The organism is Owenweeksia hongkongensis DSM 17368 (genome assembly GCF_000236705.1).
Classification (GTDB): domain Bacteria; phylum Bacteroidota; class Bacteroidia; order Flavobacteriales; family Schleiferiaceae; genus Owenweeksia; species Owenweeksia hongkongensis.
The window spans coordinates 3,460,289-3,921,661 of record NC_016599.1 but is presented as its reverse complement, the minus strand read 5'-3'; the positions used below and the strand labels follow the sequence as shown (position 1 = coordinate 3,921,661).

General features: G+C 40.0%; 394 protein-coding genes, 3 tRNA genes, 1 other RNA gene and 3 riboswitches (2 of these 401 only partly in view). Of the genes, 208 read left to right on the top strand and 190 right to left on the bottom strand.

The window, feature by feature from the left end; all coding sequences use genetic code 11:
• Positions 1–2,082 carry the start of a T9SS-dependent choice-of-anchor J family protein gene (locus OWEHO_RS17225; protein WP_014203784.1) on the bottom strand. 3,630 nt of this gene lie to the left of the window's left edge, so only the first 2,082 of its 5,712 coding nucleotides appear in the window; it begins with the start codon at positions 2,080–2,082; its stop codon lies off the left edge, out of view.
• An 818-nt stretch (positions 2,083–2,900) separates the two neighbouring features.
• Between OWEHO_RS17225 and OWEHO_RS17220 the strand changes: the two genes are divergently transcribed.
• Positions 2,901–4,904 (top strand): tetratricopeptide repeat-containing sensor histidine kinase, encoded by a 2,004-nt coding sequence (locus OWEHO_RS17220; protein WP_223252699.1) that lies wholly within the window; start codon positions 2,901–2,903, stop codon positions 4,902–4,904.
• A 9-nt stretch (positions 4,905–4,913) separates the two neighbouring features.
• Entirely contained in the window at positions 4,914–5,552 is a 639-nt protein-coding gene (locus OWEHO_RS17215) for a response regulator (RefSeq protein ID WP_014203782.1), read from the top strand.
• 312 nt (positions 5,553–5,864) lie between these two features.
• Here the strand turns inward: OWEHO_RS17215 and OWEHO_RS17210 are convergent, their stop codons facing one another.
• Both OWEHO_RS17210 and OWEHO_RS17205 read right to left on the bottom strand, forming a co-directional pair.
• Complete coding sequence (locus tag OWEHO_RS17210) at positions 5,865–10,871, bottom strand: LamG-like jellyroll fold domain-containing protein (RefSeq protein ID WP_014203781.1); 5,007 nt, start codon at positions 10,869–10,871, stop codon at positions 5,865–5,867.
• 255 nt (positions 10,872–11,126) lie between these two features.
• Positions 11,127–17,798 (bottom strand): fibronectin type III domain-containing protein, encoded by a 6,672-nt coding sequence (locus tag OWEHO_RS17205; protein WP_014203780.1) that lies wholly within the window; start codon positions 17,796–17,798, stop codon positions 11,127–11,129.
• A 1,156-nt stretch (positions 17,799–18,954) separates the two neighbouring features.
• Here OWEHO_RS17205 and OWEHO_RS17200 point away from each other — a divergent pair.
• Positions 18,955–20,985, top strand: a complete 2,031-nt coding sequence (locus OWEHO_RS17200) for a tetratricopeptide repeat-containing sensor histidine kinase (protein ID WP_014203779.1) — start codon at positions 18,955–18,957, stop codon at positions 20,983–20,985.
• Between the two features lie 9 nt (positions 20,986–20,994).
• Positions 20,995–21,633, top strand: coding sequence for a response regulator (locus OWEHO_RS17195; protein WP_014203778.1), 639 nt, complete (start codon positions 20,995–20,997; stop codon positions 21,631–21,633).
• Positions 21,634–21,730: 97 nt separating this feature from the next.
• On the opposite strand, the gene OWEHO_RS17190 is transcribed toward OWEHO_RS17195, so the two are convergent.
• Positions 21,731–22,741 (bottom strand): hypothetical protein, encoded by a 1,011-nt coding sequence (locus OWEHO_RS17190; protein ID WP_014203777.1) that lies wholly within the window; start codon positions 22,739–22,741, stop codon positions 21,731–21,733.
• 134 nt (positions 22,742–22,875) lie between these two features.
• Here OWEHO_RS17190 and OWEHO_RS17185 point away from each other — a divergent pair, with 134 nt between their 5' ends.
• Both OWEHO_RS17185 and OWEHO_RS17180 read left to right on the top strand, forming a co-directional pair.
• Positions 22,876–23,772, top strand: coding sequence for a hypothetical protein (locus OWEHO_RS17185; RefSeq protein WP_014203776.1), 897 nt, complete (start codon positions 22,876–22,878; stop codon positions 23,770–23,772).
• Position 23,773: 1 nt separating this feature from the next.
• On the top strand, positions 23,774–24,286 hold the full coding sequence (locus OWEHO_RS17180) for a hypothetical protein (RefSeq protein ID WP_014203775.1): 513 nt from the start codon (positions 23,774–23,776) through the stop codon (positions 24,284–24,286).
• A gap of 61 nt (positions 24,287–24,347) precedes the next feature.
• On the opposite strand, the gene OWEHO_RS17175 is transcribed toward OWEHO_RS17180, so the two are convergent.
• Positions 24,348–31,676, bottom strand: a complete 7,329-nt coding sequence (locus tag OWEHO_RS17175) for a right-handed parallel beta-helix repeat-containing protein (RefSeq protein ID WP_014203774.1) — start codon at positions 31,674–31,676, stop codon at positions 24,348–24,350.
• A 252-nt stretch (positions 31,677–31,928) separates the two neighbouring features.
• Between OWEHO_RS17175 and OWEHO_RS17170 the strand changes: the two genes are divergently transcribed.
• Positions 31,929–33,956, top strand: a complete 2,028-nt coding sequence (locus tag OWEHO_RS17170) for a tetratricopeptide repeat-containing sensor histidine kinase (protein WP_014203773.1) — start codon at positions 31,929–31,931, stop codon at positions 33,954–33,956.
• A 13-nt stretch (positions 33,957–33,969) separates the two neighbouring features.
• A complete protein-coding gene (locus tag OWEHO_RS17165) occupies positions 33,970–34,608 on the top strand; it encodes a response regulator (protein ID WP_014203772.1) in 639 nt (212 codons plus the stop codon).
• Positions 34,609–34,691: 83 nt separating this feature from the next.
• Here OWEHO_RS17165 and OWEHO_RS17160 read toward each other — a convergent pair whose 3' ends face one another.
• Both OWEHO_RS17160 and OWEHO_RS17155 read right to left on the bottom strand, forming a co-directional pair.
• The gene (locus OWEHO_RS17160) at positions 34,692–36,029 is read right to left on the bottom strand and encodes a T9SS type A sorting domain-containing protein (protein WP_014203771.1); all 1,338 of its coding nucleotides are present in this window, start codon (positions 36,027–36,029) and stop codon (positions 34,692–34,694) included.
• Positions 36,030–36,217: 188 nt separating this feature from the next.
• The gene (locus tag OWEHO_RS17155) at positions 36,218–36,817 is read right to left on the bottom strand and encodes a Crp/Fnr family transcriptional regulator (RefSeq protein WP_014203770.1); all 600 of its coding nucleotides are present in this window, start codon (positions 36,815–36,817) and stop codon (positions 36,218–36,220) included.
• Between the two features lie 75 nt (positions 36,818–36,892).
• Between OWEHO_RS17155 and OWEHO_RS17150 the strand changes: the two genes are divergently transcribed.
• Entirely contained in the window at positions 36,893–37,174 is a 282-nt protein-coding gene (locus tag OWEHO_RS17150; RefSeq protein ID WP_014203769.1) for a hypothetical protein, read from the top strand.
• A 4-nt stretch (positions 37,175–37,178) separates the two neighbouring features.
• On the opposite strand, the gene OWEHO_RS17145 is transcribed toward OWEHO_RS17150, so the two are convergent.
• Genes OWEHO_RS17145 through OWEHO_RS17125 form a run of 5 tightly spaced genes read right to left on the bottom strand, consistent with a single transcriptional unit; the run spans position 37,179 to position 40,265 of the window.
• Complete coding sequence (locus OWEHO_RS17145) at positions 37,179–37,652, bottom strand: hypothetical protein (RefSeq protein ID WP_014203768.1); 474 nt, start codon at positions 37,650–37,652, stop codon at positions 37,179–37,181.
• Between the two features lie 2 nt (positions 37,653–37,654).
• On the bottom strand, positions 37,655–38,569 hold the full coding sequence (locus OWEHO_RS17140; protein WP_014203767.1) for a tryptophan 2,3-dioxygenase family protein: 915 nt from the start codon (positions 38,567–38,569) through the stop codon (positions 37,655–37,657).
• A gap of 11 nt (positions 38,570–38,580) precedes the next feature.
• Positions 38,581–38,970, bottom strand: coding sequence for a group III truncated hemoglobin (locus tag OWEHO_RS17135; RefSeq protein WP_014203766.1), 390 nt, complete (start codon positions 38,968–38,970; stop codon positions 38,581–38,583).
• A gap of 56 nt (positions 38,971–39,026) precedes the next feature.
• The gene (gene ric, locus OWEHO_RS17130) at positions 39,027–39,773 is read right to left on the bottom strand and encodes an iron-sulfur cluster repair di-iron protein (protein ID WP_014203765.1); all 747 of its coding nucleotides are present in this window, start codon (positions 39,771–39,773) and stop codon (positions 39,027–39,029) included.
• A 60-nt stretch (positions 39,774–39,833) separates the two neighbouring features.
• A complete protein-coding gene (locus OWEHO_RS17125) occupies positions 39,834–40,265 on the bottom strand; it encodes an RrF2 family transcriptional regulator (RefSeq protein ID WP_014203764.1) in 432 nt (143 codons plus the stop codon).
• A gap of 123 nt (positions 40,266–40,388) precedes the next feature.
• On the opposite strand from OWEHO_RS17125, the gene OWEHO_RS17120 reads away from it, so the two are divergent.
• The 14 genes from OWEHO_RS17120 to OWEHO_RS17055 all read left to right on the top strand — a co-directional run bounded on the left by OWEHO_RS17120 (position 40,389) and on the right by OWEHO_RS17055 (position 53,316).
• Positions 40,389–40,763, top strand: coding sequence for a hypothetical protein (locus OWEHO_RS17120; protein ID WP_014203763.1), 375 nt, complete (start codon positions 40,389–40,391; stop codon positions 40,761–40,763).
• Between the two features lie 59 nt (positions 40,764–40,822).
• On the top strand, positions 40,823–41,656 hold the full coding sequence (locus tag OWEHO_RS17115) for a FixH family protein (RefSeq protein ID WP_041627707.1): 834 nt from the start codon (positions 40,823–40,825) through the stop codon (positions 41,654–41,656).
• 124 nt (positions 41,657–41,780) lie between these two features.
• A complete protein-coding gene (locus tag OWEHO_RS17110; protein WP_014203761.1) occupies positions 41,781–43,787 on the top strand; it encodes a TonB-dependent receptor plug domain-containing protein in 2,007 nt (668 codons plus the stop codon).
• 197 nt (positions 43,788–43,984) lie between these two features.
• Positions 43,985–44,473 carry a c-type cytochrome gene (locus OWEHO_RS17105; RefSeq protein ID WP_014203760.1) on the top strand — a complete coding sequence of 163 codons (489 nt, stop codon included), beginning with the start codon at positions 43,985–43,987 and terminating at the stop codon, positions 44,471–44,473.
• 23 nt (positions 44,474–44,496) lie between these two features.
• A complete protein-coding gene (gene nosZ, locus OWEHO_RS17100) occupies positions 44,497–46,464 on the top strand; it encodes a Sec-dependent nitrous-oxide reductase (protein ID WP_014203759.1) in 1,968 nt (655 codons plus the stop codon).
• 108 nt (positions 46,465–46,572) lie between these two features.
• Complete coding sequence (locus tag OWEHO_RS17095) at positions 46,573–47,172, top strand: hypothetical protein (protein WP_041627706.1); 600 nt, start codon at positions 46,573–46,575, stop codon at positions 47,170–47,172.
• Between the two features lie 71 nt (positions 47,173–47,243).
• A complete protein-coding gene (locus OWEHO_RS17090; protein ID WP_052301157.1) occupies positions 47,244–47,717 on the top strand; it encodes a nitrous oxide reductase accessory protein NosL in 474 nt (157 codons plus the stop codon).
• Positions 47,714–48,955, top strand: a complete 1,242-nt coding sequence (gene nosD, locus OWEHO_RS17085) for a nitrous oxide reductase family maturation protein NosD (RefSeq protein WP_014203756.1) — start codon at positions 47,714–47,716, stop codon at positions 48,953–48,955. The genes OWEHO_RS17090 and nosD overlap by 4 nt, the downstream gene beginning before the upstream one ends.
• An 18-nt stretch (positions 48,956–48,973) precedes the next feature.
• Complete coding sequence (locus tag OWEHO_RS17080) at positions 48,974–49,681, top strand: ABC transporter ATP-binding protein (RefSeq protein WP_014203755.1); 708 nt, start codon at positions 48,974–48,976, stop codon at positions 49,679–49,681.
• A gap of 2 nt (positions 49,682–49,683) precedes the next feature.
• A complete protein-coding gene (locus tag OWEHO_RS17075) occupies positions 49,684–50,463 on the top strand; it encodes an ABC transporter permease (RefSeq protein WP_014203754.1) in 780 nt (259 codons plus the stop codon).
• Between the two features lie 35 nt (positions 50,464–50,498).
• Entirely contained in the window at positions 50,499–51,542 is a 1,044-nt protein-coding gene (locus OWEHO_RS17070; protein ID WP_014203753.1) for a hypothetical protein, read from the top strand.
• Positions 51,539–52,693: a hypothetical protein gene (locus tag OWEHO_RS17065; RefSeq protein WP_014203752.1), complete on the top strand. Its 1,155-nt coding sequence runs from the start codon at positions 51,539–51,541 to the stop codon at positions 52,691–52,693. Before OWEHO_RS17070 ends, OWEHO_RS17065 begins: the two co-directional genes overlap by 4 nt.
• Positions 52,690–53,043 (top strand): DUF488 domain-containing protein, encoded by a 354-nt coding sequence (locus OWEHO_RS17060; RefSeq protein WP_014203751.1) that lies wholly within the window; start codon positions 52,690–52,692, stop codon positions 53,041–53,043. Before OWEHO_RS17065 ends, OWEHO_RS17060 begins: the two co-directional genes overlap by 4 nt.
• Positions 53,044–53,046: 3 nt before the next feature.
• Positions 53,047–53,316, top strand: coding sequence for a GNAT family N-acetyltransferase (locus OWEHO_RS17055; RefSeq protein WP_014203750.1), 270 nt, complete (start codon positions 53,047–53,049; stop codon positions 53,314–53,316).
• On the opposite strand, the gene OWEHO_RS17050 is transcribed toward OWEHO_RS17055, so the two are convergent.
• The 5 genes from OWEHO_RS17050 to nadA all read right to left on the bottom strand — a co-directional run bounded on the left by OWEHO_RS17050 (position 53,313) and on the right by nadA (position 57,795).
• Entirely contained in the window at positions 53,313–54,434 is a 1,122-nt protein-coding gene (locus OWEHO_RS17050) for a DUF6544 family protein (protein ID WP_014203749.1), read from the bottom strand. The genes OWEHO_RS17055 and OWEHO_RS17050 overlap by 4 nt on opposite strands.
• Positions 54,435–54,581: 147 nt before the next feature.
• On the bottom strand, positions 54,582–54,866 hold the full coding sequence (locus OWEHO_RS17045; protein WP_014203748.1) for a cupin domain-containing protein: 285 nt from the start codon (positions 54,864–54,866) through the stop codon (positions 54,582–54,584).
• Positions 54,863–55,309: a hypothetical protein gene (locus OWEHO_RS17040; RefSeq protein WP_014203747.1), complete on the bottom strand. Its 447-nt coding sequence runs from the start codon at positions 55,307–55,309 to the stop codon at positions 54,863–54,865. Before OWEHO_RS17040 ends, OWEHO_RS17045 begins: the two co-directional genes overlap by 4 nt.
• 3 nt (positions 55,310–55,312) lie before the next feature.
• Positions 55,313–56,851 (bottom strand): L-aspartate oxidase, encoded by a 1,539-nt coding sequence (gene nadB / locus OWEHO_RS17035; protein WP_014203746.1) that lies wholly within the window; start codon positions 56,849–56,851, stop codon positions 55,313–55,315.
• Positions 56,827–57,795, bottom strand: a complete 969-nt coding sequence (gene nadA / locus OWEHO_RS17030) for a quinolinate synthase NadA (protein ID WP_014203745.1) — start codon at positions 57,793–57,795, stop codon at positions 56,827–56,829. Before nadA ends, nadB begins: the two co-directional genes overlap by 25 nt.
• A gap of 200 nt (positions 57,796–57,995) precedes the next feature.
• On the opposite strand from nadA, the gene OWEHO_RS17025 reads away from it, so the two are divergent.
• The 3 genes from OWEHO_RS17025 to OWEHO_RS17015 are packed head-to-tail and all read left to right on the top strand — an operon-like array spanning position 57,996 to position 60,237.
• On the top strand, positions 57,996–58,724 hold the full coding sequence (locus OWEHO_RS17025; RefSeq protein ID WP_143764655.1) for an MbnP family protein: 729 nt from the start codon (positions 57,996–57,998) through the stop codon (positions 58,722–58,724).
• Between the two features lie 11 nt (positions 58,725–58,735).
• Positions 58,736–59,782 (top strand): cytochrome-c peroxidase, encoded by a 1,047-nt coding sequence (locus OWEHO_RS17020; RefSeq protein ID WP_014203743.1) that lies wholly within the window; start codon positions 58,736–58,738, stop codon positions 59,780–59,782.
• Positions 59,783–59,784: 2 nt separating this feature from the next.
• On the top strand, positions 59,785–60,237 hold the full coding sequence (locus tag OWEHO_RS17015; protein ID WP_014203742.1) for a 6-pyruvoyl trahydropterin synthase family protein: 453 nt from the start codon (positions 59,785–59,787) through the stop codon (positions 60,235–60,237).
• 67 nt (positions 60,238–60,304) lie between these two features.
• Here the strand turns inward: OWEHO_RS17015 and OWEHO_RS17010 are convergent, their stop codons facing one another.
• Complete coding sequence (locus OWEHO_RS17010) at positions 60,305–62,086, bottom strand: hypothetical protein (RefSeq protein ID WP_014203741.1); 1,782 nt, start codon at positions 62,084–62,086, stop codon at positions 60,305–60,307.
• 261 nt (positions 62,087–62,347) lie between these two features.
• Between OWEHO_RS17010 and OWEHO_RS17005 the strand changes: the two genes are divergently transcribed.
• Together OWEHO_RS17005 and OWEHO_RS17000 are read left to right on the top strand one after the other, a co-directional pair.
• A complete protein-coding gene (locus OWEHO_RS17005; RefSeq protein ID WP_014203740.1) occupies positions 62,348–63,442 on the top strand; it encodes a sensor histidine kinase in 1,095 nt (364 codons plus the stop codon).
• Positions 63,439–64,776, top strand: a complete 1,338-nt coding sequence (locus OWEHO_RS17000) for a sigma-54-dependent transcriptional regulator (protein ID WP_014203739.1) — start codon at positions 63,439–63,441, stop codon at positions 64,774–64,776. The genes OWEHO_RS17005 and OWEHO_RS17000 overlap by 4 nt, the downstream gene beginning before the upstream one ends.
• A 10-nt stretch (positions 64,777–64,786) precedes the next feature.
• On the opposite strand, the gene OWEHO_RS16995 is transcribed toward OWEHO_RS17000, so the two are convergent.
• Positions 64,787–65,230 (bottom strand): DUF302 domain-containing protein, encoded by a 444-nt coding sequence (locus OWEHO_RS16995; RefSeq protein WP_169312809.1) that lies wholly within the window; start codon positions 65,228–65,230, stop codon positions 64,787–64,789.
• Positions 65,231–65,382: 152 nt separating this feature from the next.
• Between OWEHO_RS16995 and OWEHO_RS16990 the strand changes: the two genes are divergently transcribed.
• The 13 genes from OWEHO_RS16990 to OWEHO_RS16935 all read left to right on the top strand — a co-directional run bounded on the left by OWEHO_RS16990 (position 65,383) and on the right by OWEHO_RS16935 (position 74,604).
• Complete coding sequence (locus OWEHO_RS16990; protein ID WP_041627704.1) at positions 65,383–65,781, top strand: hypothetical protein; 399 nt, start codon at positions 65,383–65,385, stop codon at positions 65,779–65,781.
• Between the two features lie 103 nt (positions 65,782–65,884).
• Positions 65,885–66,343 carry a hypothetical protein gene (locus OWEHO_RS16985; RefSeq protein WP_014203737.1) on the top strand — a complete coding sequence of 153 codons (459 nt, stop codon included), beginning with the start codon at positions 65,885–65,887 and terminating at the stop codon, positions 66,341–66,343.
• A 188-nt stretch (positions 66,344–66,531) separates the two neighbouring features.
• Complete coding sequence (locus OWEHO_RS16980) at positions 66,532–67,995, top strand: potassium/proton antiporter (RefSeq protein ID WP_041628345.1); 1,464 nt, start codon at positions 66,532–66,534, stop codon at positions 67,993–67,995.
• 261 nt (positions 67,996–68,256) lie between these two features.
• On the top strand, positions 68,257–68,499 hold the full coding sequence (locus OWEHO_RS16975) for a hypothetical protein (RefSeq protein WP_014203735.1): 243 nt from the start codon (positions 68,257–68,259) through the stop codon (positions 68,497–68,499).
• A gap of 15 nt (positions 68,500–68,514) precedes the next feature.
• Positions 68,515–69,792 carry a Glu/Leu/Phe/Val family dehydrogenase gene (locus OWEHO_RS16970; protein WP_014203734.1) on the top strand — a complete coding sequence of 426 codons (1,278 nt, stop codon included), beginning with the start codon at positions 68,515–68,517 and terminating at the stop codon, positions 69,790–69,792.
• Between the two features lie 196 nt (positions 69,793–69,988).
• The gene (locus tag OWEHO_RS16965) at positions 69,989–71,110 is read left to right on the top strand and encodes an NAD(P) transhydrogenase subunit alpha (RefSeq protein ID WP_014203733.1); all 1,122 of its coding nucleotides are present in this window, start codon (positions 69,989–69,991) and stop codon (positions 71,108–71,110) included.
• A 5-nt stretch (positions 71,111–71,115) separates the two neighbouring features.
• Positions 71,116–71,415, top strand: a complete 300-nt coding sequence (locus OWEHO_RS16960) for an NAD(P) transhydrogenase subunit alpha (protein WP_014203732.1) — start codon at positions 71,116–71,118, stop codon at positions 71,413–71,415.
• A 3-nt stretch (positions 71,416–71,418) separates the two neighbouring features.
• A complete protein-coding gene (locus OWEHO_RS16955; RefSeq protein WP_014203731.1) occupies positions 71,419–72,810 on the top strand; it encodes an NAD(P)(+) transhydrogenase (Re/Si-specific) subunit beta in 1,392 nt (463 codons plus the stop codon).
• A gap of 1 nt (position 72,811) precedes the next feature.
• Positions 72,812–73,228, top strand: a complete 417-nt coding sequence (locus tag OWEHO_RS16950) for a GreA/GreB family elongation factor (protein ID WP_014203730.1) — start codon at positions 72,812–72,814, stop codon at positions 73,226–73,228.
• Between the two features lie 213 nt (positions 73,229–73,441).
• A complete protein-coding gene (locus OWEHO_RS16945) occupies positions 73,442–73,756 on the top strand; it encodes a rhodanese-like domain-containing protein (RefSeq protein WP_014203729.1) in 315 nt (104 codons plus the stop codon).
• Positions 73,757–73,759: 3 nt separating this feature from the next.
• Positions 73,760–74,002 (top strand): hypothetical protein, encoded by a 243-nt coding sequence (locus OWEHO_RS18425; RefSeq protein ID WP_014203728.1) that lies wholly within the window; start codon positions 73,760–73,762, stop codon positions 74,000–74,002.
• A 2-nt stretch (positions 74,003–74,004) separates the two neighbouring features.
• Entirely contained in the window at positions 74,005–74,220 is a 216-nt protein-coding gene (locus OWEHO_RS18690; RefSeq protein WP_014203727.1) for a DUF6132 family protein, read from the top strand.
• Positions 74,221–74,274: 54 nt separating this feature from the next.
• Positions 74,275–74,604, top strand: coding sequence for a DMT family transporter (locus OWEHO_RS16935; protein ID WP_014203726.1), 330 nt, complete (start codon positions 74,275–74,277; stop codon positions 74,602–74,604).
• On the opposite strand, the gene OWEHO_RS18530 is transcribed toward OWEHO_RS16935, so the two are convergent.
• The 4 genes from OWEHO_RS18530 to OWEHO_RS16925 form a co-directional block, all read right to left on the bottom strand.
• Positions 74,601–74,762: a hypothetical protein gene (locus OWEHO_RS18530; protein WP_169312741.1), complete on the bottom strand. Its 162-nt coding sequence runs from the start codon at positions 74,760–74,762 to the stop codon at positions 74,601–74,603. The two genes, OWEHO_RS16935 and OWEHO_RS18530, sit on opposite strands and share 4 nt — an antisense overlap.
• Positions 74,763–74,773: 11 nt before the next feature.
• Positions 74,774–75,177, bottom strand: an RNA gene (rnpB, locus tag OWEHO_RS18125) — RNase P RNA component class A.
• A gap of 15 nt (positions 75,178–75,192) precedes the next feature.
• A complete protein-coding gene (locus OWEHO_RS18110) occupies positions 75,193–75,693 on the bottom strand; it encodes a Smr/MutS family protein (RefSeq protein ID WP_014203725.1) in 501 nt (166 codons plus the stop codon).
• Between the two features lie 105 nt (positions 75,694–75,798).
• Positions 75,799–81,063: a fibronectin type III domain-containing protein gene (locus tag OWEHO_RS16925; protein ID WP_014203724.1), complete on the bottom strand. Its 5,265-nt coding sequence runs from the start codon at positions 81,061–81,063 to the stop codon at positions 75,799–75,801.
• 533 nt (positions 81,064–81,596) lie between these two features.
• Between OWEHO_RS16925 and OWEHO_RS16915 the strand changes: the two genes are divergently transcribed.
• Positions 81,597–82,844 (top strand): phage integrase SAM-like domain-containing protein, encoded by a 1,248-nt coding sequence (locus OWEHO_RS16915; RefSeq protein WP_014203723.1) that lies wholly within the window; start codon positions 81,597–81,599, stop codon positions 82,842–82,844.
• A 44-nt stretch (positions 82,845–82,888) separates the two neighbouring features.
• The gene (locus tag OWEHO_RS16910) at positions 82,889–83,263 is read left to right on the top strand and encodes a hypothetical protein (RefSeq protein WP_014203722.1); all 375 of its coding nucleotides are present in this window, start codon (positions 82,889–82,891) and stop codon (positions 83,261–83,263) included.
• Positions 83,264–83,357: 94 nt separating this feature from the next.
• On the opposite strand, the gene OWEHO_RS16905 is transcribed toward OWEHO_RS16910, so the two are convergent.
• From OWEHO_RS16905 to OWEHO_RS16880, 6 genes are all read right to left on the bottom strand, one after another.
• On the bottom strand, positions 83,358–83,675 hold the full coding sequence (locus OWEHO_RS16905) for a hypothetical protein (protein WP_014203721.1): 318 nt from the start codon (positions 83,673–83,675) through the stop codon (positions 83,358–83,360).
• A 134-nt stretch (positions 83,676–83,809) separates the two neighbouring features.
• The gene (locus tag OWEHO_RS16900; protein WP_014203720.1) at positions 83,810–84,520 is read right to left on the bottom strand and encodes an endonuclease/exonuclease/phosphatase family protein; all 711 of its coding nucleotides are present in this window, start codon (positions 84,518–84,520) and stop codon (positions 83,810–83,812) included.
• A complete protein-coding gene (locus OWEHO_RS16895; RefSeq protein ID WP_014203719.1) occupies positions 84,517–85,020 on the bottom strand; it encodes a HEPN domain-containing protein in 504 nt (167 codons plus the stop codon). The genes OWEHO_RS16900 and OWEHO_RS16895 overlap by 4 nt, the downstream gene beginning before the upstream one ends.
• 38 nt (positions 85,021–85,058) lie before the next feature.
• Complete coding sequence (locus tag OWEHO_RS16890; RefSeq protein WP_014203718.1) at positions 85,059–85,841, bottom strand: SOS response-associated peptidase family protein; 783 nt, start codon at positions 85,839–85,841, stop codon at positions 85,059–85,061.
• Between the two features lie 71 nt (positions 85,842–85,912).
• Positions 85,913–86,461, bottom strand: coding sequence for a hypothetical protein (locus tag OWEHO_RS16885; RefSeq protein WP_014203717.1), 549 nt, complete (start codon positions 86,459–86,461; stop codon positions 85,913–85,915).
• Between the two features lie 12 nt (positions 86,462–86,473).
• Positions 86,474–86,902: a hypothetical protein gene (locus OWEHO_RS16880; protein WP_014203716.1), complete on the bottom strand. Its 429-nt coding sequence runs from the start codon at positions 86,900–86,902 to the stop codon at positions 86,474–86,476.
• Positions 86,903–87,124: 222 nt separating this feature from the next.
• On the opposite strand from OWEHO_RS16880, the gene OWEHO_RS16875 reads away from it, so the two are divergent.
• The 7 genes from OWEHO_RS16875 to OWEHO_RS16845 all read left to right on the top strand — a co-directional run bounded on the left by OWEHO_RS16875 (position 87,125) and on the right by OWEHO_RS16845 (position 94,182).
• A complete protein-coding gene (locus OWEHO_RS16875) occupies positions 87,125–87,988 on the top strand; it encodes a DUF6615 family protein (RefSeq protein ID WP_014203715.1) in 864 nt (287 codons plus the stop codon).
• Positions 87,985–88,644, top strand: coding sequence for a hypothetical protein (locus OWEHO_RS16870; RefSeq protein WP_014203714.1), 660 nt, complete (start codon positions 87,985–87,987; stop codon positions 88,642–88,644). The genes OWEHO_RS16875 and OWEHO_RS16870 overlap by 4 nt, the downstream gene beginning before the upstream one ends.
• Entirely contained in the window at positions 88,641–89,471 is an 831-nt protein-coding gene (locus OWEHO_RS16865) for an abortive infection family protein (RefSeq protein WP_014203713.1), read from the top strand. The genes OWEHO_RS16870 and OWEHO_RS16865 overlap by 4 nt, the downstream gene beginning before the upstream one ends.
• Positions 89,468–89,950 carry a hypothetical protein gene (locus tag OWEHO_RS16860; protein ID WP_014203712.1) on the top strand — a complete coding sequence of 161 codons (483 nt, stop codon included), beginning with the start codon at positions 89,468–89,470 and terminating at the stop codon, positions 89,948–89,950. Before OWEHO_RS16865 ends, OWEHO_RS16860 begins: the two co-directional genes overlap by 4 nt.
• Positions 89,943–90,800: an agmatine deiminase family protein gene (locus OWEHO_RS16855; protein ID WP_014203711.1), complete on the top strand. Its 858-nt coding sequence runs from the start codon at positions 89,943–89,945 to the stop codon at positions 90,798–90,800. The genes OWEHO_RS16860 and OWEHO_RS16855 overlap by 8 nt, the downstream gene beginning before the upstream one ends.
• A gap of 71 nt (positions 90,801–90,871) precedes the next feature.
• The gene (locus OWEHO_RS16850; protein ID WP_014203710.1) at positions 90,872–93,628 is read left to right on the top strand and encodes a class I SAM-dependent DNA methyltransferase; all 2,757 of its coding nucleotides are present in this window, start codon (positions 90,872–90,874) and stop codon (positions 93,626–93,628) included.
• The gene (locus OWEHO_RS16845; RefSeq protein ID WP_014203709.1) at positions 93,625–94,182 is read left to right on the top strand and encodes a hypothetical protein; all 558 of its coding nucleotides are present in this window, start codon (positions 93,625–93,627) and stop codon (positions 94,180–94,182) included. The genes OWEHO_RS16850 and OWEHO_RS16845 overlap by 4 nt, the downstream gene beginning before the upstream one ends.
• Positions 94,183–94,385: 203 nt before the next feature.
• Here the strand turns inward: OWEHO_RS16845 and OWEHO_RS16840 are convergent, their stop codons facing one another.
• Both OWEHO_RS16840 and OWEHO_RS16835 read right to left on the bottom strand, forming a co-directional pair.
• Positions 94,386–94,718, bottom strand: a complete 333-nt coding sequence (locus OWEHO_RS16840; protein WP_014203708.1) for a hypothetical protein — start codon at positions 94,716–94,718, stop codon at positions 94,386–94,388.
• A 111-nt stretch (positions 94,719–94,829) separates the two neighbouring features.
• Positions 94,830–95,456, bottom strand: a complete 627-nt coding sequence (locus OWEHO_RS16835; RefSeq protein ID WP_014203707.1) for a replication/maintenance protein RepL — start codon at positions 95,454–95,456, stop codon at positions 94,830–94,832.
• 265 nt (positions 95,457–95,721) lie between these two features.
• Between OWEHO_RS16835 and OWEHO_RS16830 the strand changes: the two genes are divergently transcribed.
• Both OWEHO_RS16830 and OWEHO_RS16825 read left to right on the top strand, forming a co-directional pair.
• A complete protein-coding gene (locus tag OWEHO_RS16830) occupies positions 95,722–96,042 on the top strand; it encodes a hypothetical protein (protein WP_143764653.1) in 321 nt (106 codons plus the stop codon).
• Between the two features lie 567 nt (positions 96,043–96,609).
• Positions 96,610–96,683, top strand: a tRNA-Arg gene (locus tag OWEHO_RS16825).
• Between the two features lie 200 nt (positions 96,684–96,883).
• Here the strand turns inward: OWEHO_RS16825 and OWEHO_RS16820 are convergent.
• On the bottom strand, positions 96,884–98,680 hold the full coding sequence (locus OWEHO_RS16820; RefSeq protein ID WP_014203705.1) for a sensor histidine kinase: 1,797 nt from the start codon (positions 98,678–98,680) through the stop codon (positions 96,884–96,886).
• A 37-nt stretch (positions 98,681–98,717) separates the two neighbouring features.
• On the opposite strand from OWEHO_RS16820, the gene OWEHO_RS16815 reads away from it, so the two are divergent.
• Entirely contained in the window at positions 98,718–99,182 is a 465-nt protein-coding gene (locus OWEHO_RS16815) for a response regulator (RefSeq protein ID WP_223252698.1), read from the top strand.
• Positions 99,183–99,253: 71 nt separating this feature from the next.
• Here the strand turns inward: OWEHO_RS16815 and nqrF are convergent, their stop codons facing one another.
• Genes nqrF through OWEHO_RS16785 form a run of 6 tightly spaced genes read right to left on the bottom strand, consistent with a single transcriptional unit; the run spans position 99,254 to position 105,228 of the window.
• Positions 99,254–100,567, bottom strand: coding sequence for an NADH:ubiquinone reductase (Na(+)-transporting) subunit F (gene nqrF / locus OWEHO_RS16810; RefSeq protein WP_014203703.1), 1,314 nt, complete (start codon positions 100,565–100,567; stop codon positions 99,254–99,256).
• A 25-nt stretch (positions 100,568–100,592) separates the two neighbouring features.
• Complete coding sequence (nqrE, locus tag OWEHO_RS16805; RefSeq protein WP_014203702.1) at positions 100,593–101,210, bottom strand: NADH:ubiquinone reductase (Na(+)-transporting) subunit E; 618 nt, start codon at positions 101,208–101,210, stop codon at positions 100,593–100,595.
• A gap of 4 nt (positions 101,211–101,214) precedes the next feature.
• Positions 101,215–101,901 (bottom strand): NADH:ubiquinone reductase (Na(+)-transporting) subunit D, encoded by a 687-nt coding sequence (locus tag OWEHO_RS16800; protein ID WP_014203701.1) that lies wholly within the window; start codon positions 101,899–101,901, stop codon positions 101,215–101,217.
• A gap of 5 nt (positions 101,902–101,906) precedes the next feature.
• Positions 101,907–102,659 (bottom strand): NADH:ubiquinone reductase (Na(+)-transporting) subunit C, encoded by a 753-nt coding sequence (gene nqrC / locus OWEHO_RS16795; protein WP_014203700.1) that lies wholly within the window; start codon positions 102,657–102,659, stop codon positions 101,907–101,909.
• A 3-nt stretch (positions 102,660–102,662) separates the two neighbouring features.
• Positions 102,663–103,850 (bottom strand): NADH:ubiquinone reductase (Na(+)-transporting) subunit B, encoded by a 1,188-nt coding sequence (locus OWEHO_RS16790; protein ID WP_014203699.1) that lies wholly within the window; start codon positions 103,848–103,850, stop codon positions 102,663–102,665.
• Positions 103,851–103,872: 22 nt separating this feature from the next.
• Positions 103,873–105,228 carry a Na(+)-translocating NADH-quinone reductase subunit A gene (locus OWEHO_RS16785; RefSeq protein WP_014203698.1) on the bottom strand — a complete coding sequence of 452 codons (1,356 nt, stop codon included), beginning with the start codon at positions 105,226–105,228 and terminating at the stop codon, positions 103,873–103,875.
• Between the two features lie 170 nt (positions 105,229–105,398).
• Between OWEHO_RS16785 and OWEHO_RS16780 the strand changes: the two genes are divergently transcribed.
• From OWEHO_RS16780 to OWEHO_RS16770, 3 genes are all read left to right on the top strand, one after another.
• Positions 105,399–106,703 (top strand): type IX secretion system plug protein, encoded by a 1,305-nt coding sequence (locus tag OWEHO_RS16780; RefSeq protein ID WP_169312808.1) that lies wholly within the window; start codon positions 105,399–105,401, stop codon positions 106,701–106,703.
• A 76-nt stretch (positions 106,704–106,779) separates the two neighbouring features.
• Complete coding sequence (locus tag OWEHO_RS16775; RefSeq protein WP_014203696.1) at positions 106,780–107,760, top strand: DUF3667 domain-containing protein; 981 nt, start codon at positions 106,780–106,782, stop codon at positions 107,758–107,760.
• Positions 107,761–107,787: 27 nt separating this feature from the next.
• On the top strand, positions 107,788–108,741 hold the full coding sequence (locus OWEHO_RS16770; RefSeq protein WP_014203695.1) for an L-threonylcarbamoyladenylate synthase: 954 nt from the start codon (positions 107,788–107,790) through the stop codon (positions 108,739–108,741).
• 70 nt (positions 108,742–108,811) lie between these two features.
• Here the strand turns inward: OWEHO_RS16770 and lptB are convergent, their stop codons facing one another.
• Positions 108,812–109,570: an LPS export ABC transporter ATP-binding protein gene (gene lptB, locus OWEHO_RS16765; RefSeq protein ID WP_014203694.1), complete on the bottom strand. Its 759-nt coding sequence runs from the start codon at positions 109,568–109,570 to the stop codon at positions 108,812–108,814.
• A gap of 59 nt (positions 109,571–109,629) precedes the next feature.
• Positions 109,630–110,451 (bottom strand): twin-arginine translocase subunit TatC, encoded by an 822-nt coding sequence (tatC, locus tag OWEHO_RS16760; protein WP_014203693.1) that lies wholly within the window; start codon positions 110,449–110,451, stop codon positions 109,630–109,632.
• Positions 110,452–110,827: 376 nt separating this feature from the next.
• Here tatC and recQ point away from each other — a divergent pair, with 376 nt between their 5' ends.
• The gene (recQ, locus tag OWEHO_RS16755; protein WP_014203692.1) at positions 110,828–113,023 is read left to right on the top strand and encodes a DNA helicase RecQ; all 2,196 of its coding nucleotides are present in this window, start codon (positions 110,828–110,830) and stop codon (positions 113,021–113,023) included.
• A 78-nt stretch (positions 113,024–113,101) separates the two neighbouring features.
• Here the strand turns inward: recQ and OWEHO_RS16750 are convergent, their stop codons facing one another.
• Positions 113,102–114,196 carry an alkaline phosphatase gene (locus OWEHO_RS16750; RefSeq protein ID WP_014203691.1) on the bottom strand — a complete coding sequence of 365 codons (1,095 nt, stop codon included), beginning with the start codon at positions 114,194–114,196 and terminating at the stop codon, positions 113,102–113,104.
• Positions 114,197–114,256: 60 nt separating this feature from the next.
• Between OWEHO_RS16750 and rfbC the strand changes: the two genes are divergently transcribed.
• The 4 genes from rfbC to OWEHO_RS16730 all read left to right on the top strand — a co-directional run bounded on the left by rfbC (position 114,257) and on the right by OWEHO_RS16730 (position 119,634).
• Positions 114,257–114,853: a dTDP-4-dehydrorhamnose 3,5-epimerase gene (rfbC, locus tag OWEHO_RS16745; RefSeq protein WP_014203690.1), complete on the top strand. Its 597-nt coding sequence runs from the start codon at positions 114,257–114,259 to the stop codon at positions 114,851–114,853.
• The gene (locus OWEHO_RS16740) at positions 114,850–115,869 is read left to right on the top strand and encodes a lytic transglycosylase domain-containing protein (protein ID WP_014203689.1); all 1,020 of its coding nucleotides are present in this window, start codon (positions 114,850–114,852) and stop codon (positions 115,867–115,869) included. The genes rfbC and OWEHO_RS16740 overlap by 4 nt, the downstream gene beginning before the upstream one ends.
• Before the next feature lie 127 nt (positions 115,870–115,996).
• Positions 115,997–118,852 carry an excinuclease ABC subunit UvrA gene (uvrA, locus tag OWEHO_RS16735; protein WP_014203688.1) on the top strand — a complete coding sequence of 952 codons (2,856 nt, stop codon included), beginning with the start codon at positions 115,997–115,999 and terminating at the stop codon, positions 118,850–118,852.
• A gap of 56 nt (positions 118,853–118,908) precedes the next feature.
• Positions 118,909–119,634 carry an LOG family protein gene (locus OWEHO_RS16730; protein WP_014203687.1) on the top strand — a complete coding sequence of 242 codons (726 nt, stop codon included), beginning with the start codon at positions 118,909–118,911 and terminating at the stop codon, positions 119,632–119,634.
• Between the two features lie 154 nt (positions 119,635–119,788).
• Here OWEHO_RS16730 and OWEHO_RS16725 read toward each other — a convergent pair whose 3' ends face one another.
• From OWEHO_RS16725 to OWEHO_RS16715, 3 genes are all read right to left on the bottom strand, one after another.
• Positions 119,789–121,879, bottom strand: coding sequence for an LruC domain-containing protein (locus OWEHO_RS16725; RefSeq protein ID WP_014203686.1), 2,091 nt, complete (start codon positions 121,877–121,879; stop codon positions 119,789–119,791).
• Between the two features lie 291 nt (positions 121,880–122,170).
• The gene (locus tag OWEHO_RS16720; RefSeq protein WP_014203685.1) at positions 122,171–123,364 is read right to left on the bottom strand and encodes a glycosyltransferase family 2 protein; all 1,194 of its coding nucleotides are present in this window, start codon (positions 123,362–123,364) and stop codon (positions 122,171–122,173) included.
• Positions 123,361–124,494, bottom strand: a complete 1,134-nt coding sequence (locus OWEHO_RS16715; protein WP_041628340.1) for a glycosyltransferase family 4 protein — start codon at positions 124,492–124,494, stop codon at positions 123,361–123,363. Before OWEHO_RS16715 ends, OWEHO_RS16720 begins: the two co-directional genes overlap by 4 nt.
• Before the next feature lie 346 nt (positions 124,495–124,840).
• Here OWEHO_RS16715 and OWEHO_RS16710 point away from each other — a divergent pair, with 346 nt between their 5' ends.
• Both OWEHO_RS16710 and OWEHO_RS16705 read left to right on the top strand, forming a co-directional pair.
• Positions 124,841–125,593, top strand: coding sequence for a hypothetical protein (locus tag OWEHO_RS16710; RefSeq protein ID WP_014203683.1), 753 nt, complete (start codon positions 124,841–124,843; stop codon positions 125,591–125,593).
• A gap of 30 nt (positions 125,594–125,623) precedes the next feature.
• Entirely contained in the window at positions 125,624–127,111 is a 1,488-nt protein-coding gene (locus OWEHO_RS16705; RefSeq protein WP_014203682.1) for an O-antigen ligase family protein, read from the top strand.
• A gap of 45 nt (positions 127,112–127,156) precedes the next feature.
• On the opposite strand, the gene OWEHO_RS16700 is transcribed toward OWEHO_RS16705, so the two are convergent.
• The 13 genes from OWEHO_RS16700 to OWEHO_RS18795 all read right to left on the bottom strand — a co-directional run bounded on the left by OWEHO_RS16700 (position 127,157) and on the right by OWEHO_RS18795 (position 138,571).
• Positions 127,157–129,388, bottom strand: a complete 2,232-nt coding sequence (locus tag OWEHO_RS16700) for a GumC family protein (RefSeq protein WP_014203681.1) — start codon at positions 129,386–129,388, stop codon at positions 127,157–127,159.
• 2 nt (positions 129,389–129,390) lie between these two features.
• Positions 129,391–130,155, bottom strand: a complete 765-nt coding sequence (locus tag OWEHO_RS16695; RefSeq protein WP_014203680.1) for a TolC family protein — start codon at positions 130,153–130,155, stop codon at positions 129,391–129,393.
• A 1-nt stretch (position 130,156) separates the two neighbouring features.
• On the bottom strand, positions 130,157–131,305 hold the full coding sequence (locus tag OWEHO_RS16690) for a sugar transferase (RefSeq protein ID WP_014203679.1): 1,149 nt from the start codon (positions 131,303–131,305) through the stop codon (positions 130,157–130,159).
• Positions 131,302–131,682 (bottom strand): response regulator, encoded by a 381-nt coding sequence (locus tag OWEHO_RS16685; protein ID WP_014203678.1) that lies wholly within the window; start codon positions 131,680–131,682, stop codon positions 131,302–131,304. The genes OWEHO_RS16690 and OWEHO_RS16685 overlap by 4 nt, the downstream gene beginning before the upstream one ends.
• Positions 131,682–132,020: an HPt domain-containing protein gene (locus tag OWEHO_RS18105; RefSeq protein WP_014203677.1), complete on the bottom strand. Its 339-nt coding sequence runs from the start codon at positions 132,018–132,020 to the stop codon at positions 131,682–131,684. The genes OWEHO_RS16685 and OWEHO_RS18105 overlap by 1 nt, the downstream gene beginning before the upstream one ends.
• A gap of 6 nt (positions 132,021–132,026) precedes the next feature.
• On the bottom strand, positions 132,027–133,379 hold the full coding sequence (locus OWEHO_RS16675) for a sigma-54-dependent transcriptional regulator (protein ID WP_014203676.1): 1,353 nt from the start codon (positions 133,377–133,379) through the stop codon (positions 132,027–132,029).
• A 79-nt stretch (positions 133,380–133,458) separates the two neighbouring features.
• Entirely contained in the window at positions 133,459–134,781 is a 1,323-nt protein-coding gene (locus tag OWEHO_RS16670; RefSeq protein WP_014203675.1) for an oligosaccharide flippase family protein, read from the bottom strand.
• A gap of 29 nt (positions 134,782–134,810) precedes the next feature.
• Complete coding sequence (locus OWEHO_RS16665; RefSeq protein ID WP_014203674.1) at positions 134,811–135,734, bottom strand: sulfotransferase family protein; 924 nt, start codon at positions 135,732–135,734, stop codon at positions 134,811–134,813.
• 148 nt (positions 135,735–135,882) lie between these two features.
• Positions 135,883–136,761, bottom strand: a complete 879-nt coding sequence (locus OWEHO_RS16660) for an N-acetylglucosaminyltransferase (RefSeq protein ID WP_014203673.1) — start codon at positions 136,759–136,761, stop codon at positions 135,883–135,885.
• 602 nt (positions 136,762–137,363) lie between these two features.
• Positions 137,364–137,546, bottom strand: coding sequence for an integrase core domain-containing protein (locus OWEHO_RS18685; RefSeq protein ID WP_262496315.1), 183 nt, complete (start codon positions 137,544–137,546; stop codon positions 137,364–137,366).
• Between the two features lie 15 nt (positions 137,547–137,561).
• On the bottom strand, positions 137,562–137,711 hold the full coding sequence (locus OWEHO_RS18800; protein ID WP_407635929.1) for a hypothetical protein: 150 nt from the start codon (positions 137,709–137,711) through the stop codon (positions 137,562–137,564).
• A complete protein-coding gene (locus OWEHO_RS18680; protein WP_223252696.1) occupies positions 137,711–138,358 on the bottom strand; it encodes a hypothetical protein in 648 nt (215 codons plus the stop codon). Before OWEHO_RS18680 ends, OWEHO_RS18800 begins: the two co-directional genes overlap by 1 nt.
• 36 nt (positions 138,359–138,394) lie before the next feature.
• Positions 138,395–138,571 carry a transposase gene (locus OWEHO_RS18795; protein WP_223252738.1) on the bottom strand — a complete coding sequence of 59 codons (177 nt, stop codon included), beginning with the start codon at positions 138,569–138,571 and terminating at the stop codon, positions 138,395–138,397.
• A gap of 251 nt (positions 138,572–138,822) precedes the next feature.
• On the opposite strand from OWEHO_RS18795, the gene OWEHO_RS16645 reads away from it, so the two are divergent.
• On the top strand, positions 138,823–140,046 hold the full coding sequence (locus OWEHO_RS16645; RefSeq protein ID WP_014203671.1) for a glycosyltransferase: 1,224 nt from the start codon (positions 138,823–138,825) through the stop codon (positions 140,044–140,046).
• Between the two features lie 250 nt (positions 140,047–140,296).
• On the opposite strand, the gene OWEHO_RS16640 is transcribed toward OWEHO_RS16645, so the two are convergent.
• Genes OWEHO_RS16640 through OWEHO_RS16630 form a run of 3 tightly spaced genes read right to left on the bottom strand, consistent with a single transcriptional unit; the run spans position 140,297 to position 143,978 of the window.
• Complete coding sequence (locus tag OWEHO_RS16640) at positions 140,297–141,127, bottom strand: FkbM family methyltransferase (RefSeq protein WP_014203670.1); 831 nt, start codon at positions 141,125–141,127, stop codon at positions 140,297–140,299.
• Between the two features lie 45 nt (positions 141,128–141,172).
• Entirely contained in the window at positions 141,173–143,068 is a 1,896-nt protein-coding gene (gene asnB, locus OWEHO_RS16635) for an asparagine synthase (glutamine-hydrolyzing) (RefSeq protein WP_014203669.1), read from the bottom strand.
• Positions 143,069–143,078: 10 nt separating this feature from the next.
• On the bottom strand, positions 143,079–143,978 hold the full coding sequence (locus tag OWEHO_RS16630) for a glycosyltransferase family 2 protein (protein WP_014203668.1): 900 nt from the start codon (positions 143,976–143,978) through the stop codon (positions 143,079–143,081).
• 126 nt (positions 143,979–144,104) lie between these two features.
• On the opposite strand from OWEHO_RS16630, the gene OWEHO_RS16625 reads away from it, so the two are divergent.
• Positions 144,105–145,277, top strand: a complete 1,173-nt coding sequence (locus OWEHO_RS16625; protein WP_014203667.1) for a glycosyltransferase — start codon at positions 144,105–144,107, stop codon at positions 145,275–145,277.
• 3 nt (positions 145,278–145,280) lie between these two features.
• Here the strand turns inward: OWEHO_RS16625 and OWEHO_RS16620 are convergent, their stop codons facing one another.
• The 5 genes from OWEHO_RS16620 to ychF all read right to left on the bottom strand — a co-directional run bounded on the left by OWEHO_RS16620 (position 145,281) and on the right by ychF (position 153,829).
• A complete protein-coding gene (locus OWEHO_RS16620) occupies positions 145,281–146,897 on the bottom strand; it encodes a choice-of-anchor B family protein (RefSeq protein ID WP_014203666.1) in 1,617 nt (538 codons plus the stop codon).
• Between the two features lie 23 nt (positions 146,898–146,920).
• Entirely contained in the window at positions 146,921–149,515 is a 2,595-nt protein-coding gene (locus OWEHO_RS16615; protein ID WP_014203665.1) for a DNA gyrase/topoisomerase IV subunit A, read from the bottom strand.
• A 467-nt stretch (positions 149,516–149,982) separates the two neighbouring features.
• Positions 149,983–151,845, bottom strand: a complete 1,863-nt coding sequence (locus OWEHO_RS16605; protein WP_014203663.1) for a DNA topoisomerase IV subunit B — start codon at positions 151,843–151,845, stop codon at positions 149,983–149,985.
• A 187-nt stretch (positions 151,846–152,032) separates the two neighbouring features.
• On the bottom strand, positions 152,033–152,620 hold the full coding sequence (locus OWEHO_RS16600; protein ID WP_014203662.1) for a hypothetical protein: 588 nt from the start codon (positions 152,618–152,620) through the stop codon (positions 152,033–152,035).
• A 117-nt stretch (positions 152,621–152,737) separates the two neighbouring features.
• Complete coding sequence (gene ychF, locus OWEHO_RS16595) at positions 152,738–153,829, bottom strand: redox-regulated ATPase YchF (protein ID WP_014203661.1); 1,092 nt, start codon at positions 153,827–153,829, stop codon at positions 152,738–152,740.
• 376 nt (positions 153,830–154,205) lie between these two features.
• Between ychF and OWEHO_RS16590 the strand changes: the two genes are divergently transcribed.
• From OWEHO_RS16590 to OWEHO_RS16580, 3 genes are all read left to right on the top strand, one after another.
• Positions 154,206–154,475 (top strand): hypothetical protein, encoded by a 270-nt coding sequence (locus OWEHO_RS16590; RefSeq protein WP_014203660.1) that lies wholly within the window; start codon positions 154,206–154,208, stop codon positions 154,473–154,475.
• Between the two features lie 109 nt (positions 154,476–154,584).
• Positions 154,585–155,682 carry a T9SS type A sorting domain-containing protein gene (locus tag OWEHO_RS16585; RefSeq protein ID WP_052301155.1) on the top strand — a complete coding sequence of 366 codons (1,098 nt, stop codon included), beginning with the start codon at positions 154,585–154,587 and terminating at the stop codon, positions 155,680–155,682.
• A 272-nt stretch (positions 155,683–155,954) separates the two neighbouring features.
• The gene (locus OWEHO_RS16580) at positions 155,955–156,911 is read left to right on the top strand and encodes a hypothetical protein (RefSeq protein ID WP_014203658.1); all 957 of its coding nucleotides are present in this window, start codon (positions 155,955–155,957) and stop codon (positions 156,909–156,911) included.
• 57 nt (positions 156,912–156,968) lie between these two features.
• Here the strand turns inward: OWEHO_RS16580 and OWEHO_RS16575 are convergent, their stop codons facing one another.
• Positions 156,969–157,490, bottom strand: a complete 522-nt coding sequence (locus tag OWEHO_RS16575) for a YceI family protein (protein ID WP_041628334.1) — start codon at positions 157,488–157,490, stop codon at positions 156,969–156,971.
• Between the two features lie 124 nt (positions 157,491–157,614).
• On the opposite strand from OWEHO_RS16575, the gene OWEHO_RS16570 reads away from it, so the two are divergent.
• Positions 157,615–158,553 (top strand): hypothetical protein, encoded by a 939-nt coding sequence (locus OWEHO_RS16570; protein WP_014203656.1) that lies wholly within the window; start codon positions 157,615–157,617, stop codon positions 158,551–158,553.
• A gap of 55 nt (positions 158,554–158,608) precedes the next feature.
• Here the strand turns inward: OWEHO_RS16570 and OWEHO_RS16565 are convergent, their stop codons facing one another.
• Positions 158,609–159,487 (bottom strand): substrate-binding domain-containing protein, encoded by an 879-nt coding sequence (locus OWEHO_RS16565; protein ID WP_014203655.1) that lies wholly within the window; start codon positions 159,485–159,487, stop codon positions 158,609–158,611.
• A 167-nt stretch (positions 159,488–159,654) separates the two neighbouring features.
• Between OWEHO_RS16565 and OWEHO_RS16560 the strand changes: the two genes are divergently transcribed.
• The 4 genes from OWEHO_RS16560 to OWEHO_RS16545 all read left to right on the top strand — a co-directional run bounded on the left by OWEHO_RS16560 (position 159,655) and on the right by OWEHO_RS16545 (position 163,105).
• Positions 159,655–160,293 (top strand): Crp/Fnr family transcriptional regulator, encoded by a 639-nt coding sequence (locus OWEHO_RS16560; RefSeq protein WP_014203654.1) that lies wholly within the window; start codon positions 159,655–159,657, stop codon positions 160,291–160,293.
• Between the two features lie 64 nt (positions 160,294–160,357).
• Positions 160,358–161,149, top strand: a complete 792-nt coding sequence (locus OWEHO_RS16555) for a sulfite exporter TauE/SafE family protein (protein ID WP_014203653.1) — start codon at positions 160,358–160,360, stop codon at positions 161,147–161,149.
• A 79-nt stretch (positions 161,150–161,228) separates the two neighbouring features.
• Positions 161,229–162,641 carry an MBL fold metallo-hydrolase gene (locus OWEHO_RS16550; protein ID WP_014203652.1) on the top strand — a complete coding sequence of 471 codons (1,413 nt, stop codon included), beginning with the start codon at positions 161,229–161,231 and terminating at the stop codon, positions 162,639–162,641.
• Positions 162,642–162,760: 119 nt separating this feature from the next.
• The gene (locus OWEHO_RS16545) at positions 162,761–163,105 is read left to right on the top strand and encodes a TfoX/Sxy family protein (RefSeq protein WP_014203651.1); all 345 of its coding nucleotides are present in this window, start codon (positions 162,761–162,763) and stop codon (positions 163,103–163,105) included.
• A 7-nt stretch (positions 163,106–163,112) separates the two neighbouring features.
• On the opposite strand, the gene OWEHO_RS16540 is transcribed toward OWEHO_RS16545, so the two are convergent.
• The 7 genes from OWEHO_RS16540 to OWEHO_RS16510 all read right to left on the bottom strand — a co-directional run bounded on the left by OWEHO_RS16540 (position 163,113) and on the right by OWEHO_RS16510 (position 173,042).
• Positions 163,113–163,976, bottom strand: a complete 864-nt coding sequence (locus OWEHO_RS16540) for a cupin-like domain-containing protein (RefSeq protein WP_014203650.1) — start codon at positions 163,974–163,976, stop codon at positions 163,113–163,115.
• 255 nt (positions 163,977–164,231) lie between these two features.
• A complete protein-coding gene (locus OWEHO_RS16535) occupies positions 164,232–168,647 on the bottom strand; it encodes a hypothetical protein (RefSeq protein WP_014203649.1) in 4,416 nt (1,471 codons plus the stop codon).
• 3 nt (positions 168,648–168,650) lie between these two features.
• A complete protein-coding gene (gene prmA, locus OWEHO_RS16530; RefSeq protein ID WP_014203648.1) occupies positions 168,651–169,487 on the bottom strand; it encodes a 50S ribosomal protein L11 methyltransferase in 837 nt (278 codons plus the stop codon).
• On the bottom strand, positions 169,487–170,257 hold the full coding sequence (gene tpiA, locus OWEHO_RS16525; protein WP_014203647.1) for a triose-phosphate isomerase: 771 nt from the start codon (positions 170,255–170,257) through the stop codon (positions 169,487–169,489). Before tpiA ends, prmA begins: the two co-directional genes overlap by 1 nt.
• A gap of 17 nt (positions 170,258–170,274) precedes the next feature.
• Complete coding sequence (locus tag OWEHO_RS16520) at positions 170,275–171,348, bottom strand: ABC transporter permease (protein ID WP_014203646.1); 1,074 nt, start codon at positions 171,346–171,348, stop codon at positions 170,275–170,277.
• Positions 171,349–171,351: 3 nt separating this feature from the next.
• The gene (locus OWEHO_RS16515; RefSeq protein ID WP_014203645.1) at positions 171,352–172,497 is read right to left on the bottom strand and encodes a BT_3928 family protein; all 1,146 of its coding nucleotides are present in this window, start codon (positions 172,495–172,497) and stop codon (positions 171,352–171,354) included.
• The gene (locus tag OWEHO_RS16510; protein ID WP_014203644.1) at positions 172,494–173,042 is read right to left on the bottom strand and encodes a DUF1599 domain-containing protein; all 549 of its coding nucleotides are present in this window, start codon (positions 173,040–173,042) and stop codon (positions 172,494–172,496) included. Before OWEHO_RS16510 ends, OWEHO_RS16515 begins: the two co-directional genes overlap by 4 nt.
• Before the next feature lie 47 nt (positions 173,043–173,089).
• Here OWEHO_RS16510 and folP point away from each other — a divergent pair, with 47 nt between their 5' ends.
• Together folP and cdaA are read left to right on the top strand one after the other, a co-directional pair.
• Complete coding sequence (folP, locus tag OWEHO_RS16505) at positions 173,090–173,965, top strand: dihydropteroate synthase (protein WP_014203643.1); 876 nt, start codon at positions 173,090–173,092, stop codon at positions 173,963–173,965.
• Positions 173,965–174,741, top strand: a complete 777-nt coding sequence (gene cdaA / locus OWEHO_RS16500; protein WP_014203642.1) for a diadenylate cyclase CdaA — start codon at positions 173,965–173,967, stop codon at positions 174,739–174,741. The genes folP and cdaA overlap by 1 nt, the downstream gene beginning before the upstream one ends.
• On the opposite strand, the gene OWEHO_RS16495 is transcribed toward cdaA, so the two are convergent.
• The 6 genes from OWEHO_RS16495 to OWEHO_RS16470 form a co-directional block, all read right to left on the bottom strand.
• Complete coding sequence (locus OWEHO_RS16495; protein ID WP_014203641.1) at positions 174,731–176,812, bottom strand: ComEC/Rec2 family competence protein; 2,082 nt, start codon at positions 176,810–176,812, stop codon at positions 174,731–174,733. The two genes, cdaA and OWEHO_RS16495, sit on opposite strands and share 11 nt — an antisense overlap.
• A 102-nt stretch (positions 176,813–176,914) precedes the next feature.
• On the bottom strand, positions 176,915–177,349 hold the full coding sequence (locus tag OWEHO_RS16490) for a hypothetical protein (RefSeq protein ID WP_014203640.1): 435 nt from the start codon (positions 177,347–177,349) through the stop codon (positions 176,915–176,917).
• Positions 177,346–178,230, bottom strand: coding sequence for a hypothetical protein (locus OWEHO_RS16485; RefSeq protein WP_014203639.1), 885 nt, complete (start codon positions 178,228–178,230; stop codon positions 177,346–177,348). The genes OWEHO_RS16490 and OWEHO_RS16485 overlap by 4 nt, the downstream gene beginning before the upstream one ends.
• The gene (locus OWEHO_RS16480) at positions 178,227–179,525 is read right to left on the bottom strand and encodes an alkaline phosphatase family protein (protein ID WP_143764651.1); all 1,299 of its coding nucleotides are present in this window, start codon (positions 179,523–179,525) and stop codon (positions 178,227–178,229) included. Before OWEHO_RS16480 ends, OWEHO_RS16485 begins: the two co-directional genes overlap by 4 nt.
• An 11-nt stretch (positions 179,526–179,536) precedes the next feature.
• Positions 179,537–180,031: a hypothetical protein gene (locus OWEHO_RS16475; RefSeq protein WP_014203637.1), complete on the bottom strand. Its 495-nt coding sequence runs from the start codon at positions 180,029–180,031 to the stop codon at positions 179,537–179,539.
• A complete protein-coding gene (locus OWEHO_RS16470; protein WP_041627693.1) occupies positions 180,012–180,866 on the bottom strand; it encodes a hypothetical protein in 855 nt (284 codons plus the stop codon). The genes OWEHO_RS16475 and OWEHO_RS16470 overlap by 20 nt, the downstream gene beginning before the upstream one ends.
• A gap of 108 nt (positions 180,867–180,974) precedes the next feature.
• On the opposite strand from OWEHO_RS16470, the gene OWEHO_RS16465 reads away from it, so the two are divergent.
• Entirely contained in the window at positions 180,975–181,388 is a 414-nt protein-coding gene (locus OWEHO_RS16465; protein WP_014203635.1) for a hypothetical protein, read from the top strand.
• Here OWEHO_RS16465 and OWEHO_RS16460 read toward each other — a convergent pair.
• The 6 genes from OWEHO_RS16460 to OWEHO_RS16435 form a co-directional block, all read right to left on the bottom strand.
• On the bottom strand, positions 181,342–182,040 hold the full coding sequence (locus OWEHO_RS16460) for a YjjG family noncanonical pyrimidine nucleotidase (protein WP_014203634.1): 699 nt from the start codon (positions 182,038–182,040) through the stop codon (positions 181,342–181,344). The genes OWEHO_RS16465 and OWEHO_RS16460 overlap by 47 nt on opposite strands.
• 5 nt (positions 182,041–182,045) lie before the next feature.
• Positions 182,046–182,966 (bottom strand): hypothetical protein, encoded by a 921-nt coding sequence (locus OWEHO_RS16455; protein WP_014203633.1) that lies wholly within the window; start codon positions 182,964–182,966, stop codon positions 182,046–182,048.
• A complete protein-coding gene (locus OWEHO_RS16450) occupies positions 182,963–184,267 on the bottom strand; it encodes a polysaccharide deacetylase family protein (protein ID WP_014203632.1) in 1,305 nt (434 codons plus the stop codon). Before OWEHO_RS16450 ends, OWEHO_RS16455 begins: the two co-directional genes overlap by 4 nt.
• A 68-nt stretch (positions 184,268–184,335) precedes the next feature.
• The gene (locus OWEHO_RS16445) at positions 184,336–184,980 is read right to left on the bottom strand and encodes a fungalysin/thermolysin family protein (protein WP_014203631.1); all 645 of its coding nucleotides are present in this window, start codon (positions 184,978–184,980) and stop codon (positions 184,336–184,338) included.
• Between the two features lie 76 nt (positions 184,981–185,056).
• On the bottom strand, positions 185,057–185,755 hold the full coding sequence (gene radC / locus OWEHO_RS16440; protein WP_014203630.1) for a RadC family protein: 699 nt from the start codon (positions 185,753–185,755) through the stop codon (positions 185,057–185,059).
• Between the two features lie 87 nt (positions 185,756–185,842).
• A complete protein-coding gene (locus OWEHO_RS16435; protein ID WP_014203629.1) occupies positions 185,843–186,514 on the bottom strand; it encodes a YceI family protein in 672 nt (223 codons plus the stop codon).
• A gap of 133 nt (positions 186,515–186,647) precedes the next feature.
• On the opposite strand from OWEHO_RS16435, the gene OWEHO_RS16430 reads away from it, so the two are divergent.
• From OWEHO_RS16430 to OWEHO_RS18340, 3 genes are read left to right on the top strand one after another with little or no spacing between them, the layout of a single operon-like run.
• Positions 186,648–187,499 (top strand): SPFH domain-containing protein, encoded by an 852-nt coding sequence (locus OWEHO_RS16430; RefSeq protein ID WP_014203628.1) that lies wholly within the window; start codon positions 186,648–186,650, stop codon positions 187,497–187,499.
• Positions 187,500–187,501: 2 nt separating this feature from the next.
• Positions 187,502–188,002 carry a hypothetical protein gene (locus tag OWEHO_RS16425; RefSeq protein WP_014203627.1) on the top strand — a complete coding sequence of 167 codons (501 nt, stop codon included), beginning with the start codon at positions 187,502–187,504 and terminating at the stop codon, positions 188,000–188,002.
• Positions 187,995–188,144, top strand: a complete 150-nt coding sequence (locus tag OWEHO_RS18340) for a hypothetical protein (RefSeq protein WP_014203626.1) — start codon at positions 187,995–187,997, stop codon at positions 188,142–188,144. Before OWEHO_RS16425 ends, OWEHO_RS18340 begins: the two co-directional genes overlap by 8 nt.
• Before the next feature lie 104 nt (positions 188,145–188,248).
• Here the strand turns inward: OWEHO_RS18340 and OWEHO_RS16420 are convergent, their stop codons facing one another.
• From OWEHO_RS16420 to OWEHO_RS16255, 34 genes are all read right to left on the bottom strand, one after another.
• A complete protein-coding gene (locus tag OWEHO_RS16420; RefSeq protein WP_014203625.1) occupies positions 188,249–189,337 on the bottom strand; it encodes an efflux RND transporter periplasmic adaptor subunit in 1,089 nt (362 codons plus the stop codon).
• Positions 189,338–189,370: 33 nt separating this feature from the next.
• Positions 189,371–190,633, bottom strand: a complete 1,263-nt coding sequence (locus OWEHO_RS16415) for an ABC transporter permease (protein ID WP_014203624.1) — start codon at positions 190,631–190,633, stop codon at positions 189,371–189,373.
• A 94-nt stretch (positions 190,634–190,727) separates the two neighbouring features.
• On the bottom strand, positions 190,728–191,960 hold the full coding sequence (locus OWEHO_RS16410) for an ABC transporter permease (protein ID WP_041627692.1): 1,233 nt from the start codon (positions 191,958–191,960) through the stop codon (positions 190,728–190,730).
• Positions 191,961–192,036: 76 nt separating this feature from the next.
• Positions 192,037–192,729, bottom strand: coding sequence for an ABC transporter ATP-binding protein (locus OWEHO_RS16405; protein WP_014203622.1), 693 nt, complete (start codon positions 192,727–192,729; stop codon positions 192,037–192,039).
• A gap of 70 nt (positions 192,730–192,799) precedes the next feature.
• Positions 192,800–193,240 (bottom strand): exosortase F system-associated membrane protein, encoded by a 441-nt coding sequence (locus OWEHO_RS16400; RefSeq protein ID WP_014203621.1) that lies wholly within the window; start codon positions 193,238–193,240, stop codon positions 192,800–192,802.
• Positions 193,237–193,821, bottom strand: a complete 585-nt coding sequence (gene xrtF / locus OWEHO_RS16395) for an exosortase family protein XrtF (protein ID WP_014203620.1) — start codon at positions 193,819–193,821, stop codon at positions 193,237–193,239. The genes OWEHO_RS16400 and xrtF overlap by 4 nt, the downstream gene beginning before the upstream one ends.
• Before the next feature lie 2 nt (positions 193,822–193,823).
• Complete coding sequence (locus tag OWEHO_RS16390) at positions 193,824–195,416, bottom strand: hypothetical protein (protein WP_014203619.1); 1,593 nt, start codon at positions 195,414–195,416, stop codon at positions 193,824–193,826.
• Positions 195,409–197,343 carry a polysaccharide biosynthesis protein gene (locus OWEHO_RS16385; protein WP_014203618.1) on the bottom strand — a complete coding sequence of 645 codons (1,935 nt, stop codon included), beginning with the start codon at positions 197,341–197,343 and terminating at the stop codon, positions 195,409–195,411. The genes OWEHO_RS16390 and OWEHO_RS16385 overlap by 8 nt, the downstream gene beginning before the upstream one ends.
• Before the next feature lie 729 nt (positions 197,344–198,072).
• Positions 198,073–199,221, bottom strand: a complete 1,149-nt coding sequence (locus OWEHO_RS16380; protein WP_014203617.1) for a DegT/DnrJ/EryC1/StrS family aminotransferase — start codon at positions 199,219–199,221, stop codon at positions 198,073–198,075.
• Positions 199,222–199,860, bottom strand: coding sequence for an acetyltransferase (locus OWEHO_RS16375; protein ID WP_014203616.1), 639 nt, complete (start codon positions 199,858–199,860; stop codon positions 199,222–199,224). It lies immediately after the preceding gene.
• A 54-nt stretch (positions 199,861–199,914) separates the two neighbouring features.
• Positions 199,915–200,451, bottom strand: a complete 537-nt coding sequence (locus OWEHO_RS16370) for a sugar transferase (protein WP_014203615.1) — start codon at positions 200,449–200,451, stop codon at positions 199,915–199,917.
• 55 nt (positions 200,452–200,506) lie between these two features.
• The gene (locus OWEHO_RS16365) at positions 200,507–201,457 is read right to left on the bottom strand and encodes an MraY family glycosyltransferase (RefSeq protein WP_014203614.1); all 951 of its coding nucleotides are present in this window, start codon (positions 201,455–201,457) and stop codon (positions 200,507–200,509) included.
• Positions 201,454–202,371: an NAD-dependent epimerase/dehydratase family protein gene (locus OWEHO_RS16360; RefSeq protein WP_014203613.1), complete on the bottom strand. Its 918-nt coding sequence runs from the start codon at positions 202,369–202,371 to the stop codon at positions 201,454–201,456. The genes OWEHO_RS16365 and OWEHO_RS16360 overlap by 4 nt, the downstream gene beginning before the upstream one ends.
• Positions 202,368–203,117: a glycosyltransferase family 2 protein gene (locus OWEHO_RS16355; protein ID WP_014203612.1), complete on the bottom strand. Its 750-nt coding sequence runs from the start codon at positions 203,115–203,117 to the stop codon at positions 202,368–202,370. The genes OWEHO_RS16360 and OWEHO_RS16355 overlap by 4 nt, the downstream gene beginning before the upstream one ends.
• Before the next feature lie 7 nt (positions 203,118–203,124).
• Positions 203,125–204,180 carry a glycosyltransferase family 4 protein gene (locus OWEHO_RS16350; protein WP_014203611.1) on the bottom strand — a complete coding sequence of 352 codons (1,056 nt, stop codon included), beginning with the start codon at positions 204,178–204,180 and terminating at the stop codon, positions 203,125–203,127.
• An 11-nt stretch (positions 204,181–204,191) separates the two neighbouring features.
• Positions 204,192–205,289 (bottom strand): glycosyltransferase, encoded by a 1,098-nt coding sequence (locus OWEHO_RS16345; RefSeq protein ID WP_014203610.1) that lies wholly within the window; start codon positions 205,287–205,289, stop codon positions 204,192–204,194.
• Complete coding sequence (locus tag OWEHO_RS16340) at positions 205,286–206,737, bottom strand: oligosaccharide repeat unit polymerase (protein ID WP_041627690.1); 1,452 nt, start codon at positions 206,735–206,737, stop codon at positions 205,286–205,288. The genes OWEHO_RS16345 and OWEHO_RS16340 overlap by 4 nt, the downstream gene beginning before the upstream one ends.
• A gap of 145 nt (positions 206,738–206,882) precedes the next feature.
• A complete protein-coding gene (locus OWEHO_RS16335; protein ID WP_014203608.1) occupies positions 206,883–207,398 on the bottom strand; it encodes an acyltransferase in 516 nt (171 codons plus the stop codon).
• A 5-nt stretch (positions 207,399–207,403) separates the two neighbouring features.
• Positions 207,404–209,221 (bottom strand): asparagine synthase (glutamine-hydrolyzing), encoded by a 1,818-nt coding sequence (gene asnB / locus OWEHO_RS16330; protein ID WP_014203607.1) that lies wholly within the window; start codon positions 209,219–209,221, stop codon positions 207,404–207,406.
• Between the two features lie 2 nt (positions 209,222–209,223).
• Positions 209,224–210,159 carry a glycosyltransferase family 2 protein gene (locus tag OWEHO_RS18100; protein WP_014203606.1) on the bottom strand — a complete coding sequence of 312 codons (936 nt, stop codon included), beginning with the start codon at positions 210,157–210,159 and terminating at the stop codon, positions 209,224–209,226.
• On the bottom strand, positions 210,152–211,039 hold the full coding sequence (locus tag OWEHO_RS16320; protein WP_014203605.1) for a sulfotransferase family protein: 888 nt from the start codon (positions 211,037–211,039) through the stop codon (positions 210,152–210,154). Before OWEHO_RS16320 ends, OWEHO_RS18100 begins: the two co-directional genes overlap by 8 nt.
• 3 nt (positions 211,040–211,042) lie before the next feature.
• Entirely contained in the window at positions 211,043–212,125 is a 1,083-nt protein-coding gene (locus tag OWEHO_RS16315; protein ID WP_014203604.1) for a DegT/DnrJ/EryC1/StrS family aminotransferase, read from the bottom strand.
• A gap of 4 nt (positions 212,126–212,129) precedes the next feature.
• Positions 212,130–213,578, bottom strand: coding sequence for a lipopolysaccharide biosynthesis protein (locus OWEHO_RS16310; protein WP_014203603.1), 1,449 nt, complete (start codon positions 213,576–213,578; stop codon positions 212,130–212,132).
• A 90-nt stretch (positions 213,579–213,668) separates the two neighbouring features.
• Positions 213,669–214,661 (bottom strand): SDR family oxidoreductase, encoded by a 993-nt coding sequence (locus OWEHO_RS16305; RefSeq protein WP_014203602.1) that lies wholly within the window; start codon positions 214,659–214,661, stop codon positions 213,669–213,671.
• A gap of 20 nt (positions 214,662–214,681) precedes the next feature.
• Positions 214,682–215,986: a nucleotide sugar dehydrogenase gene (locus tag OWEHO_RS16300; RefSeq protein ID WP_014203601.1), complete on the bottom strand. Its 1,305-nt coding sequence runs from the start codon at positions 215,984–215,986 to the stop codon at positions 214,682–214,684.
• Between the two features lie 22 nt (positions 215,987–216,008).
• A complete protein-coding gene (locus OWEHO_RS16295; protein WP_014203600.1) occupies positions 216,009–218,441 on the bottom strand; it encodes a GumC family protein in 2,433 nt (810 codons plus the stop codon).
• Between the two features lie 10 nt (positions 218,442–218,451).
• On the bottom strand, positions 218,452–219,240 hold the full coding sequence (locus OWEHO_RS16290; RefSeq protein WP_014203599.1) for a polysaccharide biosynthesis/export family protein: 789 nt from the start codon (positions 219,238–219,240) through the stop codon (positions 218,452–218,454).
• Positions 219,241–219,892: 652 nt separating this feature from the next.
• Complete coding sequence (wecB, locus tag OWEHO_RS16285) at positions 219,893–220,975, bottom strand: non-hydrolyzing UDP-N-acetylglucosamine 2-epimerase (RefSeq protein WP_014203598.1); 1,083 nt, start codon at positions 220,973–220,975, stop codon at positions 219,893–219,895.
• A 339-nt stretch (positions 220,976–221,314) separates the two neighbouring features.
• Entirely contained in the window at positions 221,315–222,607 is a 1,293-nt protein-coding gene (gene cysN / locus OWEHO_RS16280) for a sulfate adenylyltransferase subunit CysN (protein ID WP_014203597.1), read from the bottom strand.
• Positions 222,608–222,695: 88 nt separating this feature from the next.
• Positions 222,696–223,598 carry a sulfate adenylyltransferase subunit CysD gene (gene cysD, locus OWEHO_RS16275; RefSeq protein ID WP_014203596.1) on the bottom strand — a complete coding sequence of 301 codons (903 nt, stop codon included), beginning with the start codon at positions 223,596–223,598 and terminating at the stop codon, positions 222,696–222,698.
• A gap of 59 nt (positions 223,599–223,657) precedes the next feature.
• Positions 223,658–224,275 carry an adenylyl-sulfate kinase gene (gene cysC, locus OWEHO_RS16270; protein WP_014203595.1) on the bottom strand — a complete coding sequence of 206 codons (618 nt, stop codon included), beginning with the start codon at positions 224,273–224,275 and terminating at the stop codon, positions 223,658–223,660.
• Positions 224,272–226,020, bottom strand: coding sequence for an SLC13 family permease (locus tag OWEHO_RS16265; RefSeq protein WP_169312806.1), 1,749 nt, complete (start codon positions 226,018–226,020; stop codon positions 224,272–224,274). Before OWEHO_RS16265 ends, cysC begins: the two co-directional genes overlap by 4 nt.
• 74 nt (positions 226,021–226,094) lie before the next feature.
• The gene (locus OWEHO_RS16260; protein WP_014203593.1) at positions 226,095–227,117 is read right to left on the bottom strand and encodes a Gfo/Idh/MocA family protein; all 1,023 of its coding nucleotides are present in this window, start codon (positions 227,115–227,117) and stop codon (positions 226,095–226,097) included.
• Between the two features lie 10 nt (positions 227,118–227,127).
• Positions 227,128–227,709, bottom strand: coding sequence for an acyltransferase (locus OWEHO_RS16255; RefSeq protein ID WP_014203592.1), 582 nt, complete (start codon positions 227,707–227,709; stop codon positions 227,128–227,130).
• 122 nt (positions 227,710–227,831) lie between these two features.
• Between OWEHO_RS16255 and OWEHO_RS16250 the strand changes: the two genes are divergently transcribed.
• Positions 227,832–229,013 carry a T9SS C-terminal target domain-containing protein gene (locus OWEHO_RS16250; protein WP_014203591.1) on the top strand — a complete coding sequence of 394 codons (1,182 nt, stop codon included), beginning with the start codon at positions 227,832–227,834 and terminating at the stop codon, positions 229,011–229,013.
• Positions 229,014–229,134: 121 nt separating this feature from the next.
• Here OWEHO_RS16250 and OWEHO_RS18420 read toward each other — a convergent pair whose 3' ends face one another.
• Entirely contained in the window at positions 229,135–236,139 is a 7,005-nt protein-coding gene (locus OWEHO_RS18420; RefSeq protein WP_014203590.1) for a T9SS C-terminal target domain-containing protein, read from the bottom strand.
• A gap of 1,084 nt (positions 236,140–237,223) precedes the next feature.
• Here OWEHO_RS18420 and OWEHO_RS16240 point away from each other — a divergent pair.
• From OWEHO_RS16240 to OWEHO_RS16230, 3 genes are all read left to right on the top strand, one after another.
• Positions 237,224–248,626 carry a PKD domain-containing protein gene (locus tag OWEHO_RS16240; RefSeq protein ID WP_014203588.1) on the top strand — a complete coding sequence of 3,801 codons (11,403 nt, stop codon included), beginning with the start codon at positions 237,224–237,226 and terminating at the stop codon, positions 248,624–248,626.
• Positions 248,601–249,728: a PorP/SprF family type IX secretion system membrane protein gene (locus OWEHO_RS16235; RefSeq protein ID WP_014203587.1), complete on the top strand. Its 1,128-nt coding sequence runs from the start codon at positions 248,601–248,603 to the stop codon at positions 249,726–249,728. Before OWEHO_RS16240 ends, OWEHO_RS16235 begins: the two co-directional genes overlap by 26 nt.
• Positions 249,729–250,032: 304 nt before the next feature.
• Positions 250,033–251,334 carry a sensor histidine kinase gene (locus tag OWEHO_RS16230; RefSeq protein ID WP_014203586.1) on the top strand — a complete coding sequence of 434 codons (1,302 nt, stop codon included), beginning with the start codon at positions 250,033–250,035 and terminating at the stop codon, positions 251,332–251,334.
• Positions 251,335–251,336: 2 nt separating this feature from the next.
• Here the strand turns inward: OWEHO_RS16230 and OWEHO_RS16225 are convergent, their stop codons facing one another.
• The 3 genes from OWEHO_RS16225 to OWEHO_RS16215 all read right to left on the bottom strand — a co-directional run bounded on the left by OWEHO_RS16225 (position 251,337) and on the right by OWEHO_RS16215 (position 253,047).
• Positions 251,337–251,945 carry a YkgJ family cysteine cluster protein gene (locus OWEHO_RS16225; RefSeq protein WP_014203585.1) on the bottom strand — a complete coding sequence of 203 codons (609 nt, stop codon included), beginning with the start codon at positions 251,943–251,945 and terminating at the stop codon, positions 251,337–251,339.
• A 68-nt stretch (positions 251,946–252,013) separates the two neighbouring features.
• Positions 252,014–252,568: a 2'-5' RNA ligase family protein gene (locus OWEHO_RS16220; RefSeq protein WP_014203584.1), complete on the bottom strand. Its 555-nt coding sequence runs from the start codon at positions 252,566–252,568 to the stop codon at positions 252,014–252,016.
• A 14-nt stretch (positions 252,569–252,582) separates the two neighbouring features.
• Complete coding sequence (locus OWEHO_RS16215) at positions 252,583–253,047, bottom strand: COG2426 family protein (RefSeq protein WP_014203583.1); 465 nt, start codon at positions 253,045–253,047, stop codon at positions 252,583–252,585.
• A gap of 125 nt (positions 253,048–253,172) precedes the next feature.
• Positions 253,173–253,281, top strand: a riboswitch (TPP riboswitch).
• A gap of 70 nt (positions 253,282–253,351) precedes the next feature.
• Between OWEHO_RS16215 and OWEHO_RS16210 the strand changes: the two genes are divergently transcribed.
• The 4 genes from OWEHO_RS16210 to OWEHO_RS16195 are packed head-to-tail and all read left to right on the top strand — an operon-like array spanning position 253,352 to position 256,071.
• Positions 253,352–254,080 carry a class I SAM-dependent methyltransferase gene (locus OWEHO_RS16210; RefSeq protein WP_014203582.1) on the top strand — a complete coding sequence of 243 codons (729 nt, stop codon included), beginning with the start codon at positions 253,352–253,354 and terminating at the stop codon, positions 254,078–254,080.
• A complete protein-coding gene (locus OWEHO_RS16205) occupies positions 254,077–255,141 on the top strand; it encodes an AIR synthase family protein (protein ID WP_014203581.1) in 1,065 nt (354 codons plus the stop codon). Before OWEHO_RS16210 ends, OWEHO_RS16205 begins: the two co-directional genes overlap by 4 nt.
• Positions 255,138–255,776, top strand: a complete 639-nt coding sequence (locus tag OWEHO_RS16200; protein ID WP_014203580.1) for a thiamine phosphate synthase — start codon at positions 255,138–255,140, stop codon at positions 255,774–255,776. Before OWEHO_RS16205 ends, OWEHO_RS16200 begins: the two co-directional genes overlap by 4 nt.
• Positions 255,777–255,780: 4 nt before the next feature.
• On the top strand, positions 255,781–256,071 hold the full coding sequence (locus OWEHO_RS16195) for a Trm112 family protein (protein WP_014203579.1): 291 nt from the start codon (positions 255,781–255,783) through the stop codon (positions 256,069–256,071).
• A 69-nt stretch (positions 256,072–256,140) separates the two neighbouring features.
• Here OWEHO_RS16195 and OWEHO_RS16190 read toward each other — a convergent pair whose 3' ends face one another.
• Complete coding sequence (locus tag OWEHO_RS16190) at positions 256,141–257,511, bottom strand: LamG-like jellyroll fold domain-containing protein (RefSeq protein WP_014203578.1); 1,371 nt, start codon at positions 257,509–257,511, stop codon at positions 256,141–256,143.
• A 277-nt stretch (positions 257,512–257,788) separates the two neighbouring features.
• On the opposite strand from OWEHO_RS16190, the gene OWEHO_RS18095 reads away from it, so the two are divergent.
• The 4 genes from OWEHO_RS18095 to OWEHO_RS16170 are packed head-to-tail and all read left to right on the top strand — an operon-like array spanning position 257,789 to position 262,872.
• Positions 257,789–258,625 carry a DUF5675 family protein gene (locus OWEHO_RS18095; protein ID WP_014203577.1) on the top strand — a complete coding sequence of 279 codons (837 nt, stop codon included), beginning with the start codon at positions 257,789–257,791 and terminating at the stop codon, positions 258,623–258,625.
• A gap of 2 nt (positions 258,626–258,627) precedes the next feature.
• Positions 258,628–260,430 (top strand): N-acetylmuramidase family protein, encoded by a 1,803-nt coding sequence (locus OWEHO_RS16180; protein ID WP_014203576.1) that lies wholly within the window; start codon positions 258,628–258,630, stop codon positions 260,428–260,430.
• Complete coding sequence (locus OWEHO_RS16175; RefSeq protein ID WP_014203575.1) at positions 260,414–261,022, top strand: DUF4230 domain-containing protein; 609 nt, start codon at positions 260,414–260,416, stop codon at positions 261,020–261,022. The genes OWEHO_RS16180 and OWEHO_RS16175 overlap by 17 nt, the downstream gene beginning before the upstream one ends.
• Positions 261,019–262,872, top strand: a complete 1,854-nt coding sequence (locus tag OWEHO_RS16170) for a DUF4230 domain-containing protein (RefSeq protein ID WP_014203574.1) — start codon at positions 261,019–261,021, stop codon at positions 262,870–262,872. The genes OWEHO_RS16175 and OWEHO_RS16170 overlap by 4 nt, the downstream gene beginning before the upstream one ends.
• A 28-nt stretch (positions 262,873–262,900) precedes the next feature.
• Here the strand turns inward: OWEHO_RS16170 and OWEHO_RS16165 are convergent, their stop codons facing one another.
• Positions 262,901–263,563, bottom strand: coding sequence for an SGNH/GDSL hydrolase family protein (locus OWEHO_RS16165; RefSeq protein ID WP_014203573.1), 663 nt, complete (start codon positions 263,561–263,563; stop codon positions 262,901–262,903).
• Positions 263,564–263,780: 217 nt separating this feature from the next.
• On the opposite strand from OWEHO_RS16165, the gene OWEHO_RS16160 reads away from it, so the two are divergent.
• The 4 genes from OWEHO_RS16160 to hsdR all read left to right on the top strand — a co-directional run bounded on the left by OWEHO_RS16160 (position 263,781) and on the right by hsdR (position 271,066).
• Complete coding sequence (locus OWEHO_RS16160) at positions 263,781–265,235, top strand: class I SAM-dependent DNA methyltransferase (protein WP_014203572.1); 1,455 nt, start codon at positions 263,781–263,783, stop codon at positions 265,233–265,235.
• A complete protein-coding gene (locus OWEHO_RS18090) occupies positions 265,232–266,530 on the top strand; it encodes a restriction endonuclease subunit S (protein WP_014203571.1) in 1,299 nt (432 codons plus the stop codon). Before OWEHO_RS16160 ends, OWEHO_RS18090 begins: the two co-directional genes overlap by 4 nt.
• Positions 266,531–266,661: 131 nt before the next feature.
• Positions 266,662–268,131, top strand: a complete 1,470-nt coding sequence (locus OWEHO_RS16150; RefSeq protein WP_014203570.1) for an ATP-binding protein — start codon at positions 266,662–266,664, stop codon at positions 268,129–268,131.
• A 472-nt stretch (positions 268,132–268,603) separates the two neighbouring features.
• Positions 268,604–271,066, top strand: coding sequence for an EcoAI/FtnUII family type I restriction enzme subunit R (gene hsdR / locus OWEHO_RS16145; protein WP_014203569.1), 2,463 nt, complete (start codon positions 268,604–268,606; stop codon positions 271,064–271,066).
• 11 nt (positions 271,067–271,077) lie between these two features.
• Here the strand turns inward: hsdR and OWEHO_RS16140 are convergent, their stop codons facing one another.
• The 10 genes from OWEHO_RS16140 to OWEHO_RS16095 all read right to left on the bottom strand — a co-directional run bounded on the left by OWEHO_RS16140 (position 271,078) and on the right by OWEHO_RS16095 (position 289,395).
• On the bottom strand, positions 271,078–271,716 hold the full coding sequence (locus OWEHO_RS16140) for a hypothetical protein (RefSeq protein WP_014203568.1): 639 nt from the start codon (positions 271,714–271,716) through the stop codon (positions 271,078–271,080).
• Positions 271,717–271,909: 193 nt separating this feature from the next.
• Entirely contained in the window at positions 271,910–272,200 is a 291-nt protein-coding gene (locus tag OWEHO_RS16135; protein ID WP_014203567.1) for a hypothetical protein, read from the bottom strand.
• A 56-nt stretch (positions 272,201–272,256) separates the two neighbouring features.
• Positions 272,257–274,248: a T9SS type A sorting domain-containing protein gene (locus OWEHO_RS16130; protein WP_014203566.1), complete on the bottom strand. Its 1,992-nt coding sequence runs from the start codon at positions 274,246–274,248 to the stop codon at positions 272,257–272,259.
• Between the two features lie 585 nt (positions 274,249–274,833).
• Positions 274,834–276,840, bottom strand: coding sequence for a T9SS type A sorting domain-containing protein (locus tag OWEHO_RS16125; protein ID WP_014203565.1), 2,007 nt, complete (start codon positions 276,838–276,840; stop codon positions 274,834–274,836).
• Between the two features lie 139 nt (positions 276,841–276,979).
• Complete coding sequence (locus OWEHO_RS16120; RefSeq protein WP_014203564.1) at positions 276,980–281,908, bottom strand: PKD domain-containing protein; 4,929 nt, start codon at positions 281,906–281,908, stop codon at positions 276,980–276,982.
• A 180-nt stretch (positions 281,909–282,088) separates the two neighbouring features.
• Positions 282,089–285,460, bottom strand: a complete 3,372-nt coding sequence (locus OWEHO_RS16115; protein ID WP_014203563.1) for a PKD domain-containing protein — start codon at positions 285,458–285,460, stop codon at positions 282,089–282,091.
• A 385-nt stretch (positions 285,461–285,845) separates the two neighbouring features.
• Positions 285,846–286,310, bottom strand: coding sequence for an SRPBCC family protein (locus OWEHO_RS16110; protein ID WP_014203562.1), 465 nt, complete (start codon positions 286,308–286,310; stop codon positions 285,846–285,848).
• 178 nt (positions 286,311–286,488) lie between these two features.
• A complete protein-coding gene (locus OWEHO_RS16105; RefSeq protein ID WP_014203561.1) occupies positions 286,489–287,142 on the bottom strand; it encodes a response regulator in 654 nt (217 codons plus the stop codon).
• On the bottom strand, positions 287,114–288,991 hold the full coding sequence (locus tag OWEHO_RS16100; protein ID WP_014203560.1) for a tetratricopeptide repeat-containing sensor histidine kinase: 1,878 nt from the start codon (positions 288,989–288,991) through the stop codon (positions 287,114–287,116). Before OWEHO_RS16100 ends, OWEHO_RS16105 begins: the two co-directional genes overlap by 29 nt.
• Positions 288,992–289,014: 23 nt before the next feature.
• Positions 289,015–289,395, bottom strand: a complete 381-nt coding sequence (locus OWEHO_RS16095; protein ID WP_014203559.1) for a hypothetical protein — start codon at positions 289,393–289,395, stop codon at positions 289,015–289,017.
• A gap of 417 nt (positions 289,396–289,812) precedes the next feature.
• Between OWEHO_RS16095 and OWEHO_RS16090 the strand changes: the two genes are divergently transcribed.
• A complete protein-coding gene (locus tag OWEHO_RS16090; RefSeq protein ID WP_014203558.1) occupies positions 289,813–291,120 on the top strand; it encodes a tyrosine-type recombinase/integrase in 1,308 nt (435 codons plus the stop codon).
• A 357-nt stretch (positions 291,121–291,477) separates the two neighbouring features.
• Here the strand turns inward: OWEHO_RS16090 and OWEHO_RS16080 are convergent, their stop codons facing one another.
• The 10 genes from OWEHO_RS16080 to OWEHO_RS16040 all read right to left on the bottom strand — a co-directional run bounded on the left by OWEHO_RS16080 (position 291,478) and on the right by OWEHO_RS16040 (position 302,122).
• Complete coding sequence (locus OWEHO_RS16080) at positions 291,478–292,362, bottom strand: SIR2 family protein (protein WP_014203556.1); 885 nt, start codon at positions 292,360–292,362, stop codon at positions 291,478–291,480.
• Positions 292,352–293,236 carry a hypothetical protein gene (locus OWEHO_RS16075; RefSeq protein ID WP_014203555.1) on the bottom strand — a complete coding sequence of 295 codons (885 nt, stop codon included), beginning with the start codon at positions 293,234–293,236 and terminating at the stop codon, positions 292,352–292,354. The genes OWEHO_RS16080 and OWEHO_RS16075 overlap by 11 nt, the downstream gene beginning before the upstream one ends.
• Positions 293,237–293,259: 23 nt before the next feature.
• A complete protein-coding gene (locus OWEHO_RS16070) occupies positions 293,260–295,467 on the bottom strand; it encodes a hypothetical protein (protein WP_169312805.1) in 2,208 nt (735 codons plus the stop codon).
• A gap of 471 nt (positions 295,468–295,938) precedes the next feature.
• On the bottom strand, positions 295,939–296,595 hold the full coding sequence (locus OWEHO_RS16065) for a hypothetical protein (RefSeq protein ID WP_014203553.1): 657 nt from the start codon (positions 296,593–296,595) through the stop codon (positions 295,939–295,941).
• A 95-nt stretch (positions 296,596–296,690) separates the two neighbouring features.
• Positions 296,691–298,121 carry a lipid A-modifier LpxR family protein gene (locus OWEHO_RS16060; protein WP_014203552.1) on the bottom strand — a complete coding sequence of 477 codons (1,431 nt, stop codon included), beginning with the start codon at positions 298,119–298,121 and terminating at the stop codon, positions 296,691–296,693.
• A 961-nt stretch (positions 298,122–299,082) separates the two neighbouring features.
• A complete protein-coding gene (locus tag OWEHO_RS16055; RefSeq protein WP_014203551.1) occupies positions 299,083–299,700 on the bottom strand; it encodes a hypothetical protein in 618 nt (205 codons plus the stop codon).
• Positions 299,690–299,866, bottom strand: coding sequence for a hypothetical protein (locus OWEHO_RS18525; protein ID WP_014203550.1), 177 nt, complete (start codon positions 299,864–299,866; stop codon positions 299,690–299,692). Before OWEHO_RS18525 ends, OWEHO_RS16055 begins: the two co-directional genes overlap by 11 nt.
• Before the next feature lie 12 nt (positions 299,867–299,878).
• Positions 299,879–301,072, bottom strand: coding sequence for a hypothetical protein (locus OWEHO_RS16050; protein ID WP_014203549.1), 1,194 nt, complete (start codon positions 301,070–301,072; stop codon positions 299,879–299,881).
• Positions 301,073–301,074: 2 nt separating this feature from the next.
• Positions 301,075–301,881, bottom strand: a complete 807-nt coding sequence (locus OWEHO_RS16045) for a hypothetical protein (RefSeq protein WP_014203548.1) — start codon at positions 301,879–301,881, stop codon at positions 301,075–301,077.
• Positions 301,868–302,122 (bottom strand): hypothetical protein, encoded by a 255-nt coding sequence (locus tag OWEHO_RS16040; RefSeq protein WP_014203547.1) that lies wholly within the window; start codon positions 302,120–302,122, stop codon positions 301,868–301,870. The genes OWEHO_RS16045 and OWEHO_RS16040 overlap by 14 nt, the downstream gene beginning before the upstream one ends.
• A 1,372-nt stretch (positions 302,123–303,494) precedes the next feature.
• Here OWEHO_RS16040 and OWEHO_RS16035 point away from each other — a divergent pair.
• The 4 genes from OWEHO_RS16035 to OWEHO_RS16015 all read left to right on the top strand — a co-directional run bounded on the left by OWEHO_RS16035 (position 303,495) and on the right by OWEHO_RS16015 (position 305,458).
• Positions 303,495–303,698, top strand: coding sequence for a hypothetical protein (locus OWEHO_RS16035; RefSeq protein ID WP_014203545.1), 204 nt, complete (start codon positions 303,495–303,497; stop codon positions 303,696–303,698).
• Positions 303,699–303,860: 162 nt separating this feature from the next.
• Positions 303,861–304,043, top strand: coding sequence for a hypothetical protein (locus tag OWEHO_RS16030; RefSeq protein WP_014203544.1), 183 nt, complete (start codon positions 303,861–303,863; stop codon positions 304,041–304,043).
• Between the two features lie 447 nt (positions 304,044–304,490).
• Positions 304,491–304,931: a hypothetical protein gene (locus tag OWEHO_RS16020; RefSeq protein ID WP_014203542.1), complete on the top strand. Its 441-nt coding sequence runs from the start codon at positions 304,491–304,493 to the stop codon at positions 304,929–304,931.
• 80 nt (positions 304,932–305,011) lie between these two features.
• Positions 305,012–305,458, top strand: a complete 447-nt coding sequence (locus tag OWEHO_RS16015; RefSeq protein ID WP_014203541.1) for a helix-turn-helix domain-containing protein — start codon at positions 305,012–305,014, stop codon at positions 305,456–305,458.
• A 208-nt stretch (positions 305,459–305,666) separates the two neighbouring features.
• Here the strand turns inward: OWEHO_RS16015 and OWEHO_RS16010 are convergent, their stop codons facing one another.
• Positions 305,667–306,134 carry a hypothetical protein gene (locus tag OWEHO_RS16010; protein WP_143764644.1) on the bottom strand — a complete coding sequence of 156 codons (468 nt, stop codon included), beginning with the start codon at positions 306,132–306,134 and terminating at the stop codon, positions 305,667–305,669.
• A gap of 155 nt (positions 306,135–306,289) precedes the next feature.
• Here OWEHO_RS16010 and OWEHO_RS16005 point away from each other — a divergent pair, with 155 nt between their 5' ends.
• The 34 genes from OWEHO_RS16005 (at position 306,290) to OWEHO_RS15845 (ending at position 333,250) form a co-directional block, all read left to right on the top strand.
• Entirely contained in the window at positions 306,290–306,511 is a 222-nt protein-coding gene (locus OWEHO_RS16005) for a hypothetical protein (protein ID WP_014203539.1), read from the top strand.
• Between the two features lie 18 nt (positions 306,512–306,529).
• The gene (locus tag OWEHO_RS18085; RefSeq protein ID WP_014203538.1) at positions 306,530–307,108 is read left to right on the top strand and encodes a response regulator transcription factor; all 579 of its coding nucleotides are present in this window, start codon (positions 306,530–306,532) and stop codon (positions 307,106–307,108) included.
• Positions 307,098–307,403, top strand: a complete 306-nt coding sequence (locus OWEHO_RS15995) for a hypothetical protein (RefSeq protein WP_014203537.1) — start codon at positions 307,098–307,100, stop codon at positions 307,401–307,403. The genes OWEHO_RS18085 and OWEHO_RS15995 overlap by 11 nt, the downstream gene beginning before the upstream one ends.
• On the top strand, positions 307,396–307,605 hold the full coding sequence (locus OWEHO_RS15990) for a hypothetical protein (protein WP_014203536.1): 210 nt from the start codon (positions 307,396–307,398) through the stop codon (positions 307,603–307,605). The genes OWEHO_RS15995 and OWEHO_RS15990 overlap by 8 nt, the downstream gene beginning before the upstream one ends.
• Before the next feature lie 303 nt (positions 307,606–307,908).
• Positions 307,909–308,253 carry a hypothetical protein gene (locus OWEHO_RS15985; RefSeq protein ID WP_014203534.1) on the top strand — a complete coding sequence of 115 codons (345 nt, stop codon included), beginning with the start codon at positions 307,909–307,911 and terminating at the stop codon, positions 308,251–308,253.
• Positions 308,246–309,814, top strand: coding sequence for a DNA cytosine methyltransferase (locus OWEHO_RS15980; RefSeq protein WP_014203533.1), 1,569 nt, complete (start codon positions 308,246–308,248; stop codon positions 309,812–309,814). The genes OWEHO_RS15985 and OWEHO_RS15980 overlap by 8 nt, the downstream gene beginning before the upstream one ends.
• Positions 309,811–310,089 (top strand): hypothetical protein, encoded by a 279-nt coding sequence (locus tag OWEHO_RS15975; RefSeq protein ID WP_014203532.1) that lies wholly within the window; start codon positions 309,811–309,813, stop codon positions 310,087–310,089. Before OWEHO_RS15980 ends, OWEHO_RS15975 begins: the two co-directional genes overlap by 4 nt.
• Position 310,090: 1 nt before the next feature.
• Positions 310,091–310,867 (top strand): hypothetical protein, encoded by a 777-nt coding sequence (locus OWEHO_RS15970; protein ID WP_014203531.1) that lies wholly within the window; start codon positions 310,091–310,093, stop codon positions 310,865–310,867.
• Positions 310,864–311,049, top strand: a complete 186-nt coding sequence (locus OWEHO_RS15965) for a hypothetical protein (RefSeq protein WP_014203530.1) — start codon at positions 310,864–310,866, stop codon at positions 311,047–311,049. Before OWEHO_RS15970 ends, OWEHO_RS15965 begins: the two co-directional genes overlap by 4 nt.
• Positions 311,046–311,381 carry a hypothetical protein gene (locus OWEHO_RS15960; RefSeq protein WP_014203529.1) on the top strand — a complete coding sequence of 112 codons (336 nt, stop codon included), beginning with the start codon at positions 311,046–311,048 and terminating at the stop codon, positions 311,379–311,381. Before OWEHO_RS15965 ends, OWEHO_RS15960 begins: the two co-directional genes overlap by 4 nt.
• Positions 311,374–311,502 (top strand): hypothetical protein, encoded by a 129-nt coding sequence (locus OWEHO_RS18725; RefSeq protein WP_014203528.1) that lies wholly within the window; start codon positions 311,374–311,376, stop codon positions 311,500–311,502. The genes OWEHO_RS15960 and OWEHO_RS18725 overlap by 8 nt, the downstream gene beginning before the upstream one ends.
• A 6-nt stretch (positions 311,503–311,508) precedes the next feature.
• On the top strand, positions 311,509–312,015 hold the full coding sequence (locus tag OWEHO_RS15955; RefSeq protein WP_014203527.1) for a hypothetical protein: 507 nt from the start codon (positions 311,509–311,511) through the stop codon (positions 312,013–312,015).
• A 7-nt stretch (positions 312,016–312,022) separates the two neighbouring features.
• Positions 312,023–312,220 carry a hypothetical protein gene (locus tag OWEHO_RS15950; RefSeq protein ID WP_014203526.1) on the top strand — a complete coding sequence of 66 codons (198 nt, stop codon included), beginning with the start codon at positions 312,023–312,025 and terminating at the stop codon, positions 312,218–312,220.
• Positions 312,221–312,323: 103 nt separating this feature from the next.
• Positions 312,324–315,179: a hypothetical protein gene (locus tag OWEHO_RS15945; protein WP_014203525.1), complete on the top strand. Its 2,856-nt coding sequence runs from the start codon at positions 312,324–312,326 to the stop codon at positions 315,177–315,179.
• Positions 315,180–315,194: 15 nt separating this feature from the next.
• Positions 315,195–315,452 carry a hypothetical protein gene (locus tag OWEHO_RS15940; protein WP_014203524.1) on the top strand — a complete coding sequence of 86 codons (258 nt, stop codon included), beginning with the start codon at positions 315,195–315,197 and terminating at the stop codon, positions 315,450–315,452.
• 180 nt (positions 315,453–315,632) lie between these two features.
• Entirely contained in the window at positions 315,633–315,941 is a 309-nt protein-coding gene (locus tag OWEHO_RS15935) for a hypothetical protein (protein ID WP_014203523.1), read from the top strand.
• Between the two features lie 117 nt (positions 315,942–316,058).
• Entirely contained in the window at positions 316,059–316,349 is a 291-nt protein-coding gene (locus tag OWEHO_RS18270; RefSeq protein WP_014203522.1) for a phage integrase N-terminal SAM-like domain-containing protein, read from the top strand.
• A 593-nt stretch (positions 316,350–316,942) separates the two neighbouring features.
• The gene (locus OWEHO_RS15925) at positions 316,943–317,173 is read left to right on the top strand and encodes a hypothetical protein (protein WP_014203521.1); all 231 of its coding nucleotides are present in this window, start codon (positions 316,943–316,945) and stop codon (positions 317,171–317,173) included.
• Positions 317,140–317,802 (top strand): nucleotide exchange factor GrpE, encoded by a 663-nt coding sequence (locus OWEHO_RS15920; RefSeq protein WP_143764642.1) that lies wholly within the window; start codon positions 317,140–317,142, stop codon positions 317,800–317,802. Before OWEHO_RS15925 ends, OWEHO_RS15920 begins: the two co-directional genes overlap by 34 nt.
• Positions 317,799–318,050 (top strand): hypothetical protein, encoded by a 252-nt coding sequence (locus tag OWEHO_RS15915; RefSeq protein WP_014203519.1) that lies wholly within the window; start codon positions 317,799–317,801, stop codon positions 318,048–318,050. Before OWEHO_RS15920 ends, OWEHO_RS15915 begins: the two co-directional genes overlap by 4 nt.
• An 88-nt stretch (positions 318,051–318,138) precedes the next feature.
• Positions 318,139–318,747 carry a hypothetical protein gene (locus OWEHO_RS15910; protein WP_041627683.1) on the top strand — a complete coding sequence of 203 codons (609 nt, stop codon included), beginning with the start codon at positions 318,139–318,141 and terminating at the stop codon, positions 318,745–318,747.
• Positions 318,744–319,688, top strand: coding sequence for a hypothetical protein (locus OWEHO_RS15905; protein WP_014203517.1), 945 nt, complete (start codon positions 318,744–318,746; stop codon positions 319,686–319,688). Before OWEHO_RS15910 ends, OWEHO_RS15905 begins: the two co-directional genes overlap by 4 nt.
• A 3-nt stretch (positions 319,689–319,691) precedes the next feature.
• Positions 319,692–322,712, top strand: a complete 3,021-nt coding sequence (locus OWEHO_RS15900) for a hypothetical protein (RefSeq protein ID WP_014203516.1) — start codon at positions 319,692–319,694, stop codon at positions 322,710–322,712.
• On the top strand, positions 322,705–325,038 hold the full coding sequence (locus tag OWEHO_RS15895) for a hypothetical protein (protein WP_041627682.1): 2,334 nt from the start codon (positions 322,705–322,707) through the stop codon (positions 325,036–325,038). The genes OWEHO_RS15900 and OWEHO_RS15895 overlap by 8 nt, the downstream gene beginning before the upstream one ends.
• Positions 325,039–325,063: 25 nt before the next feature.
• Entirely contained in the window at positions 325,064–325,441 is a 378-nt protein-coding gene (locus tag OWEHO_RS15890; RefSeq protein ID WP_014203514.1) for a hypothetical protein, read from the top strand.
• Between the two features lie 174 nt (positions 325,442–325,615).
• The gene (locus tag OWEHO_RS15885; RefSeq protein ID WP_014203513.1) at positions 325,616–325,966 is read left to right on the top strand and encodes a hypothetical protein; all 351 of its coding nucleotides are present in this window, start codon (positions 325,616–325,618) and stop codon (positions 325,964–325,966) included.
• A gap of 12 nt (positions 325,967–325,978) precedes the next feature.
• Positions 325,979–326,437, top strand: coding sequence for a hypothetical protein (locus OWEHO_RS15880; RefSeq protein WP_014203512.1), 459 nt, complete (start codon positions 325,979–325,981; stop codon positions 326,435–326,437).
• Entirely contained in the window at positions 326,434–326,874 is a 441-nt protein-coding gene (locus tag OWEHO_RS15875) for a hypothetical protein (RefSeq protein ID WP_014203511.1), read from the top strand. Before OWEHO_RS15880 ends, OWEHO_RS15875 begins: the two co-directional genes overlap by 4 nt.
• A gap of 64 nt (positions 326,875–326,938) precedes the next feature.
• Positions 326,939–327,529: a hypothetical protein gene (locus tag OWEHO_RS15870; protein ID WP_014203510.1), complete on the top strand. Its 591-nt coding sequence runs from the start codon at positions 326,939–326,941 to the stop codon at positions 327,527–327,529.
• Between the two features lie 184 nt (positions 327,530–327,713).
• Positions 327,714–328,628 carry a S49 family peptidase gene (locus OWEHO_RS15865; RefSeq protein WP_014203509.1) on the top strand — a complete coding sequence of 305 codons (915 nt, stop codon included), beginning with the start codon at positions 327,714–327,716 and terminating at the stop codon, positions 328,626–328,628.
• Between the two features lie 21 nt (positions 328,629–328,649).
• Positions 328,650–330,830 carry a hypothetical protein gene (locus OWEHO_RS15860; protein ID WP_014203508.1) on the top strand — a complete coding sequence of 727 codons (2,181 nt, stop codon included), beginning with the start codon at positions 328,650–328,652 and terminating at the stop codon, positions 330,828–330,830.
• Positions 330,831–330,897: 67 nt separating this feature from the next.
• Positions 330,898–331,839, top strand: a complete 942-nt coding sequence (locus OWEHO_RS18080; protein WP_014203507.1) for a hypothetical protein — start codon at positions 330,898–330,900, stop codon at positions 331,837–331,839.
• Between the two features lie 428 nt (positions 331,840–332,267).
• Entirely contained in the window at positions 332,268–332,780 is a 513-nt protein-coding gene (locus OWEHO_RS15850; RefSeq protein WP_014203506.1) for a hypothetical protein, read from the top strand.
• Positions 332,781–332,803: 23 nt separating this feature from the next.
• Positions 332,804–333,250, top strand: coding sequence for a hypothetical protein (locus OWEHO_RS15845; protein WP_014203505.1), 447 nt, complete (start codon positions 332,804–332,806; stop codon positions 333,248–333,250).
• Between the two features lie 43 nt (positions 333,251–333,293).
• Here OWEHO_RS15845 and OWEHO_RS15840 read toward each other — a convergent pair whose 3' ends face one another.
• A complete protein-coding gene (locus OWEHO_RS15840; RefSeq protein ID WP_014203504.1) occupies positions 333,294–333,587 on the bottom strand; it encodes a hypothetical protein in 294 nt (97 codons plus the stop codon).
• A gap of 363 nt (positions 333,588–333,950) precedes the next feature.
• On the opposite strand from OWEHO_RS15840, the gene OWEHO_RS15835 reads away from it, so the two are divergent.
• From OWEHO_RS15835 to OWEHO_RS15790, 10 genes are all read left to right on the top strand, one after another.
• Positions 333,951–334,265, top strand: coding sequence for a hypothetical protein (locus OWEHO_RS15835; protein ID WP_014203503.1), 315 nt, complete (start codon positions 333,951–333,953; stop codon positions 334,263–334,265).
• Positions 334,265–334,918, top strand: coding sequence for a hypothetical protein (locus OWEHO_RS15830; protein WP_014203502.1), 654 nt, complete (start codon positions 334,265–334,267; stop codon positions 334,916–334,918). The genes OWEHO_RS15835 and OWEHO_RS15830 overlap by 1 nt, the downstream gene beginning before the upstream one ends.
• Complete coding sequence (locus OWEHO_RS15825) at positions 334,896–336,599, top strand: hypothetical protein (protein ID WP_014203501.1); 1,704 nt, start codon at positions 334,896–334,898, stop codon at positions 336,597–336,599. The genes OWEHO_RS15830 and OWEHO_RS15825 overlap by 23 nt, the downstream gene beginning before the upstream one ends.
• 497 nt (positions 336,600–337,096) lie before the next feature.
• On the top strand, positions 337,097–337,363 hold the full coding sequence (locus tag OWEHO_RS15820) for a hypothetical protein (protein WP_014203500.1): 267 nt from the start codon (positions 337,097–337,099) through the stop codon (positions 337,361–337,363).
• Positions 337,360–338,733: a hypothetical protein gene (locus OWEHO_RS15815; RefSeq protein ID WP_014203499.1), complete on the top strand. Its 1,374-nt coding sequence runs from the start codon at positions 337,360–337,362 to the stop codon at positions 338,731–338,733. Before OWEHO_RS15820 ends, OWEHO_RS15815 begins: the two co-directional genes overlap by 4 nt.
• Positions 338,714–339,730, top strand: coding sequence for a DUF6712 family protein (locus tag OWEHO_RS15810; RefSeq protein WP_014203498.1), 1,017 nt, complete (start codon positions 338,714–338,716; stop codon positions 339,728–339,730). Before OWEHO_RS15815 ends, OWEHO_RS15810 begins: the two co-directional genes overlap by 20 nt.
• Positions 339,731–339,742: 12 nt before the next feature.
• Complete coding sequence (locus OWEHO_RS15805; protein ID WP_041627678.1) at positions 339,743–340,024, top strand: hypothetical protein; 282 nt, start codon at positions 339,743–339,745, stop codon at positions 340,022–340,024.
• Positions 340,017–340,838 (top strand): hypothetical protein, encoded by an 822-nt coding sequence (locus tag OWEHO_RS15800; protein WP_014203496.1) that lies wholly within the window; start codon positions 340,017–340,019, stop codon positions 340,836–340,838. Before OWEHO_RS15805 ends, OWEHO_RS15800 begins: the two co-directional genes overlap by 8 nt.
• Entirely contained in the window at positions 340,835–341,278 is a 444-nt protein-coding gene (locus tag OWEHO_RS15795; protein ID WP_014203495.1) for a hypothetical protein, read from the top strand. The genes OWEHO_RS15800 and OWEHO_RS15795 overlap by 4 nt, the downstream gene beginning before the upstream one ends.
• Complete coding sequence (locus OWEHO_RS15790) at positions 341,278–341,877, top strand: PAS domain-containing protein (protein ID WP_014203494.1); 600 nt, start codon at positions 341,278–341,280, stop codon at positions 341,875–341,877. Before OWEHO_RS15795 ends, OWEHO_RS15790 begins: the two co-directional genes overlap by 1 nt.
• Positions 341,878–341,950: 73 nt before the next feature.
• On the opposite strand, the gene OWEHO_RS15785 is transcribed toward OWEHO_RS15790, so the two are convergent.
• A complete protein-coding gene (locus OWEHO_RS15785; RefSeq protein WP_014203493.1) occupies positions 341,951–342,196 on the bottom strand; it encodes a hypothetical protein in 246 nt (81 codons plus the stop codon).
• 137 nt (positions 342,197–342,333) lie between these two features.
• Here OWEHO_RS15785 and OWEHO_RS15780 point away from each other — a divergent pair, with 137 nt between their 5' ends.
• From OWEHO_RS15780 to OWEHO_RS18075, 5 genes are all read left to right on the top strand, one after another.
• Entirely contained in the window at positions 342,334–342,753 is a 420-nt protein-coding gene (locus OWEHO_RS15780) for a hypothetical protein (protein ID WP_014203492.1), read from the top strand.
• Entirely contained in the window at positions 342,753–346,136 is a 3,384-nt protein-coding gene (locus OWEHO_RS15775; protein WP_014203491.1) for a phage tail tape measure protein, read from the top strand. Before OWEHO_RS15780 ends, OWEHO_RS15775 begins: the two co-directional genes overlap by 1 nt.
• Positions 346,133–347,662, top strand: coding sequence for a hypothetical protein (locus tag OWEHO_RS15770; RefSeq protein ID WP_014203490.1), 1,530 nt, complete (start codon positions 346,133–346,135; stop codon positions 347,660–347,662). Before OWEHO_RS15775 ends, OWEHO_RS15770 begins: the two co-directional genes overlap by 4 nt.
• A gap of 46 nt (positions 347,663–347,708) precedes the next feature.
• Complete coding sequence (locus OWEHO_RS15765) at positions 347,709–350,060, top strand: hypothetical protein (protein ID WP_143764640.1); 2,352 nt, start codon at positions 347,709–347,711, stop codon at positions 350,058–350,060.
• A 74-nt stretch (positions 350,061–350,134) separates the two neighbouring features.
• A complete protein-coding gene (locus tag OWEHO_RS18075) occupies positions 350,135–350,785 on the top strand; it encodes a heavy metal-binding domain-containing protein (RefSeq protein ID WP_014203488.1) in 651 nt (216 codons plus the stop codon).
• Positions 350,786–350,818: 33 nt separating this feature from the next.
• On the opposite strand, the gene OWEHO_RS15755 is transcribed toward OWEHO_RS18075, so the two are convergent.
• The 7 genes from OWEHO_RS15755 to dnaE form a co-directional block, all read right to left on the bottom strand.
• On the bottom strand, positions 350,819–351,118 hold the full coding sequence (locus OWEHO_RS15755) for a hypothetical protein (RefSeq protein WP_014203487.1): 300 nt from the start codon (positions 351,116–351,118) through the stop codon (positions 350,819–350,821).
• Positions 351,119–352,018: 900 nt separating this feature from the next.
• On the bottom strand, positions 352,019–353,230 hold the full coding sequence (locus tag OWEHO_RS15750; RefSeq protein WP_014203485.1) for a site-specific integrase: 1,212 nt from the start codon (positions 353,228–353,230) through the stop codon (positions 352,019–352,021).
• Positions 353,231–353,387: 157 nt separating this feature from the next.
• A tRNA-Asp gene (locus OWEHO_RS15745) sits at positions 353,388–353,461 on the bottom strand.
• Positions 353,462–353,601: 140 nt separating this feature from the next.
• Positions 353,602–354,537, bottom strand: a complete 936-nt coding sequence (locus OWEHO_RS15740) for a DUF58 domain-containing protein (protein ID WP_014203484.1) — start codon at positions 354,535–354,537, stop codon at positions 353,602–353,604.
• A gap of 45 nt (positions 354,538–354,582) precedes the next feature.
• On the bottom strand, positions 354,583–354,930 hold the full coding sequence (locus OWEHO_RS15735; RefSeq protein ID WP_014203483.1) for a hypothetical protein: 348 nt from the start codon (positions 354,928–354,930) through the stop codon (positions 354,583–354,585).
• A gap of 111 nt (positions 354,931–355,041) precedes the next feature.
• Complete coding sequence (gene trxA / locus OWEHO_RS15730) at positions 355,042–355,362, bottom strand: thioredoxin (protein WP_014203482.1); 321 nt, start codon at positions 355,360–355,362, stop codon at positions 355,042–355,044.
• Between the two features lie 109 nt (positions 355,363–355,471).
• Positions 355,472–359,764 (bottom strand): DNA polymerase III subunit alpha, encoded by a 4,293-nt coding sequence (dnaE, locus tag OWEHO_RS15725; RefSeq protein WP_014203481.1) that lies wholly within the window; start codon positions 359,762–359,764, stop codon positions 355,472–355,474.
• Positions 359,765–360,039: 275 nt separating this feature from the next.
• Between dnaE and OWEHO_RS15720 the strand changes: the two genes are divergently transcribed.
• From OWEHO_RS15720 to OWEHO_RS15650, 15 genes are all read left to right on the top strand, one after another.
• Complete coding sequence (locus OWEHO_RS15720; protein WP_014203480.1) at positions 360,040–360,501, top strand: hypothetical protein; 462 nt, start codon at positions 360,040–360,042, stop codon at positions 360,499–360,501.
• A gap of 121 nt (positions 360,502–360,622) precedes the next feature.
• Positions 360,623–360,994, top strand: coding sequence for a SpoIIAA family protein (locus OWEHO_RS15715; RefSeq protein ID WP_014203479.1), 372 nt, complete (start codon positions 360,623–360,625; stop codon positions 360,992–360,994).
• Positions 360,995–361,090: 96 nt separating this feature from the next.
• Positions 361,091–361,693, top strand: a complete 603-nt coding sequence (locus OWEHO_RS15710) for a DUF2975 domain-containing protein (RefSeq protein WP_014203478.1) — start codon at positions 361,091–361,093, stop codon at positions 361,691–361,693.
• On the top strand, positions 361,693–361,902 hold the full coding sequence (locus OWEHO_RS15705) for a helix-turn-helix domain-containing protein (protein WP_014203477.1): 210 nt from the start codon (positions 361,693–361,695) through the stop codon (positions 361,900–361,902). The genes OWEHO_RS15710 and OWEHO_RS15705 overlap by 1 nt, the downstream gene beginning before the upstream one ends.
• Positions 361,903–361,932: 30 nt before the next feature.
• Positions 361,933–362,802 (top strand): patatin-like phospholipase family protein, encoded by an 870-nt coding sequence (locus tag OWEHO_RS15700; protein ID WP_014203476.1) that lies wholly within the window; start codon positions 361,933–361,935, stop codon positions 362,800–362,802.
• Positions 362,799–363,395, top strand: a complete 597-nt coding sequence (locus OWEHO_RS15695; protein ID WP_014203475.1) for a DUF6134 family protein — start codon at positions 362,799–362,801, stop codon at positions 363,393–363,395. The genes OWEHO_RS15700 and OWEHO_RS15695 overlap by 4 nt, the downstream gene beginning before the upstream one ends.
• A 39-nt stretch (positions 363,396–363,434) precedes the next feature.
• Positions 363,435–363,639, top strand: a riboswitch (cobalamin riboswitch).
• A 106-nt stretch (positions 363,640–363,745) separates the two neighbouring features.
• A complete protein-coding gene (locus OWEHO_RS15690) occupies positions 363,746–364,867 on the top strand; it encodes a T9SS type A sorting domain-containing protein (protein ID WP_014203474.1) in 1,122 nt (373 codons plus the stop codon).
• 29 nt (positions 364,868–364,896) lie between these two features.
• On the top strand, positions 364,897–365,835 hold the full coding sequence (locus OWEHO_RS15685) for a T9SS type A sorting domain-containing protein (protein ID WP_169312804.1): 939 nt from the start codon (positions 364,897–364,899) through the stop codon (positions 365,833–365,835).
• Positions 365,836–365,867: 32 nt separating this feature from the next.
• Positions 365,868–367,733 (top strand): TonB-dependent receptor plug domain-containing protein, encoded by a 1,866-nt coding sequence (locus OWEHO_RS15680; protein WP_169312803.1) that lies wholly within the window; start codon positions 365,868–365,870, stop codon positions 367,731–367,733.
• Positions 367,730–368,746, top strand: a complete 1,017-nt coding sequence (locus OWEHO_RS15675) for a YncE family protein (RefSeq protein ID WP_014203471.1) — start codon at positions 367,730–367,732, stop codon at positions 368,744–368,746. Before OWEHO_RS15680 ends, OWEHO_RS15675 begins: the two co-directional genes overlap by 4 nt.
• A 127-nt stretch (positions 368,747–368,873) precedes the next feature.
• Positions 368,874–369,419 (top strand): 30S ribosomal protein S16, encoded by a 546-nt coding sequence (locus tag OWEHO_RS15670; RefSeq protein ID WP_014203470.1) that lies wholly within the window; start codon positions 368,874–368,876, stop codon positions 369,417–369,419.
• A 15-nt stretch (positions 369,420–369,434) separates the two neighbouring features.
• Positions 369,435–369,965, top strand: a complete 531-nt coding sequence (rimM, locus tag OWEHO_RS15665) for a ribosome maturation factor RimM (protein WP_014203469.1) — start codon at positions 369,435–369,437, stop codon at positions 369,963–369,965.
• A gap of 128 nt (positions 369,966–370,093) precedes the next feature.
• Positions 370,094–370,819 carry a tRNA1(Val) (adenine(37)-N6)-methyltransferase gene (locus OWEHO_RS15660; protein WP_143764637.1) on the top strand — a complete coding sequence of 242 codons (726 nt, stop codon included), beginning with the start codon at positions 370,094–370,096 and terminating at the stop codon, positions 370,817–370,819.
• Positions 370,820–370,896: 77 nt separating this feature from the next.
• Positions 370,897–371,328, top strand: a complete 432-nt coding sequence (locus OWEHO_RS15655; RefSeq protein ID WP_014203467.1) for an LNS2 domain-containing protein — start codon at positions 370,897–370,899, stop codon at positions 371,326–371,328.
• 3 nt (positions 371,329–371,331) lie between these two features.
• Positions 371,332–372,441 carry a hypothetical protein gene (locus OWEHO_RS15650; protein ID WP_041627674.1) on the top strand — a complete coding sequence of 370 codons (1,110 nt, stop codon included), beginning with the start codon at positions 371,332–371,334 and terminating at the stop codon, positions 372,439–372,441.
• On the opposite strand, the gene OWEHO_RS15645 is transcribed toward OWEHO_RS15650, so the two are convergent.
• Complete coding sequence (locus tag OWEHO_RS15645; RefSeq protein ID WP_014203465.1) at positions 372,438–373,784, bottom strand: saccharopine dehydrogenase family protein; 1,347 nt, start codon at positions 373,782–373,784, stop codon at positions 372,438–372,440. The genes OWEHO_RS15650 and OWEHO_RS15645 overlap by 4 nt on opposite strands.
• Positions 373,785–373,858: 74 nt before the next feature.
• Here OWEHO_RS15645 and OWEHO_RS15640 point away from each other — a divergent pair, with 74 nt between their 5' ends.
• From OWEHO_RS15640 to OWEHO_RS15625, 4 genes are all read left to right on the top strand, one after another.
• Complete coding sequence (locus OWEHO_RS15640; protein ID WP_083828025.1) at positions 373,859–374,749, top strand: DUF4476 domain-containing protein; 891 nt, start codon at positions 373,859–373,861, stop codon at positions 374,747–374,749.
• Positions 374,746–375,141 (top strand): DUF423 domain-containing protein, encoded by a 396-nt coding sequence (locus OWEHO_RS15635; RefSeq protein ID WP_014203463.1) that lies wholly within the window; start codon positions 374,746–374,748, stop codon positions 375,139–375,141. Before OWEHO_RS15640 ends, OWEHO_RS15635 begins: the two co-directional genes overlap by 4 nt.
• 106 nt (positions 375,142–375,247) lie before the next feature.
• Entirely contained in the window at positions 375,248–376,861 is a 1,614-nt protein-coding gene (gene pckA, locus OWEHO_RS15630) for a phosphoenolpyruvate carboxykinase (ATP) (protein WP_014203462.1), read from the top strand.
• Positions 376,862–376,932: 71 nt separating this feature from the next.
• On the top strand, positions 376,933–377,898 hold the full coding sequence (locus tag OWEHO_RS15625; RefSeq protein ID WP_014203461.1) for an alpha/beta hydrolase: 966 nt from the start codon (positions 376,933–376,935) through the stop codon (positions 377,896–377,898).
• On the opposite strand, the gene OWEHO_RS15620 is transcribed toward OWEHO_RS15625, so the two are convergent.
• Positions 377,895–379,280, bottom strand: coding sequence for a PhoH family protein (locus tag OWEHO_RS15620; protein ID WP_014203460.1), 1,386 nt, complete (start codon positions 379,278–379,280; stop codon positions 377,895–377,897). The genes OWEHO_RS15625 and OWEHO_RS15620 overlap by 4 nt on opposite strands.
• 348 nt (positions 379,281–379,628) lie before the next feature.
• Here OWEHO_RS15620 and OWEHO_RS15615 point away from each other — a divergent pair, with 348 nt between their 5' ends.
• The gene (locus OWEHO_RS15615) at positions 379,629–381,347 is read left to right on the top strand and encodes an LruC domain-containing protein (protein WP_014203459.1); all 1,719 of its coding nucleotides are present in this window, start codon (positions 379,629–379,631) and stop codon (positions 381,345–381,347) included.
• Positions 381,348–381,532: 185 nt separating this feature from the next.
• On the top strand, positions 381,533–383,224 hold the full coding sequence (locus OWEHO_RS15610; RefSeq protein WP_014203458.1) for an LruC domain-containing protein: 1,692 nt from the start codon (positions 381,533–381,535) through the stop codon (positions 383,222–383,224).
• An 81-nt stretch (positions 383,225–383,305) separates the two neighbouring features.
• Here the strand turns inward: OWEHO_RS15610 and metF are convergent, their stop codons facing one another.
• Genes metF through OWEHO_RS15590 form a run of 4 tightly spaced genes read right to left on the bottom strand, consistent with a single transcriptional unit; the run spans position 383,306 to position 388,378 of the window.
• A complete protein-coding gene (metF, locus tag OWEHO_RS15605) occupies positions 383,306–384,259 on the bottom strand; it encodes a methylenetetrahydrofolate reductase [NAD(P)H] (RefSeq protein ID WP_014203457.1) in 954 nt (317 codons plus the stop codon).
• 18 nt (positions 384,260–384,277) lie between these two features.
• Complete coding sequence (gene metH, locus OWEHO_RS15600; RefSeq protein WP_041627673.1) at positions 384,278–386,929, bottom strand: methionine synthase; 2,652 nt, start codon at positions 386,927–386,929, stop codon at positions 384,278–384,280.
• A gap of 31 nt (positions 386,930–386,960) precedes the next feature.
• Positions 386,961–387,335, bottom strand: coding sequence for a four helix bundle protein (locus OWEHO_RS15595; RefSeq protein WP_014203455.1), 375 nt, complete (start codon positions 387,333–387,335; stop codon positions 386,961–386,963).
• A 2-nt stretch (positions 387,336–387,337) separates the two neighbouring features.
• The gene (locus OWEHO_RS15590) at positions 387,338–388,378 is read right to left on the bottom strand and encodes a homocysteine S-methyltransferase family protein (RefSeq protein ID WP_014203454.1); all 1,041 of its coding nucleotides are present in this window, start codon (positions 388,376–388,378) and stop codon (positions 387,338–387,340) included.
• A 61-nt stretch (positions 388,379–388,439) separates the two neighbouring features.
• Positions 388,440–388,552, bottom strand: a riboswitch (SAM riboswitch).
• Between the two features lie 178 nt (positions 388,553–388,730).
• Between OWEHO_RS15590 and OWEHO_RS15585 the strand changes: the two genes are divergently transcribed.
• Positions 388,731–390,002: an acetyl-CoA hydrolase/transferase family protein gene (locus tag OWEHO_RS15585; RefSeq protein WP_014203453.1), complete on the top strand. Its 1,272-nt coding sequence runs from the start codon at positions 388,731–388,733 to the stop codon at positions 390,000–390,002.
• 64 nt (positions 390,003–390,066) lie between these two features.
• Here the strand turns inward: OWEHO_RS15585 and OWEHO_RS15580 are convergent, their stop codons facing one another.
• On the bottom strand, positions 390,067–391,479 hold the full coding sequence (locus OWEHO_RS15580) for a Glu/Leu/Phe/Val family dehydrogenase (RefSeq protein WP_014203452.1): 1,413 nt from the start codon (positions 391,477–391,479) through the stop codon (positions 390,067–390,069).
• 312 nt (positions 391,480–391,791) lie between these two features.
• Between OWEHO_RS15580 and metK the strand changes: the two genes are divergently transcribed.
• Complete coding sequence (metK, locus tag OWEHO_RS15575) at positions 391,792–393,045, top strand: methionine adenosyltransferase (RefSeq protein WP_014203451.1); 1,254 nt, start codon at positions 391,792–391,794, stop codon at positions 393,043–393,045.
• A 127-nt stretch (positions 393,046–393,172) separates the two neighbouring features.
• Here metK and OWEHO_RS15570 read toward each other — a convergent pair whose 3' ends face one another.
• The 4 genes from OWEHO_RS15570 to OWEHO_RS15555 form a co-directional block, all read right to left on the bottom strand.
• On the bottom strand, positions 393,173–394,678 hold the full coding sequence (locus OWEHO_RS15570) for a PKD domain-containing protein (protein ID WP_014203450.1): 1,506 nt from the start codon (positions 394,676–394,678) through the stop codon (positions 393,173–393,175).
• 128 nt (positions 394,679–394,806) lie between these two features.
• Positions 394,807–396,639, bottom strand: a complete 1,833-nt coding sequence (locus OWEHO_RS15565) for a T9SS type A sorting domain-containing protein (RefSeq protein WP_014203449.1) — start codon at positions 396,637–396,639, stop codon at positions 394,807–394,809.
• Positions 396,640–396,787: 148 nt separating this feature from the next.
• Entirely contained in the window at positions 396,788–398,599 is a 1,812-nt protein-coding gene (locus OWEHO_RS15560; protein ID WP_014203448.1) for a PKD domain-containing protein, read from the bottom strand.
• A gap of 118 nt (positions 398,600–398,717) precedes the next feature.
• A complete protein-coding gene (locus tag OWEHO_RS15555; protein ID WP_014203447.1) occupies positions 398,718–399,767 on the bottom strand; it encodes a branched-chain amino acid aminotransferase in 1,050 nt (349 codons plus the stop codon).
• Positions 399,768–399,863: 96 nt separating this feature from the next.
• Here OWEHO_RS15555 and OWEHO_RS15550 point away from each other — a divergent pair, with 96 nt between their 5' ends.
• From OWEHO_RS15550 to OWEHO_RS15535, 4 genes are all read left to right on the top strand, one after another.
• Positions 399,864–400,349, top strand: a complete 486-nt coding sequence (locus OWEHO_RS15550) for a DUF4920 domain-containing protein (protein WP_169312802.1) — start codon at positions 399,864–399,866, stop codon at positions 400,347–400,349.
• Positions 400,350–400,351: 2 nt separating this feature from the next.
• A complete protein-coding gene (locus OWEHO_RS15545) occupies positions 400,352–400,816 on the top strand; it encodes a cytochrome c (protein WP_014203445.1) in 465 nt (154 codons plus the stop codon).
• Positions 400,809–401,477, top strand: a complete 669-nt coding sequence (mnmD, locus tag OWEHO_RS15540; protein ID WP_014203444.1) for a tRNA (5-methylaminomethyl-2-thiouridine)(34)-methyltransferase MnmD — start codon at positions 400,809–400,811, stop codon at positions 401,475–401,477. The genes OWEHO_RS15545 and mnmD overlap by 8 nt, the downstream gene beginning before the upstream one ends.
• Before the next feature lie 72 nt (positions 401,478–401,549).
• Positions 401,550–401,993, top strand: a complete 444-nt coding sequence (locus OWEHO_RS15535; protein ID WP_014203443.1) for an NUDIX domain-containing protein — start codon at positions 401,550–401,552, stop codon at positions 401,991–401,993.
• On the opposite strand, the gene OWEHO_RS15530 is transcribed toward OWEHO_RS15535, so the two are convergent.
• Complete coding sequence (locus OWEHO_RS15530; protein WP_014203442.1) at positions 401,985–402,551, bottom strand: hypothetical protein; 567 nt, start codon at positions 402,549–402,551, stop codon at positions 401,985–401,987. The two genes, OWEHO_RS15535 and OWEHO_RS15530, sit on opposite strands and share 9 nt — an antisense overlap.
• A 99-nt stretch (positions 402,552–402,650) precedes the next feature.
• On the opposite strand from OWEHO_RS15530, the gene OWEHO_RS15525 reads away from it, so the two are divergent.
• Positions 402,651–403,556: a TIGR01777 family oxidoreductase gene (locus OWEHO_RS15525; RefSeq protein ID WP_014203441.1), complete on the top strand. Its 906-nt coding sequence runs from the start codon at positions 402,651–402,653 to the stop codon at positions 403,554–403,556.
• Positions 403,557–403,616: 60 nt separating this feature from the next.
• Here the strand turns inward: OWEHO_RS15525 and rpsT are convergent, their stop codons facing one another.
• From rpsT to proS, 4 genes are all read right to left on the bottom strand, one after another.
• On the bottom strand, positions 403,617–403,868 hold the full coding sequence (rpsT, locus tag OWEHO_RS15520; RefSeq protein ID WP_014203440.1) for a 30S ribosomal protein S20: 252 nt from the start codon (positions 403,866–403,868) through the stop codon (positions 403,617–403,619).
• Positions 403,869–403,892: 24 nt separating this feature from the next.
• A tRNA-Glu gene (locus OWEHO_RS15515) sits at positions 403,893–403,964 on the bottom strand.
• 112 nt (positions 403,965–404,076) lie between these two features.
• Positions 404,077–404,769 carry a hypothetical protein gene (locus OWEHO_RS15510; RefSeq protein ID WP_014203439.1) on the bottom strand — a complete coding sequence of 231 codons (693 nt, stop codon included), beginning with the start codon at positions 404,767–404,769 and terminating at the stop codon, positions 404,077–404,079.
• Position 404,770: 1 nt separating this feature from the next.
• Entirely contained in the window at positions 404,771–406,246 is a 1,476-nt protein-coding gene (gene proS / locus OWEHO_RS15505; RefSeq protein ID WP_014203438.1) for a proline--tRNA ligase, read from the bottom strand.
• Positions 406,247–406,330: 84 nt separating this feature from the next.
• Here proS and OWEHO_RS15500 point away from each other — a divergent pair, with 84 nt between their 5' ends.
• The 11 genes from OWEHO_RS15500 (at position 406,331) to OWEHO_RS15450 (ending at position 418,394) form a co-directional block, all read left to right on the top strand.
• A complete protein-coding gene (locus OWEHO_RS15500) occupies positions 406,331–406,993 on the top strand; it encodes a hypothetical protein (protein WP_041627671.1) in 663 nt (220 codons plus the stop codon).
• A 75-nt stretch (positions 406,994–407,068) separates the two neighbouring features.
• Positions 407,069–407,731 carry a hypothetical protein gene (locus tag OWEHO_RS18415; RefSeq protein ID WP_014203436.1) on the top strand — a complete coding sequence of 221 codons (663 nt, stop codon included), beginning with the start codon at positions 407,069–407,071 and terminating at the stop codon, positions 407,729–407,731.
• 15 nt (positions 407,732–407,746) lie between these two features.
• Positions 407,747–409,303 carry an OmpP1/FadL family transporter gene (locus OWEHO_RS15485; RefSeq protein WP_014203435.1) on the top strand — a complete coding sequence of 519 codons (1,557 nt, stop codon included), beginning with the start codon at positions 407,747–407,749 and terminating at the stop codon, positions 409,301–409,303.
• A 122-nt stretch (positions 409,304–409,425) separates the two neighbouring features.
• Complete coding sequence (locus OWEHO_RS15480; protein WP_014203434.1) at positions 409,426–412,653, top strand: glycosyl hydrolase; 3,228 nt, start codon at positions 409,426–409,428, stop codon at positions 412,651–412,653.
• Between the two features lie 104 nt (positions 412,654–412,757).
• Positions 412,758–413,639 (top strand): T9SS type A sorting domain-containing protein, encoded by an 882-nt coding sequence (locus OWEHO_RS15475; RefSeq protein ID WP_014203433.1) that lies wholly within the window; start codon positions 412,758–412,760, stop codon positions 413,637–413,639.
• A 231-nt stretch (positions 413,640–413,870) separates the two neighbouring features.
• Positions 413,871–414,530 carry a GTP cyclohydrolase I FolE gene (folE, locus tag OWEHO_RS15470; protein ID WP_407635934.1) on the top strand — a complete coding sequence of 220 codons (660 nt, stop codon included), beginning with the start codon at positions 413,871–413,873 and terminating at the stop codon, positions 414,528–414,530.
• 155 nt (positions 414,531–414,685) lie between these two features.
• Positions 414,686–416,167: a cysteine--tRNA ligase gene (gene cysS / locus OWEHO_RS15465; protein WP_014203431.1), complete on the top strand. Its 1,482-nt coding sequence runs from the start codon at positions 414,686–414,688 to the stop codon at positions 416,165–416,167.
• Between the two features lie 5 nt (positions 416,168–416,172).
• Positions 416,173–416,424, top strand: coding sequence for a membrane protein insertion efficiency factor YidD (yidD, locus tag OWEHO_RS18265; protein ID WP_083828024.1), 252 nt, complete (start codon positions 416,173–416,175; stop codon positions 416,422–416,424).
• Positions 416,421–417,554, top strand: coding sequence for a TolB-like translocation protein (locus OWEHO_RS15460; protein WP_014203430.1), 1,134 nt, complete (start codon positions 416,421–416,423; stop codon positions 417,552–417,554). The genes yidD and OWEHO_RS15460 overlap by 4 nt, the downstream gene beginning before the upstream one ends.
• A gap of 115 nt (positions 417,555–417,669) precedes the next feature.
• A complete protein-coding gene (locus OWEHO_RS15455; protein WP_014203429.1) occupies positions 417,670–417,972 on the top strand; it encodes a DUF6364 family protein in 303 nt (100 codons plus the stop codon).
• On the top strand, positions 417,969–418,394 hold the full coding sequence (locus OWEHO_RS15450; protein ID WP_014203428.1) for a type II toxin-antitoxin system VapC family toxin: 426 nt from the start codon (positions 417,969–417,971) through the stop codon (positions 418,392–418,394). The genes OWEHO_RS15455 and OWEHO_RS15450 overlap by 4 nt, the downstream gene beginning before the upstream one ends.
• 13 nt (positions 418,395–418,407) lie before the next feature.
• Here OWEHO_RS15450 and OWEHO_RS15445 read toward each other — a convergent pair whose 3' ends face one another.
• The 5 genes from OWEHO_RS15445 to gpmI are packed head-to-tail and all read right to left on the bottom strand — an operon-like array spanning position 418,408 to position 423,740.
• Entirely contained in the window at positions 418,408–420,216 is a 1,809-nt protein-coding gene (locus tag OWEHO_RS15445; protein WP_014203427.1) for a WG repeat-containing protein, read from the bottom strand.
• A gap of 28 nt (positions 420,217–420,244) precedes the next feature.
• On the bottom strand, positions 420,245–421,015 hold the full coding sequence (locus OWEHO_RS15440) for a class I SAM-dependent methyltransferase (RefSeq protein WP_014203426.1): 771 nt from the start codon (positions 421,013–421,015) through the stop codon (positions 420,245–420,247).
• Complete coding sequence (gene map / locus OWEHO_RS15435; RefSeq protein WP_014203425.1) at positions 421,012–421,797, bottom strand: type I methionyl aminopeptidase; 786 nt, start codon at positions 421,795–421,797, stop codon at positions 421,012–421,014. The genes OWEHO_RS15440 and map overlap by 4 nt, the downstream gene beginning before the upstream one ends.
• On the bottom strand, positions 421,798–422,205 hold the full coding sequence (locus tag OWEHO_RS15430; protein WP_014203424.1) for a BT0820 family HAD-type phosphatase: 408 nt from the start codon (positions 422,203–422,205) through the stop codon (positions 421,798–421,800).
• A gap of 23 nt (positions 422,206–422,228) precedes the next feature.
• On the bottom strand, positions 422,229–423,740 hold the full coding sequence (gene gpmI, locus OWEHO_RS15425) for a 2,3-bisphosphoglycerate-independent phosphoglycerate mutase (protein ID WP_014203423.1): 1,512 nt from the start codon (positions 423,738–423,740) through the stop codon (positions 422,229–422,231).
• Positions 423,741–424,079: 339 nt separating this feature from the next.
• On the opposite strand from gpmI, the gene OWEHO_RS15420 reads away from it, so the two are divergent.
• Positions 424,080–426,905, top strand: a complete 2,826-nt coding sequence (locus tag OWEHO_RS15420) for a M4 family metallopeptidase (protein WP_014203422.1) — start codon at positions 424,080–424,082, stop codon at positions 426,903–426,905.
• A gap of 69 nt (positions 426,906–426,974) precedes the next feature.
• Here the strand turns inward: OWEHO_RS15420 and OWEHO_RS15415 are convergent, their stop codons facing one another.
• Complete coding sequence (locus OWEHO_RS15415) at positions 426,975–427,409, bottom strand: hypothetical protein (RefSeq protein ID WP_041627666.1); 435 nt, start codon at positions 427,407–427,409, stop codon at positions 426,975–426,977.
• A gap of 111 nt (positions 427,410–427,520) precedes the next feature.
• Between OWEHO_RS15415 and OWEHO_RS15410 the strand changes: the two genes are divergently transcribed.
• From OWEHO_RS15410 to OWEHO_RS15385, 6 genes are all read left to right on the top strand, one after another.
• Positions 427,521–428,048 (top strand): hypothetical protein, encoded by a 528-nt coding sequence (locus OWEHO_RS15410; protein ID WP_014203421.1) that lies wholly within the window; start codon positions 427,521–427,523, stop codon positions 428,046–428,048.
• A gap of 81 nt (positions 428,049–428,129) precedes the next feature.
• Positions 428,130–431,201: a T9SS type A sorting domain-containing protein gene (locus OWEHO_RS15405; protein ID WP_014203420.1), complete on the top strand. Its 3,072-nt coding sequence runs from the start codon at positions 428,130–428,132 to the stop codon at positions 431,199–431,201.
• Between the two features lie 139 nt (positions 431,202–431,340).
• Positions 431,341–431,988, top strand: coding sequence for a hypothetical protein (locus OWEHO_RS15400; protein WP_014203419.1), 648 nt, complete (start codon positions 431,341–431,343; stop codon positions 431,986–431,988).
• A 65-nt stretch (positions 431,989–432,053) separates the two neighbouring features.
• Positions 432,054–432,659, top strand: a complete 606-nt coding sequence (locus OWEHO_RS15395) for a DUF5034 domain-containing protein (protein ID WP_014203418.1) — start codon at positions 432,054–432,056, stop codon at positions 432,657–432,659.
• Positions 432,660–432,661: 2 nt separating this feature from the next.
• Positions 432,662–433,483 carry a hypothetical protein gene (locus OWEHO_RS15390; RefSeq protein WP_143764635.1) on the top strand — a complete coding sequence of 274 codons (822 nt, stop codon included), beginning with the start codon at positions 432,662–432,664 and terminating at the stop codon, positions 433,481–433,483.
• 140 nt (positions 433,484–433,623) lie between these two features.
• Positions 433,624–434,286 (top strand): hypothetical protein, encoded by a 663-nt coding sequence (locus tag OWEHO_RS15385; protein ID WP_014203416.1) that lies wholly within the window; start codon positions 433,624–433,626, stop codon positions 434,284–434,286.
• Here the strand turns inward: OWEHO_RS15385 and OWEHO_RS15380 are convergent.
• From OWEHO_RS15380 to OWEHO_RS15360, 5 genes are all read right to left on the bottom strand, one after another.
• Positions 434,270–434,953 (bottom strand): DNA alkylation repair protein, encoded by a 684-nt coding sequence (locus tag OWEHO_RS15380; protein WP_014203415.1) that lies wholly within the window; start codon positions 434,951–434,953, stop codon positions 434,270–434,272. The genes OWEHO_RS15385 and OWEHO_RS15380 overlap by 17 nt on opposite strands.
• Entirely contained in the window at positions 434,946–436,382 is a 1,437-nt protein-coding gene (locus tag OWEHO_RS15375) for an ArnT family glycosyltransferase (protein ID WP_014203414.1), read from the bottom strand. The genes OWEHO_RS15380 and OWEHO_RS15375 overlap by 8 nt, the downstream gene beginning before the upstream one ends.
• A gap of 9 nt (positions 436,383–436,391) precedes the next feature.
• Positions 436,392–437,129: a dipeptidase PepE gene (pepE, locus tag OWEHO_RS15370; RefSeq protein WP_014203413.1), complete on the bottom strand. Its 738-nt coding sequence runs from the start codon at positions 437,127–437,129 to the stop codon at positions 436,392–436,394.
• A gap of 98 nt (positions 437,130–437,227) precedes the next feature.
• The gene (locus OWEHO_RS15365; RefSeq protein ID WP_014203412.1) at positions 437,228–437,596 is read right to left on the bottom strand and encodes a four helix bundle protein; all 369 of its coding nucleotides are present in this window, start codon (positions 437,594–437,596) and stop codon (positions 437,228–437,230) included.
• A gap of 70 nt (positions 437,597–437,666) precedes the next feature.
• Complete coding sequence (locus tag OWEHO_RS15360; RefSeq protein WP_014203411.1) at positions 437,667–438,938, bottom strand: sialidase family protein; 1,272 nt, start codon at positions 438,936–438,938, stop codon at positions 437,667–437,669.
• A 308-nt stretch (positions 438,939–439,246) separates the two neighbouring features.
• Between OWEHO_RS15360 and OWEHO_RS15355 the strand changes: the two genes are divergently transcribed.
• From OWEHO_RS15355 to OWEHO_RS15295, 13 genes are all read left to right on the top strand, one after another.
• The gene (locus OWEHO_RS15355; RefSeq protein WP_014203410.1) at positions 439,247–440,665 is read left to right on the top strand and encodes an anthranilate synthase component I; all 1,419 of its coding nucleotides are present in this window, start codon (positions 439,247–439,249) and stop codon (positions 440,663–440,665) included.
• Positions 440,662–441,225, top strand: coding sequence for an anthranilate synthase component II (locus OWEHO_RS15350; protein WP_014203409.1), 564 nt, complete (start codon positions 440,662–440,664; stop codon positions 441,223–441,225). The genes OWEHO_RS15355 and OWEHO_RS15350 overlap by 4 nt, the downstream gene beginning before the upstream one ends.
• Positions 441,222–442,217 carry an anthranilate phosphoribosyltransferase gene (gene trpD / locus OWEHO_RS15345; protein WP_014203408.1) on the top strand — a complete coding sequence of 332 codons (996 nt, stop codon included), beginning with the start codon at positions 441,222–441,224 and terminating at the stop codon, positions 442,215–442,217. The genes OWEHO_RS15350 and trpD overlap by 4 nt, the downstream gene beginning before the upstream one ends.
• Positions 442,218–442,221: 4 nt before the next feature.
• Positions 442,222–443,034 carry an indole-3-glycerol phosphate synthase TrpC gene (gene trpC, locus OWEHO_RS15340; RefSeq protein ID WP_014203407.1) on the top strand — a complete coding sequence of 271 codons (813 nt, stop codon included), beginning with the start codon at positions 442,222–442,224 and terminating at the stop codon, positions 443,032–443,034.
• The gene (gene trpB / locus OWEHO_RS15335; protein ID WP_014203406.1) at positions 443,031–444,851 is read left to right on the top strand and encodes a tryptophan synthase subunit beta; all 1,821 of its coding nucleotides are present in this window, start codon (positions 443,031–443,033) and stop codon (positions 444,849–444,851) included. Before trpC ends, trpB begins: the two co-directional genes overlap by 4 nt.
• Positions 444,848–445,639, top strand: coding sequence for a tryptophan synthase subunit alpha (gene trpA, locus OWEHO_RS15330; protein WP_014203405.1), 792 nt, complete (start codon positions 444,848–444,850; stop codon positions 445,637–445,639). Before trpB ends, trpA begins: the two co-directional genes overlap by 4 nt.
• Positions 445,636–446,637: a bifunctional 3-deoxy-7-phosphoheptulonate synthase/chorismate mutase gene (locus tag OWEHO_RS15325; protein ID WP_014203404.1), complete on the top strand. Its 1,002-nt coding sequence runs from the start codon at positions 445,636–445,638 to the stop codon at positions 446,635–446,637. The genes trpA and OWEHO_RS15325 overlap by 4 nt, the downstream gene beginning before the upstream one ends.
• Positions 446,638–446,730: 93 nt before the next feature.
• A complete protein-coding gene (locus tag OWEHO_RS15320; protein WP_014203403.1) occupies positions 446,731–447,216 on the top strand; it encodes a DUF6702 family protein in 486 nt (161 codons plus the stop codon).
• Between the two features lie 38 nt (positions 447,217–447,254).
• Positions 447,255–447,830 (top strand): HupE/UreJ family protein, encoded by a 576-nt coding sequence (locus OWEHO_RS15315; protein WP_014203402.1) that lies wholly within the window; start codon positions 447,255–447,257, stop codon positions 447,828–447,830.
• Positions 447,831–447,888: 58 nt separating this feature from the next.
• Positions 447,889–450,183 carry a M1 family metallopeptidase gene (locus OWEHO_RS15310; RefSeq protein ID WP_014203401.1) on the top strand — a complete coding sequence of 765 codons (2,295 nt, stop codon included), beginning with the start codon at positions 447,889–447,891 and terminating at the stop codon, positions 450,181–450,183.
• A gap of 172 nt (positions 450,184–450,355) precedes the next feature.
• Positions 450,356–450,934 (top strand): C40 family peptidase, encoded by a 579-nt coding sequence (locus tag OWEHO_RS18070; protein WP_014203400.1) that lies wholly within the window; start codon positions 450,356–450,358, stop codon positions 450,932–450,934.
• 45 nt (positions 450,935–450,979) lie between these two features.
• Positions 450,980–451,741 (top strand): hypothetical protein, encoded by a 762-nt coding sequence (locus tag OWEHO_RS15300; RefSeq protein ID WP_041627664.1) that lies wholly within the window; start codon positions 450,980–450,982, stop codon positions 451,739–451,741.
• Between the two features lie 93 nt (positions 451,742–451,834).
• Positions 451,835–452,581: a hypothetical protein gene (locus OWEHO_RS15295; RefSeq protein WP_014203399.1), complete on the top strand. Its 747-nt coding sequence runs from the start codon at positions 451,835–451,837 to the stop codon at positions 452,579–452,581.
• Here OWEHO_RS15295 and OWEHO_RS15290 read toward each other — a convergent pair.
• From OWEHO_RS15290 to OWEHO_RS15260, 7 genes are all read right to left on the bottom strand, one after another.
• Positions 452,578–453,111 (bottom strand): DUF192 domain-containing protein, encoded by a 534-nt coding sequence (locus OWEHO_RS15290; protein WP_014203398.1) that lies wholly within the window; start codon positions 453,109–453,111, stop codon positions 452,578–452,580. The genes OWEHO_RS15295 and OWEHO_RS15290 overlap by 4 nt on opposite strands.
• Positions 453,108–454,175: a prolipoprotein diacylglyceryl transferase gene (locus OWEHO_RS15285; RefSeq protein WP_014203397.1), complete on the bottom strand. Its 1,068-nt coding sequence runs from the start codon at positions 454,173–454,175 to the stop codon at positions 453,108–453,110. The genes OWEHO_RS15290 and OWEHO_RS15285 overlap by 4 nt, the downstream gene beginning before the upstream one ends.
• 86 nt (positions 454,176–454,261) lie before the next feature.
• Positions 454,262–455,725 carry a tetratricopeptide repeat protein gene (locus OWEHO_RS15280; RefSeq protein WP_014203396.1) on the bottom strand — a complete coding sequence of 488 codons (1,464 nt, stop codon included), beginning with the start codon at positions 455,723–455,725 and terminating at the stop codon, positions 454,262–454,264.
• Positions 455,726–455,762: 37 nt separating this feature from the next.
• Positions 455,763–456,542 carry a zinc ribbon domain-containing protein gene (locus OWEHO_RS15275; protein WP_014203395.1) on the bottom strand — a complete coding sequence of 260 codons (780 nt, stop codon included), beginning with the start codon at positions 456,540–456,542 and terminating at the stop codon, positions 455,763–455,765.
• A gap of 6 nt (positions 456,543–456,548) precedes the next feature.
• Complete coding sequence (locus tag OWEHO_RS15270; protein ID WP_041627662.1) at positions 456,549–457,640, bottom strand: Nif3-like dinuclear metal center hexameric protein; 1,092 nt, start codon at positions 457,638–457,640, stop codon at positions 456,549–456,551.
• 110 nt (positions 457,641–457,750) lie between these two features.
• Positions 457,751–459,787: a 30S ribosomal protein S1 gene (rpsA, locus tag OWEHO_RS15265; protein ID WP_014203393.1), complete on the bottom strand. Its 2,037-nt coding sequence runs from the start codon at positions 459,785–459,787 to the stop codon at positions 457,751–457,753.
• Positions 459,788–460,010: 223 nt separating this feature from the next.
• Positions 460,011–461,373: the 3' portion of a hypothetical protein gene (locus OWEHO_RS15260; RefSeq protein ID WP_014203392.1), read on the bottom strand. It continues 65 nt past the right edge of the window; the window shows 1,363 of its 1,428 coding nt (coding positions 66–1,428); the start codon falls outside the window, past its right edge; its stop codon occupies positions 460,011–460,013.

The window sequence follows — 461,373 nt, the reverse complement described above, 5'->3', positions numbered from 1 at the left end:
TCCATACATGTGATAACCAAATGTTAGCTGTGGTACAGTAAGTGAACTTAAATCAAGGTTTGGAGAGGTAAAGTTGGCTATGTCATTTGTAAATCCATTATAGGCTTGTGCAAAAACATAGTTAGAACCTCCATAGGCGCTTGGAGGACCTGTAAAAGAAGTTGATGTAGATCCTGAACCCGTACCCCATAAGAAAACGTTACCACTAGACGGCACTACCGACCAACAGGGATCAATTGAAAACCCAGAATTTGGTGTACCAGACCCTGAAACCCAATTTGATCCTTCAAAAGATTCATAATAGGGATAGGTGCTAACAACTCCACAGCCAATGGTAAAGGAGAGCGAAGTCCATGCACTTGAATCTGTTGGCGAACACACCTCCATTACATACACATCATAAGTGGATTGTGGTGTAAGACCTGTTAATGAAATGGTATCATTGGTAGCAGTCATTTTGGTTCCAGAACCCAGCGTAAAACCAGTTGTGCCGTATTGAACTTTAACAGTAGCCCCCATATTGCTTTGAGTCCAATACACTTTTGCTGTTGAGCCAAAAGCATCAAATACTCCTAAATTAGAACTTCCCACACAGCTTGGAGGTGCATATTCATCAGCTCCCATATCAGGATAGGTAGCGCTTCTTAAGTCACCGTCAATATCAGTAGTAATGCTACTTATCACAGCACCGCTATCATTCATAGCTACCGAACTAGCGTGTAGATCAGTTGCAGATACAAATTGCGGATCAACATTCATAGCTCCGGTACCCCAGCCACCAGTATTGGCTTTATATGCGGCAAAACTTGTAAATGTGCTTAGGCCCGAACCATCAGGTATATCAACACTAAAATATCCAGCAGGTGCATAGTAATTATTGTGGTCTATTACTAAACCGTTAAAGCGTGAACCAATGGCACTGCTACGGCAGTAAAAAAACTGGCCAGATCCTGCATTATCTAACGCAAAAATATTATTGCGTACTTCCACGCCCGATAAGGTGCGTGCGTTGTTGTTATCGAACCAAATACAGTTAGCATTTGCGCCTTGGTTTTTAATTTTAAACGTGTTATTGAAAATTTCAATTTGATCTTTGTTTTTCATCAACAGACCTGTAGGAGTTGTTGAATTGGTACCATGGTATTGAATCATGTTATTAGCAACAATGGCTGGTTTTGTTGCATCGCCAGCAGGCCCGTTTCCTGGAGCCATAGCCAAAATTATCATGCGGGTGTTGTTTGCGTCAGAATTAACATACATGTTATTTCTGGTAATAATTATGTTGTCGCCAGCATCCCAAAAACTAAGCGCACCGCTGCTTGCAGTATTCGATGTAGAAATTTCGTTATTGTCTACATTAACATTATGATAGTTATTTATAACAACCGCTTTACCAGCAAAGTCTTGAAAAGTATTGCCTATAATACTAATATCTGTACCGTAATTAATTTGCCTGTTAGGAGTTGTTATTGGACCGGTTTCCCCCACCATATTTATGCTTACGTCAAAGCCTTCAATCGTGTTGTTTTCTATTAAAATGTATTCGGCATTGTTCTGCACAACAGAAATAGTAGTTATAGAGCTTGATCCAATTATACCACGAGTATTTGATAAAGCTGGACCAACAATGTGACTATTAATAACAGCATTACTATCAGCATGACGCATAAAATGCACGCCCCAGCCATTGGTTCCTGTCACTTCAATATTTAGGCTGTCAATTGTAATGTGGCTGGCAGAGTCTAAACTAATTATTGGCAAATTAGCCATAGTTGGCGCTGCCGTAATTGTGGTTAAGTCTCCTAAACCTTTAAATGTAATGGTGTTGGTTGTGCTTGCTCCAGAAATGGCAGAAATAGATATCTGCTCGGTGTAAGTACCTGCTTGCACATTAAAGGTAACCGCACCTGAAACTCCATTGGAAGTAAGGGCAGAAACTGCAGCCGTAAAAGTTTGATAATTAGTTCCACCCGTAGGAGAAGAACCATTGATAGTATATGCACCAGATAACTGGCCCATCACTACCGTACTCATCAGCATAAAGGCTGACACAAAAAGATACAAAGGTGATGCTTTCTTCATTGTTTAAGTTTAAGTTTACTATTAGTTAATCGTATTTAGAATATGAAACTACAATACTTTATAAGCTAATTTACATTTTGAACTTACCCAAACTAGCTCCGTGGGGCACGTGCCCCACACATTTACAGTCAACACCTGAAGAGAAAATTTGAAATATTCTACTTCTCATTACAATCCCTTTATGATATAGTCTAGCTGCTTTTAGCCAAAAGGAATCTGAAATGAATTCATCCTTTAGCAAATCCATTAGGGACTTGATTGAATAAATGGGATGTAGAAGTAGTTAGTTTATGGAAACCCAGGCTTATAAGTTTCCTCGTAAATTAACATCTAGCGATTCAGTTAATCTTATTGGATATAAAAAAGTAAAGCCCCAGTTTAATGAGGCTTTACTACTTCCCTATTTCCTAAAATTCTCAAGAAAAACACTAATCTCAAGATAGCACTCCTGGGTAGAGAGCTATTTTTATAAATACAATCCAAAGTAACAATGATATATTTGGCTTTTCAATAGGGTCGAAACTGTAAATATGTAAAGTAAATACCTGATTTATCATTATATAATGATTGTATGAAGCTGAAAAGAGTCAGTTTCCTTCTTGGAACTCAATAACTCAGGTATTCGACCCAATTTCGTAGTGTATTTACCCTGCTGAGGTGCTCAGTAAACATATTTTGAAGTAATTTCCACCACCTAAACCACCAAGAGTCTGATGATTGCTTGGCGTATCAACGGGAGGAAAATTCTTTGATTAAAGATTTTAAAGATGAAATCAAAACCACATTCAAGCTTGAGGTACCCATTTATTTTGGTGCTTATGCTCGTATTACTTTTGCCAGCCAGGAGTCAAAATGCTCAGCAACTCAGTCCTTCAGAAATTCATCAATTACTGGAAAGGTTTGTGAATTATTCACGTGACAGTTCATATGTTCTTTTAGAACTAGCTTCAAAGAAAATCGAACAATTACAAGAACAGGATTTAGTCAATGAGCTTAAGGCTGAAAACAACCTAAGGAGAACCGATTATTGGATTGTGCTCAACCTTGACTCTGCTAAGGTAACTCTTGATAAGGCCTATCAATATTATAAAAAGCATCCCGATCATAAAAAATTGGCCGAAGTGTATGTTTTAAAAGCTCAGTTTGCAGATTTTTCGCAAGGTACAGGCAAATCGAATATGAGGGATAAAGTTTTACCTTATTTTGATAGTGCTTTAGTCCAGGTGAAGCATATTGTTGATTATCCATTATACTCATATATTTATTTTGAAAGAGCTGGCTCGATGCAGCGTATGGAACTGTGGGAGGAAAGTTTTGAGAGTTCTATTCTATGTATGAAGTATGCGGAGCTGTCTTGCGATTCACTAGCTATTGCTGTAGCCAACTTTTTGATGGGAAGAACCTATCATCACTTTGGTCTATTCAATTCGTCCGAAGAGCATATTGCCCTGTCCGTTGATTATGCTAAAGGAATGACTCAACAGGATGAAATTATTCACATCTATGCTGATGTTTTGTTTCAGAAAAACAAAATAAAATTAGCTAAAGAAAATTATGAAAAAGCCTTAAAAATTGCTCTGGAAAAAAAGAACCTATCCAAGGCCGTTGTGCTTTACTCCAGCATAGGTCAAATTGAGCTTAGAGAAAATAACTTCACAGCTGCTGAAGTTTGCTTTGATAAGATAAACTCCATATTGGAATCAAAAAATCAAGCCGGCTATAAAACATTACTTTTTATGGCTCACATACATTTTCAACGAGGGGAACTCACTCAGGTAAAAGAAGATCTTAACTTATTCAAAGCTAAGTACAGCATTGGATCGGTTATACCTAGAAGTATCGATGTGTATAAAGAAGCGGCAGACTTACATACTGCCCTCAACCAAACCGACCAAGCAACTTTTTATTACAAAAAATGGGGGGTATTAAAAGATAGCCTCTACTCCTACACCAATTTGCAGCAGCTTAATGCCCTTGAAGCCATGTATTTTAAGGAGCTTAAAAAGAATGAGCTGATTCAGCAAAAAAGCAACGAAATTATTCAACAAAATGAAGAGTTAATAAAGAACAGGCAGCAGCGTGCCAGAATGGGAGGGCTATTGATAGTCGTAATTCTTATTGGTGGTGGACTGATATACTATATCAGGATGAAAGGACTTAAAGAAAATCAAGCACTTAAGTTTTCATTGAAAGAGAAACAAATGGAACAAATGATTGATGCTCAAGAAGATGAACGGCAACGATTGGCTCGTGAACTTCATGATGGTATAGGACAGTCTCTTGTCGCTTTGAAAATGCAACTACAGTTTGACAAAAATCCGAAAGCTACAGACATAACGGTACAGCGACTGGAAGTAATTTGTGATGAAGTAAGATCTTTATCACATCAAATGATGCCTTTAGAACTCAAGGAGAATGGACTACAGTCTGCTATTGAACAATTAATAGAACATAATTTTGCTGCCTCTCCAATTGAGGTTGATTTTTTATTTTCAGGATTACAGAATAGGTTACCTAGCAATATTGAGATCAATGTTTATAGAATTATCCAAGAATTGGCCTCCAACATATTTCGTCATTCCAAGGCATCAAAAGTGGGTATTCAATTATTAATTCGTGGAAAAAAACTGATATTGATTGTTGAGGATGATGGTAAAGGCTTTGACATAACATCTAAGAATCACGGTATTGGAATTAATAATATTTATGTAAGATTAGAAGCTTTGGGAGGTTCGATCCAAATACAATCCTCTCCGGGAAGTGGGACGTATACACACATATCTATCCCTACCTTTACAGATGTAAATAAAAAAACTGCTTAACAAAGACTTATGAATACTATTGTACTTGCAGAAGATCATAATCTAATAATAGAAGGATATCGCTTACTTATAGATGACATTGATGATCTTGAGGTGGTTGCTACAGCCTCTGACGGTCAGGAGGCTATCGATGCATTGGAAAAGCATAGTCCCGACTACATGATACTGGATTTACACATGCCTGTAGTAAACGGATTAAACGTACTAAAGCATGCATCTGAGTATTTTCCTAGCACAAGGGTAATTGTAATCAGCATGTTTGGTGATCCATCAATGCATCGTGAAATTATCCGCTTAGGAGCAAAAGCTTACATATTGAAAAACTCAGATCGTGATGAATTTATTCTTGCACTAAATTTAGTGATGAAGGGTAAAAGCTACTATAGCCCGGACTTATTTAAAAAAGATACCAAATCCCTAAAAATACCTGTTTCTTCAAAAACCATTTCATTGGTTAACCTTTCGCCCAGAGAAGAGGAAGTGCTTACGCTAATCGCACAGGGACTTACCAACAAGGAAATAGGTGAAAAGCTGATTTTGAGCCACAAAACTATTGACTCACACCGAACTAAGCTTATGAAGAAGATAAATGTTCATAATGCAATTGGTTTAGTAAGATATGCTATAGCCAATGGATATGACCTGTAAATCTTTGAATTTAAAGCCATAGATAATGGCTATTTACTTTTCCCCCAAATTGTGATTTACTCTCTGACAAAAAAACAAAGTGTTTGGAATCAACCTGTGGTCTATGTCTATCTTGCTAATCGAAACATACATAAGGTTTTAAAGCTAATCACACAGGGTTAGCATCAAAAAGGCTTAGAATTTCTTCTAAGCCTTTTTTTGTTTTCATTCGGTTGGAGTATGGTTACCTCAAATTATACGCAAGCTTTAATAACTAAAAAAGGGCTACCCTTTCGAGTAGCCCCTTGGTTTGGAAATAACCCTATTCCCTATTTACAAAATTGTAACTCTTACGGTAGTTGATTTTCCGTTGGCAATTACACGCAGGTAATAAACTCCCGGTGCAAGGTTTTCAATGTCCATATCGGTTTCTACATGGCCACCTACATTACCTAAGTCTTTTGTGTATACCATTTGACCAACAGTGTTTACCAGGGCAAGCTGCACATCCTGTCCGCCAATCAAATCAAGGTTTACATTAAACTTACCATTGTTTGGGTTTGGATACACTTCTACACTTCCTGCAAACTCAAGCTCATTTAAGCTCACGGTAGGCATTACAGTATGAGTAATCGTATCTGTAGTTCCACACACGGTATCCGTAACGGTAAGAGTAACGGTGTAGCTACCTGCCGCACCATACGTGTTGCTTGGGTTTATACCGGTTCCGCTGTTTCCGTCACCAAAATCCCAATCGTATACATGGCCACTAGAAGCTGAAGCATCAAAATCAACATCGGCTCCATTGGCATTTACTACTGAGGTAAAGCTGGCTACAGCCGTGTCATTATTTACGCCCATGGTAAGCGATATACGCTTGTTGCCACACACATCTAAGCTCTCCCAGTGAAGGGTTTTAGCGATAGAACTCGCGCTTGTGGCTCCTACCATATTTGAACCAAAATAGGCTCCACCCACACCAGCTATGTACTCAAAGTCATTGGTGGTTTTGAATACTGAATCAACGGTTGCTCCAGCCAATCCCTCTGCTTCATATTTACCGGTTTTACTGGCCAGGTATATTGAAATAGTATCTCCTGCTGTAAAGGTTACCGGGTTTCTGAAATCAAATCTATATGATGTAAAACTCGAAGAACTTGCTTGCTCTAAGGTGTCTATTACAGTCCAACTGGAACGGGTAGTTTCATGTCCTTTATAGTTACCCATTTTGTAAAATGCCTTCAATGATTTTAGACCTGTTTGGTGAGATATCCACGTATATCCAGAGAAGATAAAGTCCTTTTTCACATAAATTTTAAACATAGTACCATACAACGAACCGGCAGTCCCGGTTTGAACAACCAATGAATTTGACTGGGCTCTGTCCAGATACAAAGTTTGTCCAGGTTGCACACTTACAGTATCGCCTGTGGCTACCGGGTTTACATCATTAGCATTCGTATACCAGTTATGGCTGATGCCCGTTTGAGGAAGAGCTACAAATATTCCTGTGGTATCATTAGCACAAATGGAATCAACCGGCATGTGCAATGGAACTGCTGAAATCAGCTCAAGACCACTTTCTGATAAAGTATCATTGGTCATATTCTGATCTCCTGACAATCCGGTGTAGGCATCAATGTTAATCACACCACCCGTATAAGCGTTAATTGTGCCCACCGTAATAGTAGCTGATGCACCCGGAGCTATGCTTCCAGTATATGTATTGGTAACACTTGAAGTGATAGCACCTGAAATATTTGCCCCTACAGGCAAGGTAGTAATGGCATTGATTCCATTGTTTTTCACTTTAACCTCTATCACAAGGCTTGAATCACCGCATGCTAAATCAAAAGGAGAAACAATACTTTCCAGCTCAGCATCATTTTGAATAATGGTGGTAAAAGTGATGGGGCCTACCCAGTCAGTAGAATCACACATATCCGAAAGGTAAATGTCATACGTCATACCAGGCGTAAGACCTGATACTCTTGTAGGGCTTGAACCTGCATAAACGTTAGTACCTGTACCTGACGCCTGACGGAAGCCCGTTGGTCCATATTCCATTACGAATGAAGTACCGTTACTTATTGACGTCCAGCTGAAGTCAGCGAAATTGGTGTATACGCTATCTAAAGTAAATCCGGTAGGTGTAATACAATTGGGTAGTTCATCAATACCCACATCATCAAGTGCAATATCACCATTTATTCCACCTCCTTTTTTACCAACAAAACTTATTGTAGCTGGCTGAGCCATGTATGCACTAATATCTACATAAGCCGTTTTCCAAGCTGTAGTATCATCCACTTGCTGTTGTCCGCTGATGCTCCAGATTGTATCGGTTTGGGTACCATCATTTATCAACACATACAACTCTCCCATATTAGACCCATACATATGGTAAGAAAAATGCAACGTAGGAGTAGTTAATCCTGAAAAATCAACCTTTGGCATTTGCAAAGACGCCAGTGAATTATTTACACCTCTAGAGGCTTCTGTGAAAACATATTTTCCAGAGCCACCCGCACCTGCTGAAGGACCAGTACTAGAGCTTGTTGTACTTCCAAAATTAGTTTCCCACCTATATAAATTGGTAGAACTTTCAGGTGTACGCACCCAACAACCATCCACGGCATTAGTAGCTGCTGTACCCTTAACCCAACCCGAACTTTCAAAGTCCTCTAAAAACGGGGCTATTTTGGTAGCACATTCAGTACAAAATGAGATAGGTCCATACCATGGACTGTTGTTAGTGGTACAGTTTCCACGGATATAAACATCATAGCATGTATCAGGCAATAGACCTGTAAGGGTATCTGTAGTGCTGGTTAAGCCAGTAATAGTTGTTCCTAATCCTTGAGTAAAACCTGTGGTACCATATTCGATATCAAAAGTACTACCATCTCCAGCCGTCCAGTTAAGTACCGCGCTAGTATCTCGAATATCACTAACTAAACCAAGGCTCGGAGCAATACATGCAGGTTGTAGTTCAATATACAGGTCATCGATGGCCATATACACATTGTTCGCATTGTGAGCATGTCTTATTACCACATGATTGTGATTGGCTGGTACACCTGTTAATAATACAGTAAACTCAGTCCACACATCTGTAATAGTGGTCACGGTATCAAGGGGTGTAAAGGAGGCCGTATCATTAGGTGAAAGCATTGTTCCTATATAAAACTCAGGAGTACCTGTACTGCCCGTATAGCTATCACTTGCCTGAAACCTTAACTGTAAAGTATTAGTAGCCAAGTCAGTTATTTCAGGACTTACTAAAAAGGTTGCGGTAGCGCTAGAGTTATAATACCTGTAATAAATATTACCTGAAAAAGGTTGTAATGCAACAGTTGCACTAGGGTCGTAGGCTCTTGCATAAGATGCTGTAGCCCCATACTCTAAGAATGTCCAGCAGATGTCCGTTTCTGTATTAGACAGGTGATCCCAATCAGTAAAATAACTATTAGTATAAGAACATTCCGTACGAGCTGTAAATGGGCCTACCCGTACAGACAATCCATTAGCCGAATCCGTACAATCATTTTGAATATAAAAGTCGTACTCAGTATTTGGACTCAAACCTGAAATTGTAGAACCTGACGATGTTATGGTTATAGATGAAGAGGATGATGCCTGATTAAAACCTGTTGGTCCATATTCTACAATAAACTCATGCCCTGGTGAGCTGAAATTTATGTTTACCGAATTTGACGTAATACTATCTAAAGTAACCACACCCGGCTTAGGGCAAGGTGGGGCTTCTTCTATGACTACAGAATCTATTGCTATATCTGAGTTAAGGCTCGTACCGCGTATTGCATGAAATACCAAGTGTGTAGTGTCATTCTTATAAGCAGATAAATCAACGATAGCTTCCACCCAAGCATTACCCTGATCACCTGATACGGATGTAAGTGTATCATAAGCAGTTCCATTCCAAGCCCATACCTGTAATGTTCCCATACTAATTCCAGACATATGGTAACCAAACGTAAGCTGCGGTACAGTTAGTGAACTTAAATCAAAGTTTGGAGAAGTAAAGTCAGCTATATCATCTGTTGAGCCATAAGAGGCTTCTGCAAATACATAATTAGAACCTCCATAGGCATTCGAAGGACCTGTGGAAGAACTTGATGTAGATCCCGAACGCGTACCCCATAAGAAAACATTACCACTTGCAGGCGCTACCGACCAACATGGATCAATTGAAAATCCAGAGTTTGCATTACCAGATCCTGAAACCCAATTTGGACCTTCAAAAGACTCATAGTAGGGATAGGTACTAATCAAACCACAGCCGGTAGTGAAAGAAAATGTACTAATGAAACTTGAGTCTGTAGGAGAACAAACCTCCATTACATATACGTCATAGGTGGTTTGTGGTGAAAGACCTGATAGTGAAACAGTGTCATTTGTTGGGTTTAGCTTGGTGCCTGAACCTAATGTAAATCCGGAAGTTCCGTATTGCAGTTTTACCGTAGAACCAGTATTGCTTTGAGTAAAGTACACATCTGCTGAGGCGCCAAGCACGTTGGTCGCTCCAAGGCTGGTTGGGCTAAGGCATGATGGCGGTACACAAGGTGTTAATTTTCCAGTTACCCAGTTAGAAGTATTTCCAGTAAGGGCAAATCCTTGTAGAGTTCCATCATTGTTCAATCCTGAATCATCAATTGAGGTAGTAATCGTGGTGTTTGTGCCACCAGCCGTTCCTGAATTAAATCTGTGATAAGCCACAAGACCTGCTTGCGGAGTACAAAACTCAGTTGCTGTATCAAGATTGATTTGAGTTAAAGAACGAGCTACATCCCACACTCTAACTTCTTCTATCTTTCCTGCAAATGGAATATTACCACCAGAAACGCGCTGACCTATTCTTAAGTCATTACCTCCTGTAGGAGTATTTACACCTGACAAATTACCTGTAGCAACCTGTACCCCATTGACATAAGAATAACCTGTGCCATTATCCAATACAAAAGCTACGTGAACCCACTGGCCCACAGGAACTACATTGTTTGATGAAGGAAGGTTACCATTTGATCCTCCTGAAAGGAACGACAATTGCAGGTTTGGATTAACGATAAATGTGTTTCTTGAACCCGAGGCACTTGTACCGTAATCTAAGATTGTAACATTTGATGATGGAGTGGCATCGAGGTATATCCAAGCTTCAAAAGTTCTGTCTGCAGAACCTAAAACGCCAGGAAAAGTTGTAGTTATGTAATCATCTACTCCGTCAAAGTCGAGTGCATTTTGACTGTGGACATTGTTTGCCAAGAGCATCGTAAACAGCAGCAGGGCAAAGTTTCGAATAAATAGTAGTTTGTTCTTCATTGGATAGGGATTTTGTTTAAATCTAATTACCGATATGTACTTTGCCTCTACCTCGCAAAACACATAATACCAGCATTTAACATCAAAACTATACAATGAACTCGTGAAAAAACGCTTGTTTAGGGTATATACCCTAGTAATTCACGGTATAGACCCCATCGTTTTATTTGATTTTTTTCTCAGAATCAAAAAAAGGAATTGCCCTCTCGGACAATCCCCTTTTTTTAATCCCCAAAATAGTAAGATTTACCTTACTTAGTACTGAATTACAACACGTTTCACAGAAGAGTCTCCGTTGGACAATACTTCTATAAAGTAAACTCCTCCCGCTTGTTCTGTAAGATCAAGTTCTATGATATTATCATTTGAAACAGTCCCCAACTCACGCTGGTAAACTTCTTGTCCCATAAAGTTTCTAACTCTTAGGGTTGCATCACTTACTACGCTAAGGTTTAGTTCTACATATACCTTTCCGTTAGTTGGGTTTGGATATATATCAAACGACTGCCCCATGTTTGGAATCTCACTGATAGATATTTGTTCTACCAAAATTGTATCTCCAAAAGAAGTGGTATCACAAGGCCCTTCCACATCTACTGTAACATAAAATTGGCCATTGGCTGTATACTGGTGTGTAGGCATTGCTCCACTTCCTGCTGCAGATCCATCACCAAAGTCCCAAGTATATGTGATACCATTTACCGAATTTGAAGCATCAAAATCGACAGTAGCATTGCTTATACTAGTAGCACTTTGCATCCAAGTGAAAGTGGCTGATGTGAAACCATTTTGGGTGGAATCTGTCACCTTTACAGGAGTGGAAAATCCAGCAGCGGTACAACTATCTATAATGTAAAAGTCATATGCGGTATTTGGTGACAAACCACTAATCACTTGAGGGCTTGCACTACTTACTACTGGTGTTCCACTTCCATAAGTAAATCCAGCTAATCCATACTCAATATATGAATCCGTGGTGTTCACATCTGAAGTCCATGTAATAGTAGCTTCTGTACAGCTAGTACTTGAAGTAATATTTGTAGGACCAGGACATCCTGTAACAAATGAATAGATGGTAACGGTGTCAGTAAAAGTTCCGCAAGCATTGGTGTATGATGCTACATAGAAGAAAATACCTGGGGTGCTCTCTCCTATTTTTATTTCAGGAACAGTATCAACTTGAACCAAATTACCATTTACCACCTTTGACCATGTAAAACCAATTGAAGAAGGTACACTTGGCACCGTAACCATATTGTTTACCGCATTAGGATCCTGAGTACTTTTTACCCATCCGGCTGGTGAATTCATATCTGGGCCTTCTAATCTGATACCCCATGAGCTTGAGCCCGAAATAGCAGAACCTGACCAATCATTTGGGCTCACTCCTGCGGCTGTAGGGAAAGTATAACCAGTGTGGTAGCCCACCGCATCGATTATGTTATTGTTGGCATCTTTTAATATTCTTCCTGATGCCTCACCTGAACTATAAGTACCTCCAAAAGTTCCATTACCATGGTAATAAAAGTCAGAAGGGCTTGGTACACTCGATCCTAAATCACCAACTGCAATAATTGCCGTTCCGTTTGGTCCAAGTATGGTTCCTTTAGGGAAGGTATAAGTACCCTCCATATTTGAAAGACTCCACTGCTCTAAGGTAATTCCTTCTAAGTCTGCACCAGGTGTTCCGGTGATTTCAATATAATCATCAGCTATCAACCATGATGGGGCTCCTCCTGATGGAGTTCCGGTTCCAGAACCAGCGTACTGACAAATTTCAGTGATGAAGAAAGCCTCTTCTCCAAAAAATGGAGACTTCACTACCAAATCGCTACTATCCGTAGTTGAATAAAGTGTATCGCCTATAGGTGATACTTCCCATAATGGATTTATCACAATAGAAGTTTGGATCAAGGTATCATTAAGTAAATAGGCATTATAGGAAGTTGGCTCTATATAAGCGTTAAGCAAATAAGTACCTGGTACAGAGAGGTCAACTCCTAAAGCCATCAGACTTAGAGTATCTCCAAGAGGAAGGTTACCCGTATCGGCAACTACAGTACCCGAAGAATTAATTGGCCCTGTTACATCCCAGCTTACTATTATACTATCTGTAACGAGATTAATATTTGAACCTGTTATGTTCTCTACCTTAATTTCTACTGTATCATTTTGAGATAAGCATAAGCTTCTTTTAAAGCCTCCTTCTACCATACTAAGATCTGTAACAATAGGTGAGTACTCGTAAGCTCCTATATCAACACGTATTGAACCTGATGCGGGACGAGTATTCTGATCAATATCAGTAAGTACACCTACAGTATTATCACCTTTGTCATTAGCAAGAGTACCCAGTATAATTCTCAAATCATCCGGTGCGATAAACAATGGATCACCGTAAAGTGAACTATCATTTTCGGTAGGAGCTGCCGTTTGCCATGCTGCAAGTGTAGCATAGTTGGTTGAATTTAGCTGGAAAGGAGTACTTCCATTGGTATAATAAAGATTGTAATCAAATACAGCCGATACAGGATCATTACTCGCAAATATTGCCTCACCCATATCTGAAACAACAATGTTATTTATCATATCAAAGTTGTTGTTGAAATTGGCTTGAAAGTGGAAACCTCGATTATCTCCAAATATGGAGTTATGGTAAATATTAACATGCTTAGTGCTTTGGAAGTAAACTCCATAATTGCCTCCAATGAACATGTTATTAATTATGGTAGAACGGCTTGGAGCACCAGTTTTATTAGAACCATTTATATACAAACCATAGTTACCTGCCTTGGTTTCGTTACCCTCAATAGTTAGGTAATCGGCATCTTGAAGCAAGATAGCATAAGACGATGGCCCCGTACAGTTGATTTTATTTGAACTAATATTGACATTATCCACATTGTACATGCGGATACCGTAGTAGTAAGGGTCAATAAAGTTATTGTTTTCAATAGTAAAATTGCTACTCTTATTAGAAGCATTCCTACTCAAGATAATCATACTCAAATAGCCACCATACAGGTTGCTATTCTTTAGTGTAAAGTTGCTCACATTATCACCATTACCACTGATAATAGAAGTTGGTGATGAAGAAGCCACGATAAGATAATGATTAGAACTTGTAGTAGCACCTCCAAAGAAGTTTATACTATCAAAAGTAATATGTTCTGCCTGGCTATGCATCCAAACCATTCGAGAGGCATTAGGAGCATATATATTAATGTTCTTAAAAGTCACATAGTTAGTACTATCAAGCTCAAGTAGAATATTACTTCCTGATCCGTAATTAAGCGTATCTGCACTTACAGTCCCTCCTACTATTGATACAGTATTTGTAGCACTAGCCCCATCAATATGTCCTAGCCTCATAGAAAACACACTGTGATTTCCACCTTGTAGATTTAAGGTAACTGGCCCTGTAATACCACAATTGCTCAATACGGAGAAAGCTGTATCTAAATCGCTAAAATCAGCCGTTGGAGAACCTACGCTATAAATACCAGAAAGCTGGCCCGTGCATGTAGTTGTGAAAGAAAATGGACCTGCAAATGTTGATGAATCACAATTATCTGCTACATAAAACTGGTAAGTAGTATTTGGGGCTAAACCTCCAATTGTAGTTGGCGAAGTAGAATTGCTAACCACGGTACCATTAGCTGTGGTTCCCGTACCTTGAGTAAACCCAACAGGTCCATATTCTACTCTAAAACCACTCCCTCCACTTGTAGACCATGATAAGGTAGCTCCACTAGAAGTAATATTGCTAACACCTAAATTATATGGAGCTGTACATGGAGGAATATCATCAATGATAATGTCATCTACATATACATAAGTATGCGTAGTGGCATTGCCATGCATTATTACGATGTATTCATCTTTGCCATTGTATCCAGAAACTTGATCTAAATACACTTCAAACTTAGTGGAGTATGAAGCCCCATCCGTAGTTAAAGTGTCAATTGGTGTGAAGTTTTTCAGCGATGTATTGCTAGGTGAAGTTCCTACCACTACTTTACTAAAACTAGCACCAGCTGTTTTTGAATAAAATGAAATCATTTTATCACCATTGGTAATACCTGCAATAGCTGGAGATATTAGAGCTATAGTATCCGTTGCACTGGAAGTAGGGCTGTACATTCTCCAATGCTTTGCCCCATTCGGAATTCCTGTAGTAGAGGTATTTCCATATCCCGATACATTCTGGTTTTCATAATAGCTCCAGCAAACAGGAGGTGAAGGGTTGGAAGTCGAACCACTCGCAGTGGTGTCAAAATTTTCAGTAATTGGAATAGCTACTGGAGAACAAGTAGTACAAAATGAAATTGGGCCAAACCATGGGCTCAGTCCACTAGCGCAGCTATCCCTCACATAAATATCATAACATGTCGCTCCACTAAGACCATTGATTCCTGCGTACGGATTGGTAATTCCCTTTACTAACGTTCCATTTCCTTGGGTAAATCCTACAGGACCAAACTCCAAGTTGTAAGCCAGCCCTTGGCCTGCGGTCCAACTTACGTAAGCTGAATCATAACCTTGACCCGCTGCAGCTAAGTTTGAGGAAGCTGTACAAGTAGGTATCTCTCCGATAGTAATGTCATCAATAAATGCGTAAGAACCTGTTGTAGAATTATCTAAAACCGCAAGATAACTGTGAGTACCATTATAACCGTTAGCGGTAGTTATTTCGGTAGAGAAATGTTGGTAGGTAGTATTGTTGCCGATATGGAAAGTGTCGATCGGTATAAATGTGCTCATGTCCAGCGGACTCACCACCGTACCTACTATAAGATTTATATCATGAATGGCATAAGGATGACGGCTTCTTGCCCAAAGTTCAATTTGCTTATCGCCTGCAGTTAAACCATTAATTCCCGGAGAAACTAAGCCCATCAAATCATTACTAGCTGGGTTGTTATTGGTATGCAAGTAAAAATATGTACTGTCGGTTTTTGAATCTCCTGGAGAATCATGTGTAAACCCATAACCATCACCTGCCCCTGTATGAACAAAACTCCAGCAATCAGGTGTAGATGGGTTTGTATTTCCTCCAGTAGGCGTGGTTTCAAAACCCTCCACAAGAGGTGTGTTGTAATAATTACATAAAGTACAAAACGAATATGGACCCGCCCAAGGGCTATATCCACTAGCACAGCTATCTCTTACATATACTTCAAAACAGTCATCATCCCAAAGCCCAGAAATTGTGTAACTCGTGCCAGTAGCCTTATGAACTGTAGCCGTAGCCTGTGAAAAACCTACCGGGCCATATACAATTTCCTGATGGATACCTTGCCCTGCAGTCCACGAAAGATCCGCCCCACTATTGGTAATATTACTTATCACCAAATTGGTAGATGGTAAACAATTAGGAGCATCACTTATAGTGATGTCGTCCATATTATAACTGTCATTTCCATCAGACATATCTAAAATAGCCATATACTCATGTGTTCCATTGTAGCCATTTGCTGTGTTAAATAGAACCGTGAAATTTTGATAAGCAGTATTATTACCGATACTAATCGTATCTAAAGGAACAAATGTGTTTAACATATTTTGTCCGGCAACAGTCCCTACAACTACTTTCACATCATAAGAAGAACCGGAAGAACGGCTTCTTATCCAAAGCTCCATTTGCTTTGGGGTGGTGGTCATGTTTGCAATTTTAGGCGATACCAAAGCCATAGAATCACCGTCAGCAATAGTACTACTCGTATAAAACCTAAATGAATTACCTATACCACCACGCGCAAAACCCGCAGCATAAGCACTTCCACCGTCTGTATATGCATAACCTTTAGCTCCGCTTGTCTCTTCATAGCTCCAACACGTAGGTTCACTCGGGTTTGATGAGGAACCTGTGGAAGTAGTATTAAAAGTTTCTGTAAATGGAGTTGCCATACCGATTCCTCCGCATGAAGTAGTAAATGAAACTGGGCCTACCGTATCACTTATTCCATTAGTCCCACTGCAATTTGCAGTTATATACACATCGTGTGCTGAATTACCAAATAAGCCGCTCATAACATACGGAGAGCTTGTTACCTGAACACTAGTACCTGTACCTATAGCTGAATCTTTAGAAACATAATAAAGAGTAAGACTCGGGGCTGTACCACCATAGTTCCAGGAAATAGTTGCAGATGAAGCTGTGACATTTGAGCTTTGAAGATTGGTTGGCGCAATACACGGAGAGCCATTGCTAACCATAATATTATCAATAGCCATATCAGATCTAAAACCATTTCGAACAGCATGAAAAACTAAATGAGTAGTTGCTGTTTTATAAGCTGATAAATCTAAAGTTGCTTCGAGCCATGAGTTTCCTTGATCTCCAGTTACGGACATTATGGTGTCGTAGGAAGTACCGTTCCATGCCCACACCATAAAATCACCCATACCCGACCCATACATGTGGTACCTAAAGTTTAGTTCTGGAAAGTTTAGAGAACTTAAATCAAAGGATGGGCTAGCTAGATTTGCCATATCCCCGGAACTTACACCCGATGCTTCGGTATACACATAGTTACCAGAGCCACCAAATCCGTAAGAAGGACCATAACTACCGGTGGAACTTGCCCCAGTACTGGTACCCCAAGAGTACGTACTACCAGCACTGGACGAACCGGTCCAACACGAATCTATCATAAATCCAGTATTATTAGAACCTGATCCTGATACCCAGTTCACGCCCTCAAAACCTTCGGAGTAAGGAAAAGTACTAACAACTCCACATCCCGCATAAAATGCAGAACTAGAAGAAACTTCTAGACTTGTTGGTGCTTCAACTTCCTCGACCGTTTTAGCGGAAACGGCATTTGTGCTGTTATTAACATGAGGTCCTGCTGATTCCGCATCTATGCCGGAGGCATAAAATACATTAAGCAGTGTAGTAAGTGAAAGTAATAATCTCTTCATACTCTAATTTTAATTAATTCTGTTTATGACAATTTGAAGTTTCCTATTTGATCTCATCTTGAAAAAGAGATTTGGTTAATTCCGCCTGTAGAACTCACCTCTACTAAACCTCAGCTCCTTGTTGTCAAGCCTTTATTTATTTAACAATTTGATAAGACACAAATTTTGTATTTCCTCAAGAATAAGACAATCGGGCACCCATGGCAATTTTTTAGGGTAAATACCCCAGCGCAATTCGAGAGCACCTAATCATGTTTGATGGGATTGGACAAAAAAAGGGGGCTTGAGCCTTATAGCTCTCTGTTTGCCAGACGAAATGAAACGCAGATTGCACCCTGCTTATTTAGAAAGAAACTTTGCACCTACAACACCTTTCAATCTTTACTCCGCTGACATCCGGAATCCTAAATTTGCGCTCTTATTCACTAAAAAATACCACTATTGCTTTTTGTAATGATTTTATTTTGTAAATCCTGCCAATTATGTATTATTCAGGTTCATTTATGAGGTATCTCAAAAACCAAGTGGTATAAAATGGATAGAGCTCCGATTTAACAACCGGAGCTCTATCACTTCCATTTTTCTTAATAAATAGGTCTACGAAAACTAAATATAAGAATGAAAATCCAAGTATTGGACTTCCCTATTGTGGTAACAGGGCAAAGTAACGATCATATCATCAATTTTCCTTTAAGGTAAATAAGGTAATTTACTCGTGTATATACCCTAGTCATAGGATCTATATATTAATGATATGTAATAATACACTTGTTTTAACTCACAACCCTTTTACCAACCGAATAGGTAATTGCAGCGCATCAAATTGATTAGGAATCTCACCTTTTCGCTGGACACCACCAATTATACTCCCCTTTTCTTAAAAATCAGCTGTTACAGTCAAAACAGTAAAGAGATCAGCCTCTCTCTCACTTTATACATCATAGTGTTATGGCTTAATGTTAAACCGTCAACTTAGTGATCGAATAAATTCGTATCAAAAAGAGCTGATACGCCTCTATGAATCATCCAATGTTACATTCTTTCAGGACCATACATCATCAGGTATGCGTGGCAATTTCATGGGGTATACACCCTAAATGAGTTAACGGTGAGGATATTTTATGCTAATTTTCGGCTCACAAAGCTTTTATGAGATATGAAATTGAAAAGACAGAGGGGCTTACAACACTTACTTATATGGGGTTTTACTTGTATTACATTATTGACAGTAAAAGGTCAAAGCACCCAGCAACTCAGTCCATCTGAGATACACCAACTTGTAGAAAGATATATCAACTACTCACGCGACAGCTCCCTTGTTCTATTGAATTTAGCTTCCCAAAAAATTAGACGAATTCAAGACAAGGATTCCGCAAATGCATTAATGGCCGAAAACAATCTTCGTAGAGCTGATTATTGGACGTTTTACGACCTTGATTCTGCAGAAGCCTATACTGGTAAATCATTTGAGTACTACAAAAAAAACATCGATGATAAAAGGCTTGCGGAAATATATATTCTAAAAGCTCAAATGACTAGAATTAAATATGGAAAGATCACCTGCGCTGTGTATGAGGCTCTGCCCTATTTTGATAGTGCTTTAACCTATGCTGAAAAATACAATAACCCTGCATTTCTTTCATTTATATATTATGAGAGGTCGATCTCATTTGAACTTATGGAAAGGTGGGATGAAAGCTTTGCCAATGCAGTCTTAGCATTAAAAAATGCCCAGATATCCGGAGATTCTTTGACCATTGCAACCTCATGTTTCTTAATGGGAAGAACCTATCATCACTTCGGCCTATTCAACTCTTCGGAATCATATATAGCCAAATCTATAGAGTATGGTAATGGAATGGCTCAACTATACTCTATCATTCATATTTATGCCGATGTGCTTCTTCAAAATGACAAACAAGATTTGGCTCAAAAAAATTATGAGAAGGCCTTGAAAATAGCCCTTGAAAAGAATGATCTATCAAAGGCATCAACTCTTTACACAAGTATTGGGCAAATTCAACTAAACAAAGGAGATTATAAAGGAGCTGAAAACAGTTATGCAGAGTTGAATTCTATCTTAGAGTCAAACAAGTCTGCCGGTTATCATACATTACTTTTTATTGCTCAAATGCATTATCACCTTGGCAATAACGATCAGGCCTTAGAAGATTTAGATTTATTTAAAACCAAATTTGGCAGCGGCTCCGTTATCCCTAGAAACATAGATGTTTTTAAGGATGCGGCCGATTTACACACCTCACTTAATCAACCAGAATTAGCCACATTTTACTATAAAAAATGGGGCGTTTTAAAGGACAGTCTTTATTCACACACCAGCAAGCAGCAATTAAATGCATTGGAAGTAATGTATTTGAAGGAGAGAAGAAAGAATGTAGAAATTGTACAAAAAAATGACGAGCTCAGTGAAAGCAGGCAGCAACAAGCTACCATGGGAGGTCTTTTAATTATTGTTATATTATTGGGAGGAGGCTTAGTTTATTTCATAAGAATGAAAGGGATGAAGGAGAACCAAGCGCTCAAATTTGCACTAAAGGAAAAACAGCTAGGCCAACTAATGGAGGCCCAAGAAACTGAAAGACAGCGCCTAGCCAGAGAGCTACACGATGGAATCGGGCAATCCTTAGCGGCACTAAAAATGCAACTTCAATTTGACAAAAACCCACAAGCTTCGGATACTACCGTACAGCGTGTAGATGACATATGTAATGAAGTTCGATCTCTATCACACCAAATGATGCCTATCGTTTTAAAGGAAAATGGGCTTCAATCTGCTGTAGAGCAATTGATAGATCATAGTTTTTCTACGTCATCCATTGAGGTAGATTTTGTGTGTTTTGGTCTAAATAGAAGGTTGCCCGACAACATTGAGGTGAACGTATATCGAATTACACAAGAGTTAATATCTAATATAATAAGACACTCTAAAGCTTCTAAGGCTGGAATTCAGCTATTGAAACGCGGAAAAACGCTGCTGCTGATTGTGGAAGATAATGGGAAAGGATTTCGCAAAGATGATAAAGCGCAAGGAATAGGCCTTAGCAACATTAATGTAAGGCTTGAAGCCCTTGGCGGAACTGTGCAAATACAGTCTGCCGAATGTGAAGGAACTTACATTCATATTGCTATCCCCACCTCATCTGAAATAAATAAAAGAATTGCTTAATACAATACTATGAACACAATAATACTTGCCGAGGACCACAACCTAATCATTGAGGGATATCGCATGCTGATTGATGATATTGACGATCTTGAAATTGTGGCAACTGCTTTTGATGGGCAACAGGCAATCGATGAAATAGAAAAACACCAGCCCAACTATCTGATTTTGGATTTGCACATGCCTGTGGTTAATGGCCTGGATGTTCTAAGGCATGTTTCAGAGTATTTTCCAAAGACCAAAGTAATTGTAATAAGTATGTTTGGTGACCCTTCGATGCACCAAGCTGTGGTGCGCCTTGGTGCAAAAGGTTATCTCTTAAAGAACTCTGATCGTGAAGAATTTCTTCTTGCAATGAGCTTGGTAATGAATGGTAAAAGCTATTACAGCCCCGCCATATTTGAAGAACATACTAAGTGCCAAACTTTGCCTGGTTCTTCACAAATAATCCCCTTGGTAAGCCTTTCGGCTAGAGAAGAGGAAATACTTATTCTAATTGCTCAAGGATACACCAACAAGGAAATTGGGAGCCAGCTTATTTTAAGTCATAAAACTATTGACTCACATCGCTCCAACCTCATGAAAAAAATAAATGTGCATAACGTGACTGGTTTGGTAAAATATGCCATTGCAAATGGCTACGAGGTATAGCCACTCTTATATCACCAATTAATTACTATTTAAAAAGGATGAACCCTAAAGATCTTATATGATATTTGGGGTTCATCTTTTTTAAGGTTTTTTCATCCTAGAAATTTAGTTGCTTTATATCCCCTGTTGGAGTTACCCAGAATATCTGTTTCTCTATTTTCTCTTTAACCACTTCCTTTGGTTCTTTCTTCTCTTTTGGTTTTTCAGGTTTTGGAACCAATCTCATTTTTACTTCATATTCTATTTGTACCACAGGCTCCAGCATGGAAGGGTTTAGTACAAAATCATAATTCTTATTGAATTTGGGCATATAAAATTGAGATGTGGATTTTGGAGCAACATTTACAGCACCTGACTGCTTTACATACATCGCGTTTGAACTAAAAACCGTGTATGACTGATATTGCTCATGTGGCAAATGAATCAAGAAGCCTTCGGTCATTTGGCGGTCTTTATCTTTATAATCTTCATTGGTGAGCTGGCCATGTCTAAGTATTTTCTGTTTGAGCATCCCTTCGGCCTTCATTATCATCTTATCCTTTTTCTTATCAATGTCTTCAATAAAATAGTCTACACGAACCAAATCATAAATTTCGTTTTCGGCACAAATGGTCACTAGGTATTCTAACACTTTGGGATCAGAATACTTAAAGTGTAAATTCTTTTTTAGCTCAAAGCCAATTGGAATTTCATTGTAAGTGGTTTTTGAAAATATCTTTTTTGCAGCCTGTGTTTCATAAAGCGGAACAAATGAAATCATGTCTACAAACATTTCCACATCCCCGGATTTTCTAAGCACCCCGCTTCTTATAGAGTCGATTTTTGCCCGGAGTAAATCGTTGGCTTCCCTTTGGGTTTCGCCAACTTGTGTGGAGGTAAATATGGCCAAGTATGAATCTGCCGGAGCATTATACAACCCTTTTATACTAAAAGTTAAATCGCCAAGAGCTGGCATATTAATGAGTCCATAGTTTTGGTTTGAAGAAGCCTCTCGCATGGTAGCAATGCTGCTATTAGCTCTATAATCATAATTGCCTTTTACCTGCCCTATCACCGTAAGAGCTGTGCTAAGCAATGCGGCCGTAGCTATCAATTTTAATTTAAACATGATTTTGTGTTTTTAATTAATACTTAGCCAAAGCACCGCATTACAACAAAAAACACCTTGTAAGCCCTCGGTATAAGGATTGTATCTTATTTTACAGGAGTTTTACAAGACATTACAAACACCGCTATCTAGATTTGGAGTCCACAAAAAAACAAGAGCTTATCTACTTTGAACAACTGAAATACACGTTGCAAAAAGAAGTTGAAACTAGCCTGAATATTCGCAAAGAATTTAAAGAATGGTCAGGCAGTGATATTCAAACTTTTCAGGTAGACCTTGAGGAAAAATGCAAAAGCACGGTGAGCGAAAAGTGGGTGTACTTACACTTCAAAAACAAAAGTGATAAACTACCCCGTGTGGATGTTCTCAACCTACTGAGCCAGTATTGTGGTTTTAAAAACTGGGACGACTTTAAGCACCAAAATGAAGTAACTCCAAAAGCTGAAAAGAAAAATCGCTCAAAGCTTATCTATTTTACTCTTGCGGTGGTAATACTTGCTGGATTTGGAGTGTATGCACTGTTTCCCAAAAAGCAAAAGCTGGTAGTTGTTTTCACCGATGCTTACACACTAGAATCTGTTTCACAAAATAATCTAAGGATAGCTTTTGGTAAAAATAAAGGAAGAATGAAGCGAGGTTTGACTGTTTTCGAATTCCGCGAAAGCGACACTCTAAAAGTGAATGGAGCCTACTATAAAGAATTAGAAACTTTTGTTCGAAAAGAAGAAGCTAAAGACACTTTGCTATTGAAACTCTACCCTGATGATTACGCTATGATGCTTAATTATTTTTCGCGAACAGAGCATAAAAACTGGGAAAAACGCCAGCGTCAATTGCAAAAGGCCATTCACAATGATGCAGTTATTTTTCAAAGCCATCCGAAACACGATGGTATTGAAATATTGAACAAGGAAGAGTTTATAGACCGCTTGATTTTGCCCGTAAACAGTTTAAAGAATTTAGAAATACAAGACATAGTGTACGAGGATGACCAGATTATTAATCTACGATTTGTACAAAAAGACAATTAATATGAAAGCAGCAAAAAACATATTTAGCTTGGCAATTTGCCTGGTCACATTTAGCCTTGGCGCCCAAAGCGACAATAGCTATGGCAAAATGCAAAACCGTTTTGAAAAGAAGTCATTAGAGCCAGCGGATTCAGCTGCATTTATAGAAGCTGGTATGCAAAAAGCTCAAACCCTTTTTGAGTACAATACTGTGTACTTGCAAAACTCCACAAATGTGTCAAACCAAAAGTATGTAGAGAAAAAAGTGCCCGAGCTGTTTTTTGTAGCTGAAGGTGATTCTGTGGATATAGATCTTGTAATGCAAAAGGCACAAACTATCGTACAGAAGCAAACCGGTAAACCTGTAGAGTTAAAATTTGAACCAAAGGAAGGTGTTTTAGGACAAGTTTCAACCATCAACACATTGCCCACATTTAAAGCCGACTTGATAATTGTAAAGGTTAATAAGGCCTTTGGCAAAATGAGCAAACAGGTGTGGCAAGTATTTTTAGCCAATCCTACTTTTGAGGAATAAAAAAAGGGCTACTCTTTCGAGCAGCCCTCTCCTATTTAAGGAAATAACCCAATTTCCAAATTTATAGAACTGTAATCTTTACAGTTGTTGATTTTCCATTGGCCATTACACGTAGGTAATAAACTCCCGGTGCAAGGTTCTCAATGTGCAATTCGGTTTCTACATGGCCACCTACGCGACCTAAATCTTTGGTATAAACCACTTGTCCAACGGTGTTTACAAGTGCTAACTGTACGTCTTGTCCACCTACCAAATCAAGGTTTACATTAAACTTACCATTGTTTGGATTTGGATACACTTCTACCCTTCCGCTTAGCGAAAGCTCCGTTAGGCTCACGGTAGCCAATACCGTTTTTGAAATGGTATCGGTAGTTCCGCAAATAGTATCTGTAACAGTAAGGGTAACAGTATAACTACCTGCGGCTCCATAAGTATTTGTAGTATTTACACCAGATCCTGATTGTCCATCTCCAAAATCCCAGGTGTATACTTGCCCTTTTGAAGCTGAAGCATCAAAGTCAACATCAGCACCATTGGCATTTACAATAGATGTAAAATCAGCTACAGCTGAATCATTACGCACGCCCATGGTTAGAGCAATACGGTTGTTGCCACAAACATCATTACTTGAGTAATGCATAATAGAGCTTACCGCTCTAGGACCTCCCGAAGTCATATTGTTGCCAAAATAAGCTCCGGTTACACCTGCATAATATTCAAAATCGGCATTGTTGAAGAATAAGTCTCCCACCGCATTTAATGATGTAATATTCTCCCATCTGATTTTGGTTCCTTGCTTGTTGGCTAAGTAAAAGGAAATCGTGTCTCCTGTTGTAAATTGAACCGGAGAGGTGAAGTTAATACGATACCAAGCATTAGCCGATGCTCCCGTTATTGTAAGCGAATCAATAGCTGTCCAGTCTCCACGGGTAGTTTCGTGGCCTACAAAGTTTCCTTGTTTGTAAAAAGCAATAGGCTCAACGGTTCCACTGCTAGCTGGCACAAATGAGAAACCTGTAAAAGTGAAATCATTTTTAACATATATCTTAAACATATTTCCAAATTGTGAACTGGTGTGCGGAGCATCCACCACTAATTGATCCACTTCTTTGGAACGATCTAAAAACAATGTTTGGTTAGGTGAAACACTTACCGTATCACCAGTAGCAAATGGTGTTACATCAGTAGCATTCTGATACCAATTATGAACAATTCCGCTTTGTGAAACAGCAGCAAAGGCACCAGTTGTGTCATTGGTACAAATACCATAAATTGGGTAAACCATAGGTTGAACCGAAATGATTTCAATACCGTTAACTTGTAGGGTATCGTTATTAGTATTCTGATCTCCGGTATAAGAAAGTATTACTTCAAAGTTGAAGTTACCTCCCATATAGGAATTAAAGCCAGAGATAGTTATCGTATCACTCATTAGTGATGCTAACGGACCACTATAAGATCCTGAAAGTGTAGCTGTATTGGCTCCAGTAACATTCACAGTAACGCCAACATTTGTTACCGGTTGTACACCAAGATTAGTAAGCACTACGCTCACTGCCATATTGCTATCACCACAGTTTCCACTAAGTGGAGCAATAATCATATCCGGAGTCACATCATAACTCAATGGGGTGTATTCATCAGCACCAATATCCACACTAGTAGAACCTGATGCTGGTCTTGTATCGCTATCAAAATCTACGGTAATACCAACTGTATTGTCTCCCAAATCATTGGGTACAGTACCTACAATATGAAAATCATTAGCAGATACAAATCCAGGAGCTGCCTGAATAGAGTTCTGGTTCCACGCAGTATTCGCAGTTTTCCATGAAGCAAGTGTAGCTTCGCCATTTCCGATATTACCACCTGAGTTGTACAGGTTGTAATCGATGGTGGTATTACCTGGGGTAGTTGACACATATAAAGACGTACCTGTTCCTGAATTCTCTATAATATTATTACGAACATCAACACCCGCGGTGATTGAAGATGAACCAGTAAGGTACATACCGTATAATCCTCCTCCTTGAATAGAGTTGTGGAATATATCCAGATTTTCAGGGAAGTTTACATATATACCAGATCCACTGTTTGACTGAAGCATGTTATTCGCAATTATGCTATAGCTACCAGGGGTGGAATTAGAATAGTTTGAATAGGTCACGTACAAGGCATGATTGTCTGCACCATACACTTCATTGCCAATTATTTCAACATTGTCGGTATAGTAGATATGCATACCATATGAGCCTGATGCATTTCTAAGCCCGGTGACAGAGTTGCCTTCTATAGATACACTATCCATATGCTGGGTTCTCATACCATAGTAATACTGATTGGTTAACTCATTGTTAATCAAAGTCGCAACAGATGATTTAGAAGCCGAAGAAGTACCGTAAAGGGAAACTCCATAGTAGTTACCCGTAATCTTACAGTTACTCACATTCAGGTGAGAAACGCTATTTCCGGCAGTGGTAGCGCTCGTAGCAGAAGCCGTAGCTGCAAGTACAGAACTGAGAGAGGAAGTAGATGGATTTCCCATTAAGTGACAATTGTCAAAACTAACTCCGTACGTCTCATTATGCATCCACACTACATACATGCCGGAGTTCTCCGCGTAAATTCCATTGAAACTTACGTGAGCCGTTCTATCAAGTTCAATAGCTGCAGTCTGCCCAGTGGCAATTATACTATCTCCATAGTTAGCTGAACCATTAAAGGTAATGGTGTTAGTAGCACTGCTTCCATCTACATTCCCAAGGGTGAAAGCATTGTGGGTACCTCCTTGCAAATTGAATACAACAGGGCCATTAATACCACAGCCTGTGAGTGCATCAATCACCGAGTCAAGGGTTGCAAAGTTACTAGGCCCTGGAGTGCCTCCTACAGTGTAGGTTCCGTTAAGCCCTCCTCCTGCGCAATCAGTGCAAACCGTATAAGGGCCCATCAAGGCTGGAGCTCCGGGAATGCTGCTAGTACAGTTTAACTTAATATAGTATTCATAACAGCTATTGCTGTTCATACCGAGCATGGTGCCACTGGTATCAGGAGCCAACACATATACCGTATCTGGGGTAATCGAAGCTTGCATAAAACCTACTGGTCCCCAAATGATGTCTGCATTCTGGCCAGGCCCTTCCCACATAACCGTTGCAGAATTAGCTGTAACTGTATCCGTTATACCCAAAAGACCTGTACAAGGTGCTCCTGTAAATTCAATAGCTCCCGGATCAGTTGGTATTGTTCTAATTACACCATTTATGTCCTCAGAAATAATGCTGGTAAGATCAGCTCCCATTCCGTCAAGCACCGTGGTTTGAGGAGTAAAGTTATCATTGGCTAAATCCGTAAAGTAAGGATTACTAAATACAGAACTGACCTCTTGGCTGGTACTTGATTGCCAAGCGCTAAAGGTGCTAGCGAATCCACCGGAGTAGCCAAAATTGTCAGGAGTATTTGCTCCTACGTAATAGGCATTATTATCCATGCTACTCGGCAAAGTACTAGCATATACCAAACAAGAACCATTTCCGCTAGGGCCGTTAACATCATAGTAAATTAAGTTGTTACTAAAGTCAACATTATTCATTGTTGATGCAAAAAATACACCACGGCAATATGTATAAGTAGCAGTTCCTTGGTATGCTAGATCTTCTAATGCAATTGTATTATGGGCTATGGTAGTATTTGTTAAGTTGCTGAAATACATACCAAAGGTTACCCCTTCACTTTCCGTATTGTACACCAGGTTATTAGCTATTTCAGAAGGATTGGATGCAGTGCCTTCCATAGAAAGGACATACAGGTAATACGAAGAACTTGTAGAAGTTGGGTTTCCTGTAAAACCGTCATGTATTTTATTTCCAACAATTTTAGCTGACCCATTATGGTAAAATCTTAAAGCGTAAAGGGTGGTTGTGGTGGTTCTTCCCGCTCTGGAAACGTTGTTACCCGAAAACTCAAGATCGCGGTTATAGTAGATATACGCACCATAATAATGGAAATCTTCAATAATATTATTTCTAATGATATTTCCATTAGTAGAGTCTGAACTCTCTCCAACACATGTAATACCATAGTAACCACCATGAATTGTGTTACCTTCAATTGTGTTGTAATTACCACTTTGACCATAGGTAGTAGCACTTGCGACTGACCCGGAAATAGTAAGTCCTCCAAAACTGGTACTTGTTTGATCATCAGCAGAAGTAATAATACAATTACGAATTGTATTGTGATCAGCATTGTTGGTTAGCATTACTCCAAAACCATAATCGCCAGAACTTCCTAATGCTGTAATATTCAAGCTGTCGATGGTTAACCAATCTGTTCCATTAAGGGTAACTGTAGCTCTCTCTGCAGAGCTGGTTGCAAGAAACTGTAATGTATTGCCATTTCCGTTGATAGTCACAGTATTAGAAGCTGACACTCCGGGAATCTCTGATAGCATGAATTGCTCCGTATAGGTAGTACTTGTTCCTACAAGATTTACCGTTACAGGCCCACAAACACCATAGTTCATAAGCGACTGAGTAAGACTGGAAAATGACACAAAGTTAGTAGCACTTGCCGCGGTAGATTGATCCAATGTATATGTCCCGCTAAGGCCTGCGCGCAAATCAATTGTTCCTGAATTGTTTGCTGGGTCAGTATCTACTCCGGGTGCAATACTCGTCAACGTTACAACCACGGAGGTAAAAGAAGACCCTGAGATAGGAAGTCCTGTAATTGAAATTGAATCAACCTCACCACTAGCAAACACACCCACCATTGCAATTGGAGTTTGAGTTACTCCATTTACAGAATAATTTACATTATATGAATTGACCGTATCTGTTCCTTGGTTGCTTACCGCTATAATAATATCGGTGGTGGTTCCACAACTAGCGCCTCCTGGGTAAATATTAAGAATGCTCATATCAGGACCGGGAGGTGGAATAAACTCATAAGCACCGGGGTCAGGTGTAGTACTGCGAGCCGCACCATTAATATCTGTGGCAACCACAGTCTGGAGGTTGTCTCCTATATTATTAAAATAAGCAGCTGTTGGTGTATAATCACCCGTAGAGGGATCCACAAAGAAAGGATCTCCTTCAGCGCTATTTTGATCAAATGCACTGCTGTTCACCGCCTTCCAAGCTGTAAGGTCAGATATATTACCTCCGTAATAACCAAAGTTGAAATTGCCTGTTCCAGCGGAAGGCATATAATATCCGTTGTTATCAATCTCATAAGACGAAGATGAGTTCAGATAAAGCATATAATTTGCTCCAGCGGTACCCCTATCCATATATACTATGTTATTCTTAAACTTTACTCCCGTAGCTGAACCAGTTTGATAGAACATACGAGTCGCCCCAGTTCCTCCTATAGTTGGATCACCAGTAGATATGGTATTATGAAAATACCACCAATTATCAGAACCACTGTTATATATGTAGTATGAACTACCTGAATTATCCATATCACTGAATACGTTATTAAACACCTTACACTCACTGCCAACGCTAGCATCAGATGAAGTAGAATACACACCATACATGGCACTTGCTGAACCTGTAGCCTGAGCAAAACCGTGATGGAACCAGTTGTTGCTGATTTCCAGATCATAGCTATTTCTATTATAACTTCCATAGAAAGTAGATACACTCATTCTATTAAGGCGATGAATATCATTGCCACGAATAACAGTGCCGGTAGTGTAGGTACTATACAGACCGTACACTTGAAAATCACGGATGGTATTATCGATAAACTGGTTACCTTCTATATAGGAGCTAGCACTAAGCCCACCATGACGCACGCCATAATATCCTCCACTGATCTCATTGCCTTCAATAAGGTTATAATTACCATTATTTCCTGCAGTGGTAGTTGAGGTAAGGCTACCGCTAAAACTCAAAGCAGCAGTAGTGGTTGCTGTTGCACTTCCATCCATTTCAATAACACAGTTGCGTACAATATTTGAGTCTGCCTGATTGGTAAACTGAAGTGCCATACGGTTTGAGGTTCCGACAGCCATAATATGCAATGAATCAAGTATGATATGATCTGTACCGTTAAGTACCAATGCTGCATAGTTAGTGCTACCTGAATCTATAATAGACTCACCATTTCCGTTAATTGTAACTGTATTAGTGGCAGATGCACCGGGTATAGCAAAAAACTCTACCTGTTCATTATATACTCCTGAACCAGGGGTTACATTCACGGTGAGTGGACCACTTATCCCACATATCGAAAGCGCATTCGCTAAGTCTGTGAATGATGTAAAATTAGTAGCACTTGCTCCAGCATTCTTATTGACTGTATACGTGCCTGAAAGGCTTGCACATGTGGTAGTAAAGGAAAATAAACTCCAGGCACTTGAATCTGTAGCCGAGCAAATTTCTTTTACATATACATCATACGTGGTCAAATCGGTTAGACCGCTTAGAGATATGGTGTCATTGGTTGATGCTGATTTAATTCCCTGCCCCAAGGTAAATCCTGAAGTTCCATATTCCACTTTAAAGGTCGATCCCGCATTGTTTTGAGTCCAGTAAACATCCGCTGTTGCGCGCGAAATATTGGTTGCACCAAGACCGACTGGGCTCAAGCATGATGGAGGAACACAGGGGGTTAACTTTCCTGTTACCCAATTAGAAAAATTCCCAGAAAGGGCAAAACCATGAAGCTGTCCATTATTACTCAACCCAGATTCGTCATAAGATATAGTATCATTTGTATTGATACCACCAGCTGTACCACTATTGAACCTGTGGTAAGCTACCAGCCCTGCTTGTGCTTGGCAAAATTCGGTAGCAGAATCAGCTATGAGCTGAGCTTGGGTTCTGGCCACATTCCAAACCCTGACTTCTTCCATTGCTCCATCAAAATTATGAGGTTGCATAGAAGCCATTCTTTGACCGATACGCATATCGGATACACCCTGAATATTTAATGAAGTAGACATATTACCTTGTACATCCATTACACCATCAACATAAAGTGTATAATTATTTGTGGCATTGGGATCATACACTACAGCTACATGATGCCAGGTGCTATCCCCCACGTTAATAGTTCCGTTCATTCCGGATCCAGAAATTTCGATTCGGAGAACATTACTAATACCCCCTACATCCTGAAGTCGAAATGTAAAACGGCTTCCAATTGCATTGGCACCCCAGTCTGTTATGATCTGCGGATTACCTCCACTATTGTTTTTTATCCAAGCTTCTACTGTAATTGGCGTGCTACCGCCTAATATCCCCGGAAACGTGGTTTGCACGTAATCATCTACTCCATCAAAATGAAGGGCATTTTGGCTATAGCCACTATTAACTATGCATACCGCAAATAGAAGTGTCGCTAAATGCTTAATAAACTGTAATTTCTTTTTCATCAAAAAAGGGGACTTAAATTTTAAATTTTGTTAGTTTTCCTGCTTACCGTAAATAATGAGTTCATTCCTCACTAAGCACAGATAATCAGTAGTTTTGACTGGTGAAATTATATATTGAAGGCTTGCAGAACATACCCTCTAGGGTACCCACCCTAGGTAATTGCGGTATTCACCTTAGAATAGGTATTACATGTATTATTGAGATGTACATCTTTTCTTTGTAGCTGATTCAAGCTGTATAAGCAGACATCTATGAAAACAAAAAACATACATATTTGGAAGTTCATAATTCTACTGCTGCTGGTACTTCCCGTCAGGCCAGCACAAGCACAAAAGAACTCTCCACTTAGCATTTCAGAAATTCACACTTTGACAGAAACTATGGTGAATTATTCACCAGACAGTACATTGGCTCTGCTCAATTTGGCTTCCCATAAAATCGATTTGCTTAAAGATAAAAAGCTAGCATCCGCTTATCGGGCGGATAACAACTTAAGAATGGCCGATTACTGGGTTTTTGAAGACATTAAAAAGGCAAAAGAATATTTAAGTAGATCACATGATTATTATAAAAGCAACGTCAATAATAAAAGGTTAGCTGAAATATTTTGTCTAAAAGCACAAATCATAAAGCTGGAAGGGAAAGTGCGAATTGAAGCCATTGAAGAGGCTCTTCCCTACTTTGACACAGCACTGACTTATGCCCTTTTACAAGATAATCCAAAAACACCTGCATTCATATACTATGAAAAAGCCATTACACTTCAGCAAGCTGAAAGATGGCAAGAAAGTCTTGAAAATGCCTTTCTTGATATTCAATATGCTGAACTTTCTGGTGATTCGCTTTCCATGGCAATGTCTTATTTTTTGATGGGAAGAATTTATAACTATTTTGGATTTTCAGACTATTCAGAACCCTACATTGCAAAAGCAATAAGCTATGGAGATGGAATGTTTCTCCTATTCTCGGTTATTCATTCATACGCTAATATTCTTTTGGAAAATGGTAAAACTGAGCACGCATTGGAAAACTATCAATTAGCATTAAAAATTTGCCTTGAAAAAGGTCGCCTGGATCGAGCCAAAGTTATCCATACTTCCATCGGTCAGGTGCACCTTCGTGAAGGTAATTTCAAACTTGCCGAAGAAGCCTTTTTTGCAATCAATGAGCTCCACAAAGTAGAAAAATCTGAATTCCCAAACTCCCTTCTATTTTCGGCCCAAATGCACCATTACTGGGGTGATAACATAGCAACATTGAATAGTTTGAAGAAGTTGACAGAAAATTATAGCTCAACAAATTTTTATGCTTCGGAAATTGATATCTATAAAGGGGTTGCCGATTTATACTTCCAATTAAACCTTCCAGAAAAATCTTCTTTGTTTTATAAAAAATGGGGAACATTAAAAGACAGTTTGCAAACATATTCAAGCAGATTGCAGCTGGGTGAATTGGAAAAAATGTATTTTAATGAACGAGCTAAAAATCAAACAATTACCCGAAAGAACGAAGAATTAAAAGAAAGCCGTTCTACACAAGCCACCATGGGTGTCCTTTTTATTACCCTCATAGTTATTGGAGTTTGGGTAACATACTTCATAAGAATGAAGGGTTTGAAAGAAAATCAAAAACTTAAGTTTGCCTTGAAAACTAAACAACTGGAGCAACTGATGGAGGTACAGGAAACCGAGCGACAACGCATTGCTCGTGAGCTACATGATGGCATCGGACAATCATTAGCAGCTCTTAAACTACAGTTACAATTTGATGAAGCCCCCAATGCTCAGCAAGTTACTATGGAAAGGGTAAATGCCTTGTGTAAAGAAGTGCGAACTCTTTCCCATCAAATGATGCCCTTAGTTCTCAGAGAAAACGGACTCAAAGCGGCCATAGAACAGTTATTAAAAAGCTCTTTTACCAATCCCGAGATAGAAGCTGATATGGTAACCCATAATGTGGATTTACGTTTATCCGAAAAAACTGAAGTTCACTTATATCGGATTACTCAAGAGTTGATTTCCAACATATTGAAACATGCAAATGCCACAAATGTGGGTGTTCAACTTTTGCTTAGAGATGATACGATGATTTTGATTGTAGAGGATAATGGAATAGGGTATGTTCAGGAAGATAAAATTGAAGGGATAGGCATCAGTAATATATATTCCAGAGTGGAAGCTCTTTCCGGGCGAATGAGAATCCGGTCTTCTAAAGAGAACGGAACATGCGTGCATATAGCCATCCCTTACTCCCATCAGTCAAATAAAAAAACAGCTTAACCGTAGTAGTATTATGGAAACTATCGTAATAGCCGAAGACCACAAATTAATTTTAGAGGGATACCTCATGCTGATTAATAAAATTGGAGACTTGGAAGTGGTAGGTTCCGCTTCGGATGGTGAAGAAGCTATTGAGCTTATTGAACAGCATCGTCCAGATTATTTAATTCTTGACCTACATATGCCCAAAGTAAATGGGCTTGATGTGATGAAACATATAAATGACTGTTTTCTCAGCACCAAGGTGATTATCATCAGTATGTTTGGTGACTCATCAATACACCGCCAGGTAGTAAGGCTTGGTGCCAAAGGTTATATTCTAAAGCATTCGGATAGTGAAGAGTTTCTTTTGGCGATTGACTTAGTAAGGAATGGAAAAAGCTATTATAGTCCGGCAATATTTGAAGAGCAGAGCAAAGTAAAAATCATTCCTGGCTCCACTCCTGTGGTTCCTATGGCCAATCTTACCTCAAGGGAAAAAGAAATACTTACACTTATTGCTCAAGGATATACGAACAAGGAAATTGCTGAAAAGCTTCATGTTAGCCACAAAACGATTGATAGCCACCGTACAAATCTTATGAAAAAAATAGGTGTTCGTAATATTACCGGCTTGGTAAAATACGCCATGGCCAATGGCTATGATGTATAAAACATCATTTGAGAAAACAAGAAGGGCCTGATTTTTTTATCAGACCCTTCTTGTTTTTAGCAGACTCACAAATTACCAGTTCTCTATTCTTTTATCCAATGAGCGGTGAAGTTTTCATCTTTGCTCATCAACCTCAAAGTATAAACACCTGGGTTTATTGCTGATACATCTGTAGATAGCCTTCCAGCGCTATCAGCTTCTATGTTTTTGCTTTTTATAAGCTTTCCCTGAACATCATAAACTTCAAGAGTAAACAACACCTTGCTTGATCCCAAAGGTAGGTTCACTGAAATTCTGTTTTTTACAGGGTTAGGATAAACTGACACCTCCCTAAAGGCTCCATTTTCTCCTAAGCCACTGGTGTTGCAATTGGTATCAACAGCAACTGTAATGGTGTCTCTGGCCATGCATCCATTTGCATCGGTCCTTTCTACATGATAGGTGCCTGCAGCATAAACTTTGAAACTACTTTGAGTGGTGTTATTTTGCCACTTATAAGTTGCTCCTGTCAATGTAGCGTCAAGCTCTAAAGTATCTCCAGCGCATATAACGGTATCATTTCCTAAGTCGACATCAATTACATTGTAAAACGAAACAGTCACTGTGTCCTTATCACTACAACCGTTTTTAAATACCTCAACGTAATAGGTACCTTGGCTTGTAACTATTAAATTTCGAAGAGTAGATTGATCACTCCAAACAATACTATCTCTACCCGCCCCTGCATCAAGTACAGCTTGGTCGCCTGGGCAAATGGTACGATCAGAGCCTAAGTTAACAATAGGAGGACCTGTTACGTTAATTGTTTTGGTGATTGAATCAGAACAGGCTGTTCCTGACACTACCAATTTTATAGTGTATACCCCAATGGTATTATATCGCTTGCCATAGTTTGCAGACGTTACCGTTGCCACATTATTTTCATACCATTGTTGGCCACTGGCTCCTGTACTGGTATTGTTAAAGTAAATCGAATCCCCTACGCAGATTGTAGATTGGGAAGGCGTGAACCCGGGAACAGCACTACAGCATGAATTTACAGTAAGTGATGTATTTATTGTAGATACCACAGATGAGTTTAGTACACCTTGAATAACCACGCTGTACGTTCCAGCTGGAATCATTCCAAGATTTATGTTCTCGGTATTCATCGATAAAGCACCAAGGCAAATTGGACCAAGACTATAATCTAATGATACAGTAATGGTATTTCCAGAAATAGAAAAGGTATTCCCATTGTGAGCCGCATTTATACAAAGCTTAAGTACCGAAACATCTAACTGTGTATTTGTACAACTTGTAGCAGGAAGGGATGGAAATGATGAGCTTTGCAGTTGAATATTTTGGGCATTCACCAAAAATGAGCTGATTAAAAACATCACCAAAAAAAAGCCTGAAAGGAAAGAATAGTGTTTTTGCATTTGAAGTTACGTTTGTTGATTTGAGTTATAAATATAACTATTAAAGCAACACTACATCAGTCCTTTACAGTCAGTAGTTATGTGCCTTATCCGATCTGTCAAAAACATTTCTCTCTCAAAACAGCTGTGTCAAGGAATATCTAAGAAGCCTAAGTGCTCGATTTTTGACAAGGGTTTGTAAAGTGATTTCAAACCCAAATCTTACGTTTATCAATTCTTACTTCTCCTTCCTTCTCTAGTTTTTTAATGGCTCTGATAGCCGTCTCAACTCGCAGGCCCGTAAGATCCGCAATCTGCTGTCGTGTAAGCTCTACTTGATAGTTAAACTTTTCAGTCTTTTCATAAATATCATGCTTCAAATAATTAAGCAAACGCATAATTCGATGCCGAGGTGCCTCATGTGAAATTTCCTGAGCCATCATTGCTTTGTAATGTAGCCTGTTGGCAATTTGACGAGTTATCTCAAAGTGAATTTTTGGGTGGTCATTTATAAGTTGATAAAACCCAGCTTTGGGCAATTGCCACACCTTCACATCGTTCAATGCAATGGCACTACCTGGGTATCCAAACTCACCAAAAAGTGGTGGCTCCCCAAAACACCTACCTGCCGAAAATATTCTTTGAATAAACTCCTTTCCCTCCTCACTCAGGCTACAAATTTTTACCTCACCATTTATTAATTCAAAGTAAAATCGAGGTTGATCTCCCTGTTCAAAAATTACTGCATCCTTTTTATAAATGTGTCTTGTAGCCCCGTAGGCCACCAATATTTTTTCTTCAATAATCATTTTAAAAGATGATTGAAATCATAAAGGACAAATTTATCCTAAAATACATTTGTAGCAGAATTAAAAACATTATCTATGAGTACTTTAAGTCGTATAAATTCAAAAATTGACCAGCTGCAATTCAGCTATTACGGCATTATGTCTGTCACTCTCATGGCCGGATCATACGTTGCCTCAGTAGCTCTTATCGTTATTTTGATGAACAACGCCCCTACCTGGCAAATTGCTTTGATAAGCTGCACAGCCATGGGCTCTAATGCAGCTGCAATTTCACATGCTCCCTTGCGCTGGGTAGTATGGTCATTTATTACAAATATCCTCGCCAGCTTATTTTTGATCCTTATCTCTTTGTTTTAAGAACTTAGGCCCAAAATGGGTCTTCCCAAGTATTTAGAGATTGTTCTGCCGGACGGGAATGTAACTGCTGGTTCATCTTCAGCAGTTCTTCCGCTCCGGCTTTTTCTTGAATTACGTTAAAGAGGGTCCGCTCTTCAAAACGAATATGGGCCTTCAGTTCTTTTGCAATTAGCTGGCAGGCATTATCCAGGTTTTCTTCATCAAAAAACAACACACGCAAGCGCTTGTGCCCGTCCATGGCATGCATCACTCCCTCGTCTTTCATTCCTATCAGAGGAAAGAGCAATTCCTCTTCTTCCCTAAAATGCTGCTCAAGTTGTGTTTCAAAAAAATGCTTTGCATAGGCCATAATCCGTTCTGCAGAAACACCTTTCTTATGCCCCTTATTGATCTTCCAACAAAGCATTAAGCCATGATGATGGTCATGGCTTAATGGTTGTAAATATTTATCTCGTTTGATGGGCTGGGGCTTGTCCATTCCTAGATTTTATAATCTTTCCCCCAGTTTTCTAGCTCCTCCTCACTATACAGGCTAGGAAAAAACTTGCGTTGCTGATACATAGGGTGTAGATACTTTTTCCACTCGCTGCCACCAGTTGCAGCCTTAGTTTCGCCTTTTGCATCCAAATAATGTGCTGCGGTACGCAAGTGTACCAAAGGCCATTCTATATTATATAGTTTATCAAATTCGCGCAGCAACTCACGAGTCTCCTGTGAGCAAGTTTCAAGGCGGGCATTTACCTTATCTTCTAAGGTGTTGCCTTGCATTTCGCGAGCCAGTTTTTTCAAGTTCTCACCATACTTCTCCATAAAAAGTGTGTAAGTAAGGCTCGCTTCATAAGTTTCACGATTCAAACCTGCATCTTTCCAATATAGGTTGTCAAAAAAGTCATCTATAGTAGGACGGAGCGGCAAACGCTTTTTACCTCTTGAATTAACCAAATTAGGCAGTGATGTGCAGCGAAGTTCTATGTATCTAAAATTTGCACTTTGAAAACCACTGGCTGGGGCTAAAGCTTTGTGAAATGTATTGTAATCATCATAATCCATCCCTTCGCGCATCACGTCAAAAGAAGTAATGAGCATACGCGTGTAGCGAATCATGCGCTTTACTTTTTCTGCCAGCTTTTCACCTGTTACAGGCATTGGGCCAGTGATTTGCCTAAGCTCATGCAGCACCAATTCTTGCATTAACTCAGTTACCTGATGATAGATGACGAATATCTTTTCATCTTCATAATCAGTTCTCGGCTTTTGTAATGACAGTAAAGTATCTACCTGTATATAATCCCAATATGTAAGTGGTTTAGATAGAAATAGTCCTTCTTTATAGGTTTCAGGATTCTCTCCCAGGTTACGATATTTCTCGTCTATTCTGTCATTCACATCACTCATAGTAGGGCTGCTTATATGGTTCTTTGATTTGGGTGCTGGTGAATATATTCTATTTTATGAAAAAACATAGATGCCATATTTTGAGCTCGCATCTTAGCCTCATCGGCTATGGCCCCTTCAAAATGGTCATCTACCGTCTGTAAAAATAAGCCAAGCCATGCCTCGAAATGCTCTTGCTGGAGCGGCATTTGAGCATGAGGAGGAAATGGCCTTCCGTTATAAGTGTTCTCCGCTAACAGAATGCTTCCCCAAAATTTGTACATCTTTTCCAAATGCTCCGGCCATCTATCCTTTATCACCCCAATAAATATGGGACCGATCAATGGATTCCTTTGCACTTTGCCGTAAAACTCGTCTACCATCAACTTTATATCCTCCGATTGAGAGATATCTTTCTTCATATTCACAATATTTTCTCCGCTTAACATCTTGCACAAAGATACAAGCTCCCGAAGTGTTACAGCGTATTTTCCAATTCTCTGCCTTTCATGTTTTCCTCCATAGCTTTTGCACCCGGAAAAAGAATATTATTTTCCAAGTGAATATGCTTGTGTAGGTCATCTTCAAATTCCTGTAGCAAGGCAAAAGTTACTCTGTAAGTATTGCAAGCATCAACAGGCGGATTGTAGTCATTGCTCAGTGCGGCAATTTTGCGAAAGCGTTCCCCTTCCGCATCATGTTCGTGCATCATCATGGCAATAGGGTTTTCTACGGCACCAAAATGTGGAGTAAACATGGCCTCGCCTGTGGTTTTCGCCACTACCATTTTCCTGATAAAGGGAAATAAAACCAGCTCTTCCTTTTTCATGTGCTGTGCCAGTTCGCCCACAGAACCAGTGAAGAGTTCATTGATTTCAAACAATTCCGGATGGCGATCGCCATGCACTTTGCAAAGCTTATCCAAAAACGGTTTGATTTCTTGTGAACGTGCTTCTACATATCGGTGATGCTTCTTCCCAATATAATCTGCCAACAGATCCAAAGGCCAGCTTTTGTAATCGGTACTGTCATCCTCTTTGGCATTTATCACTGCTTCCAGGTCACGTATCACTTCCCAAATGCTGATGTCTTTCTTTTGACAAGCATCGCTAATGGTGCGACCACCTTGACAGCAAAAGTCAATTTTGTGTTTCTTAAATACGGTAGCCAGTTTGTAATTCTCAGCTACCAACTCTCCTATTTGTCTTTGTTCTAGACCTTCCATATTTGAAAAATTTAATTTATTAAAAAAGGACTTTTTTATCCTAAATACATTCAAAAAAAATCAGCGGGTTAAAAAGCTAGCACCATTTTTAAGCCCCAATGCCAGTTCTTGCAGTGTGGTGGAGTTTAGCATTAGCGTAAGCTCATCACGTACTATTTCAAATTTATGATGAACAGGGCATGGTCTTTCACTATCGCAAGTTTCTAAGCCTAAGCCACAACCCACAAAAACGCTGTCACCATCTATTGCGCTTACAATTTGTGCAAGATTCATTTTGCTTGGCGCCTCCGCCAAAATAAATCCTCCGGTGGGCCCTTTGGTGGAAATTAGCAAACCTTCTCTTGATAGTGTTTGTAAAATTTTTGCTGTAAAAGCTACAGGCGAGTCTGTGCCGGCAGCAATCTCTTTAAGGCTCACCTTACCCGCTTCACCACTTTTTTGAGCGATGTAGATCATTGCCTTTATGCCGTATTCACAAGCCTTCGAAAACATTGAAATAATTTTACCCGACAAATATAATGTATTTTACAATTTCGGATAAAAATATCTTTTATTTTAATTTACTGATAAATCTCATAAATAAGCCTAAGGCTCTATTGTATCTTTGACCCATCAATGGGAAAGTTAATTTCAAATAGCATCTTAATCTTGGTAGTGATCAGCTCACAGCTATATAATAGCATGGTGACGGCCATCTACCAGATGAGCTATGACTACTATGTTCAAGAGCTTTGTGAAAACAAGAGTACCCCAGAGCTACATTGTGATGGTAAATGTTTTTTTGCCAAGCAGCTGTCACTTTCTGAAAACAAGCACAACGAAACTGAGCCTCCCGTTTTGATTCCTAGCCTAAGGCTTTTCTCCCCTACTACCTATAGTTGGGTTGCCACTTTCGTGGAAAATGAAAGTGCCCCAGTATTTTATGACAATTTGAGCCTACACCTCAGCATTCCTTATTTAGCGGCCATTGATCATCCTCCGCAGGTTTAAAAAACGAAAGCTCTATTCTATTTTTCAAAATCGTTTTTTAAATCTAATTTTTTCAAATAATGAAAACCCTAAATAAATGGGCCACAATGGCACTTACCATTGGTCTGTCATTTCAATTCAGTGCGTGTGATAAAGATGACGACAGCACCACTCCCCCAAAAAACAATGACGCCCTAAGCAGCTATGTACTAGCCGGTGAACAATCTACCTCATCAGCAGATGTAAAACTCTACTTTGGAGAAGATGCTTTTGTTGGCTACAATCATGTTGCGGTGCGCCTAACGGAATCTGGAACGGATAATATGATAGAAAATGCCACGGTGAGTTTTTTACCTATGATGGATATGGGAACCATGATGCACAGTGCGCCATTTTCTAATCCTACTTTTGATGTGGACATGGATGCCTACATGGGCTCTTCTACCTTTATAATGCCAAGTGGCACCATGGGTAGCTGGACCTTTTCAGTGCTTGTGGAAGTGAATGGAGGATCAATGGACACTGCTACTTTTACTATAGAAGTGGAAGCTAAGCAAGAAGCTAAGCTGTACAACTTTAAGTCTGCTCTAAATGATGACACCTACTTTGTGGCACTCAAAGAACCAATGGCCCCTGAAGTGGGATTAAATGACTTTGAAGTAATGGTGTACAAACGCGAAACCATGATGAGTTTTCCGCCAGCTACTGATCTCAAAATAGAAATAGAACCCGAAATGCCTAGTATGGGGCATGGCTCTCCCAACAATGAGAACCCGACACACGTGGGTGATGGTCTATATAGTGGTAAGGTAAACTTTACCATGACTGGCTATTGGAAGGTGAATATGAAAATAATGGATGCTCAGGACAGTGTAATCAAAGCTGATGGATTCTTTGACATTACTTTTCAGTAAGATACTACCCTAAGCGCCTACCATATTAATAAACAAAAGAACAGTACTATCCTGTCGGCAAATTGATTTTCCGGCAGGGTAGCTCTGTAACTTCCCTAGAGTTCCCACTTCAATTCTTCCTACCATGAAAAGTGTATTTCTAAGCCTATTATTGGCCACTGGTTATGCTGTTTGGGGTCAAAATCATTCACAAGACACTACCCATATCAACTTTGATCACATTGAACTTAGCGATGTGGTGGTAATTGATAATTGGGAAAATGAACACACCCTAAAAAACTCTGTGGACAATCATCAATTGGAGCTTCAGCTTAAACAGCTAAAAGGGGTTAACCTTATTTCAAGAGGGAGCTTTGCACAAGAGGTGGTATACCGCGGTCAGGCAGATGGACGTATACAGGTGAAACTAAACGGAATGCGGGTGTACAGTGCCTGCACGGATAGGATGGATCCATCCACATCCTACATTGTGGCCAATAACCTTAGCACTGCCGAAGTAGCCTCAGCCTGCGAAAGCCACTGTGCCAATAACGGATTGGCCGGAAGCTTAAATCTGGAAACCAAAGAACCTACATTTAGCCAAACCAAACCTTGGCGATTTGGCCTAATTCAACAGTACCAAACCAATACCAATGGCTTTAATACTGCCATGCATGTAGAAAGCAACACCAAAAAACTAGCCTGGCGGCTAAATGGAAGTTGGTTGCAAAATGGAAACTACTATGATGGCAATGGACAAGAGATTCAATATTCTCAAAACCAGAAGCAAAACTGGGCGCTAAACTCGGTATACAGGCTTTCGCCAAAACGCTTTTTGAAGCTTGACTTTATCTACGATTTAGCTACAGATGTAGGTTACCCTGCCCTTACCATGGATGTAAGCAAAGCTCGTGCTGTGATTGGCGGGCTTACCTACAGTAGTTATCATTCCGTTGGTCCATTCACCCGGTTTGACCTAAAAGTGTACTACAATGACATTTACCATGAAATGGATGACACTAAGCGCGAAAATGTATTTATGCACATGGATATGCCTGGCTGGAGCCAAACGGCAGGACTTACTTTCAATGCTTTTGATTGGACTGTAGGAAAACACACCATCAGTGGTGCTGCTGAGTATTACACCAATTTCCGCAGAGCCGAAATGACTATGTACCCCCATGATGATTCAGAGCCTCCCATGTTTATGCTCACCTGGCCCGATGCTCGCATTCATGGGATGGCGTTAGGCCTTACGGATAACTGGAAGTTTGGTAAAAACCATGTGAACACTACTATCAGAATGGATTATGAAACCTCAGCGTTAGTGGATGATTTTGGCAATAAACAATGGGAAGGCATGGGCTATGACATGAGCACAAATAGACAATTTATTTTACCTCAAATAAAAAGCTCCATCACCCATCACCTTTCTAACACACATGCCCTAACGGCCGCAATTGGTTACGGAATGAGAGGCCCTACCACTTCAGAGCTGTATGGCTTTTATCTATATAATGCCCACGATGGTTTTGACTATTTGGGCAATCCAGACCTTAAGCCTGAGCAACTACTAAGTGCAGAAGTTGGTTATACCTACACCAAGAAAAAATTCAACTTCTCTTCTACTCTATTTTTACAACAATATTATGATTACATCTTTGGGCTCACCACCAACTATAGCGCAATGACTTATGGCGCCAACGGAGTACGCGAATATGAAAATAGAAGCGGAGCCACCTTTTGGGGAGTAGAGATTGGTGCTGAGTATGCTTTCAGTAAATCTTTTGTAACTTCCGCTAAAGGGGAATACTTACGTGGCTTTAGGCCTGAGGCAGACCTACCGCTTATACCACCTTTGCAAGGTACCATTGGAGTAAATTATAGTCTAAAACGTTTCTCCTTTTTGGCACAAAGCCGAATGGCAGCAGAGCAAAAACATTACAATACGGAATATGGCGACCGCTACACTCCTGGCTATGTTCTACTAGATGCGGCAATCGGGTACACCCTTCCATTCAAAAAATTGAACACACAAGTAGAAATAGCTGCCAACAACCTGCTAGACACCTACTACCGTGATCACCTCAACTGGGGTGGTATACCCAGCATGGGACGAAATATTGTGCTAAAACTAAAACTGGAAATCTAGCCCAATAGACTTTCAAATTTTAGCATTCCGTTCCCCTTCGAAGATCGGTAACTTACCGTGATTTTTCACCGGATTTAAGGCACTTAATTTAGCACATCTTAATAAAAGACTAAAAAGTCCTTTTATATGATAATTGTCATTTTTTAGCCCCTCTTCCCCTTCTACCTTCGTGGTATAATTAAAAAATCAAAGAACCCATGAAGAAGTTAACAACCATAGCCGTTTTTGCCATTTTGATGGTGATGGCCGCATGTGGCGGAGGTGGAACCGAAGAAAGAAAAACGGTAAAAACTCCTGATGTAGTAGCCCACGAAAAAGCTATGAAGGAAGAAAAAGCTCCGGCAATTGATCCGATGACTAGCAAAGGAATTGGCCCTGTATCTGAAGTTACACTTGGTGAAACCATAGACCAGGGAATGGTAGCTGAAGGACAAGCCCTTTTTGAAAAAAACTGCGCTGCCTGCCACAAAACGGATAAGAAATATATAGGGCCTGCACCTAAAGATATTCTTGACAGAAGAACTCCTGAATGGGTGATGAACATGATTATGAACCCAACAGAAATGGTGCAAAAAGACCCTATCGCCAAGCAAGTACTAGCTGAGGCAAATGGAGCCATCATGGCTGATCAAAACATCAGTGAAGTAGATGCTCGTAAGATTCTCGAGTATTTCCGAACACTTTAGTAACAACCTAAAACAAATAAACAATGAATCGTTTAACCAAAATAATGGCCGTGGTGGCTCTTGCGATGACCCTGCCACAAGGCTGTAACAACAACAGTGAGGCAGGCACCGAAAAAAGTGGTGCCATAAACAGATCAAGCGCTGCAGAAAAAGTATATGTAGCCCCTGGCGAATACGATGAGTTTTACTCTTTTATGTCTGGTGGTTTTAGTGGACAAATAAGTGTGTATGGGCTTCCATCTGGCCGTCTTCTCAAGGTTATCCCAGTATTTTCTGTAGATGGTGAAAAAGGTTATGGTTTTAATGAAGAAACCAAACCTTTGCTTGAAACCACTCATGGTTTTATCCCTTGGGATGATGCTCACCACCCTGAGCTTTCTCAAACAAATGGAGTACCTGACGGAAAGTATATTTTCATTAATGGTAACAACACACCACGAGTAGCCCGAGTAGATCTTACTACTTTTGAAACTGCTGAAATCATTGAACTTCCAAATGCCGGTGGAAATCACAGTTCTCCTTTTACCACCGAAAACAGTGAGTATGTAGTGGCCGGAACACGTTTTAGTGTACCTGTGCCTCAAAAAGATGTGCCGATTGCTACCTACAAGGAAAACTTTAAGGGAGCCTTGTCTTTTATTTCTGTAGACCCGGAGCATGGTCATATGGATATTGACTTTCAAGTACTGATGCCTGGGTATGATTATGATTTGGCACATGCCGGAAAAGGAAAATCTCATGGCTGGATGTTTTTTACCACATACAACACTGAGCAAAGCCATACGCTGAAAGAAGTAAACGCTTCTCAAAACGATAAGGATTACATAGCCGCCATCAACTGGAAAAAAGCCCAGGAGTATATCAAGGATGGTAAGTTTAAGGAAATGGATACAGAATATTTGATAAACCGTTATGACGAAAACAAGCACATGGCGGAAACTATTAAAAGGAACAAAGTGCGTGTACTTGATGCAAGCGAGTACCCGGGAGTAGTTTACTTCTTGCCTACACCAAAATCTCCACACGGAGTGGACGTAGACCCTACAGGTTCTTACATTATTGGTAACGGTAAGCTTAATGCAAACCTTACTGTGCACAGCTTTGACAAAATGATTCAGGCCATCGAAAATGAATCTTTTGCCGGAGACGCTTATGGAATTCCTGTGCTAAACTTTGAAGATGTGGTAGCCGGAACTGTAGAAAGTGGCGGCCTCGGACCATTGCACACCGAGTTTGATGGAAAAGGAAATGCCTACACCACATTCTTTATCAGTAGTGAAGTTGTAAAATGGAAATTGGATACTTGGGAAGTACTTGATCGTATTCCTACGTATTACTCTGTTGGTCACCTAATGATACCTGGTGGAGATAGTAAAGAGCCTTGGGGCAAATACATGGTGGCGCTTAACAAAATCACCAAAGACCGCTACCTGCCTACCGGTCCTGAGTTAGCACACTCTGCTCAATTGTATGACATTAGTGGAGACAAAATGGAGCTCATTCTTGACTTCCCTACCATTGGTGAGCCTCACTATGCACAGGCCATACCAGCCGACCTGGTAGCACCAAACAGTAAGAAAATTTACAGCTTAGAAGAAAATGCGCACCCATATGCCACCAAGAGTGAAAAAGACACTCGTGTGGAGAAAAAGGGCAATGAAGTACACATTTATATGACCACTATACGTAGCCACTTTGCTCCTGATAATGTAGAAGGTATTGAGGTTGGTGACAAAGTATATTTTCATGTAACTAACCTTGAGCAAGACTGGGATGTACCACACGGATTTTCAGTAATGGGCGCACAAACTGCCGAACTACTGATAATGCCCGGACAAACCGAAACCTTACTGTGGGAGCCTAAAAAGCCAGGGGTAATTCCATTCTACTGTACTGACTTTTGCTCTGCACTGCACCAGGAAATGCAAGGATACTTAAGAGTTTCTGCCAAAGGGCAAGCTCCTGAAGTAACTGCTACCACTGGTGAGTAATAGATGACCGTGTATGTACAAAGGGGCTGCCTGATGTTTAGAATTATTGAAAGTGCTTTCATTAATAAAAGACAGCCCCTTTTACTCACAAACCCAAAACACCCTCACATGAAATCTATTCCAAGAGTATTAGCCATAATAGCTGTTGCTTGTCTGCTTATGCTTTTCTTCTTTCCCTTATGGGAAATAACACTGATAGCTCCTCAATATCCTGATGGCATCACTATGTACATCTGGATAAATCAAATTACCGGAGACTCTCCAGGTACGCTTCAAAATATCAACATTTTGAATCACTATGTAGGCATGAAAATGATAGAGCCGGATAGTATTCCAGAGCTTACTTACTTCCCTTGGGTAGTAGGCGCGCTTGGTGTTTTTGGCATTATTACGGCCATTGTAAACAAGTCTTGGGTGTACCTCACTTGGGCTCTTGTATTTCTAGTATTGGGCACATTAGGCATTTATGACTTTTACCTATGGGAATATGATTACGGCCACAACTTAAGTCCATTGGCTCCGATTAAAGTGCCCGGGCAAAGTTATCAGCCACCACTATTTGGTACTAAAATGCTGCTAAACTTCAATGCTAAATCATACCCGGGTATTGGAGGCATTTTTACCGGAGTTGCCCTTTTTCTATCCTTTGTTGCCTTTTGGCTAAAAATGAGATTCACTAAAACTTCAGTTCGCTCAACATTTAAATAATCAAAAAATGCGGCAGTTAAGCTTCCCACCTACCGCATTTTTTATCCACATGAGAAGCCCAATCTCGCCTGATGAGCGAGCCTAAAACCCACAACATCATGATTAAGTATTTTGGATTTTTTACCGTAGCCCTATTCACACTTATCGGCTGTAAGCCAAAAGTAAAACCGATAGAGTATGGCCATCAGGCCTGCGACTACTGTCGGATGAGCATAGTAGACGAACGCTATGCCGCACAGCTGCAAACCAGCAAAGGCAAAACCTACAGCTTTGATGCTTTGGAATGCCTTATTAATTATAAACATGAAAATGAAGAAACGGCCTACCAGCAAGAATTGGTGACCGACTACAATACACCCAAAAAGCTGATTCCTGCCGAAGGAGCATACATAGTACGCAGCAAAAAACTGCCTAGCCCCATGGGTGCCTATCTCACCGCTGTACCCACAAAAAGTGAGGCCGAAAAACTGGTAGAAACCAATGGTGGGCAAATATTTACCTATCCGCAAGTAGCGGAAGGCCTGGAAAATTTACCAGAGCTATGAACAGATATTTGGTTGTTATAATCACAGTTGTGGGTTGGAGTGTGACCGCCTTCTCAAAAGAGTGGGAAGTGGGTTCCTCTCAGGCGGTTGCCTCCATTTCACCGGCCATACAAAGGGCTGCCCCTTTTGACACCATCTGTGTAAACGCTGGTGAGTATAGGCCCACTGCCGCCATAATAATCGATAAGCCATTAACTATTTTGGCCTGTGGCGAAGTAAGCATAAAAGCCCCAGAAAAGAGCGGCATATTTGAAGTTCGCTCCGATTCCGTTACCATTTCTGGCTTTACCTTAAGGGATGTGCACAAGAGTTACATTAAAGATTTGGCCGCTATTTGGGTAGATTACTCTCAGCATTTTACCCTTAGCGAAAATACCATCCAGGACTGCTTTTTTGCCATCTTTTGCACCAAGTCAAAAAATGGTTTTATCGAAGGCAACAACATTACTGGAAATGCCGAGCAGGAGCATTCATCTGCCAATGCCATTCATCTTTGGTATTGTGATAGCATGAAAATTGAAAACAACCTGGTAGAACACCACCGTGATGGCATCTACCTTGAGTTTACCGATAATTCCAGTATTTCTCACAACATGAGCCGCCACAATCTGCGCTACGGTTTGCACTTTATGTTTAGTAATGATGATGTTTATAATGGCAACACCTTTACGGATAATGGTGCTGGTGTGGCGGTCATGTTTAGCGACCACATTACCATGGTAGAAAACAATTTTCTTGAAAACTGGGGTCGTGCTTCCTATGGGCTGTTGCTCAAAGAAATTTATGACAGCCGCATAGAGAGAAATACGTTTAAGAAAAATACCATCGGCATATATAGCGAAGGCAGCAGCAGGGTGGCCTTTACGGCAAATGAGTTTAATGCAAATGGCTGGGCACTAAAAATGCGTGGTAGCTCCATGGACAATATGCTGAAGCAAAATAATTTTATTGCCAATAGCTTTAATGTAGCTACCGATGCCAAAACAGATCATAACACCTACAGCAATAATTTTTGGGATGACTATGATGGTTACGATTTGGACAAAGATGGAATTGGCGATGTACCACACCGTCCGGTAAACCTATTTAGCTACCTGGTTTCTCGTATTGATGAAAGCATCATACTACTGAGAAGCTCATTTATAGAGGTTTTAAACTTTACTGAAAAAATGGCTCCTGCCGTTACCCCCACCAATCTGATTGACGAGGAGCCACTGATGAAACCCTACCCTATATAAATAAAACCGACAACAGCCATGATTGAATTTAAAGACATCCATAAAAAATTTGGCAAACAGCAGGTACTTCATGGTATAGACCTAAAGTTTGACCAAGCCGGAATATTTGCCATACTGGGGCCAAATGGTTCTGGAAAAACCACATTGATAAAATCGCTAATGGGCATGGTACATCCTACCGCTGGCGAAATATTGATTGATGGAAAAGTAAAGAAAGGCAACGATTACCGCAAAAACATTGCTTATCTCCCTCAAATTGCCCGCTTCCCGGAAAACCTTACCGTGGAAGAGTTTCTTGATTTTATTGAAAATATAAGAGGCAAAGCCGAGCGTAAATTCCAGCTAATGGAATGCTTTGGCGTGGAAGTTTTTTATAAAAAGAAACTCCGCACTTTATCTGGCGGTATGCGCCAAAAAGTAAACTTAGTAAGCGCCCTGATGTATGACACGCAAACCATCGTTTTGGATGAACCCACCATTGGGCTTGACCCTGTGGCTCTGATAGCGCTCAAGGATTGGTTGCGCATGGAGCAAGCCGCTGGAAAAACCATTTTGCTCACCACACACATTATGGACATTGTGCAAGAGCTAGCCGATGAAATTGTATTTCTACTGGATGGCAAAGTGTACTACCGCGGCACACAACAAGAGTTACTTACCAAAACTGGCGCACCAAATACAGAGCATGCCATAGCCCAATTACTCACCCTCAAAAAAGCCGCATAGCCATGTCAAAAGTTTTTAAGTATTGCTTTCTAGATCTTATCCGCAGCCGCTGGACGATGGTCTACTTGCTCTTCTTCATCATTACCTGTGGCGGCCTGCTTTACCTAAGTGGTGACAGCGCAAAAGTGGTGGTAAGCCTGATGAACATTATCATTCTACTAGTACCACTCATCAGCATGATTTATGGAATGATGTACATGTATCAGGTGCGCGATTATGTAGAAATATTGCTGGCGCAGCCCATCTCTCGCAAAAGTATTTTTGGAGGATACGTGCTCGGACTTAGTGCCGCCCTTAGCGTAAGTGTAGGTTTGGGTATTTTAATTCCCTTGGCCTTTCATGATTTTCAACAAATATTTACTGCGCAGTGGCTTATGCTCACTGTAATTGCCATAGTACTTACTGTAATATTCTGTGTGATTGCTGCTTGGTTGGTTTTGGCAAATGAAAATAGGTTGAAAGGGTTTGGCCTAGGCTTATTTATGTGGCTATTGTTGGCCGTTATTTACGATGGAATCTTTCTGGTAGTCTTAGTTGCTTTTGAAGGTTTCCCATTAGAAAATCTTGCTTTGGGGCTCACCCTTTTAAACCCCGTGGATATGGGCAGAGTACTCTTGATTTTTCAATTAGACTACAGTGCACTTATGGGTTATACTGGAGCTATTTTCGAAAAATTCTTTGGTACCACTAGCGGCAGCTTGCTTATTGGAGTAGCCTTTCTATCTTGGATTATTGTCCCACTAGTGTTTTTGCTTCGCAAAGCACGGGTCAAAGATTTTTGATTTTAAAGTATACTTCTGAGTAAAACCCACGAAAAATGAGAAAGCAGCATTTGCTTCTTATTGTCCCGATATTGCTATTGCTGGCTTTTTATTCGGCATTTGGCCGGGTGGGCTGGGACATGCCTATACCAGATATTGCCGCCAAGCACGGCTTTTATATGGTGTCTGGTTTGTTTGGAACCCTCATCAGCCTTGAGCGCACCTTTATACTCAAAAACAAACTTTGGCTGGCCGTCCCATTAGTAAGCTTTGCCTCCGTAATCCTAGTCATAACGGAGTTTCCATTGTGGGGGTTTTTAGCGCAAGCTGTAGCTGCCATTCTGCTATCTTTTTTATACTTCATTCAATGGCGAAGGCATAAAGAAGTCTATCTGCTTATTTTAACACTTAGCGGCTTGGCCTGGATGACCTCTGGCTTGGTGCTGATGACGGGTAAAGGTTTTGCCGCAGCCAGCATTTGGTTGATTCTCTTTTTGCTTTACACCATTGTAGCCGAAAGATTAGAGCTTAGCAAGTTTGTGGCTACACCAAAATGGGCTAAACCTGCGTTGCTCATTCTATTTATTTTGCTCTTTGCCGTCCAAGCCATACCGTTTCACTGGGGCACTAATTACCCTTCCGGAATCTTGATTGCCGCTACAGGTTTTTGGCTATTACAATTTGATATGGCTACCAAAAACCTCAACAAATCAGGTTTTTTCTTTTATACAGGAAGCACGCTATATACCGGTTTTGTATGGCTGATGATTAGTGGTGTACTTATGGCGCTGCCGCTCCAAACCTTCTATCATTATGATGCCGTGTTACACAGTTTCTTTATTGGTTTTGCGTTTTCAATGATATACGCACATGCGCCAATCATCTTTCCGGCTTTGCTAAAAAAACACCATACGCCCTTCCATAAAATACTTTACATACCCGTATGGCTCATTCATGTTTTGCTCCTGCTGCGTCTTTATGCTGATTACTCCGGAGATTGGACTTTACGAAAGTGGACGGGACTGCTTCAGGTTTTAGTCATGCTCCTCTTTTTTACTTCTTTTGCGGTTCTTATGTTTAGAAAAAAGAAAGCAACATGAGGAATGTTTCCCTCCCTTGGCTCCTCACCATTTTGATGGGAATGATAGCCGCCATCATAGGGCTTGTCCTGCGCTTTTATTTTGCATGGCCGTTTTCTCTCAATTTCAAATATCTGCTCCACGCGCATTCACATGCCATGCTTTTAGGCTGGCTTCTGGGGGCTTTGGTGCTTCTCAGTTATAAAATGTGGAATATTGAAATACCCACATCGCATAAGCGTATATTTTACCTCATGGTCATCTGTGTATTGGGAATGCTCCTTTCCTTTCCCTTTCAAGGGTATGCGGCTGTTTCCATTACTTTTACTACTCTTCATTTGTGGCTTAGTTATATATTACTTTTCAAGGTTGCCAGGCTGAGCCGGAACCGTGGACTAGCGGGTAAGTTGGTTCAAACTGGAGTTGTGTTTTTCTTTATTTCCAGCATTGGACCGTACAGCCTGGGGCCGCTTATGGCCAATTATTTACAAAGTTCACCATGGTACGATCAGGCCATCTTTTTCTACCTGCACTTTTTGTACAACGGAGCTTTCTTCTTTTTTATACTGGCTTTTATCGTTGAGAAATTCAAAGTTGCCAACATGATTAAAAACCAGAAAGCTTTCTATGTATTCATGTTATTTGGCACCCTCCTCACCTGGTTTCATAAGCTGGATTATTCCTTTGATTTTTGGTGGATAAATGTGCTTGCCGGCATGGGTTCCATTTTTCAAATACTGGCAGGAGTCATGCTCTTGCACCCAATATTTGTTGCAAAACCTTCCATACACTTTCGTGTAATCTTATGGGTGCTATTGCTCAAGTGGATTTTTCAAATCTTGGGATCTTTCCCCATGGTGGCAAGCCAGGCGGTCAACAATCGCTTTGTACTCATTGCTTACCTACACTTCATTTTTTTGGGAATATTTACTCCACTTATATGGTATGCCTTGCGAAAACAGATTTCAGGATTTAACAAACTAATGAGCACCTATTGCATCCTATTTTTGCTTACTGAGCTTGCTCTCGTCTTGCCTTCGCTCAATCTTATTGCAGGGTTTACTCTATGGCCACAAATCACCTTTATACTTTATCTGGGCTTCGTGGTAATCTGGTGTGTTTTTGGTTTTAAATACCTTGTGTCAAAAGCCGAAACGCCTAAGACTTTATGACGAATATAGAAATCAAGCGGATCTACGAAGAGTCCTCTGAAGATGATGGTTACCGCGTACTTGTAGACAAACTGTGGCCAAGAGGTGTAAGTAAGACAGATGCCAAACTAGACAAATGGTGGAAGGAAATAGCTCCCTCCACAGAACTTCGAAAATGGTTTGACCATGACCCTGAAAAGTGGGATAACTTTAGTAAAAGTTATACTCAAGAGCTCAAAAATTACACTAACGAGATTGAAGATTTTTTAAAGAACATTGATCAGCGCAAGCGCGTTACCCTTCTGTATGGCGCCAAAGATGAAAAGCACAATCATGCACTGGTGCTAAAACAGTTTATAGAAAAACAATAAAAAATGGAATTTACGCTAAATGATTCCCATGAAAATGGGCTTGATAAATTTGAACTAAAACAAGGAAACAAAACCGCTGCTGTGGTAAAGTATAGGAAAGATGAAAGTACATTGACAGTGGAACATACCGAAGTAATGCCTGACTTTAGAGGCACCCCTGCCGGACGTACCATCGTGGAAAAAGTAAAATCTTACACGGATGAAAACAAGCTAAACTTAAAGTCTGAATGCAGTTACTTTTCGCATCAATTAGACAAAATCTCTTCTACTTAGTCCACAGGCTCGTAAAGCTTAAAAACGTTTGAATTCAATTCTTCTATTTCTAACTGTAGCCAAGTGAAATCCCCGGTTTTGAATTTCCAGGTAACCTCGCATGTAGAAGGCAATATTTTACCGTCCAGCTCCTTATATTCAAGAATATTTACCACCCACCTTTCGCGCTCAGCATTAGCATTTCCCCCATAATATCTATCCGCTTCAAAACTGAGGATTTGGCCACTTTCGTCAAAATTAAAAATGCCCGATACTTCTGAATCGCCATCTTCTAAAGTAGCCTTGACCCGCAGCGGGGTCAGCTCCTGCCAACTGATGTATTCGCTAGTGGCCATTGAGGGATACCAGCACATTTCCCCCAAGTAGCGAATTTTTGCGCCAGTATTCATTTGTACCGAAGGGCCTTCATTTACTACGTTAAACCAGCCCAAAAGCTTTATCAACATCTCTCCCTCGTTAGCCGTGAGGCGATCCCTTCCATATAGATGCACTAAAGGATTCATGGTCACATTTACAGTCCAAATAAATTCCGGGTTGGAAGTATTTATATATTGAACTGCTTCAAATGACATCCAATCACCATCGGGTTTAGTTTTCATCGCCCCTGTCTGTTTCAACCGTACAAATGATGCTTTAGGCTTATCTATCACTTTAGAGAAATCCAACCACTTGCGCACGATTGGTGGCAAATTTTGAATAGAACCAGCGGAAATAGTTGCAGATAAATTGCTGGGTACCTTTTGCAAAAATATTCTTTGCTCCTGATGCACTTGTGCGTTAAAGCGGTTGGCTCCCCAAGTTATAAAGGCAACTACCAAAATGATACAATTGGGAATTGTTCCAAACTTAGAATCTTTCCACATCATTATTATCAGTACTTGAGAAAGGATAACGGCCAAAACAGCAAGTTGGAACCACCAATAAAAACCATAAGCATGGCCTCCCATCGATACTAAAAACAAAACACCAGCAAAAAGCCAAAGTAGGCCTACAGATCTTGAAATATCCTCAGGTAAGATGGAGGTATTTATCAAATTAAAGGCACGCAGAAAACCTATGCCATGAATACTTCCATGAAGGAAAAGCAATATTGAAAACACTAATTTATAACTGCTCATAACTTATATAAAAAGACTTTAAACGTTGACGAACCGTTTCGGGATCAATAATCAAAATATTTGCTTGGGTTTATAGCAAGATGAAATCTGATGATCAGAAAATCACATCAACCAACTCCGTGTAACAGTCCAAGCCAGGGATAATACTTATTTCATCAGTATCAATTGGCTATCCTTTATGCTATTTACCCAGTGCTTCACGTTGGGCAATATATTTACGTACTTCCCAGGTACTAGATATACTCTTTCTTCGGTTTCTGTTTCATACAAGGCTTCACCTTCTACACAGAGCAATATGGCTTCCATTTTTGTAACGTGCTCCTTTAGCTGTTCTCTTGCAGGTATCTGTATTGCAGCTATCATACCTGTACCCCTGAACAATGGAAACGCAGAAACTTTACTCGCTGAACTGTGGAGTTCTTTTAGCATCATTGAAAATAGTTTTTATATGTCTTTAAATAATCTCGTATTTCAGTCAGGTTATCACCAGTAACCTTCTCTATTTTGGCTTTAAGGGGAATAAGGTAATTATGCAACTGATCATGCGCCTCACCAGTCATGGTACATTTTTTAAATATAGTCCGAAACTCATTTTGCAAGTCCACCTGTAGCTGATCATAGGCCTGCGTTTCTTCATCAAAATTGTTTCCCAGAACAAGCATGTTGTTGATGCCTTCTGTGGTTTCGGCATTGCCTTCCCAGCGTTTGCCATTGTTTAACTTTACATTAGAATCTCCACTGGACTCGTGTATGTGAGGCTCACTTTTAGACTGTGTTCCGTGCTCGTGCTGATGGCCTTTTTCTTCCGACTCCCCTGCATTTGGCTGGCAAGCTACCATTAGGGCTACACTTGCCACTATCATTACTTTTTTCATGACTTATAAGGTTTCTTTTACTTCTGATTTTTCATTTAAATCATCTCTATAAAAACCACCTCTGTTACTGGTTTGCTGCAATGAATCTTCCACCACGGCAAGTGATACATTCACCATAATTCGCAGCTCACAAGCTTTTACGGAGTAGTCACTTTTTGGTAGCAAATGTTTTAAATTCATAAGCTTGGCCCTGGCACTTATCAAGCGGGGCTTTGTGCGTATTACCCCTACAGACTTGTCCATTATATCCTGAACATTTTTTTTGAGTCCATTGTACTTCATTTCGCTGCAGCTACAATTTATCTCAGGAATGCCGCCATGGTTAAATTGTAATTCTTCAAAGTTGGTTTTGAGATTTTCAGCAGCATTTTTAGCAAATACCAGTGCCTCAAGTAGAGAGTTGGAGGCTAGTCGATTTGCTCCATGAAGGCCCGTACAAGTGCACTCTCCCGCAGCCAAAAGATGGGGCACCGTAGTCTTACCAAACTTATTGGTAATCACCCCACCACAAAAATAATGAGCGGCTGGCTTTACGGGCACCATTTCAGTACGTACATCTACGTTCTTATTAATCAAATAGGCCGCAATGGTCGGGAATTTCAAAGCAAAATCATTGGTATCAAAGTGCCTGAAATCTAACCACACATGTTCTTCACCACTTTCCTGAATTTCATTATAAATGGCTCTGGCCACTACATCACGTGTGGCCAATGAGCCTCGGCTGTCGTACTTGTACACAAACTCTTCACCCCTATGATTTCGTAATACCGCTCCATAGCCGCGTACTGCCTCGGAAATCAAAAAAGGATTTGGCTCATTGGGACTATAAAACACTGTAGGATGAAATTGAACAAAGGCCATATTTTTGAGCTGCGTTCCGATTTCCATAGCTAAAGAAAAACCATCGCCCGTAGCTATTTCTGGATTGGAAGTATAGGAATATACTTGTCCGGAACCACCAGTGGCCAGCATGGTGTAATGCCCATTAATGGCATATACGCCATCATCGCTACATACCATAGCTCCAGTACAGGCCATACCCAAATCATTATTTTTTAAAAGTTCCAGCACAAAATGATTTTTGCGCAACTCAATGTTGGCCGCCTCTTCGCATCGCCTTAGGAGTACTTCTATAATACTTGCCCCCGTGTGGTCTCTACAATGTAAAATTCGGTTTGTGCTATGCCCTCCTTCCTTGCCCAGGTCAGGTTGATTTCCATTCCCATCAAAGTTTACTCCCCATTGCATCAGCTGCCTCATTTCCTCTGGTGCCTTTTGCACTACCATTTCTACTATTCGCTTATCACAAAGTCCATCACCCGCTTGCAGTGTATCCTTTATGTGTTGCTCGTATGAATCTTCCAAATGGTTCATCACGGCCGCTATACCACCTTGTGCACAGCTTGTATTTGACTCATTGATTAAGGCTTTGCTCAGCACGACTATCTTCCGTAAAGGAAAAAAAGCAGAACAATGTAAAGCAAAACTGAGCCCCGCAATACCTGATCCTATCACTATTATATCGTGGCTTTCGCTTCGCAAGGGCTAGATTGGTTTGTTACTTCAAACATGCGCTCAATGGGGAGTCGAGCTTTTCGGATAATCTCTTTATCTAAAGTAATTTCTGGATAACCATACTTTAGGCAATCATGCAACTTTTGTAAAGTATTCACTTTCATAAAGGCGCATTCACTACAAGCACAGGTGTTGTCTTCTACACTTGGTGCGGGTATCAGTTTTTTTTGTGGAAGGTTTTGAGCCATTTTATGTAAAATGCCATGCTCCGTTGCTACAATATAGGTTTGGGCATCATCCTCTTGGGCAAATTTTAACAGTGCTGCTGTAGACCCAACAAAATTGGCCACTTTCAAAATATGAGCTTCTGATTCTGGATGGGCAATTATTTTGGCTTCAGGGTGATCGGTTTTAAGCTTCACTATTTTTTCCAAATCAAAAGCCTCATGCACTATGCAGGCCCCGTCCCACAGTTTCATATTCCGTCCGGTTGTTTTTATAAGGTATTTTCCAAGGTTCACATCAGGTGCAAAAATGATGGGCCTTTCAGCCGGAATAGAGTTTATAATCTTTACCGCATTTGAACTGGTGCACACAATGTCCGTCATGGTTTTTACCTCAGCCGTACAATTGATGTAGCTCACCACAATATGGTCCGGATACTTTGCGCTATACACCGCAAAACTTTCGGGTGGGCAAGACTCAGCCAGCGAGCAACCTGCTTCCAAATCCGGCAATAACACCTTCTTATTTGGGTTTAAAATTTTTGCCGTTTCTGCCATAAAGTGAACCCCTGCAAATACAATTATTTCAGCATCGGTTTTTGCGGCTTCCTGCGCCAAAGCCAAACTATCACCAACAAAATCTGCTACATCTTGTATTTCCGGCACTTGATAGTAATGAGCCAAAATCACTACGTTTTGCTCTTTGCGCAAACGCGAGATTTCCTGCTTTAATTCTTCTGTAGTCATCCTTTTGTAATGGCCTATTTTAAAGACCAAAACTAAGGTTTGAACCTGCCATAAGCACTGATAAATATCAGGTTTGCACTTACCTAATCTTGACTGTTTTTTCAATTATAACAACTGATCTAACCTGACAGTTATCATTGAAAACGAAAATGAGCAGGCTTACTTTCACATAAGAAAATATTATGTGTAATGCCTCCCAGATGAAAACCTTATATATCCCTGTCTTATTATCACTAATGCTTAGCAGTTGTAGCAAAGACTCTAATCAAGAAACCAAACAACTCGGGGCGATACATTTTGAATTCAGGCATCAAGCTGGTGGAGACTCACTTAATTTTGATAACACGTTTTATACTAACGCAGCCGGCAATGAGTATAGGGTAAGCTACCTTAAGTATTTTATAAGCGGTGTTTGCCTATATCAAAATGGAGCCTTGATTCACAAATCCAAAGCCAGACCCACTTCTATAAATGGTAAGTACCTGAAGTACAACAACAAACTGGAACAAAATATACCTGTTGGGAAATATGATTCGATCAGTTTTTCGATGGGAATAGTGCCTGAATACAACTGGCACGATGCCTTTGAGCTAAACTACAATGACCTAGGCATGTACTGGCCCATCGATCTTGGTGGCGGGTATCATTTTATGAAATTTGAAGGACACTGGAAAGACGGGGACGACTTTGGAACCTTTGCATTTCACCTTGGAAACAATGACAACCTATTGACCGTAGGTTTTCCTTACACACAACAAATTAAAGACAATATCACCAACCACATAACTATAGTAATGGATGTAAACGAATGGTTTGACAACCCTTACCTATATGATCTTACCAAAGAAGATGGCTACACCATGGGCAATGGATCCCAGATGCAAATTCTGGTAAATAATGGTCGCAACGTGTTTAGTATTCTTCATTAACACTTCGAAAAATGAGAAAAATCAATAAATCGAAAAGAATACAAAACCCAGCCTTTGGCATAAGTGTGCTAATTATACTGGCGCTACTCACTTTAATTATAAGCTGCAAAAATGATAAGCCAGAACCCGAAGGCCTCACACCTTACTCTATAAGCATTCCCAAGGGTTTCCCCAAAATGGAAATACCAGATAATAATCAACCTTACGAAGAGCGGGTAGCTCTTGGCAGAAGGTTGTATTATGACCCAATACTCAGTAATAATGGGCTCTCTTGCTCATCATGCCATTGGCAAAAAAAAGGGTTTACCATACCTACCACTCAAGGAATGCCCGTATTACCACATGTAAACATGGCTTGGAAAGACATTTATATGTGGGATGGCCGCGAGCAAGGAAACCTAGAGGACGTGATGCTTTTTGAAGTAGAAGAATTCTTTGGCACCGATATTTCGAAACTCAATAAACACCCTGAATATCCCGAGCTCTTTGCCGAAGCTTATAACTCCAATACTATCACCTCACATGATGTAGCCAAAGCTTTGGCCCAATTTTTCAGGATCCTGATTTCAGCAGATAGCAAATATGACCGCGTGATGGCCGGCACCGAAAGTTTTTCGGATAAAGAACTCAAAGGTTATCGCATATTCAGCAGTGAAAAAAGCAGCTGCTATCACTGCCATATGCCACCACTGTTTACCGATAGCCAATTGCATAATAATGGTGTAGACAGCACTTTTGAAAACCCTGAAAATTGGGGCTACTTTTCTACCAGCCGCGACTCTGGCCAATTGAGCCACATGCGCACCCCCACTTTGCGTAACCTCAGTCTAAGAAACCGCTTTATGCACGATGGCCGCTATGCCTCCATTGAAGAGGTGGTGGACTTTTACAATAAAGGGGTAAACCACAGCCCTTCATTAGACCCCGTAATGGTAAAAAGTAACGGAGAGCTCAGGCTTGGGCTTACCCCAGAAGAAACAGAACAGTTGGTGGCTTTCCTAAAAACACTTACCGACTCAACATTTATTACTAATAAATCCCTATCAAACCCAAATTAGAAATGGAGCACTTTGCCCTGTCCAATTACCTAACCGTTACCAAAATATTTCGTTTTGAGATGGCTCACGTACTAACCAGCCATGATGGATTATGTAAAAATATTCATGGTCACTCCTACAAGCTTTATGTTACCCTTACCGGTGAAACCAAAAACAGTCCTGGCGCTAGTGATGATGGCATGTTGATGGATTTTAGTGAACTTAAAAAACTCGTGAACGAACAAATCATGAACACTTTTGACCATGCCCTGGTGATCAACCAAAATGCACCCTATGCCCAGGTATTGAATGATTTACCTTTTGAAAGAATAAAACTCGTTCCTTTTCAACCTACCTGCGAAAACCTCATTCTTCATTTTGCCAAACTATTAGTACCAAAGCTACCAGCAGATATTCGCCTGAATAGACTTAGGCTTTTTGAAACCGAAACTTCTTATGCAGAGTGGTATGCTTAAAAATAAAATACCCTGAGTTTGCTTAGCGCAAAGACAGGGTATTCACATACCTATGGCTAAGTATAAATTAAGATGTTATAGGTTTTCCTAGCCCCAAAAGATTAAGCTTCGCTGCTATATTTGACAAGTCACAACTAAAAGTTGGCATCTTTATATCCTTGCTCAAAGCTTGGTAATAGCTAATGCCGGTCTCCAGATTTGCTTTAAATGAAGCCAGATATTTTTCCTGCTTGGCATTCAACATTTCACCTACTTCTGCCCATTCTTTTTCCAAATAATCCACATACATTTTTAGTTCATTGATAAACATGTGAGGGCGTGAGTCGCTGCTCAGCAAAGATTCCCTTCCATATATGTTTCCCACCATTTCCTTGAGCGAATACTTCCTTGAGAAGAAAGCCAGATTAGGCCCAGGGCAAATGGCCGTAGCCGGTTTTACCTTTGGTTTTACTTCGTATTTTGTATAAGCTGATGCAGCCAAATCTTCGCATAAGCAAGCTTTAACCACAATATCTTCATAAGCTTTTTGGTGAGCTTCTTCATCCAGTTTTTTTGCCTCAAGCTCCTGTATTTTTAGATGCTGGTATTGGCGTGAGGCCGTACAAATGGGCTCTTTTGTAAACTCAGTGTTTGACACCAAATATTTTTTAAGGCATGGGCTGCCAGGCCTGTCTTTCTTCATCCTTTGCTGGAGCACCTTTTCACTATCGCTGTCCTTCAAATTATTGAAAGGGACGCCCAGAGGCGAAGTTTTACTTAAATAAAGGTCTTCGCTTTTTGCAGCTATCAACTTTTCTAATGTAGCTGCATCTACGGTAGTTGCTTCTGGCACCAGCAAAAATGGAGTACCCCAGCCTGTGCTTTGAACCTTGTAATGATTTATCAAAAACTCCTGTTCAGCAGCCGTGCCTATGCCACCCTGTACGGTAATATTTAATGTAGGGGCTATTTCCCCAAAGGATATTTCCTTTTTGCACCATACCGTTTTACACAAATCAAAAAGCTCTTGGCACAGGCTTTCCCTGTTTTCTTTAAATTCCTTCAAGATTGGCCCCATCAGTAAACCCTCGGTAGCAAAGGCATGGCCTCCACAATTTAAACCAGACTCAATCCTAAACTCAGAAATCCAAATTCCTTTTTTCGCTAAAAATTTCCCTTGAATTACTGCTGAACGGTAATCACTCACTTTGAGGATTATCTTCTTTTTAATCTCCCCTTTTTCATTGGGGTAAAAACAAGAAAACTCTTCCAAGTAACTGTAAAGCCTGGGGTTGAAGCCCGCTGAAAAAACCATAGCACTGTTCAATTCACTATTGGCAAATCCGCGCAAAGCTGCCAGAGCATCATTATATTCAGGAGGCAAAACTTGGCCATTGCTATCAAAATTGGCTTTGTTCACCTTGGTCATAATATTTACATCAGCCGAACCGGCTACAATGCTGCTACGTATCAAATGCTCCAAAACATCCCGTATGGCCATGTCAGATGTTCGGCAATAACCCAAATACCAATGTTTCATTTGGCAATCATCCGGTAACAAATCCAGATACTTAGTAAGTTCACTTTCTGTATCCAGTGATTGTTTTTTAAGATTGTCCAAGTTTTGGAGTACCAGTAAGTTTACCATATTTAGATATGCCGTTATTCGCTTGGCTCGGTAGTCTTCTTCTTTTTCAGAAATAGGCTTGTAGGCTAAATTATTTTCCCTGCAATAATGGGCTCGCATATCTTCTACCAAGGCATCACTACTGAGCGACATTACCGAAGAAATGCCATAGTGCGCCACCTTAAGGGGAGTATCTATGCTAAATGAAAGACCTAAAACGGGAATGTGAAAATTGTGCATCATACATATAAAATCAGGTTTGCAAGGTGTGCAAAGCCCAAGGTCTATTCTATGACTTTCGTCACTTTAGCCAGTACTTATAAAACTCGTGTTTTACTTATTTTCAGGGTTTGCCACCCAAATTAAAAACTGATAAATATTCCCTTGCCATAAATTATTTTTCCTCTAGATAACCTCCTTTATTAGTTCCCACATAGCAACAGTCGATTAGTTATTACTATTTGGCTTTTCGACTAAGTGAGTACCTTCGTCTAAAATTTGCGCATGGGAAATCAGGAGCTTGTAGAAACACTAAATGAAAGGATAAAGGAGCTTACATGTCTTTATGATATCTCCACTCTTGCCTCTGAACATTCAGACTCCATTGAAGATTTGCTTCAAGCAATTACCGAAAGGGTAGCTCAAGCATGGTTGCACAGTGATGCGGCTGTTGCCGAAATAAACCTTCCTAACCGTCAATACTTCTCTACTGAATTACCTCAACAAACGGTCTCTATTTCTACCCCTATTTTGATAGATCATGTACAGGTGGGAAAAGTTTCTGTTCATTACCCCGCCTCAAAATATTCGAGCGAGTCTTTTCTTCATGAGGAAACTCAGCTTTTAAAAAAAGTAGCTCACGAAATAGCAAATATTGTAGATCGTCATCAGCATATTGAGCATGAGGAAAAGCTAAAACGTTCGGTAGAAAGAAATGATCGCCTCTCCATACTTGGTGAAATCACCGCTGGCATTGCGCATGAATTGAACACTCCATTGGGCAATATTCTGGGGTTTTCACAGCTTATAGCTGAAGAAACAAAGGAACAGCAAGTGGCCCATGATGCTCAAAAAATAACCGACTCTGCCATCTATGCCCGAGAGGTTGTAAAGAAGCTTATGTTTTTTAGCTGCGAAATGCCACAGCAGATGGAATCCATTGCCATCAACCCCTTGGTAGAAGATGCTTTAAAGCTTTTAAAACCTTCTTTACAAAATGCACAGATAAACATTGAATTGGAAAAAGATCCTAAAAACACTTTCGGCCGCCTCGATCCTATTCAGATTACACAGGTGATTTTTAACCTTCTTATAAATGCTATTTACGCTTCTCCGCCCGAAAGCACTATTCGCGTAAAGCTACTCACTGCCAACAAAAACCTCAGCATCATTATTGCTGATGAAGGCAGCGGAATTCCTGAGAATGTAAGGGATAAAATATTTGAACCTTTTTTTACAACAAAGCCTATTGGCGAAGGCTCTGGACTTGGCTTAAGTGTGGTGCATGGCATTGTGCGGAGTCACAAAGGCAACATCCATTTTAGTACAGAAATAGGAAAGGGCACTACTTTTAATGTAACATTACCACTACACCCATGAGCATAGAGCACATACTTATAGTAGATGATTCACATGATATGCTTGAGGTGCTGAGGCGCCAGCTGGGCGACTTGGGGCACACCACATTTCAGGCCAGCAATGTGATGGATGCTGTAGATATCCTCAAGGGAAGTAAGCCGGACTTATTAATCACCGACCTTCAAATGCCAGGGGTTAATGGAATGCAGTTGGTAAAATATGCCTCCGAAAATTTTCCGCAATTGCCAGTGCTGGTTATTACTGGCTATCCTTCGGTAGAAAATGCCATTGACGCTGTAAAGTCTGGTGCGATTGATTATTTGGTAAAACCATTTACTAAGGCTGAACTGGAGTCTGCCGTAAACAAATCTTTGCTGAACACCCGTGGAGCAAAACAAGCCGAGGTGCTTACTTCGGGAGCGGATAAAAATAAGGCCGCCCTCTCTTACCACGGAATCATTGGTCAATCAGAAGCTCTAGAGAAAACAAAAGATGTGATTGAGCGCATCAAAGACAATAAAGTAACCACACTCATAAACGGTGAAAGCGGAACTGGAAAAGAGCTAGTGGCTCGTGCTATTCATTACAGCGGGCGTTTTGCCAAGTCTCCATTTGTAGCGGTAAACTGTGGTGGCATTCCCGAAAACCTATTAGAAAGCGAACTTTTTGGTTATACCAAAGGTGCATTTACAGGAGCTGATTCTACCAGAGCAGGTTTCTTTCAGGCCGCTGATGGTGGCACTATATTTTTAGATGAAATTGGAAACGCATCTCTCCAGGTACAGCAAAGACTTTTACGGGTCCTTCAGGAAAAAGAAGTGATGATGATTGGTTCTACCAAAGCTCAAAAAATTGACGTTCGTGTGGTAGCCGCCACCAACAGTGATTTGCTGGAAATGTCTAAAACGGGAACCTTTCGCGAAGACTTGTACTACCGTCTCAATGTGGTGAATTTGGAAATTCCACCTTTACGAAAGCGTAAAGATGATATCCCCATTTTGGCAAGTTACTTTGTGGGGAAGTTTATTAGAGAATTTAATAAACCAAAGCTCCACATTACAGCAAAGGCTATGGAAGTGTTACTTCGCTATCACTGGCCCGGAAACATCCGTGAACTAGAAAATACTATACAGCGATGCATTATAATGGCCGATGATGAAATAGGAATTGACCAACTGCCTGACCATCTAAAAATGGCAGCTCCTTCTTCTGATATTGAAGATAATCAATGGGCTACTTTGGCGGAAGTAGAGAAAAAGCATATTGAAAAAGTGCTCCTTTCGGTTGGTGGTAATAAAACCAAAGCTGCCGAAATATTGGGGATTGATAGGAAAACTTTGAGAGGGAAGCTGTGATAAAGCTATCCTAATTATTCACAACAGTCTCCACCATTTCCTCGAGCAGATTGTGCATCTTCTTTAAAATTTCTTCCTGACCTTCTAAATTGTATTTTTCACTATAAGTCTCAGGATCTGTATAGCCCATCATGGTTCTGCCATTCCTTTCAAAAACCATTATTTTTAAAGGAAGCTCTATCGCCACATGCGGATCGGCTTGCATAAGTATGGTGCCCACTTTTGGATCGCCAAATGAAAGTATACCTACGGAATGTAGTTCCATACCCACTTGCTGTGCTTGTTCCGCGTGATCCACCTCGCTAAAAATAGTCAAGCCCTTTTCGGTTATTATTTCCTTCAACATGGCCATGGTTTCTTCTGGAGAATGCGGACTTTGCTTTACTTCTAATTGTGCATTTGCCGAAAGGCTCACTATCATAAAAACTATGGTCGTAAAAATTACTCTTATCATCTTCGCGGGATTTTGTGGGTTGTTGTCAGTACTTAAAGTACTAAAGTACATCACTTCTTTTTACCCTTTAAAATAATTTCATTTTTTGGAGTCTTTGGCAGTAATATTGCACAGCGGAAATCCTTCAGATTTGATTTTCGCATTATTACAAAGTGATCAAAAGCTCGGTATTACATAGCAACACTTTCCTCAGATGGATTTCAGCCTATTTATTAATTGGTCTGGTCTTTCTCAGCAGCTTTTTAGCTCTTAGGTTTGGAAGCACTCATACTGTTGCAGATACTCCTGACCGTGGTGATGTTATGCAAATTTTCTTTGCAGATCAACCCGACTTTGTACTTCTGGAAAACACATCTTCCAGTGATACTTGGATCAGATCAATTGGCGGGCTAGAACCTATACTTGGCAGCCTGACATTATTTTCGAAAAATGAAAAAACAAGTCAACAGTATTTTTCTCAACTAAAGAAAAACTACCTGAGCAAAAGCCAACTTATACAACCTGGCTTATTACTCAGCGAAATCATCTACCCCTTCCATTCGCATTGGTAAATATTTGATTTAAGCTTTCACATTAGCTTATGTAAAATCAATCACACCCGCCATACTATCTGTTATGGCAGGCATCTCCAGTATTTATCAAAATAAAAAAACAATGGATTTTAATATAACAACAGCCCTGGTAGGGCTGGGTATTTTAGTAGTTTGCCTAATACCTATTTTGTGGCTACACTACACTTCAAATCAAGCAAATAAAAAATTACAAACACAGTTTAAAGAAGCGGCTACACAGGCCGGAGTCAACATTTCACAATCCGATACATGGAACAAAATATACAGTATAGGAATCGATGAAACTTCAAAAAAGCTGTTTTATACCAAGTTAAACGGTCATGGCTTGGAGACTACACAAATAGATTTGCGCAACATGAAAAGCTGTACAATAGCAAAGGAAATGGACGGCCCCAACCTGGAAAAAATCCACTTGGCCATTCAGCTTAAAAATGCACCACAACAAAAGTTAGAGTTTTATGATTCTGACATTTTACCCTCAGTTTCTGAAGAGTATATACTTGCTGAAAAGTGGGTACGAAGTATTGAAAAAGTGAAGTAAGTAAGCTAATAACTTACCGCCCAAACTCCTCTTTCCAAAGAAGAGTTTGGGCATTTTAATCTCCCTCCCCTCCTTAAAATAATAAACTCCCACAATAACGGAACCATTATTCGCCTGCATATCATTGAAATTTTACTTTCTCTGCGCAGCTATCTTATGTTTAAGTAACTATCCCGATGTTTGCAACCGTGAACATCACCATAGAAAATATAGTCCTGATTGGTTCCTTGCTGCTTTTGATAAGCATCTTGGTTGGAAAAACCAGCTTTAAGTTCGGTATCCCTACCCTACTTTTGTTTTTGACTATAGGGATGTTGGCCGGTTCAGAAGGTTTGGGAGGGATTTATTTTGACAATCCACAGATTGCCCAGTTTATAGGAATTGTATCATTAAACTTCATCCTTTTTTCGGGAGGTTTAGACACCAGTTGGTCTACCGTAAAGCCGGTTCTACGAGTAGGATTAGCTCTATCCACCTTTGGTGTTTTACTTACAGCTCTTGGTCTCGGGTACTTTGTTTTTTTAGTCACCGACTTCACCATTTATGAAAGTCTCCTTCTGGGAGCCATAGTATCCTCCACAGATGCGGCAGCAGTCTTTTCAATTTTAAGGGGTAAAAATCTTGCTCTAAAGAAAAACCTTAGACCTACCCTTGAGCTTGAAAGTGGTAGTAATGACCCAATGGCCTATGTGTTGACCATTGCCTTTTTGGGGATGGTAGTGGAGCCCGAAAAAAGTTTATGGTCGCTCCTTCCTCTGTTTTTTATGCAAATGGCCATCGGTGCTGGTGCTGGTTTCCTTTTCGGTAAAATAAGCAAATGGGTCATCAACAATATCCGCTTAGATTTTGAAGGGCTGTACCCCGTGTTGGTCATTGCTCTTATGTTTATCACCTACTCTACCACTGATGCCATCGGGGGAAATGGTTTTTTAGCTATTTATCTGTGCTCGGTTTATTTGGGTAATCAAAACCTCATTCATAAAAAAACAATACTTGGTATGTTTGACGGGCTTGCTTGGCTCATGCAAATTGTACTTTTCCTTACCCTCGGGCTATTGGTTTTCCCAAGTCAAATCATACCCTATATAGGCATCGGTCTTTTGATTTCGATTTTCCTAATTTTTGTGGCTCGCCCCCTGGCCGTTTTCGTTTCTCTGCTTCCTTTTAAAATGAAACTTCAGAGACGTTTTTATATCTCCTGGGTTGGACTGCGAGGTGCCGTACCTATTGTATTTGCCACATACCCGCTTTTGGCAGGAATTGACAAAGCCAATATTATATTCAACATTGTTTTCTTTATCTCGGTGAGCTCGGTGCTATTGCAAGGCACCACGCTAGGCAAAGTAGCTAGCTGGCTTGGTGTAGGGCTTCCGGAGGAAAAAAAACTTAGCCACCCCACCGATGTATTAAAAGCCAATCACCCTAAGGCTGCTATGAAAGAAATGCTAATTTCAGAGGCATGCCCTTCTGTGGGTAAAAAAATTGTGGATTTAAAGTTTCCAAAAAACTCCATTATTGCGCTCATTGAGAGAGATGGCAAATACATTATGCCCAACGACACTAGCGTAATTCATGCTGATGACAAATTGGTGATACTGGCCGATTCTGGCGAAAACTTGGAAGAAGTAAGTATGGCTCTTCAAAAATCATAAGGACAAATTTTATCCAACCAACTTTAATTTTCATTCGTTTCTTGCTTCATAGAAATTTCGATTATTTCCTGTTTCGTCCTTAAGAATAAGGTCCGATACATTTCTACCCGGCCGGGTAATTTCTCCCCGATACGCAAACACATTTGGCGAAAGCCTAAAAACCTAAACCACTAGCAACCTTTAACTTATAACTTTTTCAACCTTTAGCTTTCTTTAAGGGCACACCTATTGACTATGGAGTGGCAACAAAACATTGCCCCTATGGAATTGACATTAAGCCTATGTACCAATTGTGATTACAACACCCAATGCACTCTTCGCAATGGGCATGCGGTGCATACTTGCGATGAACACTTTGCAAGCACGGTAGAATCTCAAATCAAAACATTTCACGAACCGGAGCTTAAGCATTTTACGGGGCTATGCGGAAACTGTGAACTGAAAGATGATTGCCACTGGAGAAATGATGACATCATCACATTTCATTGCGAACACTATTTATAACCATTAAACGATCACATGATTACAAAAGAAAAGCCTAGAATGGGCATGTATGAAAACGTGAAACATCAGTACGAAAAAGCTGCTGATCTGATGAATCTCACCCCGGCTGTGCGCAAAATTTTAGCCATCACCAACAATGAAATCGTAGTTCACTTTCCAGTAAAAATGGATGATGGAAGCGTGGAAGTATTTACGGGCTACCGTGTACAACACAACAACGCCCTAGGACCGTACAAAGGCGGTTTACGCTACCACCCAACTGTAGATATTGATGCGGCTCGCGCGCTAGCTACCTGGATGACCTGGAAAACATCTTTGGCAGGTTTGCCTTATGGTGGTGGAAAAGGTGGAATCCAGTTAGATCCATCCAAATATTCTATCTCGGAATTGGAGCGCATCACGCGTAGATTTACCTATGCCCTTGGCGATAACATAGGGCCCGAGCATGACATTCCTGCACCAGATGTAAACACTACTCCACAAATGATGGCGTGGATTGCGGATACCTACATGAGTACCAAATCTACCAATGAGCGTACTAAAAATGCTCACGTTGTAACCGGAAAACCTGTAGGTGCCGGAGGGTTGGAAGGACGTGACCGTGCAACAGGATTTGGTGTAGTAGTAAGTATCAAAGAATGGGCAAAGCTAAAAAGTTATGACTTACGAGGTATGCGCTACATCGTTCAAGGTTTTGGAAATGTGGGCTTTTGGGCATCACATTTTATGAAGCAGCACGGAGCTATTTTAGTAGGTGTGCAAGATGCCAGCGGTACTATTTACAATGCTGATGGAATCGATCCGGACCAATTGATTGTGTATGCTCAAGGAAATAATCACCATATCAGCGGTTTCCCACAGGCCAGTGAATATCCTACATCCGACTTTTTTGCACTGGATTGTGACATTATTATTCCAGCCGCAATGGGTAACCAGATTACTGGTGAAAATGCTGAAACCATCAAAGCAATGATGATTGCCGAGGGAGCCAATGGCCCTGTAGATGTGGAAGCTGACAGCATACTTTTTGAAAGAAACATTGACGTGATTCCGGATATATACTGCAACTCAGGCGGTGTAATTGGAAGTTATTTTGAATGGCTTCAAAACAGAAATGGTGAGCTATGGCAAATGGATGAAGTGCTTACCAAGCTGGAGTCTAAGATGGGGCAAAGTTTTAAAAAGCTATTGAACACGGCCAACGAATTTCATACAGACTGGCGTACCTCGGCTTATATAGAAGCTATCCGAAGAATAGAACAAGCTTATATCCAAAGAGGAATTTTCCCATAAGGAAAAGAAACTTAAAACATAAAAATGAGGACAACTCAACCGCGCTCAAGCCAGAAAAACTCAGCGGTTTTTGAAAGAACTGGTTTGAGTGTGGAAGAGGTTTTATTGAAGGTTTCGACTTCGCTCAGCCACACGCCTATTACTATCTAGGTAGTTTGAAGAGCGGAGTCGCGAACCACCACTTTAATTACACTAAATGCAGTCACTAGGAATATTTAAGGAACCAGCCAACGAATCGCGCGTAAGTGTGATTCCTGATACGGTAAAGCGAATTACTCAAAACCTAAACATGGAAGTGTGGGTGGAAGAAGGCGCTGGGGTACGTGCTGGTTTTACAAACAAAGCCTATGAAGAAGCTGGAGCTAAAATAGTAAGCAACAGCAACATTTTTAAAAACTCTGAAGGCCTACTTTCTATCAATCACCTATATCGTGGTGAGGAGGTAGAAGATGGTAAAAGCTTTATCGGTATTTACAATTTGATGTATCACCGCCAGCGTATTTCTACCTACCAAAAAAGTAATCTTTCGGTATTTAGTTTGGATATGGTGCCTCGTACCACCAAAGCACAATCGATGGATGTACTTTCATCGATGGCCTCCCTTTCTGGATATAAAGCGGTGATAAAGTCCGCAGAACTATATGGTTCTGTATTGCCCATGTTTACCACTGCAGCAGGCACATTAAAGCCTGCCAAAGTTTTAGTACTTGGTGCTGGTGTTGCTGGTTTGCAAGCCATTGCTACCGCAAAAAGACTGGGCGCCATAGTAGAAGCTTTTGACGTACGAAGAGCTGCTGGCGAAGAAGTGCGTAGCCTTGGTGCAAAATTTATAGAAGTACCCGGTTATACCGAAAATACAAGTGCCGGAGGATATGCTGTAGAGCAGAGTCCTGAATATTTAAAGAAACAAAAAGAACTGATTCATGAGCATATTTCCAATGCTTCAATAGTAATCAGCACCGCCAATATTCCTGGTAGAAAAGCACCATTACTAATAGAGCAAGCATCCGTGGAATGTATGCAACCAGGTTCGGTAATAGTGGATTTGGCAAGTGAGCAAGGTGGAAACTGCGCTCTTACCCAAGATGAACGCATGATTGAACACAATGGTGTGAAAATTATAGGCAGTTCATACTTGGCGAAGGAAATGCCAATGGCTAGCTCGCAAATGCTATCGGCCAATTATTTCTCCTTTATAAAACACCTGAAACAGCAAAATGGAAATGCTGCCAATGACCCCATTCTTCAAGGGTGTAAGGTGATTGAAAATGGAGAATTGATTCATCCTGCTTTTATTAAAAACCTCACCTCAGCCTAAACTAAATGGAATTTATAAACCAAAATCTCGATACTTTTTACTTCATCGCCCTTTGTCTTTTTCTAGGGATTGAAGTAATCGCTAACGTACCCGCTATTTTGCATACGCCACTTATGAGTGGTGCCAATGCCATCAGTGGAGTTATTCTCATTGGTGCCATTATTATTATGTTAAAAGTAGAGCCTACGGATTATCTCAGTCTCACCTTAGGAGGGCTAGCTGTTCTGCTTGGAACCTTAAATATAGCAGGTGGATTTTTTGTAACCGGCCGAATGTTGGCCATGTTTTCAACCAAAAAGAAATAGACCATGGCAGCATTTATTGACGCAGGCTATTTTGTAGCCACCCTCACCTTTGTAGGTGGGTTAAAATTTTTGAGCTCTCCGGCTAAAGCCAAATCGGGGAATATACTAGCGGCTATAGGAATGACTTTGGCTGTAGGGCTCACGTTTTATTCAGCTCTTACCAATGCACTTCCAGCCATCAATATGATGATTATTTTGGGTGCGATTGGCATCGGAACGGTAGTCGGAAAATTAATGTCTTCTCGGGTAGAAATGACAGGAATGCCACAACTGGTTTCACTCTTCAATGCCATGGGTGGCGGTTGCGCCATGCTTTTGGGAATAATTGAGGGACAGCAAGTAGGTGTTTCTTCGCTTCCGCTAAATGTGCAACTGCTTCTTGCCGGTGGATTGGTAATTGGAGCAGCTTCTCTTACAGGAAGTATGGTCGCTTACTTTAAGCTTGCCGGAAAACTGAAAGACAATCGCAACCGAGCCTTGATTTACATGGCACGCACCTCACTAGTGCTTATACTGGGGCTATTGATCGCCTTCAGTTTTGGATTGCTTCCTATGAGTTTTGTGAATCTTATTTACATTCTAGCTTTCCTTTCATTGCTATACGGAGTGCTGTTTGTGTGGCCTATTGGCGGTGCAGATATGCCTGTGGTAATTTCCTTGCTCAACTCACTTACCGGGGTGGCAACTGCCTTGGCAGGATTGGTGTATGCCAATAAAATAATGATAGCGGGAGGAATATTTGTAGGTGCCGCAGGATTACTTCTTACCCTGCTTATGTGCAAAGCCATGAACCGTTCTTTACTAAAAGTATTGGCGGGCACCTTTGCCAAGGGAAAGGGTGCGGCCGGTGTAGCTGAAGAAATTCACATAAAAGAAACGTCCAGTGCGGAAACTGCCATGCAGCTCGCTTTTGCGCAAAAAGTTGCCATTATTCCCGGCTATGGTTTAGCCGTGGCGCAGGCTCAGCACGCTTGTGGACAATTGCAAAAAATATTGGAGGAACGCGGTGTAGAACTGCATTACATCATCCACCCGGTAGCTGGTCGTATGCCCGGCCACATGAACGTCCTTTTGGCAGAAGCCAACATCAACTATGATTTCTTGAAAGAAATGGACGAGGTAAACGATGAGATGGATCAGTATGATTTGGTGGTAATAGTTGGAGCCAACGATGTGGTAAATCCTTCTGCAGAGAATGATGAAAACAGTCCCGTATACGGAATGCCTATTATCCGAGCTTACCAAAGTAAGCAAGTGGTAGTAATAAAACGTGGAATGAGTACCGGCTATGCAGGAGTGGAAAACACACTTTTTGGAGCCGATAATTGCAACCTTCTGTTTGGTGACGCCAAGGCTACCCTACAAGATTTAGTTGGGCAATTAAAACTTATATAATATGAAATACAAAACATTAATTCTTGCTAAAAGCGAGTACGATATCATTAAAGATCTACTGAGCAAAGTAGGATCAAAAGATGCAGTACACATTGCTTGCTACAACAAACTGCGTGGTGAACTGGTAAATGCAAAAGTGCTGGAGGACGCTGAAATTCCAAAAGATGTGGTTCGACTAAACAGCATGGTAGATATAGAAACACCTTCCGGTTACTTTGGAGGTTACAAAGTAGTATTACCTAAAGATGGTAATGTGCAACAAAAAAAACTATCCATACTTACACCAATGGGGTCTGCCCTTATCGGCTACGCTGAAGGTGACAGGGTAATGTGGAGTTTCCCAGGTGGTGATAAGGAGATTATGATCAAAAATGTATTTCAAAATATAACTAGTGCAGAGGAAGCCAACCAAGGCTAAATATAAGTTTGCAACCTTTTGCCGAAGGCATAGCTCCCGGCCAATCTGCATTAGTTTTTCTTTGTTTCACTAGTTTAATGAGTGGAGGCTGCCTTTGAGTGAGATTGGGGCAGCCTTCTTTTTTTTTTACATAACTCCTGAGTTACCTCTGTTACATTCGCATAAAATCGAACTCTTATCTTTGCTCAATCATAAAAGTAAACAAAACCTATTATGAGCTTATTTGAAAACAATCCTCACTCTACCCTAAAACAAATGCTGGATCATGATGCCATAGTTATTGATGTACGCACCCCAGCCGAATTTATGGGTGGTCATGTGGTAGATTCTGTAAACATCCCTTTGAATACACTTCGTGATAGGTTAGATGAAATCAAGGCCATAAGCAGTCCTATAGTTTTATGCTGTGCTTCAGGCGGGCGTAGTGGGCAAGCAACGTCTTTTTTAAAGCAAGAAGGTGTACTTTGTGAAAATGGTGGCGGATGGATGCAAGTAAATGCGTTAGTAAATGCGTTAGTAAATTCATAAAACTTGGAGGACTTACTTCTTAAAATAAAGCAGCCTTGGGGCCTAATGCGCTTATTGCGATTAGGGCTGGCAATCATAATAATCATGGAAGCCTGGCACTCACAAACTTGGTGGCTGATAATTCCAGCGATGTATTTTGCTTATCAGTCCCTAGCAAATGCTGGATGCTCTACATGCCCCACTCCACCAGCTCAGGTAAATAAAGAATCCTCGATACAGGATATTGAATACGAAGAAGTAAAATAGTTATGGATAGCTTCTTTCAAAAACATAAACTCACAATTTTAGGCGCTGTATTTGGTGCCATTGGCGGCTATATCTACTGGTATTTTTGGGGATGTCTGGATGGCTGCACTATAAAATCTGTTTGGTGGCGGATGAGCCTGTGGGGAGCCTTAATGGGGGGTCTACTAGCTTCTATGCTCAGCGAATATATTTCGAAGTCTCGGGAAAAGAATTCCTAAATAAATTTAGCCCATGATACTCGGGCTTCTCTCAAACCTTTTTTAGCAATACCTATGAACTGGATTTTACTAATTATCGCAGGACTTTTTGAAGTTGCCTTTGCAAGTTGCTTGGGAAAAGCCAAGGGAACCACAGGAACAGAGTTTTGGATGTGGATGGCTGGGTTTCTGGTAGCTCTCACCATCAGCATGGGATTACTTTACAAAGTGGTGCAAACACTACCTATTGGAACTGCTTATGCCGTATGGACTGGCGTTGGTGCTGTAGGAACCGTTATTGTAGGAATTTTGTTTTTTAATGAGCCTGCCGACTTTTGGCGATTGTTCTTTATCTCCACCTTGGTCTTGTCTATCGTTGGCCTAAAGATGGTTTCGGCTCACTAATCAGCAATTACTTCAAATAAACCGTAGAAGATAGCCAACCACACCAAGCCTTTGGCCAGGAAGAAAGTAAAGAGTAAAGCGCCTACTTTCCAGCCTTCCCTTTTTATGAGGCCTTTCCAGCCTTCTTCCTTTAGTATGGTTCTATATTTTTTGAGCATTTATTTTCAATAAAAAAAACAGGCCTATAAGCCGGATTCTGTCAACTCACAAAAGTGAGAAGCCTTATCATTTATCTATTCTGCCTACCCTCCAGGATCGAGCGGGTAGCCCTTTCATCCCATCCCGATAGCTATCGGGATTCGGGACAGCCCTGGTATACATGACATTTCAACCCACGAGGTTTACCTAGCTACTGATGTCACCACCAGCACGGTGGGCTCTTACTCCACCTTTTCACCCTTACCCCGATCCCGATAGCTATCGGGACGTGGCGGTATATCTCTGCGGCACTCTCTGTCCTACAGCTTTAAAACTGCAGCCCTTCCTTTTGAGAAGCATGGCACCCTATGTTGTCCGGACTTTCCTCTCCGATCCCGATAGCTATCGGGCCGAAGCGATAAGGCGGCCTGTTTCAGGTGCAAAAGTACTTTAATAAAATTCGATTTCAGTAGCGCCCCTGCCATATTCTGCATAGCTGGCATCATAAAACCTTAGATTATCCATACGCTCAAGCATGGTATGAATTTCTTCTTTTAGCCTTCCTTCCCCTACTCCATGTATCAACACTACTCTTTTATTTCCTCCTTTTTTGGACCTATCCAAAAAATTACGCGCCTCTCTAAGTTGTATTTCTAACATCTGATGATTGGAGAAGTTCTTTGGAAATTCTACTAATTTATTAAAGTGAAGGTCTTTTTCGAGCAAACTGGACGCTCCATTGTCTTTTCGAGGGGCAGCGCCAGCTGAAGTATCTTTAAACTGAACACCGTCTATTTTCAGCTTGTTTTTGGCCACAAGCTCTCGTTCTTCGTACCAGTCATCAAAGCCATGCTCATCTTCCACAAGGTATCGCCTCTGTTCGCATTTTGTAATTACCCCTTCCCCTATTTGATTAAGGAACGACACTGTATCTCCAAGTTTAAATTTCATGTGGCAAAAATAAAAGTCTCAAATTACTTTATGTCCTATAATTCTAAACAAAAAAGCCGCTCCAAATTGCTTTGGAGCGGCTCTAACATATATTCAACTAGCAATCTATTCAATTACAAGTCTTCGCACCAGTTTACCATCTCTGGTTTCTAAGTTCAACATATATACCCCTTTTGGTAAATACTTTAAGCTTAGTGTCTCTGCATAGGCTCCATTAGCATCTTTAATTTCCTTCCTATACACTTCTTTTCCACTCATATCAGTTATCACTAGCTGATTATTTTGAGATGAAACTAATTTTACCTCTACAGTAAATTCACCATTATTTGGGTTTGGATAAACTCTTAAGTTTTGTCCAATGGCTAGGTCACTCAAGCCAATATTGGTATTAATTACCACCGTAGTATCATCAGTGCTACCACAAGCGTTAGTCACTGTCAGTTTTACTGTAAATGATCCATTTGGCAGGCCATAACTCTCCGTTACATTAACTCCTGTCCCGATGTTGCTATTACCAAAATCCCAGGTGTAGGTATCGGCATTAGACGAACCCGCTGCATCGAAAGTTACATCTTGAGTGGTTGCCGTGTAGGTAGAGCTCCATGTAAATGAGGCATGAGCAGCTACTGAAGTTGTACTAAACGTAAATGGCCCGGCCTGATCACTAGTATCGTTTGCACAAGTATCAGCTACATAGAAATCATAGGATGTTCCTTGAGTCAAACCAGTGATAGTGTAAGGACTCATTACGTATGGCACTAGTGTTCCCGTTCCTGGTGTATATCCCGTTGGCCCATATTCTAAAATAGAATTATTGGAAGGGGAAGGAGAAACCCAACTTACTTCTGCACTATCGCATCCCACATTTGTGCTAGACACATTAAGCGTAGTAGGCGATGCACAAGAAACAGGCACATAAGGCTTCACACAAAAGTCATCTACGTAGTATTTTGGTGTTTGCCCAGGGTTGGCCGCAGAGTAAAAGTTAACCGCATTAAACCTATCCCCCATATTGGTACTTCCCAATGAGAACTGCCAACCTAAGCTGGTGTTCACACCATTTACCATCACCCAAGCAGTATCATTGTCTAAATCAATAATGTGCTCTATCGTATTCCACGAATTTGGGGTGGTATTATAGGTACCTATAACAGCTGTACTGTTCGTCCCTCCATTTACTGTGGCGGTTCCATTGGCGTCAATATATACTTCAATTGCCCATACATTGGTTGCTCCGGTGTAGTCATGTAAAATATTGTAATACCCACCATAACTGGTAGGAATAAACATATTGAACTTAAGACTATAAATTCCAGAAGTGAAGCTTGAATCCATGTTGGCAACTACATCGGATGCCGCACTAGGACCCGTAGTATAAATATGGAGGGATTTGGTACCACTGGATGCTCGAGTAGTAGTTATTTCAGCATCTCCTGGTGCTCCAGCCCATCCTATAAAGAACGTGGATTGGCCATCGATTAGACCTGTATTATATACTTCAAAATCCTCTGTACAAAGATTTGGATCAATCACAATTAGCAAAGGTCCTACCCATACACTTGAATCGCCAGTGCCACAGTCAGATCTAACATACGCTTGGTAAGCCGTGTTATTCTGCGGAAGGTTGGTAATAGTATACGAGGTTCCGGTAACGGAAACTACAGTTCCCGTACCTCTGGTAAAGTTACCTTGTCCATATTCCAATACGTATCCTTGACTTCCGCCAGATGCATTCCATCCAAGAGTCGCTGTATTTCCACTGGTAGATGTAACCGCAAAATTAGTAGGCGCAGGACAGGAGATTTTGGTGCAAAAAGAAACGGGTCCCGCCCAGTCACTAGTATCTCCAACAGAACATAGTGCGCGTACCACATATTCATAACAAGTTTGTACACTCAGCCCACTCAAAGTAAGAGTGTCATTAGGACTTAAAATCTTGGTTCCTCCTACCGTGGCTGTACCCTGATAAAAACCCTGAGGCCCATACCATACCTCATATCCATTGGCGGCAGATCCGGATTGTAGCCAAGCAAGGGTTGCTGTCGTGGGTGTTACTTGTACCGTATCAAGACCTACTAAGTTGGGACAGCTTGGAGCTTCCTTCACCTCAAATTGATCAATAGCCATATCACCCTGACAACAAGCTACATATACCCCTCTAAAACGAACTTGAATGGTGTCTCCAAAAGCGGAAACATCAGCCCCCGACTCTTTCCATGGATCGGTAGTTGATGTTTGATCAGTTCCGGTTAAAGTTAATAAAGTTACCCAACCTGAACCATCATTTACAGCTACTTCCATATCTCCCATTTCTGCTAAATCTCCATAGCGATAGTAGAAAAAGTTTACGTACGGTACCGTTAATGCTGAAACATCAATAAGTGGTGAGAAAATATCTGCATTGCCAGTACTATTACTATATGATGCATCGGTATAAAGGAAGTTTCCAGTTCCACTATAATCTGCACCTGGCCCCGTACTTCCTGAACTTGGAGCCCCGTTATACACATTCCACGTCCAAGTACTGTTAGCATCAGGGTTTCTAGTCCAACATTGATCTACTGTTCCTGTTTGGGCTCCACTTCCATTACCAAGCACCCATGAGGTACCATCAAAGGTTTCTAAATATGGTGCTGCTATAGGCAAGCAACTGGTGGTAAAAGGAAATGGCCCTAACCAGCCACTACTCCCCACTCCATAGCAGGTATCTTGAATGTAAAATTCATAGGTGGTTTGAGGGGTCAACCCTGAAATCGAAACAGTATCACCGATGGTTCCTACGGCCACAATTTGGGTTCCTGTACCTGGGGTAAAGCCTACTGCCCCTACTTCTACCTTTGTAGAATCCGCTGCCCCTGAACCCCAATACAAACTTGCTGAATTACTACCTACAAAGCTTGTTCCTAAAGATGTAGACGATGGTGGTGGACAAGGTGGAGTTACTTCATAATTAAAATCATCCACATAGATTGTTTGTACAATTCCTGACTGACCATGCATCAGGCCTATGTAATTATCAGTGCCATTATATCCGTTGGCCGTACTTATCGGAATAATAAATTCTTGATAAGCTGTACTCAAAGTAATCGTATCAAAGGGGGTGATAGAGCTTCCTACACTCCCATTCGGCATACTACCTATAATGAGCGTTGCAGCAGCAGTAGTAGTTGTATATGCCTTAAAACGTAGTTGCTTATCTCCCACCGTTATATCACTAAAATTAGGGCTTATAGCTATTACGGTATCGGCAGCCAATGATGTACCCAAATAATTATATATGTAAAGGGCATTGGGTGCTGAGTATGCATTAGTAGTAGACTGAGTATAGGCTTGTGAAAATGCAGAGCCTGCACCATTTATATAATTACCCCAGCAGAATGGCACATTTGTACTTGTACTGTTATCATAATTCGTAAAGTAAGGAGCTGCAAAAGGTGAACATTCAGTTCTAAAAGCTATGGGACCAATCCAAATACTATTTCCATTCGGTCCGCAATCAGTCCGCACGTAGTACTCATAAGCCGTGTTTGACTGTAGTCCAGGGATCGTATCTGGGTTATTAGTAGTGTTGCGAGTACCCGCACCAGGAGAAGCTTGCGAAAAACCGGGAGGTCCCCAAATTACTTCCCATCCGCTTCCGCTGGGATCTGTCCACGAAATAACTGCAGATGAATCTGTAGTAGTTACCACGCCAGCACTATTTGGCCACGGGCAAAGTGGTGCCTCATCTATTACCAGACTATCAATCGCAGCATCTCCACAGCATCCGTTTCCGGTTTGCTTAAACTGTACCATGATTGTATCTCCGGTATAATTGGCGAGGTTTACAAACTCTAATGCCCACGGGTCGCTACTTGAAGCTTGAAGATCTCCTGAAATTGAGTATTCGTTGTTCCAGGTGGTTCCAAAGTCATCAGAAACCAATATATCCATATCAGCAATATTACCATTACTGTATCTATGTTGGAAAAAGTAAAGTCCTGGTGTTGTCAATCCACTCACATCAATTGGTGGCGTGGTAAGGAAAGCTTCATCATTTGCTGTACTGCTTGATGCTTCTACATACATAAAGTTTCCTCCGGTAAGGTCTTGCAATGGACCATTACCACTGGTTGGACCTGTCCCCCTTGGTATCCATTTAAATGGCTCTGCTCCTTGACTTACATCTGGTAAGGATGACCAGCATGGGTCTATCGTATTATTTGTATTGCTTCCGCTGGCAAACCAGCTTGAAGTGCTATCAAAATTTTCATTAAAAGGTGCTATAGCAACTGTACAGGGAGTTCTAAAGCTAATAGGCCCCGTGGTGTCGCTATATGCTGAACTTCCGCAGTCTGCCACCAAGTAGGCTTCATATAATGTATTGGCACTAAGACTAGACAATGTAGTAGAACTTCCTGTTACTGGATTTGTATTTCCTCCAGTGAGGGGATTAAAACCTGCAGCACCGTAAGTTACTCTAAAATTACTCGCTCCTAAAGCGTTCCAAGAAAGATCAGCACTTGTAGTTTGAACATTACTCGCCATGAACCCAGTAGGAGAACCTAAGCGCATTACTGTGCTAAGTGTGTCATTATAATTAACAGTATCCGCAGCACTGTTAGGCATACTAGTCCACACCTTTAAGTTGTAATTAGTGTTTGCCGCAAACGTATAGTTGCCCAATGCAACACTAGCTGAAGACAAACCGGTGCCTCCTATTGTATCTAATAGGCTGCTGTGCCATACTGAGGTTTGCGCAACGCCATCAACTGACCAATTCACTTGAACCGAATCAATTTGATTAGTTCCAAAATTTTGAATCGTGGCATTTACTGGATATGAACCAGGGCACACTGCTTGAGAACTATCTACTACAGTTACACCCGCATCGTCTGCTGATACAGAGGCTTGGAAAATCTCTATTTCTCTAAAGTTCACGTTAGTGGCTTGTCCGCCACCACTACCTATTATCATCTGCGTCAATCTCAGCTTGGTAGTAGTTATTCTTTGAAAAGTAATGGTATTATCGCAGGCCAAAGGCAGGTTACTGAATGTAGCGGCTGTAACCCATGCAGAACCATCCCATGCTTGTAGCACACCACCATCCAATTGCCTGGCAGTTGTTGCATCCGCTTGATAAAACTTGATTTCATCAAAGCTTTGGGTTGTGGGCCAGCTCCATTCTATATAATCGGTGGTGCTACCGCTAGTACTAGTCATCCAAAAGATTTGAGTACCGCAAGTTCCATAAACCAAGTCATTAAGTGTAGTTGGTGAAGTTTGTGTACCCGTATTCGTAATTGTTGCCCCGGGGGCAATATTTGGCTTCTGTGCTAGTAAGCTGGACCAGCATGAAACAATACCAAATAGAAGTAATAATCTTTTCATAAAGTGAATTAATGTGTTAATAATTAAACGTGTGTACAAACAATTTTAACCATTTTAAACCTTGCAAGCAATACACTTGGGAAAGATAATTCCTACATCATGCACCCCCACTGAATTTTTCAATACTTCTTAAATCAACTTAATTAGTATTCGGTGCATTTCATCGATTTAACGAAAAATATTTTATTAATGATACTTCTAAAAATATTTTCCTCACTGAGCGGTGTTGGTTTCAAATAAAATTTATCTTTGCCCCCCTCAAATTGGTCGCGTAGCTCAGCTGGATAGAGCATCTGCCTTCTAAGCATCCAAAGCGACTTTCAACTCCCCTTCCCCCTCCAAACAACACCCCTTCAAAAGCCCCATAAGCAAAGGCTTTTACAAGAAATTCCCACACAAAAACCACCAACTCCACATCTCTTAAAACAGGCCAAAACTGTGTTTACCTGACACTTTTGTTTACCTCATTTGTTTACTTTTTACGTAGCAAAAACGATCAACTTTCGCTACCTTCCGAAGGTAAATACGCAGAAATGGTCACCTCGAAAGTTGTTCGCTTCCACAAAAACCAGGATGAAACTGGTAGATACCCCCTAAAAACACGCGTTACCTATAAAGGAAATCACAGATATGTCGATTTAGGAAGAAAAGTTCACAAAGAATTCTGGAATCAAAAAACAGGCAGACCTCTTGACAACTGTCCAGATGAAACGCTTTTCGATTTTGTTTCTGAAGAAGCTAAAAAACAGCTTAAAATCAGGAACTATCTAAACACACATCCAGACAAACTTAGTTTCGATCAGATCATCGATGTCTTCAAGAACGGTATAAACGGAGTTGTAGCAAAAAGCAAAACTTCTTTCGTTCAGTTCTACGATATCATCATCAAAGAACTGCAAGCACAAAAGAAATCTTACTCCTTATATATAACCGTACAAAACTGTATCCGTAAGTATGGAGATGTAGCGCTGAAAGACATAGACTATGAGTGGGTTCTTGAGTTCAGGCTCACCATGGGAAAACACATGGGCAACAATGGTCTTCACGCGTACATGCGAAACATGCGTACCACCTACAAGCACGCACAACTTAGAAAAGGGTATGATTTGCTTCGTGGCTATAATCCCTTTGAAAAGAATATGCCTTCGAAAGTAGCTACCCCTACTCACGCACTTAGCAGAAAAGATATCGAAAAGCTGGAAGAAGCAAACCTCCGACCCTACGTTAAGATTTGGTTACTGATGTTCTACTTCGCAGGTATGGACCTTATTGATTTGGCACTTCTGAAGTGGACCGACATCAAGGAAGGAAGGATCAAGTTCAGACGTGCTAAACTTGCTGGGCGCAGTGGTTATGTTGTAAACATCCGAATATTCCCCAAAGCTCAAGCCATTATAGACGAACTTGGAGACAAAACCTCGGATCGAGTGTTCTCTGTTATTCCTCATCCAGAAAAACAAGAAAAAAAGTACAGCTCCTTCAGAGCTAACCTTCTTCAAAGATACCTTCAACCTCTCACGCGCGAAAAGCCCGCCCGAGATCACTACTTACATAAAAACTGGTTAAAACCTTTTGAAAGACTTGAGTTATCCGATGAACTATACCTCAAAGGTTCACGAGCCACCTTTAAAAGCATCGGGCGAGTAGAGCTACGACTGGACATAGAAGTGATCAAAGTACTGATGGGTCATCAGCTAAACAATGTAGATCACACCTACCAAACACCTTTCACTGATGACATACTGGACGAAGTACACGCCAAAATTATTGGTGAAGCATAGCTAACCGACTCACTAACATTTCTTCCAACGAAAAAACAAAACACATGATACAGCGCGACCCCGGACAAGTAGAAATCAAAGCTATCACTGGCACAGTTTACCTCTATACTCACTACTACGGTAAAGAAATCTTTGCCGATATACATAGAGCACTGAGCAAACAAAGAAGATGGGACGATCCACCCTTTTTAACACGCATGATCTTTGGCGAAATGGTGCCTTCAATGCACTTGACAGAAGAAAACGGTTTAGGTATAGGGCTGGTTCCTACAACCAACGTTCCTCACCAGATTACGCTTGATTGCATGAAGGGCTTTATACACCTGTACCAGAAAGATCCACTACCGTTTTGGGGCGGGACTTTTTTGAGATTCATAAAAGAGTTTAAGACAGAAGAGTATCAGCAAGCAAAATTGTAGCATCCTACAACTACGCAGTAAGCCAGATGATGAAATATCAGAACTAAGAACAGTACCCGTGTTGCATCCCGTAAGATCTGCACACGGGTCTTTTTTATAGAGGTGCTCTCATATCAGCTAGTTTGATCCAGATGGTGTGTTTGTTGTCAAACCAGTACTGTAGAGCTTCTCTTTCAGTCTCGAAAGGAAGGTCTACACTCCGCATCTTTTTCTTTCGGTATTCATCGTTCTTACCTCTGAAGGATGCTGTTAAGATAAACTCACCATCTTGCTTGGTGATAGAACCATCACAACGATCTTCAGTTTGAAAAGAAGCAACTTCTTTACCGTTTTTCAGTTCGTAAGTGAGAGGGTCGTCAACTGATTGTATAGTGGGGTATGGTATAAACTCCCATGGTTCATACTTTTTCATGTGTTCAAATGTTTCCATCAAAGATAGCAGTTGCTTCCTTGCTTGAAATACCTGTTTTCCGTGATTTTACCCCTAAACTTTAGGTTAGAATCCCAGCAGGACTCGAACCCAAATACAGAGCACATACGCCCGTCCTATAGATCAACCATAAGCGGCACATGATCACTTATATCACACCACCCCTCAAAACTTCCAACCTCCAAGCTTGTGTCTTCCGTAATCAGTTGTCCTGAAAGAAAGCAGTAATCGATGTGATATGGCTTTTCTTGCTTACGATACATGTAAAAAGTTGGATGCTCCTCCACTCCTTGCTCCTGGTTATGACAAAGATGATAGAGACTGTGGATGTCATAATCTTGCAGCTTCTTGACCACTGCCGAATGGTTACCCACCCGCGGAAAATGATCCCAGATTTTGTTGCTATTAAAGTCACCAACAAGGACAACCGGACCAGTCAACAGATCTTTATAGTACTCTAACGCCAACCATACTTGACCGATATATGACTTGCTTGGATACTTGGTGTTTCCCATGGCCCAAACCGCAAGCAAGGTAAAATCCTGATCTGGGCCCGAAACTTTCACCGGTATGATATACCTAAACTCCGGGTTATAACAATCCATCACCTCTAACCTAAAGTCTGTACTGTACGAAAAGATCCCGATACCCTTGTTCAAGTTATCCCCGAACCATAAATGACTACGCGGTTCAGGCGTTAGCTTTCCAAACTTGAGTTTCTCCATGCTTTCGCACTCGGCTACAATCAAGATATCCGGATCATAGGAAAGTATGCGCTCGTTCTTCTTGCGAAAAGCACACTGACAGTTCCAGTGAATCACTCTCATATATAACTCGTTAGAACCACAAAGGCACTAACAACCTCCTTCAGTTGCCCTAAATGAATCAAAAACTCACCACCTATTTCCTCCCCATATCTAAAACGAGTGCTTCTTTCATCCAGTATTTCAAACTCTGCAGCCCTTTCAACCAAAAACCTTATTTGATCTTCCGAAACTGCATCACTTTTGATTGCAACGACCTTTTCGGCAAGCTCTACCAAATTATGCGACCTTTCAAAAGAAACACCCTTTTCCAGCAAGACACTTTTCAAGGAAGTCTCAATTACATGCCTGTAAAGGAAAACAATCGGATATGAGTATTGGTAGGACAGATCTCCGCTAGCAAGTGCAAGGGCTACTAATTCATCTCCAGCAAGTTGATATGAATTTCGGATATCGCGAAGTGCGATCAGGTCAACCAAACCACCAACTACGATATGAACATTCCCGGGGTCTGTTGTCAAGCTGTCTGGCTCCTTTAAGAAACTCTTTTGTATAGCGTCCATGTTGTTCTAGTTTAAGCTAAGAGCAAGATATGTAAAACTTATAACGACCCGACCGCAAAGTTCTCCCCTCCTTCTATCGGTGTGGTTGCTGCTGCAGTCCGCTTGGTAACCGTAGATTTTCCTACTTCATCAACCTTGAACAATCCCGCTGGTGAATCAGCAAGCATAGACAACTTGGAGTCTACGGTATTGTTAGGGTTCAACCAAGTGCTAACATGGTCATAGGGTAAAATACCTGGCGAACGATCATGCCCGGTTTGAGCAACAATGTCATAAGGATCACGTGTAATGATGGTGAATCCCGGCCACAATATTCCCTTGTCCACATCTTCTATCTGATGATAGAAACCGGCAAGGGGTATAAATTTCCTATCCTCCCTGAAAATGTGAAACCACCGTGGCTTTGACTTGTTACCGTTGGACTCAAAAAAAGAGTTCACCCAAAACACACACATCCGCTGCTGAAGATCTTCTTTTACCACTTTTGAAAAAGGCCCTTTCTTAACCCCGGCCTGGTATTCTTCAAGCGTTTCCACCTTGGCGTTATAGTATGGCATTGCTTTACCTCCTGGCCACATCGACCGTGGAGGAGCAAACTGCGCCCAATCCCAGTAAGTCTGATCATCTTTCTGTAGCATGATTGTCCCCCAGTTCCCGATTCCTATCACAGGCGAGGGGTTCCCATACTGAGGTCGTTCGCTCAGCGGATAGTCAGGCGTTTCCAGCCAAAGTGAAGGTGGAAGCTGCTTCTTGATTGTATAGTCTTTCCAAGCAGGATATTCAGAAGTGAGGGTTGCAAATTGGGTGGTATAGACGCACATAGAAAGGTTTTCCATAAAGATAAACAGTCCGTTTCATACCCAAAGCAGGGATAACCTTTTTTCCGTGTAACTCATTGCCTCCCTAAAATGGGCTTATCCCTCTCTCTCAAAGCACTTTCCACGACAGGCATAATAGCTCCATACTCGTCAACAATCAACCGTATAAAGCTTAGTCGAAATCTGTATCCAACAAGATTCTTTCTTGCATTGAGCTTAAGCGCGGATGTTGACTGATCAAAACCAACTGTAAGGTGCTCGTTAATTCTTGCCTGAATATCTTGTGACTTCCCTATATAGAGAGGTATCCAGCTGTCTTTTCTTTCGGACGCATTCTTGCGTTTTTTTATAAGTTTTGGAGTATGTTTCTTAGGATACTCCTCATCCTCCCACTTTTCTTTGAAGATTTCATACCAACTTTCAAAGTCAGCCTGATCGATATCTTTCTCAACCTCGAACAGATAAACCCCCATATGATTCAACTTGCTTAAGGAATCGTCATTTGATGTGTCTCCCAACACAAACTCCCCTAAGGGTTCCCACTTCAGGTTTATTGCCAAATCTTGAAGCTTTTTGATCTGGACCTGAAGCACTTGATCTATAGATTTTATCTCGTTATTCATTTTTGGTTGTTTTTAAAATGCCCACTTTCTGATAGCTTTTGACAGCTTCATACAAGGTTTGCTTTCCTTATCCATGGTTTGGCACGGAGAGCACATTCTGAGCGTGAAATAGAATCCATCTTTTATAAACCTTTCAGTATGATCGCTTGGCTTGCATGAAGACTCAGCGTAGTACTTGTTTATCCTGTTGCTAATCGATATGAACTGCCCCTGTGAATCAAAAGGAAAGACCAGATAGCTAACCTTGTAGTCTTCATGAACAAAAACCAACGAGCTAACCTGGCGGTCACCAAAGAACTCAGAGTCACCATCCTGCTCATAATGTATCTCCCATCCTTTCGGCAAGTGAATCGTTTCGACCAGTAACTTTAAGCTATCAACGGGTTGAGCTGCAAGGAAAGCTGGGAGTATAAGGGTGAGAGAAAGGAGTAGTTTTATCATTATCGTTAGAGTTGTGAGCTTGTGAGGTAAAGTTATGATAATTCCACTCAGGATCTTCGATGTACCGAGATAGCTCTACTGCTTTTATAAGAACCCCAGTCAAATACGTTTCGAACCTTAGCAAAAACATCAAATATCCCTACTTTCGAGATTTTCAACCCTAACACAAGTATAATCACAGCATCAATCCTTAACGTTGCTGTATAAAAACAAAAGACTCGAATGTTTTGGACTGACGAAGACCTTAACCAGGCAAGGCAAGTATTTGAAGACATCTCCACGCATATTTGGAAAAAGATCGCTTACACTCATAGTCTTGGCCATGAAGCCATGGAAGTTGGTATAACTGCCGACACGATTGTAACGCTTCTGAGCGAGCGCAAGAAAGGAGCTTTTTGTATGGATGTGTACTCAAGAAAAGGACAAAATGAGTCCAAAACAGGGAGTGATATCGACATCTTTCTTCAAGTGGATTCTAGCTCCTACATATGGATTGCTCTCCAAGCAAAAGTGTTAAAGAAAAACCAACGATACACCACGCTCCGAGATGGATATACAGAAAGAAACCCCAGTTACCAATGGGAGAAACTATCGGAACTACAAAGAGCTACCGGCTGCATGCCTTTTTACCTGCTGTACAACGGTGTTAACAGGTTTTCTTATGACGGATGGGATATGACCGAAAGCCGATTCCAGGAAGATCAATTTGGCTGCTCACTTGTCAAGGTTGAAGTACTCAAAGAGTTTGCATCTAACATGAATGAGGGCCGTGAAAACTTCATAAACCCAACCTTCCTGGATATTCACCCCAGACATGCTCAACCATGGAGAATCCTCATGGACTATACAAGTAACATAAGATCTCTAAGAACATATTCGAGAGAGGAACTTGAACAGTCAAACAGAAACTTTGAATCCACAGCACCTGACAAACCTGAGATGAGAAAAATGACCCATGATATCCAGGATGTTTTTGGTGAATTTTCAGCCAACGCCAATTCGATAACAAGGAGATCAAGAGCTGTAGACTGGAACCCAAGTCATCGCATCGTAATCAACAAACAAAATAACACAACTCAACAATGAACGTAGAAACAGAATATGGAACACGCATCAAGAAACTTTTTGACCCCAAGTCTAACCCGGACATCAAACAACTTTCACGAGGCTTTGCGGTAAACAAAACACTTGAAAGTGAAACCATACTTTTTGTGGGCATAAACCCATCTTACCGTAAAAATGATCAGAACCATAAAGAGAGTTTTTGGAACCCACCCCAAGACTCTGATGATCCATACTTTAAAAAATATGGCGAGTTAGCAAACCGATGTAAGACAAGGTGGTCTCACATTGACCTGCTAGGTTTGAGGGAAACAAAACAAGATGCTCTGAAGAAGCTTGAGAAAACACACTTGGGTTTCATACACGAGCATTTGAAACTTACCAAAGAAATGCTTGAGGCAAAAAAGCCTCTTGTCATAGTTGTAACCGACACCGTGGCTCGCAAGTACTTAGGCAAGGAACGCTCTAAAGACGGAAGCAAGAATGTTTGGATGGGCTATGAGTTTGAGTTTGATGATGACCTAGGAACAGACGTAATCACCAACAAAGATTCAATCCTAAGGGGAGTTCCAGTTTTCTTCAGCAGTATGCTTTCCGGGCAGCGAGCTTTGGATAACGGGTCTTTCCAACGTCTGTGCTGGCATGTGAAAGAAGTTTTAACAAAAACCGGATCGCTTTGAAAGTAAGTGAAAAAACCATCACATTTCTTGCCGAGGCTATAAGTGGTGACATGCCTCTGCTTTCATATAAGAAAGGTTATGAAATAGTTAACTTCTTCAATCAGTTTGGCTCAACAGACGAATATCCGTTTTCAAAGACCTATAGTCGAAAGACTTATACTGAAAGTAAACTCAGAGAGTACAACGGGCAAACGTCCTTTGCTCAAATTTTGGAGGTAGCTCTTGACCCGCGAGAGTTCATTGCTTCTTTTACGTCCTTAGAAGAAGTGCTTGAGAGCTTTAATCTATATCTAGAATATGATGGTTACAAGATTATCAAAAGGGGAAAGTTCTGTAAAGTCGTTTCTCTGACTGAAGGTCTTGTCAAATCAGAAAGCACCAAAGCTTTAGATGTTCAGTTCGTACAAGAACAGATCGAGAAGTGCAAACAAAAAATCGACTCAGAGGATTTTAGCGGAGCCATCACAAACGCACGAAGCCTTGCAGAAGCTGTAATGATAGAAATTGTAGCTGATGCTGAAGGTGTCGAAGTTAAGAATGATGGAAAGCTGGATAACCTCTACAGACGAGCAAAGAAAGCTCTAAAACTTAATCATGACAGAAGTACCTTACCCGATGAAGCTATACAGATCATTTCTGGCTTAGACTCAATCACCTCAGGATTAGCAGGTCTCAGCAATAACATCGGTGACAGACATGCTAATAAGTATCGAACAAGAAAGCACCACGCAAGACTTGCTGTAAACGCCACGTTGACGTTGGTCGACTTTCTTCTGGATGTAAAAGAATTTCAAAACAATCAAGCCCCAAAAACAAACCAACCATGACCAAAGACCAAGAAACCTTCTTGTATCGCGCTCTAATAAAGGGTGACAAGTACGCAGACATTGCATCTGACTTAGATCTTCCGAGCAAAACATTATCGATATGGTGGGAAGAGTTAAAACCACAAAGAGAGCATATCGCTGAAATCAGAACCCGATGGAAAGCAAAGTGTCAGGACTTACCCTATGAGGAGTTTAGGGACTGGTATGAAAGCACCCCCAAACAATGCCACTACTGCAAAATGACCGAGGGTCACATGAAGCAGCTTTGGGAAAAGTACCCAGAACTCACCAAGCGTAGTCGTGGTAAAAAGCTGGAAATAGAACGCTTAGCACCCAACGAGGTATATGACAACACCAAAAACCTTGTCTTCAGTTGCTACTGGTGTAACAATGCCAAGACCGATACTTTTACCTCTGCGGAGTTTAAGAAGGTTGGTAAGGTGTTTCAAGAAATCTGGAAAAAACGCTTAGATGCTTAGAGATCAAGACAGCAATACGGTGTACCTATCAAGGTTACTAAAAACCAGCGAGGAGTTTCAGGAAACGTGTAAAGCGATTACTGCTGCTTTGGATAAGCATAGTGTTACCTACCGCTTCTTACCCTCCACACGGGATATTTGGACACGAGACTACATGCCTGTTCAGGTATCCGATTCAAAGTTTGTTGAGTACCGCTATGACCCGGATTACTTACAAGGAACTGAGGAAGATACCCGGGAACTCAAAACCTATCCCGATATCGTTTGCCAGGATCTAAACATACTGACGACTAAGACCGACATCATTATCGATGGTGGTAACATCATCCGATCCTCTAACAAAGTCATCATGACTGACAAGGTGTTATGGGAAAACAGACGGCAATATGGCAAAGATGACCTCATTGAAAAACTGAAAGCACTGTTCGAGGTGGAAGAAATTGTTCTGATACCGTGGGATAAAGAAGATATGTTTGGCCATGCTGATGGTATGCTTCGCTTCATTAACGATGAAACCGTTCTTGTGCATGGAAGTTACAACGACCCTACAGACCCGCTATGTAAAAAGCTATCGAACAGTCTCACAAAGGCAGATTTGAACATTATCTGGATGGCGTTCGATGTGGAGCATCCCGATCTGAGAAACTGGGCTTACATCAATTTCCTTCAAACGAAAGACATCCTTATCATCCCCAAGTTTGGGATAGCGGAAGATGCACAAGCTCTTGAACAGGTAAGAAAAGCATACCCACACTACGCGAAAAAAAACACCATCGAACAGATTGACATGTCGGATATCGTGGAACTTGGAGGCGCTTTAAATTGCATAAGCTGGGTTGTAAAACAGTAATTTTTATCTTCAAGCCCTCGACCAGCAACCCGTAACCCCAACCGGTCGAACTAACGAAACTACAGATACTCATGGCATTAAGCTGGAACGAGATAAAAGACCGCGCCCATCACTTCACCAAAGAATGGGAAGGTGAAACAAGAGAACGCGCAGAAAAGGACACTTTCTGGAACGATTTCTTTAACATTTTTGGCATTACCAGAAGGAGACTGGCAACTTTTGAAGAACCGGTTAAAAAGCTAAACAACAAACAAGGATTCATCGACCTTTTTTGGAAAGGCACACTACTGGTAGAACATAAGTCCAAAGGCAAGAGTCTTGACGCTGCCTTTGAGCAAGCCACTGATTACTTCCATGGAATAAAAGAACATGAGCTTCCGAAGTATGTTCTTGTATCGGATTTTGAGAGCTTCAGGCTTTATGATCTTGATGACAAGACTGAGCATGAGTTTCATATAAAAGACCTTCACAAAAATATCAAGCTGTTTGGATTCATTGCTGGATACCAAAAACGCTCGTTCAAGGACGAGGATCCCGTAAATATCCAAGCTGCTGAGTTGATGGGAAAACTCCACGATCAACTTGAAGATACAGGCTATGAAGGGCATCAGCTAGAAGTATTCCTAGTTCGACTTCTGTTCTGCCTTTTTGCTGATGATACGGGTATTTTTGAGAAAGATACTTTCAAGGAACTGATTGAGGTTAAAACGAACGAGGATGGAAGTGACCTGGGTGGTTGGTTAGCGCAGTTCTTTCAAACTCTTAATACACCAGAAAACAAAAGACTGAAGAACCTTGACGAGCATGTGGCAGCCTTTCCATACGTTAACGGAAAGCTCTTTGAAGAACCACTGCAACTGGCATCTTTCAGCTCAAGAATGCGCGAAATCCTTTTGGAGTGTAGTGCTCTGGATTGGGGAAAGATATCCCCCGCAATCTTCGGTAGCATGTTTCAAAGTGTGATGAACCCGGAGGAAAGAAGAAATCTAGGAGCACACTATACTTCTGAGAAGAACATACTCAAACTTATCAAGCCTCTCTTTCTGGATGAACTCCATGAGGAGTTTAAGAAGGTTAGGTCCAACAAGAACAAGCTAAGAGAGTTTCATCAAAAACTTGGTTCCCTCAAGTTCCTTGATCCAGCGTGTGGTTGCGGAAACTTCCTGATTATAACCTACAGAGAGCTTCGGCTTTTGGAACTTGAAGTACTTAAAGTTCTGTATGGCAAGCAGCAGGTAATTGGTATCGATCAAATCATGCTGGTAGATGTAGACCAGTTCTACGGTATAGAGTATGATGAGTTTCCTGCTCGTATTGCTGAAGTGGCACTTTGGTTGATGGATCATCAGATGAACCAACGTATCTCAGAAGCTTTTGGTTTATACTACGCCCGACTTCCGCTGAGAAAGTCTGCCACCATCGTGCATGGCAATGCTCTGCGGATACAGTGGGAAGATGTCGTTACGAAGAAGGAACTCAGTTATATCCTTGGAAATCCACCATTCGTTGGCAAGAAGGAACAATCTAAGGAACAAAAAAAAGAACTGCTGGAAGTTTACGGAAAAGTCAAAGGCGCAGGTATAATGGACTATGTTTCTGCTTGGTATATTTTGGCAGCCAAATATATCCATGCATCTAGCATAAAAGCTGCTTTTGTTTCAACAAATTCCATAACCCAAGGTGAACAGGTTGCGGTTCTTTGGAATGAGCTTTTCACAAAGTACGGCCTAAAAATTCACTTTGCACACCGAACATTCAACTGGAAAAATGAAGCTAGAGGAAATGCAGGAGTTCATGTTGTAATCATCGGGTTTGCATGTTTTGACAGCAAATCAAAAGCCATCTTTGAGTATGAGAACATTAACGGTGAACCAGATCATAAGAGAGCTTCTAACATAAATCCTTACTTGGTAGAAGGTCAAGATATGTTCGTAGAAAACAGGAAGACCCCACTATGTGACGTTCCATGCATAGCTTACGGTAGCTTTGCACTTGATGACGGGCACTACACAATCTCCGAGGCCGAGTACACTCAAATCATTGAAAAATCCCCTTCTACAGGTACCTTTTTAAAACCGTTCATCGGAGGCAAGGAAATGTTGAGATCTATAAACCGATACTGTGTTTGGCTTCGTGACGCTTCTCCCACTGAGTTTAGACACGATAAGATTGTAATGGATAAAATTGAGAAAGTAAGGGCATGGAGATCTATGAGTGATCGAAAAAACACCAAAAAACTTGCTGACACACCAACTTTATTTGCTGAAATCCGTCAACCCAGAACTGACTATCTGGCTTTCCCAACCGTGTCTTCAGTCAACAGGAGATTCATTCCGATAAAATACTTATCGCCTGACATAATAGCTTCTAACCAACTCTATACGTTACCGGAAACAACACTATACCATTTCGGAGTTCTAACATCCACTATGCATATGTCATGGATGCGCTATGTAGCAGGAAGACTAAAAAGTGACTATCGCTATTCGAGTTCGCTTGTATACAACAACTACCCCTGGCCAAAGAATCCTAGCGATAAAAACAAAAAATCTGTAGAAAAGAAAGCTCAGAAGGTGCTTGATGTTCGTGCTGAATTTCCTGGTAGTAGCTTGGCAGATCTTTACGATCCCCTCACTATGCCACCTGCGCTTGTAAAAGCTCACCAAGAGCTTGATAAGGCGGTTGACTTATGCTATCGACCACAAGCTTTCACCAACGAAACTGCTCGTATCGAGTATCTTTTTGAACTCTACGCTGAGTACACTGCTCCTTTGTTGAAGGAGGATAAGAAAGCTAAGACTAAGAAAACTCAAAAAGCAAAAGCGTGATAACAGCGAACGACTTTTTCAAAGCCTGGTGCTCTGTTACTAAAAGCAGAGAAGCTGATTTGATCAACCACTGGCGTGATTTTCACCCGAAGTATCCCTACCTTATCAAAGGAAGTGATGACTCTATAGTAAAGATGGTCGCAGATAAGCTTGACCTTAAAGTTTACGATAGTGATTACTACTCGATAGATTCTGTTTTCTACATAGAAGATGATCGTATAGAAAAAGACCTAACCACAGGATTCTTCCTAAGAGGCTTAAGCATCGCTTTTAAACATGAGAACGAAGAACCCTTAAGCCTTAGGCAGGAAGCCTCTCACCTACTGATTCTAAACTGCGAGCTACGAGTTTTAGTTTTTTACAACGATGATGGAAACCAGTCTGGTCCGGAACCTGAGCTGTTGGCCCTACACGAACTTATAAGAAACAGCAGGTCTTCAGAAGTAATTTCAGCAGAGGGAAGCTTTCTGATCATCTACGGTACAAGGCTGTACCAAAATCTTGTATGGAAGGGTTACATATACCGACTTAAAGACTGGGAGCAGTTTTTTTAGCTGCTATGCAAATCTTGTGAGTTTAAACTCTGGTGGTTTTAGCAAGCCTCACTGTGAAAGCTGTCTTCCAGTTTCCGAAATTCCAGCTTCCAAGCTGTTCATATCTCCCTATGATCCCAGAAGGGTGCTGCTACAAAATTGTAGAGGAGCATAGGGAAGAGATAGGGAGCCTACGATTTTTGACTCCCTTCCCTACTCTAACGCTACTGCAACTTACCCATCACTTCCTGGCTACTTGTTTTGTACTCCAAAGGATCACCTGGTTTCCTGCGATAGCCATATGTTGACCATATCTTCACAGGCAAATCGTTTTCATCGAACTCAAAGGTGCAGCTTTCTTCCATCCGTATGATCTCCCCTGCCACTACAGACTCATCTGGTAGCAGGGCTAAAGGGTCCTCAGCATACACATGAGCAAAGCAATGCCTGCTAAGATGCAAGTGTGTTTTTCCTTCATGAAAGACCAGCGTTTCTGTACCACCAAAAAGCATAATCCCTACCATCCTTACTCCGGAAGGAAACTCTTCTGTAAACATGTTTTTTTTTCACAACCATGTTATCTTGTTTTATGATTTATACTGGACAACACGGGGGGTGCGTAGGAAAGAGCCTCACCCCGGGGGGAGGATCACTTGGGTAGTTACATCTCACGACTCAGCAAAAACAACGGATTCGACCGAGTCAGCCTGATTTTTATCAACTGTTTCATCCGTTGGGACAAAGGTGGAAGGATCAAATACCTTTGTAGAACTTTCCTTCTTCCTTCTTCTTTGCTTTTTTTGTTTGATGCTGTTCTGTCTACTTAATTGTTGCTTGACAGATTTCTTGAATTCGCGGAAGTCAAGTTGACTAAAGTTTTTTATCAGTTCGCGTCTGCGCTCTTCGGATACGTTAGAAAAAGTAGCAATCTCAGGGTTTACCATGTACTTTCCCCTCTGTAGGTTTTTTATAGCACCTCCTTTCACCAAGTTCTCAACATATCCTTCTATCGTAGCCAACTTCATCCCTACGTTTTTCGACATATCCTCCTTGACAATATCGTTCCAACTGAATACGTTAGTGTCTGGATCCATCTCCCACAGAAGCTCATGCAGCATCAGCAACGCCCCCTTAGATAGGTCCCTGAAAATAACGCTTGCTCCACGAAACAAGCGCACAAATTTCTTTGGGATAGTTTTCGTCCTAGTTTCCACCGCAAAAACGTCCTCTTTTTTCACAACGTTTTTTATAACCTGAACACGTGTTTTCTGCGTAGCTTTTCTAGCTTTACTCATAACATCTTTTTGTTGACAAAGACAATCTTATAACATATAGTGTTTCAAGTGACAAAAACACACTCAATCATCTGTAAATCTTATGTTTACGGTGATTTTTTTTATACCTTTAACCCCCTGAAACAACCGCTTAACTATGCTCAAAATGAACAAAGCTCGCGAAGATAAAACTGATCTTCCAGTTACGACATTTGGTTACACTACTTTTTACAATTGTCGACACCTTCTTATACAACTTGACGGCAAGGCTAGGGTAATTCTTGACATGATCTGTGAACGAATGGACGAAAACAACATGATACAGATCGACAGCATGGTTCATCAAGAAATGTGCGATCATATCGAGTATGTTACCAAACAAAGCAACTGGATATCATATAGTGTTTTCAGGAAGAAGTTGACACTCCTAAGGAAAACGGAACTTCTAGTTGAAACTCGTGTTTCAGATCTATACATCGTCAATCCTAAGTACTTCGAAGGCCCAGGACGAAATGCGCAAAAGATCCAAGCTTACCTTCTGAAGAACGACCCTATGTCCAACAAGTTTACGCGTACTTATAAGCCAAGAAAGAAGCTACCGCGATAACAAGATAGCTATCTATAAGGCTTGGACCAGAAAATCTTATGGTGTTTTGAAACTTGACAAAACTAAAAGGACTACCGTACCGTCAGATGTGTGCATATTGTCATAAATCCTCTTAACAGCCTCTTTCTCTCACATCATGAGACTGAACACTACTTTTCTAGCCGCAATCTTAAGAGCAAAAATATTCGTACCCGCTTTCGCACCCGGATCAAGGTACGAAACACCTAAGCTGAAGGATAATGCGAAGAACAGCATGCATATCCCCTATGCTCCACAACACGCGCGAAACAACACAGCGTATAGCATAAGCCGCTCCCATCTCCACACGTGATCACACAGAGAAAAGTCAACTTTAACCAAATGTTACGAATACTTCTTGGGTTTTAAAAAAGGTTTCATACATTTGCACCCGCAAAAACAGCCCCCTACCATCGTAAGATGGAGATGTTCTTTGAGTTTTTACACGGAATTTTACATGAGCTTTTGCTCACAGAACACACCTTCAAAATCACGTGTGTTTACCTCTCGTGTTTACCTCAAGTACATAAATTGCTGCAAACGTAACAGGGTCGCGTAGCTCAGCTGGATAGAGCATCTGCCTTCTAAGCAGACGGTCCTAGGTTCGAATCCTAGCGCGATCACAAGATGGATTCATCAAAATTTAAAGCCCTTCAAGTCAATGACCTGAAGGGTTTTCTGCTTTATATGCATATTAAGAATACCAATATGAAAACACCTTGATGGTTCTATTCACCTCATTGTCTTTAGGCAAACGGAATAATTATGATGATACTTAACATTTAATAATGGATTCTTTCAAATTGTAAGGATGCGCATATCTCTAAAACATTATTGTAAACGTGGAGCCTTTACCATCTTCACTTTCCACAAAAATGTTTCCTCCAAGAGCTTCAACTTGCATTTTTACCATAAACAACCCCATACCTCGCCCAGCCACATCTCCATGAAAGGTTCTGTGCATTCCAAAAACGCTGTTGCTATGCCAATCCATATTTATCCCTCGTCCATTATCCATTACCTTAAGCACACTCTTACCTTGAAATTTTTCTGCCACGATTTCGATTATCACATCTCTTTCTGGTGACCTATACTTTATTGAATTACTTATGAGGTTTACCAGTATACTCTGGAGGTAAGCTTTGTTATAGGTCATTAAAAACCAGGTACTAAAATCCGTTTTAATCTGTGCACTGCTCTCCTTAATTTCATTTCTAAGTTGATCAGTGGCTTTCAACAAAATAGCATTGATATCCACTTTTTCCATCTTCACATCCTTGCTATCTAATATCTCCACAGCAGACCATAAATCTTTTGCTAGACTGTGGAGAGAATCTGAAGACATCTGTAATTTATCAAAAGCTTCCTTTCTACTCTCCTCTGCTAAGTCTTTATAATTGTTTCTCAAGAACTGAATCAATAAAGTAAGACTGGAAAGTGGCGCTCTAATATTGTGCGAAATAATGCTACTAAACTCAGTTAACTGATTATTTCTGAGTGTTAACTCATGCAGCACCTTTTTAAGGCTATTTTTTTCACTGTTTAGATTCGCCTGCGACTTTATCAGTTCATCGTTAAGGTTTGATATTAAGTGGTGCCGTTTATTTGACTGTACTCTTCCCCATGAATAATTAGCAGCAAGAACTAGAAAAGCAATGAGAAGCCCTATAATAAGAAGCTTGTCTATATCTCTCAAATCTGATATCAAGTTTCCCTTCACTATTGGCGTGCAAATAAGCACCTTAAAACTTGAAGATCGAGGTTCTAGAAATGAAATGTTCTCGGGAAAAGACTTGCTGCTCTCATTCAAATCAAACTGAGTCCATGCGTATACTCCCGTTTCTGATAGCTTATTACCCCTTTTGGAATTTCCAATCAGATTCCAAACTTCTGAAGCCCTTCCATCAAAACTTCCCAAGTCAGAATTGGAAAAAAGATAATCAATCTTATCTCCAGTATACCGTAAACCTTCGCCTGATGAGTTCAATAACATCAATTGTGAATAGTCAGAACCCGCTTGTACATCTAATAAGCTAATAACTCGCTCAACACTCACATTATACACAAGATATCCCATTCGAGTTTCTCCGGTATCTACAGGGCTGATAATACGAAACACCGCACTGTAGGGTCTTTCTACATTGTTGTGCTCCAGATTCAAACTAATTGGAGTCACATAAATCTGATCGGGTTTTAGATTCTTTGCTTTTTTAAAGTAACCCCTGTGCGACTTGTCTTGCAGCTCTTCATCTCCTATTTTCTCTAGCCCATCATTATTGTAATTTACTCGGAGCACTTCATTACCTGAAGTATCCAAAAGTCTCACCTGCTGAAAAACAGGATGTGTCTGAGCCAAAAGCGAAAAGTCATTCTCTACTGCGCTTTTTTCTCCCTCATCACTAAGTATTTTTTTCAAGAAATTACTCCTTGCCAAATAAGCATTACTAGACAACAATGGACGGATTAGGTAATTAAACTCAACTGTTGTTTCCTTGGCAATTGCATTTGCCTTAGTAATAGCTTGCGTCTCACTTTCATGAGTATAGACACCCTCTATTACTAAAAACAAAACTGCCATAAAACAGAGTAATGGAATCAAAGCATAAACAAAGTATTTCATAACAGAAAATTTTAAGGATAACTAAAAATAAATCTCATTGAATTTATTCGTAGGGAATTTACTACTTTCAACGAATTACTCACGAAATGCGATCAGAAATATGGGCAACTGTAATGTATGTATAATTGATGATGACATTGTATATCAATTTACCGCAAAGAAATTTTTAGAAAAAATCAGCGAAGTATCTAAAATTATGATCTTCTCTAATGGCCTTGAAGCAAGTCAGCACCTGCATGACAAGCCTACAACAGCCGAGGATTTACCCGATATAATTTTTTTGGATATTAGAATGCCTGTAATGGATGGCTTTACCTTCTTGGAGCGTTTTAAAACTATAAAACCCAACATTGCTAAACCTATCACCATTTATATGGTAAGTTCATCACCAGAAAGTAAGGATCGGGAAAAGGCTTTGGCCTACTCTGAGGTCTCAGAATACCTGATCAAGCCGCTCACTTTCGATATTTTTAAAGAGAAGATTTATAGTTTTCTAAACTAGAAAGTACAAAGCATAAAAAAAAGCGGCATAAAGCCGCTTTTTTATTATCATATAAACAACAAGGGAATCAATTACCCTCCAAAGTCATCAAAACTTACATTTTCTGGTGGTACCCCCCAGTTGTCACACATGTTCAATACAGCTGCGTTCATCATTGGTGGTCCACAGAAATAAAACTCAATCTCTTCTGGAGCATCGTGCTTGCTCAAGTACTGCTCAATTACAGCATTGTGAACAAAGCCTACAAAACCATCTCCAGCTTCATCATGAATATCTTTCTTTTCTACCCAGTTATCTTCAGGTTTAGCATCAGATAATACCATGTAGAACTTAAAGTTTGGGAAGTTCTTTTCGATTTCACGGAAATAGTGAATATAGAACAACTCATCTTTAGAGCGACCTCCATACCAGTAAGAAACTTTTCTACCAGTCTTTAAGGTTCTAAATAGCTCATAAATGTGAGAACGCATTGGTGCCATACCAGCTCCACCACCTATGTAAAGCATTTCTGCATCCGTATCCTTTATAAAGAATTCTCCGTAAGGACCAGAAATGGTACACTTATCACCAGGCTTAAGGTTAAAGATGTAAGATGAAGCAATTCCCGGGTTAATATCAGCCCAAGTATTTTTTGCTCTATCAAACGGTGGAGCAGCTACACGTACGTTAAGCATAATGTTTCTCCCCTCAGCAGGGTAAGAAGCCATTGAGTAAGCACGTACTACTTCTTCGTCATTCTTCATTACCAAATGACGCATGGCAAATGGACCTTCTGCCCAATCCTTCTCAAACTTATCTGGCTCACCTGGGTGATCCTTAGGATGAGCTTTGATATCCATTTCTGAGAACTTAACCGTGGTTTCAGGGATTTTAATCTGGATATAACCTCCAGCCTTATAATCCATATCCTCAGGAATTTCTACTACGAATTCTTTGATATAGGTTGCAACGTTGTAGTTAGAAACCACAGTTGCTTCCCATTCTTTAATTCCAAAAATCTCTTCTGGAACTTTGATTTTCATATCATTCTTCACCTTCACCTGGCAACCCAAACGCCAGTTGTCAGCTATTTCCTTACGGGTAAAGTAGGGAGCTTCGGTAGGAAGTATTTCACCACCACCATCTAGCACCTGACACTTACACATAGCGCAAGTACCACCACCACCACAGGCAGAAGGAAGAAATATTTTTTGATTTGATAATGTGCTCAAAAGTGTATTTCCAGAATCCACTTCGGTAGCATTACCATTAATATCAAGGGTTACAGGCCCTGATGGAGCAAGCTTTGCTTTAGCACCCAAAAGGATGGATACAAGCAAAAAGATTACGATAAAGAATACAACTATACTGCTAATTATAATTGTAGATGTTGCCAATAATACCATTGTCTTATTTTCTTTTTAAAAACAATTACAGCTTAATTCCCATAAAGGCCATGAAGGCTATACCCATAAGTCCGGTAACGATAAACGTGATACCAAGACCTCTCAATGCCGGAGGAACGTTTGAATAACGAATCTTTTCGCGAATAGCTGCAATAGCTACAATTGCTAAAAACCAACCTACACCACTACCTAGACCGTAAACCGTAGCCTCACCAATGGTGGCATAGTTACGCTCTTGCATAAATAATGATCCTCCAAGGATTGAACAGTTTACCGCGATAAGTGGAAGGAAAATACCCAATGCACCGTAAAGTGCTGGAGCAAATTTCTCTACAATCATTTCTACCAACTGCACCATAGATGCAATTACTGCGATAAACATGATGAATGAAAGAAAGCTAAGATCTACTTCTGCGAAGTCTGAACCTAACCAGCTCAAAGCACCTTCCTTAAGTACAAAGTTTTCCAATAGGTAGTTTACTGGCACTGTAATCCCCATTACAAAGATTACTGCGGCACCAAGACCAACTCCTGTTTTTACCGTTTTTGATACAGCCAAGTAAGAACACATGCCCAGGAAGTAGGCAAAAATCATGTTCTCTACAAAGATTGACTTTACGAATAAGTTTACTAAATCCTGCATGTCCTTAGTTTTCTTCGATTAGTTTGGTGTTGCGCGCACGCTGCACCCAAATGATAATACCTACAGTAATAAGCGCCATTGGAGGAAGCAACATCATACCGTTGTTACTGTAAAAACCTCCTTCACTCAAATACCAGCTTTGTGGGATAATTTGAACTCCGAACAATGCTCCAGAACCCAAAAGTTCACGGAAGAATGCCACGGCTAACAAAATCCAAGCGTATCCAAATGCGTTACCAAGTCCATCAAGGAAAGATTTCCATGGGCCATTTGCCAAAGCAAACGCCTCAAAACGTCCCATGATAATACAGTTGGTAATAATCAAACCTACGAATACAGAAAGTTCCTTGCTTACGTCATAAGCAAAGGCCTTAAGCACCTGGTCTACCAAGATTACCAAAGCCGCTACTACCACCAATTGAACGATGATACGGATACGGTTTGGGATAATATTTCTCATCAATGAGATAATAACGTTACCCACTGCTAGTACAAACAATACCGAAATAGACATTACCAATGCTGGGTAAAGTTTAACAGTAATTGCAAGTGCAGAACAGATACCCAAAACCTGAACGGTAATAGGGTTGCTGTCGTTCAAAGGATCGCTAATTAGCTTGCGATTCTTTTTGCCAAACAGAGGTTCGCTCTGTTTCTTTTGCTTTTCTAAAGCTTCAGTTACTTCAGCCATATCTATTATTCTTCTATGGTTGCTACGTTCATATTTTCAGCCTGAGCAGCAGACGCGGTAGCATTACCCGCTGCATACTTTTTAAGGAATGGCACATATGCCTGAATACAATCTTCAAGCATATCCTGTACTCCTACCGAAGTAATAGTACCACCACTAATTCCATCTACTTCATAATCTCCAGATGCATTTCCTTTCATTACCTGAATGCTGGCAAAGTCACCCTTGCTGTCAAGTATTTTTTTGTCAAGAAACTGATCCATAAAGATTGGTGTTGCGATTTCGGCACCTAGTCCAGGAGTTTCTGACTTGTGGTCAAAAATTGCTCCGCTCACAGTGTTCACATCTCCCTTAAGGGAAATATATCCCCAGATAGGACCCCAAAGACCTTTACCTCTAAGTGGAATGATGTAGTAAGTTTCACCATCCTTGTCTGCAATATATAAAGGTGCGTCTCTATCAGCCGGAGTTTTCTTTATTTCTTTAGAAAGTTCTACGTCAAAAGCTTTAACACCTTCTTTTATTTCTCCATTGTTGATTACAAGTTCCTTCTTAATGTACTTGCTGTAATCTTCTTCAGCTTGCTCACGGCTCACTTCAATGCCGATAGAATTCAGAATGTTCTGTTTTTTCTCTTGGGCCACGTTCTTGTCTTGCATAGGCTTAAGTGAAGTTGCAGCAAACGATAGCAAAGCTGCTACCACCACTACCATCACACCGGCAAACATAAACGTGTAACTGTTTTTATTTACATCCATTTCTTAAGCAGTTTTTACTTGAATTCTTTTCTTACGCTTCTTGATGTTAGCCTGAATCACATAATGATCAACTAATGGCGCCATTACGTTCATAAACAAAATAGCCATCATCACACCCTCTGGGTATGCAGGGTTGAACACACGAATCATGATACACAAAATACCTACAAGGAAACCGTAAATCCACTTTCCACGAGTAGTTTGCGCAGCAGATACAGGATCTGTAGCCATAAATACCAAACCGAAGGCAAAGCCTCCCATCATAAGGTGTTGCCAAAATGGAACAGCCATAAATTCTTGTTGCTCAGGTGAAATTGCATAAGGTGCAACTGCATTAAAGATCAATCCCATTACAATGGCACCAATAAGGCCCGAAAGCATAATTCTCCAGCTACCAATACCGGTATAAAGAAGAATAGCTGCTCCAATCAAAATGGCGATTACAGAAGTTTCACCAATTGACCCTGGGATATTTCCAATAAACATTTCCATTGGAGAGTATTGAGTAGTACCTGTAACAGCTAGTTCACCAAGAGCAGTAGCTCCTGAGTGGCCATCTACTACAGCTTGTCCTGCGTCTACTGAAGTGTTGATCCACACTTTGTCTCCAGACATATAAGAAGGATAAGCAAAGAATGCAAAAGCACGTGCAGTAAGTGCAGGGTTTAGGATATTCATCCCAGTACCTCCAAATACTTCTTTACCAATTACTACAGCAAAAATTGTAGAAACAGCTACCATCCATAGTGGAATATCCACCGGCATGATAAGAGGAATAAGCATACCTGAAACAAGGAAACCCTCGTTGATCTGGTGCTTCTTAATTACACAAAAAGCAAATTCAATTCCCAATCCTACCGCGTAAGACACGATAACCATTGGTAGAACTTTGATGGCTCCAAAAAGAAACTGATCCCAAAAAGTAACATCAGTCATTCCCAAAGCATTGTAGTGGAAGTAACCTACATTCCACATACCAAAAAGCAATGCTGGCACAAGTGCCAATACTACGGTAATCATGGTGCGCTTTAGGTCAATCCCATCACGAACGTGCGCTCCACTGTGGGTAGCGTGTCCGGGTACAAATAAGAAGGTCGCAAAACCATCGTACACCGGGTATAATTTTTCAAGCTTTCCTCCTTCTTCAAAGTGAGGTTTTACGCTATCGAGTAAATTCTTAAAAATCTTCATCTCAAATTTTCAATTCTATGAATTAATCGCCTAGTTCTTTCAACATAAGATCAAGACCTTCGCGAAGTACTTGCTGTACCGGAATCTTAGAAGTACATACTACTTCACAAAGCGCCATATCCTCTTCTACTACCTCATAAATCCCTAGGTTTTCCATGGCTTCGATATCGCTCACCATGATAGACTTTAGAAGTTGTACTGGGTATATGTCAAAAGGAAATACTTTTTCATACTCACCGGTTACAACGAACGCACGCTCTTCACCGTGCATTCCTGTATCCAGGTTATATTTCTTGTTAGGCATCATCCATGAGAACATGGTACGAGACATACTGAATTTATCAAGGCCTGGAGCTATCCATCCAAAGAATTCAGCCTGATCACCTTCTGGTAAAACAGAAACCTGACGATCATAAAATCCTAAGTACCCATCAGACTTGATTTTGGTACCAGTATATACACCACCGCTGATATACCTATTATTATTTTGACTCACATTACCTTCTACCAAACCTTGAATATTGGCACCAATAATGGTTTTGTGATATCTTGGCTTTTCTACCTCAGCACCAGCAACAGCAATATTTATCGAGGCATCAAATTTCCCTTCAAGGAAAAGACGACCAATAATAATTACGTTTTCAGGATTTACCGTCCACACAACTTCACCCTTATTGATAGGGTCAATTTTATGGATTTGCACACCTACATTACCTGCAGGGTGTGGTCCTTTAAAGCTGTGCTTTTCTACCCCTGTGCAGTTTGCAAACACACTGCTTGGATTAGAACCGCCTTGCAAGCCTAAGTGAATTTTTCCTTCGGTAAGTTTAGAAAGCGCATCAATTCCAGCTTGGAATTCTTTTTCCATACCGTGAACAGCAAAATCCACATCTACAGATATAGGATCGCTATTGAAGCAAGAAATAAAAATGGCTTTTGGACTACGCTCAGGATTAGCTACCACATTGTAGGGGCGTTGCGTAATAAAAGGCCAACATCCTGAAGCAAGCATTTTTTCCTTTACCGCTTTTGCATCCAATGATTTTGGATCGGCAGCGCCAAAGTTTTCATACTTCACTTCCTTGTCAGCAAGAATGCGTATCTCTAAAAGTTTACGCTTTTCACCTCTTACTATCTCTGCAATTTCACCGCTTACAGGAGAACAAAACTTCACCGCTTCTCTATCCTTATTAAACAGGATAGGCGAACCAGCTTTAACTTCGTCACCCTCTTTGACAGCTAATTTTAGCCTGGCACCCAAAAAATCAGTTGGCTTAATAGCAAATGTTTTGGGCATTTCTGCGTTGGCATAGATCTGCTCGGCTGTACCTTGCAGTTTAATATCTACTCCACGCTTGATCTTAATTGTTTCTGACATTATCGTAGAATCAAAAAATTCTAACTTAATTTGGCTGCAAAAGTAAAAAGTACCTTTGCTTAAGCGTTATTACAAGTGTATTTAGAGCTATTCTAAACAGCGCGCAAAGTTACTTATTTATCGCTTTTAGCAAAGTCCTAATTTTAGATATTATTGAATAAAACATGCCATTGAGAAATCTAGCCCACCTCCCACTGCTTGCAATCCTTTTTGTATCCTTTAATACACTTAGTGCCCAGTATGTTATTGACGAGTATTATCAGCAAGGTGAACTGAAATATGAAGACCATATTTATAAAGCTGGAATTCGCACACCCCGATTTCACCCAATTACAAACGAGATGGGCATGCCTATTATAAAATTTGGAGGTAGTGAACAGCTAGTTCTCACCTTTGATGATTTATATGCGGACTACATGAATCTCAGTTATACATTTGTACACTGTAATGCCGATTGGACGCCTTCAGGACTTATGCCACAGGAGTATTTAGGCAACCGTCAAGATGCATATATTCAAAATTATGAGTACTCGCTAAATACCTTTTTTAGCTATACAAATTATGCTCTTACCATTCCCAATGAGCAGATGAGCTTCAAAAAATCGGGTAACTACGTGCTGATTGTTTATGCTAATGATGACCGAAAAGATCTAGTGCTCACACGCAGATTTATGATTTATGAAGACAAAGTGCAAGCGGGCGGAATTGTAAAGCGAGCTACTATGGTAGAGTATATGAATCAGCGTCAGGAGATTGACTTTTTTGTAAGCCATGGCACCTACCCTATTCCAAATCCTTTTGAAGACCTTAAGGTACATTTGATGCAAAACCAACGTTGGGACAATGCTATCACTAATCTAAAACCTCAGTTTATTCAAAATCAAAAGTTTCTTTACAACTACGATAGAGAAAACACTTTTGATGGAAACAGCGAATACCGCTTTTTTGATTTGAAAAATCTTCGATCGCTTTCGCAAAACGTAAGCAGAGTTCAGCAAGACAGCGTTTTTACCGCCTTCTTAACTACCGATAAACCACGAACAATAGAGCGCTATGCAGTATGGCCAGACATTAATGGGCAATTTGTTGTGAGACGGCTGGACGCAACCTCTTCAACCACCGAAGCGGACTATGTGTATGTAGATTTTATGCTCGAAGCCCCTGCTCCATTTGAAAGTGGGGATGTTTACGTTTTTGGAAAACTAAGTGACTGGAAGTTACTTCGAGAGTTCAAAATGAAATACGACTATACCCGAAATGCTTACAAAGCAAGAATACCACTTAAACAAGGGTACTACAACTTCATGTATGCTACATTAGATAAATCTCAAAGCAAGGCTGACTTGTCAGAAGTAGAAGGAACTCATTGGGAAACTGAAAACACTTATCAAATACTCGTGTATCATCGGGAAGTTGGGCAGCGATATGACCGATTAGTTGGCTTTGCAGAACTCACCTCTGAAGATCTTTACTAAGTTTCAACACATGATAATAATGGGGTTTACAATTTTGCAAATTCCCTCAAGCTGACCAAAGCCATCTCAATTCACAATGAGTAAAAAAGTAGTAAAAACTGAGATCTGCCCAAATTGCCACACATCGCTTCAAGGGGAAAATTTTTGCCCCAATTGTGGGCAAAAAAATGACTCGCGAAAACTTACTTTTTGGCATTTTATCACCGAAACCTTAAGTCACTTTTTAGCATTTGACGGCAAGTTTTTTACCACCCTTAAAACGTTAGTCACTAAACCTGGCCAAGTTCCATTGGAGTTTAAGGAAGGCCAGCGTACAAGGCATATGAATCCCTTGCGGATTTATTTCTTGTCCTCATTACTATTCCTTTTCATCAGTCAGGTTCAAAGCGACAAATCACAAGAAAGAATTAAGGACATTGAAACGAATGAACAATTATCAAAAACAGAACGTGATTCTGCAGTTACTAGTGAATTAGATGCTATCCCCGGCATTCCTTTAAGCCTAGCCATTGACAGCTCTTCCGAAGACAATATTTTATTAAAACTGGAGGATATGACAGAGTACAGCAAAGACCACTCTGACGTTGAAACTGCCACTGCTTTAAATGATTTACAAATGGACAACACGTTTATAAATCGTTTCCTTTATCATCAAGCTGACAAGCTATCCCATTTTGAACTAGAAGAATACAACAAGTACTTCAGGGCCAAAATATTCTGGGTTTTATTCTTCTTCCTTCCAATAATTGCATTGATTTTGAAGCTGCTCTACATAAGAAAAAACGTTTACTACACGGACCATCTCTTCTTTGCCTTTTATAGTCAATCCGCTTTTTTTCTGCTTTTAAGCATCAGTGGCGCTTTAGGCGAAAACAGTATGTTTTCACTTATTGCGTCAATAGTCTTTTTGCTTTACCTATTCCTTTCAATGAAACGCTTTTACCAGCAAGGGCTAGGCAAAACGATCCTGAAGTTTTGCTTATTAAACCTTATAGCAATACCTGCATTTTTTGCTTTCTTTTTAGTCTCACTAGTGGTCGTGTTTTTAATATTCTAACCAATTTACCGCTTACCTTTGCCGGCTATGGCCAAAATCAGCACTAACATTAGTGAAGCACAAGCTCTTTTAGAAAAAGGAGAATTAGTTGCTATTCCAACAGAAACCGTATACGGCCTGGCTGCCAATGCGCTCAACACGGAAGCGGTTGCATCTATATTTGAGGCAAAAGGACGTCCCCATTTTGACCCGCTCATTGTTCATTTGTATGGTAAATCACAGCTAAATGAATTGTGTCAAAATATCCCCGATGTATTTTATCGTCTATATGAAACTTTCAGCCCTGGGCCTATTACTTATATTTTAAAGAAGAAGGAAATCATTCCCGATTTGGTGACCTCAGGAAATGACACCGTTGGAATTCGATTCCCAAATCATCCGCTTACGCGGGAATTACTTTTTGAGTCAGGACTACCTTTGGCCGCTCCCAGTGCAAATCCGTTTGGCTATGTAAGCCCTACTACAGCTCAGCATGTAGAAAATCAGTTGGGTAAAAGAATACCTTACATTTTAGATGGTGGTCCTTGTTCGGTTGGTATAGAATCCACTATTATTGATTTAAGCACTGGCACTCCAAAAATCCTTAGACTTGGAGGCCTAGCTTTGGAAGAAATTGAGGAAGTTACTGGAAAAATTGAGGTCAGTACTCACTCTAGCAGCAACCCGCAAGCACCAGGAATGCTCAGCTCTCACTATTCTCCCGGAAAAAAATTGATGATTGGAAATATAGAGGAATTGTTAAAAACTCATTCAGGGAAAAGCACAGCCATTATTTCTTTGAGTAAAACTTTCGAAGGTATTCCCATAGAGAATCAAAAAGTACTTTCTCCATCAGGAGATTTGAAACTGGCAGCCGCCAATCTCTTCAAAGTTCTTCGAGAATTAGATAAAGAAAATATTGATGTTATTCTAGCAGAATTAATGCCCAATATAGGATTGGGACCTGCTATCAACGATAGATTAAAAAGAGCAGCACATTAGTTTCGGAATTACTAGTCATATTGCTCCTCACTCCCTATTCGCTACTCCCTACTCCTTACTACCGACTAAACTATTCAGGTCTTCCTCCATTATCTATCACGCGTTTCTTTCTAAGTTCAAAGTTTTGACCTAGATAAACCTTTCGCACCTGCTCGTCTTCAGCCAGCTCTTCAGCCGAACCCGATTTTAGAATATTACCTTCAAACATAAGATAAGTTCTATCAGTAATCGCAAGAGTCTCTTGCACGTTGTGGTCAGTAATCAGGATTCCAATGTTCTTATTTTTCAATGAAGCCACAATCTGCTGAATATCTTCTACCGCGATAGGGTCAACGCCAGCAAAGGGTTCGTCCAAAAGAATAAACATGGGGTCAACAGCCAAAGCACGGGCAATTTCTGTTCTCCTACGCTCACCCCCCGAAAGTAAATCGCCACGGGATTTTCGAATATGCTGTAAGCTAAATTCGTTTAACAACTCTTCAAGCTTATCCTTTTGCTCAGCTTTTGAAAGCTTTGTCATTTGAAGCACGCCCATGATGTTATCCTCTACACTTAGCTTTCTAAAAACAGATGCTTCCTGAGCCAAATAACCAATCCCCTTTTGGGAACGCCTGTACATTGGGTCCTTGGTAATGTCTTCATTATCCAAATAAACCTTGCCTTCATTTGGCTTAATAAGCCCAACCACCATGTAAAAAGAAGTGGTTTTCCCCGCTCCATTGGGACCAAGAAGCCCTACAATCTCACCACGATTCACCTCAAAGCTAACGCCCTTTACAACAGTTCTACTACCGTATCTCTTAATTATATTTTCGGCTCTTAACTTCATTTTTCAAATTTGAAATTTCAAAATGGACATCTGTCGCGGGCTATTATCAACTTATGTACCTAAGTTGTTTTCAGGGCTTTTTTCTGATTCTTCACCACTCGGGCACAAATCTTAATACTGATTTCATAAAGCCCAACTATTGGCAAACATACCAATACTTGACTTGAAATATCGGGTGGAGTGATGATGGCGGATAAAATCAATATTACCACAAAAGCGTGCTTGCGGTAAGTACGCATCCACTCTGGGGTGAGCAAACCTAATTTAGCCAAGAAATACACAATAATTGGCAGCTCAAAAATAAGACCTGAAGCTAAAGTTACCGTGCTTACAGTGCTTATAAAGGAGTTTAAATCAATGAAATTGGTAACATCTGCACTTACGGTGTATGTTCCCAAAAACTGGATGGATAATGGGGAAATAAGAAAGTATCCGAAAAGTACTCCTAGCATAAAAAGGAAGGATGCAAAAAACAAAACTCCTCTTGAGTATTTTTTTTCCGTGTCATGAAGACCCGGTTTAATAAATCGCCACACTTCCCATATTACGTAAGGAAACGCAAGAATAAACCCCGCAATTAGAGATACCCAAATATGAGTGCTAAACTGCCCTGCCATTTTGGTATTTAATATTTCAAATGGCATTTCGGTAAGGCACATCAGACCTACCCCAGTAAGCCAAGCAGTAAACTCACAAAACATGCGATATGTAACAAAATCGGGCTGCTTCGGGCCAAATATTATTATATCAAATAAAATATGCTTGTTTAAAAACGCGAGGGTAGCACCAATTAAAATAGCTACAGTGGAGCGCACTAAATGCCACCTTAAGATTTCTAGGTGCTGCAAAAACGACATTTCGCCAGTATTTCCTTTGGCCATTCTTTTATCTTAGAATAAAACGCGGCAAATGTCTTAAACATTTAGCAGAACTTCATCGTAAGTTCTCAACCCCTCCTCACTTCAGTTTTGTCACTCATCGTTATTTGTAGGAAAAGTATGCTAACTAACCAATATACACCCTATCAATCAAACATTTACAAACTATACAATAAACTAAAATTTAAACGTTTTCTCTTTACCGTTAAAAACATATTAACGAAATTTGCCTCTCTTCAATTAACCCCCACCTATTAATCGAATTAATCTAGGCTGAACTTCAGCCTTCGGTTTTTGCGTATTTAAAAAAAGAATTTTTATAAAGTTCTACGTTTATCTATCTTAGAGCGAGAGAGTAGAAAAATTGGAAAATTTGAACATGAAGATAGCCACAGTCCACGATGAATTGAAAAAGTATTTTGGCTTTGATCAATTTAAGGGCAACCAGGAAGCAGTAATAAATAATGTAATTGCCGGAAATGACACTTTTGTGATTATGCCCACCGGGGGCGGAAAATCCATGTGCTACCAACTTCCGGCCCTGATGCAATCAGGAACCGCCATTGTAGTTTCTCCACTAATTGCTTTGATGAAAAATCAGGTTGATAGCATTCGTGGATTCTCCGAAGAACATGGTGTAGCACACGTGCTAAACTCATCCCTTACCAAAGGGCAAACTGAGCAAGTAAAGGAGGATATTCGAAACGGAATTACCAAATTGCTTTACGTAGCTCCGGAATCATTGACCAAAGAAGAGAACATTGAGTTTCTTCAAGGTTGTGATATTTCTTTCTATGCTATTGATGAAGCACACTGTATATCAGAATGGGGACATGATTTCCGTCCTGAATACAGGAATCTTAAAAATATTATTACCGCCATTGGCCGTAAGCCAGTGATAGCACTTACCGCAACTGCTACCCCCAAGGTACAAGGCGATATTCAAAAGAATTTAGGAATGGATGATGCGCAGGTTTTTAAAGCCTCGTTTAACCGTCCTAACCTTTATTATGAAGTACGTCCAAAAACTGAACATGTAGACCGTGACATCATTAAATTTATAAAAGGTCACATGGGTAAGAGCGGTATTATTTACTGTTTGAGCCGCAAGAAAGTGGAGGAGCTTGCAGAAACCCTTCAAGTTAATGGCATCAATGCACTCCCCTATCATGCAGGTCTGGATGCTAAGTCCAGAGTTCGTCATCAGGATGCTTTCCTTATGGAAGAGGCAGATGTGATTGTAGCTACCATTGCATTTGGAATGGGTATCGACAAACCAGATGTGCGTTTTGTAATGCACTATGATATGCCGAAAAGCCTTGAAAGCTATTATCAGGAAACAGGGCGTGCAGGACGTGATGGAGGCGAAGGTATTTGTATTGCCTTTTACGCTTATAAAGACATTGAAAAGCTTGAAAAATTCCTTCACGGAAAACCAGTTTCTGAGCAAGAAGTGGGAATGCAGCTGTTGCAGGAAGTAGTGGCTTTCGCAGAAACTTCAATGAATAGAAGAAAGTTTATCCTTCATTATTTTGGTGAAGAATTTGACGAAGAAAACGGTCCTGGTGCCAAGAATGATGACAACAGTCAGCATCCTAAAAAACAGTTTGAAGCCAAGGATGATATCAAATTGGTACTTGAAACTATAGCTGCCACCAATGAAAGATTTAAGGCATTACCCATAGTAAATATCCTTATTGGGAATAAAACCACCATGGTGAAGCAACATAAATCAGATCAGCTTGATCAGTTTATGAAAGGTGCAGATCATGATGATAAATACTGGATGAGCGTTATTCGCCAAGCGGTGGTAACAGGTCTGCTTAAAAAGGATATCGAAAAATATGGAGTTTTAAATCTCACCGAAGCTGGAAAGGATTTTATCAAAAATCCTAAAAGCTTTATGATGTCTGAAGATCATAACTATGAATCTACAGAAGGTGATGATGATATAATCACAGCTGGGAAAGCCGGTGGTGCTGCTTTTGACGAAACTCTTTATGGAATGCTTAAGGACCTTACACGTAAAGTGGCTAAGGAAAAAGAGGTACCGCCTTATGCAGTATTCCAGGAGCCTTCATTGAATGAGATGGCAATGAACTATCCTACCACCTTAGATGAACTTAAGAACATTAGCGGTGTAGGTGAAGGAAAAGCCAAAAAATTTGGAAAGCCGTTCGTAGCTCTTATTCAAAAGTATGTTGAAGATAATAACATTGACAAACCAGATGACTTTGTTGTAAAATCAGTTGTAAACAAGTCCGGGCTCAAGGTTTATATCATCCAGAGTACTGACAGAAAGTTACCCTTAGAAGACATTGCTGCTTCTAAAGGTATCACCATGGAAGATCTTGTTTGTGAAATTGAAAACATAGTAAACAGTGGCACCAAAGTAAATATCGACTATTACATTGAGAGCCTGCTGGATGAAGAGCAAATTGAGGAGATTACAGAATACTTCCTTGAGTCGGATAGTGATGATCTAAAAGATGCCCACGAAGAATTTGATGGAGATTATGACGAAGATGAGCTTCGCCTCATGCGCATTAAGTTTATGAGTGATGTAGCTAACTAAAAAGTTACTTAATAAAATACAAAGCCGGAATGCATCTCTGTATTCCGGCTTTTTTATGCTTTATAATAGATTTCAAATCTATTTTACCAATTCTAAAATTTTAGCGTGTATCTCGGTGTTTTCATAAATACCCGCAAACTTTTCCGCTCCTGGCCCATAAGCTAAAACAGGTACCATTGCTGCGCTATGCCCTCCTGTAGAAAACCTTGGAGCAATAGAGTTATAGTCACGCTTTGTTCCTTGAAAAGGAACTTTCTTTTCTTCAGCAGCAAGCGTAAAACCTCCGGTTTCATGATCTGCAGTAACTATCACCAAAGTTTTCCCATCCTTACGAGCAAAGTCTAAAACGGCTCCCACCGTCTGATCAAAATCAAGCACTTCTGAAATTACATATTTAGAATTATTGGCATGGCCACCCCAATCAATCTGCGATCCTTCAATCATCATGAAGAAGCCATCTTCATCATCCTTCAAAAAATCAATAGCTAACTCGCTGGCATTTTTCAAATACTCCCCACGCCCTTCTATCATTTTTGGCATTCCATCATCAGCCAAAATATATCCCAATCTTCCTCCTTCAATTTTTGGAGCTTTTTTATCCAATTCGGTAGTATTGATGGTAAAACCTTTTTCTTCCAAATCCTGAATTAAGCTCCCTTTTTGAAAATATTTAAGTCCTCCACCTGCAAAGAAATCCACTGGTGATTCCAACATTTGTTTAGCAATACTAGAAGCACTATTCCTTGATTTCTCATGTGCGAAAAATGAGGCCGGAGTGGCGTGAGTAATCGATGATGTAGCCACCAAACCTGTGCTTTTTCCTTCCTTAGAGAAATACTCTAACAAAGTTTCCACGCACTTTTTATCCTCATCAAGTCCAATAGCTCCATTGTAGGTTTTTTTCCCTGCTGATATTGCAGTGGCTCCTGCTGCCGAATCTGTTATCTTATCTGAACTGGAAGAGGTACGACTTAGACCCACAATTGGAAAGCGCGAAAAATTTGGCTCCTTATCTCCATAATAATATGCTGCCGACATCTGGCTTAGGCCCATTCCGTCACCAATCATTATTATTATGTTTTTGGGTTTTTGGTATTCATCTTTATTGATAAAAGAAGAACATGTTGCTAAAACCACTAGAGCAAATGCCAGAGAGATAAAGTTTACTTTCATTGTAAATTATATAATACCTCGCAAAAGTGATAAAAAGCAAGTTGTGAAAAAAGTTTAGTGATGTTAACATTCTTGTTTTCAACAGTGGATATGTACATTCGCGCTATGAAGATTATTGAAACCCCTATTCCAGGATTATTGGAAATTGAGCCCACCATTTTTGGTGATGATCGTGGCTATTTTTATGAATCATATAATAAAGATGCTTTCCATAAAGCAGGTATCACAGTAGAGTTTGTGCAAGACAATCAATCCCTTTCATCAAAAGGAGTTCTTCGCGGATTGCATTTCCAAAACCCACCTCATGCACAGGGCAAATTAGTCAGAGTAATAGCTGGAGCAGTGTTAGATGTAGCTCTTGACATTAGAGTTGGCTCTCCTACTTATGGCCAGCATCACAAAGTAGAACTTACGGGCGAAAACAAAAAGATGTTTTGGGTTCCTCCGGGTTTTGCTCATGGGTTCTTAACTTTAAAAGATGACACGATTTTTGCATACAAATGCACAGCGCTTTACAATAAAGAAAGCGAAGGTGCAGTATTGTGGAATGATCCTCAACTCAACATCAACTGGAACATTGACTCTCCATTGGTTTCAGAAAAAGATCAGGAAGCACCTGCATTTGACAAATTAAAATCTCAGTTTCAGTTTATATGAACACCTATTTCCGCAAAGCAGCTTTAATCATCACACTTATAAGTGGAGCAAGTTTTCTTACTTACTACACCTATGATGGAATGACTGATGATAATTTCAGGATGGTTTTTAATGAAAAATACGGCATATATGCTTTAAGCCTACCTGAAGACATCACCTTTGCTGGAGAAGAAATCCCTTTTGAAGATCCCGAAATCTATGAGCGATTTGACAGAGAAATGCTGGTAAACACCTATTGGCAAAGTCAAACCATGCTTTTTTATAAGCGCTCTAATCGCTATTTCGAAATAATTGAACCCATCTTAAAAAAGAATGGTGTACCAGACGACTTTAAGTATTTATCCTTAATTGAAAGCGGACTCACCAATGTAGTCTCGCCAGTTGGTGCCACAGGGTTTTGGCAAATAATGGAGGGCACAGGAAAAGACTTTGGCCTGGAAATAAATAAGGAAGTAGATGAACGATATGATGTAGTAAAATCTACTGAAGTAGCTTGTAAATATTTAAAAGAAGCCAAAAAGGAATTAGGAACCTGGACACTGGCAGCTGCATCATATAACATGGGTATCAATGGTGTAAAAAAGCAATTGGAAAGACAAGAAGCTAAAGGATATTACGGCTTAACACTTAATAGTGAAACAGCCAGATATATATTTCGGATTCTTGCGGCTAAAGAAATAATGAGCAATCCTGAGAAATATGGTTTCCACTTCCGTGAGAAAGATCTTTACCAACCGATACCAACTTATGTGGTAAAGGTAGATAGCTCAGTAAGTAACTTTGGGAAGTTTTCCCACAAACTGGGTATTAACTATCGTATTTTGAAATATCATAATCCATGGTTGCGATACGACTATCTTCCTAACAAATCCGGAAAAGTGTACGAAATTCAAATTCCTAAAGAAGGGCATTTCTCCTTGGTAGATAGTGAGCCTATGGACCCAAGCATTGATCTTGACTCTTCCTCTGTCCCTCCTATTTCAGATACCACTGGAGCAGTAACAGACTCTTTGTAAAAAGCATTTGGCTTTCCAGTTTTATAGAGCTTAGATGGCTTCACAACAAGTCATCAAATTCATCTATGCATATCACTGATTAGCTGTGGCTAAATTGGTAAATTTGCACCCTGAATTTTTACTCTCCATGACACAAAACCACCCAGTGAGCGAAAAAGACCAAATTGAAGTTTACGGAGCTCGCGTTCACAATCTTAAAAACATTGATGTTGTTATACCGCGCAACGAGCTAGTGGTAATTACAGGGTTAAGTGGAAGTGGTAAATCATCTCTTGCCTTTGACACCATTTATGCCGAAGGACAGAGAAGGTATATTGAAACTTTTTCCGCCTACGCACGTCAATTTTTGGGAAGCCTGGAGCGTCCCGATGTGGACAAAATCAATGGCTTGAGCCCAGTGATTTCCATTGAGCAAAAAACTACCAGTAAAAACCCGCGCTCCACTGTAGGCACTGTTACTGAGATTTATGATTTCCTCCGTCTTCTTTACGCTCGTGGGTCAGTAGCTTATAGCTATAATACTGGGGAGAAAATGGTGAGCTATACTGATGACAAAATCCGTGAGCTTATCATTGAGCAATTTGCTGGTAAACGGATAAATATTTTAGCCCCATTAGTACGTTCCCGTAAAGGGCACTACCGTGAGCTATTTGACAGTATTCTAAAACAAGGTTTTGTAAAAGCCCGCATTGATGGTGAAATCGTGGACGTAACCAAGGGCATGCGCTTGGATCGATACAAAACACACGACATTGAAGTAGTGGTTGATCGATTGAAGGTAGAAAATGACTCGAATGATAAGAGACTTCGCGAGTCGATAACTGTTGCAATGCAGCAAGGTCATGGAATAATAATGGTGGTGGAGCATGGACAAGAAAAGCCACGCTTTTTTAGCCGCAATCTGATGTGTCCTTCTACGGGTATTTCTTACCCAGAGCCAGAGCCTAATACCTTTTCTTTCAATTCTCCAAAAGGAGCTTGTCCAAAATGCAATGGCCTAGGGGAAGTGTCAGAAATTGACATGGACAAAGTTATTCCAGACCCAACAAAAAGTATTCGGAAAGGAGGACTTACTCCACTTGGCGATTATAAAAAGACTTGGATTTTCAATCAATTAGAAATTATTGGAGATAAGTATGGTTTTGACATCACAACTCCAATAAAGGACATTCCCAAAAAGGGAATGGATGTTATACTCCATGGATCGGACGAAGCTTTTGAAGTAGAGAACAAAAATTTGGGTATAACCCGAAAGTATAGCATCAATTTCGAAGGGATTATCAACTTTATTTTAAATCAAAACGAAGAGGCTAAAAGCAAATCCATAAAACGCTGGGCTGAAGGGTTTATGAATAAAGTGCCATGTGACCAATGTCATGGTGAACGACTTAAAATTGAATCCCGACATTTTAAAATTGGAGACAAAAACATCTCTGATTTAGCGGGTATGAGCTTAGGCTCCCTACAAAATTGGCTTGAAAACATTGAGCCTGAGCTTAGTGAAAATCAAAAGCAAATTGCTACCGAAATTTTAAAGGAACTAAGAACCAGGGTTTCGTTTCTGCTTAATGTTGGATTAAATTATTTGAGCTTAAATCGTCCAGCAAAATCCCTTTCTGGTGGTGAAGCTCAACGTATAAGACTGGCTACTCAAATAGGCTCACAGCTTGTAAATGTGCTTTATATTCTTGATGAACCCAGTATTGGCCTTCATCAAAGAGACAATCACAAGTTGATTGAATCCTTAATGGAACTTCGTGATGTAGGAAACTCTGTAATTGTGGTGGAGCATGACCGAGACATGATAGAGCAAGCCGACTACATATTGGATATTGGCCCACATGCCGGCCGCAGAGGTGGAAATGTAGTAGCTGCAGGCACGCTTCAAGATATTCTGAACAGCCATAGTCTTACGGCTCAATATATGAACGGAGAAAAAGAAATCGCCATCCCTGAAACCCGAAGAGAAGGAAATGGTGAATTCATTACTCTTAAAGGAGCCAAAGGAAATAACTTAAAAAATGTTTCTGTTAAGGTGCCATTAGGAAAGCTTGTGGTGGTGACTGGTGTATCTGGTAGCGGGAAATCAACACTGATCAATGAAACCCTTTACCCTACCTTAAGTGCGCACTTTTATAATTCTGTAAAAAAGCCGCTTGAACATAAAAGCATAACCGGTCTTGATAAAATTGATAAGGTAATAGACATTGATCAGTCGCCAATTGGTAGAACTCCCAGATCAAATCCAGCAACCTATACAGGTGTACTTTCTTATATCCGGGATTTGTTTGCCAATTTACCTGAGTCAAAGGTTCGCGCTTACAAACCAGGCCGATTCAGCTTTAATGTAAAAGGAGGTCGCTGTGAAACTTGTGAAGGTGCTGGAATCAGAGTAATCGAAATGAACTTTCTTCCAGATGTATATGTACCTTGTGAAACCTGTCAAGGGAAACGATTCAATAGAGAAACATTAGAGATTCGTTACAAGGGTAAATCTATTGCAGATGTCCTTGATATGAGTGTCAATAATGCCGTAGAATTCTTTCAAAGCATCCCCAAGATTTTTAACAAAGTGAAAACTTTGCGAGATGTAGGACTTGGTTACATCACTTTGGGACAACAATCCACAACGCTTTCTGGAGGTGAAGCTCAGCGCGTAAAACTGGCCACTGAACTCAGTAAGCGCGATACTGGAAAGACAATGTATATCCTTGATGAACCTACTACAGGGTTGCACTTTGAAGACGTTCGTATACTCATGGATGTAATCGATAGGTTAGTTAATAAAGGGAACTCGGTAGTGATTATTGAGCATAATATGGATGTAATCAAATTAGCTGACCATATTATTGATGTGGGCCCTGAAGGTGGTGAAGCTGGAGGAAATATCGTATTTGAAGGTACACCTGAGCAAATTTTGAAAAGTAAAAACAGTTATACTGGAAAATTCCTAAAAATGGAAATTGATAAAGTTCACTCGTAACACGGTGTAAGAGTCAATCAAAACCTTAGTTTAGACAGTTATCCAAATACACGTTTATGAGCGAAAAAAAGCACAACTCAGAAGAAAACACAACCGAAAATCCACTGGATGGAAAGAACTGGAGCGAGATAAAATCTAACGACAGTTGGGCCATTTTCAAAATAATGTCTGAGTTTGTAAATGGTTACGAGAAACTAGCCAAGATAGGGCCTTGCGTATCCATATTTGGTTCTGCCCGCACAAAGTCTGATCATCCCAAATATAAGCTTGCCCAAGAAATCGCTTTTAATCTTACTCAAAAAGGATATGGCGTAATTACAGGCGGTGGCCCGGGAATGATGGAAGCGGGAAATAAAGGCGCCCAGCGTGGAGGTGGAACATCCGTGGGTTTAAATATTGAACTCCCAATGGAGCAAGAACCTAATCCATATATTGATCAAGACAAAAATCTAAATTTTGATTATTTCTTTGTTAGAAAAGTAATGTTTGTTAAGTACTCTCAGGGCTTTATTGTTATGCCCGGTGGATTTGGCACCTTGGATGAACTATTTGAGGCCATTACGCTTATTCAAACCTTTAAGATCAGTCGATTCCCTATAGTCCTAGTAGACTCAAGCTTTTGGTCAGGCCTTATTGGCTGGGTAAAAGAAGTCCTACTTACACGAGAAAACAATATTAGCGCTTCCGATCTTGATCTCTTTACAATTGTGGATACGGCCGATGAAGCTGTTCAAGTAATTGAGGATTTCTATAAGAGATATATGTTAAAGCCTAATTTTTAAGCAAGGCCTGTTGACAGCTGATACTACGCCTATCACAAATTTCCCTTTAATTGTCTTCTTCTTATTAAGTCAACTTATTTCAGGAAAAGAGATAAAGCTAAAAGCCCCGCTATGTTCAACATAACGGGGCTTTTCAGAACTTAATACCCTGAAATTAAGGAATATATGTTTGTCCAGCTGCTGGGTTATCATACCATGTGGTATTCATAACACCACCTGAAGAAGCCCATAGTGAGAACTCAGGATACGCAGTCAAAATATCTACTTTTTCTAGAGGCCACTCAAACGTGTTTGATGGAATATCTAGAGCCCATGGCAAGTTGGTAGCTGGAATCGTTTTATAAAATCTAGTGATTCCATCAGAGTCATCATCACCAGTTCCAAATAATGCGGTATTATGAAGACTTGAATTATCCATATTAGCTAAGTGAATTTCTACATCCTGCTGTTGATTAGCAAAAATGAATGTATTGTAAGGGGGCAACCCTAACTCCCAAGGATCTACCATTCCTGGTGCAAGGCTAATAAGAATGTTCTGAGCAACAAAGTCTCCTTTTCCTCCACCTACCAAGGTGTTGAAAAAACTTCCAACGTTAAGGTTCTGCACTATTATATCGTTTGCAGCATCCCAATTGTACATAACCAAATCTGAACCCGGAGTTGTTATAAGATCACCGTCCATCAAGTGCGAACCTGTTGACGACCTTCCCGTAATACTGGTGATATCCGACTTAACCAGATCATCAGAAAGCTTAATACCAAAACCATTGTTATATCCTGCACCTGCCGCTCTTAGTTCATAATTTGCGCGAACTTCATGAACATAACCCATTGCGTGAATAGCATGAGTGATATCATATCCAACAACTTTGTCATTAAAATCATAGTCTCCCTTAGATGGCCACAAGTCTTCAAAAAGCAAAGTTCCTTCAAAATTAATTAGACAGGCAACATCGGAATTATTAGGCTCATCATCATACTGATCAATAATACCATCTGAATCACTATCAACAACTGCACCGGCTGGTAGACCTAGCTCAGGAGCACAGCTTGGAATCAAATCTCCAGATGCATAAAATATACAATCGTTAAAATCATAATCCCCATAAGGATACCCAATATCTTCAAAAGCAAATAATTGAACATCACTTCCACTAATGTTATCTGTAAATGACAACATATGTTTATTGAAAGTAGGATCAGCACAAACACCCGGTGCTTCATCTTCAACTCCCATATCTGTATTTAAATTATCATCACCAAAGAAACTATAAACGCTTGTAGATTTATGACCATACTGCACGCCTGGCAACGATTGATTCCATGTGTTTCCCAAAACTACCCAAGCAATCGTGGTGTTTTTCGCAAAAGTTCCAAGTTTCACCTTATCTCCAGGATGCAAATTAACTCCTGTTTCAGTTGCATTGGGAAAAATAACGAATATAGAATCTATTGCCGCCTCACTTGCTGGAGGATTTCCTGCAGGATAATAATAGTAAGCCAGCGCATTAGAATAACCCGCACCTTCAGTAACGAAGGTAACAAACACCTCTGCGTCATCCTTAGAAGTAGTAACGCTACTACAAAACAAGTCATTTAGCATGTGCTTACGTACATTGTCACAAGGAAGATGATTTTTCTCTGGAAGAGTAAGAGCTAAATCATCAAGATATGCTTGGGGAATCACATCTGGCGTTTCTAAATTAGAAGGAACGCCATTTCCATTAAAACCTCCCAAGTAATAAACATTGCTATTTGGAAAAGCCGTGGCTGGAGTGGCAGGATGAGATGCCACTGAATTTTTATCAAAAACTCTTGGCTGTGGAACTCCAGAGAAATGAGCTGTTAACGTAGAACCAGTTACACTCGCAGTTATCCTGTTGCCCCCAATACCCAAAGTGTTGGCAACAACCACCACCTCTTTAAGGGATGAATTTAATTTCACCGGTGTCTCTAGCACACCTTGATTGTTAGTGAAACTTGAAAATAAAATCTCACCACCTACATAAGGATCTTTATCATAAATATCAATTCTAACTTGACCTTTGGCAATCCCTTCAATTCCAACAACACTAATGTCAGTCATCAATTCATTGCTAGAGGACCAATTGAACGAAGAGGGGACTTTTAGGTCTTCAATGTTATCTACACCCCCAAACCCTACTGCTTCGGAAGTTGGTCTATCCTTGTTACAGGACGCAAGTGCCACTGTAAGGGCAGCTATGCACAATAATCTCTTTTTCATCTTGCTTTTACTTTTAAGTTAATTAATGGGTTAACGAATTACACGCTTGAATTATAAAACAGCGCTGCATATGTTAAAAGGTAAAAAGCAAGACTCTTGCCACGAAAAAAAAAACAACACAAAACACTTAAAATCAAACAAATAAACTCAATAAACCCATTAAACCAGCATTCCCAATATTGGAAATATAGTACCTTTACTTTGCTTATTGGGAAGTCCTTTACTTTAGAAGCAACTACCAACCTTATTAGTAAAAAATATTAATTCTAAACAAACGAAGGAATCAAAACTTTATGTTCCTCTCGCTTTTTTCATACGTGTAGATTTTTCCCACATTGACTTTTGCGAACCATTAGCCCATCTTAAAGCACCTGCAAAAACGGCATAATTCATTATTGTAAAGTAGTATGGTACAAAAAGAGCTTTTACTCGAACCTTTTTCGCTTCAAATAACCAACCTACCATTGCCATAGAATAAAACAAAAGCTGTGCAAACAACATTACAGAGTAAACCACTCCAGCAGCTCCCATAACAGCTATAATGTTTAGCACCAATATAACTGGCAGTGCGAAAGCCGTTATAGACCACCTTAGAACTCTATGAGAAATATACTGAAATGTTAATATCACATTGTTAAAAGGATTTAACAATGATGTTAATCTAAAAATTGCTTGCCAACCGCCCGCTGCTATTCTGATTTTTCTCTTTAATTCTTCTGTAACATTCTCACTACCCGTTTCAACAGCATATGCCTTAGGCTCATAAACAATCTTGTATCCTTTCTCGCAAACTCTTAATGACTGGACAAAATCATCTAGAATTGTGTCTTCCTCTAGATCCTCTACCAAATGAGACCTAAAGGATATAAGCTCCCCAGCAGCGCCCACAACAGAATATAATTCACTATCCAGGCGCTTTAACCAAGATTCATATCTCCAATACATTCCTTCTCCGGCACCGCTAACATTGGATTGAGATTCCCTACTAATTCTTTTTTCACCTGCAACACCCCCTACATCTTCATTCTTGTAATGCTTTACTATTTCTCGAATACATGCCTTATTCAACATTGTATTGGCATCACAGAAAATAACAACAGGAGTTTTCACAAACTTCATTGCCCGATTCTCGGCAGCAGACTTTCCTCCTCTTTTTTCCTCATGAATAACCTCTATGCCCTCTATTTTTTTTAAAATCTCAAAAGATCTATCAGTTGACCCATCAGTGACGAATAAAATAGTAAGCTTTGATTTAGGATAATCCAAAGACAAGGAGTCCAAGGCCTTTTCCGTTATATATTCTTCCTCATTGAAGCATGGAATCACCAATGTAACCTTAGGCTCATAGAATTCCAGATACTCGCTTCTTTTACCAAGTTTTCTTTTTATGAGAATAATAAAATATAACACTACCCCATACCCGATATAAGTGTAAAAAACTAATAATATGAGAACCCAAAGAATTATCTCGACACTTAAGTTCATTTTAAGATTTGCTTATAAATTCTTAACATTTGACAGGCTGAATTATCCCATTTAAATGTAGATACCCTCTCCCTCCCCTTAATGACTAACTTTTCTTTAAGCTCCCTATTTCCTGAGAGCTCCAAAATTCCTTGAGTCATATTATTTATACTTAACGGATCAATCAGATATGCTGCATCACCCGAAACTTCCGGCATCGAAGCTTTATTCGAAGTAATAACTGGCACCCCTCTTGCCATGGCTTCCAAAATTGGAATACCAAAACTCTCTCTTTTACTGGGGTAAAGAAATAATTCGGCATTTTGAATGATAACAGGTAAATCTCTATTATTAATATACCCTGTAAAATGAAATTGACTGAAGTATTGCTCAAGACCTTCTGATCTTAAAATCTCTCTTACAAGCTCACCATCCAAATCAGCCACTACCAAATAAACGTCTTGCCCCGACTGCTGAATAAAACCTGCGAAGGCCAAAATAGTATTACGGGTATTCTTCTTGGGATCTGTATTACCTAAAAACAGAAAATACTTTTTAGGTAGTTTATATCTCATGGATATCTTTTGAGCAGTCTCCACGCTTATTCTATCAAAAAAGTGCGATGCCACTCCATTATAGACGACATCTACTTTTTCGTTCGGAAGACCTAGTGTAACCATTAAACGCTTTTTTTCCAGATTTGAAACGGTGACAATTTTGCTTACTTTATTCAAATTTGCTTTTACTACCAACCGCCTATAATAATTTCCGAAGCGTTGATATGCTGTATAGCCATTAGCAAAAAGCGGGTTGCTCTCTAAATAAATAATATCGTGAATTGTAAGTACTGTAGGGACATTCAAAAAAAGAGGAGCCGTATTGGAGGTGCAATGAAGAATATCGCAAGCAAATTTTTTGACATACCTCGGTAACAGTATTTGCTCCCAGACAATGAAAGTCCCTCCAAATGTCACGATTTTCAGGTTATTGCTTTCGGAAAGACAAGTAGTATCAGACCCTTTATTAGTAAACACCACATATTGATTCTCCGAGTCTAGCCTTATCAAAGCCCTAATTAATTCTAAAGCCACGAAATCCATTCCATGCTTATTTTCCCTAAAAATCCGCTGAGCCTCAAACCCTATTGTCATAGATATCGCTATCAAAAAAAAAATGAATACCATTTGAACGACACCTCTTTCGAGTCCGTCTATTCCCTAAAACCGAAAAGAATATCGACAGTGATCCTATTCAGTTTGACTTGCAATATACAATTGATTGTAAAATCAAGTTAGTATCAATTAAAAATTCATTATTCCAGACTTATCCTAGCGTATCTATTAAGACCTATTTATGGGAAAGCATCTCTTTAAGTCAATTGTAAGTTGCTTATTATATGAGTAACACAAAAAAAATTACTGTTAGACTATTTCAATAAGATTTAGTTAGTTTGTGTCTTAAAGCTTTCGTCAATTATACAGTACTAATATATTTCCAATGAAAATTGTAATTCTACTTGTTTTCCTCTCATCCAATGCACTAGCTCAAATACACTTAAACAGCCCCTTACCCGAAATACTGGAGGATAACGTAAAAGTTATTGATGAAGACATTATAGGTTGGAGCATAAGCTTAGACGGTCAGTGGCTTTCTGAGGACATGGTAATACCTTTGCGTGGAGTTTCTCAAAATGAGCAAGTTCATGTAGGAGAAAAAAATTCTTTGGGCTTAGATAATATTTACAAGCTTTTACTATTCCCTACCATCTTTGGTCAAGACACCCTTTGCACCTTAGTTAAACTTTCAGAATCAGGATTTTACGAATATTCTGCAACTGAACAAAAGTGGACTTCTACACAAATGGCTTATTATTATGTATTTGATGCGAAAGAACTCAGAAAGCTAATCGATGAGGCTAATACAGATCATACCACTAAAATCACCCTAAGAGATTACGGTTCAATAGAGGATATTAAAAGTAAAAAAATAGCTAATTATTTAAGGCAAAATATGGTAATCAAGCCAAAAACCGACCAACTGCTTGTTATCCATATAAGGTTTGATGCAGCGAATAAAGACAAAATATACTTTCAGATATCCTCACAGCACAATGTATTTACAGAAGTAGAAGGTATAACAAAAGACTTAACTTTAAACGGAAAATCTTTGTATAGGAGCCACAAACTCCTTAGTTATATTCATTACGAATACGACAAAGAAGCCTTTTTAAATTTCTTCAACTTAGATTGATCCTGTTTAAAACAATTATTTAGGAAAATTATGAAGGATGCTTCTCTACCAGTCAAACTTGCTAGCCCCATTTTTAAATACCTTTTAGCGGCCTTATTTGTAACAGTAGTTTTTTTGTCATTCCTGCTAAAGGGATCTATAATCCTTTACATTGTTTTAGCCACCCCCGTGATTGCTTTATTCCTATTTATTCTATTCCAGAATCCAAAATTTGGGATTTACTCATCTTTATTTATAAGTTTTCTCATACCGACTTTCACCAAATTTGTGTATGACCTTCCATATGGCTTAGCTATTGAAACTATTCTAATTTTGACTTATATAGTTCTTTTTTTAAAGCACTTCAAAGAAATTAATTTGACCCCAGCCAAAAACATTGTTGTGGCTTTAATGTTCATTTGGATGGCATATATAGTTTTACAGCTTGCAAACCCAGAGGCTAAAAGTGTTATTGCTTGGGCATATGCCATGAGAGGTATTGCCCTTTTTCAATTACTACTTATTCCTTTAGTTTTTATCTTATTAAAAACCAAACGAGACTTAACACAATTCATTGTATTCTACTTTGCATTATCTATAATCGGATTTATATGGGCTGCGAAGCAGCATCAGCTAGGTTTGACTGAGGCTGAGAGTCAATACCTATATAATTCGGGTGCAGCTAAAACACACTTACTCTTTGGAAAACTTAGGGTTTTTTCAATATACTTTGATGCAGGAACTTTTGGAGCAGTTGCCGGGCAAGTTTGTATTATAAGTGCTTTGTTGATCTTAGGCCCATTTAAAAAACTTTACAAGTACATATTCCTGATAATTGCACTTTTTGCATTTTACGGAATGATGGTAAGTGGAACTCGAGGAGCATTGGCAATACCAGCGGTTGGCACCATTGTATATGTAATACTTATAAAAAATATTAGATATATCATTGTGGGATTGACTATCCTCATATTTGGATTTGTATTCCTAAAATTCACCACTATTGGCCATTCAAGTTATGACATTAGACGTCTTAGAAGTGCCTTAGACCCAAAAGATGCATCTCTAAATGTAAGGCTTGAAAACAGAGAAAAATTAACAGAATACCTGAAAGGAAAACCATTTGGAGGAGGAGTAGGATCTGTGGGGGCTATAGGACTACAATTTAGCCCCAATACTTGGCTTGCCAATTTTCCACCAGATGGACTTTACACAAGAATAAGAGCTGAAACAGGAATTGTAGGATACTGCATATATCTTTTTATCTGGCTACTCATTCTCTACAAGGGATTTAGAATTTGCTGGAACCTTAAGAATCCTACGTATAAGAGTTTAGCAACAGCATTTCTCGCAAGTTATGCAGGCGTCCTAGTTTCAAATTATGGAAATGAGGTAATGACTCAGTATCCTATAAATTACGCAACCTTTATCACTTTGGCATTCATTTTTATAATTAAAAAATGGGATGATCAAGCACAACACCTACACCAAGCCGCAGATAGTAGCACGGAAAAAAAGTCTCTGCCAAGCGCTTATTAGCGAAAATTCTAATAATATAACGGAATCAAAAATACTTGGCGGCTACTACTCTTTTGGCTTTGACGCTATTTTTGAGTTAAACTGAAGCGTCAAAATTGCTTTAATAAACTTGCGTAAGGGTGATCTTGTTTTCTTGATTTCACCCAAAACGCTATCCATGTGATCTGGATCTACACCATTAAGCAATAGTCTTGGTTTTGTATTTAGAACAGATGAGAACTCTTCGAGAGCGAATTTATCCGATTTGCTCCAGGATAATTTTGAGGACACAACACAAACTGCCATATCAAACTTTTCAACTACTTCAATTGGATATGGCTCGGTTAAAACTGCCTCAAAATCCATAAATACATAATCATAAAAAGAAAAATTCACCCCATTGTCCGGTACCAAGTCTTCTAGTTTAGTGGCAATCAAAAAGTCTTTATTAATATCATACTGAATGAAGTCATAACCACCTTCCTCATTATTACCTCCCCTATCATCAGAACTGAGAAGTAGAACGCGCTTATCTAGCCTTGTCATTTCTTTTGCCAAGTTATGGGCCATAAAAGATTTTCCTTCTTCATCTCTTATACTAAACATCAAAACCGAGAACCCTTCTGTACGTTTTGTAACACCTCCTCTTAAATGCTCCTCGTATCTTATATTTTGTACTAAATGACTCATACTTTTATCAACTAACCAATCTAATTGTACCATTTTATACTCTGAGCGTAAATTTAAACTAGGGAACGCGCCTAACAGCTTCATTCCTGTCTTACTCTCAGCATTTTCAACACTCTTTAACGTATTGTCTAAAAACTCAATAAGAAATATTAATACAAAAGGAACCATAAATCCCACAATTGCCGCTAACAAAACCAACAGCAGACGCTTTGATTTAACAGGCTTAACTGGAAATTTAGGAGGAACGGTCACAACGAGTCCACCCGTTGATAAAGATTCGCTTTGTTGTTTCGTTAAGGCCGTATTCAAACTATTATTCAGCTCAAGGTATTTTCTTTCAGCTACATCCACTGCTCGTTCTAATCTCCCCAGCTGAGAGCCCAAAGGTGAAAATTCACTATATGCATTTTTAAAAAAAGATTCACGATTCGATAGAATTTTTAACTTGGCATTGCTCGCATCCAAAGCAATGGTAGCTTCCAGCCACTCTTGAAGAACCTCTTTATTTGATACACCTTCTTTTGTACGACTATATTCATGTCTTTTAGAAAGATTGTTTTTTAATTCCGCTTCTAATTTAGAGGCTTCATTTCTCAACTGTTCTAACCGAGCCTCATCCTGATAATAAACTTCAAGCTCTGCTATTTTAGAGTTAATATCAGACAATCGTTTCCGTTTAGCCAATAATTCATTAGAAAATTGAACAACCTTTTTGTTCAACTCCAACTTTTTTTCAAGTTGTGTTACGGCAGCTTGAGCTGCGGCCTGGGCACGTAGCTCTTTTTGATACTCTTGTTCTAAATCATTCTGTAGACTCGCTATATTTTGCGTTTGCTGCTCATAGTTGATAATCATGTTCCTAATTCTAAAATCTCGTAATGAGTCTTCTTCCTTAACTAAGTTTAATCTTGCTTTTTCTACCTTATCCAAAAAATAATCCACTACATCATTCGTTTGACCTATCCTTATAGTCAACAACTTTTGTTTAAAAACATGGTTTAAAATTCGGAGCGTATTCTGACAAATACCTGCATCTGTCCAAGAATACGTCATTTCGACTAAATCAGAGTTTGCAATTCGGCCAATCTTCAGCTCCTTGCTTATGCCACTGGTGCTATATGGCGAATCATCACTCGCAAAAAGCTGGCTAACCATATAAGAGTCATAATGCCTCTCTTTAAACTCATTAATGTTCTTAACCGTTAGTTCTTCAGAGTCAATAACCAAGATAGAATCTCTAAACTCAGGCGTAACCAGCTCTTTGTAAAATGCCCAGGCTTCCTCCCCAATTATTTTCTTTTGAGGCCCATCAAGCATCATGTGGCTTGCCAGCAACCTCACTCCAACCTCGCTCAAAGTCTGCTCCGATTTGATGACATTTATGAGGTTGTCAAATTGATTATTCATTCTCATCCAATCTCCAGCATATCCTTCTACAGATTCTACACTGGTACCCGAAACTAATCCTGTATAAATTTCCGTTCGCACTTCATAGGTTCGAGGAAGCCCGTATGTAGAAAAGAAAACTAAACACGCTAATGCAAGAGAGCTGAGCAGCAAAAGGTTGATATTTCTATTTATCAGCCTAAAAAATTGTACTAATGTCATAACTAATTTTGAGTGTTTTGAAGCTTACTAATAGGCATACCAATTAACCTTTCCAGCTGCAAATAGGTAATACTAAACTCATATTTATAGGATTCGTATTCCGTTGAGTATCGCGCTTTCAATGATGTATTTGCACCTAATTGATCAAGTGTAAGCTCTCCATCTCTGAATTGCTCAACTGACATCTCATAAATAAGATCAGAGGATTCCTTTGCCTCCGAACTTATTCTAATTAACTCTTGAATAAGAAGCAGTCTATTATATGTTTCCACAACCTCCCGTTCCGTTGCTCGTTCCTGAGCAACCTTTTTTGCTTCCTCTATTTCAACACTCATCTCAGCCGATCTTATTTGATCCTTTCTTCCGACAAAGTAACTCAGCGGAATTCCTACCGAAAGAAATGCGTAGGCTCCAACCGAAAGATCTTGAGGAAAAAGCAAGGCTTGATTACTAGTAACTCCACCTCCACTAACCGCTCCATATCTATACTGTGCTCCTATTGAGACAAGGTTTGTCCAGTCCTTCTTCACAAGTCCCAACTCATACTCTTGTTGCTTGGTGCTTGCCATGTTAAAATCCAGCTCAGGCGAGTTTTCCTTAGCCACCTCTATCAACAAACTTAGTGGAGGTAAGTACTCAGCAAGATTCACTCCAATCGCAGCTGTAATACTGTCTTCCCTTGTTGCCAATTCGCCTTCTGCAACTCCCTGCCCCAAGGCTCCATAACAAAATAGTAGTAAAAAAAAGTAGAGATTATGTTTCATCATTTTACACGTTTTCTTTTTGAAATAATGCTGGAATAGTCCGTAAAATCAGCCTTATATCATTCCATAAACTGACCTTCCTTGCATACTGATTATCCAAAGCTTTTCTTTCTTCATCACTCATTTCGCCCTTTCCTCTCTTCATCACTTGCCATAAACCTGTAATTCCTGCTGGAGCCAAAAATCGCTCACCCCAGTCATCCGATGTAAGCTGCTCCGCCTCATACAAGGGTAAAGGTCTATTCCCAACTATAGACATATCTCCTTTTACTACATTAATGAGCTGGGGTAATTCATCAATACTCGTATTTCTAATAAACTTACCCACCCTTGTAACTCTAGGGTCGTCTTTAAACTTCACAAATGTGCCTGCTTGCTGCCTTTTTTTATAAATGAGGTATTCTTCTTCACTCATTGGTTGCCCATCTTTATAAAGTAAGGTTGGTGCTTCTTCTTTCTGCTCGTTTTGTGAAACAAATTCACTAAAGCCAGACTCTTCAGCTTCTATAGCATACTGATTCAAATGCTTCATATCCGCCACCCTTTTATCAGCATCCATATACATTGATCTTAGCTTATAGAAATCGAATACCCTATAGCCAGTGCCCACTCGCTTACTCACATACCATATTGACCCTGGGCTTTCTATTTTTATGGCTATTGCCGTCAAAATAATTATCGGGGAAAATACTACTAAGGCACAGCCGGCAACCACCAAGTCAAAAATTCTTTTTGACAATGGAATATGGTATTCTTGATATTCTACCTTCTTGGCAGTGCTCAAACGAGACTCAAGCATTTCTTTTAAGAAATTTATCCTAGATACAACAGTTTCAGCGTTCACATTACTAGGGTATACCTCCGAGATACCGGACTTGAGCAGAGAAACTCGAAATTTCTTTTCCGGGTGATTTACCACTAATCCAAAGGGAATTTGATGTTTGCTAAAGTGCTCCCTGAATTTTTCAAAAATTCCTGTGCCATTTAACCCCTTTAGCTTATAGTCGGACAATACAAAATCTAGATCCTCCAGAGATTCTAAAGCATTGGAAAAACCAACCACATTAGAAACTCTATCAACTGTCAAGTTAGGCTCAGCGCCCAATCTTAAGTGGAGTTCTTGGTCTTCTCCAATGTAGAGTATCTTTTTCACGAACGAAGTTTTATCAAGTTATCAATTCGCAACCCCAACTCTTCAGGGTTAAAGGGTTTAATTAAGTAATCGTTGGCACCGAGCTTCAAGCACTTGATTCTTTCAGCACTGCTTTCTTCACCAGATAAAACAATTAAGGGAACATCATTAAAAAAACCGCTTTCGCGAACCTTCTCAATATATTCAAACCCGTCAATTTCTGGCATATTAAGATCAGCTACTACCAAGTCAGGTATATTTCCCGAGTACATCCATTCTAAAGCTTCACGTCCATTTTCTTTTAAAATCACTTCATACTTCTCTTTAAGTATCTGCTGAAGCAACTTCCTCATTATAGGTTCATCATCTATAATAAGCACCTGTTTTAGTGTGTTCATCACCTCTGTAGTAATTGATTAAAAGCCTCCTTTAAATGTAACTCTACGCGACTAATACTCTCCTCAAGGTCTTTATCCTTTAACCCTTGCTTACCTTTTTCTTCAACCACGCGTATGTCTTGCTTTATTATATTGATTCCAAACAGCTCAATATTAGGCTTTATCTTATGAGCTACAGCCCCAACTGTTGCTAAATCTAAAATCTCATAGGCATGAAGTATCTCCTCCAGTTGGCCGGGGGTATGTTCTAAAAAGGTTTCCACCATGCTATTTACAAACTCGATATTTCCCCCTGCCAATTCCTCTAATTGGGAGAGATTGTAAATCTGTCCTGCCATTATATCTTAAATTTCTAATTCGTTGTTCTTCACCATTCTGTAAATGGTACTCTTACCTATATCCAGCTTCTTGGCAACATCTACCACGTTGCGCTCGTACTTATCCAAAAAGTGTTGAATGATTTTAATATTATAACCTTTCAAGGTCAGCTCCTTGGACATCAATTCCGAAAGGCCATTATTTGTAGAGTTAAAATTAATATCCATATCAGTGATTTTGCCATCATCACACAACACGGAAGCGAGTTCAACCACTGCTTTCAATTCTCTAACATTACCAGGCCAATCATAATTCAGCAATTTTTTTTGCGCATCTGCAGTTATGTGCAACTTACCCATATCATTTTCACTTGCAAAGTCATCGATAAAATGTTTTGCTAAAACTACAATATCATTACCTCTATCTCGCAAGGGTGGTAGCTCAATAGGGAGACCAAGTAGACGGTAATACAAATCTTCACGAAACCTCCCTGCCTTCACTTCTTCCGCAAGTGTTTTATGAGTAGCCACCAGCACTCGGGCATTCACTTTAACTGGCGTATTACTCCCTATTCTTGTAACTTCCTTTTCTTGTAGTACCCTTAATAGTTTGGCTTGTAGATTAAGATCCATTTCTCCTATCTCATCCAAAAAAATGGTGCCCCCAATAGCTTCTTCAAATTTTCCTATGCGTCTATTAGAGGCTCCAGTAAAAGCACCTTTCTCGTGCCCAAACAGTTCGCTTTCCAACAAGTCCCTAGGAATAGCCGCAATATTAACTGCTACAAGCGGACGCTTTTGTTTATTCTTATTGTTATAGTGAATTGCTTTTGCCACCAATTCTTTTCCAGTTCCCGTCTCACCAGTTATAGAAACAGTGATATTGGTTTGAGATGCCTTTTCTATAAGCTTATAAACCTTTTTCAAAGCAAGGCTATTTCCCTTAATGTTTGAAAAATCATATTTATGATCTACCTCTTCGCGAAGCTTATCAATCTCATCACGAAGCATGAAGTTTTCACGAATATTGTTGGTTGACTTCCACATCCGTTCATGTGCATTTTCATCCTTTACAATATAATCATACGCTCCCTCCTTCAACAACTCTACTGCTGTGCTCACATCTTCTTGCCCGCTCACTATTACCACCGGAGTCTCAGGGTAACTTTGCTTTATTTTCCTCAGCACTTCTATTCCCGACATATCAGGAAGAGAATAATCTAAGAATATCATATTGGGTTTTGTGTACAGATTGTTAATACAATCCTTTCCAGTACTGAAGCTTTCAACTTCGTTATCTGGATTTAAAGACAGATGATGCTGACTAGCTTTCGCATACAACTCGTTGTCGTCAACAATAAAAATTTTAAAGCCGTTCATTGAGAAGGTTTAGTTTCAATTCCAAATATAAAATTCTTTCTCAAAATTGGAATTCTAATCTAAATAAATCATTTATTCGTTAAAACAAAAAAAGTTTCCGAGATAGCCTTAATAACTCTTCTTTACCAGCCAACAGTATGAGAGTAATTTTAAAAGGGACATCTACCCGCAAATAATAATAAGTCATAAAAGTGCCCATGCTAAGAGTAAAAATTGAAGCTATTGCTATATACGTCACTCCGCCACTTAAATAAATGGCTAATAAATCCCCCACAACGTTAACGAATAACATAATCATCATTTTCTTAAAATTCAAATTTGGCTTATTTAGGACATCAAGTGCTATTCCTCCAAATCGATCTAAAGGAGTCATTACAAGGTACAAACCAAACACTCTCAAAAGAGGTGCTGCCTCTACATACCCATCTCCTCCAATAATTTTAACTAACAGTTCTGCAAAAACAAAAATTGACACGCTTAACGGTAAAAGCACTAAAAAAGCAAACCCACTGCTCGTATAAAACTCTTTAAGAAAACCATTTGAGCCAAGCTTATTCCTAATCTTTGATAAGGTCGGATACGCAATCTGCACCAAAGATCTTAAAGGTATATCATAAATGTTAACAATGCGCATAGGAACATTATAAACCGCTACCGCTTCTGGCCCTAAAAAAGCCATGATTAGAAAAGTATCTGAACTACTCAGCGCACTACTACCAAGCATCGTTCCCACACTAAATTTCCCAAAATTGAAAATTTTACCCACATATCGTTTAGAATAATGAATAGCTCCTTTAAGGTTTGACCATCCAAAAATTAATGAAATTATAGATGTAATTAGTGTTGAAAGAAAAAAGAATATATACACCCAATCAAGTCCAAGGTTAAATACATAAACTATAATTACACCAATCATAAAAAAAAACTTCATACTACCAGTAACTAACGTAACTCGCTGAAATTTAATTTGCATAGAGTTCGTCCAAATTGCAAATAAATGAGGAATGGACAACATAGAACAAGAAGTAAACCAGAATAACAGCTGAATATAGAATAAATCATTGGTAATGAACCATATGATCAAAAAGGTAATAGCAACCATTATGGATATACCTAATGATGTCCTAATACATATCCTAAAAGCACTACTTATTAGTTCCTTTTGATATTTAAGATCGCCCTCCGAGCCCATTTTTATCAATGGGCGTCCAGCCAATCCATTCATCACCAATTCAGAAAATGAAAAAACAGTAAGAAAAAACGTCCACAGTCCAAAATCGGCCTTACTTAACGATCGAGCCAGTAAACCAAAGCTTAATAGGCTAAATGCAGCCCCCACTACACTACCGGTAAAAGCATAAAACTTTTGAGAATTAAGTAAATTTAGAAGCTTAGAAGTCACTTTTCGTTTTAAAGTTTAAGGGTAGAAGTTTAGAACCAATCCTTCAAAGATCTACCTGTAACATTTTCCAACTTAATGATATCCTCTCTATATATCTCATCTGTGATTCGTGTACGTAAATCCTCTGAAAACTTAATAGTCTCAAGATTACTGTTGCGCCATTTCAGAAGTTGTTTTTTGAAAAACAAATCATTTTTCATTATATCATGAATTTTGGGAGACATTTTTTTTGAGCTTTTAATTAAAAAACCATCTTCACCCAACAGCCAATTAAACAGATTTTTTTTTCTTCTTCCTGATTTATTAAGAATTACGGATGCATCAGCCTTAAAAGAACCATCCACATTTAAAAATTCAAATACTTCTTTAAGAACCTGACCCCTATTCAGCTTAAAGTCTTCATAAAAAATAACTTTAATCAAATCTTTGTCGAATTCGCGGTAATACCTTTCCAAGTACCTTCCATAGAACCCTTCAAGTATCAAATCTTGTCTTCTCCACCAAATCGAGGATCGATTGAACAACTCATCTAACCCCTCTGTGGGGACAGAATTAATCCGTACTAGATGAGAATACCTTGACAATAACCTATCCGCTGGATGGCGGAGAATAACAATTAATTTTGCATTTGGCACATACTTTTTAATGTTGGGAATAGTTCTTTCATTAGTTAAATACACATTAGAGTTCTCACCTACCACTTGATTCTCTGCAGCATTCTCAAAAAGTTCTAAATACTTCTCTAAGGTAACAACCGATTGCTCGTGATACGATCTTGACTCTTCCAAATCATAGGAATTTGAATCTACACCTTCAAATGCCAAAAAATTAGGTTCTTTCCGTTTTGAGATAAAAATTTCAGGATGTTGAGATAGAAAATCACACAGCGCAGTCGTTCCTGATTTTCCAGCTCCAATTATTAAAAAGTCTGGTAATCTATCATTCGTGATCATATTTTCTTCGGTAGAGATTTTAGTGAGTTCAACATTTCAACTATTTATGCCATTAGCCCTAAAGACAATGCATCAGCAAGTGTACGATATTTTTTAATTGTCTTAATTTTAGTTTTGTAGTCCCCAACCCTTCTAGCATGTTCTTTAACTAACAACAAACTCCCAATAACTCTTTATCTATCTGATCCAAAACCTTGCTATCTATATCCATATCAAACTTTCGAGCGAACAAAGCCTCCGAGTTAATTATCCGACTTATGTGTTCTTCTTTCCATATAAGTGGCATTTCCGGGCCAGTAGTCCAATCCACCAACTTCAAATCAGTTGGCTCTACTTTATCTTTGAAGTGCGAGTTCATTATTATGGTTGAAAAGAAAATCTCGTCAGGAATTAACGAATTCTTAAAAAATTTCAAAGCATCAACGTTTTCTTGTGAGTACTTATAAATATACTCCACTGCGTTTCGGGAAATTGCAAACCACTGGCTTATTCCATAATATTTTTTGAAAAATTGACGCTTCTTTAAAAATCCTAAAGCTTTACAAAGCTGAACATACAGGTTTCTGATTATCCATTTTTTCCTAGTATTCCCCAATATCCATTTAGGGTAGTATATTTCTATCCTATCAAACCCTCCCCGCTGTTTGACCCAATGATGATAAGGCATCTCCCGAATTTTAAAAAATTCTTTACCCCGGTTCTGAATTAGAAATTTTTTAATAAACGCATTACTCTTAAGAGGGTAATCTTGCCCAGACAGTAAAATGTAGTAATCGTAATTCTCGGAACAAGCCAATGCCAGGTCAAAAAGTGCCATTGTTGCTTCTATTAATGAATATCCGCCCCACTCACCCTTAATACGATGCTTCACGAAGTGAGTATTAGGCAATTTATTGATATCTTTATGGATATCACTTTTCTTATCCACATGTATAAATATGCCATTATCGCCATCAGCCAACCTATCTATAAGGCGATTTACCTGATCGGCATTCTTATGCACTAACAATAAATAAGCAATTTTCATTTGTTGAAATAAGTAAATTAAAAAACATTTGCTTTTGGAGTAGTTCCGTGGGTCAATATCCTACAATCATGAGAAAGGAATTGATGATAAACTATTCTATAATTTGACGGACAAATTAAAAAAAAATAGTACATAGGGCTCCCTTATCTAAGATTATCTATTCAAAATTTCACCCCCTTGTTCATTCATAATCTCCTGAAACAAACTTCTACCTTTCATTCTATTCTCTAGAGACAAAACACTCACTCATCCCATCAAGTAATTAATAACCAGAAACTTACGGGTAATGTGGTTTGAGATAAAAGGCCAATTATTTATTAACACTTTAGCCCAACTGCCTGCTGTGGAAACTATTTTACTAAAACAAAAAGGCAAACCCCAGTATCTCATCACAAGAGGTTTGCCCCAATATTTTAACTCAATAGCAAATTTATGAAAAAATCAATCGTACAATTGCCCCGTCCTAAATAACCGAAACAGATGTTTAGATAGAATAAATATAGTAATTAAACCTTGGAGAAGCTAGCTTCACCAAGGTTTAGTTTTTTATAGCTTTTTATGGTAATAGTATTTTGCTGATGCATCTGTTCTGAGGTGTTCATTTAGCAGGAAAGGTGTAGCCTGTGTTGGTTGTAAATGGTTACACTGTCTTTTACCAAAAGCTTCATAATGTCCAGCTTATCGGCCTTTCCTACTTCTATAAATTCTTGCTTTAAAATACCGTTTATACGTTCAGCCATAGCGTTGGCATAAGGGTCATAAGACTCTGTCATGCTACATGTGATTTTGGCTTTAGCTAGTTATTTTTGGTAATAAGTGCTGCAATATTGAAAGCCTCTGCCTGAGTGATGAATCAGAGGTTGGCTCAGGTATTTTCGATGCTTAACGGCTTGTTTCAAAGCTGATAATGCACCATCTGTACTCAAACTGTTTGATACATTGTATCCCATTATTTTCTTAGAGAAAGCATCGTTACAAGGCCCATGGACATGGGGTTTTCTCGGGTGCCTACGTAGGTTATATCAGCCATCCAAAGTTGCTCTGGCCGGTTGATGGGTAGGTCTGCAATCAAGTTTTTATGTTTGCGGAACCTATGATATGAGTTGGTGGTAATATGGTAAGATTTCTTGGGTTGTATTAACATGTGATTTGCTTTTAGAATGAGGAACAATTTATCGCGGCCAACGTCCAGTGCTTGCAGCTCTGGCTGCAGCAAGTGGTAAAGTTTTCGCGTGCCAAGCCGTGGCTTGGTCATGCGCTTTTCCTGGACTAGTGATACTACTTTTCGCGCACATTGCTGTTTGGTCTTTTCGGCTTTAATGGCGCGATAAAATACCTGACGGCTATACCCAAACAATCTATAGGCAGCCGTTATGCTTTCTTGGTAGTGCTCTTTGTATTGTTTGACTGTTCGGGTAAGGAGTTTTTTTCGGATAGGAATATTATACTCTTTCTCGACTATATCTATCATCACATCAAAGATAATCGCCTTTTTGCCGGCTCGTTCTATTTGATGTTTCAGTTGCTTTTTCTGCTTTTCCAATAGCCGAACTTTTTGCTCTAGTTCCATCAGTTTTTGCTCTGGAGTTTTGGCCATTTGTGTTAGAGTTTGATTCTCCCAATCAAAGTCACGCTACTTTCTTAACCAACTCAGTACAGTACTGCGAGCCTGAATGCCATATTTTCGAACTGCTTCATGCTGACTTAACTCACCCCGCTCTATTTCTTGAACCACATGTAGCTTATAATTTAAGCTGTAATCCTTGTGTGTACACTTTACGTAGCCATTGCCTTTCGGAAGGTTACAAATTTCTGTAACGCTATTTCAGGACAGGACACAAAAAGCTTTCCTAACAAATGAGGAACTACACCCCCAAACAGTAGTAGTGGAGAATAAATTCCGGATCAATAATTAAATCAATTGCAAATTTAATCCTTTATCGACCAATAAAAATTACAAAGCAAGTAGTTTCTTACCTCTCTTTTTGTTTTAATACTTATTATTACAAAATGTATGTTTCAGATTAATAAGACACCAAATTTTATAAATTCCTATACACTTTGAATACATCACCACACACTCCTTTCCTTATTGTCGGCCTACAACCGTGGGATACTACCATTGGTAGCAATTGCAAAAATATAGCTGTCGAATTGGCCAAGCGAACGAAAGTTCTATACATCAACATTCCGTTGGACTGGAATACCGTAGTTAAAAACTCAAGCGACAGTCAGGATCATATTGAATTCAGAAAAAATGTGAGAAAAGGAAAAACTGACAGTCTTGTTGAAGTTGAGGAAAATTTATACGTCTTCACCCCAAGCAGTATTATACTATCCATCAACACGCTCCCTCCAGGCCGTTTATTTGACTATTTTAATTTAAGAAACAATCGTAAAATTGCAGCCGAGGTTAAGCCTATTCTTAAAAAATTAAACTTCCAAGAGTTCTTTCTTTTTAATGATAACGATATGTTTAGAAGCTACTATATGAAAGAGCTTTTGAAACCATTATTGAGTATTTATTATTCAAGAGACAATCTTATTTCAACAGATTACTTTAAAAAACATGGAACTCGTATTGAACCTAAGTTAATTGAAAAAAGTGACCTAAGTGTAGCCAACTCAACTTTCTTAAGAGACTATTGTAGGCAATACAATCCTAAGAGCTATTACATAGGTCAAGGCTGTGATCTATCTCTTTTTGACCCCAATAAAAGTTATTCGAAACCTCAAGATATGGAGGGAATAGCAAATCCTATTATTGGGTATATTGGATTTTTAACTTCTATGCGGTTAGATATTACATTGCTCGAAAATCTTGCAGAATCTAAAAAAGACTGGAGTTTCGTTTTAGTAGGCCCTGAAGATTCGAGCTTTACAGGAAGTCGCTTGCATCAAATGGAAAATGTATACTTTTTGGGGAGTAAAAAACCTGAAGAACTAAGTACCTACCTCAATTTTTTCGATGTCTCAATAAATCCGCAGCTAATAAACGATATGACCATTGGCAACTACCCCAGAAAGGTGGATGAATATTTAGCTATGGGGAAACCCGTTATAGCTACCGCAACAAAGGCTATGAGTGTATTTGCAGAGCATTGCTATTTAGCCACTAATGCTTCTGAGTATGAAATATTAATAGATAAGGCTCTTTCCGAAAACTCCCGCTCAAAAAGAGAAGCAAGGATAAACTTTGCGAATGAACATACATGGGATAACAGTATAGATAATTTGCTCTCTGCAATTCAAAAAACTATTAACCTTAAAGGAAAAAACAACTAATTGAATGACCCTCCTAGCAGATATACCAGTCGTCTCACATCTTAATGTGCTAGAATTGGAAAAGCTCACTTCACCACTTTAAACCGATTTCCACCACCTCCAGATACCACACTAAAAAAGTTTAGACATCCATTGTTACAGCAGAAGCTCGCCATAAATCTTGCATTAGCTTTCTTTTTTTTTTTGGGGGGGGGAGTGCCTTGACACATGGATAGGGTGACTACAAAGGATTAACTTTTACAATAGAACCTCAATCTATTTTGGCGTGCCAGTCGCACCAAAAACTAAAGCTATAACCATTTACGTTTGTTTCGAAAAATTGTTTCCTGTGCGTTAGCATCAACTTTTGGGCATCATCAAAATTATACCATTTACCATCAATATCTTCACCAAACGGCCCAGTTGCACCATAAGGAAAGTTGTAATCATGTTTAGCTCCTAGCCTATGCCTATAAGTGAATTTAAACTTATGTCTTAACCTTTCTACTATATGAATTTCTTTCTTTCCGTTATAAAATTCTTTTCCTAATGTTAATGGTTTCAATGTCTGCTGGTCAACTAGTTTAAACTTTTTATAACCTAAAGCGTGCATTTGATTTAATGTTGCCAGAACCTCATTCTCCAAAAGCTCATCTGACTCTCCCAAGCATTCGCTTTCCACTGAAATATACTTAGGTAGATTGTCTTTATCCAAACTTCTAAGCGCTACAATATCATACCCTTCTATATCTATCTTACAATAATCCGGCACCCCATATTTTTCAAAAAGGCTTTTCAGCGTATTAGTTTTTACCTTAATAACTTCTTTCGAAGAATCCAATCGATCGGCTATCTTACTATTCAAAGAGTTCCAAATGCTTTTAGCACTTAGATAAAAATCAACCTCTCCTGCATTTTCAGAAATAGCGAGATTTTCCAGTCGAAGCCTCCCCTCTTCATGTGCCGGTTGAAATTTTTCTTTAGCAGCGTTAATCAAATTTGGATCCGCATCCACAGCTACTACTTGATAGCCTTTTGAGAGATAAAAAGCCGTATCCTCTCCTTTATGCATTCCAATATCAAAAATCAAAAGAGCATTCATTAAATTTCCATTTTAATGTTTAAGCTTATCTAGCAAAATTATAATTTAAAAATATCTATCATACCATATTTGAAACAAGAGAATGTTCCACACTTTTTGGTGGCTTACTGGCTTTCCGCTTAGATAACTATCCCTAAGTTTGATTACCTCTTGAATATTAAAAAGACCATGCCTCACCAAGCTTTCTTCACTAAGGTGGTCAATTAGTAAATCCTTCATTTCTTTCCTAAACCAAATGGTGAGTGGTGCGATAAACGGCATCTTTGGCCTGTCCATCATCTCCTTGGGCACATACCTATGCACCACGTCTTTTAGCAAAGCTTTGGTTCGTCCTTCTCTTATTTTATACTCCGAAGGTAGCCTTCCAACGTATTCAATAATTCTTTGATCTAAAAATGGTTCCCTCCCTTCAATACTCACAGACATAGATGCCCTATCCACCTTTACCAGGTTATTATCCATCAAAAAAGTCCTGTAATCAATCGCCAAAAGCTTGTTCAGGTCATCGTTTGAATCATTAAGGAGTGGGGCAATATCAAAATAAGTGAATTTTTCTTTCCACTCAATGTTTAGCAGCCTTCCAACTTCAGCGTCAGTAATGAAACTACTGATATTTTTCATGGCCACGTATGGGCTATGAGACTTCCATATATTAATCATCTTCTCATATCTAGAAGGAAAGTTATACTTGCCAGAAAGGTAGGGTATCTTCTCAGGGTTTATTAGCGACATACCCCCTGCTAAGGTAGATTGAAGCCAATTAGGAATATTATTGGTAAAATTAATTGCTTGTTTAAATTTACCATAACCGGCAAATATTTCATCCCCTCCGTCCCCACTCAAAACCACTTTTACTGACTCACTCGCCAATTTGCATACTAAAATGGTGGGCACCACAGAATTATCTGCAAATGGCTCATCATAAATATCCGGAATGCTACTTAAAATATCTCGAGCTTCATTGGGAGTACAATAGAGCTCAGTATGATCTGTGCCTAAGTGCCTTGCTATTTTTTTGGCCTCCTCGGCTTCATTGTATTGAGCTTCTTTAAAGCCAATTGTAAATGTTTTTACCTTTTCTTTTCTATTTTTTTGTACTAAAGCAGCCACGGCTGTACTATCATAGCCACCACTCAAAAATACACCAACTGGCACATCGGCAACCATCCGGTAATTAAAAGCTGAATCCAGAATCTTCTCCGTTTCATTTACCGCATCTTTATAGCTTACATCTAGTTTCGGCTGGTTATAAGCATCATCAATTACATCCCAGTATTTTACTTCATTTATCTCCCTATTATCTAGGTTAATTTCGATATAATGCCCTGGCTGAAGTTTCTTAGTATTTTTAAAAATACAATGCGGAGCTGGCACGTAGTTGTATTTAAGGTACAACGCAAGACTGTCCGTGTCTAGTTTTTTTTCGAAAAGTGCATTCTTATGAAAAGACTTTAATTCAGAGCCAAAGATTATCGCCTTTTCATTTTGAAACACAAAGAGAGGTTTTACACCTACTCTATCGCGAACTAGGAAAACCTTGCTCTTATCACGGTCAAATATGGCAAACGAGAACATCCCAATGAATTTCTCTAGGGCACCCATACCATACTCTACATAAGCGGCCAAAACTACCTCCGTGTCTGAGTTAGACTTGAAAGTATGTCCTTTTAATTCAAGTTCGGATTTAATCGTTTGGAAATTATAAATCTCTCCGTTGAAAATAATCGAAAGGCTACCCTTATGCATGGGTTGATTACCGGCCTCAGAGAGATCGAGAATAGATAATCTTCGGTGGCCAAATCCCACATTAGCATTCCTCAATTCGTACAGCTCGTTTCCTGAAGAATCAGGTCCCCTATGTTTTATTTCGTCAGTCATTTTTGATAAAACACTTTTATCTAATGACTTGGTGAAGTCACAAAATCCAGCTATGCCACACATAATAATAAAATTAGTAGGTTAATTTAGAGTTTAGATGAGAAAACACTCCTCTGTAAAGTGCTCTAAGGTGTTTTTGCTTCCCCTTGATCATGTATCCCAAAAAATTTTTTGGAAACGATACAAAACTGTAAAAGAAAAAGAAAGGTATTATTTTAGGAAAAGGATAGTTTCGCTTCATAAACAGTATCCGGTTTCTATTCATATAGTAGGTTTTAAGCGGGCTCATTTTTCCTACCGAAGCAGATTCTTTATGATAAATTAGAGCATCCCTTTGACAGTAAACTTTATAGCCTGCCCTTCTGATTCTTTCGCACCAATCCATCTCTTCGTAGTATAGAAAAAAATCAGCCTCCATTGGCCCTACTTCTTCAATGATCCTCTTGGGTACCAACATTCCACCTCCATGAGCATAATGTGTTTCCAGAAGCCCTGAGTATTTTTCGCTCTTTTCAAGATGTCCAATAGCTCTATTTCTGGCCGTAAAGCGGTTGATGTTGGTACAGCCTGCATACTCAAGAAGACCGTCACTATGATAGTATTGAAATTTTGGGCTAATAACAGCAACCTCGGTTAGGTGTTGAGCAGTCTTCACCAAAGTGGACAGACAGTTGGAATCAAGTTCAGTATCATTATTTACAAAAAAAATATACTCTCCTTTGCAATGCCTAAGGGCAAGGTTATTACCGCCAGCAAACCCCAGATTCTGCCCACTTTCTATTACCGTTACACTTGGGTTAAGTTTTTTTATATCCTTTAAGGGACTCTCTTCAGAGGCATTATCCACCACTATAAGTTCCCAGTTTTCAAAAGTAGTGCCCTCTAAAGATTTTATTAATTCCAAAGTCTCCTTCTTACTATTGTAATTTATAGTCACAATAGAGACGAGTGGCAAACGTGTAGAGTGTTCCATACTTAGCTAAGTGCTTGCTAAAATAATATTATTAGCTACTGGCTAAAATAGAAAAAGAAGCTCCAATAAAAATTTCGAAACTATAAATTATCCTATTTTAGCGCCATTAATCCCAAATTTGCACGAATGCCCTTCCTAACTCTAATTATATACTTCGCTTTAACATACCTCTCATTTTCTGTAGCCTATTATTTCATTTTTTCATTCGGCTCAATTTTTTCAAAGCGTAAGCCTTCAAAAAAAAAGAGTAATCAGTTTAAATACGCAATTCTTATTCCAGGGTATAAAGAAGATTCAGTAATTTATGATGTTGCAAAAAGTACATTAAATCAAAACTACGACTCAGCTCTTTATGAAGTAATTATCATAGCCGACTCTTTTCAGGCCACTACTCTCAAAGCGTTGAAAAAACTACCAATAACGGTCGTGGAAGTGTCATTTGAAAAAAGTACAAAGACAAAAGCTCTTAACCGGGCTATGTCAGAAATAGGAGATGATTATGACATTGCGCTGGTATTAGATGCGGATAATATTATGGAAACGAACTTCATAAATAAAATAAATCAGGCATTTAATAGTGGTTTTATTGCCGTTCAAGGCCGCAGAGTTGCTAAAAATCTCAATACGAATTTTGCAGTTTTAGACGCAATAAGCGAAGAAATTGGGCATAATGTATTTAAAAAAGGGCCGCGATTTTTTGGATTCTCCTCAGCTCTTGCAGGCTCAGGTATGGCGTTTGATTATGCTTATTTTAAGAAAATCATGAAGGATGTGCATGCTATTGGTGGCTTTGATAAAGAACTCGAAGTGCGCATCCTTAAAGACCAGAATAAAATAGAATATCTTCCAAACGCGATTGTATATGATGAGAAAGTTCAAAAAGCAGAAGCATTCTATAATCAACGTAGAAGGTGGCTCTCTTCACAATCGAATTATTTAACAAAAGCCTCAAGAATAGCTGTTAAGGAACTACTAACAAAGGGAAATTTCGACCTATTTAACAAAGTTATCCAATGGGCAATTCCTCCTAAATTAATACTTTTAGCTCTTGTACTGATATCTTCTTCCTTGGTATTTCTGTTTTCTCAGAACCCAATTTTGAATCGACTGATGCTAACAAACCTATTAGGCACATTTGCTTTTTTTTTACTCTCTATACCTCTTAAATTTTACTCTATTACCACGCTAAAAGCAGTCATGAGTATTCCCTATGCTTTTTGGCTGTTAAGCTTAGCTTTATTTAAGATAAAAGGTGCGAATGAGCGGTTTATCCACACCCCCCACGGTGAAGAAAACTGAATACTACCGAATCACCGACAATTTTTGAGGAGCGTATTCCAGCCTACCATTTGAAATAGAAATAGTGTATACACCATATGGCAAGCTATGTTCCATTTGTAATTTTCCATTTCCAGCATTTACTGTTTTGAGTAATACCGTTTTTCCACTTACATCATTTACTTTCACCTCTACTATCGGATCTTCAACATGGTCTAACTCAATAAAAACGGAGCCCTTATTTGGATTGGGATACATCCTAAAACCATCAGAAAAAACATCATCTTCATCAATGGAAAATCCAAAAGGAATAAGATTAACCGTGCGATTCACAATTTTACCCTCACGCATTTTTACCAAAAGGGTGTCGGGATAGTATCCACTTTTTTGCACTACCACTACATAATCTCCTGTATCTCGCTGCCCATCTCTAAAGTTTCCAAATATATTGGTGCTTCCACTCAACGTAGACCCAACCATAGTAATACTGGCATTGATAATCGGATTTCCTGTAGCCGTATCTTTTACAAAAGCGGTGAAGAAACAAGCTCTAGGGTAATCTGTACTGAGCACAAAAAGCCCCTCCTGCCTATCACTCACCAAAATATTACCACTTGGTAAAAATGGATACGCTCCCCAAGCTCCGTTGTATCCATCACCAGTCAATGGTGAAGTATCATAGTAGGCAGTTTCCACCAAAATATCAGGATTGGAAGCATCCACAATTTGAAGACCAGAAGTATAATATGAAGTCACCAAAAAGTCACCGAGTACGTGTGTATTATGTGGAATTACTTGATTTGGGTCAAAAATAGTTGTTCTGATACGGTCAGTTTCCGTGATATTATTCATATCGCTTACATCATACGCTGTCACATAAGCCCCCTTACGCTCATCAGTGGTAAACACCGTTTTATTGTCATCCGAAAACCAAATGTTGTGCGTAAAATTATTGGGCGTAGCATGAGAGCCCATTACCACAGGATTGGATTTGTTGCTAACATTCACAGCTTCAAAAATACCGGCATTGATAGCAGCACCCCAGAGTGTATCACCGCGTGCAACTCCATCATGATAATAATTCCCATCGTACACTCCCAAGAGAGCTGGGTTTTCAGGATCGGTATCCAGATCAAACATACAGGCTCCTCCCACCCCAATATTAGAACCAAAAAGGTATAGCACCCCATTTTCATCTATATACAGATTATGAGCATCAGAATAGTCAAACTTAGTTCCGCCAATAGTCACGGAAGGAAAAAACTGAGTAAAGCTAATTGTTGCAGAGTCTATTGTGTTTAAGTCCACAATCATTACTCCATCAGAGTTACTTGGCCCTACGCCATCATGTACTACATAGGCATAGTGACTCCAGGTTTTAATGTCCCTCCAGGTAGTATTTGCACCAGATATAAAATGCTTTTGAACCGGATTGGTAGGCACTGTAACATCTACAATTGCAAACCCTGAATTTATTCCAACCAAGGCGTATTCATTACCACTGGTATCAGCATAACCCCATATATCATTTATGCCATCAAAAAACTTAAAATTGGAGAGCTTTTCAACACCAAGGCTATCCTGGGCTGAAACACTGAAAGCACAAAGAAGTGCTATCCATAAGGAGAAAAGTTTTTTCATGACATTTATATGTTTTCGCTTTACTAAAATAATGTTGGCTGTCCAGAGTTATCTATGGAACTCTCTTGATCTTCTGACGAATCTTCACCCGCTTCTTCCTCTTTTTCAGCTTCCTGCACCAAAGGTAAGGGTTCTAATCTAAGTATATCTTTGACTTCATCCCTAGTTAATTGGTTGCCTTGAGCTTTCATTCCTTTTACAGAAATAAAGTCGCTCAACACAATTTCCTCATTCTCCTTTTGCTTCCCTTTTATCTTCTTAAACACGAGCTCAACTCGTGGGTACCAATCTGAAAAAACTGCTTCTAAATACGATCCATCGCTTTCGCTGATAAAAAGCTCCTTCTTGGCTGATGCCTCCGGAATAAAGCGCTTCACATAAAATCGTTCTTTCTCACCATCAAAATAAATAGCCGTCAGGGGTTTCTTAGGGTTAAACTTCTCGATGATAATCATATCCTCTTCAAAATGCGTGCTAAGGTCAAAACCCAAAAGACGATAGTGCCCCGTTTGGGTGACTTCCAAAATTTGGTCTTGCCCCTTGAAGCTTCCCAAAAGCTCTCCTCTTTCGTCAGCATTTAGACGTTGTACGCTATCATCAAACCAAATTTTACGTGCCGCTAAAGTGCTTACTCCTTCTTCACTTAGCTCAATTTTCTTTACTGGATATTTGGTTACCCGATTTCCTTTTGAAACCCTCCCCTTAATAGCCAATTCAGCAAAGTCGATTTCGATCTTCAGCTTGCGTAAACCTTGCAGATTTCGCAAAAACACGGTTACCTGTTCGGCTTCTCCATTGGGATTTGCCGTAAAATAAAGCACTTCTGTAGCCGGTTTTCCTTGGGACAAATCGTACTCCTTATCACGAGTGATACTGGTTACATTAAAGCGCTTCATGTAAGAAGCACCTTTAGCCCCATCTCGATAGATCATATTGTAAACTGTGCGCTTGTCGCCTTTTTTCCAAACAGCTACATGAATTATATTTTTCCCTATATAGGTTTTCTGATCCACTTTGGTCACCATCATTTTTCCATTTTTAAGAAAAACAATAATGTCATCTATATCGGAGCAATCGGTTACAAACTCATCCTTTTTCAAGCTTGTACCGATAAACCCTTCCTCCCTATTTACGTAAAGCTTGGTGTTAGCGATTGCCACCTTTGTGGCATCAATATCTTCAAACAGCTTGATTTCCGTCTTGCGCTCACGCCCTTCACCATACTTCTTTTTAATGTTTTTGAAGTACTCTACCGCAAAGTCTACCAAGTTGGCCAGATTATGCTTTACAGCTTCAATTCTACCTTCAAGATCTAGAATGTGCTGATCAGCCTTATCCTTATCAAACTTAGAAATACGCTTTATTCGAATCTCCGTAAGACGGGTAATATCATCATCGGTAACTTCACGGATAAGATGCTTAATGTGTGGTGTCAACCCTTCACGGATATTACCAATTACCTCTTCCCAGGTTTCCGCTTCTTCAATATCCCGGTATATTTTTTCTTCAATAAAGATGCGCTCTAGCGAAGCGAAATGCCATTGCTCTTCAAGTTCTCTAAGTTGAATTTCCAACTCTTGTCTTAGCAAATCTAATGTGCGGTCTGTGGAACGTTTAAGGATTTCTTTAACCCCAACAAACAAAGGCTTATCATCATATATCACACAGGAAAGTGGGGCGATAGAAACCTCACAATCTGTAAAGGCATACAGCGCATCAATCATTTTGTCGGGAGAAACCCCAGGCACCAAATGAACAAGGATCTCCACATTCTCAGCGGTATTATCCTCAATCTTTTTGATTTTGATTTTCCCCTTGTCATTCGCCTTTATCACAGAGTCAATAAGGCTGGTAGTGGTGGTTCCAAAAGGCACCTGAGTAATCACAAGAGTTTTCTTGTCTTCCATCGAAATCTTCGCTCGTACCCGAACGCGACTTCCTCTCACCCCTTCATTGTACTGTGAAAAATCAGCAATTCCACCAGTGGGAAAATCTGGTAACAAAGTAAAACTACGGCCTCGCAAAATTTTTATCGAGGCATCTATAAGTTCATTAAAATTATGTGGAAGCAAGCGCGTAGATAAACCTACTGCTATACCCTCCACTCCTTGCGCAAGTAGCAGTGGAAATTTTACCGGAAGGTGAACAGGCTCCTTAGCTCGCCCATCATAGCTAGCTTGCCACTCGGTTACCTTTGGGCTAAAACCTACTTCAAGTGCAAACTTGGTAAGGCGTGACTCAATATATCTAGGTGCAGCCGCACGGTCACCGGTCAAGATATTACCCCAGTTTCCCTGGGTGTCAATCATCAAATCCTTTTGGCCCAGAGCCACCAAAGCATCGCCAATAGAAGCATCACCATGTGGGTGAAAACGCATGGTTTGACCAATTACGTTTGCCACCTTATGATAGCGTCCATCTTCCATTTCACGCATGGCGTGCATAATTCTGCGCTGCACAGGTTTCAATCCATCATCAAGGGCTGGTACCGCGCGCTCAAGAATTACATAGGACGCATAATCAAGGAAATAATCCTCGTACATCCCCGACACATGGGTTACCGTAACTTTGTCGTTGTCTTGATTTTCTGGTTCTAAAGCGTTGTTTTCTTCTTCCATTATTGATTTTGGCGATTTGTAACCAATACTCTGTCCAATGACCTTTTTAAATCCCGAACTTCTCTGCGTCTCAAATAGCTGATGCTAATCTTTTGCTTTTTCGGACTGCCATCCTTGCTATTAATATACACGGTTAGTTTCCGTCTAAAAGGATAGGATCTAATTTTATAGGATGCCAATTTTCTTTTTGGAAATTCTGTATGGGTAACAAAGTATTTCCCTAAAAATTTCAGATTCGGTTCGCTAGCAGTAAAATTTAATACCTCGCCATCGCTATCATAAATAAACTGAGGCTTTCCTCTGTAAATTAGAAAGAGTATGACAAGTAAAGCAAAGGGACTAAGCTTAATAAAACTCCCCCATGACCCATCGATGTTTACCATTAAAACATCAAAAACAAAAGCCATGATACACATCAGGTATACAAACTTTAAAACCTTGCTCCAAGAAGTAGAATTTAGTCTCATTTACTCTGCTGCCTCTTCTTCGTCAATTAAATCTTTTTCAATGCGCAGATTGTTGATGATAAACTTCTGCCTGTCCGGTGTGTTTTTCCCCATGTAAAACTCAAGAAGCTGGGCAATAGTTGCATCCTTCCCAAGCATCACTGGGTCAAGCCTAATATCTTCACCAATAAAGTGCTTAAACTCATCTGGTGAAATTTCACCCAATCCTTTGAATCGGGTAATTTCGGCTTTGGCACCACATTTAGCCATAGCTTCTCTACGCTCATCTTCGCTGTAGCAGTAGTGCGTTTCTTTTTTATTTCGAACTCTAAAAAGTGGAGTTTGTAAAATATACAAGTGTCCTTCTTTTACCAACTCCGGGAAAAACTGAAGGAAGAAAGTAATCAGCAAAAGACGAATGTGCATACCATCCACATCGGCATCGGTAGCAATCACCACATTGTTGTAACGCAAATCCTCAAGTCCGTCCTCAATATTTAAAGCAGCCTGAAGGAGATTAAACTCCTCGTTTTCGTACACCACCTTTTTGGTAAGGTTGTAGCAGTTGAGCGGTTTTCCTTTAAGACTAAAAACGGCCTGAGTATTTACATCTCGTGATTTGGTGATTGATCCTGAAGCCGAGTCACCCTCGGTAATAAACAAAGTTGTTTCGAGCCTGCGTTCATGTTTTAAATCATTGTAATGAGCGCGGCAGTCTCTTAATTTTCTATTGTGAAGACTGGCTTTTTTAGCACGATCACGTGCCAGTTTTTTAATTCCACTAAGCTCCTTGCGCTCCTTTTCGGCACGGAGTATTTTTTTATAAATAACCTCAGCAATCTCTTCATTTCTATGAAGAAAGTTGTCGAGCTTATTTTTCATAAAGTCATTGATAAAAGTGCGGACAGTAGGCCCATCTGGTCCCATATCGCTAGAGCCCAGCTTAGTTTTTGTTTGAGATTCAAACACAGGCTCTATTACCTTCACACTTATAGCAGCCACCACACTCTGGCGGATATCTGAGGGGTCAAAATTCTTATTGTAAAAATCACGGAAGGTTTTCACTAAAGCCTCTCTAAAGGCCGTTTGATGTGTTCCTCCTTGCGTGGTATGTTGACCGTTTACAAATGAATAATACTGTTCGCTTTGACTTTTATCACTATGTGTTAAAGCAATTTCAATATCATCATCCTTAAGGTGAATAATATCGTGAAGAGTAGGGCCATCCAAATTATCGGCCAATAAGTCCTTCAGCCCGTTTTCAGAGTAAAACTTTTCACCGTTAAACATAATGGTCAAGCCCGGATTCAAATAGGCATAGTTCCACAACATCTTTTCGATGTACTGATTTACAAAGCGGTAATTTTTAAAAACCGAATTATCAGGCTTAAAAGTAATTTTGGTTCCCTTGCGTAGCGAACTCTCCTTAATATCTTCATCCTCTACAAGCTGTCCTTTTTCAAATCGGGCAATTTTTGTTTTGCCATCTCTAACGGCTTGCACGGTAAAATAATCAGAAAGGGCATTTACAGCCTTGGCTCCAACCCCGTTGAGTCCTACTGACTTTTTAAAAGCTTTGCTATCATACTTCGCTCCGGTATTGATTTTAGAAACCACATCAATCATCTTACCCAGAGGAATTCCACGACCGTAATCACGAACTACAACTTGACCATCTTTTATAGAAATCTCTATGGTTTTACCAGCGCCCATCACAAACTCATCCACAGAGTTGTCCAGCACCTCTTTTAGTAGAATGTAAATACCATCATCATGCGAACTTCCGTCACCCAACTTTCCGATGTACATACCCGGCCTTAGCCTGATATGTTCCTTCCAATCGAGTGACCGAATATTGTCTTCTGTATAATCTGCTTGCGCCATAATAGAGTCTTACTACAAAAAAAGTAACGGCTAAAAATAGAAAATATGCCAAAACCCTTGAAACATAAGGGCTAGCACTTATAAACAGGTTTTGAACGGATGGGGAAAGTAAAAAAAGTTAAAGGTTAAAAGTTATACGTTGAAGGTCATTTCAAACAACTTCAAACTTTCGCTCTCCTAAATATCATTACTTATTCATCCTCTTGTATTCCAGTGTAAGGTTATTATAAAAGGCTCCATATTTATTCTCTGTAAGCACAAAAGTTGGAACAGTATCTCCTTCTTGCTCGTAGTAAGCGTAGCCACTTTCCCCTTCTGGAAGCAGATATATGGAGTCAATTTTAGAAAACAGCTTTGCTACCGATTTATGGAGTATCCAGAATTGTTCGGTTGCCTTTACACTATCCTTTTTTAAATAATTGGCGTAGAGATTTACAAAAATCACGCTATCCGAATAAAGATAACTTTCAAAAACATTGCTATCAATTTTTCTAGTAAGCCAATATTCATCCTTCGAAATTTCCAATTGATATTTATCTGCTGGATGATCAAAGCTGGAATTGTAGGACAAATAACCCGAAAAATGTCTTTCGGCATAAGCTAAATTAGTCGGCTGGCTCTCTAATGAATCCGCTGCTTTAAGAATTTCATCAAAGTTTTGGTCTATAGGCAGTCCCCATAAATAGGGTTTTAACACAGCTGGTAAGCCTCCTTGGCTAAAGCTCCCTGACAACAAACAAAAAGCAATGAATAATATGGCAACATTTCGCCCCATTTTTACTTGACTAAAAAGAGTTGACTCCAAATCACTAATGCCAAAAGCTAGCTCAGATATCGTTTAACCTTATAACTTTTAACATATAACCAATTCCAACTTTTTCCCCTTCCCCCCCTAAACGTTAAAACGGAAATGCATCACATCTCCATCTTGAACCACATATTCTTTTCCTTCTACAGAAAGCTTTCCTGCATCGCGGGCTTTTGATTCAGAACCAAAGTTGGCATAATCTTCATACGCAATCACCTCAGCACGGATAAAACCTTTTTCAAAATCAGTATGAATAACACCAGCTGCTTGTGGTGCAGTGAATCCTTTTTTTATCGTCCAGGCTCTTACCTCTTTCACACCAGCGGTAAAGTAAGTTTGAAGATCTAAAAGATCATAAGCAGCGCGAATAACTTTATTTACACCAGCTTCCTCCAAACCAAGGTCTTCCAAAAACATAGTGCGCTCTTCGTAGCTTTCCAATTCTGAAATATCAGCTTCAGTTGCTGCGGCAAGGTAAATTACTTCGGCACCTTCTTCAGCTGCCATTTCCTTCACTTTCTCCACCCATTCATTACCATCTTTAGCAGCTGCCTCATCTACATTACACAGATAAAGAATTGGCTTATCGGTAAGAAATTGGCTTTCCTTGATTAGTTCAGCCTCGTCCTCATTACGCTCAAAACTGCGTACGCTTTTACCTTGCTCAAGGTGGTTTTTCAACCTATCCAAAAGATCAACAATTACTTGCTCCGATTTATTTCCGGTACGGGCAGCTTTGCGATGCTTGTCCACTCTTTTTTCCAGAGTTTCCAAATCTTTTAGCTGAAGCTCAAAGTCTATAGTTTCCTTATCGCGAAGTGGATTAATAGAACCATCCACATGGGTTATGTTGTCGTTTTCAAAACAACGCAACACGTGAATAATGGCGTTGCATTCGCGGATGTTTCCAAGAAACTTGTTTCCGAGACCTTCACCTTTACTGGCTCCTTTTACCAAACCTGCAATGTCCACAATCTCTACAGTAGCGGGCATCACTCGTTCCGGGTTTACCAATTCTTCCAGTTTATTAAGGCGGCTATCTGGTACGGTAACCATCCCTACATTAGGCTCAATAGTACAAAACGGAAAGTTAGCCGATTGTGCTTTGGCGTTTGATAAACAGTTGAAAAGGGTGGATTTACCCACGTTTGGCAATCCTACAATACCACACTTCATGCGCTTGATTTTTTAAGGCCGCAAAGGTAATGCGATTTTTGGTGAAAAGCATCCTAGAGAAATTCTGAATTAACATGAAGTAAGGCGCAATTCTCCTTAGTGAAAGGAAAACTCAAAACATATCTCATCATTTTATCTAAAACTAATTGGCTAAAAAAGGTCGAATAAACTCTAATTTCTAATCAATCCAACCCTATACTCTCATACTCCCCTCGTCTTCTGAAAGTTCCTTAGTTTCAATTTCAACACCACTTTCAACTAACTCATTTACCACTATTAAGGCTATGTTAAGGTTTAATCTCTAAGGCTAAAACAAGTCTACTTTTTGGTTCATAAAACATATCTTCAACCTGAAAACGAAAACAAAACTCTATCTATGAAAGCTTCTACAAAACAGGTTTGCTGGTCATTTTATGTACTGGGTCTTGGTATGTTACTTCTTGGTTTATTCGGTGGTCTCACTACCGGCCTTACACTTATCACTATGGGCGCTACTTTCCTCTTTTTTCCTTGGGCTATTTGCATTATTTCCATTTTTAATATGCAAGGAGACCGAATGCTGTGGGCTGCTTTAATGATCATGTTAAATGTAATTGCTATGCCTGTATTTCTTATGAAAAAAGATTATAAAACCATTAGTACTTAAAACCCGATTCCGAGAAAGTTCACTGAGTATTTTCTGAGATTTAACATGGTGCTCCGGCAAAGACTTTATATTTATCATCCCCTAAAAATGATGACTATTTATAATGTCTATGAAAAATCTATTCACTCCATTATTACTGCTGTGTAGCCTTTTGGCAAATAGCCAAACTACCTCATGGGTTACTAATTTGGACAATGCTGTAAATGAAACTTCAGGTTTGATTTTGCTAAACCATAGGCTCATTACCCATAATGACTCCGGAGGTGAGCCAGCCCTTTATGAAATTGACACGACTAACGGCCAGGTTTTGCGAAAGGTAATTGTATACAATGCGACTAACGTAGACTGGGAAGACATAGCTATTGACCCATCTTACATTTATATTGGAGACTTTGGAAACAACCTTGGTAATCGTACCGATTTGAAAATATACCGAGTATTAATTTCTGATTACTTAAACGCATCCAACGATAGTATTTTAGCCGACACAATTAATTTTAGCTACAGCAACCAAAGCAACTTTACATCTGCCAACATGGCCACCAACTTTGATGCTGAAGCTCTTGTTTCGATTAGCGACTCGCTGTACATTTTTACTAAAAATTGGAAAAACAGCTGGACAAATGTGTACAGCTTATACAACCAACCTGGCACCTACTCTATTCACAAAAAAGATAGCCTAGATGTAAAAGGTTTTATCACAGGAGCTACTTTCAACCCACACACTCAGAACTTTACTTTGCTTGGTTACAATTTTCTTTTGTCACCTTTTGCAGTAAAAGTCACAGGACTTAGCAATGGGTCTTTTGCCAATGCTACTCTTCAAAAACATCAACTTCCTTTTTCTTCTTCGCACTCTGGGCAAACGGAAGGAATTTGCTTTATAAACAATGACCAATATTTTGTTTCTGCTGAGGAGTCACAAGGAAAAAGTACTGCACTATTTCTTCTAAATCTAAGTGATGATATGAGTATGTCTAGTTTCACTGAAAAGGAAAACTTACTTTACCCAAACCCCGTATCAGGGATATTAAACCTAAAGAACACCAACATTACTCTGTCTGAAATTTATAATGAAAGTGGCATTCTTTTATTGAAGTCCGAGAAACAAGAAATTGATGTGTCAGGGTTGGATAGTGGTACCTACATGCTCATTACGCTTGACGCTGATGGAAAGACTGACACCAATAAAATTGTGATAAAGTAGATATCCCCTTCTTTATTTCTAGTTTCTATCCGCTTACTCTCGTTTGATTCCTTGAATCTCTAACTGAGCCTTAGTAGTTCCTTATCTATTATTAGCCATCATTTTTTGTAACACCGACATTTACCCACTCTCTTAGTCCATTACTCTCCTTTGTCTGACTGATTTTACGGTGAAATGAAAAGTGAATAATTAGTAATTCGCCACAGCTAAATAACTACTGTTTTTAGTGGTAGAGATCCCCAACTTTGACCTCCAACATAAAAATGATTACTATGAAAACAATTAAAAAATCCTGGTTTCCTCTACTGTTCATTCTTCCACTTTTGGCGCTAATAAGCAGCTGCGAAAAGGATATGAATAATAAAGTGACTCTTTCCAACTCCAGCAATTCTATTGCTCAGATTGAAGGCTTCCTAGCTAATAATGCTCCCATCAAACAAACCTTTCAACTTAATGCTGCTTCCTACAATACTGTTAGAGGTGCAGAAGGAACATCTATCACCATTCCTTACAATGCTTTTGTAGATGCCAATGGTAATCCGGTTAGTGGCAATTTCACCTTCGAACTGCAAGAGATATTTTCACCAGCAGATATGATTTTTACCGGAAAGATGACCTCATCCGGTGGGCGAACCCTAGTCAGTGGTGGTGAGATGTACATTAACGCAACACAAGGAGGTGCTGACCTTCAATTAGCGCCTGGAAAATCATTAGACATTTCGGTTCCCTCTTGTAATTACGACAGTGAAATGGATCTATTTGTAGGTAATGGCCAAGATGGTGATGATTTCGATTGGGTACCCGAGACAAATAGTGTTGTATATCAATGTCAGGATTCCATAAACCCGTGCCAAACAAACTATTGCTTTAATATCACTGACTTATTTAACTGGATAAACTGTGATTATTTTTTCAATGATCCTCGTCCACTTACAGAAGTTGAGATTCAGGTTCCAGCTGGATATGACCAGCAAAATACGCAGGTTTACGCTTACATTCCTTCAATTAATTCTATAACCAGAACTTCATTTCAAAATGGTTCATTTTGGATTACCGGAGGCTACAAGATGCCAGTTGGATTGGGTGTAACCTTTGTAGGATTAAACCACGATGGCACCGACCTTTATTATTCCATTCAAAATGCTACAATTGTCAATAATCATGTAGAGGTACTTTCTTTCCAAAAAGTCACAGCTGCCCAGCTAGCTATACTTTTACAAAACTTATAAAATCAAAAATCCCCGCTGAGAACTGTCTCAGTGGGGACTCTTTCATAAAAGCATTTCTTACTTCACCACACAGGTAATTTTCACCTTGGCAATTTTCCCCACCTGAAAAGTGCCGTCATAGGCTTCTGCACCAAGTCCGTAATCAAAACGATTTACATCAAATTCTCCTTTTAAAATGGTTTGTGAACCTGAGGCACTTACCGCTAAAGGAATCTTTACAGTTTTAGTTTGTCCATGTAAAGTCAACCTACCCGTAGCTAAATATCCTTTATCCGTATTTTCCAACTTGCTCGACACAAAACAAATTTCAGGGTACTTATCCGCATTAAAAAAATCGGCTGTTTTGAGGTGATCATCTCTTTTCTCTATTCCAGTAGAAACGGTTGCTGGCTTTACGCAAACATCAATTTCACCTTTTTTCAAATCTACCGTCCCCGTCATTCCAGTGATTTCCCCTTCTACAGTGTTTATCCCAAAATTTGAAATCTCGAAGGTTATTTTGGAAGATGATGTTTCAATTTTTTGGCCTATTGCCAAAAATGAAATTGTAATGAGTATAGAAAGAAACAGAGCCTTCATAATGTTAATTATTTTGTAAACTTCAATATTAGGCATTTACCTATCAAAGCACTTTTATAAGTTTATTCTTTTGATATTAAAATAACCACTCTGCCAATATATCGTTCAACCTACTTCATGCTTTATGTTTATAAATCGTATTTTCTTACTCCTACCCCTATTCACCGCATTTAGCACAAATGCCCAAGTCCAGTTTGAATATGTGTTTCGCAACCCGCAGGACAGTAGCTACAATTGTTACCTTAAAGTCATTCCTGACACAGATTCTATTAAGGGATTAATAGTTCGTGACTTTAGCTCACTTCCGAATACCACACGTAAGTCACCTTTCCGGCTAATGCAGTTAGCTGCGGATGAAGGTATGATGACCATATATACCGTCACTTCCAACTATTTCCCTGAACTATATTATGATGATAAAGGGCCAACACTTCTGGATGATATCATTAAAGAGGTAATGGAGAAACATAAAATTCCAAAAGAGAACTTAATTTTAGGAGGAATATCCTCCAGTGGTACCAGGGCTTTGCGCTATGCACAGTACTGCCTTTCTGGAAAGTCTAAATATGGCAATCAACCTAAAGGTATTTTCTTAGTGGATTCACCATTGGATTTAGAACGATTTTGCCTTTCTGCGGCCAAGCACATTGATAACTTTAGCGATGGAATGCTTGAAGAAGCACTAATGATGAACAAGGCATTTCCAGAGAAGTTTGGAGTTACTGCGAGTCACAACCCTAAGCCCTATCGAGATAACTCAGTGTTTTCGCACACTCTACCAAAAGGCGGAAATGCGGTCTTATTTAAAAATACCCCTATCATTATTTTTCACGAACCAGACATCAACTGGTGGATTGAAGAAAGGGGTGCGTCTTATTATGATATCAATTCTTATGATCTTGCAGCCTTTGCCAATACTTTGGCTCAACAAGGTAATTCCAAAGTTGAGCTTATCACAACAAGTGAAAAAGGATTTGATAGGCAAGGAAACAGAAAACCTCACTCATGGACCATTGTAGATGAACCTTATTTAATGCAGTGGATTTTGAGAACACTTTGGTAGAAACAAAACGTTTCATGTTTATCCACTCCTTAATACGGGATTACACATCCTTCTACTAAACCCCTACGCCCATTGAGTGTAGCAATCTATTTCGCACCTCAACATTGTGCAAAGGTCTCACCAAAATATCCAAATCACTCAACACTTCTGACACGCCTACTAACATGTTCTCATCTACATCATTACTCAGCTCCCAGCTTACAGTTTCATACCAAGCCTTGGCATCTCCCTCTTCCAAATGATATTCATTCGCAATTAAGCTTGCCGCTTCTGGATTTGCGGTTAAGATTTCTGTATGCTTTTTTACTATACCCAAGACGGCATCAATAAGCTGTTCGTTTTCCAACAAAAATTCTTTACGAACAACTATAACAAAACTTGGCCATGGTGTAGGACAGTGATCAATTATTTTGAACTCACCACAATCCACCAAAGGCTTTGTGGTATATTTTTCCCAAAGAAAAAGCTGCTCAGGGTTTTCCTTTAACGAGTGCCTAGCTCCATCCAGATTTTGGACTAGGTTAAAATCATTATGCCCTAAATCAAAGCCTTTATTTTTTCCATACACATAGGCCATTAGGTGTGACCCTGAATTATACCTACTTATAGCAAAAGGCTTATTCACTGCATCAGACACATTAGAAATACTGGCTTTTGCCGAAGTATGCACCCCCCAATTGAGAGGAGACTGCACATAAGTTGAGACTATTCTTGAAGGATTACCTCCTACTATTTCAGTAATAGCACCCTCGGTAAGCATCACGGCAAGATCCACTTTTCCTTCCTGCAAATCTTTGGCCATGGCTCCTGTACCACCACCTGCATTTTGCCAATTAAGATTTATCCCTGCACTTTCAAAATCACCACTTCTCAAGGCTAGTTGCCAAGGAAAGTTAAAATGCTCAGGAACACCAGCACATCGTATAGTTTTCATTTGCTTAAATTTTGCTGAACTATTAATCTTACAAAAACAGTTCCAACTGCATAACAAAAGTACTACTGCTCATTCATTTAACAAGCAAAAAATTGCAGTAATAATCAGTCCGAACGCAATATTTATCAATTTGGAATAGGCTAAATTCGCTTCTCAATTTTTTAATTATGATGGACGTTCTGGTAAAACAGCATTTTGAACTCTTATTTGAAGCACCCTTAATAGAAGAAATTCTACAATTAGGTGATTTTAAAGAATTTGAAAGCGATGATGAACTCATGGATATCGGGCAAGACATCACTCATTTTCCTTTAATTATATCAGGTTCACTTAAAGTAATGACCGAAAATGAAAACGGTAATGAGCTATTACTTTACTACCTGGAAATGGGCGACACATGCGCCATGACCATGCAATGTTGTCTTAAAAGTTCTAAGAGTAAAATTAGGGTGACGGCTGAAGATCTCACTAAAGTGGTTTTTATTCCAGTCCATAAAATGGAAGAATGGATTGTAAAATATCCCACTTGGAGAAGGTTTGTTTTTGACAGTTATAATAATCGTTTGAATGAAATGCTGGAATCGATAGACAATCTTGCATTTACTAACCTCGAAGGACGGCTTTATAAATATTTAAAAGACAAAGCTTTGATTAACAGTTCTTTTGAATTAAAAATCACTCATCATCAAATTGCTGCTGACCTCAATTCCTCACGCGTGGTGATTAGCCGATTAATGAAAAAGCTGGAAAACGAGGGAAAGATAACTCAGGATAGAAACTGGGTTTCGGTTAAGGAATTTGCTTAGTCCATTTTGCAATAAGTAACCTGAGTTACCAATTACATCCTGGTAAATAAGCACCTTTGCGCACATGGAAATACTTGGTTTTTGTCTCGCCATTATAATGGGTTTTACCCTTGGCCTACTTGGTGGAGGCGGCTCTATTCTTACAGTTCCTATTTTAGTTTACGTATTGGCCATAGATCCCATTTTGGCAACAGCTTACTCTCTTTTTGTGGTAGGCACTTCAGCTTTTATTGGCGGATGGCGTAAGCATGTTCGAGGTTTGGTAGACTGGAAAACAGTATTCACTTTTGCCACTCCATCTCTTATATCCGTATTCCTAACCCGATATTACTTGGTTCCCGCAATACCTGCTGTCGTCTTCTCTGTTGGCGATTTTCCTCTCACTAAAGATATAGCAATAATGATATTTTTTGCTGCAGTAATGTTGATGGCATCATATAGTATGATTAGAGGAAACCATAATAGCGAGGATCAGCCATTAAGATCCAGAAATATTCCCGTATTAATAGTACAAGCAGCAATATTGGGCATAGTTACAGGCTTGGTTGGTGCTGGAGGAGGATTTCTCATTGTTCCAGCTTTGGTGATTTTGGTAGGATTACCTATCAAAAAAGCAATTGGTACTTCACTGGTGATTATTGCTATAAATAGCTTGATAGGGTTTATGGGAGATATTGGCTCTGGCCAAAACATTCAATGGAGTTTTATTTTGACCTTCACTGCTTTTGCCATCATCGGAATGCTGCTTGGCAATTATGCCACTCATTTTGTAAACCCCGCTAAGCTCAAGAAAGGCTTTGGCTATTTTGTATTGGTTATGGGCATCTTTATCATTGTTAAAGAAACCCTTCTATAAAAATATTCTATAAGGGTAACAAATGTCACTTTTTGGGTGAATTACATTCCCGAAATTTGAACTATCAAAATTTACTATTATGAAAATTGAACAGATATACACCGGATGCCTGGCGCAAGGCGCTTATTATATTGAAAGTAATGGCGAAGTTGCTATCATTGACCCACTACGTGAAGTGCAACCTTATATTGAAAGAGCCGAAAAAGATGGCGCTAAAATCAAGTACATTCTCGAAACCCACTTTCATGCAGACTTTGTAAGTGGGCATATTACTTTGGCAGAAAAAACCGGAGCCACTATAGTTTATGGACCTACTGCTGAGCCAAACTTCGAGGCTCATATTGCTACCGATGGTGAAGAACTCAAACTTGGCGATATAACTATTAAAGTGCTTCACACTCCAGGTCACACTATGGAAAGTGCCACTTACCTTCTAAAAGATGAGAATGGAAAAGACGAAGCCATTTTTACCGGTGACACTTTATTTTTAGGTGATGTGGGCCGTCCTGATTTGGCCCAAAAAGCGGCTCATCTTACTCAAGAACAATTGGCGGCAACTTTATATCACAGCCTTCGCGATAAAATCATGCCTCTGGCAGATGAGATTACCGTATACCCTGCTCATGGTGCAGGTTCTGCCTGTGGTAAAAATATGATGAAGGAAACCGTAGACACTTTGGGCAACCAAAAGAAAATGAACTACGCCCTTCGTGCAGATATGACGGAAGCTGAATTTGTAGAAGAAGTGACAGACGGACTTTTACCTCCTCCTTCCTATTTTCCACTTAATGTAAAGATGAACAAAGAAGGCTACACCAGCATTGACGATGTACTTAAGCGTGGGTTGCAGCAACTCACGCCTGATGCTTTTGAAGCTGCGGCCAATGAAACCGGAGCTATTATCTTAGACGTTCGCCATCAAAAAGATTTCGTTCAGGCATTTATTCCCAATTCCATTTTCATAGGATTAGATGGAGGTTTTGCCCCTTGGGTAGGCGCCCTTATTGCCGATGTGGAGCAGCCTATCTTGCTCATAGCTCCTGAAGGACGTGAAGAAGAAGCTATAACAAGATTAGCCCGAGTTGGCTTTGACAATGTTTTAGGTTACCTAAAGGGCGGATTAGAAAGTTGGAAAACTGCTGGAAAAGAAATCGACACCATGGCTTCAGAAAGTGCTGAAGACTTGGAAAAAGCTATGAAGGACAATGCAATAGTGGTTGATGTGCGTAAGGATGGAGAATATACTTCTGAGCATGTGGAAAATGCACTTCACCTTCCTTTAGACTTTATAAATGATCACATGGCGGATTTCCCAAAAGATAAAACCTTTCATGTCCATTGCGCTGGTGGGTACCGATCCGTAATTGCCGGTTCTATCTTAAAATCAAGAGGTATTCACAACCTGATAAATGTAGAAGGTGGATATGGTGCTATTAAAAAAACCGGCATCCCTGTTACGGACTATGTTTGCCCCACTACTTTAAAGGACTAAACATTTTTTAATTTAGAATTAATAGACTCCCCAATCGCCAAATGGTGATTGGGGAGTTTTTTGTTTATCCAGGTAAACTTAGCTTTTGTAAATTCACATTTAAACAAATCGAACCACCTATGGCCTACGATGAACATTTAGCCGAAAGGATAAGGCAAAGCCTGACCCGCCACAAAACACCATTTGAAGAAAAGAAAATGATGGGTGGGCTGTGCTTTATGGTAGATGATAAGATGTGCCTTGGTGTTATGAAAAACGAGCTAATGGCTCGTATCGACCCTGAAATTGTACCCGAAGCTTTGAAGCGTAAAGAAGCTCACCCAATGGATTTTACTGGCAAACGAATGAAGAGCTTTGCCACAGTAAAGCCAGAAGGTGTGGATTTGGAAACCGATTTTGAATATTGGATACAGCTCTGCCTGGATTTTAATCCCAAAGCAAAATCGAGCAAGAAGAAAAAGTAATTAGTGCTTAGGCTAATTCCATTTTCTGCATCGCATGCTGAGCATTTTCTCGAGCCTTCTCCTTCTTCCAATGGCTCCACCTTTCACCCATTATTTTATTCAACCCCTTATCGATTACAAAGTGAGTTGCTAAATTTTTGGCTGCTCCTGCCAGCATCGTCCAATCTGTATAGGCACGTAAAGCGAGGCCAAATCCCCCTTCTACATACTCCATATGGTGCCAATACTGACTTGGCATGAATAGCGTTTCCCCATGCTCCAATGTTCCTGTAAGTCCTTCCACATATTTGAGTGCCGGGTACTTTTCATAATCAGGATTATTTACATCCATCTGACTTTTTACCGTAAAGGGCTGGTGGTACAAAAGCTCTCCCTGATTTGGTGCAAATAGGTATACCTTTTTTTTGGTTTGAAACTGTGAGAGAAAAACATGTGAACAGTCAATATCATAATGCAGGTTTACAGAACTGCCTTGACCTCCAAAAAACATATAATAATAACGCTTGTTCCAGCCGCTTATAATGTCTGGCATACTGAAGTCATTAACCAACTCTGGGGCATGGTCAAAAATATTGTAAAGAAACATTCTTAGCTCTGTAGGCTCATTCTCGATAAGAGAAAGGTAATCTCCAAATTTCATTTTCCGCTTGGAAGCCATATAGTGCTTACCAGCATCGTGGAAATCATTACCAAAAAGAGGCACTTCCAAATGACCATAATTCTTCCGAAACCAGTCAAAAGTCCACTTATCAGTAGCTGGCCAGTCCTTAATAAGGTCTTTAAAAATAACTGGTTTGCGAGGCAACAAATACTCATCTCGAAACTCTTCGCTAGTCAGACCTTCGCGTTTTTCGATTGGTTGTAGTTTCATTTCCTATTGTTTGGTTTGCAACAACCCTAAATCTTGCTTTTGATTAATGGTTGATATTTTAGGCCAAAATTATGACCCTCTTGTTACTCTACAAAGCTTAGAACAGTGGTATTCTGCTTTCCTCAAAACTTAGCCAACCTGCATGGCGCCCATTACACAACTTTTGATGAACTTCTTACCACAAAAAACACTAGTTCTCAAGCCTATTCATCATATTGGTTTAACAACCTCTTCTTCTACAAAAGGTTTATTAATTTACTCAAACTTTTCGAATCTATTAAGAAAACGACTCATCTTTCCTTTGGTACCAATAGTGTAAGTAAATGGTGGTTTTCCCTTTTCTTCATTTCGTCTCTTGTCTAGATCTAAGTTTTTAATAACATCCATTACAGCATCATCATTTGAGTACACACTCATCATGTTTCTCTTGTATTCAAAGTAATAATCAGTACTGCGGTCGGGTGCCAAATAAAGGTACACTTCATCACCTCTTCGCTTGCGCTGGATTTCAACATAACCCTCCAGCTTTTTATTTACTCCATATTCACCAAGAGTTCCAATACCAATTTTTCCATCCGATAAAAAGGAAACAGCCTCTGGAGTCCATTTCATATGAAGTTCAGCGAAAAACAATGTGTTTTCTAATTCTTCGGGCATTTTGCTTGGTGCACCAAAACTGGAAATATCACTATTGAACTTACGCTTCTCTTTTTCCTTAAGCTCCGTATTAACAGCAGCTTTAAATGCAGGTCTAGATAAATCAACTCCCTCAAGCAAAGTCTCCTTATTGATAGTGGTAGCCATTAGCTTTAATATATCATCACTAAAGAAAAAGTCCAGACCCAATACCAGGTCCATCTCCATCACATCATTTTCAAGATTGTAATCTATGGTACCCCAACTGTTTATTTTCAACTGCGATTTTCCGTCACCCAGACTCATTACACCTTCACCATACATAGTGCAATTTGTACTATTAAAGGCTAGATAATTTCCCTTTGCATCGGCATTTTCCAGGCGTTCAGCTGTTGTAATCACATAACTACTAATAGCTTCATCAAAGTAAAGTTTACCATTGGCAAAGAACATTTGCTTATCAGCCGGAGAAACCTTCTTGCTAAGGAATGCAGCATATCCCCCGATGGTATCATGCGCCAGATAAATGCCACTTGCCAAGGTTTTCGTTTTATCATCAGGATCCACTTCTGGTAAATCAATTACAATATTTGAGGGATCTACAATGCTCTTAAAGTCAAACCAATCCGTTTCTACTGCTGCACAATTTGACTCGATATGAGTAGAACCTTCAAATGCCAAAGCTTTGCGATCTGCACGTAATCCCACCTTACCAAAATAGGCAAAGTACGGACTCATGTAAAAACCTTCCTCGCGAGTAACAACGGCTCTTCCTACCGTAGTTTGCGAAGTATCAGCCTTTATTTCATTAAAACGAATGGGCCAAGGTGTTCCATCCTGATCTATGTATTCATAATCCGCCTGACCGATGTACTTTTTACGTGAAGTAATATCTATAATTCCACCATAAAAATCATGGTATTTCGTGGTGCGGTTTGCCTGAATAGCTGCGTTATTCAAAGTGCGCATGTGCGCGTTTTCTTCAATAGCTACATAACCAGTGTCTGGAAAAATGCTTGCATCGGCAACATCAATATTCGGAACTTTGAATGATTCAAGCAATGAATTCTCCAAGAAGAAACGAGTATTTCCAGCTACAAACTGTAGCGAATCCTGACGCGGATGCACAGAAATCATTTTTGACGAAGCTTGGCTTCCAGTCTTTTTCACATTAATCGCCTTAGCAGGAATTTCCCACTTGGCGTAATCCATGTAACAGATGTATTTATTTGCTGGAAAGCTAAAGTAGTCCGCAGGATTGTTAAGGTAAAAATCCCCTTTCTCTTTATCAAAGTCAACAATTCCATTGGCATCATCCATTCCAAAACCCCATTCTTTTTCCGGGTTTGCGCGCACCTTAAAGGCCATCTTATCCGATGAAAACTTTCTATTCTTGAAAAGGAAATCTTTTGACTTTGTTTCAGCATTTAAAAACTCCAACTTGGCATCTCCACGCAAAGCGGTAGGCGAATGTGCCAGAGTTCCCGTAGTGATCATGCCTACATCATCATACATAGCAAATGGTGTAGCCTGACTTGTAGTATACAGAACATCATTCTTTGGCTCCCAATGAAGTTTTACGCCTAAACCAACGGCATGTGGTGTCTCCGGCCCAGCAACTTGAGCAGTAATTTCATAGTTATTGGCAATTCCGTCCGTTGAATCCGGGAAGAAGAAAAACTCATCAGAGGTGGCAACGGAATTCAGATAATCAATTTGCCCATCACCACGGAGTCCTTTATTACTCAAGCTAAGTGTATTGCTAAACGTACCTTTTCCGCCATAAGCGGCCAAACCACCAGGAGGTGTTTCTGTGGTGAAACCAAGTGAATAGTCGGGCTGAACCTTCAATACCTGATCCATATCTGGGAAAATACCAGCACTGGTAAAAGTTCCTGCAAATTGAAGCCCCTGCGTGGTAATGTTATCCAAACTGTCAATCTCAAATGGATCGAGCCTCACGTAAAACTCTTCTCGATTGTATACTCTATTGAAAATATCCTTTTTATCATAGTACACATATGAATCCTTGGCACTCTTAAATATCGGGTATTCTGTGTATTCCTTTTGCCCCGACTTATTTCGTGGGTCATCAATCAGTAGTTCCCCAGTAAGCCCTTGCAGTACGGTTTTTACCGTCTTCAACTCACGCTGTCCTAATGCATTTACATCAAAACTTTCTACCTTAAAACGCATAGAATCAATGTTCTCCATATTGATTCTAAACTGGTCATAATTAAATTTAAATAAGTCTCCCCAATAGGTAAATCGTCCTGCAGTAATTCTCCCGTCAAAATCAAAATTCAAATCCTTGTGAACCACAATTTTTTGATCAACAGGAAACAGACCCACTTTTTGAGAATCGCTAAGCGCTACTGCCTGCACTCCATTTATTTCCATTTCATGGCTAAGCAAGCTAAGCTGTGCATTGCTCCCTTGTGACATATTGGAAACAAAGCGGATTACATCATAATCACGCTCCTTTTTAAAGTCTTGTATGTATTCGTAAATCTTGTCGTTGAAGTAAGCCTCTCGTTTCTGTAAGTCATATTTCACAAACCCTCGGATGGACATGTTCATCATAAAAATATGTGCATTACTCTCATCCATCCGCATAAAGTATGCAACCTCCTCAACGGTAAAGTCACGTTTACCGTAAGCATTACTCATTTCTTGTAATCGAAATAATGGATTCTTGGTATCCAAACCAGTCAATGCCGAGAATCGTTGACCTCTGAAATATTGACTAGATTCAAAAATCACAGGAGATTCGCTTCCAAGGTTCATGTTACTAATGGACATCATTGGTTCGTCCATTTTCCAGCTCAACACCTCAAAAGTCATATCAAGGTTATGGTAAGAATCAGAAAAAGGTGTCTGACCAAGCCCTTCTTTTCCTCTAATGATACTTAATTGCTTTCTTTCGGGAAGGTAGCGCGCAGTAACCTTTGGGTGAAAAATGCTGTCTTCCTCAATATAAATAGTAACTCTAACTTCCTCTGATTCAATCTTATCTAAGCGTAATAAAAAACGGTCAGCCTCAGCAGAAACCACTTTCTTACCTTCATACTTAAAACTCAATTTCGCTCTATTACCTCCAGTTCCACCACCGTAAAACTTGGATCCAATCATTGAGAAACCTCCCTCATAGTCAGCTCCTGGAACGATATCTGGAATTGTGATATCACTGCGGTAGGATGTAAATCGAGGAAAAGTTCCACCGCCACCACTTTGGCTGGTAAGCTTTTCTTCAAACTTGCCCATGGTAGGTTCTTTCAAAAATATAAGGGTGGTAAGCTTTACGCTATCCGCTTCAAAGTCGGTTTTTCTTACGTTGAGCTTATAATTGCGAAGCTCAGCATATGCCGTGTCTTGAGTCAGTTTTACCCGAGTGAAATAAACATTTCCACCTTCTCCCACAAACTCATATCGCTTTGGATAAAAAAGTCCTTCGGTGGCTTCTATGAACGTACTGTCATTTTTATAATACCCCCAAATATCCGCAGCCTCAAATTTAAAAACAGGCTCACCTTCAAAACCATATTCATAATCTCCAGCTTCAGCTCGCCACTTTACTCGCCCATCGTCAAAAAAGGTATACTCATAAAAAGTAAGGTACATTGTGCGCAGATAATCTTCGGTGAATCGTGCAGGATTTTTGTCACTAAATGTTTCTAAGTCTGCCAGCCAAGAAAGAAGCATATTCTCTTCCTCATTGCTTTCCATATGAATAATCACCTTAAAGAAATCGTTCCACGCCTGATAACCGCTTACACGTTTCTTTAAAAAATGATTACTTATTTTATAAATCTCTTGGGCTTCTTGGTCAGAAATTCCACCACTATTCCACACAGTGGTTACTTCAAGTAAAAAAGGCTCCAACTCATCCTTCTTATTCACATCTGTTTCTTTAAGGTAATCCCCAAGTTCTTTGAGATAGGCCTCTTTTTGGGATGTGAATTTTTTGAACTTTTGAGCATTCAGCGAAAGCCCAAGCAGTAAAAAAAGGGTAGAGAGTAAAGCCTTTTTCATCATATATTATTGCTTTTGGTATTGACACGCCATCCAGCGGTCTTCCTTTATTTTATTGACAAGGGTAGTGCCACATTCGGTTGCCTTGGCGGTAAGCATTTCAAAATCATTTTCAAAAAATCCACTTATCACCAAATAGCCTCCTGTTGGTAACGTATCAATGTACGTTTTCATGTCTTCCATCAACACGTTTCGGTTAATGTTTGCCAACACAATATCATACTTACGTCCGGGCAGCATTTCAGCATCACCATGAATAGCGGTAATGTTCTTGCAATTATTTGCTTCGGCATTTTCTTCTGTATTCTCAGCAGCCCATTCAAAATTGTCAATAGCATCAATTTCTCCTGCGCCTCGCTTTTCAGCTAAAACAGCCAACACACCGGTACCGGTGCCCATATCCAGTATCTTTTTACCTTTCAAATCCATATCAAGCATAAGGCGTGAAACCAAGCGCGTGGTTTGGTGGTGTCCTGTTCCAAATGACATTTTTGGAGTAATCAAAAGTTCGATTGGGTACTCTGGGTGAGCCTCATGAAAAGGCGCGCGGATATGAATTTTATCATCAATAAAAATCGGCTGATAGTTAGTTTCCCATTCCTCATTCCAATTTTTATTTTCCAGCTTATCGGTAGCATAGCTCACTTCATATTCATCAGAATGAAAAATGAACAAGGATTCAATCTCCTCAGCATTAAAATCTTTTTCAAGGATATAAGCTTTCAAGCCTTTTGGAGTTTCCTCAAAGGAATCATACCCCAAATTGTCCAATAATGCCAACAATATATCACGGCCACCCTCTGCCGGAGTGATGGTGAAATCTATTTCTAAATACTCTTTCATTACAGTACCTCTTGTCCTATTTCAATCAACTTTACAAATTGCTCATACTTCAAAGATGCCCCACCAATAAGGCCTCCATCTACATCTGGTTGCCCAAAAATCTCTTTGGCATTTTCCGGCTTTACCGATCCTCCATACAGGATGCTTACCGCATTTGCCACCTCAGCCGAGTAAGTCTGGGTAAGATACTTTCTAATAAAAGCATGTACTTCCTGAGCCTGCTCTGGAGAAGCAGTTTCACCCGTCCCTATAGCCCAAACTGGCTCATAAGCAATCACCATATTTTTTACCTCATCAGCCGAAAATCCAGCTAAAGCCCCTTTTAGCTGAGAAGCAACAACTTCTTCCTGCTTACCAGCTTTTCTATCTTCCAACACTTCGCCTACACAAAGTACAGGGGTCATCTCGGCTTCAATGGTGCGCTTCAGTTTTCCGTTTACAAACTCATCGGTATCGCCATAATATTCTCTACGCTCAGAGTGGCCAATCAATGTCCAGTTTACACCAGCTGCTTTCAGCATTTCCACGCTTACTTCGCCTGTGTAGGCACCGCTCAATTGATCGCTGCAGTTTTGTGCAGATATGGTCAATTTTGAGTGAGCCGTCATTTCTGCGGCTTTCGCCAAATGGATAAACGGTGGCGATACCACTACTTCCACATTATCCAACTTGTTCCCTTCACAAAAGTTTGAAAGGTCTTCGATTAACTGATATCCTTCGTCTGGCAGGAGGTTCATTTTCCAGTTTCCCGCTACTATTTTTCGAGCCATGTTTTATTTTATTTGGTTTATACCCGCACCCTCGGATCGAGGCGCGCATAAATGATATCTACAAGAATATTAATGATTACAAAGGTAAATCCTATAACCAGTACTGCACCCATTACTACCGGTAAATCCAGCTGATTGAGTGCCTCTACTATTTGCTTTCCTAGTCCGTTCCAACCAAAAATATACTCCACAAAAACCGCCCCTGCCAACATACTGGCAAACCAACCCGATGCTGCTGTAATTACAGGGTTTAGCGCATTGCGCAAAGCATGCTTTCGCACAATAGTGGGCATTTTCAAACCTTTGGCCCGAGCCGTAATAATATAGTTCTGGCTGAGTTCTTCCAACAAGCTACCTCTCGTAAGCTGTATAATTACCCCCAAGGGACGAATCCCTAAAGTGATGGCTGGAAGAATTAGATTCTTCAATTGAAGGTGCGTGCCTTCGCCCATATCGTCAACCTCAAACAGGCTTCCGGTCATATTCAAACCTGTGTACTCAGCCAGGATGTATCCAAAAATCCAGGCAAAAAGAATAGCCGAGAAAAACGATGGAACCGACATACCAATGGTTCCTACCACGGTAATCATTTTATCCAAAAAACTATTTGGCACCAAAGCCGCTACCACTCCTAAAAACACACCAATTATCATGGCAATAATAATAGACGCACAAGCAAGCACAATGGTGTTTGGTAAAGTTTCGCCTATAATGGCCGTTACACTTTTCCCTTGGCTCCGAAAGGATTCACGCAAGTAAGGCCATTTCAAAACAATGGTTTTGTCGCTTACGCTAAACAAGGAAACATAAGTCCCTCGGTAGCGGTAAATATTATTGTAATCCTTTTCGTTTTGAGTATGAATAGAAATCGGACTAATGTCGTTCAGATAGTATAAATATTGCTCCGACATAGGTTTATCAAAACCATACTTGGCGCGCACTGCGTTCAGCTGCTCACTATCTTCCCGTTGGTCAAGCATCATCCTGGCAGGATCGCCTGGCAACACATTGAAAAGAAAAAACACGGCTGTCACCACGCCCAGCATCACCAGTATGCTATACCCTATTTTATTTGAGACGTAGCGCAGCATCTATTACAAATACTCCTTTTGTACCTCAGCAAAATCAGGCAAATCGTTGTGATGCCACTTAGCTGCCACTCTTCCGTGCTTCAGCAAAACTATTCCTGGATTAGAACGAACTATAGTTTTCAAAGTAGTTTCATCCATCACTGCGTATGGAAACGGTGTTTGCAACTCATGACGCTTTTGGTCCACAACTTCGGGCAAGCTTGCACTCACACCATAAAGCGGAATTGTAACTGCTTCAGCTTTCCCAGCAAATTCATTGATTTTGGCGTAAGCCTCATCATCTGTAATTTCCATTTTGTAGCTAATTACCAAAAACACAGCTGGCATATTCAGCACCTGATCTGTAATATCTTCATCCTCCAAGGTCATTACAAAATCGTGAACGGGTGGCTCGTATCCATGCACCAAAACCACAGTTTCAGTTTTATCGCTCAGCATTTCCCAGTCCTTGTTTTCCCACCATTTTTCGTCAACATAAGCTTTGGAGCTAATCTTTTTCTCCTCGCCAGTACTGGTGTTTTTCATTACATAAATAGTCCCGTATTCGGTAGCCTGCACTCCAAGCTCCTCGGCTGACTTCATTCCTTCTGAAATACTTTTGCCCACTGCATAAGCTCTAAAATCTATAGCTGGCAAGTGATTCAAAACATGATTCCCGAAAAGGGCACACGCCACCAGCGAGAAAGCCATTACGGCAATGTTTGCGCTTTTTCTAAGTATTGGATTGATGTACTGCTGATTGAAAAAGATGATCAGAATGAGAATACTCAGCACCACATCCTTTCCAAATGATTGCCAAGGTGTAAGCGGAATAGCATCACCAAAACAACCGCAATCAGTCACTTTATTAAAGTACGCTGAATAAAAAGTAAGGAAGGTAAAAAACACAATCATCAGCAAAAGCAACCAGGATGTAAGCTTTCGCTTAAAACCTATCAGCAAAGCTACACCGAGCAAAACTTCAAGTATTACCACAAAAACCGCGATGGCCAGCGCAAAGGGTTGCAAAAATGGGAGGTTCAGAACATCCACTCCAAAATACTCGTCCAGCTTAAATGAAAACCCAACCGGGTCATTCAATTTTATAAAACCTGAAAAAATAAAAAGAGCGCCAACCAGCACTCGTGATACTTGTGTAATAAATCTCATAATGTTTCTGTTTCGCTCATTTTAATTAATACGAATGCAGCATAGTTTACCATATCCATATAATTGGCGTCCAAACCTTCTGACACAATTGTCTTCCCACTATTGTCTTCAATCTGCTTTATGCGAAGCAATTTTTGCAAAATCAAATCTGTAATCGAACTGATTCGCATTTCGCGCCAAGCCTCACCATAATCGTGATTTTTGCGCTCCATCAGCGCCTTGGTTTCAGCAGCATATTTATCAAATAGTTGAGCAGCTTTATCCTTGTCAATGTCCGGTTTTTCTACCACTCCCAGCTCCAGTTGCACCAAAGCCATGATGGAGTAATTCAGGATTCCGATAAACTCTCCACGAAGGTCGTCATCCACAAGTTGCGTGCCCTTTTGTTCAATGCTTCTAATGCGCTGAGCCTTAATAAAAATCTGATCGGTAAGTGATGGTAATCTAAGAATCCGCCAAGCCGGACCGTAGTCCTTCATCTTGTTTACAAAAAGTTCGCGGCAATGAGCTATTACCTCATCGTATTGCTGGGAAGTATGGTTCATTTAATACTTTAGCTGTTGCTTAAATTTGGTTTATAAACATTGTGAAAATGCTCATAAAAAACGAGGCGAAAGATACCATTTTTTGCAAGAAACACTTGCTGAATCTGGGCGGAAAGCCCTACTCTATTAATAGCCCGATGATAATGGGTATTCTCAACATTACCCCCGATTCTTTTCATGATGGCGGACAGCACAACACGCCCGAAAATGCCGTGAACCGAGTACGCGAAATGCTGAGTGAGGGCGCCTCAATTATCGACATTGGCCCAAGCTCTACTCGTCCCGGGGCTAGTTCGCTTAGCGCGAAAGAAGAAACAGCTCGGATTAAAGCCATGCTTCCAACATTAAAGAAAGAGTTTTCGGATACCATTTTTTCACTGGACACTTATCAAGCCGAAGTAGCTCGTGCCGGAGCCGATATGGGGGTTCATATTATAAATGATATTAGTGGCGGAACGATGGATGCAGATATGCCGAAAGCAGTGGCTGACATTAAACTCCCATACATTTTGATGCACATACAAGGCACTCCGCAAACGATGCAAAAAGATCCTCAATACAAAAATGTATTTGAGGAAGTGAGCTACTTTTTCTCAAAACAAATGAACACCTTCCTCGATGCCGGAGTTGCCGATATTATTCTCGATCCTGGTTTTGGTTTTGGTAAAAACCTTGAGCACAATTATGAATTACTCGCAAAACTGGATTTGCTCAAAGTTTTTCAGCGCCCAATATTAGTAGGCGTAAGCCGCAAATCTATGATCAACAAACTGCTTGATATTTCTGCCAAAGACGCGCTAAACGGAACTACCGTAGTAAACACCATTGCCTTGCAAAAGGGAGCCGACATTCTAAGAGTGCATGATGTGAAGGCGGCAGCTGAAGCTTTGAAAATCCTTACTTTCACCCAAAATTTTTGTTAATGTCTTTTATTGACTTCGGCATTTTAGACGCTATCGACATCCTGTTGGTAGCTTTTCTACTCTACCAGCTCTACCGTCTTATCAGGGGTACTGTGGCCATCAATATCTTTATTGGTGTGGCTGCCATCTACCTTATTTGGAAATTAGTAGAAGCTCTCCAGATGGAGCTTTTATCTGAAATACTTGGAAAGTTTATCGGTGTTGGAGTGATTGCTTTGGTAATTGTTTTCCAGCAAGAAATTCGAAAATTTCTTCTTCTTTTGGGCTCAACAAACTTCACTCATAGAAGACGTTTTTTACGCCAGCTAAAAATTCTTCGTGATGATAATGAACCAAACATTGCGATAAGCGAAATTGCCGAAGCCTGCCGCCACATGGCCGATTCAAAAACCGGAGCCCTCATTGTATTGGAACGAAAAAGTGGACTGGGAAGTTACGTAGATACTGGTACGCGTATCAACAGCCAAACTAGTGCACAGTTGCTCGAAAGTATATTCAACAAGCACTCTCCTCTACACGATGGAGCAGTAATTATAAGTGGTGAAAAATTACTGGCAGCTGGCTGTATTTTGCCTGTTACCGAAAAAACTTCTTTGCCGAGTAGATTTGGACTTCGTCACCGCGCTGCCATTGGTATTGCTGAAAAAACAGATGCGCTGGCTATTGTAGTTTCTGAAGAAAGTGGCTCTATTTCTATCGCCATCGGTGACGAGTTCATCAATAAGGTTACCGCTGCCGAGCTACCCAAGCATGTGCTGGATTACCTTAGGGATTAAGCACAATCTGAAACGCACCTTCACTATTCAAGTCATGAAAGGCTAGCTTGTTTTTCAAACAAAATTCCTTCCATTTTTTGCGTTGACTATATCTTAGGCTGTTGCCCAAAATGATTTTTGAAAGCATCAGATTTTCTATTTTCCAATTTGGGTAACCTTCATTTATCACATAGAAATCCGCTTTCGGAAGCACCAATTCTCCCTCATTTGGTATACAAATAAGTTTACCACAAAAGGAAAACAGCCCTTTATTATTCCAGCTATTAGATTTAGTGCAAACCTCTTCCAGACAGTAATATTGAGGTTTCGCATCCAAAGCCCACCAATGGTGTTTTACGTGAAATGTTAAGACATCATCATCGTGAAGAAATGCAGAATCGGCAATAAAGAGTGATTGCGAAGGATGATACAAACCAATGGCCGCGTGCCCTTTGGCAGAGTAAACTACCATGGTAGCTGCTTGCTGTAAATTGTGCTTTTCATACAGCTGGCTAATTCCTATAAAAATTATGCACAGCATAGAGAGCACCAGTCTTTTGTAACCGCCTTTAGTCAACCATAAAAATCCGCTAAAAATGAGAACGTAAAGCAAAACCAACTCCAGTCGACTTACGTGAATTTCAGTAATCAAAAACGCAGCTTGTTTTTCTACCCACTGCACTCCCGTGTTCATGAGCCAAAGCCAACCTGAATAAAACTTTATCAGCGTAAGCCACACAACCCCCATACTGCTTAGCACTAACAACAATAAACCTAGATACATGAGCACCGTTACTACAGGAATCACAATAAGGTTAGACACCAAAAACAAAGTAGGGAACTGATGAAAGTAATAAAGTCCTAAAGGGAAAGTAGCCACCTGAGCAGCAATAGAAACCGTGGTAATGTCCCAAAACAATTTTACAACCTTGGTTGAAGGGCGAAACAGGGTTGACAACTTTGGTTGAATCCAAACTATGCCAAATACCGCGGCATAACTAAGCTGAAAGCCAACCTCAAAAAGATAAGATGGGCGAATGATAAGCAATAGAATAGCGGAACCCAAAATGGTATTGTAAATTGAAGTGTAGCGCTTTAGACTCGTTCCTATAGCTACAAAAGTGAACATAGTTGCTGCACGAACCACCGAAGCCGACATTCCCGTAATTAGCGCAAACATCCACAAAAGAAGAATAAGAATAATACTCTTTACTATTGCGCCACGCTTTATTCTCATTAAGAAAAAAAGAAGATAGCCAGCCAAAGTGTAAACAATACCTACATGCAAGCCGCTTACTGCCAGCACATGCATTGCTCCCGCAGAAGCATAAGCTTTCAATGTGTTATCATCAATATCATATCGGTACCCCAGAAGTAAGGCTTTAGTTATGGCTGCTTGACTTTCTGGTAAATTCCAGCCGTCCACCGCTTTCAAAAAATGGCGCCTTACATTTTTGGCAAACCTTAGAATTGCCCAACCATGACCAGTGCTTGCCAATTTATACGAAGTGCTATCCGCATAAGCTTGGGCATAAATTGCTTTTAGGTTTAAGAAATCGCGATAATCAAATTCAAAGGGGTTTTGCGGCCCACGAAGTTTATTTACAGAAGTGTTAATCACAATTCTATCACCATATCTTAGAGCAGAAGCTTCTCTACTTTTCTGCAAATAGAGCATCATTTTGAGGCTTCCCTCTACAAGCTTCTCATTCTCATTTGAAAAACTCAGTAACTTAACTTGCATGCCATACGAGCGAGCCTTTTCCAAAGGGTCTTCCAGTAGCTCTACTTCATAATACCTTTTACCTTCCGGTAAATCAGAAATGTGGTTTTTGAAATTTGTTTCACCGTAAAGGTGAGTGATAAATACACCCAACGACACAAAGAATATGGATACCACAAGCCCAAACATCCACCGCCAACGAAACGAATAAAATACAGGAGGAAAGAAAGCAAGGAAAATGGCAAGCAGCAAGGAAACTCCAGTAAGAATAGCAAAAAAGTGGAAGGAAACATCTACAAAATTGGCAAGTAGAATGCCGGCACAAAACAGCAGAAATACACGGAAAACCGGGTAACGTTGAGCAATCATTGGGCGAGTTGTATAAGTTAAGCTTGCGCAATCTTTTCAGACTTCGCACTCCCCCATTGATTGTGTTCTTTAAAGTAGTGAGAAAAATTTAGGTGGGCAAATTTACTCGAGCACGGTAACCCCCGGAGTCTTCACCACATTGCTTTTATTTCCAGCTCGATCGTAAGCGTAGATATTAAAGGTGGCGTTTTCCTGAGAACCATTGCCCGTAAGAAATAGGTTTTGCAAAGTAATACTCAAGGTGCCCTTGATTGGAACCTCAGCACCTCCAGGCACCAGTTCCTGAATCCTAAATTCAAAAGGAACACCATTGCGGTTATCCACCACAAATAAGTTTACGCTATCAGCAGGAAAACCACCCAGGTCGCCATCACCATCTTCGTAAGCCAATCGGATAACTACAGAATCTTCAAACTGCACCACACTATTTGGGCCGATAGAAATAAGTTCTAAAGAAGGCACCTCGCTTAGTTGATCCTCGTCCTTGCTACATGAGAATAAACTGCTGAATACTATAATTATAAATAGCCCTCTCATTGCACAATTATTGAGTAGTTATCTTTTAGCCAATATGGACTTCCGTCTTCCGGAGTTTCTGTTTTTCCACCCTGATCATCTTCCACAAAATAGCGAAGATAAACTGTTGTGTTGGCCTGAAACGCTGATGTATTAAATGTGGCTTTTGTAATATCTGTCCAAAGCTTGGTAGGAGTAATTTGATGAAAGGGTGTCCAGTTATCACGGTCGTAGCTAAACTCTATTTTTTGGTTCTGCAAATTTTCGGTCAGCGTATTATCATCAGTAATGTAGAAGTAGTAATCATAATCCGTGTTGGCTTGTAAAATCACTGCAGATCCCCATCCATTTACACGAATAGTATCCACACGGTTTTGTTGTAAATCCTGAATTTGATAACCGTGAACCGCAGGCTGCACATTGGGCAAATCAGGTAAATTACCCTGCATATCCCTAGCTCCATCATTTATCCAATATTTCAGAGCCTCGATTTCCTGAGTAGTTAGCGGCTCTGCATAAAGAGGCATTCTACCTAATACATCTTCTACAGTCACCCTACGCATTATCCAACTTTCATCGGCATTGCCGGGAACTACTCGGTAAGTAAAACTCCCTTGATCATCATTTTTGGTAACAGGATGATACACCAATGACGAATAAGTGCTTTGTACAGTTCTAAAGTCTGGTTCAAAACTACCGTCATGGCAAGTTGGATTGGCACACCGTACAGAAAACACATTCTGGTGCAAACCTTCAATGGTAGCATCTTTCAGCTTCACCTTGCTTGTATCCACTTCTTCATTTACATCAAATGGATTTTCGCTCTCATCTCGTTTATGCTCACAAGCAAATAGCAATATCAACAAAACGCCTAATCCGACTATGTTTCTGAATTTCATCATATAAAAGCGTCATGTAATACATTACCGGGAAGTAGCCCTGGAATTTCACTATCAAAGCCCAAAATATTGGCAATTGTTGGAACGATGTCAATACTTCGGCCAGCCTCTTGGCTTATTACTTTCCCTTGGTTTACCACTGATGGAGGACCAGCTACTAAACAAAATATTTCTTTTGACATAGGATCGCTATTTGTGTGATCTAAAGCTGGGCGACCATTAGCATCTACAATGGAGTTTGGTGTACCATTTCTCCCAATTTCTGGCGCAACTATCAAAACTGTATCATTGGCCAAACCTGGGGTATTTTGAATGGTATCCCATAAATGTCCTACCGCCCAATCTGCCCTTCGCATGGCATTACAATATCCAGAAAAGTCAGTATGGCAAGTATCTACACCAAACATGTTTACCACTAAAAGCTCGGGCTGAAACTGCTTAAGCACTTCTTCCGCAAAATAGATATTGTACATATCACCATTCATATAGGATGGTATATTCCAAGGATTATTGAGACTCCCTGAAGAAATATCCTGCAGAACTTTATCTATCCAGTTTTCAATTTTTTCAGCATCCTCTGTATCATTTTTCATTCCTGCAGAAGCATTAAGACCGCCACCAAAGTTGTTATTCATAAACTTCCTGATATCATCTTGTAGCTCCTTATTATTTCCTGAAAAATTATTTTTATTAATCAAATTGGGAACTGTCCTACTACTAAATAAATCGTTTGGCGAAAGCTGATTAGCACCATAAGTGGGTCCATAGCCCGCGTAGTTACTATAATTTAGAATGGGGTATAAATTGTTGGTATGTGTGATCCACCACGAATTTAAAGCAGACATACTAGGCGTATTATGCTTACGATAAAGTTCAAAAACAGTGGGATACGATGGCCTTTCGAGCAAGCTCAAACTACTATTGGTGTACTGCCCGGTAATAGCGGTGGTGTGACCATTAAAGTGCCCTGTTGGTCCTTGGTCATAGCGAAATTCCTTATAAAGAGTTCCAAAATTTTGCAATGGAGAACTAACAGCTGGTGAAGGCAAAGCACTCATTGAGGAAACTATATCGCTACTGATACTTTCATTCCCATTCAGCATAGAAGGCATTAGGTTTCCGTCATTTTTGTGTACACTTTCGAGATTACGTACACCACCGGCAAACATGCAAAACACCACATGATTTGCCTTTCGAGAACCAGTAGGAGCAAACAAGCTTCCGCCTGGTAGCACATATGGCAAAACCATGGCTCCCGCTGCCATACCCGTTTTTCTAATAAACTCCCTCCTTTTCATATTAATACATATTAGTAGTATCGATACTCATCGCTAGTAAGTATAGCGTAATAAATATCGATCGGCTCCAAAGTCTTATTTTTTTCAATCTGATTTACTAAAAACCACTCCTCTTGTTTTGTTGGGTTTCGTACCAAAAGTGTTTTATATGCAGTTTCTACAAAGCTTTCCGGTTGAGCATCCATAGCTGCCTTTGTTGGCACCTGAGCTGCAGGATCAGCCAGCATGCTTTTTATAAGAATATCAATAATCAAAAATTTATCACCCATTGAGGTATAGGCCTGATTTAGCTCTTGAAGCTTTGTATTTGTGATGGCTGTTCCAAATAAATCGCTGTAAAGAATAGAAATAAACTGTTCGTCAGTTTTCAAGTTTTTCTTCTCGCTGGCGCTGGTATACAACTCAACTTCATCAATAGCATATTGCTTTGTAACTTCCCTTTTGCAGGAAACCCCAAACGCAATGGTTATCGCTATGGCAAATATTTTAATTGAAGAAGTATTCATCACTTGTCAAAATCTTTTTTTGTAATTCACGATAGTCACCATTGGCAATAAACAAATCCGTATCGATGAACATCTCGGTAGTGGTGGGCTCTCTAAATAAATACTTTCGATAAAGGTTTATAACCAAACCTTCGGCATAGTCATCACTATCAAAAAATATATCTATAAAATCCTGCTTGGAGTTACCTGCTTTCAAAAACAAGGAAGAGGGTGTTCCATCCACCATATTTGTTCCATTTTCTAACTCCACGTTAGTGGGGTATCTAAATAAGAAGTTTTGAAAAGTGGCCACCACATAGTTTTCGCTTCCCATATTTATATCATCGTAGTATATGTTATCTACTACTCTGCGATACATTTCAGTAATATTTATTGTTTCATCAAGCAAACCAGCCGGTATCTCAAGCATAGCTTTCAGCACTCTTTCAGCATGCAGATAGTACTCACGAGCAGGACCAGTAGCCGTTTGTAAAGCATTAATTACCTGCTGATAATCTGAGCGAATCAGGGCAGTATCTAAAGATTCGAGATAATCTCCCCGAGCAATATCATACAATCGGATAGTATAATCTTCTTTAGAAAATATCTGATCAATTACCACCCCTCTGGCGGGAGTGCCGGCCAAATTACCCAGACCTTTTCGTGCTAGGCTAAACTCTGCGCTGGTCGGTTTTCTTCCCGTAAGGGAAATATAAAGACGGTTGATATAGGCATCCTTCATGGCCTGGGTTACTAGTATTTCGCCTGGTGCCTGGTTGCCTGACACTTCCTCAATTTCATGCTTTGTGCATGCAAAAATTGTGAGTGTCAACACTATGTAGAGGATGTTTTTCATGAGTAGACTCATCAGCTTCTTTGTAAATATAACTAAAACCGTCTCTTACTAGTTTCCTTACAAGTTTTAGACTAACTTTTGTTTTATTAGCAGTTCAAAAATCAGAGAATGACACACGTGACTTCAAAACTTTTTATTTCACTTCTTTGGACTTGCCTAATTTCAGTTTCCGCATTTGCACAAAGCGAGGGAAAAGTGGTACAGCTAAAACCAATAAACGCAACAGGTGAAGTAATAAGTGTATTTGAGGGTGCAGATAATATTGTTTTGCTAAAAGTTACCAAGGCAGACACAGCAAAGGCTAATTTTGAGATCAATGAAATTGAAATCCTCTGCTCGTTTCAATTTGGCACAAAGCCAACTAACGGTGATCCAAAATTGCCAGGTGTAAAAGCGGGTGACAAAATAAGGATGGAGCTAACGGGGGACAGAGTTGGTAACCAGTGGAATTATCGCGTATTCCGTTATTGGGAAATCAAAGAAAATTCTTCATCTCCAAAAGGTGAGAAACCTCAAAAGTAGGACGCTCGTTATGTTTCAGTTTTAAAGGATTATAAAACACCTGATCCATTCCAAAACTCTGGGCTCCCAAAATATCCGCATGAAGGCTATCGCCAATCATCAATGAAGTTTTAGAGTCAGCACCAGTACGTTTCAATGATTTTTCAAAAATCTGTGGAGCTGGTTTATTCACTCCTATTTCTTCAGACGAAATCATGCTTTGAAAGAAAAGTTCCAAACCACTCTTCTTCATTTTTATTTTTTGCGTCTCTAAGAAGCCATTAGTAATCACATGCAGTTCATAGCGATTCTGTAAATATTCAAGAAGTTCCTCTGTTCCCGGTAATAACTGCGTTTTGTGAGGACAAATACTCAGATATTCACTTTCAAAAACTGCCGCAAACTCATTATCCACATAACCAAATGTGGAAAAAGTATCGCGAAAGCGTTCCAAACGTAGTTCCTCTTTTGTTATTCCACCCTTACGGTAAAGCGCCCACTTTCCATCATTTACTTTTATGTATGATTTATAAAAATCTTCATACTCTGTTTTTAGCTGCTGCTCAAGGTTATGCTTGACAAACAAATCCAAGAGAGTAAGTCTTGAGTTTGCCTCAAAATCCCAAAGGGTATGATCGAGATCAAAAAACAGATGATGGTACTTGGTGGTCATGAATGCTATTTTTTTAACCACCTCAAAGGTAAAGGCAATCCGTTATATTTTAATTGCTGGTAGTGTTTTTCCTTACTTCCAAAACTTCGGTAAAAATGTGCTACTCCTTCATCATTGCTACCTTCAAAATCCAACAACAACTGATTTTCGCTATTTAGAATAATGTATTCATTAAGTAAATGAAACATGGCACGCATCTCCTTACCCACATCATCCAAAGCAGTAAAAAGCAAAGTGCTTCGCGTATTGGTCTCTATAAAAAAAGCACCGCCACAGGCAATGTTTCCAGGGCCATATACGGTCCAAACTTTACCAACACCTTTATGCAAAGCCTGGTACATAAGCTTTGACATATTTGCGTAAAAAGCTTCACTCAATTGCAATCGCTCACCACGCGTGTCCTTAAAAATATCTATCAGTACATCAGGGCCATCATGCTCAAAAATTTCAAGTTTTTGCTTACTTGCTTTTTTTATCGCCCTTCTTGTATTGCTGTTATACCCATGGTAAATCTCACGATAAGAAGTTCCTAAATTTAGAACATAGTTCCGGTTGATTTTTGTCTGAACGCCTGCAAGGCTTTCAACTCCTATCAATTGATCTTCGTTAAGGTATAAATCAGCAAACTTGCAATTGGCAATCATTTGCTTTGCAAACTCATTGCGGTAATCATCGCTCACATCTATTTTGGAAAATATTCCCAATTGCTGAATACCAAATGGACGGTAGAAATATTTGATACCAAACTTACTTCTAACAGGCAATGGCCATACAGCGTCATAATCATTGAGCACAAGTGCATCCCAGGTTTCACAAGCGGTATCCAAATACCACGAAAATCCATATACCAAACCAGAGCTATCCAGCTTTACGCAAAGGTCATATTTGGCTTTATCAATAAAGTGATGCTTTACATACCTGATCATATAGCCGCCTTTACCATTTCTTCAAAGATGCGGTTCCACCCTTTCCACTCTGGCTCGCGCTCGCTAAAAATGCGATTATGCCAAATGGGGGTAAACTCGCCTCCGTACTTTTTGTAAACCTCTATGTATTGCAAAATTTCATTCCAGGCATCATCAGGACTCATTTGCTTGTAATAAATGTAAGTACCATCCATAAAGGCAAAAGGATGAACTATAAGTGGGGTCTCGGTTTCAAGCTCCAAATCATAAAAGCGAAAGGGTGTACAAATACCAGCTCTAAAACCAGACTCAGCAGCAAAACCCATACTGTAGTCATCTGTAATTTCAAGATCTATCAAATGACGATAGGTTTCAGGAAATGACAACTTTAAAAAGTGCTGACGACTTTTGGTAACATCTATATTTAAAACGTTCTCTAAACCGTGCAGCTCTTCTTCCATAATGGAAACATGTGAATTGGAACGATAGGAAGGGTGAATACCTACTTCACAAAAATCATTGATTCCTTTGAGGTATCGCTGAAGTCGATTACTGTGCAACGTCAGACTTCGATCATATTGACCCAAGCGAGAAAACAGAGCGAAGTAAATAGAGCGGTAACCATACTTTTCCTGCAAGTTCAGTTGATAATCAAACGTTTCATACGGATCTTTTAATAAGCCTAAAAAAGTACGGGTGCGATCTTTAATTTCTGCAAACCTAAGCTTAAACAAGTCATTGGCATAAGCCCCTACTGTGCGCACCAAACCTTTGCCCTGAAAGGCATACGCATTGTCAATATCCACAGTATTTACAAACTCATACTTTTTCCTCTTGATTTCCAGGCCTGGATTTTGCTCCAAAAGTTTTTTGGCAATAAACTCGGCATATTGATTTACCAATGGCCTATGAAGCACACCTTGTTTAAACATAAAGCTCTCCTTTGCGGCAAATCTGTTGTGGTTATCAGCAATAAAAGGAATATACTCTTCATACCTACTTACCAAAAAAAAGGAAGCCGCAAAAGGGTCAAAAGGCAAGCTCGATAACTTGCCAGAAAGAAAAAAGACCTTTTCGCCATCATACTCCGAAATCTGAAAGTCCTGCTGAAAAATATCTGTTTCAAAAAGAAGGTTTGCAGATTGAATATACACCCCACTTTGAAGAGGGTTTTTGGAGTAATTTATTTTCGGAAGGGTACTTTGAAGGTACTCTTCTAAGTCATTTGTAAAACGCAACTCCTGACCCAAAAGGTTTTGTAGCATCAAACGGGCGATGTAGCGAAAACGCGCGGTAGTTTTTTCGGAGTATACTAATATCATTCAGCAAATATAGAATTCCGTTCGTTGCTAAAATGAGACAAATTGAAGGATGTATAGTACTCTGATTTTTATTTTGTAGAAGTTCGAATTCCGTTGAAATACCGATATGTCTTTCCAGACTGGTCATTTACTATCATTTCAGCACTATAATCATCATAGGTAAGCCACCAGGCTTTTATGTAAGCTGGACTGGCGCTGCCATCTCCAGCATTTTGGTCAAAGTATCCAAATTCAAGATTCACACATTCTGCCAGCATTTGGCTCTTATATCCTTGCATTTGTGGATCCGCATTTATTGAATCGTGGAATGTTTTCACTAAATCATTTGGATTCATTGCAGGCTTATTACTCAGATTTATCCCTGTAATTGCATCACCGAATACTTCTTCAAATTTTCCATTTGAATCGAATAAATAAACCAGATCCCCTGAAAACACCTTCAATCCATTTACATACTGATGGCACTTAATATAAGTAGTATTTGTTTGGCTTGAAACGCTTAAATCAAAAAATTGAAGATTCGCTTTGCTTAAATTATTATTGATAAAAAGGCTGTCAACAAGGGCCACTTCATTTATTGATAAAAGGATGTCACTAGTTGAGTTTTGCTTCCAATTATAACAAAACTGCTCTTCATCTAAAGATGATTCTTTTTTATTACAAGAAAACAGAAATATGGAGCAGAGAGAAAGGATAAGAAAACGAGAGTTCATGGAAGTGGTTATTTTTAGTTTCAGAAAAGATAGGAATTTAAAACTTGTTTTCATCCCACATAAGGTCTCATGCCCTTTACATTTCGCCTTCATCTGCAAAACTAAAATACTGGTGCTCGGTAATTATTAGATGATCCATCACTTTTATTTCCATCAGGTCTCCAGCTTTTATAAGTGATCTTGTAAGGTTTTTATCCGCTTGACTGGGGGTTAAATTACCTGACGGATGATTGTGTGCCAAAATCATTGCTGTGGAGTTAAGATGCAAACCTTCTTTGAAAATCATACGAGTATCAGCCATGGTACCCGTAATTCCTCCTTTGCTTATACAGCGATGTGCCAATACTTTATTGGAAGCACTGAGATACACTACCCAAAATTCTTCATGACTCAAGTCGCCTATTAATGGTTGCAAAACTTCAAAAGCCTGAGCGCTGGAAGTTATTCTCTTTCGCTCTAAAGCTTCGGACATCCGTCTACGCTTACCTACTTCCAAAGCAGTAATCACACTTAAAGCCTTAGCCTCGCCTATCCCTTTAAACTTAGTAAGTTCTGGAACGCCAAGTCGGCCTAGCTCATTAAGGTTTCCATTTACAGATTGAAGAATGCGCTTGGCCAGGTCTACTGCGGTTTCGTCTCTACTTCCGCTACCAAGCAAGATGGCAATAAGTTCCGCATCAGAAAGTGCTGCCTTGCCTTTGAGTAAAAGCTTTTCCCGAGGACGATCATCCTCAGCCCAGCTTTTTATTCCTTTTGATGATGGTTGATAGTTCAAATTGAGCGATTTGGTACACTCTAAAATAAAAAAAACTGCCCACCAAGTGGCGGGCAGTTTCTATCTATTTAACCAAACATCTGATTCTTAAGCCTTAGAAGCCTTAAGATCAACCATTAACTTAATGTTGTTGTCGATAAGGTTATCCTTAGCAACACTCTCTAGATTTTTTGATCCGTACATTACGTTCCAGTTGGTACGATCGATTACAAACTCTGGAGTGGTTAGAGTTACCATTTCATCCTCTACATTGATGGTAGCCGGAAAAGTAATGTTCTTTTCAGTTCCTCTCATATTAAGGTTGCCACTTACTTTGTGAGTAGCTTCACCTTCAGCAGCTGCTTCTACTTTGGTAATAGTAAAAGTAGCAGTTGGGTGATTTGCTACATCAAAAAAGTCAGCACTGCTTAGATGACCGATTAATTTTGCTTGATTGTAATCACCTTCTTCAGGAAGATCATCGTTAGTGATAGATTTCATATCAATTACGAATGAACCACCAACTACATTGCCTCCTTCAGTCATCAATTGTCCTTCAGTAACTTGAATAGCACCGGTGTGCTTTCCATCACTGTAAGTTTTGAATCCTTCCCATTTTACTTCATCACCGTCAGTTACTACTGCATAAGTTGCTTCGGTTACTTCTGGGGTTGCTACCTCTTCTGCTTCTGTGGTTTCTACAGTTTCAGTAGGAGCGTTATTACAAGCTACAGCAAAAAGAACTGCAGATGCTGCGAAAAATTTACCTAAGTACTTCATTTTGTATTGGTTTGTGTTTTATTAATGTTTAAACAATGAATGTGCAAATATATAGTAAACGCCACTGACTATGCAATAGTTCATAGTTAAAATTTATTTTGTATTATTGTGATATCATTTTAATACCAAACCAATGAAAGAAGAAAAAATTATATCTGCTCAATCAGGTTATTTACACCTGGCCATTTCTTTACTCCTTATTGCAGGCGGAATCTTTATGATTACCGAGGGAAATCTTTTTGCTCTGGCGTTGATACCTATACTGCTACTGCACATTGTAGGTTTTACCGTTGTCAGCCCAAACAAAGCTCTAGTATTGGTTCTATTTGGAGATTACAAAGGGACAGTTATAAAAAACGGCTTCTTTTGGGTAAATCCATTCTTCACCAAAAGCAAGATAAGCCTGCGCGCTGCCAACCTTGAGAGCAAACCCATTAAGGTAAACGACAAACTGGGTAACCCAATAATGATAAGTGTGGTGCTGGTGTGGCGTGTAAAGGATACTTACAGAGCAAGTTTTGATGTAAATGACTTTGAGGAATTTGTATTGATACAAAGCGAAACTGCGGTGCGTAAACTGGCCAGCGCTTACCCTTATGACACTTTTGACGATGAGGAAGCAGATGTAAGTCTTCGCAGCGGCCTTGAAGATATAAACCATGAGCTGGAGCGCGAAATGCAAGACCGTCTAACTATGGCTGGTATTGAAGTGATAGAAGCCCGAATTAATCATTTGGCTTATGCTTCTGAAATTGCCGGAGCAATGCTTCAGCGTCAGCAGGCTACCGCAATTGTAGCAGCCAGACTAAAAATAGTAGAAGGTGCCGTGGGTATGGTAGACATGGCTCTTGCCGAATTGAGCGCCAAGAATATTGTGGACCTTGATCCTGAAAAACGTGCTGCCATGGTAAGTAATCTGATGGTGGTGCTTTGTGGAGATAAAAATGCAACGCCTGTGGTAAACACCGGAACACTTTATAATTAAGAATGAGAAGCCTGGTAGAAATACAGCGTTTTAAAGACGGCAAACTAGCTCTAGTCTTAATAGTTGTTTTAGGCTTGACTCCGTTGCTTCTATTTGCTATTGGATGGTCGCAAATGAAGGAGTTTGCCACAGATGACTTATGGACAATCGCTGCAACCAGTCTTGCCATATCACTTCCCATCTTTATTTCCTTAAGGATAAAAACAATGGTTCAGCTGGATTCTAATAAAATAGTATACCAAAGCAAGGCCTTCTTTAACAGGAAAAGAACCATACCTACAGACAATATTAAAGAATGGAATATAACTGACCATCGCTGGACCGATGGCTTAGGCCACCAGCATTCATTACAAAGAAAAAGCACCTATGTGATGCGGCCTGAAAAAGCTTTGGTAATAAAAACACGGGATGGCCGAACGTATAAATTTGGCATCAACCGCCCCGGAATGGTAAAGCGTTTTATACACAATAACTGGGAGCAAAACGAAGAAATATATGGCTAAGAAAGCTTTTGCACTGAGGATAGATGAAGAGATGCTGAAAGCCGTGGAAAAATGGGCTGCGGATGAATTTCGCAGTACTAATGGTCAGCTGGAATGGCTGATTAATAAAGCACTAAAGGATGCGGGAAGAGCGAAGAAGTGATAGTTGGCAGTTGGAAGTTGGCAAAATTATCTTGCCGGAATTTAGCCCTTGTTATTTTGCAAACTGCCAACTGATTCTTTTAAACTAAAAATTGCAAACTGAACCTACCCTGCTTTATTCCAAACCTTAATTTCGGTATCAGCTTCTACTCCGCTAAGCACCTCCACGTTTATCCCATCAGAAAGACCAAGCTCCACATCTCTACGTTCAAACTGTTGGTCGCCAGTAGAAATTTCCACATAGGGCTTACCATCATCAAACTGTACCAAGCTTTCCTTTACAGATAAAACCGAATCCTTTCTGGAAAGAACGATATCTGCATTAGCGCTATACCCGGCACGAATAAAATCGGCTGAATCCAGTTTCACTTTTGCTTTAATTACAAACTGGATGGCACCATTTTCTTCAACTCCTTTTGGAGCGATGTATTCCAATTCGGCATTAAACTGCTTGTTTTCGATAGCGCCAACGGTAAGTAAAATGTCCATTCCTTCTTTAATCTTCCCTACTTCAGATTCGTCAATTTTCCCTTCAAAAATCAAATCCTGCATATCGGCTAGTGTGGCAATGCTTGTTCCTTCATTAAAGGTATTGCTCTCAATTACCTGATTTCCCACTTTTACAGGGACATCCAGCACCATGCCCGGCACGGTTGCCCGAACAATAGTCAGAGCTACTTCACCACCTTTTTTACTTGCTCCCTCTCTAATGATTGAAAGATTGTCTTTGGCCGCAGCCAACTCCTGCTTGGCATTTCTATAGCTAAGGTCAATGCGCTGGTACTCGCTTGTGCTGATTACATTTTTATCAAAAAGGGCTTTATTTCTGTCGTAATCAATCTTGGCATTATCCAGCGCAAGTTGAGCTACTTCCACCCTGTTTTCAGCATTATTTAGGGAAACCATATCCGGAATAACCTTGATCTTAGCAATCTGCTGATTGGTAGTCACTATGTCTCCCGCCTCCACATATACTTCGGTAATAATGCCGCTCACCTGTGGTTTTAGCTCCACTTCTTCCCGTGGAATAATACTTCCCGTGGCAACGGACTTATTGATTATATCGCCATAAAAAGGAGTCTCGGTAGTGAATACTTGAGGCTGCTTTTGTGACTTTTGATAAAGATAAAATAGCGTGTAGATAAAAATTCCTGCAATGATGACAAGAAGGGAAATTCGAAAAAAGCGCTTCATCTATTCTTTGTGTTTGTTTAGTTTCTAATAAATTTACTCATATCGCAAAGCCTCTACCGGACGTACACTCACCGCTTTTCGGGCGGGAATAATTCCGGCCAGCACACCTGCCACAATAAGTATAAATAATGCTGTAAGTACGATAGATAATTCTACACCTGGATTTCTAAAAAAACCGGATTGCTCCGAAAAGCTATTCATGAGCATGGTGATAAGCTCTAAAAGCCAAACCCCGCAGATGATTCCTATAATTCCAGCTGCAGTGGTAAGCACCACAGACTCCAAAATCACTTGAATCATAATGCTGGAAGGCGTTGCTCCTAATGCTCTTCGCACTCCAAATTCCCTTGTTCGTTCTTTTACAATTACAAGCATAATATTGCTCACACCAATGGCCCCTGCCAAAAGCGTTAAAGTACCCACGATAAGCGACAGTAGATTGATTCCGGTAAGAAGTGACATCATACGATTATACGCTTCTTCCATGTTCCAGCTACCCAGCGCCTGGTCATCTTCAGGATTTACCTTATGTCTTTCTTTCAACACACTTTTTACCTTATCGCCTACTTCGGTTACTGAAACTCCATCCTTACTAGTAATGCTAAACCAACCAATAATATCGCCCCAATTGTAAGCCTGCTGAAAAGTGGTAAGTGGAATGTAAATGGCTTTTTCTTGCTCTTCCGAACGGTTGGGATCATCAGATTTACTCTTAAATAAACCCACCACCTTGTAATTGATACCTTGTGCTTTTATGTAGGTGCCTATTGGGTCTTCGCCCGAAGTATATAAAGAATTGTACACCTCCATTCCTATCACACATATTTTTCGCTTATCGCGAAGATCATTATAGTTCAGAAAACGCCCTTGCACCATTTCGGATGGTTGCACCTGTTGAAACTCAGGATAGTCGCCATAAATGTTGAAAGCCCCCGTTTTTACACCACGTGTTACATTGGCAGAACCCCTATGTCCACCGGCCTGGCAGCGCGGTGCCAACACCTCAATATCCGGAACAGCTGCTCGCAAAGCCGGCACATCACTATTTCTAAAGTTAAAATTGCGACCACGCTTAAAGCCTTTATAGGGCATACTCGTAAGTTGTGTCCAAATGAAAATACTGTTGGTAGCTGTTCCTCCAAATCCGGCACTGGCTCCATTTTGAAGTCCTTTGCCGCTGCCCATCATTATCACCAGCATAAATATTCCCCAAAACACACCAAAGGCTGTAAGGAAGGTGCGAAGTTTATTTCGCCCTAGTACTACTAATATTTCCTGCCACTGGTCGCGATCCATTTCTATTTACGATTGTTGATTTTGGATTTTGGATTTTTCATTGGTGGTTTGTGAATTTCTTTAGAGTTTAGTTTTTAGTATTTCGAGTTTTAGTTTACTCTTCCCTCAATGCTTCAATAGGCCTAATGTGTGCAGCTCTCCTCGCGGGAAAAAATCCCGCTAAAGCACCGGCCACCACCAGTATTCCTAGAGTTATCATTGCTATTTTAAAGTTTACTTCCGGATTTTTGAAAAAGTCATGGTCAATACCACCACCTACAGAACTCACCAGTAAAACTCCCAACACTAAACCTACATATCCCGAAAAGGTGGTAATAAAAACTGACTCTTGAATAATCAATCCAATGATTGACTTTGGTGTAGCTCCCAATGCTTTTCTAATTCCTATTTCACGGGTACGCTCTTTTACCACTATCATCATAATGTTGCTCACACCCACTATTCCGGCTATGATGGTTCCGATACCAATTACCCAAACAAATATTTTTATTCCACCAATCACGCCAATTACCTCTTGCATATTTTCCTGACGATTCCATATCCTTAGGGCACTTTTATCGGAGGGGTCAAAGCCTTTTCGTGCGGCCAAGTCATTTACTATACGAGCTTCCAACGCTTTGCTATCGTCTACATCATAATCCTCATTGTAGGCTACTATTATTCTATTTAGCTCTTCAGGATCGGTACTCAAGGTTCGTTGACCAACATTTATTGGCAAGTACACATTATCCTCTTCATCATCACCTCCGTCATCGCTATACACACCTACTACTTCAAACAATACTCCGTTTACTCTTATGTATTTCCCAATTGGATCCACACCTTTAAAAATGTCGGTGGAAACCTTACGACCGATGGTAGCCACTTTTCTAAATTCCTCTATATCCCGCTGATTGATGTATCTGCCGGAAACCATATTATTTCGCTCCAGGCGCTGATGCTCGGGGTGGACACATCGCACTTCATAATTTGCAGCTTCTTTGCCCCACACTATCTCAGCTCCCCAAAAGTTTTTACTCCCTGAGGTTTCCTCCAAATCCTGATTACTTCTTACAATTTGGTTGTAATCGGTATTATTCAAAATAATGGGACGGTTGGAATTGTAACCTTTATACGCCACTGATGTACGTCCACCATTTACCCAAAGGCTATTTGTGGCATCACTCAAAAACTCAGACATGGCGCCATTTTGCAAACCTTGACCAGCTGCCAACAGCACAACCAGCATCATAATACCCCACGCCACACTAAAGCCGGTAAGAAAAGTACGAAGCTTGTTCTTACGGATGGTGGTGAATATTTCTTGCCATTTGTCTATATCGAACATCTGTATTGGGTAGTGGTAATTGGTAGTGAGTAGTGGGTAGTGGGTAGTGGGTATTAAGAAAAAGAACAATCTGTACTCAATACCCACTACCCACTACCTTTTCAGTTTTGTTTATTAGTCCATCTTTCATAAAAATAATTCTATCGGTCATATCAGCGATATCCTGCTCATGAGTAACGATTACCACCGTAATGCCTTGCTCCTTATTTATTCTTTTAAAAATGTCCAACACCTCATAAGAAGTAGTTGTATCCAGGGCTCCAGTAGGCTCATCGGCCAATAATACTTTAGGCTGAGTGATAAGTGCACGGGCTATGGCTACACGCTGCTTTTGCCCCCCAGAAAGTTCACTGGGTAAGTGATGCGCCCAATCTTTTAGCCCAACACTTTCTAAATATTCTAAGGCCAGAGCATTTCGCTTATTTCGGTTTATACCTTGATAATAAAGCGGCAGCGCCACATTTTCCATGGCATTTTTAAAACTGATAAGATTGAACGACTGGAATACAAAGCCTAGAAATTTATTGCGATACTGTGCCGCTTTGGTTTCTGTAAGCTTTTTCATTGAAGTGCCCGCCAGCGTATATTCTCCCTCATCATAAGAATCGAGGATACCGAGAATATTGAGCAAGGTAGATTTACCGGAACCTGAAGAGCCCATTATAGAAACCAGCTCACCATCTCCTATATGGAGGTCTATTCCTTTTAAAACCTGCAACGGTTTTCCACCTGTATAGTAGGATTTTTTAATCCCCTGAAGTTCAATCATAGTAATACTTTGAATGAAATTTCAAGAGTAGCAGAAATTGGGTTCACCAAAAGTAGGTAAAAATTAATGACTACTGCACTTGACTTTTTCGTTGAAAAAAGAAGGCCGGTATGAGCAACATCATCAGCACCGGATTCATCACCACTCTATGCAAATGCGATATCATGGATGAAAAACCTGCCGGCTGGGCCAGGTATAGCCAAAGATAAATTGGCAACAATACAAGCAGCCCGAAGAACATAACGTACATGGCAAAGCGCGCGTATTTCTTTTCACCAAAAATCCCATAAATAATGGCTATCGAAAATAGGTCATTACAAAGGTATCGCCCTACTTTATTTACTACAAAAGGAAAAGTTTCGGTATCAGCATACGAAGTTGCATAATCCAGTTTCTGTGGAAGCTTAGCCTTAAAAAGTATGGAGTGAAAGTCCAGATAATCCTGAAAAAGGTAAACCAGAAAAAGCCCCGACACTCCAAGTGCAATGTAAAACCAACGGGTAAGGGTCATGCTTTTTTCTTTAAAGACATTCCTTGTTTTCCAGAAAACTTAACCACCCAAAGGTACCACAGCAAAAACACCGAAAGGTAGATTACCGCAGTAAAACCATACTTATGAAAAAAGTGGAAGGCTTCGCCCCCCCACTCCACATTGAGTAAACTGAGCAACATCAGGCGGGCAATATTAGAAATGTGAATAAACAACAAACCAGCCGGAATGAACAGAAGCATATTGAGCCATTTGCCTCCAAAAGCCACTACGAAAGCTACAAACAAAATCATGATGTTAATTCCATTGCAACCTTCCTCTATGGAAATAGCGTAATTGTTATCCAGCCAAATACTGTCATAAGTTACCTCAGATTTGTTCACGGCATTTACATGGTCATCTTCTATAATCCGAAATTGGTATCCTAAAATTGAAGCTGTTTTACCGCAGTTTACAGCAATGTACTTTGTAATGGGGTCTGTTTGTGGAGGATCAGATGTATCGTAGCTGCTGATGTAAAATCCATATAACATGGAAAACAAAAAGTAAATCCCAAAGAACTTGGCAAGGAATAAAATGGTGGGTTTAAACTCTTTCCACATAATCAAAAATCGTAGTATGAATTGAAGAATTCGGTACGGAGGCCAACAAAATAGTAGCTAAACTCACCAGATGAAAATGGAGTCGTGGTAACATCTTGTCTAAGGTTCCTTAGATTCATGCCCGCTTCCACTTTAAGTCCAGAAGCCGGATTAACAAGCCATGCTCCTCGCAAGCGAAGGTAGGTATAAGCACTGGTTTGCCCCTGTCCAATCTTGTTATCCAAATCCTGCTGTCGTTCATTATAACTTTTATAAACGTCCATTCCCCAGTCCTCTCCGGCACCATCAAGCCCCATTATACCATAGTGAAATCGCACCTCGGCTTCCCAACGTTTGTGAGTATAAATAAGCTGGACTATTCCTTCCTGAAAATTAGCTCCCCATGGGTGAGCCAAAGGCTGGCCGTAATGTGCATAATTTGTGAGCACCTCCCTATGTGAATATGTGTAAGGTCGAGCGGCATTATACTCCAATCGGCTAAAAAGCCCAGGGATGATGAAATCATATCCTTTGATGCCTAGTTGCCACCCAAACTTATTTACCCACGAACCATTACGAGCAGTGAGGTCGCTAAGGCTAAATTCATCTAACACAAACTGACCATAAGTCTGAATTCCATCGAACAATTTATAGGATGATGCTGCTCCCAGCAAAGCATTTCCTGTACCTGAGCCAACAGCATATTCCACCGGGCGATAAAATATAATGGGGTTAAAAAATGAAGCATCAATACCTTCCACCTGAGCGGTATCTCCCATCACAATGGCTTCGAAGAAACTCACATTGAGGCGGGAGTTGATATTTATACTTAGGTAATGAGAAGAAAGATACTTTTTGGCAAAGTTATTTCCAGGACTTACTTCAGGCCTTACATCATACATTTGAGCCCAAAGGTTGGTGTATTTTACAGGTCCAAAAGTGGTTTCTATTCTCAGGAAAGGATAGTTGAAACCTGCATCAGATAGAAACATTGAGCGGTAACCTTCACCAAAAAAGTTTCGGCCCTGCCCTACTGTAAAGGAAAAAATTTCATCCGGTGTAAAGGTCACTTCTCCGGAAGGGATACCAAAATCATAACCATTGTCACCAAAATCACGCGCATGCCCTTGGCCGGGAACTACCTTTCTATATTCAACAAAATCTGAAATGTATTGGGGGAAAACCGCTTGATTCTCTAAATATGAACTTCTGAACGTGACTTTCTCTCCAAGTCTACCTTCTACATTAAAACCTCGTGTATTTACGTAGCCCACACCGCTAGGATCATTTAAGGCTCCACCTTGAAAGTTCACTATTGGATCAATGGTTACCCAATAATTATCGCCTTCTAGGTTAATTAAATGTTCGTGGAAAGCTTTCCTTCTTAACCACCCATAGTTTTTCGACTTTTCAGACTGAACAGATCCAACATAGTTGTTAGAATCCAATTCCCACAAATCTAGAGGACGAACAGAGGTATGAAGATTTACATCTTTGTCATAAAGGATTCCATTATAGCGGGCATCCTGAACATGGTTGAGACGTTGATACTGATATTGCCCAAACGCGGCAATACCATTTACAAGCAGTAGAAAGACGGCAACAATTCTAGTCATTTACGATTTTCTTGAGATCAAGACTCGCAAAGATGGAATTATTACTAATAAATTCAGGTACAATTTTTTTGATTGCAGCCACCACCTTAAGGTTGTCTTCATGCAAGAGGCTGTGCTTCAAATCTTCAAACTGCTTCAAAATATCACTATGACTTTGGCAGGTGGTCTCAGCTATGAGGATTTTTGGGTGATGTGTTTCTTTAGTATTTTCCTTAATAGCCAATAACTCTTCGTAGAGTTTCTCACCTGGACGCAAGCCTACTTCTTTAATCTCAATATCTTTATCTAACTCAAGCCCACTGAGCATCACCATCTTTTTGGCAAGGTCATAAATGCGAACTGACTCTCCCATATCAAACACAAAAATCTCACCTCCTTGCCCCATGGATCCTGCTTCTAATACAAGGTTACAGGCTTCGGGAATAGTCATAAAGTATCTGGTGATCCGCTTATCGGTAAGAGTAATTGGACCTCCATTTTCAATTTGTCTTTTAAACAATGGAATTACAGAACCATTAGAACCCAATACATTTCCAAATCGAGTAGTTATAAACTGTGTTTGTGTCCCCTTCTTTTGCGCCAGACTTTGCACATATATTTCAGCCGTACGCTTTGTAGCACCCATCACATTCGTTGGGTTTACGGCTTTATCGGTAGATACCATCACAAATTTCTCAACACGATATTCTACTGCCAAATCTGCAATGATGCGTGTACCAAACACATTCACATTTACCGACTCATAGGGATTGCTTTCCATCAAGGGCACGTGCTTATAAGCGGCAGCATGAAAAACTAAGTCTGGTTCAAAAGCTTCAAACACGCGATTCATACGTTTGCGATTAGAAACATCACCAATTACAAACTCTGTAGCTTTAAATAATTCCGGGTGGTGCACTTTAATTTCCGATTCCAAATCATATAAGGCAGATTCGGCCTGATCAAGAAGAATAATTTTTCGCGGTTGATAGTGGAGTAGTTGACGGGATATTTCGCTTCCAATAGAACCAGCAGCACCAGTAACCAACACCACCTTTCCTTTGATTTCACGTGATATATTCACATTATCCAAAATAATAGGATCACGCTCAAGCAAGTCCTCAATTTTAACAGATTTAATCTGCTTAGTACTCAACTCTCCTTGTATCCAGTTTTCTAGTGGAGGAACAATTTTTACTTCTAAACCAAATTCAAGGCAAAGCTCTACTATCTCTTTTTTACGCTTTGCTGTAAGTGATTTTTGAATGGATATTATAATTTGATCGGGGCGATGCTTTTTTATAAAAGCTTTGCTAAAAACCTTGGAGGGGCTGTATACAAACACTCCACCTATGGCTTTTCCAAACTTGTTTTGATTGTCATCTACAAATCCGATAATGTCAAAATCGCGAGTGGCATCCTGAGAAAGAGTACGCATAGTGGTAAGACCCGAGGATCCTGCACCATAAATAAGCACCCTACTTTGCATTTTCCGCTTTGAGCTTAAAAGTATTTCGTAAAAGTATTTAACCAAAAAGCGCAAACCAATAAGGGTAACCAGAACACATAAGAAGTGAATTAATAGAATCGAACTCGGGATAAAAAACACACCCCGATTAACCGCTGAACTACTTTCTACAAATGAAAGTACAAATAAGCTTGATGCTGCAAATAAGGCCCCTTTTAAAACATTGGCTGCATCTCGAATGCTGGTATGACGAATGATCCCCACATAACTGCGAGTAACCAAAAAACCTACGGCATAAAAGAAAAGAACTACAGGTAGCTTGGTAATAGCTCCATGCTCTTGTGTGGCAATTAAATCAAAATTGAAACGAACAACAACGGCAAAGAAATAGGTAATAGAAACTAAAAAGATGTCTCCAGCTAGAATAATCCATCGCGCGAGGTAGCGATCAGCATATTTAAGTACGAACTTTCTTATCATGACTAAAAAGAGAGTGTTAGCGGCCGCTAAATTAGTTAAATAGTTCTAATCCATTGAATTGAACTCCAAAGATATCCACACTTCTGTACATAACTTAGTAAATGTTAATTATCAAGGAGTAAACGAACATTAGTTGTTGGTGGTTGGGGAATAACGAATATCAGATTCAGAGATTTGCGATCTTCATTTTGGTGTAATGAACAAACAATTTTGATTCTTATCTTCTTTTTCTCGTGTTCACAAAGAAAGAAAACAGCCTCCACTAATAGATATGGAGAGAGTTCATGAACTCTTACTTAAACAATAAAAGAAGAGGTGAATAAGAGTTTATATCTTACTTTTTTCTCGAGTCAAAAAAGTAAGCCAAAAGTCCCAGACTACTCATATTTTCCTTGAAGCCTACATTCCCTTCCGCTAAAATTTAGAAACTCATTCCGCCTAGCAGCGGAACTCAAACAGCCTAAATTTTTACGCTCCACTTCATTTGGCTTCTTACGGAAAAGACGAAAGGCCTATCCTTTGAATGCTATAACTGGAAAACATGAAGGGTTATCCGAAATTCGATAGTATTCATCTTCCCCATATATTTTTAGAGATAAGGTTAATTCCAAACTATATGCCAAGGAAGAGTGTCACCCTGATTATTATTACGTTGCAATACAGCCAAAATTTCACGCTTCAGTTTTGTTAAATTGCTGCGGAAAATCTGTTAGGACCTCAGAAAAAAGCTTACGAGAAAATGCTATCCAAGCAAGAGGATATCCGCTCAAAGTCTTCATCAGTAAGATTGGAACCGCTCGGCAAGCACAATCCTACGTCAAATAAACGCTCTGAAACACCCGTGCTTACAAATGGATATTTTTCAAATACTGGCTGTAGGTGCATGGGTTTCCACAATGGGCGAGACTCAATGTTTTTGGCCTCCATGGCAAGTCGTACCGCCTCTCGGGTTAAGCCTTTGTTGACCTCAGGGTTAATTACAATGCAACTTAACCAGCGGTTGCTAAAGCTACCTTGAGGCTCTTGCTGTAGCTGAATGCTGTATCCTTTGGTATTGACCTCAGCAAAATACTTTTTGTAGCGCTCAAAATTAGCTCTTCGTGCTGCAATGCGATCGTCCAAAACCTGCATTTGGCCACGACCAATACCTGCCAACACATTACTCAACCTATAGTTATACCCTACTTGAGAGTGTTGGTAGTGAGGAGCATTGTCTCTTGCCTGTGTAGCCAAGAATTGTGCTTTTTGGATAAGATCAGCATCTTCAGAAACTAAAGCTCCACCTCCACTGGTGGTAATTATTTTATTTCCATTAAAGGAGTAAATCCCCATTTTTCCAAAAGTACCGGTATGTTTATCATCGTAAGTAGAACCCAATGACTCTGCAGCATCCTCGATTACTGGAATACCATGAGTATTGGCTACCTTCATTATACCATCCATTTTAGCAGGCATCCCATATAGGTGTACCGGAATAATAGCCTTGGGCAATTTAGCTTCCCCATACTTTCCGGCAAGGCAGTTTTTAACGGCCTCTTCCAAAGCCTGTGGGCACATATTCCATGTATCTTCTTCGGAATCGATAAAGATGGGGATTGCGCCTTGGTAGATGATAGGATTTATGGTGGCTATATGAGTATGGGTTTGCACCAGTACATAATCGTCATGAGTAATATTTTGAATTACCAAAGACAAATGCAAAGCCGAAGAACCAGAGTTCAAAGCACAAACTTCACTCCCACAATAATTTTTAATATCTAGCTCAAAAGAATCCAGAGTATCCCCTACCGGGGCCAACCAATTAGAAGCAAAAACTTTATTTACAAATTCCACTTCAGCGCCAGACTGATGCGGGGGAGACAAGTATATTCTATTCATTTAAGATTGTAACTCTTTGGCAGGAACACCTGCAAAGGATTTATAGGAAGGTATATCCGTATTTACAACAGCCCCAGCCCCAACTACACAGCCTGTGTATAAGGTAGTGGCTTTTATCAGCTTCGCTCCTGTCCCTACGTATACTTCATTTTGTAACCTTGCTCCTCCACTGATGTTCACACTTGGCATGATGGAGCAGTAATCTGCGATAGTAGCATCATGCCCAACGGTACAACTTAGGTTGATCAAATTGAAATTGCCGATAAAAACATTTGTGGTAATAATACAGCCATCAGATATAATATTCCCTTCGCCCATCTCAACAAAGTCAGGAGAATGTAAGCGGGCATATGGATGAATTATATTGGGATAGGTAAAGCTTTTTTCTTTCAACCTTTCATGAATTAGCTTTTTGACCTTTGGTGAGGCAACAGCAAGAACCACATAAAAGTCCTCATCAGAATTAATCAACCAATCAATGCCTCCTAGTACTTTTAGGTCATTCACATACTCACCATGAGGGAGTCCATCGTCCACAAAACCCTGTAGCGAAAAGGAGTCAGCAAGGTAATATTGTATGGTAGCAGCAACCTCACGCCCCAAACCTCCCGCACCTATTATTACAACTGTCTGTGCCATTTATTCATTACTGTCTTTAGAATTGTTGCTAAATATAATCGGATTAGTCAACAACTAATTCTTCCCGTTAAATGGTTTGCGAATGTCAACTTCCGACCTTGATGAAGTAAAAACTTTTAAAAAAGTCTTTGCCAATACTTTTAAATCCAAATATATGCTTTGATGCTGAACATAGTACAAATCCATCTCAAACTGGCGCTCCCACGAAATAGCATTCCGTCCATTTACCTGTGCCCAACCGGTGAGTCCTGGTTTTACACTATGTCTTTTATACTGCTCTTCGGTATAAAGTTCCAGATACTCCGGTAGCAAAGGTCGTGGTCCGATAAAGTTCATATCACCTTTTACTATGTTTATCAATTGAGGTAACTCATCGAGCGAGGTTCTTCTTAAGAATTTACCCCAAGGCGAGATCTCGCCATTACCTTGTCCCATACTTTGGAACTTATAAAGGATAAAGCTAATGCCATTTAGTCCACTACGCTTTTGCTTAAAAAACACATTTCTATATACTATCAGTTGAACCATTGAAAGTAACAACAACAGCAGACTGAGAATCATAAGAAGAATAAATGCCAAAAATCTACTCATATACATTTTCTGTAAAACGAGCTACGATTCCTAATAATGAAAAGCAAGCTGTTGTTTATGCCTTAATAGTCCTCAGTATGCGCGACTTTGCAAAAGTGTAGATTACGCTAAGAACTACCAAAATACTAAAAGCCACAAGAGGAAGTAGTTGCGAATCTATTAGCTTAATAACAACAAAGCTTATCATCAATTGCAGAAATGCATAAAGAGCGGCAACGCCAATATGCGGGACTTTCATCTCATTTGCCAAGTACTGATAAAGATGTGAGCGATGAGGCTTAAATATATTTTCCTTTTTGCTTAAGCGATGTATAATCGTAAGCACGGCATCCACACCATAGACAGCTACAAAACATATAAACTCCCACCTACCAGTAGCAAGAATAATTGTGATTAATAAAAAAGCAATTATAAATGCCATACTCACACTACCCACATCACCTGCAAAGGTTTTTGCTTTTTTACGTGCGTTGAAAAAGGCAAAAATCACAGCGGATATAGCACTTATCAAAATAAGAGATAGTGGCAATACCTCCTGCATCATGTTATATACCCCAACGGGTATTAAAACCGATATGGCATAAAAAGCCGTTATTCCGTTAATCCCATCCATAAAATTGAAGGCATTGATCCAACCGATGATGAGTACAAAAGCTATAATCCACCAATAAGCAGGAAAACTATAAATACCAAGATCGTACATCAAAAGGGCAACGCTCAGTAGGTGAATGGCCAATCGTGGTTTGGTGGAAAGCGTTAAAATATCATCTAAAAAACTAATAACAGAAATAAGTAATACGCCCAATGTGAACCAGGGATATTGAAATCCGAAAAACAAAAACCACAATAAAATAGCAATGGGAAAAATGATACCTCCACCGCGAATGGTAACAGAGCTATGTGAGCTACGCTCGTTGGGCTTGTCAATAATATTGTAGCGATCGGCAATACGGAAGTAGAGTAAAATAGCGACTACTAAAAGTACAGATACAACAGTATAAATCATTTATTAAAGCTCTTTATAGTTTCTCGCAATCCATCCTTTGCCGAAACAGGCATTGTACCAATATTTAAGGCTTGCTTTACCTTGTTATTAGACACCACATAACTTTCGGTAAGTTTTTTTAAGCGATCCGGATTTAATGGCAATTTTAGAGCTCCTCCAATTTTGGCCAGACCTGACATCATAGAAACCGGGATTTTTAAAAGACTAGGTTTCTTCGAAATACATTTGGCAATTAGCTTCACAAGTTCATTGGTTGACAAAGATTCATCGTCAGCCACTTGGTATATACCAGAGCTTATATTTTTATTTTCAATAATACCAGCAATCACAAAATTGAGATTTGCAATAGAGAGAAAAGACCTTCTATTTTCAAATGCTGCCAAAGGGTAAGGAATACCTTTTTGAACAAATTTATAGAGCAAGTTCAAATTTCCTTTATTACCCGGGCCATGAATCATACAAGGCCTCAAAATAATGGCTCTTTTACCTTCCGGGAGATTTGCGTTTAGAATATACTCTTCGGCTTTCCTCTTTGATTGCCCATAAGGGGTTTTAGGGTTTGGGCTAAGCTCTTCAGTAAGTATTCCCTCCACCGTATCGGCAGCCGCTTTTACACTACTCATGTATATAAACACTTCGGCTTTACTTTGAAGGAAATGTTCAAACAAGCGAATAGTCAAATCCGTGTTTACCTTAAAGTATTCATCTGCTCCCGAAGTATTACTCACATCATGAGCTTTGCCGGCTAGATGGATGTAAGCTTCAATATCATCGGTAATGCCCGATAGATTTGACCATAAGTAATCTGCATTCGCACGGCCTAAAGTGTGGGTATGAACAGCCTTCTTGTTAAGGAAATGAATTAGATTTTGACCAACAAACCCTGAGGAGCCTGATATCAATACTGTACTCATCTTGAATATTTTTTCATGCCATTTAAGGCATATACTACCAATAAATACATAGACTTAAACAGGTTGATTTTCTCTACATCCCGATACACTTTCCATACATAATACATCGCCTTCCATTTATTCCGGGATACCGAACCTTTTCTTATCCGATAAGTTGCTAGAGGTTTTTCAATCCCGTAGGCAAAGTTCACATCTTTTAGAATGTTTAACCATAAACCATAATCCTGACGCTTCTCAATATTTGGCATATAATACTTCCCTATTTGCTCAATATCAATAAAAGCTGTGAGGCATGAAATGGGACAGGTTCTTAAGATACTTTCATAGTTCACCTTTTCAGGCACAATAAACGGATCGTATAATGGATTGAGATCCTCATCCACTCTATAATAAGAAGAAAAGCAAAATACTTCTCCTGTTCTTTTCAAGTAGTCCCTGGATGTGCTAATAAAATCAGGCTCCCAAAAATCATCGCCATCAAGAAAAGCTAGGTACTTCCCTTGAGCAGCCTCAATTCCATTATTCCGGGTCTTGGCTGGCCCTACGTTTTTGATATTATTTAAAAGTTTAATCCGATCGTCCGCTTGTGCATAAGACTCTGTTACCTCAGCGGTATTATCCGTAGAGCAATCATTAACTATCAAAAGCTCCCAATCTGGATAAGCCTGATTAATTACAGACTCAATTGTTTTGGGAAGATACCCTGCACAGTTGTACGCTGCACATACTATTGAAACCTTGCTCATTTGATTTTCAGTTGCTTTTATCTGTGAAAAATGATTCCAAAAGGTTCATAGCCTTGTTCACAGAATACTTTTTGCTATGTCTACGCGCGCCCGTCTTCATGTTTTGCAATAATTCTCTATCAAGATGTACCCTCTCCAACTGGAGAGCAAAATCTGATTGATTATCCCACTTGAATATCAAACCTGAAACCTCATGTTCGACAAACTCTTTTGCATATTTCCAATCACTTACTATTACAGGTATTCCCGAGATATAAGCATCCAAGACTGACCCCGGGAAACCTTCAGTAAAATACTTGGTAGGTAACACCAAGATATCATAGTTTGAAAGAGTTTTGTATATAACCGAAGGATCCAGCTCTCCTTTATAAGTGGCCTCGTCTATCGCTTCTATTTGCGCCTCAAAATACTCTCTATCCTCTTCAAACACTGGCCCGTAGAAATCAATACTTAAAACTTTACCATACTTAAGTTTCATTGCCCTTATTGTTTCAAAAACTACATCCACACCTTTCATTTTTCGGACACGAGCCATAAACACAAGCCTTAAATTCCTATTGGTAACCTCTGTCTCATGTGGCTCAAAGTCGTGGATCCTGAAATTAGGAAATGTCATTACGTTCTTGAACCCATATTCTGTTTGAAGACGCTCAGTTAAATCCTCCGTTTGAGGTAAGATTATATCAACCTTTGCCAAGAGTTTTGTTAATAGTTTTTTGGTCTTAATAAAATCAGCCAACCAGCCGCCTACCACCACGTAAGCTATAGGTATTCTTTTAATTTTTGTAAGTAAAAATATTAGTGGAAAGAAAAACTTTAGGTTGTTGTGTGCTGGAATGTATATCAACTTTTGGGCTTTCCACACAGTCAAAAACATGTTTAAGATGTTCCATTTGCTTTCTTTAAAACTTTCGGTATCAAAGAACCCGACCTCATCACAATATGGTGCCAATCTCAACATTTCATAAACATTACGAGTTTTTATGGTTTGACCATCCAGCTGATTTGTTCTATACCCGAAATATCCCAACACTAATGTCTTACCAGAATCATGATTTTTCATAGAAATAGTACCTATAAAGGGTAATGGTATTTATAGCCCAAAGCATTTATTCCTTCCAAGAAAAAACTACCCACAAAGGAAATATCACTTTTGGATATCATCTCTAAACTGTTTCTCACCATAGCCTCCCTTAGCTCCGGGGTTTCAATTAATTCTACATACCGTGCCGCATATTCATCTAAACTAAAAGGGTGGATAACATATCCGTTTATCCTTTCTTTTATATACGTTTTTACATCGCCACAATCTGTAGTTATTATCGCCAATCCTGCTGCCATAGCCTCCATTATCACATTGGGAGACCCCTCATATTCAGCAAAATGCAAAAACAAATTATGATTGCTTAAAATTTCGGCCACGTTAGCCTGTGGTCCTGCAAAAGTAATTATGTCATCCAAACCCATTTCGGTAGCCTTTGCCTTCAAGGCATTCAAATCCTGCCCTCCTCCTATATGAATATGCCGTGCTTGGTGGCCCTGCTTTTTAAGGGCGTCAAACAAAAGCAGCATCCTATCCAATCGTTTTACGTTACGTACATTACCTACCGAAATAGAAGTGCCCTCATGCTTAGAATTAGAACTATTTAGTCTTCTGAACTTTTGCACATCGATAGCATTTTTCAGATACGCTGCTTTTTGCCCTGGATATATTTGATTAAGTTCTAGAATAGCTTTTTTACTATTTGCAAGAATTTCTTGAGGATAACGTAGATTAAGCTTCGCCTTTACTCCACCTACTTTAGCATATAACTTGGCCGAAGTTCGCAATGAACCTATACTGTTACATATACCTAAGGCACTTACATATACAGGCATATTTATAAAAGTGGAAAATGATAAAACTAAATCAGGTCTGAATTCTCGTAGTAATTTTCTTAATGCCAATATCTTAGAGATACTTCCTTTTTTTGAGGGTAATCCCACCAAGTTCTTACCTAAAAGTTTTCTGATAGGTTTTGTGTAAATATCATCTTCTTCGTAATTCCACACCACACATCGCACAATAACCCCTTTGTTTTGTAGCTCAGGAAGTAAGAAGGCCAATTGACGCTCAAGACCTCCGTTACCCAGCTGACCTACGACCAACACAATAGATTTCAATGCCTTCATTTATCAGAGACTTTTACTTTTTTATAACCTAAAAAAGAGTTTACAAATAAACCAACCTTCAGTAAAACATATAGAAATACCACCTCATTGAATAGCACCAATATTGTAGAGCGACCGATGTAAAGAGCCTGCGAAAGAAAAATAAAAAACAAAGCTAAGGTGGATAACCTAAAGAACTGAGCAGAATATACATTCACCTCCAGATAACGGATAAACCAAGCAAATAGAAAGAAAATCACCACAGCACCCATTGTCCCAAAATCTAAAAATATATCGGCTACAACAGTAGTTCCAAGACCTCTATCTGGGTTTGCCCCAAGTATATGCCTAGTAAGAAATGCGCTTGACTTAAAATCGGTGTTTTCCATACCTGTAAAATATTTTACAACCGTACCAGCTCCTGGTACAATGGATATAACCTGAAACACCTGAAACAGACCATTCGTATGGCCTCGACTTTCTGCATAATCAACAGCAGCATGCATCGTTCTCACAGAACCTGCTAACTCCAATGTGCTGGGTGAAATACTTGACTGAATACTACTTGTCTCCCGGAGTGTGTAGGCTTTATCAACCCTACCCCAAAAATCAGTTCCATTACCAATTTCTCTTACAAAACCTAAAAGAGATATAAAGGTAGCTCCAGCAAATATGAATAATAGCACCACGGTAAATTTCATTTTCCGCTTAGCGAGCAGTACATACCCTCCAAACAAACTTATTCCGAACTGTAGAATAGGTCCGCGGTCTCCAGATATCAAAACCAAAAAAAGGTAAATTCCGCAAATAACTAGGAAAGTGCTTCCCAGTGACTTTATATAAAAAATAAAATTACCATACATACGTCCTATTAGGCGTTCGTTCCTCACAAATAACAACACATAACCTATCATGCTTAGGAGCAGACTTTCCTGGGCATAATCAGCCAATGAACCCACTGACACACTTCCATAGTTGCCATTAAAATAATCCCAGTTTGCTGAAAACAAAAACAATAAGAGAAAAACAACCATCAGCAACAGTACTCCTTTGTTAGAGTGTATTACGGTAGAAATACGGTTGACCTGTATATGGTTAGTTCCTGTTTTAAAGTAAGAAGCAAAAAGATATCCTATATAATAAGAAACCAGAGCCAAAGCTGAAATCAAGCTCGCCTTAGGCACCAACCTGTCATTTATCATAACATCAAAACCAAAATCAGGGTATCCGCCTAGTACATAGTCTAGATAAATTTGAAAATGGACAATAATAAACCCAATCAAGAAAAGGTTAGAAATCTTTAAATACTGTCTTTTTAAAGCATACTGATTCTCTTTTCTCAGAAAAAACAGACCACTGGCTACAGAAACGTATACAAGTACTCTCCCCAAAAAATCCGAACTGAGAACGGTAGGAACATAAACTAATTCCAAAGCGAGCAGGATCGCAATTAAAATTTCGAAAAACAAGATTAAGTAGGTTCTAACCAATTTAATGAGTCTTTATAAATATTTGGTTTTAAATAACATTTAACGCTTTCATATCAGCTAACTATTCCAAGTTCAATATGAAACTTCCCAATAATATATGATGAAATCAATAGCTAATGGAAGTTTACTTTTTTAAGAACCATTCATTATCTAACGATAGAAGGTGCGCTTTTTTCTGATCTGGGGTTAAACCCTTAGTATTTACATTATACTTCAAGATCTTTGATTCTAATTCTCTAACCGTACCCACAACCTTTGCGGGGTTTCCTGCTACAATATCACCTTCTAGTATACTTTTTGTAACAACTGCCCCTGCCCCTACTATTACATTATCTGAAATACTGACACCAGGTAATATTATTGCATTGTTACCGATGTAAACATTATTGCCTACTCTGATTTTACCGAATGTGTCCAATTTAGGATGCTTCTCTCTAAATACCCAACCTCCTCCATGATTGAAAAACTTTACGCCTTCAGTTACTTGCACATGATTACCAATCTCAATAAGATATGGCTCAGAGCCCCAATATTTGGTAGCTATTCTACATCTCTCACCCATCTTGACACCAACGTGACGCGCATATTTCTCCGGTGCCATAAAATACCAACGAAATAAATTTCTCACCCTTTTAAACATATCAACTATTTATTGTGAAAACCAAATTCCTTCATCCATTTTGACAGCACAAAAAGCTTCCATAAATTAAAAGAATGGTCATCTTTACCACTCATATGATCTTCTAAATATGCTCTGGCTTTCTTTACATTTAAATTAGGAATACTTTCAAAAAAAGAATCTGTCAAAGCCTCATAAAACTCTTGCTTCAGATCCTGTTGAATCCATTTACTAAGAGGTATTGAAAACCCTTTTTTAGGTCTTGTAAAAACTTCCTTAGGAATATAGTCCTCAAGAATATCTTTTAATATTTTCTTTCTTTGTCCATTTCCATATCTATATGACACAGGTAGCTCTCTAGCCGCTTCAATTATACGATAATCTAAGAATGGACTTCTTACTTCAACCGAACTTGCCATACTTGCCCTATCTACCTTTGTATTGCTATCATTTTCAAGCCAAAGCTTAATATTTAGGTCAGCCATTCGTTGCAAAGAATTGGATGAGTTTTCTTTATACTCCGAGTAAAATTTATTCACCCAAGTGAGTTTTCTTTTCCTCTGAATAGAATTATATCCAATAAAGCGTTTTAGTGTAAATTCATCTGAATCGGTAATTCCTAATATTTTGAATTTATTTTTAAGAGAAGCTTTACCGGGTAGTCTAGATAAAATTCCAAATGCAATCTTTCGTAAAGCCGATGGGATACGGCTAATCCGATTAAACCTCTCCAAAGCATAAAAATTATTATATCCCAAAAAACTTTCGTCTCCACCATCACCTGATAGAGCTACAGTTACATGTTGCTTTGTAACTTTATTAAGTAATAGGGAAGGAAGAGCAGAGCTGTCAGCAAAGGGTTCATCATAAGCTTTTATTAAAAGTGGTAGCATTTCCAGCGCATCCTTAGGGCTACACATTATTTCCGTGTGTTCCGTACCTAAAATTTTGGCATATTCTGCTGCAGCCTGGCTTTCATCATAACGCGGATCATCAAAACCAATTGAAAAAGTTTTGATTTTAGTAGGGCTATTTTTTGCTGCAATAGCGGTTACCAAAGCTGAGTCCACTCCACCTGATAAAAATGAACCCAAAGAAACATCCGCGTGGAGCCTTATTTTTACCGCGTCATTTAGCAATTGATGTATTTCTTCACGAGCATCTTCATAAGAAACATTTCGCTCTACTACAGGCTCAAGTCCCCAGTATTCTTTAATGCTTTTTTCACCTGTATTAAGGTTGATAATCATAAAATTACCGGGCCTTAGCTTGTACACATTCTCTATAATTGATAATGGGCTGGGCACATATCCACAATCCAGATAAATTGAAACGGCCTCTTCAGATATTTTACTATCTGCTTTTATCAAAGGTCTAAGCTGGCTACATATTTCGAAGTTACCTTTGTTCCAATAGTAAAAAAACGGTTTTACCCCTAACCTATCCCGGGCACTAAAAATCTCGTTTTTACTTTCGTCATATATACTAAAGGCAAACATTCCATTGAGGCGCGGGAGCAAATCTTTTCCCCAAGCATCATATCCTTTTATCAATACCTCAGTGTCACTTGTTGTGTCAAAGGTGTAACCCTTAGCAATAAGCTCTTCCTTTATATCCAAAAAATTGTAAATCTCACCATTAAAAACAATATGAAGATGCTCATACCGGAAAGGCTGATTGGATCTACTTTCCAAATCTAAAATTGAAAGCCTGAGGTGAGACATAGTTATAGAGTTTACCTTCTGATAACCTAAATTATCTGGTCCTCTAAAATCTATCTCCTTCATCCTGCCTCTCACATTTTCTTCAGTTACCGGCAGGTTGGTCATATATATACCGCACATAGTTATTTAGTATATAGTAAACATATTGGAATAAGAAGCTCCAAATTTCTGATTCTCATCTCCAGGAGCTTAACTCTAAGTAAATAATACACTTTACAAAGCTTAGTTTTACACAATTGGAAAAGAGATTTTTGCTTATACTTCTTTTGATTTATGGTCAATATCTGCGAATATGACTTATTTAAATGACTCTTCCAGTAATCAAGGGTGTCAATAAATTTTTCATAGACATTAAAACTTGCCTGATGGGATATGCTTTTCTCATTTACCCTATATACAGAAAATGTTTTATCGTGATATTTTATGAGGCCACCATCTGCTGTTTTTATAACTACGCATGATTGATCTCCGGCATGCACTTTATAAAACCAATCAGGAAAAGGCTCCGTTGAATTTTTAAAGAAAAATGATGAAGTTTGAGAAAATGGTTTTTTTAAGTAATCTGTAAGGGTATATTTTTCTGACACACTTGGGTTTACATCTTCATTCCTTTTTTTTATCGCTCCAGTTTCCTCTATAAGCATATTTACTCTGCCCATAGAAAAACTATACTCAGGATTTGCCTCCATAAAATCCACTTGCGTTTGCAACTTATAAGGGTCTATCCAATAATCATCACCATCAAGCAGAGCCACGTATTTTCCAGAACAATTTTCTATTGTATTACTAAAATTGTACAAGCGCCCTAGCTTTTGCCTTTTCGTCCAGTATGAGTCTCCAACTTGTCTATCTAATACCTTTATGCTTACATTATCAGTTGATTCAAATGATTTTGCTACTTCAAGTGTGTTATCACTAGAAAAGTCGTCACCAATTACCAACTCTACTTTAAAATTCACCACTTGATCTAAAATACTCTGAATTGCCTGTGCAATATACTCGCCATGGTTATAAGCCATTAATCGCACACTCACCATATAATCCATACTCTTATTCATATCCAAAGTGATTTAAGATTGGCTTGGCAATTTTATTGAACTCTTGAATTTCTCTAGTACTTAATATTTTTTTATACTTACCTAATTCGCTTGAATCGGGCTCACTTAAGGTTTTCTTTTTCCAATCCATCATTTCCAAAGGTTCGGTTTTGTTGCTTCTATTGGTGTCAGGATAGTTAAGCATTTCGATCGAAAATTCCATTTTAAGAAAATCTGTTACCTCCTTGAGTACAGCTTTTGGGTTAAATACCAAATCTTCATACTTTAAAAAGTGACATTGGCTTGGCTCAAGTGCTCTACTAAACTTCAAAATGGTTTGATGATTTTCAACCCACTCATTGGCTATATCTTTTATGTCATAGGGAAGCTTGGGCTTATAAGCAGATTCTGTTTTTAAATTTTTGATAGCCTTATATGAGCAAGCCACATCTCTCCCGTCTCTTACAATAAATAAAAATTGAGCTTGAGGATAGATTTCATGTAATAAGTCCAGATGCTCAATAAAATAATTATTCTTATCTCCCCACCTTTCTATATTCTTATTTCCATTATCCGCAGTATACTGCAAATATACCTGGGCAATGAGTTGAGCATAATTTTTGGGAATTACCTTCTGGATTCTGAGTTTTAGACTATCAAAATCAATCTTCCAAGTTTCTATTTTTTTTGAACTACTAAGGTCTTTTATAAATTGATTTAAATAGGCTTCATTGGCCGTATCTTCTGCTGTCCAGTTGTGATATGTGGGATACCACCACTGCATAAATCCACTTTCTGGTGGCACTATCATTCTTGGGTGGTTGGAAAGCATTAATCTAAAAAGGGAGGTACCTGACCTCGGGTTACCAATTATGAAAAAAGGCTTGGTATAATCTTGCATTTACTAATTATTTTGAACCCTTAACATTAGCCTACAAATCAAATCCACCTCCAGTAAGTCAAGGTCAAAGTATAGTGGCAAGCATAAAACTCGCTTGGCCACATCGTCTGTAATTTTGAGCGGTGTATTTGGCAAATAGGGTACGGTGGTAGCCAAGGATGGGTAGAAATATCTACGAACAAAAATTTCTTTTTTCTTCAAAGCCTCTTGTACTTCCACTAGTAATTCCTCACTTTCGAGTACAATTGGGTAATAGGCATAATTATTTGTACCTCCGGTGTGCCACAGTGGCCTTACTCCTTTAAAGTTTTTTAACTTTTCATTATACCTCTCCGTGAGCAATCTTCTTTTCTCAATTATCTCTGGCACGTAGGCCAGGTTTGCCAAGCCCATGGCCGCATGAAATTCTGAATTTTTTCCATTAATACCCAGTTCTGCAAAGGCCTCTGGCCCATCAAAACCAAAGTTGCGGATGTAGGCAAGTTTTTTCAGAAGGTCGGGGTCTTTAGTAAATATTAAACCGCCTTCGCCAGAATGGTAAAGCTTGGTAGCATGAAGACTACAGATAGATATATCTCCATAGTCAAATACAGATTTTCCATTCACTTTTACACCAAAGGCATGTGCAGCATCATATATCACTTTTAGATTATGCTTATCTGCAATTTTTTGAATCTCCTCTACATTACATGGGTTTCCATATACATGTGTAGCCAATATGGCGGTGGTATTCTCAGTAATCGCAGCCTCTATTTTGTATGGGTCTATATTTAGGTTTTCTCTATCAATATCCACAAATACAGGGTTGCAACCTTCCCATACAATTGCGCTGGTAGTAGCAATAAATGAAAATGGGGTGGTAATTATATCTCCTTTTAACCCCAATGCTTTAATGGCCATTTGCAAAGCCACCGTTCCATTGGTTACAAATAAAAGGTGTTTAACCTTTAGGAAATCCTTAATTTCAAGTTCTAACTCACTAGCCAATGGGCCCATATTGGTAAGCCATTGTCTTTTCCAAATACCGTACAGAAACTTATCATAATCTTCCTTAGGTGGTAAAAACGGTTTTGTTACTGGTATCATAAAATCAGGATTTTACTAATCTATTTCTTACAAGATTTGTGAAGTCTAAAAAAGGTGCTAATTTAGTTAAATAAGCTGCAATCCAATAAGTTGAATATCCAGTGAACAAGCCTATTGTGAGGCGTATCACATTTGAATCAACCGTAAGAAACTGATTTACTAAAAAAATTAAAAAACCGGTGCTAATAGTTAGCAATACAATGGGTGTAATATCTTTTAGCTGGCTGAAAAGGCCGTAGGAAATAAACCGCCCAGAGTAAAAGCTATTGATTATATAAGAGAGCACCGAGTTAAAAGCTTGAAAATAGAGTAAAGCCTTAATTCCAAATGGAATACAAATAATTACTCCAACTGTGATTATTAACTTTTTTATGATTTCCAATTTCAAATACAGATCACTTCTACCTTTTACGTTTACCATATTAAGGTTAAAAGCATTTAGCGGAAAAAGTATACCCACCACGCAGAGTACCTGAAAGTATGGTACAGCTGGTAGCCACTTGGCTGTAAATAGAAACTCAAAAAGTGGCTCGGCCAGGATTGCTGCAAAGACAAAAGCTGGGCACAACCAAAACATAAGTTGCTGAACAATTTTTTTATAACCGCTCCTTAACCCCTCGTTATCATCCTGGATAGATGAAAAAACTGAAAAAGATACCTTACTGATAGCTCCACTGATAGTAGCACTTGGCGTTTGCACGAGGTTATTGGCATTTTGATAATATCCCACACTGGTAACAGCAAAATAACGCCCCAGCACAATTAAGTATATATTTTGATACACTGCCTGAATCATGCTAGATAGCATAATCTTTCCACCAAATGAGAATAACTCTTTAAGCCTATCCCATTGCATTAAAAGCTGTGGTCTCCACCTAGCGTATAACCAAATTTGGAGAGCATAGAGTATACGAGTGGATATTTGCAAAGCTACTATACTCCAAACCCCAAAGCCCATATAAGCCATAATTATACTGATAACTCCACCTGCAATTGTCGAAGGCAGGTTTATCATCATCAACTTCTTGAACTTTAATTCACGGGTAAGTTTGGCTTCTTGAACAAAGGAAAAAGCATTAATCACAAAAATCAATGTGAGCACCCTGGTTAAATCAACTAATTGTGGCTGGTGATAAAAATCAGCTATATATGGGGCTCCAAAAAACAGCAGTGTATATAAAAAGATACTTACCATAAGATTTAAGAAGAATACTGAGGAGTAATCTTCATTAGATATTTCTTTTCGCTGAATCAATGCCTGACTGAATCCAGCATTGACCATTACTTGACTAAGCTGGATAACTACAGCCAGCATACCTATAAGACCAAAAGCTGATGGTGTAAGTAATCGAGCTAAAAGAAGTGTTACCAAAAAAGTAATTCCCTTACCTCCCACATTTTGAAGCAGAGACCAGAAGACACCTGATATGGCTTGATTTTTAATCGTGCTCATTTAAAATATCTCTGCATGGCTAAGTTTAATAGCTCCTTGTAATTACGAGTATGGTCGCCCTATGGTAGAATATCGACTTAGGCGGCTGTTTTAGCCAAAGTTCTGTTTGTAATAATCAAAAGCTATTTTGAGACCATCATCAATTCTAAACTTTGGATTATAACCTAAAATGGTTTTTGCCTTGGATATATCGGCCAGGCTATGCTTTACATCTCCAGGGCGCTCAGGGCCATACACTGGGCTCAGGTCAGTATCTGCCGCCTTGGCAATTCCATCCCAAAGTTGATTGAGTGTAGTTCTATCTCCAACCGCAATATTACAAGCTTCATGCTGATCCAAGTTCTCCGTGTTCAGCATTGCTTTTACATTAGCTTGCACAGCATTTTCAACAAAAGTAAAGTCTCGTGAAGTTTCACCGTCACCATTCATCTTTGGGGCTACACCATCTATAGCAGCTTTCATAAACAGTGGAATTACAGCCGCATAAGGATTATCTGGGTTTTGACGGGGACCAAAAATATTGAAGTATCTAAGACCTACAGTATGGAGTCCATATACCTTGCTATATACATCAGCGTATAATTCATTAACCCATTTAGTAACCGCATAGGGCGAAAGTGGGTTACCTTCATTTCCCTCTACCTTTGGCAAGGCAGGGCTATCACCATAGCTAGATGAACTGGCTGCATATACCATTCGCTTGATCCCATCACTATCCTTAACAGCCGTTAGCATATTAAGAAAGCCATCAATGTTTACCGAATTAGTATTGATTGGATCTTCAATTGAACGCGGAACAGAACCCAATGCGGCTTGATGAGAAACATAATCAATCCCAACCAAGGCTTTTTTACAGGTTTCTAAATCTCGGATATCTCCTTCTACAAATTCAAATGCCGGGTTAGTTTCAAATTCCTCGATGTTGGTATAGTAACCATTCGATAAATTATCAAGCACCCTCACTTTTGAAGCTCCGTATTTTAGCAAATACTCTACTATATTGGAGCCTATAAATCCAGCTCCTCCGGTAATTAAAAATGATTTATCTGCTAATGAACCCTCGTGATACGGTTGGTCAAACATATCCTATCTATTACGTCTTGTTATAATCTTGCGTCTATCTGATCTTTGGGCCAAATGCCCTTTACATCATACATTACGCTGTTCTCCTTTCTAAGTCCTGCAATATCCAGCTCCAAATAAGAGTTATGGGCTACACCTAACACAACTCCATCATAAGAAGCTTTATCCAAAGCTTCGAAACTTGTAATCAAATCAATTCCATATTCGTGCTTCACTTCTTCCTCATTAGCCCAAGGGTCAAACACGTCTACTTGTATATCATAAGTCTTCAACTCATTGATAATGTCAATAGCTCTGGAGTTTCTAATATCAGGGCAGTTTTCTTTGAATGTGATTCCGAGCATTAATACTTTAGAACTGGTAATGGCAATGTCTTTCTTTAGCATACACTTAACCACTTCAGTGGCCACATAGGCTCCCATTCCATCATTCAGTCTACGACCAGCTAAAATAATCTCAGGGTGATACCCCACCTCTTGAGCCTTTTGTGCCAAATAATAAGGATCCACACCAATACAATGACCACCTACAAGACCTGGTTTAAATGGAAGAAAGTTCCACTTCGTACCAGCTGCCTCCAATACCTCTAAGGTATCAATACCCAAGCGGTTAAATATTTTGCTTAATTCATTTACAAAGGCAATGTTAATATCTCGCTGACTATTCTCAATTACCTTAGCTGCTTCAGCTACTTTTATACTTGGCGCCTTATGCGTACCAGCAATAATTACTTCGCGATAAATAGCATCTACTACATCTGCAATTTCAGGAGTACTTCCGGAAGTAACTTTTAATATTTTAGTTACCGTATGCTCCTTATCTCCCGGATTAATTCTTTCAGGAGAGTAGCCTACAAAAAAATCTTCGTTATATTTTAATCCCGAATTGGCCTCTAATACCGGAACACATTCATCCTCAGTAACCCCTGGATATACAGTTGATTCGTAAATTACTATATCTCCTTTTTTCAATACCGCTGCCACGGTTTCGCTAGACTTAACCAAAGGTGTCAATACTGGACGATTATATTTATCAGTTGGCGTAGGCACTGTAACTATAAAAACATTGCAATCTGACATGTCACCTATAGAAGATGTACAGTACAGTCCTCTGTTGTTTATAGCCATGGGGTTATCCACAACAACGGATTTAAGATATTCATTTTCCACCTCCAAAGTGACATCTTCACCTTTTTGAAGCTGATCAATTCTTACAGTATTAATATCAAAACCTACAGTTGGAAATTTTTTACCAAACTCCACTGCTAAAGGGAGTCCGACATAGCCTAAGCCAATTACTGCAATTTTTTTATCCGAAAGATTCATCTAATTATAGTTTAGGATAGTATTATCTTGAAAAGTATTTATTGAAAAAGCTCTTTTTATTTTCTTCATCATAATAGCCATAACCATAGCCATAACCGTAGCCATAGCCATAACCATAGCCCGACTCTAACTGAAAGTCATTAATAATGATAGCAATATTCTTAAGGTTTCCGGATACGTAACGTTCGTTAGCAAAACTCAAAAGGTTTTTGTCTGTGTATCTATGTCGCACCACATAAAAATTAAAATCAGTGTGATTCATTATCTCCAAAGTATCGGCTACTAGGCCAATTGGAGGTGTATCTAACACTATGTGATCGTATTGCTCTCTTAACTTATCGAGCATTCCCCAAAAGCGATCTCCCATAATTAGCTCTGAAGGATTGGGGGGAATAGGCCCGGCAGAGATTAAATCTAAGTGTGGCTCCTGCGTGTGTTGAATTACTTCTTGTAATTCGCTTTGACCACTTAAATAGGACGAAAGACCAACATCATTCTTCAAACCAAAATCATTATAAATCTTAGGTTTACGCAAATCAACACCGACTAACAGAGTTTTCTTTTTACTTAAAGCAAGTACACTAGCTAAGTTGATAGATGAGAATGTTTTTCCTTCACCGCCAATAGAGGATGTTACAGAAATCACTTTTGGTTCAGCTTGGTCTTTTGCTAAAAACTTAAGATTGGCACGCCACGCCCTGAATGATTCGGCCAAAGAAGATTTTGGACTATCTAATACAATGGTATTAGTAGCCTTTGAGCTGTGGCCAATCATGGCGGCAATTGGCATCTTGGTAACGGATTCTACATCTTCTTTACCTCTAATTTTATTATCAAAAAAGTCCCGTCCTAATACAAAACCTGCAGGAAATATTAAACCTAATATCAAAGCAATGGCGTAATTCAATAGCCCTTTTGGCTTAATTGGATCGTCTAAAATGCGGGCATCATCAATCACCTTATTGTCAGGCAAGTTACTCGCCATTGCAATCCCCGCTTCTGCTTTCCGTTGCATCAAAAAGGTATACAAGTCCTCGTTAAGATCAAACTTCCTTTGAATGTTAATCAACTCACGCTCTGTTTTCGGAAAACTAGAAATCTCTCTTTCTAATTTGGCAATTCGCGAGCGATAGTCCTTTAGCGATATATCTGAGCTTCCGATAATATTTTTAAGGTTTTCTCTAAGCACTTTCCTTTCAGATGCTATCTGTGCATCTATTTCTCTAACTCGTGGGTTATTATCTCTGATACCCACTCCAAGAGAATTACGTTGAACGTATAGTTCACTGAGGTTAGCTATCAGTTGAATCAATAGTGGATCTGCAACCCCCATGGATGATGGTGCCACAATGGCTTCCATGTCCCTATCCTCTTTTAAGTAGGCATAAAGGTATTCGTAGTATTTGTTTCTAGTAAGCTGTTCTGAATACTCTGTTTCAAGCTCATAGAGACGGTTAAACACTTCTTCTCCCTTAGAGCTCATGTCGATAATTTTATTGTCGCTCCTAAAGTTTTGCAGAATCAACTCAACTTGACTAAGAGAATCTTCAATTTGCTTTAACTCCTGAGAAATAAACGTAAGTGTGTTTACCGCAATTTCATTTTTAGCCTCTAGGCCAAATTTCAAATATTCCATATGCAAGGCATCAAGGTAATCCCTTACTTTATAAGGTTGAGCTCCCTGAATTTCCAACAAAATAGCCGAACTCCCTTCTGCACTTGGCGATACTTCCAACGCTTCGTTGTATTGCATTACCAAGGTTTTATAATCTGTAAACCGAAAACGGTACCGGTTATCTCTAAACACGTCATGATTGACATCAACCACACGGAAGCTATATGTTTCTGAAGTAAGCCACTCACCTTCCTTTACAGTAAGTATCTGTTCCTTCTCTCCTTTATCCGATATTTCCATATTTAACTCTGTGGCAAATGCGCTAGAGTCATATAAGTAAGGTGTAGCCTCCTCTGGAAATCGAATTTGAAAAGCACCGTTCTCGTTTGCACTAACAACGAAATCACCATTGATCAACTGAACATGAGATGGGTCAAACTCAATATGAAATGGAGCATCCTTATATAATTCTGAAGATTTAAGACGCCCCTCACCGAAATAACTAACTTCAAAAGGAAGGCTTTTTACAACTCTTTCGGTAAGACCATACGACTTCAGTATTACCACTTCATTTTCAAAGCTCAACCGAGGGTTATAATAGCCAATGGCGGTCATTATAGACTCCATACCTATACTTCCTTTATCATTGGACCCCACCATAATGGTACTTTGCACATTATAGATTCGAGTGCTGTATCTGTTTACCAAAAAAGCAACTAGAATCGCTGTTATCACACAGATAGCAAAGATGGGCCAGGCATTGAGAAATTTATAGATTAGTTTTTTGATGTCTATACTTTCCTCTTCCTGATTTTGAATATTGTTATGCTGATTTTGCATTAGACCAGAACTATTTACTAAGTTGAGAAAGTGTGAAAATCAAAGTTGCTGTAGAGGCCAATACTCCAAGAACAGCTGCAAAACTTTGGAAACCCGTGGTTCCTATACCGAAAGATTTAACACCCAGAGGCTTTACATTGATAATATCATTGGGTTGTATGAAAAAATCAGGATTGGAGAGCACCTGGCTGTCGGTTAAATCAAGTTGAAGTATTTCTACACCTGTTCCTTTTTGCCTCACAATTTCAATCTCTCTTCTATCCCCTACCATGGTAATATCCCCGGCCATTGCCAAAGCTTCAAAGATGTTTACCTGATTTTGATAAATCACATATTTCCCAGGTCGCGCAGCATCACCAATTACGCTATAGCGCACCCCTGCCAGCTGAACGGTAACATAGACTGCATTATCTCTAAAGAAATTATTTAACTGAGTTTCCACAAGGGTTTTTATCTCAGTAGTATTATTACCTGCAACATTAATTTTTCCCAAGATTGGCATATCAATGTCTCCATTAAGGTCTACCGTATAACCTGTTAAATAGAAAACTAAATCCCCAGCATTCAAGTTTGTAACCTGAGTTTGTGATGAATTAAAAAGCTCAGATGTCTCTTTATCAAATGAACGCACATTGATATTCAAGATATCATTGGGTTGTACATTGTATTTATTTCGCTGAAGTTGATACACGGTGGAATCCGCATTTTCTTCTGACTGCTGTAGGTAAGTCAATCTCTTTTTGGAAACACAGGAAACTGCCACTAAAGCTAAGAGTGTCAGTACTAAGACTTTTCGCATGGAGAGGGTCAATTCAATTTAAGTCGGCAAATGTAGTTAAAAATGTAAGTAGGGAGGGTAAGGGTTGACTCTTTTTAGAGTTAGTAATTGGTAAGTTTTAGATTGGGCATTTCTTAATTGCAAATCCTGTAAGTGGCCTTAGACCCTGACCGTGATTTAGCTAGATTGCTTTTATTTCACTTTGGCATTATGCGCACAAGTGCTTATGCTTTCCCTCGAAAGCCTTCGGGGTCAGGTGTCCGCAAAATGAACCAACCGACCAGAGGGAGCTCATGAACACTTAAAACAGTAATAACAAGTGAATAAAAGGTCTAGGCTACTTGTATTTTCACTAAAAACCTACCTTCTACTTCACTGAAAAATAATAGGCCTGCGACTGCTTATTTTTCTACGTTACGTTTCAGTTGGTTTTGACGTAAAAATCCAATAGGCCAATCCTATAGTACCAAACTCTCGGTTTCCTTCGAGTATTTTTTAGAATAGATTTCTACTCCGCCTCGTTCCTCGTCATCTCCTCCAAAGAAGGTCTAAACTACCCCATCCTAAGGGCATCCTTCGATATTAATCGGAGCAGGTTCCTCGCCAAGAAGGGAAATTCCACACCACACCCCCAAAGCTTCGGGGCACCCCTCTCCTGAAGAGAGGGGAATAACTAAGCGAGTTCTTTTGCTAGAATCGTAGCGATACGTTCACCGGTTTTGCCGTCCCATAGTTCAGGGATACTCCCCTTTTTCCAATCGCCACTAAAGAGTTTTTTCATGGCTGGAGCAATGGCTTTGGGATTTACCCCCAAAAGTTCATTTGTGCCTTGAGTAATAGTTTCGGGGCGCTCTGTATTATTTCTCAAGGTCATACAAGGAATTCCCATAACGGTTGTTTCCTCAGTAATACCACCAGAATCGGTAACCACAGCCTTTGCTTTGCTCACCAAATAGTTGAACTCCAAATAAGACAAAGGTTCGGTGTAAATTAGGTTATCGGCTTCAATACCTAGATCCTTTAAGATTTTTGCTGTGCGCGGATGAACTGGAAAAACCAATGGTAGCCCATTACTATTATTCACCAATTCACTCATCATAGACTTCAAAGTATCCTCCTCATCCACATTAGCCGGGCGGTGCAAAGTCATTACTATATACTCCCCTTCTTTCAAATTTTTCTCATCCCAAACGGCAGGTTTCATCAATCGGCTTTTGTTTTTGAGGAGAGTATCAATCATAGTGTTTCCTACAAAATGAATTCTATCTTTAGAAACACCTGATGCTGCTAAGGTTTCATTAGCTGTAGCCGAAGTAGTGAAGAAATAATTAGTGATACTATCTGTTACCAAACGATTGATTTCCTCAGGCATAGTCCAGTCTCCGGAACGAATACCCCCTTCTACATGGGCAACTTTTATGTGCAATTTTTGAGCAGTAATAGCACAAGCCATCGTAGATGTAACATCTCCCACTACTAAGCACAAATCGCTAGGCTGCTGCATCAAAAGTTTTTCATAACCAATCATAATGGCTGCTGTTTGCTCGGCTTGAGTTCCACCCCCAGCTCCAAGGTTTACGTCTGGTTCCGGAATATTTAGTTGCTCAAAAAAGCTCCCGCTCATATTCTTATCATAATGCTGACCGGTATGTATCAGACGAAAGTCCATATCATCACGTGCTGAAATGGCCTCAATTATCGGAGCTACTTTCATAAAATTAGGACGTGCACCAGCTATTATGTCAATATTTATCATGAGGGGAATTTTTAGGGTAGTTGTACTCTTGGCACGAAATAACGAAATATTTGAGGAATTGGGGAGTGGGGAATAAACTACCCCGCCCTACGGGCACCCCTTCTAAAAGAAGGGGAATTGAAAAAGCTCCGGTGGTGTTCCGAAGCTTTTTGTTGTAATATACAGCAAGGGATCCACCCTCGCCTTTCAGGCACTCCCGCCAGCGGGAGACACAAAAGGCTACCCCGTCACGAACGCTTTCGGGGCACCCCAACCAGAGTGTGGAGAATTACAACCCCGTCACGCTTCGCGTGCCACCTCTCGCTATAAGCGGGACAGGCACTTCTAAAAGAAGGGGAATTAATCTATAATCATTCCGGCTGCAACAGTTTCATTTGTGGCTTCGTCTACCAAAATGATGCTACCGGTATTCCTATTTTGATCGTAAGCATCTACTAGCAAGGGCTTAGTAGTGCGCAATTGTACACGCGCGATGTCATTCGCACCGATGTTTTTATCATCTTCCAATCGGTGAAGTGTATTAATATCCACTTTATAGCGAATATCCTTAAACATACAACGCGCCTCATTAGTCGTATGACGAATAACATATTTGGCGCGTGGCACCGGTCCTTTTTGGTTCAACCAGCAAAGCATTACATCTATATCCTGCTTGGCCTCTGGTTGATTATTTGGGCGTACAATCATATCACCACGACTGATGTCAATATCATCTTCCAAAGTCATGGTAACCGACATTGGTGCGTAAGCTTCTTCTAATGGTCCATCAAGCGTATCCACAGATTTGATCTTGCTGGTAAACCCTGAAGGCAAAACCATCACATCGTCACCTGGCTTAAACACACCTCCAGCGATGCGTCCTGCATATCCACGGTAATCGTGATATTCATCTGAATGTGGACGGATCACAGTTTGTACCGGAAAACGACAGTCAATATGATTTTGGTCGCTGCCAATATGGATAGTCTCCAAAGTATGAAGAAGAGTTTCTCCCTGGTACCAGTCCATGTTTTCAGAACGGTTTACCACATTATCACCATGCAAAGCACTGATAGGAATAAAACGGATATCCTTCACATCAAGCTTAGAGGCAAAGTCTTTGTATTCTGCAACTACTTTTTCATAAGCTTCTTCGCTATAATCTACAAGGTCCATCTTATTGATACAAACCACCACATGAGGGATTTGTAAAAGTGAAGCGATGAACGAGTGACGACAGGTTTGCTCAATCACACCATGACGCGCATCTACCAAAAGCAAAGCAAGATTTGCGGTAGAAGCACCAGTAACCATGTTTCGGGTATACTGAATGTGTCCCGGGGTATCAGCAATAATAAACTTACGCTTTGGGGTTGCAAAGTAGCGGTAGGCTACATCAATGGTGATTCCTTGTTCGCGCTCATCTTTAAGACCATCGGTAAGGAGAGAAAGATCTACATGATCTAACCCTCTCTTAGTACTGCTACTTTCCACAGCATCCATCTGATCTTGGAAAATTGATTTTGAATCAAAAAGCAGTCTTCCTATTAGGGTACTTTTACCATCATCTACACTACCAGCGGTGGTAAAGCGAAGGAGCTGCATGTCCAGGTAAGAGTTGGATTCTTTGGGTTGTATATTGTTTGTTGACATTTTTTTAGTATTAAGTATTTAGTAGTGAGTACTTAGTATTATGTTAGATATCGAGTCTTAATACTCAATACCTGATACTTTGTACCCCTTAAAAATATCCTTGTTTCTTACGATCTTCCATTGCTGTTTCACCACGCTTATCATCGGCACGGTTACCACGTTCTGTTTGGCGTGCAGCAGCCACTTCTTCTACTATTTTAGCTAAGTCATCTGCATCAGACTCTACACCTCCAGTGATGGTAATATCACCTAGGGTACGGAAACGAATTTGCTTCATTTCTGGCTTATCATTTGGCCCAAGCTCAATGTGCTCAGAAACTGGCAACCATGAATTGTTTCTCCAAATTACTTCACGCTCATGAGCGATATATAAAGAAGGGATAGCAATATTTTCATGCAAAATGTACTGCCACACATCCATCTCTGTCCAGTTGCTAATAGGGAATACGCGGAAGTGCTCTCCCATATTTTTGCGACCATTAAAAAGGTTCCACAGTTCAGGACGTTGGTTTTTTGGATCCCATTGACCGAAATCATCGCGGTGCGAAAAGAAACGCTCCTTGGCACGAGCTTTTTCTTCATCCCGTCTGGCACCACCCATACAAGCATCAAAATTGTTGCTTTCTATGGTATCCAAAAGTGTGGTGGTTTGCAAAGCATTTCTACTTGCATTTTTACCAGACTCTTCACGAACCTTACCATCATCAATTGATTGCTGAACACTTCCTACAATCAGTTTTACACCCAGGTCTTTTACCAGGTTATCTCTGAATTCCATTGTTTCCGGGAAGTTGTGACCTGTGTCAATGTGTACTAATGGAAATGGAATTTTAGCTGGCCAAAAAGCCTTCTTAGCTAAGTGTACAAGCACAATCGAATCCTTACCTCCTGAAAACAGAATAGCAGGATTTTCAAATTGTGCGTAAACCTCGCGCATCACGAATATCGCTTCTGCTTCGAGTTCTTTTAGGTGGGTTAATGTATAGCGCATTTTTTCTATTTAAGATTTTTGATTTGGGATTAGTCCTCCCCCGGCCTGCGGCCACCCCCTCAAGAGGGGGAAATATGTTTGGAGTTTAATTTTTGTTCAATGGTTTTCATTATCATGGCAACGCCTTCTTCAATACTCACTTGGTGCGTGGGTACGGATACATCAGGGTTTTTAGGTATTTCAAAGGGAGATGATATTCCTGTAAAGTTGGAAATCTCACCATTCCGAGCTTTTTGGTAAAGACCTTTCACATCGCGTTTTTCGCATTCTTCCAGCGGGCAGTCTACATACACTTCTACATAGCGATTTGCGCCAAGCATATTTTTCACCAATTGTCTTTCTTCTTCAAAAGGAGAAATAAACGCTGTGATGGTAAGCACACCTGCATCTACCATAAGCTTTGCCACCTCTCCTATTCGTCTTATGTTTTCCTTACGGGAAGTTTCCGAGAAGTCGAGATCCTTGTTGAGGCCACTTCGTACATTATCACCATCTAATATATATGTGTGTATTCCTTTTTGATAAAGCTCTTTTTCGAGAGCACTGGCCAAGGTAGACTTACCGGAACCGCTTAGACCAATAAACCAAATCACAAAAGAGTCATGCCCCTTCATTCGATGGCGATCATCGGCCGTAATCTGATGATTATGAGGAATGATATGAAGCTTTTCACTCATAAGAGATTAAATTTTAAGGTTGCAAAAATTAGAAAAATAAGAGCATAAACAATACTGACAGGAATCCCTACACGCAAAAAATCGTTGAAATTATAATTACCCGCCTCCATTACCATAAGGTTGGTTTGATAAGCAAATGGGGTAATAAAACAACAAGATGCGGCATAAGCGGCAGTCAAAAACAATACATGCTCCGAAACGGGTGATACCGCTGACAAACTGAGCACTATAGGAAAAATAATGGTGATAGCTGCCACATTGGTTATCATAGAGGTAAGTACCAATGTAGTTACAAAAACACCTATAACCACACCCAACGGACTCCAGCTTGCAGCATTGCTAAAAAGTAAATTTGTAATATAATCTGCCGCTCCAGAATTCAGCAAGGCATCACCAATTGACAAAGCTGAAATCAATATAATTAATAAGTCAAAACTGATGTTCTTCTTGATATTCTCCACATTGGTCATTCTTATCACAAGCTGAGTAAAAAGGATGATCAGCAAGGCATTGAAAAGGCTTAATATATTAAAGATGGCTAAGCCAGACGCTACTATCAATGAGCTAAAAAAGATCAATTTCTTTTTGGGAGACAGTTCTTCCTTTCGCTCCAAAGAGTTTATAATCAAAAGATCATTAGATCGCTTATTTCTACTTCTAAACTCAGTTCCTGTAGTGAGCAATAATAAATCACCTGTGCGAAGCTGCATTGCTCCGATCCGCCCTCCCACATTTTCACCCGAACGGTGAACTCCTATAATAGCCGCATCGTACTTTTCGCGAAAACCAATTTGCTTTACCGATTGACGATCGAGCATACTGTTTTGGGTCACAATAGCTTCAATAATTTCGGCATTGTCCTTTATCTGCAGCTCTTCTTTTTTGTGAAGCTCTAGACCAATGGTCTTTTTAATAAACTCTAAAGTGGATTTTGTTTCACCTCCAAAAAGCAATACATCTTCCTCCTTCAAAATTTCGGTAGGCTTTACCGGGCTTATCCTTACGTTGTCACGAATTATTTCTGAAAGAAACACACTTTCCAAATTCCTTAAACCGGCTTCTTCTACCGATTTATCAATAAGCGGAGAGCCAATCACAACCGAACTTTCCACTAAATACTCACGTGCATTTTCCTCCAGCGATTTTAAGATTTCCTTTTTGTCGCGCAAGAGCCAAGGCCCTGCTAGATATAAAAAGAAAAGACAGCCTAAAGTCACCAAAACTCCGGGAACAAAAAAGTCTCCAAAACCTAATAATGGATGACCGTTTTCACTTAAAAGGCCATTTAAAACCAAGTTGGTAGATGTACCAATAAGCGTAATCACACCCCCCAAAATAGCACTATACGAAAGTGGAATAAGTAAACGTGATGGATTAATTCCATGTTTGCGCCCCCATTGATAAACATAAGGCATCATCATAGCCACAACGGGCGTGTTATTCATTACAGATGAAACAGCCGAAACCGAAATTCCCATCCTTAATATAAAGGATCGCTGATTACCCGCTTTGCCAAAAATGCGCTCAAAATAAGCTGCTAAATCAAAGAAATCATTGATACCAGCAGTAATAATAATAAGTATGAAAATGGTGAGAATAGATGGGTTGCTAATACCTGCAACAAAACGCTCTACCTCGATGGAGCCACCAACAGCCAGCAATCCTACTGCCGCCAAAAAAGCCCAGGAGGTTTTAATGCGATCCCATACCAGCACTGCGATAAGCAGCAATATAGTAGAGAGCACAAATGCGATTTGTAAGTTCTGTGGTATCAATGAGTTTTCAATTTCGTAGCAAACTTACTAAAAGTCTATTGATTTTATAGACTTTTAGATTTCCGGTAGATTTTCTCGATGATATCCACTACTTTAAGTCCTTCCAATGCATTCGTGGTAATTGAGTCACGACCCTTTAAAACATTCACTACATTTTCGATAATATAACTGTGATTAGCTGCTGAACCTTTATAAGCACCGTAATCATTTCCTGGATTGGTAGGGGGCAATTTGGGCATCACATAATCCTTAATATGGCAAGCTTCAATTTTGTCCATATACTGCCCTCCTACTTTTACGCTTCCGTTTTCGGCAATTATGGTCATGCTGCTTTCTAGGTTTTTCTCATACACTGCTGTAGAATAATTGATGCTTCCCAAACCTCCATTTACAAACTCAAAACTCACCACTCCACTATCTTCAAAAGTAGTAAGATCTTTGTGGTTGAAATCAGCTAAGCGACCTTCGATATTAGTAATATCGCCAAATAGCCAATACATAATATCAATAAAATGAGAGAACTGGGTGAACAATGTTCCTCCGTCCAAATCTTTACTCCCATGCCAATTGTCGCCTGTGTAATATCGCCCATCACGATTCCAGTAGCAATTTATCTGAACCATGAAAATGCGGCCAAGTTTACCACTTTCTATCAATTCCTTTAGCCAAATATTGGGTGGTGAATAGCGATTTTGCATTACCACAAACAACTGCTTGTGTACATTAAGGGCTTTATAAATCACCTTCTCGGCATCAGCTTTGGTTAAGGTCATCGGTTTTTCCACCACTACATGCTTTTTTGCATCCAGGCATTTCAGAGCATGTTCGGCATGAAGGCCGTTTGGAGAAGCCACTACCACCGCATCCAACTCATTTTCCTGAGAAAGCATCTCATCAATGTTATTATAATAAGGAGTACTTGCAATTTCTGCCCCTAAATTTTCAGGGTTCTTGATATCACAAATAGCGGATAATTTGGCTTCGGGGTGTCGCTCAATCATTTCTGAGTGGCGCTTGCCAATATGGCCAAGGCCTATTATTCCGAAGTTTATCTCTGCTTGAGGCATAGTTTTATTGTTAATAAATCCGGCTCACCTTGTCGCCAGACAATTTATATTGTTGTTGAGATTCCGGGCAAGTGGCGTTCCCACTTTCGTTAAATTCCAATCGATGTCCATATTCGCTCACAAAGCCAATTTGATGAGCCGGGTTTCCAACTAGCAAGGCATAGGCTGGAACGTCTTTTGTAACCACTGCTCCCGCACCAATCATCGCATATTTTCCGATGGTGTTTCCACAAACTATTGTTGCATTAGCGCCAATGGAGGCTCCTTTTTCTACCAAAGTTTCCACATATTGATCCTTTCTTACAATAGCACTTCTTGGGTTTATGATATTAGTAAACACCATTGACGGCCCCAGAAAGACATCATCTTCACATTTTACCCCAGTGTAGATGGAAACGTTGTTTTGCACTTTTACATTATTACCTAAAATAACCTCTGGACTAACTACCACATTTTGGCCGAGGTTACATTTTTTTCCAATGGTACAATTGGTCATAATATGGCTAAAGTGCCAAATTTTGGTTCCATCACCAATGGTGCAATTATCGTCAATTACTGCCGTTGGATGAGAAAAGAATTTTGTTTCGGACATTATTCTTATTTTGGACAAATATAAACTTCGCTGATGTTTAACTTAATTAAAAGACATGTTTGCTCATTGGGACTTTTTTAGCATCACGATATTTCACATCTTGCGCCTAGTTTAGAATACACATGAAAAGAGCTACTATATTACTTTTGACCATTGTAAGCTATATGACTTACGGTCAGAATCTTGTAAAAAACCCAAGCATCGAAAATACGGATGAATGTCCGATTATTGCTACGGATTTAGAAGACATTACTGATCCTTGGACGCACTATTTTGGTACGCCCGACTATTTTCACATGAACTGTGGGAACCCGGGTTCAGCTACGCAAACTAATTTAGCTCAACCGTTTGACGGATCCGGTTTTATAGGTTTGGCGGTATATGGAGACACCGGTGCCTACGAACGTGAATATATACATGGTGAGCTAAACGAGTCTTTGGTAAAAGATCAATTTTACAGAATTACATTTTATGTAAAACCAGTAAACAATGATGTAAATGGTACCAGCTATGGTATCGACAATATCGGCATGTTTCTTAGCAAACAACCTTTAGATTCAGTTCCTGCGGAGAGTTTTTATGATGTAGAACCACAAGTAAAAGCTAACAATCCGATTGTAGCAGAAAGCTACTGGACCTCTATTTGTGGTATTTATAAGGCAAAAGGTGGCGAAAAGTATATCACTCTTGGAAATTTTTTCCGCGACAGCGAAACCACCGTTATACCACTTACCAACGCATTAAACCCTCAAAGAGCATATTACCTATTTGACTTTGTGGAAGTATTGGAAAATGATATGCCGCAGCTCCCTGAGGACACTATTATTTGTATTGAGGAGCGCATCGACCTGCGCCTTGACGCCCCGGATGTAAACATTAGCTGGAGCGATGGTAGCACAGGTCCTAACTTTCTGATCACCGAACCTGGTACATATTATGCTCGCATAAGCGATCCTGCTTGCTCATACACTGATACCATAGTGGTGGAGCCTACAAATTGCGTAGACTGTAAAATGTATGCAGCTAATGCTTTTACTCCAAATGGTGACGGTATTAATGACGAATTTGTAGTAACACCAAGTTGTGCAAACACACCTACCGAAGATTACTTTAGATCATTTCACATTAGCATTTTTGATCGCTGGGGACAAAAAGTATTTGAATCTATTGACCCTACCGTAAGTTGGGATGGAAGTAATGTAGATGGAGGAGGAATATATACCTATACTATCGAATATCAATTTCAGGTATACCGCAGTACACAAACTTTGATAAAGCGAGGAACTCTTACCCTGATTAGGTAAGATTAACTCACTATTACAATACTATAGGGCCGCCCGAAATATTTCGGAGCGGCCCTTTTTGATTAGCGATAGCCTGTTGAATATCTTGCATTAAAAGCGGAAAACAGCAGGATTAATTTCTTTATCTGAGGATATTAAAATGTCCCGTCTCAGTCAATTGATCTGACTTAAAGGAATATAAGTAAACATCAGACTTTGCTATGTATCCATTAACCGTGCCATCCCATGCTTCTTTAAAGGGCTGATTGGTTTCAAACACCTTGGCTCCCCATCTATTAAATACTTCCATCGTGGCATTGGTAAAGCACTCTTCACTTCCTTTTATGGTATAAGTGTCGTTGATTCCATCACCATCAGGAGTAAAAGCTGTGGCGAAAAATGCCTTAACCTCCACTTGCTCAGAGATTACAAACTCCTCGGTAACTATACACCCTTCTGCATCCGTTAAGCTCAATACGTAGTTTGCAGATTGCAGGTTCATTTTACCCTCATACACTTCTTGTCCATTTAACGATAAGTGAAAAGGTGCTACGGCACCACTTACTGCTATTTGAATTTCCGCATCAGCGTAAGATGCACAAGTAAGTTCCTCCATACTTACAAAAAGTCGCATATCCTTATTCATAAATTCAAAAGTACGCGTGGTAGAACATCCACCAGCATCGGTTACCACTAGCCGGTATGATCCGTTATCAACATTATAATGATTGAGAGTGGTAGTTCCATCCTGCCATTTATATGTATATGGGGCTAAGCCTCCCGATACTGCTAACTCAATAAACCCAAAGTCTGTTGGATCACAACCGGGAGCAATTACATTTACATCTTCCACTACCAAAGGCTGTGGGTCTTTTATTTCGAAAGCTACGCTCGTGCCACATCCGGCTGAGTCAAGCACATAAACAGAGTATTTACCAGCATGCAGGTCAGTTACACCCGCAGAGGTTACCTTTCCATGATTTACTACTATACTGCTAATACCTGTATTTCCTGAGGCTCTTAAAAAGACTTCACCGTCTCCTTCGCCCGCGCAAGTGGGGTGCTTGATGCTATCAACAACCACAATGAATGAATCAGGCTCAGTGATAGTATAAGTCGCTGTTGCGCTGCAGCCCTTACCATCCGTGACATTTACCGAATAAATTCCAGGTTTTACGTTTAATAAGGTCTGTCCACTAACATTATTGCTCCAATTAATGGAATATGGGGCCTCGCCTCCTTTTACGTTTATTGAAATACTCCCGGAAAGACCATTGCATAAAGCATGATCAATACTTTGTAATTCAATTTCTAATGAGTCAGGGCTTGAAAGGTTTACCGCAAGGCTGTCATTGCATCCCAAAGCATCAGAAACTAAAACATAATTGAAACCACCAGAAAGACCATGAGCAGTATCAGAGGTAGATCCGTTACTCCAGTTATAACTAAAAGGCGCTGTACCTCCAGTAATATCAACCTTTGCAAAACCTGTATTAGTACCTGCGCAAAGCGGAGCTGAAGAAGAGTCTAAGCTTAAGCTAAAATTACCACCCCCTGCTACAGAAACTTGAACACTATCCGAGCAACCATTAGCATCGGTAACTACAGCATTATAAGTTCCAGCAGATAATCCTTGGACTGAAGGTGTAACTTGATTGGTGTTCCAAAGAATTGAATAAGGAGCTGTTCCACCACTTACAGATATTGATGCTGTTCCATTTTGCTGGCCACAGGTTTCTGATGAAACACTATCCACCACTACTGACAGAGCTTGTGGTTCAGTGATAATAAAGCTTGCCTGACTTGAGCATCCATTGGCATCAGTCAAAACCAGCGTGTATGTTCCTGCTGTAAGATTGGCTAGAGAGCTATCCACTTGACTGTTATTCCATAATAGTGAATAAGGAGCTGTTCCGCCTTTTACAGAAACATCGATTGCACCGTCATTTCCACCATGGCAACTTACACTTTGCTGATTTTTGAGAACAATCTGTAAGCTATCAGGATTAGATAAAGTAAAGCTTGCTGTAGTAGAACAACCCCGGCTGTCGGTAACCGTTACTCCATAGCTTCCGCTACCGAGGTTGTTCAGAGTAGAGACCGTATCGCTGGTACTCCAGAGAATATTATAAGGGGCGTTTCCACCCGAAATGTCAATTGAAAGTATTCCATCATTACCACCAAAACAAGATGGGTTTTGAAGGCTATCACTACTTACCTGCAGTGGTGCTGGTGATGTCAATAGAAAATTTATACTATCCTCACATCCTATAGCATCTTGTACAATTACGTAATAGTTTCCAGCAGCCAGACCCATGGTCGTATCCGAAATGGAGCCATTGCTCCAGGTAAATGTATACGGTGCATTTCCACCTTGAGGCAGCACTTTTGCAAAACCATCACTCCCACCAAAACAAGATGGTAAAACAGTGGTATCTAAAGAAGCCGAAAAGCCAGATAAGTTTTGTACCTGAACAGAAATACTATCTGTGCAACCTATAGAGTCGGAAACATAAGCGGTGTAGGTTCCTGCTGCTAATCCAGTAATTTGACTCCCCAATTGGCTATTACTCCATGTTACGGAATATGGAGCCGTACCTCCTGAAACAGAAACTGAGGCCATTCCATTTTGATTGCCACAAGTGGCTGCGGCCAAAGTATCTAAGTTTAGCACGAGTGGAGTTGGTGTAACCAAAGTATACTGCGAAGCAACCATACATCCATTGCCATCTGTAACTGTCACTCCATAAGTACCAGCTGCTAGGTTACTAAGAGCTCTACTCGTATCATTTGTATTCCACAAAATTGTATACGGAGCTTGCCCTCCTGAAATTGCAATTGACAATTCGCCATCAGCACCTCCACATGTAGGGTGAGTAGTGGTTTGAAATGCTAATGCCGGAGCAGTAGCTGATGCTAAATTTACCATAACACTATCCTCACAACCGTTGGCATCTTGCACTCTAATTAAATAGTTACCTGCACCTAGCCCTGATGACGAAGCGGTGATTCCTCCATTGCTCCAAGTGTAACTGTATGGCGCTACTCCACCACCAACTGAAACCTCAATATATCCATTGGGAGCTCCACATGAGGGTTGGAAAACACTATCCAAACTAAGAGCTACGTTTGTAGCGCCCTGTACCATCACTTGAACACTATCCGAGCAACCATTAGCATCGGTAACTACAGCATTATAAGTACCTGCTGATAAGCCTTGAATGGAAGGTGCAGATTGCTTGGTGTTCCAGAGGATGGAATAGGGAGCTGTGCCTCCATTTACAGATATAGATGCCCTTCCATTTTGCTGACCACAGGTTTCTGATGAAACACTATCCACCACTACTGACAGAGCTTGTGGTTCAGTGATAATAAAGCTTGCCTGACTTGAGCATCCATTGGCATCAGTCAAAACCAGCGTGTATGTTCCAGTTGTAAGATTGGCTAGAGAGCTATCCACTTGACTGTTATTCCATAATAGTGAATAAGGAGCTGTTCCGCCTTTTACAGAAACATCGATTGCACCGTCATTTCCACCATGGCAACTTACATTTTGCTGATTTTTGAGAACAATCTGTAAGCTATCAGGATTAGATAAAGTAAAGCTTGCTGTAGTAGAACAACCCCGGCTGTCGGTAACCGTTACTCCATAGCTTCCGCTACCGAGGTTGTTCAGAGTAGAGACCGTATCGCTGGTACTCCAGAGAATATTATAAGGGGCGTTTCCACCCGAAATGTCAATTGAAAGTATTCCGTCATTACCACCAAAACAAGATGGGTTTTGAATTGTATCTACAGCTACCTGCAATTGATTTGGCGAATATAATAGAAAATTGATGCTATCCCCACACCCTATAGCATCTTGTACAATTACGTGATAGTTTCCAGCAGCTAAACCCATGGCCGTATCCGAAGTGGAGCCATTGCTCCAGATAAATGTGTACGGTGCCTGCCCCCCTTGAGGCAGTACTTTTGCAAAGCCATCACTCCCACCAAAACAAGATGGTAAAACAGTGGTATCTAAAGAAGCTGAAAAGCCAGATAGATTTTGTACCTCAACAGAAATACTATCTATGCAACCTATTGAATCGGTAACATAAGCGGTGTAGGTTCCCGCGGCTAACCCTGAAATTTGACTTCCTTGTTGGCTATTACTCCATGTTACGTAATATGGAGCCGTACCTCCTGAAACAGAAATTGAGGCCATTCCATTCTGATTGCCACAAGTGGCTGCGGCCAAAGTATCTAAGTTTAGCACGAGTGGAGTTGGTGTAACCAAAGTATACTGCGAAGCAACCATACATCCATTGCCATCTGTAACTGTCACTCCATAAGTACCAGCTGCTAGGTTACTAAGAGCTCTACTCGTATCATTTGTATTCCACAAAACTGTATACGGAGCTTGGCCTCCCAAAATCGCAATTGACAATTCGCCATTGTTACCATTGCAAGTGGGATCTTTTGTTGTTTGAAAAGAAATGGATGGTGTCGTTGTAGCCACTAAATTCACGGATACACTGTCTTCACAATCTTTAGAGTCCTTTACAATAATGGTATAAGTACCTGAAGAAAGTCCTGATGACGAAGTGGAGCTTCCTCCATTGCTCCATGTGTAGCTGTATGGTGCCACTCCACCACCAACTGAAACTCCAACATATCCGTTAGGCACCCCACATGATGGTTGGAAAACGCTATCCACTCTAAGGGCAACGTTTGAAGTACTTGGAACAAATACCTGTAGGCTATCTTGACAGCCAAGTGCATCTGTTACAACTGCTGTATAGTTACCGCTGGCTACTCCAGCTATCGAAGATCCCATCATAGAGTTACTCCAAACAACGGCATATGGAGCAGTTCCTCCAGTTACAGTAATAGATGCTGCCCCATTTGGTAAACCGCAGGATGCTACCTCTACACTATCTAAATGGATACTCAAAGCTGAAGGTTCAGTTACTATATATTGAGCTGACGCTATACAACCTGCACTATCTGTTACTGACACAGAGTAAGTACCTGCACTTAAATTATTGTTTAATGCGGATTGAACGCTATTACTCCAACTATACACATATGGTGTTGATCCGCCATTCACTTCCACTTCTACTGCTGCATCAATACCTCCATTACATGAAATAGTTTGTATGGTTTTAAAGCTCAACCACAAACTATCTGGATTGGCAAGCATATAATTTGCAGAAAGAGAACAACCTCGACTATCGGTCACAGTGACGCTGTAGTTTCCGCTAGGGAGGTTGTTCAGAGTAGAGCTCGTATTGCTGGTATTCCAGAGGATATTATAAGGGGCTGTTCCCCCGGAGATACCAACATGTATTGCTCCATCAAATGCGTTATGACAAGAAGGATCTTCAATATGATTCAAGCTTAAAGTCAAACTATCGGGGTCTAGAAAATCATGAGCTATGCTTTCAACACACCCAAAGACATCGGTTACAGTAAGAATATATGTGCCGGATGATAAGCCTCCCAAAGCGGAAGTAGAAGCATTTGTATTCCATAAAAAACTGTAGGGAGCTGCCCCTCCTGAAACTAATGGTTTCAAGTATCCGTTTGATCCCCCAGGACAACTAATACTTTGAATGGAGTCCCAACTAAGTGTAAGACCTGCTCCAGCAGGTACACTTATGGAAACACTATCTGAGCATCCATTAGCATCAGTCACTTTCACGCCATAATTCCCAGGAAGCAGATTTGTTCTGGTAGAAGCGGTGGTTGAATCGCTCCATGTAAAAGTATAAGGTGCGGCACCTCCATTTCCCAATAAGGAAACGTAACCATTGGCAGCAGTAGCACAGCTAGTCGCTTTTATAGAGTCAACGCTGACTGTCACTCCGGCTCCACCCTGAGTAATCATGATTGTCACTGTATCCGTACAATTTGCATTATCCGTTACAGCCACCTTATTTGCACCCAAGTTGAGTTGATTGTTGGTCAAACCCCCAGGGCCACTTGGCCATACAACATTGTAAGGTGGCACACCTCCATTTATTGAAATTGTAGCAGAAGCACCTGTGGTAGCCCCACAAGCTAATGTTGTCTGGTTAGTAACGTTCGTAGTAAATGATGCTCCTCCTTTTATTACCACAGAGGCAGTATCACTGCAACTTCCATTGGAAACAATAACTGTATGCGTTCCTACGGAAAGGTTATTAGCAGTGGCAGTAGTAGCATTATTTGACCAGTTATAAGTATATGGGCCAGAAGCTCCTGCAGCGGTAACGGTAGCCGATCCTCCACTACCACAGCCAGCATCAGTTTGGGCGGTAATAGTTCCAAATAAAGACCAAGGTGTGATTACTGTAAATTGATAATCTCTACGCACTTTGCCAATCAGAACTCCATTTCTATATTCATTTACACAAATCCCAATCGCAAATTTTCCAAGCTGGTTAGGTGTACCCGATAGAATTCCCGTAGCTGGGTCTATGCTAAATGCCGGGCTTGAAGGCACCATATTATTTGAAGAATATCCTGGTGCAAAAGAAACACTGCTAAAAGGGGACGAAGGTGTAGCATCATTCAAAGGGGAGCATAATTGAAAAAACAGGGAATCCCCATCAACGTCAGACGCATTTATAGGAACGCTTAATGGAACATTTACAGGAATAGCTACTGGTGGATACGCTCCAAAGGTAGGACTGCTATTACACCCTAGCGTAGAAGAAGGATATAAATAGGCCGGAAATGTAGCTCCTGTTTTCCAGGCGTTTGCAATATTGTCTACATTGTTATTTCTACAGCATTCCTGATTATATATAGTATAAGAAGCTAAACCACCAGGTAGATACGCACTGTCCACCACGTACTCCGCAGTTTCAATACAAATAGCAGGGGTTGGCTGTCCACATCCCGGCTGATTTACATTTAAAAACGAAGATGGTCCTTTTGGAACATTGTGGGTTTGAATGATGGTGCCTGAGGGGTTTGCTATTTCAATATCCGTAGATGGTGGCATAACTACTCCACCACAGTCACGATAATACCTAAGCGTGATTTGGTAATAATCATTTCCCAAACATTTGTATGACATTTCTCCACCAACAATATGTGAGGCAAAAGTTACCGTGCTTAAGAATAGAGTAACAATAGTAAGTAGTATCTGTTTCGAAGATGTTTCAATTCTCTTCATGAGCGACTTGGCAAATAGAGTTGTGTGGATACATAAGTATCTTTTTAATGTTTCATTATGTGTCGAAAGTTTTAACCAACATCTAGCAGGACAGGTATATGCAATTCACAAACTTGGAAATGAGTTTTCAAATCAATTTTCCAAAAAAGGATTACATGCTAGCAATTAAAAATTGCCACCCGGCTTATGTAATATCTGTGAGTTTTGAGATGTGAGCGATTTTGGCGAATCAGATTTTACCGATTCAAGGGTCGCAAAAGTAATGGTGCTAACTACATATAGCAATACCAACCAACAAGCCAATAAAAGAAGTGTGGAGTAACGTTTCATAAATGAGTGAATTTTGAGTTTTTGTGACGCGTCAAATATATAAAAGATTGACAACCAAACTATTAAAACACAAAAATCACAAAAACGAACATTGAGTTACATTATAACTTTTTCTGCAAACACCCCAAAAGAAACCTTTATAGACAATGAAAAATGCGTTATTACATTTTATCAACAAAAAAGTTTAAAAAAAATATAAAAAAGTTGCCAAAGCCCTATTTCACAAGGGATTTGACCCCATGATGCGGAAATTGTAGAAAAAAGTCACAAATAGGAAAAAATAGGTCGAAAACACCGCTTTTCGGACTAGTAAATACAATACATACAAAGTTAGAAACACACCTAAGGTTTTTAAGTGATATTGACATAGTTAGAGATGTAGATTTTCCACAAATTCCACAATTTGGGGAATTCACTTATCAAGAATAAAATCAAGCTTCAACATCTTTTTTTCAAAAAAATTATGTTGAAAAAATTATAGTACTACAGGTTCACTACCAAATCCATCTGCATAATACCACTTTGTAACTATTGAAAGAATATGCTTACAAACAACATTGTAACTACCTAATTATTAGGATTCCATGTCTTGTTTCAGTTAAATTTGACCGTATTAGAAATCGTTAAAATTCTATGTCATGAAATTACTCACTCCCCTACTTTCACTCATCTTCTCTCCAACCAAAAAAATGAAGCTTTTGCTTATAAAAGTTTGATTGGTTCATAAAAAAGAACCAAAACTCACCGAGAAACCATGAGAGATACTAAACCACAAATCTACCTGGGAAAGCTCTTTTTAACCAGTATTCAAATTTTACTCTGCGCAGTAAGCTTTGGTCAATCTTCATTAGTTATAAGCCCTGCTGCTAATAATGACACTGTGCTACTTTGCCACCCCACAGATAATGTTGCCGCCTTTTCGGTGAGCAATGGCAGTGGTTCTTATTCATGGACATTTAGCGGTGGTAGCCCGGCAACGGCAAGTGGAGCTGGTTCGCACAGCATAACTTACTCTAGCGCTGGCACATACACTGCTACCATAAATTCGCCCTCAGACCCTAATTTAGATGGCCGTCAAATTACAGTGATAGTGGGAAGCCCAACCGCAGTGGCGCTATCACCCTCCGATACTTTATTTTGTGATAGCGATGCTCCTTATATAATAGATGGAGCTTTTCCTGGTGGCGGCTATTTCACTGGCTCCGGAATATCGGGTAATTCATTTGACCCTGCCGCAGCAGAAACCGGAACTCATACTATAACCTATTATTACCAAAATGGTAGTTGCCTTGATTCGGCCACCCAAGATTTTGTTGTAATGGGTACACCCACCACTAATCTGGCCGCCCAAGGATCGCCCATCGTTTTTGATGGCAAGCTCACCTACTCTCGCTGTGTTCCTGCTAATTCAACTTTTAACTTTTACACCACCACTAATTCATCTACCTACACATCCTACTCTATAGATTTTGGCGATGGCAGTGCTGTTCAAACCGGAACTACCTTTCCTTCACCAGCCATGGCTCACGCTTTCCCAAATATTGGGCAATACGAAGTTGTTCTTACTCTTTTTGGTGCCAATGGCTGCCCTAGTCATGATACGGTATTGGTGTTTTATGGTTCTAACCCCAGTGTAGGATTGAGTACTCAGGGAAACAATATTAAGTGCTTACCTCGCGACAGTACAGGAATTACCTTTTGGTTTCCGGTAACAGGCTACCAGTCCAATCCTCCGGGAACTATTTATGTAGTAGAAGTAAACGATGGTTCGCCACCCCAGTATTATAATCACCCGCCACCAGATAGTATCGGACACACATTTTTTGAGCCCAGTTGCGGCTATCAAAGTGTGAGTTTTAATGATGCCTTTATGGTAAAAATCACGGCCCAAACCCCATGTCAGCCACACTCTGCTGCTACGGTTGAGCCTATTTATATTTCTGATCCTCCCACTGCTGCTTTTGAAGCTCCAGAAAGAATTTGTATTGGAAATGTTGCCCTTATTAATGATGCATCTTGGGGTAGCCAAAATGCACTGACAGGCTGCGACACCAACGTACTTTTAGTTTGGGAAATCTCACCTTCCACCTTCACTCTTCAAAATGGTAATTTGGGAGCAACCTTTAATGATCCCTACCCAGGAAACTGGATTCCGGGTTCTGAACAATTGGAAGTGCTTTTTCAGCGCAAAGGGTATTATACCGTAAAACAATATGTGGGAAACCAGGCAGGATGCGAGGTAGACACTATGGAAATGGTGATTTGTGTAGATTCTATTCCTGATCCTGATTTTGAGCTTATAGCAGATACCCTCTGCGTCCCCGATACGGTCAAAGGGCATTATTTGAATCACCTCATTAGCTTATGCGACACCTCCGATTTGCAATGGGACATCTCGCCAGCCACTGGGCACACCCTACTTTCCTCTCCCACTGACTCCATATTTGAAGCTTACTTTTATGAAGCGGGAAACTACTCCATCACCGTTACCGCCAATAATATGTGCGGCTCGGCATCATTTTCCAGAATAATAAATGTGGGCAACGCTCCATCATTAGTTATGGAGCCCGAACAGGATTTTTGTGGACTCCAAACCATCGATATTTCCAATCCACTATTTGCACCTACAAAATATGATAGCCTTGCCCCGCTGCTCTCGCATCAATGGGACATTTACCCAAATACCGGTTGGACATTTATAAATGGAACCAACGTAAGCTCTGAGTTTCCAGAAATAGACTTTACTGCTTACGGAACCTATCAATTGGTATACACAATTACGAACCGATGTGGGACAGATACCGACACGATGGAGCTTTCCTTTTGGGAAATACCAACATTAGATCTCATCCCCGACACACTAATTTGCTACAATAGTGATTTTGGAGTAAGAGCTACTGTGCAAGGTGGAAATACACCTTATAGCTGGGAGTGGTTTACTTCAGGATCAGCCGGTGTACAAGGAACCACTGATTCTCTTTCCCTTACGGGAATTACCACGACCACCACTGTTTCAGTAATTGTTACTGATTCAGCTGGTTGTTCGGACACTACCGATTTTGAAATTACAGTAACACCTCCCCTTTCAGTAAACGCTGGGCCAGACCAAACTATTTGTTATACCGACACCGCATTTCTTTCGGCCACTCCTACAGGAGGAACTGCTCCTTATACTTATGCCTGGTCGCCCAATATTGGGTTAAACGATAGCACCCTGCAAAGTCCATTTCGCACACCATTAGATTCTACTGTAGCTTATACAGTAACCATTACCGATGCCAAAGGATGTACCGCTACCGATCAGGTAATTATAAATGTTACACCTCTAATTGATTTGGACGCTGGCCCTGATTTCACACTGTGCCATGATAGCATTTTGTACCCGCTTACCAGCCAAAGCCACAATGGTGGAGTATGGAACGGACCAGGAGTAAGTGCAGGAAACTTTGACCCAATCGCTGCCGGACTAGGTACACACAAATTATATTACAATTATATAGACGCAGGTGGTTGTGCTTACCTCGACAGTCTTGAAATCACCGTGATTTCTATTCCTGAGGCCAACTTTAGCTTAAGCCAATTTGCCGGATGTTCTATTTTAGAAACTCAGGTTTATGATTCTTCTACAGTTGGTGTTTCCCACTTTTGGTATGTAGATGGTGTGCTCACTTCAAATCAAGCAGCCCCATTTTTTAGCTTGATAAATAATTCAAACACTACCGACAGAATTGTAACCATAAAACTGATTATCACTGCTGGTACAGGTTGTAAAGATTCTATTCAAAAAACGGTGACGGTTTACCCAAATCCACAAGCCGTAATTAACACACCAGCTAGTATTTGCGCCAATGATAGCGTGCAAATTTCCAGCGGAAGCGTATTTAAAGGAACTGCAAAATATGAGTGGTATGCACCGGGAAATGTGAGCATTTCCAATGATACCATTGCTGCGCCTTACTTTGGTTTCCCTGATAATCAAAGTGGAATTGACTCGGTTTACACCATCGGCCTTATTGTAACTTCAATTGATAGATGTACCGACACCATTCAGCAAAACATCATTATTTACTCTCGCCCCGTTGCTGATTTTGGCCTTCCGGCAAATGCCTGTGCTCCTATCGGTATTAACCCAATCAACGCTTCTTTAGGAAGTGGACTGAACTACAACTGGACGGTAAGCCCAAGCGTAACCATTACCGGAGCAAACAGTGCAAACCCTACTTTCAACTTTCCAGCAGTAGCAACTGATTCTGCAGTTTATACCATCGATCTTTATATTTCTGATGATAACGGTTGTATTAATACTACTTCCAAAACTTATACGGTTTATCCCCTTCCAACAGCTGATTACACTACTTCAGTAAATGATAGTTGTGGACCGATGGTGGTTAATTTTCACAACTGGTCAACTTCCAATATTAGCAGCCAGTTTTTGAAAGACCTTAGCATTGACTGGGATTTTGGAAACGGACAAACTTCAAACGATTCACTACCTGTTGTTACCTTTTTGAATAATGGCGTAAACGATACCAATTATGTAGTTACACTTACGGTAACCAATCAATTTGGATGTACCGATGTACTAATCGACACCATCACCGTTCACCCAGATCCATTTGCCGGAATCTCTGCAAAATACTGGGCTGGCTGTGCTCCATTTTCAATTGATACTTCTGCAGTAACAGCTGTGAGTTCGCCCAATGCCAACCTCAACTACATCTGGATAGTTACCGATATGAGCGGCAATCTCTTAAAAACAGATACCGGACTTTATAGCCTGAGCTATATTCTTGCAACAGATGGTGATTCGGTAAACCTAAGGTTGATTACCACCAGTCCTTATGGGTGTTTGAATGACACGCTTGACGCGATGTTCTACACCATCCAAAACCCAACAGCAAACTTTGCTTTGTTGCCTGATAGTGGCTGTAGTCCTCTTACCATCACAATGTCTGACTCATCAACTACTGGAGTTTTACATGATTGGTTTATAAATGGAAACTTGTTTAGTCAAGCTATAAGCCCAAGTCTCACTTTGGTGAATAATAGCCACACTCAGGATTCTATTGCTGAAATAAAGTTGGTAATCATGTCCGGTACTGGGTGTATAGATTCAGCTACAGAATATGTAACCATTCACCCAAGACCATTGGCTAACTTTAGCATTGCTGCAAATAGTTGTCCTGCTGATACCTTGACCGCCACCAACAATACTATTGGCAAAGGAACTTTAAGCTACAGCTGGTCGGTAAACTCATCAGCCGTTTGGGTTTCAAATCCATCTGACAGTACACCCTCTTTCGGTTTCCCGGATAACCAAAGCGGAACTGACTCAGTTTACACCATCACTTTAATTAGCACCAGCGAAGATGGATGCACGGATACCACCACGCAAAACGTAACGATTTTTGCCCGCCCAGTGGCTAATTTCAATTTGCCGGCAGCCGCCTGTGCACCGTTTACATTAAACCCTACTGACAGCTCTACAGGAAATAATGTTTCCTACTCGTGGAGTATTTCTCCAAGTGTACCCGGAAGCAATTTAGCTACAGCTTCACCTAGCTTCAACTTACCGATCACCACCAATGATTCGGTACAATACACCATTAGCTTAAGCTTGACCGATGCCAATGGATGTACTGACACCATCAGTCATAAATACACTGTACACCCGGTTTCTACATCTGGCTTTACTATGACAGTAGCTGATACCTGCGGACCACATGCTATTAAGTTCACCAATACTTCTACACCAAACCAAGCGGGAATGGATAGAAGCAGCATGAACTTTTACTGGAATTTTGGAAATGGTCAAGGAAGCACGGACTCTATTCCAAGCACCACCTACTCTAATAACGGAACCAAAGACACCACCTACTACATTTCATTATACGTGGTAAATGCCTTTGGCTGCGATGACCTTTATGAAGATAGCATCACCATTCATCCGGATCCGGTGGCGGATATCAATTTCAACTCTACGGTTTCGTGTGCGCCATTTGTAATTGATAGCACTGTGGTGAATGCCGTGAGTTATAGCTCAGCAAACAGCCAATATAACTGGAGAGTACTTGATACCAAAGGAAATGTAATTAGCACTTTTAGCGGAATAAATGCCGTGAACCACACTATTACAGCTGCTGCTGATACGGTAATTTTGGAATTAACCGCTGTGAGCCCATTTGGATGTAGCACAGATACCGCAACCAAGCTTTTCTATACTATAGAAAACCCGGTTGCCAAGTTCATTCCTGTTCCGGCTCAAGCATGCTCCCCTGCTACCGTTACTGTTTTAGATTCCTCCTCGGTTGGCGCCAATAAGTCTTGGTATGTGAATGGGCAGTTCTTTGCCAGTGGCAATAATCCTGTTTTCAATTTTGTGAATAATAGCATTATTCAGGATAGCATCATTACCATAAAAGTGGTAGTAGAAGCAGGTACTGGTTGTAAAGATTCAGTAGAACATCAAGTAACTATTTATCCAAAACCAATTGCTGATTTTAGCATTGCAGCAAACAGTTGCCCGGGCGATACTTTAGTTGCCACCAATGCTTCAACCGGGAGAGCACCATTGAGATACATCTGGACAATTAGCTCTTCGGCTGTTTGGGTTTCGGATACTGCTGCGCTTAATCCTTCTTTTGGTTTCCCAGATAACCAAAGTGGGTTTGACAGCACGTACACCATCACTTTGATTACCTACACCGCTGATGGATGCTCTGACACCACAACAAATGATGTAACCATTTTTGCTCGCCCTGTGGCTGATTTTAGCCTTCCGGCAAATGCCTGCTCTCCTGAAATATTGAGTCCAACTGATCTTTCTTCTGGCAACAATATCAATTACAATTGGACCATTACTCCTTCTGTAATAGCTACCGGACTGAATACTTCCACTCCGCAGTTTGAGTTGCCATTGAGCACGAACGATTCCGTGCAATACACTATTCACTTGGCCTTGACCGACACCAATGGTTGTGTTGATTCTATCACAAAATATTATACAGTTTACCCGAAGCCAACGGCAGGATTTACGCTTTCAACCGCTGATACTTGTAGTCCTTACAATGCCAACTTCAGCAACACTTCTTTAACCAACCAAAGTGGAATGGGTCCAGGCACTATGACTTTCACTTGGGATTTAGGAAATGGCCAAACCAGCACTGATTCTATTCCCACGACAGCGTACACCAATGCCGGAAACACGGACACCACTTATTACATTACCCTTACGGTAACAAATGCCTTTGGATGTAGCGATACTATTTCGGATAGCATCACCATCCACCCAGATCCGGTGGCTGATATCAACTTCAGCTCTACGGTTTCGTGTGCGCCATTTGTAATTGATAGCTCGGTGGTGAATGCCATCAGCTACAGCTCAGCAAACAGCCAGTATAACTGGAGAATATTAGATACACAAGGAAACGTAATCAGCACTTTTAGCGGACTGAACAATGTTTCTCACATCATCACCGCTCCTGCCGACACCGTTATTTTGGAGCTTACTGCAGTGAGTCCTTTTGGTTGCAAAACCGATACTGCGACCCAAGTTTTTTATACCATAGAAAATCCGGTTGCTAAGTTCACTCCTGTTCCGGCTCAAGCTTGTTCACCAGTTACGGTTAGCGTATTGGATTCTTCCTCTACCGGAGCTAACAAGTCTTGGTATGTGAATGGGCTTTTCTATGCCAGTGGCAATAATCCTGTTTTCAATTTTGTGAATAATAGTATTACTCAGGATAGCATCATCAGCATAAAAGTGGTGGTAGAAGCAGGTACCGGTTGTAAAGATTCTGTAGAACAGAGAGTAACTATTTATCCAAAACCAATTGCTGATTTCAGCATTGCTGCTAATAGTTGTCCAGGCGATACTTTAGTTGCCACAAATGCTTCAACCGGGAAAGCACCATTGAGCTACAGCTGGACAATTAGCTCTTCAGCTGTTTGGGTTTCAGATACTGCTGCGCTTAATCCTTCTTTTGGTTTTCCTGATAATCAAAGCGGGTTTGACAGTACGTACACCATCACTTTGATTACCTACACTGCTGATGGATGTTCGGATACAATCGCAAATGATGTAACCATTTTTGCTCGCCCAGTGGCTGATTTTAGCCTTCCGGCAAATGCCTGCTCGCCAGAAATATTGAGTCCAACTGATCTTTCTTCTGGTAACAATATCAATTACAATTGGAGCATTACTCCTTCTGTAATGGCTACCGGATTGAATACTTCCACTCCTCAGTTTGACTTGCCATTGAGCACAAATGACTCCGTGCAATACACCATTCATTTGGCTTTGACCGATACCAATGGTTGTGTTGATTCTATCACAAAATATTATACGGTTTATCCAAAACCAATGGCTGGTTTTACACCAAGCAACAATGATTCTTGTGGACCATTTACGGTAAGTTTTGCCAACACCTCATCGCCAAACCAAGCAGGCATGACCAGAGCGGACATGAGTTTCTTCTGGGATTTTGGAAACGGACAAACTTCAACGGATTCTGTTCCGACCGTTGTTTATAATAATATTGGTCTTCAGGACTCAACTTACTTTGTACAGCTTATTGCCACCAATGCTTGGGGATGTAGCGACACCATTTCGGATAGTATTACGGTGCACCCAGATCCTATCGTAAGCTACACTTTGACCACCGCATCTGATTGTGCTCCATTTGAAATTGACACCACGGTTATTACTCACACTCATCATGGAGCGGCCAACAGCGGTTACACTTGGGATTTTGTAGATGTAAACACTGGTCTGGTTGTTCAGTCATTCAGCAATAGCGATTCCATAAACTACGCACTAGCCTTGCCGGGAGATTCTATCATTTTGCGCACCGTGGCTTACAGTCCTTACGGTTGTAAAATTGATACCGTAGAAACTCTACTTTTTGCTTTAGGAAATAGTCTTCCGGGTTTTGTAGCCAGTGCTTATGACGGCTGTAGCCCACTTACCGTGAACTTTACCGATACCGTTCCCGGATTCAACACTTGGTCATGGTTGGTTGATGGTCAATTGGTTTCAAGTATTCAAAATCCAACGTACACTTTTACCAATACCAGCACCACAGCTGATAGTACTTATAAAGTACAAATGATTGCCACCACCGGCCTTGGGTGTACGGATACCGTTACACAATACATTACGGTTTTTGCGCAAATGGTTCCCAGTTTTAATGTGGCTCCAAATTGTAAAGGCGACACCACATACTTTACCAATACCACACAAAGCATTGATACAATCATTAATTGGAGCTGGGATTTTGGCGATGGACAAACAGATTCAACTGAAAGCCCAAGCCACCGCTATGCAAACCCTGGAGTTTACATTGTAAATATGAGCGCTACCAACGTTCATGGATGCGTTGCTGGTCAGATTGATACTGTAACTATTTACCCACGTCCGGTAGCCAACTTTGTAGCCAACTCGGCTTGTGGAAATGATACCCTTTGTAAAGATCAAAGCTTTACACTTCAAGACTCTTCCACTATCGCCACTTTAGGAGGAAGCATCACCGCCTGGAGCTGGGATATTGATGCCGATGGGACCATTGAGTACACCACTCAAAATCCGCTGCACACTTTTACAGCTATCGGCAATTATCCAATCCGCCTGATAGTAACTTCTCAATATGGATGTACCGACACGATATTGCGCACGGTAGAAGTGAATGAAATTCCTGTTGCCTATTTTACAATTGATAGTGCTACAGGTTGCGGCCCCGTTACTACCACGGTTACCGATAGCAGTTTTGGAAATATTGACACCCATTACTGGGAAGTTTATACCAAAAATCCTTCTGGTGCCAAAACCACAATTTTCACCAGTTACCAAGTAAACCCGGGAACGCTGCCTACATTCCTGCCAAAGTTTACCGCTGACACTACCTATTATATCAGCTATACCGTGAGCAATTGCTGCGGAAGCTATACACATACCGATTCCTTGGTGCTTACTTCTATCCCAATTGCGAGTATGATTCCTTCGGTTACTCAAGGTTGTAATCCTCTAACCGTGAACTTCCAATTGGATGGCCCAGTGAGCGGTCAGCCGGAGTATTTAATTATAGATTATGGCGATGGAAATGTGGATACGCTTTATCAGTTTTACCAAATAAACACAGTTGGCGACACCGTTTGGGTGTGGGGTCAACCAAGTCATACTTTCCGTAATCCAAATGTGCAAGACACCACGTATACCGTAAAACTTACTACAGTAAATAAGTGCGGTGACAGCACTGTAACTGCTGATATTTTGGTTTACCCAACTAATGCTCAGGCTTTCATCAATGCAAGTCCTGCTCAAGGTTGTGCACCGCTTACGGTTACCCTAAAAGATGCCTCATACGGAGGAATCAACACCTCATGGTGTTTGGATTACGACACCGCCACCGGAACTTGTAATCAACCTACAGCTCTTGGCGACTCTATCGTTTACACGTATAACACTCCGGGAACTTATGTGGTAGCTCAGTTTGTAAATGACGGGTGTAGCCTCGATACAGCTTTCAAGATTATTACAGTTTACCCCTCACCTACTGCAGCTTTTGTGCACACTACTCCCGCTTGTGAAGATGGCACTGTATTCTTTACTGACCAGAGCACTACAAACAGCTCTGGCATCAGCGGCTATGTTTGGGATTTTGGCGATGGACACACCTCTTTCCTTCAAAATCCAGTACATCAATACACCTCATCCGGAACCTTTACGGCCTGCATGGTGGTAATGACTGCCGGGGGATGTATGGATTCGGTTTGTAAAACGGTAACCATTTATGCAAAACCAGAAGTGAAATTCTCTGGTACCAACGAATGTCTGAATGAGCAACCTATCACCTTCTTTGATTCATCAAGTGTGGCTCATGGCCAAATCATCAGCACACTGTGGAAATTCGGTGATGGAAACACTTCTGTAAGCGCTAACCCAATTCATACCTACGCCAACCCAGGTATGTACACTGTAACATTAATTCATGGTTCTTCGTACGGGTGTATTGACAGTAGCACTCAAGTGGTAAATGTATTCCCTACAGCTACAGCCGATTTTGAGCCAGGCCGATCATTTGGTAAAGCATGCGGTGCTCCCCAAAGTTTTGGCTTCACCAACCTATCTACCAATGCAGCTGGCTACTATTGGGATTTTGACTACAATGGAAACCGAGGACAGAATACCAGCACCCTAACCAATCCTGGATTTATCTTCCAGCAAGAAGGTGTATACACAGTGATGCTAATCGCCACCAATACCAACGGTTGCTCGGACACGATGACCAAAGACGTTATAATTCGTCCATTCCCAAAAGCTGGTTTTAGAGGAAACAACTTTGAAGGTTGTGCTCCGCTTACCGTGGATTTCACCGACACCACAGTTTACAACTTTGCCCAAGGTGGTATTGTAGATTGGGTTTGGGACTTTGGTGACGGCACTACTGCGAGCGGTACACCAAATGTAACTCACACTTACACCGTACCCGGAAATTACGCTGTAAGCCTTTTGGTAGAAAATGATGGCGGATGTATCGACACAATTTTACTCAACAATTATATTGATGTATTAGCCACACCTTATGCTGGCTTTGATGCTCAAAAAATAGATGCTAAAACCTACAAGTTTAAAAATCAGACAAAGTTCATAAACGGCAGTACCACCTTTGAATGGGATTTTGGTGATGGCAACACAAGTACCGAATTTGAGCCAGAGCACAGATACAACGTAAACCTATTAGGCAACGATTATGAATTTGAAGTTTGCCTAAAAACAGCAAATGCCGAAGGCTGTGGAGATACTATTTGTACGCCTATAAAACTTACCGGCTATGACCTCTTTACACCAAACGCTTTTGCCCCCGATTTGGCTGGAGCCGGTGCCGCTCAGTATTTCTTGCCAGCTGGCCATAGTATGAAAACCTATCACCTCTACATTTTTGATGAGTGGGGTAATATAATTTTTGAATCGACCTCGCTTGATGAAAGCGGAATACCGAATGAACCATGGGACGGAAAACACATGGAAACCGGCACTGAATTACCCCTTGGGGCTTACGTGTGGAAAATAGACGCGGTGTTTACCGATGGTACTATTTGGGAAGGACATTCGTACGGAAAGAAACGTAAAAACTATGGTACAGTTACACTCATACGCTAGAGCTTGGCTTACGCTAATACTGCTTTGTTGTGCCATGCTGATGCAGGCGCAGGATCCAGTGTTTTCGCAATTTAACCTCAACAAAAATTACCTAAACCCAGCCTATGCAGGTTATTCTGGGGATTTAAGCCTTGGAGTAAACTCAAGGATGCAATGGAACAATATTCCCGGAAAGTTTAGCACCAACACTTTTAATGCAAACATTGGCTGTGGGGCTGGTAGATTTGGACTCGCCCTTACCGGCTATGATCACGTAGAGGGTGAAGGTTATTTACACTCTCAAAATGCAGCAGTACAAATGTCAGTAAACCTTCCCGGTAAATTGGGAAGAATGTTTGGACGCAAGCTGCGCAGACAGAAATACATTATGTCAGGAGGTATTTCCCTAGGTGTTGGTCAAAAAACTTTGGATTGGGACAAACTTACTTTTAGTGATCAGTATAGCGCTTACCAAGGTTTTTCGGGACAACCATCCGCTGCTCATGGTTATTCAGAAGCTTCAAACACCATATTTGACCTTAGTGCTGGCTTACGCATGCAAGCCGAAATAAACAGGAAGGGGTCTTACGTTTCATTTGGTGGAGCCATCTTTCACCTCAACAAACCTGTAGAAACTTTTTACGATAGCGATAACCGCTTACCACCGCGCTACACCTTTCATTTTTTCACATATCTACAAACCAAAAAGTTTACCAATAAACCCAACTTTCTTAGTGTGGGAATGATTTCTGACAATCAGCAAAACTTACGCACCAACACCTTCATGATGGCCAAAGATGTGCAGCACTGGGGAAAAGTAAGCATGGGATTTCGTAGGCAAAATTTTCTACTCGTTGACCGAAATGTAGATGCAGTTATCCTTCAAGGGCTGGTAAGTTTTGGCGGCCTCACACTCGGCTACAGCTATGATATTACTATTTCTAAGCTCGGACCGCACAACACTTTTGGAACTCATGAAATCGGTATTGCCTACAACTTTAGCGGTTTTGGGCTGTGTGGTGGAGGCAAAAAAGGAAAAGGAAAAAAATCAGCTGATAACTGTTTTATGCTGATGGATAATGTTGATTCAAATTTTAAAGATTTATACCTGTGGAATCCATAGACAATGATTTTGGTTGGAGTGAAAAGCCCTTGACTAGCTTAGGCGAAGCGAGGGCTTTATCACCTCATATTTTTTAAATATATCGCTCACTGATAACAACAAGTAAGATGAGTTGGTTGGAGTGATGAGCCCCCGCGGAGTTCTTCGGAACAAGCGGGGGCTTTAAAATTCAGAAACTTAATTTGATGCCAAACTATTTTTACATTAATCTTGCAGGTTTGAAAAACTACTCACTTTTGAATTTTACTGGATATCACTTTGGAAGTAAAGTGATTTGAACTTAACCTCAAGACTAATCAATTAAATGATTACATCTTTCAAAAAGTGGTGGATTTATCTTTCCGGATTTGAGCAGCATTCTCAAATGGAGCATCGCATGTTTAATGTGGTAAGCCTCATTTGTTTTTTTACTCTAATCATAATTGGACTAGCAAATTATGCTCTTGGATTACCCAAAGTTGGTAACTGGACGCTCTTAATGGTACCCTTGCTAGCCTTTGTCTACTATCTTGCTCGTTTTGCAGATCGATTTGCACTAGCCAGTTTCTTGTTTGCCTCTCTTAGCTATGTTATGATGATGGGCAACTATCTGTTAAATTCAGGTATCAATGGACCAACGGTTTATGGTTTTCTACTTACCTTTCTGATAATCATTTTAATCACCCCTCCCAAAACCCATATTCTTTGGTTTTCACTACATGTAATTTCCGTATTAGGTTTATACATATTTGAAGCTTCCAACCCCAGTGTAATTACATATCAGTACAATGATACCTATGCTCAAATGGCTGATCATATTTTAACTTATGTTCCCGTTTTGCTATTCATGTATATCGCAGGTATTTTTCTAAGAAAAAGCTACAATTCCGAGAAAAAATTAGCAGACGAACGCCTAACAGCGATCAATCAGCAAAAGCAAGAATTGGAGTTTACCAATAAGGAAAAGGATCGTTTGTTTTCAATTATTGGTCATGACCTTCGCAGCCCGCTTAATTCTATTCAAGGGTACTTGGAAATATTAAATGCTACAGATCTCTCAGTTGAAGATAGAAATGAAATTCAACATCAGCTCTATGACCTTACTACCAATACCTCTCATCTTTTAAATAACCTCTTACTTTGGTCTTCCAAAACGGGTGATAAACTCAAACTTGACTCACTAGATTTAAAGGAGGCCACCATGGAAGTTGTTGATCTTATTCAACCGCAGGCTTACAAAAAAAGTGTTGAAATAAGCTGTGCTGTACCTAAGGAGGAGTTGGTAGTAAAGGCAGAACGGGATATGATTCAATTAGTAATACGAAATATCCTTAGTAATGCAGTAAAATTCACCCCAGAGAAAGGAAAAGTAAATCTTTGGTGTGAAGCCAACGGCAAATCAGTAACTATGTTTATACAGGATAATGGCACCGGAATTCCTAAAAATAGACAGCCTGATATTTTTACTTCTCAGGCCAAATCAACAAAAGGTACTGCTCACGAATCCGGTATTGGACTTGGCTTAGTGCTTTGCAAAGAGTTTGTAAGCGCTATGGACGGCTCTATCAACTTTGAGAGTATCGAAAATGAAGGATCTACATTTTCAGTGACCCTCAATAAAGGTTAAAATCAAGCAGCTTTCTTAAATCCTTTTGGCGGCTTGCGATAGGCATAGTAGTGCAAAATAAATTCTAGAGCTTTTTTTGTGGCCTCATTAATAGGGTAATAATTTCGTGCTAAGTCTGGGTCAATATTGGCCAGCTGACGATAATAATGAGAAACAACTGGAGCAAAGTTTTCCTCATTAATTTCTGCGGTTGTCTTTTGAAAAGCTTCAGGCTGTGATTCCTTTATGATATTACAAGTATAGATTTTCAGTTTATTCCCTTTTGCTTCTGCAGCAGAAGCACCAAATAGCCTGCATATCAAACCTCGATAATTGTAGTTTTGGCAAAAACCGCTTCCCACCTCTTCGGAAGTGAGACTAAAATTATGACACAGGGAATTTTTCACTTGTAAATCTTCAAGCTTTTGCTCCGCCTGGCCCGTCATGTAATAATGCATGGCCAAGGGCAAAAATTCTAATACGGTTGCATCAATATTGGGTTTTGTGCAACACTTTCCACAGCCTGCAAGACAGCGCATTGACGATTTACTATAAAATTTCTGAATGTCAGCATCAAGATGGCTAAAAAGTTTCTCCACAGCTTTTGCCTTTTGGTAGGGTGATTTTCTCAAAAAAGGGTTTAAATATCAGGTGAATGTATGCCTAAAGTTGGCACACCTAACACAGGAAAAATAAAATTTTAAGCTATAGAAAACTCAGTATCTACTGACCATTTTGAGCCGTCATGCTTTAATAAGGAAAAGCTATTCACCAAAAATCGAGCATTATATTTCTTATTTTCGAACTCTTTCCAGGCTTCTGCAAAAGCAGGTTTCTTCAAATCTCGAAAGGCCAAGGTAATATGCGGGTGATAAGCCTGATTTTTATAATTGGCATTCAATAGTTTTAAATCTACACGACACATCTCTACAATTGAACGTTGCAATTCTTTTAATGCTTCATTCTCCACTATATCGGCATAAATCACCCGAGGAGTAAATGCCGAAAAGTTTTTCAACTCCACTTCAAATCGCTCTTGATGAGCAGCCACATTGGTCAGACTTTTTAACATCCTTTCCTTCTTCTTATCAGAAAATTTGAAAGGCATATGAAGTGTAATGTGCGGTGGGGAATTGAGCGAAGCTTTACTCGAGTATTTGTCTCTAAAAAGTTCCTTCAAACCTTGTAATTCCTCCCTGACGGAAGAAGTAGGAATAATGGCGATAAAGTAAAGAGGATGCTGTTTTTGAGGCATTCAGCAAAAGTAAATCAAATGAGCTCAATGCCCATTTTACTAAGGTAGGTACCAGCTGCCATCAATGTGCAAGAAATAGTAACACCAAGGCTGATAGCCAAAAATGCTTTTCTCCTTTTGATCTTAAAAATGTGAGAAGCTATGGTGCCCATGTAAGCTCCGGTAATGGGTAAAGGGATCATCACAAAAACCATTAGTCCCCAAAAACCATATTTCTTAATACTCTTCCCAACACCAGATTTTGCTCTACGAGCCATCCGCACACTTTGCTTTTTATAAGGGCGGTACTTCCAAAGTTTTACGTCAAAATTATCTAGCAAAAACTTAAAAATAGGATACACCAATAGGTTGGCTCCAAGCCCTACCACAAATACTAAAAAAGGGTTGAGCCCACTTACAATTCCATAAGGTATCCCTACCCTGGCCTCACCAAAAGGGGATATGCTAAGAAGAAAAGTATGTACAAGCTCTGCTATCATATTTTTAAAAAGGTGTGCAAAAGTACACCGTAAGACTTATTTTACAACACTTTAACTAACCAAATAAGTAGAAATTAGTTTTAAGTACCTAATTCACTGCCATTCCCCTACCTTTGCCGCATTAATATTTTACAACGGGGTGTCTATCCTTATTATTACAAGGAGCGAAGACTGAGAAAATACCCGCAACCTGATCTGGATAATGCCAGCGTAGGGATTGTAGCAAAAGGCTTTCTGGCTTTTTGTATCCAATTTTTCCTTCCATGATTTGGGCATTCATCAGGTCAACATACAAAGTTGATAGATGAGCAATATTGAAAAAAAGCAAAAGTTTGACCTCGCCACCGGAGAGCTTCGCAACTGGCAGGGCCGTAAGGAATGGTTCTTCAATCGTGATGATACCGACCACTATGAAATGTATTATGAAGGGCCATACAAGCGCCAAGAAATTTGGCAAAAGAAAACCCTTGAAGGTCTTATAAAGAAAGATACTCGCGTAAAAAACCTTTTGGAATTTGGATGCGGCACCACGCGCTTTACCCGCTGGTGGCACGAAATAGGTATTAATGCCACCGGTGGAGATATCTCACCATTTATGCTTGGCCAGGGCGTTCATCTTTTTGATGGCGATCTTGTGCTGGCCGATTCCCATCACATGCCTTTCAAAGATCATAGCTTTGATGCACTGGCTTTCGTCACCACTTTTGAGTACTACAAAGATCCTGTGAAAGTAATACGTGAAGCGGTACGAGTAGGGAAATACGGGATCATTTTTGGCATGATGAATCGCAATACGCCAAAGCTTATTCGCAGGCGCGTACAGCAATCGGTGGGTAGAAATAATTACTACGTTACCGCAAACTTTTACACCCCAAAAACTCTAAAAGCACTAATTGCCGAGGCGCTTCCTGACCGTGATTATACCATCACCTGGAATGCTACCGGTTTGCCCAAATGGTTTCCTGTGCAGCAATGGCATCAGCCCTATGGCGACTTTTTTGGTTTTCATGTACAGCTAAATGATGTAGAATGAGCGCCTTTGAAAACAATAGCGGAAAGGTAAATTCAGCCGTTTTCAAAGAAGAGCTTCTCCCCTTTTCGGGTGCGCTGCGCAAAGAAGTTTTGTGTGGGCCAAAGTTTGGGGTGGATACTTCTATCATTGATTTAAAAAACGGATTGGCGATGGCCGTGTGCAGCGATCCTTTGTCGCTCATTCCTTCTTTGGGAATGAAGGCTTCGGCCTGGCTTTCGGTTCACCTTCCGGCAAATGATATGGCTACCACGGGCTATGCACCAAAGTATGCTCAGGTTGTACTCAATCTACCTACTTCTCTTTCACGGAAAGACTTCGCGGAATATTGGCAGCACATTCACCAGCAATGTGAGCAATTGGGCATAGCCATCACTGGCGGGCACACCGGCCAAGTAGAAGGTCAAAATTCTACGATTTCGGGTGGTGGAACTATGTTTTTAACTGCTCCAAAAGAAAGCTTGCTAAGCAGCAATAATGCTCAATCGGGTGATGCGATTATAGTAAGCAAGAGTGCCGCACTTTCGTCCACGGCTATTTTGGCCATGGCCTTCCCTGAAACGGTGAAGGAAAAGTTAGGGGCAGAAATTCAGCAAAAGGCAGCAAATAACTTTTGGAGTATTTCGGTGCTAAAAGAAGCCATGATTGCTGCCAAAACCCTAATCCCCAATAAGGAAATACATGCTATGCATGATGTAACCGAAGGCGGTGTGTTGGGCGCCATTAGCGAAATGGCTCAAGCTTCAGATTGTGGTTTTAGTGTAAATAACGATTCTCTTCCTATTCATCAAGAAGTGCAGGAAGTGGCAGACCTTTTTGAAATTGATCCAAGGTTTTCTATTGGAGCAGGATCTATGATTATGTCGGTAAAACCAGGAAATGAAGAACGTTTGATTTCTACCCTGAAAGCTGAAAACATTGAAGCTACTGTGGTGGGACATTTTACCGAAAGGGATAAAGGCCAACAGCTGATAGAAAACGGAGAGGAAAAAACATTTTCCTTTAATGGAACGGACCCTTATTGGGAAGCATTTTTCAAAGCCTTTAATGCAGGTTGGAAATGAGAAAGCTTGAAGGAATATATCTGGTAATAGATCCTTCGATGGAAGAAGGTAAACTTTTGCACAAGCTAGAAAGCGCAATTGACGGAGGGATTGATATTTTACAAATATGGAATCATTGGGCGAAGGAAGCTAAGCATGAAGACAAGCTGTATTTGATTGATAAAATTACAGCAACAGCTGCCGCTAAAAATGTTCCCGTTCTTATAAATGAGGAATGGCAATTACTGAAAGAAACTAATCTTGATGGAGTTCATTTTGATATAATTCCTGAAAACTGGACTGAAGTAAGAAATACTATTCCCAAAGAAAAAATAATAGGTTTTACGGCAGGCAACGATCTAGAACGAATACGATGGGCTAACGAAAATGAAATCGACTATCTATCATTTTGTGCCATGTTTCCTTCTTCTTCAGCGATAAGCTGCGAAATAGTAAAACCAAGCACGGTGTTGCTGGCTCGACAAATCACTACACTTCCCCTGTTTTTATCAGGAGGTATAAATCCCGAAAATTTACAAAGCTTGGGACTTTTAGACTTTCAGGGGGTGGCTATCATCTCAGGAATAATGAGTGCCGATAATCCCGCGAAAAAAGTAAAAGAATATAAAACCGCTTTGGCGGAAATAAAGAAATAGAATTATGCAAAAATTAATGTTAAACAAACTGTGCTGCCCGATGGACAAAAGCGAGCTGCACATTGAGATTTACAAGGAAGATGAAACTGGTGAAGTGCTAGAGGGAATGATGACTTGTCCGGATTGCAAGCGCTATTACCCTATTATTTATAGTATTCCAATAATGACGCCTGATGATTATCGCCAGAAGGAATTGGAAGCTCCAATGCTAAAAAGATGGGGGTTGGAAATGGACGCTTCAAAGCCAGAAACTTTTCAGTTGGCTTCATCTTCACATGTAGCTATTGAGAAGTGAATTTTATCCAAAAATAGAAAGGGCTGCTTCTAATTGAGGCAGCCCTTTATTATTAAAATATGCTTTGGTTTAATCCAAAATCAATCTCTCCACGAAAGTCTCCCCTTCGGCTTCAAGCTTTATGAAGTAAATTCCTTTAGATTGAGAAGAAAGGTCAATTTCTGTTTCTCCATTACCTAAATCCTCGAAGGTTAAAATCATCTGACCTGTTACGCTAAACACCGCCAGCTTACCGGTTCCAATAGATTGGTGCGAAACTTTCACAATTCCCTTAGTTGGATTTGGAAACAATTTTAGAGTAGAAACCTCATTTTCGAAAAGCCCGACACCATCTAAACTATAACATGCAGAGGTGTCTTTGCAGCCACCATAGTCCACAGATACTGCATAACTTCCATTGGGGTCTGGAGGTGTCAAGGTTTGACGAGTTCCACCAGGTACCAACTTGTAATTATCATTACAATCCATCCACCTGTAGGTAGCATTGGTTCGATTGGCTGTTAAATCGGTACCAGTAGCAGTTACACTCACATCCACATACTTTACGGTAAGTGTAGTTTCGATTACCGAATCACAAGAATAAACATTTTGCAAGGTATCTAAATATACACCTGACGAGTCATACGTCATACCTGTTGGGCTGATATACTGATTGCAAGCACTGGCAGTAACGGATACAAAACTGGCTCCCTGAGCAGTAATGTTTGCACCATTCACCCAGTTAGAAGAACTTCCACTAAGTGAAAAATTATGCAACACACCGTTAGCCATGGCCACATCTTCATAAGCACTGGTTTTCCCACTGTTTGCTCCACCAGCTGTGCCTTCATTAAATCTATAATAAGCCACCAAGTCAGTTGGAAGTGTACAGTATTCGGCAGCAGTATCAGCCACGATATTGGATAGACTTCGAGCTACATTCCAAACTTTTACCTCGTCAATATCTCCTTCAAAAGTATTTACTCCATCTACACGTCTCCCTATGGCAAAATTCCCAGAAAGAGTATTCATCGTTACTCCTGTGAAATTTCCCGAAACATCCAATACTCCATCTACGTAAAGTTTAAGGGGGTTGGTGGAAGATGGATCGTAGACAGCAGCAACATGATGCCATTGCCCATCGGTAACATCAATGTTTCCACTCAATCCATTCCCTCCAACTTCTACCCTAATGGCACCGTTAAACAATACATTAAATGTAAATCTGGAACCAAGTGGCGAAGCCGCACCCCAATCAAGTATCACTTTTTGTTTACCACCATTCGCAGGAACCGTATTCGCGGTGGTTCTTACCCAGGCTTCCACAGTTCGGGCTGAAGTTCCTGAAATACCTGAAAAACTGCTCGAAATATAATCGTCTACTCCGTCAAAATTCAGAGCATTCTGTGCCGATAAGTGCAAGCCTGCGAGGCATAATAGTGTTAGTAATTTTCTTTTCATAATTCGTATTAAGAGTTAGTTATACTACAAGGTTAGTAAAATTCAAGACTCACAACAAGCCTGAAACCCTTATTATTACTAGGCACGCATACAAAATCATCTAGGGTAGGCACCTTAGAAAAATTCTGTAAAAACAGGAATATTAACCTTTTACGGCTTTTACTTTTCACAAACCATTGTCTAAAAAAAATTAACGATATTAGAATTGTAGTTAAGTTTATCTCAACCAGAAGATTAACTACTAATAACCTAACCATACCACCTAAAACCAAACACCATGAAGAGAATCCTATTTCTTCTCCTTGTTGCGCTCGTAACACTAGGTGTTTTGTTATTTATTTTCAACCCTGAAGTTATTGAAAAAGTATGGCTATGGCTAATAGGATTAGCCGGTGTAATAGTAACGCTTATCAAAAAGGGTATCGATTGGGCAAAGGGACTTTTCAATAAGCCTGATGAGCAGAAAGATTCAAAAACAGAGGACAATAAGGAATACACACAACAACTTGCAGTCCTAAAAAAAAGCTGGCAAAGTGAAAAATCTAAACTAACGGCTCGCATTTCGGAGCTGGAAAGCAAGTTATTATCACCCCAAGAGGTACCTGATGATTTTGAAGGAACCACCATCACGCTTTTACGCTATGTAGATGATGGTGACACCACCTTAGGTTTGCTTTTTTATAATGGTAAATTCTACTGCTATACTTTAGAAGATACCTTTCGCGAAACGAAGATAGCCGGCCAAACACGCATTCCAAAAGGTACTTACAAACTAGGGTTCAACAAATCACTCACTGGACTCACCCAAAAGTACCGCGATAAATATCCTTGGTTTGAATACCATTTGCATCTAAAAAACGTGCCTGATTATGAAGGCATTTACATACATGTAGGCAACTACCATAAAGATACCGATGGCTGCATACTGCTGGCCGATGGCATTGGAGCAAAAGATAGCCAGCTAATGGTAACGCACTCGCAGCAAGCCTACAAGCGATTTTATTTACAGATAAAAAAAGTACTTGACCGCGAAGAGCAAGTACGAATATGTATAAAAGATGAGACCTGGATTGCCTCCATCACAAAACATAGTGAAGCACTTATAATAGACTAGCCATGACCAATGACCAAAAAAATAGCACAACTAATATTGATAAACTAAAAGAAGCAGATGTAATCTGGCTTAAATCCCGCCTCAAGCTATGGATGATAGGAACTGCCATTTTACTTATCGTCATCATTGCCTCAGGGCTAATATGGAAGTTTGACTTCTTAGAGTTTTCCTCTTCAATTGTATCACTTGTTGTACTCTCATGGGTTTGCTACAAAGCTATCATGCTCTGGTATGACCGATTTAAATATAGTCCTGATGCAGACCTTAATAATGGTCAAAATCCTTATCGTAAAGTTTTCTTTGTTGGCATAAACCTGATGGGAGTTATACTTCTAGTAGTAGGTTTTGCCGGAGCTACCCTAATGGTAATTGAGGGTGATGATGGCTCCCTTCACAAAGCCACGGCCCTTATGATTATGATTATTTGGTCCGTTATTTTTCTGCGATACTTTGTGTGGGCTCTCTATTTCTACAACATTAATTATGGCCTTACCGACAAAGACTGGGGGCGTATTTTTAAGGCAAGACAAGACAAATCTTTAGGTATCCCTATTATTGAAGGCTCCGACCAAGGGCCAAAGAACAACCCATACCGCAGCCAAACTTTTGGCTTACCTCCGGGCACTGTTCGTGGGATGATAGCTTTTACACTTTTGTTTGGTGCCATTGCTCTTACCGTTACCGGAATGGGCCTAAATGCTGAAATCAATCCTGATAGTTTCTTTTGGGACCACTACGAATTTTTCAAAACGGCTTTCTTGATGATGATTGCCTTTTACTTTGGCGACAGCAGTATGCGCTATTTATCCAAGCGCTGGAACTCCAGCCGTGAAGAAGGTTTTCAGCAAAATAGAGGTGGCACAAAACCAGCTTCCAGCGTGCCTGATGAGATAGAAATGGATGACATGGATTTTGAGATGCATGAGCAGCCCTCTGCCGCAGTATCGGGAGCACCAGCCGAACCACAAAGCGGTAATTTATCTTTTGAAGCTCCAAGTGCCCTTAAGAGTATGCTTCAAAATGCAAATCCCTTTGAAGCAAAGGAAATTGAAGTAAAACAGGCGGAATCCCTCAAAGCTGACTATCCACAGATAATGGATAATGAAATGAGCAAAACCCTAACGGAAAAGGATTTTGCAAAAGCTGTGGACACTCTGCTAGAGCAAGGCTACATTGTGCAGGAAGCTGTGATACGCGCTGTAGTAGAAGTTGAATCCAGCGGCTCAGGACTGCTGGATGATGGCCGCGCCAAGATCCTTTTTGAAGGACATAAGTTTTGGCATTGGCTAAAGCAGGCAGGAAAAAACCCTGCTGACCTCGTAAAAGGAAACGAAGACATACTTTACGAAAAGTGGACCCGTGCCCACTACAAAGGCGGGAAAGGCGAATATGACCGATTACAGAAAGCAATGAATATTGATAAGAAAGCTGCGATATACAGCGCTTCCTGGGGCAAGTTTCAAATTCTTGGTGAAAACCTCGAGCACTACATTAAGTCGCGCCTATTCGACCCCAACAATGAACTTCATCAAAAAGCACCCGACTTGTATTACAAGGATGTGGATGATTTTTATGATAAACAGGACAATTCAGAGTATTATCATTTGCTGGACTTCATCGCTTTAATCACCACCAAAACGGTGAAAAACGAAGACGGAATGGCTATGCCTCTGGTCAATTACCTGAGTGGCAATGACCCATCACAGCTTGACTGGGACAAATTTGCCTACGGCTATAATGGAAAAGGCTACAAAGAGAATAACTACGACACCAAGCTAAAACGGGCTTATGAGCGCTTTTCTTAAGCCATATCTGATTATATTAATTTCTTCACTGCTTTTCATTTCCTGTAAAGAAGATAAGCGAGGCTTGGTGGTGGGCAAAATTCAAAAAGCATCGGAATTAGCCACTACCGAATTTACCGTAAACAAGCTTGTACATGGTACGAAAACAAAAAAAATAGCCTGGGTTTTTAAACTAAATGAAGCGCGGTTTTTAGCTTATTCACAAGCCAAAATAAAGACAGGCATTGAGCTCGGCCGACTGAGAAAAGAGGATATTGAGATTGATGGCGACATTATCAGTATTATGCTTCCTCCCGTTAAAGTCGTCAACTTTTCCTACCCTCCCGAAAGCTTTTATCTGGACTCTTTGATATCAGACCCCAATCAATTTTTGAATAAAATTTCCATTGAAGAACAGGAGCACTTTTTTAGGGAAGCCGAGCTAGACATCAGAAATAATCTGAAATACATTGGCATTGTAGAAACTACACAAAAAAATACCCGCATCCTCTTAACGCGGCTTTTGTCCTCGTTGGGCTATAACGAAATTCACATCAACTTTAAGAATGACAGCCTTATCGTGGATGAAGTAAACCTTGAAACCACCTTATGATTACGCTGATATCTAAATATTGGAAAGTCATTCTGGATGCGATACTCATTGTTGCCCTAATCGTTTTAGTTTTTATTTGGAATCCGTTCAATGTGTTTGGGAAGGGAATAGAATTTAAACCCACCACCAACATGGTGATGGAGGTAAAGAAAATCGGTGAATTGGTAACTGCTCAATACTATGGAGAGGTGGTAGCTTCTCTTGGTGAGGCGCGTTTAAACTTATTGAAAGAAGATGACCTTGCTGATAAAGGAGACTTGTACTACCAAAAGTTAAAAGAAGATATTTTCCAATCTTATGAAGAGTTTGTCCTGATTCCTGTAAGCAAAGCCAAAAACAACAGGAAGCGAAAACAGGCCGAAAGACAAGGGCGAAGGGATGCACTCAAAAAAATTGAGGAGGAATATGGCCGGGAATATAGCGGCAGTAAGTTTGAAACATTTCTCAACGACACCCTTGATATAATTCTCCTTTTTGCCGTTGAAAGAGAGATTAGTGAACCAGTATCCGAAAACTTAAATCAATTCAAAAAGGAGAAGAAGAGAGAAAAATTTCGCACCAAGCGGCTGGAAAACCTTTACGATGAGATTGTGCTAAAACATGCCACTTTAGACACTAGTGAATTCAGAATATACCGAAATCAAGGGTTTAGCGATAGGTCTAATTTCTCCAGCTTCTACTACAATATAACCGAAGAAGAAATAAAAAACCGCGAGCAGTTGGCTATGATTGGGCGTGGATCGGTTAAAGCCGGATTTAATTTTAGCACACTTACCGAGAGGAACTTTCGCTTTGATGAAAGCAAGAACATACTTCACATTTTTGGTGTCACGCCCACAATTTTAAATTACGATATCAACCCTTGGTTTATCCCGCAGCAAGCTGTACCTGGTTTTGACATCGTGCAATCCGGGCGAAAAGCTAATTTTTTGGATGCTGTAAAAGTAAAATCATACTGCCGTGATAAATTGAAAGCTTCGGCTCTGGAAGCTGGAATACTCGAAGAAGCACAGCGATATGGCGAGGAAGTGATGAAAAGTTTCTTTTCTCTAATCCTCGATCGTGAGGTAATGGAGGTTCGGTTTCATGATGATTTGGAGAAAGAATATTATGACCAAATAGCCAGTGACGGCATCATCGATTATGCAGAAATGACTTTTATTAATGTGATAGAAAAAGAGTACCGCCATAAGATAGACACCACAAAGAGGGAAATTTTAAAAAGTGCCTACGAAATCCAGTTTCAGGATTTACTCTTCAAGCTGTGCCAGCTAAATATCAGAATGAAAGACTCCACCGAAGTTCCGTTCAACTACTTCACATATCAGCTTTTCCCAATTATAAGGGATAGTGTAATTAGTGAGAAAAACTATTCAAAGGTCACCTCCGAAGCTCGCTGGGCCGTAAGTGATTCCACTTTTGCCCCTCCTGCTTTTGATACGGTAAAGCATTGGTTTGTAAACAAATCAGAAATAGTAAACCCTTATCAGTTTACCGAAGATTATAATGTGATGCTCCAGTTTCTTGAAAAACGAAACCTCATCATCTTAGGCTCGGACACGGCAAAATTCAATTCTGAATCAATCAAATATGTAATAAGCCCAACCATTGCATTTGTCGATTCTATAAGTCAGGTAGACACATTAAATCTTGAAGAAATACACCCTTCAGAAAACACACTAAGTGCCCTGCAAAAAACGGATATTCACAACTACAGGGCATACCTCAAAAATAAGCACCGAGCCTATTCGGAAAAATCATGGGTATATAAGTGGCGTGATAAGGTAAATACCAAAGTTGACCTCAAAAAGCTTCAAACCGACATTAGTGCAAAAGTGGGCTTGAAGTAAAAAGGAAAACTCAATTCACTAGTTGAAGCTAAAATCTCTCCAACAAATATTCACTCATTATTTCCCGCACCCAAAGCTCATGCATTTTTGAAGAAAAATGTAGGCCATCTGAAGCAATGAGACTTTCATTTCCTTTTGCCGTTCTACTGATTTCTGTAATGTCAACGTAGCTTACATTATATTCCTCAGCTACGGATTTGTTGATTTCATTAAAAGCATCAATATCGGGAGATATACTTTTCATGTTCTCTACCGCCACTGTGCACACTCCATAATCAGGAATACTTATCACAAATACATTCTCCTTTTTTCCTCCTGCTAAGGCTATACTTTTTTCTAATAGCTGGGTAAATTCAGTTTTATACTGCGATTTACTCAAATGCTGATATTGATTGTTTACTCCAATTAGCAAAGACACCATATCATAAGGCCCCTTCGGGTTTTCTTTCGCTATTCCATTAAGCAAATCACGAGTGGTCCATCCGTTTTCAGCAATCACATCAAGGTCTGCATAAAAATTTGGAATCCCTTTTTTCATTGAATCAACTAGAAGAACGGGGTAGGCATTTTGTTTTCCAATGGCGGTGCCAATGGTGTAACTATCTCCCAAGGCTAGATATTTTATTTCATCACCTTTATTCGCAAAAGCAAACACTACCAAAACCGCTAAAACCGCAAGTAACTTCTTCATCCTCTCTTATTTTTAAAATTGACATTTATCAAAAATCTTATACCTATTAACTTCAAACCAAGTATGAAGTAAATAAACACATACGATTTTATGAAGGTCGGAGATTTTCTGTCGCTACTATGAGATAGCTAAATGACCCCGCAAAACCGCTGCTTATTAATACCCTTAATTTTAAAGGCTATCCCTTAGATTTGCCTTTCCCCAAATACAAGATTAAATGTTTGAACAAACATTCAAAAATATAGATGACCTCCTGTACAAAGATTCAGGAGCGGATAGTGAACTGGATTATATAGGACAAACCTCATGGGTAATGTTCCTGAGATACCTGGATGAACTTGAACAGGACAAAGCCGATGAAGCTGAGCTGCGTGGCGAAGAATACAGTTATATTCTGAATGAAGAATTTCGCTGGGCTAATTGGGCCATGCCCAAAGATGCAGATGGAAAGTTGGATCATCATGTAGCTATGACCGGGCCAGACTTAGTGGCCTTTGTAGATGGACAGCTTTTCCCGTATTTGGCAAAATTTAAGCAGACCGCAGATAATGCTCAAACTATTGAATACAAGATTGGCGAAATCTTCTCTGAGCTTAAAAACAAAATACAGAGTGGTTACAACCTACGTGAGATTTTAGAATATGCCGATGCACTGCCGTTTCGCTCTTCAAAGGATAAGCATGAGCTGAGCCACTTGTACGAAAGCAAGATTAAAAACATGGGCAATGCGGGCCGCAACGGTGGCCAATATTATACGCCTCGCCCATTGATTAGGGCCATGATAAATGTGATTGACCCACAAATTGGCGAAAAGATTTATGATGGTGCGGCCGGTTCTTGCGGCTTCCTCTGCGAAGCATACGACTATATGTATGAGCGCATGGAAAAGACCACCGACAACCTGAAAACCCTACAAGAAAACACCCTTTACGGAAAGGAAAAAAAGAACCTGGCCTATGTGATTGGTATTATGAACATGATACTGCACGGCATAGAGGCGCCCAACATTATACACACCAATACGCTGGGCGAAAACATACGCGACATACAGGAGAAAAACCGCTACCACGTAATACTGGCCAACCCACCGTTTGGTGGTAAGGAACGCCCCGAGGTGCAGCAAAACTTTGACATAAAAACGGGAGAAACCGCTTTCCTGTTTATGCAGCACTTTATTAAGAGCCTGAAAACGGGTGGCCGTGCAGCCGTTGTTATTAAAAACACAGTGCTGAGCAACACAGACAACGCAGCCGTTGCTTTGCGCAAATTGCTGTTGGATAGCTGTAACCTGCACACCATTTTGGATATGCCGGGCGGCACTTTTTTGGGAGCAGGTGTAAAAACGGTGGTACTCTTTTTTCAAAAGGGTGAACCCACCAAAAAGATATGGTACTACCAGCTTGACCCCGGCCGAAACATGGGTAAAACCAACCCACTGAACGACAAGGACATGGCGGAGTTTGTAGAGTTACAGAAAACACAAGAGGAAACTGAAAAAAGCTGGAATCTGAAAGTAGCAGACATTGACGAAGCAACGGCAGACCTTAGCGTAAAAAACCCCAACACACCTGAAGAAGCTCCGCTACGTGCGCCAGCTGAAATTTTAGCAGAAATGGAAATGCTGGATGCAGAAACCAATTCAATTCTTCAATCAATTAAAGAATTGATATGAAAGAGGGCTGGAAAAGAATAACAATGCTTGAGGCATGCAACCTTATTACATGCGGGGTTGCGGCAAGACCGAAATATGTTGATGATGGAGTTCCATTTTTGTCTGCAAAGAATGTAAAAGAAGGGCGGATTATTTATGAAGATTACAATTGTATAACTGAGGAAAATCATCACGAACTAACAAAGAAAAATAAACCTTTAGTTGGAGATATACTCTATACTCGTGTAGGAAGTTACGGTGAAGCGGCAGTTATTGAAGAGGAGATTGAATTCAGCATATTCGTTAGTTTAACCTTAATTAAACCTAAAAAGGATATATTAAGCAGTTACTTCTTAAAGTATTATCTCAATTCTCATGAAGTTAAAACTCTTGCTACAAACAGCATCACCAGTTCAGGTGTTGGAAATCTTAACGTTGGAACAGTTAGAAAATTCCCTGTTCCCATCCCACCCCTCACCGAGCAAAAACAAATCGTGGCGATACTGGACAAAGCCTTTGCGGCTATAGACCAGGCCAAGGCCAATATTGAAAAGAACATCCAAAACGCTAAAGAGCTTTTTCAATCCAAGCTCAATGAAATATTTAGCCACCCTTCGACAGGCTCAGGACAGGACGGTGATGGTTGGGAGGAGAAGAGTATTGAGGATATAACTGAAGTAATAAACGGCTACAGCTTTAAGAGCAAAGATTTTTCAGCTGAGAATGATATAAAGGCAATTAAGATCACCAATGTTGGAATCATGGAATTTGTGGAGGATTCCTCAAATAACTTACCTTCTTCATATTTAGAAGAATATTCAAAAGTAAAAGTTCATGAGGGCGACTTAGTTTTGGCACTAACTCGTACAATTATTTCAGGAGGGTTAAAAGTTGCCCAAGTTCCAAAGAGCTATCATAACTCTTTATTAAATCAACGAGTTGCAGCTATTGTTCCCAACCTCGAATTAGTTGACAGAGACTATCTATTCTATTTTTTCAGCTCTAATCGAGTATACAACTATGTACTTGATAACGTAAATACTCTAATGCAACCTAATTTATCTATTGGTGATTTAAAGAAACTGCCGGTGCCACTTCCACCAGTAGAAAGACAAAGAGAGCTAAGATTATTGATTGAGGCATTATCAAATAACCGCAACCAATTGGTTCGTCATTATTCTGCTAAACTAAATGGCTTAGAAGACCTTAAAAAATCCATTTTACAAAAAGCCTTTGCTGGGGAGTTGATAAAAGAGGAAACTGAAAGTATATTGCAGGTGGCGGCAGAGCCGGGTGTGGAGTATGAAACTAAATAATATGTTCACGACATGCATGTCGTGAACATCAGGTAAGTAAATGATAATTAACTAAATAACCTAAGAACCTCAAAAACCCTTTTACAGAAGGTGCTTGTACAGGTAGAGTTAATTAAAGAGGAAAGTGCTATATGAGTGATTTAAACCAACAGATGCGCAGAGACATTGTATTGATAGATGAGTTACTATCTGGAAATACTGAAAACGGGTGTGTAGAATTTAAGCATAATAATGCATCACCAGAAATGATCGGTAAGCTATGTTCTGCACTATCTAATGTAGCACGTATTCAAGAAAAAGATTTTGCTTATGTGCTATGGGGTGTAGAGGACGGCACTCAAAAAATTGTTGGCACCACTTTTAATCCCGAAACTCAAACTAAAGGCAATCAGGTTTTAGCTATGTGGCTGTCACAAATGCTTACACCGCGCATCACCTTTTCTTTTCGCCAAGTAAACCACCCAGACGGCAAACTTGTTCTATTAGAAATCCCGGCCACACATACCACACCTGTAGAGTTTGAGAGAACAGCCTATTTGCGAATTGGAAGCGCTACACCACGCCTATCCGATTACCCTGAGCATTATCAAAAACTTATAAATAGTCTGCGTTCCTACAATTGGGAAAAAGCAGTAGCAAAATCATTTGTTACCGCAGATGAAGTGGTAAAACTTATCGACTATCCCTCTTACTTTAAGCTTACTAAACAAAACCTCCCAGAAAACAGGTCTGGTATTTTAGAGCGTCTGGCAGCAGATGCTATCATTAATAAAGATGTGGGCGGACACTGGAACATTACCAATCTTGGCGCCATATTGTTTGCTGAAAATCTGGAAGATTTTGGCTCAGCTCATTCTCGCAAAGGGATTCGGTTTGTAGCCTATGATGGAGACAATAGAGCATCAACGGTAAAACAACGGATAGACGGGAAGAAAGGTTATGCAAATGCCTTTTCGGGAATTGTTTCGTACATAAATAACTTGTTGCCTGTAAACGAACATATAGGTAGTACTCAAAGAAACCAGCAACTATTGTTTCCAGAAATAGCCATTCGCGAAACCATAGCCAACGCTCTGATACATCAAGACATGACTATAAGCGGAACTGGCCCTTTGGTAGAACTTTTTGACACACGTCTGGAAATTACCAACCCGGGTAAATCTTTGGTTCAAACCGATAGAATGATCGACTTGCCGCCCCGTTCAAGAAACGAGGCATTGGCCTCTCTTATGCGAAGAATGGGCATGTGTGAAGAACAAGGAACCGGCCTGGACAAAGTAATCATGAGTGTGGAGGTAAATCAACTACCTCCTCCAAAATTTCAGGAAATGGATCATTCTATGCGGGTAATTTTGTTTGCACCTCGCACATTTGCAGACATGACCGTTTCTGAACGAACACGAGCTTGCTACCAACACTCCATTATGAAATATCTTGAAGGAGCAAAAATGAAAAACTCAACACTATGCGAACGATTTGGAATTGAAAAACACAATGCTGCTCAAGCATCTGCTGTGATTAAGAAAGCTTTAGATAACAAGCTAATAAAGGCAGCAGACCCTGAGCATCCACGAGGTGGCTATGAACCTATTTGGGCGTAAGCGATATCTCTTGATTGGGTTTTGATTCCGATTAAGAAACAAGAACTAAAAAGAATGCAACCAACTGAAAAACAACCCCCTTCACTTCTTATTATTTCTTGATTGTGTTTTGATTTATAAATGAAAAGAGTGCAACAGACCCAAAAAAGACTTCTTCAAGTGACATTAAACCTTGCTTAAGCAACACAAAACAATCAAGGATTAACCATTGTTTTTCAGCTACTTACCTAAAACAAGTAACATTTACCCCTAGCTAAGCAACACAACTGATGTGTCACAAGTAAAAATGAACCAAACTCAAAGTGACATAAAATCCTTGAAAATGTATTTGAAGAGAATTCGCGTTCAGTTTCGATTTTAACAAGGGCCTTATTTGATGGTCATTTGACAAAAAATATTAATAACTATGCAAAAGCACTGATAACCTGTACATTCCTTTTTGATGGTTATTTGATTTTCAACTAAAACAACGATGAACGAAGCCCAAACCAAACATGATTTAATAGAACCCGCCCTAAGAGCCGCAGGCTGGGGTACCGTTGAAGGTAGTCGTTTGCGTTTGGAGTTTCCTATTACACAAGGCCGGCTTATTGGCCAAAGCCGCAGAGCTCAGCCCTTAAAAGCGGATTATGTACTTGAATACAAAAATCGAAGAATTGGCATAGTAGAAGCCAAGGCCAGGGACATATACTATACCGATGGTGTAGGGCAAGCAAAAGATTATGCTGAGCGGTTGAAAATTCGTTACACCTATGCTACCAACGGCCTCAAAATATATGGTGTAGATATGGAGCAAGGCAGTGAAGGAGATGTTAGCACCTTCCCTACCCCTGATGAACTTTGGGAAATGACCTTCCCTACACCCAAAGAAGAATACAAGGTAGAAATAGCCAATTGGACCGAGCGTTTATTTGCCATTCCCTACGAAGATAGAAGTGGCACATGGCAGCCTCGCTATTATCAAGACAATGCCATTACTAAGGTGCTGGAAGCTATTGCAACCAAAAAAGACAGAATACTTTTGACCTTAGCAACGGGCACCGGAAAAACGGCCGTGTCCTTTCAAATTGCATGGAAACTGTTTCATGCTTCGTGGAACCTCAAAAGAGACGGACAGCGCAAACCGCGCATTCTCTTTTTAGCTGATAGAAATATTTTGGCCGATCAGGCATTTAACGCATTCAATGCCTTTGATACAATTGACGAAAACATAAAGGTGCGTATAAGCCCTAAGGAAATAAAGAAGAAAGGAAAGGTTCCCAAAAACGGTAGCATCTTTTTTACCATTTTCCAAACGTTTATGACCTCCGCTCAAAATGGCGAAGACAAAGAACAGGATGATGAAACGCTTGGCATGGCGGCTGAACCCGAAGCAAAGTATGATGACAAATCCTTCAACTTTGGTCAATACCCAAAAGATTTTTTTGATTTTATTGTAATTGATGAGTGCCACCGTGGTGGTGCCAATGATGAAAGTTCGTGGCGTGCCATCATGGATTACTTTTCACCAGCAGTTCAATTGGGATTAACCGCCACGCCCAAGCGTGATGTAAACGGTGACACCTACAAATACTTTGGTGACCCTGTGTATGAGTATGCCCTAAAAGAAGGGATCAATGATGGTTTCTTGTCCCCCTTCAGGGTAAAAGAAATCCAAACCAATTATGATGAGTACACCATAACTGAGGATGACAATATAGTAGAAGGTGAAGCTGAAGTAGGCGATACATTTACTTACAAGGATTATGGGCGCAAGATTATCATTGAGCAAGTAGAGCGCTATCGAGTTCAGTATTTCATGGATTTGCTGAATCAAAATCAAAAGACCTTGGTGTTTTGCGCCACACAGGTTCACGCAGCTTATATAAGAGATTTGATCAACCAAATTGCGGATAGTAATAACTCTAATTATTGTCATCGTGTAACAGCTGATGATGGCAGTATTGGCGAAAATCATTTGCGGGATTTTCAAGACAATGAAAAAAGCATCCCAACGGTGTTGACTACTTCGCAAAAGCTAAGCACTGGGGTTGATGCACCGGAAATTCGCAACATCGTTTTGCTTCGCCCTGTAGAGTCTATGGTAGAGTTTAAACAGATTGTAGGTAGAGGTACCCGCCTTTTTGATGGTAAAGATTACTTCACCATTTTTGATTTTACCAAAGCTCATCAACATTTTAAAGATCCAGAATGGGATGGGCCACCGTTGGAACCAGAACCATCAACGGGTGGAGGAACACGTCCACAATGCAACAATTGTGATCAGAAGCCATGTATTTGTGAGAAGCCAGAACCAGAGCTTTGTAGCGAGTGCGGAAATGATCCTTGCGTGTGTGAAAACCCTCCAAAGAAAATGGTAACAGTGAAGCTCTCCAACGGTAAAGCTTTAGAGATTGCGGCAACGGCTAAGACCACATTTTGGAGCCCTGAAGGAAAACCTATTTCTGCATCCGAGTTTATTAAGTTGTTATTCGGGGATCTTCCTTCTTTTTTCGGAAGTGAAGAAGAATTGAGGCGACTGTGGTCGCAACCTGGCACACGAAAAAAACTGATGACGGAGCTTGAAGAAAAAGGATATACCAGCGCGCAACTGGATGACTTAAGCGCACTGGTGCATGGTGAGAATAGTGACCTATACGATGTTCTCAATTATGTGGCTTATCACAAAGATTTGGTGCCTCGATTAGATCGGGCAGAATCGGCAAAAGTTCAACTAAGCGATTATGACCCCAAGCAACAAGAGTTCTTGAATTTTGTGTTGGAACAATATGTAAAAGAGGGCGTGAATGAGTTGGATGATGCCAAGCTTACACCACTTTTGATTTTGAAATATAATGCCATTGCTGATGCAAAACGGGAATTAGGAGACATCAAAAGTATTCGGGAAACTTTCGTAGGTTTTCAAGAGCATTTGTATCAGGATGTAGCGGGGTAAATCCTTTGCTATTATAGCTTAGGCTTGTTTTTAACTTTATTCAATCGAGACTTCCAAACTTGACCTATCGCTTCTCCCACAACCATAAACTCCACATCGGTAAATTCATCCGTTTTGGCATTGTTACACCAGTAGCAAGCCATTACCACATTTTCTGGTAAATACTCAAAGTTGGAATTCTTTCTATCCATTTCAAGTTTCCAGCCCCGTTCATTCTTTTTGAAAAGCTCCAAACAGCTGGCAAGGGTGTCAATATCACTCATAGTGATCTTGCAATAAGTACAATGGTCACTACCGCATATTTTTGTAAACTCATCAAAATCAAATTTAGCCGGAAAGAATTCCTTTATGTAGCAATCACGTAGCACTTTAAGTTCCTCCAGGTGAGCAACCTCCATTCGAACCATTTCATTATAAACTTCACCAACTGATAAGCTACTTCCATCAATTGTTTCCTCGTGATTTCTTTGCCAATATTGGGCGGTATATTTTTTCACCAAATCATTTTCAACCAAAAAGGTGTTCACTTTCTCTGAGTTAAATTCTCTTCCCAGCAGCGCTTGTTGAAAAATATAAAGTTTTGACCGAGTCTTAAAGCTGTCCGCAGCTTTGCTGCGGTAATAGGTTTTGTAGTCTATCTGATTTGACATTTTTTAGAATAAATGTGACCATTGAAATTAGTCAAATCTTTTAAGAACCGTTGATCTTAACTTATCTTTTGGGGCAATGTGCTTTTTCAACAATCAGACTACCGTTTCAATTTAGCCGTTGCACCGTTGCTCAAAACCAGAGATACAGTCTATCCGTAGCAAATCCCCCTATTTATAGACAGTTACACTTTTTTCACCGCTGCTGTTGAAACCACTTCAACGGCTCCTGCATTAACATAGCAACGGCAAATTCTCGCAAGGGACTGCTTTTTAATGAAGAGATTGAAATACAATAGTAACCCACACCACCGAAATCAGCCGTTGCAACGGCATCAACGGGTATTGACAAAGGGTTATCAAGATTTTCAGCAACGGCTATCAACGGCTTGAAACGGGAAATATCAACCTCATGAAACTGAAAATGGAGATATCCAAAGAACCCCGGCCGAAGCCGATATTGCCTGGTGCTCTGCCAGCGCGCCATTTATTATAGGATCTTTGGACTAACTGTTTTAAAAATAATCATTTTAGCTAAACCACCTATTCTTTCATCACCTTTCTAAAAACCCTTACCCCTTGCCTACTAATCAGCTCCAGCACATACACCCCTTTCGGTAAATCGGATAAATCCAGTTTGTTGTTTTCTTTTTTAAAGGGCTGTTGTAATAAGAGCTTCCCACTAAGATTGTATAAAGTTACTTGACCTTCCTTGGACAAATTCTCTAAGTTCAAAAAATCATTGGTAGGATTGGGATAAATCGCTATTTCGGCCAAGCTTTCTTCAATGAGGCTGATTTCCCCGGCTACTAAGCTATCACACACCGTAACCTCTGTGCATTCAAAGTAGGCCATAGCACAAACTCTATATTTCCCTTTGGCAGCATAGCTATGCTGAATACTGTCACCCCACACTTGGGTGCCATCACCCAAATACCACTTTACGCTATCTGCCGGATCTCCGGTGTAGGTAAGGTTTATCGTATTGCTAGCATTTATGCCGCTCACACTCATGCTGGCCTCCGGTACATCACACTCATACTTGGTAAGGAAAAAGCTGCGCTGGCTGCCTACTTTGTACAAAGTATCCTGCCCCAAAAACATAGACATGCTAAAGTTACCTCCCATATAGTAGGTGTTTTGTGGGCCGGCTGCTATAGCATTGCCATAGCTTGCACCGCCAAAGGGTGTATTAGTGCGCTCCATAGTAATAAGCTCACCATTGCTTTTGTTAAAGCGGGCAAGAAAGGCATCGTAGCCTTGGTTACCCAGGGTTTTTACAGAATCTGTGTTGTTGGGCCAGTATAAACTTGAACCGTAGCCAGTAATAGCTATTTCGGTGTCGCTAACCGCTACATCATAAGTAATTGAAACTGCGTCCACAACAGCCATTTCTGACCACAAATGGTTTCCTCCTGAATCAAATGAGCTAACGAAAGGAGCCCCACTGCTTTTGGGAGAGGTATATGTGTGACCTCCAAACTCCGTTCCAGGCCTTACTAAGCCCCCTAAATAGATATTGCCATTCAAATCCAATTCCAGATCCTCTATAGAACCAAGGTCACCCCCCCCACTTTCCTTTTTCCATAATAATTGACCTGCTGGGGAAAAGGCTGCTAGATACATTTTTGAGTTTACAGGACCTCCCCCAAGACTGATAGTTGCACTGCCTTCATTTGTTCCAGCGATATAATAATTGCCGGTTGCAGAATTTACTTTAAACTTTGCAGAGCCGAACGCTCCCCAAAATTGCAATCCATCAATAGTCATGTCTAATGAAGTACAACTTAGCACCTGTCCTTGAGTGGAGTACTTCAATATAAACATTCCCTCTTGTGTAATCACATTGTTATTGGCCCAACGAAACTGGCCTGGTTTCAGATAACACCACCAATGCACATTTCCACTATTGTCAACATCCATTCTAAAAGGAAAATTTCCACGATACATACTTGTACTATCTGGCTCCGGCATTCGCAGCCATTTAAGTGTACCCGAGGTATCATATTTTATCATAAACATACTTTGCTGTAAGGTATCCTTATACATTAAAGTAGTTGAGTCAATGGGTACTATAGAAAGTACCGTATCGGCATCAAAGTGCACAGCAGTTGGAGGCACTCCTACCCATGTCTCGTAGACGTTTAATACTCTTCCCTGTAAATAAACATTACCTTGAAGATCAGTTTCAATACCTTGAACAACATCCATTTCTGCACCCCCGATAACTTTTGTCCATCTCAGTTGTCCTGATGGTGAAAAACTGCAAATCAAAATATCTGTTGTACTACCCGTGCCATAACCTGAGTAACTCGTGAGTGATTGACTTCCTACCTTAACACCAGCACCACCTATGGGTCCCATGGTGTAAATGTTTCCATTAGCGTCTGTTACTATTTGAGTAATGTTATTATAGTCCTGCAGACGCTGCATGGTATTCACTGAACCTCCTCTTACACCCCAATTCCATTGAGCGAATAGTGTAGGTAAAATCATCAAAAAGGTCGTGAAGAAAAAGAGTAGTTTTTTTAACATAGAGTCTGAATAATGTTTAGTAAAAGAGTTTAACACAAAAATTACAATTTAATAAGAGATTTCCTATTTGTAATGAGTTAGAGAAAAATAAGCCCGACATCTTAACAATGCCGGGCCCATTTTATAAACTAACTCAACATTTTAGCGTTGAATGGCCAAGCGTCTATAGTCTACCACACGATCATTTACGCGTATTAAAAGTATAAGTTTTTCTTTCCTTTTCCCTTGATGGAAAACGAAACCAAAAAATCAAGGCTTCTTGGATTTTTTCTAAAACCTACTTTTCACTTCACTGAAAAATAAAAGGCCTGCGGCTGCTTATTTTTCTGCGTTCCGTTACACTTGGTTTTTACGTAAAAATCCAAAAGGCCGGTCCCTAAACCCTAAACCTCTCGGCTAGCCAATGAACTTTTTCGAGAACTAACGGGCATTCAAATGGAATTGCATCCCGAAGCATGAGGGATAAGCATGAAATGCAGAATGAACCGTGGTTTTGCTTTTAGCAGAAAAGCAAAAAGTTCCTAAAAAGTTCTAGATTTTTTGCTTCGTTTTGCATCATGGCAAAATGAAGAAAGGAAACAATCGTCAATCCTTCATCACTTTCCTAAAAGCTCTCTCCCCAGCACCATTCTGTAGCTCCAGCAGATAGACTCCTTTGCTAAATTGACTTAAATCTAAGGAAGCCTTCATATCTTTAAATTGTTTTTGCAAAAGCAATTTTCCATTAAGGTTATAAAGTTTTACGGAGCTATGCTTTGGCAAATTCTCTAAGTTCAAAACACCATTGGTAGGATTGGGATAAATCGCTATTTCGGCCAAGCTTTCTTCAGTGAGACTGATTTCCCCGGCTACTAAGCTATCACACACTGTAACCTCTGTACACTCAAAATAAGCCATTGCACACACTCTATATTTTCCTTTTCTGGCATAGCTATGCTGAATACTATCTCCCCATACCTGAGTGCCATCTCCTAAGTACCATTTTACACTATCTGCCGGATCTCCGGTGTAGGTAAGGTTTATCGTATTGCTAGCATTTATGCCGCTCACACTCATGCTGGCCTCCGGCACATCACACTCATATTTGGTAAGGAAAAAGCTCCGCTGGCTGCCTACTTTGTACAAAGTATCCTGCCCCAAAAACATAGACATGCTAAAGTTACCTCCCATATAGTAGGTATTTTGTGGGCCGGCTGCAATGGCGTTGCCATAGCTTGCGCCACCAAAAGGTGTGTTAGTACGCTCCATGGTGATGAGCTCACCATTGCTTTTGTTGAAACGGGCAAGAAAGGCATCGTAGCCTTGGTTAGCTTGTGTTTTAACAGAATCTGTATTGCTTGGCCAGTACAAACTTGAACCGTAACCTGCTATTGCTATCTCGGTATCGCTTACTGCAACATCAAGTGCATCAGAAGCCGCATCTACAACTGCCATACTTGACCATATGTGATTACCACTGGAACTAAATGCACTAACATAAGGTGATGCATGAGATCGCGGTGAACTATAAGTGTGACCTCCTAAAGAAGTACTATTATGTACAAAACCTGTGATGAACAAGTTACCGCTATTATCAATCTCAAGCCTATTGATTGCACCCTTATCATAGCCCCCACTTTCCTCTTTCCATAATAGTTGGCCTGAAGATGAAAAACATGCGATGTACATTGTGGAGGAGATTGTATCTCCGTCTATTAACAGATATAAATTTTGTTTGGCCTTGTTTGTACCAGCGATATAGTAATTGCCGTTCATTGGGTTTCGAGCAAAGTGTGTAAGCCCTCCCCAAATGGAAGTTAAATAGTCTCCATGAGCAACATCCAAGCCCAATCGAGTTATTCCGATTTGATTTCCCTGGCTACTGTATTTTACTACATAAGTACCCGCCTGGGTAATAATATTATTAGTGGCCCATCTATATTCACCAGGCAAAAGGTAACACAGCCAATAAGCGTCTCCATTGGCATCAACATCCAAGTTAATGGGTGTATTGCCACGAAACTTACTGGTTGTATCAGGCTCTGGCATTGTTAACCACTTAAAGACACCAGAAGTATCATACCTTACTATAAACATACTTTGGTTTAAAGTATCTTGTATCAAGCTCCATGTTAGCGTATCATACGGGATTTTTGGAAGCACCGTGTCTGTATCAAAATGCACAGCCGTATTAGGCGGCCCTACAGGATTATCATCTACATTTCGAATTCGACCAGTTACATATAAACTACCACTATTATCCGCCTTCAAGGCATAACCAACGTCATATAATCGTCCTCCAATTACTTTTGACCATCTATAGTTCCCATCACTTGTAAAACTTGAAAGGACCATATCCAATGAGTTGTAAGTTCCATATTCAGAATAGGCGATGAGCGAGTTCTCGGCTACTTTAAGACCCGCCCCCCCAACCTGGGATAGAATGTAAACATTACCCGCTTGATCTGTGGTGATATGATTCACATTATTGTAGTCTGTAGTTCTGCTAAAAGTATTCACCGACCCACCACTAATAGCCCAATCCCATTGAGCGACAACAGTAGGAGAAGTAAGTGAAAAGATGAGCGTAAGAATGAGTAGTTTTTTAAGCATAGAGTCTGTTTAATGTTTAGTAAAAGGGTTTAACACAAAAATTAAAATTTAATAAGAGATTTCCTATTTGCAATTAGTTAGAGAAAAATAAGCCCGACATCCTAACAATGCCGGGCTCATTTTCTAAACTAAACAACTCTTATCGCTGAATTGCCAATCGTCTGTAATCAACCACACGATCATTTACGCGTATTAAAACTATATACACGCTTGGGCTCCACTTTTCGGTTTGCACCGTTTGGGTTCCACTGGCTTGGACTACCTCGTATTCACCCATCAAAACCCCCTGTAGGTTATACACCTCAATGGTTCCTTTTGAGCCTTCTACCCACATCCGAAGGTCATAGATCACACCAACTTCGGTGATAGCTGGGTTGGGTGCCAGGCTAAAGCTGTGCTCCGCATCCGTATCATCAGCTGTTCGGGCCGCTGCCTGCTTGTACCAGCTGGTATCATTGCAAAGTGGCTGCGGCAATTCATACTCTCCTTCCATATAGCAGGGAGAGAAATCATCCGGATTATGGGTTGAAGCCATCCATGTATCCATTGGCCCTGTATAGCCTGGATTTGGGATAAACTCAACGGTCACCGATGTTCCACCAGGAGGCACCAAAATAGATGATGGTACAAAAATTCCATTTGGCGAATTCAGGTTAACCGTGATGGGTTGTCCATAAGGGTTATCTATATAGAAATCCACATAGTTACGGCAATCCCCGGGACTACCATCGTAGTAGGAACCGTGGAAATCTACCCTTACTTCACACTCACAACGCTCACTGATTCTCAAATCAAAATAACGTGCAGTATAGTCGCAAAAATCATTTTCAAGGGTAAAGCTATACTGACCATTATAAGGCGTTTGGAGATAAATATCAGGAATAGAACCACTTCCAGCAGCTCCATACGTCACAGGGTCTATCGGGTCATTTAGGCTCCAGTTGGTAAATGAAATGATAGGGTCTGGCAAATCAAACTCTTCACTACCATCTACCTGTGCAGGACATAGCTCATAACAACCAAGCGGATATATCCAAATATACTCTTCTGGCGACTTTGGAACATACACCATTGCCTCGCTGGTACATCCCCAATCATTGGTATAAGTCACCGTAAAGTTTCCGCCTTCGGTCACTTCAATATTCGGCCCACTTTGTCCATCACTCCAGGTATACGTTCCGGTTCCACTGGCTGTAGCATTCAACTCTATGGTATAAGGCTGACAAGTAACCAGACTGAAACTAATATTAGGAGAAGCTGGTGGTGCATGAACCTCAACCTGAAAAACATCATTGGTGAAACACTGTGGGACACTATTCCTTGACACATTTAGCACATAGTTTCTAATACCTGTAGATCCAGCATATACCGTCAGATTTGGATCCGTACCCAATGATCCTGGGGTACCTTGTAAAGTCCAATTATAACTAAAATCACCTTCGCCTAAATCACCAAGTAAACGTATACTATCTCCAAGGCACACATCTGTTGGGCCTTCAATTTGAGGGTTGGGTGAGGGCACAAACTCTACCGTTGTTGAAGCAGAAGCTTCCCTACACTCATTGGCATCTTTTAAGATCACAAAGTAAGACCCAGACTCAAATACCGAAGTAGTTACCGAATTACCAGTACCTGGCCAAGTAACAACCGCAAAGTCATTGGGCTGAAAAACAGCTTCAGTTGGAACCCCGGATGTATTTTGTTGTATTCCTGTTAAAACAATAGTCCCATTGTCACATTCAATGATCTTATTGGAACTAATATTCGGATCAAGATCATTTGGCGAAACATTTACTGTATCAATGAATGTGCTACTGCAGCCCAGTGAATTTGTTACTGTGAGAGACACTGCTTTACCTCCTGATCCAGCATATACCCTACTTGGATTGAAAACCGCAGATTTTGCCTGATCACCAAAGTCCCATTCATAAGTCAACCCCGTACTTGGCGTACTCAAATTGGTAAACTCGATTGGGTAACCCATGCAGGCACCGTCAAAATTAAAGCTGAAATCCGCAACCGGGAAGGCAGGTAATTCGAGGGTGTCAATAATGGTACACTTTGGGTGTCCACTTCCTTCTATTTCCATCTTTATTTCATAAGAACCCGGAGTGAATGTATTGGTGTACATGATATTACTTCCCGACTGAACGGGGTTATTATCTACATAGAAGCTGTAAGTATCAATAGAAGCATTAGGGTGATAATTTGAATGATCTACCACATTCACTTGGTAAACCCCATTGGATTGACAAGTAATGTCAAATTTGAAATCGGGCACATAGGGTACTTCTACATAAATATCATGAAAGGTGTAGCAAACAGAATCGGGATCAAATGCCCCCTTTCCATAGAAATGACAAGCGCGATAAGTAACTTTATAGGTACCAACCTGATCAAATTTCATTACCGCCTCATATGGTGTAGAAACATTGTACGAAACAGGATTAGCGCCCCATTTCCAGTTCTCACCCACTAAATAGGTAGCAGGATACTGTGGACTGGCCGTAATTGTAACTTCCTGGCAACCTGACACTGTATATGAAAGTGTAATAGGATACTGACTAAAAGCATCTCCAATACATAAATCGCAACCTATTGAGTCTTGCCCAGTACTTGGAGCACAAGGGTTTGCATCAACATAAACAAAGTTGGTCGTATCAACGCAACCATTATTCCCGGTTACCACGCAAAAATAAGTACCATAACCTGGTGCTACATATTTTGGTGTGCTATTTAGCTTACTTGTATCTCCTTCCTCATACCAAGCAAATGTTGCGGTTGCACCGGCACCACTTTGTATTACAGCATACATAGTATCACCAGGCTGCGAAGCGCAGATTGGCCCGTTGGTAAAGGCACTAGCAATGGGACTTGGATTTATCGTGATTGTTTTTGTTTTTACCACGCTGGTACCACATCCATTCGGGTTATTGAGCTTCATAATTATAGTATAACTCAATGGAGTGCTCGCGCCACTTTCATAGGTATGGCTTGTGCTTGCCGTAGTGCTTGTCGTAGTAGTTCCATCCCCAAAATCCCACTCAATATTTGTAAAACTATTAATAGGAACACCTGCATTCATCGAAATATTAATGTTATACCCCGAGCATACTGAGTCAGGTGCATTTATGGAAACATTAGACACAGGCACCACATGAACAGACATAGTATCATAATAAGAAGAACCACATTTCCTAACCTTTACCACTACGTCTACATATTGAGGTGAAGCAAGACTGTTCCATAAAATATCTACACTTTGACTACCATCGCCTGAGGTTACACTACCATGCGTTTCAGGAATAATAGACCATTCATATAACTCTCCCTGAGAATAGGCAGCGGTGTAAAGCGAGTAGCTATTGTCGCATGAGGTATCAGCACCACCAATATTGGGCTCCACAATTTCGCGTGTAATCACTTGAGTAAAAGTATCCGAAACACAGCCTGTTCCATTTTTATACTTCCGCCAAATTTTCAAGGCATAAGGGCCATTTCCACTAAAGGTGGCACTCGCATCGGAACCGGATGTTATACTCTGTCCATTAGAAAAACTACCATTTACAATCTTCCAGTTAAAAGTTGTTCCGGGTATTTCAGGGTAGGTATTATAGCTATATGGAATGCCTGGACACACAGAGGTAGGTCCATCAAGATCTGCTGGAGCAGCGGGCTTTTCGAGAACCTCAAATGAAAATGGATCAGGACTGCAGAAACTCTGCCGTGTTACCGTTACCGTGTAGTTTCCTGGGTCATTTATAGTAATAGGAAATGAGTTTGTTGGCCCACCTTGGTGCGCAACAATTAGACTACCTTCTTTATAAACTTTCCAATTCCCAGAAAATCCATTGCTGAGCTCAAAATTATAGGGCTCATCTGCACAAAGTAATTTAGGGCCAGAAATAGATGCACTTGGTCTAATTGTTAATTCCTTAATAGCCTTACCACCGCAGTTCACAAGATCATTGTTGTAAGCACATCTTAAAGTGGCAGTGCCGGTAGTGGCACTATTTACAGTTACTATTATTTCATTGGGTTGATCAGAGGGCTGGATATCAATATCTGCCCCAGTTTTGCTCCATGTAAATTCAGTGGCTGGCCATTGAGGCAATCGGTATAAATAACTGCTTCCTTCGCAAATTTCTGTTGGCCCTTCAATAGTTCCTAGACTTTTTATCACCGGAACCTTTATTGTGGTTGGAGCTTCACATCCATCTCCACAGTATCTATTATATACAGAAAGGTATCCAAATCCATCACTACCAACTTGGTCCCATATCACATCAACATAACCTACTCCATTCGATGGAGTTTGAAAAGTACCTCCCACTGCTTTCCAGTCATACTTACCGCAACTTTTTTGCACTGTATAGCGTGCCTGTTCACCTTCACATACCACAGAAGGGCAGTCAATTATTAGCTGCTCAGCTTCATCTACAGTTATCTCAATCATATATTCGCTCCTGCAATTACAGGAATTTACTACCTCAAGAATTACCTCATAGTGCCCGCCACTGGTATACTCGTGACTGGGGTTGGGCACATTGGAGTACGTTCCATCTCCAAAACTCCAGTTCCAAGCCACAATGGGTGAAGTTCCCAAAGGCATAGACATATCTTTAAATTGAAGTTCGCGGTAAGTACAGGTACTAATAAAGGATTGCAGTGTATCTGGAAGCACTCCAAAACGAGCTTCTGGCCCTTGTAGGATTTCAATGCATTTAGTGTCGGTGACAACACCATCATCAGTAATTACCTTCACCGCAATTGAACCAGCACCCGCTGAGAACCAACCTACGGTTACCTTATCACCATTGTCAGCAAGAATGGTCCCACCAACTACTGACCAAGTGATATCATTTGCTGCTGCGGTGGTATTTGCGTCAAACTTTACTTGACTGCCGCTACAAACTCTTATGCAACTTGTACTGTCATCAGGATTTGGCTCTGGAGGGGAGTCGAGAGAACATCCCACCTCAGTATCAGTAGTAATGTGTTGTCCTTTTGCTTCATACCCTAATCCAAATAGAAGAAAAGTAGCAAGAAAAAATAATACTTTTTTCATAGAAGTAATTTTTAGCTATTATAATTGATCACTATAAAGTAAATAATTGACTACCAAAAAATCATCACTACAAATAGCTAATACCAATTACCAAAATCCATTATAGAAACACAAGTAATAGACATCAAAAAAGGCTACCCTTTTTAGGGTAGCCTTTCACTTCAACCTCGCACACAATCCTTATTTATTGAACACTACTTTCTTATAGCTTAAGAAATTATTACTGCGGATTACCACAAAATAAACTCCATGTGCCAAATTCATTTCGGCTCCATTGAATTGTATTTCATGCTTGCCAGCTGCTCTCTTTTCATTTGAGATCAGAGCGATTTGCTTACCACTGGCATTGAGGATTGTTATCTCCACATTTTGCTCAGATGGATTCACAAAGTTGATAGACAACTCATCATTAAATGGATTTGGGTATACCGATGCCCCGAAGTCATTAAGCTCATCCTCTGAAGAGGATCCTGATTTCTTAATAACAGGCTTACACCCTTGGATGGTTATTTCTTTACAGAATTCGTCTTTACAACCTACGGTACCATTAGATCCATATACCGTTAAACAAACTTTATAAACACCATCCCCAGGGAAACTATGACTTGGATTGGCCGATGTAGAACCCGTTCCGTCACCAAAATCCCACTTATAACCAGTGATTTGGGTACACTCATTTGTCATTGCCGATTCATTGAAGAATACGGTGCATGGATCCTGAATTCCAAACAGGCCTATAAAATTGGATTCAACTTTACATTCACAATCCTTACAATCTTGAATGTTTATCACCTCGCAAACTTCTTCTTTACATTTTACCTGTCCATTATTACCCTCTACCGTAAAGCATACGGTATAACTGCCATTGGTAGCATAAGTATGCACTGGGTTTTGCAATGTAGAAGTAGTTCCGTCACCAAAGTCCCAATAATACTTATCCACTTTGGTACATGAGTTAGCATTTGCTTCGCCAGCAAATCTTACTTCACATTTTTCAATCTGGTAATCCATCTTAGGTTCAAAGTCACAAGGACAATCCTTACAATCCTTGATCTCGATTTCCTTACAAATCGTTTGTTTACATACATCGTTACCATCGGTACCTTCTACGGTAAAGCATACTGTGTAAGTACCATTTGAAGGATACGTATGAACCGGGTTTTGAGCACTACTATTGGTACCGTCACCAAAACTCCAATAGTACTGCAGCACTTGAGTACAGGCATTATTACCAGCAAATCCCTCAAACTTCACTTCGCACTCCTCTATAGAAAGATCCATATATGGAGCCAACGTACAATGGCAAGGATCACAATCTTTTATGGTCACTTTTTGACAAACAGTATCTGTACAGCGTGTAGTACCATCATATGCCACCGTAATCAAACAAACATTGTAGGTGCCATTGGCTGAATAACTATGATTTGGATTAGCAACAGTACTTGTATTTCCATCACCAAAATCCCACATATAATCAGTTATTTGAGAGCAACTATTGGTAGCTGATTCATTAACGAATTTTACATCACATTTTCCTACTGAAAAAGTAAAGTCTGCTTTTGCCTCGCAGTCACAACATTCTATTTCAAATGTATCTAGAGCTACACAGCCAGTTTGCAGGTCAGTAACCTCTACCCAGTACTCAGTATTTACAGTTCCGTTGATTCCACTTGCCGTAGATGCATTGCTCCACAAGAAACTATATCCTGAAGTACTTAACGGGTTTCCATTTTGATCTTCCACAACCATAAAGAAGGGTTGACCAGGATTACTACATGGATCGCAGGTAGTACACAACGGAACAATATTCACGTCTAAATCACAGCAATCGTAGTAGAAGCTATCTGTCCAGCTACATCCTAAGAGAGAATCTTCAACCGTTACAATGGTCCCTTGATTTGGCATTATCCAATCATAAGCAGCTGTCCATCCTGGGTGGTGACTCCAGTTGATATCAAAGTATGAATCATCAATCAACATATTATTGTCATCCACAATAAAAATCGGGAATATGTCATTCGGGAAGGTACACGGGCTACATCCTACAGTATCTACCCAGGCACCATACTTGGTTCTAAGGTTGCTCTTGTATTTAGCCACAACCTCCTGTATTTTTCTATCTACCTGAGATGATCTTCCACTCAAGTCCCAATATTCACAGCAGTCCAAAATTCTGTACTGTGGACAACAATCCGGGTCGGTCAGATAATCATTATCAGGCCCAGGATTAGTGTTAAGATCTGTTTCTGTATTTAAAGAGCCATTGATATCAAAGGTGATATTTGCCTCAAAATCAAAACCTCCGGTGTAAGCTCCAAAATCTCCCGGAGAAATATTAAAGCAAAAAGTCTGGTTTACAAGATCTATTGTAGGACTTGTTAAGGTATTTACAAGTATACCTCCTTGATAAATATTAAGAGTCAAATTATTTACAGTAGCCGTAGTACACTGAAATGCCGCTAAGTCATATGATCCGCATACCTGAGTAATATTGGAGCAGGTGTCTGTTGGATCAAGATCAATAGAACCTTGATAATTGCATGAATCAGCAACACACTCCGTACATATATCGTCTATGTATGAATATCCCCAATGCGCACTCGCTCCACAGTCGGCAGTAGTTATATCCAAAAGAACTGTATCTCCAATGTTTCCTGAAACTTCTAACTCTGCACAGCGCCACACAGTCCAAATCAACGAATCATTTCCTGACACTTGCACTGCAGTTGTAAAATTGTTTCGTTGCAACCCTGTCTCACAAAAAAAATCCTGCTCTACATTGGTCGTCTGATGTACCGCCCGAGCTCGAAAAAAAGGCTGGGAATTGACATGGTTGTTAGGGTTTTGCAAAACAAATGAATACCAGAAGGCTATATCTTCATTAGGCTGAGTTAATACCACTGGATATATAACTCTATTAACGCCTAATCCTCTATTACTCTGATTTACCCTCAATGAATGATTACCAGCATGAACCTGAGCTAAACTACCTCCATAGCTTGCAACTATAGGGTCTGGCCCAACATTCATAATTTGACTGTTTATACCTGGGTCAATTGTATTTGGTGTTTCAAGCGTTCCTGGTGTTTCAGGCACAAAGGTTATCCCAGCAATAGTACATTCCCCTACCCCGTATAATCCTGATTCTACAGAAAAGCCCGCATAATTTCCCAGTTCCAAATCCCCATTTACACACGGCCCTAGAACCATGGGTTGGAAAACTTCTAAAGCCTTGGGATTTTCCTTAAAATAAAGTGCTCGCAAATAAAGGCGCTTCACCCCTCTGTCCAAATCTTCCTGACTAACCTTTTCCAACTCAATATTACGCTCATGATCATGACCATGCTTTTCCTGATACTGCGCAAAAAGATCATATACCTCTTTGGGGATATCATCACTCATATGTATTTCTATATACTCGGTGATTTTGACCTCTTCAGCAAGCATTGCTTTGTAACGCTGATCTGCTGGTTGGCTTTGAGCCAATACATTGGCAAAACTCACAATGGCTAATAATGTCACTAACCAAATTTTGTAAAAATTCGTTCTCATATTTAAGTGGTTTAAATTGTTACCTGAAAATATCAATTTCCCAACCTAAATACATGTTCAAAAAGTAAATCCATGGCATTGCAGAATAATCTCACATCACTCAATCTCTTTATCCAAAAGCAATTACAAAACTTAAGCTACCTAATTTATAGATATAAAAAAATTATAGCACAATATTTGCTATCACAATAAAAACAAGTTTTTACGAAAAATTTGCTATTAAAAATCATCATGTCTAGTTAATATAAATCACTATAAGTAGTGACTTATTCTAACGATTTTCCCGAAATCATCATTTTACCGAAATAAGTTGTTACATATCGATGACAAATACTTGATGTGAAGAAGTGTTTTTTGAGAGAAATAACGCCACCCACGAATTTCTTTAAACGCTTTCTTTTGGAGATTCTGCGTTTTTTTTGATCATCATATTTTGTCTCATGACGAGGTGTGTCAAATAAACTCTTAGAAAAAAGAAATTGATCAGCATTCCCATCAAACCTGTACGAGGGGAAAATCTTAGGACACTACTCATAGTAGTTGTTCCATCCTTAAATGAAAAATGATATTCATGCCTAAAGCTTTTGAAAATACCCCCCTTCAATTGATACACAAAATATGTAGGCTTGTAAAAATCAGTAATAGTCAATGTGTATTGCTGCTGAAAACCAAAATGATGAACTCGCCAGATTGTGCTTTCGCTTGAATCAAGGGGGCCTAATTTTTTTCCTTTGATGATTTTTACCTTACTGCGAATGAAATAAGCAAGTTGAAACTCTACTCTGCGCGAAAGATCAAACACCCGATCGATGGGTGCGCTTATTTTTGTTTCAAGAAAGATTATTGACATTTGAATAGGCCTTTATGCTCTAACCTTATTCAAAGTGAATTATAGTAATTACCTGAAAAGAGCAAGCTTAAGCCTAAATATCGGGAATCCAACGAAATAACTAATCACTACAATTAGTGATTTGTAGGAATAAAACTTAGCACTGCAAAACGTTCAACTGAAGTTTATCAGGGAATTGTTACACAATATCAAAACCTTTTAAAATACCTTTCTTTAAAGCATACTTAGCTATTTCAACCGAATTTCTCACACCGAGTTTTGACAAGATTTTCTTCCTATGAGAATCAATGGTATGTGGACTTAACTCTAGCACCTGTGCAATCTGTTGACTTGAATACCCCTTAGCTATATATTGAACCACCTCTTTTTCTCTAGGAGACAATTCTGACTGATGCGAATCCAGGGCATAAAGCTTTTCATTAAAATTGGACTTCACAATTTCGCTACAGAAGTACTTACCTCCGCTACTCACTTTATCTATAGCTTTTACCAATTCAACCTTACCTGAATTCTTTAACAAGTACCCATCCGCACCTACCTCAATAAGTTTATTTATAAACTCAGGCCTGTTGTGCATACTCAAAATCAACACCTTAATTGGAAGTCCACGACTCTTCACTTCTTGCGTAACCTCAATTCCATCCATCTCTGGCATATTGATATCCAAAATCAATAAATCCAAATCAGGTAGTTTTTGCATACGATCCATTACTTCCAGACCGTTGGAAGCACGCCCCACAATTGTAACATGCTCTACTGGTGAAAGTAAGGCATGAATACCATCCAATACTAAATCATGATCATCAGCAATTAAGATATTTACTTGTTTCATTTTTTAAAGGTATTTGAATTTTAAAGCATGTCCCTCCCCCAAGATGCGATGCAATATTCAAGTTTCCTTCCAATCTCGTCACGCGAGTATTAATATTTTTCAACCCCATACCCGTGCTCTTCTGCTCCAAGTCAAAACCAGAACCGTCATCCTTTATCTCCAGCCGCAAGGTATCCCCCCTCATTCCTACGTCAATCCAAATATTCTCAGCATCCGAGTGCCTAAGAGCATTATTTAAAATTTCTTGTACAATTCTAAAAACTACAACTTCAAACTCTGACTCCATCGAGTTCAGTTCACCTATTTTTAAGTGAACCTTAACACGTTGAGAAACATTGAAATTTTCTTGCAACTCTTTTAAAGCAGCTTCCAGGCCAAATCGAGCCAACACACCCGAGATTAAGTTATGCGAAATAGACCTTGTTTCTTCAATTGCTCTATCCACCAAAGCTAAGAGCTTTTTTACACTTTCGGAATCGCTGGTGTCAACGCTTTCGCCATAAGCTTCAATTTGCATTCTCACAGCAGACAAAGTACTTCCCAAACGATCATGTAAATCTTCAGAGATCCGCCCCCTCTCCTTTTCCTGCCCTTGTAAGAGGGCTTCAATTGTCTTTACAGCCTGCTCTTTTTTGAGCTGATCAATTTTTTGAGCACTTATCTTCTCCCTTTGCTTTTGAATAACAAATCTTACGCGTTTTTTATACCACCCCAAAGCCAAAAGAGAGCCAACACTTACAAGTGCGATTGTCAATCCCACCCACAGTATTTGTTTTTCAGACTTTGACTTTGACAGCGCTAACTCCTTTCGCAGGTTTTCGTTTCTCTGTTTCTCAATAAGCTCCTTCTGCCGTCCAGATTCATAGCGAACACTGAGTTCTTCTGATTTAAAATCTTTGGTTAACAGACTATCTTTTATCGATATATAATTTTGTAGGTATAATAAAGCTTTTTCTAAGTTTCCAAGAGAATCATGCAATCTGTAAAGTTGCTCATAAACCTGAGCCTGCTGAACCACCCCTCCTAAATGAATAGAAAGACTATCAGCTTCCATGAGGTAGGTAATTGACTGAAGTGGTGCATCATAAAAATATAAAGATGACAAATTCAAGTTAGCACTTATCCAGTTCTTTATGTTTTCAGAGAATTTATAGGATTCACGGGCTGACTTAAAATAATACGAAGCACTATCTATTTCTCCTCTATTTTTATAAACTAACGCCATATTAGACCACACATCTGTAACAAAAGAATATTGATTAGTCTTTTCAAAAATCAACATGGCTGACTTATAATTCCTTAGTGCCTCACGATCTCTAAACAGTTTATAGTTTACAGCCCCAATATTAAGAAATGAATGAGCCATCCAAAGTGAGTCAGCAGCCAGTATCTCTTGCTCCAAACCATGCTGATAGGCTCTTAGTGCGAGAATAAAACTACTATCCGCCAAATCAAACCTTGAAGACAACTCATGCATCTCCCCTTCTCTATAGTACAAATTCCCTAAGTGTAAATACGACTGACCTGCTTCTGAATGCCAGTGTCCTTGGAGTCGAATATCTATAGCTCGTTTAAATCCTTGAACAGCCTCTGTCCAATCCCCTTTTTTTTCGACAACTACGGCATTTACATCACTAATGAGCGCTTCTAAATAGGGCGAGCTTATATTTTTCAACTCATTCTCAGCTTTCTTGATAAAAAAAAGCGCTGAATCTAAATCGACCTTTAAATAGAGTCGACATCTTTCTACATCAGCAAAAACTTTCAAAGAGTCTTTTGAAGTATTAGCCATTGATCCCAAAAAACCAACTAAAAACAAAATAAACAATGAAGACTTAGGAGTGATCATAGAAAAAACAAATTACCGCACCTCTACTCACTTAAAATAACACCATCACGTCTTATCTTCCTTGTCTTCTTTTTACCTTCTGCTGTTTTTTCGGCCACTATTACGTCCAAAGCTTTAGGGTTATCTCCCTGATTAAAATATCCGGTATTATTCACTTCAAGTGGATTGGAGCTACCACCAGACTCTAGTGTAATCGTTAAATGATAATGATCCGCATACACCCAAAACTCTTGAGTTGGTAACTGACCAGGAGCAACTATTTCCACATCTTCAGGAACACTATGCTCGGGAGCACCGTCTAACTGCATATTATTTGGATTGTCTATTACCACAGTTAATTCTGTGAAAGCTTCACCTGAGGAATCAAAATTGAATTGTAGAGAGAGTAAATCGAATTGAGCCATTGCTAATTATTGTTTATTAATTATTTATGAAATTAAAAGAAGGATTTTAAACTAACACTACTGATTAGCAGTGCCGTACCCTCAAACCTACACAAATATTACACAAAAAGCACTAATAGCCATCACTACAAGTAGTGATGGCAGGGGTGAGTTTTAAAATTAGTTCAATCTAATGGCCACTCACAAAACCTAAACTCAACGAAAAACTCTAATTTGGCATCCTAAAAACGAAAAAAGCCTCTCCGATTTCTCGAAGAGGCTTTTGCAATGTTGGCGGTCTGGACGGGACTCTCAGTACACCACATCACCTTTCAAATATTACACATATTTCTTGATTATCAATATTTTATGATTTTTCACTTTACGGAATTTTCGTAGTTTTACGCCAGTTACTATTCTAAAACTGTACTAATTTTCATGGCTCACTTCGTAATCACAAACAAGCAATTTGAAAGGAAAGATGGCACTTCACAGATAATCGTTCGATATACTTGGGAAGGTAAGCACTATTCTAAAAAAATCCTTGGACTTCACTGTAAGAAAGATGATCTTGATCCCTTTGCCCAGCAAGTCACAAAAGGTTTTGACAAAGAAACCCTTAGAGGCATTAACAATAAGATTACCGAGATAAAGCTAAGAGCCTCCTCTATCTTACTTGAATATGAAGACCCTGCACCGAAATTCTTTTTCTCAAAACTATTCGCGGAGCCCAAAGAAGAGAAGCAGAAAAAGGCCACAGACCTAATAGACTTATATAAGCAATGGACAGACTCAGAAGCTACCAGTAAAGTCTATTCAACTACCCTCCCGCACCTTATAGATTTCAAAGAAAGTAGAGGGAATTTACTTCAAGTAGAAGAATACAGTAAAATCTTACTGAAGGAATTTGAAGCTCACTTAATGAAGAACGGCTATATCCAAAACAATAGGAGAATCGAAAATGGAGAAGTAACTAAAGGCCGTTCTAGCGATGAAAGAATCATGTTCAAGCATTCTGCTTTGAAGAAACACATGAAACACTTTAAGTTCTTTGGAAAATACTTGACCGACTTGGAGCTTCCAATCAAACAAAGCTTTAGGGATTACACATTTTCAATTCCCAGCCCTGAAATACCTGATACTATAGCCCTAACCAAAGAAGAGTTTGACGAGTTCTTCTATTTTGACCTTGAGAATAATTTTGACCTCAGACTTGCTCAAGCAGCTTTCATAATTGGTACCGCTGCCGGAGGCATCAGGATAAGTGACCTATATAATCTGACCAAAGAAAGCTTTGACATGCAAAACTTCAGTGTAAGCTTTACTCAGATCAAAACTGGTGGTGATGTGCATAACCCCCTGAACGAAGAATACATTAAACCTCATCTAGAGTTCTACTTAGAAAACCTTCATAAGATGCCAACTGAACAAGAGTTCAACAGACGGCTAAAGGAGATTGGTAATTTGATCGGATGGGAACGTACCGAGGTAGTCAATGAATATAGAGGAAACAGTAAAAGACCTACCAAAATTAAAGTTGCCATCAAGGATAACATATCTAGTAAGTACATGAGGAAAACCTTCATCTCAATGCTAGTCGAGCTTGGATACACCAAGGAAGTAATTAAGAGCTTTTCAGGTCATAGAGATGATAAAGTAATTGACCACTACATTCAGCTTCATCACCACACGAAAAGGGAAGCTATACTAGGCTTTACCCCTATAAAACCTAAAAAGGACATATAAACCATCAACTCCAAAAGACAACGAGAGAAAGTCCCTCATTTGCCAAAATCACAGCAACTTTGTCGTTTGATTATCAAAATCGTATTCAATCCGAGCAATAACACCTAATTTACTGGTATCGTGGATATTCAAAGAATTCCCGGATCTACCACTACCAGTAGGTCTATCATAAAAATACCCATTAGAATCCCTTCCAAATGTAGACTCTGGCGTTTCATGAGTACCTCTGAATACGAGACGCTCGTACCGACGATTTGCTCTAAAGGATTTACTCATAGGTTTTGCTTTTTAAGGAGGGCGTCAAAATTAAAAAAAAATTATTAACACAAAAATGTTTGTAATAAAAATAAATACCCCTTACATTTTACTTGCTTTTTGACAAATCTCAAGTAAATACTCCGGAATCTCATCATAAGAATCTAGTGTAATTGGAATTACGTTCTTACGAAGCATTGCTTTCTTCACTGCTTCATCTTTATCTCCTCCAAACAACCAAAAACCAACTGGCCTTTCTCCACCAACATGATTAACAACATCCGACACAACTGGACTTAATGCCCTGTCAAAAAAAGTATCCTCAGACAGACCAATAAATATCGCCAAATTCGATCTTAAATTAACTTTCAAAACTTCAAACCAAGGGTGACCTAAACCTAATCTTTTATCCATTTCCTCCAAACCTAAAATTATCTCTCTACTAAACTGATGTGAAATTTCTGGATGTGGAACATAGCCATGCGGATGAAAGATGGTGACATCTACAGATTTTTCTTTATACGGGAGAGCCGAAACAACGTTCAATGTGAAACCAAAAACAGACAGATACCACTGAAGCATGCTATCAAAATTAAATGTAAAAACTTTTGTCACCCTACCCCTAGTGCTTCCCATCAACAATGCAGATAAGGAGATCAAGAGTTTGTAATCATAAACTTTTTTAACAAAATCTTCTAGCTGAAATTCATACAAAACCTCTTGCAAAATCTTCTTAAACTGCATTTCATCACCAACCTCATCCCTAACTTCATCAGCTGCCATATGTAACTCTGTTGCCGTCTTACCCCCTGTGAGCTCCACTAAACCCTGATGTTTTCGCAAGGCATTTACCAACTCAAACCAAGAAGGCAACCCCATATCTTTGGACGCTCCAGCCCCAATAAAAATAATTAGTCCACCATCCTTAAGAGAACCTGATAAAACATCCAAGGCCATTCTCTTATTCGTTAAATACTCAAAACTCATTTTTACTTAAAGGATTTGAAAAATTAGCACTTAAGCAATCGATTTCTTCCAATAGAGGAAGTAAGGAAGATACACAATGCGCATTGGCACCGTTCTTACCAAGATAAAATTGAAAATTACCATGTTTATCAATAGATATACTTGACCTAAAATAAGGCACAAAAGGCTCTGTACTCCTATTAACTTTAGCATAGACCGATACCATATTAGCCTTAAATTCATTCTTTAATAATTTCTTCTTAATATAATCTTGATATATTTCTGAAGATAATGGGTCATCCCCAGCAAATCCAATGGAACTAAGCGCTCCAGGAACACTACTCCTTATATGAACTGCTCTAATATCTGTAGTCATTGAACAACTCTCTTCAGCCTGACTTAGAACATCTACCTCCCCCAGCATTCCCAATGAATCATTCCTATGCTGATATGCAGCCACTATCTTATTTGTATCTACTTTAACAAACCTTAGCCCACCAGAAATATTCATAGCCTCTATAACAGCCCCCATCTTCACAATAGCAAGTTTATGAAACGGAAAACTAACTACTACGTATACACCGCTTCTCATCTTTCTTTCACATAAAAAAACATCATAATTGTATGGAGGCTTATCATCCCCATTCGCTGAAAAATCCAGTTTCAAACTATTGGAGTACCTGACATTTGTTTTTAACAGACCATGAACCACAGAAGTATCTTGGTCTTGGATAACAAACTTTTCTACAATAGTATCAACACCTAGATGATCAAGGACTTTGTCCAATAAGCTTACAGCTTCAACCTTACGTAAAACAACCGAGTAATAGGTTTTTTCTACAGCCGAAACATTAAAAGAAAGCCTATCTCTTTTTTCAGTTTGTCGAGAAACCATAACATTAATCTTTAAATTATTCTTTAAATACAGGCAATGTATCGCATAGCAGTAATTTCTTCCAATAAATCATCATTCATCCCATGCTCAAGTATCAACTCCTTACAATGTAACAAGTAACCTGTTCTACTCTTGATATCAACCTCACTCCAGCTCTCAGCATTATCATAGTTAAAATGATCCTCAAAATCCCCTTCAGCTGTATTTTCAAAATGAATATTTTCATCGTCATACAACTTTGACAGAACCTTTTTTGAAAAGAATATCTCACCTGCCAAATCAACAATAATCAACGAGGGCTTAAAAGCCAAAAACAATCTTTTCTCCGTATCGTATAACTGCTCTTTATGCTGTTTTTTCAATCCTGACTTATCTTCTAACCTTACTAGCACACCCTCTTCGGTTTCACTAATGATATTTGGCTGCCCCAGCTCAAATAGAATCTCCGAAACCAGATTAACACCTATTTTCAATTGATATTCAAGTACAATATCAATAAATTTATTAACCGATGCTTCGAATCTCTTATGATCATCACCCTTCTCTTTAGAGGCAATTGACAACAAACTCCTCAACACATATTGTCTCAAATCCGCTTTTACATGAGATACCTGAGACCATGAATTCCATATCAACGCTATATATGGTTTTAATCGGTTAGCGTAAAAGTATTTAAGATCCAAAACGTGAACCATTATCTCATTAATATTTCTATTCTCGTTTTGCAATTGACCTCTCAGATCCTCGGTAGAAAGATCAACCAACTCAACCACCTGTCTATTCTCTACCCTCCCCATACCTCGGAAAGTCAAGGACCCATGAGTCAAACTCAAACTCAAATACAAAAAAAACAGATTCCGAATCGACTCTAACTGGGTAAAACCATCACTTTTTGGATTTTGACAAAACTTACGAAAACACGCATGCATTTGTTTAAACTCATCATCTACATTATGTCTGAGATCACCCGAAAGAACATATTTCAAGATATCCCGCACATGACCATGAGTCATTTCATGTGTAATTGTAAGTATGCTCCAATCCAACCCACCTCCACATGTCAAAGCTTGATTAGCAGCTGAAATAGAGTATTCAGCTTCTCGAAATCCCAATCTCCCACTGAAATAAGCCAATTTCGGGAATTGATTTTCATTAGCCCCCTGCCCAAACCATTTATCCACACCATATTGTTCAGACCACTTTTTTGTGTTAATCTGAACTAAGGGCTCTTCAATACCACTCAATTTTGGTGAATTCTTAAATGAGTTGTTAATAATCTCATCTATATTAAGCCCATTAAAAGCGTCCTCAATAAACCGAATTGTTTTTGTAACACCCTTTACCGCAGACCCAACACCTAAAAGTGAGTGTCTTCTTAATATGCTGCGCCGCTCTAAAATAGGAGTAACACCCGAGAATGTTTGTGTCGACACATAGGACAACGCCGCATTCACCTGTATCACTCTGTCTAAACATTGATGCTTTAATCCCTCCCGAACTAAAACATCCCTTAGAAGTTCATCTTCCGAAAACTCCTCTAAGCTATCCGGCTTAATAATGCTCACATCGCTTGCCTTACCATCAGTAAAAAATAAGCTAGCCTTTCTATTGAGATAATTAACATAATTGAGTTCCAGGATTAGTTCATTCATTTCTGCAATTAGACACTTTAACGTTCCTAACTCATAAGGCTGATGCTTAGCAAATTGAGAAACTAACAAATCTACACACGCAACAAACTCATCAATCACAGATCGTTGACTCAACTCTAAATCCGTATACTCATAAATCTTAAACTCATTTAAGTTTACATCTTGTCTTTGGCTAATCTTAAAACTAACCTCATCGAGACAACTGTTGGTAACTTTCCAGTATTCATGTGAGATTGGCTCTTCCAAAAAACCCCTTGAAACCCGTTCCAGGTGAGCCCTACTTTCTGCAAATACCAGTACTGCATTAATCCCTACACTGTACCAAGTTAGTTTAGCCAAATCTTTATTTGCCTCCTTAATCCGTGAGAGTATTTGATAAGGCTTTTCAAAATGATAAAAACTCACATGAAAATTTTCATCAATCAAGACTGAATCAGAGTCTAAAGGAAAAATTGGACTGACTCTAAATGACCTTTCCATATCTCCCGGCAAACACCTACCCTTTAACAGCTCAACACTTGCATTCTTAATCTGCCCGCCCAACTCATGGTGCTCATTTTCCAGAAAGGTTACCTTCAACCACCTCATTAACAATTGCAATATTTTATACTATATCCGATAAAAAAACGACTTTTATTCTTAATCCTAAAATTTTAGCATACTTCTTCATTCAACAAACTATCCAAATACCCCTCACCAAAGATCAAATCGATATTTTCTCAAAGCTTTAAGACATATCAATTTTTGGTCAAATCTGGTTTTATCATCCCTATCAAGCACCAACAAACACCAATAAACTTCTACAATAAAGCAATGCCGCTGGCAAGAAAAGCCAGATAAATAGCTGCAATCGTTACAAACTAACATTTAAAAAACCTCCACCGCGTCAATAATATAGCAGAGAATTTCCAAAAAAATACGAAAACATCACTAAAGTAACCGAAAATTCATACTATAGAACCTATAGATTTAGGTATACTGAACATAAACCGTATTCAACAATAATATTCACGCATGATAATAACGACTATATCAAAAATGACACAAAACCTAACCTCCGTCTTCGTCTAAATTCATTATATCATATATCAAGTTCATCTTAATTTTCAGTATACCCATTGAAAGGTACAACGACAATTCGAAATCCTCAATATTCATATCTCTTACCATCCTGTAATATTGATTGAATTGCTTGTGGTAATGCCCCGAAACGCAATGCCTTATTATCTTTAATTCTTGGTCATACTTTCGATGTTTCTTAAAACTCCTGATTAAGTGCCCCACATCTTTGTACCTATCACTTAAATCGGGATAACCCTCATTTATCAACTGAGAAAAGTGTTTTTGGTAATCATTATATGAAACGAATGTTTCATACATAACTAATGCCGCCTTCCCAGCATAAAACACTTTTTGCCAATTATCCTGACTCTTAATCAATCCTCTGACACAAGTCATGTGATCCAAAAAAGAGCTAGTAAGAAAACAGAAATATGCAACCAATCTGAGCCTGTCTAAAAGAAAAACTGACATATCATCAGGGTCTCTTATCTCAACCCACTCATCGGCTAATTCATGAAGTTCAAACAATAAATCCAACTGTTTTTGATGCTCTTCTATATACCTTTCAATTAAATCAGGCGAAGCCTCTATTTTCTCCTTATAGACTAAGCGTCCTTCAACAAACTCTTCCCATTTACTATTCATAAATCACCAATATGTTTAACACTGCATTTTTCTCCTATGGATTTAATGAACTGATTAAAATCAGACAAGACAAGCAGAATGATTCGAACCAACGTTTAGAACAAAGCAAAGTCAAAGGCTACTTTACCCCAATGATGCCATCTCTTATACTCATTATCAGGTCTTATTTCTGGTGATCTGTGATTAAGGGAAAGCAAAATATCCCACCTTCGTACCGGCACAAGAACTCTATCATTTGTTCTTAGCCAGCTAAGAACCAAACCATACTCAACATCCAGTATAAATGGATTATAATCTTCATATGGGAGCGTATATAATGATTCTCTTCCTACCTGCCCCAATATAGCTGCATTATAGGGCGTAAGTCGAGGGGCAACCTTTCCAAATGCATAGCAATCGAAAATAGCACGCTCCCCATTTTTTTTAATCCGCCCACCAGCGAAATTACTTCTAGCCTGAACACTTTCTAAGTACGCTCGATTTATTTTCTCGTCATTCTCCTCTTTTAAAACAGTCAACTCCGAATTACTCTTATATTGTTGTTGTTCTTTATACATTGCATCAGTTGCAGGCTTAAATTGCTTTCGGAACTTCTCTCGACTTGAAGCAGTAATATTTGACTTATTGTAGTTGGTCATATCTGAATTGGAACCAACTCCCCCTAGATTACCTTTTGATATTGACCCTATCCTAAGTACCAAGGAGGTACCTACACCTGTATACCACCCTATATTGACTTTATACCCTAACCCCAAATCAAATACGTTCTTTTTATCATTTCCTTTTAATGGATTATCCAGTATCGTTTTTGCGCCTGACAAAGTATACATAAAGGCAAAACTACCTCCTCTTGATACCTGATGATCCCAAGATATTTGAGTTGGACGCCCTAGCACAAGTGACTTATGAGCCCATGACTGAAATGTATAAGCAATATTACTTCCCATCCATCCAAAATTGAACGAATGCTCTGAATAAACTCCGGTTTTCAGATTGTACCAAGATTTTTGAGTTGTCAAAAAGGCAATATTTGAAAATGGCCTATCTCCAACCACAGGAACGACACTGTCTATTACTAAAGGAGTAAAAGCTGTTAACCCAAATTTTAGAGTTGAAGCAACGTTTACATTTTGCGAGTGTCCTCCGCCTAGTTTGGATGCTAACCACTCGAAAGCATTTATTGGAATAAATAAAGGATTTTCCCTTAAGCTCGGCTTAGAGTAGTAAAACATTGTTCCTTGAGTATAGTTTCGGTCAAAATTCTTATCTGGCAACCAATCAACAAACCAATCCTGCTCTATAACTACCCCAAAATTACCTTGAACTTGTTTATCAATGTTGTGTTGAACTTCACTAACTGACGAAGCTGAAATTTCACCCAATACGTACAGTTGAGTTGAATCAAGAGTTTGAAAATTCTCTTTAACAATTTCTTTAAGAATCTTAGTCTTGGAACTATCCAATTGCTCTTGACAATATGCATTTTGCAAGGCGCAAAAAAGCAAAACAATAAGTGATTTTTTCATGATTAAGGTTTGGTTGGTTTGGAATTATTTAGGTTAAATTAAAAAAATCTCACAAAGATTAGAATAGTCGACTCTAATAAAAAAAAACTCCAAAAACACCTCATCTATACCTCCTGGCAAGGGTTATTTTGTGATTTCAATAATTTTAAATGAGTAATCCTAATATTCACACATTAACGAACAATAGAGGTACGGGGGTCATTTTTTTTTCAAGACACCAGTGCAGGCTTCGTAAAACCTGAACCTTGGCTAAGGTAACACCCCTTGAACGGTCGTCTGTGAGGTGTTATATTCTTCCACCCTTCGCCAAACGCCCATAAACAAAGGGCTCCTTCAAGTTGAAGGATTGAATATCTTCAGACCTACACTACATCAGCATTCATCATGAACCTAGACTTACCTCAGCGGCCTGAAATACCAGCCTATTTCGTTTTATAATTAACCTTATGTCAAATAGAGTTAAACCGTGCCTATTAAAGGCCTCTCCCCCACCCTACCATTGATCTTATAATCATAGTGAATTTACCTTATCCAGTCTGCACCTCAAAACTGCCGGTCCGGAGGTATCAATAGGTATAGAATTGAACATTTCGCTGCAATAGCAATGACCATACACGCAAGATCGGGGTCTCAGGCCAGCAACAGCCTTAAGCAATCCACAAGCTACTGATTAATAGATATTTATAAATTAACCTAGAATTGATCAAGAATGATCTTCATTGCTTTGATGGCAATAAGGTATTACTGGATAACAACCAAGCGCCAGCACCACCACAAAACAACTGAAAAGCCTTTATTCACAAGTGACTCAAGGTATAGGCATTGTTTCAAAATCGACTTAATACCAATTACCAAAATGGGCATAGACTGCAATAAAAATAAGAAGCCCTGCTTCCCTACTATCTTATTGATAGTAAAGGCAGCAGGGCACCAGGACAATGAAAATTTTAATTACTTCAAATTACGAGGCTTTAAGGGCAAAACTAAAGGTCTCTTCTTTTAAAGATTCTTCAACGTCTTGCGCTGTCATTTCACCACTCGTATTGCCCATGAATTTAATTTCTTTTACCTCTCCTGCATTTACCAGAAGTAGCTTTGATTTATTGGCTTTTATCAGCTCTTGGATATAAGACGCTAAATAACACTGCTCCTCTTTACCTTCTTGCCCTTTTAATGGGATGGTGAGGGTGAATCTCACATTACTGATGCTATACTCCTCCTTCCTGCTTTGCTCTACCACATCAATGCATTTGGCCAAGTCCGACAGATGAAGCCTTATTTCGCGCTTGATAGCCAACACATCAGCAACCTTATGATCCTTGGCCTGCTCAAGCTCTTTCAAATCCCTTATCGCATCTAGCAATTGCTCACTCCGTACTACGTCATTAGGCCTATGCTGCTTAATGTAGTCCTTTGCTTCCTTAGTAGCCAAAAGACGTTTTGCGTAAGTCTCTAAACTACTGTCTTTCTTACCTTCAGCTTCCTTTCCAAATGCTAATCTATAAAGCTCTGCTTTGCGGCCTGTATTTGAGCCGTTGGCAATATAATACTGAAGGAATGCTTCCTCTTTATTGGTCATCTTCCTTATTGAGTTTAAATAATTCAATTGCGCTATCTATCTCAGAAATTGTCAACCCACCAGACACTAAGGCCTGATATACCTTAAAAGTGGCCTTTGATACCGGAACCACTTCTTTTCTCTCTTGGCCACTGGCCATCTTAGTTCTTAATACTATTCCTTCCATCTTCCATCTTCATTAATCGTTAATCTTGTGTGGTATGGTCACCTCTTGACGATAGCCATCTTTTCCAAATATTTTTGTTACATCCTGCATGAGGTATTCGCCCTCCTTCTCTTTGTTCATTGGATCAACCATAATTATTGATTGCCCAGATTGTAAATTATGATCGCCAAACGTGGTAAAGCTTCCCGTGAGTCCATTTTGAGCATAATCAAACAAAGCTGCCTTAGCCCTATCCAGTAGCTCTTCCCTCTCAAGGTTGTAATGGTGCCTGCTTTGAGTTTGTAGCCGTTCTGGGAAGATTGATCTTCCACCAATTGCCTGTCTTAGTTCTTTTGCATCCTGCTCTTGCTTTGCTCTCGTCTTTCGTGTGTCAATCTCCTCAATCACCAAAACCTCATCTTTCTTGTCTGGATGTAGTACAATGGTCAATTCAAGGCTTTTATTCGTTTTAAAAATTGAAACTGCACGTATTGCCAATGATTCAGCCGTCAAACTTTGAAGGTCGAGCCTGTCTTTTCCCCTTGGGATATCTTCGTCAATATTGATTGTAGGTGGTGAATAATCGATATCCAATGAAGATTTGAAAACTGAGTTATCTATCTCAAAAAAGCCTCTACCTATCATCAGCTTACCATCCTTGATAAATGAATTCAGACCTTGCTTTTCTTTCCATTGGTGAAGCAATTGTGCAGTACTCATGCGATTCACATAAAGCCCAGCCGGAAATACAATTTCACTTGCCTTTACATCTTCATGTAGCTCTACACCTGTACCATCCAAAAGCTGATCAATTACGCCTTCCAATGTTACACCATTGCGAGTTGAGAAATTCAAAAGGTTTTGCTTCAGCTTCCATGCAGCATCTTCACAAAATAGAACAAAGGGAGCTTGTGGTTTAATCCCTGTGATAAAGCCTGAAAAGACAAGCTCATTCTTGAAGTCGTACCCCAACTTGATTTCAATTGCTGATCCATGAGGGAAAACCGATTCTATACCATCCCTACCAAGGATATAAAGCGTTTGTTTGCCGTCCTGAGTCTTCACCTTCCATCTATCATCAAAAGGCATGGTAAGCTCTGCCGTGTCAGTAAGGGTTTTATAGGACTGAAATACCTTAACCTTATTGACAGCAAGGAAACGAGCAGTAACACCACCCGTTCCCTTAATCATTACTTCACATGTCAGCTTATTGAATCCCCAACTCATCCCTACTGTAAGAATTTGCCGTTAAGCTCCCTGAAAAGCCTATTCGCTTCGCCTTCACTATCCCTATGCTCAGGAGCTCGACCGCCATACATGGCTACCCGAAGAGCACCCATTCTTTCTAGTTCACTTGGTACACAAGTAGGAACCGCTAAAACAGCTACTTCTCCGTTCTCGTCTCTGTCAAAATCCAAGAAATTGTCAATTGTGACGTTAAACGGCATATTACCACCATTCACTTCCTTGATAAGTTCAGTGAGCTGTCCAGCAATAGAAGCAAACTTATTGTAGATCACTACGTCCTCCCCCAATAATTCACGGCTGTACTTACTCTCAATTTCGCGTTTACCGGATTCACTGAATACAAACCGATTATCCTCTATGGCTACGAAACGCAAATCAACGTTTGCTTTGAGACCTTGAAAGCAGCTACTCATGGCTTCAGCAAGGTCAACGCTGAACTCTGGCAGCTTGTACATTCTAAGAGCCGCCGCTAAGTCCAGCACTAATCCATTGCCTCCAAATCTTGTGTAGATTTCAGTCTCTGAAATGATTTGACGATACCTGAAGAACCCTTGAGGTGCGTATGCTCCAAAGTTCACATAGTCTCTCTTCTCTTCTTCACCTTTTAGCTTCACTTCACCTTTGAAAACCTTCAATAGAAACTCAGCATTAAAATCAAACGAAAGCTGAAGCTCTTCTTTTACCATTTCAACAATGCGATTCGCATTAATCACAAAGGCTTCATGAATGACATTAAGGGACTCTATGCGGGCATCATCCCGCTGCACCAATATTCTACTCTCCTCCATTCTCAACGTGGTATTTAATTAGTTCCTTGCTCTTCTGAATTGCCGCGTAGAGCCTGTGACGATATAGTTGTTGTTCATACTCTTTGAGTTTTCGATGTACTCTTGAGATTGAACTGCTACATTCTATCCCCGGCATTTCTTCCTTTGTTTCCGTAAAGGCTTTGGGAACCGACCACCCATAAAAAACCTGATATTCTATAATCTTTCTATAGAATCCTTTTACTCTCTCTTCATTACTCATACCCTTGTAATTTTGAAAACTACCACCCACACGAACTATGAAATAAATGCAGGTGGTAGCTATTAACAAACTAATCAATAACACGAGTAGCACAGCTATTTCTACTCACATAAGTATAGTAAAAGAGTTTCCGAAAGGTTTACGGATTTGATACACTTTCTACAATTTTCTTCATAAAGTTTAGAAAGAGGTCTAATTCAGGATTGGATGAGTCTATTAATAACAAAAACTAATTACAGATAATTTAAGGACTTCTATTATTCTTAATTATGTCACTACTGAATAAGATTATTAGGCTAACTAAACTATCTTGAGCCTATGTCCTTGTCTTTTATGGGATGAGGTACTTTGGTCTCTAATTATTTTATGGCCTTATAAAGTAAGAAGGATATAATCTTCAGGTAAAAGAAAATTAAATAATAGACAAAAATTAAAGGAAGGAGCTGAAAGCTATCTTCCCAAAAATAAAAATAAAAGGGTTTCTTTCATTTTCACAAAAACCAATTGCTCGGTCCAAGCAGCGTTGCACCGATACGGCTCTGCAAGTATAGAAGTAAGTCTGGGGACGAAACATCCAGATTGGGTTTTAAGGAAAACCACCTTCAGGAAACCAATTTTATGTTTGAATGAAAATTACCTGATATACGCGCAGGCGGAGCTAGATTATCTTCGTGCGCTCTGGTAGATGAAGCGAGCGCGCCTCTTCGATGTCACTTGGCTGGTATTGTCGTCTATTCCATATTTTCATGGATGCGTCCGGCCAGATCGCAAATGACCCTATAGTATAGTAATGAAATTGCACCAAGGTTTATAAAACCTGAATCAATTTGCGAATATAATACAATATTTTATTCCGGCAAGCGAAAAGTTGTTTTTTTTTCTCAACCCAGCTTCAACTTACATACAGGATAGCATGCAATTCATCTAAAAGAGCGCACTCACGAGATCAAAAGGACTCACACCCTTAGCCTTAAACAAAGACGTACTACCCTATTGACATGATTCCTTTTGAACGATTACACCCTTCCTCCTTACCTCTTGTCTATCCAATTTTACTTTCTAAGCAAAATCCTAAACTTTTTTTTTCCATAAAAAGCCAATTCTGTATACAAGCAAACTAACTCATTTTAGGCCGTTTGTATACAAGACTCCTTCATCCCCATTTCCACGATTAAAAGGAGTTTCAAGGTCTTAAATTCAATTCTGTATACATGAGTACTTCGATAATTTGTATACACCAACATTTTGAATTTCAGTTTGTTACAAAAAATATTTCTCTTCAAAACGCTTGCAGAATTGCTTTAAACGACTTTACATTTGCCGCAGAACGAGCTCGATAAAAACAATTACTAATTTCAAAAACCCCATTACTATGGATGCACTAACTCAGAAGATCAATAGTCTTTATACACCGGAACAACAGCAAGCAGAACTTGCAATACTAACGACCACAATTTTGGACATGAAAGACCACTTTCAGCTACTCAAGCTCTTCGGTCAACTCAGCCAAAATGAAGAAAATTCAACTTTTTTTCACTCACCAAATTGCCCACAACAAAATCTCAAACCTCTCTAAATCAAGTTAAAGGCAATTTTTTGGTGAAACAACTGTTTCACCGTAACTACTTGATAAACAGGTGATTGATTTGCATTTCCCAATAAATAACACATATCTTTACAGCCTGAAACAAGTAAAACCCTAATATGAATTATTAATAACCGTCAAAAATTAAAAAGTATGGATGCACTAGCACAACGAGTAAACCTACTCTACACCCCAGAACAACAAGAAGCTGAATTGCAAAACATGGGAGCACTTATCCCTGAAATGCTGCTAATCACAAACGCACTTCATTGTCTTTCAGAATTAGGAAAGGATCAATCAGGAGACAATCCAGAAAACCTCCCTATTTCAGCGTAACAAGAGCAACCTAGACTAGGGACCAACACCCTTCCTTTTAACTCCATTTTACTTTAAAATACACTTTGGAGACTGCCTTAAAGCCAAAAGCTTTAGGAGCCGGTAAAGAATACCTATGTCCTAAAAACAATGAATTCAATTATTTCTTAACACCAAAAATCAATTATTATGAAAGATCAGACAATAGAATCATTTACTCCATTCGAATGCCTTGAGTTTTTGAATGTCGTTACTGAACTAACAGTGAGCAAGTCAATCGCCCCAGTAGATCAAATGACCTTTGACGAGGTTAACGAACAACTCGGTCATGTCACTGAAATTATTAGTGACCTAACAAGCCTCTCCAACATTCTTCAGAATCACAAAGACTCATTTCATCTAGCAAACAGTAATAATCACTAAGAACATAAATCGAAAAATCATTTTCAAATTTTAAAACTATCTATTATGGAAAAGCAAAAAACTATAGAATCCTGGACCTCCGAAGAAATGCTTGGAATTTTAGACATGGCTACTGATCAGGTTATTGATAGAATCACAGAAACAAAAGCACAAATTGAATTCAAAGAATCCAAAATACTATTAAGCATGGCCTCAAAATGCGTTAGTGATTTATCGGGACTTGCGGACAAGATGCAGAAACGCAAGAACGATTTACTAAGTGCTCATGTAACACAACAATCATTTAGCCAAAATTCAAACGATCAAGAGATTTTTTTCACCCTTACAAGTACGGCCATCAAACTCGGATGCAATAGAAGCACCATTTATCGCAAACATATTCCAAATGGACTTAAACTTAGCTACCCAAAGGGCCCAAAAGGCAGTCCGAAGGTTAGCAAAAAAGACCTTGATCTATATATGGGACGAATTCAGCAAGCAGCATAGATAAAAGCTAATCACAACTTAGCACTTTCATCACCGATTGAGCTAAGTCTTCAAAAATTTTAATCCATAAAAATTGATAAATGAAAAAATTAACCCCTAACATCAATGAAGACTTTGATGTGCTTAAGGAAGAAATTCAGTTCTTATCAGAAGACCTTCTTATTCCAGGAAACCTTCCCGACATAGAATCCTGCAACCTTGTAGTAGCAAGACTGGCCATTTTTGAAAGCGATCTTAAATCAATGAAGAGAATAGTCCAGGATCAAAAGGATGATTTTATCACAGACAAGGGCTCACAATCTGAAAATCCAGGTCGAACCGGAAAGCTTATTCAGCTTCCAGCGGCAAATGATGAATTACTTTCCGTTGTGCAAGCAGCTGACCGACTAGGATGCACAAGGCAAACCGTATATAAACGTCATATCCCTGAAGGATTAAAAGTTGTTTACCCAGCCGGTAAAAAAGGAAATAAGAAAATCAGGGCTAGTGATCTTGCAAACTACATCGCAGGACTTCAAAGCGCATGAGCTTACAAATGACAATTTTTGGTTTTACAACATGAAACAAGAGAAACCACTATTCTAAAACTGTACTAATTTGCACAAAAAAAGCCTGACTATCATTGATAATCAGGCTTTTACGCTTTTACTAAGCGGTCTGGACGGAACCCTGTTCCATCCATCACAAACACGCTATTTATCTACTTCCACGAGGCAACAGCGCTAGCTCTCGTCCTTATTTCGTCCGTTTTTTGTCCTCTTGTAAGCGTGAATGAAAATCTTTTAGTGCTGATTTCAAGCTTTCAGAAAGTGGATCCAGTAAATCAGGATCAAAATCTATTGGATCAATTTCCAGTGTTATTCTATACCCGGTGCCTTTAGTTTCATAAGGCACTCTTTCTTCCTCTACTCCTGGTAGCACCACTTCCAATCTACTGTGGTGGTACGGTTTCAGTTTTGGGTTTGTCTCATAATACTCATCAAAAAAATCAGAAGGCAGATGCTTAGAAAACATTGCCATCTCACTGGGTAGTAGCTCAGCTTTATTACTGAGGAGTTTGCTCAAGTAGGATGGGCTCATAGAACCTCCCTCGCGTTGAATCTTATTTGACAACCACCGCTGCTTTATTCCAAGCACATCCAGCTTATACCGGATGTACTCCCCCATATGACTTCCATAATTCACTTGACAAATTTGGCACATAGTAATTGGTTTATTGGTCAATGTTTATACACCTTTTAGATATTTTTTGATGAACTTTCATTCAACTTTTATTGACTCATTAGTCATTTTTTGTTGCTTAATTGGAAACAAATATGTTCCTTTGACCTATCGAAATCAAGTACAGATATCTATACATGACAAAATCAGAGATCATAATCAAACTAGAACAGCTCTTTACACATCCTAAAACTAAGCTGTGGGAGAAGACAAAAGGAAGTAGGGCAAACATTAGCAAATGGTGGAATGACTCCAATAGGTCAAGTAGAAAAATTGAAATAGCTGCACTTGAGCTGATTGAACAAGGTGAACTGGCAAAAAAAGCCATGGCCACCAAGGGTGAACCCATCAAATTGTAACAATTAAAAATGAGTGATATGTCAAATACTAATCAAATTCAGGCCGGTGTTGCAGACCGTGGACTTGAAATCTTTAATCAAGGTGATAGAACACTGGCTACTTATGCCGGCCACACCTACAAGTTTAAAGACCTCCCCAATCACATTCTAAATCTTATTAGAATGGATTTAGCCCTAAATGAAAGAGCTCAGAAAGCACTTATTCAATGGGGATACAGTGATGAATCAGAAAGACTTGAAAAGTATGCCTCTTGCAGATTTGGCGGTATTGATCTATTTCCTGATGTAAATACCTGTGGTGAACTCACTCCTGACCATCATGACTGCCCTTCCCGTTCCAGCTGTCCATTTAATGGAGTTATATGTGTAAAACCAGCAGGAGTAAATGGTGAAATTTCTCCAAGAGAAATGGAAGTACTCAAGCTAATTGCCATGGACTACATGGAAAAAGAGATTGCTGAGAAGCTTGAGATCACTCAAACTGGAGTAGCAAAGCATAGAAAAGCACTTTTCAATAAAATAGGTGTACAAAGTTCCATAGGCCTTACACACTGGGCTATTACTCACAATATAATCCAGCCCAGCTATGCAATTTAAAGATCGTATTCAGGTAATACATGCAAGGTCAAGTATTGCTATCAGGTTTGAACTTACCAAAGGCTTCCTTAAGTCTACTACCACCAAGCCACAGTATGCTCAGTACATTTTTCAAAAAATGGTGCATACCAAAATTATTGCCATGGTTAGGCAAAGGCGCTATCAGATAGGCAGCTACTTGGCCCCTACCACTGGCAGATTTGCCCCAGCATGGGATAGCCTGCTTGATGCCATTCAAACCATACTAGAGGTAGAAGATATTTCCACAGAACTAAATAACCTCATTTATGGCTGAATTACTTACCCCAGAAGAAGCTCGGTATATCAGAGATCTGGCTATGCTGGATTTTATTAAGAATAAAAACCAAATAGAAGCCCTCCCCTTTGATAGTGACTTTACTGAAGCTGAAAAAGCAGCTATAGCCAAACATCTTCAGAAGAGGCAAAAGCTAAGTGATGCAATCATTAATAAACCCTTTAACAAACTCCAGCCATGAAAGTACACCTGGTATCAATACATACAGAGAATAAGATCAAGGCAATACTATTTGCCTTGTGGGTGGTATTTATCCACCTCATGGCACTAGCGGGAGGCATTTACTTCTATAAAGATTATTTCGGGCCTTTCTAAAAGTGAGATTTTAAAAAGACCATGGAGAGCTGCCCCTCTTCTATCATTTGGTTTGGTTTAAGTGTGAAACCCCAGGGCAGTGGGGTTCTTTTCCCCCTCCATTTTTCCTCTAGCCAGAGGGAGTGCCTGAAAGGCAGGGAGGTTTAAAACTTCAAAATACAGTACCCATATGGACATCCACAATACATACTTAGTAGCCACACTATCTGATGGCACCATGTTCAAAATCCCTGTAGGGGTAATTATCAATAAGCTGGTGCAGGATATGGCCAATGAAATGGGCATTACAGCACACCAAGCCTCCATTACCATCAATAAGGAAGAAATTGAGGATCATCAGGTGCTGGGTTATGCTCAGATGCTGGACTATCACTTCTTAAGGCCAGATGCCATACAGCTATCCCGCAAACCAGGTATGGACTTTAAAGATGGATGGGCTTCATCCCTAAAAGAAATCCTTACCCAAAATCAAATTGATAACAGAAGAATAGAATGGGAGGTGAGTCATGATTAACATCAAAATAATTGACCTCTTCTGTGGGGCTGGTGGCCTTACATCTGGTGCCAGTAAAGTAGATAATGTGCAGGTAATAGCCTGTGTAAATCATGATGCTAAAGCCATTGAAAGCCACAAAGCCAATCATCCTGAGGTTGTTCATTTTACTGAAGATGTAAGAAACCCTGAAATGATTCATGCCTTAGCAAAGATGGTGCAGCATGAAAGAGAGCTTGATCCCGATTGCATCATATTAGTATGGGCAAGCCTGGAGTGCACCAATTTTAGCAAAGCCAAAGGTGGACTACCAAGGGATGCTGATAGCAGAACCCTTGCTGAATGCCTTTACACTTACATAGATGAACTCAATCCTGATGGATTGTGGATTGAAAATGTAGAAGAGTTTATGGCTTGGGGGCCATTAGATGATAATGGCAAACCTCTATCCAGAAACAAAGGTGAAGATTACATCAATTGGCGAGATACCATCATTGATATGGGCTTTGCCTATGAATATGGTATTTTCAATGCAGCTGACTATGGTGCTTTTACTTCCAGAAAAAGATTCTTTGCTCAGTTTATGAGAGAGGGCCTGCCCATCATTTGGCCACAGCCTACCCACTCCAAAACTAATGGTACACTCCCCAAGTGGAAAGCTGTAAAATCAGTACTAGACTTTACAGATAAAGGCCAAAGCATCTTTACCAGAAAAAAACCACTGGTAGAAAATACCCTGAAAAGAATATATGCAGGACTGGTAAAGTATGTAGCTGGTGGTGATGAAAGCTTTTTAGCCCAGTACAATGGTGGTGGGCATGACCAAAGAGTGTATGGTGAGGATAGGCCATTGACCAGTATTTCTACCAACAATAGACATGCTTTAGTTCAGCCTGATTTCCTAATAGATTATCAATATAATAGTTCAGCCAGAACATTAGAGAATCCTGCTCCTACAATCCTCACAAAAGATCATCATGCTTTAGTTCAGCCTGAATTTCTATACCGGTATCATGGTAATGGTCCAAACTTACTTAGCCCTGATGCTCCATGCACCACTGTTACTACAAAAGACAGAGTTGCAGCTGTATGGGTAGATAAGCAGTACTCAGGTGAACTCAATCATCAATCAGTACAATCACCAGCAGGCACCTTAACTACTAATCCAAAACTAAACATTGCCCAAGCTGAGTTTTTGGTAAACCCTCAGTACAACAATAAAGGTAGTGATGTAGACAAGCCCTGCTTTACTCTTATTGCCAGAATGGATAAAATGCCTCCCTATTTGGTGCAGGTAGAAGATACCATGCAAGTGGCCATTCTTATTTATCCGGAAGATTCAGAAACCCTAAAGAAGATAAAGCTCTTTATGGCTGCTTATGGTATCAGTGATATCTACATGAGAATGCTCAGAGTAGATGAGCTACTGGCCATACAGGGGTTCCCCAAAGGATATATCCTCAATGGCACTCAGGCAGATCAAAAGAAATTTATTGGCAATGCTGTAGAAGTAAATATGGGCTTTGCTCTAATAGCAGCTCAGGCCACAGGATTACAAAACCTTAAAGAAGCTGTAGCATGACACACCACTTCATCCTCATAGATCAAGACCATTTCACAACCAAAAAACAATTGGATGCTGATATCAAATCCCTATTTGCCACTCATGACAGGAAGCTTCTTACAAGCGATAGGCTCAAAGATGAGTTTGTGCAAAACATCAAATCATCCATACAAATACTAGAAGATAGCTACCCAAGGTGCAAGCCCCTAAGGGTAGACCATGCCGTATGGCCTACCCATCAATCCATTAATGTGTTTGGGGTAGCCAGAATGATAATAAATAAATGCAAGTAGCATGAAAAATCAAAAATACATCTTCTTCCAATCCTCTATGATCCAAGCCATTTTGGATGGTAGAAAAACTCAGACCAGGAGGATAGTAAAATTTGGCAATAAGAATATTACTGATGCGCAAATTGGCTTCACGGCTTTCACTCCTAAAGGCTCTTTTTCTGTAAGGGGAAAACATCACCCATCAGGTAAGTTTGGAGAATCATTCTTCAAAATCCCTTACTCAGCTGGTGAAATCCTTTATGTAAGAGAATCTTGGAAAATTTCAGGATGGGACTGGGAAGATGGAACCGCTTTATATGAATATAAGGACCAAGCCCAATGTTGGTTACCTGCCTATGATCCTACTGAAGATCAATTATGGATGCTCAACTACATAGAACAGCTTGAGAATAAAGGAATCATAAAGTTTGATGATGATGAGAGCTTCTCCTTTGTAAAACCAAACCCTTGGAAACCCTCTATCCACATGCCCAAAGCTGCTGCCAGAATTTGGCTAAAAGTGAAAGAGGTGAGAGTGGAAAGGCTGCAGGATATCTGTGAAGTGGATGCAGTAGCAGAAGGTGTGCTGTTTGATGAAGATACATTTCACACAAGACGGTATAAAGATTATTTGATTGGAGATTTTCCTAATAGATTTTTTAAACACCCTGATGGTTCTTTCAAATCACTCTGGCAATCCATCAATGGTGAATCATCATGGTCTTTAAATCCTTGGGTTTGGGTAGTAGAATTTGAAGTGCTCAGCACCACAGGTAAACCTTCAAATCTCAAGCAATGAAACCCCTCTACACCATTTGGGAAGCCATTACCATCATTAGGCACACCCACACACCAGAAGACTTAGATGAAGTAATGCATCAGTTATACCCCATAGCCAAGCAATACCAGCCATTTGATTTTATGCTCATAAGCAAAGCCCTGCAATACAAATTCAAAACCCTTAATAATATCAACTCATGACAGTAGCCACATTTACCATAGTAGCCATGAGCTACAATAAAGACAAAAGATGCACAGAAATCACAGAAGAAAAAGCTGGAGAAACTATCATCCACAACTTATACAAAGAATCTACCCTCACTGGCATTGCCAAAATTGGAGATACCATCACCCTTACCCAGTATGATGGTGGCCTGTACTCCATCACCAAAGCAGGAAAAGCCATTGCCCACTATGGCCAAAAAGAAAAAGCCCTCAGAGATGCCTTTTATGAAGTAGAAAATGCCAGAAGAGGTGAAACCCTTCTCAGGGAACAAATTCAATTTCAGGATACCGGTAACCATCATGGATAAAGCAGAAGCCAAAAAGAAGATGGAATACCATGAAAGAAGGAAAAAGTATTACAAGGAAAAGCTTGACAAGCTAGAAGCTGAAGAAAAAAGAATTGGGTTCAAATACAGTAAGAGAAAATAATACAGTATGTACTACAAAATAGAAAACACAGAATGTGAAGTATACCAAAAGCTTCATGACATGAGAACTGCTGAAATAAAGATGAAGCAAGAAAATGAGGCAGCCATTGAAGAAAAGACAGGTAGTGCTTTTGATAGCTTTCTTGGTCATCATGGCCAAAGTGGATTTAGTAGAGTATCAACTTATGATGGTTTCAAGTTCCTAAACTCTGAAAACATAGACCTAAAGGCATGGAAAATAAGTGAGAAACATCCTGAGGTGCATGTGCCAAATAGAAGAACTAAGGCAGGAAAGGAGATGTATAAATTCCTGTCAAATGGCCTGCAAAAAAGCTGGTTTCAGACTCCACTTGACATCCTTGGATTAGAAATATATGGAAGGTTCCATCTACCATTTGTAGAAATAGTAGGAGAGGTAATCATCCTTTTTTTAGATAACAACCTCCATCCAAAGGATCCTAATGTGATAGAGATAACTAGAACTGAGTGGGAAAAATTAAGAACAGGAAAATAAGAGAGATATGAAATCAGAAACTAAAAAATCCAAAAGGAGGAGGTATTACCTGCATCAAAAGCTAAAATCTATTACCAAGGTATATGCGAGAAGAAAAGAGGTTTTAGTAAATGATGAAATACTCGAGAAGTGCGATCCCATTCAGAAAAAATACCTGAATGAATTGCAGAAACTAGGTTACAATCTACAGACTTTTATCTCATAAGGAGTCCTTTTCCACCAACCCTATACCACCCAATTTTACCAAATGGATGGCCCCTCTGCCTCCCCATTTTTTTGATTAACAAAGTGTAACTGTAACCCTCATAATGGCATACATATCTCAAGAAGAACTACTGGAAGCTACCAATGGTGGACTGGAAATCATCTTTATGGTGTACCCACAAGCCCATGGTTGTGAAAGTGATAAAAGGAAAAAATTTAAATGTAGAGGTACTGAAAAAACTGCCTCAGCTGCTATCAAAAAGCTAGAGGATGGCAACTGGGTAGTAACAGATTTTGGGGGAGACCAAAAACCAAGAAATGGAGTGCAATGCTATATGCTGGAAGAAGGCATGGAGTATAAAGAAGCACTACAGTTTTTGGCAGCTCATTTCAATGTAAAAGGGGCTGATGAAAAACCACTCATAAAAGCTGATTTTGAAATAAAGCCAGCTACTGCTGACCAAAATGAAGGTGATTATTTTTATGAAGATAAAGACTGGACACCACAAGAGCTTGAACTGGTAGGTGGTAAAATGTTTACTGCAGAAATGGCTGCCAAGCAGTTTTTGTATTCTCTAAAAAGCTACACCTATGTAAGAAAAAGCAAAAGCACTGGTGAGCTAATGCAGTACATCAATAAAAGTACTGCACAGTACCCCATTTTTCAGTTTGTATTTGATGATAAAGTAAAGGGCAGATGGGGAAAAAGGCTGGAACCCAAAGCCCATAATAAGGCAGATAGGTTTAGATACTTTGGCACCAGACCAAAGGATTTCATCATGGGCTTACACTTGGTAAGAAAAGCCTATGACAAGCTCAATGAAGCTGAGGATGATGACTACCAGAGTGATGATCCTGATAAGCAAAAGGAAGAAAGAAAAACCAAAAAAATCCCTGAAATTGTTTGGTGTTCTGGTGATAGAGATGCCCTTTCAGTAATGGCATTAGGTTTTCCGGTTATTTGGCTCAATAGTGAAAGTGCCATCCTTAAAGAAAGCCAGTTTGCCCAGCTAGAAAAATGGGGCTGGAAAATATGCAGGATAGGAGATATTGACGCACCTGGTATAAGGCAAAGCCACAGGCTGTGTATGCAGTTTTTGGATTTGCATAATGTAAAACTGCCAGAAGAGCTCACCCAAAAGAGAGACCACAGAGGAAACCCCTGTAAGGATGTAAGAGATTTTCTGCAGCACTACAGGTCTTATGAACTTAGAGAGCTCATAAAGCTGGCCATCCCTTATAGAATGTGGGATGTAAAGTGGAAGTATGACACTGCCAAAAAACTGAGGTACAAAACCTATGCTATCAATCCACTGCAGCTCTACACCTTTCTTGAAGCCAATGGATACTATAGGTTTAGGTTGCCCAATACCAAAACTGGCTACATCTATATTCATATAGAAGGCAATCAGGTGCAGGAAATTGACCCGGTTGAAATCAAAAACTTTGTAAACAAGTTTCTGGAAGAAAGAAAAGTGGATCCGGATATCAGAAACACCTTTTACAATTCACCAAACAAGCTAGGTGAGCAGTCCCTCAGCAACCTTTCTCTTATAGAAATTGACTTTACAGACTATACCAGCAAGAGCCAATACTTCTTTTTTGAGCAAAGCACATGGGAGGTAGATCAAAATGGAATAAAAGAGTACAAGCCAGGAGAGGTAAAAAAGTTTGTGTGGGCTGATGAAGTAATGAAGCACAAAGTAAAAGTGCTGGATACTCCACCCTATGAAGTGTATTTTGATGATGCCAAAGGCAGATTGGATATCAAAATCCATAAAACAGATTGTCTGTTCCTCAAGTACCTTATCAATACCTCCAGAATTTACTGGAAAGAACAGGAAAAGCTACATGCTGATGGCCTTAAGCTATCTGATGATATGCTGTATGAGCAAAGGCTGCACCTTATCAATAAGCTATACTCACTGGGCTACCTTCTGCACAGGTATAAGGATAGCAACAGGCCATGGGCAGTATATGCTATGGATAATAAGATAAGTGATGATGGTGAGTCCAGTGGTGGATCAGGTAAATCCATAGCCTACAAAGCCATCAGGTACTTTATGAAATATGTTACCCTGGAAGGTAGAAACCCAAGGCTTACAGAAAACCCACACATCTGGGAAAATGTGACCAGCCATACAGATTATGTACTGGTAGATGATGCTAATCAGTACCTCAAGTTTGATTTTTTCTACAGTGCACTTACAGGAGAAATGAATGTAAACCCCAAGCATGGTAAGCAATATGAGCTGCCCTTTGAGGAAGTTCCAAAAATTGCCATCACCTCCAACTTTGGCCTTAGAAATACAGATTCATCCACAGTAAGAAGGATTCTCTACACAGTATTCTCAGACTATTACCACTTTAATAAAGATGGTGAGTATGAAAGAGACTGGAGTCCAGCTCTGGAGTTTGGCAAAAACCTCTTTCAGGATTTTGATAAAAATGAGTGGGACCTATTCTTCAATACCATGGCCCATGCACTGGTGTGCTATCTCAATAATGATAAGATAGATCCACCAATGGAAAATGTACACAAGAGGAATTTGGTAGTAGCCATGACAGATCCATTTAAAGAGTGGGCAGAAGTGTATTTCTCAGAAAGCTCAGTAAACTGTGACACCCTTATCCCTAAGAGTGTGGCCATGGATAATTATTTCAATCACAACCCTAGAGACAGGCACAAGTGGAGTACCAACAAATTTACCATAGCCCTCAAAGCTTTCTGCAGATACCATGAATATGAGCTCAATCCACCTTCACTAAAAAACAGTGGAGGTAGAATCATCAGAAAACATGAAGGCAAAGCAGAAGAGCACATTTACATCAAGGCTTTTGATACCACCATCAATGATGAAAAAGGAGAAGGAACAGCCTTCACCCCATCTAAGCAAACACAAGCCAAGCTAGGGCAGGCCCTTACAGATCAGGATGATGATGATGACTTACCATTTTAATTTAAAGCATATACCATGAGCACCTTCCCCCATACAGTAGTCCAGGAGCTGGTCCTTATCCAGAGCAAAACCCTTAGGGATTTTGTAGACATGGAAAAAGCCCAAAGAATAATGATGATGCCCTATTGGTATAGATGTGATGATGGCATGATGGTATTCAACTTCATAAGTGCCAGAACTGATGATGCAGCCCTCAAAAAAGAAATCAAAGAAGGCAGAATCTACATCCGGGATACCAGCAAAACAATGACTGTAACAGAATATAAAAGATGAACACCATTACTCACCTCAAGAAAAAAGAATGTGGCTGCATAGGTAGAAGAGAGAAAGTGGTGTGTGGTTATGAGTGCTGGGAAACCCCTTTACCAGAACCCACCTGTTGCATACCTAGTTGCCCCCGTAGGGAACGTTTAGCATAAGAATAGTGCGGAAATAATAACAAAACTTAATAGAATGGAACAAGAAAAAATTAATTACGACAAAATTATGGCTTTGGGTTTTACCGAAGATGTACAAAGCGATAGTGTTTATGAAGCTGAACACGGTTATAGCTATTGCATAATTACTAAACAACTAACTAAGAAGATTTACTTAGATTGGCAAAAAGACACTAAACTATGTAAAATGGTTAGATTATCAAAACCAAAGACAGGTGATATAGGTGCTGAACTACCTATTAAGAACTTAGACCACTTAAAGGAAATGATTAATTTTTTCTCTAACGAGAAAGAACAGACCTTTGATTATAGCACTTTCGCTTAGCATTATTTTTATGCATTGTTATGTTTTAGTCGCGCCCTAAAGCGTAACACTTGCGTAAACATTGGCGCAATTAAACATAACTCCCCGATAAACCCAACACCTTAAAACCCTTATACTATGTACAATCCAAATGAATTACTTACAAGATTTAGAAAATACCTGCAAGCTGAGCAGCTGGCGAAAAGCACAGTAGAGCAATATTGCTGTATGACAAAGTACTTTTTGAATTACCATAAATGTGGAGCGGACAGAATAAGCACTTCGCAAATAATAAGCTACCTGGTTACCATTTCTTCTCCTGTGAGTAGAAAGCAGGCGCGGGCGGCTATTGCTAAGCTTTATTTTATGCTGGGTAATCATCAAAAGATGAATAAAGTACCTGCACATGTCGGTTTCTACGCTGGCTGAAAAATTACGTTCTGCGTCACCAGCTTTAATCATCCCTCACTACTCCCCTTATCAAACTTCTCAAATCCCCCTTAATACTTAGATTATCTATCACATACCTCATAGCCAATCCCGCTAGGTTAATTCCTGGTGGGATTTTTTGTTTTAACCCACCACTATTCCCATCTCCTGAGGCCGCCAATCCCTTACAACCCTCATTAGGTCAATATTTGTAAAAAAAAGTGTAACTCTGTAACCTCTTGGGTAAAGTTCTATATATAAGCTATTTGGACAGTTACATATTTTGGTTACTCTTTTATTTGGTTACAAAAAAAATGTAACTCTATAAGAGTAGTAAAGCCGGTTACAATTCTAAAAAACTGATTTCCCCATTGGTTACAGTTACATTTCAACTTATTAGAAAATTGAATATCAGAATGTTACCTATCCAAAAAAGTAAGGGTTACACAGTTACAGTATTTTCCACACTTTGTACAATATTTACTCCCTAAAAAAAACCTACCATTCACCCATTTTCCTGCTTTGGCAGTACAGAAAATCACTACAATACAGTATATTGCTTAGCTAATTTTTAAACACTAAAAACTATAATTATGTCACAAGAATGCGGAAACGGAAACTTCAATACATCATGTAATGGTGATAATCAATTTGAAGTAGAAGGATCAAACAATAGTACCAGTGCAGAAGCAGAAATGCTATTAAAACTACCGGTTGGTACCCAGTTCTATAATGAAGAAAATCAACTGGTGTACACCATACCTACCAATGCAGCTGGTGAACCGGATAAATGCAAAATCAAAATACCAGCAGCTACAGCTTAATGGTACTAAAGAATGTAATATTATGGATGGTAGCCTTAGCAGTTCCACTGCTGGCTACCCTCTATTTTTACATGCCATCAGGTCCAGTACTGTATCTCAATGGTCATAGCTTGGTGGTAAACTATCCTGATAGCTGGGATACCTTCACTTGGATGCTTTCATTATTAGTAGTTCCTGCTTTGGTGGCAATTACCTTACTATTCACATTATCCAGATCCAGCACCCCCTGGCAGGTATTTGCTATTCTCCTTGAATTATTAATCTTGATGATGTTCAACATTGATAGACTTTTGGCAAGGCAACAATATGTTGATGGCCACAGTTATCTCACAGCAATACTAATCACCAGTACCACTGTAGCTGCAATTATGCTACTATGGAAAAAACGCCAAAAAACCGAAAGGGAAAAGAAAGAAGCACTACTCTATGCTATTGATCAACTTACCAAAGAAGATCTTCCTGCTATTTTCAGTGGCCTTATGGACATTGAAATGACAACTGATGAAATGAAAGAAACAGACTTTGTATGGGCCATCAAAAAAATGCTCAAACAAAATTTGGATCAAAACAAAATCATCACAGCAGAAACTATCAATAAATTGACAACTTTAAAAACTAGCAACAAATGATGAGTGATGACCTTAAAAACCCCATAACTAATAAGCTAAGGCAACAAAAAAGAGCTGAATACCAAGAATTGGTAAGAAGAGAAATTGAATCCAATTTTTCTGATGCTGAACAAAGAGCCCTACAGGTAAAATGCATGGTACTGCTGGTAGAAGAATTTTTGCCAGAAGATGTGAAGAATGAACTTTTTGCCCTACATCTAGCACATAAAAAATACAACCATCCTGAATTAGAGGATCTGGTAGCCTAAATCCTTTCCCTCCTTCTCTGGAGGGAAAATCAAAGGGCATTTTCACCTTGTCCTTTTCCCATTCACACCCACATAGCATTTTAGCAATGTGGGATTCACCAAAAACATACAACTCCTTCCTCACATCTGTGAGATATACTATGCCACTACTGATCAGGTAATGGGATATGTGCAAGAGTCAGCTACTGCCAGTATGCCCATTTTAGGCACTGGCAACTGGCAGCCCTTCTATTTTACCTCAGGTAGCTTAGAATACATTGGTGGAAAGCAAGAAAGCACCAAGCATGGTAGCCTTTACAATTATTCCCTTACCCACAAGTTTCCCGGTATTGATGATAATCATGAATTACCACATCAGTTTGCAGCACTAGATCAGCATAGGTGGATTATCTGTCTGGTGTACTCTGATGGCAAAATGAGGACCATCGGATCAGTAGCTCAGGGCCTAGAATTCTTTTGGAATGAAGGCAACTCTTCTACCACTAGTGGATTCTCCATTTCATGGCAAATGACAGATACCAAGCCTGCCCAAAACTTAGGCTATATCACCCAATTTTTTGTGAATACTGATCAATACCTGGTACAAAGGTTTGAAACCAATATTGATTATACCCTCAATGCTGATAAAACCTTTGATGCCTATGGCCCTGAAGCAGACAAACTTGAATATAAAGAAGGATACCTGATAAAAAAATGAATCCAATACTTCAACTTATACTCAATAGACTTGGTCAAATAGGAGCCATTCACATAGGTCCCACTGAGCCAGATAACCCTTTACTTCTTTGGGCAAAAACCAATGCTACTACCGGTCAGCTTATAGGTTGGTTAGATCATACTAAAGGCTATTGGGGGCCATTAGCACAAGTAGAAGTGGTAGATAATTTTAACTCTTCATCAACTACTAAAGCAGCCTCTGCTCGTACAGTAAAAGTGCTTTTTGATTATCTCAATCAGCTCAATGTCCTTCAAAATGATTATGTACAAAAGTCTACAGCCAATCAGCCAGGAGGCTATGGGCTTATTCTTCCCAATGGAAAGTTGGATCCTTCCATTATTGATTTTGATGGAAGCCCAGCAAAAGGAGTTTGGGATGCTTCTGCAGGATCACCCCCAAGTGCCAATCCCTCTAATCAAGATTACTGGATTGTAAAGGTAGCTGGCACCTACAATCTAAATGGTATCAATAGCTGGGCAGTAAGTGACAGGGTCTTGTACATCAATAATGCCTGGGAAAAAATCCCAGCAGCTGCAGTAAACACTTACAATGCATTAGACCAAACTAATCCCGGCTACCAGCTGGATGCCAGGCAAGGTAAAGCACTATATGACCTTATTGTAGCCCTTACTGCAAGAGTGGTAGTGCTAGAAACTGATTTAGCAACTGCTAAAAGTAACATCACAGATTTACAGAATAATAAGCAGGACAAAGGCTTCAGAATAAGATCAGTGGTTACCAGTGATGAATTTGATGATGCCAGACTGGAAGATATAGACATTGACTCCTGTGATGTATTTGTAAATGGAGAAAGAATGGTAGGAGCCATGATGGCAAAAGCCTTTTCAGATACCACCATCACCTTCCCCCACACCCAATATGATGGAAATGAAATAGTAATTACCAGAATACCCCAATAAATAATGAATACAATAAAAATTTTAGCCTTCACCATCTGCCTTATTTTAGGAAGCCAAGCATTTGCACAAGAGGGCAATTCTCCTCCAGAAAAGAAAATGAGGGAGCAAAACTTTTATGATGTAGCTCTATTTCTGGACACAGCAGATTTTGAAAGCTATTTCAAAACCACCAACTACATTATGCCAGCAGATAGTCTGCTCTATTGGGTAATGCAAGTAAAGTTGGGAAACATATCTGCAGATGATGCTGATGCAGATCCTACCAATGAAATTCAATCTCTTGCACAAACCATTGCTATAAATGACACCCTCCCCTCAGGAGCTGACATTTATAGTAAAGATGATTTCTCCATCTACTCTCAATTTGAGCTTGGCTTTTCAGGACAAAATGATGTAGCCATTACATCTACCAGTGAGAATGTAAGCCTCAATGCCCCCAATGGTATAATTAGAGCCACAACAGATCTGGAACTCAACACAGGCCTCATTCTTCCTGATGGGAAAGAAATAAGAGATAGTAATGACCTGGGCTCAGGCGCTTCTTATGATGACACCGCCCTAAATGACACCGCTGCCGCCCACTTAGCTAGGATTGAAGCTTTAGAAGCTAACCCGGGAAGTGAGAAAGGGTTAATTAGCGCAAGTAGAATATCTGGAAATCTGTATATAAGAACCCCCTTCAACACTACCACAGATTTAGTTCATAGATGGCAAGAAGTGGGAGTTAATGTATCTCCTAATTATACGGGTGTCAAGTTTTTGGACAAAACAACAGAGCTAACAGTTGCTAGTTTTAATGCAGCAGATTGGGCGGCTTCATTCTCAGATAACGTTGCTCCGATTTGGTTTGATGAGTTCGGTACAACTTCTGGAAATCATGGATTCCTGTTATCAGTAATTACGTTAAGAGCTCCAACGCCCACCCATACTAAAGACTATAGCGATATTGGTTCTGTATACTCTGACGGTACACATGAATGGTATATTGTTGATGTCCCTGACAACACCACATTGGTACTGTATTCTAAGACTTTTAATGACGGAAACGGATTTACTTTAGATAGGTCAGCTTCAGCAGATGGATTATTGGTGCATCAATCAGGGGGAACTAATACAGGCGCGGTGTATTGGGGGTCAAGGTCTTTCAATCAATTGTTTCCCGTACATAAGAATGTTGTCAATAAATTCCTGATTGACGGAAAGGAAATTGCAAATGACGGGACGTGGTATGGGGAAAGAATAAAAGTGGTGAGTAACTATGATATAGTAGACCTCAGATACATACCCACGGATACACCATTCACACCTACCAATGCAGATTCATTAGTAGGTGTTAGTTCAGTGGTAACTTACGATGCATCTGGCAGCTCGGAATGGGATTACACTTTTAATTTTTACAGCCCGTGGTTCATTGATTTATTCGGAATCAATCAAGCTCAATATCTAAGCGCAACTAACACTGATAGTATATTGGCATACTTACCTGATGTTGACACATTAAATGGATATGATTTTGCTAATGTTGAAAACATAACCACACTAACGGGAACAGAGTTTAATTTCACCAAAGCAAATAGCCCTGACACGACTAAACCAGCCAATAGATATATTCAGATAGCTAAGAAAACCAGTGGTGAAAGGATTGTGGGCATGGCGGAAGGATTTGCCTTTACTAGCGGCCAAACGAAACCCTCAATAAGAGGTAGGGAAAATGAGCAATATTGGCAAATTGCTACCAGCAAAAAGAGTTATCCAAGGGCTATTAGTAGATATGACACTGAAGAAAACCCACTAATTGAGCTAAAAGGGTACTTCTCATTTTTTGACCCTGAAACTAACCCCAACTTTACAAGTGTATATCTTTCTAAGGAGAACAACTCATATATCTTATTTATTGACGCTCATGATAGCGTTCATAATCAAAAGGTGGTAGTTCCTGAAATAGTGAACGGATACTTCTTAGGAACAGTTTCTAACAAGGGAAGTCTTAGTGTAGTTAGTGATCCGTATATCAACAACAATGTTGTATATGTCACTGGTAAAGGGTACTTAATATTAAAATGTACACCGCAAGAAGATGGTGCATCAGATTTCATTATTACAGGGAATGAACCCGCCTTTAACGGATGGGACAAAAACGCATCTGACAACCTTAGAAATACGGGTCCTCAAATTGGGGATGGTAATTACACATTTACAGGAAGACTAACTCAGGGAAGCACAACTCCTACCAATATAAATGGAGGGTATTACACCACAGTTATGAGTGTTGTATCAGGGGTGTGGCCTAGAAGAATTGGATGGTATAATACAGCCGATAGCGGGGTGAGCTATAAAGGCGGTGAGTTTGGGATTTCGGGAACAAATGCAAATGTTGATTATATGTACATATGCCCACTTGGTACAAACAAGGATGTTTCACAATATCTAAACCCATTAAACACTAAATTCTACCCAAGTGGAGACGTTGAGTTTCCAGCAAATATTACATCAGACACTTTGTTTGGGAAGGTGAGTATTGATAACGTATATGGGGATGTCATTAGTGAGCTCTATGTAGACAGCATCAAGCAGTTTGTAGTTGATTCAATAGGAGTTGAGATAGGTGCAAAAATAGACACAGGACAAGTGTTTAGCATTGCTAATGTTCAGTTCCTGCAAGACAGTATTACATTTTTGCACAGCTACATAAAAAAACTGGACTTTATACCAAAAGACGTCACCACCACACGAAACTTAGATTTATCCGATGGTTGGCGAACGCTTCGATCTGAAGGTGGTGGAAACATAATAACGATTAATGATAATCTAGGTTTTGATGTTAACACTAGGATAATCATTCAAGCTCGCTACGGTGGTGATCTGGAGATTTTAGCCGGTAGTAATGTAAAGATAAACAATTCCGCTGCTGGTACTGGAGGTATGTTACTGGAATCCACGTCAGAGGGTGTCCAGACAAGGGTGATGATGTACGAAGGGGAAGATGGATCAGGTAATAGTTTATTCTCTATTAGCAATGAGTAAGATTTTTACTTTCATATTAATTGCTTTTTCGTTCATCACTTTTGGGCAATACGAGTACAGCTCCTGGAATATCGATACGGGTGGGGTGATTCCGCCCGTTGTTGACTCAGTGTTTATTGAAGCCGAACATTTTGAAACGATTACGGGCATAAAGTATAGCGGGTCGGGGTTGTCTAATGACACCGTAATCGGTAATTTAAACACCTCCCCAGCTAATTATATAGAAACCACCGTAAATTTTCCAGTAGATTCTATTGCGTATATGATTCAAGCTCCAAACGCAGGCACTATCGTAAGGAATATTGTGAATGGTGTTGACTCTACAGAATCGGAAAGTTTTCAAGCGAGTAGTTATGAACTAATAGGTGTTAAGATTTCCCTTGATGCTGGAGATGTTCTGCGCATTCGCTGTATTGCTAACTATGTCGGTATAGATTATGTTATTTTTTACTACAACTATACCCCCACAGCAGTTATCCCTACCCCTCCTGAATATGATGCAGAGTATAGCGTAGAGGAAAACTGGTATGCGGGAACATATTTAGGGGATGTTCCTGCTGGATATGATTTGGTTGACGGATATTCTTTTGCGGACAATTATTGGTTTAGAGTTTCCAATGATTCATTATTCACCATGACATCGTTTGACTACGAGCTTAAAGAATCTTACGATTTAAGTGTCTTTAACGGTTCTGAATTCAAAACCCTGAGGGTAGATATAGATAATCTTACAGGTAAGTGGGATAGTAATGTAAAAGCAGATGCCGATTTAGCTGCAAAATACTATGACGTAGAAATAGGAGACTTATTGATAGTACAGCCAACCAATGCAAGTAACCAAATTTATTATATGGCGGCCAACTCCCTACCTGATACAGTTGCAAGTGGCAGTCAGATAAAGATAAGGGGTGGATTTTGGAGGGGTATTGCCATGAATCTTGATATTGCTCAAGGTGATTTTGCTTCACGAAGATTGACAGTAACTAATTGGCTTGGTCAGGTAGAATCTGCACAAGGGTTTGGTTTCATAAATGCTTATGCTGTGAGATTTACAGGGGAGTATTCAGCAGAAAATAGAACAGGTAATATAAACTACAGAGGCGATGTGGATAGTTCTTATCAAGCGCGACAGTTTGGCTTTTACGCAAACAATATGTGGATGAACGGTATACACGCCTTTGCGGTTGGCGGAGAGTGGTCTAAAGTAGAGATTGACCACGTAGAAATTGATGGGGCGTTTACCACAGGGTTCAATATAAAACAAGATAATGGTATTGGAAATCCAGATAGTAACCACATCCATAATAACCTGGTTAAAAACTGCATAAATGAAGGCTTATATTTGGGAAACACAAAAGCGCCACCGCAGCAGCTAATCTCAAACACCATCGTAGAGAATAATCTCTTCATAGCTAATGGAAGCGAAACGCAATGTCAAAGGCTTAATGGAGGTAACATTCTACGGAACAATGTAACATTTACTGGACTCTCTATATCTAACTCTTTTCAATTTAACCAAAGTAACGCTGAGCAGCATAGTTATCCCAATGGAGGCAATACGAGTGAGAATAACATAGCAATGGGATTCGCTGAGTTAGGCTTATTCCTTTATTTTAACGCTGGAGAAGCACCAGTCAATGGAGATACAAATTATGTTAGGAACAACCTATACTGGAAAGGCAGAGGTCACAGCGGAGCTTATATACATTCTAGCGGTGATTCAATAACCCCTATAAAAATATCTGACCTTTATTTTGGCGAGATTGGATATGACTTAGACAGTTTTAAAGTTGGTTTTGATACAACAGGCGGTGTAGCTATTTATTCCGCCAATACTATAAACCCGATTATAGTAGAACGAATGACTTTTGATAAAACCTTACAATCATCAGCCAACACAATAGAGAATGTGACTGTAATAGGAGGTAGTAGGGTAGATACTATTTCGTCTCCAAATTTTATAAATGCTTTTGGAAATCATGAATTTGACCCACATAGATTCTATCATTGGACTGCGATAAAGGGACCACAGAGCCACAACTGTGAGGGGTGTTATTACGATGGTGACCCTATGTACTTCAGAGTCGGTGATGTAGTGCCTTACAGGCAATTAATTAATCACTCACATTTAGATTCTGCATACAGAACAGTAGTATATAAGTGTACAACTAAACATCACGGTGTAGAACCTGGAGCTGATGAATATTGGCAAGACTACTGGAATATATTGTATTATGGCCCTGATTCGGATGTAAATCCCCCTTATGACTTTAGGCTGGTAGAAGGCACTGATTATGAAGTGAAGGGCATGGGATTGAATATGTAGTGAAAAAAATTAATTATAACCAAATATGAAAAAGGGTGTAGTTTTTTTAGTTGGAATGTTTATGTGTATTGCCTTTCAATGTACAAGTCAGGATAGTGCGGTTATAGTCCAGAACTTTATGGGTGAGGGCACCTATAACATTATGCGTGAGACTGTTTATGACTGTGAGTCTTTAACTTTAAGTAAAATGATTATAGAGAGGGATGTTAGTGATGTGCAAATAAACAGGTTTGCCACCCGTAAAGACATGGGAATATATAAGGACGTACAAGAGGGAGACTTCTTGCTATTTAATGCCTATACAGAGCCTGTTTTAGAAGAATACCCAAATTTTAACTACGGAGGTTTTTCGCCATTGTTTTGGTCGGATTTTCACCCAGAGCGAGACACAGTTATTCAGTAGAATTAAAGATTAATTATAAATAGAGAAGCTAAGGAAATAGCAGAAGCATAGAAAAAGGAAAGTGTTTGGCATAATGTGAGAATTGAAGAGGCCTAGTAGCCTCTTTTTTGTGACCTATTCAGCTCCATTGCTTTTTCTGTAATTGCCATAAAATAAACAATTAAATCAGCAGCTATGTATTTAGTAAACACTTTGCTAGGGTTCTTAATAGCCCAGATATATGACATCCTGAAAAGGAATAAAGATAGTGAGGCTAGTCCTGAGAAATTCAACTTAGTATTCTTCCTGCAAGATACCTGGAAGAAAATTTTGATGTCACTAGCCCTGTCTATTGCCATTAGTATTGCTATTCATTTGAATTGGGATAATGCTGTAAGTCTCTTTTCAGGAGAGGTTACCTTAAATGATCTGATTTATCTGGTGGTAGGTGCAGTTCCTGAATTGGTATTGCAATGGGCCAAAAGAAAGGGTGGATTTCTCCAGTCTTCCACAGTTCAGGATTATGATAGAAAATCAGGCAAGTAAAATCTGAATCTAATGACCCATCAGCAAGCAAAAGATTTAGTGTGTGAGGCTATAGAGTTTATGGGGCCCCAATTTCTCACTATTGGTGTAGAAAGAATGATGTTGGCTATTGGCTATCAAGAAAGTGGTTTTGAAGCTAGGGTACAGCACAATGGTGGCCCTGCTAATGGTTTTTGGCAGTTTGAAGCTGGTGGTGGTGTAACTGGTGTGCTCAATCATCCTTCTACAGCTATTATGGCTCAGGAGATTTGTATGAATCTAATAGGCACTACCAACAAAACTGATGTTCACTTTCAGCTGCAGCACAATGATTTGCTGGCTGCTTGCTTTGCCCGGTTATTGCTTTGGACATTACCCGGATCAATACCCACTACTGAAGAAGCTGCTTGGCATTATTACATAAAAGCCTGGAGACCTGGTAAACCTCATAGAAACAGATGGACAGATAACTGGAAAAAAGCTGGGCAATGAAAAAGCTTCTCATTTTACTAATGCCTTTTCTTATTGGCTGTGCCAGCCATAAAAAGAAAAGTGAAAAGCAATGGACTGAAACTGAAAAGAAGGAAATCACTGAAACTATAAAAGTGCCTGAGCTAAAAGCCACACTGGATCCTATAGATGTGGAACCGGGTGAAGTGATACCTCCCTTTGCTCCTGATACCACTAGGTGGAAAGACCCTGTAAGTGGTGTGGAAGCAAAGCAATACACTGATAAGGCTACAGGCACACCAAAGCTGGAGGTGAAAGTGCCAGAAAGGGCAGCTACAAAACTTACCATTACAGAAAGTGAGAAGCAGGGTGTAGAAACCATTGATGAAAAAACTAAATGGACCTTTCAGTGGTGGTGGGTAGTTTTAGCATTAGGACTATGGTTGGCCATATTGCTTGCCAAAAAATTATGGTTGTAAAACCTGTGAAAAACTTCCAATAAAGAAACATCTATTGCCAATTTGGAAATTTTAATTTAGTGCCATGAGTGAAAACCAGCAGCTCCTCACCTTCCCCTTCAAGCCTCACTTGGCTCAATACCTATTTTACACCCTTAAGTCAGAAGTATATTCTGATGAAATATACAGGCATAGAGTAATAAAAATAAGCATGCGCTCTTTGCATGGCAAAATCATAAGAGTGATTTTGGAGAAAGCTGACTATCCTGGTATCAAGAAACCTCAAAAGGGTTTTGCCCTTACTGTATCCATACCAAAAAGAGATCACAGAAAGAAACTGTATGCTGATGGAAGGACTGGTGAACTGAAAGTGGATCCACAAGCTGTGGAGTTAATAAATGAGCTTTATCAAATAGAATTTGAAAACTCATGCATCTCATACATTGCTGGTAGAGTTGCAGGCCAAAAAAGAGGTGGGCTAAAACAGGCCATTGAAGATATCATAAAAGTATACCACCTGCAGGACACTGAGTACAACTATGACAGGCTCATGAAAATGTACCAGAGACATAAATTTCCACTCAAAAAGTCGGTTTACGAAAAAGTAAATGACTCCCTTTACCTAAGGGAAAAAAAATCAGGAGGTAAGTTATTGATAGACAGGAAATTAAAATAATTGGCAAATTCGCGGACATAAAAAATAAGCGTTTTTTATAGGTTAAACAACTGATTAACAAAACAATAGACCAATAAAATACTGTTTGCAATTACAAAACCACTATTTACAGGCTAAAATGCCTTTGTAATCTGTCCTTTTCACATCCACCCCATACTTCTATTCTTGAAGTAAATTCTTACAGGTGGAACTCAACAAGCTTTATCATTCAATCTTAAACTCACAATGGGCCATCCATTATGAGTCTGTATTTAATTACACCCATGTCATTCAGCAATTTTTGGACAAAAGGCCTAATGCCTTAGATGTATCTCTGGATGCTTCTCCAAAATCTGTGCTTACCTATATGGATGAATCTGGCAACAGGTACATGCATGACTTTAAAAACCCGGATGCATTGCCAAACAATGCTGTGGCAGTAATTGAAGTAATAGGTGCCTTTACCAAATATGGTAGCTACTGTGATTATGGTGCTGAAGAAATAGCTGCTTATATGAAAATGGCTTTGGCCAATCCTAAAGTAGTAGGAGCAGTATTGATTGGTGATTCAGGTGGTGGAGCTGTAAATGCTATTTCACCCTATACTGATGTGCTCAATGCCAGAACAAAACCAGTGGTGGCTCTTTGTGATACTTGTGCCAGTGCCATGTATTATGTGGCCAGCCACACTGATCATATTATGGCTTCCAATAATATTTCTGCTGCCTTTGGCTCCATAGGAGTAATGATTTCTCTGGCAGATATAAGACCCAAGCTGGAAGCTGAGGGTGTAAAGTTCCATACTGTATATGCTCCTGAATCTACTCATAAGAATAAGGCCTTTGAATTATTACTGGAAGGCAAGTATGAAATGATACAGGAAGAAATGCTCTCCCCTCTTGCCAAAAATTTCCAAAATGCTGTAAAAGCCCAAAGGGGCAATAAGCTAAAAGCTGATGAAGTAGGTGTGCTTACTGGCAAAATGTTTTTTACTGATGATGCCATTGCAGTAGGCTTAGCAGATAGCAAAGGAAATATGCAGGCAGCTCAGGAAAAAGTGAGAGAACTGGCAAATGATAAAAAACACATGCTAAAAATAGCATTGAAGGCTAATGTTTAATTAAAACCCCCCGATCCAAAAATGAAAAATTGGAAAGAAGTGAAGGCAATGGTCATGTCCCTGTTTGGGATGAAGGCTTTGCCTCAACAAGAAGGAAAGCTCTCCTTTTCTAAAGAGCAAAAGGAGGAGCTTATTGAAGCCCTTGGAGACCCAGCTCTATTTGACAACTTTGAAAAAGCTGCCAATGAAGAGTTTGAACAAGTTGCAAAACTTGAAGGTGAGAGAGATCAAACCAAAGCAAAGCTAAAAGCTCTTTTAGGAGAGAAAGAAGCAGCTGCTGATGCCCCAGCTACTGGTGCTGAAGCTGACAACAGCAACAAAGGTGGCAATAGTGCTTCACCTAAAGCTGAAAAGTCAACTGATGAAGTGATTGCAGAATTGCAAGCCAAATTCACCAAGCAGCAGGAAGAAATTGATGCTCTATCCAATCTACCTGAGCATGACAAGCCTGAATTATTAACTAACCCTAAAGGAAAAATGTCATTAGTACATTCTGCCACTCACCTTTTTGCCTCTGGCAAAAGTTATGATGCCCTTACTGCTGATAGACCTTGGAACCAAAGGCTAAAAGCTGCTACTGCACCTGGTGCTGATCCAAGTTTGATTTCTGCTGCAACCAACTGGGATGCTGCAAACATTGCCCGTATCAATCAGGATTTTGAAGCCTACTGGAGAGAAGACCGCCAAGAAGTGCTTGACATTATGCAAGACTATAGAGGTATTCCTAGCAACTGGGAGGTAATATCTGGTGTAGATGATAGAATTGGTTATGTAGGTATCCTTACTCAGGAAATCACTCAGGGAAGAAAAAAGAACTGGTTGCCTAAAAACAAACAAAAGTTCATTCCACTAGAAGGTAAAGTATATCCAGTACAAATTGATATCCAGTTTGAAGGGTATGAGTTGCAGCAAATTGAAACATCCTGGATGAACCGTTTCAATAAAGAAGGTTCTCAGCCAAACAAAATGAGTTTGGTAAGAATGCTTTGGGAGCACTTATTGAAGCAAGCCCGCAAGGAGGATGATCAAGTAATTGTAAAAGGTGTTTACAATCCTGATGTAGACCGTACTGAGGCTCAGTCTTTCATTTTCCGTTCTAATGGATTTTTGAAGCTGGTAATTGACAACATGTACAAGACTTTTAACCCATTCAAAAACTTGGGAACTCCTACTCCATCTAATATAGTGGACTATGTGAAAAGCATGTGTGAGAAGCTTCCTGAGGAGAAGAGAACAATGCCAGGATTGGATTATGGTATGTCTCCAACTCACTTGAGATGGTACATTGAGAAAAAGAAACTATTGGAAGGTACATACCCTACCTATAAGGAAGGTGATATGTCAGTAGATGGTTTCCCAAATATCCAACTGAAAAAGGTGGATTACCTGGAAGGAACAAACTTCCACTACATTACTCCTGATGACAACATCAAAATTTTGGAAAATGTGCCAAGAGAAAAAGCACTTCTTACTATTGAGTACCTGAAGAGACAAATCTTCATTCTTGGAGATTATAAAATGGGAGCTCATGTGGATGTGTTTGGAATGCAGTGGGATGCTGGTACTCCAGTGGACTACAATAACCAAATTTTCTGGTGTAATGATGTGGAGCTACTTACTGATGTAAAAGTGCCAATGGCTGCTGATGATGCTACTCCTTCTGCTCAGTATCATAATGTATTGATTACTGCTGCAAATACAGGAGCCACAGCTATCACCAACATTGATGATGCTGAAAATGGAAAGTACTACTACCTATATGGTGGAAGTGACACCAATGCAAGCACTATTGCTAATAGTGGGAACTTTGACCTTACAGGCTCAGTTACCTTGAATAGTAAGACCATGATCAAGCTATACAAGAGACCAAGTGATGGTAAGTTTGTAGAGATCTACAGAAATGAGGATATCCGCATAGAGGAGTTTGTAATCCTTGCTCCTGATGCTACTACAGCTGATGCAGCTGATGGAACCCGCTTTATTACCGGTACCAATACTGGGGCTACTGCCATCACTGATATTACCAATGCAGAGGAAGGCATGACTTACAGACTTGAAGGTGGATCTGATAACCCTAATGCAACTACCATTGCTAAGACTGGTAAGTTTAGCAGGCTATCTGCTGGTATCACCCTTACTACAGGAGTGTTTGTAGATGTGATTTACCAAGGTGGTAAGTTCATTGAAACTAATAGAGGCTAATAATCCTGATCATTCCCTGGCTGCTTAGGCAGTCAGGGTTTTATCAATCAAAAACAAGAATAATATCATGAAAAAGTTTTTAAAAAATTATGGTCTCTTCAGTATAGTAATGCTGGCCCTTGTGGCAGTAGGTGTGCATGATTTGGCTATAACCGGAATACAGCTTGGAGCTGAAGGTGTGAGTTATGCTATGGCAGGCTACATTGCTGTAGATGTTTTCAAAACAGTAGGTGGTGGAGCTCCCAAGAATAAGAAAGACATGGTTACTTTCTATAAATTGGATGAGATAGTGCAATCATCACTAGAGAGGGATGAAAAAGGAGTTTTGATTCCTCAAAACATCCAATGTAAGCCTGGTAAGTATGCTACAAGGTTTTATGGAACCATTGACAAGACAGCACCCGGATACACTACTGAAGGGGAAACTGATGCAAGAGGTTTGATTCATGCCTTGGCAATGGAGCATCCTGGTGATTCATTAGAGCTTAATGAGTGGGTGGTAAACAATCTGAACCAAAACATAATTGCAGTAGTGCATGAGTGTGGTTCTGATTATGACAAAGTGTTGGGTACACCCTGCCACCCATTGCAGATAGTGCCACAAGGCCAAGATGATTCTACAGCCAAGAAGACTATGCTGAATCTTGCTGGTGTGGGTAGAACTTCACTTCCTCCAGGTAAGTATAGTGGTACACATACCTACTCTGCACCATTGGCTACAATAGCTGATGATGATACCAGCCCATCAGTATCTGAAGGATCAGGTCAGTATCAGCTGAGTGAAAACACAGCTGCTACAGAAATCACCACATTGGATGATGCTGTGCATGGAGAATCATACACCCTATTGGGAACTGGTGGAGCCAATGCTTCTACCATACCAAGTGGTAATGACTTCCAATTGAAAGATGGAGTAACCTGGACAGCAGCTGAGGGGGCTTCTATCACCTTCACTGCATTTAAAAATGCTGGAGCAGGTTTTAATTTTATAGAATTATCGAGGTCCTGATGTAGGTAAAGGATTTCAAGTCAAGGAAAGCCCCTCAGTATTGTGGGGCTTTTTTTATTTTTGAGCCTATGAAATCAATTTTCAACTTTATTGAAAAGCATCTTTCCACAATTTTCATTGTGTATGTGATGATATGCTTACTAACCCTTGTATTACTAAATACAATAGATAATCAACAGGACTCTACTGGTTCTAAAAAGAATTTGGAGCTTCCTACAGGACACAGGAAATAGATTAGTTCACTAAATATTGAACTAGCTTGTACAACCCATAAAGCACCAATATAATTCCACAGATCACCAGTCTGCCCACAATATCTTCACTTCTCTTATCCATTAGTACTCTATTTCCATAATCCTACTCCCTACTCTCCCCTGTCCTTTTAGCCCTATTTTATTCATAGCATATTAGCTTTAAAATACATAGCTATGTCTCAGACTAAGGAAAAAGTACAAAATTATCTTCAAACAGACCGCTCACTATCTGGTGGTGTGGTTCTTTATCAATCCCTACCGGGAAGAAATATGGCCCTTGCAGCTGGCTTTGCCCGTTTGCATGATACTGAGGCCAACCGCAATCAAGTTCATTATGAATTGTGCAAACTGGCTGGCATACCAGCAGGTCAAATGAACTCTCTATTAGCTGAAAGAATTGATGCTAAAAAAGAAAATGTTGATACCCAAGAAACTGGAAAAGTTTTGGAGCTTGTAGGACAAGGAAAAGTGGGTACAGGTGTAGATGAATCTGATGAAGATACAGCTGAAAAAGACCGCTTTGACTCTATGAAGTGGAATGACATAAGAAAAGAAGCTGGGGCACTACCAGAAGAATTTGCACCTGCAGGAAAAAGCAAGGCTGACTTGGTAGGAGCATTAAGAGCTTATGACTCTCACTTGGCTGCCCAGAAAAAAAAAGCAGAGAAGCCACAAGAACAGGAGTAAAACTCAGAGATGAGTTTCCTTTTTTGAGAGACAGAAACTGCCCACCAGAGCTACAGCAGCTGGTTACTCTAAAATTTACCTGCTGGGAAGAATACAGAGAAGGCAGGCACCAGTTAGAAGATCAAAAATATGACCACCTACAGGATACAGTCCTGCAGGTGGTTACTGGTTTTAAAGAAAACAGGCAGATATATGCTGAATTGGAATATTACAAGCAGCATAATGAAATATTGGGGGAGCATCCCATCTTTAAAAAGCTATTGGCCAAAAAGGAGCTGGAAAAACTCACCAGTATGCAGCTGCTCAAAAAGAAAAGAGCCACTGAGAAGTCTATAAATGACTTTAGAAAAAAGCTAAAGGAAAACACCCTGCCAGAACTACAAAAAAGCAGGAGAGAGAAGCTGATGTACCGGGAATGGGAACTAGAGCAGATTGTAGGCCTTATCAAGGCTTTAGATTTTAAAGAGTAAAAAAATAGCCCCATAATTGGGGCTATTTACTTTTACACTATACCTATTCCTGGTCAATATCCTCCTGCCAACTCATAAGAAAAAGCTGTAATCTGAGATAGGTAACCACCTCCATATTGGTAAATCCACTACCTGTTTGGTTTTCTGTGAGCATAGCTAGTTCACAAATATTGTGGGTGATGTTTCTGGCAACCTTGCCCGGTTCCAGTTCTTGCATAAAGCCTAATAGCCTTATGGTTTCTGAGCTTATGGTGAGCTCTTTCAGTTCAGTAAGCAAGGCCTGATCTACAGGGCTTAGTTGCTTGGTTTTTGGGGAATCGCTTTTCTCTGTTGTCATTTTGAAAAGTATTAGTGATTAATAAAGAGGACCGGTCACTGACAACAGATCCATTGCGGAGCAATAGAAAAAGCTGAGGGACTTTCACCCCTATGCCGGTCCATATCTTTAATTCCAGTAAATCTAATTTGGATTGCTCCATGTTGTAATCTGTTGTCAAGAACAAAAGTGCCAAGAGTAACTGGATAAACTGGTTCACAAATAATTCAAATCTGGAAACAAATATTGCCACTCCTCCCCAATTTGTCAAGTACAGATAACTGTATCATTTTGTTGAAGCCAACAAAATGATACACTCCCTACTCCTTATTCCCTACTCATTAAGTCCTTTTCCCTCCCCTATCCCTTGCTTTTATTAGCAATATGGATGATTTACCAGAAATAGAACTTACTGATGAGCAAACCATAGAGCAATTGGCTGGGGCTGGATATGGCCCTAGAGAAATTGCCATTTTTCTGAATACAGATGTAAGAGCTTTTAAAAAACAATGGGATGACCCAGATTCTACCATCAGATACCACTATGATAGAGGAATACTGCTGGTAGAGGGCAAAATAGCCATGGGCATTGCTGGTTTGGCTATTGGTGATCCTGCTGCTGCCAAGCAACATATGCAGATAGTGGCAGCCAGAGAATTTCAAATAAACCGGAATAAGCTCCTAAATGGTGAATTGTAATGGCTGAAAGTTTGGAAAACATCAATCCTGAGCTCATTAAGCAATACATTGAGAGTGGATCTAATGAAGGCCTTACACAAGATCAGGCCTTTTACCTACAGGTGCTAAAGCAGGTGCAGCAGCTTATGACTGGCCAGTGCAATGATGAACCGGGCAAAAAGTCAAAAAAATTTATAGTAAAGTACTTGGTGAATGCTTATCCTGGTGAAATTTCAGAATATCAGGCAGGCAACTTTTATGCAGATGCCATCAACTTTTTTTACATAGTAAAAGATGTAAAGCTAGAGGCTTGGGGAAACTACTATGCTGATGAGCTGCACCAGTTGTATTTAGCTACTATCAACTCTGCTACCTGCATTAAGGATTATGAAACAGCTCATAAAATACTGCTTAGTGAGATGGATGCCAGAACTAAGTACAGGCCACAAGAATCCAAATTCCCTGAAGAGCTATTCAAAAGACCGGTTAAGGTGTACACTCAAGACCCTAGACTGCTTTCACAGGATAAGGTAAACAGAAGAGATCTGGCTAAAATCATTGATGATTGGGAGTTTGTAACAGAAGCAGACAAAAAACGCATTAAGGTAGATGCTGGTATAGAAGCCCCTGAACTAATTCTGAATACCTACAATGAGACAGATAAAGGAAAGTGACCGGGTAGAGCACAGATTTGCCAGTTGGCTAAAGCAGGTGGTAGATATGGTGGGCTCACAGTTTCTGTACCTGATAGTAGGTAGAGGTGGTGCCAAAACCACAGATATAATGGCAGAAAGGAGCATGGAAATATGCTATGACATGCCTGGGGCACAGTTTGCCCTTACTGCAGATACCTATATGAACCTTATAAAGAATGTGGTGCCAGCCCTATTAGAAGGTTGGAACCGGAAAGGCTGGATAGAGGGTATTCATTATGTGGTAAACAAAAGGCCTCCAGCACATTTTAAGAAGCCCTACAAGCCCATACATGAGTTTGTACATACCATTAGCATTTACAATGGCTGCATCTTTAAGTTTATCAGTCAGGATAGGCCATCAGTAGGTGCAGGAGATAGTTACCAGCATGTATTTGGTGATGAAGGAAAGTACCTGGACAAAAAGAAACTGGATAAGCTTACCCCAGCCAGTAGGGGTGGTGATTTTGTGAGGTTTTCCAGATCTCCCTACTATTTGGGCCACACCTTTACCAGTGATATGGCCAACCCAAGTCATGGTGAGCATGATTGGATGATGGACATGGTAAAATACATGGATCCTGAACAGATCAAGCTCATTTTGGAAGTAGCCTATGAGGTGAATGACATCCGGATAGAAATCCAAAACTTAGAAGCAGAAGGCAAAAGCACCCTTTTGGCAGAAAAGAACTTAGAAAGATGGATGGAGAGATACAATAAAATCAGAAAAAAGAGCTACTTTTTTTATGTGGCCAGCTCATTTATCAATGTAGATATCCTTACTCTTGATTTCTTTGTAGATTCATTGGCAGCCTTGGGCTCAGAAGAGTTTTCCACCTCAGTACTATCTAATAAACCCAAGCCACCAAAAACATCCCTCTTTTATCCTGGACTATCAGAAAACTGCCTGTATACAGATGGCTACATTTATGAAAGCCACTATGATGATATGGACATTGGTCATGTGGTAGAGAGTTCATCAGGCCTAAGGCATGCAGACCCCTATTTTAGATTAGAAGCTGGTTTGGATACTGGTAACATGATGAGCTTGGTGATAGGGCAAACCATAGGTTCAAAGGCTAGAGCCCTCAAGCAGTTTTATACAGTAAGCCCAGAGTGGATAGAAGACTTGGCAGAAAAATTTGTCACCTTTTTTGAGCCCCAGGTAGAAAAGGAATTAGATCTATACTATGATAGATCAGCCAATAACTACTCAAAATCTAAGAAAGACTTTGCCTCCCAGATAAAAAGAGCAATTGAGTTTACCAGAGATGGCAGGCCTACAGGCTGGAAGGTAAATCTAATGAGCAGAAATCAAGGCAATATCACCCACTCTCAGGAGTTTGATCTTGCTCTACAAATGATGAAAGGCACCAACCCAGATCTACCCCAGCTCCTTATAGATAAATATGAATGCAAGGTAATGCTGAGCAGCATGGAGCAGGCTCAGGTTATTATTTCAAAAGACAGGGATGGTTCAGTCTCCATTCAAAAAGACAAAACCTCAGAAAAGAAATACAAGGACAACCGGGAAAAACTCATTTGGCTTTCCACCAACATGAGTGATGCCTTTAAGTACTGGCTCTGCCGTCCCCAATGGCTAGAAGCAGCTGAGCACCGCAAAACAGAACTCCGCTTTGATGATCCCGAGATATTTGAGTAAATAGGGCCACTTATACTTTGCAATTCATAATTTTACCCTGTTTATTGTTTTACTTGACATATCACATTAAACAAAACCCCAAGCACTGCAACCGCTTGGGGTTTCTTTTTTTGCTCCAAACTTCTTTTTATAGGATTTCACTTTCCCATCCTACTACTAAATAGGTAATAACTACCCTGTTTCATAAAAGTCATTTGTCTGTAACCTCCTTTTAACAGCATTTTCAAAAAATCAAAACACATAACCCACTGCAGGACAGGTAAATACCTTGTCAAAACCCATCACTCAAAACACTTAGTCACGATTTATACCGCCCCGCTCTCTCGGGGAAGTGTGCGCACGTTCGACCCCTCCCCTTGAGAGATATGATTCCCGTTATGGGACGGGGTGACCTCGGTGGAGTGTCGATCACTGGTCATGGAGTGCTGTTGGTACTGCCCTTGTCCTTTTCCATAGCATAGAGCATGGCTAGTATTGTATAAAGACTAGTACTACCCATGGACGTATACCAAGCAGCCACAATAGCAAGAGCCCAAAGCAAGGAAGGAAACACCTTCATGATTGAGTTTTGGGCTTATGATGAGAGCACCGGTAAGGCAGGAGGAGCTAAGGCTATCAGCCAATGTGTAGTAAGACCAGGTAATCCCGATGATAAAAACGATGACATGAAACTGGCGCTGTACAATGTGGAGCGTGATGAGCATAGGTCATGTTGGATACCTCTAATTAAATCAATAAACGGAGTTAAAGTAATCACACCATGAGATACGAGGAGCAAGGCGCATACTCTGCAGTAGCAACAGAACAATCAGTGTTCATCTTTGAGGACAAAGCTACCAACAGGGCAGAGCTGCAGTCCAATCTATCCCACAACAATATGGGGCTTGAGTGGGATGACCTCCCCATATCTGTAGACAAGTACACAGTATTTCCTTTTGGTGAAAACAATGCCCTACACAGGAGCATTAGAAAGATGCTAAAGCAAAACCCTATTGGCACCCGGGTACTAAAAAAACGCCTTTTCTTAGCCTGGGGAATGGGCCCCTTTCTCTACAAGCATAAGTTCACTGATGGTGAGATATCACAAGAGTTTATCCAAAACCCAGAAATTGAAGCATGGCTAAGGTCTTTCAACTACAGGTCATACCTGAGAAAGGCCATAGATGACTACAATAAAGGTGAGTACATCACCTCCAAAACCTTTAATGATAGAGGTTCCCGTATTGGCAGACCTTCTAAAGTAGCCCGGATAGAACATGTCCCAGCAGCAGAGGCCAGATTGGCACAGCTAAAATCTAAGGAAACAGAAGATCCGGATCTTATCATTGTAGGTGATTGGGACCACCGCCACCAAAAAGCATGGAAAGTATATCCAAGAGTTCATGATGAAAGATTTACTGAGCATGGTGTAGGTATTCACTTTGCCAGCAATTACACCTATGCTGTAAAACACTACCCCTTACCTGATATCCTTTCTGTAGAACCTTCCATGGGCATGTCCACAGTAATACCCATTCTACTTAAAAACTTTGTAGCCAACAACCTCACAGTGCCATGGCACATCAAAATACCACAAGAGTACTGGGATGCCAAAGAAAAAGAAATGCGCACCCGGGCAGCTGAAGCTGGAAAAACCTTCAAGTATGAAGATTTCCTTGAAGCCAAACGCAACAAAAAACGCGAAATAGGAAAGGTGCTTTCAGGGGCTGAAAATGCTGGTAAATATGTTACTACAGAAACCATTACTCAGGTTTTAGCAGATAGACATGTAAACACAGTGGGTTGGGAGTTTGATTCTATAGATCAAAAAGTAAAAGACTTTGTAGACTCCATGCTTTCCATCCAAAAGATTTTTGACAACTCCACATCTGCTGGATTAGGCATGCACCCTTCACTCTCCAATATTTCTAATGGCACTGCCAATAGTGGCTCTGAGCAGCTCTATGCCTATCTCAACTATATCAACTCTGAGGTGCAGATACCAGAAGAAGTAATATGTGACACCATCAACAGAGCAATTGAAGTCAACTGGCCGGGTTCCGGTATTCGCTTAGGTTTTTACCGACAAACCACCAAAAAACAAGAAGACGTAACACCAAAAGACCGCGTAAACGATGGTAGCACTGTTCAATAAATCACAAGCTAATAATGTAGATGAAGTCCGTTTGCATTGCTCCTTTTTGGATGCAGACCTTGCCTACTCCAAAATATCTGGAGAGTTAGAGTATGAATCTGAAGAAATCAGACTGCTCATTGGTGATGATACATACCAAAGGGTACTCACTCACTACCTGTCTAATGATTACAACCAACCAGCAGAGGCTAATCCCACACTTATTATTCTCAATAGGCTGGTATATCTCATACAGGCACCTGTAGCCAACTTTGCTTACATAGTATTTGCTGCCCAAAATGATATCAACCACACAGGCAATGGTAGAGCTATTCATGTTTCTGAAAATGAAAAACCAGCATTTGAATGGCAAATTGATAGAGCTGATGCCTCTCTCCACAAAAAAGCCCAAAGGCAGGTAGACCAATTACTAAAATACCTGGAAGAAAAAAGGGATGTCATTACTGAATGGAAAGATTCTGATGAAAGGCAAGCCCACTTTGATCTCATCATTTCTGATGCTGACCAATTGGAAAGAATATTCCCCATTGACCGGTCAAGATGGCTATACCTCAAGTTGACACCATTCCTTAGAGAGTTTCAGGAAGATGTAGTACTCTCCACCTTGGGCTTAGATAGATTTGAAGCCCTACAAGCCAAGTTAAAAGGCACCACAGCTTTAGATGCTGATGATAGAAAACTCCTTTCTCTCATAAGAAAACCAATGGGGCTATTTGCCATTTCATTGGGCTTAAAAAGGCTTTCCATCAAGTTTTGGCCAGTAGGACTGGTACAAGGCTACAGAGGTGATACCCTAAACAGAAAAGCAGGATCAGTAGCACAAGAAGGTGCCCGGTACAGATTAGCAGATGAGCTAAATAATGATGTAGAAATCTACCTGAAACGCTTAGAAGATCACATCACTGCTTTAGATCTGGCAGAAAACCCACCCACCACTACCAGTAGTGAAGAGCCCTGCCCCTATGATCCCACCAAAGAGAATTTTTTCACAGATTAATACCTACATATTATGTTTCAAAAAATCAAAGATTGGTTCAAGCAAAGGCACATGGACCGCATGCAAAAACGCTTGACCAAGTACATGCAAAAGCGCGAACAAAGAAGACACCTCATGGAAAGGGAAATCCTTATTTACCTCAGAAGAAAAAAGGAAAAGTCCCCTCTTAACCCACACCAATGCCTTGAGCTTGCCAAGCACCAGTTTGCAGATGAGCTAAAGACAGAAAGAATGCAAGTGGTAAGAGACCGGTCAAACAAATCCATCAAAGTAATTCTGAAAAAGAGTGCATAAAATTGAAATCCCAGAAGCCAAGCTTTCCATAGATTTCCCTGAAAACATCTATGAACTAAAAGCCAGCCAATACCACTACTACATACAGCTGGTGGTTATGATGTCCAAAGGGCATATCAGTCTGGTAGAGTTCAAGGTGATGTGGGTGTACCATCTTATGAATATGAAGTACACTGGCAAAGTTTCAGATGAAAAGATGATGGCCTTGGCTCAAATTATGGACCTTACTGAAGGTTTCTTCACCTCCCACAAGCAAAAAGATGGAAGCTTAGCAGTATCTCCCATTACTGATTGTGCTATCAATCACTGCAAGTCCTTCCATTATAATGGTAGAACTTACTATGGTCCTGCTGATGCCATTGCAGATCTTACCATTGGTCAGTTTTTAGATGGTCTCTCCCTGGCCAATGCCTATGCACAGGAGCAGGACATAAAATACCTGCAGCAGCTTTTTGTATTAATGCATAAGGTAAGAGCAAGAGGATCCAGAAAATCAAAACCCATTACCACCACATTGGTAAACACCTTGCAGGAGTATCATATTTATGGCTTCTTCTTCTTCTTTCAGTCAGCTTTAGAGTTTATCACCACACAAGATGTTCACTTGGCAGATGGCAGAGTTTATAACTTCTCCCCCCTCTTTTCTGGTGGTAATTCTGGTGAATCAGTTGGCCCTGTGGCAGTCCTTTTTGATTTGGCTCAAAGTGGCTTATTTGGCACTATAGATAAAACAAAGGAAACTCTCATGATGGACTCCCTTATTTACCTGCTTGATTCACACTTTAAGGCAAAAAGAGCAACTAAAAAGACATGATAGGCCCAGCAGAATATCAAACACTCATTGAAGAGATAGTGGCAGCTTGCCCTAAGCTCAAAAAAGGCTTTGTTACCATTGATGATGCCCATTTGGGTAAATTCATCAAAGATTTCAAAGCAGCAGATGATTGCCCATTCTTAGCAGCTGGCCTGCCTTCTATTGATGTAAAAGGGAGTAAAGATGCCAACATCCCCTTTCAGGTAATAGTATTCTTCATCCTCAAAAAAGTAGATTACAACAATCAGAAAAGGAGTGAAGAAATACCGGTATACCAGGAATGCTTTGAAGCTTGGCAGCAAGTAAATGCCTATTTAGCCAATAGCACCTCCTGCCAGTTATTTGCCAATTATGATGGTACTGCCAATGCAGATCCAGAACACAACCGGGCAGGCTGTGATGGCTACTCCATATCATTCATGCTAAAAGATACCATGTGATGCCACTTTGGTTAAACATAATCAGCATTATTGTGGGCAGTGGTGTCATTTCTGGCATATTCAGCTATTTCAATAATAACAGAAAGCACAAGCGGGATGACTTTACAGAACTCATTAAAGTCATCAAAGAAGACAATGAAACCCTAAGGGAAGAAAAAAAGGAAAGAGAGCAGCAGCTTTTTAGCCATACCCTTAGGCTGGCAGAGCTAGAGAGAACCATCCAATCTTTGCAAAACAAAATAGTACTGTTTGAATCTTCACACTTTGACCTTCCCCTGCCCATGTGGCTCAAATCTACAGAGGGCACTATGCTATCAGTCAATCATGCTTATGAAGAAGTATTCCTAGAGCCAAGGGGCTACAGCATGATGGACTACATTGGCAGAAAGGATAGTGCAGTATGGCCAGAGGACATTTCCAAAGCCTTTCATATTAATGATCAGAGAGTACTAAGAACCAAAACCAAGTGGATTGGTAAAGAAAACATCATTGGCCCGGATGGAAAAACAGAAGAATGGGTGGTGCTCAAGTATGTAAGAAAATCAGGAAACACAGCCATTGGCATTGGAGGTATAGCCTTTAGAAAAAATGAAGCTTAGTACAATTACAAATCATCTAAAAAAGACAGGATTAGGGATGCTGATCATTGAAATCTTAAGGGATTTATAATTTTCAAAGCTCCCCTACCATAGGGTATCCCAGTTTCAAGGCACCAGAAAGGTTCAGCACATATAGCATGTGCCCTATACTGTGATTGCATTTTGGGTTCCGGTACATCTTTCTCCAGTTAGCCACATCATTCTGTTTCACACCCAGCTCCTTATATATACCCCTTTGGCTTATCACATGCCAGTACCAGTGCTTTATTTCTTTTTCATCTATAGTTTCCTTCCTTCCCATTTCACAAAAGTAAAACATTCCCCTTCCCCTCCAGTTTTTGGAGGGGTGCCTGTAAGGTGGGGTGGTCCTTCCCCTCCTCTTAGGAGGGATGCCTGAAAGGCAGGGAGGTTCCCCCTGTCCTTTTCCCATTACCGCTCCTATCCCATATTCGTAACATGACAGCCAGAGAAAGATTTGAAACCAGAGGTGACCAAAGCCTGCTTGAGAAAAAGTACATAGCTAAAGTGCTTTCTGAAGAGGCAGAAGCTATAGAAGAAGATCAAACAAGGTTGATTCAAAGGTTCTATTTGATCCAATCTGGAGATATGGAAACCAAAAGAAGCCATGCTCTTTCTGGTCAGTCAGATAACTATTCCGGTCAGGTTGCCCTTTCTTTCCTCAGGTATCTCAGGTTTCATGATATGAAAAAGCCAAAAACTACTGGATCTGGCAGAAGAAGAGGCAAGGCATACCCCATTTACAACAGGATCATTTTTGGTCACCTCAATGAAATCTCCAAAAAACTCAGCTTTGGCTTTACTGAAGAAGTAAGGCAACAACTGGCAGCTGAGCTCAATATTGAAATCTCAGCATAATGGCTAAAACTATTTCAGATGAAACCCTCAAGCTCAATGTGGTCATCAATGGTGATGATGCACAGGCTGAGTTATTGAAACTGGAAAAAACACAGAGAGAATTAAAGCAGTCCAATGAAGATTTAAGACTGGAAAAAGTAAGGCTGGTAAAACAGGGTAAAAAAAATACTCAAGAATATAAAAACCTTACAGCTGAACAGCGGAAGAACACCGAAGCAATGGATCAGAATAAGGTGAAAATGCACCAGCTGCAGGAGCAGATTGGTATTACAAGCCTCACCATTGGTCAGCTCAGATCCAAAGCAGCAGAACTTAGATTAAGTCTTAAGCATGCTATACCAGATTCTGCCCGGTATAGAGAATTGCAAGCTGAACTGAATCAGGTAAATAACAGATTAGGTCATTTAAAGGTACAGGGTAAGGCTTCAGGAAATGCTTTAACCAGAATGTTCAACTCTGTAGGTAAGGCAAGTAAAATACTTTTTGCTGTAACAGCAGCTGTTTCTGGATTAGTATTTGCCCTCACTCCATTGGTCAATATGTCTGCTGAGCTTTCTGATGCACAGGCTGATGTACAAAAAACCACCAACCTTACCAAAGAGCAAGTAAGAGACCTTACTCTGGAGCTGGACAATTTTGACACCAGAACCCCAAGGCTTGAGCTCCTAAAATTAGCTGAAGAAGCTGGTAGGTTGGGTAAAGACTCCACCAAAGATATTCTGGCATTTACTGAAACTGCCAATATGCTAAAGGTAGCTCTTGGTGATGATTTGGGAGGTGAAGAAGCCATCAGAGATATTGGTAAACTCACTGAACAGTACAGGGTAGGCACTAAATATGGTACTGACTTTGGCAATGCCATGGAAAAGTTGGGTTCTGGTATAAACCAGGTTGCCCAGTCAGGTAACAACCAAGCCTCCTTCTTAGTAGATTACCTAAAAAGGCTTTCCGGTATTTCAGATCAGGTCAATATCAATGCACAAGATCAGTTGGGCTATGCTGCCACATTTGATGAAGCTGGCCAATCTGTAGAAACTGCTGCCACTGCCACATCCAAGGCATTGGTAAATATGTTTGATGATACCGAAACCTATGCAAGAATAGCTGGTATGGGCATTCAAGATTTCACTGAGCTCATGAATACGGATGCCAATGCAGCTTTCATTAAGTTCTTAGAAGGCCTCAATGGCAATAATGAGGGCATGGCTGTAATGGTAGAAAAACTCAATGAACTGGATATTGATGGTGCCCGGGCAGTTTCAGTACTCTCTAGCTTAGCTGCCAATACTGAAAAACTTAAGGTAAGACAAGCCCAAGCCAACCAGGCAATGGCTGCTGGTACATCTTTGGTCAATGAGTATAATATCAAAAATGAAAACCTAGCTGGTAATCTTGAGAGAATAAAAAATGCAGCCTATGAAGCCTTTATCTCTGGAGGCCTTGTAAAAGGGATAGAAAATATTGCCAAAAGCTTAGCCAAAGCCATTACTACTACCGAAACCTTTGAGGACAAAACCAGAAAAACCCAGGCAGCTATCAATGCAGAGATTGAAGCTCTAAAAAATGGTGAGTTTTCTGTAGAAAATAGAAACCGCCTCATTGGTGAAATCAATACTAAGTATGGAGAGTACCTCCCAAATCTTATTGATGAAAAAGATAGTTATGAAGACATAGTATCTCTGCAAAGGCAAATGAATGCTGAGTTTGAAAAGAAAATACTATATGCAGCCTATGAAGAGGAAATAAAAAATGCAATTGAAGCTCAGGCCAATGCCCTAAAAAGTATTTATGAACAGGAAAAGCAAATAGCTAAAGCCAAAAATGAAAGAAATTTAGGCCAACAGGATCTAGCTCCAACTGATGCTGATCTGCAGGAAGGAGTTCTTGAGTCATTAAAGCAACTCAATAAAGATGTAGTAGAAAATACAGATGATACCAAACAGGAAATTGAAGAAAAGTACAAGTTCATGTTTGATCAATTGGGGTCAAGCTTTGATGAATTCAGAGAGAAAATGTTTGGGTCAGGCAATGAGGAAGATCAAGAGCACCAAAGAAAAAAAGCAGCTGAAGCAGCCTCTAAAGAACAAATTAAAGCACAGGAACAAATAAGGCAATTCCTTCTTAAAGCATCAGAGAATGAAGAGGAAATAATAAGGGATAAGTATGCAAAGCTGATTGCTCTTGCTAAAAAATATAGTGTTGAAGACCTCCCTGCGCTTCTTGCTCAAATGCAAAAAGATCTGGATGACTATAATGCAGAAGAAGTAAGGAAAAACCAAGAGAAATGGGATAAGATCAGAGAAGATGAGGCAGCTCAAGCTGAAGATTGGTTAAAAGAGCAACAGCAGCTTAGAGAAAAATATGGTCTAATTACTCCAGAGGAAGAGCTGAATGAAGAGCTTAAACACCTACAAGATTCACTTAATGTAGGCCTACTCACTCATGAAGAATACCTCAAAGCAGTAGCTCTTCTTAGGGATGGATATAGAGAGGATGAGGCAGAAAAAGACAGAGCTGCAATGCAGAAAAAGCTACAGGATTATCAAGCTGTAGCCACTGCCTTCTCTGATCTGGTTACCTCTTTAAAGGATTTTGAACTTTCCAAAATTGATGAAGTAGATCAAAAAGATTATGAAGTAACCCAAAGAAGGGGTGAATCTGAAGAAGACTTTCAAAAAAGAAGAGAACAAGCTGAAGCAAGGTATACTGCAGCCAAAGAAAGGGAAGAAGAAAAAAGGCATGAGATTGCTAAGAAGTATGCTTATCTGGAAGCTATTTCCAAAGTAGCTACTATTGCCATAAGTACAGCCCAAAGTATCATGAATGCCTTTGCCACATTCCCATATCCGGTAGCACTAGGTATTTCTGCATTATTGGGAGCCACAGGGGCTGTACAGGCAGGTATTGCTCTCAATGAAGCTGCAAAAATCAACTCCTATGATGATGGCCTCTATGATGTGATTGATCATAAAGGAGACCGATACAAAGCTTCACAAAATGAAAATCTACCAACCGGTCTTTATACCAAACCTACTTTCAGCAGGTCAAAAAACATGCTGGTGGCAGAAAAAAGACCAGAACTGGTAGTAGATGGACTCACCACCCAAAAACTCATCAACTTTAGGCCAGATGTAATAGAAGCCATCCAAGGCATGAGGCAAGGCTCCCCGCAAAGGGTCAATTCTTATAATGATGGAAACTATCCATCAGAAACCCCCAAAGCCACAGGTACTGATACTGGACTTAGGGAAGCCCTTGAAATGAATACAGCAGTGTTGAATGTCCTTTTGCAAAATGGAGTAAATGCTAATATTGGTGACTCCAAAATAAGGGAGATGAAGAGACTGATGTCCATAGACACCAAAATAGAAGATCAAGCATGAGTGTTACCCTAGTCACCCAGCCAGATACTGTAGAGCAGTCAGGTTCATTCCTTAATGTTGCTGCTGCTTCTGATAATGAATATGCACAGGCAGGAGAATACTATCAGGAATACCTCAGGTTTTCAGCTCTGCCAAATACATTTCAGCAAATTGAATTTATATGGAATAATGGAGAAACCTCTATTACAGTATTATTCAATACCTCATATTCCAATGGAAACTTTACAGTAAAACTACCGGGTGGCCTTATTGGCACCAATCTTTCCACTTGGATAGAAAACTCAGCCATACCGGATTTCCAAAACATCAAGCAGCTTACTGATGATTTCACCTTCTCCTTTGCCACACCAGATAAAATTTTGGTAAAAGCCAAAAACAAAGGTGCTAAGTATGATGTGCAAATCACTCACAGCACTACTGCCATCACACAGCAGGCCAAAGTTACTGGTGTAGATGCCATCAGAAGGTCAAACTTCACCATACCTATCTCCATTTTTTATTCACATTTTTTGTCCAATACTTTCAATGAAATAGAGTACCTACCACACCCTATTGCCAATAAGGTGCACATTGATATTGCTGATGAACTGAAGCACCAGCACACCTCACTTTGGCCATCACCTGGTGGCACACAGTCTCAGGATGTATCCAAAATGGTGCTCAAGTACTTCATCAGGTATGGAGAAGCCTATGGCAGCCCATTACAGTATTTTCAGCAAACCAAGACTGCAACCAAATACCTCTTACCTGGTGGTAGATCCAAAACAGATATCAGAAAAAATGGCTCATTCCTTTCATCACTCAATGGAATGGCAAAATGGCTCACACATAGGTCTACCAGAAAAGTAAGCCCCACAGAGCCTATATACCTATATTATATGCCATTGGCCACTGCTACCCAAAACAGGGTAAGGGCTAAGCTATTTTTTACTGATGGCACTACTCAAAACATGGAGCCTGCCAATCTCAATGTGCAAGCCTACAGCCTATGGATGATAAAAATAGGCCTGCAGGAATTTGCCAGTAGTGTACAGCAAGGCAAAGTGATCACCTCCTGGAGTGTCACTGTGTACAATAGCAATCTCACTACAGCACTTTCCAATACAGCATTTTTTGAGTTAGATCAATCCAAAAACATTGATGAAATACACATCCTTTACAGGAATAGCTTTGGTGTGCCAGATGTATACCGGTTTACAGGTGAGGTAGGCCATTTTACCAACTTCAACAAAACAGCAGCCAACCTATATGTAGATACCCCCACAGCTGATACAGATAGAACCCAAGTACATACTGAGTCCTATTATCAAAAAAGCATTGAAATAAACACCCAGTATTTTGAAAAGCAGGAGCAAGATCAGTTGATAGACTTTCTCAATTCCAAAGATTACTTCCTACTCCTTAGTGATGGAGAAAAAGTACCGGTAACCATAAGTGCAGGCACCTTGGGCAACCATACCAGCAATAGTGGCAGAAGAAATGCCCACACCTTCACCATCAATCTTGATCCTGAAAAGTATGCTTAAGATTTTCATAGAAAATACTAGGGCCTACCCTGTAGAGACTACAAATATGGAACTGTTATTCACTAATAGCTACTTCAAAAAAAAAGCTACTACAAATGACATAGCGTATAACACAGGTTTCCATGCCACCCCAGAGCTTAGGGCAGTTTTAGGGCATGCTCAAAACAGGCAGGTAAAGCTTACCAAAAAAGAATATACAGCCACAGTAGTACTAGGAAAAAAAAGCTACACAGCTACATTTTACCTTTCATCCTATGAGCCAGATGTATATGTAGGTCACTTATACATCAATGAATACAGCATTGATATTTATGACAAAAAGCTCACAGAGTTCAGCTGGCCACTATCTGGCTCATGGGCAGACCAATGGCAGAACAGTTTAGACAAAGTGTGGCCACAAACTGATATTTGGTTTCCCGGTTTGGTAGCCTACAATTTTTATGACGATCCCGAAAGCCTTATTGCAGATAGAACCAAACCAGATTTTTTTGGTTTGCTCAATGAAAATTTTGGTGGCCCTCAGCAAAACTATATTGGTACAGATGGTAGGGCAAAAAATAAATATACAGTAGTTCCACAACCTTCATTACTCAGTATACTTAGGATGTGTGTACACAGTATAGGATATAGAATAGACGGAGATTTTGTGAGAGATGAATCAGTAAGGAGAATGTTTATCCACAGCAATAAATCCTTAGATTTCATTTCCCCACCAGAAACATTGGTATTGGGCTCAGCTTCAAATAATACTACCTGGCAGTATACACTAAATGGTGTTAGCCAGCACATCAATCTTATTGATACCGATAGCACATATCATTTTAATGTAGCTACCAATTATTACACTATAAAAACTCATGGCAAGCACAGTATAGAAGCCTCCCTAGACTTCACACATGCCACTGGTGCAGTATCGGGTATCAAGTTAGTAGTATATAAAGAAACTTCAGCTTCAGTATTCACCCCCTTATTGGAAAGTACAGTTTCTACAGAACCTGATGGAAGACTCACTATCAATACCGATTTTGTCATTCAGCAGCATGATCTCAATTATAGATTATACTTCGCCATAGAAGGCACCTCTCCAAACTCTAGTACCAAAGCCACCATTACAGGCTTCAATGTCACTATAGATGCATCCGGAAATCAATATTTTGAAGTCGCCAGCAGAACCACAGATATGATTTATGATTTTAGCCCGGGAGCTGATATTGATATTCAGCATGCCAGCACATCAGATGTAAGTATCCTTTCTAATCATTACACCATACCACACCAAGGTATCCTTAGGGTGTTATTCCGGTTCACCTACTATGCAGCCAATATTCCTGCAGTTGATATGAGGATATTTAAAAATGGTACTCAGTTCAAGTCAGCCACAAAAAGTAATGTTGATGCAGTAGCTATACCCAATACCAATATGGTTTCCATTACAGCTGAATGGGAGTTTAACACCTACAATATTGTAGGAGATACCCTCACATTCAGAGTGCAGCACCCTACTGATCCTGGAGTAAATATGGCAGAAGTAGATCTTGAATTTGAATATACCGATGGTCTAAATAAATTAGTCAACTATTTTGACCCCACAGACCTCAATCAGCTAGTACCAGCCATTACATTTGGTAGGTTTCTGGATGCAATACTCCAAAGAGGCATTGGTATGGATGTAAACCCAATAGAAAAAGTAATTTATTTCAATATAAAAGAGAACCTAAGCCAAAGTCAATCCTATTTTGACCTCAGTAAAGCCCCTTTTTCATCAGGCACCAAAGAATTTTCACAGCCAGATCTGCCCCAGCTTTATAAATATGATCTGTATGATGAAGATAATCCAGACCTACCCACTGAATATGCTAAGTTGCTTTTATACAACAATGATAATGAGTGGTCAGTGCTATCTGCAGACCCTTCTGATATTAAATTTGAAGAGCAGAAAATAACCCTTCACCCACTCCCTGCATCTGTTCAGTTTCCTACAGAGGTAAATCCACTAAACTACCCTGGGCCATCCATCACCACTCTAGAGACTATGGAAGAGGGATTTGTACATAATGATTCAGCCAGAAATAGAGAACTAAGTACCTTGTATTTTGGCATATATCAGCCCCTCACCACAGGCATCAATACCCGCACGCCCATTGCCCGGTATACTGATGGATTTATTGATATCACATTAGACCCCACCAACATCAAGAGCCTACTGCACAAGTATGTAGCCTGGAAACAATATTTAGACACACTCCCCCTCCAAAGCACCTATACATTTTATCACATCTTATCCCTGCCATCCAGCTTAGATAAGATTATATTCAAAAAACAATCATTCATTTGGCAAGAAGCTAGAATCACCTATTCAGTGAATAAGCCTGTAGAAGTGGAGTTATTGCTCAGATAGCATAATAATATATAAAGCCCTCACTTTGGGGGCTTTTTTGTTTCTTAGTTTCCTCATTAAACAAAACCAAAAATATGAGTGAGCTAACAAGTTGCCCCAATTGTAATATAGAGTTGTCCTCAGGCTTAATGTCCAGCACAAAACTGCTTAGCCCTGCTAAAATCAATCTCATCAATGAGTACCATGATTCAAAAGCTGATGGATACTGTACCAAATGTGGTAAAGAATTGTATTCAACCTATAAATCAAAATTTGATAAGGAGCTTAAATCTACTAGTGAAGAACTATTTAAACAAATGAACGCAGTACCAATAATCTCTGCTCATACCCCATTCAAATGGGATTACACAGTGATAAAATTGGTAACAGGTCAGTCTACCACAGGTACTGGTGTAATTTCAGAATTCACATCCTCCTTTACAGATTTTTTTGGGGCACAATCTGGCAGATACAACAAAAAGTTAAAAGCAGGTGAAAATATATGCTTTGCACAATTAATCAAACAAACATTGGATGCTGGTGGGAATGCCATTATAGCTACGGATATTGATTATTCCGAGCTAGGGTCTTTAAAAGGAATGATAATGGTATGTGCTACGGGTACAGCTGTTAAGCTGAATAATACCGAAATTCTAGGTGAGAAGAAAGCAGAAAGGATAAACAAACTTTATGAATTGAATGCTCGAGTAAAGATTCTTGAAAAGCTACAATATGATTTGATGTAATAAAAATAGCCCCAATTAAGGGGCTATTACATTTTAGGCACTTTTACTCATGTACTCTTCTTGGTCCATGTCCTCTTGCCAGCTCATAAGAAACTGTTGCAGCCTCATAAAGTATACTACTTCCTTGTTGCTAAACTGGTTTCCGGGTACATCATCATACCTGTTGGCCACTTCACATAAGTGAAAGGTTAAGCTCTTGGCAATTTGCCCGGGTTCCATAGCTTCCAGCAAGCTCAGTAGGGTGAGGGTTTCAGCACTGATGGTCAGTTGCTTCAATTCAGTGAATAAAGCCTTTTGTACAGGGCTTACTTTAATTGATTCTGTGTGAGTCATAACACATATTTATGAATTAATAATGGCCCAGGGTGTGACTCACACAGTGGCATGGCCAATGATATGCGGGGACCTTACGGTATCCCTCCACCCTGGGTTTATTATTAGCAAGTGCAGATCTGTTTTGGATTTGCCATTGCACTATGTGAGTCAAGAGCAAAATTGCACATAGCACTTGGATAAATTGGTTCACATAAATCACCAATACCGCAACAAATGTTGCCAATAATAAAAGGGCAGTCAAGTATATAATTCTGTAGTATCGCCTACAAGTGGCTTAGGGTGTATCTTTTTGGGTTGGTTTGCTTATCTAAAATAAGATTTCTAATTTTAGGTACCTTCCTTAAGTGGAATAGTTCTTGGTTAACTCATACTTCAAACATACATTTGCCAAAAATTAAAAAGGCCGGAAGCGCTAACTTCCAGCCTTGATTGTACTACCTTATTCTTTTGGTAGTTACTGTCACTCTTCTAGTGATTTTAATCCTTACTGGGACTCTCACTGTGCGAGTGGTTACTTTAACTCTAGTCATGATATCATGTTTTAGAGTGAAACATTAGAGCAAACCTCGAGTTGCTCTTCCGATTAAAACAAAGGGTACTCACTACAGTACCCTTTTTTTAATGCTATTCTGAGACTGCCTTCATCAAGAGAGTCTCTACCATATTGGTAAAATTCCTATTCTGTTCCTTAGCCATCTGCTCTACTTTATTTATTAGGCTAGTGTTCATACGCATACTTTTAATTTTTGACTGTTTTTCCATAATGATAAGATTGAGATATAAGACCGGTTTAACAAGGCTCTAAATTACAAGTATTATTACTTAATACATTGTAATACAATGTCTATTTGTTGTAATCTTTTCCACAGTATTTGTTGAAAACCACCACCATATAGGTCATACCGCTTCCATAATCTCCCCCTTCCCTTTCAGTATCACTTTCATATCACTGGCAAATTCTTCATCAAATAGCCTCTTTTCATTAATGGTGAGCCTCTTGGCCATACCCACATATACCATAGTAGTATCTATTTTGCTATGAGCCATCATTTCCTTTAGGTTAGTTACCTCACCCCCCAAATAGATATACAAAGTGCCAAAAGTGTGCCTGGCACAGTGGTAGCTTATGCTCTTGTTTATCTTCAGTATTTTAAAAATAGCCTTCAGGTTCTTATTTATAGTAGCCTCACATCTCATGTCAAATAGTGGTCCACTCACAATGGGCTTATCAATAAGAGCTCTGGCCACCTCAGGCAATGGCACCTCTACCCTCTTTTGGTATCTTCTGGTTTTTACAGCAATATATTGCAGGCTATCTCCTACTATGTTATTTTTCCTCAGCTCCTGCATGTCACTTATCCTGCAACCAGTAAAGCAGGCAAACAAAAACACCTTCAAGGTCTTCTGCAAATGATCAGGCAGGTAATCCCTTTTGTAAATCTTTATAGCCAACCTCAGTTCATCTGGGTTTAAGAAGTTCCGGTTGCCCTTTATACCACCAATGGGCTCAGTGTAGGGGTTAGTTATGGGGTATCCAGCCTTTATAGCACGTTTTATCATGCTTTTGGTTTTACTGTGGTTTTTTTTGCGGGTATTCAGGCTGTGCTTTCTTTTCAGCATAGCCTTTTCAATTTTAGGCCTTATATCAGGTATGTCACCCAGTCCTACAGTATTGCCAAAAGCATCCTTCCACACACCTATCAGCTTACTATAAGTTTTCAGGCTGCTACTAGCATTATTGTCTGGGTTTTCCTCTATCCAGTTCTCAGTAAATTCAATAAGATTGAGAGGCTTTCCAGTATACCACAGTTTACTCTCAAAAGATTGCAAGCTTAGAAACTCCCCATTCATCCGGGCATTTCTCACAATTTCAGCACATCTATCAATATAGCCCTGTAACTCAAGGTTTATTTGCAGAGCCTCAGTTTTAGTAAGCCCTTTTTTGGCCACCATCACCCGCTTCTTTCTGTCCCAATATTTTAATTGTAGATAATACTCAAGGGAAATCCTTGTTTCCAGTCCATCAATCCTCAGATTGAGTTCTACCAGAGTAAAGCCATCAGCATTTATATCATACCTAGGCCTAATGAAATACTTAATTTTTTGCATTCGTCCGTTTTTTAAAATTCGCTCGTCCTACTTTCGTCCGAAAAACTGACAAAAACAGGCCGAAAAAACGGACCTTTCAAAATAAGAGATGGCTATAACCAAAAAGGGATCGCTTTGCAGCAATCCCTTTCTTTATAACCTCTAAGTGAGATTTTAGCGGTCTGGACGGGACTCGAACCCGCGACCCCATGCGTGACAGGCATGTATTCTAACCAACTGAACTACCAGACCATTTCTTTAGAACTACCCCGCTTTCGTAACGGGAGCGCAAATATATGCCAAAATTTAAACCCTCCAAACGTTTTCAAAAAAATGATGAAAAAAATTTCAAAAACTTGTTCTACCTCACTCTTGACAAGCCTTTACGCCAATTAGCGCATACGTTTTCTCTTCAATAAATATGCTTGTAAAACAGCATGATAGCCCTTAGCCACATCCACTTCCACCATGTCAATCTGATATTGCATACATTTTAGTTGCAAACGCTCTTTAAAAGCATCCATCTCCTCCAAGTACTTTTGTTTTACTTCCGAAGGGTTCAGCTTTAAAGTATCACCGCTTTCCATATCTACAAATCGGTAAGGCTTTTCACCGAAATCAAAGTCCACCTCAGTACGCTTATCTGTAGTCCAAAAAAGAACCAACTCATGCTTATTATACTTCAAGTGTTGGAGCGCATCAAAGATGGAATCTTCATCTTCCATCATTTCAAAAAGATCAGAAAACAGAATGATGAGGGAACGTTTGTGTACTTTTTGTGCTACCTGATGCAACGTTTTGGCCATACTCTGCTTTTCATGCTCACCACGTTTGTAACCAGCCAAAGCTTTATACATCTCGGTAGTGATCATTTTATGATGCTGATATGTAGACCGTGCTTCGGTATGAACCTCAACATCGCCAAACATACTCAAACCTACAGCATCTCTTTGGCGTTTTAACAGGTTGATGAGTGCCAATGAGGCAATAGAAGCAAACAAGAACTTATTTGGCTTTTCAACATCGCTCATGCCTCCTTCTGGGTAAAACATGCTCGCAGAGCCATCAATAATTATACGGCACCTTAAGTTTGTCTCTTCCTCATAACGTTTGGTATACAGGCGATCGGTACGCCCATAAAGTTTCCAATCGATGTTTTTGGTGCTTTCACCAGGATTGTAAACACGATGCTCAGAAAATTCTACCGAAAAACCATGAAAGGGACTTTTGTGCAAACCTGTAATAAAACCTTCTACCACTTGACGGGCAAAAAATTCGAGGTTTTCAAAATCGCGGTAATGCTGTAAATCCAGAGTTTCTTCTTTCATAGAGACAAAGAAAAGGAAAAGGATTGTAGTAAAAGAGATGCAACCTTAAGGCTTCCACATACTCAAGCCCTCGAGCGAGTATACATCTATAAAACTTCTTTGATAAGAAGGTTGATAAAAAGCAGGATTCCAACCAGAGTAGTCTATTGAATCCATCTTTATCTCGCTCATTAAATTAGGGTGCTCACCCTTGATATATGATTTACCGAAAAGGGTAAGAACCGGATAAGCCAAGTTTGAGGAAGGCAAAGAAACCAGCAGCGCATCATTACCAAAATCCTTATAATTACTTTGAGTTTTTTCATCAACAGGATTTGACACTAAAACCCAAGCTACCCCAAGTGCAAAAACGTGGAGAATAACGATAGAAAAGAAGAGTGATTTAAGCTTCATCTATAAATGCGCATTTGTATCACAAACGCAATTTAACACTAAAAAGTTGGTTCGAAATAAAAAAACCCCTCACCAAAGTATGATGAGGGGTATATTATAAGGCCAAAAATATTACGCCATGTGCGCGTCAATCTTACCAGCCAATACGTTTTTAGGCACTACACCTACTTGCTTATCTACTACTTCTCCTCCTTTGAAAACCAACAAAGTAGGAATGTTGCGAATACCGAATTTACCAGCAATCTCTTGATTGTTGTCTACGTTTACTTTTCCCACTACGGCTTTTCCTTCGTACTCAGTAGCTAGTTCTTCTACAATCGGCCCTACCATTCTACATGGTCCACACCATTCTGCCCAAAAATCTACCAATACTGGTTTATCTGATTGAAGTACTAATTCGTCAAAGTTAGCATCTGTTATTTCTACAGCCATAATTCGTGTTCTTATTTAAAATTTAAAATCATTTACAAAACTAATACAATAAATGCTCCACAGCCGTCATCTGCATGACTTTAGCAATGTTTCGGACAAGCTGGCAGTTTTACTTATTTAGAGCAATCTTCATATAATCACGCGAAGATAATTCATCCAGCAAATCTTTGTTAATCAGAATCCCACCTCCTCTACTGGGCATCCTCACATTTACCTTTGGTTTTTCGGGGTCAAAGATCAGCAAACTCAATCTTTTATTGCCTCTATATCTATCAACTAAGTCATTGAGGTCATCTATATTTTGAGGCGTCACATTTGGTAAAGGTATTTTTATAGCCACTGATTTACTCTCACTTTCCATCACATCGGGCAGCAGTTTTATCTCCTTAATTTTTGCCTCAATTCTTTCTTCAGCACCCTGCCATGGTGTGTATCGCTTTACATAGCCACTAATCATCACCATCATATTACTTTCCATAAAGGGCTTCACTTTGAGGTACTCATCACCAAATAATCGGTATTCATAGTTCCCAGAGTAATCTTCGATAGTGAAGAAACCAAAGGGCTTACCCTGCTTACTCATCAAATGACGAGCTTCAGTAATAATACCTGCAACAGTATAGTCAGCAATGCCTGCCGGAGTATTGAGAGCAGTGAGTTCATGAGTACACAAAAACTTCATCTCAAACTTAAAATCATCCAAGGGATGACTGCTCAGGTAAATTCCATTTACATCCTTCTCCTTATTCAGGCGCATCAACCTCGGCCACTCCTCTACCTGCGGAATTTCAGGCTCCGGCAGGTCTACCTCGGCACTTCCACCAAAAAGGGATACTTGTGAAGAATCTTCAGCTGCCTTATAGTTTTGCGCATATTTTATCGCTCTTTCGAGAAAAGTCTTTTCATCTCCATTTGCATAAAAATACACCGCCCGGTTGCTGCCTTCATATAAATCAAATGCACCACCCAAAGCCAGGTTTTCTAACGTCTTTTTATTTACAGCACGCAAGTCAATGCGCTTTAGCATATCAAAAATATTCTGATAAGGACCGTTTTCCTGGCGTTCATTTACAATTGCCATTACGGCATTTTCACCCACACCTTTCATTCCACCAAGGCCAAATCGTATTTCCCCTTTTGCGTTTACCGCGAATTTGAACTGTGACTCATTCACATCCGGCCCCAAAACAGGAATCCCCATTCGCTTACACTCTTCCATAAAAAAGGTCACCTTCTTTATGTCGCTCATATTGTGCGTAAGCACTGATGCCATGTACTCTGCAGGATAATTTGCCTTTAAATATCCTGTATGAAAAGCCACTACAGAATAGCAGGTAGAGTGCGATTTGTTAAAGGCATAAGCCGCAAACGCCTCCCAGTCTTTCCACACTTTTTCCAGAATGGTAGCATCATGACCACGTTCACTTCCCTGCTCAATAAACTTGGGCTTCATCTTATCCAGAACGGCCTTCTGCTTCTTACCCATCGCTTTACGCAAAACGTCAGCCTCACCTTTGGTAAAGCCAGCCAAGCTTTGCGACAAAAGCATCACTTGCTCCTGATACACGGTAATACCATAGGTTTCGGCCAGGTACTCTTCCATCTCGGGAAGGTCATAGGCTATTTCCTCCTGGCCATTTTTACGGGCAATAAAATTTGGAATGTATTCAATCGGACCTGGACGATAAAGGGCGTTCATCGCAATAAGGTCAGCAAACTTGTCAGGTTTTAGCGCCTTGAGGTGCTTCTGCATCCCGGCACTTTCAAACTGAAAAGTACCGTTGGTTTCACCACGCTGATATAATTCAAATGTCTTCTCATCGTCAAGCGGAATTTCATCCGGATCGATATGAACATCATGGCGCTGCTTGATTATCGCAATCGCATCCTTAATAATGGTCAGCGTTTTCAAACCAAGGAAGTCCATCTTCAGCATTCCTGCTGATTCTACCACCGAGTTATCAAACTGTGTAACGTATAAATCAGAATCCTTTGCCAAAGAAACAGGCACAAACTTGGTAATATCGTCAGGCGTAATAATTACACCACAAGCGTGAATACCAGTGTTTCGCACCGAGCCTTCCAAAATTCGGGCCTGGTTAATCACCTGAGCTTCCGGCCCATTGGTTTCAGCCAAGTCGCGAAGCTGCTTTCCTAATTGGTATAAATCACCATTTAGGTTTTGGCTCATTTCCTTATCGCTCCAGCTAAATAGTTTAGATAGCTTGGTGTCAGGTACGAGCTTCGCAATTTTATCGGTTTCCGAAAGTGGTAATTGCAGCACACGTCCCGTATCGCGAATCGCAGATTTGGCAGCCATGCTACCATAAGTAATAATCTGCGCTACTTGATTGGAGCCATATTTTTTTACTACCCAGTCAATAATTCTTGGGCGTCCTTCATCATCAAAGTCAATATCAATATCGGGAAGAGATACACGATCCGGATTAAGAAAACGCTCAAACAGGAGATCGTATGCAATCGGGTCAACATTGGTGATCCCGATACAATAGGCTACTGCCGACCCCGCTGCCGAACCACGACCAGGCCCTACACTTACGCCCATATTTCGGGCTTCGGTGGTAAAATCCTGAACGATAAGGAAGTATCCCGGGTAACCGGTATTGGCAATAGTTTCAAGCTCAAAATCGAGCCTTTGCTTTATCTCTTCCGTAATTTCGCCATAGCGCTTTTCGGCACCTACATAAGTAAGATGGCGCAAGTAGGCGTTCTCCCCACGTTTGCCTCCATCCTCTTCATCGGCTGGGTCAATAAATCTTTCAGGAATATCAAAAGCCGGCAACAGTACATCCCGCGCCAGCGTATAACTTTCAATTTTATCAGCAATTTCAAGAGTAGTAAGAATGGCTTCAGGAGTATCTTTAAAAATATCCTTCATCGCCTCCGTATCCTTGAAATAGAATTCATCATTTGGGAAACCAAAACGGAAACCACGACCTCTGCCCTTTGGTGTGCTCTGGTATTCGCCTTCTTTTACGCAAAGTAAAATGTCATGCGCATTGGCATCTTCTTTACCCAAATAATACACATTATTGGAACCGAAATATTTTACACCATACTTGCGAGCAAACTTCAGCAAAGTTTCATTTACCACCTTCTCCTCATCCAGGCCGTGGTCAAGAAGTTCTACATAAAAGTCTTCGCCAAAATTTTCATGGTACCATACAAAAGCTTCTTCGGCTTGTTTTTCACCAACGTTCAAAATCAAACTTGGAACCTCACCATAGGTATTCCCGGTGGTTACAATCAAGTCGTCTTTATATTGAAGAATCAGCTCTTTGTCAATTCGTGGCACGTAGTAGAATCCGTCCACAAAAGCACAGGATGAAAGCTTAGCGAGATTGTGATAACCCGCTTTATTTTTTGCCAAAAACAAAACCTGAAAACCATTGTCTTTTACCGTCTTGTCTTTATGGTTTCTATTTACATAAAATTCGCAACCAACAATCGGCTTAATATCATTAGCCAAAGCCGTTTGCACAAAGTGAAATGCTCCGTATAAGTTGGCATGATCGGTCATCGCCACAGCTGGCATTCCCAAACTTTTGGCTTTATTCACCAAGCCTGGAATATCGCAAGTAGCCTGAAGAATGGAAAACTGCGTATGCACATGCAAATGCACGAAAGAAGTATCGGCACTAAGCTCAATCTTCTCTTCATTCTGCCTATCACTAGCGCTTTTTTCGGCTAGCTTTCGCGCTAATTCTTTGAAGGATTCTACCTTCAAACCAATCGGCTGCACCGTATCCGGGTTTACCCGATTAAAGGCTTCGCGGTTTTCAGGTTTCCAGTCTAGTCGTTCATCGGTATAAATCCCAATTCTCACGGCTTCCAGGAAAGCACGGGAAGTAGCTTCAACATCGGCAGCAGCATTGTGTGCCTCGGCAAACCCTTCACCAAAAAGTATGGTGTGAAGTTCCTCCAGTTTTGGCATTTTAAAACCACCACCTCTGCCACCAGGAAGCTTGCAGTAATTTTTAGTTTCTTCACCCGTGTCAATGCTCCCCATTCCTTCAAATAGGTTATCCTGCTCAAGGCGGAGATATTCACAACCCAGCACATTAATGTCAAACTGGATATTGTGACCTACTAAATATTTGGATTTTTTTACGGCTTCAGAAAACTCAGCCATGGCCTGCTCCAAAGGCACACCATAATGCTCTGCAACCTCGGTGGTAATGCCGTGAATCTTGGCCGCATTAAAGGGTATATCAAAACCATCAGGTCTAATTACATAATCCTTTACCTCAATCAAGCTTCCATCATCATCATGCAGCTGCCACGCAATTTGAACGGCTCTTGGCCAATTTTCAAAGTCCGTTAATGGCGCGTCATCGCGTAAAGGAAGTCCGGTTGTTTCGGTATCAAATATTAAAAACACTGACTGCTAAAGGTTTAAAGTTTTCACGTGCAAAGTTGAAAGTTAGGAACTTAAACCATGAAAATAACAGGTGTTGATAACCATTGAAAAGTAGGAACAAATGCTTAACTACTCAGTCACAAATTAAAAAATCGCATCTTTAGGAAACCTTAAAGTCAAACCAAATTGCCTTCTGCTACAATATAGTTTGGTCAACTATGTATCATTTGGCACAAACCAAACCATGAACCAACCGAGCTCTCTGCTAATTTTTAATCTTTAAAATTAATAGAGCTATGAAATCAATCAAACGCGCCAGTATGATGCTGGCAATCCTATCATTTATGTTAGTAGCACCTTCACTGAGTGCTCAAAAATCATCGGGTGAGAAAGAGCTAAAAGAAGGTAAAATTTGGTCGGTAGAATACATCCGTACCAAGCCTGGCATGGCCGATGACTACAAAAAGTATCTCGCAAAAAACTACATGCAGGTAATGAATAAAGCCAAAGAAGAAGGCCTAATTGCAGATTTTATACTTCTGGAAGGCATGCCTAGCAATGAAGATGATTGGGATATTATGATACTGATTGCCGTAAACAAGTATGGCGATATGGACGGTATGGATGAGAAATTTGACAAAATCGTTGCCCAAGTGTTTGACCCCAAAGACGAAGGTCGTCAGAAGGAATTAAAAAGCCGATTTGAAATGCGGAAATTTATGGGAGGCAAAATGGCTAGACAGCTTGAACTGAAGTAAATCAAAACATAAACCAAACAATGACCAACCCTCAAGGATTTATTTCCTTGGGGGTTTATTTTTTCAAACCACTTCAACGAACTCAAACCCAATACTCTTGTTACCTCTAAAAACAATAACCATGATTAAGAAAATTCAATTTGTAGAACCTGATATTTTAGGTTTTGAAGTAGATGGAAGAGTGAGCGAGGCTGCATTTATAAATATGATGCAGGAACTTATCCCCAAAATGGAGTCTCCCGGAAATATTAAACTTTATGTGGAAATACCCCGCTATGAAGGTACCGATTGGGAAGTGGTGTGGCACAGCCTAAAATTTGCCATCGGCAAGCTAAAAACCTATTTCAGCAAAGTAGACAAAATAGCTTTGGTGACAGACAAAGACTGGCTTCGATTTTTGGCAACAGCCGAGTACAAACTAATTCCCGCCATTGATGAAAAGTCTTTTGAGTTTAGCGATAAAGAGGAAGCACTGGAGTGGATAAGGAAATAACCTAATTATTGTTTTTCAATAATTATTTTCCGTTTTACTTTGTGGCTTACAGATTTTGTTTTATTATTGTTTATCAATAATAAATTTCTTTTAAGCATGAATAAGCTCAAAATCATAAGCGGCATCTTGTACTTCGCAAAATGGGTCACGGTGGCCATCGGAATTGTGGCTTGTGCCATGATTTTATCTATGAAAGGCGAGCCTATGATTATCACCTCGCCCTCAATAGGAATCGCGGATGAACAACTTCAAAAATCTCTTGACGATGTTCTAAACTCCTTTGAAGGAATAACGCTTACGGTAGAACATATTTCTGCGCAAGTACCATCTACCTATTCTCTGCAAATCATCAGCGCCATTACCTTAATCCTCAAATTCGGCTTTATACTTTGGGTTCTTCAAATCATTATAAACCTGGTAGATGACGTGAAAAACAATAAGGCTTTTCGCAGTAAAAACATCATAAGGTTAAAGCAAATGGCATGGCTACTTATTCTTACGCCAGTCATTTTCTCATTCATAAAATTCATAAATCTAATAGCCATCACCTCAGTGTACAAACTACCTGACAGCCTAACTTACCGGTGGGTAGATAATACTAACTTTGACTCTATTACAGTTGGCTTTTTAATATATGCCATAGCAATTGCCTTCAATGAAGGATTGCAAATGAAAAAGGAAAACGAACTTACCGTGTAATGGCTATAATTATAAACCTTGATGTAATGATGGCCAAGCGAAAAATTCGGTCAAAGGATTTAGCCGAGCGCATTGGAATTACTGAAGCCAACCTTTCTATTTTAAAAACAGGAAAGGCAAAAGCTGTTCGATTTTCGACCCTTGAAGCCTTGTGTAAAGAGTTGGATTGTCAGCCTGGAGATATTTTGGAGTTTTCCAAAACCCAGTGATTTGTACTTTAGCCAAAACCTCAAATTAAAATGGCCAAAGTAAGGCTTGTACTTGGTAGCGGTGGAGCCCGTGGAATTGCACATATAGGTGTAATAGAAGAACTCATTAATGACGGCCATGAAATAGTAGAAGTAGTGGGCTGCTCAATGGGAGCCGTGGTTGGTGGAATATTTTGCGCTGGCCATTTACAGCCTTACAAGGAATGGCTACTCACACTCACCCGCTCATCTGTTTTTAGCCTTACCGACTTTACCTTTACCCGACAGGGTTTTGTAAAAGGAGAGAAAGTGTTCAGCACCATTTTGGATATGACTGGGCCACTAAATATCGAGGATCTTCCAATACCTTTTACAGCAGTTTCTACCGACATCGGCACAATGACGGAGGTACACATTAACAAAGGAAACCTCTTCAGTGCATTGAGAGCTTCCATTGCCATTCCAGGGATTTTCACACCAGTGATTGAAGGAAAAAACATGCTTGTAGATGGTGGTGTTCTAAATCCGTTACCGATAGATTTGGTAAGCAAAAATGAAGGCGACTTGGTAGTCGCTGTCAATATCAATTCTAAAGACAGCTCTCCAATAAAAAGCTCCCCAAAACCTCAAGATGAAACACAAAAAAACTGGATACCTATTTCTTGGCCATTCCACAAAAAAGATCAGGAAAATCATCCACCCAACTATTCGTTAATCGACCTTTTACAAACTTCGTATGACCACACTCAAGATCGATTAACTGAGATGATCATCAAGCATTACAAACCAGATTTAGTGGTAAATATTCCACGATCCAGTTGTGCTACTTTTGAGTTTTACCGTGCCAAAGAGATGATTGAATTTGGTAAAAAAGCCTACCACGATGCACACAAAACTCTTGCAAAACAAAAGCTGATATGAGGACATTCATAATTCTAGCAATTTCTATCCTACTTCCCTTTTACACTATTGGGCAAACTGCCAAGTACATCATCTCACTAAAAGGTTTTGAAGTAGGAAATCAAACGGTAACTCAAAAAGTAAACAATGGAATTACCACAGTAGAAGTAAGTTCAAAAGCCACCGTAAAACTTGGTTTCACCTACACGGTTTCTTATCATCAGCTTGCCCATTACGATAATCAAAGACTGATAGAATCTCGTGTTACGATCAAAAAAAATGATGAAATCTACAGTACCTCCCACACCAAATGGACGGGTGATCATTACCGCGTAATGCAGGATGGCAAATCATTTCAAATCCCCGGAGAACTCCACTTTGCCACCACCCGACTTTATTTTCAAGAACCGAGCACAGAGCACCAAAGAATTTATTCTGAAGCAGACTGCGTTATCAAATTGTTGGAAAAATCCGCTGCTCACACCTATTGGGTTTCTGAACCTCAAACCAACCGAAAAAGCAAATACACTTATAAAAATGGGATACTACAAGAGGCTGTTGTAGACCATGCCTTGATAGACTTTGTAACCAAACTTCACAGCTACACCCCCTAAACTCTCCACTTGCGAGTCCATTGTTTTTTAATGTAAGTTTGCCGAGCATTTTGGTCCCCGCATGCTTGCGGGGTTAAAAGGGAATCCGGTGTAAATCCGGAGCTTTTCCTGAAGCTGTAAGTCTTATCAAGAGTTTTCAGTATCACCTTTGCCACTGTTCCTATTCCCGATAGCTATCGGGACGGAACGGGAAGGCGCTGAAAATAAGACGAGCCAGAAGACCTGCCTTTTGCAATTTGTGTTTGCTTTCAGGATAAAAGCGAACATAGGAAACGGCCCGTGATGGGTCTTATTCTATGATTTTTTCCTGGGAGTTTTTTGTTTTCTAACTTTTTAAATTTCATTTAACAATGAACAAAAAACTATTCTCATTTCTATTGGCAGGGTTTGCCACTATCGCCTCACTTAAGGCACAGTTTACCTTTGATGATCTCGAGTACTTTGTAGGAAGTGGTAGCGATACCGCCATGCTTATTGTAGATTTTAAAGATGGATCAGCCTACGCAACAGACTCAAGCTATGCTTGGGGCTACCTTTTTAATGGTACCACCACAGGGGAAGACATGCTTACCGACATTGCTGCAGCCGACATCAACCTTACGGTAAATGCATCAGGTGGTTTTCTTAATGATGTGATCTACGGTTCGCATGAAGGTTTAGGCGGTCAGCCTGACTACTGGAGCACCTGGAGTGGTACAGACAGTGCATCACTTGCCATGAATAGTGGAATCGGCACATCGGTTGCTCATGGTGACTGGTTTGCGATTTCCTATGGGTTTACGCCCTCAGCGGTAAAACCTGGCTTCCCTATCGCAGCTTGGGATCCAAATACCTTTACAGCTACGGATGTAAAAACATGGGTAGGTACCGGATCTGACAGCGCTATTTTGGTTGTTGATTTCCTTAGCGGAAATACACCTTCGTCTTTCGCATGGGGGGTATTATTCACTGACTCAACTACCGGTAGTGATATGTTAAACGAAATCGCTAATGCAGACACCAATTTCACTGTAAATGCGACTTCCTTCCTTAATGATATCATTTACAAAACCGATAGCGGAATGGGTGGCTTGCCAAACTACTGGGGTACCTGGAGTGCTACCAACTATGGTAATTGGGCCATGAATGCAGGTATTGGAACCAAAGTGGTAAATGGAGATTTGTTTGGAGCCTCTTACACAGATTTTGCGCCAGCATTGCGTCCGGGAGCTCCGTTTGCTGTAGACAATACAGTGGGAATTGCCGAAAGAAAAGTATTGGCATTTTCAATTTATCCTAACCCAGCAAGTGATTACATTCAAATTTCTGCTGACGCTGCAAAGCCCCTTGAGGTAAAAGTTTACCAAGGAAATGGAAACTTAGTAATTAGCCAACAAGCTCAGGCTAACGAACGCATTTCATTGGCAGGACTACCAGCAGGAATTTATCTTGTACAAGTAAATGGTGAAACACAACCTGTAATTTTGCGCTAATGCGCTTTTTGACAATCATAATATTACTAGTGCCTGGCTTCTTGTGGAGCCAGGCTACTGGTCCTTATGCACCAGCAGCTGGAATAGCCGGAAGCACTGCTATTCACAAAGACTCATCTATTGTTCAGTCTTGGGCTAACAATTGCACACTGGTTCGTGGCTATTTGGATATTGCTAATAAAAGCCTTGGATTAGCCAGTCATGGCGATTCATCAGCTGCTTTTGGCAAAGCTAATACAGACGCGATAAGCCTTGGAGACAGTGGCTATGCGCAAATTACTTTTAATCCAGCATTATCTGATCAATCTGGCCCTGAGTTAGCCATCTTTGAAAACTCTTTTAGCGACACTTATCTAGAGCTGGCCTTCGTGGAAGTTAGCAGCGATGGAGTGAATTTTGTCCGTTTTCCGGCAAATAGCCTTACACAGATTACCCAACAGGTTGGCGGTTTTGGAAATATTCATCCAACCGATATACACAACCTTGCCGGAAAATATCGCGCAGAGTTCGGTACACCATTCGATTTTTCAGATTTAAAAGATTCCACTTCCGTTAATATTCAAGCCATTACACACCTTAGAATTGTAGATGCTATTGGAACCATTGCCCCACAGCACGCCACACGCGATGCTCAAGGAAATATTATAAATGAGCCCTACCCTACAAATTTTCCTTCTGGTGGTTTTGACTTGGATGCCGTTGCTGTTTTGAATCCCTCTTCAGGCATTGGCCTTTCAGAAGAACCTCTTGCAAAAAAACTTTTCTACCCAAACCCATCAATTGGAACGATTCAACTACACCCAGAAGTTGATCACATTTCTGTTTACAACACTAATGGTCAAGCAATTTTTACAAAATTTGTAAATGACCAACACCTTGATTTGACAACATTCCAAAGTGGTATGTATTTGCTTCAGCTCAAACTAAAAAGTGGAAATACAGTTTCTCGAAAGCTAATCCTGAAATGACAAAGCAGGCTTTCATAGCAATGTGTTTTTTATTGACTGGACCTTTAGTGGGACAAATAAAAGATACCCTGCAATTGAACGAAGCCCAGGTCACTGAATTTCTGGTGAAAGCTGATAATACCTTTAAAGAAGAACGCATTTCGGCAGATAGCCTGGCCCAAATTGGAAGATTAACCTTGGGTGAAGCTCTGCGCGACAACACCGGAATCTTCGTTAAATCCTACGGAGGTAATGGTGTAGCTACACTTTCCTTTCGAGGAACAGGGGCTTCTCACACCAAAGTTTATTGGAACAACCTTGACATTGGTTCACCTATGCTAGGGCTGGCCGATCTTTCTACCATTCCTGTAAATGCCTTTGATGAACTTAATATACAATATGGTTTTGCTAGTTTGAGTGACGGCTCAGGAGCTTTAGGCGGAAGCCTACGATTGGATAATACTGCCAACTTTCAGGCCGGAAACAATATTCAGCTACAGCAAATGGCCGGCAGTTTTGATCGGTACCAAACCAACCTAACGCTAAATTTAGGGACAAACAAATTCAGAAGTGAAACCCAGCTATATTTCTACACGGCTGATAATGATTTCACATATCAAGACATTACCCAAGCTGATCGCCCTGAGCGAGTGATGCAAAACTCAGCCTATCAGCAGCAAGGAGCCATTCAGAATTTCTACTATCGCCTTTCCAGCAAAAAGATTCTTTCGCTAAAAGCGTGGTACAACCATGTGGACAGAGAATTACCTCCCACCATCATTGGTAATATGGATACTAAAGATAGGTTGGAAGACTACAGTTTTTCGGCTGTAGCCGAATATAATCAGGAGGCTACAAAATGGAACCTGAAAGTAAACTCAGGACTTGTAAAAGCAGACAACATTTTTATAAACGGAGGAAGCCTGGAAAAAGATAATAATCGCTTTGTTTCATGGCAAAATAATCTGCGGTACAAGTATCGATTTTCCAATAAAGTTGAAACTGAAAGTGGAATTAGCTACCGCTATGATGTGGCTAATTCAGAAAAGTATGAAGGCCAGGAAACCCGAAATCATTCTAGTATCTTTAGTAGCTGGAAGTACCATTTTTCCAAAAATGGAAGTCTAAACCTAATGCTTCGTGAAGAATTAATCAATGATACTTTTTCACCATTGATTGGCTCAATCGGAGCACATCAAAAGATCGGTACCAAAAGTAAAGTGCGTGTGAATATTGCTCGCAACTACCGCTACCCCACCCTCAACGATTTTTATTGGGACCCTGGTGGCAATCCAGATTTGAAACCCGAACAAAGCTGGAATCTTGAGGCAGGTTATGACTATATGATTTTTAATTCTGACGAAAGTCGCAACCATCAAAAAGTAGCGGCAACAGGCTTTTACAACCTTGTTGATGATTGGATTCAATGGGTGCCTGAGGCCAATTACACCACTCCTGTAAATCTCAAAAAAGTAGAAAATGCAGGTGTGGAAATAGAAACTAGTGGCAGTTTAAAATTTGGAAATTGGCGATTGAGTAATAGAATGAGTTATTCCTATACGCACTCCACCACGGTAGAAGTTTACTCAAACGATGATGCCAATGGGCAATTGCCCTACGTTCCGTTTCACAAAGTTTCGGGGGGGCTTTCGCTACAGCTAAAAAAATGGGAATTGCGCTACTCACAAAACTATACCAGCCGCTACTACACCACAGCCGGCAATGATATATATATGCCCTCTTATACTGTAGCTAATTTGAGTTTGTTACATAAAAATTTAATTAAAAGTAAAAAGCACCAACTTAGTGGAGCTTTTACGGTTTTCAACATATTCAATTATCCTTATCAGGTACTACCTTACCGCCCTGAGCCAGGTATTAATTTTAGTGTACGACTAAACTACCAACTCGGCCTATGAAAAATTTGATTACAATAGCATTTGCAGTTTTTGGTCTTTTAGCCTGTGATCGGGACATTATCGGCCCGCAGGAAACCAACCCAAAACCAAAGCCAGTACTGGAAGGAAAACATGTTTTTGTGGTAGATGAAGGTAATTTTGGAAGTGGAAATGCAAGCGTTACTGCTTACAATCCATCAGAAGAAGATGTTCAATATAATGTATACTCAGGCTTTAATGATGATGTACCTCTTGGCGATGTACTTCAGGATATGCAGCAATATAATGGCCGGTACTATTTGGTATTAAATAATTCGGGAAAGGTAACTGTGGTGGACACTACCACTTGGAAAAATGTTGGTGATATTGACGGCTTGATCAACCCACGCTACATTTCATTTTATAAAAATCGGGCTTTTGTTACAGAGCTTTATGCCAAAAAGCTCTGGGTATTAAACTTAGACCAAATGAAAGTGGAGCAAGAAATAGTCATGCCTGAAAGTGGATTCCATACTATAGCCTGGAATGATAGGATTTGGGTAGGCAGCAAGCAATACCTAGTGAGCCTGAACCCCGAAACACTAGAAAAAGATAGCACTTACACTTTGCGTAAAAACGTAGAACGTATGGTGGTAGATAGCAAAAATCGTATGTGGGTACTCACCACAGAAAACCCTGCGCATTTGTATCGATTTAGTCAAAATGGAGATATAGAGCTTGACTGGACTTTTGGAAATAATGAAAACCCATTATATCTGGAAATCAATTCTAATGAACAAGATCTATATTTTGTCATGGGAACTTCAGTTTACCGCCAGAGCGTGGATGCACTAAACTTATCCCCACAGAAAATACTCGATTTTTCAGGTCAGAACATCTACGGTTTTAACGTAAACCCAGTGACAGGAGAGCTCTATCTGGCTGATGCCCTGGATTACAACCAAGCTTCGGATATCTACCGATATTCAGCAACTGGTCAGCTTATTGATCAGTTTAAATCAGGAGTAATTGCAAATGGTTTCCTATTCAATTAAGTGCAAACTGGAAAGCCACAAATTCTCTTCATAAACAAGCTACGTAGCTAAGAATTAATTGCTTACTTTTGCCACCTTATTAAAATTAATTAACCGGGTCAGCGTACCCTTTTAAAACAATTAATGCATGGCAACAAGAATTAGATTGCAGCGTCATGGCCGTAAAAGCCGCCCTATCTTTCACATCGTAGTAGCTGACAGCCGCGCTAAGCGTGACGGTAAGTACATTGAGCGTTTAGGATTGTACAATCCAAACACCAATCCTGCTACCATCGACATCAACTTTGACACCACCCTTGATTGGGTACTAAAAGGAGCTCAGCCTAGCGATACTGCTCGTGCTATTCTTAAGTACAAAGGAGTAATGATGAAGAAACACCTACTTGATGGTGTAAAGAAAGGAGCTTTTGACGAGGCTGAAGCCGAAAAAAGATTTGACGCCTGGATGGAAGAAAAAGCTTCTAAAATCGAAGGTAAAAAAGAAGGTCTTACTAAGGCTCAGGCAGATGCCAAAGCTAAAGCATTAGAAGCTGAAGCTGAAGTTTCTAAAGCACGTGCTGCTGCTATCGCAGAAGCAAATGCTCCAGAAGTGGAAGAAGCTCCAGCAGAAGAAGGAGAGGTAGAAGCAGCTGCTGAAGAAGCGCCTGCGGATGATGAAAACAAAGGAGAATAATAATATTTTCTAGCGTTGCGTAAAGAAGATTGCTATCAGCTTGGCCATATAAGTCGCCTTCACGGTTACAAGGGTGAAGTAGTTGCTTTTTTCGATACAGATCAACCTCAAAATTATTACGAATTGGAATCAGTTTTCGTGGACATCCGCGGTGAACTGGTTCCTTTTTTTATTGAAGAATCTGCCACCAATTCCAAAGGGCATTTTATTCTTAGGTTTGAAGATGTGACTCCCGAGGAAGCCGAGCGCATGATTGGTTACGAGCTATACTTACCCCTAACTTTCCTTCCTGCCCTTGACGGGAAAAAGTTTTACTTCCACGAAGTAGTTGGCTTTACGATGATAGATGCAGAAGTTGGTGAATTTGGCACTTGCCAGGAAGTAATGGACAGCAGCGCTCAGCCGCTATTTAAGGTATTGGATGGCGACAAGGAAATTCTAATTCCTGCAGTGGATGATTTTATCGATCGAATTGATCGTGACAAAAAAAAGATTCATCTGAATTGCCCTCCAGGGTTGATTGAGCTTTATCGCAGCGGAGAATAAACTCGAAGCACGAAACTCAAAATCCGAAACAAACTATCAAATTCAAAAGCTGGAAACTTCAAAAAGTCATCTTGCCATTTTTTCGCATTTGAGGTTTCTAATTTGGGATTTGTTTAGAGTTTAGCATTTTGAATTTAGATTTTCACCTGATGCGTCCCATCACTCCATTTAGTTTTAAGCAATTTTCTATTTCACATGATAAGTGTGCCCACAAAGTAGGTACTGATGGTGTTCTACTAGGCGCATGGTCAAATGCTAAAAATGCTAAGTACATTTTGGACATTGGTACAGGCAGCGGATTGATTGCTCTTATGCTTGCTCAAAGATTTCCAAAATCTACCGTAACAGGCATTGAGCTACATAAACCATCTTTTCTTCAAGCTTCAGAAAATGCCTCCACATCACCTTTTACCGAAAGGCTAAATATGATAAATGGTGATTTTCTCCATTTCGCTTTCGCGGAAAAATACGATCTCATAGTAAGCAATCCCCCGTTTTATAAAGGAAATACCTCTTCAGGGAAAAGTGAACGCGACCGCGCTCGCCATGAAGAATATTTGCCACAACCCGCCTTTTTGGCGAAAGCCGCAGAACTGCTAAGCCCTAAAGGAAGACTAGCGGTAATACTCCCAAACGAAGAAGGCGAGTTATTTATTAAAGAAGCACAACGTCAAGGTCTATACCTCATCAGATTAACCCGAATTTTTGGATCACCCAATGCTCCTGAAAAAAGGTGGCTCTTAGAGCTTTCATTTGAAAACCTTTCCATTCAGGAAAATCACCTTACGATAAGGGATGAAAGTGGAAGCCGAAGTGAGGAGTATCAAATCTTGACAAAAGATTTCTACTTGTAGGCAAAGGTTTTGACAGAATTTCACGAGATTTCAATTTCAGAAATTAAGATTGAATAAAAAGGTCAGAACCAAACAGCATGGAAAACAAAAAAACTCCCAAACTTGTAGAAACTAAAATTGATGGAAAGCACGTCAGCCCTATTCTACCGGATGAAGTAAAAAATTACTTAATAGACATTGACGGTACCATTTGTGATGACATTCCCAATGAAGAACCTGAGCGAATGGCTACAGCCGAGTTATACCCTGATGCCTTGGAAACGCTGAACAAGTGGTATGACGATGGACATATCATCACCTTTTTTACATCTCGCACAGAAGAACATCGCGAGGTAACGGAAAACTGGCTTAAAAGAAACAATTTTAAATATCACGGACTACTGATGGGCAAACCACGTGGTGGCAATTATCATTGGATAGATAACCACATTGTGCGTGCCACACGCTACACTGGTAAGTTTACAGAGCTGACCCTAAAGCAAGCGGATGTACAAGTCTTTGAGGAGTAAAAGTTGGATAAGCAAATTTATATTCATGTAGGCCCCGCCAAAACCGGCTCATCAGCTATTCAAAAGTTTATGCTGCAAAACCCTGCTTTGCTAAGAGAGTTGGGTATAATGTATCCTAGCCATACTTTGATGGAAAGCGGAGTGAGCGTGGGAAACTTTAACGCCATTTATTATGAAAACGAAAAAAGAAATCCTTCTAAAAATAAGATAGCCAAGCTTATAAACTTATTTGAACAAAGTGATTCTCGTGTACTTTTACTTTCGTCTGAAAACTTTTTTGGACCAATCAATGAGCTAACGCGAGCAATCCCTCAGGCCAAATTTATTTTCTACTTACGAAACCCTCTGACGCTGGCTGAATCGCTTTACAATCAAAATGTGAAAAACTTTGGTGAAACAGAACCATTTGAAATTAAAACACGCAGACCCAATTTTGGCACCATCGGACACCTTCGTGATTTTGTAAAAAAGCATAGCTCTGAAAACCTTATTATCCGATACTTTGATAAAAAAATGTTCCATCGGGGGAATATTATTAATGACCTCCTTTTTACAATGGGTATTGATCCCAAAGAAAATATCCCCAACCAAAAAGTAAACCTCGCATACACGCTAGAGGCCCTAGAAGTAAAGCGTTTTTTAAATCACTTTAACCTCAACCCATATTGTGATTACCTACTGAATAATTTACTTCAACAAAATCAGGACGGAACAACGAGTTACTCCCTTTTGAAACCTGAAGAATTTGATAAACACCTTCAGCATGTTATTGATGAAATTCAGTTATTCTTTAAAGAAATTCCTTGTGATCAATCTGAAGCTTTTCTAAAAACTATAAGACAAACCAAGCAAAAACAATATATCCCGCAGACTTTATCAATTGAAAAGCTTGCTGAAATACGAGACTACATTTGCAGGAAAAACACGCCCCTCTACTATGAACTTTGTCACTTGATTGAAATCCAGGATAAACAAAGCACTCACGACAAAGAAAAAACCACAGCTTTTATAGAAAGATATAATCCACAAAAAAGGCTCTTATCCCACTTCAAATATATAAGTGACAGAGCCCTCTTCATTAATCGCTTAAGAATAAAAAAGTTTCTCAGTTAATAACCTGCGTACTCCAATTCCCTTTCAGTGAATATAATTTCATGTTCCGCTAGCTCCTCTAGCATTGGAGTGTATATTTCTTTGGTAATCGGAATTTGAACCCCGGGAGTGGTAATATTTCCGTTAAGGATGTTTTTGGCAGCAATAGCCACAGGAAGCCCGACTGTTCGAGCCATTGCTGTTTCTTTACTATTTCTACCTATACTCACCATTGATGATTCTATCATGTGTTTTTCACCATTTAGCTCGTAGCCAAATTTGTGATACATCACTATCATGTCATGGTCATCAGGATCCATGGTCCACTTTTGTTCCAATATATGTTGTAAAACCTGGGCTGGTGTGGCATTCTTAATTCCCACCTTGGTCTTTTCAAAAATACCCAGCCAAGTAAGCTTATCCATCAGCACGGAATCCTGCGGAATATTAAGATAGTGCATCAATTTCAGCTCAACTGAATCATGCTGATTATAGGCCAAAAAAGTATTTGTGAAATCACGAAAGGTCATGTTTTCTGAATCTTCCAACACATAGCTATCATCGGTCATTCCCAACTTCACAAACACATCCCAAGCTCTTGAAAAGCCTGGTCTACGAAGTGTTCCTCTATAAATAGTTGGAATATTTTCTAAGCCATACACCTTCCTATAACGCAATGAATCGCGATTGGCATAACCTTCAAAACGGCCATACTCTCCGATTTCCATAAATTCAATTCTCCTAAAAAGCTGATGATAAGGAATGTATTTATACTGCCCTTCCTGAATAAACTTTACCGCTCCACCAGCTCCGGCTAGCACCACGTTTCTTGGGTTCCATGTAAATTTATAGTTCCAGGGGTTGTTATCACTTTCAGGGGCAACCAGCCCACCCGTAAAACTTTCGAAAGCCAACATCTTCCCACCTTTCTCCCTGATTTCGTCCAGCACTTTCATAGCGCTTAGGTGATCAATGCCCGGATCAACGCCAATTTCATTAATCATCACCACTCCAGCCTTTTTGGCATCTTCATCCAAAGCCTCCATTTCAGGTGAAATATAGGATGCCGTAACCATGTTTTTCTTGTAGGCAATACAATCTTTGGCTACACTTACATGCATACTTGCAGGGAGCATACTGATTACCAAATCCACATCCCTGATCAAGGCTTTTCGCTCTTCATCATCCTTCACATCCAGCTTTACAGCAGATGTATTTGGATGATCTCCGGCTTTTTCTTGTGCCCATTCCAAATTAAAATCTGCAATGGTAATTTTCCAGCCTTCATTATCCGAATGTTGCTTTAAATACTTAATCAGGCTATATGTGGAGCGACCTGCTCCTATTACAAGTATCTTTTTCATAGGTCCACAAAATTAGAATTCTAAAGGAGCTAAGCAAGTGAAAACTACTATACCTTACATTTGCCTCATCAAACATGAAACTACAAATGCCCCTTCTTAGGATACTCCCTTTTTTAATCTGTCTTACGTCCTTTGCTCAAATCAATATTATTATAGAGGATGAATCAAAAACCGGCTTTTTACTTGGCGTAAATGGCTATGTTCAAAATACTGAACGCGTCTCTTTGTTGATGATTAAAGGACTGGACACAGTTCCAACTCAACTTCTAGTAGAGCTACAACCAAGAGTTTATTTCACCAAAATTATTGATCTACACGAAAAAGGCAATTACAAATATGTAGTGACCACCAATAGCCGTGACGAACTTCAATTGCGCTATCGCGGTACTTTATCTAAAATACCTGAAGGCATTCTGGCGATGGAAGTACAGCGCGTATTAGCTATGGAGCAAAAAGAGCCAATAATCACCGCTTCGGTAAAATCTGACCAAGCAGAAGTAGTTCCTCAGGTTAGCAGCCCCACTCCCGCACCAGTTATTCCTACCAAGGAAATTGTACATACCAAGAAAGTTGACAGCATTGCTACCGCCAAGCCTAAGCCTGTGGTTATAAAAATTGATACTGCACAAAATCAAAACAAGGTTGTAGCTATAAAACCTGCTTCTAAGCCAAAGGATACTGTTGTTATAAAAGTAAATCCATTTGATGCCTTTATCACAGATTTGTCAAAAACTGAATTTGAGTTTGAAAAACTTCAGAAAAGTGAAGCTTACGCTAAAAATCACAACTTCACCTTAGAAGAATTGAAACAGGTTTTCAACATTTTGAGTTATGATAATAGCCGATTGACTTTAGTCCGTTCTGTAAAAGGAAGTTTTAAAGATGTGTCTCAAATGAAAGTATTGGCCGAGGAATTGGATTATGAAATCAGCAAAGCACAGCTTGAAGAAATTTTAGAATCATGAAAAAAAACACAATTATAGCTTGGGCTTCGGCCTTCGGATTTGTCGCAGTAATACTTGGTGCTCTAGGCGCACATGCACTCAAGGCACAACTAGAACCCAGTAGCTTAAATAGCTTTACAACAGGGGTTCGCTATCAAGCCTGGCACGCCATCGCTTTGCTTGCCATTGCCATGGGAAGTTTTAATCTACGCTATATAAAAGGAATAGTTTGGTGCTGGATAATTGGCACTTTTTGTTTTTCAGGAAGTATTTACCTGCTAAGCACCTCATCCATTACAGGTATCCAATCAAGCATTTTAGGCCCTATCACACCATTGGGAGGCTTGTTTTTTATAGCTGGCTGGCTACTCATTTTCATCTCAGCAATACGCCCGAAAAACCTGACAGATTAAAACTTTCGTCTAATAAAAGTGTGATTTCGTAACTTTTAAAAACGCCATGAAGCAAATAAGGCTAAATTTGCAGCCCTAAAATTAAGTGAAACAAAATTTCATAAACATGCATTTCACAGAGATCAAACCGGCAAATGCCGAACTAGAGAAGTATCTGATAAAGAATGCCGATACAAGCTGGAACCTAGCCCCTGAGGATCTGGAAAAAATTTCAGTAGATCAAAATATGGCAACCAGATCTAGCCTTGGAGCTATTTCTGTAAACACCGGAAAATTTACCGGACGTTCACCAAAAGATCGCTTTATTGTAGAAGATGAACTTACCAAAGACGCAGTTTGGTGGGGAGACATCAATATCAAATTTGACGCTGACAAATTTGACAAACTACACGCCAAAATGGGTGATTACCTATCTGGCAAAAAACTTTATGTGCGTGATGTTTACGCTTGTGCAGATCCACGTTACAAATTGAAAATCCGTGTAATTACGGAACTTCCTTGGTCAAACATGTTTGCTTATAACATGTTCCTTCGCCCAACTGAGGAAGAATTGAAAAACTTTGAGCCGGACTGGGTTGTTATCAATGCACCTGGTTTTATGGCAGATCCTGCTGTAGACGGCACTCGCCAAGAAAACTTTGCTATCCTAAACTTCGGAAAGCAAATGGCAATTGTAGGAGGAACTGGTTACACCGGTGAAATCAAGAAGGGAATTTTCTCTGCTTTGAACTTCATCCTTCCTCACCAAAAAGACGTTTTGAGCATGCACTGCTCTGCTAACGTTGGTGATGCTGGTGACACTTCTCTTTTCTTCGGATTGAGCGGTACCGGAAAAACCACCCTATCTGCAGATCCAAACCGTAAGCTTATCGGTGACGATGAGCATGGCTGGGCAGCGGACAATACTATCTTCAACTTTGAAGGTGGATGTTACGCCAAGGTAATCGACCTAAGCGAAGAAAAAGAGCCAGACATTTACAAGGCTATTAAGCCAGGTGCTCTTTTAGAAAACGTAGATTTTAAAGGCGATACCAATGAAGTAGATTTTGAAGGTTCAAGCATTACCGAAAACACTCGTGTAAGCTACCCTATCGATCATATTAATAACATTCAGGTTCCTTCTTTGGCAAAAAATCCAAAGAACATTTTCTTCCTTACCTGTGATGCTTACGGAGTATTGCCTCCGATTTCTAAGCTTAATCCAGGGCAAGCTGCTTTCCATTTTATAAGTGGATACACCGCAAAAGTTGCTGGAACCGAAGCTGGAATTACCGAGCCACAAGTAGCATTTTCTGCTTGCTTTGGTGCGCCATTTATGCCTTTGCACCCTACCAAGTATGCTGATATGCTTAGCAAAAAGATGAAGGATGCAAATGTAAATGTATGGTTGATCAACACTGGCTGGTCTGGTGGTGGCTACGGAGTAGGAAAGCGCATGAAGCTTGGCTACACCCGTGCAATGATTACCGCTGCTCTTAATGGCGAGCTTAACGATGTTGAGTTTGTAAACCACGAAGTATTTGGATTGGCAATGCCGGTTACATGTCCTAACGTGCCTACCGAAGTCTTGAATCCTAAAAATACTTGGGAAAACAAAGAAGAGTATGACAAAGTAGCAAATGATCTTTCTAAGAAGTTCAATAAGAACTTTGAGAAATTTTCAGACTATGCTAGCGATGAAATCCTTGCGGGAGCACCTTTAGTTTCCGAAAAAGTGTAGTAGACCCTATTTATATTATTTTTGGAATCCTGACTCATCACGAGTCAGGATTTTCTTTTTTATACCCTTTTATGAAAACAGTAATCACAAGCCTTTTCGGTATTTTTTTAAGTCTCAATTTTTGCTTGGCGCAAAATGTAATCCGTGTTGAAGAAGAACTTTCCTTCATTTGGAATAAAGATACTCTCTATGGCACGCTACTCAGCCAGGGTAAGGATAGCAAAAAGATAAACAAGCTTCCTGTAATGCTAATAATCCCTGGAAGCGGACCAACAGACCGTGATGGAAACTCGCAGCTAATTCCAGGAACTAATAATTCATTTAAGCTACTTGCTGATTCACTTTTAAATCATGGAATCGCCACCTTTAGATATGATAAAATGGGAGTGGGAAAATCTCAATTCTCAGGTACAGAAGAAGATTTGCGATTTGAAGACAATGTTGACATTGCCTCCAGTGCTATTCAATCTTTAAAAAAGTTAGGTTTTAAAAAGATTTACATCGTTGGACATTCCCAAGGATCTTTGGTAGGAATGCTCACTGCTCAGCAAAATAAAGTAAAAGGGTTTATCAGCCTGGAAGGCTCCGGCATTAACGCTTACATATTATTACAGGAGCAGCTAAAGAAAAACCTTCCCGAGGAAATGCAGAAATCCACTTTACAAAAAATGGATTCAATTAAAAATGGATACCCGGTAACTAAATATAATCCTGCACTAGCTAGCCTTCTCCGCGAATCACTGCAACCTTATTTGCGCAGTTATTTTAGATACACTCCTACCGAAGAAATTGCTAAACTGAAAATTCCCATTTTGATAATTCAGGGAGGACAAGATTTACAAACCACCACCAAAGAGGGGGAAATGCTGAAAGAGGCTGCTCCAAAAGCTGAGTATTTGTATTTAAAAAATATGAATCATGTATTAAAAATGGTAGATGAAAGTGAGGAACAGAATAGGGCAGCCTATACTGATCCCGACTTTCCGCTACCAAAAGAACTGGTCAATAAAATTACAAATTGGGTAAAATCCAATTAGAGCAATTCATTAGCCAAATTAGCCAGCTCACTTCGCTCTCCTTTCTCTAAGGTCACATGAGCAAACAGCTTGTTTCCTTTGATCTTATCAATAAGGTATGAAAGACCATTAGACTGCTCGTCCAAATAAGGTGTATCAATTTGATGAATGTCTCCAGTAAAGATAAACTTAGCATTTTCACCCGCTCTTGTTATGATTGTCTTTACCTCGTGTGGGGTAAGGTTTTGAGCTTCATCAACAATAAAAATAACGTTGCTCAAGCTTCTACCTCTAATGTAAGCCAAAGGCGTAACCAATAACTTTTCACTAGCTACCATATCATCAATTTGCTTGTATTCCTTATCAGCCTCTTTATATTGGTTTTTTATAAACTTTAAATTATCCCACAGCGGCTGCATATAAGGATCTACTTTCGCCTTCATATCTCCGGGTAAATAGCCAATATCCCTATTACTCAAAGGAACAATTGGGCGAGCTAAATAAATCTGTTTAAAGTCTCGTCTTTGATCTAAAGCCCCAGCCAAAGCCAAGAGGGTTTTACCTGTACCTGCAACCCCGGAAAGAGTGACTAATTTTATATCTGGATTAGCAATAGCATGTAATGCAAAAGTCTGTTCTGCATTCTTTGGCTTAATGCCACAGTAACTCTTTTTCTCTAATTGATCCAGAGTTTCGTTAAATGGGTTGTAACAAGCCAAGGTGCTACTTTTAGAACCTTTTAAAATGTAGAAATGATTACTATTTGGAGTAAAGTCTTTGTTCGCCTTTTTAATCTCATCAATAGAAACCGAATGCTCCTTGTATAATTTATCAATAGAATCTTGATTAAAATCTTCAATTTGGCTTTTGCCAGAATACAATGAATCTAAGTCCTTGACTTTACCAGTTTCATAATCTTCAGCCACCAAACCTAAGGCTTTAGCTTTAAGACGAAGGTTAATGTCCTTGGTAACTAAGATTACCTGCTTTGTCTTTTCCGTTTTTGCCAGTAGCAATGCTGCATTTATAATAAGATGATCATTCTTCTTTCCACCAAAAACCTTGTTTGCGTCCACCTCTCCTGGCTCAGGGTTCATTATAACTTTAAACTTTCCCTTTTTACCTCCATTCAGACTTATCCAATCTTGCAAATCCTTTTCACCGGCTTTCTTATCAATAAAACGTATAAACTGTCGAGCTTCGAAATTCTTTGTGTCACTTCCTTTTTTAAACTCATCCAACTCTTCAAGTACCGTTATGGGAATAGCGACATCATGCTCGTCAAAATTCACAATTGAGTTATGATCATACAAAATGACTGAAGTATCTAAAACGAATATTTTCTTGGAATTTTTGGGAGTTCGTTTCGCTGGAGTATCGCTCTTCGTGGTTTTTCTGACCATGTGCAATGAATATTTAAGGGTTAATATTCATTCAATGTAGTGAGATAGCCCTAAAAAAAGTTAGACCTCCACAATGAGATATTCACAAATTGCCCACCCTAACTGTTCAAAACAAAACGGTCATTTAACAACAATCACATAATCAAGTGCAAACACACTAATGCTAAATACAAGTTTATCAAATCAATTTAACCGGCTGTTTTTAGCCCTATTATGGAACCAATTCCCAAAACGAAACAAAAAAAATAAACGCGAAAAATCATAAACACCAAATTATCAAATGTTTACAAACGAATTAATTCTTGGCCTGATTTTCCATTAGTACTTAACAAGTCAAAAACAAACATTATGAACACTATTAAAATACTTTCAGTAGTAGCACTGTCCTCTCTCGCAGTTGCTTGTAGCAAAGAAAAGGATACCTCAACAAACGATCCTTCTTTTTCTGCGCTATCATTTTCAGATTTAACAGTTTCAGAAGATTTTAATTGGTCAAGTAGTATCAATGGCAACTTTACAGTTGTGCTGGATGCTCCTTCCAATCTATACACAGAAAATCAGCCAGTAGAACTGCAAGACGTGGATGGAAATGTCTTACAAACTGCAGTAATTAATGGTGGTCAAACTTCGTTTTCTGTTTCAATACCTGAACAAAACACCGAATTATTTGCGTATTACCCTAACACTCAGGACCGTGTTCAAATAAACACAAACAAATCGACCACCACTTTAAAAATTGAGGAGATTGATTTTGAAGCTGGCCTCGGTAGCTCTTTCTTTAAGTCTGGTACACAGGTGAAAAAGACTTCTGGGAATAACTTAATTCTTGAAGGTGACTTTGAAAACTCTTCACCACAGCTAGACTCACGGTCCTTCACTAAGGTCCGTACTGCTGGTGCGTGGTACAGATATAATTCAGCTGGGCAAATCGCTCTTAGAAATGGAACTAATGTTTTTACATCAAATACTGTTGGTGAAGATGGCAGAATACTTCAATCTGTACAGATTGCTGGAGATCAAATTTATGATCTAACATATGAGTACAGTGGAAATGCTGGTTTCTTCATACTTTTTATGGATAATGATCAAAAGTACATTGGTCATACCAGAGTTACCTTAAGCTCAAATGGAAATGCATCTTGCACCTTCCTAGCTGCTCCAAATGTTCGACACATTCAACTTTACGGTTTTGCAGGCTCAAATGAGCATCTAGATAACATTAATATGACCCAAGTTCCTGAAGTTGACTCTGATGGTGACAACGTTATTGACCGCAAGGATTACTACCCTAATGACCCTACTAGATCATATGCAACATTCTTTCCAACTGTTGGTAGACAAATACTAGCCTTTGAAGATTTATGGCCATATAATGGAGATAATGATTTTAATGATGTAGTACTTTCAAACCATGTTGAATTCGCTAGAGATGCTAGTTACAACTTGGTAAGTGCCAGCGTAAAAGTGCAGTTAAATGCAATGGGTGCAGGGCTTGCAAATGGAGTTGGACTTCAGTTATTGGATAATAATAAGATTCCTTTTAGCAATAATATTATCAGCAGTATCGCCCTTAAACAAGGAAACACAGTAAGTAAACTAGATGCCAGTGTTTTAAACGGAGTGCTGGTAGTAGAAAATTTGATTAGTGCATTAAAACCATATTACTCAAACACTGGCTCAGGGCCAAGGTCTGCACCTCAAGAGTTTGAGTTTACTATTGAGTTTAACTCTAACGCAGGAAGTGTGACAATAATTCCTGACTTCTACATCTTTAGAACAAACGAAAGAGGTCGTGAAATTCATCTACCAGGATTTCATGGAACTGAAGCTACTGATAGAACTCTATTTAACACAGGTGATGATGTAAATGGTACTTACAAAAACTCAAAAGGACTTCCATGGGCTATTGAAGTCATATATCCTTATTCCCTATATTTTAGTCACCCACTTGAAAAAGTGGATATTGTTACGGCCTATCCTCAATTCCAAGGTTGGGCAAGTAGTAATGGAATGAATAATAAAAAATGGATGCTTTATCCAACTCAGGGTAAAATATTCGTACCGTAATAGTTGTTCAGAGTAGAGAGAGAAAAGCCGGTGCCTGTGAAAATGGGTAACGGCTTTTTTTATTTCGTCTATTTAAAAAGTCGGGTAATCGATTAATAACCTTGATTATCTGGTTATATTTTGGTTATTTGCACGTAGAATGTCCGAAACAGCATTCTTTTATTTAACTCTAACTTATTATAGTCATGAACAAAGCTCTATCTATTCTTGCGATAGCAAGTCTATTTTTGGCGTCTTGTAACAAGAACGAAGACTCCAAAGCAAACCAAAACCCGTCCAACGCCACAAACCTTGGATCTCTTACAATTCCAACCACATTTAACTGGAGTAACAGTTTAAAAGGAAACCTAAATGTCACCATTAATGCGGGAAGTAACTTTCGCACCGAAGGTCAGAGGGTTCAAGTTATTGATGAACTCAATAATGTTCTAGAAACTACTGTTATTCAAGGAAACAAGTGCTCCTTTTATTTGAACCTTCCTCAAACTGAAGGAACATACTTTTTATTTGCTCCAAGCACTGGTGACAAATTTCAAATTGAAGGAGCGGGAAATGTGAATTTCAAACTACATACAGACCCTGCAACTGATATTGAGGGAATGTTAGTAAATGCTACACCAGCCAATCAGCGTAAATCTTCTTTAAAGAAAAGCGCAGCGACTAACTTGCTTATAAATGGTGACTTCAGCAGTAATAGCTTTTCATCATCTAATAGTGTTGGTGGATGGTATAAGTTTGATGAAAACTATACTTGGAGCACTGAAAGTGGAAGTAAAGTTTGGAAGGTTAAAAACAAAAAAAGCTCTTATATAGAGCAAACTTTTAATGTTCCAGCAGGAGATTCACTTGTTGTAACAACTGATTGTTACGCTAGTAGCTCTAGTAGTGCTTTAGTCTTTGTATTCTTTTATGATTCAAATGGATATTACATAAACTATACAGGCTCTTATCTAAATAGTGGGTTTAACAGTATCTCCATAGCTAATGCTATACCTTCTAATGCAACAAAGGCAAGTATACTTCTATATGGGTCTAACAAAACATGGTTTGATAATGTAACGGCTGAGACAAAATCGGCAGTGATTGATGCAGATAATGATGGAGTGGAAGATAGTCAGGATGAATTTCCAAATGACCCAAACAAAGCATTTACAGGTAGCTACCCTACAGCTGGTACGCAAAAAATTGCTTTTGAAGACTCTTGGCCATATCAGGGCGACTTTGATTTTAACGATATGGTAATTGACTCAAAAGTAGATTATACGCTTAACGGAAATAATGAGCTTGTGGACGCCACATTTAACATTACACTGCAAGCGGCTGGTGCTGGACTAAACAATGGCCTAGCTATCAACTTGGTTGATGCTGCATCAAAAAATGCAATTCAAAGCTCTATTATAAGCAGTATAACTGGAGCTACTCAAGATCCAAGCAATATTAACGGTATCATTGTATTTGATGGGGTACTTCAAGCCCAAAGCACGTATTACACTAATACTGGCACTGGCGCTGACGCTACCCCTGATGTATTTACCTTCACAATAACTTTTGCAAGTGGTACGGGTACCAACATTATTCCTGACTTCTACATCTTTAGAACTCAAGAACGCGGAAAAGAAATACATCTGGATGGATTCTCTGGAACAGCTGCTGCTGATAATCAATTGTTCAACACTGGAGATGACATAAATGGAACCTATAATACAGCCTCAGGCCTTCCATGGGCTGTAGAGATTACCAGCTACAACACCTTCCAGCATCCATTAGAAAAAGTTGATGTTTTAGTGGCCTACCCTCAGTTTCAATCATGGGCAGAGAGTGGTGGAACTCTAAACTTAGATTGGTTTTTATCACCAGATTTATTAAACATTTTCTAAGTAAGATATTTTAGAACATGAGAAAGCCCGATCTACAATTGTAGATCGGGCTTTTATTTTTGTTAGAATTTAGTTGGTTGACTAAAACACTTCTCTGGCTATACTTTGGATATTATCCACCTTTCCCATAGAGTAAAAATGTAAAACCGGCACTCCTGCCTTTTTCAATTCTTTGCATTGATTGATGGCCCATTCTATTCCTACCTGACGAACTTCCTTATTGTCTTTGCAGGCTTCTACAGCAGTCACTAAATCATCAGGAAGATCAACATGGAAAAAATGAGGTAAAATACTAAGGTGCTTTTTAGTGGCTATCGGTTTAATACCCGGAATAATTGGAACCGTAATACCTGCAGCTCTACACTTTTCCACGTACTTAAAGTACTTTTCATTATCAAAAAACAATTGCGTAGTAATATATTCAGCTCCGGCATCAATCTTAGCCTTCATGTGGGCTATATCATTATTTAAACTTGGCGCCTCAAAATGCTTTTCAGGGTAACCTGCCACTCCTACACAAAAATTACTGGGTGTTCTATTTTGAAGTTCTTCGTCTAAATAAACGCCTTCATTCATTTCATAAATCTGCTTCACCAAATCTGCCGCAAAGGCGTGGCCATCCTTTTCTGCCTTAAAATAGGTCTCTCCTTTTATACAGTCTCCACGCAAGGCAAGCACATTCTCTATTCCCAAAAAGTTGAGATCTATCAAAGCGTTTTCAGTATCCTCACGATTAAACCCTCCGCAGAGGATATGGGGTACCGCATCTATCTTGTACTTATTTTGGATGGCGGCACAAATCCCAACAGTACCCGGTCTTTTCTTGATGACTTTTTGCTCCAACAAACCACCTGGCATTTGTTTATAAACCACCTCTTCTCGGTGATAGGTCACATTCACAAATGGGGGTTTATACTCCATCAATGAATCAATGGTTTGATAAATTTCCCCAATGTTTTGTCCCTTAAGGGGAGGCAAAATCTCAAATGAAAAGATAGTTTCCTTAGCGTTGTTTATATGATCAATTACTTTCATGTATTGTAAGCGTGTATGTTAATAGTTAAGGTTTGGTCGCAGCCATTTTTCAGCTTCAGCTAAAGAAATATTCTTACGCTCAGCGTAATCTTCAACTTGGTCTTTTGTGATTTTTCCAAGTCCAAAATATTTGGAATCCGGGTGTGCGAAATAGTAACCAGATACAGATGAAGCAGGATACATGGCCAAAGAGTCGGTCAATGTCATTCCGATTCGATCGGCTTGAAGCAAATCAAAAATGGTGTTCTTTTCCAAGTGATCCGGACAAGCGGGGTAGCCTGGTGCCGGACGAATGCCTTGATATTTTTCTTTTATCAATTCATCATTTTCTAATTGCTCACCAGATGCATAGCCCCAATATTCTGTTCTCACCTTATAATGAAGCCATTCTGCCGTGGCTTCCGCCAATCGGTCTGCCAGAGATTTTACCATTATTGATTTATAATCATCCTGATCTTTTAAATACTCTTCAAGCATTTTTTCTATCCCTAAACCAGCGGTTACCGCAAAACACCCCACGTAATCTGTAAGGCCTGTTTCCTTGGGCGCCACAAAATCGCTCAATGCTATGTTAGATGCAGCAGCAGCTTTCTTGGTTTGCTGGCGAAGTGTACGGAATGTTGCCAAGTCTTCACCTCCTATGCTCAATTCAATATCATCTTCCACAGAATTGGCTTCCCAAATTCCAAAAACTGCTTTGGCAGAAAGCTTTTTGTTTTCAATAATATCATCAAGCATGGCCTGAGCATCATTGTATACACTGGTGGCAGCATCCCCAACCACCTCATCCTCCAGTATCATTGGAAACTTTCCATGCAATTCCCAAGTGATAAAAAAGGGAGTCCAATCCATAAACTTTCTTATCTCTGCAAGGTCCAGATCTTCAAGAACCTTGACACCTAAAAAGTTTGGCTTTTTAATAACTTCCTCGCTGAAATTCACTTGAAGTTTATTTGCCCGAGCATCCTCTAATGACAAGTATTCTTTGGCACTACTCCTACTCAAATATCCGTCACGAAGCTTAGTATATTCCTCAGCAAGCTTCTTTTTAAAATCTGAATGGGAAGCTTTATTTGATAAAGTTTGCGCCACGGGAACACTGCGGCTGGCGTCATTCACGTGAACCGCGATTCCTGAATATTCCGGGAATATTTTAACAGCTGTGTGCGCTCGAGATGTTGTTGCCCCACCTATCATCAGCGGCATGGTCATCTTCTTACGCTCCATTTCCTGAGCCACGTAAATCATTTCATCAAGCGATGGGGTAATCAATCCACTCAGGCCAATTGCATCCACATCTTCTTCAAGGGCTTTCTCCAAAATTTTCTCAAGTGGCACCATTACACCAAGATCCACAATGTCAAAGTTGTTGCACGCCAGCACCACTCCCACTATATTTTTCCCAATATCATGTACATCACCTTTTACGGTAGCCAATAGAATTTTCCCTTTTTTACTTGTATCCTTATTCTTGGCTTTTTCAGCTTCTAAATATGGCTGCAAATAAGCCACAGCTTTTTTCATCACTCTAGCGGATTTTACCACTTGAGGCAAAAACATTTTACCAGAGCCAAACAAATCACCCACCACATTCATTCCATCCATCAGTGGGCCTTCTATCACCTCCAGTGGTGTAGCAAATTTTTTACGTGCCTCTTCCGAATCTACCTCAATAAAATCCACAATCCCTTTTACCAAGGCATGCTCTATCCGTTTACCGACCGATTCTTCGCGCCAAGCCAAATCCTTTTCACGGGTTTTAGTTTCACCTACAAAGTTTTCAGCAAAGTCCAACAGTCTTTCCGTGGCGTCATCCCTTCTGTCAAGCAGCACATCCTCTACCCTTTCCATTAGGTCTTTGGGCACTTCTTCATACACTTCCAGCAAACTTGGGTTTACAATCCCCATGTCCATGCCGTTTTGTACAGCGTGATACAAAAACGCAGCATGCATGGCCTCTCTCACCGATTGATTTCCGCGAAAGCTAAACGATACATTGCTCACCCCTCCGCTCACTTTGGCTCCAGGCAAGTTTTCCTTAATCCATTTTGTAGCTTCAAAAAAGTCAAGCGCATTTCTGCGGTGCTCCTCAATACCCGTTGCCACGGGAAATATGTTTGGATCAAAAATTATATCCTCCTTAGGGAAGTTTACTTTTTCTACAAGTAACTTATATGAACGTTCACAAATTTCAATTCTACGCTGATAAGTATCAGCCTGACCGTCTTCATCAAAAGCCATTACAATTACGGCCGCCCCATAGCGCCTTACTTTTTTCGCTTGTGCTAAAAATTCAGCCTCTCCACCTTTAAGGCTTATTGAGTTTACAATCGCTTTTCCCTGCACACATTTCAGCCCCGCTTCTATGATTTCCCATTTTGAAGAATCAATCATTACAGGTACCCTCGAAATATCCGGCTCGGCAGCAATAAGGTGCAAAAACTTAGTCATAGCATACTTTCCATCAAGCATACCCTCATCCATATTAATGTCAATCACCTGAGCCCCGCCCTCTACTTGATCACGAGCTACATCAAGTGCTTCATCATATTTTTCTTCTTTGATCAATCGCAAAAATTTGCGCGATCCCGTAACATTTGTCCGCTCTCCAATATTTATAAAATTGGATTGAGCGGTAGTTATTAATGGTTCTAATCCTGATAGTTTCATTGCGTTTTGTTTAGTTAACAGTCCATAGTCATTAGTCTACAGATTGGTCACCGTTTCGTAGAGAATTTCTTAGTCCTTGGGTGATTTTGATTACTTCCTCGGTCCTATCGTAGTTCTTATTAAAGTTTTCTAAGTCTATCAAACCTCGTTTTTTCGCTGTATGTAAACACGCTATTACCTCGATTCCTGAACGAATTGCATAACCAAGAAATACAGAAAACTGCTTATTAGTTTGTCCTGTAGAACCTTCTGCAATATTTAGATTAATAGAATCTGCGGCCCTCTTGATTTGAGAAGTTAAAATGTATTTCTCATCCTGTGGAAAATTCAAGGTAAGTTCATGGATATCCGCACTTAAACCCAATGCCTTTTGCCATGCTATTAATTTTTCAAACTTAAATCCCATACCTATCTATCAATTTCCTGTGGACTATCGACTGTCGACTGAATGCTCTTAACACTCCTTGGTTCATACTCGCCAGCCAACTTCGCAATCGCACTTATATGCTCCGGCCCCGTACCACAGCACCCACCAATAATATTGATCAATCCCATGTCGAGATACTCTTTTATCTGAGCCGCCATTTTTTCTGGAGTTTCATCATACTCACCAAAAGCATTGGGCAAACCAGCATTGGGGTGTGCGCTCACCATAAATGGGGATTCTCTAGAAAGTATTTGCAAATAAGGTCGCAGTTGATCCGCTCCTAAGGCACAGTTGAGACCAACAGAAAGCAAAGGCGCATGCTCGATACTAATAAGAAAAGCCTCAGTAGTTTGTCCCGAAAGAGTTCTTCCACTGGCATCAGTTATAGTTCCCGAAACCATGATGGGTAATTCTTTTCCAATCTCATCATATAGCTCCATAATGCCGTACAAAGCAGCTTTCGCATTGAGCGTGTCAAACACCGTTTCCACCATCAAAGCATCCACCCCGCCTTCTATCAAAGCAAGGGCTTGTTCTTTGTAATCTCTTACTAATGTATCGTAATCGATAGCTCTATAGCCAGGATTATTGACGTCCGGAGAAAGGCTTGCCGTCTTATTAGTTGGCCCCATAGAACCTATTACAAAACGCGGTTTGTGAGGTTCCTTTGCGGTAAATTCATCTGCTACTTCACGAGCAATTTGAGCAGCCTTTAAGTTGATTTCAGGCACCAAATCCTCCATGTCATAATCAGCCATTGAAATGCGCGTACTATTGAAAGTATTTGTCTCAATAAGATCTGCACCCGCCTCAAAGTACTTGGCGTGGATAGCTTTTATAATATCAGGTTGCGTAAGGGATAGAAGGTCATTGTTTCCCTTGAGGTCACTTGGATAATCTTTAAATCGCTCACCGCGATAATCAGCCTCAGTAAGTTTATAGCCTTGTATCATAGTACCCATAGCACCATCCAACACAAGAATTCGTTTTTTGGCCTCATCGGCCAATAGTGATTTTGTCATAGTTTAATCTTTTAAGCTATGACTTACCAGATGTATTTATAAAGGATTGTTTTACGAACTCACTTTATCTATCTCCAGACCTTGCGATCTTTATTGGAGTAGGAATTAGCACCCGGCCAGTCCGGGTTGCTAAGACGTCATAGGGCCCATTCCCTCAGTCTTTCTGGATAAGTCAGTGACAAATGTAGCTGACAGCTTTTTAAAAACCAAACTTTAATTTTTGCTTCTTTCGGTTGGTATGGTCTGGACAAAACAACGTGTATCTATAATATTACCTTTCAATATTCTAAAGCTGTCAAATCTCATTTTTCACCTTAGTAAAGCTCTATAAGTTTGCCTTAAATTAAGCATCATGAAACATAATACAGCCCTTGAAGCCGTTTCCAAAATAAAGTCAGGACAACACATTTTTATACACACCGCAGCAGCTGCCCCCAAGCCCTTAGTAGAAGCATTGGTCCAAAGAGCTGGTGAGTTATCTGATATCACCATTTATCAACTTCATACAGAAGGACCTGCTCCGTATACTGAAGAGCAATATCAGGACACCTTTACTGTAAACGCTTTGTTTATTGGAGCAAATTGTCGAAAAGCAGTAAATGCCGGACGAGTAAATTTCATCCCTTGCTTTTTAAGCGAAGTTCCTATTATGTTTAGAAGTGGTATCATCCCCTTGGATGTGGCTTTGATACAGGTCTCTCCACCTGATGCCAAAGGTTTTTGCAGCCTTGGTGTTTCAGTGGATGCAACGCGTTCTGCAGTTGAAAAATCAAGTTTAGTGATTGCTCAGGTTAATCCAAGAATGCCCAGAACCCATGGCGATGGATTTATTCACATTGGTGATATTGATGAATATGTGGTGATGGAGACAGAACTTCCTGAGCATGCGCCTGCGCCTTTAACGGAAGTAGAGAAAAAAATAGGGGAACATATTGCTGATATAATCGAGGATGGGGCTACTTTACAAATGGGTATTGGCTCCATACCCGATGCTGTATTGAGCTGCTTAGGTAATCACAAAAATCTTGGTATTCACACCGAAATGTTTTCGGACGGAGTAATCCCGCTTGTGGAAAGTGGTGTTATAAACAACTCTCAAAAAACCATCCACCCCGGCACTCTTGTTTCGGGCTTTCTTGTTGGTAGTCGTAAACTTTATGATTTTGTAGATGATAACCCGATGGTTCGGATGCTTGATATTCAATATGTGAATGACACCAAGGTAATTAGGAAGCTTCCTAAAATGACAACCATAAATAGTGCTATTGAAGTAGATATCACCGGCCAGGTAAGTGCTGATTCTATTGGAACAATGATGTATTCTGGGGTTGGTGGTCAAATGGATTTTGTACGAGGTTCTTCGTTGTCACAAGGTGGAAAACCAATAATAGCATTGCCTTCTATTACTTCGCGTGGTGAATCAAAGATAGCCTCTATATTAAAACCTGGAGCTGGGGTAGTTACCACTCGTGCACACGTACATTACATCGCTACCGAATATGGTATTGTAAATCTGTATGGTAAAAACTTAAAAGAGCGTGCCAAGCTACTTATAGACATTGCTCATCCAAGTCATAGAGAGAATTTGGAAAGAGCAGCGCATGATAGGTATCATAAGTTTTAGGGTATACCCCAAAAGCAAAAGGCTACCTATCATGGTAGCCTTTTGAAAAAATACTGTAATTCAATTATGGGAAAATTCCCAAGTCCATATAGCTGATAGCTATTTTATTTAATGAGTTAACAAAAGCTGCGGTGCGCATATCTGGTACATCATAGTCAATTTGCGTTCTTCTCAAGCCTTCATAAGAATTTACCATAGTATCTTCAAGACCGCTCATTACCAAGTCCTCTTCGCTGGCACCTTTTACAATTGTACGCTTTACATCATCACTTAGTTCCACACCACTGGCTTTTTCAATTGCTTCCACTATTCTAAGGTTGTCCAGCATATCATAGCGCTTGTCTATTTTTCCAAAACTTACGCGACTCAAATTTTTTAGCCACTCAAAGTAAGAAACGGTAACCCCACCAGCATTCAGATAAATGTCCGGAATGATAAACTTTCCTGCTTCCACTAGCATTTTTTCCGCTGCGCGGCTTATAGGGCCATTGGCTGCTTCTCCAATTATTTTGGCCTTTATGCGTGATGCATTTTCTTCTGTAATTTGGTTTTCCAGAGCTGCAGGTACAAGAATGTCACATTCCATCTCGAGCATAGAAATGGAATTTTCAATATTTTTAGCTCCAGGAAAATCTTTCAAGGATCCATTTTCAATGCGGTGCATTTGCAAGGCATGAATATCCAGTCCTTCTTCATTGTAGGTGCCTCCATTATATTCCGCTACACCTATGATGATAGCCCCCTCTTCTTGTAAAAATTTGGCTGCATAAAATCCCACATTACCCAAACCTTGTACTATTACTTTTTTGCCTGCCAGGCCCCGTTCCAGTCCTAATTTTTTCATATCCTCTAACCTATCGCAGGCTTCCCTCAAGCCCAGACAAACTCCTTTACCTGTGGCTTCTGTTCGTCCTTCTATTCCTGATTGTGATAGTGGTTTTCCGGTAACACAACCCAAAGCATTAATAGACTCCGGAGTAAATGCAGAATACGTATCTGCAATCCAAGCCATTTCTCTAGCTCCTGTTCCATAATCGGGTGCTGGCACATCTATGGCTGGTCCAATAAAATTTTTCTTAATTAGCTCCGCTGTATACCTTCTGGTAATGCGTTCCAGTTCATTTACACTGTAACGTCTTCTGTCAATTTTCACGCCTCCTTTGGCCCCGCCAAACGGAACTTCAACAAGTGCACACTTATAACTCATGAGTGCGGCTAAACCTTTTACTTCACTTTCTTCTACATGTATACTATAGCGTATACCACCTTTTACCGGTGACTTATGATGCGAATGTTGAACTCTAAAACCTTCAATCACCTCATAGGTTCCATTATCCCTCCTTAGCGGGAAGGTAAATTTATAGATACTATTACATGCCATTATTTGATCTACCAATCCCTTTGGATGCTTTGTGTACAATGCAGCCTTGCCAACAAAACCACAAACATCATCAAACAAATCATATCCCTTACTCATAATTGTTTTCTCTTTAGTTTTATGTACCTAATATATAGACTTTACGCTGTCCCCACCAAGGATAGTTAAAGAATGTTAGGATAAATCCTACCTCACTTGCTAGATTATTGTAAGCCAAACAGTAGCCACTCAAAAAAATATGTGATCCACCTTTCCTTCAATATTTCCAATTCAATAATTATTATACATTTGCCGCTCGCGTGGAAAGATTTGGGCTGATTGCAACCACATAAAAAAATGCTAAAAACAGTGCTTTTAGCATAATCCCCTCCTTTTCGCGCCTCAAGAGATTTTAATATTTAAAGATTTATAATGGCGTATTTATTTACCTCAGAATCTGTTTCTGAAGGACATCCAGACAAAATTTCCGATCAAATTTCGGATGCCATCATTGATAATTTTTTGGCTTTTGACAAAGATTCTAAAGTAGCTTGTGAGACATTAGTAACTACTGGCCAAGTAGTACTTGCTGGCGAAATAAAGTCTAAAGCATACGTTGACGTTCAAACTGTGGCTCGCGATGTAATTCGTAAAATCGGGTACACCAAAGGTGCTTATATGTTTTCAGCAGATAGCTGTGGTGTACTTTCTGCACTGCATGAGCAATCACCAGATATCAACCAAGGAGTAGACCGCGGAACACCTGAAGAGCAAGGAGCCGGTGATCAAGGAATGATGTTTGGCTATGCTACCAACGAAACTGAAAACTACATGCCATTGGCGCTTGACCTAAGCCACAAAATGCTTCAGGAATTGGCAGCCATGCGTAGAGAAAGCACCGACATCACTTACCTGCGTCCTGATGCAAAATCTCAGGTTACCATTGAGTACTCTGATGATAATATCCCTCAGCGCATTACTGATATTGTAGTTTCTACTCAGCATGATGATTTTGCTGACGAACCTACCATGTTGGCCAAAATCAAAAAAGACATTGTTGGAATCTTAATTCCTCGTGTAATAGCACAATTGAAGCCAGAGCTTCAAAAGCTATTTACTAATGATATCAAATATCACATCAACCCAACTGGTAAGTTTGTAATTGGTGGCCCTCATGGTGACGCTGGTCTTACTGGTCGTAAAATTATTGTAGACACTTACGGTGGCAAAGGAGCTCACGGTGGTGGTGCTTTTTCAGGAAAAGATCCTAGTAAGGTAGACCGCTCTGCGGCTTACGCTACTCGTCATATTGCTAAAAACATGATTGCAGCAGGTGTAGCTGATCAGATTTTGGTTCAGGTATCTTATGCCATTGGAGTAGTAGAGCCGATGGGTATTTTTGTAGATACATACGGCACCTCTAAAGTAAATATGACAGATGGCGAGATTGCTAAAAAGGTGAGCGAAATCTTTGACATGCGCCCAGGAATTATTGAGCAACGCTTAAAATTGCGAAATCCGATGTACTCCGAAACTGCAGCTTATGGACATATGGGCCGTGAAAACAAAACGGTACAAAAGACCTTTACAGGAAGCAATGGTGAAGCTGTAAATATGGAAGTAGAGCTATTTACCTGGGAGAAATTAGACTATGTTGACCAGGTGAAAAAAGCGTTTTCCCTTTAAGTAAAAATCTAAAGTTTAAGATTTAATATTTGAGCCGCTCCGGGAAACTGGGGCGGCTTTTTTTGAATAAAAAAATGGCCGACCCCAAAACAGGACCGGCCACTCAAAACGATATATTCCCTAATCGTTAGTTGATGCTAAGCTTAACACTCTTTACAGTGTTTCTACTTTTTAATGTGAGCACGTACAAGCCTGATTGCTTATTGCCAAAGTCTATTTTTGAATCACCCGACTTCAGATATCCATTTGCAACTTGCGCTCCTTGGATATTATAAAGGCTCCACTCAGCTCCCTCTTTTAGCCCTTCCACATTCACAAAGTTAGAAGCAGGATTAGGGTATACTTTTACATCCAGCACCTCATACTCTTTTTGTCCTACCGTTGCACTTGGATCAAGAACATTTAAAGTAAACCCTGAGTTTTTGTAAATCACGTTTCCAAGACTGTCTATCCCTATTGTATCACAATAGTAAGAGTAACATCCTATATAATTTGTATCCACTACGTGCACACTAAGACACACACTATACAAGCCCGGACTTGAATATGTATGTGTTGGATAAGGTAAGTTTGAAGAATCTCCATCTCCAAAATACCAGTTGTAGGTCACATTGTAATTTGGGTCGTTAGCCCCGGGTGTAGAATTGTTATATATAAACAAGGCGTTTCCTCCTGAAGCAAGGGTATCCAAGTAATATGAAGCTTGACATGAAGGTGGGGTTTTATGAGTAACTGTAACCGTACCAAAAGCAGTATCTAAACAAAATACAGCTTGTGTAACACTGTCAATGGCCTGCATATATAGCGTAACATTATATGTACCTGACTGGGCGTATGTGTGATTCACCCCCCATTGACTAGTGGATGTATTACCATCCCCAAAATCCCAGGTAAAGTTTTGAGCGTAATACTTTCCCTGAAAACTCGAAGCTTGACTATTTGGAGAAAAATAAACTTGAAGCTGATTTGGGGAAACATTTGAGTTTAAAGAAACATTGCATGTATCCCTTCTACCCGGTGTCACCCAATTGTTCGATGTAGCACGAGCAATTATCGAAGATGTTACACTGTCTCTAACCTCATGCGTAAAAACTACTGTAAAATTGCCGCTTGTTGCATAAGTGTGAGACGGGTTTTGAAGTGTAGAACTACTTCCATCACCAAAGTTCCATTTGTAAGTACTATAGGATGGTACCGAAGAATTTTTGGTGCCTGATCCTTGAAAGTTTATCACAGTAGATCCGGATGCCGTTTGTAATGCAGAGCTACTAGCCGTTACCGTGGTCAGTGATCCGATTACAATAGTATCATAATCATAAGAGGTACATATAATTGCATTAGTTACGGAATCACTTACCTCCATTTTGAGACTTACGTAGAACGTACCAACATTAGAGTAATTATGACTTCTATTAGTGTTCCATGTTATTGAAGAATCAATTGTCCCATCCCCAAAGTTCCATATATACCGAACTTGACTGTACTGACTGACTGTAGAATTGTTTACAAACTGCACCATGGTACTACTCCCTTGCGCTTGATTTGTAACAAACGAGGCATTACAGGTAATTTGTGCCATTCCCGTAAAGGCTAATAACACTGATAGAATTGAAGTGATGTATAATTTTTTCATAGTGTAAGATTTTGGATTGATTAACTCCTTCCCAATCTTATTACGATCAAAATGCTGAATACAGGACACAAAAAAAGCCCTCAATGAGCGTGAGGGCTTTCTCTATTATTAAACGAAGAAATTGCACACTATCTTATACTAAGCTTTATACTCTTCGCTGAATTCATACTTTGAATACTAAAAATATACAAACCTGATTCCAGTACATCTAAGTTTACTTTTGACTCTTCCGATTGCAAAGTACCTTTAGCCACTATTGCCCCTTGAAGGTTGTATAATGTCCATTCTGCATCTTTGGTTAAACCCTCTACATTTACAAAATTGGAAGCAGGGTTTGGATATATACTAATTTCAGATTGGGAGACTGCCTCTTTTACCCCCACCGCATTGGGGTCCACCACATTCAAGGTAAAACCTACAGCCGAGTTTTTATAAAGAATATTCCCTGCAGTATCCATCCCTACACTATCACAAAAAGTACTAGTACAGTGATTAGCCAATGAATCCGTAACACTGATAGTAAGACATAATTCATAAATACCTGATGTGGTGTAAGTATGCGATGGAAATGGAAGTCGTGAGATGCTCCCATCACCAAAATCCCAAACAAAATCAACAGCCATACCAGTGCTAGATACTTGTGGTGTTGATAAGTTAATTATGTTAAGGTTGCCATTGCCACTAGTAAGAGTATCCACCTCATAAAGTGCGTTACATGAAATAGTAGATGGTTGTAGCGCCACTGTTTTTACCAGAGTATCTGTGCAAACAACGTTATATTGTACATCCTCTACTATTTGTATTAAGCTAACCTGATAAGTCCCCTGTGAAGTGTAAACGTGTGTCGGGTTTTTATCGGTAGAAACATTTCCATCCCCAAAACTCCATTCAAATTTTTCTAAATAACCACCCTTTGGATAGAGACAACTACTATGATTTTTAAAACCTACAGAAGTATTTGCAATATTAACCTTATAGCCAAATTCAACATTACAATCATTTGTAGCTGCAATTACAACCGTATCATAGCTAAGCCCAACGCCCAGAACCCTGTTGGAAATATCCTCAACTATAGTATAGGCCAGCTCCACGGTATATACGCCTGGTTCAGAATAATAATGAATTGGATTAGGAATATCGCTCCTGTTACCATCTCCGAAGCTCCAATTGAACTGCTCACGATGAATAGAGGAGTTAAAAGAAGCAGCTCCGTAACTCGAAGAGAATTTCACTTTACCTTTTGCAACCGTATCTATCACGTGTGTAATAGATGACCAGGCTAAATTAGCTGGTTGAACAAACGTTTCCGCACAGTCATAAGCCTCACAAATGAGTGCTCCTGTAGTATCACGAAACTGACGGTACAGGCAAGATTTTTGTAAACCTGACTTCTTATAATAAGTACTATTAGAGTGCAAGCCTCCAGGACCTGTTGTAGATGGAGGCCCATAGGAGTACCAAAAACCATGCGACAAATTTTCGCCATTCAATAAATTAAAGTTATATACTGGGACAGCGAATGTATCATTAAGGCTTGAGTCAGATAGAGTCACCGAATACCCTAAAACTGAATCCGGAGCCACAAGAATTGCATTGCAACCAGTGTTATGAATAAATCCTACAGGAACACTTTGAGCTTCCGATCCACTTTTAAGAGTATCATTATGAATATCTACCACGGCATAGCTTCGGCTAACATTATACCAGCCTGGAGACGAGTAGCTGTGTAAAACTTTAGTTTCAGGAGATTGAAAAAAGGCTGTTTGACCATCTCCAAAATCCCACGATTGATGATAACTATAACCCGAAGGAAAACTATTCATAAAGTGTTTAATGGTCCATGATCTAAATGTGGCGGTAAGGCCTGTGTCGGGAAGCTTGATAAAATCAGGGGTTGATTGTGAAAAGCAAATTATAGAACTTTGAATTACCAAAACACTTAGTAGTATTATTCTATTCATTTCTGTGAGGTGTTAGTTAGTTTTTTTTGAGAATTTTAGCTCAACTAATTTAACACACGAGATTAAAATAAAAAGGGTTGGGTATAAACAAAAAAAGCCCTCAAAAAATTTGAGGGCTTCATTAATGAGTTGTCGCAATTATTTTTAATTACCTAATGCTCAGTTTCATGCTTTTAATAGAGTTTTTAGTTTGAATATTAAAAACATACAAACCCGATTTCAGCATTTCTAAGTTTATCCTCGCATCTCCAGAAGTCAAAACACCCTTTGAAACCATTGCTCCTTGAAGGTTGAACAATGTCCATTCTGCATCTTCTCTTAAACCTTCTACATTTACAAAACCAGAGGCTGGGTTGGGGTAAATGTTTACATCCAGTACTTTGTTCTCCTCCACCGATACCGTATTTGGGTCTATCACATTTAAGGTAAAACCTCCTGTGCTCTTGAAAATCAAACCTCCAATACTATCCAAACCAAGCCAATGGCAAGCATAACCGGTACATGTATTATTAAGGCTATCTACAGTATTAATAGTTAAGCACGCTTGGTATGGACCACTAGTAGCATATGTGTGCGTAGGGTGGGCAAGGTTAGAAGTAATGCCGTCTCCAAAATCCCATTGATATGTAACTGTAGTCGATCCACTTTTTGCATAATTGGAAGTATTAAAAACATTGATATTTCCATTTACACTACTGGCAGTATCAATTGTATAACTAGCATGGCATCCATCCCCTATAGTAATGATTTTCGTTATTGTATCCGAACATACAGTATTGTATTGTGCATCACCTACACGATGAATTAACTTTACTACATAAGTTCCATCTTTACTGTACGTGTGGTCAGGTTCTATGTCTGTCGACATTGCCCCATCACCAAAATCCCACTCAAAGAAATCTTCTGTTGTACCAGCTGAATACAGATTTTGACTGGTGTTTTCGAATTCTATTTTATTGGCATTAGCCCAGTGAGGCTCAAACTCAAAACCTGCATGGCACTCATTACTTGCCGCAATCACCACGGTATCATAACTCAAGCCTAATCCTACTGTTTTGCCGGAAGCGGTATCTTCAATAGAATATTGCAACTTTATAACATACTTACCCGAATTGGAAAAAGTATGTGTAGGTAATTTGGATGTATCAGATGTACCAGATCCAAAACTCCATAAAAAATGTTCCTTGTGAATGTTTGGATCAAAACCAGGGGCACCATAAGAAGGGGTAAAACTCACTTTTCCCTTTGTAGTAGTACTTTGAATAGAAGCAATACTCGACCACGCATCTATATCAGGATCAATATAAAACTCCTTACTTCCTATATTTTCTGACAACACCTTGCCTGTACTATCATTAACATAACGCTTTATCAACAATACACGATTTTGTCCTGCCTTCTCAGCCCAGTATCCCAATCCACCGTAAGGTATCCACTGGTTTCGTGGAGAAGTATAGGAGATATTCACACCGTAATCATTGTAAATAAACAACAGTTCTTGTGCCAATCTTGATGGCATTTGACAGGTATCACTTTCATCCTCCACATGAATTGTTCTAAAATAATTAATGGTATCTGGAACAGATATATCTATATCACATCCAAATACATTATTTATAAACCCAACAGAAACACTATCTATAAAGACTGTGTTCTTGAGGGTATCCTGGCGGATATCTAATATTGTTTGTGTCCACTTTACTGTATACCAGCCTTGAGAGCTGTATATATGGTTCACCACTCTTTGATATCCTGAGTATGAAACTGAAGTACCGTCTCCAAAGTCCCAATGATATTGAACAGTCTCACCGATGTTTAAATCCTTTTGAAAGTTCAGAAATGTAGCGGATAGTGTTGTATCAGGCACCTTGTAGAATCTACCGTTGCTAGTCCAATTGTACTGCCCTGATAACATTCCCAGAGATCCTAGAAGTAGTACAGTGGTTAAGAGCTTTTTCATAAATATTAGTTTTAGTTAAACGACTTTGTAGTACTACGAATTCACCTTCTCCTATTAGGACACAAAAAAGCCCTCAATGAGTAAGAGGGCTTTCTTAATGAGTTATAGCAGTATTATCCTACAACCTCACCATCCAATTATATTTGTCATCAGCATCTCCCATACGGATGGCAGTAAGAGCTTTTTTAATCTTCATTGCATAACCATCTTTTGGGGTCTCAATCTTATAATCTGTTCCTCTAAAGCCTATGGTAGAAATTTGACTAACAACAGCAGCAGTTCCCATTCCAAAAACTTCTTTCAAGGTACCAGCTTCCGCTGCGGCAATTACTTCTTCTACTTTAATCGGGCGCTCCTCCACATTTTTCACAATGTCTGTATCTCTCAATAGAGTAAGAATGCTGTCGCGAGTAATTCCTGCCAATATACGGTCGCTAAGTGGAGGTGTGATAAAAGTATCACCTATCACAAAACCTACATTCATGGTACCTGACTCTTCAATCAGTTCATGATTTTTATGATCTGTCCAAATAACTTGTGTGTATCCTTCTTTACGAGCTTGGTCGGTGGCAAAAAATGCTCCCCCGTAGTTTCCCGCACATTTTGTAGAACCAACTCCGCCAGAAGCACTGCGCGTATACGTTTCTTCTACTTTTACTTTCACCTCACCAGCATAGTAAGGCCCTACAGGGCTCATCACCACACAAAAGATATATTCTTCTGATGGACGAGCAGCCACAAACTCAGAGCTACCAAACATAAATGGACGCAGGTATAAGGAGTAGCCTTCTTTCTTGGGAACCCAAGCTCTGTCAATTTCCACCAACTGCTTCAAGCCATCCACAAACAAATCTTCAGGAAACTCAGGCATAAACATTCTTTTGGCAGAATGATTTAAACGCTTAGCGTTCATTTCAGGACGAAAAATACCAATGGTACCATCACTCATATAGTAAGCCTTTTGTCCTTCAAAAAGTGCCTGGCCATAGTGCAAAGTATGCAATGCCGGAGTAAAGCTCATTGGGCCATAAGGCTTAATTTCTGGCTCTTCCCACTTGCCATTTTTATACTTACATACTAGCATATGATCGCTAAACTGTGTACCAAATACTGGGTTTTCCAGGTCTGCCTGATCTATGCGTGATTTGTCTATTCTTGTAATTTTCATGTCGAAGTAATGATTTAAGAGACTACATAAAGGGATTTGTATATTTGGTCTCCTAAAATTTAGTAAATACAAATGAGAAAAGTCGCCTTTTTATTCATGAGCGTTGCCCTTCTAAGCGCTTGCAATAATACTACAAACCAAGCGGAGGTAAAAACCGAAGATGTAGAAGAAATCGTACAAGTTGATTATCAAGTATATGGAGATACCATTTCTGATGAAGGAGCTATTATGGTAACAGAACTTTTACAAAAAATGCAGGAAAATGACTCTGTTTCTGCAAAAGTTGAAGGCACAATCAACTCTTCTTGCACTGTAAAAGGTTGCTGGATGAAGATGGATCTAGGTAACGATAAAGAAATGCACGTTACTTTTAAAGATTATGGATTTTTTGTTCCTACCAATCTTGATGGGGAAACCGCCATTATGGAAGGTTATGCAATTACTGACACAATTGACGTAGATCACCTTCGTCACCTAGCTCATGATGCTGGAAAATCAGAAGAAGAAATTGCAACTATTAACGAGCCTGAAATCGGCATCACCTATGTTGCCACAGGCGTTATCATTAAGCCAAAATCATAACAATGCGTAAAATTATAGTTTTGGGATGCCTCATTGGGGCATCCTTTTTTGTTGGTTGTAACCAAACTACTGAAGCTGAAAAAAAGGCAGAGAATGAAGGCCAACCAAAGGAATTAGAGATGTATGAGGAGAGTGAATTAGCTCTTCTAATGCGAGAGATGTATGAAGACAACCTTGTGCTAAAAACACAGATTGAAAATGGTGAGATTCCTGAATCTTTTCCAGAAGACTTCTACAACATTCACACGGCTATTGCTAGCAAAGGTATGATAAGCGACACCGCAGCATTTAATGTCTATGCCGAGCAATATTTGGTTAATATGAAAAAGATTACCGAGGCTTCGGATAAAAAGCAGGCCAAAATAGCCTACAATGAAATGGTGATGACCTGCGCGAGCTGTCACCAAATTTATTGCCAGGGGCCCCTTCCAAAAATCAGGAAGATGAAAATCAAAATTGATGAATAGGGAAATTGTACAAACGAATGACAGCTCCTCTACCCTGTACGTGCCAGGCCTAGAGCAGCATTACCATTCTATGCACGGTGCCATGCAAGAGTCTATGCATGTGTTTATAGATGCTGGCTTTCGCTTATTTGAAAGCGCAGATAAACCTGTGCATATTTTAGAAATAGGTTTAGGCACTGCTCTAAATGCACTACTTACCTATTTTGAAGCAAAAAAACTTAATCTAAAAGTAGATTACACCGCGTTGGAAAAATATCCATTGAGCATGGATGAAATGCTACTTCTTAATTATGGTAGTTTACTTGACACTAAAGAAGCTAAAAGAATTCTTACTGATTTGCATCAAATAAAGTGGGAAGAGAAAATCGCGGTGACCGACTTTTTTAGCTTGCGCAAATTTGAAACCGACATAAAAATTTACTCTGCTAAAGAGGAATATGATTTAATTTATTTTGATGCCTTTGCTCCTTCTGCCCAACCAGACCTCTGGACTCTAGAAGTTTTTGAGCACATGTATGCTTCCTTAAAACCTGGGGGAACATTAGTGACCTACTGTGTAAAAGGAGATGTTAGACGAACCATGAAAGCAGCTGGTTTTGAAGTAGAAAAAATACCCGGCCCACCCGGGAAAAGAGAAATGGCGAGAGCAAGGAAAGCCTGAAACTCTAAATACTAATCCGAAAACCACCCGGAGCGAAGTCGAAGGGTAAATCAAAAATCGGCAATAAAAAAAATGACTCCCACCGCTTTTACCATTCGCATTTATGGATTGCTCATTCACAACAATCAGCTATTGCTTTCACGTGAAAATATATTGGGAGAAATTTTCACCAAGTTTCCCGGTGGCGGCTTAGAATTTGGCGAAGGAATAATGGATTGTCTGCACCGTGAGTTTAGAGAAGAAGTTGATATTTCACTTTCTAAAGCAGAACACTTTTACACCAGCGAAATTTATGTAGAGTCAGCTTTTCACAATCCTCCCAAGCAAGTATTATGTGTTTACTATTTAGTGGAAACCGAAGAGATTGATAAAATAAAAATTGGCAATCCTAAAAGAACCGAAACCTTACTAAAGGACGAAGATCAAATTTTGTATTGGTGTCCATTGGAAAAATTAAAAGAGCAAGGTATCGAGCTTCCGCTGGACAAACTGGTGATCGAAAAGCTTTTATCCTAGCCTCCTACTTATTATACCATTTACTTTCTGAAACAACTTTTTAGGGCTCCAACGGTGCCATTCCAAGTCATCCAACTCTCCGCCAGAAACCAGATAATGATCTAAATTGTAGTTACTGATTTCATCCAATACATGCTGCCGAAAGTTCACCAAGGCGATCCAACCCTCCTCTACCTCATCTGCCCATTCTTCATAATAATCAGTTTCATCAGCATGAAAGTTTAGCAGGTTTTCACCTAAAAGGATAAACTTATTTATCCCTTGCTCCAGCATTGGTTCTATCACATCACGCTTTAGCGTCATTATATCATTATGCAGCACATCGTTCCATTCGCCCATAAATTCGAGAATAGTATAACTTTCCTCATAATCCGCGTAAAGCTGTTTTATAAAAACAGTTTCTGCACCAAAATTATCCCACTGTGGATGGATGATATGGTCATAAATCTTATCCGTAAAATACACCTCGCTGTTTTGGTAGCCATAAAATGGTGAACGTTCATCTTCAGCTGCCAAATACAGGTGCCGCCATAAATAGTGAGGTTCAAGGGTGTGCATATAATTCAATTAAAAACTTACCAAGTGTAAAACAGAAACACGCTCATTTTGTTACCTATGTCTTTACTTTGAGCGTGAAACGCAAAACCGTAACATCCAATGAAAATACTCATCACAGGAGGCACAGGCCTTATCGGCACCGAAATTAGTAAGCAACTTTTAGAGCACGGGCATAGTGTGGTATATTTTAGTCGCTCACCGCGCAAAAATAATCTTGGCATACAGGAATACGCCTGGGATGTAGATAAAGGAACGTACGATAAAAAGGCCTTTGATGGTGTAGAGGCAATTATAAACCTTGCTGGAGCTCCCATTTCCGAGCGATGGACTGCAACGTACAAAAGCGAAATACTACGCAGCCGTGTGGATGCCACTCGCCTACTTTACACTGCCGTGCAAAAGCTTTCGCTTCCGCTAAATGTATTTGTCTCAGCTTCGGCTGTTGGTTATTACCCAAATGATTTTAACAAAACATATAATGAAGATGATGCTCCAGGTAGCGACTTCCTTTCATTGGTTACTCAAAAGTGGGAACAGGAAGCTCAAAATTTTTCTAAGCTAAATATCCGCACGGTTCGTATTCGAGTAGGTGTTGTACTAAGCAATGATGGTGGCGCCTTTCCGCTTATCACAAAACCTATAAAGATGGGACTAGGCTCACCTTTGGGCAGCGGAAAGCAATGGATGTCGTGGATTCACATAAAAGATGTAGCGGGTATTTTTGTGTATGCACTGGAAAATAAAGATGCTCAGGGAATTTATAATGCCGTTAGTCCGGAGCCAGTGACTAATACCCAAATGACCGAGGCTATAGCATCACAGCTCGATAAACCGCTGTGGCTTCCTAAGGTACCAGAGTTTGCCATAAAATTTGCACTAGGTGAAATGTCCACCACAGCAATAGGTAGTAATAAGGTAAGTAGTTCTAAAGTTGAGAAAAGCGGTTATTCTTTTTCCTTCCCAAATCTCGGTGGAGCGCTACGATCTCTTTTACCGAAAGCCTAGAAACGAAAAAAGCCCTTCTTATTGCTAAGAAGGGCCTTTAAACTGTTTAACTAAATTTTTCTACAAAGCATTTACATGCTTAGTGATGCTAGCCTTTAGGTTGGCAGCTTTATTCTTGTGAATAATGTTGTTCTTTGCAAGCTTATCGATCATTGACACAACGCTAGAAAGAGACTTAGAAGCTTCTTCTTTGTTCTCCTCCTTACGGATATCACGAATCGCATTACGAGTAGTTTTGTGCTGGTAACGGTTACGGTCACGCTTCTTCTCGTCTGATCTTACTCTCTTAAGTGCACTCTTGTGATTTGCCATTGTCTTTTTAACTAAAAAATGTTGCAGCCCATAGGAGAATCGAACTCCTCTTTCCAGGATGAAAACCTGGCGTCCTAACCGATAGACGAATGGGCCTTATGTTATTTCCCTACTTCTGATTTGCGGCCTTTTGTGTGACCCCCTTATCAATTTTGGGAGTGCAAATGTAAGCGCTAATTTTTAATCTCCAAACAAATCTGAAAAAAAATTATTCTCTTGTCATTCGAGGGTAATATCCAAGGTCTACCTTCTTAGCTGTTTTAAGCTGAAGCTCATTACTTAAGCTCTGAATTTGCTTCACACTTACCCGCATAGAATCTTTATAATCGGGCACTGTAAGATCATGTTCAAGGCTACAAATCATTGCGGTATCCACCAGTTCTTTAATATTGGCTTCATCCATTACTTGCTGACCAAGGTGATTAAATATAAAGCTCATCTGCTTTTTACCTTCCACAAAAAATTGTCCTTCTCTATTTACAAACACACGAGCCAGCAGTAAGCCAGCATCATTCATCCGATTGTACCGAAAACTATCTGCAAGGAAATTGTAAATATTAATCATGGCAAAATAAGCTCGTCTCTTATCCTCCCTTACATACCCTGATTGCCAAATGCGGTGATTCTTGTCAAAAGTAAACACATTGGTATGCATATTAAAGAGTAACACATCACCACTAAAATGTAGCTCGCACTCATTTGGACTGTTGTCCTTGTATTCAAGCTGGAGTGCGTCATCCACCTTTGTAACCTCATCAGCCACACAAGCGGTCACACTCTCCACCACTCCTTTCATCATATTAAAGTAATCCTTACTCTTCCTAAAGACTTCCTGCTTGATGGAAGCCTTCTCGGTAAGCAATTGCATTACTCGGGTATTACATTGAAGTGGCTCGCTCATCTTAATATGCTTTTGCAAATAGTACCCTACGAATGGATGGATTTCCGGTAAGCACGCACTTTCCTTCTTCCTCCACACTATCATTAGGAATACACCTAATAGTAGCTTTGGTAAGGTCTTTTATCTTGTCTTCTGTTTCTGGGGTTCCATCCCAATGCGCCTCTACAAAGCCTCCTTTGTTTTCAATTACATCTACAAATTCATCCCAAGTGTTTACCTGGTGCGTATTTTCTGCTCTGAAATTCTTTGCTTTATCAAAAAGGTTCTTTTGAATCTCTCCCAATCTTTCCTGAACGGTACGTGTTAAATCGCCCAAATTCACCACTTCCTTGGTCAAAGTATCTCTACGTGCCAATTCTACAGTCTCATTCGCCAAATCGCGTGGCCCGATGCCAATTCTCAATGGCACACCTTTCAATTCATATTCATTGAATTTCCAGCCTGGCTTATGCGTATCTCTATTGTCATATTTTACACTCACACCAGAAGCTTCCAGCTCAGCTTTTATCACTTTTACTTTTTCAGAAATTTGATCCAGCTGCTCTTCTCCTTTATATATGGGTACAATTACCACCTGAAAAGGTGCTAACTTAGGAGGGAGTACCAATCCGTTATCATCCGAATGTGTCATTACCAAAGCTCCCATAAGTCGGGTAGAAACACCCCATGAAGTTGCCCACACATATTCCTGAGTTCCTTCTTTGGTAGCAAATTTCACATCAAAAGCTTTAGCAAAGTTTTGACCCAAAAAATGACTTGTACCAGCTTGAAGTGCTTTGCCGTCCTGCATCAAAGCCTCAATCGTATACGTTTCTAAAGCTCCAGCAAAGCGTTCATTAGTACTCTTCACTCCTTTTATAACAGGCATAGCCATAAAACTCTCAGCAAACTCTGCATACACATCATGCATTTGTTCAGCCTCAGCTATCGCTTCTTCACGAGTAGCATGCGCTGTGTGACCTTCCTGCCAGAGAAATTCTGCTGTACGCAAAAACAAGCGAGTACGCATTTCCCATCGTACCACGTTTGCCCACTGATTTACCAAAATAGGTAAGTCACGGTAGCTCTGAATCCAGTTTTTATAGGTATCCCAAATAATAGTTTCTGAAGTTGGCCTTACTATCAACTCTTCTTCAAGCTTAGCATTTTCATCTACAACTACACCGCTGCCGTCTTCTGCATTTTTCAGTCTGTAATGCGTTACTACCGCACACTCTTTAGCAAAGCCATCTACATGAGAAGCCTCTTTTGAAAAATAAGATTTAGGTATAAATAATGGGAAGTACGCATTTTCATGACCGGTCTCCTTGAACTTACGATCAAGCTCGGCCTGCATTTTCTCCCAAATGGCGTAGCCGTAAGGCTTTATCACCATCGATCCGCGCACTGCCGAATTTTCGGCAAGGTCAGCTTTTACTACTAACTCATTGTACCATTTAGAATAGTCCTCACTGCGGGTTGTAAGATTTTTAGCCATGTAGAAATTACTTGGTATAAAGTTTGTTATTTTATGGGCGAACAAAGCTAATTTATTTTAAATAGCTCACCAATGTTATATGTTATGAAAAAGATTGCCCTCCCCCTTATCGCCATCGCTTTGATTGCCACAGCTTGTGACAGTTCAAAAACCGTAACTAATAACTCATACGATGATGGCATTTATCATAATCCTGCAAAAGATGATAGGCATTATGCTCCTGCCAATACGGATGCTACTATAAATCCTTCGTCTTCTGAGTCATTCACTTTGGATGATTTGGAAAATCAAGAAACTACAACAAATCCCAATGCAAATGGAGAAGTAGGATATTACGAACCAAATGGTGACGAATACTATGATCCTAATGCAAACTACAGCACTGGAGCTACCGGTGGAACTGTGGTAAATAACTATTATGGAGGAAATCCATCCTATATAAACCCTGGCATTAATACTGGCATAGGCTGGAACAGCTGGGGTGGCTGGGGAATGTCAGTAGGCTTCGGATGGGGCTGGGGTGGCGGATATTATGGTGGATACTATGATCCCTTTTTCTACTCACCTTGGTATGGCGGATACTATGGATACCGCCCATATTGGGGCTGGGGTGGCGGAGGCTACTACGGTTATAACAGTTACTGGAATGGTTATTATAACGGATACTATCACGGGTCGGGAGGTGATTATGGCCACGGTGTTAGAAACGTAGTATACGTAAGAAATGGAAACAACGCTTACCGCTGAAATAGCTATAATAATGTAGTAAGGTCTAAATCGAGCACTACGGGTAGAAAATCAACCACTACAAATACTAGCCGTATGGCCACCAGCAGGAATAAAAGTAGAGTAAGTAGCGACCCTCGCAACACCACGCGTACTTCCAGCACTGTAAATACAGTTTCGTCCTCACGTTTTAATGATAAAAACCTAAGCGCTTCTCGCGAAAGCAGTAGAGGTAGTGATGCTATAAACAGAACTACAACCACTCGTTCTGCTCAGCAAGGTTATAAGAGTAATACTTCTAGCTATGTGAAAAATAGAGCGACTACCAGCAGAAGTAGTAGAACTCCTGTGACAACTGATAATGCAAGAAACAGAAGTGAACAAACAAATTTAAGAACTACCCCTACAGGCACTTCGAGTAGAACAAATACCAACACTAGATCGACTACAAACAGTAGAGCTAAGACAACTACTCCTAGTAGTAGAAATAATGGTAACATGTATGTTCCTTCGAACCAACGAAGTAGAACTTATCAGCAGAGTACAACGCCCAGCAATAGCACACCTTCTAGAACAAGTACTCCGTCCAGAACTACCACTCCCTCTAGAAGCAATAATAGCTACACGCCTTCCAGAAGCTCTACTCCAAGTTATACTCCTTCCAGAAGTGGCGGTTCATATACACCGAGCACTCCTTCCAGAAGCTCTAGTCCTTCTAGAAGTTCAGGAGGTGGCAGCAGATCAAGAGGTAGTCGATAAAATCTAAAACAAAGAATGAAAAAAGCTCATTTAATACTAATGCTTGCCGCTGGGTCTTTTGGACTCAGCGCGCAGAGCATTGATCATCTAAGTCTTTTCAGCGGAACAGACTTACATGGCACACCGAGATATGTAAGTATGGGTGGTGCTTTTACAGCACTCGGGAACGACATGAGTGCCTTACACATCAATCCAGCCTCAGGTGGTGTTTACCGAAATGATAACTTCTCTTTTACCCTAGGTTTTCAAAATCGCGGATCTGAAACTTCATTTTTAGGAAACAATCAGGAATTCAATGATTTCAACTTTATGTTGGAAAACATTGGTTTAGTGAAAAAATTTGGCTCCAAAGGCAAATACTTTTTTAGCCTTAGCTATCAAAAACAAGCTGATTTTAGCAACTTCTATTCTGTGTCTGGGGTAAACAGATATAATATTGATGCCAACGGATTAGAAACAGGAGTAACACTTGGTGAATACTGGTTAGATGCTGCTAATCCAAATTATCGATTTAATACAAACTCTCTTGGATTTACATCAAATGAACTTGCACAGCAAGGTTTCCTTGAAGAAGCTTCCTCATTAGGAACTGTGCTCCTAACTGACACCAACGGTTATGCCTCTATTTATGACTACTGGCCAGATGATGCTACAGATATAAATTACAGAGTTGAAGAGACTGGCGGCCGCAATGAATTTGCACTAAACCTTGGAGGGAATTTTGAAGACAAATTCTACTACGGGATTGGCATTGGATTTACCAGCCTAAATTACAGGCGCATTGCTACATTGTCAGAATCCGGATATGCAGATTCTAGTTACGTGGTAGAAAGCATTGTAAATTACCGGAATGAAGTGGACGCCTCAGGTATTAACTTAAAGTTAGGTTTCATATACCGACCTGTGCAAGCCCTTAGAATTGGGGCCTCTCTTGAAACACCAACCTGGTGGTATCGAGTTGATGAAATGCAGAGCGTAAGCGTAGACGCGATAGCATTTGACAACACTCAATTTATCGGTACAGAATATCTTATAGATGATATCCGATATTCTATAAAATCGCCAATGATAGCGAGAGCAGGAGCTGCAGTTGTATTAGGAAAGCATGTAATAGTGAGCGCTGACTATGAATACACAAATAGTCAAAACCTTACATTGAGCGAACGTGATGGCTATGACTACTCAGGTTTTCAAGCGGATTGGGAAACCGCCAGCCAAAGCACCCACGGCCTGAAAGGTGGCGTAGAGTTAAGGTTTAGCTCCCTTTATTTAAGAGGTGGTTATCAGTATCGCACCTCTTTTTTCAAAGAACAGTTTGAGTATGAGTCCGACAGAAGTGTGTATGCATTTGGAATTGGATACAAAAGCGGATCAATGGGGATTGACCTAGGCTACAGCCTTGCAAAATACACTACTCGCCCCATCGTTCACAATGCCTTAGCCTATGGATTTGACACCACTGCCCAAACTCCAGAAGATGGCGCGCTTGAAGGTTATGACAATGATCGAGCTACCTTGACGAACACCACTCAAAAAGGAAACTTTCTTATAGGTCTTAATTTTAGCTTTTAAGCTAAAACCAAAAAATTATCAAAGCCGATGCCCGAAAGAGCATCGGCTTTTTCATTTCCCGTCAGTTCCATTACAAATATTACTTTTGGGTCACCCGCAATTCTGCATTCAAAATCATTCCCATGAAAAAACTGTTTATCCTTCTATTTTCTATTGTTTCCGCTTTTGGCTATAGCCAAGATGAAAACAAAACCATCTTGGAAAAAACTTCATTAAGCGGCCTTTCCTTTCGGGAAGTTGGCCCGGCACTTACTTCAGGCCGTATTGCTGATATTGCTGTAAACCCAAAGAATCACAATGAATATTACGTAGCTGTTGCCAGCGGTGGTGTGTTGAAAACTGTAAATAACGGAGTTACTTTTCAGCCTCTATTTGACAGCCAAGGCTCCTACTCTATAGGCTGTGTAACTATAGATCCGAGCAATGAAAATATAATTTGGGTAGGAACTGGTGAAAACAACAATCAGCGCAGTGTGGCCTATGGTGATGGCGTATATAAAAGCACCGATGGCGGCCAAAGCTGGACAAATATTGGACTCAAAACTTCCGAGCACATCGGTATGATTGCCATTCATCCTAAGTTTTCAAACATAGTATATGTTGCAGCTTACGGCCCTGTGTGGAGCGCTGGTGGCGAAAGAGGAGTTTATAAAAGTACCGATGGTGGAAAGAATTGGGAGCGTATTCTCAATGTTTCAGAAAATACGGGTTTCAATGAAGTCCACATGGATCCAAGAAACCCAGAAGTGCTTTATGCTACAGCGCACCAGCGCAGACGCCATGTTTGGACCTATGTTTCAGGTGGCCCTGAATCTGCAATCTACAAAAGTGAAGATGCCGGAAAAACTTGGAATAAATTAGAAAATGGAATTCCCGGAGGAGACAAAGGCCGTATTGCTTTGAGCATTCACCCTGCCAACCCAGATCACGTTTATGCCATGGTTGAGGGTCATGGGTTTTACCGCTCTACCAATCGTGGCGCTTCATTCCATTTTATGAATGACTATAACACTTCCGGAAATTATTATGTAGAATTGGTGCCTCACCCTGTTGATGTAAACACCCTTTATAGTCTGGATACTTATACCCATGTAACACATGATGGCGGAAAAAGCTGGGAAAAAATAGCTCTAGAAAAACGCCATGTGGATGATCATTGTCTATGGATTGATCCTGATCAAACTGACCACATGATTATCGGTGGTGATGGTGGACTGTATGAAACCTTTGATAATGCCGCGAATTGGGATTTTAAACCCAACCTTCCTGTCACTCAATTTTACCGTGTAACGGTCGACAATGCCGAACCATTTTACAACATCTATGGCGGAACTCAGGACAACTTCAGCTTGGGCGGGCCTTCACGAACTATTAATAAGAGTGGAATCACCAATGCAGATTGGTTTGTAACCCAAACAGGTGATGGCTTTGAAAGCCAGATTGACCCCGTAGATCCTAATATTATCTATGCCCAATATCAGTATGGTGGGCTTTCTCGCTTTGACAAAAAGAGTGGTGAAAAAGTAGGCATCAAGCCGATGGAAGGAAAAGATGATGATGCCCTGAGATGGAACTGGGATGCGCCACTTTTAATTTCACCTCACAACCACAAGCGACTATATTTTGCCGCCAACAAAGTTTACAAAAGTGAAGACCAAGGTAACAGCTGGGAACTTATAAGCGAAGACCTAAGCCAGCAAATTGACAGACATACTTTACCCGTAATGGGCAAAATTCAAAGTGTGGATGCCATTGCTTATGACCAGTCTACTTCGCAATACGGAAATATTGTAGCTCTTGACGAATCACCTTTGAAGGAAGGGCTCCTATATGTAGGGACTGATGATGGCCTGATTCAAGTTTCTGAAGATGGAGGCGAAAACTGGAGCAAAGTTTCAAGTTTTCCTGGTGTACCCCAAAACACCTATGTGAATGCAGTGATTGCTTCTTTGCATGATGAAAACACCGTGTTTGCGGTATTCAACAACCACAAAAATGGTGACTTCAAACCGTATGTATTGAAAAGCACTAACCGTGGAAAAAGCTGGACTAGCATTACTGCAAATCTCCCAGAAAGAGGCTCGGCTTATGCCATTCGTCAGGATCACGTAAATAAGGATTTACTCTTTGTAGGAACAGAATTTGGCCTTCACTTTAGCAATGATGGCGGCAAAGAATGGAAGCAACTAAAAGCAGGTCTTCCTACAGTTGCCGTTCGCGACATTGATATTCAAAAACGTGAAAACGATTTAGTACTTGCCACCTTTGGTCGTGGTTTTTATGTATTAGATAATTATGCACCACTTCGAGAAATCAAGAAAGATGTATTGGAAGAAGACAAACACTTTTTTGACATCAAAGATGCGCTCGTATTTATGGAAGCTTCGCCACTCGGTTATGGGAGTGTAGGTTTTCAAGGAGCATCTTATTACAGCGCTCCAAACCCGGAAATAGGTGCCACTTTTACCTATTATATTAAGGAAGCACCAAAATCCCTGAGTGGTCAGCGAAAGGAAATGGAGAAAGAGAAAATCAAGAATAATGAGCAGCTTTCATACCCTAGCATTGATGAACTAAGAGCCGAAGATCGTGAAGAAAAAAGCTATATGCTTTTTGTAATTTCTGATGACCAAGGCAATGAAATCAACCGCATGACCAAAGCTGTTTCGGCTGGTGTGCAGCGCATCAATTGGGACGGAACTTACAGCAGTTTTGCTGAATTAAACAGTGATGGCTCACCCATGACCAATCCTTCATCTTCACACCTGGCCTTACCTGGCACTTATAGCATTGAAGCATTTATGGTAAATGATGGAAAAGTGTCACCTTATTTTGAAAAGAAAAGCTTTAAGCTAAACTGGCTAAATAATAACACTTTTGTTACCGAAACTCCTGCTGAACTTTTGGCTTTTCAAAAAGATGTAGAACAGCTACGTAGAAAAGTGAATGGATTGCGTCAGTATAAAAACAAACTTTCTAAAGATATTGATAAACTAAAAGCTGCCGCTAGAAACACACCTGGTGCTGATGTTTACACATTAGATAGCCTTAGAAGTTTGGACTACCAACTAGCTGAGATTGACATTATTTTTAGCGGAGACAGAAGTCTTTCGAAACGTGAGTTTGAAACCAAACCTTCTATAAACAGCCGTTTGGGAAGCGTGTATTGGTATTCTTTCAGCAGCACCTCAACCCCTTCGGGAAGTCAAAAGGCTAACTTTCAAATTGCCAGTGAACAATATAATGAGCTTCGCCAGCAAATTGGAGATGTAGCAACAAAGGTTAATTCTATAAAGGACAATCTCATTGAAAGTGGAGCGCCTTATTTAGGTGATGAATTGCCTGAATAATATTCAGGTTAGCCAACCCTTTTAAAAAAACATCGTCAATAAAAGTAGAAGTGATTCGGTACTTCTACTTTTGTTTTTTTTTACGACTTAAAACTTACTAAAACATGCTTCGAAAACTACTCTTTGCAACCGCTGCTCTTTTGAGCTTAAACTCCTACTCACAATGCATCGCTGATGCCGGGCCAGATCAGCACTGGTGCGGTGCTTTAGGAGGTTATTCCATGCCTAGTTTGGGAAATACTCCATCGGCAAGCAATGGACAAGCCCCATATATTTACGAGTGGTCTATTGACCCAATTAGCATTTCTCCAACCACAACATTTTTCACCTCTATTTTCTTAGATGACACCACTTCTTCAAATCCTCAACTTATTGACTTTTGGGGAAGGGAAATAACATTTTTTTTAAAAGTTACTGATGCCAACAGCTCCGTTTGTTTTGACACCGTAACAGTTACATCGTCCACACTAACTCAGCATACTGACGGCTACTTTGTAACCATTAATGCTGGAGATTCAGTTAAACTGTACGAGCCAAATGTTTGGAGCATGTTTCCTATTGACTCAGTTCTCTGGCGTCCTAATCATGGATTAACTGACTCTAATGCCTATCGACCTTGGGCGAAGCCCACCAAAGACATTGTATACTATTCAACAATATGGGATTCAAAAGGCTGCACGTTAACAGGCACGCCTTTTCTTTATGTTTTTGTAAATCATCTTGGTAATTCTGAGTTTGAAGAATCTCAAATCGACATTTACCCAACTTTGCTAAAAGCCGGAGAAAGCCTAACCATTCATCTTTCTCAAAACCTCTTTAATGCCAGAGTAGAAATTCACGACTTATCTGGGCGAAAGGTTTTCTCCGCTCCATTAGAAAACAAAAAGTCTGAATTTGTGCTAAGTTCTTTACCGAAAGGGGTTTACCTGTGCTCAATAAGCACTGAAGGAAAGGTTATTACTCAAAAAAAGATTGTGCTTGAATAAAGCCCTTTACACTTTTAGAACTAAAAAGAGAAACGACACATTCCTAATCATACCTTTCAATCACTTTTCCCTATCAGGATTTAAGCAATTCTAAAGGCGGAACACAGTTTTTACCCTACCTTTGCACCCCACTTTAAATACAGGGATATTGGCTGAATAGGCTAATTATCAGATAATAAGTTTTTGATGAGCACAGATAAAAACAATGACCACTTGGTGGTATCAGATGACATGATGGACGATGCCGGTGATGCGCACATTTCAGGAAGAGCTGAAACCCCTATGCGCGCTGACGCTTTTGATAAGTCTGAAGCGGAAAAGATTGAGTCTATCCGTCAGAATTTTGAAAATATAATGAACACCTTGGGACTTGATCTTACAGATGATAGCCTGAAAGGAACCCCACTTCGTGTGGCAAAAATGTTTGTTAAAGAAATTTTTGGAGGCCTTGATCCTGCAAGAGAACCCAAGGCAAGTGTATTTGACAACAAATACAAGTACGGTGAAATGTTGGTAGAGAAAAACATTGTCGTTTATTCTACCTGCGAGCATCACTTTTTGCCAATCGTTGGCCGTGCTCATGTAGCTTACATCAGCAATGGTACCGTGATTGGTCTTAGCAAAATGAACCGTATTGTAGATTATTTTGCAAAACGCCCACAAGTACAGGAGCGTATGACCAAGCAAATCGTACAAGCTTTGCAAGTAGCCTTGGGCACAGATGACGTAGCCTGTGTGATAGATGCCAAGCACCTTTGTGTAAACTCACGCGGTATCCGCGATATTGAAAGCAGCACCGTAACTGCAGAGTTTGGTGGTAAGTTTCAGGAAGATAGCGTGAAGCGTGATTTCTTGGATTATATAAACATGAAAACCACCTTCGATGCATAAATGGTTGGTATAAAATCGGCTAACTTCGTTATGCTCACTTCTCGCTCGCTCACTTACTATAGTAAGCTGCGCTCACTCAAAGTTTCACAAGCCTCGTTAGTCAATTTTCTTCCACACCATGGTTAAATTTTCATAAAAGTTAACTGATAAATAGTATGGCACTTTACGAGGAAAACGATCTGTATATCAATAATTCGCTTGCGCGAAAAAAGGAAAAGTTTGTACCGCTAAATGCTCCCAGCGTGGGGATGTATGTTTGCGGACCAACCGTTTACAGTGATGTTCACCTTGGCAATTGTCGCACCTTCATTTCCTTCGACCTTGTGTATCGTTACCTCAGCCATTTAGGCTATAAGGTTCGCTATGTGCGAAATATTACCGATGCCGGTCACCTGGAAAATGATGCCGATGAAGGTGAAGATAAGATTAGCAAAAAGGCCAGACTGGAGTCATTAGAACCCATGGAGATTGTGCAGAAGTACACTTTGGGTTTTCATGATGTACTGTCAAAGTTCAATACTATTCCGCCAAGCATAGAACCTACCGCTACCGGCCACATTGTGGAGCAAATTGAAATGATTCAAAAAATCATTGATGCTGGATTGGCTTATGTAGAAAACGGTTCTGTGTATTTTGATGTTGAGAAATACAATACCGACAATGATTACGGAAAACTATCTGGCCGTAAGATTGAAGAACTAATCAGTGGAACACGCGAATTAGACGCACAGTCTGAAAAGCGCAACCCACTCGATTTTGCCATTTGGAAAAAAGCTTCACCAAGCCACATCCAAAGATGGCCTTCTCCCTGGAGTATTGGTTTCCCCGGTTGGCACCTTGAGTGCTCTGTAATGAGCACCAAATATTTAGGTGAGCAGTTTGATATTCACGGTGGAGGAATGGACTTAAAGTTTCCACACCACGAATGTGAGATTGCTCAAAATAAAGCCAGTAATGGTGAAGATGCCGTTCGCTATTGGATGCACGGAAATATGCTTACCCTAAATGGGCAGCGTATGAGCAAATCTACTGGCAACACGCTACTTCCCGAAGAACTTTTCAGTGGAAACACGGACAAACTTACCAAAGGTTTTGCTCCCACCGTTGCTCGCTTCTTTATGATGCAAGCGCACTATGGCAGCCAGCTCGACTTTAGCAATGATGCTTTGCTTGCCGCAGAAAAAGGCTTCAACCGTCTGATGGAAGGTTATAAAAAACTAGATAAACTTCAGGCAGGTTCGGCTAAAACTGATTTTGATGTAGCAAAATGGCGCAAGGCTTGTTATGCTGCCATGAATGATGATTTCAATAGCCCTATTCTTATTTCACAGCTTTTTGAAGCCGTTCGTTTTATTAATGGAGCTGATGAAAAAGATTGTGGCCTAAGTGCTGATGACCTTCAACTATTAAAAGACACTATGAGTGCTTTTATTTTTGATGTTCTTGGCTTGCAAAATATGGCTGAAGAAAAAGGCGGTGACAAGCTGGACGAAGTAATGAACATGCTTATTGAAATGCGCGCAAAAGCTCGTGCCGATAAAGACTGGGCACTGTCTGACAAAATCCGTGACCAACTTATTGCGGTAGGTATTCAGCTAAAAGATGGAGCTGAAGGCACCAGTTATATCATAAATTAATTTAGTTGGATCTATTAAAAAAGATCATATCAGCGCCATTTATTCTATTGGTAAAAATTTACCAGTGGACTATTTCACCGCTACTTCCCAATAGTTGCCGACACACGCCCACTTGCTCTCAATACACTATTGAAGCGATTCAAATTTGGGGACCATTAAAAGGCATCTGGCTGGGAGCCAAAAGACTTTCAAAATGTCATCCGTGGGGAACTCATGGATACGACCCTGTTCCACAAAAACACAACAAATCAAAATGAAGAACTTGTTCAAATTCTCTACACTTTCTCTTTTCGCCATGCTGATTTCATGCAATGGCCCGGGAAACCCAAATGCTGAAACCACCGCTACGGATTCTACTTATGAAGATGGCGCAAGTGGCGAAACCAAAAAAAGCGAAATACACTATGACAGTGAGAAGCACCTTACCAATATTCGTCAGCTGACTAATGGAGGCGACAATGCTGAAGCCTATTTTTCTTTTGACAATAGCATGGCTGTTTTTCAATCTAACTACAGCGAATGGGGTGTAGAATGTGATCAAATGTTTTACTTCAACATTGAGGATAACAACATGATGAACGAGCGCCCAAAAATGCTTAGTACAGGAAAAGGCCGTACCACCTGTGCCTATTTCCTTCCGGGAGATACCAGCATTGTGTATGCAAGTACACACCTTGGCGGTGAAAATTGCCCAGAAGAACCAAGCCGTGAGCAAGGTTATGTATGGCCGATTTATAATACCTACGACATTTTTGTAGCTAACCTTAAAGGTGAAATTACCGACACCTTGACCAACCACCCGGGCTACGATGCAGAAGCTACCGTTTCTCCTGATGGAAAGAAAATCGTGTTTACCTCTGATCGTTCTGGCGACCTTGAGCTATGGACTATGAACATTGACGGTTCTGATCAAAAGCAGGTAACTACAGGACTTGGCTATGATGGTGGAGCATTCTTTTCACCAGATAGTAAGAAATTAGTTTTCCGTTCTTCTCGTCCGCAAACAGCTGAAGAAAAACAGAAGTACAAAGATCTGCTAGCTCAAGGACTGGTAATGCCTAGTGATATGGAGATTTACGTTTGTAATGTAGATGGATCGGATTTGCAAAAGGTAACAGACCTTGGTAACGCAAACTGGGCGCCATTTTTCCACCCTTCCGGGGAAAAGATTTTGTTCTCTTCAAATCATGCTTCAGAGAAAGGATATCCATTCAACCTATATCTAATTAATCTGGACGGCACAGGTTTAGAGCAAGTATCTTTTGATGGTGTATTTGATGCCTTCCCAATGTTTAGCCCTGATGGAAAGAAACTAATCTTCTCCTCAAACAGAAACAACGGTGGCACAAGAAACACCAACCTGTTTATCGCAGACTGGATAGACTAAACCTTCGTTCAGAAATTCATTCCTAAAGCCTGCTTCAACCTTGATTGAGGCAGGCTTTTTTTTGTAGCTAACAAACCCACACGTACGCTTTGCATAGTTTTGTAACTTTATACGTATGAAAACGAAATTGACATTAAGCATTGAGAAAGAGGTAATTGAGGAAGCCAAGGTTCTTGCTAAAGAAAATGGCACTACTCTCTCTGCTATGCTGGAGCAATATCTAAAAGATTACATTCTTGAGCATGAGTATCCGAAAGTCCTTCGAGAGGATACTGTGGAATATCAGAAACTTTCACCTAAAGTCAAGGAAAAACTGAGAAAGCTCAAAAATCTTGATGGAATTTTAAAAACAGATGAGCCGATTGATATTGAGCATGCCCGCTGGGAATATCTAAGTGAAAAGTACGGTCCTTTATGAGTATGCGTATATTTTTAGATACTAATGTAGTTTATGATTTTGTATCCAAAAGACAGCCCTTTTATGATGCGGCCGCTTTACTCATTCGTGAAGCAATCTTGAAAAATTATACCATACAAATTTCATCTTTATCGGTAGTAAACATAAGCTACACCACGCAAAAAACCCATGATACCTCAATGGCAAACCTTGCCGTTGCCTCTATGCTACAAAGCTTTGAGTTAACCCCAATTAACCAACAGATCATTGAACAATCACACCTATCAGGTTGGAAAGACTTTGAAGATGCCGTGCAGTATTACTCCGCCTTACACGAAAACGCGGATGCAATAATCACCCGCAACCAAAAAGATTACGAGGAAAGTAAAATTCCTATTCTAAACCCTGAAGAAGGTTTGAAGTGGCTGAGGGAGGGAAAGTAAGTGATTCAAGATTTTACTTAGCCATCATTAACATCCAATCCATTTCGTAATCACTAGGATCATGTAATAGTTCGTACGCATATTCTGCTTCTATTACCTTTCTTGAAACATCTTTCTGAGCAACCCGTCCATTTAAATCAAAATAGGACCATTGGTTTTTGTGAAGAACCACAAATTTTTCATCTTCAGATTCTTTAAATCCCCAGAAATCCAAGTCAAGTATAATTCTATGATATTTGATGGGTATTATAAGATTTCCACCGCGATCTAAAACTCCATATAAGTCATCCTTCTTTACCAGAATCGCACTACTTGTGTAGTAGTGTATATAATCATAAACACAAGGAATTAACACTTCCCCATTAGGCTTTACCATTCCATACTTGCCATCTTTTTTGGCATAGTGCTCCTCAGGGCTATATTCGACCCAACCCGAAAGACCATCATATTCAAAAGGAATAGCAATTTCATTTGCCATTGTTATAGTACCTATTTTCCCACTCTTCTCAACAATTAGGTTCTCTTCTTGGTCATTATACCATGTACGAGTGATTAGCCCGTATTCAAATGGTATAATAACCTCACCTGACAAATCAAGAACGCCATATTTGCCATTGTTTCCAGCGTAGTACAACTTTTCCAATCGAGGTTGGAAAAGAGAGTCATAGCTTAGAGGAATAATGAAAATACCCTCCTCAGAAACATGCCCCATTTTACCATTTTTTTTCACGATGAATCCGTTATCTACCTGATGATAACATTCATATTTATCAAATAAGATATTTAGATCATTATCTAGAATTAAGGGGTTTCCTTTACCATAAGCCATATACATACAAGAGCTTAATACCGCTACGCTATCAAACGATTGACCCAACGCGTTCACACCATTTGCATCCAACAAAGTCGTGCTCCCGTTATTAATTACTCTAAAAGAAGTAAAGTCATCTTCATAGCTTCTTGCAGATTCGGTTGAAATAAACTCGTATTCAGGCTTTAAAATTTCTTCCCCCAAAAAGTTAACTAAGCCATATTTGGCTTTCTTTTTCACTATGGCAAGGCCACCCATATTAATTGGTTGGATACTGTCATACAAACCAAACGGTACGACTTCTTCAAACTGTTCATTTATTAGAGCATAGTCGTTATCTTTCTCAACAAGCGCCACCCCTTTGTTAAATGGCACCTTTTTAGCACAGTTTAAACACACCTCCAACGGCCTCTCAATTTGAGATTTGTAAATCTTATCAAATACTACGGGGCTAAGTCTATTTTCGTTTAAAAAGAAAAAACCAAATTTATTTCCCTTCTCAACCACTGCCACATTATGATTTTGGAATACAGCAATATCATGATACTCAAAATTTAGAATAATGTTTTCTAAAGTATCAATTAGTCCGTAACCACTTTCGTATCTAGCAATTGCTATTCCTGGAGCTTTAAAGTAACCTGCTTTTTGATATTTAAGGTCAATAACTAACTCTCCCTTTCTGTTTACATAACCAAACTTACCACCAATTTTCGCTGGTGCCAGATTCATTGAAAACACACCTAAATCATCATATAAAAATGGTATCAGCACATTTTGCTCAATATCGATATAGCCTTCTTTTCCCGTATGCAGATGGGCCAAAATCATCCCATAATCATCAATGGGGTTAAGAAACTTATACTTCCCAAATGGGATAATTGTATCCCCATTACCATCTAGAAAACCCCATTTAGAATTAGAGAATACTCGTCTAAACTCTTCGTGTTTATCCCCTTGTGCATACACTGACACCCAAAAAAATGAAAAAACAAGGAAGAATAATTTGGTCATCGTTGAGCTGATTTTTGCCAACACTCTCCTACTTCGTACACACGTACAACATCTCCCCTTTTGGAAGACGGTAGCGATCAAAAAGCTCCGGTGAAAGTTTATTAGAATAGTTCACCTCAGTTACCTTAAAACCTGCTTTGCGCAACCGATCAGGGTAATCACGGCCATGTAGCCGAACGTGATCATATTGACCAAAACGTCTTTTACGCTCTTCAGGATCTTCCAAGGTTGGATCCTCGTCAGTAATCTCTAAACTCATATCCTGAGGCACCTGCATGATAGCCAAACCTCCGGGGGTAAGCACTCTGCAAAGTTCACTCATACATTTGATGTCGTCAGTCACATGCTCCAACACATGGTTACAAAACACTACATTAAAAGTATTATCGGGATACTGAATATTATGAATGTCCATCTTCACATCAGCGATTGGCGAATCGATATCTGCAGTGAGATAGTTAAGATTTTTCATTTTGCGAAAGCGACCATAAAAACACTGCTCTGGTGCCACGTGAAGCACTTTATGAGGTGCTGTAAAAAAGTCTGTTTCTTCCTTTAGGTAAAGCCACATCAAGCGATGTCTTTCTAGCGAAAGCGTGGCTGGTGCCAAAGCATTTTCACGCTGGCGACCTTCATAACCGTAAGGTAAAAGCTTTTTATAAGTGCGTCCGTCAATAGGATCTTCAAATTTATCACCACGATAAAAAGAGGCTAACATTGGGCGAACCGCATAGCTCATGCGAATAAGCATTGGTCGCGGAATGGTATTTAGCGCAAAGCGAAAAATGGATTTGATCATACTTCTTCGGTAATTCCTAAGGCCTCGTAAATATAATCGTAGGTAGATAAAATCTCAGGTTTGCCGTCAACAATTGCCACGTCATGCTCAAAATGAGCTGCTGGCTTGCCATCAACAGTGTCGATAGTCCAGCCATCTCTAAGTTGTTTCACACGATGGGTTCCCATAGTAATCATCGGCTCTATTGCCAAAACTAAACCTTCTTGAAATTTCTTTCCTCTACCCTGTTTTCCATAATTTGGAACTTGAGGGTCTTCATGCATTTTTTTACCAATACCATGACCTACAAGCTCACGCACTACACCATAGCCGTGGTCTTCTGCATGCTTTTGAATAGCGTGACTCAAGTCTCCCATACGCTTACCAGCATACATTTGTTCTATTCCAAGGTAAAGGCACTCTTTTGTTACTTTAAGTAATTTTTTCACTTCTGGAGCAACTTCACCTACTTCAAAGGTATAAGCGTGATCTCCATAATAACCATTCATTAAAGCTCCACAATCGATGCTCACAATATCGCCATCCTCCAAAGGTTTTTCAATAGGGAGTCCGTGCACCACGGTTTGATTTGTAGAAATAAGCAAGGTGCTTGGGCAGTCATACAAACCCAAAAATCCGGGAACAGCTCCCTGCTCACGGATAAAATCCTCTGCCATTTTATCCAATTTCTTTGGAACGGCTCCGGGTTTTACCTCACTAGCCAACATTCCTAGCGTTTTACTCACTACTAGAGCCGATTGGCGCATTATTTCTATTTCTTCTCTTGTTTTATATTTTATCATCTAAAATCTAAAAAGTCCTTTTTTACGTTTTGGCTTTGCCTTTTCCGGCATTTCTCCATTCAGCTTGTGATAAATTTCACCCCATCCCGGAAAGCCGCCAAAGTTACGATCATCAATAAACAAATCTGCATTAATCTTTCTGCTTGCTTTCACCTCATCAAAAGTCTCTTCTGGATAGCTAGCATTTACTGCATAAAACTCAATGCCATTTTCTTTGCAAAAGTCAACGGCCTGCTCTAATCTTTTACCACTTCTGTAAGTCCATAAAATCAGACGATGCCCATCATTTTGAAGCATTTTTAATGTATCAAAAGCAAAGGGCAATGCTTTGCCAATTCCTGGGTATTTGTCTTCTACCACTGTGCCGTCAAAGTCTACGGCTATAAGTTTTGAGTCCTGATTGATCATTTTAGTGTGTGCTCTATATAACTTTATTTAATAAGAAAAGACACCCCCGTCATACTTTCCGGTTGCGCTATATCCATTAGCTCGAGTAATGTAGGAGCCACATCGCCAAGCTTTCCATTTCCAATTTTTCCTTTGTAATCGTTACTCACTAAAAAGCAAGGAACGGGCTGAGTAGTGTGTGCTGTATTTGGACTTCCATCTGCATTTACCATACAGTCCGAATTTCCATGATCGGCAATAATAATAAAGGTATAATCATTTTTCAGTCCAGCTTCTACAACGTCTTTTGTGCACTCATCTACCACTTCGCAGGCCTTGATAGCAGCCTCCATCACTCCGGTGTGCCCCACCATATCGGGATTTGCAAAGTTTAGACAAATGAAATCCACTTCACCTTTTTTCAACTCTGGAATAATAGCATCGCGTAATTCATAAGCGCTCATTTCGGGCTTCAAATCATAAGTTGCCACTTTTGGGGAAGAACGCATAATTCGTTTTTCGCCTTCAAATTCTTCCTCGCGTCCACCACTAAAAAAGAAGGTTACGTGTGGATACTTTTCCGTTTCAGCAATGCGGATTTGTTTTTTCCCGGCTTTCGCCAAAACCTCTCCCATTGTTTCTGTAAGGTTATCCTTTTCGTAGATAACCTTTATATTTTTAAAAGTATCATCGTAGCGCGTCATCGTCACATAATACAAATCCAGCTTGTGCATATTCTGCTCATGAAAATCTTGCTGGGTAAGTGCCTCTGTAATTTGACGACCTCTATCTGTGCGGAAGTTGTAGCAAATTACCACATCACCTTCCTCAATCATTCCTGCCTTATCAATTACGATCGGCTTAATGAATTCATCCGAAATGCCTGCATCATATGACGCCTGAATAGCCTCTGTTGCTGAATTGGATGTTTCACCAACTCCATTTACCAAAAGGTCATAAGCTAGCTTAACGCGTTCCCATCTTTTATCACGATCCATCGCGTAATAGCGACCAATAACCGAAGCAATCTTTCCTGTGGTTTTCTCTAAATGATTTTCTAAATCTGCAACATACTTAGCACCCCCTTTTGGGTCTGTATCACGACCATCAGTAAACACATGTATTTTCACATCTTTAAGACCTTTTTCCGCAGCAGCGGTAGTAAGCCCTTTAAGGTGATTGATATGAGAGTGCACGCCTCCATCAGATAACAGGCCAATAAAGTGTACTTTTTTACGATTCGTTTTAGCGTATTCAAAAGCATCCTGAAGTACGGGTTGACTTGTCAACGAGCCATCTTCTACACCAAGATTTATCTTCACCAAATCCTGATACACCACGCGACCGGCACCCAGATTCATGTGGCCCACTTCGCTATTTCCCATTTGTCCCTCGGGCAAACCAACGGCCAAACCAGAAGCTTCGAGCTGTGAATGTGGATAGTTGGTATAAAGAGAATCTACGAAAGGAGTGTTGGCCTTATCAATTGCCGACACCGATGGATCTTTGGCAATCCCCCATCCATCTAATATTATTAGCGCTGTTTTTCTTGACATATTAAAATAATTTATCCCGCTTTCGCAGGACGGTGCAAAGATACTTTATTCTTAACCTTTAGACAATATTCTGTTCATTTTGAGGTAACTGATCAACATAATAATAGCAAAGGGAAGCTCGTGATTTAGACGATTAATCAGGCTACCTATAAATCAATATTATGTAACTATTTAAACCAATCTCAGAAAAGAGAGTCCATACTTCCTTAAAAGGATCCAAATTGTCTCTTATCACGTTTATCTATTAAACTGATTCCAAGTCCACTCATAATAAATACTAAATACTAGTTTACAGTATATTGCGCTTCCCTAAAAATGACATTAAACAGTTAATTCTCTATGCATAACATTATCAAGGCCGTTTTATTCCTTACAATCGGTACATCTGCTGTTGCACAGCAATCTATTATGGAAATTGCCAGTTCAGACCAACAAGAAAACTGGTGGAGCTTTCATAATGGTCAAAATATCACTCCCGATACATTCTTTCAAACGTATCAAGAGAGTATGGGCTTTGATGCAAATTATTCCTTCATCGAGCTAAAAAGGGAAGAGGATGATTTAGGTATAAATCACATCAGGTATGAACAGTTTTATAAAGGTGTAAAAGTAGAAGGGGCACAATTTATTCTTCACAGCAGAGGAAACACTTTATATAAAGCCAATGGACGTTTGGTTAAATCTTTACAAGGATCGCCAGTTGCCACAGTATCTTTTAAAGATGCCTTAAACACCGCAAAACAACTTACCGAAGCTAATTCCTTTTATTGGGAAGACCCATACATGGAAGCTTGGCTCAAAGACGTAAAGGGTAACCCAAACGCTAGTTTTGCACCAAAAGAAGAACTGGTTTGGCTCGACCCCCAGTTTTCACAAAATGGAGAAAATTACAAACTAGCTTACAAACTTGACCTGTTTTTTGAAGCTACCGATGATCACCGTTTATTTTACATTGATGCCAATACAGGAAACCTACTTTGGGAACAAAACAGATGTCATTCCGCAACCGCACACGGCCAAGCTGAAACCAAATATCACGGCACCCAAAACATTATTACCGATTCAGTTTCTACCAACAAGTATGTTTTGAACGATGTAACTCGCGGAGGTGGTGTACAAACTTTGAATGCACAAACAGGAACTTCATTTCAAAACTCGGTAGATTTTGAAGATGATGACAATTACTGGGATAATGTAAACGCACAAATAGACGAGGCTGCCACTGATGCGCACTGGAGCGCAGGTATGACTTATGATTATTTTTTAAGTGAGCATAATCGTGATAGTTATGACGGATTAGGATCTAAGATAGTAAGTTACGTACACTGGGATCAGGCTTGGCGAAATGCAAGTTGGAACGGTGTAGCCATGCGATATGGTGACGGCAGTGGTGACCCCCTCATTTCTATAGATGTGGTTGGTCACGAGCTTGCCCATGGTGTAACAGAATACAGTGCCAACCTGGTTTACGCATACGAACCTGGTGCTCTGAATGAGTCATTTAGTGACATTTTTGGAACCGCCATAGAATTTCATGCCCTAGACTCTGCTGCAGATTGGGATATAGGGAAAGCCAGTTTTTTACTAAGAAGTATGTCTAACCCAAAAGCCTATAGCCAGCCAGATACATATCTAGGTCAAGCTTGGTACACAGGCTCGGGAGACAATGGAGGTGTTCATTACAATAGTGGCGTTCAGAATTTCTGGTTCTATCTTTTATCTGAGGGCGGCTCGGGAACAAACGATAACGGGACAGCTTACCAAGTGGATAGTTTTGGAATTGACAATGCTGCAGAGATCGCTTATCGAAACCTAGCCTATTATCTTACACCGAGTTCCGAGTATTATGACTCCAGAAGAGGATCTATTTCAGCTGCCGAAGATATTTACGGAAGTTGCTCTTATGAGGCTAATCTTATTGCCAAGGCTTGGCATGCTGTAGGTATCGGTTCAGATACCCTTTCCAATGATATAGAACTACTAGAAGTACTTTCTCCTAAAAATAGTTGCTCAATTGGAACTCAAGAAACTATGGAGGTAAAGTTTATTTATTACCGCTCAGGTTGCGATAGCACTATTGAGGCTGGCGACAGTATACAATTAGGGTATTCTGTAAACGGAAGCAATGCAGTAAGCGAGACCTTGATAGCCGGGAGCACCATAAACAGTGGAGATACAATAACCTACACTTTTAATACGAAGCAAGATTTTATTAATGTTGGTGCTTATAACATTAAATTCTGGACAAATTATAGTTCAGATTATATGACTGAAAACGATACTATAAGTGATTACATCATTAAAGTATTAGATCCAATGGTGGATGGTGACAGTATTTCGTTTGAAGCTTCATTGGCTGCCACTGAAGAAAAAATTTACCACACTGCAACCGAAAGCAATGGTGATACTTATTTACATTTTAATGGTCGCAGCACCGGATTTAGGGGTTTAGTTCTTTCGGGTATCGATGCCGATTTATTCAATCTGGATATTCCAAATGATGAAACTGAAAACTTTGATAAGAATAAAGAATTTTTGTCTAAAGTGTACATGTGCGTTGATGCTTCAGCAATGAGCCATGTTACTTTGAAGTTTGATCTAAAGCAAACTTACTCTACGGTGTATAGATTCTTTTTGGGCACCAATGCCAATACTTTGGCAAGCAGTTTAAGACTTACAATTGATGGCGTTCAGGTTGGTACCCAAATGCACCCTACCAGTAACTTCTCTGACACTTTTGCTACCCATTACTTTAACCTCGATCAATATGCAGGAACACAATTTGAGCTTGCTTTAGAAGGAAAGCACTTTCTAAGCAGAGCGGAAGATCCTGGTAATTCAGTTGGGGATAACTCTTATATAGACGACATTATAATTATGGACTCTGAGTTTATTGGAGAAGAAGAATTTGAACTTAAGGATGTTTCTCTTTTCCCTAATCCTACTACTGGCTTGCTAAACATCAATGTAAATGCACCAAAAAGTGGAATGGCTACTGCCAAAATAGTAGACACCAAAGGAGCTGTTATTCTTCAGAAATCTTTGGATTTGGAATCTGGTTTCCAGAGTTTCAGTCTTGATATTTCGGGCAAACCAAAAGGTATGTACTTGCTACAAATTCAGCAAGGCAATGCACTGTACACCCAAAAGGTGATGTTGGATTAACATCCTTTAATCACTTGCCCGTCCTAAAAAGCCTGTATAGAATTGATTTCTATACAGGCTTTTCTTTTTCTACTCAGCATTCCTAAGTTTCCGGTAGGTTTCTGAAAAAAACTCTTGAATTTCTGTATCTACCTTTTGGCCATCACTCCAATCCAATATCACAAGGTCAGGACCTGAACCATATATAATTTTGTAATTCATATTTCCAGGCTTAAAAGGAATTTTATCCTGTACATCAAGCACGTTCCAAGCTTCGAATATCATTGATACCTCACGGCTCGGCAACTTACCTTTTGGCTTTGGATTTTCTTGCCCTTCACCTTCGGTAACTTTCACCCTGCCGTCTTCATACAAAATGAAGCCTTCATATTTTCCGGTAATACCTCCTCCCTGGCTCAAAAACAAATAAGTGGATGATTCAGGTTTTGAAACCTTTGATCCACCACAAGAAACCAAAAAGAAGGAAAAAGCCAGCAAAGGAAAGATGCGAAGTAGAAATCTCATGTATATAAATTTATTGGCGAAAGCTACAATATTAATTGAGCTATGGCTTTCACCAAAAATGTATGGACCAATATTTTTATTAAGTTCATCTTCTAATTAAAAACTAAAACAATGAAACCACTAGCTCCTGGCTCGCGTATCAATCATCCCAAATATGGAAAAGGCGTAATCACCAATGCTACTTCGCAACACTATTATGTAAGCTTTATAGAAAGCGGTATAGAAACCATAGAGTTGGAGTCTGAATTTGAAGTAATTGAAGCCTTAAACTATGAACTAGACTTGGTAAGCTTTTACGAAGTAGAAACTACTTTGCGCCACCTATTACAGCGCTGGAGCGACATTACCCCCACTGTAAAAATTGCCGACCGCTGGAAAGATGGCACGATGGTGCTAAAGCCTAAGCAGCGCGATCTGGCCGAAAAAGAAATTCCTATCGACACTTTTTTTCACAAAATAGTAATGGTGCGAGATCGCCTGCGCGTAATGGAGCAAAAGATAAACTCCAGTAAGGAATTGGATGATACCACCAAAGTAGATTTGCAACAGTACATCACAAAGATTTACGGAAGCCTCACCACTTTCAATGTTTTGTTTAGAGATAAGGACGACAACTTTGTGGGAGAAAGGAGTAAGTGAAAGATGAAACTGTAACTTGTAAATTGTTAAGTCGACTTAAAATATTTGCCATTAAAGCTACCTGAATCTGATAAACAGGCCATGATAATAAAGAGATTATTTACTACTTTTTTTGTCACCGTGGCTCTGCAAATCAATGCCCTACACCGTATAGAACCTCAACATAATGGTAACTCAGGCTTTTTAGAAAACAAAGGCCAGATAACAGACAACAATGGCAAACCAAGGCCAGATATAATTGCGATTACCAGGAGCAGGGGTGTACAGGTTTTTATCGGCAAACAGGGGTTGCATTACCTGTTTGCTACAGCAGACACGACTGATTCCCCTACAGACAATCCTAAATTTAGCAATGGTCATAGCCCATACAATGAAAACATAGATGTCACCACATTTCGTCTGGACGTACATCTTGTAGGTTCCAACCCTACCCCGAGTGTAGAGTATGAAGATGCCACGGGCTACTATGAAAACTACTACCTAGCTCATTGCCCTGAAGGGATTACCGGTGTGCGTACTTTTAAAAAAATCATTCTGAAAGATGTATACCCCGGCATTGATTGGGTCTTTTATCAGCATGGTGAGTTTATGAAGTATGATTTTGTAGCGCAGCCTGGAGCTGATATTTCCCTGATTCAATTACAGTTTGATGGAGCTACAAAAATTCAGAAACATGACGATGGGAGTGTTTTAATTTCCACACCGCTTGGCTGTATTGCAGAACAAGCACCTCTCAGCACAATTAACAAAGAAGTAGTACCCAGCAGTTTTCAATTGAAGGACAACATACTTTCATTTGAAGTAGAAAAATCAGAGACTGACACTATCATAATCGACCCGATTATTGAATGGGGTACATATTATGGATATGGCGTTTCTGAGTCAAGTAATGATATTGACACCGATAGTATAGGCAACATCTACATGGCAGGAGCAAGCTCTGCCCTAACGCATGTTTCATCCGGTGGACATCAAAACACACATGCTGGCTTGAGTGATGGCTTATTAGTAAAATTTGACAGTACAGGCCAGCGGCTGTGGGCCACTTACTACGGTGGTGCCGGAATCGATAGAGGAAATTCATGTAGCACAGACCCTCAGCAAAACATCTACCTAGCAGGTACTACCACCAGTCTAACAGCAATAAGTAGTAATGGTCATCAAATGCAAAGGGGTAATCCAACTTCACCACATCCCTATACCTATGACGCATTTTTGGTAAAGTTCGCACCCAACGGAACAAGATTATGGGGCACCTACTATGGCGGAGATGCCAATGAAGAAGGTAGCCATTGCGGCACAGATGCGCAGTCCAATGTATTTTTAATCGGTTCTACCGGAAGTTCCAATAATATTGCCAGTAATGGATTTATGGACACACTTCCAAATTTAGGAAGCGCTTTTATGGTAAAATTTAACAGTAGCGGAAGCAGACTTTGGGGAACCTATTTCGGTGGAAATTTAATTAACGATGCCATTTCTGGTGAGGTGGATAAAATGGGTAACACCTACTTGTATGGGCAGGTGGTTGGAAACCCTGGAGATACAGGCCTTGCGTACAATGGTTTTCAGAACAGCCTTCAAAGCCAAACAGACCTGTATGTAGCTAAATTTAGCCCAAGCGGAGCTAGGCTCTGGTCTTCCTACTTTGGTGGACCCGCTGAAGAAAAGCTGTTTAAATTCAGAATGTTTAATAACAGTTGCGCTCTGGATAAGCAGGGCAATTTATTCATTACCGGTACTACCCAGAGTTCTACAGGTATAGCCACTGGGGGCATGCAGCAAAACTACCAAGGGGCCGGAGACTGTTTTTTGGCACGCATAAGTGCCGGAGGCTCATTATTATGGGCAACCTATTTTGGTGGACCTTATGAAGACCTAGGCTTCACTTGCACAGTAGACGGGAAAAAACGCATTTATCTAGCTGGACACACCATCAGTTCACAGGGCATAGCTTGGCGTGGCTTCCAAAATTATTTACAGGGGCCTTCTGATGGTTTTTTGGCCCAATATGACTATAGTGGCAAATTAATCTGGTGCACATACGTTGGAGGTGAAGATGATGACAAAATTGTAGCGAGCACCACCGATTTCAAAAATAACATCTACCTAGGTGGAGACACAGAAAGCTCTACCGGTATTGCCTTTAAGGGGTTTCAAAACAACCACCTCTATGGCCCCATGGGCAAACAAAGTGCTTTCTTGATGAAGTTCAAGGGCTGCTCTACCAATCGGCTGGACACCATACATGCCTGCGAAAGTTATTACTGGCCTATACAGGACACCATTTTCACCACCAGTGGCATGTACTCCGATACCCTTGTAGGTCCACAAGGCTGTGACACACTAGTTCAACTATACCTCAATATTCACAAAGCCACGCAACGAACACAGACAATTACTACATGTGATGAATACCTATGGCCAGCCAATGGCAAAATGTACCATTCCAATGCCTCAGACACAGCATTTTTACAAAGTATCCATGGCTGCGACTCTGTAGTTATTCTCAACCTCACAATAAAACATTCTAGCACTTCCACACTTATAGACACAGCATGCATTCAATATATTTCACCCAGTGGTCAACACAGATGGACTAAAAGTGGATTATATACCGATATTATCCGAAATAGGGCTGGCTGTGATAGCATCATTACTATACATCTCCAAATAAAAGATGTTGACACCGAGGTAACCCAAACCGACAGCACTCTAACAGCCCACGCCATTCCTGCTACTTTCCAATGGCTAAAATGCACTAATGGGCATGAAGTATTATCTGGACAAACAAAGTCCCATTTTGTTCCCATCTTCAATGGACGCTATGCTGTGAGGATTACCCAAAATGGCTGTACTGATACTTCTGCTTGCTTTACTATTTCTGATAAAGAATCAATCGACAACCCGTTCGGCATTAGAATGTCCATTTACCCAAACCCTACCACTGGTGTTGTGCATGTACAGTTTTCCGATGTACTACAAGGGGTGAATGCTACAATATGGACTACTGCTGGAAAGTTGATTTGGTTAGAAGAATTTGGAACCACCGCTGGTTTTGATCTTGAAATACCATGGCCCAAAGCCGTCTACTATCTAAAAATATCCATATCCAGCGGTAAGTCCGTGATTGCAAAACTCGTAAAAGAATAACTATCGATTACCACCACCTTGTTGCAGCGCCCATCACTTTCAATCTTTTGTTTAGAGATAATGAAGACAACTTTGTGGGGGAAAGGAGTAAGTAGCCAACCATAACTGTTTTTATGACGTTAGTCCAATAAACCTCAACATGAAAAAACTAATTAAACTAAGTCTGCTTGCTATTTTTCTGGGGATTCATCCTGTGAGTTGCGATAAATATGATGGGAATACGTGTGAAGGTTTGGAAGGTCACGCCTATTACATTTCCAATGTTGAAATAGATACTAAACACATCGCTAATCTGGATATAGGCTACCCAACTCATCTCGCACCCTTGATTGATACAAGTGAAAGTTATCATAATGATTCGATCGGTTTCCTTATGAGCTTCGAAAGTGTTGATTTGGCATTTTCAATCAAAGCACCGCCATTCCTTGGATTTCAAAATATGGCAATAGCCTGCTCTCCTTTATACCACTATCGCAATCCAGTTGAAAGCATTGTCGCAATCTACTCTGGAAGCAGTATAACCTTCAATGACTCTATAAACATAAATACCGGAGACACAATCACCAACATATTTAATGTTTCGAGTACATTCAATGATTATTCACCACCCGAAGCACTCGAATCCTACAGTGACTTATATCAAAATATAGAAGAAAGCCTTCTAATAAGATTCAGTGAAAACAATAAAGACTCTATAGATTTTCGGTTTGACCTGATTACCACTCTTACTGATGGAAAAGTTTTTAAATCGGAGCACATAACTGTTAAACTTCTCCCTTCAAAATAGCAACCCAACCACATTAATCCTTTTTCCGTGTAGATAAATAGTTCAAGCCACAAACTATTGATCTCATGAAAACCAAACGTATTTTATTCTTTCTTTTCCTTCCCCTTTTGTTGGATGTGCTTATCGTAGGATGCTGCGATTGCCCTACACCCGAATATTTTAATTACAGCAATTGCACTTTATCCCTACAAAACCTCGACAATGCCGGACCAAAACCGCTAATTGCTGTGGGTGACACCATTCTAAAAGAAGCATACGGCATTCAACTTACCATTGAACGCTCCGAAGGCATTTGCAGTCATCAGAATCTCCCCTTCTTTAGTAGTTCGGTTTATGCTTTTGGTTGTCATTGTTCCCCTGCATTAACAATCACACCGCAAGACTCAGCAACTTCAATACAAATCATTACAATCAATCCTTTTGACCAAAATCACGGAGCAGGAACTGACATATCCGGTTACTTTAAAACTGAAGGATTCATCGATATGAATGAATTTCTCACGGAGTTTAATCGACAACAATACGAACCAGAAAGCCGCACAAAGTTCCATATCAACTTTCTATTAATGACTCCTCCTCCAATCTCAGGGAATCATCAGCTTGAATTAATAATAAATTTCGCTGATGGAAGAACGCTAAAAGACACCACCACTATAGTCTATCTACGATGAGCATGCGATTCTTTATTTCCGCTTTATTACCAATGTTACTCTTTACCCATTCGGCCTTATCACAAAACGAGGTTCGTCCTTATGGACGCATTGACTTGCGACCAGGCATCGGATTCAACATGGGCACTCGACACACAAAAACCATCACTCCAGATTACCTCATCAACTTTGACATGAATAGTGTTTACTGGCAAATCTTTGCAGGCTCGTTTTATATCACAAAGCATTTTGGGTTGGAGATTAGCATGCATGGGTCCAATATCAACAACCACAAACAACAAACCGCTGATTATGAAAACTATCTCAACGAAAAATATAGTAATCAGTATTTTATTACCACTACTACAAAGCAGCCTCACTATGGTGAGTTTTTATTTGTAGGCGATCAAGAATCCTTTCGTTTTGGACCTGTCTATAGGTATCAACAAAGAAAACTACAATACAAAGCTAAGTTGCTTATAGGAACCGAAAGGATTGATGCAAACCCAAGCACTATAAGGCTTAAGGAAAAAGGCACCAACCAAATCACGGAAATAGATTATAGGGCTTCTCAACAGTACCAAGAAACATTTGCCATAACCCCCTCTCTATCTGTTGGGTATCGTTTCGCTGGACGGTTTCTAATAAACATTGACCTAGCCTACTCATATTCAAAAGCCAACTTTGTATACAAGGAAACTATCACAAACCTAGACGCTAACACTGAAGAAGTAAACACTTACCCCTACAACTTTAAACTCCATAAGGTTTCAATTGGCACTGGAATTACTGTTGAATTCGGAAAAATAAAACCTCGCACTAAGCAATCCCCAGCCTCGCTTTAACCTTCTCACTTTTCAGTTCTCGGAGGGCATCTAAAACTCTCAACAAGAGGATTTGAGCCTCAATTCTAAAACCTTAAACATCACTTAACACTGTCTTTCCAATCCCATCTTATTTTAGATTAGCCCATCAATTACTCAACATGAAAAACCTGATTAAACTATCCTTGCTGGCTATCTTTATAGGAATTCACCCCATCGGGTGCGTTAAAGAAGAAATCCAACACCCTTGTGCGGGCGAAAACTTTGCAACTTTGGTGAAAGCCGAATCATTCGCCAAACATTACTCATCAATTTCGTTTTTTAATGGTAGTACCATCAATCTAGGTAATTGGGTAGATTCTTCAGATTACTACCATAGAAATGATATAGCACTATCCTTTTCAATAGATGAAACAAAACGTATTGCTCAGCAAAGTCATAGCCTAGGAATTGGCAACAAAGCTTATGCTTGTAGTCCGGGTATTCCAAAAGTAGACAACAAAATATCCAACATTGACATTATCTATAGAGGAGATTCCCTTTTTTATAATAACACCTTTGGTACTTTCATGAATGGTGATACAATTTCAGATTTGTTTGAATACGCCTTTAATCGTTATAATCAATATCCTTCTGAGGCAATTAGGCCACTAAAGGACTTTTTACCTCAAGAACAGAGCTTGTATGATGAACTAATTCTAAAAGTTGCTTTCACTAGTAAAGAAGACTCCTTAACATTAAATTTTGACATTATTCTAACCGATTCAAATGGGGGCGTATTTGAATTTAACAGGAGTGCTTTTAACCTCAGATGGCGAGCCTAGTTTTAATCTTCTCGCTTTTCAGTTCTCGCAGGGCATCACTAGCACTCCACTTTGCAGATTTGGAGTCCATTTCCAAAAGCTCATTACAAAGAGAAATCATTATTGGATAATGCTTAATGCTTCGTTTTCCTAGCTCTCGAATAGCCCAATTCACGGCCTTCTTTACAAAGTTACGTTCATCAGTAGCGTACTTTTTTAGTAAAGGAAAAAATGGCTCCAAATCTTTATCCTCGGCCTTTTTATCATGGATTCGCAATGCAACAATCATTACTATACCAGCCCTGCGCACATATTCAGATTCATTATGAATCCAGCGCTCAGTTAAAGTCCAGCAAGCATCTATTTTCACCAAAAGGTTGATGCAAAGTTGATCGCACACATCCCAGGAGTAAATTTCATTTACCCATCTGTCCATTTGCTCCAGGGTCACCTCTTTGGGGTTTGCAATCAGCCCTGCAAGTAATTTACCTTCATGGTGTCCTTCATTCCAAAGCTCTTCGGCTAATGGCGTGTCCTTTCCTATTTCCTTAGCAAGCTTTCGTAAAACGGGCATGGATATGCCATAGGCTTTGTTGGCTTCTACACCAAAATGTGACAATGACTTTGCCTTTGCATTATCGCTACGTTCTTTTAAAAACCCTAAGATGTCACTCAGCCTATCACTCATCTGATTCCGATATTCTGTACAATTCAAACTTGTTTAACTCCAGCGGGTACTTTTCATAACCATCCAGGGGAAACTCTACACCTTTTTCCACCAGCCCCCACTTCATTGGCTCATTACCTTCACTTATTGGTCGGCTATCCAGTTGAATAAATTCGTTCCTCATAAAATAAGACTTTGTTGAGGAGTGCTGAGATAAAGATCGCGGAGCTACCATGGTGGTGTGCTGCCCTACAACCTCTGACACCTTTTGAACGTCCACTATTATTTTCCCATCACGTTTAGGCGTTCCTGCCAAAGCTATACTGGCTACTACCACAGCTATCAAAATAAGAAAGCTTAAAACGTATATGACTTTTCCTGCTTTTGGAGAAATATTACCTAACCAGTTTTGTACAACATCGGCCACAAGCACTGCCAAGGCCATAACCACTAGCGGTATAGCAGGAACAATATAAAACCCACGCTGTACGCTGGTGAGAATTAACGGCAATATTCCTGCAAGACCAATTAATAAGAAAAACCAAAATGCTTTTTTATCAAAAGAAAGCCATTGCCCACTTTTAGTCTTATTTATGATAGTTACCGAAGCCACCATTACCATCGGAATTAAAGTCTGCTGAAACAGCTCTCTTACAATTTCCAGTCTATTAGCCACCACCGGTGAGTTGTTGATTCTTTCCATCGTTCGACCGAAAAAGTAATGCTCCATCATCTGATTACTCTCGGGAAATACAAAAAGCATAAGTATAAAGCCAAATCCCACTGCAAACATAACTAAGGATAGACCCAGCATTTTTTTAAAACTGATATCGCGATAGACCAACCAATAAATAGCTACCGTTACCAACGGGTACATACCTGGAACCCCCTTTACCATAAATGCCAGAAACAATGAAAACCCTGATAGTGCCGCCCATAGATAACTTTTCGATGATGACACAGCGCTTTTCCAACCAAGAATAATTGCGACAAAAACAAACAAGGCCATGGTGTTTTCCATAATATTGTTGGTGTATGCCCAAAAAGTAAGTGGCATTACACTCCATAACAAAATTGGAAGCCAAGCTACTGACCTATACTTTGGCTGCACCATATTCCAAATACGACTAATGAGCACCATGGAAATAATATATACCAGCAAAAGGTAGAAGCGCTCTACGAATATGCTATTTCCAAATAACTTGAAAAACATAGCAAAAATCCAATATCCCAGAGGAGGATTTTCATAAAATCCGGGGTGACTGTTAATGTGATCTACGCTATAAAAGAGTTGCCAAGGCGTACCCATCCCGTTGGCCAGATTAAGCCCTACCGAAGTATAACAGGTTGCATCGAAAAACATCCCATCCATCATAAGAGCAGGAACCACCAACGCCAAAGCTATAGCAAGCGTCAAAAGCCCTAAAGGCTTGCTAAATAATATTCTCATGAAATGAGATTAGGAATTTAATAGAAACGAAACATCTCCAGGCTCTACTTCACGAGCATCCTTACCTTTTTCAAAAAGACGAGCCGTTAAATCTCCACTTAGCTCAAGTTTAGAATTTTCTAACCTCAACCAGCTTCCTTCGCGTAAACCAATTACTGCCTGTTCATTCTGAAAGTGAAATTCATTAATCCGGGTTTCACGAGTTTCTCCTTGATGCTTAGAATCAGGAATAGGATCTAAATAATGCGGATTGATATTGAAAGGCACCAATTGCAAGGCGTCAAAACTTGGCGGGTAAACAATCGGCATATCATTGCTTGTGCCTATGGTAAGTCCAGTTATATTACTACCTGCACTGCTTCCCATATATGGTGTTCCGCTTTTTACAGCTTCACGCAAAGGCTCAATTAATCTGTTTTCATAAAGTGTTTTGAGCAACAAAAAGGTGTTACCTCCTCCTGTGAAAATTCCTTTAGCATTAGCTACCGCCTCTGCTGGGTTTTCAAACTCATGAATGCCTTTTACAGAAACACCAATTTGAGCGAAAGCTTTACGTGGTGCTTCCGTGTACTCGTCAAAGCTTACCCCACCCGGGCGAGCGTAAGGAATAAAAAGGATTTCTTCTGCTCCGTCAAAAAAGTTTTTCACCTCATCGAGCAAATACTCCATGTAGGATGAACCGTAAATTTTACTTGTGGAAACTATTAGGAGCTTGGAATCGGGAGTAAGGAATTGGGAGTTTGGCATTTTCTTTATTCAGTTTGCAATTTTCAATTTGGCAGTTGGCAAATCAATAGTTTGCAAAAATGCAATTCTTACTTAAAACTAACCTAGGTATAGGGATTCTATTTTGCTCCGTATTTTTCCGGATACTTCAGCATATGTCCTAATAGCTTTCCAACCTCTCCATTATAAACTTGAAGACGTGAATGTGAATCTTCATCTAAGTATTTGCAAGCAAGGGCAAAGTCGAGCCAAATTGAGGTTTCGGTATTTTCCATATCCGCATCTGAAACCTTAGCCATAAAATGCTTTTGATACATTCTCTTTCTGTAACCTTCACCAAGATTTACACACACTGAACGGGAAGAACGCCTCACTTGATCCGTTAAAGAGTAAACTTCTTCTTTTGGAAATCTTTTTGTTTTTTCAAATATTTCCATTGAAGTATCAAAAGCCTTGCTGTAGGCGGTTAAGTCTTTAAAAGTTCCCATTGTGTTTAGATTATATATTCAATTGAATTTAAAAAATCTAACCCAACGAATTTGCAAACTGCAAATTGATCTATTGCAAACTGATAATCGCTGTCCAAATACTCATTCCTCCATCAGCTTCCATGCGTGTCCAAATGGGGCGGACCATACCATTGTATGCATCTATGTGATTGTAATCTCCAAAAAAGACTAATGGATTTGGCGTAAAGGTTTTTTCATTAATCTTTTCATTTGTCCAGTGTTTGCCGCCATCCTTACTATACGCCATGTACACATCGGTTTGCAAACCTTGTAAATCTCTTCTATCATAAAACACCGCGTAGAGGTAACCGGTCACTGGGTCGCAACTTATCCATGTAAAAAACTGATCCGCTTTTCCTTTATCGTCATTTATCTTTTTGGGCTTGCTCCAGCTCTTTCCTTTGTTGGTGCTTTTGCTAAACCACACATCAAAATTCCCCTTACGATCATCCACCCAGTTCACATAAATAGTTCCTCGGTGTGGGCCATCACTCACATCGCAAACCGTAACCGGCATTCCATTGGCGCGCTGCAGTCCAGGCACATGAATGTCCCAGCCACCGGGTTGGTCAGCCACTTCTACATTAGTTTTACTCCAGGTTTTGCCACCATCTAAAGATGAATTGAAATATATTTTTTCATTATAACCCCAAGCCACATATACTTCCCCGTCAGGGCCCACTGCCGGCACCGCACCTTCGGTCGTACTATCGCCATCCAGGCAGTTTCCACTAAATTCATTTACCTGAATGGCCTCACTCCAGCTTTCACCTCTATCGGTAGACATTGAAAACAAAATGTTGGTTTTATCAGCAGTGTCTTTACTTCCATATTTATCAAACTGTGTCCATGTGGCATAAAGATTATTATTGTTAGGATCAACAGCTACCCACTGCTTATCCTGATCTTTTGGATGATCGAGCCCCATGTAGCTACCGTTGTTCCAGGTTCTGCCACCATCTGTACTTTTTTGGCAAACTATTCTGTCCAGTATTTCTTCGCTCTTCCAGTTTTTTCCGGTAGGATCCGAAAGGTGAAAAAAGTACTGATTACCTTCATAGTCAGAAATCAAAACCGGATCGCCCCACACACCATAAGATGATTTCAAGGTATCGCCAGTCCATGTCAGGCCACCATCATTAGAGTAAAAAACTCTGTCCAGAATAGCTCCTGCCGTCACATTTTGTGGGTCTTTCTTATTGATGGAAATTGAAGGCTCGCAAATACCTCGGTGAGCAGGAGCCGACTCTCCAATTTTTACATTTTTATACTGCCCCATCATCAATGCTGGGAACAGGGCTAGAATGAATAGTTTTTTCATGGGCTTACTTTATTCTCGCAAATATCCCTTTAAAAGTCAAGCTACACAAGCATACACCAAAGGTCCGCTAACCTTGAAAACCTTGTGTGAAAATGATTTTTTCCAAAAAACAATTAGGCCGTTTGCAAAATGATTCTACATTTGCCTTCACAATGAGAAACACAATGTTAAATAGCTGGTGGTGGCAATTCACGAATTTCGATTCCGTGAAAAGCGCCTGTGCTGTTTGATAGTATAAATATTTCAAACCCCACAAAAAGGTCTGCCTCACGGCAGGCCTTTTTTTTTGCACTAAACTCAAAATTCATATGTCAAAAATCAAACTACAAACCCATCACCATCAGCATCTTGCGGACACATTAACGCCAGTTTCATGCTATCTCAAAGTTCGTGACCACTTTCCTGGTACCTTCCTGTTGGAGAGCTCAGATTACCACAGCCGAGAAGATAGTTTCAGTTATATCTGCTGTTCGCCTATGGCTTCGTTTAAGCTTGAAAACCATGTTCTGACTGAATCTTTTCCAGATGGAACTACCTCATCAGTAAATCTAAAACCAGAGCAAGATGCGGTTCAATTACTTCAAAATTTTGTCTCAAAATTTTCTAGCAACGGTCCGACATCCAAACTTAAACCTGGCGGCATATTTGGCTACATGAGCTATGAGTCTGTGCAGCATTTTGAAGATCTGAAGCTGAGTAACCCAACCAAAGAAAACAAGCAAATTCCTGAAATCTACTATAAGCTTTTCCGAATTGTAATTGTGTTTGACCACTACAAAAACATGATTCACATTTTGGAGCATGCACCTCCCGATGAAGATTCCACTCTCATAGAAACGGTAAATCAACTTCTAAAAAACAGTAGTGTTTCTTCCTATCCATTTAATCTAAAAGGCGCTGAAAAAAGCAACCTAGCTGATGATGAATATCTGGAAATGGTAAGGCAAGGGCAAAAGCATTGTCAGCTTGGAGATGTCTTTCAGATGGTTTTATCCCGTGAGTTTCAGCAAGACTTTCAAGGTGATGAGTTTAACGTATATCGCTCCTTACGCGCAATAAACCCTTCGCCCTACCTCTTCTATTTTGACTTTGGAAGTTTTAAAATTTTTGGCTCTAGCCCAGAAGCACAATTAAAAATTCAGGGTAATGAAGTGCTGATAAATCCAATTGCAGGAACCTACAAGCGAACCGGAAATGATGAAAAAGATAGACAGCTCGCGCTTGCGCTAACAGAAGATCCCAAAGAAAAAAGTGAACACATAATGCTGGTAGATCTGGCCCGTAATGATCTAAGCCGTCATTGCAGCAATGTGCACCTAAAGACCTATGCCGACATTCAATTTTTTTCGCACGTAATACATATGGTAAGTGAGGTGCGTGGCCAAATTGAAAATCCAGAAGGGCATATACGAGTACTTGCAGACACCTTTCCAGCTGGTACCCTAAGTGGTGCGCCAAAGTATAAAGCGATGCAGCTGATAGACCAAATCGAAAATGTACAACGCAGTTTTTATGGCGGGGCCATTGGCATGATGGACTTTGATGGCAATTACAACCACGCTATCCTTATCAGATCTATGCTTAGCAAAAATAATTGCCTTACCTACCAGGCCGGTGCCGGAGTAGTAGTAAGTAGTCAGCCCGAAAGCGAACTAAAAGAAGTAAACAACAAGGTAGCTGCGCTTAGACAAGCGCTAGTAAATGCCGAAAAAATTCAACAATCATGAAACTATTAGTGCTTGATAACTACGACAGTTTTACCTACAATTTGGCACATATTCTTCGCAAATTAGATGTTGACTTTGAAGTTCGCAGAAACGACAAAATCAGCTTGGATGAAGCCAAAAACTATGATCAATTTTTGTTTTCACCTGGGCCTGGCACACCAAAAGATGCTGGCATTCTCAAAGACCTTATTTCTACTTACAAGAACACCAAACCGATGCTCGGTATTTGCCTTGGGCATCAAGCTATAGCTGAAAGTTTTGGTGGGAAACTCATTAATCTATCTAAAGTATACCACGGTGTTTCTTCCACTATGCGTGTAACTATCGCTGATCAACTTTTTGAAGGCATTCCAACAGAATTTGAAGCGGGCCGCTACCATAGCTGGGCTGTAGAAAAACATTCGCTGCCACCAGAACTTGAAATAATAACTACGGATGATGAAGGCGAAATAATGGCAATACGCCACAAGATCCTAAATATCAGAGGGGTTCAATTTCACCCCGAAAGCATCATGAGTGAATTTGGAGAACACATCATTAAAAATTTTATAGAACTATGAAAACCGTACTTGAAAAGCTTTTTAGCCATCACACCCTAAGCTACACCGAGGCAAAAAATGTGTTACTCCAAATAGGCAGAGGAGATTTAAATACTTGTCAGACTACATCATTTCTCACCGTATTTCAAATGAGGAGCATAACGGTAAATGAGCTAAGTGGTTTCCGCGATGCATTGCTTGAACTGTGTCTTCCGGTTGACTTATCAGAATATGACCCGATTGACTTATGCGGGACGGGTGGTGATGGAAAAGACACGTTTAACATAAGCACGCTAGCAAGCTTTGTGGTAGCAGGAGCCGGAATATCCGTTGCAAAACATGGAAACTACAGTGTTAGCTCCAGCTGTGGTTCCAGCGATGTAGTACAGCATTTGGGGTATCGATTTTCTTCATCAGAAGAACAACTAAAAAAAGAGCTTGACTATAGTGGCATCTGCTTTTTGCATGCCCCGTTATTTCACCCAGCCATGAAATTGGTTGCCCCCATTAGAAAAGAGCTGAAAGTAAAAACCTTCTTTAATATGCTGGGGCCAATGGTAAATCCATCCAGACCCAACAAGCAAATTGTAGGGGTGTTTTCACTGGAACTAGCTCGCCTATATCAATACCTATATCAGCAAACACCCAAGCAGTACTCCATTATTCACGCGTTGGATGGCTATGATGAAATTTCTCTAACGAGCCCCTTCAAGCATATTTCCAATAATGGTGACCGGGTACTTTCACCCTCCGAAATAGGACTTGAGCCGGTACGCCCTGAGGAGCTTTATGGTGGCAACACTGTAAAAGATGCGGCTGATTTATTCATAAAAATTTTAAATGGAAAAGGTACGAGCGCCCAAAACCGAGTGGTACTCGCCAATGCAGCAACGGCTATATCTACAGCCACCGCACTCAACTTTAGCGACAGCTATGAGCAAGCCCAAAAATCACTTAGCGATGGAGCCGCATTAAGATGCCTCAACAAATTAATAGAAACGTCTAAAAAATAATAGGATGAATATTTTAGAAAGAATAATAAACCACAAAAAGAAAGAGGTGGCGGAGCGAGTTTCGCTATATCCTACCACCCTTCTGCAAAGAAGCCCCTATTTCCAAACTACTCCTCTCTCCTTAGTTTTATATCTAAAGCGACCTGAAGGTCATGGTATTATTGCTGAAATCAAAAGAAAGTCACCTAGCAAGGGGGCTATAAATTTGTATGTAGATGTAGAACAAACGAGCATTGGTTATATGCAATCCGGTGCCTCTGCCCTTTCGGTGCTCACCGATAATGAGTTTTTTGGTGGTAGCAATGCCGACCTTACCACGGCTCGAAAATTCAACTACTGCCCCATTCTAAGGAAAGATTTCATCATTGATAAATATCAAATTACCGAAGCCAAAAGCATAGGTGCCGATGCCATTTTGCTAATTGCCGCAGCTCTTACTCCCGAGCAATGTAGAACATTGGCTAAGTATGCTAATGACCTAAATATGGAAGTGCTATTGGAAGTCCATAACCGCAATGAAATTGAGAGCTACCTTAATGAATATGTACAGCTTGTGGGGGTAAACAACCGAGACCTTAGAACATTTGAAACCCGCTTAGAAACCTCTCTTAATTTGGCAGAAATAATTCCTGATAGTTTTTTAAAAATCAGCGAAAGCGGACTAAAAACCCCGAAAGATGTAGAGCTACTTAAACAACATGGATATAGTGGTTTTTTGATGGGGGAAAGATTTATGCAAGAAGCCAACCCTGCAAAAGCGTGCTCTGAGTTTATCCGCCAACTATCTACCAATGCTCACTCAAAATCCGTGATATGAATTCATCCAAGCTCAAATTAAAAGTCTGTGGATTAAAAAATCCCACAAACATCATGGAGGTGGTTGATTTACAACCGGATTTTGCCGGGTTTATTTTTTATCCAAAATCTCCCAGATATGCGGAAAATCTGGACCCTCAAATACTACACAATCTTTCGAGTGAAATTTGTTCTGTTGGTGTTTTTGTCAATGAATCCTCTTCCACCATTATGGAAATTGTAAACCGCTATAAGCTAAGAGCGGTGCAACTACACGGAGATGAAACACCAAGCGACTGTGAAACCCTAAAGAATCAAGGACTTGTAGTAATCAAGGCTTTTGGTGTGCACAATGATTTTGACTTTACCATTTTGGAAGATTACCTGAGTGTATGCGATTATTTCCTATTTGATACTAAGACAAGTAAACATGGAGGTTCCGGACAAAAGTTCAAGTGGGAAATACTCAACAACAACCCTTATTCTAAGCCCTACTTTTTGAGTGGCGGAATAGGCCCTACAGATTTGGAAAAGATATCCAAACTCAACCTAAGTCAGCCTCCATTTGGCATAGACGTAAATAGCCAATTTGAAACCAAGCCCGGTGAAAAAGACATCTCTAAATTAAAAGACTTTATGAAGCAAATGAATACACATTATGCTTCCGCAAACTCCCAAACCACTCCTGATGCTGATGGTTTTTATGGAAACTACGGTGGAGCATTTATCCCTGAGTTGCTTTATCCAAATGTGGAGGAACTTCGAAATAACTACCTGAGAATACTGGAAGACCCGAGTTTTAAGGAACAGCAAAATCAACTTTTAAAGGACTATGTAGGGCGGCCTACTCCTCTTTATTTCGCCAAAAGACTCAGTGAGCATTTTAATACTCAGATTTACCTAAAGCGTGAGGACCTTTGCCACACAGGAGCGCACAAAATAAATAACACCATAGGGCAAATTTTACTTGCTAAAAAACTTGGCAAAACAAGAATCATTGCTGAAACCGGTGCGGGACAACATGGTGTAGCGACTGCCACGGCAGCTGCCCTAATGAACTTGCCCTGCATTGTATATATGGGCGCACTTGATATTCAGCGGCAAGCTCCCAATGTGAGCCGTATGCGCATGCTTGGCGCAGAAGTACGTGCTGTACACAGTGGAAGCAAAACGTTGAAAGATGCTACAAATGAAGCTATCCGCGACTGGATAAATAACCCCGAAGACACACACTACATACTAGGGTCGGTGGTAGGCCCACATCCTTATCCGGATATGGTTACCCGGTTTCAGGCAGTAATTAGCGAAGAAATAAAGCACCAAATGAATGGCTTGCCTGATTATGTGCTTGCCTGTGTAGGCGGGGGAAGCAATGCCATTGGTGCCTTTTACCATTTTCTAAAAAATAAAAACGTGCAGCTGTATGGTATAGAGGCGGCTGGTCATGGTGTAAACACTAACAAAACTGCAGCCACATTAGCCGTAGGAAGTTCGGGGGTTATTCACGCCAGTAAAACCATTTTAATGCAAACCGAAGATGGACAAATTATAGAGCCACACAGCATTTCCGCAGGCCTTGACTACCCGGGCATCGGTCCTATTCATTCTCATTTACATGAAACAAACCGTGTGAAATACGTCTCAATTACGGATGAGGAAGCACTGGAGGCTGGATACTTATTATGCAAATTAGAAGGAATTATCCCTGCTCTAGAATCTGCACACGCACTGGCATATTTGAAATACCTAAAGCCACAGCCGCATGAAAAAGTAGTGGTTAACCTAAGTGGAAGAGGTGATAAAGACCTTAACACTTACCTACAATATTTTGAAAAATGAACACACTGAAATCAAAAAACAAGGTCCAAACTCTGTTTGAGCAAAAGCAGAAAGATATTCTAACTATATACTTTACCGCAGGTTTCCCTAAGCTAAATGACACGCCCAAAATCCTAAACGGACTTGAAGCTGCCGGAGTAGATATTATTGAAATAGGAATACCCTACAGCGACCCATTGGCTGACGGCCCTGTAATTCAAAACTCAAGTACACTTGCGCTCAATAATGGAATGACATTGGCCAAACTCTTTGAGCAATTAGAACACGTAACGATAGAAGCCCCAATAGTTCTTATGGGCTATCTAAATCCAGTTTTACAATTTGGTATAACTAAGTTTATCCAACGTTGTGCGGAGGTTGGTGTGAGCGGACTCATACTTCCTGACCTTCCTGTGGAGATTTATGAGCGCGACTATAAAAAGCAATTTGAAGCTTCCAATTTGAATTTTATAGGTTTAGTAACACCGCAAAGCTCGGATGCACGCATTGCAAAAATTGACCGAGCCAGTAGCGGTTTTATTTACGCGGTTTCTTCAGCAAGTACTACTGGGTCTAATAAGTCTGTGGGAAATTTTAAAGATTACCTGGACAAGCTTCAAAACTTGAACTTGAAAAACCCAGTGCTCACTGGCTTTAATATAAAAGACCACAACAGCTATCAGAATGCTTGCAAACATTGCCGTGGTGCTATTATCGGTTCGGCATTTATTTCACACCTCCAAACAAATGGTGTTGCAAATGGCAGCATTCTGAATTTTGTTCAAAAAATAAAACAATCTCCATCATGATTATCCAATTAGAAAATACCATTTCCCCTCAAAACCTTGACCTCCTGAAAAGAGAAATCACTAATGTAAAATACAGCGTAAATCAGGTTTCCACTCAAATGGGAAACTACCTTGTATGTATTGGAAAAGATGAATTTGACATCAGGAGTATAGGACATTTATCCGGAGTAAAGGACATTCATCGAGTAAATGAAATTGTAAAACTAGTTTCTAGAAAGTGGAAAACTGAAAGGACACAAATTGACCTTGGTGATGGGGTGAAAGTTGGTGACAAAAACTTTGCTATAATGGCTGGACCGTGCAGCATTGAAGGTGAAGAACAAATCAGAAGTACAGTAAAACAATTGGTTAAAAGTGGCGTGCGAATAATGCGAGGTGGAGTTTACAAACCTCGTTCGTCACCATACAGCTTTCGCGGAATGGGCATGGATGGCCTAAAGTTATTTTCCCAATTATGTAAGGCGGAAGGGATAAAAATCATAACCGAGGTAATGCAAGTGAGTCAAGTGGAAGAAATGCATGATTATGTAGACATTTTTCAGGTGGGGTCAAGAAACTCGCAAAACTTTAACCTGCTAGATGCGCTTGGCGGGATTGACAAACCTGTATTAATAAAACGAGGAATTAGCGGCAGCATTGATGAATTACTCTACTCGGCTGAATACATTTTTAGTGGAGGAAACGAAAAGTTAATGCTTTGCGAAAGGGGTATCCGCACATATGAGAGAGCCTATAGAAATACGCTAGACCTCAATGCCGTTCCTATCCTGAAAGAAAAAAGTCACTTACCCGTAATTGTGGACCCTTCCCACGGAATAGGACTTAGACAACATATGGAACCTATGGCTTTGGCGGCCACTGTAGCTGGAGCAGACGGCCTGCTTCTTGAAATACATGAGCAACCTGAAATAGCCTTTAGTGATGGCCAACAAACCTTGAACTACCGAGAGTTTGAACAACTATTAGAAAAAATTAAAATAATCAAAGAGGTGCTTTAAATAGCAGCCTGAGTTAGTCAGATATGCATTACCTCATGTTGCGTTCAAAAGTCAAAGACAGCCTCGCTACCTTTGCACAAACATTTGTATACATTGAATACTATTATCGCCATTTTAATATGTCTTACCACCACGGTAAAACACGACTTCCATACAAGTATCACCAATGCTGAGTATAATCCCAAAACCCAATCCATGGAAATAGCCATGAAGCTATTTACTGATGACTTGGAATTGACGATAAAAAACAAGCATGAGGTGATACTAAACCTCAACTCAACTAGTGAATTGCCTGAGGCCGATTCACTGATTTACAATTATGTAATTGACAATTTCTCAATACAATCTGGTAAGAAGTCGGTTTCTCCCACTTTCGTGGGAAAGGAAATTGAAAACGGCATTACCTTCATCTACCTTGAGATACACTCCTTTCCTGTAGCAAAAGAACTACTTGTAAGAAATACCGTATTTTTTGATACGTTTGATGATCAATCAAACATTGTAAATATCAAGCTTGATGGAGAGCTAGAATCTGCCTTTTTGAAGAAAGGTCAGGAAACTGAGTTAGTTCAGTTTTAAAGTTTTCATCTGGTTTTTTGTTTATCGAAAACAGGCTTATGGGTTCATTTGGCACTTATCTTCAACTTGGTTACGAGCACATTGTAAATATTGCAGCTCTTGATCATGTTCTTTTCATTCTTGTTTTGATGGCTGTTTACCAGCCTAAAAATTGGCTTAAAGTAGTCTTGGCCATCACCTTCTTCACCATTGGCCACAGTATTACACTCACACTTTCTACACTGGATTTGGTGAAGTTTGATATGAAACTGATTGAATTCCTTATTCCCGTTACCATTCTGGTAACCGCACTTTTTAATCTCACTGCTGCTGGGCAAGATCAAAGCTCAAAAACAAAGTATTGGTTAGCCGGGATTTTTGGCCTCATTCACGGCCTGGGCTTTGCCAATTACTATGGTATGCTTACCCTAGGTGAAAGCAGCTATTGGTCGGCTCTTCTTCCTTTTAACCTCGGTGTAGAGTTGGGGCAGCTTCTTGTTGTTTTTCTTTTTTTAATTATCACCATTATTTTTCAGCAAATCATTCATGTAAAGCATCAGTCCTGGAACCTCTTTTTCTCCGGTGCAGGCTTTGGTTTATCCTTGGTAATGATTCTCGAAAATTGGCCCTTCTAGCCTATTTTCAAAGGTTACCCTGAAACCTTATATTCGCCCTTCGCAAAAAATCAGGTACATGAAAAGATTGTTATTGGGCGCTTTAGCTTTGTTTATTACAAACGCAGGTTTTGCACAGTATACCAACGAAAGCAAATTCAAGCAGCTTAAAGAAGAACTTCCTACTCCCAACGTTTACCGCACCGGCTCCGGGGCCCCAGGCCCATGGTACTATCAGCAGCAAGCTGACTACACTATGGAGATTACGCTTGACGATAATAAGCAGCGCATAAGTGGGGAAGGCACCGTGGTTTACACCAACAACTCACCTGATCCTCTAAATTATATTTGGGTACAGCTCGACCAAAATGTACGAGCAAAAAATTCTGAAACTCAACAAATAAAAAAAGGCTCCATCTCTGACAAGATGAGCTACAAAAGTCTTGAGTACTTATTTTACGATTTTGATGGTGGATTAAAAATTGAGCACATTGTAGACGAAAATGGTAAGAAGCTTCCTTTTTACATCAACAACACCATGATGCGCATCAACTTACCGAAAGCACTAAATAAGGGTGAATCGTTCACTTTTGGAATGAAGTGGTGGTACAATATTCAGGAGCGCGCAAAATATGGAGGCCGCAGTGGGCTGGAGTATTTTGAAGAAGAAGATAACTACCTATATACCATCGCTCAGTTTTTCCCGCGCATGGCTGTATACAATGATGTAGAAGGTTGGCAAAACAAACAGTTTTTAGGACGTGGCGAGTTTGCCTTGGTTTTTGGAAACTATGATGTAAAAATCACGGTGCCTTCTGACCACGTGGTGGGTTCTACCGGTACACTTCAAAATGCTGAAGAAGTACTTACCAAAGAACAACAAAACAGATTGAAAGAGGCGAGAAAATCATTGGACAAGCCAGTGATGATTATTACAGAAAGTGAAGCTAAAAAAGCTGAAAAAGGAAAAGCCAAGGATACCAAGACATGGCACTTTAAAGCTGAGAATGTGCGTGACTTCGCATTTGCTTCTTCTCGTAAATTTATTTGGGACGCTATGGGCGTAAAGTTTGGCGACCGTACCGTAATGGCGATGAGCTACTATCCAAAAGAAGGAAACCCACTTTGGGAGCAATACTCCACCCGTGTGGTAGCTCACACCTTAAAATCATACAGCAAGTATACCTTTGACTACCCCTATCCAACAGCAATTTCAGTGCATAGTGACCGCATTGGTATGGAATACCCTATGATTTGCTTTAATGGTGGCCGACCTGAAGCAGATGGAACCTATAGCGCTACCACTAAGTATGGAATGATTTCGGTAATTATTCATGAAGTAGGGCACAACTATTTTCCTATGATTGTAAATAGTGATGAGCGTCAATGGACATGGATGGATGAAGGTTTGAACACCTTTGTTCAATACTTGGCTGAAATGGAGTGGGACAAGGATTACCCATCCAGAAGAGGGCCTGCCTACAAAATTGTGGACTACATGAAATCCCAGCCAACCGAGCAAGTTCCCATTATGACCAACTCTGAGTCTATCCTTCAGTTTGGAAACAATGCTTATGGAAAACCAGCTACTGCGCTTAACATTTTACGGGAAACCGTGATGGGCCGTGAGGAGTTCGATTATGCTTTTAAAGAATACTCTAGAAGATGGATGTTTAAACACCCCACTCCTGCTGACTTTTTCCGCACTATGGAAGATGCATCAGCCACTGATTTAGATTGGTTTTTTAGAGGTTGGTTTTACACCACTCAGCATGTGGATATTTCCATAGACAATATGGAGCATTTCCAGTTTGACAGCCAAAATCCTGAAACTAACAGCAAGGCAGATCGTGAAAAAGCTAGTAAACAGCGCTTTATTGGTGATATGCGAAATGACACTGCCCTTGCCGGAAAAACAGTAGTAGAGCAAGATGAAAGCATGCGTGACTTTTACAATGATAATGATGAGTTTACTGTATTTGAATCAGACAAGAAGAAATACAATGACTATATAGAATCATTGAGCGATGATGAAAAGAAACTGTTAAACAGCGGCTTAAACTTCTATGAGATTAGTTTTTCAAACGTAGGAGGCTTAGTGATGCCTGTAATTCTTGAGTTCACCTTTAGCGATGGCAATACTGAAGTGCAACATATGCCTGCTCAAATTTGGCTAAAAAATGAGGACTCTTTTACAAAGGTTTTCGCTTTCGAAAAGAAGGTAACCAAGGTGGAGTTAGATCCATTTTTGGAAACTGCGGATACGGACAGAAACAACAACTATTATCCTCCACAGCAAGAGCCTAGCCGATTTGAGCTTTACAAAAGACAACAACGCGAAAGCAAAAACAATATGCAGAAAGCTGGAAAATAAATTAAGCTTTCTTAAGAAGATCACAAGCTCCCCTTTAACTTCAAGTTATTGGCGAGCTTTTATTTATACGCAATCTTGCGTATTGTCAAGCTCTATAGTAATTAACAATTTTGACTTGTCAGAAATAAACTTTACGCCTTGATAACTTTTACAGGAATGTAAAAACTGCCAGATGAATTTTAGGATTTTTGTGATAAATCCATCCAAAGGTAGAATGAGGTACAAGTTAATTCCGGCAAGCGTTCTTTTAATGTGCATCACATCATGTGGCAGCCATAAGGCTTCGCAAAAAACTTCTTCCACGCCAGTGGAAAAAGGCCCGGAAATAGAACATGAGCTCAAAGGCCCGGAAAAATCCCCTTGGGAAAAGACGGATGTAAAAGCCCGTAATCAATCACTCAGTGACTTTGTAAAAGACTGGGAAGGTACTCCGCATAGAATGGGAGGCAACACTAAGAAAGGAGTAGACTGCAGTGGATTTGTAATTCAAGCCTACCTACAGGTATATGATGAAGAATTCATCAGCAGACGAGCAGAAGACATTTTTGGTGAAACCAAACCCGTAAAGCGTGACAAGCTTCAAGAAGGTGATCTTGTGTTTTTCAAAATAAGCGGCAAACGTATTAGCCATGTAGGTATTTATTTGGCTGATGATAATTTTGCCCACACCAGCTCTAGCCGTGGAGTAATGGTTAGTAACCTTAACGAGGCATACTGGGATAAGCGCTTCTTTATGGGCGGTCGCAAGTGATAGCACTTCAACATTAGATTTTATTTAACCTAAATACTAATTACTATGAAAAAGCTGCTATGCTTATTTGTGGCAGGAGCTCTCCTGTCTTCTTGCGAAAAGAAAAGTGATGATACTACAACAGATCCAGACCCCACTCCAACGGCTCCTTCGCCAACTGTTAATATACCAGGTGTCATGGGAAGCTTAGTTGCTGTAAAAAGCTCATCAACCGTTACTGTACCAGGCCTAGGTGATCAAACCACAATAATTGGTACGGCTACAGCAAATTTTAGTGACGGTACCTCAACCTCAGTTTCTGCCGGCACTGTAGAATGTATGAACCAAAAATTGACTTCACAGAATGGAGCCTACTTTTATAAGCCTGGTTTCACTAATCCTTCAGGTATCGACTTTGACGGAAGTGCTGTAGAATGGGATGTAGCAGGAAATGGTAGTATCCCTGCTTTTAGTTACAACTACATGGAAGAAGTACCGCAAATCGGAGGTATTACCGGAGCGTCAGGTGATGTAAAAAGATCCGAAGACCTTACCATAAGTATTGACATGGGAAATGTTTCAACAGACATCAGCTCTGCAGATTCGCTAATGTTTAATGTAATTGACAAAAATGGAAAAACACTGATGCAAACCACTGCTCCTAATACTACCAGCTACACCTTTAGCGCAAGCCAAATGGGCACACTCGCTGAAGGCTTTGCCTATGTTCAAGTGGTGGGCTACAACTATCTACTGCGCACAGAAACCGGCTATGAGGTAGCCTATATAAACCTTGGTGCAATGACAAAAAATGTGACGTTGAAGTAATAACCCCTAATTATCTTTACCGTTTACAAGAGCCAAACTTGCGATAAGTAAGTTTGGCTTTTTTGATTTAATGTAAAATGCAATATTTGAGGTATGAGAAATAGGATCGCCCTGATATGCGCTTTTGCTTTAATAGTTTGCAGCTGCAAGGAAGAAAAACCAGCTCCCCCTCCCATTCCAGATCCTGACGCTCCAAGTTTAGATTTGACTATTATTAAATCAGCTGATGCCACTCTTCAAGCAGCATATGTCAGCACCATATCTAAGGAAAATATAGTGGGCACTTACACCTCATTTCAAGGTGTGGCTCATGCCCGTTTTTTTGACTCCCAAGGCAATAAAGCTATTGTGAAAACGGTGATTTGCGAGGGATACACTTTAGAGGAAAAAGGAGGGCTTTATAAAAGCTATACTGAAAATGAGCAAGGAATAGACTTTGGCAGCAGCACAAGCTGGCAGGTAACGGGACAATTTAATGTCCCCACATTTAATAAAGATGTAGCCAGTAAAGTTCCTGAAATTGGTGATATCAATATTCGTGACAGCATAAACTCCAGAGATTCTGTTTGGCTAAAAATAAACCTTCAAAGCGCTTTCACCTCCCTGGGCAACGTTGATTCTATAAACTTCTCCTTAGCGGGAAAACTAAATGATTTACGCTACAATTCGGCCTCGACCAATGATAGTGTGATGCTAAGTCCTAATCAACTCAAATCGTTGGGAACAGGCAAAGTGTACGTAAAAGTAGAAGCCTACAGAATAGAAGTGGAAAGCATGCAGGGTTACAATGTTGCCTTTATAAACAAGGGGGTGTTCTACAAACCGCTGTGGCTATACTAGTTTCTTTCAAACTGAATTTTGTCGCCTTTTTTCAAGCCATGCTCATCAGCAAAACCACCAACAACTTCGAGCACATATAGTGCAGGACCTTCGCTTGGTAAGCTCTTCAAATCATGAGGTACAGCGTTTTTTTGCACACTCACTATTTCAAAATTGCTATTGATGTAAATAATGTCCAAAGCCACATAAGTATTCTTCATCCAAAAAGATTGCTGCTGCTCTGCTGGCATTATAAATAGCATTCCAGTATTTGGGTCCATACTCTTGCGATACATCATCCCGTACTGGGCTTCAGTTGCATTGTCAGCAATTTCTATATCAAGCTGTTTTATGGTATCCTGATTTTCAGCCGCCATAATCCATAGCTCACCTTCTTTGCTAAACTTTGGCTCATACTCATGTACCACCTTATTATTTGGCTTTGATGGAGCGACCTTTTCTCCCCCCATGGGTAAAGAAGTAAACACTATCCACCCCAAAAAGGCCACCAGCAAGGCTATGGCTACAATTTTTCCGGTACGCTTTTTCATGACTTTTTCTTTTTAGCTGTAGCTACAAAGTAGAGCCCTATAGCTACTAGAGGAATACTTAGATACTGACCAATCAATAACCCTTGCCCATGCTCCTTACTTACTTGTACTTCTTTGTAATATTCAATAAAAAAGCGGAAACCAAACAATAGTATCAGGAACATCCCGAAAATAAAACCTTGTCGCTGCACTATGTTTTCATTGATATACAAACGATATAGGATAAGGAATATGAGAAAATAAGCGAATGCTTCGTATAACTGCGTAGGGTGTCTTGGTACGCCTAAAACTTCTACATGTACACTATTTTTCTTTTGCTCATCCCAAGTAATTGGGCTGGTGGAAAACAATATGTTTTTATCCTCCCTATCCAGTCTATCATTAAAATAGGGTTTAAGAGACTTAATAGCACTTTCCGCTTTTTCCTTACTCACCTGCGGAAGCACCTGCAGTTGCATATCGTAAAGAGGATAAATAAGGGTGTCAGTAATTTCCTTTTTATCCAAAGCTGTGAATTCTACACTCTCAAAAATGTTGTCAAAATTCATCAAGATACGCTCACGGGCAGGGTTAGTAAAAACCGTTTCCATGTTGGAGTTGGCAATGTCTCCATAAATTTCACTATTTGTCCAGTTTCCGATTCGGATTAAAACTGCCGCCAAAGCCACGGTAATCACCACTCTATCGAGCATCCATAGTGGAGACTTTTTTAGTACCCTTTTGCAATAAATAATAATTGCAATAACGATGGCGATAGCTGCTCCATGGCTGGCCAATCCACCTTCCCATACTTTTAGTATTTCGCCCGGATGCTTGGAGTAATAATCCCATTGATAAAAAAACACATGACCAAGCCTTGCCCCTACCACGGTGGCAATTACCACATAGGTAAGTAAGCTATCCAACTTTTCCTGTGCTATGCCGGCTTTCTCAAACATCTTCTTCATCAAGAAGTAGCCGAGCACAAAGCCAAGCGCAAAAAGTAAACTATAAAAACGGATGGTAAAAAATCCCAAATCGATACCTCGGCCCATGTCCCAGGTAATTGCGAGCAATGATTGCATATTTTGATTTTAGTGCGGTGAAAGTACTAAGATTCCTAAATAATAGTATTTGAAAAGGGTTACAGTTTTATCAAATAATATACCCTCTACATTTCAGAGAGTGCTGCTTTTGCTTTTTGATGAATTCCTTCATAAAATGGAAAGCCTGAATACTTCAAAGCTTTTTTGTAATAGCCCTTTGCCCCTTTTACATCTCCGCTTCCGCGTAATATTTCGGCCGTTTGCAAAGCGCTATTTCCTAAACAATAATTGGCGTCAAGGCCTTTTACCGTCATAGCTTTTTCATACCAAATGAGCGCTTGATGCCCTCTTCCTTGCTGCTGTTTTATTCTTCCCATTCGGTAATAATACTCAGCTTCATCTATTGGTGAAGAACAGCAATGACCTACCGAGTGGCACAAAAGCTCTTCCTCCGCCTCTGTGTATTTACCCACATCAAAAAGCACTCTGGCTTTTACCAATGTAGAGTTAAAACCATGTCTGGCCTCAATAATAGCTTGTCGATCAGCCCCGGTGTTATTTTCTCCTTTCAAAAAAATATTCTCAATCATTTCATCTGACTTCCGCTTTTTACCATCCAGCAAATAGTACCAACTTAAGTAGCGGTAGGTAGACTTTACATACACCTGACTAGTATTATTTTGAAGGTATCTTTCAAAGTATGACACGCATCGATCGGGATCTAATCCCAAAAGAATCTTGCCCTGCAAGTAATCCAAATAATTGAAATTAATATAAGCCTCGCCTTCCGGGCGATTGTCAAGCCATTCTAATGCTTTCTTCGCGTTGCCACGGTCAAGTTCTATTTGAGCTTGCGCATAAATTAGCACACTACTTTTTGCCACATCAAGCCCTAAAGCTTCTGGAGTGACCACATTACTAGAAAGCAGAAAACTGACATATGAGTATACAAAGCCTGCATAAGGTCTGTAAAACGTAAGGCTCGGGTCAGCAGAAAGGCGCTCAAAAGATGTTTCCAACATTTTCATTCCTTCTGGTACACTACCTTCAAAACCTAACAAGGAGGCCATGGACCGATAGTCATCTGGCAAGCTACCTATTGCTGCATATAGCACACCTAGAGGAATTGCCGTAGGAGCAAAGTCAGGAAAGCGCTCATAATTATCCGTAAGGAAATCGTAGGCTTTATAAAATTGCCATGCAGCTTTAATATTGTTTTTGAATTTCCCGTTTAGGGTAGCTTGAGCCACATATAGCTCTCCCAAAAACAGATTGCGAAAAGGACTAGCTTCTGGCAGATCTTCTATTTGAGAAATATAACTATCAATCTTGTCCTGGTTATTTTCATAATGTGTCTGGTCTTCATTTACAAAAAGCTCAGCACACACCATGGCTGCCTGCAAATATGCCGCTACCCTGTTATTAGGATCACGCTTTTTCTCGCGTTTTATTATGGCTTGAGCATCACCAAATCTGAGCTGGGTAATATTTTGATGCGCCAGTTTATAAGCCGGAGTAAATGAGGCCGTGGCTTGCCCAAGCCCGTTTAAGGAAAATAGCGATAGGCACATCACAAAAAAAGGGACCATTATGATCCCTTTTTTTATAAATACTCTTATGTGAAAATTACTTACCAAACGAAGCAAATAATTTTGCCATTTTCTCTTCTTCCTCACGAGCCAACTCTGGATCTACCAATACACGACCAGAGTGCTCATCAGTGATAATCTTTTTGCGAGAAGCAATCTCCAACTGACGTTGTGGTGGAATGGTAAAGAAAGAACCGCCTGAAGCTCCACGCTCTACTGGCACCACTGCCAAACCATTTTTTGCACCGCCACGGATACGTCTGTAAGCTATAAGCAATCTCTCTTCAATGCTCTTAGCATATTCCTCAGATTTCTTCAAAAGAGCTTCTTCTTCTTTTTGAGTTTCCTCAAGAATACTGTTTAGCTCGTTTTTCTTAAAATCAAGGTGAGACTGACGCTCGTCAAACTTAGTTTGAGATACAGAAAGAACATCTTTCTTATTGTCAATCTTGGCTTTAAATTCTTTTATGCGCTTCTCAGCCAATTCAATTTCCAAAGTTTGGAATTCAATTTCTTTAGAAAGGGCATCAAACTCACGGTTGTTGCGCACATTCTTTTGCTGAGTCTCGTATCTGGCAATTTTTTCCTGAGAATCCTTGATTAGGTTCTTCTTGTTTTTGACCTCAGTATCCAATTCGGATATTTCCTCATTGATTTTTCCGATACGAGTTTCCAAACCGGCAATTTCGTCTTCCAGGTCTTCTACCTCTAGAGGCAACTCGCCACGTACGTTTCTAATTTTGTCAATGTGCGAATCAATAAGTTGAAGATCGTATAAAGCGCGAAGCTTTTCCTCAACGGTAACTTCTTTAGCCATAGATGCTTATAAGTAATTAATCGGGTTTGTGTATGTCTCCGTTAAAAGAAGGGCGAAATTAGGGAATTTTTCTTTAATACTTTGATAGAGAAGTTCTTTTGTGAACTGCTCATTCTCATAATGTCCAATATCAGCGATAATGATTTCATTTTCAGCGTCAAAAAATTGATGGTACTTAAAGTCTGATGTCAGAAAAACATCTGCACCAGAAGCTTTGGCCTGCGGCAACAGGAAGCTTCCACTCCCTCCACACCAGGCAATTTTTTGCACTTCATCCTTCATTAAAGAAGTATAACGCACCGTACCCCCAAACGTATCCTTCACCATTTTTAAGAAATCCAAAGCGTACATCGGTTCACTTAATTGACCTACCATACCCGAGCCAATCTCTTGGTGCGTATTTTCTAAGGTATAAATATCATGCGCCACTTCTTCATAAGGATGAGCGTCAATCATGGCCGTCAATACTTTCGACAACTTATGACTTTCCAAAATCATTTCTACACGAACCTCTTCTGCATATTCCCTTACTCCAATCTCACCTACCGTTGGGTTACTGTTTTCGCTTCCGCGGAAGGTTCCTGTGCCGTCAATTTGAAAACTGCATTCATCATACTCCCCCACTTTTCCACCACCTGCAGCAAACATGGCTTCAACCACAGCGTCTTTTACATCTGTAGGAATAAACACGACAAGCTTTTTTAGCAAACCTTTTTTAGGTGCCAACACTTGCATATTCTTCACTCCAAGCATTTCTCCAATTTTCCGGTTTACACCAGTGTGAATATTATCTAAGTTGGTATGTATTGCGTAAAGAGCAATGTCATTTTTGATAGCTGCCATTACCGTGCGCTCTACATAGTTTTTTCCTGTAAAGGATTTTAGACCGCCAAATATGATAGGATGATGTGAAATGACAAGTTCACAGCCTTTGGCCACAGCTTCCTCTACCACATCTTCAGTCACATCCAGGCTGATAAGTGCCTTGGTAACCTCTGCATTGATATTACCAACCAAAAGCCCACTATTGTCATACGATTCCTGGAGTGAGCGTGGTGCCAACTCTTCCAGGAAATTGATAATTTCTTTTATCTGCATAGGGCTAAAATAGGGAGGGATAATTGAAGTGGCAAGTATTAAAACCTTTAGACAAAAAACCCGCTCCAAATTGCTTTGGAGCGGGTTCCAATATTTAAAAACTCTAAGGATTATTTACCCTCTTCGTCTTTTTCCATTTGCTCTTTAAGTGCACTAAGGGCATCAAGATCTCCTAAAGTAGAACGCTCTACGTTAGTTTGAATCTTCTTCACAGCTTGCTTAGTTTGCTTCTTCTCTACTTGCTCCTTCTCAGCTTTTACAGCTTTGTGAAGTTCAGTTTTAGAAGCTACTACTCTGCGTGAATCCTTATTGAACTCAATGATTTTGAAGTCAGTTACTTCACCTTTCTCGATGATAGTTCCATCTTCTTTAGCCATATGACGACTTGGTACGAAAGCTTCGATTCCAAGGTTTTCGAATCTTACTTCGGCACCTTTGTCAACGATTTCGCTCACTTTACCTTCTAGCACGCTACCTTCTTCAAGTAGGGTTGCGTAGGTATCAAATGGATTGTCTTCCACTTGCTTGTGTCCAAGGCTCAATCTGCGGTTTTCAACATCTACGTCAAGTACCACTACATCAAGTACAGCTCCAATAGAGGTAAACTCACTTGGGTGCTTCACTTTCTTAGTCCAGCTAAGGTCAGAAATGTGGATCAAACCATCGATTCCTTCTTCAAGCTCTACAAATACACCAAAGTTGGTGAAGTTGCGAACGGTACCTTTATGCTTAGATCCGATAGGGTATTTAGTAGTAATATCAGTCCATGGATCTGGAGTTAATTGCTTGATACCAAGAGACATCTTACGGTCTTCGCGATCAAGAGTAAGCACGGTAGCTTCTACTTCATCACCAACACTCATAAAGTCTTGAGCACTTCTTAGGTGAGTACTCCAGCTCATTTCACTTACGTGAATAAGACCTTCAACACCTGGGATGATTTCTACAAACGCACCGTAATCAGCAAGTACTACTACTTTTCCTTTTACTTTATCGCCAATGGCAAGATCCTTGTCAAGGTTATCCCATGGGTGAGCTTCAAGCTGCTTCAATCCAAGTTGGATACGTGTTTTATCCTCATCAAAGTCAAGGATCACCACGTTCAATTTCTGATCCAATTCAACTACCTCAGATGGGTGGTTGATACGGCTCCAGCTAAGGTCGGTAATGTGTACAAGACCGTCTACACCACCAAGGTCGATAAATACTCCGTAAGAAGTGATGTTTTTCACCACACCTTCTAGTACTTGACCTTTTTCTAGCTTGCCAATGATTTCTTTCTTTTGTTCTTCAAGATCCTCTTCGATAAGAGCTTTGTGAGAAACTACCACGTTTTTAAACTCGTGATTGATTTTCACCACCTTGAATTCCATAGTTTTATCTACGTACGCATCGTAGTCGCGGATAGGCTTAACGTCAATTTGAGATCCTGGCAAGAAAGCCTCGATACCAAATACATCTACGATCATACCACCTTTCGTACGGCACTTCACGTATCCATTTACTACTTCTTCGTTTTCAAATGCAAGATTCACACGATCCCAAGCTTTGATAGCACGGGCTTTACGGTGAGATAGTACCAACTGACCATCCTTATCTTCTTGCTTGTCAACTAGTACTTCTACTTCGTCTCCTACTTTAAGATCTGGATTATAGCGGAACTCATTCAAAGAAATCACACCTTCTGACTTGTAGCCTATATCTACGATAGCCTCACGGTCAGTCATGTTGATTACTTTACCTTCAGTTACGGTGTGCTCGTCAATGGTAGTGATGGTTTCTTCGTAAAGCTTAGTAAGCTCTTCTCTTTCCTTCTTTGACTTGCTCTTAAGACCGTACTCAAACTCTTCCCAATCAAATTCCTCATCAGCAACTGCAACTTCTACAGGCGCTTCTTCGGTTTTTACATCTACTTCAGTAGGAGTAGTTTTTTCCTGGGCTTTTGGTGCTTCTTCCTCTTTTACTTCATCAGTAGCTTTTGGTGCTACTTCTGCATCATTAGGCAGGTCGGCACCTGATTCGTTGGTTTGGGCTTTTACTTCTTCCGAAGTTTTTTCGTTTGCCTGCTTACCGGCATCCGTTTTTTCTGCTTTGGCTTTAGCATTTGCTGCTATCTCCTCAGCTTTTTTGTTGTTTTCTTCTGACATGCAGAAACTCGTTTGTATCCCGCCATCGGTAAGGCTTTTAAGAATCCGACTTGCGAAAGATGTTTTAATTATTTGATTTACAAAACCTTTAACGTGCCTATTGCTTCGCGAAAAAGGGGTGCAAATATAATTCTATTTTCTGAAAATAGGAAGGGGTTTGATGAATGATTAATGCATCCTTAAGGCTAACTCCACAATCTGGTTTTCAACCGGTTATAGCACCTTAGAATAAAGCGTAGGAAAGACTAGCGCCTAACGAGGTTGAAAACCCTTTTCCATTGTACCCAGCACTACTGTCATATACCATCGAATCATCAATCAAAGGAATAAAACTATCGGCTACGTAATTATCGGAGTAAACCAGTCTCAAGTTTACTGAAAGTCTAAACCTAGGTGTAAACCAATAATAAAGTTGAGATCTTGCTTCTAAGGCATATCCGTTACCTTCATTCGAAGCATCAGAATTTTCACCGTAAGTCACAAACCCATTTATTCTTGTCGTCCAGTAAGTTCTTGTGTTTGGATAATAACCGAATTGATACCCCGCTTTTAGAGTACTTCTGAAATTTGGATTTAAGTCAGTATCCTGATTATATATTTCCTGAAAATGCCCTCCGGTACCTACATATAAAGCCACATCATAATCCCGCTGCCACTTTACGCTTATTGGCTTTTGATTCATATACCTGGCGTACCCATACACAGCCAAATCATTCCATCCAACCACTTTTTCATCTCTGATCACACTATCGTTTTCGGTCCTTTTGTAATAATAGTCTTCGTAGGCGAAATCACCTACAGCTCCAAACTCCCACAAAGATCCGCTACCTCTTTCAAAGTTATTAGCATAACCCCATATGTCTGCTACTTGGGCAAAATATACCATATCTGCTTCACTAATTAAGCCAGAACTACGAAGTGTTGAGTCAATTTGTTCAAGCTGGAAAATTCTCTTAAAACGGCTATCAAAAAATCGGGTATTTGCCACCTCAATCATTGTTGCCGCCAGCTCATCAATTTCTTCATTTGAAGGACTTCCAGAAAGCCTACCTTTCTTTCTTAACCAATCATAGGTATCATATGCTAATCTCGCATAGGTCACTGGCTCAATTCGCCCAATTCCATAAGCCGTATATAACTGCCCATTAATACTCTCATCATTCTCCTCAAGCAAGTCTACACTTACCCCTGTTAACTCACGTTTACTCATACCTCCTTGATAACCTAACGCACCATGTAAACCAAAATATCCACCATCTCTTTGATTGGTATACCATCGGTTTTCAGCGGTACCTTGAAGGTAGTAATTGGAACTACCACCCTTATTTTTGTAAACCTCACCGGTTGGTGATTCGCTTTCATTATCTAATAATCTAAAGCCCCCATTAGCTCGGCCGTACTGTTTGCCTATATATTTATCAGTATTGGTATACCCATAAAAATCCAATGAAAGTGTTCCTACACCTACAGTAGAGTTGGAGTTTTCAAAATTATTTTGATTTCCCGAGAGAGATGTGTTTGCATCTAGCCTGCGATAATGAATATCCGGTGTTTGAAAATCTTTAAGATTGTAATCAATTTGAGCA

Coding starts and splice junctions, on each gene's coding strand:
- OWEHO_RS17220 (WP_223252699.1), top strand. CDS start 2,901: ATGCTCGTATTACTTTTGCCAGCCAGGAGTCAAAATGCTCAGCAACTC.
- OWEHO_RS17215 (WP_014203782.1), top strand. CDS start 4,914: ATGAATACTATTGTACTTGCAGAAGATCATAATCTAATAATAGAAGGA.
- OWEHO_RS17210 (WP_014203781.1), bottom strand. CDS start 10,871: ATGAAGAACAAACTACTATTTATTCGAAACTTTGCCCTGCTGCTGTTT.
- OWEHO_RS17205 (WP_014203780.1), bottom strand. CDS start 17,798: ATGAAGAGATTATTACTTTCACTTACTACACTGCTTAATGTATTTTAT.
- OWEHO_RS17200 (WP_014203779.1), top strand. CDS start 18,955: ATGAAATTGAAAAGACAGAGGGGCTTACAACACTTACTTATATGGGGT.
- OWEHO_RS17195 (WP_014203778.1), top strand. CDS start 20,995: ATGAACACAATAATACTTGCCGAGGACCACAACCTAATCATTGAGGGA.
- OWEHO_RS17190 (WP_014203777.1), bottom strand. CDS start 22,741: ATGTTTAAATTAAAATTGATAGCTACGGCCGCATTGCTTAGCACAGCT.
- OWEHO_RS17180 (WP_014203775.1), top strand. CDS start 23,774: ATGAAAGCAGCAAAAAACATATTTAGCTTGGCAATTTGCCTGGTCACA.
- OWEHO_RS17175 (WP_014203774.1), bottom strand. CDS start 31,676: ATGAAAAAGAAATTACAGTTTATTAAGCATTTAGCGACACTTCTATTT.
- OWEHO_RS17170 (WP_014203773.1), top strand. CDS start 31,929: ATGAAAACAAAAAACATACATATTTGGAAGTTCATAATTCTACTGCTG.
- OWEHO_RS17165 (WP_014203772.1), top strand. CDS start 33,970: ATGGAAACTATCGTAATAGCCGAAGACCACAAATTAATTTTAGAGGGA.
- OWEHO_RS17160 (WP_014203771.1), bottom strand. CDS start 36,029: ATGCAAAAACACTATTCTTTCCTTTCAGGCTTTTTTTTGGTGATGTTT.
- OWEHO_RS17155 (WP_014203770.1), bottom strand. CDS start 36,817: ATGATTATTGAAGAAAAAATATTGGTGGCCTACGGGGCTACAAGACAC.
- OWEHO_RS17150 (WP_014203769.1), top strand. CDS start 36,893: ATGAGTACTTTAAGTCGTATAAATTCAAAAATTGACCAGCTGCAATTC.
- OWEHO_RS17145 (WP_014203768.1), bottom strand. CDS start 37,652: ATGGACAAGCCCCAGCCCATCAAACGAGATAAATATTTACAACCATTA.
- OWEHO_RS17140 (WP_014203767.1), bottom strand. CDS start 38,569: ATGAGTGATGTGAATGACAGAATAGACGAGAAATATCGTAACCTGGGA.
- OWEHO_RS17135 (WP_014203766.1), bottom strand. CDS start 38,970: ATGAAGAAAGATATCTCTCAATCGGAGGATATAAAGTTGATGGTAGAC.
- ric (WP_014203765.1), bottom strand. CDS start 39,773: ATGGAAGGTCTAGAACAAAGACAAATAGGAGAGTTGGTAGCTGAGAAT.
- OWEHO_RS17125 (WP_014203764.1), bottom strand. CDS start 40,265: ATGTTTTCGAAGGCTTGTGAATACGGCATAAAGGCAATGATCTACATC.
- OWEHO_RS17120 (WP_014203763.1), top strand. CDS start 40,389: ATGGGAAAGTTAATTTCAAATAGCATCTTAATCTTGGTAGTGATCAGC.
- OWEHO_RS17115 (WP_041627707.1), top strand. CDS start 40,823: ATGAAAACCCTAAATAAATGGGCCACAATGGCACTTACCATTGGTCTG.
- OWEHO_RS17110 (WP_014203761.1), top strand. CDS start 41,781: ATGAAAAGTGTATTTCTAAGCCTATTATTGGCCACTGGTTATGCTGTT.
- OWEHO_RS17105 (WP_014203760.1), top strand. CDS start 43,985: ATGAAGAAGTTAACAACCATAGCCGTTTTTGCCATTTTGATGGTGATG.
- nosZ (WP_014203759.1), top strand. CDS start 44,497: ATGAATCGTTTAACCAAAATAATGGCCGTGGTGGCTCTTGCGATGACC.
- OWEHO_RS17095 (WP_041627706.1), top strand. CDS start 46,573: ATGAAATCTATTCCAAGAGTATTAGCCATAATAGCTGTTGCTTGTCTG.
- OWEHO_RS17090 (WP_052301157.1), top strand. CDS start 47,244: ATGAGCGAGCCTAAAACCCACAACATCATGATTAAGTATTTTGGATTT.
- nosD (WP_014203756.1), top strand. CDS start 47,714: ATGAACAGATATTTGGTTGTTATAATCACAGTTGTGGGTTGGAGTGTG.
- OWEHO_RS17080 (WP_014203755.1), top strand. CDS start 48,974: ATGATTGAATTTAAAGACATCCATAAAAAATTTGGCAAACAGCAGGTA.
- OWEHO_RS17075 (WP_014203754.1), top strand. CDS start 49,684: ATGTCAAAAGTTTTTAAGTATTGCTTTCTAGATCTTATCCGCAGCCGC.
- OWEHO_RS17070 (WP_014203753.1), top strand. CDS start 50,499: ATGAGAAAGCAGCATTTGCTTCTTATTGTCCCGATATTGCTATTGCTG.
- OWEHO_RS17065 (WP_014203752.1), top strand. CDS start 51,539: ATGAGGAATGTTTCCCTCCCTTGGCTCCTCACCATTTTGATGGGAATG.
- OWEHO_RS17060 (WP_014203751.1), top strand. CDS start 52,690: ATGACGAATATAGAAATCAAGCGGATCTACGAAGAGTCCTCTGAAGAT.
- OWEHO_RS17055 (WP_014203750.1), top strand. CDS start 53,047: ATGGAATTTACGCTAAATGATTCCCATGAAAATGGGCTTGATAAATTT.
- OWEHO_RS17050 (WP_014203749.1), bottom strand. CDS start 54,434: ATGAGCAGTTATAAATTAGTGTTTTCAATATTGCTTTTCCTTCATGGA.
- OWEHO_RS17045 (WP_014203748.1), bottom strand. CDS start 54,866: ATGATGCTAAAAGAACTCCACAGTTCAGCGAGTAAAGTTTCTGCGTTT.
- OWEHO_RS17040 (WP_014203747.1), bottom strand. CDS start 55,309: ATGAAAAAAGTAATGATAGTGGCAAGTGTAGCCCTAATGGTAGCTTGC.
- nadA (WP_014203745.1), bottom strand. CDS start 57,795: ATGACTACAGAAGAATTAAAGCAGGAAATCTCGCGTTTGCGCAAAGAG.
- OWEHO_RS17025 (WP_143764655.1), top strand. CDS start 57,996: ATGAAAACCTTATATATCCCTGTCTTATTATCACTAATGCTTAGCAGT.
- OWEHO_RS17020 (WP_014203743.1), top strand. CDS start 58,736: ATGAGAAAAATCAATAAATCGAAAAGAATACAAAACCCAGCCTTTGGC.
- OWEHO_RS17015 (WP_014203742.1), top strand. CDS start 59,785: ATGGAGCACTTTGCCCTGTCCAATTACCTAACCGTTACCAAAATATTT.
- OWEHO_RS17010 (WP_014203741.1), bottom strand. CDS start 62,086: ATGATGCACAATTTTCACATTCCCGTTTTAGGTCTTTCATTTAGCATA.
- OWEHO_RS17005 (WP_014203740.1), top strand. CDS start 62,348: ATGGGAAATCAGGAGCTTGTAGAAACACTAAATGAAAGGATAAAGGAG.
- OWEHO_RS17000 (WP_014203739.1), top strand. CDS start 63,439: ATGAGCATAGAGCACATACTTATAGTAGATGATTCACATGATATGCTT.
- OWEHO_RS16995 (WP_169312809.1), bottom strand. CDS start 65,230: ATGATAAGAGTAATTTTTACGACCATAGTTTTTATGATAGTGAGCCTT.
- OWEHO_RS16985 (WP_014203737.1), top strand. CDS start 65,885: ATGGATTTTAATATAACAACAGCCCTGGTAGGGCTGGGTATTTTAGTA.
- OWEHO_RS16975 (WP_014203735.1), top strand. CDS start 68,257: ATGGAATTGACATTAAGCCTATGTACCAATTGTGATTACAACACCCAA.
- OWEHO_RS16970 (WP_014203734.1), top strand. CDS start 68,515: ATGATTACAAAAGAAAAGCCTAGAATGGGCATGTATGAAAACGTGAAA.
- OWEHO_RS16965 (WP_014203733.1), top strand. CDS start 69,989: ATGCAGTCACTAGGAATATTTAAGGAACCAGCCAACGAATCGCGCGTA.
- OWEHO_RS16960 (WP_014203732.1), top strand. CDS start 71,116: ATGGAATTTATAAACCAAAATCTCGATACTTTTTACTTCATCGCCCTT.
- OWEHO_RS16955 (WP_014203731.1), top strand. CDS start 71,419: ATGGCAGCATTTATTGACGCAGGCTATTTTGTAGCCACCCTCACCTTT.
- OWEHO_RS16950 (WP_014203730.1), top strand. CDS start 72,812: ATGAAATACAAAACATTAATTCTTGCTAAAAGCGAGTACGATATCATT.
- OWEHO_RS16945 (WP_014203729.1), top strand. CDS start 73,442: ATGAGCTTATTTGAAAACAATCCTCACTCTACCCTAAAACAAATGCTG.
- OWEHO_RS18690 (WP_014203727.1), top strand. CDS start 74,005: ATGGATAGCTTCTTTCAAAAACATAAACTCACAATTTTAGGCGCTGTA.
- OWEHO_RS16935 (WP_014203726.1), top strand. CDS start 74,275: ATGAACTGGATTTTACTAATTATCGCAGGACTTTTTGAAGTTGCCTTT.
- OWEHO_RS18530 (WP_169312741.1), bottom strand. CDS start 74,762: ATGCTCAAAAAATATAGAACCATACTAAAGGAAGAAGGCTGGAAAGGC.
- OWEHO_RS18110 (WP_014203725.1), bottom strand. CDS start 75,693: ATGAAATTTAAACTTGGAGATACAGTGTCGTTCCTTAATCAAATAGGG.
- OWEHO_RS16925 (WP_014203724.1), bottom strand. CDS start 81,063: ATGAAAAGATTATTACTTCTATTTGGTATTGTTTCATGCTGGTCCAGC.
- OWEHO_RS16915 (WP_014203723.1), top strand. CDS start 81,597: ATGGTCACCTCGAAAGTTGTTCGCTTCCACAAAAACCAGGATGAAACT.
- OWEHO_RS16910 (WP_014203722.1), top strand. CDS start 82,889: ATGATACAGCGCGACCCCGGACAAGTAGAAATCAAAGCTATCACTGGC.
- OWEHO_RS16905 (WP_014203721.1), bottom strand. CDS start 83,675: ATGAAAAAGTATGAACCATGGGAGTTTATACCATACCCCACTATACAA.
- OWEHO_RS16900 (WP_014203720.1), bottom strand. CDS start 84,520: ATGAGAGTGATTCACTGGAACTGTCAGTGTGCTTTTCGCAAGAAGAAC.
- OWEHO_RS16895 (WP_014203719.1), bottom strand. CDS start 85,020: ATGGACGCTATACAAAAGAGTTTCTTAAAGGAGCCAGACAGCTTGACA.
- OWEHO_RS16890 (WP_014203718.1), bottom strand. CDS start 85,841: ATGTGCGTCTATACCACCCAATTTGCAACCCTCACTTCTGAATATCCT.
- OWEHO_RS16885 (WP_014203717.1), bottom strand. CDS start 86,461: ATGAATAACGAGATAAAATCTATAGATCAAGTGCTTCAGGTCCAGATC.
- OWEHO_RS16880 (WP_014203716.1), bottom strand. CDS start 86,902: ATGATAAAACTACTCCTTTCTCTCACCCTTATACTCCCAGCTTTCCTT.
- OWEHO_RS16875 (WP_014203715.1), top strand. CDS start 87,125: ATGTTTTGGACTGACGAAGACCTTAACCAGGCAAGGCAAGTATTTGAA.
- OWEHO_RS16870 (WP_014203714.1), top strand. CDS start 87,985: ATGAACGTAGAAACAGAATATGGAACACGCATCAAGAAACTTTTTGAC.
- OWEHO_RS16860 (WP_014203712.1), top strand. CDS start 89,468: ATGACCAAAGACCAAGAAACCTTCTTGTATCGCGCTCTAATAAAGGGT.
- OWEHO_RS16855 (WP_014203711.1), top strand. CDS start 89,943: ATGCTTAGAGATCAAGACAGCAATACGGTGTACCTATCAAGGTTACTA.
- OWEHO_RS16850 (WP_014203710.1), top strand. CDS start 90,872: ATGGCATTAAGCTGGAACGAGATAAAAGACCGCGCCCATCACTTCACC.
- OWEHO_RS16840 (WP_014203708.1), bottom strand. CDS start 94,718: ATGTTTACAGAAGAGTTTCCTTCCGGAGTAAGGATGGTAGGGATTATG.
- OWEHO_RS16835 (WP_014203707.1), bottom strand. CDS start 95,456: ATGAGTAAAGCTAGAAAAGCTACGCAGAAAACACGTGTTCAGGTTATA.
- OWEHO_RS16830 (WP_143764653.1), top strand. CDS start 95,722: ATGATCTGTGAACGAATGGACGAAAACAACATGATACAGATCGACAGC.
- OWEHO_RS16820 (WP_014203705.1), bottom strand. CDS start 98,680: ATGAAATACTTTGTTTATGCTTTGATTCCATTACTCTGTTTTATGGCA.
- nqrF (WP_014203703.1), bottom strand. CDS start 100,567: ATGGTATTATTGGCAACATCTACAATTATAATTAGCAGTATAGTTGTA.
- nqrE (WP_014203702.1), bottom strand. CDS start 101,210: ATGCAGGATTTAGTAAACTTATTCGTAAAGTCAATCTTTGTAGAGAAC.
- OWEHO_RS16800 (WP_014203701.1), bottom strand. CDS start 101,901: ATGGCTGAAGTAACTGAAGCTTTAGAAAAGCAAAAGAAACAGAGCGAA.
- nqrC (WP_014203700.1), bottom strand. CDS start 102,659: ATGGATGTAAATAAAAACAGTTACACGTTTATGTTTGCCGGTGTGATG.
- OWEHO_RS16790 (WP_014203699.1), bottom strand. CDS start 103,850: ATGAAGATTTTTAAGAATTTACTCGATAGCGTAAAACCTCACTTTGAA.
- OWEHO_RS16785 (WP_014203698.1), bottom strand. CDS start 105,228: ATGTCAGAAACAATTAAGATCAAGCGTGGAGTAGATATTAAACTGCAA.
- OWEHO_RS16775 (WP_014203696.1), top strand. CDS start 106,780: ATGAGTAAAAAAGTAGTAAAAACTGAGATCTGCCCAAATTGCCACACA.
- OWEHO_RS16770 (WP_014203695.1), top strand. CDS start 107,788: ATGGCCAAAATCAGCACTAACATTAGTGAAGCACAAGCTCTTTTAGAA.
- lptB (WP_014203694.1), bottom strand. CDS start 109,570: ATGAAGTTAAGAGCCGAAAATATAATTAAGAGATACGGTAGTAGAACT.
- tatC (WP_014203693.1), bottom strand. CDS start 110,451: ATGGCCAAAGGAAATACTGGCGAAATGTCGTTTTTGCAGCACCTAGAA.
- recQ (WP_014203692.1), top strand. CDS start 110,828: ATGAAGATAGCCACAGTCCACGATGAATTGAAAAAGTATTTTGGCTTT.
- OWEHO_RS16750 (WP_014203691.1), bottom strand. CDS start 114,196: ATGAAAGTAAACTTTATCTCTCTGGCATTTGCTCTAGTGGTTTTAGCA.
- rfbC (WP_014203690.1), top strand. CDS start 114,257: ATGTTAACATTCTTGTTTTCAACAGTGGATATGTACATTCGCGCTATG.
- OWEHO_RS16740 (WP_014203689.1), top strand. CDS start 114,850: ATGAACACCTATTTCCGCAAAGCAGCTTTAATCATCACACTTATAAGT.
- uvrA (WP_014203688.1), top strand. CDS start 115,997: ATGACACAAAACCACCCAGTGAGCGAAAAAGACCAAATTGAAGTTTAC.
- OWEHO_RS16730 (WP_014203687.1), top strand. CDS start 118,909: ATGAGCGAAAAAAAGCACAACTCAGAAGAAAACACAACCGAAAATCCA.
- OWEHO_RS16725 (WP_014203686.1), bottom strand. CDS start 121,879: ATGAAAAAGAGATTATTGTGCATAGCTGCCCTTACAGTGGCACTTGCG.
- OWEHO_RS16720 (WP_014203685.1), bottom strand. CDS start 123,364: ATGAACTTAAGTGTCGAGATAATTCTTTGGGTTCTCATATTATTAGTT.
- OWEHO_RS16715 (WP_041628340.1), bottom strand. CDS start 124,494: ATGACAATAGGGTTTGAGGCTCAGCGGATTTTTAGGGAAAATAAGCAT.
- OWEHO_RS16710 (WP_014203683.1), top strand. CDS start 124,841: ATGAAAATTGTAATTCTACTTGTTTTCCTCTCATCCAATGCACTAGCT.
- OWEHO_RS16705 (WP_014203682.1), top strand. CDS start 125,624: ATGAAGGATGCTTCTCTACCAGTCAAACTTGCTAGCCCCATTTTTAAA.
- OWEHO_RS16700 (WP_014203681.1), bottom strand. CDS start 129,388: ATGACATTAGTACAATTTTTTAGGCTGATAAATAGAAATATCAACCTT.
- OWEHO_RS16695 (WP_014203680.1), bottom strand. CDS start 130,155: ATGATGAAACATAATCTCTACTTTTTTTTACTACTATTTTGTTATGGA.
- OWEHO_RS16685 (WP_014203678.1), bottom strand. CDS start 131,682: ATGAACACACTAAAACAGGTGCTTATTATAGATGATGAACCTATAATG.
- OWEHO_RS18105 (WP_014203677.1), bottom strand. CDS start 132,020: ATGGCAGGACAGATTTACAATCTCTCCCAATTAGAGGAATTGGCAGGG.
- OWEHO_RS16675 (WP_014203676.1), bottom strand. CDS start 133,379: ATGAACGGCTTTAAAATTTTTATTGTTGACGACAACGAGTTGTATGCG.
- OWEHO_RS16665 (WP_014203674.1), bottom strand. CDS start 135,734: ATGATCACGAATGATAGATTACCAGACTTTTTAATAATTGGAGCTGGA.
- OWEHO_RS16660 (WP_014203673.1), bottom strand. CDS start 136,761: ATGAAAATTGCTTATTTATTGTTAGTGCATAAGAATGCCGATCAGGTA.
- OWEHO_RS18800 (WP_407635929.1), bottom strand. CDS start 137,711: ATGGGATACAATGTATCAAACAGTTTGAGTACAGATGGTGCATTATCA.
- OWEHO_RS18680 (WP_223252696.1), bottom strand. CDS start 138,358: ATGGCCAAAACTCCAGAGCAAAAACTGATGGAACTAGAGCAAAAAGTT.
- OWEHO_RS16640 (WP_014203670.1), bottom strand. CDS start 141,127: ATGAATGCTCTTTTGATTTTTGATATTGGAATGCATAAAGGAGAGGAT.
- asnB (WP_014203669.1), bottom strand. CDS start 143,068: ATGTGTGGCATAGCTGGATTTTGTGACTTCACCAAGTCATTAGATAAA.
- OWEHO_RS16630 (WP_014203668.1), bottom strand. CDS start 143,978: ATGGAACACTCTACACGTTTGCCACTCGTCTCTATTGTGACTATAAAT.
- OWEHO_RS16625 (WP_014203667.1), top strand. CDS start 144,105: ATGCCCTTCCTAACTCTAATTATATACTTCGCTTTAACATACCTCTCA.
- OWEHO_RS16620 (WP_014203666.1), bottom strand. CDS start 146,897: ATGAAAAAACTTTTCTCCTTATGGATAGCACTTCTTTGTGCTTTCAGT.
- OWEHO_RS16615 (WP_014203665.1), bottom strand. CDS start 149,515: ATGGAAGAAGAAAACAACGCTTTAGAACCAGAAAATCAAGACAACGAC.
- OWEHO_RS16605 (WP_014203663.1), bottom strand. CDS start 151,845: ATGGCGCAAGCAGATTATACAGAAGACAATATTCGGTCACTCGATTGG.
- OWEHO_RS16600 (WP_014203662.1), bottom strand. CDS start 152,620: ATGGGGCGAAATGTTGCCATATTATTCATTGCTTTTTGTTTGTTGTCA.
- ychF (WP_014203661.1), bottom strand. CDS start 153,829: ATGAAGTGTGGTATTGTAGGATTGCCAAACGTGGGTAAATCCACCCTT.
- OWEHO_RS16590 (WP_014203660.1), top strand. CDS start 154,206: ATGAAAGCTTCTACAAAACAGGTTTGCTGGTCATTTTATGTACTGGGT.
- OWEHO_RS16585 (WP_052301155.1), top strand. CDS start 154,585: ATGAAAAATCTATTCACTCCATTATTACTGCTGTGTAGCCTTTTGGCA.
- OWEHO_RS16580 (WP_014203658.1), top strand. CDS start 155,955: ATGAAAACAATTAAAAAATCCTGGTTTCCTCTACTGTTCATTCTTCCA.
- OWEHO_RS16575 (WP_041628334.1), bottom strand. CDS start 157,490: ATGAAGGCTCTGTTTCTTTCTATACTCATTACAATTTCATTTTTGGCA.
- OWEHO_RS16570 (WP_014203656.1), top strand. CDS start 157,615: ATGTTTATAAATCGTATTTTCTTACTCCTACCCCTATTCACCGCATTT.
- OWEHO_RS16565 (WP_014203655.1), bottom strand. CDS start 159,487: ATGAAAACTATACGATGTGCTGGTGTTCCTGAGCATTTTAACTTTCCT.
- OWEHO_RS16560 (WP_014203654.1), top strand. CDS start 159,655: ATGATGGACGTTCTGGTAAAACAGCATTTTGAACTCTTATTTGAAGCA.
- OWEHO_RS16555 (WP_014203653.1), top strand. CDS start 160,358: ATGGAAATACTTGGTTTTTGTCTCGCCATTATAATGGGTTTTACCCTT.
- OWEHO_RS16550 (WP_014203652.1), top strand. CDS start 161,229: ATGAAAATTGAACAGATATACACCGGATGCCTGGCGCAAGGCGCTTAT.
- OWEHO_RS16545 (WP_014203651.1), top strand. CDS start 162,761: ATGGCCTACGATGAACATTTAGCCGAAAGGATAAGGCAAAGCCTGACC.
- OWEHO_RS16540 (WP_014203650.1), bottom strand. CDS start 163,976: ATGAAACTACAACCAATCGAAAAACGCGAAGGTCTGACTAGCGAAGAG.
- OWEHO_RS16535 (WP_014203649.1), bottom strand. CDS start 168,647: ATGATGAAAAAGGCTTTACTCTCTACCCTTTTTTTACTGCTTGGGCTT.
- prmA (WP_014203648.1), bottom strand. CDS start 169,487: ATGAAAGAGTATTTAGAAATAGATTTCACCATCACTCCGGCAGAGGGT.
- tpiA (WP_014203647.1), bottom strand. CDS start 170,257: ATGGCTCGAAAAATAGTAGCGGGAAACTGGAAAATGAACCTCCTGCCA.
- OWEHO_RS16520 (WP_014203646.1), bottom strand. CDS start 171,348: ATGCTGCGCTACGTCTCAAATAAAATAGGGTATAGCATACTGGTGATG.
- OWEHO_RS16515 (WP_014203645.1), bottom strand. CDS start 172,497: ATGAGATTTATTACACAAGTATCACGAGTGCTGGTTGGCGCTCTTTTT.
- OWEHO_RS16510 (WP_014203644.1), bottom strand. CDS start 173,042: ATGAACCATACTTCCCAGCAATACGATGAGGTAATAGCTCATTGCCGC.
- folP (WP_014203643.1), top strand. CDS start 173,090: ATGCTCATAAAAAACGAGGCGAAAGATACCATTTTTTGCAAGAAACAC.
- cdaA (WP_014203642.1), top strand. CDS start 173,965: ATGTCTTTTATTGACTTCGGCATTTTAGACGCTATCGACATCCTGTTG.
- OWEHO_RS16495 (WP_014203641.1), bottom strand. CDS start 176,812: ATGATTGCTCAACGTTACCCGGTTTTCCGTGTATTTCTGCTGTTTTGT.
- OWEHO_RS16490 (WP_014203640.1), bottom strand. CDS start 177,349: ATGAGAGGGCTATTTATAATTATAGTATTCAGCAGTTTATTCTCATGT.
- OWEHO_RS16485 (WP_014203639.1), bottom strand. CDS start 178,230: ATGATGAAATTCAGAAACATAGTCGGATTAGGCGTTTTGTTGATATTG.
- OWEHO_RS16480 (WP_143764651.1), bottom strand. CDS start 179,525: ATGAAAAGGAGGGAGTTTATTAGAAAAACGGGTATGGCAGCGGGAGCC.
- OWEHO_RS16475 (WP_014203637.1), bottom strand. CDS start 180,031: ATGAATACTTCTTCAATTAAAATATTTGCCATAGCGATAACCATTGCG.
- OWEHO_RS16470 (WP_041627693.1), bottom strand. CDS start 180,866: ATGAAAAACATCCTCTACATAGTGTTGACACTCACAATTTTTGCATGC.
- OWEHO_RS16465 (WP_014203635.1), top strand. CDS start 180,975: ATGACACACGTGACTTCAAAACTTTTTATTTCACTTCTTTGGACTTGC.
- OWEHO_RS16460 (WP_014203634.1), bottom strand. CDS start 182,040: ATGACCACCAAGTACCATCATCTGTTTTTTGATCTCGATCATACCCTT.
- OWEHO_RS16455 (WP_014203633.1), bottom strand. CDS start 182,966: ATGATCAGGTATGTAAAGCATCACTTTATTGATAAAGCCAAATATGAC.
- OWEHO_RS16450 (WP_014203632.1), bottom strand. CDS start 184,267: ATGATATTAGTATACTCCGAAAAAACTACCGCGCGTTTTCGCTACATC.
- OWEHO_RS16445 (WP_014203631.1), bottom strand. CDS start 184,980: ATGAACTCTCGTTTTCTTATCCTTTCTCTCTGCTCCATATTTCTGTTT.
- OWEHO_RS16435 (WP_014203629.1), bottom strand. CDS start 186,514: ATGAAGTACTTAGGTAAATTTTTCGCAGCATCTGCAGTTCTTTTTGCT.
- OWEHO_RS16430 (WP_014203628.1), top strand. CDS start 186,648: ATGAAAGAAGAAAAAATTATATCTGCTCAATCAGGTTATTTACACCTG.
- OWEHO_RS16425 (WP_014203627.1), top strand. CDS start 187,502: ATGAGAAGCCTGGTAGAAATACAGCGTTTTAAAGACGGCAAACTAGCT.
- OWEHO_RS18340 (WP_014203626.1), top strand. CDS start 187,995: ATGGCTAAGAAAGCTTTTGCACTGAGGATAGATGAAGAGATGCTGAAA.
- OWEHO_RS16420 (WP_014203625.1), bottom strand. CDS start 189,337: ATGAAGCGCTTTTTTCGAATTTCCCTTCTTGTCATCATTGCAGGAATT.
- OWEHO_RS16415 (WP_014203624.1), bottom strand. CDS start 190,633: ATGGATCGCGACCAGTGGCAGGAAATATTAGTAGTACTAGGGCGAAAT.
- OWEHO_RS16410 (WP_041627692.1), bottom strand. CDS start 191,960: ATGTTCGATATAGACAAATGGCAAGAAATATTCACCACCATCCGTAAG.
- OWEHO_RS16405 (WP_014203622.1), bottom strand. CDS start 192,729: ATGATTGAACTTCAGGGGATTAAAAAATCCTACTATACAGGTGGAAAA.
- OWEHO_RS16400 (WP_014203621.1), bottom strand. CDS start 193,240: ATGACCCTTACCCGTTGGTTTTACATTGCACTTGGAGTGTCGGGGCTT.
- xrtF (WP_014203620.1), bottom strand. CDS start 193,821: ATGTGGAAAGAGTTTAAACCCACCATTTTATTCCTTGCCAAGTTCTTT.
- OWEHO_RS16390 (WP_014203619.1), bottom strand. CDS start 195,416: ATGACTAGAATTGTTGCCGTCTTTCTACTGCTTGTAAATGGTATTGCC.
- OWEHO_RS16385 (WP_014203618.1), bottom strand. CDS start 197,343: ATGATAAGAAAGTTCGTACTTAAATATGCTGATCGCTACCTCGCGCGA.
- OWEHO_RS16380 (WP_014203617.1), bottom strand. CDS start 199,221: ATGAATAGAATATACTTGTCTCCCCCGCATCAGTCTGGCGCTGAAGTG.
- OWEHO_RS16375 (WP_014203616.1), bottom strand. CDS start 199,860: ATGGCACAGACAGTTGTAATAATAGGTGCGGGAGGTTTGGGGCGTGAG.
- OWEHO_RS16370 (WP_014203615.1), bottom strand. CDS start 200,451: ATGAGTAGATTTTTGGCATTTATTCTTCTTATGATTCTCAGTCTGCTG.
- OWEHO_RS16365 (WP_014203614.1), bottom strand. CDS start 201,457: ATGATTTATACTGTTGTATCTGTACTTTTAGTAGTCGCTATTTTACTC.
- OWEHO_RS16360 (WP_014203613.1), bottom strand. CDS start 202,371: ATGAGTACAGTATTGATATCAGGCTCCTCAGGGTTTGTTGGTCAAAAT.
- OWEHO_RS16355 (WP_014203612.1), bottom strand. CDS start 203,117: ATGAGCAAGGTTTCAATAGTATGTGCAGCGTACAACTGTGCAGGGTAT.
- OWEHO_RS16350 (WP_014203611.1), bottom strand. CDS start 204,180: ATGAAAAATCATGATTCTGGTAAGACATTAGTGTTGGGATATTTCGGG.
- OWEHO_RS16345 (WP_014203610.1), bottom strand. CDS start 205,289: ATGAAGGCATTGAAATCTATTGTGTTGGTCGTAGGTCAGCTGGGTAAC.
- OWEHO_RS16335 (WP_014203608.1), bottom strand. CDS start 207,398: ATGTTTAAAAGGGTGAGAAATTTATTTCGTTGGTATTTTATGGCACCG.
- asnB (WP_014203607.1), bottom strand. CDS start 209,221: ATGTGCGGTATATATATGACCAACCTGCCGGTAACTGAAGAAAATGTG.
- OWEHO_RS18100 (WP_014203606.1), bottom strand. CDS start 210,159: ATGAATAAGAGTATGGATTATATGGTGAGTGTGCGATTAATGGCTTAT.
- OWEHO_RS16320 (WP_014203605.1), bottom strand. CDS start 211,039: ATGCAAGATTATACCAAGCCTTTTTTCATAATTGGTAACCCGAGGTCA.
- OWEHO_RS16315 (WP_014203604.1), bottom strand. CDS start 212,125: ATGATACCAGTAACAAAACCGTTTTTACCACCTAAGGAAGATTATGAT.
- OWEHO_RS16310 (WP_014203603.1), bottom strand. CDS start 213,578: ATGAGCACGATTAAAAATCAAGCCATATCAGGTGTCTTCTGGTCTCTG.
- OWEHO_RS16305 (WP_014203602.1), bottom strand. CDS start 214,661: ATGTTTGACCAACCGTATCACGAGGGTTCATTAGCAGATAAATCATTT.
- OWEHO_RS16300 (WP_014203601.1), bottom strand. CDS start 215,986: ATGAATCTTTCGGATAAAAAAATTGCAGTAATTGGCTTAGGCTATGTC.
- OWEHO_RS16295 (WP_014203600.1), bottom strand. CDS start 218,441: ATGCAAAATCAGCATAACAATATTCAAAATCAGGAAGAGGAAAGTATA.
- OWEHO_RS16290 (WP_014203599.1), bottom strand. CDS start 219,240: ATGCGAAAAGTCTTAGTACTGACACTCTTAGCTTTAGTGGCAGTTTCC.
- wecB (WP_014203598.1), bottom strand. CDS start 220,975: ATGATAAATATTGACATAATAGCTGGTGCACGTCCTAATTTTATGAAA.
- cysN (WP_014203597.1), bottom strand. CDS start 222,607: ATGTCAACAAACAATATACAACCCAAAGAATCCAACTCTTACCTGGAC.
- cysD (WP_014203596.1), bottom strand. CDS start 223,598: ATGCGCTATACATTAACCCACCTAAAAGAACTCGAAGCAGAAGCGATA.
- cysC (WP_014203595.1), bottom strand. CDS start 224,275: ATGAGTGAAAAGCTTCATATCATTCCTCATAATCATCAGATTACGGCC.
- OWEHO_RS16260 (WP_014203593.1), bottom strand. CDS start 227,117: ATGCCTCAAGCAGAGATAAACTTCGGAATAATAGGCCTTGGCCATATT.
- OWEHO_RS16255 (WP_014203592.1), bottom strand. CDS start 227,709: ATGTCCGAAACAAAATTCTTTTCTCATCCAACGGCAGTAATTGACGAT.
- OWEHO_RS16250 (WP_014203591.1), top strand. CDS start 227,832: ATGAAAAGAGCTACTATATTACTTTTGACCATTGTAAGCTATATGACT.
- OWEHO_RS18420 (WP_014203590.1), bottom strand. CDS start 236,139: ATGAAGAGAATTGAAACATCTTCGAAACAGATACTACTTACTATTGTT.
- OWEHO_RS16240 (WP_014203588.1), top strand. CDS start 237,224: ATGAGAGATACTAAACCACAAATCTACCTGGGAAAGCTCTTTTTAACC.
- OWEHO_RS16235 (WP_014203587.1), top strand. CDS start 248,601: ATGGTACAGTTACACTCATACGCTAGAGCTTGGCTTACGCTAATACTG.
- OWEHO_RS16230 (WP_014203586.1), top strand. CDS start 250,033: ATGATTACATCTTTCAAAAAGTGGTGGATTTATCTTTCCGGATTTGAG.
- OWEHO_RS16220 (WP_014203584.1), bottom strand. CDS start 252,568: ATGCCTCAAAAACAGCATCCTCTTTACTTTATCGCCATTATTCCTACT.
- OWEHO_RS16215 (WP_014203583.1), bottom strand. CDS start 253,047: ATGATAGCAGAGCTTGTACATACTTTTCTTCTTAGCATATCCCCTTTT.
- OWEHO_RS16210 (WP_014203582.1), top strand. CDS start 253,352: ATGAGCAATATTGAAAAAAAGCAAAAGTTTGACCTCGCCACCGGAGAG.
- OWEHO_RS16205 (WP_014203581.1), top strand. CDS start 254,077: ATGAGCGCCTTTGAAAACAATAGCGGAAAGGTAAATTCAGCCGTTTTC.
- OWEHO_RS16200 (WP_014203580.1), top strand. CDS start 255,138: ATGAGAAAGCTTGAAGGAATATATCTGGTAATAGATCCTTCGATGGAA.
- OWEHO_RS16195 (WP_014203579.1), top strand. CDS start 255,781: ATGCAAAAATTAATGTTAAACAAACTGTGCTGCCCGATGGACAAAAGC.
- OWEHO_RS16190 (WP_014203578.1), bottom strand. CDS start 257,511: ATGAAAAGAAAATTACTAACACTATTATGCCTCGCAGGCTTGCACTTA.
- OWEHO_RS18095 (WP_014203577.1), top strand. CDS start 257,789: ATGAAGAGAATCCTATTTCTTCTCCTTGTTGCGCTCGTAACACTAGGT.
- OWEHO_RS16180 (WP_014203576.1), top strand. CDS start 258,628: ATGACCAATGACCAAAAAAATAGCACAACTAATATTGATAAACTAAAA.
- OWEHO_RS16175 (WP_014203575.1), top strand. CDS start 260,414: ATGAGCGCTTTTCTTAAGCCATATCTGATTATATTAATTTCTTCACTG.
- OWEHO_RS16170 (WP_014203574.1), top strand. CDS start 261,019: ATGATTACGCTGATATCTAAATATTGGAAAGTCATTCTGGATGCGATA.
- OWEHO_RS16165 (WP_014203573.1), bottom strand. CDS start 263,563: ATGAAGAAGTTACTTGCGGTTTTAGCGGTTTTGGTAGTGTTTGCTTTT.
- OWEHO_RS16160 (WP_014203572.1), top strand. CDS start 263,781: ATGTTTGAACAAACATTCAAAAATATAGATGACCTCCTGTACAAAGAT.
- OWEHO_RS18090 (WP_014203571.1), top strand. CDS start 265,232: ATGAAAGAGGGCTGGAAAAGAATAACAATGCTTGAGGCATGCAACCTT.
- OWEHO_RS16150 (WP_014203570.1), top strand. CDS start 266,662: ATGAGTGATTTAAACCAACAGATGCGCAGAGACATTGTATTGATAGAT.
- hsdR (WP_014203569.1), top strand. CDS start 268,604: ATGAACGAAGCCCAAACCAAACATGATTTAATAGAACCCGCCCTAAGA.
- OWEHO_RS16140 (WP_014203568.1), bottom strand. CDS start 271,716: ATGTCAAATCAGATAGACTACAAAACCTATTACCGCAGCAAAGCTGCG.
- OWEHO_RS16135 (WP_014203567.1), bottom strand. CDS start 272,200: ATGGCGCGCTGGCAGAGCACCAGGCAATATCGGCTTCGGCCGGGGTTC.
- OWEHO_RS16130 (WP_014203566.1), bottom strand. CDS start 274,248: ATGTTAAAAAAACTACTCTTTTTCTTCACGACCTTTTTGATGATTTTA.
- OWEHO_RS16125 (WP_014203565.1), bottom strand. CDS start 276,840: ATGCTTAAAAAACTACTCATTCTTACGCTCATCTTTTCACTTACTTCT.
- OWEHO_RS16120 (WP_014203564.1), bottom strand. CDS start 281,908: ATGAAAAAAGTATTATTTTTTCTTGCTACTTTTCTTCTATTTGGATTA.
- OWEHO_RS16115 (WP_014203563.1), bottom strand. CDS start 285,460: ATGAGAACGAATTTTTACAAAATTTGGTTAGTGACATTATTAGCCATT.
- OWEHO_RS16110 (WP_014203562.1), bottom strand. CDS start 286,310: ATGTCAATAATCTTTCTTGAAACAAAAATAAGCGCACCCATCGATCGG.
- OWEHO_RS16105 (WP_014203561.1), bottom strand. CDS start 287,142: ATGAAACAAGTAAATATCTTAATTGCTGATGATCATGATTTAGTATTG.
- OWEHO_RS16100 (WP_014203560.1), bottom strand. CDS start 288,991: ATGATCACTCCTAAGTCTTCATTGTTTATTTTGTTTTTAGTTGGTTTT.
- OWEHO_RS16095 (WP_014203559.1), bottom strand. CDS start 289,395: ATGGCTCAATTCGATTTACTCTCTCTACAATTCAATTTTGATTCCTCA.
- OWEHO_RS16090 (WP_014203558.1), top strand. CDS start 289,813: ATGGCTCACTTCGTAATCACAAACAAGCAATTTGAAAGGAAAGATGGC.
- OWEHO_RS16080 (WP_014203556.1), bottom strand. CDS start 292,362: ATGAGTTTTGAGTATTTAACGAATAAGAGAATGGCCTTGGATGTTTTA.
- OWEHO_RS16075 (WP_014203555.1), bottom strand. CDS start 293,236: ATGGTTTCTCGACAAACTGAAAAAAGAGATAGGCTTTCTTTTAATGTT.
- OWEHO_RS16065 (WP_014203553.1), bottom strand. CDS start 296,595: ATGAATAGTAAATGGGAAGAGTTTGTTGAAGGACGCTTAGTCTATAAG.
- OWEHO_RS16060 (WP_014203552.1), bottom strand. CDS start 298,121: ATGAAAAAATCACTTATTGTTTTGCTTTTTTGCGCCTTGCAAAATGCA.
- OWEHO_RS16055 (WP_014203551.1), bottom strand. CDS start 299,700: ATGACCAATAAAGAGGAAGCATTCCTTCAGTATTATATTGCCAACGGC.
- OWEHO_RS18525 (WP_014203550.1), bottom strand. CDS start 299,866: ATGGAAGGAATAGTATTAAGAACTAAGATGGCCAGTGGCCAAGAGAGA.
- OWEHO_RS16050 (WP_014203549.1), bottom strand. CDS start 301,072: ATGAGTTGGGGATTCAATAAGCTGACATGTGAAGTAATGATTAAGGGA.
- OWEHO_RS16045 (WP_014203548.1), bottom strand. CDS start 301,881: ATGGAGGAGAGTAGAATATTGGTGCAGCGGGATGATGCCCGCATAGAG.
- OWEHO_RS16040 (WP_014203547.1), bottom strand. CDS start 302,122: ATGAGTAATGAAGAGAGAGTAAAAGGATTCTATAGAAAGATTATAGAA.
- OWEHO_RS16035 (WP_014203545.1), top strand. CDS start 303,495: ATGGATGCACTAACTCAGAAGATCAATAGTCTTTATACACCGGAACAA.
- OWEHO_RS16030 (WP_014203544.1), top strand. CDS start 303,861: ATGGATGCACTAGCACAACGAGTAAACCTACTCTACACCCCAGAACAA.
- OWEHO_RS16020 (WP_014203542.1), top strand. CDS start 304,491: ATGGAAAAGCAAAAAACTATAGAATCCTGGACCTCCGAAGAAATGCTT.
- OWEHO_RS16015 (WP_014203541.1), top strand. CDS start 305,012: ATGAAAAAATTAACCCCTAACATCAATGAAGACTTTGATGTGCTTAAG.
- OWEHO_RS16010 (WP_143764644.1), bottom strand. CDS start 306,134: ATGTGCCAAATTTGTCAAGTGAATTATGGAAGTCATATGGGGGAGTAC.
- OWEHO_RS16005 (WP_014203539.1), top strand. CDS start 306,290: ATGACAAAATCAGAGATCATAATCAAACTAGAACAGCTCTTTACACAT.
- OWEHO_RS18085 (WP_014203538.1), top strand. CDS start 306,530: ATGTCAAATACTAATCAAATTCAGGCCGGTGTTGCAGACCGTGGACTT.
- OWEHO_RS15995 (WP_014203537.1), top strand. CDS start 307,098: ATGCAATTTAAAGATCGTATTCAGGTAATACATGCAAGGTCAAGTATT.
- OWEHO_RS15990 (WP_014203536.1), top strand. CDS start 307,396: ATGGCTGAATTACTTACCCCAGAAGAAGCTCGGTATATCAGAGATCTG.
- OWEHO_RS15985 (WP_014203534.1), top strand. CDS start 307,909: ATGGACATCCACAATACATACTTAGTAGCCACACTATCTGATGGCACC.
- OWEHO_RS15980 (WP_014203533.1), top strand. CDS start 308,246: ATGATTAACATCAAAATAATTGACCTCTTCTGTGGGGCTGGTGGCCTT.
- OWEHO_RS15975 (WP_014203532.1), top strand. CDS start 309,811: ATGACACACCACTTCATCCTCATAGATCAAGACCATTTCACAACCAAA.
- OWEHO_RS15970 (WP_014203531.1), top strand. CDS start 310,091: ATGAAAAATCAAAAATACATCTTCTTCCAATCCTCTATGATCCAAGCC.
- OWEHO_RS15965 (WP_014203530.1), top strand. CDS start 310,864: ATGAAACCCCTCTACACCATTTGGGAAGCCATTACCATCATTAGGCAC.
- OWEHO_RS15960 (WP_014203529.1), top strand. CDS start 311,046: ATGACAGTAGCCACATTTACCATAGTAGCCATGAGCTACAATAAAGAC.
- OWEHO_RS18725 (WP_014203528.1), top strand. CDS start 311,374: ATGGATAAAGCAGAAGCCAAAAAGAAGATGGAATACCATGAAAGAAGG.
- OWEHO_RS15955 (WP_014203527.1), top strand. CDS start 311,509: ATGTACTACAAAATAGAAAACACAGAATGTGAAGTATACCAAAAGCTT.
- OWEHO_RS15950 (WP_014203526.1), top strand. CDS start 312,023: ATGAAATCAGAAACTAAAAAATCCAAAAGGAGGAGGTATTACCTGCAT.
- OWEHO_RS15945 (WP_014203525.1), top strand. CDS start 312,324: ATGGCATACATATCTCAAGAAGAACTACTGGAAGCTACCAATGGTGGA.
- OWEHO_RS15940 (WP_014203524.1), top strand. CDS start 315,195: ATGAGCACCTTCCCCCATACAGTAGTCCAGGAGCTGGTCCTTATCCAG.
- OWEHO_RS15935 (WP_014203523.1), top strand. CDS start 315,633: ATGGAACAAGAAAAAATTAATTACGACAAAATTATGGCTTTGGGTTTT.
- OWEHO_RS18270 (WP_014203522.1), top strand. CDS start 316,059: ATGTACAATCCAAATGAATTACTTACAAGATTTAGAAAATACCTGCAA.
- OWEHO_RS15925 (WP_014203521.1), top strand. CDS start 316,943: ATGTCACAAGAATGCGGAAACGGAAACTTCAATACATCATGTAATGGT.
- OWEHO_RS15920 (WP_143764642.1), top strand. CDS start 317,140: ATGCAAAATCAAAATACCAGCAGCTACAGCTTAATGGTACTAAAGAAT.
- OWEHO_RS15915 (WP_014203519.1), top strand. CDS start 317,799: ATGATGAGTGATGACCTTAAAAACCCCATAACTAATAAGCTAAGGCAA.
- OWEHO_RS15905 (WP_014203517.1), top strand. CDS start 318,744: ATGAATCCAATACTTCAACTTATACTCAATAGACTTGGTCAAATAGGA.
- OWEHO_RS15900 (WP_014203516.1), top strand. CDS start 319,692: ATGAATACAATAAAAATTTTAGCCTTCACCATCTGCCTTATTTTAGGA.
- OWEHO_RS15895 (WP_041627682.1), top strand. CDS start 322,705: ATGAGTAAGATTTTTACTTTCATATTAATTGCTTTTTCGTTCATCACT.
- OWEHO_RS15890 (WP_014203514.1), top strand. CDS start 325,064: ATGAAAAAGGGTGTAGTTTTTTTAGTTGGAATGTTTATGTGTATTGCC.
- OWEHO_RS15885 (WP_014203513.1), top strand. CDS start 325,616: ATGTATTTAGTAAACACTTTGCTAGGGTTCTTAATAGCCCAGATATAT.
- OWEHO_RS15880 (WP_014203512.1), top strand. CDS start 325,979: ATGACCCATCAGCAAGCAAAAGATTTAGTGTGTGAGGCTATAGAGTTT.
- OWEHO_RS15875 (WP_014203511.1), top strand. CDS start 326,434: ATGAAAAAGCTTCTCATTTTACTAATGCCTTTTCTTATTGGCTGTGCC.
- OWEHO_RS15870 (WP_014203510.1), top strand. CDS start 326,939: ATGAGTGAAAACCAGCAGCTCCTCACCTTCCCCTTCAAGCCTCACTTG.
- OWEHO_RS15860 (WP_014203508.1), top strand. CDS start 328,650: ATGAAAAATTGGAAAGAAGTGAAGGCAATGGTCATGTCCCTGTTTGGG.
- OWEHO_RS18080 (WP_014203507.1), top strand. CDS start 330,898: ATGAAAAAGTTTTTAAAAAATTATGGTCTCTTCAGTATAGTAATGCTG.
- OWEHO_RS15850 (WP_014203506.1), top strand. CDS start 332,268: ATGTCTCAGACTAAGGAAAAAGTACAAAATTATCTTCAAACAGACCGC.
- OWEHO_RS15840 (WP_014203504.1), bottom strand. CDS start 333,587: ATGACAACAGAGAAAAGCGATTCCCCAAAAACCAAGCAACTAAGCCCT.
- OWEHO_RS15835 (WP_014203503.1), top strand. CDS start 333,951: ATGGATGATTTACCAGAAATAGAACTTACTGATGAGCAAACCATAGAG.
- OWEHO_RS15830 (WP_014203502.1), top strand. CDS start 334,265: ATGGCTGAAAGTTTGGAAAACATCAATCCTGAGCTCATTAAGCAATAC.
- OWEHO_RS15825 (WP_014203501.1), top strand. CDS start 334,896: ATGAGACAGATAAAGGAAAGTGACCGGGTAGAGCACAGATTTGCCAGT.
- OWEHO_RS15820 (WP_014203500.1), top strand. CDS start 337,097: ATGGACGTATACCAAGCAGCCACAATAGCAAGAGCCCAAAGCAAGGAA.
- OWEHO_RS15815 (WP_014203499.1), top strand. CDS start 337,360: ATGAGATACGAGGAGCAAGGCGCATACTCTGCAGTAGCAACAGAACAA.
- OWEHO_RS15810 (WP_014203498.1), top strand. CDS start 338,714: ATGGTAGCACTGTTCAATAAATCACAAGCTAATAATGTAGATGAAGTC.
- OWEHO_RS15805 (WP_041627678.1), top strand. CDS start 339,743: ATGTTTCAAAAAATCAAAGATTGGTTCAAGCAAAGGCACATGGACCGC.
- OWEHO_RS15795 (WP_014203495.1), top strand. CDS start 340,835: ATGATAGGCCCAGCAGAATATCAAACACTCATTGAAGAGATAGTGGCA.
- OWEHO_RS15790 (WP_014203494.1), top strand. CDS start 341,278: ATGCCACTTTGGTTAAACATAATCAGCATTATTGTGGGCAGTGGTGTC.
- OWEHO_RS15785 (WP_014203493.1), bottom strand. CDS start 342,196: ATGTTTTACTTTTGTGAAATGGGAAGGAAGGAAACTATAGATGAAAAA.
- OWEHO_RS15780 (WP_014203492.1), top strand. CDS start 342,334: ATGACAGCCAGAGAAAGATTTGAAACCAGAGGTGACCAAAGCCTGCTT.
- OWEHO_RS15775 (WP_014203491.1), top strand. CDS start 342,753: ATGGCTAAAACTATTTCAGATGAAACCCTCAAGCTCAATGTGGTCATC.
- OWEHO_RS15770 (WP_014203490.1), top strand. CDS start 346,133: ATGAGTGTTACCCTAGTCACCCAGCCAGATACTGTAGAGCAGTCAGGT.
- OWEHO_RS15765 (WP_143764640.1), top strand. CDS start 347,709: ATGGAACTGTTATTCACTAATAGCTACTTCAAAAAAAAAGCTACTACA.
- OWEHO_RS18075 (WP_014203488.1), top strand. CDS start 350,135: ATGAGTGAGCTAACAAGTTGCCCCAATTGTAATATAGAGTTGTCCTCA.
- OWEHO_RS15755 (WP_014203487.1), bottom strand. CDS start 351,118: ATGACTCACACAGAATCAATTAAAGTAAGCCCTGTACAAAAGGCTTTA.
- OWEHO_RS15750 (WP_014203485.1), bottom strand. CDS start 353,230: ATGCAAAAAATTAAGTATTTCATTAGGCCTAGGTATGATATAAATGCT.
- OWEHO_RS15740 (WP_014203484.1), bottom strand. CDS start 354,537: ATGAAAGAAGAAACTCTGGATTTACAGCATTACCGCGATTTTGAAAAC.
- OWEHO_RS15735 (WP_014203483.1), bottom strand. CDS start 354,930: ATGAAGCTTAAATCACTCTTCTTTTCTATCGTTATTCTCCACGTTTTT.
- trxA (WP_014203482.1), bottom strand. CDS start 355,362: ATGGCTGTAGAAATAACAGATGCTAACTTTGACGAATTAGTACTTCAA.
- OWEHO_RS15720 (WP_014203480.1), top strand. CDS start 360,040: ATGAAATCAATCAAACGCGCCAGTATGATGCTGGCAATCCTATCATTT.
- OWEHO_RS15715 (WP_014203479.1), top strand. CDS start 360,623: ATGATTAAGAAAATTCAATTTGTAGAACCTGATATTTTAGGTTTTGAA.
- OWEHO_RS15710 (WP_014203478.1), top strand. CDS start 361,091: ATGAATAAGCTCAAAATCATAAGCGGCATCTTGTACTTCGCAAAATGG.
- OWEHO_RS15705 (WP_014203477.1), top strand. CDS start 361,693: ATGGCTATAATTATAAACCTTGATGTAATGATGGCCAAGCGAAAAATT.
- OWEHO_RS15700 (WP_014203476.1), top strand. CDS start 361,933: ATGGCCAAAGTAAGGCTTGTACTTGGTAGCGGTGGAGCCCGTGGAATT.
- OWEHO_RS15695 (WP_014203475.1), top strand. CDS start 362,799: ATGAGGACATTCATAATTCTAGCAATTTCTATCCTACTTCCCTTTTAC.
- OWEHO_RS15690 (WP_014203474.1), top strand. CDS start 363,746: ATGAACAAAAAACTATTCTCATTTCTATTGGCAGGGTTTGCCACTATC.
- OWEHO_RS15675 (WP_014203471.1), top strand. CDS start 367,730: ATGAAAAATTTGATTACAATAGCATTTGCAGTTTTTGGTCTTTTAGCC.
- OWEHO_RS15670 (WP_014203470.1), top strand. CDS start 368,874: ATGGCAACAAGAATTAGATTGCAGCGTCATGGCCGTAAAAGCCGCCCT.
- OWEHO_RS15655 (WP_014203467.1), top strand. CDS start 370,897: ATGGAAAACAAAAAAACTCCCAAACTTGTAGAAACTAAAATTGATGGA.
- OWEHO_RS15645 (WP_014203465.1), bottom strand. CDS start 373,784: ATGAAAAAGATACTTGTAATAGGAGCAGGTCGCTCCACATATAGCCTG.
- OWEHO_RS15640 (WP_083828025.1), top strand. CDS start 373,859: ATGAAACTACAAATGCCCCTTCTTAGGATACTCCCTTTTTTAATCTGT.
- OWEHO_RS15635 (WP_014203463.1), top strand. CDS start 374,746: ATGAAAAAAAACACAATTATAGCTTGGGCTTCGGCCTTCGGATTTGTC.
- pckA (WP_014203462.1), top strand. CDS start 375,248: ATGCATTTCACAGAGATCAAACCGGCAAATGCCGAACTAGAGAAGTAT.
- OWEHO_RS15625 (WP_014203461.1), top strand. CDS start 376,933: ATGAAAACAGTAATCACAAGCCTTTTCGGTATTTTTTTAAGTCTCAAT.
- OWEHO_RS15620 (WP_014203460.1), bottom strand. CDS start 379,280: ATGGTCAGAAAAACCACGAAGAGCGATACTCCAGCGAAACGAACTCCC.
- OWEHO_RS15615 (WP_014203459.1), top strand. CDS start 379,629: ATGAACACTATTAAAATACTTTCAGTAGTAGCACTGTCCTCTCTCGCA.
- OWEHO_RS15610 (WP_014203458.1), top strand. CDS start 381,533: ATGAACAAAGCTCTATCTATTCTTGCGATAGCAAGTCTATTTTTGGCG.
- metF (WP_014203457.1), bottom strand. CDS start 384,259: ATGAAAGTAATTGATCATATAAACAACGCTAAGGAAACTATCTTTTCA.
- metH (WP_041627673.1), bottom strand. CDS start 386,929: ATGAAACTATCAGGATTAGAACCATTAATAACTACCGCTCAATCCAAT.
- OWEHO_RS15595 (WP_014203455.1), bottom strand. CDS start 387,335: ATGGGATTTAAGTTTGAAAAATTAATAGCATGGCAAAAGGCATTGGGT.
- OWEHO_RS15590 (WP_014203454.1), bottom strand. CDS start 388,378: ATGACAAAATCACTATTGGCCGATGAGGCCAAAAAACGAATTCTTGTG.
- OWEHO_RS15585 (WP_014203453.1), top strand. CDS start 388,731: ATGAAACATAATACAGCCCTTGAAGCCGTTTCCAAAATAAAGTCAGGA.
- OWEHO_RS15580 (WP_014203452.1), bottom strand. CDS start 391,479: ATGAGTAAGGGATATGATTTGTTTGATGATGTTTGTGGTTTTGTTGGC.
- metK (WP_014203451.1), top strand. CDS start 391,792: ATGGCGTATTTATTTACCTCAGAATCTGTTTCTGAAGGACATCCAGAC.
- OWEHO_RS15570 (WP_014203450.1), bottom strand. CDS start 394,678: ATGAAAAAATTATACATCACTTCAATTCTATCAGTGTTATTAGCCTTT.
- OWEHO_RS15565 (WP_014203449.1), bottom strand. CDS start 396,639: ATGAATAGAATAATACTACTAAGTGTTTTGGTAATTCAAAGTTCTATA.
- OWEHO_RS15560 (WP_014203448.1), bottom strand. CDS start 398,599: ATGAAAAAGCTCTTAACCACTGTACTACTTCTAGGATCTCTGGGAATG.
- OWEHO_RS15555 (WP_014203447.1), bottom strand. CDS start 399,767: ATGAAAATTACAAGAATAGACAAATCACGCATAGATCAGGCAGACCTG.
- OWEHO_RS15550 (WP_169312802.1), top strand. CDS start 399,864: ATGAGCGTTGCCCTTCTAAGCGCTTGCAATAATACTACAAACCAAGCG.
- OWEHO_RS15545 (WP_014203445.1), top strand. CDS start 400,352: ATGCGTAAAATTATAGTTTTGGGATGCCTCATTGGGGCATCCTTTTTT.
- mnmD (WP_014203444.1), top strand. CDS start 400,809: ATGAATAGGGAAATTGTACAAACGAATGACAGCTCCTCTACCCTGTAC.
- OWEHO_RS15535 (WP_014203443.1), top strand. CDS start 401,550: ATGACTCCCACCGCTTTTACCATTCGCATTTATGGATTGCTCATTCAC.
- OWEHO_RS15530 (WP_014203442.1), bottom strand. CDS start 402,551: ATGCACACCCTTGAACCTCACTATTTATGGCGGCACCTGTATTTGGCA.
- OWEHO_RS15525 (WP_014203441.1), top strand. CDS start 402,651: ATGAAAATACTCATCACAGGAGGCACAGGCCTTATCGGCACCGAAATT.
- rpsT (WP_014203440.1), bottom strand. CDS start 403,868: ATGGCAAATCACAAGAGTGCACTTAAGAGAGTAAGATCAGACGAGAAG.
- OWEHO_RS15510 (WP_014203439.1), bottom strand. CDS start 404,769: ATGAGCGAGCCACTTCAATGTAATACCCGAGTAATGCAATTGCTTACC.
- proS (WP_014203438.1), bottom strand. CDS start 406,246: ATGGCTAAAAATCTTACAACCCGCAGTGAGGACTATTCTAAATGGTAC.
- OWEHO_RS15500 (WP_041627671.1), top strand. CDS start 406,331: ATGAAAAAGATTGCCCTCCCCCTTATCGCCATCGCTTTGATTGCCACA.
- OWEHO_RS18415 (WP_014203436.1), top strand. CDS start 407,069: ATGGCCACCAGCAGGAATAAAAGTAGAGTAAGTAGCGACCCTCGCAAC.
- OWEHO_RS15485 (WP_014203435.1), top strand. CDS start 407,747: ATGAAAAAAGCTCATTTAATACTAATGCTTGCCGCTGGGTCTTTTGGA.
- OWEHO_RS15480 (WP_014203434.1), top strand. CDS start 409,426: ATGAAAAAACTGTTTATCCTTCTATTTTCTATTGTTTCCGCTTTTGGC.
- OWEHO_RS15475 (WP_014203433.1), top strand. CDS start 412,758: ATGCTTCGAAAACTACTCTTTGCAACCGCTGCTCTTTTGAGCTTAAAC.
- folE (WP_407635934.1), top strand. CDS start 413,871: ATGATGGACGATGCCGGTGATGCGCACATTTCAGGAAGAGCTGAAACC.
- cysS (WP_014203431.1), top strand. CDS start 414,686: ATGGCACTTTACGAGGAAAACGATCTGTATATCAATAATTCGCTTGCG.
- OWEHO_RS15460 (WP_014203430.1), top strand. CDS start 416,421: ATGAAGAACTTGTTCAAATTCTCTACACTTTCTCTTTTCGCCATGCTG.
- OWEHO_RS15455 (WP_014203429.1), top strand. CDS start 417,670: ATGAAAACGAAATTGACATTAAGCATTGAGAAAGAGGTAATTGAGGAA.
- OWEHO_RS15450 (WP_014203428.1), top strand. CDS start 417,969: ATGAGTATGCGTATATTTTTAGATACTAATGTAGTTTATGATTTTGTA.
- OWEHO_RS15445 (WP_014203427.1), bottom strand. CDS start 420,216: ATGACCAAATTATTCTTCCTTGTTTTTTCATTTTTTTGGGTGTCAGTG.
- OWEHO_RS15440 (WP_014203426.1), bottom strand. CDS start 421,015: ATGATCAAATCCATTTTTCGCTTTGCGCTAAATACCATTCCGCGACCA.
- map (WP_014203425.1), bottom strand. CDS start 421,797: ATGATAAAATATAAAACAAGAGAAGAAATAGAAATAATGCGCCAATCG.
- OWEHO_RS15430 (WP_014203424.1), bottom strand. CDS start 422,205: ATGATCAATCAGGACTCAAAACTTATAGCCGTAGACTTTGACGGCACA.
- gpmI (WP_014203423.1), bottom strand. CDS start 423,740: ATGTCAAGAAAAACAGCGCTAATAATATTAGATGGATGGGGGATTGCC.
- OWEHO_RS15420 (WP_014203422.1), top strand. CDS start 424,080: ATGCATAACATTATCAAGGCCGTTTTATTCCTTACAATCGGTACATCT.
- OWEHO_RS15415 (WP_041627666.1), bottom strand. CDS start 427,409: ATGAGATTTCTACTTCGCATCTTTCCTTTGCTGGCTTTTTCCTTCTTT.
- OWEHO_RS15410 (WP_014203421.1), top strand. CDS start 427,521: ATGAAACCACTAGCTCCTGGCTCGCGTATCAATCATCCCAAATATGGA.
- OWEHO_RS15405 (WP_014203420.1), top strand. CDS start 428,130: ATGATAATAAAGAGATTATTTACTACTTTTTTTGTCACCGTGGCTCTG.
- OWEHO_RS15400 (WP_014203419.1), top strand. CDS start 431,341: ATGAAAAAACTAATTAAACTAAGTCTGCTTGCTATTTTTCTGGGGATT.
- OWEHO_RS15395 (WP_014203418.1), top strand. CDS start 432,054: ATGAAAACCAAACGTATTTTATTCTTTCTTTTCCTTCCCCTTTTGTTG.
- OWEHO_RS15390 (WP_143764635.1), top strand. CDS start 432,662: ATGCGATTCTTTATTTCCGCTTTATTACCAATGTTACTCTTTACCCAT.
- OWEHO_RS15385 (WP_014203416.1), top strand. CDS start 433,624: ATGAAAAACCTGATTAAACTATCCTTGCTGGCTATCTTTATAGGAATT.
- OWEHO_RS15380 (WP_014203415.1), bottom strand. CDS start 434,953: ATGAGTGATAGGCTGAGTGACATCTTAGGGTTTTTAAAAGAACGTAGC.
- OWEHO_RS15375 (WP_014203414.1), bottom strand. CDS start 436,382: ATGAGAATATTATTTAGCAAGCCTTTAGGGCTTTTGACGCTTGCTATA.
- pepE (WP_014203413.1), bottom strand. CDS start 437,129: ATGCCAAACTCCCAATTCCTTACTCCCGATTCCAAGCTCCTAATAGTT.
- OWEHO_RS15365 (WP_014203412.1), bottom strand. CDS start 437,596: ATGGGAACTTTTAAAGACTTAACCGCCTACAGCAAGGCTTTTGATACT.
- OWEHO_RS15360 (WP_014203411.1), bottom strand. CDS start 438,938: ATGAAAAAACTATTCATTCTAGCCCTGTTCCCAGCATTGATGATGGGG.
- OWEHO_RS15355 (WP_014203410.1), top strand. CDS start 439,247: ATGTCAAAAATCAAACTACAAACCCATCACCATCAGCATCTTGCGGAC.
- OWEHO_RS15350 (WP_014203409.1), top strand. CDS start 440,662: ATGAAACTATTAGTGCTTGATAACTACGACAGTTTTACCTACAATTTG.
- trpD (WP_014203408.1), top strand. CDS start 441,222: ATGAAAACCGTACTTGAAAAGCTTTTTAGCCATCACACCCTAAGCTAC.
- trpC (WP_014203407.1), top strand. CDS start 442,222: ATGAATATTTTAGAAAGAATAATAAACCACAAAAAGAAAGAGGTGGCG.
- trpB (WP_014203406.1), top strand. CDS start 443,031: ATGAATTCATCCAAGCTCAAATTAAAAGTCTGTGGATTAAAAAATCCC.
- trpA (WP_014203405.1), top strand. CDS start 444,848: ATGAACACACTGAAATCAAAAAACAAGGTCCAAACTCTGTTTGAGCAA.
- OWEHO_RS15325 (WP_014203404.1), top strand. CDS start 445,636: ATGATTATCCAATTAGAAAATACCATTTCCCCTCAAAACCTTGACCTC.
- OWEHO_RS15315 (WP_014203402.1), top strand. CDS start 447,255: ATGGGTTCATTTGGCACTTATCTTCAACTTGGTTACGAGCACATTGTA.
- OWEHO_RS15310 (WP_014203401.1), top strand. CDS start 447,889: ATGAAAAGATTGTTATTGGGCGCTTTAGCTTTGTTTATTACAAACGCA.
- OWEHO_RS18070 (WP_014203400.1), top strand. CDS start 450,356: ATGAATTTTAGGATTTTTGTGATAAATCCATCCAAAGGTAGAATGAGG.
- OWEHO_RS15300 (WP_041627664.1), top strand. CDS start 450,980: ATGAAAAAGCTGCTATGCTTATTTGTGGCAGGAGCTCTCCTGTCTTCT.
- OWEHO_RS15295 (WP_014203399.1), top strand. CDS start 451,835: ATGAGAAATAGGATCGCCCTGATATGCGCTTTTGCTTTAATAGTTTGC.
- OWEHO_RS15290 (WP_014203398.1), bottom strand. CDS start 453,111: ATGAAAAAGCGTACCGGAAAAATTGTAGCCATAGCCTTGCTGGTGGCC.
- OWEHO_RS15285 (WP_014203397.1), bottom strand. CDS start 454,175: ATGCAATCATTGCTCGCAATTACCTGGGACATGGGCCGAGGTATCGAT.
- OWEHO_RS15280 (WP_014203396.1), bottom strand. CDS start 455,725: ATGGTCCCTTTTTTTGTGATGTGCCTATCGCTATTTTCCTTAAACGGG.
- OWEHO_RS15275 (WP_014203395.1), bottom strand. CDS start 456,542: ATGGCTAAAGAAGTTACCGTTGAGGAAAAGCTTCGCGCTTTATACGAT.
- OWEHO_RS15270 (WP_041627662.1), bottom strand. CDS start 457,640: ATGCAGATAAAAGAAATTATCAATTTCCTGGAAGAGTTGGCACCACGC.
- rpsA (WP_014203393.1), bottom strand. CDS start 459,787: ATGTCAGAAGAAAACAACAAAAAAGCTGAGGAGATAGCAGCAAATGCT.